At 38.6% G+C, this 461,373-nt stretch carries 421 protein-coding genes, 9 tRNA genes, 2 pseudogenes and 1 riboswitch (2 of these 433 cut by a window edge); of the genes and pseudogenes, 164 read left to right on the top strand and 268 right to left on the bottom strand.

Annotated elements, in window-relative coordinates:
- A protein-coding gene (locus tag H9L23_RS06005) for a type I restriction endonuclease subunit R (RefSeq protein WP_187594111.1) crosses the window boundary here: on the bottom strand, positions 1-2,761 show its 5' portion. The gene continues 59 nt to the left of window position 1, outside the view; the window shows 2,761 of its 2,820 coding nt (coding positions 1-2,761); it begins with the start codon at positions 2,759-2,761; the stop codon falls past the left edge of the window.
- A gap of 141 nt (positions 2,762-2,902) precedes the next feature.
- On the bottom strand, positions 2,903-3,112 hold the full coding sequence (locus H9L23_RS06000) for a hypothetical protein (RefSeq protein ID WP_187594110.1): 210 nt from the start codon (positions 3,110-3,112) through the stop codon (positions 2,903-2,905).
- Between the two features lie 331 nt (positions 3,113-3,443).
- Between H9L23_RS06000 and H9L23_RS05995 the strand changes: the two genes are divergently transcribed.
- Entirely contained in the window at positions 3,444-4,190 is a 747-nt protein-coding gene (locus H9L23_RS05995; RefSeq protein WP_187594109.1) for a hypothetical protein, read from the top strand.
- A gap of 44 nt (positions 4,191-4,234) precedes the next feature.
- On the opposite strand, the gene H9L23_RS05990 is transcribed toward H9L23_RS05995, so the two are convergent.
- Positions 4,235-4,684 (bottom strand): hypothetical protein, encoded by a 450-nt coding sequence (locus H9L23_RS05990; RefSeq protein WP_187594108.1) that lies wholly within the window; start codon positions 4,682-4,684, stop codon positions 4,235-4,237.
- Between the two features lie 1,145 nt (positions 4,685-5,829).
- Here H9L23_RS05990 and H9L23_RS05985 point away from each other — a divergent pair.
- A complete protein-coding gene (locus H9L23_RS05985) occupies positions 5,830-6,399 on the top strand; it encodes a hypothetical protein (protein WP_187594107.1) in 570 nt (189 codons plus the stop codon).
- Positions 6,400-7,820: 1,421 nt separating this feature from the next.
- Here the strand turns inward: H9L23_RS05985 and H9L23_RS05980 are convergent.
- From H9L23_RS05980 to H9L23_RS05965, 4 genes are all read right to left on the bottom strand, one after another.
- Positions 7,821-9,227, bottom strand: a complete 1,407-nt coding sequence (locus H9L23_RS05980; RefSeq protein WP_187594106.1) for a TolC family protein — start codon at positions 9,225-9,227, stop codon at positions 7,821-7,823.
- Positions 9,214-12,417, bottom strand: a complete 3,204-nt coding sequence (locus H9L23_RS05975) for an efflux RND transporter permease subunit (RefSeq protein ID WP_187594105.1) — start codon at positions 12,415-12,417, stop codon at positions 9,214-9,216. Before H9L23_RS05975 ends, H9L23_RS05980 begins: the two co-directional genes overlap by 14 nt.
- 24 nt (positions 12,418-12,441) lie before the next feature.
- Complete coding sequence (locus H9L23_RS05970) at positions 12,442-13,578, bottom strand: efflux RND transporter periplasmic adaptor subunit (RefSeq protein ID WP_246474862.1); 1,137 nt, start codon at positions 13,576-13,578, stop codon at positions 12,442-12,444.
- A 138-nt stretch (positions 13,579-13,716) separates the two neighbouring features.
- Positions 13,717-14,322 carry a TetR/AcrR family transcriptional regulator gene (locus tag H9L23_RS05965; RefSeq protein WP_187594103.1) on the bottom strand — a complete coding sequence of 202 codons (606 nt, stop codon included), beginning with the start codon at positions 14,320-14,322 and terminating at the stop codon, positions 13,717-13,719.
- Between the two features lie 180 nt (positions 14,323-14,502).
- Between H9L23_RS05965 and H9L23_RS05960 the strand changes: the two genes are divergently transcribed.
- Positions 14,503-14,940, top strand: a complete 438-nt coding sequence (locus H9L23_RS05960; protein ID WP_187594102.1) for a GNAT family N-acetyltransferase — start codon at positions 14,503-14,505, stop codon at positions 14,938-14,940.
- A gap of 130 nt (positions 14,941-15,070) precedes the next feature.
- On the opposite strand, the gene trpA is transcribed toward H9L23_RS05960, so the two are convergent.
- From trpA to trpD, 4 genes are all read right to left on the bottom strand, one after another.
- Entirely contained in the window at positions 15,071-15,838 is a 768-nt protein-coding gene (gene trpA, locus H9L23_RS05955; RefSeq protein WP_187594101.1) for a tryptophan synthase subunit alpha, read from the bottom strand.
- Positions 15,839-15,944: 106 nt separating this feature from the next.
- Positions 15,945-17,126 carry a tryptophan synthase subunit beta gene (gene trpB, locus H9L23_RS05950; RefSeq protein ID WP_187594100.1) on the bottom strand — a complete coding sequence of 394 codons (1,182 nt, stop codon included), beginning with the start codon at positions 17,124-17,126 and terminating at the stop codon, positions 15,945-15,947.
- Positions 17,127-17,175: 49 nt separating this feature from the next.
- Complete coding sequence (locus H9L23_RS05945) at positions 17,176-17,805, bottom strand: phosphoribosylanthranilate isomerase (RefSeq protein ID WP_246474861.1); 630 nt, start codon at positions 17,803-17,805, stop codon at positions 17,176-17,178.
- Positions 17,799-18,788, bottom strand: coding sequence for an anthranilate phosphoribosyltransferase (trpD, locus tag H9L23_RS05940; protein ID WP_187594099.1), 990 nt, complete (start codon positions 18,786-18,788; stop codon positions 17,799-17,801). The genes H9L23_RS05945 and trpD overlap by 7 nt, the downstream gene beginning before the upstream one ends.
- Before the next feature lie 518 nt (positions 18,789-19,306).
- Between trpD and H9L23_RS05935 the strand changes: the two genes are divergently transcribed.
- Positions 19,307-20,248 (top strand): ion channel, encoded by a 942-nt coding sequence (locus H9L23_RS05935; protein WP_187594098.1) that lies wholly within the window; start codon positions 19,307-19,309, stop codon positions 20,246-20,248.
- A 326-nt stretch (positions 20,249-20,574) separates the two neighbouring features.
- Here the strand turns inward: H9L23_RS05935 and H9L23_RS05930 are convergent, their stop codons facing one another.
- The 3 genes from H9L23_RS05930 to recR form a co-directional block, all read right to left on the bottom strand.
- On the bottom strand, positions 20,575-21,414 hold the full coding sequence (locus H9L23_RS05930; RefSeq protein ID WP_187594097.1) for an alpha/beta hydrolase: 840 nt from the start codon (positions 21,412-21,414) through the stop codon (positions 20,575-20,577).
- Between the two features lie 139 nt (positions 21,415-21,553).
- Positions 21,554-22,372, bottom strand: a complete 819-nt coding sequence (locus tag H9L23_RS05925) for an SDR family oxidoreductase (RefSeq protein WP_187594096.1) — start codon at positions 22,370-22,372, stop codon at positions 21,554-21,556.
- Positions 22,373-22,462: 90 nt separating this feature from the next.
- Positions 22,463-23,080: a recombination mediator RecR gene (recR, locus tag H9L23_RS05920; protein WP_187595413.1), complete on the bottom strand. Its 618-nt coding sequence runs from the start codon at positions 23,078-23,080 to the stop codon at positions 22,463-22,465.
- A gap of 526 nt (positions 23,081-23,606) precedes the next feature.
- On the opposite strand from recR, the pseudogene H9L23_RS05915 reads away from it, so the two are divergent.
- From H9L23_RS05915 to H9L23_RS05900, 4 genes and pseudogenes are all read left to right on the top strand, one after another.
- Positions 23,607-25,114: pseudogene (locus H9L23_RS05915) on the top strand (sodium:solute symporter).
- 17 nt (positions 25,115-25,131) lie between these two features.
- Positions 25,132-25,839 carry an LOG family protein gene (locus H9L23_RS05910; RefSeq protein WP_029278019.1) on the top strand — a complete coding sequence of 236 codons (708 nt, stop codon included), beginning with the start codon at positions 25,132-25,134 and terminating at the stop codon, positions 25,837-25,839.
- Between the two features lie 192 nt (positions 25,840-26,031).
- Complete coding sequence (locus tag H9L23_RS05905; protein WP_187594095.1) at positions 26,032-26,532, top strand: hypothetical protein; 501 nt, start codon at positions 26,032-26,034, stop codon at positions 26,530-26,532.
- A gap of 24 nt (positions 26,533-26,556) precedes the next feature.
- Positions 26,557-27,051, top strand: coding sequence for a hypothetical protein (locus H9L23_RS05900; RefSeq protein WP_187594094.1), 495 nt, complete (start codon positions 26,557-26,559; stop codon positions 27,049-27,051).
- A 62-nt stretch (positions 27,052-27,113) separates the two neighbouring features.
- On the opposite strand, the gene arsC is transcribed toward H9L23_RS05900, so the two are convergent.
- The 3 genes from arsC to H9L23_RS05885 form a co-directional block, all read right to left on the bottom strand.
- On the bottom strand, positions 27,114-27,458 hold the full coding sequence (arsC, locus tag H9L23_RS05895) for an arsenate reductase (glutaredoxin) (RefSeq protein WP_187594093.1): 345 nt from the start codon (positions 27,456-27,458) through the stop codon (positions 27,114-27,116).
- An 11-nt stretch (positions 27,459-27,469) separates the two neighbouring features.
- A complete protein-coding gene (locus H9L23_RS05890) occupies positions 27,470-28,060 on the bottom strand; it encodes a DUF502 domain-containing protein (protein WP_187594092.1) in 591 nt (196 codons plus the stop codon).
- Positions 28,061-28,207: 147 nt separating this feature from the next.
- A complete protein-coding gene (locus tag H9L23_RS05885; RefSeq protein WP_187594091.1) occupies positions 28,208-30,667 on the bottom strand; it encodes a bifunctional UDP-N-acetylmuramoyl-tripeptide:D-alanyl-D-alanine ligase/alanine racemase in 2,460 nt (819 codons plus the stop codon).
- A 61-nt stretch (positions 30,668-30,728) separates the two neighbouring features.
- On the opposite strand from H9L23_RS05885, the gene H9L23_RS05880 reads away from it, so the two are divergent.
- The 4 genes from H9L23_RS05880 to H9L23_RS05865 all read left to right on the top strand — a co-directional run bounded on the left by H9L23_RS05880 (position 30,729) and on the right by H9L23_RS05865 (position 32,316).
- Positions 30,729-31,217, top strand: a complete 489-nt coding sequence (locus tag H9L23_RS05880) for a regulatory protein RecX (RefSeq protein ID WP_187594090.1) — start codon at positions 30,729-30,731, stop codon at positions 31,215-31,217.
- 94 nt (positions 31,218-31,311) lie between these two features.
- Positions 31,312-31,387, top strand: a tRNA-Gly gene (locus H9L23_RS05875).
- A gap of 69 nt (positions 31,388-31,456) precedes the next feature.
- Positions 31,457-31,540, top strand: a tRNA-Leu gene (locus tag H9L23_RS05870).
- 242 nt (positions 31,541-31,782) lie between these two features.
- Complete coding sequence (locus tag H9L23_RS05865; RefSeq protein ID WP_187594089.1) at positions 31,783-32,316, top strand: GNAT family N-acetyltransferase; 534 nt, start codon at positions 31,783-31,785, stop codon at positions 32,314-32,316.
- A gap of 142 nt (positions 32,317-32,458) precedes the next feature.
- Here the strand turns inward: H9L23_RS05865 and H9L23_RS05860 are convergent, their stop codons facing one another.
- Positions 32,459-32,908, bottom strand: a complete 450-nt coding sequence (locus H9L23_RS05860; protein WP_187594088.1) for a nuclear transport factor 2 family protein — start codon at positions 32,906-32,908, stop codon at positions 32,459-32,461.
- A gap of 65 nt (positions 32,909-32,973) precedes the next feature.
- Positions 32,974-34,089 carry an acyltransferase family protein gene (locus tag H9L23_RS05855; RefSeq protein WP_187594087.1) on the bottom strand — a complete coding sequence of 372 codons (1,116 nt, stop codon included), beginning with the start codon at positions 34,087-34,089 and terminating at the stop codon, positions 32,974-32,976.
- Positions 34,090-34,413: 324 nt separating this feature from the next.
- Between H9L23_RS05855 and H9L23_RS05850 the strand changes: the two genes are divergently transcribed.
- Positions 34,414-34,489: transfer RNA gene (locus H9L23_RS05850), tRNA-Gly, on the top strand.
- A 68-nt stretch (positions 34,490-34,557) separates the two neighbouring features.
- Positions 34,558-34,641 (top strand) — tRNA-Leu (locus H9L23_RS05845).
- 88 nt (positions 34,642-34,729) lie between these two features.
- Here H9L23_RS05845 and H9L23_RS05840 read toward each other — a convergent pair.
- Together H9L23_RS05840 and H9L23_RS05835 are read right to left on the bottom strand one after the other, a co-directional pair.
- Entirely contained in the window at positions 34,730-34,966 is a 237-nt protein-coding gene (locus H9L23_RS05840; RefSeq protein WP_187594086.1) for a hypothetical protein, read from the bottom strand.
- A gap of 164 nt (positions 34,967-35,130) precedes the next feature.
- Entirely contained in the window at positions 35,131-36,006 is an 876-nt protein-coding gene (locus H9L23_RS05835) for a LysR family transcriptional regulator (protein ID WP_187594085.1), read from the bottom strand.
- An 87-nt stretch (positions 36,007-36,093) separates the two neighbouring features.
- On the opposite strand from H9L23_RS05835, the gene H9L23_RS05830 reads away from it, so the two are divergent.
- Entirely contained in the window at positions 36,094-37,056 is a 963-nt protein-coding gene (locus H9L23_RS05830) for an alpha/beta fold hydrolase (protein ID WP_187594084.1), read from the top strand.
- A 78-nt stretch (positions 37,057-37,134) separates the two neighbouring features.
- Positions 37,135-37,545: a nuclear transport factor 2 family protein gene (locus H9L23_RS05825; RefSeq protein ID WP_187594083.1), complete on the top strand. Its 411-nt coding sequence runs from the start codon at positions 37,135-37,137 to the stop codon at positions 37,543-37,545.
- Positions 37,546-37,927: 382 nt separating this feature from the next.
- Here H9L23_RS05825 and H9L23_RS05820 read toward each other — a convergent pair whose 3' ends face one another.
- The 8 genes from H9L23_RS05820 to H9L23_RS05785 all read right to left on the bottom strand — a co-directional run bounded on the left by H9L23_RS05820 (position 37,928) and on the right by H9L23_RS05785 (position 51,230).
- A complete protein-coding gene (locus H9L23_RS05820) occupies positions 37,928-39,121 on the bottom strand; it encodes an AGE family epimerase/isomerase (RefSeq protein WP_187594082.1) in 1,194 nt (397 codons plus the stop codon).
- A 5-nt stretch (positions 39,122-39,126) separates the two neighbouring features.
- The gene (locus H9L23_RS05815; protein ID WP_187594081.1) at positions 39,127-41,199 is read right to left on the bottom strand and encodes a GDSL-type esterase/lipase family protein; all 2,073 of its coding nucleotides are present in this window, start codon (positions 41,197-41,199) and stop codon (positions 39,127-39,129) included.
- A 6-nt stretch (positions 41,200-41,205) separates the two neighbouring features.
- Positions 41,206-42,759 (bottom strand): sialidase family protein, encoded by a 1,554-nt coding sequence (locus tag H9L23_RS05810; protein WP_187594080.1) that lies wholly within the window; start codon positions 42,757-42,759, stop codon positions 41,206-41,208.
- A 14-nt stretch (positions 42,760-42,773) separates the two neighbouring features.
- Positions 42,774-44,003, bottom strand: coding sequence for an MFS transporter (locus H9L23_RS05805; RefSeq protein WP_187594079.1), 1,230 nt, complete (start codon positions 44,001-44,003; stop codon positions 42,774-42,776).
- The gene (locus H9L23_RS05800) at positions 44,000-45,157 is read right to left on the bottom strand and encodes a hypothetical protein (protein ID WP_187594078.1); all 1,158 of its coding nucleotides are present in this window, start codon (positions 45,155-45,157) and stop codon (positions 44,000-44,002) included. Before H9L23_RS05800 ends, H9L23_RS05805 begins: the two co-directional genes overlap by 4 nt.
- Positions 45,158-45,285: 128 nt before the next feature.
- Positions 45,286-46,233, bottom strand: a complete 948-nt coding sequence (locus H9L23_RS05795) for a dihydrodipicolinate synthase family protein (RefSeq protein WP_187594077.1) — start codon at positions 46,231-46,233, stop codon at positions 45,286-45,288.
- A 158-nt stretch (positions 46,234-46,391) separates the two neighbouring features.
- Entirely contained in the window at positions 46,392-47,933 is a 1,542-nt protein-coding gene (gene nanU, locus H9L23_RS05790; protein WP_187594076.1) for a SusD family outer membrane lipoprotein NanU, read from the bottom strand.
- 18 nt (positions 47,934-47,951) lie between these two features.
- Complete coding sequence (locus tag H9L23_RS05785; protein ID WP_187594075.1) at positions 47,952-51,230, bottom strand: SusC/RagA family TonB-linked outer membrane protein; 3,279 nt, start codon at positions 51,228-51,230, stop codon at positions 47,952-47,954.
- A 178-nt stretch (positions 51,231-51,408) separates the two neighbouring features.
- On the opposite strand from H9L23_RS05785, the gene H9L23_RS05780 reads away from it, so the two are divergent.
- Positions 51,409-52,113 (top strand): FadR/GntR family transcriptional regulator, encoded by a 705-nt coding sequence (locus H9L23_RS05780; RefSeq protein WP_025144843.1) that lies wholly within the window; start codon positions 51,409-51,411, stop codon positions 52,111-52,113.
- A 182-nt stretch (positions 52,114-52,295) separates the two neighbouring features.
- A complete protein-coding gene (msrB, locus tag H9L23_RS05775; RefSeq protein WP_187594074.1) occupies positions 52,296-52,805 on the top strand; it encodes a peptide-methionine (R)-S-oxide reductase MsrB in 510 nt (169 codons plus the stop codon).
- A 64-nt stretch (positions 52,806-52,869) separates the two neighbouring features.
- Here the strand turns inward: msrB and H9L23_RS05770 are convergent, their stop codons facing one another.
- Entirely contained in the window at positions 52,870-53,124 is a 255-nt protein-coding gene (locus H9L23_RS05770) for a hypothetical protein (RefSeq protein ID WP_187594073.1), read from the bottom strand.
- Positions 53,125-53,432: 308 nt separating this feature from the next.
- Here H9L23_RS05770 and H9L23_RS05765 point away from each other — a divergent pair, with 308 nt between their 5' ends.
- On the top strand, positions 53,433-53,795 hold the full coding sequence (locus tag H9L23_RS05765) for a response regulator (protein WP_187594072.1): 363 nt from the start codon (positions 53,433-53,435) through the stop codon (positions 53,793-53,795).
- Here the strand turns inward: H9L23_RS05765 and H9L23_RS05760 are convergent.
- Positions 53,792-54,514: an alpha/beta hydrolase gene (locus tag H9L23_RS05760; protein ID WP_246474860.1), complete on the bottom strand. Its 723-nt coding sequence runs from the start codon at positions 54,512-54,514 to the stop codon at positions 53,792-53,794. The two genes, H9L23_RS05765 and H9L23_RS05760, sit on opposite strands and share 4 nt — an antisense overlap.
- 281 nt (positions 54,515-54,795) lie before the next feature.
- On the opposite strand from H9L23_RS05760, the gene H9L23_RS05755 reads away from it, so the two are divergent.
- Complete coding sequence (locus tag H9L23_RS05755; RefSeq protein ID WP_187594070.1) at positions 54,796-55,887, top strand: AI-2E family transporter; 1,092 nt, start codon at positions 54,796-54,798, stop codon at positions 55,885-55,887.
- 314 nt (positions 55,888-56,201) lie between these two features.
- Here H9L23_RS05755 and H9L23_RS05750 read toward each other — a convergent pair whose 3' ends face one another.
- Together H9L23_RS05750 and H9L23_RS05745 are read right to left on the bottom strand one after the other, a co-directional pair.
- Positions 56,202-56,414, bottom strand: coding sequence for a hypothetical protein (locus H9L23_RS05750; RefSeq protein WP_187594069.1), 213 nt, complete (start codon positions 56,412-56,414; stop codon positions 56,202-56,204).
- 68 nt (positions 56,415-56,482) lie between these two features.
- Entirely contained in the window at positions 56,483-57,028 is a 546-nt protein-coding gene (locus H9L23_RS05745; RefSeq protein ID WP_246474859.1) for a peroxiredoxin, read from the bottom strand.
- Positions 57,029-57,633: 605 nt separating this feature from the next.
- Between H9L23_RS05745 and H9L23_RS05740 the strand changes: the two genes are divergently transcribed.
- From H9L23_RS05740 to H9L23_RS05710, 7 genes are all read left to right on the top strand, one after another.
- A complete protein-coding gene (locus H9L23_RS05740) occupies positions 57,634-58,827 on the top strand; it encodes an SGNH/GDSL hydrolase family protein (protein ID WP_187594068.1) in 1,194 nt (397 codons plus the stop codon).
- A 601-nt stretch (positions 58,828-59,428) separates the two neighbouring features.
- A complete protein-coding gene (locus H9L23_RS05735; RefSeq protein WP_187594067.1) occupies positions 59,429-59,950 on the top strand; it encodes a protease in 522 nt (173 codons plus the stop codon).
- Positions 59,951-60,159: 209 nt separating this feature from the next.
- On the top strand, positions 60,160-60,579 hold the full coding sequence (locus H9L23_RS05730) for an SRPBCC family protein (protein WP_187594066.1): 420 nt from the start codon (positions 60,160-60,162) through the stop codon (positions 60,577-60,579).
- Between the two features lie 323 nt (positions 60,580-60,902).
- Positions 60,903-62,294, top strand: coding sequence for a TolC family protein (locus H9L23_RS05725; protein WP_187594065.1), 1,392 nt, complete (start codon positions 60,903-60,905; stop codon positions 62,292-62,294).
- Positions 62,295-62,307: 13 nt separating this feature from the next.
- On the top strand, positions 62,308-65,592 hold the full coding sequence (locus H9L23_RS05720; protein WP_187594064.1) for an efflux RND transporter permease subunit: 3,285 nt from the start codon (positions 62,308-62,310) through the stop codon (positions 65,590-65,592).
- Between the two features lie 14 nt (positions 65,593-65,606).
- Positions 65,607-66,707 carry an efflux RND transporter periplasmic adaptor subunit gene (locus H9L23_RS05715; protein WP_187594063.1) on the top strand — a complete coding sequence of 367 codons (1,101 nt, stop codon included), beginning with the start codon at positions 65,607-65,609 and terminating at the stop codon, positions 66,705-66,707.
- Between the two features lie 23 nt (positions 66,708-66,730).
- A complete protein-coding gene (locus H9L23_RS05710) occupies positions 66,731-67,672 on the top strand; it encodes a helix-turn-helix domain-containing protein (protein WP_187594062.1) in 942 nt (313 codons plus the stop codon).
- Between the two features lie 378 nt (positions 67,673-68,050).
- Here the strand turns inward: H9L23_RS05710 and H9L23_RS05705 are convergent, their stop codons facing one another.
- Both H9L23_RS05705 and H9L23_RS05700 read right to left on the bottom strand, forming a co-directional pair.
- Complete coding sequence (locus tag H9L23_RS05705; RefSeq protein ID WP_187594061.1) at positions 68,051-71,569, bottom strand: ABC transporter permease/M1 family aminopeptidase; 3,519 nt, start codon at positions 71,567-71,569, stop codon at positions 68,051-68,053.
- A complete protein-coding gene (locus tag H9L23_RS05700) occupies positions 71,566-72,465 on the bottom strand; it encodes an ABC transporter ATP-binding protein (protein ID WP_187594060.1) in 900 nt (299 codons plus the stop codon). Before H9L23_RS05700 ends, H9L23_RS05705 begins: the two co-directional genes overlap by 4 nt.
- A 626-nt stretch (positions 72,466-73,091) precedes the next feature.
- Between H9L23_RS05700 and H9L23_RS05695 the strand changes: the two genes are divergently transcribed.
- Entirely contained in the window at positions 73,092-74,255 is a 1,164-nt protein-coding gene (locus H9L23_RS05695) for a sensor histidine kinase (protein ID WP_187594059.1), read from the top strand.
- Positions 74,252-74,977 carry a LytR/AlgR family response regulator transcription factor gene (locus H9L23_RS05690; RefSeq protein ID WP_187594058.1) on the top strand — a complete coding sequence of 242 codons (726 nt, stop codon included), beginning with the start codon at positions 74,252-74,254 and terminating at the stop codon, positions 74,975-74,977. The genes H9L23_RS05695 and H9L23_RS05690 overlap by 4 nt, the downstream gene beginning before the upstream one ends.
- Positions 74,978-74,980: 3 nt before the next feature.
- Here H9L23_RS05690 and H9L23_RS05685 read toward each other — a convergent pair whose 3' ends face one another.
- Positions 74,981-75,574, bottom strand: a complete 594-nt coding sequence (locus tag H9L23_RS05685) for a 2OG-Fe(II) oxygenase (RefSeq protein WP_187594057.1) — start codon at positions 75,572-75,574, stop codon at positions 74,981-74,983.
- A gap of 110 nt (positions 75,575-75,684) precedes the next feature.
- Between H9L23_RS05685 and H9L23_RS05680 the strand changes: the two genes are divergently transcribed.
- The 3 genes from H9L23_RS05680 to H9L23_RS05670 all read left to right on the top strand — a co-directional run bounded on the left by H9L23_RS05680 (position 75,685) and on the right by H9L23_RS05670 (position 78,739).
- The gene (locus H9L23_RS05680; RefSeq protein WP_187594056.1) at positions 75,685-76,689 is read left to right on the top strand and encodes a phosphotransferase enzyme family protein; all 1,005 of its coding nucleotides are present in this window, start codon (positions 75,685-75,687) and stop codon (positions 76,687-76,689) included.
- Between the two features lie 61 nt (positions 76,690-76,750).
- The gene (locus H9L23_RS05675) at positions 76,751-77,614 is read left to right on the top strand and encodes a dienelactone hydrolase family protein (RefSeq protein WP_187594055.1); all 864 of its coding nucleotides are present in this window, start codon (positions 76,751-76,753) and stop codon (positions 77,612-77,614) included.
- A gap of 819 nt (positions 77,615-78,433) precedes the next feature.
- A complete protein-coding gene (locus tag H9L23_RS05670) occupies positions 78,434-78,739 on the top strand; it encodes a GIY-YIG nuclease family protein (protein ID WP_187594054.1) in 306 nt (101 codons plus the stop codon).
- A 515-nt stretch (positions 78,740-79,254) separates the two neighbouring features.
- Here the strand turns inward: H9L23_RS05670 and H9L23_RS05665 are convergent.
- The 14 genes from H9L23_RS05665 to H9L23_RS05600 form a co-directional block, all read right to left on the bottom strand.
- Positions 79,255-80,217, bottom strand: coding sequence for a hypothetical protein (locus tag H9L23_RS05665; RefSeq protein WP_187594053.1), 963 nt, complete (start codon positions 80,215-80,217; stop codon positions 79,255-79,257).
- 7 nt (positions 80,218-80,224) lie between these two features.
- The gene (locus tag H9L23_RS05660) at positions 80,225-81,322 is read right to left on the bottom strand and encodes a toxic anion resistance protein (RefSeq protein WP_025144198.1); all 1,098 of its coding nucleotides are present in this window, start codon (positions 81,320-81,322) and stop codon (positions 80,225-80,227) included.
- 27 nt (positions 81,323-81,349) lie between these two features.
- A complete protein-coding gene (locus tag H9L23_RS05655) occupies positions 81,350-81,964 on the bottom strand; it encodes a TerD family protein (RefSeq protein WP_187594052.1) in 615 nt (204 codons plus the stop codon).
- Positions 81,965-81,968: 4 nt separating this feature from the next.
- Positions 81,969-82,523, bottom strand: coding sequence for a TerD family protein (locus tag H9L23_RS05650; RefSeq protein ID WP_187594051.1), 555 nt, complete (start codon positions 82,521-82,523; stop codon positions 81,969-81,971).
- A gap of 1 nt (position 82,524) precedes the next feature.
- The gene (locus H9L23_RS05645; RefSeq protein WP_187594050.1) at positions 82,525-83,361 is read right to left on the bottom strand and encodes a phosphoribosyltransferase family protein; all 837 of its coding nucleotides are present in this window, start codon (positions 83,359-83,361) and stop codon (positions 82,525-82,527) included.
- A 36-nt stretch (positions 83,362-83,397) separates the two neighbouring features.
- A complete protein-coding gene (locus tag H9L23_RS05640; protein ID WP_246474858.1) occupies positions 83,398-84,051 on the bottom strand; it encodes an HAD family hydrolase in 654 nt (217 codons plus the stop codon).
- A gap of 105 nt (positions 84,052-84,156) precedes the next feature.
- A complete protein-coding gene (locus tag H9L23_RS05635) occupies positions 84,157-84,972 on the bottom strand; it encodes a TerC family protein (protein WP_187594049.1) in 816 nt (271 codons plus the stop codon).
- Positions 84,973-85,112: 140 nt separating this feature from the next.
- A complete protein-coding gene (locus H9L23_RS05630) occupies positions 85,113-86,132 on the bottom strand; it encodes a WD40/YVTN/BNR-like repeat-containing protein (protein WP_187594048.1) in 1,020 nt (339 codons plus the stop codon).
- A 6-nt stretch (positions 86,133-86,138) separates the two neighbouring features.
- The gene (locus tag H9L23_RS05625) at positions 86,139-86,570 is read right to left on the bottom strand and encodes a DUF2147 domain-containing protein (protein ID WP_187594047.1); all 432 of its coding nucleotides are present in this window, start codon (positions 86,568-86,570) and stop codon (positions 86,139-86,141) included.
- A gap of 101 nt (positions 86,571-86,671) precedes the next feature.
- Positions 86,672-87,049, bottom strand: coding sequence for a DoxX family membrane protein (locus tag H9L23_RS05620; RefSeq protein ID WP_025144206.1), 378 nt, complete (start codon positions 87,047-87,049; stop codon positions 86,672-86,674).
- A 343-nt stretch (positions 87,050-87,392) separates the two neighbouring features.
- Entirely contained in the window at positions 87,393-87,809 is a 417-nt protein-coding gene (locus tag H9L23_RS05615; RefSeq protein ID WP_187594046.1) for a VOC family protein, read from the bottom strand.
- Between the two features lie 142 nt (positions 87,810-87,951).
- Positions 87,952-88,359 (bottom strand): hypothetical protein, encoded by a 408-nt coding sequence (locus tag H9L23_RS05610; protein WP_187594045.1) that lies wholly within the window; start codon positions 88,357-88,359, stop codon positions 87,952-87,954.
- Between the two features lie 14 nt (positions 88,360-88,373).
- Positions 88,374-88,880 (bottom strand): DinB family protein, encoded by a 507-nt coding sequence (locus H9L23_RS05605; RefSeq protein WP_187594044.1) that lies wholly within the window; start codon positions 88,878-88,880, stop codon positions 88,374-88,376.
- 3 nt (positions 88,881-88,883) lie between these two features.
- Positions 88,884-89,378, bottom strand: coding sequence for a DinB family protein (locus H9L23_RS05600; protein ID WP_187594043.1), 495 nt, complete (start codon positions 89,376-89,378; stop codon positions 88,884-88,886).
- Between the two features lie 131 nt (positions 89,379-89,509).
- Between H9L23_RS05600 and H9L23_RS05595 the strand changes: the two genes are divergently transcribed.
- Positions 89,510-90,469: a GlxA family transcriptional regulator gene (locus tag H9L23_RS05595; protein WP_187594042.1), complete on the top strand. Its 960-nt coding sequence runs from the start codon at positions 89,510-89,512 to the stop codon at positions 90,467-90,469.
- 234 nt (positions 90,470-90,703) lie between these two features.
- Here H9L23_RS05595 and H9L23_RS05590 read toward each other — a convergent pair whose 3' ends face one another.
- The gene (locus H9L23_RS05590; RefSeq protein WP_187594041.1) at positions 90,704-91,573 is read right to left on the bottom strand and encodes an AraC family transcriptional regulator; all 870 of its coding nucleotides are present in this window, start codon (positions 91,571-91,573) and stop codon (positions 90,704-90,706) included.
- 299 nt (positions 91,574-91,872) lie between these two features.
- Between H9L23_RS05590 and fucP the strand changes: the two genes are divergently transcribed.
- The 3 genes from fucP (at position 91,873) to H9L23_RS05575 (ending at position 96,020) form a co-directional block, all read left to right on the top strand.
- Positions 91,873-93,183, top strand: a complete 1,311-nt coding sequence (fucP, locus tag H9L23_RS05585; protein ID WP_187594040.1) for an L-fucose:H+ symporter permease — start codon at positions 91,873-91,875, stop codon at positions 93,181-93,183.
- 182 nt (positions 93,184-93,365) lie between these two features.
- Positions 93,366-95,003: a UxaA family hydrolase gene (locus H9L23_RS05580; protein WP_187594039.1), complete on the top strand. Its 1,638-nt coding sequence runs from the start codon at positions 93,366-93,368 to the stop codon at positions 95,001-95,003.
- Positions 95,004-95,237: 234 nt separating this feature from the next.
- Positions 95,238-96,020, top strand: a complete 783-nt coding sequence (locus H9L23_RS05575; protein ID WP_187594038.1) for an L-fucose dehydrogenase — start codon at positions 95,238-95,240, stop codon at positions 96,018-96,020.
- A gap of 256 nt (positions 96,021-96,276) precedes the next feature.
- On the opposite strand, the gene H9L23_RS05570 is transcribed toward H9L23_RS05575, so the two are convergent.
- The gene (locus tag H9L23_RS05570) at positions 96,277-96,906 is read right to left on the bottom strand and encodes a DNA-3-methyladenine glycosylase family protein (protein ID WP_187594037.1); all 630 of its coding nucleotides are present in this window, start codon (positions 96,904-96,906) and stop codon (positions 96,277-96,279) included.
- 337 nt (positions 96,907-97,243) lie between these two features.
- Here H9L23_RS05570 and H9L23_RS05565 point away from each other — a divergent pair, with 337 nt between their 5' ends.
- From H9L23_RS05565 to H9L23_RS05545, 5 genes are all read left to right on the top strand, one after another.
- Complete coding sequence (locus tag H9L23_RS05565) at positions 97,244-97,921, top strand: response regulator transcription factor (protein ID WP_187594036.1); 678 nt, start codon at positions 97,244-97,246, stop codon at positions 97,919-97,921.
- Positions 97,921-99,273: a HAMP domain-containing sensor histidine kinase gene (locus tag H9L23_RS05560; protein WP_187594035.1), complete on the top strand. Its 1,353-nt coding sequence runs from the start codon at positions 97,921-97,923 to the stop codon at positions 99,271-99,273. The genes H9L23_RS05565 and H9L23_RS05560 overlap by 1 nt, the downstream gene beginning before the upstream one ends.
- A gap of 470 nt (positions 99,274-99,743) precedes the next feature.
- Complete coding sequence (locus H9L23_RS05555; protein ID WP_187594034.1) at positions 99,744-101,012, top strand: TolC family protein; 1,269 nt, start codon at positions 99,744-99,746, stop codon at positions 101,010-101,012.
- A gap of 5 nt (positions 101,013-101,017) precedes the next feature.
- Positions 101,018-102,106 carry an efflux RND transporter periplasmic adaptor subunit gene (locus H9L23_RS05550; RefSeq protein WP_187594033.1) on the top strand — a complete coding sequence of 363 codons (1,089 nt, stop codon included), beginning with the start codon at positions 101,018-101,020 and terminating at the stop codon, positions 102,104-102,106.
- A 27-nt stretch (positions 102,107-102,133) separates the two neighbouring features.
- A complete protein-coding gene (locus H9L23_RS05545; protein ID WP_187594032.1) occupies positions 102,134-105,241 on the top strand; it encodes an efflux RND transporter permease subunit in 3,108 nt (1,035 codons plus the stop codon).
- 520 nt (positions 105,242-105,761) lie between these two features.
- Here H9L23_RS05545 and H9L23_RS05540 read toward each other — a convergent pair.
- Positions 105,762-106,343, bottom strand: coding sequence for an outer membrane beta-barrel protein (locus H9L23_RS05540; RefSeq protein ID WP_025144227.1), 582 nt, complete (start codon positions 106,341-106,343; stop codon positions 105,762-105,764).
- Positions 106,344-106,624: 281 nt separating this feature from the next.
- The gene (locus H9L23_RS05535; protein WP_223191040.1) at positions 106,625-109,024 is read right to left on the bottom strand and encodes a TonB-dependent receptor; all 2,400 of its coding nucleotides are present in this window, start codon (positions 109,022-109,024) and stop codon (positions 106,625-106,627) included.
- 198 nt (positions 109,025-109,222) lie between these two features.
- Between H9L23_RS05535 and H9L23_RS05530 the strand changes: the two genes are divergently transcribed.
- From H9L23_RS05530 to H9L23_RS05515, 4 genes are all read left to right on the top strand, one after another.
- The gene (locus tag H9L23_RS05530; RefSeq protein WP_187594031.1) at positions 109,223-109,960 is read left to right on the top strand and encodes a hypothetical protein; all 738 of its coding nucleotides are present in this window, start codon (positions 109,223-109,225) and stop codon (positions 109,958-109,960) included.
- Between the two features lie 109 nt (positions 109,961-110,069).
- Positions 110,070-110,933 (top strand): SDR family NAD(P)-dependent oxidoreductase, encoded by an 864-nt coding sequence (locus H9L23_RS05525; protein WP_187594030.1) that lies wholly within the window; start codon positions 110,070-110,072, stop codon positions 110,931-110,933.
- 62 nt (positions 110,934-110,995) lie between these two features.
- The gene (locus H9L23_RS05520) at positions 110,996-111,919 is read left to right on the top strand and encodes a helix-turn-helix domain-containing protein (protein ID WP_187594028.1); all 924 of its coding nucleotides are present in this window, start codon (positions 110,996-110,998) and stop codon (positions 111,917-111,919) included.
- A gap of 47 nt (positions 111,920-111,966) precedes the next feature.
- A complete protein-coding gene (locus tag H9L23_RS05515) occupies positions 111,967-112,365 on the top strand; it encodes a hypothetical protein (RefSeq protein ID WP_187594027.1) in 399 nt (132 codons plus the stop codon).
- 4 nt (positions 112,366-112,369) lie between these two features.
- On the opposite strand, the gene H9L23_RS05510 is transcribed toward H9L23_RS05515, so the two are convergent.
- From H9L23_RS05510 to H9L23_RS05460, 11 genes are all read right to left on the bottom strand, one after another.
- Positions 112,370-113,182 carry a helix-turn-helix domain-containing protein gene (locus tag H9L23_RS05510; protein WP_187594026.1) on the bottom strand — a complete coding sequence of 271 codons (813 nt, stop codon included), beginning with the start codon at positions 113,180-113,182 and terminating at the stop codon, positions 112,370-112,372.
- Between the two features lie 90 nt (positions 113,183-113,272).
- Positions 113,273-113,650, bottom strand: coding sequence for a hypothetical protein (locus H9L23_RS05505; RefSeq protein ID WP_187594025.1), 378 nt, complete (start codon positions 113,648-113,650; stop codon positions 113,273-113,275).
- Positions 113,647-114,561, bottom strand: coding sequence for an AraC family transcriptional regulator (locus H9L23_RS05500; RefSeq protein ID WP_187594024.1), 915 nt, complete (start codon positions 114,559-114,561; stop codon positions 113,647-113,649). Before H9L23_RS05500 ends, H9L23_RS05505 begins: the two co-directional genes overlap by 4 nt.
- 275 nt (positions 114,562-114,836) lie before the next feature.
- Positions 114,837-116,186, bottom strand: coding sequence for an alkaline phosphatase family protein (locus H9L23_RS05495; RefSeq protein WP_187594023.1), 1,350 nt, complete (start codon positions 116,184-116,186; stop codon positions 114,837-114,839).
- Positions 116,187-116,190: 4 nt separating this feature from the next.
- Positions 116,191-117,363 carry a metabolite traffic protein EboE gene (gene eboE, locus H9L23_RS05490; RefSeq protein WP_187594022.1) on the bottom strand — a complete coding sequence of 391 codons (1,173 nt, stop codon included), beginning with the start codon at positions 117,361-117,363 and terminating at the stop codon, positions 116,191-116,193.
- Between the two features lie 3 nt (positions 117,364-117,366).
- Positions 117,367-118,530, bottom strand: a complete 1,164-nt coding sequence (locus tag H9L23_RS05485; protein ID WP_187594021.1) for a 3-dehydroquinate synthase — start codon at positions 118,528-118,530, stop codon at positions 117,367-117,369.
- 23 nt (positions 118,531-118,553) lie between these two features.
- Positions 118,554-119,438, bottom strand: a complete 885-nt coding sequence (gene eboC / locus H9L23_RS05480; RefSeq protein WP_246474857.1) for a UbiA-like protein EboC — start codon at positions 119,436-119,438, stop codon at positions 118,554-118,556.
- A gap of 6 nt (positions 119,439-119,444) precedes the next feature.
- Positions 119,445-120,425 (bottom strand): TatD family hydrolase, encoded by a 981-nt coding sequence (locus H9L23_RS05475; RefSeq protein WP_187594020.1) that lies wholly within the window; start codon positions 120,423-120,425, stop codon positions 119,445-119,447.
- A gap of 23 nt (positions 120,426-120,448) precedes the next feature.
- A complete protein-coding gene (locus tag H9L23_RS05470; RefSeq protein ID WP_187594019.1) occupies positions 120,449-121,291 on the bottom strand; it encodes an EboA domain-containing protein in 843 nt (280 codons plus the stop codon).
- Positions 121,292-121,325: 34 nt separating this feature from the next.
- Positions 121,326-121,706, bottom strand: coding sequence for a transmembrane 220 family protein (locus tag H9L23_RS05465; protein ID WP_187594018.1), 381 nt, complete (start codon positions 121,704-121,706; stop codon positions 121,326-121,328).
- Between the two features lie 193 nt (positions 121,707-121,899).
- Positions 121,900-122,766, bottom strand: coding sequence for a LysR family transcriptional regulator (locus H9L23_RS05460; RefSeq protein ID WP_187594017.1), 867 nt, complete (start codon positions 122,764-122,766; stop codon positions 121,900-121,902).
- A gap of 72 nt (positions 122,767-122,838) precedes the next feature.
- Between H9L23_RS05460 and H9L23_RS05455 the strand changes: the two genes are divergently transcribed.
- The 3 genes from H9L23_RS05455 to H9L23_RS05445 are packed head-to-tail and all read left to right on the top strand — an operon-like array spanning position 122,839 to position 125,517.
- Positions 122,839-123,384 carry a GNAT family N-acetyltransferase gene (locus tag H9L23_RS05455; RefSeq protein WP_187594016.1) on the top strand — a complete coding sequence of 182 codons (546 nt, stop codon included), beginning with the start codon at positions 122,839-122,841 and terminating at the stop codon, positions 123,382-123,384.
- On the top strand, positions 123,384-124,286 hold the full coding sequence (locus tag H9L23_RS05450; RefSeq protein WP_187594015.1) for a DMT family transporter: 903 nt from the start codon (positions 123,384-123,386) through the stop codon (positions 124,284-124,286). The genes H9L23_RS05455 and H9L23_RS05450 overlap by 1 nt, the downstream gene beginning before the upstream one ends.
- A 43-nt stretch (positions 124,287-124,329) precedes the next feature.
- Positions 124,330-125,517 (top strand): winged helix-turn-helix domain-containing protein, encoded by a 1,188-nt coding sequence (locus tag H9L23_RS05445; RefSeq protein ID WP_187594014.1) that lies wholly within the window; start codon positions 124,330-124,332, stop codon positions 125,515-125,517.
- 67 nt (positions 125,518-125,584) lie between these two features.
- On the opposite strand, the gene H9L23_RS05440 is transcribed toward H9L23_RS05445, so the two are convergent.
- The 4 genes from H9L23_RS05440 to H9L23_RS05425 are packed head-to-tail and all read right to left on the bottom strand — an operon-like array spanning position 125,585 to position 128,228.
- Positions 125,585-126,070, bottom strand: a complete 486-nt coding sequence (locus H9L23_RS05440) for a cyclophilin-like fold protein (protein ID WP_246474856.1) — start codon at positions 126,068-126,070, stop codon at positions 125,585-125,587.
- Positions 126,071-126,087: 17 nt separating this feature from the next.
- Positions 126,088-126,576, bottom strand: coding sequence for a cupin domain-containing protein (locus H9L23_RS05435; protein WP_246474855.1), 489 nt, complete (start codon positions 126,574-126,576; stop codon positions 126,088-126,090).
- Positions 126,577-126,594: 18 nt separating this feature from the next.
- Complete coding sequence (locus H9L23_RS05430) at positions 126,595-127,665, bottom strand: alpha/beta hydrolase (RefSeq protein ID WP_187594013.1); 1,071 nt, start codon at positions 127,663-127,665, stop codon at positions 126,595-126,597.
- Between the two features lie 2 nt (positions 127,666-127,667).
- A complete protein-coding gene (locus tag H9L23_RS05425; protein WP_246474854.1) occupies positions 127,668-128,228 on the bottom strand; it encodes a sugar O-acetyltransferase in 561 nt (186 codons plus the stop codon).
- A 117-nt stretch (positions 128,229-128,345) separates the two neighbouring features.
- On the opposite strand from H9L23_RS05425, the gene H9L23_RS05420 reads away from it, so the two are divergent.
- A complete protein-coding gene (locus tag H9L23_RS05420; RefSeq protein WP_246474853.1) occupies positions 128,346-129,164 on the top strand; it encodes a helix-turn-helix domain-containing protein in 819 nt (272 codons plus the stop codon).
- A gap of 286 nt (positions 129,165-129,450) precedes the next feature.
- On the opposite strand, the gene H9L23_RS05415 is transcribed toward H9L23_RS05420, so the two are convergent.
- Positions 129,451-130,440, bottom strand: coding sequence for a carboxymuconolactone decarboxylase family protein (locus tag H9L23_RS05415; RefSeq protein ID WP_223191039.1), 990 nt, complete (start codon positions 130,438-130,440; stop codon positions 129,451-129,453).
- A 62-nt stretch (positions 130,441-130,502) separates the two neighbouring features.
- Positions 130,503-131,015, bottom strand: a complete 513-nt coding sequence (locus H9L23_RS05410; RefSeq protein WP_187594009.1) for a cupin domain-containing protein — start codon at positions 131,013-131,015, stop codon at positions 130,503-130,505.
- A gap of 240 nt (positions 131,016-131,255) precedes the next feature.
- Between H9L23_RS05410 and H9L23_RS05405 the strand changes: the two genes are divergently transcribed.
- Positions 131,256-132,098, top strand: coding sequence for a helix-turn-helix domain-containing protein (locus H9L23_RS05405; protein ID WP_246474852.1), 843 nt, complete (start codon positions 131,256-131,258; stop codon positions 132,096-132,098).
- A gap of 484 nt (positions 132,099-132,582) precedes the next feature.
- On the opposite strand, the gene H9L23_RS05400 is transcribed toward H9L23_RS05405, so the two are convergent.
- From H9L23_RS05400 to H9L23_RS05380, 5 genes are all read right to left on the bottom strand, one after another.
- Positions 132,583-132,666 (bottom strand) — tRNA-Leu (locus H9L23_RS05400).
- Positions 132,667-132,777: 111 nt separating this feature from the next.
- Positions 132,778-133,542, bottom strand: a complete 765-nt coding sequence (locus H9L23_RS05395; RefSeq protein WP_187594008.1) for an MBL fold metallo-hydrolase — start codon at positions 133,540-133,542, stop codon at positions 132,778-132,780.
- Between the two features lie 49 nt (positions 133,543-133,591).
- Positions 133,592-133,864, bottom strand: a complete 273-nt coding sequence (locus tag H9L23_RS05390; RefSeq protein ID WP_187594007.1) for a hypothetical protein — start codon at positions 133,862-133,864, stop codon at positions 133,592-133,594.
- 296 nt (positions 133,865-134,160) lie between these two features.
- Positions 134,161-134,811 (bottom strand): LolA family protein, encoded by a 651-nt coding sequence (locus H9L23_RS05385; RefSeq protein ID WP_025142915.1) that lies wholly within the window; start codon positions 134,809-134,811, stop codon positions 134,161-134,163.
- Between the two features lie 60 nt (positions 134,812-134,871).
- The gene (locus H9L23_RS05380; RefSeq protein WP_187594006.1) at positions 134,872-137,466 is read right to left on the bottom strand and encodes an FtsK/SpoIIIE family DNA translocase; all 2,595 of its coding nucleotides are present in this window, start codon (positions 137,464-137,466) and stop codon (positions 134,872-134,874) included.
- Between the two features lie 661 nt (positions 137,467-138,127).
- Between H9L23_RS05380 and H9L23_RS05375 the strand changes: the two genes are divergently transcribed.
- Positions 138,128-138,784, top strand: coding sequence for an ankyrin repeat domain-containing protein (locus H9L23_RS05375; protein ID WP_187594005.1), 657 nt, complete (start codon positions 138,128-138,130; stop codon positions 138,782-138,784).
- An 87-nt stretch (positions 138,785-138,871) separates the two neighbouring features.
- Here the strand turns inward: H9L23_RS05375 and H9L23_RS05370 are convergent, their stop codons facing one another.
- The 4 genes from H9L23_RS05370 to pyrF form a co-directional block, all read right to left on the bottom strand.
- Positions 138,872-139,090: a PspC domain-containing protein gene (locus H9L23_RS05370; protein ID WP_047799560.1), complete on the bottom strand. Its 219-nt coding sequence runs from the start codon at positions 139,088-139,090 to the stop codon at positions 138,872-138,874.
- A gap of 138 nt (positions 139,091-139,228) precedes the next feature.
- Positions 139,229-139,444: a hypothetical protein gene (locus H9L23_RS05365; protein WP_025142918.1), complete on the bottom strand. Its 216-nt coding sequence runs from the start codon at positions 139,442-139,444 to the stop codon at positions 139,229-139,231.
- A gap of 55 nt (positions 139,445-139,499) precedes the next feature.
- Positions 139,500-140,783, bottom strand: coding sequence for a DUF2851 family protein (locus tag H9L23_RS05360; RefSeq protein ID WP_187594004.1), 1,284 nt, complete (start codon positions 140,781-140,783; stop codon positions 139,500-139,502).
- 253 nt (positions 140,784-141,036) lie between these two features.
- Positions 141,037-141,867: an orotidine-5'-phosphate decarboxylase gene (gene pyrF, locus H9L23_RS05355; RefSeq protein ID WP_187594003.1), complete on the bottom strand. Its 831-nt coding sequence runs from the start codon at positions 141,865-141,867 to the stop codon at positions 141,037-141,039.
- A 425-nt stretch (positions 141,868-142,292) separates the two neighbouring features.
- On the opposite strand from pyrF, the gene rho reads away from it, so the two are divergent.
- Complete coding sequence (gene rho, locus H9L23_RS05350; protein ID WP_187594002.1) at positions 142,293-144,047, top strand: transcription termination factor Rho; 1,755 nt, start codon at positions 142,293-142,295, stop codon at positions 144,045-144,047.
- Positions 144,048-144,126: 79 nt separating this feature from the next.
- Positions 144,127-144,819, top strand: a complete 693-nt coding sequence (pssA, locus tag H9L23_RS05345; protein WP_187594001.1) for a CDP-diacylglycerol--serine O-phosphatidyltransferase — start codon at positions 144,127-144,129, stop codon at positions 144,817-144,819.
- A gap of 46 nt (positions 144,820-144,865) precedes the next feature.
- Here pssA and H9L23_RS05340 read toward each other — a convergent pair whose 3' ends face one another.
- On the bottom strand, positions 144,866-145,237 hold the full coding sequence (locus H9L23_RS05340; RefSeq protein WP_246474851.1) for an Hpt domain-containing protein: 372 nt from the start codon (positions 145,235-145,237) through the stop codon (positions 144,866-144,868).
- The gene (gene folK / locus H9L23_RS05335; RefSeq protein WP_187594000.1) at positions 145,234-145,746 is read right to left on the bottom strand and encodes a 2-amino-4-hydroxy-6-hydroxymethyldihydropteridine diphosphokinase; all 513 of its coding nucleotides are present in this window, start codon (positions 145,744-145,746) and stop codon (positions 145,234-145,236) included. Before folK ends, H9L23_RS05340 begins: the two co-directional genes overlap by 4 nt.
- Positions 145,747-145,786: 40 nt before the next feature.
- Between folK and sppA the strand changes: the two genes are divergently transcribed.
- On the top strand, positions 145,787-147,553 hold the full coding sequence (gene sppA, locus H9L23_RS05330) for a signal peptide peptidase SppA (RefSeq protein WP_187593999.1): 1,767 nt from the start codon (positions 145,787-145,789) through the stop codon (positions 147,551-147,553).
- Between the two features lie 83 nt (positions 147,554-147,636).
- On the opposite strand, the gene H9L23_RS05325 is transcribed toward sppA, so the two are convergent.
- The gene (locus H9L23_RS05325) at positions 147,637-148,266 is read right to left on the bottom strand and encodes a hypothetical protein (protein WP_187593998.1); all 630 of its coding nucleotides are present in this window, start codon (positions 148,264-148,266) and stop codon (positions 147,637-147,639) included.
- Between the two features lie 89 nt (positions 148,267-148,355).
- Between H9L23_RS05325 and H9L23_RS05320 the strand changes: the two genes are divergently transcribed.
- The 6 genes from H9L23_RS05320 to murA all read left to right on the top strand — a co-directional run bounded on the left by H9L23_RS05320 (position 148,356) and on the right by murA (position 154,920).
- Positions 148,356-150,035, top strand: a complete 1,680-nt coding sequence (locus H9L23_RS05320) for a helix-hairpin-helix domain-containing protein (protein ID WP_187593997.1) — start codon at positions 148,356-148,358, stop codon at positions 150,033-150,035.
- A gap of 85 nt (positions 150,036-150,120) precedes the next feature.
- Positions 150,121-150,723 (top strand): DUF4254 domain-containing protein, encoded by a 603-nt coding sequence (locus H9L23_RS05315; RefSeq protein ID WP_187593996.1) that lies wholly within the window; start codon positions 150,121-150,123, stop codon positions 150,721-150,723.
- Between the two features lie 34 nt (positions 150,724-150,757).
- Positions 150,758-151,789 (top strand): glycosyltransferase family 9 protein, encoded by a 1,032-nt coding sequence (locus tag H9L23_RS05310; RefSeq protein ID WP_187593995.1) that lies wholly within the window; start codon positions 150,758-150,760, stop codon positions 151,787-151,789.
- Positions 151,782-152,279: a SixA phosphatase family protein gene (locus H9L23_RS05305; protein ID WP_187593994.1), complete on the top strand. Its 498-nt coding sequence runs from the start codon at positions 151,782-151,784 to the stop codon at positions 152,277-152,279. The genes H9L23_RS05310 and H9L23_RS05305 overlap by 8 nt, the downstream gene beginning before the upstream one ends.
- Positions 152,280-152,753: 474 nt before the next feature.
- On the top strand, positions 152,754-153,443 hold the full coding sequence (locus tag H9L23_RS05300; protein ID WP_025142933.1) for a DUF4290 domain-containing protein: 690 nt from the start codon (positions 152,754-152,756) through the stop codon (positions 153,441-153,443).
- 151 nt (positions 153,444-153,594) lie between these two features.
- A complete protein-coding gene (murA, locus tag H9L23_RS05295) occupies positions 153,595-154,920 on the top strand; it encodes a UDP-N-acetylglucosamine 1-carboxyvinyltransferase (protein ID WP_187593993.1) in 1,326 nt (441 codons plus the stop codon).
- Between the two features lie 206 nt (positions 154,921-155,126).
- Here murA and H9L23_RS05290 read toward each other — a convergent pair whose 3' ends face one another.
- From H9L23_RS05290 to H9L23_RS05255, 8 genes are all read right to left on the bottom strand, one after another.
- Positions 155,127-155,723 carry a hypothetical protein gene (locus H9L23_RS05290; protein WP_187593992.1) on the bottom strand — a complete coding sequence of 199 codons (597 nt, stop codon included), beginning with the start codon at positions 155,721-155,723 and terminating at the stop codon, positions 155,127-155,129.
- A 208-nt stretch (positions 155,724-155,931) separates the two neighbouring features.
- A complete protein-coding gene (locus H9L23_RS05285; RefSeq protein WP_187593991.1) occupies positions 155,932-157,293 on the bottom strand; it encodes a pyridoxal-phosphate dependent enzyme in 1,362 nt (453 codons plus the stop codon).
- A gap of 214 nt (positions 157,294-157,507) precedes the next feature.
- The gene (gene dprA / locus H9L23_RS05280) at positions 157,508-158,602 is read right to left on the bottom strand and encodes a DNA-processing protein DprA (RefSeq protein ID WP_187593990.1); all 1,095 of its coding nucleotides are present in this window, start codon (positions 158,600-158,602) and stop codon (positions 157,508-157,510) included.
- 50 nt (positions 158,603-158,652) lie between these two features.
- Positions 158,653-158,919 carry a hypothetical protein gene (locus tag H9L23_RS05275; RefSeq protein WP_187593989.1) on the bottom strand — a complete coding sequence of 89 codons (267 nt, stop codon included), beginning with the start codon at positions 158,917-158,919 and terminating at the stop codon, positions 158,653-158,655.
- A gap of 148 nt (positions 158,920-159,067) precedes the next feature.
- Complete coding sequence (locus H9L23_RS05270; RefSeq protein WP_187593988.1) at positions 159,068-160,558, bottom strand: S41 family peptidase; 1,491 nt, start codon at positions 160,556-160,558, stop codon at positions 159,068-159,070.
- Positions 160,559-160,560: 2 nt separating this feature from the next.
- Positions 160,561-161,169 carry an HAD family hydrolase gene (locus H9L23_RS05265; protein ID WP_187593987.1) on the bottom strand — a complete coding sequence of 203 codons (609 nt, stop codon included), beginning with the start codon at positions 161,167-161,169 and terminating at the stop codon, positions 160,561-160,563.
- A gap of 1 nt (position 161,170) precedes the next feature.
- Complete coding sequence (locus H9L23_RS05260; RefSeq protein ID WP_187593986.1) at positions 161,171-161,650, bottom strand: ATP-grasp domain-containing protein; 480 nt, start codon at positions 161,648-161,650, stop codon at positions 161,171-161,173.
- Positions 161,651-161,766: 116 nt separating this feature from the next.
- Positions 161,767-162,417, bottom strand: a complete 651-nt coding sequence (locus H9L23_RS05255) for an ABC transporter ATP-binding protein (RefSeq protein ID WP_187593985.1) — start codon at positions 162,415-162,417, stop codon at positions 161,767-161,769.
- Positions 162,418-162,778: 361 nt separating this feature from the next.
- On the opposite strand from H9L23_RS05255, the gene H9L23_RS05250 reads away from it, so the two are divergent.
- From H9L23_RS05250 to sucC, 6 genes are all read left to right on the top strand, one after another.
- Entirely contained in the window at positions 162,779-163,411 is a 633-nt protein-coding gene (locus H9L23_RS05250; protein WP_187593984.1) for a hypothetical protein, read from the top strand.
- A gap of 5 nt (positions 163,412-163,416) precedes the next feature.
- Positions 163,417-163,713: a winged helix-turn-helix domain-containing protein gene (locus tag H9L23_RS05245; protein ID WP_187593983.1), complete on the top strand. Its 297-nt coding sequence runs from the start codon at positions 163,417-163,419 to the stop codon at positions 163,711-163,713.
- Positions 163,714-164,064: 351 nt separating this feature from the next.
- Positions 164,065-165,624, top strand: coding sequence for a DUF4153 domain-containing protein (locus H9L23_RS05240; RefSeq protein WP_187593982.1), 1,560 nt, complete (start codon positions 164,065-164,067; stop codon positions 165,622-165,624).
- A 139-nt stretch (positions 165,625-165,763) separates the two neighbouring features.
- Positions 165,764-166,537 carry a ferritin-like domain-containing protein gene (locus tag H9L23_RS05235; RefSeq protein WP_187593981.1) on the top strand — a complete coding sequence of 258 codons (774 nt, stop codon included), beginning with the start codon at positions 165,764-165,766 and terminating at the stop codon, positions 166,535-166,537.
- A 100-nt stretch (positions 166,538-166,637) separates the two neighbouring features.
- Positions 166,638-166,946 carry a hypothetical protein gene (locus H9L23_RS05230; protein WP_187593980.1) on the top strand — a complete coding sequence of 103 codons (309 nt, stop codon included), beginning with the start codon at positions 166,638-166,640 and terminating at the stop codon, positions 166,944-166,946.
- 454 nt (positions 166,947-167,400) lie between these two features.
- Positions 167,401-168,600, top strand: coding sequence for an ADP-forming succinate--CoA ligase subunit beta (gene sucC, locus H9L23_RS05225; protein ID WP_187593979.1), 1,200 nt, complete (start codon positions 167,401-167,403; stop codon positions 168,598-168,600).
- 424 nt (positions 168,601-169,024) lie between these two features.
- On the opposite strand, the gene H9L23_RS05220 is transcribed toward sucC, so the two are convergent.
- From H9L23_RS05220 to H9L23_RS05205, 4 genes are read right to left on the bottom strand one after another with little or no spacing between them, the layout of a single operon-like run.
- Entirely contained in the window at positions 169,025-169,231 is a 207-nt protein-coding gene (locus tag H9L23_RS05220) for a helix-turn-helix domain-containing protein (RefSeq protein WP_187593978.1), read from the bottom strand.
- 34 nt (positions 169,232-169,265) lie between these two features.
- Positions 169,266-169,757: a DUF2975 domain-containing protein gene (locus H9L23_RS05215; RefSeq protein WP_187593977.1), complete on the bottom strand. Its 492-nt coding sequence runs from the start codon at positions 169,755-169,757 to the stop codon at positions 169,266-169,268.
- A gap of 1 nt (position 169,758) precedes the next feature.
- Positions 169,759-170,349, bottom strand: coding sequence for a hypothetical protein (locus H9L23_RS05210; protein WP_187593976.1), 591 nt, complete (start codon positions 170,347-170,349; stop codon positions 169,759-169,761).
- A gap of 2 nt (positions 170,350-170,351) precedes the next feature.
- Positions 170,352-170,939 carry a hypothetical protein gene (locus H9L23_RS05205; protein WP_187593975.1) on the bottom strand — a complete coding sequence of 196 codons (588 nt, stop codon included), beginning with the start codon at positions 170,937-170,939 and terminating at the stop codon, positions 170,352-170,354.
- A 439-nt stretch (positions 170,940-171,378) separates the two neighbouring features.
- Here H9L23_RS05205 and H9L23_RS05200 point away from each other — a divergent pair, with 439 nt between their 5' ends.
- Together H9L23_RS05200 and H9L23_RS05195 are read left to right on the top strand one after the other, a co-directional pair.
- Positions 171,379-172,239 (top strand): sigma-70 family RNA polymerase sigma factor, encoded by an 861-nt coding sequence (locus H9L23_RS05200; RefSeq protein ID WP_010601359.1) that lies wholly within the window; start codon positions 171,379-171,381, stop codon positions 172,237-172,239.
- A gap of 462 nt (positions 172,240-172,701) precedes the next feature.
- Positions 172,702-173,361, top strand: coding sequence for an ATP-binding cassette domain-containing protein (locus H9L23_RS05195; RefSeq protein WP_187593974.1), 660 nt, complete (start codon positions 172,702-172,704; stop codon positions 173,359-173,361).
- Positions 173,362-173,450: 89 nt separating this feature from the next.
- Here H9L23_RS05195 and H9L23_RS05190 read toward each other — a convergent pair whose 3' ends face one another.
- The 19 genes from H9L23_RS05190 to H9L23_RS05100 form a co-directional block, all read right to left on the bottom strand.
- Positions 173,451-174,314, bottom strand: a complete 864-nt coding sequence (locus tag H9L23_RS05190; RefSeq protein ID WP_187593973.1) for an AMP nucleosidase — start codon at positions 174,312-174,314, stop codon at positions 173,451-173,453.
- 96 nt (positions 174,315-174,410) lie between these two features.
- On the bottom strand, positions 174,411-175,649 hold the full coding sequence (clpX, locus tag H9L23_RS05185) for an ATP-dependent Clp protease ATP-binding subunit ClpX (protein ID WP_057932890.1): 1,239 nt from the start codon (positions 175,647-175,649) through the stop codon (positions 174,411-174,413).
- Positions 175,633-176,340 carry an ATP-dependent Clp endopeptidase proteolytic subunit ClpP gene (clpP, locus tag H9L23_RS05180; protein ID WP_025142954.1) on the bottom strand — a complete coding sequence of 236 codons (708 nt, stop codon included), beginning with the start codon at positions 176,338-176,340 and terminating at the stop codon, positions 175,633-175,635. Before clpP ends, clpX begins: the two co-directional genes overlap by 17 nt.
- 61 nt (positions 176,341-176,401) lie before the next feature.
- Positions 176,402-176,761: a four helix bundle protein gene (locus H9L23_RS05175; RefSeq protein ID WP_187593972.1), complete on the bottom strand. Its 360-nt coding sequence runs from the start codon at positions 176,759-176,761 to the stop codon at positions 176,402-176,404.
- Positions 176,762-176,843: 82 nt separating this feature from the next.
- Entirely contained in the window at positions 176,844-178,196 is a 1,353-nt protein-coding gene (gene tig / locus H9L23_RS05170) for a trigger factor (protein WP_187593971.1), read from the bottom strand.
- A gap of 168 nt (positions 178,197-178,364) precedes the next feature.
- Positions 178,365-178,446, bottom strand: a tRNA-Leu gene (locus tag H9L23_RS05165).
- Between the two features lie 1,079 nt (positions 178,447-179,525).
- Positions 179,526-179,607 (bottom strand) — tRNA-Leu (locus H9L23_RS05160).
- Positions 179,608-179,776: 169 nt separating this feature from the next.
- On the bottom strand, positions 179,777-180,079 hold the full coding sequence (locus H9L23_RS05155) for a hypothetical protein (protein WP_187593970.1): 303 nt from the start codon (positions 180,077-180,079) through the stop codon (positions 179,777-179,779).
- Between the two features lie 60 nt (positions 180,080-180,139).
- A complete protein-coding gene (locus H9L23_RS05150) occupies positions 180,140-180,937 on the bottom strand; it encodes a helical backbone metal receptor (protein WP_187593969.1) in 798 nt (265 codons plus the stop codon).
- 115 nt (positions 180,938-181,052) lie between these two features.
- Entirely contained in the window at positions 181,053-182,216 is a 1,164-nt protein-coding gene (locus H9L23_RS05145) for a pepsin/retropepsin-like aspartic protease family protein (RefSeq protein ID WP_187593968.1), read from the bottom strand.
- Positions 182,217-182,565: 349 nt separating this feature from the next.
- The gene (locus H9L23_RS05140; protein WP_187593967.1) at positions 182,566-183,246 is read right to left on the bottom strand and encodes an ABC transporter ATP-binding protein; all 681 of its coding nucleotides are present in this window, start codon (positions 183,244-183,246) and stop codon (positions 182,566-182,568) included.
- Between the two features lie 75 nt (positions 183,247-183,321).
- On the bottom strand, positions 183,322-185,691 hold the full coding sequence (locus H9L23_RS05135; protein WP_187593966.1) for an ABC transporter permease: 2,370 nt from the start codon (positions 185,689-185,691) through the stop codon (positions 183,322-183,324).
- Positions 185,692-185,767: 76 nt separating this feature from the next.
- Positions 185,768-188,167: an ABC transporter permease gene (locus H9L23_RS05130; protein WP_187593965.1), complete on the bottom strand. Its 2,400-nt coding sequence runs from the start codon at positions 188,165-188,167 to the stop codon at positions 185,768-185,770.
- A gap of 78 nt (positions 188,168-188,245) precedes the next feature.
- Complete coding sequence (locus tag H9L23_RS05125; RefSeq protein ID WP_187593964.1) at positions 188,246-190,627, bottom strand: ABC transporter permease; 2,382 nt, start codon at positions 190,625-190,627, stop codon at positions 188,246-188,248.
- A gap of 107 nt (positions 190,628-190,734) precedes the next feature.
- Positions 190,735-193,104: an ABC transporter permease gene (locus H9L23_RS05120; RefSeq protein ID WP_187593963.1), complete on the bottom strand. Its 2,370-nt coding sequence runs from the start codon at positions 193,102-193,104 to the stop codon at positions 190,735-190,737.
- Positions 193,105-193,174: 70 nt separating this feature from the next.
- Positions 193,175-195,535 carry an ABC transporter permease gene (locus H9L23_RS05115; protein WP_187593962.1) on the bottom strand — a complete coding sequence of 787 codons (2,361 nt, stop codon included), beginning with the start codon at positions 195,533-195,535 and terminating at the stop codon, positions 193,175-193,177.
- Between the two features lie 75 nt (positions 195,536-195,610).
- On the bottom strand, positions 195,611-197,983 hold the full coding sequence (locus tag H9L23_RS05110; RefSeq protein ID WP_187593961.1) for an ABC transporter permease: 2,373 nt from the start codon (positions 197,981-197,983) through the stop codon (positions 195,611-195,613).
- A gap of 225 nt (positions 197,984-198,208) precedes the next feature.
- Complete coding sequence (locus tag H9L23_RS05105) at positions 198,209-198,907, bottom strand: ABC transporter ATP-binding protein (RefSeq protein WP_187593960.1); 699 nt, start codon at positions 198,905-198,907, stop codon at positions 198,209-198,211.
- A 162-nt stretch (positions 198,908-199,069) separates the two neighbouring features.
- A complete protein-coding gene (locus H9L23_RS05100; protein WP_187593959.1) occupies positions 199,070-200,314 on the bottom strand; it encodes an efflux RND transporter periplasmic adaptor subunit in 1,245 nt (414 codons plus the stop codon).
- Between the two features lie 179 nt (positions 200,315-200,493).
- Between H9L23_RS05100 and H9L23_RS05095 the strand changes: the two genes are divergently transcribed.
- From H9L23_RS05095 to H9L23_RS05085, 3 genes are all read left to right on the top strand, one after another.
- On the top strand, positions 200,494-201,864 hold the full coding sequence (locus tag H9L23_RS05095; protein WP_187593958.1) for a sigma-54-dependent transcriptional regulator: 1,371 nt from the start codon (positions 200,494-200,496) through the stop codon (positions 201,862-201,864).
- 91 nt (positions 201,865-201,955) lie between these two features.
- Positions 201,956-203,311, top strand: coding sequence for a sensor histidine kinase (locus H9L23_RS05090; protein WP_187593957.1), 1,356 nt, complete (start codon positions 201,956-201,958; stop codon positions 203,309-203,311).
- Between the two features lie 84 nt (positions 203,312-203,395).
- The gene (locus H9L23_RS05085) at positions 203,396-205,585 is read left to right on the top strand and encodes a bifunctional alpha,alpha-trehalose-phosphate synthase (UDP-forming)/trehalose-phosphatase (protein WP_187593956.1); all 2,190 of its coding nucleotides are present in this window, start codon (positions 203,396-203,398) and stop codon (positions 205,583-205,585) included.
- A gap of 108 nt (positions 205,586-205,693) precedes the next feature.
- Here the strand turns inward: H9L23_RS05085 and H9L23_RS05080 are convergent, their stop codons facing one another.
- The 12 genes from H9L23_RS05080 to H9L23_RS05025 all read right to left on the bottom strand — a co-directional run bounded on the left by H9L23_RS05080 (position 205,694) and on the right by H9L23_RS05025 (position 222,318).
- Complete coding sequence (locus H9L23_RS05080) at positions 205,694-207,478, bottom strand: glycoside hydrolase family 15 protein (protein WP_187593955.1); 1,785 nt, start codon at positions 207,476-207,478, stop codon at positions 205,694-205,696.
- Between the two features lie 565 nt (positions 207,479-208,043).
- Complete coding sequence (locus H9L23_RS05075) at positions 208,044-209,312, bottom strand: glucose-1-phosphate adenylyltransferase (RefSeq protein ID WP_187593954.1); 1,269 nt, start codon at positions 209,310-209,312, stop codon at positions 208,044-208,046.
- Positions 209,313-209,320: 8 nt separating this feature from the next.
- Positions 209,321-210,733 (bottom strand): glycogen synthase, encoded by a 1,413-nt coding sequence (locus tag H9L23_RS05070; protein ID WP_187593953.1) that lies wholly within the window; start codon positions 210,731-210,733, stop codon positions 209,321-209,323.
- A gap of 576 nt (positions 210,734-211,309) precedes the next feature.
- Positions 211,310-212,104 (bottom strand): uroporphyrinogen-III C-methyltransferase, encoded by a 795-nt coding sequence (gene cobA / locus H9L23_RS05065; protein ID WP_025142977.1) that lies wholly within the window; start codon positions 212,102-212,104, stop codon positions 211,310-211,312.
- Positions 212,105-212,350: 246 nt separating this feature from the next.
- Positions 212,351-212,815, bottom strand: coding sequence for a hypothetical protein (locus H9L23_RS05060; protein WP_187593952.1), 465 nt, complete (start codon positions 212,813-212,815; stop codon positions 212,351-212,353).
- A 497-nt stretch (positions 212,816-213,312) separates the two neighbouring features.
- The gene (locus H9L23_RS05055; protein WP_187593951.1) at positions 213,313-214,563 is read right to left on the bottom strand and encodes a sulfate adenylyltransferase subunit 1; all 1,251 of its coding nucleotides are present in this window, start codon (positions 214,561-214,563) and stop codon (positions 213,313-213,315) included.
- Between the two features lie 156 nt (positions 214,564-214,719).
- The gene (cysD, locus tag H9L23_RS05050; protein ID WP_187593950.1) at positions 214,720-215,625 is read right to left on the bottom strand and encodes a sulfate adenylyltransferase subunit CysD; all 906 of its coding nucleotides are present in this window, start codon (positions 215,623-215,625) and stop codon (positions 214,720-214,722) included.
- Positions 215,626-215,777: 152 nt separating this feature from the next.
- On the bottom strand, positions 215,778-216,479 hold the full coding sequence (locus H9L23_RS05045) for a phosphoadenylyl-sulfate reductase (protein ID WP_187593949.1): 702 nt from the start codon (positions 216,477-216,479) through the stop codon (positions 215,778-215,780).
- Between the two features lie 2 nt (positions 216,480-216,481).
- Positions 216,482-217,993: a TSUP family transporter gene (locus H9L23_RS05040; protein ID WP_187593948.1), complete on the bottom strand. Its 1,512-nt coding sequence runs from the start codon at positions 217,991-217,993 to the stop codon at positions 216,482-216,484.
- A complete protein-coding gene (cobA, locus tag H9L23_RS05035; protein WP_187593947.1) occupies positions 217,977-218,747 on the bottom strand; it encodes a uroporphyrinogen-III C-methyltransferase in 771 nt (256 codons plus the stop codon). Before cobA (H9L23_RS05035) ends, H9L23_RS05040 begins: the two co-directional genes overlap by 17 nt.
- A 104-nt stretch (positions 218,748-218,851) precedes the next feature.
- Positions 218,852-220,942: a HEPN domain-containing protein gene (locus tag H9L23_RS05030; protein ID WP_187593946.1), complete on the bottom strand. Its 2,091-nt coding sequence runs from the start codon at positions 220,940-220,942 to the stop codon at positions 218,852-218,854.
- Positions 220,943-221,871: 929 nt separating this feature from the next.
- The gene (locus tag H9L23_RS05025) at positions 221,872-222,318 is read right to left on the bottom strand and encodes an RrF2 family transcriptional regulator (RefSeq protein WP_086545362.1); all 447 of its coding nucleotides are present in this window, start codon (positions 222,316-222,318) and stop codon (positions 221,872-221,874) included.
- A 216-nt stretch (positions 222,319-222,534) separates the two neighbouring features.
- Here H9L23_RS05025 and H9L23_RS05020 point away from each other — a divergent pair, with 216 nt between their 5' ends.
- On the top strand, positions 222,535-223,755 hold the full coding sequence (locus H9L23_RS05020; protein WP_187593945.1) for a metallophosphoesterase: 1,221 nt from the start codon (positions 222,535-222,537) through the stop codon (positions 223,753-223,755).
- A 132-nt stretch (positions 223,756-223,887) separates the two neighbouring features.
- Here H9L23_RS05020 and H9L23_RS05015 read toward each other — a convergent pair whose 3' ends face one another.
- On the bottom strand, positions 223,888-226,314 hold the full coding sequence (locus H9L23_RS05015; protein ID WP_187593944.1) for a TonB-dependent receptor: 2,427 nt from the start codon (positions 226,312-226,314) through the stop codon (positions 223,888-223,890).
- Positions 226,315-226,634: 320 nt separating this feature from the next.
- Here H9L23_RS05015 and H9L23_RS05010 point away from each other — a divergent pair, with 320 nt between their 5' ends.
- The 6 genes from H9L23_RS05010 to H9L23_RS04985 all read left to right on the top strand — a co-directional run bounded on the left by H9L23_RS05010 (position 226,635) and on the right by H9L23_RS04985 (position 235,870).
- A complete protein-coding gene (locus H9L23_RS05010) occupies positions 226,635-228,176 on the top strand; it encodes a pyridoxal phosphate-dependent decarboxylase family protein (protein WP_187593943.1) in 1,542 nt (513 codons plus the stop codon).
- On the top strand, positions 228,121-230,580 hold the full coding sequence (locus H9L23_RS05005) for a GNAT family N-acetyltransferase (protein ID WP_187593942.1): 2,460 nt from the start codon (positions 228,121-228,123) through the stop codon (positions 230,578-230,580). Before H9L23_RS05010 ends, H9L23_RS05005 begins: the two co-directional genes overlap by 56 nt.
- Entirely contained in the window at positions 230,580-231,926 is a 1,347-nt protein-coding gene (locus H9L23_RS05000) for a lysine N(6)-hydroxylase/L-ornithine N(5)-oxygenase family protein (RefSeq protein ID WP_187593941.1), read from the top strand. The genes H9L23_RS05005 and H9L23_RS05000 overlap by 1 nt, the downstream gene beginning before the upstream one ends.
- A gap of 87 nt (positions 231,927-232,013) precedes the next feature.
- Complete coding sequence (locus tag H9L23_RS04995; protein WP_187593940.1) at positions 232,014-233,825, top strand: IucA/IucC family protein; 1,812 nt, start codon at positions 232,014-232,016, stop codon at positions 233,823-233,825.
- Positions 233,826-234,067: 242 nt separating this feature from the next.
- Positions 234,068-234,694 (top strand): M23 family metallopeptidase, encoded by a 627-nt coding sequence (locus H9L23_RS04990; RefSeq protein WP_187593939.1) that lies wholly within the window; start codon positions 234,068-234,070, stop codon positions 234,692-234,694.
- 297 nt (positions 234,695-234,991) lie between these two features.
- Complete coding sequence (locus H9L23_RS04985) at positions 234,992-235,870, top strand: NmrA family NAD(P)-binding protein (protein ID WP_187593938.1); 879 nt, start codon at positions 234,992-234,994, stop codon at positions 235,868-235,870.
- 278 nt (positions 235,871-236,148) lie between these two features.
- Here the strand turns inward: H9L23_RS04985 and H9L23_RS04980 are convergent, their stop codons facing one another.
- The 15 genes from H9L23_RS04980 to H9L23_RS04910 all read right to left on the bottom strand — a co-directional run bounded on the left by H9L23_RS04980 (position 236,149) and on the right by H9L23_RS04910 (position 262,841).
- Positions 236,149-236,466: a hypothetical protein gene (locus H9L23_RS04980; RefSeq protein ID WP_187593937.1), complete on the bottom strand. Its 318-nt coding sequence runs from the start codon at positions 236,464-236,466 to the stop codon at positions 236,149-236,151.
- Positions 236,467-236,550: 84 nt separating this feature from the next.
- Positions 236,551-237,753 (bottom strand): glycoside hydrolase family 27 protein, encoded by a 1,203-nt coding sequence (locus H9L23_RS04975; protein WP_223191038.1) that lies wholly within the window; start codon positions 237,751-237,753, stop codon positions 236,551-236,553.
- 138 nt (positions 237,754-237,891) lie between these two features.
- Positions 237,892-241,056, bottom strand: coding sequence for a glycoside hydrolase family 2 TIM barrel-domain containing protein (locus H9L23_RS04970; RefSeq protein WP_187593935.1), 3,165 nt, complete (start codon positions 241,054-241,056; stop codon positions 237,892-237,894).
- 307 nt (positions 241,057-241,363) lie between these two features.
- On the bottom strand, positions 241,364-243,058 hold the full coding sequence (locus H9L23_RS04965; protein WP_187593934.1) for an alkaline phosphatase family protein: 1,695 nt from the start codon (positions 243,056-243,058) through the stop codon (positions 241,364-241,366).
- Between the two features lie 17 nt (positions 243,059-243,075).
- The gene (locus H9L23_RS04960; protein WP_187593933.1) at positions 243,076-245,025 is read right to left on the bottom strand and encodes a M60 family metallopeptidase; all 1,950 of its coding nucleotides are present in this window, start codon (positions 245,023-245,025) and stop codon (positions 243,076-243,078) included.
- Positions 245,026-245,042: 17 nt separating this feature from the next.
- Positions 245,043-246,776 (bottom strand): DUF4983 domain-containing protein, encoded by a 1,734-nt coding sequence (locus H9L23_RS04955; RefSeq protein ID WP_187593932.1) that lies wholly within the window; start codon positions 246,774-246,776, stop codon positions 245,043-245,045.
- Positions 246,777-246,802: 26 nt separating this feature from the next.
- The gene (locus H9L23_RS04950) at positions 246,803-248,488 is read right to left on the bottom strand and encodes a DUF5008 domain-containing protein (protein WP_187593931.1); all 1,686 of its coding nucleotides are present in this window, start codon (positions 248,486-248,488) and stop codon (positions 246,803-246,805) included.
- 30 nt (positions 248,489-248,518) lie between these two features.
- Positions 248,519-249,283, bottom strand: coding sequence for a fasciclin domain-containing protein (locus H9L23_RS04945; RefSeq protein ID WP_246474850.1), 765 nt, complete (start codon positions 249,281-249,283; stop codon positions 248,519-248,521).
- Positions 249,274-250,815 carry a RagB/SusD family nutrient uptake outer membrane protein gene (locus H9L23_RS04940; RefSeq protein WP_187593930.1) on the bottom strand — a complete coding sequence of 514 codons (1,542 nt, stop codon included), beginning with the start codon at positions 250,813-250,815 and terminating at the stop codon, positions 249,274-249,276. Before H9L23_RS04940 ends, H9L23_RS04945 begins: the two co-directional genes overlap by 10 nt.
- Before the next feature lie 11 nt (positions 250,816-250,826).
- Complete coding sequence (locus H9L23_RS04935) at positions 250,827-253,985, bottom strand: SusC/RagA family TonB-linked outer membrane protein (protein WP_187593929.1); 3,159 nt, start codon at positions 253,983-253,985, stop codon at positions 250,827-250,829.
- A 35-nt stretch (positions 253,986-254,020) separates the two neighbouring features.
- Positions 254,021-255,061 carry a DUF5007 domain-containing protein gene (locus H9L23_RS04930; RefSeq protein ID WP_187593928.1) on the bottom strand — a complete coding sequence of 347 codons (1,041 nt, stop codon included), beginning with the start codon at positions 255,059-255,061 and terminating at the stop codon, positions 254,021-254,023.
- Between the two features lie 10 nt (positions 255,062-255,071).
- The gene (locus H9L23_RS04925) at positions 255,072-255,746 is read right to left on the bottom strand and encodes a hypothetical protein (RefSeq protein WP_187593927.1); all 675 of its coding nucleotides are present in this window, start codon (positions 255,744-255,746) and stop codon (positions 255,072-255,074) included.
- 15 nt (positions 255,747-255,761) lie between these two features.
- Positions 255,762-257,360 (bottom strand): RagB/SusD family nutrient uptake outer membrane protein, encoded by a 1,599-nt coding sequence (locus H9L23_RS04920; RefSeq protein WP_187593926.1) that lies wholly within the window; start codon positions 257,358-257,360, stop codon positions 255,762-255,764.
- Positions 257,361-257,377: 17 nt separating this feature from the next.
- The gene (locus H9L23_RS04915; protein ID WP_187593925.1) at positions 257,378-260,371 is read right to left on the bottom strand and encodes a SusC/RagA family TonB-linked outer membrane protein; all 2,994 of its coding nucleotides are present in this window, start codon (positions 260,369-260,371) and stop codon (positions 257,378-257,380) included.
- A gap of 763 nt (positions 260,372-261,134) precedes the next feature.
- Positions 261,135-262,841 (bottom strand): FAD/NAD(P)-binding protein, encoded by a 1,707-nt coding sequence (locus tag H9L23_RS04910; protein ID WP_187593924.1) that lies wholly within the window; start codon positions 262,839-262,841, stop codon positions 261,135-261,137.
- 476 nt (positions 262,842-263,317) lie between these two features.
- On the opposite strand from H9L23_RS04910, the gene H9L23_RS04905 reads away from it, so the two are divergent.
- Positions 263,318-263,878 carry a DUF1543 domain-containing protein gene (locus tag H9L23_RS04905; protein WP_187593923.1) on the top strand — a complete coding sequence of 187 codons (561 nt, stop codon included), beginning with the start codon at positions 263,318-263,320 and terminating at the stop codon, positions 263,876-263,878.
- Between the two features lie 4 nt (positions 263,879-263,882).
- Here H9L23_RS04905 and H9L23_RS04900 read toward each other — a convergent pair whose 3' ends face one another.
- From H9L23_RS04900 to serC, 4 genes are all read right to left on the bottom strand, one after another.
- Positions 263,883-264,674, bottom strand: coding sequence for a DUF4350 domain-containing protein (locus H9L23_RS04900; protein WP_187593922.1), 792 nt, complete (start codon positions 264,672-264,674; stop codon positions 263,883-263,885).
- Positions 264,675-264,857: 183 nt separating this feature from the next.
- Positions 264,858-265,004 carry a hypothetical protein gene (locus H9L23_RS04895; RefSeq protein WP_187593921.1) on the bottom strand — a complete coding sequence of 49 codons (147 nt, stop codon included), beginning with the start codon at positions 265,002-265,004 and terminating at the stop codon, positions 264,858-264,860.
- 25 nt (positions 265,005-265,029) lie between these two features.
- Positions 265,030-266,151, bottom strand: a complete 1,122-nt coding sequence (locus H9L23_RS04890) for a DUF1015 family protein (RefSeq protein ID WP_187593920.1) — start codon at positions 266,149-266,151, stop codon at positions 265,030-265,032.
- A gap of 11 nt (positions 266,152-266,162) precedes the next feature.
- Entirely contained in the window at positions 266,163-267,260 is a 1,098-nt protein-coding gene (gene serC, locus H9L23_RS04885; RefSeq protein WP_187593919.1) for a 3-phosphoserine/phosphohydroxythreonine transaminase, read from the bottom strand.
- Between the two features lie 325 nt (positions 267,261-267,585).
- Between serC and H9L23_RS04880 the strand changes: the two genes are divergently transcribed.
- On the top strand, positions 267,586-268,053 hold the full coding sequence (locus tag H9L23_RS04880) for an Lrp/AsnC family transcriptional regulator (protein ID WP_086545325.1): 468 nt from the start codon (positions 267,586-267,588) through the stop codon (positions 268,051-268,053).
- Between the two features lie 58 nt (positions 268,054-268,111).
- On the opposite strand, the gene H9L23_RS04875 is transcribed toward H9L23_RS04880, so the two are convergent.
- The 3 genes from H9L23_RS04875 to H9L23_RS04865 are packed head-to-tail and all read right to left on the bottom strand — an operon-like array spanning position 268,112 to position 269,578.
- Positions 268,112-268,699, bottom strand: coding sequence for a pentapeptide repeat-containing protein (locus tag H9L23_RS04875; RefSeq protein ID WP_187593918.1), 588 nt, complete (start codon positions 268,697-268,699; stop codon positions 268,112-268,114).
- Between the two features lies 1 nt (position 268,700).
- A complete protein-coding gene (locus tag H9L23_RS04870; RefSeq protein WP_187593917.1) occupies positions 268,701-269,030 on the bottom strand; it encodes a DMT family transporter in 330 nt (109 codons plus the stop codon).
- 2 nt (positions 269,031-269,032) lie between these two features.
- On the bottom strand, positions 269,033-269,578 hold the full coding sequence (locus H9L23_RS04865; RefSeq protein WP_187593916.1) for a TetR/AcrR family transcriptional regulator: 546 nt from the start codon (positions 269,576-269,578) through the stop codon (positions 269,033-269,035).
- Positions 269,579-269,660: 82 nt separating this feature from the next.
- Between H9L23_RS04865 and H9L23_RS04860 the strand changes: the two genes are divergently transcribed.
- Entirely contained in the window at positions 269,661-269,906 is a 246-nt protein-coding gene (locus tag H9L23_RS04860; RefSeq protein ID WP_187593915.1) for a hypothetical protein, read from the top strand.
- A gap of 40 nt (positions 269,907-269,946) precedes the next feature.
- Here the strand turns inward: H9L23_RS04860 and H9L23_RS04855 are convergent, their stop codons facing one another.
- Positions 269,947-270,576 (bottom strand): DUF4159 domain-containing protein, encoded by a 630-nt coding sequence (locus H9L23_RS04855; RefSeq protein WP_025143015.1) that lies wholly within the window; start codon positions 270,574-270,576, stop codon positions 269,947-269,949.
- A 103-nt stretch (positions 270,577-270,679) separates the two neighbouring features.
- On the opposite strand from H9L23_RS04855, the gene H9L23_RS04850 reads away from it, so the two are divergent.
- The 11 genes from H9L23_RS04850 to H9L23_RS04800 all read left to right on the top strand — a co-directional run bounded on the left by H9L23_RS04850 (position 270,680) and on the right by H9L23_RS04800 (position 285,546).
- On the top strand, positions 270,680-271,726 hold the full coding sequence (locus H9L23_RS04850) for an AAA family ATPase (protein WP_187593914.1): 1,047 nt from the start codon (positions 270,680-270,682) through the stop codon (positions 271,724-271,726).
- The gene (locus H9L23_RS04845) at positions 271,726-272,613 is read left to right on the top strand and encodes a DUF58 domain-containing protein (RefSeq protein ID WP_246474849.1); all 888 of its coding nucleotides are present in this window, start codon (positions 271,726-271,728) and stop codon (positions 272,611-272,613) included. Before H9L23_RS04850 ends, H9L23_RS04845 begins: the two co-directional genes overlap by 1 nt.
- A gap of 2 nt (positions 272,614-272,615) precedes the next feature.
- The gene (locus H9L23_RS04840; RefSeq protein ID WP_187593913.1) at positions 272,616-273,980 is read left to right on the top strand and encodes a BatA domain-containing protein; all 1,365 of its coding nucleotides are present in this window, start codon (positions 272,616-272,618) and stop codon (positions 273,978-273,980) included.
- Complete coding sequence (locus H9L23_RS04835; protein ID WP_187593912.1) at positions 273,967-276,099, top strand: DUF4175 family protein; 2,133 nt, start codon at positions 273,967-273,969, stop codon at positions 276,097-276,099. The genes H9L23_RS04840 and H9L23_RS04835 overlap by 14 nt, the downstream gene beginning before the upstream one ends.
- Positions 276,100-276,101: 2 nt before the next feature.
- Positions 276,102-277,886, top strand: coding sequence for a hypothetical protein (locus tag H9L23_RS04830; RefSeq protein WP_187593911.1), 1,785 nt, complete (start codon positions 276,102-276,104; stop codon positions 277,884-277,886).
- A 328-nt stretch (positions 277,887-278,214) separates the two neighbouring features.
- Positions 278,215-279,849 (top strand): TldD/PmbA family protein, encoded by a 1,635-nt coding sequence (locus tag H9L23_RS04825; RefSeq protein ID WP_187593910.1) that lies wholly within the window; start codon positions 278,215-278,217, stop codon positions 279,847-279,849.
- Between the two features lie 2 nt (positions 279,850-279,851).
- Entirely contained in the window at positions 279,852-281,168 is a 1,317-nt protein-coding gene (locus H9L23_RS04820; protein WP_187593909.1) for a TldD/PmbA family protein, read from the top strand.
- Positions 281,169-281,369: 201 nt separating this feature from the next.
- A complete protein-coding gene (locus H9L23_RS04815) occupies positions 281,370-283,010 on the top strand; it encodes a TldD/PmbA family protein (protein WP_187593908.1) in 1,641 nt (546 codons plus the stop codon).
- A 1,465-nt stretch (positions 283,011-284,475) separates the two neighbouring features.
- Positions 284,476-284,546 (top strand) — tRNA-Cys (locus H9L23_RS04810).
- 14 nt (positions 284,547-284,560) lie between these two features.
- A riboswitch (SAM riboswitch) is annotated at positions 284,561-284,661 on the top strand.
- A gap of 83 nt (positions 284,662-284,744) precedes the next feature.
- On the top strand, positions 284,745-284,927 hold the full coding sequence (locus H9L23_RS04805) for a hypothetical protein (RefSeq protein ID WP_187593907.1): 183 nt from the start codon (positions 284,745-284,747) through the stop codon (positions 284,925-284,927).
- Between the two features lie 37 nt (positions 284,928-284,964).
- The gene (locus H9L23_RS04800) at positions 284,965-285,546 is read left to right on the top strand and encodes a DUF4833 domain-containing protein (RefSeq protein WP_187593906.1); all 582 of its coding nucleotides are present in this window, start codon (positions 284,965-284,967) and stop codon (positions 285,544-285,546) included.
- A 161-nt stretch (positions 285,547-285,707) separates the two neighbouring features.
- Here H9L23_RS04800 and H9L23_RS04795 read toward each other — a convergent pair whose 3' ends face one another.
- Both H9L23_RS04795 and H9L23_RS04790 read right to left on the bottom strand, forming a co-directional pair.
- On the bottom strand, positions 285,708-285,983 hold the full coding sequence (locus tag H9L23_RS04795) for a hypothetical protein (protein WP_187593905.1): 276 nt from the start codon (positions 285,981-285,983) through the stop codon (positions 285,708-285,710).
- 90 nt (positions 285,984-286,073) lie between these two features.
- Positions 286,074-286,352 carry a hypothetical protein gene (locus H9L23_RS04790; RefSeq protein WP_187593904.1) on the bottom strand — a complete coding sequence of 93 codons (279 nt, stop codon included), beginning with the start codon at positions 286,350-286,352 and terminating at the stop codon, positions 286,074-286,076.
- Between the two features lie 346 nt (positions 286,353-286,698).
- Between H9L23_RS04790 and H9L23_RS04785 the strand changes: the two genes are divergently transcribed.
- Positions 286,699-287,193, top strand: coding sequence for a nuclear transport factor 2 family protein (locus tag H9L23_RS04785; protein WP_187593903.1), 495 nt, complete (start codon positions 286,699-286,701; stop codon positions 287,191-287,193).
- On the opposite strand, the gene H9L23_RS04780 is transcribed toward H9L23_RS04785, so the two are convergent.
- From H9L23_RS04780 to H9L23_RS04555, 47 genes are all read right to left on the bottom strand, one after another.
- Positions 287,194-288,519 carry an amidohydrolase gene (locus H9L23_RS04780; protein WP_187593902.1) on the bottom strand — a complete coding sequence of 442 codons (1,326 nt, stop codon included), beginning with the start codon at positions 288,517-288,519 and terminating at the stop codon, positions 287,194-287,196.
- 135 nt (positions 288,520-288,654) lie between these two features.
- Entirely contained in the window at positions 288,655-289,500 is an 846-nt protein-coding gene (locus H9L23_RS04775) for an AraC family transcriptional regulator (RefSeq protein ID WP_187593901.1), read from the bottom strand.
- A gap of 183 nt (positions 289,501-289,683) precedes the next feature.
- Complete coding sequence (locus H9L23_RS04770) at positions 289,684-291,039, bottom strand: alkaline phosphatase family protein (protein WP_187593900.1); 1,356 nt, start codon at positions 291,037-291,039, stop codon at positions 289,684-289,686.
- Positions 291,040-291,160: 121 nt separating this feature from the next.
- Entirely contained in the window at positions 291,161-291,619 is a 459-nt protein-coding gene (locus H9L23_RS04765; RefSeq protein WP_187593899.1) for a hypothetical protein, read from the bottom strand.
- 5 nt (positions 291,620-291,624) lie between these two features.
- Entirely contained in the window at positions 291,625-291,762 is a 138-nt protein-coding gene (locus H9L23_RS04760) for a hypothetical protein (RefSeq protein WP_187593898.1), read from the bottom strand.
- Between the two features lie 124 nt (positions 291,763-291,886).
- Complete coding sequence (locus H9L23_RS04755; protein ID WP_187593897.1) at positions 291,887-292,630, bottom strand: DUF3667 domain-containing protein; 744 nt, start codon at positions 292,628-292,630, stop codon at positions 291,887-291,889.
- A 7-nt stretch (positions 292,631-292,637) separates the two neighbouring features.
- Positions 292,638-292,892: a hypothetical protein gene (locus H9L23_RS04750; RefSeq protein ID WP_187593896.1), complete on the bottom strand. Its 255-nt coding sequence runs from the start codon at positions 292,890-292,892 to the stop codon at positions 292,638-292,640.
- 574 nt (positions 292,893-293,466) lie between these two features.
- On the bottom strand, positions 293,467-293,784 hold the full coding sequence (locus H9L23_RS04745) for a hypothetical protein (protein ID WP_187593895.1): 318 nt from the start codon (positions 293,782-293,784) through the stop codon (positions 293,467-293,469).
- A gap of 46 nt (positions 293,785-293,830) precedes the next feature.
- Positions 293,831-294,895, bottom strand: a complete 1,065-nt coding sequence (locus tag H9L23_RS04740) for a fatty acid desaturase family protein (protein ID WP_187593894.1) — start codon at positions 294,893-294,895, stop codon at positions 293,831-293,833.
- A gap of 327 nt (positions 294,896-295,222) precedes the next feature.
- Positions 295,223-295,302, bottom strand: a tRNA-Leu gene (locus tag H9L23_RS04735).
- Positions 295,303-295,381: 79 nt separating this feature from the next.
- Complete coding sequence (locus tag H9L23_RS04730) at positions 295,382-295,693, bottom strand: DUF3817 domain-containing protein (protein WP_187593893.1); 312 nt, start codon at positions 295,691-295,693, stop codon at positions 295,382-295,384.
- 177 nt (positions 295,694-295,870) lie between these two features.
- On the bottom strand, positions 295,871-296,407 hold the full coding sequence (gene hscB, locus H9L23_RS04725) for a Fe-S protein assembly co-chaperone HscB (RefSeq protein ID WP_187593892.1): 537 nt from the start codon (positions 296,405-296,407) through the stop codon (positions 295,871-295,873).
- A gap of 83 nt (positions 296,408-296,490) precedes the next feature.
- Positions 296,491-297,879, bottom strand: a complete 1,389-nt coding sequence (rseP, locus tag H9L23_RS04720; protein ID WP_187593891.1) for an RIP metalloprotease RseP — start codon at positions 297,877-297,879, stop codon at positions 296,491-296,493.
- Between the two features lie 28 nt (positions 297,880-297,907).
- Positions 297,908-299,095 carry a 1-deoxy-D-xylulose-5-phosphate reductoisomerase gene (locus H9L23_RS04715; protein ID WP_246474848.1) on the bottom strand — a complete coding sequence of 396 codons (1,188 nt, stop codon included), beginning with the start codon at positions 299,093-299,095 and terminating at the stop codon, positions 297,908-297,910.
- Positions 299,096-299,146: 51 nt separating this feature from the next.
- Positions 299,147-299,524: a four helix bundle protein gene (locus H9L23_RS04710; protein WP_187593890.1), complete on the bottom strand. Its 378-nt coding sequence runs from the start codon at positions 299,522-299,524 to the stop codon at positions 299,147-299,149.
- Between the two features lie 147 nt (positions 299,525-299,671).
- Positions 299,672-301,219 (bottom strand): GH3 auxin-responsive promoter family protein, encoded by a 1,548-nt coding sequence (locus H9L23_RS04705; RefSeq protein WP_187593889.1) that lies wholly within the window; start codon positions 301,217-301,219, stop codon positions 299,672-299,674.
- A gap of 42 nt (positions 301,220-301,261) precedes the next feature.
- On the bottom strand, positions 301,262-302,050 hold the full coding sequence (locus tag H9L23_RS04700) for a hypothetical protein (protein WP_187593888.1): 789 nt from the start codon (positions 302,048-302,050) through the stop codon (positions 301,262-301,264).
- Positions 302,047-303,015: a glycosyltransferase gene (locus H9L23_RS04695; protein ID WP_187593887.1), complete on the bottom strand. Its 969-nt coding sequence runs from the start codon at positions 303,013-303,015 to the stop codon at positions 302,047-302,049. Before H9L23_RS04695 ends, H9L23_RS04700 begins: the two co-directional genes overlap by 4 nt.
- A gap of 134 nt (positions 303,016-303,149) precedes the next feature.
- Positions 303,150-304,100 (bottom strand): glycosyltransferase family 2 protein, encoded by a 951-nt coding sequence (locus H9L23_RS04690; RefSeq protein ID WP_187593886.1) that lies wholly within the window; start codon positions 304,098-304,100, stop codon positions 303,150-303,152.
- A gap of 116 nt (positions 304,101-304,216) precedes the next feature.
- Positions 304,217-304,384, bottom strand: coding sequence for a hypothetical protein (locus H9L23_RS04685; protein WP_187593885.1), 168 nt, complete (start codon positions 304,382-304,384; stop codon positions 304,217-304,219).
- 5 nt (positions 304,385-304,389) lie between these two features.
- Positions 304,390-304,944 (bottom strand): zeta toxin family protein, encoded by a 555-nt coding sequence (locus H9L23_RS04680; RefSeq protein WP_187593884.1) that lies wholly within the window; start codon positions 304,942-304,944, stop codon positions 304,390-304,392.
- An 84-nt stretch (positions 304,945-305,028) separates the two neighbouring features.
- Positions 305,029-305,598: a DUF4199 domain-containing protein gene (locus tag H9L23_RS04675; RefSeq protein WP_187593883.1), complete on the bottom strand. Its 570-nt coding sequence runs from the start codon at positions 305,596-305,598 to the stop codon at positions 305,029-305,031.
- 17 nt (positions 305,599-305,615) lie between these two features.
- The gene (locus H9L23_RS04670) at positions 305,616-306,284 is read right to left on the bottom strand and encodes a hypothetical protein (protein WP_187593882.1); all 669 of its coding nucleotides are present in this window, start codon (positions 306,282-306,284) and stop codon (positions 305,616-305,618) included.
- Positions 306,285-306,448: 164 nt separating this feature from the next.
- Positions 306,449-307,705, bottom strand: coding sequence for a dihydroorotase (locus tag H9L23_RS04665; protein ID WP_187593881.1), 1,257 nt, complete (start codon positions 307,703-307,705; stop codon positions 306,449-306,451).
- Entirely contained in the window at positions 307,702-309,741 is a 2,040-nt protein-coding gene (locus tag H9L23_RS04660; RefSeq protein WP_187593880.1) for a BatA domain-containing protein, read from the bottom strand. Before H9L23_RS04660 ends, H9L23_RS04665 begins: the two co-directional genes overlap by 4 nt.
- Positions 309,742-310,038: 297 nt before the next feature.
- Positions 310,039-310,443 (bottom strand): hypothetical protein, encoded by a 405-nt coding sequence (locus H9L23_RS04655; protein WP_187593879.1) that lies wholly within the window; start codon positions 310,441-310,443, stop codon positions 310,039-310,041.
- A 61-nt stretch (positions 310,444-310,504) separates the two neighbouring features.
- Positions 310,505-311,962, bottom strand: coding sequence for a nicotinate phosphoribosyltransferase (locus H9L23_RS04650; RefSeq protein WP_187593878.1), 1,458 nt, complete (start codon positions 311,960-311,962; stop codon positions 310,505-310,507).
- Between the two features lie 20 nt (positions 311,963-311,982).
- Entirely contained in the window at positions 311,983-312,714 is a 732-nt protein-coding gene (locus tag H9L23_RS04645) for a metallophosphoesterase family protein (RefSeq protein ID WP_187593877.1), read from the bottom strand.
- A gap of 1 nt (position 312,715) precedes the next feature.
- Positions 312,716-313,258 carry an RNA 2'-phosphotransferase gene (locus H9L23_RS04640; RefSeq protein ID WP_187593876.1) on the bottom strand — a complete coding sequence of 181 codons (543 nt, stop codon included), beginning with the start codon at positions 313,256-313,258 and terminating at the stop codon, positions 312,716-312,718.
- A 13-nt stretch (positions 313,259-313,271) separates the two neighbouring features.
- Positions 313,272-313,784 (bottom strand): O-acetyl-ADP-ribose deacetylase, encoded by a 513-nt coding sequence (locus H9L23_RS04635; RefSeq protein ID WP_187593875.1) that lies wholly within the window; start codon positions 313,782-313,784, stop codon positions 313,272-313,274.
- An 11-nt stretch (positions 313,785-313,795) separates the two neighbouring features.
- A complete protein-coding gene (locus tag H9L23_RS04630) occupies positions 313,796-314,335 on the bottom strand; it encodes an NADAR family protein (RefSeq protein ID WP_187593874.1) in 540 nt (179 codons plus the stop codon).
- A 23-nt stretch (positions 314,336-314,358) separates the two neighbouring features.
- Positions 314,359-314,844, bottom strand: a complete 486-nt coding sequence (locus H9L23_RS04625; RefSeq protein WP_187593873.1) for a nucleoside 2-deoxyribosyltransferase domain-containing protein — start codon at positions 314,842-314,844, stop codon at positions 314,359-314,361.
- 7 nt (positions 314,845-314,851) lie between these two features.
- On the bottom strand, positions 314,852-315,685 hold the full coding sequence (prs, locus tag H9L23_RS04620; protein ID WP_187593872.1) for a ribose-phosphate diphosphokinase: 834 nt from the start codon (positions 315,683-315,685) through the stop codon (positions 314,852-314,854).
- 68 nt (positions 315,686-315,753) lie between these two features.
- The gene (locus tag H9L23_RS04615; RefSeq protein WP_187593871.1) at positions 315,754-316,446 is read right to left on the bottom strand and encodes an NUDIX hydrolase; all 693 of its coding nucleotides are present in this window, start codon (positions 316,444-316,446) and stop codon (positions 315,754-315,756) included.
- 90 nt (positions 316,447-316,536) lie between these two features.
- Positions 316,537-318,045, bottom strand: coding sequence for a helix-hairpin-helix domain-containing protein (locus H9L23_RS04610; protein WP_187593870.1), 1,509 nt, complete (start codon positions 318,043-318,045; stop codon positions 316,537-316,539).
- A gap of 8 nt (positions 318,046-318,053) precedes the next feature.
- A complete protein-coding gene (locus H9L23_RS26820; protein ID WP_262892380.1) occupies positions 318,054-318,617 on the bottom strand; it encodes a protein phosphatase 2C domain-containing protein in 564 nt (187 codons plus the stop codon).
- Positions 318,548-319,477: a protein phosphatase 2C domain-containing protein gene (locus H9L23_RS26815; RefSeq protein WP_262892379.1), complete on the bottom strand. Its 930-nt coding sequence runs from the start codon at positions 319,475-319,477 to the stop codon at positions 318,548-318,550. Before H9L23_RS26815 ends, H9L23_RS26820 begins: the two co-directional genes overlap by 70 nt.
- Before the next feature lie 2 nt (positions 319,478-319,479).
- Positions 319,480-320,532: a TerY-C metal binding domain-containing protein gene (locus H9L23_RS04600; protein ID WP_187593869.1), complete on the bottom strand. Its 1,053-nt coding sequence runs from the start codon at positions 320,530-320,532 to the stop codon at positions 319,480-319,482.
- 65 nt (positions 320,533-320,597) lie between these two features.
- Complete coding sequence (locus tag H9L23_RS04595; RefSeq protein ID WP_187593868.1) at positions 320,598-321,080, bottom strand: hypothetical protein; 483 nt, start codon at positions 321,078-321,080, stop codon at positions 320,598-320,600.
- Position 321,081: 1 nt separating this feature from the next.
- On the bottom strand, positions 321,082-321,717 hold the full coding sequence (locus H9L23_RS04590; RefSeq protein WP_187593867.1) for a vWA domain-containing protein: 636 nt from the start codon (positions 321,715-321,717) through the stop codon (positions 321,082-321,084).
- Between the two features lie 5 nt (positions 321,718-321,722).
- Positions 321,723-322,361, bottom strand: coding sequence for a vWA domain-containing protein (locus H9L23_RS04585; RefSeq protein ID WP_187593866.1), 639 nt, complete (start codon positions 322,359-322,361; stop codon positions 321,723-321,725).
- 10 nt (positions 322,362-322,371) lie between these two features.
- Positions 322,372-322,779, bottom strand: a complete 408-nt coding sequence (locus tag H9L23_RS04580) for a hypothetical protein (protein WP_187593865.1) — start codon at positions 322,777-322,779, stop codon at positions 322,372-322,374.
- The gene (locus H9L23_RS04575; RefSeq protein WP_187593864.1) at positions 322,779-323,438 is read right to left on the bottom strand and encodes a TerD family protein; all 660 of its coding nucleotides are present in this window, start codon (positions 323,436-323,438) and stop codon (positions 322,779-322,781) included. The genes H9L23_RS04580 and H9L23_RS04575 overlap by 1 nt, the downstream gene beginning before the upstream one ends.
- A gap of 11 nt (positions 323,439-323,449) precedes the next feature.
- Entirely contained in the window at positions 323,450-324,001 is a 552-nt protein-coding gene (locus H9L23_RS04570; protein WP_187593863.1) for a TerD family protein, read from the bottom strand.
- A gap of 64 nt (positions 324,002-324,065) precedes the next feature.
- Positions 324,066-324,734: a TerD family protein gene (locus H9L23_RS04565; protein ID WP_187593862.1), complete on the bottom strand. Its 669-nt coding sequence runs from the start codon at positions 324,732-324,734 to the stop codon at positions 324,066-324,068.
- 16 nt (positions 324,735-324,750) lie between these two features.
- Positions 324,751-325,326, bottom strand: a complete 576-nt coding sequence (locus H9L23_RS04560; protein WP_025143108.1) for a TerD family protein — start codon at positions 325,324-325,326, stop codon at positions 324,751-324,753.
- A gap of 310 nt (positions 325,327-325,636) precedes the next feature.
- Positions 325,637-327,202 carry a L,D-transpeptidase family protein gene (locus H9L23_RS04555; protein ID WP_246474847.1) on the bottom strand — a complete coding sequence of 522 codons (1,566 nt, stop codon included), beginning with the start codon at positions 327,200-327,202 and terminating at the stop codon, positions 325,637-325,639.
- Positions 327,203-327,474: 272 nt separating this feature from the next.
- On the opposite strand from H9L23_RS04555, the gene hisG reads away from it, so the two are divergent.
- From hisG to H9L23_RS04500, 11 genes are all read left to right on the top strand, one after another.
- Positions 327,475-328,326, top strand: coding sequence for an ATP phosphoribosyltransferase (hisG, locus tag H9L23_RS04550; RefSeq protein WP_187593860.1), 852 nt, complete (start codon positions 327,475-327,477; stop codon positions 328,324-328,326).
- A gap of 49 nt (positions 328,327-328,375) precedes the next feature.
- On the top strand, positions 328,376-329,698 hold the full coding sequence (gene hisD, locus H9L23_RS04545) for a histidinol dehydrogenase (RefSeq protein ID WP_187593859.1): 1,323 nt from the start codon (positions 328,376-328,378) through the stop codon (positions 329,696-329,698).
- A 99-nt stretch (positions 329,699-329,797) separates the two neighbouring features.
- On the top strand, positions 329,798-330,853 hold the full coding sequence (gene hisC, locus H9L23_RS04540) for a histidinol-phosphate transaminase (RefSeq protein ID WP_246474846.1): 1,056 nt from the start codon (positions 329,798-329,800) through the stop codon (positions 330,851-330,853).
- A 1-nt stretch (position 330,854) separates the two neighbouring features.
- Entirely contained in the window at positions 330,855-331,988 is a 1,134-nt protein-coding gene (hisB, locus tag H9L23_RS04535; RefSeq protein ID WP_187593858.1) for a bifunctional histidinol-phosphatase/imidazoleglycerol-phosphate dehydratase HisB, read from the top strand.
- Positions 331,989-332,199: 211 nt separating this feature from the next.
- Complete coding sequence (locus H9L23_RS04530) at positions 332,200-332,712, top strand: hypothetical protein (protein WP_187593857.1); 513 nt, start codon at positions 332,200-332,202, stop codon at positions 332,710-332,712.
- 34 nt (positions 332,713-332,746) lie between these two features.
- Entirely contained in the window at positions 332,747-333,379 is a 633-nt protein-coding gene (gene hisH / locus H9L23_RS04525; RefSeq protein ID WP_187593856.1) for an imidazole glycerol phosphate synthase subunit HisH, read from the top strand.
- Position 333,380: 1 nt separating this feature from the next.
- Positions 333,381-334,130, top strand: a complete 750-nt coding sequence (hisA, locus tag H9L23_RS04520) for a 1-(5-phosphoribosyl)-5-[(5-phosphoribosylamino)methylideneamino]imidazole-4-carboxamide isomerase (protein WP_187593855.1) — start codon at positions 333,381-333,383, stop codon at positions 334,128-334,130.
- A 93-nt stretch (positions 334,131-334,223) separates the two neighbouring features.
- On the top strand, positions 334,224-334,979 hold the full coding sequence (hisF, locus tag H9L23_RS04515) for an imidazole glycerol phosphate synthase subunit HisF (RefSeq protein ID WP_187593854.1): 756 nt from the start codon (positions 334,224-334,226) through the stop codon (positions 334,977-334,979).
- A 61-nt stretch (positions 334,980-335,040) separates the two neighbouring features.
- Entirely contained in the window at positions 335,041-335,643 is a 603-nt protein-coding gene (hisIE, locus tag H9L23_RS04510) for a bifunctional phosphoribosyl-AMP cyclohydrolase/phosphoribosyl-ATP diphosphatase HisIE (RefSeq protein ID WP_187593853.1), read from the top strand.
- A 71-nt stretch (positions 335,644-335,714) separates the two neighbouring features.
- The gene (locus H9L23_RS04505; RefSeq protein WP_187593852.1) at positions 335,715-336,014 is read left to right on the top strand and encodes a hypothetical protein; all 300 of its coding nucleotides are present in this window, start codon (positions 335,715-335,717) and stop codon (positions 336,012-336,014) included.
- The gene (locus tag H9L23_RS04500; RefSeq protein ID WP_187593851.1) at positions 336,015-336,914 is read left to right on the top strand and encodes a WD40 repeat domain-containing protein; all 900 of its coding nucleotides are present in this window, start codon (positions 336,015-336,017) and stop codon (positions 336,912-336,914) included.
- On the opposite strand, the gene H9L23_RS04495 is transcribed toward H9L23_RS04500, so the two are convergent.
- The 6 genes from H9L23_RS04495 to H9L23_RS26515 form a co-directional block, all read right to left on the bottom strand.
- Positions 336,911-337,210, bottom strand: a complete 300-nt coding sequence (locus H9L23_RS04495; protein ID WP_246474845.1) for a hypothetical protein — start codon at positions 337,208-337,210, stop codon at positions 336,911-336,913. The two genes, H9L23_RS04500 and H9L23_RS04495, sit on opposite strands and share 4 nt — an antisense overlap.
- Positions 337,211-337,367: 157 nt before the next feature.
- Entirely contained in the window at positions 337,368-337,574 is a 207-nt protein-coding gene (locus H9L23_RS04490; protein WP_187593850.1) for a hypothetical protein, read from the bottom strand.
- A 77-nt stretch (positions 337,575-337,651) separates the two neighbouring features.
- On the bottom strand, positions 337,652-338,410 hold the full coding sequence (locus H9L23_RS04485) for a carboxypeptidase-like regulatory domain-containing protein (protein ID WP_187593849.1): 759 nt from the start codon (positions 338,408-338,410) through the stop codon (positions 337,652-337,654).
- A gap of 17 nt (positions 338,411-338,427) precedes the next feature.
- On the bottom strand, positions 338,428-339,192 hold the full coding sequence (locus H9L23_RS04480) for a peptidase associated/transthyretin-like domain-containing protein (RefSeq protein ID WP_187593848.1): 765 nt from the start codon (positions 339,190-339,192) through the stop codon (positions 338,428-338,430).
- 40 nt (positions 339,193-339,232) lie between these two features.
- A complete protein-coding gene (locus H9L23_RS26520; protein WP_246474844.1) occupies positions 339,233-339,505 on the bottom strand; it encodes a C40 family peptidase in 273 nt (90 codons plus the stop codon).
- 32 nt (positions 339,506-339,537) lie between these two features.
- Entirely contained in the window at positions 339,538-340,017 is a 480-nt protein-coding gene (locus H9L23_RS26515) for an SH3 domain-containing protein (RefSeq protein ID WP_246474843.1), read from the bottom strand.
- Positions 340,018-340,126: 109 nt separating this feature from the next.
- On the opposite strand from H9L23_RS26515, the gene H9L23_RS04470 reads away from it, so the two are divergent.
- Positions 340,127-340,579: a universal stress protein gene (locus tag H9L23_RS04470; protein WP_025143124.1), complete on the top strand. Its 453-nt coding sequence runs from the start codon at positions 340,127-340,129 to the stop codon at positions 340,577-340,579.
- Between the two features lie 416 nt (positions 340,580-340,995).
- Here the strand turns inward: H9L23_RS04470 and H9L23_RS04465 are convergent, their stop codons facing one another.
- Complete coding sequence (locus H9L23_RS04465; RefSeq protein ID WP_187593847.1) at positions 340,996-341,346, bottom strand: 4Fe-4S dicluster domain-containing protein; 351 nt, start codon at positions 341,344-341,346, stop codon at positions 340,996-340,998.
- Positions 341,347-341,424: 78 nt separating this feature from the next.
- On the opposite strand from H9L23_RS04465, the gene H9L23_RS04460 reads away from it, so the two are divergent.
- The 6 genes from H9L23_RS04460 (at position 341,425) to dnaJ (ending at position 347,377) form a co-directional block, all read left to right on the top strand.
- Complete coding sequence (locus H9L23_RS04460) at positions 341,425-342,441, top strand: acyl-CoA reductase (RefSeq protein ID WP_187593846.1); 1,017 nt, start codon at positions 341,425-341,427, stop codon at positions 342,439-342,441.
- 86 nt (positions 342,442-342,527) lie between these two features.
- On the top strand, positions 342,528-344,426 hold the full coding sequence (locus H9L23_RS04455) for a T9SS type B sorting domain-containing protein (protein ID WP_187593845.1): 1,899 nt from the start codon (positions 342,528-342,530) through the stop codon (positions 344,424-344,426).
- 98 nt (positions 344,427-344,524) lie between these two features.
- Positions 344,525-344,728, top strand: coding sequence for a hypothetical protein (locus tag H9L23_RS04450; protein WP_025143129.1), 204 nt, complete (start codon positions 344,525-344,527; stop codon positions 344,726-344,728).
- Between the two features lie 3 nt (positions 344,729-344,731).
- Positions 344,732-345,415, top strand: a complete 684-nt coding sequence (locus tag H9L23_RS04445; RefSeq protein ID WP_025143130.1) for a cell division ATP-binding protein FtsE — start codon at positions 344,732-344,734, stop codon at positions 345,413-345,415.
- Positions 345,416-345,544: 129 nt separating this feature from the next.
- Positions 345,545-346,126, top strand: a complete 582-nt coding sequence (locus tag H9L23_RS04440) for a nucleotide exchange factor GrpE (protein ID WP_187593844.1) — start codon at positions 345,545-345,547, stop codon at positions 346,124-346,126.
- Between the two features lie 90 nt (positions 346,127-346,216).
- Positions 346,217-347,377 carry a molecular chaperone DnaJ gene (gene dnaJ, locus H9L23_RS04435; protein ID WP_025143132.1) on the top strand — a complete coding sequence of 387 codons (1,161 nt, stop codon included), beginning with the start codon at positions 346,217-346,219 and terminating at the stop codon, positions 347,375-347,377.
- A 60-nt stretch (positions 347,378-347,437) separates the two neighbouring features.
- On the opposite strand, the gene H9L23_RS04430 is transcribed toward dnaJ, so the two are convergent.
- Positions 347,438-348,388: a DUF3829 domain-containing protein gene (locus tag H9L23_RS04430; RefSeq protein ID WP_187593843.1), complete on the bottom strand. Its 951-nt coding sequence runs from the start codon at positions 348,386-348,388 to the stop codon at positions 347,438-347,440.
- Between the two features lie 198 nt (positions 348,389-348,586).
- Between H9L23_RS04430 and H9L23_RS04425 the strand changes: the two genes are divergently transcribed.
- The 3 genes from H9L23_RS04425 (at position 348,587) to H9L23_RS04415 (ending at position 350,944) form a co-directional block, all read left to right on the top strand.
- Positions 348,587-348,886 carry a hypothetical protein gene (locus tag H9L23_RS04425; RefSeq protein ID WP_187593842.1) on the top strand — a complete coding sequence of 100 codons (300 nt, stop codon included), beginning with the start codon at positions 348,587-348,589 and terminating at the stop codon, positions 348,884-348,886.
- Between the two features lie 33 nt (positions 348,887-348,919).
- Entirely contained in the window at positions 348,920-349,639 is a 720-nt protein-coding gene (locus H9L23_RS04420) for a DUF72 domain-containing protein (RefSeq protein ID WP_187593841.1), read from the top strand.
- A gap of 390 nt (positions 349,640-350,029) precedes the next feature.
- The gene (locus H9L23_RS04415) at positions 350,030-350,944 is read left to right on the top strand and encodes a Ppx/GppA phosphatase family protein (protein ID WP_187593840.1); all 915 of its coding nucleotides are present in this window, start codon (positions 350,030-350,032) and stop codon (positions 350,942-350,944) included.
- Between the two features lie 55 nt (positions 350,945-350,999).
- Here the strand turns inward: H9L23_RS04415 and H9L23_RS04410 are convergent, their stop codons facing one another.
- The 10 genes from H9L23_RS04410 to H9L23_RS04365 form a co-directional block, all read right to left on the bottom strand.
- A complete protein-coding gene (locus tag H9L23_RS04410; protein WP_187593839.1) occupies positions 351,000-351,677 on the bottom strand; it encodes a hypothetical protein in 678 nt (225 codons plus the stop codon).
- Between the two features lie 51 nt (positions 351,678-351,728).
- Positions 351,729-352,295, bottom strand: a complete 567-nt coding sequence (locus tag H9L23_RS04405; RefSeq protein WP_187593838.1) for a Maf family protein — start codon at positions 352,293-352,295, stop codon at positions 351,729-351,731.
- Positions 352,296-352,365: 70 nt separating this feature from the next.
- A complete protein-coding gene (locus H9L23_RS04400) occupies positions 352,366-352,755 on the bottom strand; it encodes a Spy/CpxP family protein refolding chaperone (protein WP_187593837.1) in 390 nt (129 codons plus the stop codon).
- 102 nt (positions 352,756-352,857) lie between these two features.
- The gene (locus tag H9L23_RS04395; protein WP_187593836.1) at positions 352,858-353,688 is read right to left on the bottom strand and encodes a universal stress protein; all 831 of its coding nucleotides are present in this window, start codon (positions 353,686-353,688) and stop codon (positions 352,858-352,860) included.
- A 445-nt stretch (positions 353,689-354,133) separates the two neighbouring features.
- Positions 354,134-354,661 carry a KdsC family phosphatase gene (locus tag H9L23_RS04390; RefSeq protein ID WP_187593835.1) on the bottom strand — a complete coding sequence of 176 codons (528 nt, stop codon included), beginning with the start codon at positions 354,659-354,661 and terminating at the stop codon, positions 354,134-354,136.
- A 75-nt stretch (positions 354,662-354,736) separates the two neighbouring features.
- Positions 354,737-354,979, bottom strand: a complete 243-nt coding sequence (iscX, locus tag H9L23_RS04385; protein ID WP_025143141.1) for a Fe-S cluster assembly protein IscX — start codon at positions 354,977-354,979, stop codon at positions 354,737-354,739.
- 98 nt (positions 354,980-355,077) lie between these two features.
- Positions 355,078-355,410, bottom strand: a complete 333-nt coding sequence (locus H9L23_RS04380; RefSeq protein ID WP_025143142.1) for a 2Fe-2S iron-sulfur cluster-binding protein — start codon at positions 355,408-355,410, stop codon at positions 355,078-355,080.
- Between the two features lie 40 nt (positions 355,411-355,450).
- Positions 355,451-356,215 (bottom strand): Rossmann-like and DUF2520 domain-containing protein, encoded by a 765-nt coding sequence (locus H9L23_RS04375; RefSeq protein ID WP_187593834.1) that lies wholly within the window; start codon positions 356,213-356,215, stop codon positions 355,451-355,453.
- A 4-nt stretch (positions 356,216-356,219) separates the two neighbouring features.
- Positions 356,220-358,685: a heme lyase CcmF/NrfE family subunit gene (locus H9L23_RS04370; protein ID WP_187593833.1), complete on the bottom strand. Its 2,466-nt coding sequence runs from the start codon at positions 358,683-358,685 to the stop codon at positions 356,220-356,222.
- Between the two features lie 8 nt (positions 358,686-358,693).
- The gene (locus tag H9L23_RS04365) at positions 358,694-359,128 is read right to left on the bottom strand and encodes a cytochrome c maturation protein CcmE domain-containing protein (protein WP_187593832.1); all 435 of its coding nucleotides are present in this window, start codon (positions 359,126-359,128) and stop codon (positions 358,694-358,696) included.
- A 255-nt stretch (positions 359,129-359,383) separates the two neighbouring features.
- Between H9L23_RS04365 and H9L23_RS04360 the strand changes: the two genes are divergently transcribed.
- The 3 genes from H9L23_RS04360 (at position 359,384) to H9L23_RS04350 (ending at position 363,607) form a co-directional block, all read left to right on the top strand.
- Positions 359,384-360,064 carry a hypothetical protein gene (locus H9L23_RS04360; protein ID WP_187593831.1) on the top strand — a complete coding sequence of 227 codons (681 nt, stop codon included), beginning with the start codon at positions 359,384-359,386 and terminating at the stop codon, positions 360,062-360,064.
- Positions 360,065-360,134: 70 nt separating this feature from the next.
- Complete coding sequence (locus tag H9L23_RS04355; protein WP_187593830.1) at positions 360,135-362,192, top strand: hypothetical protein; 2,058 nt, start codon at positions 360,135-360,137, stop codon at positions 362,190-362,192.
- A gap of 68 nt (positions 362,193-362,260) precedes the next feature.
- A complete protein-coding gene (locus H9L23_RS04350) occupies positions 362,261-363,607 on the top strand; it encodes a hypothetical protein (RefSeq protein ID WP_187593829.1) in 1,347 nt (448 codons plus the stop codon).
- A 415-nt stretch (positions 363,608-364,022) separates the two neighbouring features.
- On the opposite strand, the gene H9L23_RS04345 is transcribed toward H9L23_RS04350, so the two are convergent.
- The 4 genes from H9L23_RS04345 to H9L23_RS04330 form a co-directional block, all read right to left on the bottom strand.
- Positions 364,023-365,444, bottom strand: a complete 1,422-nt coding sequence (locus H9L23_RS04345) for a Glu/Leu/Phe/Val family dehydrogenase (RefSeq protein ID WP_187593828.1) — start codon at positions 365,442-365,444, stop codon at positions 364,023-364,025.
- A gap of 436 nt (positions 365,445-365,880) precedes the next feature.
- Entirely contained in the window at positions 365,881-366,099 is a 219-nt protein-coding gene (locus tag H9L23_RS04340; protein ID WP_187593827.1) for a CcmD family protein, read from the bottom strand.
- A 1-nt stretch (position 366,100) separates the two neighbouring features.
- Complete coding sequence (gene ccsA / locus H9L23_RS04335; protein ID WP_187593826.1) at positions 366,101-366,763, bottom strand: cytochrome c biogenesis protein CcsA; 663 nt, start codon at positions 366,761-366,763, stop codon at positions 366,101-366,103.
- Positions 366,764-366,881: 118 nt separating this feature from the next.
- A complete protein-coding gene (locus H9L23_RS04330; RefSeq protein WP_187593825.1) occupies positions 366,882-367,547 on the bottom strand; it encodes a heme exporter protein CcmB in 666 nt (221 codons plus the stop codon).
- A 266-nt stretch (positions 367,548-367,813) separates the two neighbouring features.
- Here H9L23_RS04330 and H9L23_RS04325 point away from each other — a divergent pair, with 266 nt between their 5' ends.
- The 3 genes from H9L23_RS04325 to H9L23_RS04315 are packed head-to-tail and all read left to right on the top strand — an operon-like array spanning position 367,814 to position 369,266.
- On the top strand, positions 367,814-368,293 hold the full coding sequence (locus tag H9L23_RS04325) for a methylated-DNA--[protein]-cysteine S-methyltransferase (RefSeq protein ID WP_187593824.1): 480 nt from the start codon (positions 367,814-367,816) through the stop codon (positions 368,291-368,293).
- Between the two features lie 20 nt (positions 368,294-368,313).
- Positions 368,314-368,700 carry a cupin domain-containing protein gene (locus H9L23_RS04320; RefSeq protein ID WP_187593823.1) on the top strand — a complete coding sequence of 129 codons (387 nt, stop codon included), beginning with the start codon at positions 368,314-368,316 and terminating at the stop codon, positions 368,698-368,700.
- A 56-nt stretch (positions 368,701-368,756) separates the two neighbouring features.
- A complete protein-coding gene (locus tag H9L23_RS04315) occupies positions 368,757-369,266 on the top strand; it encodes a lipocalin family protein (protein ID WP_187593822.1) in 510 nt (169 codons plus the stop codon).
- On the opposite strand, the gene H9L23_RS04310 is transcribed toward H9L23_RS04315, so the two are convergent.
- The 4 genes from H9L23_RS04310 to H9L23_RS04295 form a co-directional block, all read right to left on the bottom strand.
- On the bottom strand, positions 369,263-369,661 hold the full coding sequence (locus tag H9L23_RS04310) for a hypothetical protein (protein WP_187593821.1): 399 nt from the start codon (positions 369,659-369,661) through the stop codon (positions 369,263-369,265). The two genes, H9L23_RS04315 and H9L23_RS04310, sit on opposite strands and share 4 nt — an antisense overlap.
- A gap of 177 nt (positions 369,662-369,838) precedes the next feature.
- Positions 369,839-370,174, bottom strand: a complete 336-nt coding sequence (gene gldC / locus H9L23_RS04305) for a gliding motility protein GldC (RefSeq protein WP_187593820.1) — start codon at positions 370,172-370,174, stop codon at positions 369,839-369,841.
- 158 nt (positions 370,175-370,332) lie between these two features.
- Positions 370,333-370,605: a hypothetical protein gene (locus H9L23_RS04300; RefSeq protein WP_187593819.1), complete on the bottom strand. Its 273-nt coding sequence runs from the start codon at positions 370,603-370,605 to the stop codon at positions 370,333-370,335.
- Entirely contained in the window at positions 370,605-371,951 is a 1,347-nt protein-coding gene (locus H9L23_RS04295) for a DEAD/DEAH box helicase (RefSeq protein WP_187593818.1), read from the bottom strand. The genes H9L23_RS04300 and H9L23_RS04295 overlap by 1 nt, the downstream gene beginning before the upstream one ends.
- A gap of 304 nt (positions 371,952-372,255) precedes the next feature.
- On the opposite strand from H9L23_RS04295, the gene H9L23_RS04290 reads away from it, so the two are divergent.
- From H9L23_RS04290 to H9L23_RS04275, 4 genes are read left to right on the top strand one after another with little or no spacing between them, the layout of a single operon-like run.
- Positions 372,256-373,590: a dihydroorotase gene (locus H9L23_RS04290; protein WP_187593817.1), complete on the top strand. Its 1,335-nt coding sequence runs from the start codon at positions 372,256-372,258 to the stop codon at positions 373,588-373,590.
- 34 nt (positions 373,591-373,624) lie between these two features.
- Positions 373,625-373,822 (top strand): DUF2683 family protein, encoded by a 198-nt coding sequence (locus tag H9L23_RS04285; RefSeq protein ID WP_187593816.1) that lies wholly within the window; start codon positions 373,625-373,627, stop codon positions 373,820-373,822.
- A 58-nt stretch (positions 373,823-373,880) separates the two neighbouring features.
- Complete coding sequence (locus H9L23_RS04280) at positions 373,881-374,141, top strand: Txe/YoeB family addiction module toxin (RefSeq protein WP_187593815.1); 261 nt, start codon at positions 373,881-373,883, stop codon at positions 374,139-374,141.
- Between the two features lie 3 nt (positions 374,142-374,144).
- Complete coding sequence (locus tag H9L23_RS04275; protein WP_187593814.1) at positions 374,145-375,236, top strand: DUF3810 domain-containing protein; 1,092 nt, start codon at positions 374,145-374,147, stop codon at positions 375,234-375,236.
- 41 nt (positions 375,237-375,277) lie between these two features.
- Here the strand turns inward: H9L23_RS04275 and miaE are convergent, their stop codons facing one another.
- The gene (gene miaE / locus H9L23_RS04270; protein ID WP_187593813.1) at positions 375,278-375,859 is read right to left on the bottom strand and encodes a tRNA-(ms[2]io[6]A)-hydroxylase; all 582 of its coding nucleotides are present in this window, start codon (positions 375,857-375,859) and stop codon (positions 375,278-375,280) included.
- A 94-nt stretch (positions 375,860-375,953) separates the two neighbouring features.
- Here miaE and H9L23_RS04265 point away from each other — a divergent pair, with 94 nt between their 5' ends.
- The gene (locus H9L23_RS04265) at positions 375,954-377,183 is read left to right on the top strand and encodes a glycosyltransferase family 4 protein (protein ID WP_187593812.1); all 1,230 of its coding nucleotides are present in this window, start codon (positions 375,954-375,956) and stop codon (positions 377,181-377,183) included.
- 240 nt (positions 377,184-377,423) lie between these two features.
- On the opposite strand, the gene H9L23_RS04260 is transcribed toward H9L23_RS04265, so the two are convergent.
- Positions 377,424-380,159: a TonB-dependent receptor gene (locus H9L23_RS04260; RefSeq protein WP_187593811.1), complete on the bottom strand. Its 2,736-nt coding sequence runs from the start codon at positions 380,157-380,159 to the stop codon at positions 377,424-377,426.
- A gap of 310 nt (positions 380,160-380,469) precedes the next feature.
- Here H9L23_RS04260 and dnaK point away from each other — a divergent pair, with 310 nt between their 5' ends.
- The 4 genes from dnaK to H9L23_RS04240 all read left to right on the top strand — a co-directional run bounded on the left by dnaK (position 380,470) and on the right by H9L23_RS04240 (position 385,143).
- Entirely contained in the window at positions 380,470-382,326 is a 1,857-nt protein-coding gene (gene dnaK, locus H9L23_RS04255) for a molecular chaperone DnaK (protein ID WP_187593810.1), read from the top strand.
- Between the two features lie 330 nt (positions 382,327-382,656).
- Entirely contained in the window at positions 382,657-383,580 is a 924-nt protein-coding gene (locus H9L23_RS04250; protein ID WP_187593809.1) for a M28 family peptidase, read from the top strand.
- Positions 383,581-383,596: 16 nt separating this feature from the next.
- On the top strand, positions 383,597-384,028 hold the full coding sequence (locus H9L23_RS04245; protein WP_187593808.1) for a hypothetical protein: 432 nt from the start codon (positions 383,597-383,599) through the stop codon (positions 384,026-384,028).
- A gap of 83 nt (positions 384,029-384,111) precedes the next feature.
- Positions 384,112-385,143 carry an LLM class flavin-dependent oxidoreductase gene (locus tag H9L23_RS04240; RefSeq protein WP_187593807.1) on the top strand — a complete coding sequence of 344 codons (1,032 nt, stop codon included), beginning with the start codon at positions 384,112-384,114 and terminating at the stop codon, positions 385,141-385,143.
- Position 385,144: 1 nt separating this feature from the next.
- Here H9L23_RS04240 and H9L23_RS04235 read toward each other — a convergent pair whose 3' ends face one another.
- On the bottom strand, positions 385,145-385,588 hold the full coding sequence (locus tag H9L23_RS04235) for a DUF4395 domain-containing protein (protein ID WP_187593806.1): 444 nt from the start codon (positions 385,586-385,588) through the stop codon (positions 385,145-385,147).
- A gap of 121 nt (positions 385,589-385,709) precedes the next feature.
- On the opposite strand from H9L23_RS04235, the gene H9L23_RS04230 reads away from it, so the two are divergent.
- On the top strand, positions 385,710-386,666 hold the full coding sequence (locus H9L23_RS04230; RefSeq protein ID WP_187593805.1) for a zinc dependent phospholipase C family protein: 957 nt from the start codon (positions 385,710-385,712) through the stop codon (positions 386,664-386,666).
- Here H9L23_RS04230 and H9L23_RS04225 read toward each other — a convergent pair whose 3' ends face one another.
- From H9L23_RS04225 to H9L23_RS04155, 15 genes are all read right to left on the bottom strand, one after another.
- Positions 386,667-387,353 carry a DedA family protein gene (locus H9L23_RS04225; RefSeq protein WP_187593804.1) on the bottom strand — a complete coding sequence of 229 codons (687 nt, stop codon included), beginning with the start codon at positions 387,351-387,353 and terminating at the stop codon, positions 386,667-386,669. It lies immediately after the preceding gene.
- 67 nt (positions 387,354-387,420) lie between these two features.
- The gene (locus tag H9L23_RS04220) at positions 387,421-388,077 is read right to left on the bottom strand and encodes a DUF4397 domain-containing protein (RefSeq protein WP_187593803.1); all 657 of its coding nucleotides are present in this window, start codon (positions 388,075-388,077) and stop codon (positions 387,421-387,423) included.
- A gap of 117 nt (positions 388,078-388,194) precedes the next feature.
- Positions 388,195-388,872 carry a DUF4397 domain-containing protein gene (locus tag H9L23_RS04215; protein ID WP_187593802.1) on the bottom strand — a complete coding sequence of 226 codons (678 nt, stop codon included), beginning with the start codon at positions 388,870-388,872 and terminating at the stop codon, positions 388,195-388,197.
- Between the two features lie 83 nt (positions 388,873-388,955).
- Positions 388,956-390,080: a DNA polymerase III subunit beta gene (gene dnaN / locus H9L23_RS04210; protein ID WP_025143176.1), complete on the bottom strand. Its 1,125-nt coding sequence runs from the start codon at positions 390,078-390,080 to the stop codon at positions 388,956-388,958.
- A 33-nt stretch (positions 390,081-390,113) separates the two neighbouring features.
- On the bottom strand, positions 390,114-391,799 hold the full coding sequence (gldG, locus tag H9L23_RS04205) for a gliding motility-associated ABC transporter substrate-binding protein GldG (RefSeq protein ID WP_187593801.1): 1,686 nt from the start codon (positions 391,797-391,799) through the stop codon (positions 390,114-390,116).
- Entirely contained in the window at positions 391,799-392,524 is a 726-nt protein-coding gene (gene gldF, locus H9L23_RS04200) for a gliding motility-associated ABC transporter permease subunit GldF (protein WP_187593800.1), read from the bottom strand. The genes gldG and gldF overlap by 1 nt, the downstream gene beginning before the upstream one ends.
- 329 nt (positions 392,525-392,853) lie before the next feature.
- Positions 392,854-393,543 carry a porin family protein gene (locus H9L23_RS04195; protein ID WP_187593799.1) on the bottom strand — a complete coding sequence of 230 codons (690 nt, stop codon included), beginning with the start codon at positions 393,541-393,543 and terminating at the stop codon, positions 392,854-392,856.
- 189 nt (positions 393,544-393,732) lie between these two features.
- Entirely contained in the window at positions 393,733-394,263 is a 531-nt protein-coding gene (locus tag H9L23_RS04190; protein WP_187593798.1) for a hypothetical protein, read from the bottom strand.
- A gap of 227 nt (positions 394,264-394,490) precedes the next feature.
- On the bottom strand, positions 394,491-395,030 hold the full coding sequence (locus H9L23_RS04185) for a hypothetical protein (protein ID WP_187593797.1): 540 nt from the start codon (positions 395,028-395,030) through the stop codon (positions 394,491-394,493).
- A 5-nt stretch (positions 395,031-395,035) separates the two neighbouring features.
- A complete protein-coding gene (locus H9L23_RS04180; protein ID WP_187593796.1) occupies positions 395,036-395,743 on the bottom strand; it encodes an ATP-binding cassette domain-containing protein in 708 nt (235 codons plus the stop codon).
- 151 nt (positions 395,744-395,894) lie between these two features.
- A complete protein-coding gene (locus H9L23_RS04175; protein WP_187593795.1) occupies positions 395,895-396,815 on the bottom strand; it encodes a glycerophosphodiester phosphodiesterase family protein in 921 nt (306 codons plus the stop codon).
- Positions 396,816-396,932: 117 nt separating this feature from the next.
- Positions 396,933-397,565, bottom strand: coding sequence for a response regulator transcription factor (locus H9L23_RS04170; RefSeq protein WP_187593794.1), 633 nt, complete (start codon positions 397,563-397,565; stop codon positions 396,933-396,935).
- The gene (locus H9L23_RS04165) at positions 397,562-398,347 is read right to left on the bottom strand and encodes a sensor histidine kinase (RefSeq protein WP_187593793.1); all 786 of its coding nucleotides are present in this window, start codon (positions 398,345-398,347) and stop codon (positions 397,562-397,564) included. Before H9L23_RS04165 ends, H9L23_RS04170 begins: the two co-directional genes overlap by 4 nt.
- On the bottom strand, positions 398,326-398,583 hold the full coding sequence (locus tag H9L23_RS26375; RefSeq protein WP_223191037.1) for a hypothetical protein: 258 nt from the start codon (positions 398,581-398,583) through the stop codon (positions 398,326-398,328). Before H9L23_RS26375 ends, H9L23_RS04165 begins: the two co-directional genes overlap by 22 nt.
- Positions 398,584-398,985: 402 nt before the next feature.
- Positions 398,986-399,618: a hypothetical protein gene (locus tag H9L23_RS04155; protein ID WP_187593792.1), complete on the bottom strand. Its 633-nt coding sequence runs from the start codon at positions 399,616-399,618 to the stop codon at positions 398,986-398,988.
- A 400-nt stretch (positions 399,619-400,018) separates the two neighbouring features.
- On the opposite strand from H9L23_RS04155, the gene H9L23_RS04150 reads away from it, so the two are divergent.
- The 13 genes from H9L23_RS04150 (at position 400,019) to H9L23_RS04090 (ending at position 412,908) form a co-directional block, all read left to right on the top strand.
- Positions 400,019-400,726 carry a hypothetical protein gene (locus H9L23_RS04150; RefSeq protein ID WP_187593791.1) on the top strand — a complete coding sequence of 236 codons (708 nt, stop codon included), beginning with the start codon at positions 400,019-400,021 and terminating at the stop codon, positions 400,724-400,726.
- 21 nt (positions 400,727-400,747) lie between these two features.
- Positions 400,748-401,479, top strand: a complete 732-nt coding sequence (locus tag H9L23_RS26810; protein WP_187593790.1) for a hypothetical protein — start codon at positions 400,748-400,750, stop codon at positions 401,477-401,479.
- 400 nt (positions 401,480-401,879) lie between these two features.
- Positions 401,880-403,523 carry a glycine--tRNA ligase gene (locus H9L23_RS04140; protein WP_187593789.1) on the top strand — a complete coding sequence of 548 codons (1,644 nt, stop codon included), beginning with the start codon at positions 401,880-401,882 and terminating at the stop codon, positions 403,521-403,523.
- Between the two features lie 92 nt (positions 403,524-403,615).
- Positions 403,616-404,302, top strand: coding sequence for a 2'-5' RNA ligase family protein (locus H9L23_RS04135; RefSeq protein ID WP_187593788.1), 687 nt, complete (start codon positions 403,616-403,618; stop codon positions 404,300-404,302).
- A gap of 47 nt (positions 404,303-404,349) precedes the next feature.
- On the top strand, positions 404,350-405,222 hold the full coding sequence (locus tag H9L23_RS04130) for a DUF6252 family protein (RefSeq protein ID WP_187593787.1): 873 nt from the start codon (positions 404,350-404,352) through the stop codon (positions 405,220-405,222).
- Positions 405,223-405,388: 166 nt separating this feature from the next.
- The gene (locus tag H9L23_RS04125; RefSeq protein WP_187593786.1) at positions 405,389-405,796 is read left to right on the top strand and encodes a helix-turn-helix transcriptional regulator; all 408 of its coding nucleotides are present in this window, start codon (positions 405,389-405,391) and stop codon (positions 405,794-405,796) included.
- Positions 405,797-405,882: 86 nt separating this feature from the next.
- Positions 405,883-406,647: an SDR family NAD(P)-dependent oxidoreductase gene (locus H9L23_RS04120; protein WP_187593785.1), complete on the top strand. Its 765-nt coding sequence runs from the start codon at positions 405,883-405,885 to the stop codon at positions 406,645-406,647.
- Positions 406,648-406,825: 178 nt separating this feature from the next.
- On the top strand, positions 406,826-407,515 hold the full coding sequence (locus tag H9L23_RS04115; RefSeq protein WP_187593784.1) for a CAP domain-containing protein: 690 nt from the start codon (positions 406,826-406,828) through the stop codon (positions 407,513-407,515).
- Positions 407,516-407,597: 82 nt separating this feature from the next.
- On the top strand, positions 407,598-408,107 hold the full coding sequence (locus H9L23_RS04110; RefSeq protein WP_187593783.1) for a GtrA family protein: 510 nt from the start codon (positions 407,598-407,600) through the stop codon (positions 408,105-408,107).
- A 678-nt stretch (positions 408,108-408,785) separates the two neighbouring features.
- The gene (locus tag H9L23_RS04105) at positions 408,786-410,567 is read left to right on the top strand and encodes an aromatic amino acid hydroxylase (protein WP_187593782.1); all 1,782 of its coding nucleotides are present in this window, start codon (positions 408,786-408,788) and stop codon (positions 410,565-410,567) included.
- 546 nt (positions 410,568-411,113) lie between these two features.
- A complete protein-coding gene (locus tag H9L23_RS04100; RefSeq protein ID WP_025143203.1) occupies positions 411,114-411,815 on the top strand; it encodes an SDR family oxidoreductase in 702 nt (233 codons plus the stop codon).
- Positions 411,816-411,867: 52 nt separating this feature from the next.
- Positions 411,868-412,248 carry a DUF4870 domain-containing protein gene (locus H9L23_RS04095; RefSeq protein WP_187593781.1) on the top strand — a complete coding sequence of 127 codons (381 nt, stop codon included), beginning with the start codon at positions 411,868-411,870 and terminating at the stop codon, positions 412,246-412,248.
- A gap of 114 nt (positions 412,249-412,362) precedes the next feature.
- Complete coding sequence (locus H9L23_RS04090) at positions 412,363-412,908, top strand: C40 family peptidase (protein ID WP_025143205.1); 546 nt, start codon at positions 412,363-412,365, stop codon at positions 412,906-412,908.
- On the opposite strand, the gene H9L23_RS04085 is transcribed toward H9L23_RS04090, so the two are convergent.
- From H9L23_RS04085 to H9L23_RS04070, 4 genes are all read right to left on the bottom strand, one after another.
- Entirely contained in the window at positions 412,909-413,514 is a 606-nt protein-coding gene (locus tag H9L23_RS04085; RefSeq protein ID WP_187593780.1) for a YdeI/OmpD-associated family protein, read from the bottom strand.
- Between the two features lie 24 nt (positions 413,515-413,538).
- Complete coding sequence (locus tag H9L23_RS04080) at positions 413,539-414,426, bottom strand: flavin reductase family protein (protein WP_187593779.1); 888 nt, start codon at positions 414,424-414,426, stop codon at positions 413,539-413,541.
- Between the two features lie 179 nt (positions 414,427-414,605).
- On the bottom strand, positions 414,606-415,601 hold the full coding sequence (locus H9L23_RS04075; RefSeq protein WP_187593778.1) for a fumarylacetoacetate hydrolase family protein: 996 nt from the start codon (positions 415,599-415,601) through the stop codon (positions 414,606-414,608).
- A gap of 67 nt (positions 415,602-415,668) precedes the next feature.
- Entirely contained in the window at positions 415,669-416,124 is a 456-nt protein-coding gene (locus H9L23_RS04070; protein ID WP_187593777.1) for a hypothetical protein, read from the bottom strand.
- A 279-nt stretch (positions 416,125-416,403) separates the two neighbouring features.
- Here H9L23_RS04070 and H9L23_RS04065 point away from each other — a divergent pair, with 279 nt between their 5' ends.
- The 3 genes from H9L23_RS04065 to H9L23_RS04055 all read left to right on the top strand — a co-directional run bounded on the left by H9L23_RS04065 (position 416,404) and on the right by H9L23_RS04055 (position 419,468).
- The gene (locus H9L23_RS04065; protein ID WP_187593776.1) at positions 416,404-417,570 is read left to right on the top strand and encodes a homogentisate 1,2-dioxygenase; all 1,167 of its coding nucleotides are present in this window, start codon (positions 416,404-416,406) and stop codon (positions 417,568-417,570) included.
- Between the two features lie 165 nt (positions 417,571-417,735).
- Complete coding sequence (hppD, locus tag H9L23_RS04060; protein ID WP_187593775.1) at positions 417,736-418,866, top strand: 4-hydroxyphenylpyruvate dioxygenase; 1,131 nt, start codon at positions 417,736-417,738, stop codon at positions 418,864-418,866.
- A 128-nt stretch (positions 418,867-418,994) separates the two neighbouring features.
- Positions 418,995-419,468, top strand: a complete 474-nt coding sequence (locus H9L23_RS04055) for a hypothetical protein (protein WP_187593774.1) — start codon at positions 418,995-418,997, stop codon at positions 419,466-419,468.
- A gap of 188 nt (positions 419,469-419,656) precedes the next feature.
- On the opposite strand, the gene H9L23_RS04050 is transcribed toward H9L23_RS04055, so the two are convergent.
- Positions 419,657-421,393 carry a thiamine pyrophosphate-dependent enzyme gene (locus H9L23_RS04050; RefSeq protein WP_187593773.1) on the bottom strand — a complete coding sequence of 579 codons (1,737 nt, stop codon included), beginning with the start codon at positions 421,391-421,393 and terminating at the stop codon, positions 419,657-419,659.
- 350 nt (positions 421,394-421,743) lie between these two features.
- Between H9L23_RS04050 and H9L23_RS04045 the strand changes: the two genes are divergently transcribed.
- Positions 421,744-422,694, top strand: a complete 951-nt coding sequence (locus H9L23_RS04045) for a chitinase (protein ID WP_187593772.1) — start codon at positions 421,744-421,746, stop codon at positions 422,692-422,694.
- A 55-nt stretch (positions 422,695-422,749) separates the two neighbouring features.
- On the opposite strand, the gene H9L23_RS04040 is transcribed toward H9L23_RS04045, so the two are convergent.
- From H9L23_RS04040 to H9L23_RS04000, 9 genes are all read right to left on the bottom strand, one after another.
- Complete coding sequence (locus H9L23_RS04040; RefSeq protein WP_187593771.1) at positions 422,750-423,268, bottom strand: DsbA family protein; 519 nt, start codon at positions 423,266-423,268, stop codon at positions 422,750-422,752.
- 3 nt (positions 423,269-423,271) lie between these two features.
- Complete coding sequence (locus H9L23_RS04035; protein WP_187593770.1) at positions 423,272-423,733, bottom strand: redoxin domain-containing protein; 462 nt, start codon at positions 423,731-423,733, stop codon at positions 423,272-423,274.
- Between the two features lie 75 nt (positions 423,734-423,808).
- Complete coding sequence (locus H9L23_RS04030; protein WP_187593769.1) at positions 423,809-424,726, bottom strand: DUF58 domain-containing protein; 918 nt, start codon at positions 424,724-424,726, stop codon at positions 423,809-423,811.
- Between the two features lie 503 nt (positions 424,727-425,229).
- Complete coding sequence (locus tag H9L23_RS04025) at positions 425,230-426,447, bottom strand: PQQ-dependent sugar dehydrogenase (protein WP_187593768.1); 1,218 nt, start codon at positions 426,445-426,447, stop codon at positions 425,230-425,232.
- A gap of 127 nt (positions 426,448-426,574) precedes the next feature.
- Positions 426,575-426,895 carry a thioredoxin gene (gene trxA, locus H9L23_RS04020; protein WP_029275428.1) on the bottom strand — a complete coding sequence of 107 codons (321 nt, stop codon included), beginning with the start codon at positions 426,893-426,895 and terminating at the stop codon, positions 426,575-426,577.
- A gap of 154 nt (positions 426,896-427,049) precedes the next feature.
- Positions 427,050-431,483: a DNA polymerase III subunit alpha gene (gene dnaE / locus H9L23_RS04015; protein WP_187593767.1), complete on the bottom strand. Its 4,434-nt coding sequence runs from the start codon at positions 431,481-431,483 to the stop codon at positions 427,050-427,052.
- A gap of 793 nt (positions 431,484-432,276) precedes the next feature.
- Positions 432,277-432,963, bottom strand: coding sequence for a type 1 glutamine amidotransferase domain-containing protein (locus H9L23_RS04010; RefSeq protein ID WP_187593766.1), 687 nt, complete (start codon positions 432,961-432,963; stop codon positions 432,277-432,279).
- A 107-nt stretch (positions 432,964-433,070) separates the two neighbouring features.
- Complete coding sequence (locus H9L23_RS04005; RefSeq protein ID WP_187593765.1) at positions 433,071-433,523, bottom strand: lipocalin family protein; 453 nt, start codon at positions 433,521-433,523, stop codon at positions 433,071-433,073.
- Positions 433,524-433,714: 191 nt separating this feature from the next.
- Positions 433,715-434,005: an FEKKY domain-containing protein gene (locus H9L23_RS04000; protein WP_187593764.1), complete on the bottom strand. Its 291-nt coding sequence runs from the start codon at positions 434,003-434,005 to the stop codon at positions 433,715-433,717.
- A gap of 207 nt (positions 434,006-434,212) precedes the next feature.
- Here H9L23_RS04000 and mdh point away from each other — a divergent pair, with 207 nt between their 5' ends.
- The 8 genes from mdh to H9L23_RS03960 all read left to right on the top strand — a co-directional run bounded on the left by mdh (position 434,213) and on the right by H9L23_RS03960 (position 441,075).
- Entirely contained in the window at positions 434,213-435,151 is a 939-nt protein-coding gene (gene mdh, locus H9L23_RS03995; protein ID WP_187593763.1) for a malate dehydrogenase, read from the top strand.
- A gap of 209 nt (positions 435,152-435,360) precedes the next feature.
- Positions 435,361-435,786 carry an aspartyl protease family protein gene (locus H9L23_RS03990; RefSeq protein WP_187593762.1) on the top strand — a complete coding sequence of 142 codons (426 nt, stop codon included), beginning with the start codon at positions 435,361-435,363 and terminating at the stop codon, positions 435,784-435,786.
- 3 nt (positions 435,787-435,789) lie between these two features.
- A complete protein-coding gene (locus tag H9L23_RS03985; protein ID WP_246474842.1) occupies positions 435,790-436,188 on the top strand; it encodes a group III truncated hemoglobin in 399 nt (132 codons plus the stop codon).
- 64 nt (positions 436,189-436,252) lie between these two features.
- The gene (locus H9L23_RS03980; protein ID WP_187593761.1) at positions 436,253-436,786 is read left to right on the top strand and encodes an SRPBCC family protein; all 534 of its coding nucleotides are present in this window, start codon (positions 436,253-436,255) and stop codon (positions 436,784-436,786) included.
- A gap of 488 nt (positions 436,787-437,274) precedes the next feature.
- A complete protein-coding gene (locus H9L23_RS03975; RefSeq protein ID WP_187593760.1) occupies positions 437,275-437,952 on the top strand; it encodes a response regulator transcription factor in 678 nt (225 codons plus the stop codon).
- The gene (locus tag H9L23_RS03970; RefSeq protein WP_187593759.1) at positions 437,953-439,305 is read left to right on the top strand and encodes a sensor histidine kinase; all 1,353 of its coding nucleotides are present in this window, start codon (positions 437,953-437,955) and stop codon (positions 439,303-439,305) included. It abuts the gene before it with no gap.
- Between the two features lie 318 nt (positions 439,306-439,623).
- Positions 439,624-440,121, top strand: coding sequence for a hypothetical protein (locus tag H9L23_RS03965; RefSeq protein ID WP_187593758.1), 498 nt, complete (start codon positions 439,624-439,626; stop codon positions 440,119-440,121).
- A 27-nt stretch (positions 440,122-440,148) separates the two neighbouring features.
- Positions 440,149-441,075 (top strand): bestrophin family protein, encoded by a 927-nt coding sequence (locus H9L23_RS03960; protein ID WP_187593757.1) that lies wholly within the window; start codon positions 440,149-440,151, stop codon positions 441,073-441,075.
- Between the two features lie 272 nt (positions 441,076-441,347).
- On the opposite strand, the gene H9L23_RS03955 is transcribed toward H9L23_RS03960, so the two are convergent.
- From H9L23_RS03955 to gyrB, 5 genes are all read right to left on the bottom strand, one after another.
- Entirely contained in the window at positions 441,348-442,031 is a 684-nt protein-coding gene (locus H9L23_RS03955) for a hypothetical protein (RefSeq protein ID WP_187593756.1), read from the bottom strand.
- Positions 442,032-442,091: 60 nt separating this feature from the next.
- Positions 442,092-442,772, bottom strand: coding sequence for a hypothetical protein (locus H9L23_RS03950; RefSeq protein WP_187593755.1), 681 nt, complete (start codon positions 442,770-442,772; stop codon positions 442,092-442,094).
- A gap of 2 nt (positions 442,773-442,774) precedes the next feature.
- On the bottom strand, positions 442,775-443,437 hold the full coding sequence (locus H9L23_RS03945) for a hypothetical protein (RefSeq protein WP_187593754.1): 663 nt from the start codon (positions 443,435-443,437) through the stop codon (positions 442,775-442,777).
- A complete protein-coding gene (locus tag H9L23_RS03940; RefSeq protein ID WP_167293295.1) occupies positions 443,437-443,775 on the bottom strand; it encodes a PadR family transcriptional regulator in 339 nt (112 codons plus the stop codon). Before H9L23_RS03940 ends, H9L23_RS03945 begins: the two co-directional genes overlap by 1 nt.
- A gap of 148 nt (positions 443,776-443,923) precedes the next feature.
- On the bottom strand, positions 443,924-445,882 hold the full coding sequence (gene gyrB, locus H9L23_RS03935) for a DNA topoisomerase (ATP-hydrolyzing) subunit B (RefSeq protein WP_187593753.1): 1,959 nt from the start codon (positions 445,880-445,882) through the stop codon (positions 443,924-443,926).
- 862 nt (positions 445,883-446,744) lie between these two features.
- On the opposite strand from gyrB, the gene H9L23_RS03930 reads away from it, so the two are divergent.
- Both H9L23_RS03930 and H9L23_RS03925 read left to right on the top strand, forming a co-directional pair.
- The gene (locus H9L23_RS03930; RefSeq protein ID WP_025143235.1) at positions 446,745-447,341 is read left to right on the top strand and encodes an OmpH family outer membrane protein; all 597 of its coding nucleotides are present in this window, start codon (positions 446,745-446,747) and stop codon (positions 447,339-447,341) included.
- A gap of 102 nt (positions 447,342-447,443) precedes the next feature.
- Positions 447,444-447,920: a nucleoside deaminase gene (locus tag H9L23_RS03925; protein WP_187593752.1), complete on the top strand. Its 477-nt coding sequence runs from the start codon at positions 447,444-447,446 to the stop codon at positions 447,918-447,920.
- 51 nt (positions 447,921-447,971) lie between these two features.
- Here H9L23_RS03925 and H9L23_RS03920 read toward each other — a convergent pair whose 3' ends face one another.
- Positions 447,972-449,897, bottom strand: a complete 1,926-nt coding sequence (locus tag H9L23_RS03920; RefSeq protein WP_187593751.1) for a redoxin domain-containing protein — start codon at positions 449,895-449,897, stop codon at positions 447,972-447,974.
- A gap of 110 nt (positions 449,898-450,007) precedes the next feature.
- Here H9L23_RS03920 and H9L23_RS03915 point away from each other — a divergent pair, with 110 nt between their 5' ends.
- Positions 450,008-450,781: an EcsC family protein gene (locus H9L23_RS03915; RefSeq protein WP_187593750.1), complete on the top strand. Its 774-nt coding sequence runs from the start codon at positions 450,008-450,010 to the stop codon at positions 450,779-450,781.
- 74 nt (positions 450,782-450,855) lie between these two features.
- Here the strand turns inward: H9L23_RS03915 and H9L23_RS03910 are convergent, their stop codons facing one another.
- Complete coding sequence (locus H9L23_RS03910) at positions 450,856-451,254, bottom strand: RNA-binding S4 domain-containing protein (protein ID WP_187593749.1); 399 nt, start codon at positions 451,252-451,254, stop codon at positions 450,856-450,858.
- 205 nt (positions 451,255-451,459) lie between these two features.
- On the opposite strand from H9L23_RS03910, the gene H9L23_RS03905 reads away from it, so the two are divergent.
- Both H9L23_RS03905 and H9L23_RS03900 read left to right on the top strand, forming a co-directional pair.
- A complete protein-coding gene (locus H9L23_RS03905) occupies positions 451,460-452,278 on the top strand; it encodes a 2,3,4,5-tetrahydropyridine-2,6-dicarboxylate N-succinyltransferase (RefSeq protein ID WP_187593748.1) in 819 nt (272 codons plus the stop codon).
- Positions 452,279-452,339: 61 nt separating this feature from the next.
- The gene (locus H9L23_RS03900; protein WP_187593747.1) at positions 452,340-453,449 is read left to right on the top strand and encodes a glycosyltransferase family 4 protein; all 1,110 of its coding nucleotides are present in this window, start codon (positions 452,340-452,342) and stop codon (positions 453,447-453,449) included.
- Between the two features lie 305 nt (positions 453,450-453,754).
- On the opposite strand, the gene H9L23_RS03895 is transcribed toward H9L23_RS03900, so the two are convergent.
- Both H9L23_RS03895 and H9L23_RS03890 read right to left on the bottom strand, forming a co-directional pair.
- Positions 453,755-454,306 carry a DUF4136 domain-containing protein gene (locus H9L23_RS03895; protein WP_187593746.1) on the bottom strand — a complete coding sequence of 184 codons (552 nt, stop codon included), beginning with the start codon at positions 454,304-454,306 and terminating at the stop codon, positions 453,755-453,757.
- Between the two features lie 177 nt (positions 454,307-454,483).
- Positions 454,484-455,035, bottom strand: coding sequence for a DUF4136 domain-containing protein (locus H9L23_RS03890; protein WP_187593745.1), 552 nt, complete (start codon positions 455,033-455,035; stop codon positions 454,484-454,486).
- 206 nt (positions 455,036-455,241) lie between these two features.
- Between H9L23_RS03890 and H9L23_RS03885 the strand changes: the two genes are divergently transcribed.
- The 4 genes and pseudogenes from H9L23_RS03885 to miaA all read left to right on the top strand — a co-directional run bounded on the left by H9L23_RS03885 (position 455,242) and on the right by miaA (position 459,082).
- Entirely contained in the window at positions 455,242-455,808 is a 567-nt protein-coding gene (locus H9L23_RS03885; protein ID WP_187593744.1) for an L-threonylcarbamoyladenylate synthase, read from the top strand.
- A gap of 90 nt (positions 455,809-455,898) precedes the next feature.
- Positions 455,899-457,352 (top strand): annotated as a pseudogene (locus H9L23_RS03880) (CCA tRNA nucleotidyltransferase).
- Between the two features lie 99 nt (positions 457,353-457,451).
- Positions 457,452-458,099 carry an IS1096 element passenger TnpR family protein gene (locus H9L23_RS03875; RefSeq protein WP_187593743.1) on the top strand — a complete coding sequence of 216 codons (648 nt, stop codon included), beginning with the start codon at positions 457,452-457,454 and terminating at the stop codon, positions 458,097-458,099.
- Positions 458,100-458,173: 74 nt separating this feature from the next.
- Positions 458,174-459,082 carry a tRNA (adenosine(37)-N6)-dimethylallyltransferase MiaA gene (miaA, locus tag H9L23_RS03870; protein WP_187593742.1) on the top strand — a complete coding sequence of 303 codons (909 nt, stop codon included), beginning with the start codon at positions 458,174-458,176 and terminating at the stop codon, positions 459,080-459,082.
- Positions 459,083-459,142: 60 nt separating this feature from the next.
- Here miaA and H9L23_RS03865 read toward each other — a convergent pair whose 3' ends face one another.
- Positions 459,143-460,438 carry an SGNH/GDSL hydrolase family protein gene (locus tag H9L23_RS03865; RefSeq protein ID WP_187593741.1) on the bottom strand — a complete coding sequence of 432 codons (1,296 nt, stop codon included), beginning with the start codon at positions 460,436-460,438 and terminating at the stop codon, positions 459,143-459,145.
- A gap of 12 nt (positions 460,439-460,450) precedes the next feature.
- Positions 460,451-461,373: the 3' portion of an OmpP1/FadL family transporter gene (locus H9L23_RS03860; protein ID WP_187593740.1), read on the bottom strand. Its footprint extends 301 nt past the window's final position; 923 of the gene's 1,224 nt are visible here — the last part of the coding sequence; its start codon lies off the right edge, out of view — the gene reads right to left on this strand; the stop codon is at positions 460,451-460,453.

Genomic DNA, 461,373 nt, shown 5'->3' with positions numbered 1-461,373 from the left:
ATTGGTACATCTTTCCTCTTCCGCCTTTGCTGTCAAACGGGTTATAATCTAAATCGTCCAGTTCAATATGGTACGAACTTACAATATGGTCTTTAATCATTCGCAGCCATTCCATTTGCTCGGTGCTAAAGCGGTTGTGCTGTCCTGCATTTTGTGCAAAAATCCAACGCTTAAAATTCTCGTCAATGGTTTTATCAAAAGGTTTCAATTCTTCATCTATACCACACACTTTTCTAATCAAAGAAACCAATGCCGTCAGTTCATCTTTCGGGCAATCGCTTTTCACTTCTTCTATACCTGCATAAGCACTCCAAACGTGAGCCGGAGCCAAAAGTGGTTTTTCCAGTTTCAGTTTATCCATTACTTCTTTTATCATTTTAAAAGTAATGTTGCGGCGATTATATGGCTGGTCGTAGAAAATACTCAGCGCTTGTATCTCGTCTTTATTGGCTTTCAGGTACTCGCCAAAATCGTTAATTAAGGCTTTGGCTTTATCTACAGATTCCGTGTCCCATTCTGCTTTCGTGACTTCATCCAGATTAATATGGTCAATAATCTGGTCGTGCTGTTTGCGCACATTATCGATATAGTCGTTCAGTTTTCCATTAAAAGTTAATGATGCTGTTTTCAGTAAAGCTTCCTGCGCTTCGGCTCTCGCTTGTTCTTCTTTTGCAGGCGTACGTTCATCAATCGGGATTTGTGCAATGATGGCTATTGCTTTATCCGCAATCACATCGGCATCAAAAGCCTCAATCAATTCACGGGTCATCTGCTTTAAGCTTTTGCCTTTTGCCAGTTCCTGTATTTTCTCTTTTTCCGCATCGGTTAATTGTTTTTCCAGACGGATGAGTCGGTTAGCCAAAGAAAGATACACATCTTCTTCCTGCACCCCCATGGTTACGGCCTGCAACAAATCTTTCAACGGAATGGTTGGCTGTCGTTCCAGCGGTCGGCTATCGGTCTTTTTAGATTTGGTGGCACCCACCGCATCTACAATCACGAAGTGTGTTTTCGCATCGGCAGTCTTAGTGACTAATTTTAATTTATCGGCAGAAATGGTACGGGTACCACGTCCTTTCATTTGTTCAAAATAATTGATGCTTCTCACATCACGCATAAACAATAATACCTCCAAAGGTTTTACATCGGTTCCGGTGGCAATCATATCTACCGTTACGGCAATACGCGGATAGTAGTCGTTTCTAAAACGGTTCAGCACCGATTTTGGGTCTTCTTCTATTTTATACGTTACCTTTTTACAGAAGTCATTTCCTTCATCAAAAACTTCCCTGATGATGTTGATGATGTCATCGGCATGGCTGTCGGTTTTGGCAAAGACCAAAGTTTTAGGCACTTCATATTCACCATTTTCATCAAAACGATTGGGGAAAATCTCTTTTCTTAACGCTTCTTTATAAGCGGTAATAATCGTTCTGATCTGGCTGATGTTAACCACTTTTTTATCTAGGTCATTGCGAAGATAAGCGGTATCTTCATCTTCCTGTTGCCAGCGTTTGGCTCTCGAAAGTTTATCTCGTCTATCTACAAACCAACCTTTTTCTATCAACGCACCTTTTGTGGAAATATCAGTTTCAATTAAGTAAACATCATAAGGAACATTCACCCCATCAATAACTGATGCTTCATAAGTATATTCACTTACCACGTTTTGATTAAAGAAACCAAAAGTTCTTTTGTCAGGCGTAGCCGTTAAACCCACCAGAAAAGCATCGTAATAATCTAAAACCTGTTTCCAAAGATTGTAAATGGAGCGATGGCATTCATCAATAATGATAAAATCAAATTGCTCTATGGAAACTTTTGGGTTATAAGCTACAGGTATAGCTTCTTTTTTTGCCAATTGTTTTTCTATCCAGCCTGAATTCTCATTAGGGTTAACTACATCTGCATCTTCGTCCATTTCTTCACCCTGCAAAATAGAATACATCCGCTGAATGGTAGAAATACACACCTGACTTTCATCGGCGATATAACTGGAAGTTAATCGTTGCACATTGTACAGCTCTGTAAACTTGCGGTTATCATCCTGCGGTTGATAGGCTCGGAACTCCTGCTCAGCCTGTTCACCTAAGTTTTTGGTATCGACTAAAAACAAAATGCGTTTAGCTTTTGCAAATTTCAGCAAACGGTAAATAAAAGTAGCTGCAGTAAAAGTTTTACCCGCACCCGTCGCCATTTGAATCAGCGCTTTTGGCCGGTTACCTTTAAAAGATTTTTCCAAATTATTAATGGCAATAATCTGCGCCGGACGTAAATTCGTTTCATCCAATACTGGATAATCTGCAAATCTTCCTCTTAAACTTTTTTCCCGCTTAAACCATTCCAATAAAGTCTCCGGTTTATGAAAACTAAAAACGTTTCTTCCTCTTGGTTTGGGGTCGGTGTAATCTGTAAATCGGGTAACAACACCCGTGCTTTCGTAAATGTATTTTAATCCTTCTGTGTTTTTAAAAAACTTAAGTGCAGCACTTGCATATTCTTTTGATTGTTCTTCAACTACAGTGAGCCGATGACCTTCATTTTCTTTTTTTGCCTCTATTAATCCCAAAGGCTTTTGATTGACAAAAAGTACATAATCGGCCGGACCAACGCTTGTTTGGTATTCTCGAACAGCTACCCCCAATCCAACACTAAAATCGATATCATTTTTAGATTGCACATGCCAACCTGCTAACCGGAGCATAGCATCGATTTTATCACGAGCTTGTTGTTCAGGGTTTTGATTGAGTTCGTTAATCATTCAAAGTAGTAAGATTTGATTCCCGCAAGTTAATAATTTAATTACTTGCTACAAATGGTGAAATTGGCCTAATAACAGATAAAAGAAAGCTCCTTCATTACAAAGGAGCTATACAAAAATTTAAATAGAAGGCTTAAGAAATTAACTGGTATGGCAAGGTTTAGAACAATGTACACAACCATTAATTTTCTTGTAAGGTTGCTTCCTTTTCGCCTCAGCAACTGCTGGCCCGCAAGAACTAAATACCCCTAAGTAATCGTAATTTTGTTCGGGATAATACCTACATCCCGCTTCGTGAACCTCGTAATCGCCATTGGCTTGTTGGTTCAAATTTAATCTGTAACTGGCCATAAGATTTGGTTTTAAATTTTAATTCAACAAACCTCCGCAATTCAACTCACCATTCCTTACGGTTTCCCCCATCCTCCATATTATTCACTTCAGTTAAGCCAAAGAAAATTAACCAGCAATTGTGCCGATTTTCAGGAGAGAAAGAATAAACCATTGATGCCATATTCAAATCTGTGTTTATCCGTGTCCATCTGTGGTTAAATTACTAAGCCTGATCACATTAACCAATACCCCCTGCTTAAAAAAAATCCACCTCACCCTTTTAAGTTGTAAAAAATAAATTCTAACTTAATGTTAACTAACAATTTTATTAACCTTAAAAAAACATGTTATGTCAAAAAACAATGACGGCGGCCACGACAAGAACGTGGTCAATTTCGAATCCATGACCACCATTATAACCGGTTATGGCGCTGTGTACAACCCCAGCAATAAAAAAATCCAGTTGAGCAGCTTGGCTGAAAAAGCAGTTGCAGCGCGGACGACTATCGGACAGGTAAACGATTTTTCAGCAAAAAACAGCGATGCCATTGCCCTGCGCGATCGTGCATTTGAACCTTTAAAAAAGCTGAGCACCCGGATTCTTAATGCGGTAAAAGCCAGTGATGTACCGCAACAGGTGATAGATAATGCCATCACCCAAAACCGCAGGATGCAGGGACAAAGGGCATCGGCCAGGTTAAGTGAAGAAGAAAAACAAAAGCTGGCCGCAAGTGGCACTGTTGTTAACCAGGTATCATCTGCACAGCTCAGCTACGATAACCAGATCGACACTTTCGATAAGCAGCTTAAAGTATTGGCCACCATTCCATCGTATGCGCCAAACGAAACCGAGCTGCAGCTGCCCACCCTCACGGCTTTATACAACGATTTATTGCAGAAAAACCGTGATGTAGTAGCCAAAACAGCTGAGTTGAGTACTGCCCGTCTTAATCGCAACAAAACCCTCTACGACCCCGAAACAGGTATAGTTGCATTGGCCTTAGATTCAAAAAACTATGTAAAATCCCTCTTCGGCGCAGGCAGCCCCGAGTACAGGCAAATTTCGGGCGTTAAGTTTAGAACCGTAAAAACTTAAACCATTATTACAATGAAAAAAATCATCCCAACCCCAATCATCATTTAAACAGCAACAGAGATAAAAATCGGTTGCTGTTTTTCTTTTAGGGCAATTGCCCATAGAGCACTGCCAACTGGTAAACTAAGGCTTGCACGCATCAAACCAGCACACGCACGCATCAAACTAACATACGCACGCATCAAACTAGCACCCGCACGTATCAAACTAGCATACGCACGCATCAAACTAGCATACGCACGCATCAAACTAACATACGCACGCATCAAACTAGCATGCGCACGCATCAAACTAGCATGCGCACGCATCAAACTAACACACGCACGCATCAAACTAGCATACGCACGCATCAAACTAGCATACGCACGCATCAAACTAGCATACGCACGCATCAAACTAACATACGCACGCATCAAACTAGCATGCGCACGCATCAAACTAGCATACGCATGCATCAAACTATCATACGCACGTATTAACCTATATACTGTCATGTGTAAGTATAGAACCATCACATTCAAACATATTTGATTTTATAACAATACAGAAAGTATTAAAATCAGCTTCGCTGAGCATTTCATGTTTCCCGCCTGCGCAGGATCCGATGGCTATCGGATCGAAATGACAAATTGATCGCAGTTGAAATGACGCGAATAATCCCTCTGCTCCCTGCTATCCGGCCTCGCAGATTTCCGCCGGAAAAAGCACGAAAATCTTTGCAGATCCCCTAATAACCCCACAACCTAAGGCAGGATCAAGCGGGAGCGGTGGGATAAGCAAGGGTAAGAGCCTCGATGCTGCCGCAATCAAGATTTCCGTAGCTTTTTACAAGGAAGGATGCAAGCCTTGATTTTTTGGTCCCTTTTTCATCAAGGAAAAAGGACTAGCCCCCGGCGGCAATGAGCCGATAGAGATTTTCATTAGTAATGAAAGTTAATAGATTTCTCTCCCGAAGGTTCGGGACTGCGCTCTAGTCTAAATGACGAATTGATCGATGTAGAAACTACGCGTAATATACCTATACTCCCTGCTATCGGCCTCGGAAATGATGGAAGGAGAAAACGTTAAAGCTTTTGCACCTCCTTTCATCTTACCACTGCCCCGAGGCAGCACGCCCTCCCCGATTTTTCATCGGGGCTTGTGCTGGCGACCAATAAGCTTTGACGAATTTATCCGACATCAGATCCAAGCCTTGATTGTTTGTTTCTTTATCATCAAGGATAAAGAAAGAGCCCCTCGGTGGCGGCGAACCGAGGCAAGCCAGAGCGGAGGGAAACTCATTAGCTTGTGAGTAAACAGAGCAAAAGCTAAACACTTGGAGATCCTTCGTACCTCAGGATGACAGAAAAGAGCTAGGCCGGATCGAGCAATAGAAGGTTCCCGCCTGCGCAGGATCCGATAGCTATCGGATCGAAATGACGATTTATCTTGATAGAAATAACGCGGGCAATCCCTCTGTTCCCTGCTATCGCCATGGCAAATTTCCAAAACAAAAAAGTTAAAAAACACCACAACAATTAACAGCCTTTAACACATTTTAAGTTAAATATTGTAAAGCAGGTTAAAGATCGTTAATTAAAATTGATACCACATTTATCTACTGCATTTTTAGTTCATGAAAACTAAAACATTAACACTAATGCTACTAATCGGATTTTTAGGCATTAAAACCATTCGGGCTCAGGATACTACTGGTTTAATCAGGCATAGTATCCACATTGCACCCTTTGCAGGTTACAACTCAACACTTAAAGCACCTGTATTTGGCGGAGAAGTAGGTTACGAATTTCGCTTAAACAAACACTGGGGTTTTACCGCAGCGATGAACCTCGGATACATTCAAAAGAATAACCCCGAAATTGGGTATATCAATTCGGATGGTAGTATAACACAAGCCAAAAATATCAAGACTTTACAAAATGCATTATATGCAGGTGCAAAATACTACATTGGCCGTTTTTATCTCTCTGCCGAATTGGGTTATCAGGAAGAATATCAAACCACTAATTTCCCATACACCAGCTCAGGAAGCAGTTATAATCATGGTACCTATGCTACGAACGGGTTTTACCAGGCCTACGGATTGGGTTATCAGATTCCGTTGAGAAAAGGCGATAACATCGAAATATTTGCCAAAGGGTCTGGCGCAAATAATACCAGTTTTACCGCCGGGTTTCGATATTCATTCGGTTTATCCAAAAGAAAGTAATATTTGTTTTTAGCCACCAAGAATTATGCGCACTCCTATAGCTAATGGTAATGTTTTAAAGCACCGACCCAGCTAAACTAAACCCGATTGGATGGATGCTTCCGGTTTTTTCTACCGGGAGCAGAAAGAAAAGCGGGACTATCGGAACCGATGAGCACAAAAACTGCTTTCCAAAACCCTTTGTAAACACAAAAACACTAAGAAAACCCAGCTAATCCTGGCATTCTTAGTGTCTTTGTGACTTGGTGGCAAAATACTCCCAAGCCTTTCTATAAAGATTGCTTTACCCTCAAATCGGTACAGGCTGGCTCGCTCAAACCCAGCCTTGCATCCAATAGCTATCGGATGACGACCGTATTATAGCGAGCGCATTAACGCTCTATCCGCCTGTCGGCACCTTTCCCCTGGAAGGGAAAGGACTTGAAAAACAATTACCGCACCCTGCAATATGCATCACGCTATCTGATCCCTGCTACCGGCCTCGCAGATTTCCGCCGGAAAAAGCACAAAAATCTTTGCAGATCCCCTAATAACCCCACAACCTAAGGCAGGATCAAGCGGGAGCGGTGGGATAAGCAAGGGTAAGAGCCTCGATGCTGCCGCAATCAAGATTTTCGTAGCTTTTTACAAGGAATTGCGTAGCAATCTTTTATACCTATAAAAACAACATTATCAGATAAAAAACGACGCAAGCCTTGATTGTTTGTTTCTTTATCATCAAGGATAAAGAAAGAGCCCCTCGGTAGCGGCGAACCGAGGCAAGCCTGAGCGGAGGACAAAATAAAAAGGGATATCAGCATGGCGATAGCATTAAGATTCCCGCCTGCGCGGGATCCGATAGCTATCGGATGACGACAGCATTAGGAATTATCCCTATGCATCACGCTATCTGATCCCTGCTACCGGCCTCGGAAATGATGGAAGGAGAAAACGTTAAAGCTTTTGCACCTCCTTTCATCTTACCATTGCCCCGAGGCAGCACGCCCTCCCCGATTTTTCATCGGGGGCTTGTGCTGACGACCAAAAAGCTTTGACGAATTTATCCGACATCAGATCCAAGCCTTGATTTTTGGTTACCTTTTTATCAAGAAAAAGGTAAGAGCCCCTCGGTGGCGGCGAACCGAGGCAAGCCAGAGCGAAGGGAAACTCATTAGCTTGTGAGTAAACAGAGCAAAAGCTAAACACTTGGAGATCCTTCGTACCTCAGGATGACAAAAAAGAGCGAGGCCGGATCGAGCAATAGCATTAAGATTCCCGCCTGCGCGGGATCCGATAGCTATCGGATGACGATCGCACTAGATAGCGAGTGCCATAAAAACATTTTATTAACCACAAAAAAGCACCAAGAACCTCGCGTCCTTAGTGCCAAATTTATACACAAACCTATAAAGCCTTTTACAAACCTTATAGGTTTTTGCAAATTAATTCCAGCCGCCGCCTAACGAGCGGTACAAGCCTACCACAGCATTTAACTGCTCTGTTTTAATCGAAGCTAATTCCAGTTCACTTTGCAATAAATTGCCTTGAGCCGTAATTACCTCCAGGTAGTTCGCCATCCCACTTTTAAACAACAAACTTGCATTTTTCGAAGCCAGCTGTAAAGTCTGTGTTCTTTGTTCAGCAATGCTATATTGTGCTTTTAACTTCTCTACCTTCGTTAACTCATCAGAAACTTCGCCAACCGCGTTCAATACCGACTGACGGAACTGAATTACTGTTTTTTCGCGATCAATCTTAGCCAGTTCTAAATTGCTCTTTAACTGTCCACGTTGAAAAATAGGTTGTGTAATCCCACCCGAAACCAGGCCGAATAAAGATGCCGGTACATTAAACCAGTTGCTTGCTTTAAAAGAGTTCACGCCACCGCTAGCGGTAATCACTAACGAAGGATATAAACTCGCTTTCGCTACGCCAACCTTTGCATTCGCTACCGTTAAAGCCAGTTCTGCACTTTTAATATCCGGTCTGCGGCTTAACATTGCCGAAGGAAAACCTGCGTTTAAATCCTGCGGAATCACCATTTTATCCAAACGGCTCTCCCGGTTGATTGATTTTGGCAAAGTGCCGATCAATACACTTAAAGCATTTTCCTGTAACGTTACATTTTGTTCCAAACGTGGGATCAGCTGTGCCGCATTTAACTGCTGTGCCTGTGCCTGCTGAATGGCTAACGAAGTTACCTGACCTGCATCAAACTGTAAATTGATAATCCTTAACGTACTATCGTTTAGCTTTAAGTTCTTTTTGGCAATTTCTAGTTGCGCATCAAGCATCAGCAGGTTGTAATAACCTTGTGCAACATTGGCAACCAAACGCGTTTGAACGGCTTTACGTGCCTCCTCAGTCTGCAAAAAACTGGCTAAAGCGCCAGCTTTTTGATTACGGATTTTGCCCCAGATATCGGCTTCCCAAAACACACCCAGGTTAGCACTGTAATCTTCGATGTGTGTTGAACCGGTAAACTGGTTCAGGCTTAAACCATTTAAACTGTTATCACTTGGACGGCTGGTACTTGCCGCTACCTGCAATTTCAATTCAGGTAAATAACCCAGTTTTGATTGTTTGAACAATACTTCCGCTGCATCGATATTTTTCAATGCAATTTGCATATCGTAATTTTTAACCAGTGCCGTATCAATTAAATTCTGAACAGTAAGGTCGTTAATAAAACTCTTCAGTGGCATGGTGCCAATACTCGAAGAATCGCGTGGTGTGGTGTTTCTGAATAAACCTGGCACAACATTAGGCAAGGCTGTATCTTTCGAAACCGAACATCCGCTCCAAACCAAAGCAAGGAGCAGGATGGTAACTATATTAAACCGTTTCATAAACTACATGATTATTAACAGGTTCTTCATGGTGTTGAACAACCTCATTTGATGATTTTTTTGATATTTTTTCCTGTAAAGCCTGGAAGATGACAAAAAGTACCGGAATGATGAATAAACCTAAAACTACACCCGATACCATACCGCCTGCCGCACCAATACTGATGGAGTGGTTACCCTGTGCAGATGGACCAGTTGCAATACTCATCGGGAATAAACCGAATACAAAGGCAAGTGAAGTCATAATGATTGGTCTGATCCTTAATCTGGCGGCTTCAATAGCCGAATCAACCAAACTTAGTCCTGCCTTTCGTCGCTGCACTGCAAACTCTACAATCAGGATGGCGTTTTTAGCCAGCAAACCGATTAGCATAATCAGTGCTACCTGTACATAAATGTTGTTTTCGATACCGGTTAAACCCAATACCACAAACACACCGAATATACCTGTAGGGATGGAAAGGATTACCGCCAATGGCAGGATATAACTTTCATACTGTGCCGATAACAAGAAGTACACAAACACTAAACAAAGCAGGAATATCACCGTTGATTGTCCGCCTGAAGAAATCTCCTCACGTGTTTGTCCCGAGAATTCGTATGCATAACCCGTTGGCAATTGTTCTTTAGCCGTTTCTTCAATGGCTTTAATCGCATCACCAGAACTGAAACCTGGTTTAGGGATTGCATTTACCTCGATAGAGTTAAACAGGTTATAACGCGAAGCCGTTTCCGAACCATACACACGGGTTAATTTAACCAGGGTACTGATAGGCACACTTTCGCCTGCTTTGTTTTTCACAAACACACGGTCGATACTGGCAGGGTCGGTTCTGTCGGCAACATCAGCCTGAACCACAACACGGTAGTATTTACCAAAGCGGTTAAAATCTGAGGCCTGTGCCGTACCAAAATAAGTCTGCATGGTTTGTAAGATATCTTTTTTGCTTACGCCTAACTGATCAGCCTTTTCGTCGTTAACATCTAATTGTAACTGCGGATAATCTGCTTTATAAGAAGTAAAAGCATAGGCAATAGCTGGTTTCGCCATTAACTTACCGATGAAGTTATTCGCTACACCACTAAATTTATCCAGTCTGCCGTTGGTTTTATCCTGTAACATCACGTTCATCGCTTCCACATTACTGAAACCCGGAACGGTTGGAAAACTGAATACAAAGAAGGTACCGGCAGATATGGCTGCCATTTTAGCCCTTACGATATTCTGGATTTCATCGATATTTTTAACCGCTCCCCTTTCGTCGTTTGGTTTTAACAATAAGAAAATCTGTCCTGCTGATGGACTGTTAGAAGCCGTTAAGAAGTTATAGCCTGCCAGCGACATCACAAATCTTGCTGATGGCATCGCCCTCAACTCTTTTTCTGCCTGTTCCAACATTTTATTGGTATTGGCCAATGAGGTTCCCGATGGACTCGCAACCGCAATGGCCACAAAACCCTGATCCTCTGTTGGAATAAAGCCAGTTTTTGTCCGGCTTACCAGAAGAATGGTAACCGCAACAACTAATGCCAGTCCTGCCATGCTGATCCATTTATTACGGATAAGCACTTTTAAGCCACCGATATAACGGTTGGTCATGTAATTGAAACCACCGTTAAAGCCCGCATAAAACTTATCTACAAATCCTTTTTTAGGGGCCTTGTGTCCGTGCGCACCCTCAGCATGTTTATTCTTTAAGAATAAGGCCGCCAATGCCGGACTTAAAGTTAAGGCATTAACAGCTGAAATAATGATGGCAATAGCCATGGTTAAAGCGAACTGTTTGTAAAATATACCTGTTGAGCCGGTCATAAAACCAACCGGTAAAAATACCGCCGCCATCACCAGTGTAATGGATATAATGGCCCCGGTAATTTCGCTCATCGCCTGGGTAGTTGCTGCTTTCGGACTAAGTGAAGGATTTTCCTCCATTTTGGCATGCACCGCTTCCACCACCACAATCGCATCATCCACCACAATACCAATGGCCAGTACAAGCGCGAACAGGGTTAAAAGGTTAACAGAGAAACCGAACAACTGCATGAAAAAGAAGGTACCGATAATTGCCACCGGAACCGCAATAGCCGGGATTAAAGTAGACCTGAAATCCTGAAGGAAGATAAATACTACGATAAATACCAGTAAGAACGCCTCGATTAAAGTGTGCTCCACCTGATTGATGGATTCATCAAGATCGGTTTTGGTACGGTAAAACTGATTGTACTTGATACCTGCAGGGAAATCTTTTGATAGTTTCGCCAATAGTTTATCAATGGCAATCTGGATTTCGTTGGCATTTGAGCCTGATAACTGGATCACTCCAATGGTAATACCATCATGTCCGTTTAAACGGTTAACACTACCATAGCTATAAGCACCCAATTCTACACGGGCCACATCTTTTAAACGTAAGATAGAACCATCTGAATTAGAACGGATCGCAATATTTTGATATTCTTCTGGTTTGGTAAGTTTACCTTTATATTTAATAATGTATTCAAAAGCCTCATTACTACGTTCTCCAACCCTACCCGGTGCTGCTTCCAGGTTCTTATCCTGAATGGCAGTGATCACTTCATTAGGGGTAATTTTGTAAGTGGCCAACTGACTTGGATTTAACCAGATACGCATCGAATAATCTTTAATACCACCAAATACACTGGCAGAACCTACACCCGGGATACGTTTAAGTTCGGGAATAATATTGATTTGTGCGTAGTTGTTTACAAAAACAGCATCGTATTTTTTAGGATCTTCAGAGTAAACACCAATAGCACCAATAAAACTGTTTTGCTGTTTAGTGGTGGTGATACCATATTGTACAACCTCTGCAGGCAATTGACTGGTGGCCTGCGAAACACGGTTTTGCACGTTAACAGCTGCCTGATCGGGGTTGGTACCTTGTTGAAAATAAACCGTAATGGCTAAGGTACCATCGTTACTGGCGCTGGAGGTCATGTAAGTCATGTTCTCCACACCATTAATGGCTTCCTCCAATGAAGGGGTTACCGAACGTAAAATCGTTTCGGCATTGGCCCCTGGGTATACAGCAGTTACCAATACCGACGGAGGGGCGATATTTGGAAAGCGCTCTAAGGGCAACTTTGTTAAGCCCAGTATACCAACTATTACCAATAAGATGGAAATAACAGTCGAAAGTACAGGCCTGTCTATAAATTTCTGAAACATGATTGCTTAAACTTTAATGGTTTGTTATTTTTTTGATTTTGCAACAGCTACTTTATCTGCTGCTTTTTGAGGCTGGATTACCATGCCCTCCTGTAATTTATCAATGCCGCTTAACACAATCTGGTCGCCAGCTTTTACCCCGGCATTAACCAGGTAATTTTCGCCCGCTTTACCCACAATGGTAATGGCTTGTTTTTTAACCTTGCTGCTGTCGCCTACGGTAAATACAAATACTTTATCCTGCATTTCTACCGTTGCCGATTGAGGTACCAGGATGGCATCATCATGTTGCAGGCCCAGGCGGATTTTTCCGGTATTACCCGAGCGCAATACACCACTCGCATTAGGAAAACTTGCTCTTAAGGTGATGGCACCCGTGTTTTTATCAAACTGGCCATCAATCATGTCGATTTTACCTTTAATTGGGTAAACAGTGTTGTCAGACAATAAAAGTTCTACTGCAGGTAAATGTTTAATCCTGTCGGCAGGACTTTTACCCGGATAGTTTACATTAAAATTGTTGAAGTCGTTTTCCGCAAGTGCGAAGTAAACGTGTACTTCATGGATATCAGATAACTGCGTTAATGCAATTTGATCAGTTGGCGAAACCAAACTTCCCTGTTTCTTAGGGATACGACCAATATAACCGCTTACCGTAGCCTTAACATTGGTATAACCTAAGTTGATCTGTGCCGAAGCCACACTTGCTTTAGCCTGCTCGGCATTTGCCTGTGCTATTTTATAAGCTGTTTTGGCCGTTTTTAACTGGATATCTGAAACTACCTTATTCTGTACAAGTGGTGTTAACTTATCCACTTCTAACTGCGCATTTAAGATAGCAGCTTCTGCAGCATGTAAACTCGCTTTAGCGTTGTTTAATGCCTCACGGAAAGGGTTTTCATTAATTTTGAATAAGGTTTGGCCAGCTGTTACATAAGCGCCTTCGTTAACCAGCACACTTTGTAAATAACCGCTCACCTGCGGACGGACATCGATATCAACAGCGCCCTGAATAGAGGCCGGATATTCGATATAGGTAGTTTCTGTGCTTGAGTTAATTGCGCTTACAGGCAATACTGGTGGTGGCGGCGCCGCTGCTGATTGATCAGGAGACGACTTACAGCTTACTAAAACTATGGATAGAAGAGAAATTGTTAACATTGAATTAATACCATTAAACCATTTAACGGTGTTAAGTAACGGGTACAAGCGATGTAGAGATTTCATATAATTAAATTTAATTGGATTATAGTGTATAAATAATCTAACAGTGTTAAATTATCGTTTAAAAAAAATATGCTAACTATTAATAGATAATGTAATGCCTTTGATGGCATCTTTTAAAATTTGCTGGTTTAGTTCGTCGGTTGTTCTTCCGTTAGGTCGAACAAGGTTGATGGAAATCAAGCCATGGATGATCGACCAATAAGTGTAATACTTCATGCAGATATCATCTTCAGACACTGGCTTCTTTTCGAATAAAGATTCAATTACATCACCCAACATACCGCCTACATTTTCGGCTTCGGGCATTGAATTTTTAACGGTACAGCAAACCATATCCACGCCATACATCAACTGATAAAATTCTTTGTGGGCAAAGGCGAAGTTCCAGTAGGCAATCCACATGGCTTCCATTTTATCTTCAGGAGATTCGTGTTTATCCCTGGCTTCGCGGATATCTTTGGCCAACATTAAATACCCTCTTCTGGTGAGTTCCAGTAAGATGCCGTCTTTGTTGGAAAAATATTCGTAAATAATTGGTGCAGTATATTCAATCTGGTCGGCAATTTTACGCATACTCAATGCCTGCCAGCCTTCTGTTTGAACAATGTTCAAGGCAGCATCCAGAATTTTTGTTCTGGTTTCATCTTTTAAACGTAGAATTCTTTCTTTACTTCCCATGACTGGAATATTAGGTGTAAATAATCTAACACCGTTAAGCAAATGTAGAACCAATTCCAGAATTCACAATCATTCATTTGTCATAAACATTTTATTACCTAGTTTTACAGCTGATAATCAACGATTAAAGCATTTAAAAGGCTTTTAAAATAAATTAATTTTCTCAAGAACTTATAAAAAATGATTTTCCGCGAAGCAAAAACAACTGACATTGCGCCGATACAAATTGTCAGGCATACCGTTAAAGAGAACATTTTGTCCGATCCTGCTTTAGTAACTGACAAAGATTGCGAAGAATTTATTACCGGGCGAGGCAAAGGTTGGGTTTGTGAGGTAAATGGTGAAGTAGTTGGTTTTTCAATTGTAGATTTAAAGGAGCATAATATATGGGCTTTATTTCTTCGGCCAGAATTTGAAGGCAGAGGTATTGGTAAAGAACTGCACCGGTTAATGATAGATTGGTATTTTGAGCAGACTAAAGCGCCAGTATGGTTGGGCACATCGCCAAATACCCGTGCCGAAGAATTTTATATCAGGCAAGGCTGGAAAAAAGCAGGAATGGTAAATAAGGGGGAAGTGAAATTTGAGATGAGTTATGAGGATTGGAGGAATAGGTAGATTTATTCAAAGTATCGTCATTGCGAGAAGGCTTTTTCAGCCGACGAAGCAATCTCTCTGGCAGGAAAGATTGCTTCGTCGTTCCTCCTCGCAATGACGAACCGACTAAATATGACTTAATGGTAAAAAACTAACCTTTAAACTTCTTCATAAAGTTGCTCACACTTTCTTCTAAATTACCATCGGCAATGGCTTTAACGAAAGCAGTACCGATAATTGCGCCATTGGCATACGAGCAGGCTTTATCGAAAGTCTGTTTATCGCTGATCCCGAAACCGATCATCGTTGGGTTCTTCAGGTTCAGGTTTTTAATCCTGCTGAAATAAGCTTCGGTGGTATCGCCAACTTCGAGGTTTTTACCTGTAGTTGCCGATGAGGATAACAAATAGATAAATCCATTGGTTAAGCCATCAATTTTATGGATACGTTCTTCAGCCGTTTGAGGCGTGATTAAAAACACATTGCTCAGGTTATGTTTTTCAAAGCAATCTTTATAAAATTCCTCATATTCTACCATAGGCAAATCGGGAACGATGCAACCATCTACTCCTACTTCGGCACAAGCTTCACAAAATTTTTCAACACCAAACTGCAAAACAGGGTTTACATACCCCATTAACAAAACAGGGATACTTACTTTTTTCCGCAAGTCTTTCAATTGTTCGAAAAGCAGTTTAAGCGTCATCCCCTGATCCAATGATTGTTTGCTACTGGCCTGGATTACCGGACCATCTGCAACAGGATCGGAATAAGGGAAGCCGATTTCGAGCATATCCGCACCCGATTTCTCCAATGCCTCTGCGATTTGAATAGTATCGCCAGTATTTGGATAACCAGCGGTATAATAAATTGATAATATATTTTTCTTCTCCTGGAAGAGTTGTTTAATTCGATTCATGTTTTTGAGATTGGAGATTCGAGATGTGAGATGTGAGATGTGAGATTTTAGAGCCTAGTAAGCGATCAATTGTCTCAAATCTCATATCTATTGTCTCAAATCTATCTTAAAGATTAAAATATTTTATATAGGTATCTAAATCCTTGTCGCCACGGCCTGAAAGGCAAACCACTACGTTTTCGCCACCTTTAAATTCCATTTTTTCTAAATAAGCTAAGGCATGTGCACTTTCTATGGCCGGAATAATGCCTTCCAGTTGGGTACAAAGCAAACCCGCATCTAAACTTTCTTCATCGGTAATGGAAACATATTCTCCGCGGCCGGTTTTAAACAAATGTGCATGCTGTGGACCAATGCCCGGATAATCCAATCCTGCAGAAACTGAGTGTGGCTCTACGACCTGGCCATCTGGTGTTTGCATCAAAATACTTCTGCTACCGTGTAAAACACCTTCTTTACCCAGATAAGTAGTTGCGGCAGAAAATCCACTCGATACCCCTTTTCCGGCTGCTTCAACGGCAATCAGTTTAACATTTTCGTCATCCATAAAATGGTAGAACATGCCCATGGCGTTACTTCCACCACCTACGCACGCCAAAACATAATCAGGCTGATCGCTACCAGTTTGCTCTAACAATTGTTTTTTGGTTTCTTCGGAGATGATCGATTGAAAAATGGCCACCATATCAGGGTAAGGGTGTGGACCCACTACCGAACCAATAATGTAATGTGTATCAACCGGATTATTGATCCAGTCGCGCATAGCCTCATTAGTAGCATCTTTTAAGGTTTTACTTCCAGAACTAGCGGGAACAACCTTTGCACCCAACATTTTCATACGGGCAACATTCGGTGCCTGGCGCTCGATATCGACCTCGCCCATATAAATTACACATTCGAGGTTACGCAAAGCACAAACCGTAGCAGTAGCTACACCATGCTGACCAGCGCCAGTTTCGGCAATGATTCTTTTTTTACCCAATTTTTCGGCCAATAAAATCTGACCGATGGTATTGTTGATCTTATGTGCACCCGTATGGTTTAAATCTTCCCTTTTTAAGAAAATATTGGCACCAAATCTTTCCGAATACCTTTTGGCAAGATATAATGGCGAAGGACGGCCAACGTAATCTTTCAATAACTGATGAAATTCCTTTTGAAAACCGGCATCATCAATAATCTTTAAATAGTTTTGACGCAATTCTTCTACATTTGGATAAAGCATTTCGGGGATGTATGCACCTCCAAAATCTCCATAATATCCTTTTTCGTTTACTTTGTATTTCATGTTCTTTTCTTTTTCAACCTTGATTGAAACCAAGGGTTATGAATAACAACTATTTATTCACTTCCTGTATAAATTCTTTAATTTTCGCTGCATCCTTCAGGCCTGGTTCGGTTTCGAAACGGCTATTGATATCCAATGCATATAAACGTTCGTCGTTTATTTTTTTGATAGCCGTGCTGTGTTCTAAATCAATTCCACCGCTCAAAAAATAAGGTTTGGTGTAAGTATATTGGTCTAAAACAGACCAATTGAATGTTTTTCCCGACCCACCATGTACTTTCGTCTTTGTATCGAACAGAAAATAATCTGCTGCCTTTAAATAAGGTTGTAAAGTTGAAAAATCAAAATCTTCATCTATTCCAAAAGCTTTGATTACTTCCAGAGTAGGGAAAGTCGATTTTAATGCTTCACAATACTCAGGAGACTCACTTCCATGTAACTGAACAGCTTTTAACTTCAGTAAGTTTACTTTATCTTTTACTTTTTCAAGCTCTTCATTGACGAAAACACCAACGGTTTTAATTTCTGATGGAATGTATTTGATCAATTCGGCAGAAACCTCGCTGATCAACCTGGGCGATTTTTCATAAAAAATAAACCCCAAATAATCTGGATGCAATTCTGCTACCGCAGCAATATTGGCCGCCAAACGCATTCCACAAACTTTTAACTTTAACATGCCAATAAGTTTTTGAAACTGTTTAACGCCTTTTTGCTCATTAAAGATTCTTCTGCTTCATAGAAACAATCGGCAAAAGAAAGTTCAGGTTTGATCGTTTTGATTGCTAATGCTGAATTGCACAACACCACATTGTTCTGCACATCGGTAGCTTCGCCGTTTAACACATCCATAAATATTTTGGCTGACGATTCTACCGTATCGCCACCTTTAATCGCATTTATATCCACTTTTTCAAAGCCCATATCGTCAAGCGTTAAAATCTGCTCACCTTTGTTCGAAAAGGTTTTTACATCACAGGTTAACGAAACCTCATCATAGCCTTCTAAGGCATGCACAATGGTATAACTTTTATCGGTATCCTGATATAAATAAGCATATAAACGAGCCAGTTCTAAACTGAAAACCCCTACCATCTGGTATTTTGGCTGTCCGGGGTTAACCATTGGGCCCAGCATATTGAAAAATGTTTTCACGCCCAGTTCCTTGCGGATCGGGGCTACTATTTTCATCGCTGGATTAAACAAAGGGGCATGCAGGAAACAGATCCCCGCCTTGTCCAGATTGCGTTTTAAAGTGTCTTCATCATTCGTAAAAGTATAACCAAGATATTCCATTACATTGGAAGAGCCACAGCCCGACGAAACGCCATAATTACCATGTTTGGCCACCGGATGACCAGCACCTGCCACTACAAAAGAGGATAAGGTAGAAATGTTGAATGTATCCTTACCGTCGCCACCGGTGCCACAAAGATCTATCAGTTCGTAACCCGATAAATTAACCTTTACACACATATCCAACATCGCATCACGGAAGCCCTGTAACTCCTGCACCGTGATGTTGCGCATGGCGTAAGCAGTAATAAAAGCAGCAATCTGCGAAGAATTAAAAGCTCCTTCCGAAATGGAGATTAAAATGTTCTTTGCTTCTTCCCTGCTAAAACTCTTGTTCTCGAATAAATGGTTTAATATCTTTTTCATGTTTTGTATTCAATCTTGCGCCATAGTTTGTGTCTCCACAAACCATTTATATTTATTCCGGTTCGTGTCTCCACCAACCGTGGCGATGGTTATTGCAATGTTATTTAACCACAGATGAAAAGAATAACCACGGATAAAAATCTGTGTGTATCTGTGTACATCTTTGGTTCATTTTTCATTTATCTCTTTATTTTGCGCCATGGTTTGTGTCTCCACAAACCATTATGTTTATTCCTGTTCGTGGAGACACGAACCAGGGCGTTGGCATTACTTCTACTTTTTAACCACCCCGTCCTGCGGACACCCCTCCATGGGAGGGGAATGCATAAAAAAAAGGATTGCTTTTTGGGCAATCCTCTTCGTTGTGTTTAAAATATTTTAAAATATATAACAATAGAATTTGCCTAACGAATTTCGTTATGCCACCACCAATTGTTATTTAAGTTTTTAATTATCATGTTTGTATAAAGCAAATATTGATATAGTTTTTTAATATTCCAAAATCTTTCTAAAAATATATGGCTTTCTTTAAAAGAAAAGTACAGTTTAATGATGATTTCGGTTTCGGATCCAATCCGGTAACCAAAAATCAGCGTATGCTCAATGCCGATGGCTCAGCAAATATCGAGCGCACCGGATTGCCTTGGTTCAAATTTGATGATACCTACACCCGATTGGTAACCATGAGCTGGACACGGTTTTTCTTTGTGATTCTTCTCGCCTACCTCGTGGTAAATACCATTTTTGCAGTTTTATATAATGTTGTTGGGATTGAAAATTTAGATGGCGCCAAAGGTGTAACCCTCCGCGATCAGTTTTTTGATGCCTTTTTCTTTTCTGCCCAAACCATTTCTACGGTGGGTTATGGCCATATTTCGCCACAGGGCTTTGTTACCAGTGTGCTTGCCGCTTTCGAAAGCATGTTGGGTTTGCTGGCATTTGCTTTGGCTACCGGCTTATTGTATGGCCGCTTCAGTCGCCCTACTTCTAAGGTGAGTTTTAGCAAAAAAATGGTGATCGCTCCTTACGAAAACGGTCATGGCCTGATGTGCCGTTTGGTTAATTTACGCCGTAATCAGCTCATAGAGGTTGAGGTGCAAATGGTGATGTCGTACAATGAAACGGTTGATGGCAAACATGTTAGAAAGTTTTATCCTTTGGCGTTAGAGCGTGATAAAATCGGTATCCTCTCTTTAAACTGGACGCTGGTACACGCCATTACCGAAGATAGTCCTTTTTACGAAAAATCTTTAACCGAGCTCCAGCATGCCGAGGTTGAGGTTTTTGTGATCCTTAAAGCTTTTGACGATACTTTTTCGCAGACGATCCATACCAGAACGAGTTATCAGGATGAGGAGATAGAAATGGATGCTAAGTTTGATAAAATGTATTACCATAACGAAGAAGGCAAAATGGTGATGGATTATAGTAAGCTGGATAAGATCACGCCGACGGTGTAAAGGTTTTCTGTTTTTGAAAAGATTTATTTTTTTGGAAAGCAAGGTTCGGTACTAATCGGTTGCGATAGTCCCGCCATTCGCTGCAATCTTTTTGTGGTGCCGTCATCCTGAGGCACAAAGGATCTGTTTCATAGCTTGCAGACGACAGGACATTTATGGCTACAGCAAACAAAAAGGATTTTCGCTATTGTCGGGTTTAATGAACCCGGGTTAGTGCATTAACAAAGAACCACCCCGCCTTACAGCCCCCCGCCAAAGGAGGGGAATTAAAAACTAATCCAGAGTTGTCAACTTTAATAACAAAGAGGCAAGAAAGTTGACAACTCTTACGAAGATGTTTTTTGTATAAAATCTACAATATCCTTATACAATTGATTGCCGCCAAAAATCATCTGACTAATCATCGGCACATGGCTTTTGCCTTTAATTTCTTTTATTTCTACCGGAACATTATTGGCTTTAAGCTTTTCGTATAACCTTGGTGTTTGTAATTTAATGGCACCATAAGTTTTACTTCCATAAAAAAGCAGATGCGGATTTTTGATGTTATTGACATAATCCAATGGCGAAGCCACTTTCCAAACCGCAGGTTGACCGGTAAAAGTTCTGATGAAATCGAAATAAAAATGATCTTTTTCGGCTGTGGTTAAATATTCCTTCATGTCCAAACCAAAAGGATCATCGAGAATTACACCTTTAATGGGATTTTTAATGCCGATTTTTTTAAAATATTTAGGATCTGCATTGATCAGTTCGCCCAAATGCGCCCCGGCAGAATGTCCCATTACAAAAATCTTTTCCTTACTTGCCGTATAATCGGCTATATGCTCTTGTACCCACTTTACAGCCAAAGCACAATCATCGCCCATTTTTTCGTACTGAACATTTGGCGCTAAGCGGTAATTGATGATGACCGTAACTATACCCTTCCGCGCGAAATTTCTCCCCAACCACCAGTAAGTTTCTTTTTTACCACTGCTCCATGAACCACCGTGAATGAAAATTAATACGGGTTTATTTTTAATGCTGTCGTTTTTGTAAAAAATATTAAGCGTATTGGCTTCGTCGGTATTGCCCGCATAATTTATGTTTTTTACTTTTTTAACCTGTGCAGAAGAAAGTATCGTTTGGAACAAAAGCATTAATAAAACAAGGGATTTGTACATAAAAAAGGTTTATCATCTCAGCTTAAATAAACGAAATTGTTGTGGGTGTGGATTTTTTGCAGAGTATCAAGAAGCGAGTATTTAGTATCAAGACATTATTAACTTCGACTCTTAAACCTTACGCCTTAAACCTTCTACCTTAAGCTTTAATCAGTGGATTTTTCTCTTTGGCGAATAAATCAAATACTTTTTTATCTACAAATGCAGGGAAAAGTTTGTTCATCCAAACAGCTAGTTTACCTTGTCCGGTCATAATGAGCGTACGTTTGCGTTGTTCAATACCATCGGCAATAATGCTGGCCACTTCTTCTGATGACATCATTTTACCTTCATCCATACTGGTTTCGCCATGAGCAGCGCCATCTTTTGAAAGAGCAGTTACGCGGATGTTAGAAGCCGTAAAACCAGGGCAGGCCAAAAGCACGTTTACACCTGTCTTCAATAATTCGGTACGCAAAGATTCCATAAATCCGTTCATCGCAAATTTAGATGCAGAATAACCTGTTCTGCCTGGCAAACCACGGAAACCGGCAATCGATGAAACGCCAACAACCGTGCCTTTGGTTTTCAAAATCTCGGGTAAAGCATATTTGGTGCAGTACACCGTTCCCCAGAAATTTACATCCATCAGGTCTTTAAGTACCGATAAATCCAGATCATTAAATAACGCACGCATTGATAATCCGGCATTGTTCACCAGGATATCAATCTTTTGAAAGGATACTAAAGCTTGTTTGATAATCAGTTCGCAGTCGGCTTCTTTACTTACATCAGCCTGAACTGCCACCGCCCTGATGTCATATTTTTTCTCCAATTCTGCCGTAATTTCGCAAAGGGTAACGTATTGACGGGCAGCTAAGACCAGATTGGCCCCACGTTTTGCAAATTCTTCGGCACAGGCTTTTCCGATTCCGCTTGATGCCCCGGTGATGATGATTACTTTATTTTTTAGGTTCATTTGTAGTAGCAAGTATTTAGTATCAAGTAGGGAGTATTTAGTATCAAGATTGAATACAGCTTTATTGTAATTTGATAAAGATTATTGAGACTATTTCATCATCGCGGTTTCGTAAGGCACGCGGGTAATGATCGATCTGCCCAGTGTAATTTCATCCGTATATTCGAGTTCGCCGCCAAATGCAATTCCGCGGGCAATGGTGGTTACCGGAACATTAAATTCCTTTAGTCTTTTATAAAGGTAGAACAAGGTGGTATCGCCCTCCATATTCGGACTTAAAGCTAAAATTACTTCTTTAATGCCTCCCACAGCCATTCTGGCCACCAATCCATCAATAAACAAATCAGACGGGCCCACACCATCCATAGGGGAAATTAATCCACCCAAAACATGGTAAACGCCAAAATATTGTCCGGTGTTTTCAATCGCCATTACATCGCGGGTATCTTCTACCACACAGATGGTTTCTTTATCGCGTTTTATCGAAGTACAGATTTCGCACACCGTATAATCAGAAATGTTATGGCAGGTGGCGCAATGTTTAATCTGCTGTTTTAATTTGATAAATGTATTGCCAAACTGGTTTACCTCCTCCTGTTCTTTGTTTAAAAGATGTAAAACCAACCGTAAAGCTGTTTTTTGCCCTACACCAGGAAGTTTCGAGAATTCGTTTACCGCATCTTCGAGCAGCTTGGATGAAAAATTCATGGCACAAAAATAGGTAAAATGGTTTGTTAGTTCAATAGTCATTAGCCATTGGTTTATTGGTATGGTTAACTGGTTAATTGTTTACCCTTCGACTACGCTCAGGGGGTTAACTGAAAATTGCATATTGCTTTAGTAGTTCATTAGTCATTCGTTCATTGGTAACTGTCAATTGCCAACTGAAAATTGGTTCATTGATCATTGTATATTAATAATTGGTGACTGATAATTGCATATTGGTTATTGGACTTTTTGACTCCGGACTGCGGACTTCCGACTTCGGACTCAATAACGCTTTCCTACATTTTCCATCCCTTCACCATTAAGAAATTAAGAATATTAAGATCTTCTCGACGGTTGCTATTGATCTTGTATATTGATAATTGGTGATTGATAATTGCATGATGTGACTAAGGACTATAGACTGAAGACTTTGAACTAATCTTCGGACGGCGGACTCCCGACTTCGGACTTAATGTATTGCTTGATTTGATAGTTTTCTTTACATTTATCAGCTTAATACGAAACTATGTCTCCAACCATCCTATTGTGTTTCCTGATCGGTTACTTTTTACTGCTGATCATTATTTCATTTGTAACCTCAAAAAACTCATCCGATAATTCGACCTTCTTTGTTGCCAACCGGAATTCTAAATGGTATTTGGTTGCCTTTGGAATGATCGGCACTGCGCTTTCGGGTGTTACCTTTATATCCGTACCGGGTGAAGTTGGCGCACCCAGTGGAAATCAGTTTCAGTATTTTCAGTTTGTGCTGGGCAACGCAGTTGGCTTTATTATTATTGCTACGGTTTTACTTCCGCTTTACTACCGGATGAACCTTACTTCGATTTATAGCTATATCGAAAGAAGATTGGGCCATTATAGTTATAAAACTGCAGCCTCTATCTTTTTATTGAGCCGAACATTGGGTTCGGCGACAAGATTATATTTGGTAGTAATTGTTTTACAGCGTTTTATATTCGATAATTATGGTATTCCTTTCTGGTTAACCGTATTGATTTCACTGGCATTGATATGGTCGTATACTTTTAAGGGTGGATTAAAAACCATTATTATTACGGATACCTTGCAGACTTTTTTTCTGGTTTTATCGGTTTTTCTAACCATTTATTTCATTTGTAACAGCCTCAATTTTAATATTCCCCAGGCCTTCGAGACTGTCAAAAACAGCAGTTATTCTAAAATATTCTTTTTAGATGATTTCCTGACCAATAAATTCTATTTCAGTAAACAGTTTATCGGCGGTATTTTTGTAACCATTGCCATGACGGGTTTAGACCAGGATCTGATGCAGAAAAACCTGAGCATGGGTACCATCAAGGAAGCACAGAAAAATATGTTTACGTTTACGGGCGTATTTGTGATCCTGAATGTTTTCTTTTTAAGTGTTGGCGCATTATTGTACATTTTCGCTGCAAAAAACGGCATCGATATTCCTTTAGACCATATAACAGGTAAACCAAGAACAGATTTATTATTCCCCGAAATTGCTTTAAACAACCTGGGGGCTATACCGGCTATTATCTTTATGCTGGGTTTAACCGCGGCCACCTTCGCCACTACCGATTCGGCACTAACAGCTTTAACCACCTCGTTCTGTGTCGACTTTTTAGGGATGGATAAAGCAGAAAATGTAAATGCTACAGACGCGGTAAAAAAGCGCCACACCGTACACGTCGCCTTTTCAATTTTGATGTTTTTGGTGATTATTGTTATCAATGCATTTAACAGTTCATCAGTAGTGAGTTTAATTTTCACCATTGCCTCATACACCTACGGACCGCTTTTAGGGCTTTACAGTTTTGGATTATTTGTAAAAAAACGCGGACTTCATGATAAATTAGTGCCGATAGTTTGCTTATTATCACCTTTTTTATGTTACTTGCTTGCGACGAATTCGACCACTTTATTGGGGGGTACGTTTTTAGTGTTGAACTGATTTTAATTAACGGTTTAATCACATTTATAGGCTTGTTGTTCATCAGCAAAAAAACTGATGCGCAAACCAAATTTTAATATTAGAATAACAGTATATGACGAGTGAAGAAAAAATTAGAAGTGCTTTCGAAAACAAAGACTGGCAGGAAATAAAAGTAACCGATTCCTGGCAAATTTTTAAAATCATGGCCGAATTTGTTGATGGCTTTGAAAAACTGGCTAAAATTGGTCCATGTGTCACCATTTACGGATCTGCCCGTACAGCTCAAACGCATAGATATTATCAATTGGCAGAGCAATGCGGTAAATTACTAACCGATCGCGGTTATGGTGTAATTACTGGCGGTGGCCCGGGTATTATGGAGGCAGGTAACAAAGGTGCGCATACCAATGGTGGTAAATCGGTTGGTTTAAATATCGAATTGCCATTTGAGCAGTTCCACAACAAATATATTGATCATAATAAATTACTGGAGTTTGATTATTTCTTTGTGCGTAAAGTGATGTTCATGAAATACAGTCAGGGTTTTGTGGTTTTACCAGGTGGTTTTGGTACCATGGATGAACTTTTCGAGGCTTTAACCTTAATCCAGACCGGAAAAATTGCACGTTTCCCAATTGTATTGGTTGGTGTTGATTATTGGGGTGGATTAATTGACTGGATTAAAGGAACCATGTTGCAGAAGGAACATAATATCCATGAAGAAGATTTAAACCTTTTCAGGCTGGTAGATACCGCAGAAGAAGCTGCAGAGCATATTTTCCGTTTCTACGATAAATACGTACTTAAACCGAATTTCTAGGTTAACTGGTTAATTGTTTAAATCGGTTAACTGAAAATTGCAACTGGTAATTGGTTAATCGGTTAATTGCTTAAACTGGTTAACTGAAAATTGCAAACTGATAATTGCCAACTAAAAAGTGCTTACAAACAATAAGCACTTTTTTTATGTAACAACTTCAACCAACTGGTATCTAAATTAAAACGCATTAATATGTCGAGATTTATCAATTGGAGAAGTAATTGGCTTAGCGGAAACTTTCAGCTTTTTGCAGATGGTGTTCAAAAAGGCATGATCACTTTCGAAACCTGGAGAAGTGATGCAGAAAGCATGTTCGAAGATAAAAACTATTTTTTCTCGAATGTGGGTTTCTGGCAATCACAAACCAATGTAATCGACAGGAAAACCCATGAAGTTGTTGCAATTATTACTTACGATAGCTGGAAATCGAAAGCGGTTATCAGCTTAAAGTCAGGCGAGCAGTACGAATGGAAATCAGCAGGTATATGGAAATCGCAGTTTACAGTAAGCAACTATAAAGACGCACATATTACTTATAGCGCAAGTAGTAACAGTGGCGCAATCTCTTCTGATACGGATAATGAATTATTGATTATTGCAGGCTTGTTTATTAAACAAATTTACAACAAACGCGCTATTATACTTGTTGCATGCATTATGCCCATTATAACGATATCGATTAACCGTCATTAGTAAATAATTAAATCCTTTTGTGAGATGGAACAGGTATTAAATTGGAGAAAAGGTTTATTTGATAGCAATTATCAGGTAATAAATAACGGATATTTAAAATTTTCAATCAATTTTGGATCGTGGAAAAATACGGCAATTGCCACAACGCAGGCCGGCATTTATCTGTTAAAAAGTGAGGGCTTTTCTAAACCGGAAACCAAAATTATCGATAATAAGAATACGGTTTTGGCCGTAATTACTTATGATTGGCTGGGTTTTAAAGCTAGGATTGTATTTGCCTCTGGCGAAACTTTCGATTGGAGTTATCAAAACAGCTGGTTAAGCCGCTGGTCGTTAAACAACCATAAAGATAAGCAGATTCTTTTTAATGCTTCAGCAGGAAGTGGATTGATTCATACTAATGTTGATGATGATATGCTGGTATTGTGTGGCCTTTTTATAAGAGAATACTATTCGCGACTGATTTTCGGCATGATTATTTTTATATTCTGTTTGCTTACTTTTAAAAGCATTTTTTAACTATAAAAAGATCCGTCATCTCGATCCGATAGCTATCGGGTCCGCTCGAAATGACGGTTAGGTTAACCCAATATCTCTTTAATCTTTTCAGTTGGCCTGGCGATTACGGCTTTGTTTCCTGAAATAACAATCGGTCTTTCAATTAAAATGGGATGAGCGATCATTACATCAATCCATTCTTCGTCACTTAGGCTTTTTCCTTTATAATTTTCTGTAAAAATATCTTCGCCTTTACGGATCAACTCCAATGGCTTAATGCCCAGTTTCGAGATAATTTCTTTGAGTTCGGCTTTCCCGGGAGGTGTTTCGAGATAATAAATTACTTCGAAATCTTGTCCGCTTTTTTGGAGTTCTTCTAAAGCACACCGGCTTTTGGTACAGCGGTTATTATGGTAAATCGTAATCATTTAAAAAGAATTTAAAGGCCGCTTACACCACCACTCACCACCAGTTTCATGGCGTCAGCAGCAGTCATGTTTAAATCAGCAACCTTATCTCTTTTTACGATACAAAGCTGGCCGGCAAAAGAATAAGAAAGTGGAAAGTAAACAGCTACTTCGTCAGGCAGATTGAGTTTATGCAGGTCATTCTGTGTTAAAAATCCAATCTTTTTTAAACCGCCTTCCACCTCTACCAGTACCGGGTGATTAAATTTTTTCTCGTCGCCAACAAAAGCTTCCGTTAAATCTTTAATGGATGAATATATGAAGTTAAGTAAGGGCAACCGTTGCATCATCCGCTGAAACCAGTTGTACATTGGTTCGGTTACCAGATTGGTTACGAAAATACCCGCAAGTAAAATGATGGTTAAAACGGTCAGCAAACCTAAACCCGGAATATTGCGACTTTCGCCTGTACGCGGATTTACACCTAAAATATTATTTACATTTAACCAGCTATCAACCGTTGTAACTGCCCAAACCACAATAAAAATACTCACGGCTATGGGCACAACAATTAATAAACCTTTAATCAAATAGTTTAAAATGGCTTTCCCTACTTTGTTCATGGCGCAAAATTAGAAAAAATATGGTTAAATGGTTAGAATTGTTATATTGTTTGATGATCAGGTTAATAACAGGCGTTTTTTCTTTTCCGTTCATTGTCTTTTGACGGTTTGCCAACAATAAAACAATAAAATAATCTAACAATTCTCTTATTCATAAAAATAAACCCTCTTTACCCGTTGCGAGATATTGGTTAAAATTTCATAAGGAATGGTATTGATATCTTTGGCGAGTTGCATAATGGTATGCTCCTGATTAAATACGATGGCTTCGTCGCCGGGTTTTACATCAATACCTGTAACATCCAACATGGTCATGTCCATACAAATTGAACCTATTACAGGCACTAAATGTCCATTCACAAGCATTCTACCTACGCCATTGCCAAAGTACCTCGTGTAGCCATCAGCATAACCAATTTTTACGGTTGCTATTTTTCCACCATTTTGCATCACACCTTTTCTGCTATACCCTACGGTTTCGCCAGGCTCCAGGTTTTTCACCTGGGTTACTGTTGTTTTAAGTACCATTACCGTCTGCAAACCACGGTTATTGGCCAAAGCAGAATCAAAACCATATAAACCAATCCCTAAACGTACCATATCCATCTGGGCTTCGGGCCAGCGTGAAATACCAGAAGTATTGGAAATATGCAACAACGGTTTATAAGCTAGAGTATTAACCAATTGATCAGCAATGCTTTTAAATTTAACAATCTGCTGCCCGGTAAATCCATCATGTTCTGCAGCATCACTAGCTACTAAATGGGAGAAAATACTCTGCACTTTTACCCTTGCCGAATCTTTTAGCAGTGCAGATAAAGCATCCATTTCAGATTGATCAAAACCCAAACGGTGCATGCCGCTATCGATCTTAATGTGGATCGGATAATCGAAGTCATAATCTGACAATGCATTTAAAAAACTATTCAGGATTTCTATACTGTAAATTTCGGGTTCGAGCCTGTGTTTGATAATGGCTTCAAAAGCAGATTCTTCAGGGCTCATCAACATAATGGGCAAAGTAATTCCGGCTTTCCGCAAAGCAATACCTTCATCGGCATAAGCAACCGCCAAATAATCTACCTTATGAAACTGCAATAAATTGGCGATTTCAAAACTTCCGCTTCCATACGAGAAAGCCTTCACCATGGCCATGATTTTAACGCCAGGCTTGATTTTAGAGCGGTAGAACTGCAGGTTACCAACCATGGCATTCAGGTCTATCTCTAAAACCGTATCGTGTATTTTTTGGGTAAGCAGTTTACTGATTCGTCCAAATTCAAAGCGCCTGGCTCCTTTTACCAATATGGTTTCGTGGTTAAACTGTAAACCAGGAAAAGCATCTACAAAAGCATTGGTATCATCAAAAAATTGGGTTTCGAACTTAAAAAGATCGGCATAACGCGAAATATGTGTTCCGATACCGATCAACCTGTTTACCTTTTTTTGAGCAAGTAATTCAGCAATCTCAGTATATAAATCAAGATCGTCTCTTCCGGTTTCGAATAATTCCGAAAGAATAACCGTTTTTTTGGGATGCTGATTTTGTTGGTTTAAAAAGTCGAGTGCAATGGCTAAAGACGAAATATCCGCACTATATGAATCATCAATAATAGAACATTGATTGATGCCGTTTTTCAGTTCCAGGCGCATGCTTACATGGCTCAGTTTTTCTAAACGCAGATCGGCCTGCTCAGGAGTATAACCTAAAGCCAGTAAAGTTGCCCAGCAGATCATGCCATTTTCTATCGAGGCTTTATCTTTAAAAGGCAACATGCACTCTATTTCGGTATCCTGATAAATGGCCCTTAAGTAGCAATTCCCTTCAATGGGTTCAACAGTGGTAATCTGCAAGTCTGCAACCTGCTTGCTGCTCCAGCTAAACTTTTTCTTCCCGGGTAAATCTTTTGCACTTACCTCGGTTACATATTCGGGCGCATAGATGAATAAATCCGAATCTTTAAAAAGTTTCAGCTTCTCTGTGAGTTTTTCTTTTTTAGAGCTAAATCCTTCCGCATGTGCTTCGCCAATATTGGTTAAAATCCCTATTTCAGGCTGGATAATCTCCGCCAGGCGCTGCATTTCATTCACAGCAGAAATCCCGGCTTCGAAAATCCCAAGCGTATCATCAGCCTCAATCTGCCAAACCGAAAGCGGTACCCCAATCTGCGAATTATAACTTTTGGGGCTTTTAACGATATTGAAATCAGCTGCCAAAAGCTGATACAACCACTCTTTTACAATGGTTTTCCCATTACTTCCTGTAATGCCTATGGTTTTAAACTGAAACTGGTTTCTATGGTAAATACTGAGTTGTTGTAAGGCGGCCAAAGCGTCATCAGCCAGTAAAAAATTACAATCCGGGTATTGATGAACATATTTAGCTTCGGTAATCACGAAATTACGGATATCCTTGCTGTAAGCATCTTTTATAAATTCGTGTCCATCGCGGTGCGAAGACAAAGCAAAAAATATAGAGTTTTCTGGCACCAAAACCGAACGGCTATCAATTACCAGGTATTGAATAACAACCTCTCCATCAACTAATTTGGTATCAGCATTTAAAATTTCGGCTATTTTGGCTAAGGTATATATTGGGTTTTGCATGCTATTATATTCAGAAAAATACGGTAATCGCTTTTATTTTTACGAATTTCAGTAATTAATTATGAAAAGCGGTAAACAAGAGGCAGTATTATTAGATAAAAAACAAGCTTTGGCAAAAGCCGAAAATTTTTGCGTTTATCAGGAACGCTCGCAAAAAGAAGTACGGTACAAATTGGTAGAATGGGGCATGCGGGGGGATGAACTGGAAGAAATTATTACCGACCTGATCATCAACAATTTTTTGAATGAAGAAAGGTTTGCCAAAAGTTATGCATCGGGCAAATTCAACATTAAACACTGGGGCCGCGTTAAAATTAAACAGGGCTTAAAATTGAAAGGTGTGCCCGATAAAATTTTACAAAAAGCAATTTACAGCATCGACGATGACGATTATTTGCAGACGATAGAAAAATTAGCGGTTAAAAAAGCGGAAAGTCTGGGTGAAAATGATCCGTTCAAAAGAAAAAACAAGCTGATGAGCTACCTTCAGGCAAAAGGTTTTGAAACTGAATTAATTTTACTTGTACTGAAAGCCAGCAATTTAAAATAAATATTAAATTTTTAATAAGAAATCTCTTGACAGAAATATAAATCTGCCTATATTTGCATCACCAAAACGAAACAACAACATCAGTTTTGTTCATGCGAAAGTAGCTCAGTTGGTAGAGCACGACCTTGCCAAGGTCGGGGTCGCGAGTTCGAATCTCGTCTTTCGCTCCAAAATGCCTTCCTACCAGAAGGCATTTATTTTAAAGTTAACCAAGCCGATGGAGATCGGCAGCGGCTAATGCTCGGGTGGTGGAACTGGTAGACACGCAGGACTTAAAATCCTGTGCTTTCAAAGGCGTGCGGGTTCGATTCCCGCCCCGAGTACAACAAAAAAATCGAACGAAAAGCCTGATATTAAAATATCGGGCTTTTTAGTTTTATACCGGTTCGACTCCGGCTCCGGGTACAAAGGAATCAAACTCTCTCCTTCTTAAATTTCACGCTTAACCAGACATAAAATATGAGTTACATTGTATAATGCTATATTTTTCTCGGACTTTAATATATATTTGAGTAAGCAGTGAGGCTACAACAGCCGCCACCTAAACAGGGTAAAATAAAGCACAATGGCAAACAGAAATTTCAGCCCTTTCCCGATTTTGACAACTGAAAGGCTCACGCTTAGGCAATTATCAACTGATGACGAGCAAAACATTTTTGCTTTGCGTTCTGACCCAGCCATAAATAAATATCTTGGCAGAGCACCTAGCAAAACAATTGAAGATGCTACAAACTTCATCAACCAGATTAATGATAATATTCAAAAAAACAATTCCATTTATTGGATAATTACGCTAACGGAAACCAAAACCTTTGCTGGAACAATTTGTCTTTTTGACTTTTCGGACGAAAAAAACAGTTGCGAAATTGGGTATGAACTTATGACAAAATTCCAAAACCAGGGAATAATGAAAGAAGCATTAGAGGAGGTGATTGCTTATGCTTTTAACACATTACAGTTTCAAAAAATAGCAGCATTTACACACCAGGAAAATCAACAGTCAAGCAAATTATTAAAGAAATTTAACTTTACCCAATCTTTGGAAACAAACGAAGAAAATCCTGATTATAATATTTTCACATTGAATACTATAAATTGAAAATTTGGCACATCTTGCTGTAGTTATGCCCGTCACTTTAAACTTTTAATTGAAAACAAGGAAACATTTTAAAACGACGGATTAAAACGCGATAAATTCCTGCATCTAAAAAAAAATTGAATCTTCGAGTGCAGCATAATGTTTATTGATGCCTTTTGCTATCGTTGTATTGCCAAAGCACATTGATAATCTTCCAGGAACCATTTAACTTAACGATATGCACATAGTCAATCCATTCGTCTGCGATCAGCTTAACTGAAGCGGTTTTGTCCGAAACATCCAGAAATTTAACTTCCTTTTTAGGAACTGCAGGAAATTTGTCGTTTTTCAAATTGTAACTTTCGGCTAAGATCACCATTGATTCAGTGGATGTTTCCCTGACATAATCTTTGCCAGTTGCCTTATCCTTCCAAAAAGTACGTTTCACCATTCTGGGATGTAGCGCCTGTTCCATTTGTTTAGGGTTCGGCTTATGCTGCGACTCAATGTAGTTAAGTACTGCCTGTTTAATTTCTAAACTGTCCTGCTTCGTTTGGCCGAAACACTTTACACCCATTATTAATAGGGAGAAAAAAATGATATTATATTTCATAACTATGCTTTTTAGCCTTTAATTTTTGATTTTATTACTAGTTATTCCGGCAACAGATTTCATCTCTAAGCCAGCTTTTTCCGCAGCCACTTGCGCACGGGTTCATCATACCATTTCAATGCAGCATAAGCTAACATAATCCCACCTATTAAAATGAGTAATGCATAAGGCCATACCTCTGCGATGGTTACGCCTTTATGGTTGCTGATCCAGGCGACGTAAAAATACACCAATGGATAATGCACCAGATAAAGCGGATAAGATATATCACCTAAAAATTTGCATATCCTGCTCTCTCTTTGACTTTGAATCACGCCACTGGCACCAAGGTAAACAATAAGCGGGAAAACGATGATGATGCAAACAGATTCGTAGAGCCCGTTCATCCAAAGATGTTCGGCACCACCAATGCGTGGCATATAAAGTACGATTGCGACCAAAAGGCTGCACCATAAAAAGGCATTTTTAATTTGGGTGGGTTTTGCTATACGTGAAAGCAACAGGCCAGCAAAAAATGGGTACATGGTACGGGTAATCCCAATACGCACCTGTTCTACATTCAATGTCCAGCCGCCACTAACATCACCGTTTGTAATGGCTAAATGTGTGAGTGCTACAGCAGCAATAACGACCAATATACCCAATGCAGTTTTAGAAAATTTTCTGATCCAGATGGCGTAAAGAATATTGGCGATGTACTCAAAAAACAACGACCATCCTACGCTATTGAGGGGGTGCATCTCTTCCCAGCCACGTATATCGAGCGATAATGGCACTGGGAGGATCGTGTAACCGATGAGCATAACCAGTAACATCTTCCAAAGAGGAATGGTATGAATAAGCGGCCATAGAGTAGAATCAGTAAAATAAAATCCGAGGGCGCCAAGTGTCATTCCTAAAATCACCATGGGCTGAAGACGAACGATACGGCGTTTAAAGAAATTACCGACCGTCATTTTAGACCACCTGTCGTCGTAGGCGTAGCCCATTACGAAGCCCGATAATAAAAAGAAAAAGTCTACAGCTAAATAACCGTGATTGACCAAAATATCTAGGTGTCCGGTTCCTAATGGCTCGGTAAGATGAAAAGTTACCACAATTATGGCTGCGATACCGCGAAGGCCGTCTAATATGGGATAGTGTGGCTTGGTGGCCAGCGCATTATTCAGGTTAGTACTCATCTAATCGGTTATAAAAATTGCAATTTGTAAAAAATAGCTAATATTTCCCGACTGAATTTTAATTCTGAGCTGACAAAACCTGAAAATTTACCTCCCCTATCTGATAAAATAACGAAATAACAGACCGAAATAATTGGGCGATTAATCACCTGATCCACTCAACAATCAAACAATTACCACTAGAACTACATTTAATTTAAATTTATCTTCCTCATTTTTAACCACTAATACATTCACCTTTATTTTTTATTTTATTTTTTTTGAATTAAAAAGTTTAATTTCTATATTTGCAACCCCAAAGGAACACAGCTGATGTGTAAATTTGCGAAAGTAGCTCAGTTGGTAGAGCACGACCTTGCCAAGGTCGGGGTCGCGAGTTCGAATCTCGTCTTTCGCTCCAAATGCCTTCCTACCAGAAGGCATTTTAGTTTAAGTTAACCAAGCCGATGGAGATCGGTAGCGGCTAATGCTCGGGTGGTGGAACTGGTAGACACGCAGGACTTAAAATCCTGTGCTTTCAAAGGCGTGCGGGTTCGATTCCCGCCCCGAGTACAACAAAAAAATCGATAAAAAAGCCATCAGAAATGATGGCTTTTTTTATGTTAGACCCTCTTTAACAGACTTGCCTTAGAATCAATTTTCATTTTACATCCTGGTATTTTCCGGATTTATAGGTTAAGCCCACACCAAGCGTTTCTTTAAGCTGCAGCTTACCTATTTGATTGTTATCATAAAATAAACCGGCCGTAATCTGTGTAGAAATAAAGCGGTTCACTTTCATATCAAGAATGGCAGAATAGGCCACCACTAAATTCTGCGCATCTTTAAGGTAATTGCTAAAAACAACTAAACTGTTATCTAAAAGGATATTTTCCATTAGTTTAGCCTTATACCTTCTACCTAAATAAGCTCCGAACTGATAAACCAAATGTTTGCCCGGCTCCACACCAAAAGCTTCTGTTAAACCATCTCTATTTCGGGCGATTCAATACCCTAGAAAAATAACTACTCCATCTCCGCCGGGGCTATCTAACAGATCTACTATGGCTGAAGTTTATCCTTATCAAACAGACTTATAAATCCCTGTAATGCTGGCGAAGGCGGCACATCTTTCCGGTACACAAATAAGGTAGTCATTAATCCAAGTTCGCGTGGGAGAGCAAAAGTTTTGATTTTCTTCCCACTATAAAAAGTAGTAATGATTTCTTTGGGCAGGAAACTAAAACCAATACCCGATTCAATAAAATTAACCACCCCTTCAATAGAGTTCATCACCGTTTTATGATACTGATCAATCCCCTTGCTCACCAGCCATGAATCGAGCCTTGCCCTGAATACACAGCCCTGATCAAACACGATGGTTCTAATCGGTTTCTTTTCCAGTAGTTCCTCTAAACTTTTGCAATTGCCAGGGGCAACCACAACAATCTCTTCTTCTTTGATCCTGATCTGTTCCAGTTCCGGATGATCAATCGGCGAAGGTACAAAGGCGGCGTCCAAACGATAATTTAGCACATCACTCAACAAGCTCGGACGCATGGCAGATCTAAATTCAAGGTCGACGTGGGGGAATTTAACGGCAAGTTCATTAACCATTTTTGGTCCTTCAAGCGTCATCATTGTTTCCAGAAAGCCAATTTTAACCTGTCCTTTAACGCGGTCATTTTTACCTATTGTTCTTTTAGCTTCATCTATGATGTGATTAAGCTGCTTGCTATAACGCATTAAGGTCTCCCCTGCTGCCGTTAGCGCTACTTTTCTGGATGTTCTTGTAAAAAGTAGCGTACCGAATTCTTCTTCAAGGTTTTTAATCCTGGCAGTAACGTTCGATTGTACGGTGAACATGGCTTCGGCTGCTTTTGTAAAACTGCCATAATGGGCAACTGCCTCAAACAAATTAAGATCATTGGTATTCATAAATCACAAATTAAGATTCATAATATCATTATAAATCATTTTTAATGATTAAATATACTCTATAGTTTTGTTAAAAAAAAACAATAAATGAAAAACCTAAAATTGGCCGGCATTATCCTGGCTATTTTGTTAACAAAATTAAACGTTATGGCACAATCAACTCCAATAACACATCCAACTCCATCATCAGCTAATGTCCATTATCGCCGTATAAATGTAAATGGCCTGAGTATCTTTTATCGCGAAGCCGGTCCTGTAAATGCACCAACCATTTTACTGCTTCACGGTTACCCAACTTCATCGCACATGTTCCGCAACCTCATCCCTATGTTGAGTGAAAAATACCATGTAATTGCACCTGATTTGCCAGGCTTTGGTTATACAGACCTCCCTGAGCGTTCTAAATTCGATTATACCTTCGATAACCTGGCCAAAACCATGCAGGGTTTTATCGAAGGATTAAAACTTAACCGTTTCGCGGTGTATGTTTTTGATTATGGAGCACCTACCGGATACCGCCTCGCTTTGGCTAATCCAGAAAAAATCACAGGAATTATTTCGCAAAATGGAAATGCTTATACAGAAGGCTTAAGCGAAGGTTGGAACCCCATACAACGCTATTGGAAAAATGATACACCAGGCAACAGAGCAGCTTTGAAGGAGTTTTTAACCCATGATGCAACTAAATTCCAATATCTTACGGGAGTTACTGACCCATCTGTTATTGCTCCAGAATCTTATACCTTAGACCAGTACTTTCTCGACCGCCCGGGTGTGGCAGAGATTCAGCTGGATTTTTTAAAGGACTATAAAAGCAATGTAGCGCTATATCCCAAATTCCAGGAATACTTTAGAACATACAAACCAAAGATCTTAGCCGTTTGGGGCAACAAAGATCCTTTCTTTTTACCAGCGGGAGCAGAAGCTTATAAAAAAGACGTACCTGATGCAATTGTTAAATTTTATGATACAGGCCATTTTGCATTAGAATCGCATGGATATGAAATAGGAAATGAGATCCTGAAATTTTTAGCGACTTTACCTAAATAATCCATCATACCACAATTGTTTACTTGAAGCAGGCAATTGTGGCAATAAAAATTAATTTTATCTCTAATAAATAAAACCATGGAACAAAAACCTCCAATGCCACCATTTACCTATGAAACTGCTATACAGAAAGTGCAAATGGCAGAAGATGCCTGGAACAGCCGTGATCCGGAGAAAGTATGTCTGGCTTATACTATTGATACGGAATGGCGCAACCGAAATGAGTTTATTAATGGCCGCGAAGAAGTTAAAGCCTTTTTAACCACCAAATGGGCCAATGAACTGGATTACAAACTTAAAAAAGAGTTATGGACCTTTGCCGAAAACCGCATAGCAGTGAGGTTCGAATATGAATGGTGTAACAGCGCTGGCCAATGGCACCGCAGTTATGGCAACGAGCTTTGGGAATTTGACGAAAATGGTTTGATGCAGAAACGTTATGCCAGTATTAATGATTTGGAGATTACAGAAAAGGATCGCTATTTGTAATTTGCAATGGTTGGCAGGAAAATGAGAAACAAAATCTTTGAACGATACCGGATGGTTCAAAGATTTTGTAATTGTCTTCATTTCTATCCCAAATGTATTACCGCATAAAGCGCTACTATAGAAATCGTCGTCCAAAGCAACAAACCCTGAAGCAAAGGCCTGAAACCTACCGCTACAATTTACAAGTATATGGATTCTGGTTTGTTAGTTCATTAGCCATTCGTTAATTAGTAATTCGTTAATTGGCTTGATTGACTATTGTTTATTGGTGATTAATTATTAGTTATTATCCATTGTTTATTGTCTATTGATGATCGTTTATTGATCATTGGTGATTATTCAAATCCTTTTTTAAAAGCATAATCAACTCTAACCTGCCAACTCATGATTCTGCACTAAAACCCAGTTCTTCCAATAACTTTGCACAATACCACTCTTGCCTTGGCAAATGAAAAGGTCCTTTAAATAAGTTGCCTTTAGCGGTTTGTGCGACGGTTCCATCGCGGTGCAGGTAGCCGAACCATTCACCATATTCTTTATCGTGAAATTTATCGTAAGCATAATCATGAACCATTTTATGCCAGCGGGCATATTTTTCATCGCCAGTTAACGTGTAGGCCAGTAATGTCGCAATTATGGTTTCGTTCTGCGGCCACCAGAATTTCATATCCTGCCAATATTCCTGCACCGGTTTATTGTACACATCTTTAAAATACAAAATCCCGCCATATTTTTTGTCCCAGCCACGCTCCCACATATAATCGAGCATTTTACAGCCCAGTTTAATCAGTTCGGGATCGTTATTACGGTATTTTGCTTCGTGCAAGATAAACCAGGCACCTTCTATGGCATGGCCGGGATTTAAAGTTCTTCCATCTATATGATCGATTATACTGCCATCTGGCGCTACCTGTTCCATCACACACTGAATATCATCTTTCACAAAATCGTTTTTGATTTCTTCAATCCATTTAGAAATCCATTCGTCGCAACGGGGATCGCCAATGGTTTCTCTCAGCTGCTGGGCAGTATTCATCATAATCATGGGCACTCCAATACCTTTTGCTGGCCTGGTACCGGTAAACTTTGCTGGTAATAAACCTGGTGTTGTGGCATATTCGATACACTTTCCAAACAGATACCTCGCCTTTTCAGCAGCGGTTTCATCACCACTTGCCTGTGCATAAGCAGCATTGGCAATCACCGCAAAGGTTTCAGAAAAATAATAGCGCCTTTTGCGAATCGGTTGCCCATCACGGGTTACATGAAAAAACATCTGTTCGTCAGTGTCAAAACAATGGTTATTTAAAAAGTCGATACCAGATTTGGCTCCATCTAACCATTCCTTTTTATGTTCAATTGTATTACAAAGGGTTGATAACAACCATGCAGCACGGCCCTGGATCCACACCGCTTTATCGTCGTCGATCAAACTTCCATCCCGGTCTCGCATGAGCAGGTAACCGCCATGTTCGTGATCAATTGATCTTGGAAACCAAAATGGAACCGTATTATTTAATAACTGGTTTTTATAGAATACAGCAAGATTTTGCAGTTCTTCGGCAGTATAACTCATATTTTTTAATTTATAGAAATGGAAAAAGTTGAAGCCGGCAGTTTGGCTTCGTTCATTAAATTGGCACGGGTAAAGGGCTGCCAGGCATATAAAACTTGTATGATCTTTAACTTCGCAGGTACAGTTAAATGCACGGTATTGTTAAAAATAACTGCTTTAACAGGCCAATGATTCCCTTTCTCATCTTCTACTTCAAAGCCTTTTACTGCTAAGCCGGAACCAGCCATCAGTTTTATAGCATGAGCAAAGCGAATAATGATGGTATGCCCATCCCTTCTGGCTGTCACCGCTACGGGACCACTGGCTTGAATCTGCCTATGATAACTGTTTTTTATGGCCAATAAAGCCAGCCGTTCACCTATTTCTTTCTTATGTGCAGGATGAACATTAAGCGAATCGCCCAGATCGGAACTTACCGCCATGCCCGAATTTGGGATAATGGCCTGCAGTTTCCGTTGCGCATCTCTAAAATAGGGCCATGAAGGGCGATCAATAGAGGCAAGTTGAACATAATAAAAAGGAAAATTATCATTCCATTTTTTTCGCCAGCTTTTAACCAACAAAGGAAATTCATGATTAAATAACTCTACATTGTGCGCATTGCTCTCTCCCTGGTACCATATCACCCCTTTTATCGGAAATTCGGTTAAAGTTGAGATCCCCGCTTCATCATTGTAAGCAGGTTCGTAAGGGTGCCGCTGTTTTGGATTAATCGCATTTTTAAGATTTACCGATGCCCTGCCACTTACCCAATCCTGGATAAAGTCAGATTTACGCCAGTTGGCTAACAGATCAACGAGGAGATCATCATTTTCTAACGTTTTTCGATCCATCCACGATTCTAATGTTGATCCACCAACTGCCATTTGAATAAGTCCAATCGGAACCTTTTCGCTAGAGGCTAGCTTTTCTCCAAAATAATAAGCCACTGCAGAGAAATCGCCCACTGTGTTTTCTTCAGGTTTGGCCCAGCTTCCGGAAAAATAATTAAGCGCATTAACTGCGTCCAGTGTTTTGGTGTCCCATGTAATGTTATCTGTTTCAGCAAGTGGATTAAACTTCAATAACCTGATGGAAAGATTTTTATTTAAATGGCTTAAGGTAGGCTGGGCAGTTGCCGATGATTTTAATGCGAAAGCCATGTTCGATTGACCGGAACATAACCATACGTCGCCAATCATCACATCTTTTAATACTATATATTGTTTACCAGCCTGAAGTTTAAGAGTATAAGGCCCGCCAAATTTCATTGGTTTAAAAAACACTTTCCACTTCCCGTTAACATCTGCTTTAGTTCGTAGCGTAAGGTGGTTAAACTCAACTTCAACCTGATCTCCCGCATTTGCTGTTCCATAAACCGGAATTTGTTTATCGCGCTGTAAAACCATGTGATCGGTGAACAATGGGTGTAATTTGAAGCCGCCAAAACTCCCTGTTAAATGTGCATATACGGTTTTAGCAATTATAGCTGCTCCGGTAGTATCCGGGTGCAGGTAATCAGCAAATAAGTCCGGACGGTTATTCAATGCTGTATTGAGGTCGATGAGCTCAAATGCATTTGCTTTTGCTATCTGTACAATTTTATCCTGAATCTGCCAGTACCAATCGCGTGTTCCCGATTTAAACCTCGGATGACCACTAAAAATGGGGCTTAGTTTGCAGATATAAATTTTAAGCTTAGGGTTTCCCTGTTTTAAGCTGTCTATCAGCCATTGGTAATCCGATTGAAAATCGCCTTTATAATTTGGCCAGTTCCTAGGATCGGTATCATTTAAACCAAGGTGGATAATCGCAATATCAGGGCGAAAATTTAATACCTCGCTAAATTCTTTTGTTTTATAGTACGGATTATGGCCCTTTTTCAGCAATGTAGCCCCGCTATGACCAAAATTACCCACCAAATATTGCTCACCCAAAAGCTGTTGCAATTGTGCAGGGTAAGCTTCTTTTTTCGGATCTGGCAGCAAATAACCCGCTGTTACAGAATTTCCGATGCAGGCTATTTTTATTTTTTGTGCATAAGTATTTGCGCCGAACAGTAAGATCAGCCCGATTGATAGTCTTAAAAAAGCTTTCATTGAAGGTTATTTAACAATTTCGCTCACCGGAATGCGGACAAAATATAGATCTTTCAACCCTTCGTAAAAGAAGCCTATGGTTTTGTCATCAATCTTTGTTATGGAAGAATAACCATAAAACTTTCTGTCATCGATAAGGAGTTCATTTTTCCTGTTCCAGCTTTCACCCAGATCCAAACTGGCTTTTATGGTTAAATTATAACGGTTAAACTGTGTATTATTATTCCCGAAAAACACTACCTCTTTCTGTCTGCCCTTTACCAGTACATTTGCTTTAATAAAACTTGCCATACAAACCGGATCTTGGAGGGCATTATAAGAGGTATGGTGCTCTGTCCAGGTTTTACCCAGATCTGTAGTGGTGGCTACACTTCTAAAACTGCCACGGTTATCGCGCATGTTGAGCATTAAAACACCTGGCGTGGTTTCAATAATCTGACTTTCTGTAGTATTTGGCTTTGGCCCGTCTTCTGTTTTCCAGGTTGCACCATGATCATTACTGTACAACAAAGTAGAATAAGGCATGGCATTTTCATCCCAGTATTGCGCTGCAAAAACCAGTTTACCATTTGCCATTGCGATACCGCTACCCGGCCCATTAAAAAACAGGTTCCATTCAGGATCTTTAACATTTTTGGTGATACTTTTAGGTGCCGACCAGGTTAATCCGTCATCATCACTGCTCACCAACACCAACTGGCCGGTAACATCTTCTGATAAACCGGGTTTTGATCCTGCAATAGATCTGTTTCCTTTGCTCCATAATGCTGCCACCCAAATCTTTTTGGTAACGGGATCGAAAAGTACGGCCGGATCGCCAACCCCATTGTTTTCGTTCGGTTCGCCCATGTCCATAATCACTTTCAATGGCGCCCAGCTTTTGCCCCCATCGGTACTTCGGCTCATCCCTACATCAATATTTCCGGGCAGGTCTCCTGAATTTTTATAGCGGATATCGTAAACGGCAATTAATGAGCCTTTATCTGTGGTGGTTATCCCGGGGATCCGAAAGGTATTGATACCGTTTTCACCAGCTTTTTTTACTGCGATGCCTAATCTTTTTACATAATCCTGCCCCTCTTCTGTCACTGCGTATTTTTTAGCACCTGCATCTTCAACCTGGCTAACATGAAATTCGATTTTGGAATCGATATCGGCATCCTCTCTAAGCTTAGCACTAAACCAAATGTAATGCATCCCTGGCTTAAGGTTAATGTTCACCTCAAAGCTAATATTTACAGTGGCAGGGTTTATGGTAGTTAACTTATTTTTAGCTGCAAAAAGCGGTTCCTGATCGGTAAAATACACATCGATTTTTTCGACAGACTTAAGCCCCGCGGGATTGAGCCTGGCAGCTATTTTTTTAAATGAAATTTCTTTTTCACCAGCCGGGATATAAATCAATACCCGCAAAAGCGGATTCGTTTCCAATCCTTTTAAAACAGGAACCACAGGTGATGAGACTGTAATCGTGATTCCTTTTGGCGGTGAGGCTTTTAATGCAAATGAAACGAATAGGAGCAGCAAAGCTAAGCCTGCTTTTATTTTAAATTTTCTCATAATTTTCTGTTGATTTAAGCATCTTCAAAATCGTTAAATTTCGGACGCAGGAAATAAAGCTGAATCATCAGGGCGATAAAAACAATAATGGATAACATGGCGAAATCTTTCCCAAGGCTGCCCGAATCAGTTGATTTACCTAATAAATCGGTAATAAAAGCCCCTGCAAAAACACCGGTCATATTCATTATGCCATAAGCCGTAGCCCTGTATTTTGAAGAAACAAACTGACAAAGAATAGGCATATTATTGGCATCGAACATGCCATAACCAAAACCGAAACAAAAGGCCGCCCCTATGATATTGAACAAAGAATGCCCAAAACCGATCAGCAATAAAGACGGAATGGTTAAACCCAGGCCAATGGCGCTGGTATAAATACGCCCTTTAATATTTTTCTGCACCCACCTGTCGGATAAAATGCCTCCAAAAATTACCCCTAAAAATGAAGAGGCAGCAATGGTAATCGTCGAAATTGGTCCTGCCTGTGCCATATCGATTCCTAAATTATTGGCAAATAAGGTAGGAAGCCAATTTTTAGTTGCCCAACCGGGTAAACTAGGGATGGCAAAATAGATGAGGATTATCCAGAAAGAAATATTGCTGAACAAAAGCGCCAGTCCTTTAAAAAGCGAGGGTTTAAGTTGAACAGACTTTTTTTCCTGCAATAGCACCTTCTTTTTTTCTCTTAGAAAAAATACCAAAATCAATGCGTAAACAATCCCAACAAAACCAAAAGAATGGAAAGTAGCCTGCCATGAAAATTTTGAAGCAATGGTTGCACCAAAACCGCCCAGTGCCTGCCCCATGTAAAGGCCCGTCATGTGGATGCCAATGGCTACCGATCTGGTTTTCGAACTGTGGTAATCGGCTATTAGTGATAAACCAGCCGGGATATAAAGTGCCTCACTCACCCCCATTAATGCTCTTAACCAGTAAATCTGATTAAAAGTAGTAGCGTAGCCCATTAAAAAAGTAACCAGCGACCAAACCAGTAAACTGCCCACAATTAGCCATTTCCGGTTTAATTTATCGGCAATAATTCCAGATATGGGGCTCATTAAGCCATAAATCCATAGAAAAATAGCCATCAGATAGCCAAAATTGGTAGCCGACTGTAGTTCGGCAATATCCATCTGCATGGCAGGCTTCATGGTTGAAAGCATTTGACGGTCCATGTAATTTAACAAGGCTACAAACCAAAGCAGTGCAACTACCACCCATGCGTATCTTTTCTCTCTCATCTGTTAGACTTTAATTTCCCCACCAAAATATTGGGCGTTCTTATTCCTGCTTTAATTTCTCCCCCCGCTATAATCACCTCATGACCTGAAACCACTGCATTGGTGGTAACTATACCATAAGGCATCAGGTTTTTTAAGGTTTGCCAGGTGTTGTTTGTAATATCATATTTTAAAACTGATCTGCTAAAACCGGGGTGATTAGATTGCAGTTTAATTTTCTGCTGATTTAAGTTCTCTTTTTTAATAGGATCTTGCTCCTTTTCGATTGCTGCTATCAGTTTTTCTGCCTGATGGAAGGTTTCGCCCTGATCGCCACTGAAAATTAAAAGATCTTTTCTGTTTGCAATACCGGCAGCCGCAGATAAAACACAAGGCAATGATTTTTTCACGGTCCAGTTCTGTTTATCTATATTAAAGGCAAATACACTATTGTAAATGGTGCTGGTATCACCCTGGTTTCGTTTTCTCCCTCCAATGAGGAAAATTTCATGACTATCTTCAGGATGCAGCAAAACGGTATGGGAAACGGAATGAGGCAGATTGGTCATTTTTTTCCATCCCTCCTGCGGTTTTGATAAATTTAATGATAAAAACAGATCGGTTGCCCCATTTTCCACTTCACCCCCTGCCAGGTAGATTACATCTCCAATTACGGTTAAAGCTGCATTGCTTAAGGCTTTTGGCAAATCAGGAAGAAAGTTAACATGTAATTGTTGAGCTTTCCAATTTAAGATCAATGCCTTATTACTCAGCCCGTTTTCATTTTCGCCACCAGCAACAACAATTCCATGCGAAGTGCTGCAAACTGCAGTGTATGCCAGATTAAAAGGTAATTTCAAGTTTTCCTTAGTAGTCATTAAATGTAGATTACCTGCAGTTTTAAGATAAAGAAAAACGTCGTCGTAATATTTCTTTTTACCTCCGTTCCAAGGCATGCCGTCAGGAAAATTTGTTCCGCCAGCAATAAGTACAACATTGTGATTGGCACCCGAAATTGCACCCGCTAAACCAATAGCTGCTTTTTGTTTAGGCGCAGGTGGTATTTTGGCTGCAACACTCCAGATTATATTTTCTACATGTTGGTGCTGTGCCAATAATTCTGGTGATATGATTGATGTAAGCAAGAAAGTAAGGTATAAAATAAAGTTTTTCATTAATATTTAATTTGGGCACAAATAAAGATAACCATTACTTGTTGCTTTCAATTTCATCATGCTCCACCCTTTCAGGTAAACATAATTTAATCCCTGATCAAGAGGATACACAGAGATAAAAATCCGTGTTAGCGGTGTACAGCTGTGGTTAAAAAAGCTTTCGATTTAAAAGCCTGAAAATCTAAATTTTCAACATCCGTTTTAAATTGTTCAAATGCCGCTGCATCCATGTTTTTAACAGGTAATCTGAATTCGCCACAATCTAACCCGATCATTTTCATATAAGCTTTACCTGTTGCAATTCCACCATATTTACCTAATAATCGGATAAAATCGATCGATTTCTGCTGCAATGCAACGGCAGTTTTCAGTTCGTTTTGTTCAAAAGCTTCAATCAATTGATTATACAAAGGAGCAAGGTAATTAAATGTACTTCCTACAGCACCTTTTGCGCCTAAAACCAGTGCAGAAAGCATATTTTCGTCGCGCCCCCAAAGCATATCGTATTTGTTATTTTTGAAACTCATACAGGATAGAAAATCCATAAAATCCTCATGGGTGTATTTTATGCCTGCGAAATTTGGTATTTTACCATCAACGGCTTCCAATAAATCAATCATATTGTGGTTTGCGCCTGTTAATACAGGAATATGATAGTAATAAAATGGCATATCGGGTACAACAGTAGCAATTTCGGCACACATTTCGGCCAAAACTTCAACAGTTGCGGGTTTGAAATAAGATGGCGCAGTAAATGAAACGCCATAAAGGCCTATTTCTGAAGCGTGTTTCGCCAATACTTTGCAATCAGCCAGGCAGGTTCCCCCAAGTAAGGTCATTACTTTAAAATCCGAATCGCTTTTGCAGGCATCAGCCCATGCTGCGGCTACTTTCATTTTTTCATCAAGCGTAAGCGAAACCCCTTCTCCGGTTGATCCACAGATAAAAGCACCTGTAACACCGTTCTTTTTTAAAAATGAATAATATTCCGGAATAAGCTGCAGGTTTAATTCACCATCCTGATGAAATGGAGTAAATGGTGCAGCAATAAGTCCTTGTAATTTAATGTTTTGCATATTGTATTTCTGTATAATTTAAAAGGTAGTACTGAACGTTGCCAATTTCTACTGACTTCAGCATTAAGAATTAATGGAGAAACCTTTAAGTTTAAAGATTTCTCCGTTCCGCTTCACTCCATCCGATAGCTATCAAATCGAAATGACGTTCCATTTCTTTAAAAAACCGGATAACCCGGGTTTTGTACCAGCGCCCTGTTGTTGGTAAGCGTACTCCGGTCTAAAGGCCATAAAAGCTTATAGGAAGTTGCCGCGGTAATGCTTGTATACTCGTAAACGAAACTATCGCCCATGCGCCTTAAATCGTACCAACGTTTTCCTTCACCAACAAACTCCAGAAAACGTTCTTTTAAAATGGCTTCATTTGCATTTACATCCACCGCTTGGTTTGGATACCCCAAAGTAGCTGCATTATAATTTGCGCCATATCCCCTCGCCCTAACCAGGTTAATTTCTGCCACCGGACTTTCACCTAAAATCACCTTTGCCTCAGCCAGTAAAAGTAAAAGGTCTGCATAGCGATAAATCAAAAAATCGTTTGTATAAACCCTGTTACCCGAATTTTGCTCGCCCTGATATTTTTTAAGAAAAGCACCTGCAATTGAATAAGTTCCGGCAGTATTTTTAGTATAGGCGGCCTGAATGGAAACATTTTTTCGCAGATCGAGATTATTGAACTTGCGGTATGTAGCAATTTTGGTTGGCGCCCTTAACAAGCCGCCATAATTATCGGTAGCTACATCAAATTTACGGTTGCCCACCGAATCGTAAAAATTAACAATTAAACCTGTTTGAGGTACATAATTACCGATGAAACCCAATGTAGCTTCGTCTAATTTATTTTTGGAAGAGAATATAATTTCGTTGTTATCCTTGTTGGTGGTCGAAAAAACATCGGTAAAATTTGGCAATAATGATAATGTAACATTTGCCTGGATATCGGTTAATGCCGTTTTAGCTGTTGTAGCATCGGCTAGTCCTCCGCTCCGGTGTGCATTCCACAGGTAAACTTCAGCTTTCAACATTTGGGTAGCTGCTTTTGACCAAAATCCTTTTTTATTTTTAGCATCAAAAACATAGCTTGATCCAAAATTTGAATTAGAAAGCTCAATATCCGCTTTAATAAGTGCCATTACATCGGCCTCGCTTGATGCAGCTTTAGCCAGGTTGGATACATCAACTGAGGTTGTGGGCGCTGTTTGGATAATGGTTTTGCCCCAGGTTCTATACATCTGGAAATAATAAAAAGCACGTAAACCATAGGCCATCCCAAGATAATTTTTCTTTTTTGCATCTGGTAGAATACTGGTTTCATTCAGTTTTTGGATCAGTAAATTAATCTGGTTGATATTGGTATAAAAACCACCAAAACCACTAACGCCTGCGTTATCGGCATCGAGTGTTTGCAGCCACATGCGCTCTAAACCCTGCGTTGCCTCGCCTGTAAAAGTCGCTGTAGAACCGGGATCAGTACCGAAAATATCAGAACGCAACTCTCCCAAATATTGAAAATTAGCATTGTGCCCCCTAAAACGGGTATATACGCCATTTACGAAAGCATCAAACTGATCGGCAGTTTGCCAATAACTTGCATCGCTTAAACTACTCACCGGACTTAAGTCCAGTTCATTTTTACATCCGGTAAAGATCAGGCCAGACAGGCTTAACAGTACCAATATATTTCTAAATATCGTTTTCATCTTTTGATCGTTTTTTTGTTAAAAGCCCACCTGAAGTCCCATTATAAATGTCCTCGGTGTTGGATACGTTCCTGAATAAATACCTGTAATGGTTGTTCCTGATACCGGTGGCTCTGGCGATGGACCTGAAAATTTAGTGATGTACAAGAGGTTGCTTCCGGTTACATAAATCCTGGCGTTATTAATGAATTTTGATTTCTGTAATAGTCCTTTGGGAAGGTCGTAAGAAAGGGTAACCTCTCTCAGGCACAAATAATCACCTTTTTCATAAAACCGCGAATTGTTTCCGTTCAATACGGCATTTCCGTTGTTGGCCCGGGTATAATTTTGCTTAGAACCTGCCACCTGGTCGGCATAATAAACCTTTGGAATATCGGTATCGGTGTTCGTTGGCGACCAGGCCTGCGCCTGTAGATCGATATAGTTGAAAGTACCCTGATAGTTACCCAATGTACGGGTCACAAGATCGTTGTAAATGGTATGTCCTAAAGCAAAATCCCATCTGTTGTAAAACCCAAACCCCTTGTAACTGGCATTGAAATTAAAACCACCCGTCCATTTTGGATAAATGTTACCCAAATAAACCTGATCCCTCGAATCGATGATGTTATCACCATTTACATCCTGCCAGTTCACATCTCCGGGGGTAATTCTTCCGTTAACTCCTGGAGCTAAATTGGGTCCGGTTACACCAGCTATAGCATCGGTTCTGTTGCCTGCAACTGCAGCAACCTCGGCGACATTTTTAAAAATAGAAACCTGACGGTAACCGTACATATTCCCAAGGGGCTGGCCTTCCTGTAAACCACCTACCCATATCACCTGACCTGATGCAGGATCGTAAATCTGTAAACCACCTTGTCTGTTGCTCTCATTTCCGTTGAAAGGCAATTTCAGGATTTTGTTTTTTACGAATGATGCATTGGCACCTGCATTTAATTTAAAATCGCCTTTGCTTAAGATTTTTGCATCTATTCCAATTTCAATTCCTTTGTTCTGAAATGTACCTAAATTGGTTCTGAAACTTGAAAATCCGGTATAGCTCGGCAGGTCAAGATTGGTTAACAGATCACTCGTTTTACGGTCGTAATAATCAAAAATAACAGTAATGCGGTCGTTTAATAAACCCATGTCTAAACCCAGATCTGTGGTTTTACTTTTTTCCCATCTTAAATCACTATTAATTATTCCAGTGTTCAAAAAACCTGCACTTCCATTATAATTTCCCTGTAAGCTGTAAACACCTTGCGTTTCGTACCGGCCCAAACCTGCAATATTTCCATTCTGGCCATAGCTGATCCTTGGTTTCAGGCTCGAAATAACCTGACTGATTTTGGAATCCTTAAAAAATTCTTCGCGGTGCACGTTCCATCCTGCCGAAATCCCGGGAAAGAAACCGTTTCTATTTTCGCTGGCTAAACTAGATGCTCCATCAAGCCTAAACACAGCCGTAAACAGGTATTTCTGATCGAAATCGTAAGCAAAACGGCTAAAAGCTGATAAAATCTTATATTCTGTTCTGGTTGTGTAATTAGATCCCGCAGCGAATGTTGTAGAGGCATTTGCGGTCGGGATATCATCAGTTGGTGCATTTTGCCCCAAAACCTGGGAAGCATAAGATTTTACATCAAAGTATTCTCCACCGCCCATCAGGTTAAAATTGTGTTTTCCGAAAGATTTGGTATAATTTAATATTCCGTTGTATTGTGTTTGAAAATCCCTGCCAAAACTACTTGTTGAGTTCCTCGTGGTACTGCTACCCGAATTGGCAAAAATCTGCGCATAAGTCTGGGTTGATTTTTGGAAAGATTGATCCAATGTTTCAAACAGGTAGGCGTTACCCGTGGCTTTGAAATAAAGACCTGGAATAATATCCCATTTTACGGCAGCATTGGCTACAACCCTGTTTACTTCATTCGAGCGGTCTAACCTGCCCAACCAATATAAAGGATTACCGTCGCTGCTGCTGTTGCCGGGATTGGCTACCGTTTTTGCTTCATCAATCCAGGGGTTAAAAGTTGGCCAGATGGCTAAGCTTCTGTATAAAGTATTTACCTCACCACCTATGGTGCCCAGTTGAGAAGATGTTGACAAGGTTACGCCTGAGCTGATTTCGACATTCGGCTTAATTTTATAGGATCCGTTAATGTCGCCAGTGTACCTTTTGTATTTCGAACCTACAATTACACCATCCTCATTATAGGCATCGAAGGCTGCAAAATATTTCCCTTTGTCATTTCCACCACTTGCACTCACATAATGATCTTTAGTATAGGTATTCTGGAAAACTAAATCCTCCACTTCTCCACCATGATCTTTATACATGATTTGTCCACCGTACGGATCGTTAACCAGCTGCCAGCCACTTGGCAAAACCGTAGTGCCCGGTATGTAGGTCCTGATATCAAAACTGGCAAGATCTGCCGCATTTGTCGACAAGCCCAAACCCCTCGAGCTATTTGCCTGGGCCAATGTTCTGCCCGCATTTAAATAACCCAAACGGGTATAGTAGATATAATCGCCGGCGCCCATATATTGGTATCCTTTGCGCTCCTGGTTATAACCTCCTGTAAATTTATAGGCAATCTGCGAACTGCCTGCTTTGCCGGTTTTAGTGGTTACCAATATTACCCCATTGTTTGCCCTGGCGCCATAAATGGCTGTTGCAGAAGCATCTTTTAAAGTTTCGATCGACTCGATGTTTTCGGAAGAAATGTCGCTTAATGACCTGATTACCCCATCAACAATCACAAGGGGTGCGCCTGGACTGTTGATAGAAGCTCCGCCACGCAGCAATATTGAAGGTGCGGCTCCAGGCTGTCCGGATGCAGTAACTACCTGTAGCCCCGGAACGGTACCCTGCAAAGCTGAAGCGGCGTTTGATCGTGGCGTATTGGCCAATACTTCTTTATCTAATTTAGAAATAGAACTGGTAACACTCCTCCTGTTTTGTGTACCATAGCCCACTACCACTACTTCATCTAAACCTTTGCTATCTTCTAAAAGCTTTACATTAACGTTGGCCTGATCCTGAATGGTTACTTCTTGCGACAAGTAGCCGATTAAACTAAAAACCAACACGTCGCCTTTATTAACCTTAATGGAATAAGTGCCTGCCGGATTGGTTGATGTTCCGTTTTTAGTGCCCTTAACCAAAACGGTAGTACTTGGGATTCCTTGTCCTGAGGCATCTGTAACTTTCCCGGTGACGGTTTGCTGTGCAAATGCCGGAATTGTTACCATTATCATTAAAAATGGTAAACAATGCCTGATGAGTTTAAAGTAAATTTCTTTCATAATTTGGTTATATCAATTTGTATTATGTTATACATAATAATACTAAGTACCGATTTATTTTATTTATTTGCAAATGGTTTCAATAAAATTTCTACAAAAATCTAGTAGCTTAACTTTATATTTGCTCAGAAACCCATTTAAAGCCAGATTTCAACAGAAAAATAAATTATACATAATAATGGAAAGCATCAGTAATTTTAAACAAGTGGATACCAGTTCGTTGGTAGATCGTGTAGAAGATAAGCTTGTTCAGCTTTTACAGGAGCGGAAGCTGAAGGTTGGAGACAGCATCCCTACCGAGCTTGAACTGTGTGCAGCCCTTGGCGTAAGCAGAACCGTTGTACGGGAGGCCATGTTAAGATTACGGATGATGGGGTTAATCGAATCGAAAAAGAAAAAAGGAGCAGTAATCACCAGTCCAGATTTATTTGGCATCCTTTCTAAAAGTATGAATCCACATATTTTAGACCAGGGAACCCTCAAAGAAATTTTTGAGATCAGGCTGGTGCTCGAAATCGGAATGGCCGATTTTCTTTTTCAGCGCATTACAGATGAGGACCTGAAAGAACTGAGGACCATTGTTAACAATGAACCCGAAGCTTCGCAGGATCACCTCTTTAATATCGAACACGAGATTGCTTTTCATGGAAAACTCTATGATATTACGGGAAATGAAACCCTAAGAAAATTCCAGAGTATGCTGTTGCCGATATTTGATTTTGTACACAATAGCGGCCTGCTTAAAAAACAGGGACAGCTGCATAAATTCGTATCCCATAAAGGCCTGGTTGATATTTTGGAAAACGGATCGCCTGAACTTTTCCGCAATGCGATGAGAAACCACCTGGAAAATCATTTTAACCGTTTGTTTGCAGAAGAATAGGTTGGTTCAATAGTTTATTAGCCACTGGTTCATTGGCTATTGGTAACTGATCATTGCTCATCGGTTATTGTTCGAAAAAATTTTTTAAGAATAATCGACTTCAGACTAAAGACTCCGGACTCTCAAACAACTAAATCCATTTAGACTTGTTATTCGTTTATTTATATATAAAAACACATACAATGAAAATATTAATTGCACTATCATTCCTGTTAAGTTTTGGTTTTTATGCCAACAGTCAGGAAAGTAAAACACAAATAAAAAATCCATATTACTCCCGAACCGATACCAAAAAACTAAACGTTAAAAATTCGGAATGGAAAAAGATTTTATCGCCGGCTTTATATGCAGTTGCGCGTGAAGCCAATACGGAAAGAGCATTTACAGGAAAATTATGGAATGCCAACCAAAAAGGAACCTATTATTGCGCCGTTTGTGGCAATGCCTTATTTAAATCAGACGCTAAGTTTGCAAGTGAATGCGGCTGGCCGAGTTTTTTTGAAACCATCCGCAAGGGAAGTACCATTTATAAAGAAGATAACAGTTTAGGCATGGAACGCATAGAAGTAGAATGCGGACGCTGTAATTCGCACCTTGGCCATATTTTCGACGATGGACCTGCACCTACGCACAAACGTTACTGCATGAATTCGATAGCGCTCGATTTCGAACCTGATGGTTTCGCACAGTAAACAGCTTAAAACAAAAAAGGCTTTCTTTGCCATAAAGAAAGCCTTGCTCAGAAAAATCCCCTATTTAGCTTAGCATAATCTGGTAATTTACATTTACTCTTTTCGGATAATTGCTTTCCTCATTGTTTAGGGAAACAAATGCAGCATTTCCATGAACCTGATTTTTCAATGCATGCTCATAATGCGCCTGGATGGTTTCCTGGTAATCGTGCTGAACGCTTTTTGTAGTTTCGGCTAAAAGATTTCTGTCATTCAGGTTTTCCGGCAATAAAGTGATATCGCAGTTTCCTTCACTGATTTCTTTGACTAAGTATTTCATTTTTGGTTTTAAATCTTCGTTTCCTGTTTTATGAATAACATTTCGAGAACGGTCAAAAATATGGTAACTCTTTATTTTTCATGTAATCTAAAAGTTAATTTTTTGACCCAAATGCTGTATTAATTTCAATTCACAGCGTATAATTGAAACGACAAGAGCCCCATAAAAGTAAAATAACAACATGTAATCATCTGAATCAGCTGGTTGTAAAGGATTGTTAAAAGATTGAAACTTTTATCAAAAGCTATTGTTCTTTATACAGAACGTATTTATTTACAATATGTTAATCTAAATTACAGGATAAGGAAATGAAAAAGATATTGGTGGTTGATGATAACAGGGATATATTAGAAGTAATAGAATTGATTTTAAGTACTGAAGGTTACGAGGTAAATGGATTATGGGATGCAAGTATGCTTAATCAAAGAATAACAGATTTTAACCCTGATTTAATTTTACTGGATGTTATGTTGGGCGTTTTAGATGGCCGCGACCTTTGTAACCTGCTCAAGAAAAATAAACTAACCGATCATATTCCCGTAATCATGATCTCAGCAAGTCATAGCCTTGGCGACATGAATAACCACATTTGTCATCCAAACGATTTTATTGCCAAACCATTCGATATCAACAACCTGATCAATAAAGTTGGCGCCCAATTGATAGCTTAAGGTTTTTGTCCAAAGAAATTATTCATAAATACACTCTGAAATTTGATCGAGTTCGCCCAATATTCCCAATTGTGTACGCCGGGTCTTGTCGTAAAATCGTGAGGAATATTATTGTACAACAACTCATCATGCAAACGCAGATTAACTTTATAGAAAAAGTCTTCTGTGCCACAATCAATGGTAATCGCCAGCGATTTAGGTTTAATCAGGTATATCAGATCAATTACACTGTGCTGTTTCCAGCGCTCAGGAAATTCATCCTCCGGCCCTAATCTTTTCGGGATGTTCCATCCATTCGGAAAAGGCTTAATATCAACCCCACCACTCATACTGCCTGCAGCCCCATAAACATCCTGATGTTTAAAAGCTAAATAAAGCGCCCCATGTCCGCCCATGCTTAAACCCGTTATAGCCCTTCCCCTTTTCTCTGCAATGGTTTTATAATGCTCATCGATATAGGTCACCAGTTCTTTGGCAACATAAGTTTCGTACTTCCATTCAGGATCTACAGGACTATCAAAATACCAGCTGGTTACATTCCCATCAGGACATACAATGATAAACTGGTACTGATCTGCCAGATTTTTGATTGCCGGCACTTTATTAACCCATTCGGCATAACTTCCGCCGGCACCATGAAGCAGGTAAAGTACCGGGAAAGATTTCCCTGTTTTGTAACCATCGGGTTTAATTACCACCGCTTTAATATTCTTTTTCATAGTTTTACTATAGGTCAAAGCAGTATCTACTTCGGCAGCGTAGACGATCCTTGTAAATAAAAATAAACAAATGGTGATTAATAAGCGGTTGATCATTGGTAAATTAAAATGTAGTGTGGCAATATGATGCTAAATTTATAAAATAACTCTTCATTTTTTGCCATTTCAATGGAGTAAAGTAAAAAACATCATACAGCCCTTAACAAGGGCTCTTAAAAGATGTTAAAACTTTAAAACAATTTTGTTACATTATGGTTGTTGAACGAATGAACCTAGAAAACATGAATAAAACCTACCCATTTTACATCAAGGCGCCTGTAATCCTTTTAGGATTGGTAATTACAGTATTTATGATGAGCGTATTGAGAGACATCCTGGTACCTTTAGCTTTTGCTGCCTTAATTGCCATCCTGCTAAATCCGCTTACCAACCGTTTCGAAAGAAAGATGCCTAAAATACTCAGTATTATTCTTTCTATGCTCATTGGTTTATTGGTTGTGGTGGCGATACTTTATTTTTTATCTTCACAGGTTGCCCACTTTTTTGACGACCTGGATAGCATTAAGCAGAAATTATCGCAATTGCTTGAGCAGATCAGAAGCTGGCTACAAGATACCTTCGGTATTTCTACACAAAAGCAGATGCAAATGGTTAACGATGCAGCAAATGGCAGTAAAGCATTGATCGGCCAAACGCTTAGTGGCTTAATGGGGGTTTTAAGTGTGGTTTTCCTGATTCCGGTTTATACTTTTTTAATTTTATTATATAAAACACTGATCTTAAATTTCATTTACGAAGTATTTTCAGAGGAAAACAAACAGAAAGTTGCCGAAATTCTGGGCGAAACCAAAGCAGCTATTCAAAGTTATATTATCGGCTTATTGATCGAAACTTCAATTGTAGCGGTAATGAACTCTGCTGCCTTATTAATCCTCGGCGTACAAAATGCCATTCTAATTGGTGTTATCGGAGCGATATTAAACCTGCTTCCCTACATTGGTGGTATTATTGCCATTGCATTGCCGGTATTAATGGCCACCCTAACCAAAGATGGTTTTACCACTCAATTATTAATTATAGCAGCTTACGCTTTAATTCAGTTTATTGATAACAATATCTTAGTACCGCGTATTGTTTCGAGCAAGGTGCAGATTAATGCCTTAATTTCTATCGTAATTGTATTAATGGGTGCTGCACTTTGGGGTGTACCGGGCATGTTCCTTTCTATTCCTTTCATAGCCGTATTGAAAATCATTTTCGACCGGATAGATGGCCTTAAACCCTGGGGTAAATTGCTGGGCGATAATATACCCACAGAACACATGGGACAGATGAAAAGGTTTAGGAGAAAGAAAAAATTGGCAACGAGCTAATTTCATATTCTTTCTATTTTTTGGAAATGAGTGTTTAGTAGTAGTTCGGTAACTGTAATCCCGTTATTCGCTAATTCCGATGAAGAATCGGAACCGCTACTACCGGGTTTATTGAACAATGGTTGCTGCATAAACAGATAATTCGCTAAAAAAATATCTCACTCATGCTTAAACGCCCCGCCTATAATCTGCATACAGGCTGGGCCACCCAGACCCGATCCGATAGCTATCGGATGGAGTAGGCGCGAAGCAAAACGGAAAGCGGGGAGAAACAATAATAGCAGTAACAAATTGCTCTCCATACAAGGAAAAACTTACCACAGATTAATAACTATTTTTTTTTGAAAACGATCGTTCAGCAGCTCTTCGGAACCAGCAGTCCCGTTATTCGCTAATTCCGATGAAGAATCGGAACCGCTACTACCGGGTTTATTAAACAGAGGTAACTGCACAAACCCTAAACTTTCATTAATGCTTAAATGCCCAGCCCAAAATCTTCTTACAGTCTTGCCAAATTGCCCTCCCATTTATGATTAAAAAATTCGGGGAAAAGAAAAGCCCGCCAAAATGACGGGCTTCAAATTAATTGAGACAATTACTTCTTTTTCAGGAAAGCCAAAACGCTGCTGGCATGCTCATCCCCTTTTAACATTCCTTTAAATTTAAACACCACTTTACCATCCAGATCTACCAAAAAAGTTTCTCTTCCGGTTAAAAACATCACGTCTTTAACGCCAAACATCTTTAAAACCTTATTATCCGGATCGCTCAACAGTGTAAACGGCAGATTATGGTGTTTCTTAAAGTCGGCATGGCTTTGCACAGTGCCAGAATTTATACCGATAATCATCGCATCCGTTGATTTAAACTCCTCGTAACTATCTCTAAATGCACAGGCCTCTTTAGTACAAACACTGCTTTCATCTTTTGGATAAAAATAGATCACCAGCTTTTTCTTTCCGATGTAGTTACTCACTTTAAAATCTTTTCCGCTATCATCTTTAAGGGTAAAATCGGGGATTTTGTTTCCAACTTCCAGCTGTGGGTTTTTACCTTTAGGTTTCGATTCCTGCGCATCAGTTCCTAAGCCTATTAGACCTAGAAGAACTACCGTAGCTGCTACGATATTTGTTTTCATCATTTTTATTTAAGGATTTATCCCTACATACGTTTAAGGTAATCAAACGGATGAAAAAATAATGATTTTAATGCCTTGAAGTTTTTTATTTGAAGCTGTAACGATCAATTATTTATTTTGATTACAGCACTAGACTGCTCTAATAATCTTTTAATACCTCTAATGTCCCTTCGACTCCGCTACCATTGACGTTATATCACAAATACTATTAATAAAAACTTTAACCGCTTTCGCATTTCCGTCCAGCTAGGCCATAGCACGGTATCCCCGTTCTACTTAAATCCGGCCTAACAAATTTTTCGGGCTGCACTGTTCTAGCCGTACAACTGGCTTCAAAAGAAAAATTTTCAGCCGGCATTTTTTCTTTCTTTTTTATGCCAAAAAGAAAGAGCCATTCGGCGGCGGCGAGCCGAGGCAAGACCGTGCTGTATGGCAAAAGAAATCAATTATACATCACTCATATCGTTTTTTATACAATAAATTACTCCTCAGGATGACAAATTGTATGGTGAAGTGGGTAGTTTTATACTCGATTAGATTTCTCGACTACGTTGCACTCCGCTCGAAATGACGATTTGTTTTATTACATTTGAGCTACACGAATTACCATGAAACTAACCTCTTTTCTGTGCTTCACACTACTGGTAACAGCACTAATTTCTAAAAGTTTTGCCCAAAACAAACTTCAATCTGCCTCATTTATCACTTTTAATGGTTACAGTACCTCCTTTGCCGAAAAACTTGAAAAAAGCGAGCCTTTAACGGTTGCCTTTTTAGGTGGATCGATTACTAATATGGAAGGCTGGCGTAGATTAGTGTGCAATTATTTAACTAAAACCTATCCGCAAACCAAATTTAAGTTTATCAATGCTGGCATTCCTTCATTGGGCAGTTTACCACATGCTTTCCGTGTGCAGCGCGATGTGCTCGACAGCGGCAAAATAGATTTATTATTTGTAGAATCGGCCGTTAATGATCATGTAAACAAAACCGCCGAACAAACACAACGCCGGGCTTTGGAAGGTATTATCAGGCATACTTTAAGCAAAAACCCGAAAACCAATATCGTATTGATGGCTTTTGCCGATGAAGATAAAATCAACGATTTCGACAATGGTAAAATGCCGGTTGAGGTAAAAGTACACAGCGATTTAGCCGAATATTATCATTTGCCATTTATTAATCTGGCTTTAGAGGTGGATAAACGTATTGCCAATAAAGAATTTACCTGGGCTACCGATTTTAAAGATCTCCATCCGGCACCTTTTGGTCAGCAGCTTTATTTTAATACGATTAAAACTTATCTGGAAGAAAATCAGAAAAATACCAATAGAAAGGCAAATGCTGGCCTGCCTAAAATCATCGACAAATTTGCCTACTCCAAAGGTCAATATATAAATGTTAACGCAGCAGAAAATCTCAATACTTTTAGCATCAACAAAAACTGGAAACCAAGCGATGGTTTAGAGGCCAGACTTGGTTTTGTAAATATACCTGTATTGGAAAGCAGTACGCGAAACAGTGGCTTCGACTTAGTTTTTAAGGGCAATGCTGTGGGTATTGCCATTTTATCAGGTCCTGATGCTGGTATGCTGCATTACCGGATTGATGGTGGTGAAGAAAAAACAATCGATCTGTATACCCAATGGAGTGCGAGCCTGCATTTACCCTGGTATTTGTTATTGGGCGACCAATTGAGTGGAGGCGAACACAAACTGAGCGTACGCACCAGCGAATATCACCATCCAAAATCTACAGGATATACCTGCCGTATCGCTTATTTTCTGGTAAACAGTAATTAATTATTGATCTGGATTTCTTTATATCGTCCCCATTTGTAACCTATCGTGTGGATACATCTTTTTTAAGTATAATTTAGGCGTTTTGCTAACCAACTTTAATAAAGTACGGATTTTAACCAAGTACGCTGGCAATCCCAAGAGCCGGGGAAATCAAAAAAACAGGTGCACAACAGTAAAAATTGCACTAAAAAAACCTGAAACGCAGTGGTTTTGTGTTCATAAACGATGATTTAATTTAAAGAAATATTGAACACAAAACGAAGTGCCGCTGTTTTTTTGATGTGAACGGGATTGTGCAAAGGGCTCATTGCTGGATTGGCAAAGCGCTTTGGGTACTTTGGCGCTCCAAAGTACCATGCCCCCGCGGCAAAGAGCGGAAGAAGAATATTAATGTGTTCACACGATAGGTTTATAACAGGGATGTATGAGAATGGCGATTGTATCCCCTCTTAGCTACTTATTCTAGATTACACCTGCAGATTTTTCCAATCATGGTTAAAATGACGAGGTTTTTCGTTTTGAAACTAAAAAAACGTTTTAGTAAAATCAATTCTTAACAAACAATATCAATTTCCATTTGCTTATATAACAAAAACAGTTCATGAAAAACATCAAATTAATTATCCCTGCACTTCTTGTTTTATTTTCAGCCTGTAGCGAAGCCACAAGAAATACAGCAAGCAGCAAGAGCGAAAGCACAGCTCAAACTGCTTCGTCAAATAAAACCGATTCGCTCGAAGCCAAAATTAAAATAAACGGCAACGTTGCTCCCGGAGATCCATTATTATTGAGATTTGTGGTTTACAATAATACCGATTCCGCTAAAAGTTTCTGTATCTGGCATACCCCTTTCGAACCTTTACTCAGCAGCTATTTAAGCATTACTGATGAAAAAGGAGAAGAAGCACAGTACAAAGGCGCAATGGCCAAAAGGGTAATGCCGCCACCTGCATCGAGCTATTCGAAAGTAAATGCTGGTGATAGCTTAGTGGCCAATGCTGATCTGCTCAAAGCCTACGACCTGAAAAAAGGATCGAGTTACAAGGTAGTTTACACGGGTGGCAATATGAGTGGACTGGCATCAAAAGATACGGTAACCTTTATTTATACTGAAGTACACTAAAAGAAGCAAACATTTTATCTTTCGGCTTAAAAAGTGCTGGCAATAAAATAAATGCGAATATTTCCATCTGTGTTCATCCCTTTTAGCTGTGGTTAATTAAAAAGTTAGATAGCAATAGTGGTATTTCACCCCCACTTTTGTCGCATTTACACTTTCGGGGTTGTAAAAGTTCGTATAACTTTACCATACAATTTAAAACAACTAAGAAAATGGAAAACACCACAACAATCACAGTAGAAACAACCGTAAATGCACCAGTAGAAAAAGTTTGGGAATTTTGGAACAATCCGGATCATATTACAAAATGGAGTTTTGCTTCTCCGGATTGGCATACTCCTTATTCGGAAAACGATTTAAAAGTTGGTGGTAAATTTAAAAGCACCATGGCCGCAAAAGATGGCAGCATGAGCTTTGATTTTGGCGGAACTTATACCACAGTTGATACCAACAAAAAAATTGAATACAGTTTAGAAGACGGCAGAAAAGTAAGCATCATTTTCGAGGCTTTAAGCGAGCAGACCAGGGTAATTGAAACTTTTGATCCGGAATCTACCAACCCTATCGAGATGCAGCGCGGCGGATGGCAGGCTATTTTGGATAATTTCAAAAAATATACGGAAGAGGGGTAAATAGAAAACTCGTCATTGCGAGGAGGAACGACGAAGCAATCTTAATGCGCACGCTGTAGCGAATGTTCTAAGATTGCTTCGTCAGCTGAAAAAGCTTCATCGCAATGACGATTTTTTTAATATGAAGTAGCTTAGCTTTGTAATCCTTTTGTCTTATTTTAATGAATGCGTTAAGAAATAATCATTAAAAATTGGTTCAAAGGGTGTTTTCATTGGTCATTAAGTAACATTTCGATTATTATTTGATTCGCATAATTTTTGATTTGAACGGAATACTTTGATATTGCCGCCATAATTTACATTTGCCGTGTAAATTATACACTATGCCTCGTATATCTTTATTTTATTCTTCACTATTATTATCTATTAGTTTATCTATTGGTACAAGTGCTCAAACGCTAAGTCTAAAACAGGCTGTTAATACTGCATTAACCAATTATGGCACCATAAAGGCCAAAAACAACTATGCAGATGCTTCAAAATCTTACATTCAGCAGGCGAAAAGGGAGTATTTGCCAAACTTCAGTTTAAGTGCCCAACAGGATTATGGAACCATCAACGGCCAAAACGGCCCGCAGTATGGTTTAGGCGGTTTGGGAACAGCTTCTTCTGGTCCGGCCTTAGATAAGCAAAACTGGAACGCTGCATTTGGCGGATTGTATTTAGCCAATGTAAACTGGGATTTCTTCACGTTTGGAAGAATCAGAGACCGGATAAAAGTGGCCAATGCGGCTTACCAAAGGGATAAAAACGATTTGGAGCAGGAAAAATTCCAACAGGAAATCCGCGTTTCAGGTGCATATTTAAACTTATTGGCTGCACAGCGCTTAACCAGGTCGCAACAGAAAAATCTCGATCGCGCCATTACCTTTCAAAATACAGCCATTATCAGGGCTAAAAACGGATTAATTGCAGGGGTAGATTCTTCCTTTGCAAAAGCAGAAGTTTCGAATGCCAAAATTGCCTTAACAAAAGCAAAAGACCTGGAGCAGGAACAAGCCAACCGTTTAGGCGTTTTAATGGGTTTAACGGCTACTTCATACGATTTGGATACCGCTTCCATTACGCGTATACCGGGTAATCTGCTCGAGGATACCGTGGTTAAAAGTTCACATCCCCTTTTAAAATTTTACCAAAACCGGGTGGATGTAAGCGATCATCAGGTTAATTATTTCAAAAAACTTTATTACCCAACCTTTACTTTCTTTGGTGTAATGCAGGGACGGGGATCTGGATTTAGCTCAGGTTATGCCTTAGATCAAAGTGCTTATTCTACCAGTTATGCAGATGGTATCAATCCCACGCGTGGAAACTATTTGATTGGCATAGGAATGACCTGGAATTTATCCACCTTATTAAAAAACCGTCCGCAAGTACGTGCACAAGAATACATTAGCCAGGGTTTAAAAGAAGAATATAACCTTGTTGATCAACAGTTAAAAGCACAGTTGGCCCTTGCAGAATCCAAATTGAACAATGCATTGGCGAACTATAGAGAGGCACCCATCCAGGTAAAAGCAGCCTCAGATGCCTATTTACAGAAAAACACCCTGTACAAAAATGGTTTAACCACGCTGGTTGATCTTACCCAGGCACTTTTCACCTTAAACAGGGCCGAAACGGATCGGGATATTGCCTTTACCAATGTATGGCAGGCGCTGCTGTTAAAATCGGCTGCTTTGGGCAATTACGACATATTTATCAACGAATTTTAATCTGGCTATATAAATGAATTTAATACGTTTCGCACTTCGCAAACCCATATCCATCTTAGTTTTAGTAGCCGGACTGTTCTTTTTTGGTATTGGGGCCATCAACCAGATCAAGGTTGATATCCTGCCGCAGATGAACCTTCCGGTAATTTATATTGCCCACCCTTTTGGCGGTTATACTCCCGACCAGATGGAGGCTTATTTTGGTAAACAATATGTCAACATCCTGCTTTTTGCAAACGGTATCAAAAGTATCGAAACCAAAAACACACAGGGTTTAATGCTGATGAAATTAACCTATTACGAAGGCACCAACATGGCGCAGGCCGCGGCCGAGCTTAGTGCGCTGTCTACCAGGGCACAGGCCATTTTCCCGCCAGGCTCGCAGCCGCCTTTCGTGATCCGTTTCGATGCTTCTTCGCTCCCGGTTGGTCAATTGGTATTAAGTAGTCCGATACGCACCAACAACGAACTGCAGGATTTAGCCAATACTTATGTTCGTCCAAGTTTTTCGGCTATCCCAGGTTTACTTTCACCTGCTCCATTTGGTGGTAGCCCCAGAACGATAGAAATAAACGTAAACCCATCTTTACTCCGTTCGCACAATTTAACGGTCGATCAGGTGGTAGAGGCCATCAGGTTAAATAACCAGACTGCACCATCAGGAAATGTAAGGATTGGTGATAAAAACTACCTTACGCCAACCAATTATACTATTAAAAAAGTAAAGGATTTTGAAAACATTCCTTTGTTTAAAGGAAGTGTACAAAATTTACAGCTCCGCGATGTGGCCACGGTTAAAGATGGTGCCGATTTGGTTGCAGGTTATGCTTTAATTAACGGAAAACGCTCGGTGTATTTAAGTATCGCAAAATCTGGAGATGCTTCTACCTGGGATGTGGTAAAAAATTTAAAGAAAAACCTGCCGAATATCCAAAGTTCATTACCTGAAGATGTTAAACTTTCTTACGAGTTTGACCAATCTGTTTATGTAATCAATGCGGTAAAAAGTTTAATCAGCGAAGGTGCCATTGGTGCCATATTAACAGGATTAATGGTTTTACTTTTCCTTGGCGATAAACGTGCAGCCTTGATTGTAATCCTTACCATCCCAACTTCGATTATTGCAGGGGTTTTATTCCTAAAATTATTCGGACAAACGATCAATATCATGACTTTGAGCGGATTGGCTCTGGCGATTGGTATTTTGGTCGATGAATCGACGGTAACGATAGAAAACATCCACCAGCATTTTGATATGGGGAAACCCAAGGCCCTGGCGATCTGGGATGCCTGTAAGGAAATCGCTTTCCCTAAATTGCTGATCCTGTTCTGTATCCTTGCCGTGTTTGCCCCTGCTTTTACCATGACTGGTATTCCGGGTGCATTATTTTTGCCATTGGCACTCGCAATCGGATTTTCGATGGTGGTATCGTTTTTATTATCGCAAACTTTTGTGCCGATTATGGCCAACTGGCTGATGGTAGCACATCCTAAAAAAGGCGCTGCACACCATCCCGGCATTACACAGGATGAGGCAGATTTTAAAGCCACCGGAATTACACTCGAATCGGAAAAAGATACCCTCAATCAAAAAAGGGTTCTGGTTGAGCGGGAAGATTTTAGCGGTGATGGCAAAATTGGCTTTTTTGATAAATTCAGAAACCGTTTTATGCGTTTTCTAGATCGCATACTCCCTTACAAAAAATCTGTCGTACTAATTTATCTGGTCGTAATTATTGGCTCTGCAGCCCTGTTATTAGTCAACATTGGCCGTGATGTTTTACCAAGGGTAAATTCAAGCCAATTCCAGTTGCGTTTACGCGCTCCTGATGGAACACGTTTAGAGCGTACCGAAGAAAAAGCAAACGTTGTTTTGGCAGAATTGAAAAAAATGGTTGGCGAAGAGCATGTAGGCATTTCTTCCGTTTATGTTGGTCAGCACCCGGCACAGTTTTCAGTAAATCCGATCTACCAGTTCATGGCCGGTCCGCATGAAGCTGTTTTCCAGGTAAGTTTAAAAGATTTTGAAGAAGACATGGACGATTTCAAGGATCAGTTTAGGGAAAAAATCAAAAAATTACTGCCTGACGTTAAACTTTCTTTTGAGCCTATCGAATTAACAGACAAGGTATTGAGCCAGGGCTCTCCTACCCCTGTTGAGATCCGCATTGCTGGTAAAAACAAGAAACTAAACGAAAAATATGCCAATAAAATCCTGGCTGAATTAAAGGAAATCCCTTACATGAGGGACGTTCAGATTGCCCAGCCGATTAAATATCCATCATTGAACATCGATATCGACAGAACACGCGCTGCACAGATCGGGGTAGATATGGCTGACATTTCGAGATCGTTGATTGCTTCCACCTCATCATCACGCTATACTGATAAAAATATCTGGCTGGATGAAAAAGCAGCTTTGCCATACAATGTGCAGGTGCAGGTACCGCTTAACCAGATGACCAGTAAAGATGATATCGGAGAAATCCCACTATTGAAAAACTCGGCCCGACCAGTATTAAGCGATGTTGCCAAAATCACCCCAGATACTACCGCTGGTGAAAACGATAACATTGGGGCTATGCCTTTCCTATCGGTAACCGCAAACCTTTATCATACCGATTTGGGAACTGCATCAAAAGATATGCAAAAAGCAATCAAAGATCTGGGCGAATTGCCAAGGGGATTAAATGTTACCGCAATTGGGATGAGCAAAGTATTAGGTGATACCTTAGATAGTTTGCAATCGGGATTATTAGTTGCCATTGTGGTTATATTCCTGATGCTGGCCGCAAACTTCCAGTCGTTTAAAGTGCCATTGGTTATTTTAGCAACGGTGCCAGCAGTAATTCTGGGATCATTATTGTTGTTAACCCTAACCGGATCAACCTTAAACCTTCAATCGTATATGGGGATTATCATGTCGGTTGGGGTATCCATCGCCAATGCGGTGTTATTGATTACCAACGCCGAGCAACTGAGAAAGAATAATGGCAATGCGCTCGAATCGGCACGTGAAGCAGCTGCTTTGCGTTTACGTCCGATTATTATGACTAGTATTGCCATGATTGCCGGTATGCTGCCTATGGCCATCGGTCATGGCGAAGGTGGCGGGGCTGTTTCGCCACTGGGCAGGGCAGTAATTGGAGGTTTATTGGCTTCCACATTCGCTGTATTGATTATATTGCCATTGGTATTTGCATGGGTTCAGGGAAAACAAACAACCAATTCGATGTCGCTTGACCCGGAAGATACAGACAGCATCCACTACATTAAAGGTTTAGAAGAAAACGAATAAAATCATCATCACAAATGAATACAAAGATATTTTCAACAGGATTATTAAGTACGGGATTTTTAATGCTTACGGCAATATACGGCTGTGGACATTCAGAATCTAAAGTTGCCGCGAAAAAAGAGAAAGAAGCAAGCATCGCAACATTCGATCTTAAAAAAGAAAAGTTATCAACCCAACTCAACTTGCCAGGCGAACTGATTGCCTTTCAACAAGTTGATTTATATGCTAAAGTGAGCAGCTTTGTGAAGTCATTAAAAGTTGATATTGGATCAGAAGTGAGCAAAGGCCAGTTATTGATGACTTTAGAAGCACCAGAAATGACTTCGCAACTGGCTGCAACACAATCAAGAATTAAAGCTCAGGAAGCTATTTATACCGCCAGCAAAGCCAATTATAACCGTTTATACGAAACCAGTAAAACCCCAGGTACCATTTCTACCAACGACCTTGACCAGGCGATGGCGAAAAAGAACTCCGATCTGGCACAGCTCGAAGCCGCAAAAGCAGCTTATAAAGAGGTAGGTTCGGTTCAGGATTATTTAACCATCAGGGCACCATTTAGCGGGATTATTTCGGCCAGAAATGTAAATTTAGGTGCTTACGTTGGTCCGACAGGAAAAGGTTCTGATCTGCCTTTATTTACGTTGCAGGATCAGAAAAACCTGCGTTTGGCGGTTTCCATTCCAGAGGTTTATACCGGTTATTTAAAAGCTGGCGATGAAGTGAGTTTCTCTGTAAAATCTTTACCAAACCAAACTTTTAAAGCAAAAGTGAAACGTTTATCCGGTGCTTTAGATGTCCGTTTACGTTCAGAGCGTGTGGAGATGGACGTGCCAAATGCTTCAAAGGTTTTATTACCTGGTATGGTAGCCGAGCTGAATATCCCGCTTCCGGCCAATGCCAGCACCTTCATCATCTCTAAAAAGGCATTATTAGATACCAGCGAAGGATTATTTGTATTAAAAGTAGCTGATAACAAAGCGGTTAAAGTGGCTGTAAAAAAAGGCAGGGAAACTGAAGATAAAGTTGAGGTTTTTGGTGAGCTGGCAGAAGGTGACAAATTAGTGGCAGAACCTACAGAGGAAATGCATGAAGGAATGGTGATTAAACCATAACTTTACGTTACTAAGGATTAATTATGTTATCAAAAAATCAAGAGCTTTCTACGCTTCAAAAAAAGGAAACTTTAGAGGATTTTTATAATAGGCTGAAAATTACACGGCCAGAGATCCCTACGCCAAGCTTAGGGATGATTAATGATATTGGGCATTTTAATGTTTTTAACAGAAGTGTGGTTTGCACCAACATCCCCTCCGCTTTTAGTCGCAGGGATTTTTATAAAATTTCGCTGATTATTGGCAATGGAATTTTGCATTATGCCGATGCTGACATAGAAATTAAAGGTAGGGCGCTATTGTTTACCAACCCGAATATTCCGTATTCATGGGAAAGTACCTCGCCAAAACCTGCTGGTTTTTTCTGTTTATTTACTGAGAATTTTATACATAACCGCAACGAAATCCTTCGCGATTCGTTGTTGTGGCGCATAAACGATAGTCCGGTAATTCATATTGATGAGGATCAGGAAGTAACCTTGAGGGATATCTTTTGCAAAATGATGAAAGAAATGGATGGCGATTACATCCACAAATACGATCTGTTAAGGAATTATGTGCAACTGATCGTTCACGAAGCATTAAAGGTAAAACCACAGGATATTTTATTTAAACAGAACAATGCATCGGCACGTTTAACCGCGTTGTTTCTCGAATTGTTGGAAAGACAGTTCCCTATTGGTTCTACTGAACACATTTTAGAATTAAAAACAGCCCACGACTTTGCCTGCAGGTTACTGGTACATGTAAATCACCTCAACCATGCTGTAAAAGAGATAACTGGTAAAACCACTTCTGAGCACATTTCGAGGAGAATAGCAACTGAAGCAGTGGCTTTATTGAAGCACACCGAATGGAATATTGCGCAAATTGCTTATTGTCTGGGTTTTGAATACCCGGCAAACTTCAATATATTTTTTAAACGCCAGATGCAGTGTACGCCAAAGGGGTTCAGGGCTAATTAAGTAATCTTCATTTAGACGCAATCTGGTCTTAGCGTCTCGCTAAGATCCTACAAAAATAATCGCATGTCGTAGCGAGACGCTACAACCAGTATGGTTTAAAACAGCAAATTATTATATAAAAAATCGTCATTTCGATCCTACCAGCTATAGGATTAAGCTAACTGGTTTTTCACCAGTTGCAAAATAGAGAAATCTTTGAACCAGATTTAGTAACAACTTTAAAAGATTTCTCGACTACGCTGCGCTGCGCTCGAAATGACGAAAATAAAGGAATTACGCCAGAAACAACAACCAATCTGGTCTTAGCGTCTCGCTAAGACCCCGGAAAATAATCGCGTGTCATAGCGAGATGCTATAACTAGAATAATCTAAGCTACTTTATTCCACCACCACAATATTATCACTTCTATCGCCGTCTAACGCATATCCGTAAGGATCAAGTGCTATTGTTTTTGGCTTATGATTCACTATAATTGAAAGCCTGGTTTTATTCTGCGTGAGGTGATACTTTTGAAAATAAACCGGTTTCGTTTTCGCATCCCAATCACTTTCCAATTGATCAAAACAGGCTAAATCTATATAAAGATCAGGTAATTGCTTAATATCATCACTTATTCTTTCAGCTGCAATTTCTAGTTCAACTTTATATTTCCCGTTGTTCAAGGCAGAGTAGCTAAGTAATTTGATCCCCAGATTGTAAGTCACCACCTTGTTAAAACAATCGTTTATAAAATTCTTTTGTTCAGGCGAAGCCTGATTTAGAAATGCATTCACCAGATCAGTTGCTTTAGCTTTTGGTTTCGGGCTTTTATGATCGGTAATAAGCTGACTTAATACATTATCAAACTTTTCCTCCCCTAATAACTCTTTCACAGCATACATCATCAATCCACCCTTTTGGTAATGCACATAAGACTGATCTAAAGTTTTGGCCAGCGGCAATTCCTTTTCGCTGTTGTTCCGGTTCAAAAAATAGAGGTTATTATCATAAGCGAGGTATTTCCTTAAGTACATTTTACCAAATCTTTTTTCGATCAGCTCATTTTCAGTGTATTTCGCCAGCGATTCCGTTAGCATAGCATAACCCTCCCCATCAACAGGAGCCAGTATATTCGCCCACCATTGATGTGCGGTTTCGTGTGCGGCAATAGCATAACTTTGATTAATGGTATTACTTTGGCTATAATTTCCTAAAAAATTAATACGCTCTTCACTAAAAACTAATCCCGGGTAAGCGGTAGCAGCCCCTTTGTATTGTGGAATTTCGGCAATGGTGATTTTTTTAAGCGGATAGCTTGCGAAATTTTTATTGCCATAATCCAAAGCATCCCGAACACCTTCAAAAATACTTTTCAGGTTATATTCCTGTCCAGGCTGATAATAAATACTCAAATCTATTTCTCCATACTTTTCTTTTTTAACCGCATATTTCGCACTGCTCAGGGCAAACATGAAATTTATGGGTTGAACCGTTTTGTATGTAAAATATCTTTTATTACCTGCTACCCATTCTTTCTGTAATTCGCCAACAGTAACCACTTTCTGGTCTGTTTCCGTAGAAATGGTGGTTTCTAAATCAATCAGTTCATACTTATTTCCACAATCTGGTTTGGTGGCAATTTCAGCCAAACCTGCTTTTTTCCGTTCTTGTTTATCATCGCTTTCAAAATTATAGCTATAGCCCAATTGGGGAACAAATTTTTCCAGTTCGATATAAGTTCCATTTTTAAGGATAGAATTTTCGCTATCAAAAGCGGTAAATCCAGAGCGGATAACTTCAATAGAAAAATCCATTTTTATTTCTTCATTTGGTTTTAAAGGAGCTTTTAGCGTAATAAATTGCTGATTATAGCGCTCATCTATTTCGTTTTTGTCACCTCCAGCTACGTCAACCGAAAATGAATTTACAGCGGGGTTAACTGAAATCCATATTTTAGAAATGGGTAATGTTGTTTCATTCCTTAGCTGATAAGTGCCTTTAACGGTATATTTGCCTTCGCGTGGATATAAATCGACATTGGTTTTAACCGATTTTATTACCGGTTGAGACAAAGCTGCCATTGATTTATATCTCTTTTCGTAGGCTAATCTCCATGCTAATTGCGCATCTTTATTTTGATACTTCCCGATAATATTGCTTTGATGAAAAATGAAGGCGCCGCATGAAATCCAGGTCAACAATGCAAAAATAGCGATCCATTTATAGTGCTTCAGGCTTTTAGCAATTAACCTAAATCTTTCAAGAACCTTTACTTCGATATTGCGCTGCCACATTCCAATAGTTAAAACAGCAATAATTGCAGCAAAAGCAGTCCAATACAACATATACCAGTTAAAAGGTGTAGCATAATATCCAAAACCGTTGAAATAAGAGTAAAGGAGATCTGGAACGGTTGCAAAGCGGAAGAGATAATGCGATATCCCAAACCTTTCCGAATAAGAAATGAGAAAAACAACAACCATACTTAATACCATGCCGAGGTATTTATTCGTGCTTAAATTCTGAATAAAAATAATGAGCACTACAAAAAGCAACATCGGGAAGGCACTGTAATAGTATAATGTTAAATATAAAGGCAATTCGATGTGAAAATAACCGTGGCTAACCTGTAAAACAATACCGATAACAATATTTAACGTAACGAGGATAAAAACCAATGTAAACAGGCTGAAACTTTTCGCCATCCATAAAACGGAATTCCGAACAGGTGTGCTGTAAATTAAGGCATGAATATTAACCGATTTTTCCCTGCTGATGGTTTCTGCAGCATAGAATAAGATCAGGATCAATCCGAATTTAATCGAACGCATTTCTTCGATAATAATACCGGTTGCGGGATAACTATGAATACCGTAAACACCACTGAACAATTGATCTTTTAATTCTACACCATACAAAAACACCCAGAGTAAAAGCATTACCATAATCGGGATATTCTTAAATAAGAAGATCACTTCTAATCTGAATTGCGTTTTAAATGTGCTGAAAACATAATGTAAACCACTAGGGAAAACCTTTAGAGTGCGATAAGGAATCAGTTTTATTTGTTCTGGTTTAAGTACCTTTAATTTTAATTGTTTCTGCTGCTGTACACGAAAATTAAACAAGCGGTAAGTCACCAACATAATTAAAGCAGTGATGCCCATCCACAATAACCTGTTGAACAAAAAAACACCTTCTACCGGAAATAATTGTTGGTTACGTTGAATATCCGTCCACGAACGGGTTTCGCCAAAAAACGAAGCCAGCGCAAAAGGATCTAACAGTAAAGGCAAAATATCCGTACTACTTGCTTTCATTGTGGAAGTGGCCAGCAAGGGAGAATTTCCAAATATCGAAGCAAGCATGTATAAGATGTAAATCAATACACCCACTACGTAAATTGCCCTGATGCTTTTAGTTAATATAGCCGTACAAAACAATGCTCCCACTGCAAACAGTACATTAGGAAAAGCAAAAACCAAAAGTGGCTGCAAAAAGTAGTTAATGTGAAAAGTGCCCAAACGATCGGTATCGACAAAAAAGGAGCCAATAAAAATCCCCAGAACTACGAATATATACAGACTAAAAACAGCAAGGAGCAAGCCTAAAAACCTGATAACAAAATAGTTTAGTTTATTAACCGATGTAGTGAAAATAACAGCTTCCATCCTGAACATCGCATCTCTCAACACCACATTCGCACTGAATATAGTCCCTGAGAAGATGGAAAAAAGTGAAAGCAATGCGATAATATTAGTGATGACATAAGGCGAGTTTTTATGAATTTCTTCTCCACCGAAGCCACCCTGCACTACACAGAAATACCCCAGAACAAAAAATAAAAGCGCTGCTACTTTAAAAGAAATCTGGCCGAAATGGTATTTCAGTTCAAACTTTAGTAAATTCAGTATCATAGCTTTGCCTCCAGATTTTGATTGGCAGAACCAAATAATGAAGAGAAATAAACATCTTCTAAACTGGGGTACACCGGTTCGAAACCCGCCGCCGGAAGTTGTTCTGCAAGTACAAATACATGTAATTTCCATGAAATAATTCTGGTAGAGATCACATTAAATGCCGACGAATAGGAAATTAAATCTACCTTATCAATTACTTTACGCCAGATTTTACCATTTAAATTTTGGGTTAATTCAGTAGGTTTACCCTGTAAAATCAGTTTACCACCTGCCATCACAGCCATTTCGGGGCAAAGGTCGTTCACATCTTCTACGATATGGGTGGATAGAATTACTACGCGGTCTTCTCCTATCTCACTTAACAAATCATGAAAACGGTTACGCTCCTGTGGATCGAGGCCAGCTGTCGGCTCGTCGACTATGATGAGCTGTGGATTGCCCAATAAAGCCTGCGCAATGCCAAAACGCTGTCGCATGCCACCAGAAAAAGTACTGACTGATCTTTTCCTTACTTCAAATAAATTTGTTTGTTGCAAGAGGGAAAGCACCTGCTCTTTTCTCTCGTTCTTATTTTGCAGACCTTTTAAAACCGCCAGGTGGTTTAAGAGATCAAAAGCTGAAACTTTAGGATAAACACCAAAATCCTGTGGTAAATAACCCAACTTATTCCGCATTTCCTGAGGATTTTGCAGTACATCATTTCCATCAAAATGGATCTGTCCCGCATCCGGCAGTTGCAAAGTAGCGAGTGTGCGCATCAACGATGATTTACCCGCGCCATTTGGTCCCAATAAGCCAAACATGCCGTTGGCAATGTTCAAATTAACATCATTCAGGGCCTTTACCCCGTTTTGATAAGATTTAGTAAGTTGCTGTATTTTAAGCCGTACCATTTTATTTTAAATAAGATGGAAGCAAATTATAGCGATTAAACCGATCTGTTAAATTTAAGTGACGAAGGAAGCTGAAATGATGATGAAAGGAAAAAATAACCTGATATTCCTTTCGTCATGAAAAACAGGCCTTTCATCATCTATATTTTAAGGAACCTGCAAAGTTTCTTAATTTTAAAACAATAAAAATGGTTCGTGGAGACTCGAACCATGGCGATGGGAAAAGTGGTCTGTGGGACACAGACCACGGGGACGCAAACCAGACCACAGTGACAGAAGATTAAAACAAAGAAATGCTCAACACCAAAAGCTTAAACTTCAGTTATAAATACCAGGATTTCTTACTAAATGTTGGCCTTTTGTTGTGGATAGCTATATTTAATACTTACAACTTAACCAGCAAAATTTGGCTTAACTATACCAGCTGCATTTTGGCTTTGGGTTTTTGTTTGCTCCCTGTACTTGTTTTTTCTTTTCTTAAGGTCAGACTAAAAAACATACTCATTCGAAATCGATACATTGCCCACTGGTGTACTTGCTTCTTCATCCTGCTCCCGCTTTTTACTGATGTTGCATTTTACCTGCAAATTGCGAAGCTTGACCATACTGTTTTTATTTCAACAGCTTTGGCAGCAACAACCCTCGAAATAATGTTGATTGCCAATCAATATTACCAGAAGAAGGTGCAGCATATTAAATGGATTAAGAAAATCGGCCTGGAGAATGCAGTACTCATTACCATTATATTATTGGCTGCAACCATTTCAGTAATGGCAGTTTCGAGTTTGGAAAACCCTATTTATCAAAGAAAAGGCTTCCGCTTGGTGGGTTTTGAGTTCGATTTCAAAATGCTATTGCACAATTTCGGAACTTTTCTGGCTTTCTTTTCGCAGTTCCTGATCATGTACCTTTGCGGATACCTGCTTTTCTTCATCAACAGCCGGTTTTTAGTGTCTAAAATCTTGAAAGAAAGGGGATTGTTGATGTACCTCTTAACACTTTCGGCCATCATTGCCATTCTTTATCCATTATTGGCGCAAATATTAATATCGCTACCTATTAATACCGTATTTGGCCGCAGCATATTTGTGGCTAATCCTTTCGAGCTTGAAAATGCTTTTGGGGCCTTTGCCATTATGCTGATCAGTTTACCCGTGGTTTTGGCACTGCAATGGGGAAAGCAGAACAATAGAATTTTAGCACTGGAAAAAGAAAAATCACAAAGTGAACTCGATTTATTAAAACAACAGCTCAATCCGCATTTTTTCTTCAATACCCTCAATAATCTTTACGCTTTAAGTCTCCAAAAATCGGATAAAACGCCTGAAAGCATCCTGCAATTATCTGAACTGATGCGCTACACCATTTACAAAGGGCAGGAAAAAACAGTTAAACTTTCGCAGGAACTGGATTACATTGAAGATTATATCCAATTGCAACAGATCCGTTTACGAAAAACGCTGCATTTTGAGTTTGATAAACAAGTCGGAAATGATCAGATTGATATCGCCCCGCTCCTGCTCATCGTTTTTATCGAAAATGCCTTTAAACATGGCATAGAACCTGCTGAAGATGCCGCAACGTTAAAGCTTTCACTAAATAGCAATAATACCGAACTCATTTTCAGTTGTGAAAACTCCTTCGATTCCGAAGAAATACACAAAACTAAAGGAATCGGCCTCGATAATCTGAGAAAAAGGCTCGAATTGCTTTACCCGAGCCGTTACACATTGCATATCACCACAATTGGTAATATCTTTAAGGCAGAACTTAAACTCCAGCTAAAATGAGCTTACGTTGCTTAATTGTAGATGACGAACCACTTGCCCATGGTGTAATAACCGAATATGCAAAGGATATTCCTTTTATTAACATAACCGGGCATTGTTACCGCGCGACAGAAGCATTGGATTTTTTGAACAAACAACAGGTAGACCTGATTTTTCTCGACATTAGGATGCCAAAACTAAATGGACTTGATTTTTTAAGAACCTTACAGCATAAACCTCTGGTTATTATTACTTCTGCTTACGAAGAATATGCCTTAGAGAGTTTCGATCTTGCCGTTTGCGATTACCTTTTAAAACCCTTCAGACTCGATCGCTTTTTGAAAGCTGTTAACCGTGCATTAGAGCTCTACCAGCTTAAAAAACAGAATTTAGGGGTCGCCAATATCGAAAAAACAATATCTAAAAGTGAAGCACAGATTTCACTCAAAGTAGATAAAAAGCATATTTTGATCAAAACAGAAGAAATACAGTTTTTGGAAAGCCTGGGTAATTATGTAAAGGTTTGGAAAGGCCATGATTTTTTGCTCACTCCACGAACGCTGGCTAGTTTTGAAGAACAACTGTCAGCCGATTTTATCCGCATCCACAAATCTTTTATCCTAAACAAAAGATATGTTGATTACCTTGAGGGCAATACCATCGTGCTTAAAAACGGTCAGCAGGTGCCTATTGGTAAAAATTTTAAGGGCATTATTAAACAGCTACTGAATATTGAAGATTAGCCTTTAATTGATTTTTAACCAACCCGTAATGCTCATTCGCTGTTTATTGGTGAGCAACACCTCGTGCGCTAAATCAGAACTTTTAAAGAAAACACTTTTACCGCTGTTAGGCGAGATATTCTGTTCTTCATCAGCATGATAAATGCGCAACTCTCCTCCATCTTCTATTTTCCAACCGGCATTTAAATACATAATCATCGAGTATTGTCTGCTCCCGTTATGCTGGAACTGATCGATGTGTTTTTTATAAAAAGTACCCGGTTCGTAAAGGGCATAGTGAAATTCGTAACCAGTGATGCCGGTATAGCAGGTACGATTCAGATAAGCCACAAATCTGTTCATCAGATCGAAAAAATCATTTTCGTATTGGTTATCATGCTTTCTATCCAGCCAGTAAATTACATCGCTCCTGATCAGTTTATCCTGGTTAACAAGCATATCATTGCCCACCCCTGCATTTACAAGTTTCTTGTTTTCAAATAAGGCAATCAGGTTATCTTTCAGGTGAGCGGATAAAGAGGCACTTAAAAATCCCTCTGTAACACCAACTTTATCTTCGATAAAACTATCGATCAGGCAATCAAATATTTTTTCCAACAGATTGGTTTAATCTTAAAACAGTATGCCTAAGGTTGGTAAGGTAGTCTTAATTAATGGTTAAGATGTCGTTTCGAAAATTTATATTTGAAGATCTCAAAGCCCATCCCATGCAACATATTTTCCCTGCCCAGTACTCTACCTTATCAGCCGCTGCTTTAAAAACTTATTTAATTGAGGCTTACCATTTAGATCCATCTACAACTTGCCGATTACTCATCAGAAACGTAAGTGATACCTATATTCTCGAAAGCGACAGCCAGGAATACATTTTCAAGATTTATCGAGATGCACACCGAAAAAGGAACGAAATTGAGGGCGAGGTAGAATTGCTCAATATTTTAAAAGCAAATGGAAATTCAGTTTCTTACCCGATAACAGATGTATTTGGGAAACAGATCCAACAGTTTAATGCTGCAGAGGGTTTAAGAAACGGCGTATTGTTTTCTTATGCCGAAGGAAAAGTGATTTTGGAGCTGGAAGATAAACACCTCATTCAACTCGGACAAGATATTGCCAAATTGCATCAAACTACCTCATCAATAAAACTGAATAAGCCCAGGCCAATATTCAGTTTTGAAACGACTCTATTTGAGCCTTTGCGAGATTTAAAACCTCATTTTGCTGAAATGCAGGAGGAATTTGAATACCTGACCAACATTGCTGATAAAGTAGTTAAAAAGTTCGAAGAATTCGATACTTCAACGTTCAGTTATGGTTATTGTCATTACGATTTCTTTCCAAAAAACTTCCACTTTGATGAAAAGGGAAAAATTACTTTTTTCGATTTCGATTTTGCAGGTGAAGGTTACCTGATCAATGATTTAATGACCTTTCTGAACCATTATTTCTTCCACCAGCTCAATAATCTGATCACTAAAGCGCAGGCCGAAAAGGATTTTGGTATATTTTTAAAAGCTTATCAGGAAATCAGGCCGTTAAGCAATGAGGAATTAAAGGCCATTCCTTACCTGGGTATTACCTTTCATATTTTTTTCCTTAAATTCTTTTACGATAATTATGATGATTGGTCGAATGCTTTTTTAACGCCCAGATATACCAAACACCGTGTTGGATTGATTAAAAAATGGGAAGAACTCTATTGTAACTTTTAGGCAAGGCTAGGTTAAATATCAGCAGCCTTTTTTATATTGTAATTAAATAAAAATCAGTAAGATGGACCAGAAAATAATCAACCTGTACGATGAGTACACCCATAGTCAGGTAAGTAGAAAAGATTTTATGAAAAAGCTGGCCGTACTGGCTGGCAGCACAGCGTTGGCCATGACCATTTTGCCCATGCTCGAAAATAATTATGCGGCTGCTGCCGATTTTAACAGTGATGATATCGAGGTTGAAAACATTACCTATCCTGGTATTGATGGCGAAATAAAAGCGGTGCTGGCTAAACCAAAAGGCAAAAAGAACTTAGGTACTGTATTGGTTATCCATGAAAACAGGGGCTTAAATCCACATATTATTGATGTAACCAAACGTGTTGCCGCAGAAGGTTTTATTGCCCTTGGTGTTGATGCACTTTCTCCTTTAGGTGGAACACCTGCCGACGAAGATAAAGGTCGCGAACTGATTGGTAAGTTGGATCCTGAGAAAAACCTGCAGAATTATTTAAAAGGGTTAGATTATCTACGCAATCGTAAAGATGGCAACGGCAAAGTAGGCTGCGTTGGTTTTTGCTGGGGCGGCGGAATGGCCAATAAACTGGCGGTTAGCGACCCAAAACTGCAAGCCGCGGTCGCCTATTATGGCGCACAACCCAATGCTGCTGATGTACCCAAAATTAAAGCCAGTGTGATGCTGCATTATGGTGGTTTAGATGAGCGGATTAACGCTGGTATTCCGGCTTACGAACAGGCTCTGAAAGACAATAAGATCGATTACAAAATTTACATCTACGATGGAGTAAACCATGCGTTTAATAACAATACCTCGCCCACTCGTTACAACGAAGCTGCCGCAAAACTGGCCTGGAGCAGAACCATTGATCTGTTTAAGCAGAAATTGGCGGTGTTGACGAGGTAGTAAGTTAATCACCATAGTTCCGTCATTTCGAGCGAAGCGCAGCGAAGTCGAGAAATCTTTTAAAGTTGCTGACAAATCAGGTTAAAAGATTTCTCCATTTCGCTGCCAATGAAAATTAGTACACTACAGTCATAATGACGATTGTTCTATTATTCTATCTTCAATAGGAATTTACATTATTCCAGTCATTTCGAGCGCAGCGAAGTCGAGAAATCTTTTAAAGTTGCTGATAAACCTGGTTCAAAGATTTCTCCATTCCGTTGCCGATGAAAAATCGGCACACTACAGTCGAAATGACGATTTTTCTAGTAGTTATCCAACTAAAACGAAGTGCATGTAGTTCCGTCATTTCGAGCGAAGCGCAGCGAAGTCGAGAAATCTTTTAAAGTTGCTGACAAACCTGGTTCAAAGATTTCTCCGTTTCGCAACCAATGAAAAATCGGTAGGCTACAGTCGAAATGACGATTTTTCTATTATTTTATCTTCAATAGGAATTTACATTATTCCCGTCATTTCTAGCGAAGCGCAGTGAAGTCGAGAAATCTTTTAAAGTTGCTGATAAACCTGGTTCAAAGATTTCTCCGTTTCGCAACCAATGAAAAATTGGTAGGCTACAGTCGAAATGACGATTGTTCTATTATTCTGTCTTCAATAGGAATTTACACTATTCCCGTCATTTCGAGCGAAGCGCAGCGAAGTCGAGAAATCTTTTAAAGTTGCTAGAGCTAAATCAGGCCCAAAGATTTCTCCATTCCGTTGCCGATGAAAAATCGGCACACTACAGTCGAAATGACGATTTTTCTTTTTAAATTTATTAATATGGAACGCGGAGGATGTATTTACATCATGACCTATTATCAAAGAACAACTTTATACATTGGCGTAACTTCTGATTTAAGGAGTCGTATTTACGAGCATCAAAATAAAATTCATCCCAAATCCTTTACTGCAAAATATAACCTTACCCGTTGTGTATACTATGAGATCTACACATCAATAGAAGAGGCCATTGATAGGGAAAAGCAACTAAAAAACTGGAGCAGATCAAAAAAAGAGGTTTTAATCGATAACTTCAATAAGAGTTGGGATGACTTAACGAAGATTATAAACGAATGGGAAGATTAAGGATTCTCTAAAATATATCTTCATTTGAAGGGTAATTCCTGGTAGTTTCATCATTTCGACTGGAGCATAGCGGAACGGAGAAATCTTTTAAAGTTGCTAGAGCTAAATCAGGTTCAAAGATTTCTCCACTGCGGTCGAAATGACGATTTTTCTAGTAGTTATTCAACTAAAAACGAATTGCCTATAGTTCCGTCATTTCGAGCGAAGCGCAGCGAAGTCTAGAAATCTTTTAAAGTTGCTGATAAATCTGGTTCAAAGATTTCTCCATTCCGTTGCCGATGAAAAATCAGCACACTACAGTCGAAATGACGATTGCTCTATTATTCTGTCTTCAATAGGAATTTACACTATTCCCGTCATTTCGAGCGAAGTGCAGCGAAGTCGAGAAATCTTTTAAAGTTGCTGATAAACCTGGTTCAAAGATTTCTCCGTTTCGCAACCAATGAAAAATTGGTAGGCTACAGTCGAAATGACGATTGCTCTATAAAGACTTGCCAGGACGGTAAAAAATCAACCTAAAACAAGTCCGTATTTAACATGGTTTTTAGAATATTCGACTGAACATCGAAGTTATTGAGGTGGTTCAGGAAATTAATATCTGATATTTTATGATAACTATCTTCCAGCAAATTAATCACCTCATGTGGAATAGCAGTTTTTAATACCGCTGCACTGCTTTTCAATTTATCGTTTTTGTATTGAAGTTCCTGCATAATCTTACCCTTTTCGGAAAGATTGGTAGAGGTATCCAGATCTTTCAAAATGGTTAAATCGCAGAACAAAAACAGGTTTCTGCTCGGGAAAAAGAGGTAATAACTGTCTGTCTCCAAAAATTTATACACTTCTATTACCTGTTCGCCTGATTTTAAACCAATATAAAATTCGGTACGGAAATCATATTTACACAGTTTCCCCATCAATTTCTTTTCGATCGTGGCATATACATTAGTATACACCTGCCTATCCTGAAAATTAATCAGTTGGGCAAATTGACCAGTGGTAAGATCGAAATAAAAATCGTTGGCGTATTTAGAACTGAAAACGTTGATGTTTTTGGAAAAAGGAAATTCAGTACTCAGCTCAGAAAGTACACTGAACAGTTTCCGCAGCGACAGGTTCACTTTAAGCGATTGCTTTTGTTTATCCTGCTGGAAACTTTTCTGATCAACCAGCGTTCCAGCCATACGGTCTATCAGTTCTTCATTGAGGTCGATCTCATCGTAAATGAGCGACACATTTTTCTCATTGCTCTTTTTAATTTTTTTGAGCAGTTCGATTACACTATCGGTAAACTGAAGGTGAAAAAGATCGAGTTTTTCTATCTCCAGTTCTTCATTATTGGCAAAAAGCTGATGAATAACCTGGCTCCGTAAGTAAATTTTATAAATCACTTCATCATCAAAAAACACAGAGAGCAACTGTAAACGGTTGATCTCTGCGCTTGATTTTTTGATAATATTTAAACGGTATTCATCCATGTTTTAATTAATTCACCCTCGTAACGTTCTTTTTCAACTCTGCTTCCAAAGTTTTAAGTTCGCCATCCAACACACGTCTGCTTTGTGCACCTGCTTCATGGATCTGTTTCACTTCGTTAAGTGTTTCAATCAATGATGATGTGGTCAATTTTAGGGTTTCCAAAGATACCACAGTTTTTTCATTTTCTTTGGCCACATCGATACTGTTTTGCTTTAGCATTTCTGCATTTTTCTGCAAAATGGTATTCGTGGTATCCGAAATTTTCTTCTGCATCTCTACATTGGCTTTTTGCCTTTGTAAAGCAACAGCAATGGTCAATTGGTTTTTCCATACCGGAATGGTGGTAGAAACAATTGACTGGGCTTTTTCTGCAATAGAAGTATTGTTGTTCTGCACCACACGGATCTGAGCTAAAGATTGTAACATAATAAAACGCACAATCTTCATGTCTGCCAGTCTTTTATCCAAACGACTGATAAAATCCCTTAAATCGGCAATTTCATAATCCTGGTAATCGGCAGGCCTTCCTTCCATTTCTGCAAGCTTGATATTCAGGTCGTTGTATTTCAGTTGGCCTGCAATAATCAGTTCTTCCATCTGGTGGATATAACCAACATTGCTATCGAACATGGTTTGCAGCGAGCTGTTATCTTTAATTGAATTTAACCTTCCGGCTTTAATTTTGTTGGTGATTTTATCGATATTATTCACCACCACGTCGTATTTCTGAAAAAGTTTCTTCACATCAACCACTAAACTCTTTAAAAACGGAATTTTAGAGATAAAACTCTTAAAACCGCTCTGTTCAAGCTCAGAAACATCGATATAATTTAGTTCGGTGAGCAGTTCGTTAATTAAACCGCCAACTTCGCCACTGTTATAGGTACGTACAGACGATAAAAACTCGTTACTGTATTTCTCCATTGAATTTTGGGCGTCGCTTCCGTAATTCAGGATCGAATTTACATCTGATGGTTCAAGCGATTTTCCAATTTCATGGTATTTAGTGGTTTCCTCGGAAGTTATTTTTTCGAGGTCAACATTCCCGTCTTTATCCAGTTTAACCGGTGTAAGAACCTGGGGAAGATTTGGGTTGGTTTCCATAGTTGATTATATGATCGGCTTTGCAGCTTATAAATAATTTTGGTTTACAGTTTTAACAGTATCTTCCAGTTTCCTGTCTTTGGTTGGCTCACCAATGGCATTAAATTTCCATTCGCCGTTTTTCTTGTAGAAAACACCCATTACCATTGATACATGACCTGCAAAATTAGAACCGTTGGCAATATCGTATTTGGCGAAAACTTCGTTTACACGTTTGGTTGTACCTTCGTAAATGCGGATAGATGCAAAAGGAATGGTTCCAAAATCGTGACCTCTAAAGCTGTTCAACACAAAAGCCGCATAACTTACGTTAGCATCAAGCTGGGCAAAATCAAGCGTAATCACTTCATTGTCCAGGCCATCATCACCGCCCATATCGCCGGTTAAATCGTCACCGCTGTGTTTTACCGATCCGTTTTTAGATTTTAGGTTACCAAAATAAACAACTTCTAAAAGCTGTTTGTTTTCGTTATACAAGGCACAGCTTCCATCTAAATCTACTGCTTCTTTTGAAGATCCGAAACCGAAAAGACCTTTCTTTTCGATAGCACCCCAGTTAATACCTACGCAAACATTCTGAAGTTTGCTACCATTGCTTTTTTCAAGACTGATACGCTGTCCTTTTTGAAGATTGATTGCCATAATATTATTGATATTTGTTTAAATAATCTTGTAAACCACCTTTCATACCTACGCCAACAGCCTCAAATTTCCATTTATCTTCGCGTTTGTAAATTCTGCCGAATTCTACAGCTGTTTCAATTGAGAAATCTTCTTCCAGTTCATACTTTAAAACCACTTCATTGGTTGTGGTATCAAAAATACGGATGAAAGAGTTTCTCACCTGGCCAAAATTCTGTCTTCTGTTCTCTGCATCATGAATGGTAACCACTATACAGATTTCGCTTACTTTAGCATCAATTTTGGTCAGATCGATTTTAACCTGTTCATCATCGCCGTCACCATCGCCGGTTAAGTTATCGCCTGTATGTTCTACAGCGCCATCTGGAGAAATGAGGTTATTGTAGAAAACAAAATTTTCGTCAGAAACTAATTTTTTCTGATCGTTTAATATAAAAATTGAAGCATCTAAATCGAATGCAGAACCGGTAGAAGAGCTGTTGGTATCCCAACCTAAACCTATTGTAAATTTAGGAGCATTGATATTTTCTCTTTGCCCCTTTTGCAAATTAATAGCCATATTAAATTAATTTATAATTGTTGTTTTTGATATAATCTTTAATGAGATGTAAATTTTCGGAATACGCCTCTATGGTATGGTAATTATTGCCAAGCGAAAGGTCGTAAAGCTGGTTGATAAAATCGGTAGTTCTTCGTTCTAAAAATATAGTAAAACTGCTCGAAGTAGTATTTAGAATATATTTTACGATACGGGTGTTGAAACAAAAATTTCCACTATCGATAATTTCTTCCAGATCAAAAATAGACTTAATCTGGTGATAGTTCAGCAGGTTTTCTACATTTGGATGAATGTTTTTATTTACCAGTTCGGCAAAATAAAGCATGTGCATTTCGTTTTTCAGGCCATATTCTTTTGCCATTTTTAAGATCATCCGCTCATGGCTTCCGGTAATTTTAATATCATCCAGAAATAAAAGCGTTTTCCCGGTCAGAAAATCCTTATCGATATGAAAAGAATCATTCCCGATCAGCGAAAGCCTTTCTTCTGCACTTAATTCGCCATAATCTTCCTTATAGGTAATGGTTCGGTGTACTTTTGTTTCCTGCACAGCTAAACCACCATTTTCGACCAGCCAGCGGTTAAGCTGACTTACGAAATAATTTTTCATCGCAAAAGTTGCTGTGGGTATGAAGCTGTAAGGGCTCGAAATCACCACGATCTGATCGGTAATCAGATTATCAACAAGATAATAACGGATAAAGCCATCGGCGAGGTCTTTACCAAATGACCGGGCAACCAGGTCATCGCCGAACTTAAAACGGCTGTAATCATCAGCACTAAAACCGAAGTCGGTTGTATTGTCGATTTTATGGAGTGAATAACTATACGGTATCATAGAGTAGGTTTGAGATAGATAGATTATTGGAATTGATCAGCATACTTTTGATGCCCATAGCTTCTGCCCGCGGACATCGGCATGCGGGTTATCGCCAATATGTATGATCTCTTTTAACTGTAATTCAGGATGTTTTGTTCTGTCGATAGTATTAAGCATCAACTGAAAAAATCCGGTACTGGGTTTTGACATGCGCACTTCGTCAGAATAAAGCTGAAAATCGATATACTGAGCGATGCCCAAATGATTGATGACCTTTGTTAAGGTTTTGCCTTTAATAAACCCGGTGTTGCTTAAGATATTGGTGGAACTTTTGCCCGATTCTTTAATTTTAGCCAGCACATTTAAACAATCATCACAGTAGAGTTTTGGCATGTGTGCAAATACAATTTGCTCCATATCGTGATCCAGCACCTGCAGGTCTACATCACGAAAGTTAAAATCGTAATCATTGATCATACTGATGATCATTAAATACATTTCGTCTGCATCAACGTTTTTCCCAGCCTTCTCATTAATGGCATTTACCATTAAATCAACCTGACGGAAAATAACCGCTATTTCTTCAACAGATTTATGTTTGCCGTTAAAATTGCGGTAAAAATACTGTACCCGCTCTTGTTTATACGTTGGATTAGATTTAATCAGCGTTAACCAAAGATCGAATGAGTAATGTTTGTAAAAAGCCATTGCACCCTGTTTCCTAATCTATTTTATTAAATCCTAATATTACAAAATTTGATTGTAATATCAGGAAGATTTGATTGTAAGATTTATCACAGATAAGCCTTACAATTAAGATTTATCCAATACATCTTCGGCCTCATCCGAAATGATAATGTCGCTTTTGTGTTTTTTTGGATAGTTGAACAATAAAGAGGTTATTACTGGTATAATAAAAATGGCCACGGTAAAAATAGATACGAAAAGATCTGTTTTTTCGCCTTCAATGGCATGAGAAATGGGCGACTCCGGATAGAAATGTGTAAATAACGATGAGGTGAGTTTAATCCCTAAAACACCGATTACGATGAAAGCTACCGTTTCTAAAAAGGTAAATTTCTCCATTAATTTCACAAAAGCCTGTGCCACAAAACGCATGGCCAAAATACCGATAAAAACACCGATGTAGATTAACCAGATGTGATCGGTAAAGGCCACCGCAGCAAAAACGTTATCAATAGAGAAGGCTAAATCCATCACCTCTACCAGCGCAACAGTTGCCCAAAAAGTACCGATTAAACCTACTGTTGATTTATAAATCCAGCTTTTGCTTTTATCTACTTCCTCTTCTTCATCGTTGTTTTTACTGTTCTTTTTTCTAAAATAATCGAATGCCAGGTACAGCAGGTATAAACCACCCAGCGGTTTTAACCACCAGATTTTTACCAGCCATGCAGCCAGGAACAAACAGATACCCCTGAAAACGTAAGCACCTATAATACCATATTTTAATGCTTTATCGCGTTGGTTCTTTGGCAAATCCATAACCATGGTAGCCAAAACCGCAGCATTATCAACTGAGAGCAAACTCTCGATTACAATCAGGTTTAAAATAATTAATAATCCGGCCTGTATATCATCACCTAAAATTGTGTGCAGAAAATCCATTGAGCGTGTCTATTTTTAAATTAAAGTTTTAGTTTTCATAACAAAGAAACAAAATTTTATCATTTCTGCTATTTATTTATATGATTGTTTTATTGTTAGAATGACAATTGTTAAAATTGTTACGTATTTAACACCAAATATTAGTTAGCAGCATCTAATTGATAAATAGCTCCCTTATCTCCTGCCAACATAACTATCTTACCTTTTTTTGCTTTCTGAACAGCATTAAAGCTTTTATCAGAAATGTGTTTCCAGTTTTGGCCCCCATCTGTTGAGATATCTGTACCCGATGTTCCTGTAGCAACTAATGTTTTGGCACCGAGGTAAGCCACACCCGAACGAAAGCCCAAAACAGGTGTATTTGGTTTTTGCCAGGTTTTACCACCATCGTTTGTTAAAAGAATGTTATTCGCATTTTCTTTATCTTTTAAATAGTTTCCGCCAACAGTTACACCTGTTTTCTCATTCAAAAAATCGATAGAGAAAGGACCTGTGCTATTTTCGCCCTGTAAAATCGGACATTTAAATACCTGCCAGGTTTGGCCATAATCAGGCGAGAAATAGATGTTAGAAACTGTTCCACCGGTGGCAATCCAGGTTTTTCCACCTGATAATGTTTTTATGGTGGTACCACTGGCCGCAAAACTGGCTTCGCCCTTGACTAAACTTGTTTTTAAATTTGAAGAGATATCCTGCCAGGTTTTTCCTGCATCGGTGGTTTTAAGCAATTGTAATTGATCATTGATCGGATCGCCGAAAATGATGCCTCTGTTTTTATCCCAAAAACTCACACCATCTAAAAATATGGCCGAGTCTACATTTTTATAGTTTTCTGTCCAGGTTTCGCCTGCATCTGTAGTTTTTAAGATATAAGCGGGCGATGCGATCCCCACAATAACAGCCTGTTTATCGTCAAAAGCTTCGATATCCCTGAAATCGATTTTCTCATAACCCTTAGGTTTTACCCATGTCCAGGTTTTGCCGCCATCAATTGTTTTACCGATTGAACCGTTACTGCCGCTTACCCAGGTAACCTGATTGGATACCACGCTTAAGCCACGCAAACTGGTTTTAGCATTTTCATTTAAAGGTTTGATAGTATACGACTGCGCGGCACAAAAAAAAGGTGCCACTAAAAGGCACCATAATATTTTCTTCATCTGTTGTTATTTAACCCTTCTAAAAGTTTCCGATCTTCCCAAAAGTGAAATCCCTACATAACCACGGATATTTAATACATCAGCACTTTTTAAGGTCATGTTGCAACTATAGGTTTTACCACTTTTTGGATCGTAAATTGTTCCATCGGTCCATTTTCCATCATCATATTTAAAATCTTTCAGTATTTCCAGATTTAATAAAGCACGTTTTTGTAGCTTTTCATCAGGGTTTTTAACGTCTAATTTAGGTTTTCCGTTGATGTTCGGCTCTTTTATCCAGGCCAATTTTCCATAAAACTTATCGCCTTTTTTATAAATTTCTATCTGTCCTTCTCCTGATGGATTTAGCCATTTGCCTACAATAGCATCTTTATTCTGTGCAAAGGCAGAAAATGACACTGCTACAAAGAGCAGCATTAAAAATGGTAACTTTCTCATATTTTTTATTTCTAGTTAGTTTTTAAAGATAATGAATTACACCTTATATCGAAACACTAAATAAAGAGAAAAAGTATGAGAAAGTTTTAAAATCTGAAAATTTACTTTGAAACGATTGGCAGGTACTTTGCCCTGTAAGCATAAAACAGGAACAGGTTGAATAACAACATTACTGCAACCATTGGAAGATCTTTGGGACCTAAAAATGCATGATACAGAAAGACATTTAAAGTTACCGGAAAAATAATGATCGCCGCAAGCGGTGCTGTTCGGTTAATCAGCAATAATGCACCTCCGATCAATTCTGTTATTTTAATCAATGGGAAAAGATAAACCGATGCCATTATGCCTGTCATAAAGGTGGTTTGCGCAGCCGTCATCTCCGGCGCCTTCGGCATCAAGTTAAGAAAATAGCTCACCGAGGCAAAAAGATACATGGCGGCCAAGAGTACGCGTACAACAATTACTGCAATTTTCATATTGGTTAAGTTTTAGTTTGTATTTTAAAAATAATAAAATTTATTGGTTGATTAGTTCATTCAAATTGGTTAACTGGTTAATTGTTTAAATCGGTTAATTGAAAATAAACGCGGAACTTTAAACCGCCTGTTTGGTTAATAGTTTGATAGTCCATTGTTGAGAGCCACATAACTTATAATAATTACTAAAACCTTATATCCTTGACTTCTTAATGGTCTAATTATTTATAGTTTGATAGTTCATTGGTAGATCAATCATTGGTTTTTGATGATTGGTCATTGGTCATTATTCTACTGGTGATCTCAGACTAGGACTCACGACTACGGACTTTGGACTCCCCTCCTACTTATAATCATAATTCACCATCCACTGAATCCCGAATTTATCAGTGGCCATCCCGAAAAGTGCATTCCAAAAGGTTTTTTCTAAAGCCATGGTTATGGTACCACCTGCAGAAAGGGTATCAAATAAACGTTTGGCTTCTTCTTCACTAGTCGCGTCAACCGAGAGTGAAATACCCGTGCCTAATGTTGCCGGCGGCATTGGGGCAGTAATATCGGTTCCCATTAAAATATTGCCACCAATGGGTAAAGCGATGTGCATCAATTTTTCCTGATCGTCCACAGGCATTCCATCGCATCCGGGAGAATCTTTATAACGTTGCACGACCAGAAACTCACCGCCAAAAACAGACTTATAAAAGTTGAATGCTTCTTCTGTGTTCCCGTTAAAATTTAAATAAGTGTTAAGTGTTGCCATTGTTTTATTTAGTTTATTAGTTAATTCGTCATTAGTTCACTGGTAATTGAAAATTGTTCATTGGTTATTGGTCATGGTTTGATGATTAATAGCCTTGCGATTAGTCGGCTTCCAACTGCGGACCGCGGACTTCGGACTTCATCTATATCCTCGTCAGTTTTATATCCATCCATGGCACCCAGTTTTTTCCGTCAAACTGCTCCCACATTCCCTCTATTGTATCTGCTTTAAAATTTCCTTTAAATCTTTCAGTATCAGCAAATATTAAAATGATATCATCGTAAATTTTAAGTGTAGAAATGGAAATATTTCCTTCGTTATCAAACGACTGTGACCTGAAAACATCCTCCATATCATCATAATGGGTAATTTCTAAGGATTGTACTTTTTTATTATTGAATGATACCTCTACTTTATGCGTTAAAAAGAAACCGCCTTCAATCCATTCGTAAGTATCGGTTCCGGTAATTATTCCGCCCGATCTGGTTAAACCTTCCGTTTTCCATTTACCGATGTATGGACTGAGTAGATCAAGCCTGTTGTTTCTCATAAATTTAGTTAAAATCAATTGGGATTTAAGCCATTATAAATATTTTTTAATTGGTGGATATGTCGCTGCGTATGATATATCACAAAATAAACAGCTTCTAAACGGGTAAGAAAACCATAACCGGGTAGTTCATAAGAACTACAGGTTTTAGTTAAATCCAGGTTTCCCGCTGCTTCCGATATCCCCGCCCTAATCTGTTTTAAATTTTCCAATAATTCAGACGGATTGTAGATCCTATCTTCAGGGTAAATTTCTTTCGGCGAATCATACTTCACATCAAAATTCAAAAAATCTTTTTTAATGGTCCCAACCATTAAATCAGCTGGTTTATCTGTTTCCGTAACAGGTCCATTAATAACCTGCAAAAAGCCCGAATTAGACAAAACCAGGTGCTCAGCCAGTTGCCCTGCGGTCCAGCTGCCCTCAAAAGGCACTTTATTCATTAGTGGGGCATCAAATTTTGAGAGCGCGTTTTCCAGTGCCAACAAGGTTTCATTGGCTTCATTAATTACTTTTTCCATAGCTTACATATAATTCATTCCTGGGTAGCCCAATAACCTACGCCAAAGGGCAATTTGTCCGATACAATTCGCATCCCGATAAGTGCTGAAACTGATCATTTCGAAGAGGGTAATTTCCATTCCGGGTATGTTGAGTTTCTCTTCCAGTTTTTCATCGGTAGCCTGGGTTAGGGCTTCCTGTAACTTTGGAGAAATGTTTTTCCAGTCTTTTATAAAATCAGCAAGCGGCGGATAAACCGCATCATCGATAATACCCTTGTTATTAGCAAAAAGTTCATCGGTGATGGATGGAAGATCGATGCCAAACGATTTAGCCAGAAAATATCGCCCTTGCACCACACTGCCGGTAATCCATGCGATGTGATTGGCTTTAGTATCCAATCTTTTTTGCGCATCCTTTTCATCTATGCCATCTAAAGCCCTCAATAAAAAATCTGTCTGCATTTCGTACAATACAATTATACCGTACATTCTGCCACTGGTTGGTTTGCTTTTCATATTATTTATCAGGTGGTTAGTATAAGAATAAAGTTAATGCTTAATAATGACGCATACCCTTGCCGTAAAAGTCAATATTAAGGGCATTTCAGACAATTTTTATATATTTACTACACCCAAATCTTAACCAAATGATACAAATAGGTGTTTTAATGCCCCAGAACTTCAGATTATTGAGCGTAGCGGCAATTTTAGATGTTTTTGATACCGTAAATGGATTTTATCGCAAAGATGAGCTCGAAACACCTTTTAATATCAGTTTAATTACCTCGGATGATAAAAATTATAACTTTAGCGAACACCCCTGCATACCCTTACAAAAAGCCACCAATCTTGATCTTATTCTGATCCCATCGTTTGCCACCAATGATATTAAGGAATGCATTTCGGCCAATAAAAGTTATATCCCATGGTTGAATAAACAGCATTATGCAGGGGCAGAAATCGCAACTTTTTGCACTGGTGCATTTTTACTGGCAGCATCTGGATTGTTGGATGGCAAAGCGGCTACCACACATGTTGATGCCTGTTCAGCATTTTCTACCGCTTTTCCAAATGTGCATTTAAAGGCTGATAAAACGGTAACGCAGGATGGCAAACTATTTACCAGCGGAGGCGCAACATCAACCTTTCATTTATTGCTGCACCTTTTACAGATCCACTGCGGGAAAGATATGGCGGTTAAAGTTGCTAAAATTTTCGCGATAGATATGGATCGGGTAAACCAATTGTACTTTAGCACTTTTCAGCCCATCCGCCACCATAATGATGACCTGGTGGCTTCGGCGCAGGAAAAAATAGAAAGCAATTACCAGGATGTGGCTACGATTGAAGAAATGATCAAAGATATTCCATCGAGCAGGAGAAATATTGTGCGCCGCTTTAAACAGGTAATCGGTATCACCCCTATCGAATACCTGCAGCAAACCCGTATAGAAGCAGCCAAAAAGCTTTTAGAGCAAACAGCACAACAAATGACGGAGGTGATTTTTAATTCCGGTTATAACGACCCGAAAGCATTCAGGAAAGTGTTCAGAAAATCGGTTGGGATGACGCCTACACAATATCGGGATAAATTTCAGGCGAGGTAGGAGACGCCGTCATTTCGTCCGCAGTAGAGAAATTTGGACGTTTATTTAAATTAGATATCAGGCTAATTAAAGACTATAAAAAATTCAACGTGAACTATTATTTTTTGAAGCGCAAAGCCTGTGGTTCTTAGTCAAGTACTGTCCCGCTTTTACTCCAAGTCCTCACTACGCTCCGGGCTTTCCGTGCAATCGGGGCTATAAATGGTAGGTATCTGCCCCAACCACTAAAAAACATTACTGCTTCGAAAAAGCCTGCTGGTATTTAAGCGGTGTTTTCCCCGTAATCTCTCTAAAATATTTATGAAAACTGGTAAAGTTGTAAAAACCGCAATCGTAACAGATTTCTTTCACTGTTAAATCATTCTCTATTAATAACTTACAAGCCTGCCCCACCCTAATTTCGTTCAGAAACTGGGTGTAGGTTTTTCTGCTTTTGGTTTTAAAAAACTTGCAGAACGAATTCGGACTGATTTTAGCCACTGCAGCAATTTCTTTCAGTTCTATTTTATTTTTGTAATTACTGATGGTATAATTATAAATCGACTGGATCCTGTCTTTCTCGTTTTCCAGAAAATTAGGCTTGAAGCCTAATGAAACCAATGTTTTTTTCTCTTCACAATTGGCTATTTCAGTTAAAACTTCTAATAGCTTGATAATCCGCATGGTACCTGTGGCCTCAATAATGAGTGGCATTAAACCCGCAATCCTTTCTTTGGCCGCTCCCAACAGCTGGATCCCCTGTTTAGATTGTGCCAACATTTTTTTAAGTTCCTGGTTTTCGGGAAGATCAATAAAGGCTGCTCCCAAAAAATCTTCTTTAAAGTGAATGGCATAAACATCAACCGATTCTTCCTCTTTTTTCTCAAAAAACTCGGGATCAAAGCGCCAGTAATGCGGCAAATTGCTCCCAAGCAACACCACATCTCCCTCACTAAAATTTTTAATGCTATCGCCAATAAACTGAGTTCCCCTGCCTTTTCTAATGTATATCAGCTCTAAAGCAGAATGGTAATGCCACAGGTTGTTAATATCTGGCATAATATCCCTCCGGGCGCTAAAAGAATCTACGGTATTGGTAGATACATTAAGTAAATGCGGTTTCATAATTCTTAAAAAATCAATCTAATATGCAGTAATATTTCGCAATGTATAAAATTGAGCCAATATCATTTAATAATTAGATCATAAAGTTAAATTTTTATTAGCACTTAAGGGCTTAATTTGTAAAGCAACAACTAACCAGAAACATATTATGAAGGTGGGATGTGTACAGCAAAATTAACAATAGACCTTCAAAAACAGCAGATATTGAACAATCTTTAGTAAACAGTGCTAATGGTACCCAAAGTTTAAGTATTTTTATTTTAGCAGAACCAGCTTAACCAATTATAACCAAACCAAATATGAGCCACACCACAACAACGAATTTTCAGACATCCGATACGCCTAAAAATGGCAAGGGATACCTGTTTCCATTAATTTTGGTTACCAGCCTCTTTTTCTTCTGGGGCTTTGTCCATAACCTCGATCCGGTATTGATTCCCCATTTGCGCAAAGCCTTCCAGCTGAATGTTTTTGAATCTACATTGGTCGATTCATCGGTTTTTATCGCCTATTTTTTATTGGCATTACCAGCAGGTTATATTATGCGTAAATATGGTTATAAAAGCGGGATCATATTAGGATTAATTTTGTTTGCTGTGGGTTGTTTATTATTTATTCCAGCCGCCAACACCGCACAATACATCTTTTTCCTGGGTGCACTTTTTATCATCGCCTGTGGTTTAACTTTTTTAGAAACGGCAGCAAATCCGTATGTTACGGTGCTTGGCCCACCTGAAACGGCTACGCAAAGGTTAAATTTTTCTCAATCGTTTAATGGTTTAGCCGCTTTTTTAGCTCCGGTTATTGGAGGTAAACTCATTTTCACCGAAGTAAAATATACCGATGCCCAATTGGCAAAACTACTGCCTTTAGAAAAACAGGCTTACGTGCTCGAAGAGGCATCCACTGTAAAAGCGCCTTATTTAATTTTGGGTCTCATAATTATTGTAGTGGCTATCTTATTTATTTTCACCAAACTACCCGATATCAAAGAAGAAGAAAGTGCCAATGAAAAAAGCAGTTTTGGCCATGTATTGGGTCATAGTCATTTGCGCTGGGCTATTATCGGACAGTTTTTTTACGTTGGTGCTCAGGTTTGCGTACTCAGTTTATTTATCAGTTTCGTTACCACATCGGCAGGAATTACACAGGATCAAGCAAAATGGTATGCGGGTGCAGCAGGTTTGGCTTTTATGTTAGGTAGGTTTGCCGGAACGTTCTTCATGAGGTTTGTGGCTCCGCATAAATTGTTAATGTTATACGCTTTAATCAGCGCCCTACTTACATTGGTATCCATTTTTGCTACTGGAATGATTACTGTTTACGCTTTAATAGGCGTGGCATTTTTTATGTCGATTATGTTCCCAACCATATTCTCATTGGGAATAGCAGGTTTGGGCAAAGATACCAAGCTGGGTTCATCGCTAATTGTAATGTCGATTGTTGGTGGTGCATTTTTGCCGCCTGTTTTGGGTCTGATATCAGATGCCACCCACAATATACAATATGGTTATTTAGTGCCTTTCGTTTGCTTTTTAGTGGTTTTTTACTTTGGCTGGAAAGGATGGAAACCCAATCATATTGAAAAAGAAATAAGTTTAGAAGCATAAAATGAAAGATGGATAACCATCAGTTATATTTTTTTCACCACAGATGCACACAGATAAACACAGATTCTTTATATCGGCATGCATCCTTTTTATCTCCCGAAAATCGGGAAAATTAGTGGTTAATGATAAAGAGATGATTTAACACGTGATGGTTTCATTAACAATAAATACATATTATATAGATGAAGAAATTAGTCATCAGGATTAATAACGCTGATAATGTTTTGGTAGCATTACAGGATTTACCCAAGGAAACCGAAATTGTGCATGAAGGAAATACCTACCATACTGTTGATGAAATTCCGGCCAAGCATAAGTTTTTTATGCAGGATATGAAGGCGGGCGATGAAGTAATGATGTACGGCGTTCTGGTTGGGAAAGTCCAGTTTGAGGTAAAAGCTGGTATGCGCATGAGTGTAGAGAATACCAAACATGCTGCCGAACCCTTTGCTTATCGTAATGTTGATTATAAATGGGAAGCCCCAAATGCAAGCCAGTTCGCAGATCGTAAATTTTATGGTTATCACCGTAAAAATGGCGCAGTGGGCACTGCAAATTACTGGTTATTTATTCCAACGGTTTTCTGCGAGAACAGAAACCTCGATATTATTAAAGAATCCCTTTATAGCGAATTGGGTTATGCGGTTGATGCACAATATAAATCATACACACACAAACTCGTTCAGGCTTACGAAAACGGGGAAAGTATTGATAACATCAGCTTCGAACCTAAAGCAGATAAAGCTAACCGCACTTTTAAAAATGTGGATGGGATTAAATTCCTTACCCATAATGGTGGTTGCGGCGGCACCCGTCAGGATTCGGATACGCTAAGCAAATTATTGGCGGCTTATGCCAATCACCCCAATGTAGCTGGCGTTACCGTTTTAAGTTTAGGCTGTCAGCATTTACAGGTAGAAGATTTTAAACGCGATCTTACAGCTCTTGATCCTGATTTTGATAAACCACTTTTAATTTTCGAGCAGCAAAAAACACAGAGTGAAGAGCAATTGATCCAGAATGCAATCAAAAGTACCTTTGAAGGCCTGATGTTTATCAATAAACAGGAACGCACAGCAGCCCCTTTAAACAAATTATGCGTAGGCGTAAAATGTGGCGGCAGTGATGGTTTTAGTGGTATTTCTGCCAATCCAGCAGTGGGTTACTGTGCCGATTTACTGGTGGCATTGGGTGCAAAGGTGTTACTGGCAGAATTCCCCGAACTTTGTGGCGTGGAACAGGAAATGATCGACAGATCTGTAGATCAACCCACCGCCGAAAAATTTATCCGCTTAATGACAGAATATGATGACCTGGCACATGCAGTGGGCTCTGGTTTCTACATGAACCCTTCTCCGGGTAACATTAAAGATGGTTTAATAACCGACGCGATAAAATCGGCCGGAGCAGCGCGTAAAGCAGGTTCTTCTCCTGTTGTTGATGTTTTGGATTATACCGAACCAGCCACAAAACCGGGTTTAAGTTTAGTGTGTACACCAGGAAACGATGTGGAAGCCACTACAGGTAAAGCTGCTGCTGGTGCAACCCTTATCCTATTCACCACAGGTTTGGGTACCCCAACGGGAAACCCGGTATGCCCAACCATTAAAGTAGCTACCAATTCCGTTCTGGCAAAACGCATGAGCGACATTATCGATATCGATACCGGAGCGGTGATTAACGGCGAAAAAACCATTAATGAAATGGGCGAAGATATCCTCGAATACTGTATTAAAGTAGCAAGTGGAGAAGAAATTCCAAAAGCCGTACAGCTTAACCAGGATGATTTTATCCCCTGGAAAAGAGGAGTAAGCCTTTAGGTAATGGAAGGTGGATGAGGTAAAATGGAAGATGTGAGACTAAGATCTCAAAACAAATTCGTCATTCCCGCGCAGGCGGGAATCTTAAAGCCCCGGTATCTGGTATTAAGATCCCTAATCAACCCGATAGCTATAGGGTTGGGAATGACGCAACTTCCAACTTATACTTCCTATTCTCTGTGAAAAACTCTGCGTCCTCTGTGGTAAAAAAACAAAATAAAAATATAACCGAATATGAATTTAAATTTAGACGGAAAAATAATATTAGTTAGTGGTGGTGCAAAAGGCATTGGTGCGGCGATTGTTAAGGCTTTGGCCATCGAAAATGCGCTTCCGATCATCATCGGCCGAAATGAGGAAGATAACATGAAAATGCTTCAGGAAGTAAAAGAACTAGGTTTAAAAGCCGACTATTTTACAGCAGAACTTACCGCACCAGAAAGTTGCAAAACCATTGTTGATGCCATTCTTACAAAATATAACAGAATAGATGGTTTGGTGAACAATGCGGGAGTAAACGATGGCGTAGGACTCGAAAGCGGCACTTATGAAGCTTTTATGGAATCGTTACATAAAAATGTGGTGCATTATTATCTTTTGGCAAAATATTCGCTGCCCGCACTAAAAGAGAGCAGAGGATCTATTTTAAATATTGGCAGTAAAACTGCTGAAACTGGTCAGGGCGGAACATCTGGTTATGCGGCATCAAACGGCGCCAGAAATGCCTTAACACGCGAGTGGGCAGTAGAATTGTTACCATTTAGCATACGTGTAAATGCAATCATCGTCGCTGAAGCCTGGACACCATTGTATGAAAAATGGATCAACACTTTTGAATACCGTGATGAAAAACTGAAAAGCATTACCGATAAAATCCCTTTCGAAAGCCGGATGACTACAGTGGAGGAAATCGCCAATACTGCTGTATTTTTATTATCAGATAAATCAAGCCACACTACTGGTCAGTTGATCCATGTGGATGGCGGCTATGTGCATTTGGATAGGGCTTTGTTGTAAAGTGCTACGCTCAATTCAATAAGACACGTCATTCCCGCGGAGGCGGGAATTTTAAAGCTCTTCTCCTCGGTCTGTGTCTCCACAGACCGAAACCTAAAAAACAATCTAAAATTGATTTCTTAAGCCATTTCTGTCATTCTGATCACAGTGAAGAATCTTTTATTCTTCGAAATGGAATATTCGCATTAATCATAAGCTCATTTGGGTTCAGTGTTTCATAGGGTGGAGATTCTTCGCTGCGCTCAGAATGACAACATTACTTCCTCTTCCTTTCCTCTAAATAAGCGTGCCATAACAGCATCGTGGCGATGGTGCGATAAGGTTTAAACTGATCAGCCACCTCCAATAATCCCTCCTTACTTATTCCAGTTTCCAAACCTTTTATTTTCTTTAAGGAGTTAACCGCAGCCAGATCACCTATTGGAAAAACATCCGTATGATGAAGCATAAAAATCAGGTAAATATCTACCGTCCAATCGCCGATACCTTTAATACACTTAAGCTGATTTCTAATGGTCAAATCATCCATATTTTCCATTTCACTTAAAGATAAGGCTCCCCTCATCAGGCTTTCGGCCAGATGCCGAACATAAACCGTTTTCTGCCGACTGAAATAACAATCCCTTAATTCCTGATCAGTAAGCAACAACAACCGAGCTGGTGTAACCTCTCCTATTTTTTCTTTCAGTTTATTCAACGTAGCCAATGCCGAAGCCAAAGACACCTGTTGTTCTAAAATAATGTGCACCAGTGATTCGAAGGTATTTGGCCTCGACCAAAAGGGCGGATAATCATACCGATCTAAAATCAGCTGTAAATCTGCATCCCTGCTGCCTGCTAAATCGCAAAGCTGATGAAAATTGGTCTGATCAAATGTTTCGAACATGGAGATTTTTTTATTCAAATATAATAAGGATTAAGGTAGTGTAACCTCTGTCAAAACTTCTTTGCTGTCATTCTGAACGCAGTGAAGAATCTTTTATTCTTCGAAATGCAATATGCGCTTTAATCATACTTGGGTTCAGTGTTTCATCGGGTGGAGATTCTTCGCTATGCTCAGAATGACAATAAAACAACCAGTAACACCGTACTGGCTGACCGTATGGATCTGGATATTAACGAAGCCACTTCAAAATTCCTCACCAAAACCGAAAATCTTCTTAAATAAGAGAAAGACCATCCATTTTAATCCCGTTTTAAGATGAGATGGTTACTTTTGTTACATGCTAAAGATTGGGATAGCTGAAGACGACCCTAAAATTGCCGGACTTTTAAAATCGGCACTTGAAGAAAACAATTATCAGGTGCTTACCGTTGCCAATGGGATTGATGCGTTAGAGCTTTTCATGGGCGAAAGTTTTAACCTTTTAATTATCGACGTGATGATGCCTGGCCTCAACGGCATCCAGCTTTGTAAACACATCAGGGAAAATGCTATGCACACACCAATCCTGATGCTTACCGCCATGGGTACCATTGATGATAAAGTTACCGGTTTAGAGGCCGGGGCTGATGATTATCTGGTAAAACCTTTTCACCTGAAAGAACTTCTGGCCAGGGTTGCAGCACTTTTACGCCGGCAACCACCTCTTGAAAATAAAACAGAGTATAAATTATATTTCGAAGACCTTACACTCGATACGTACAGCAAAGAAGTAAGTCGCGATGGAAAACCGATAGAACTGAGTGCCAAGGAATTTGTGCTGCTCGAACTGTTTATGCGCAACCCAAACCGCTTGCTCTCCCGGCAGTTTATAGGCGAACAAGCCTGGGATATCAGCTTCGAAACCGGAACAAATGTAATTGATGTATATATCAATTTCCTGCGGAAAAAGATCGAAAAAGATTTTGACCGCAAACTCATTCACACTAAAATCAACATGGGTTATATCCTTAAATAATGAAAATAAAGGACCGGATAGCATTGTATTTTACATTGATCAGCACTTCGATGCTGTTCGCCGTGCTCTGTACCGTGTATTTTACTTTTATGAAGTTTCTGGAAGCTGATTTCTTTGAGCGCCTCACCGACCGTACCATGGTTACGGCAAAACTTTACCTCGAAGCCGACGAAATCAGTAGAGACGCCTTGAATACCGTCCGCCATAAATACCTCCAAAAGTTGAATGGTGAAGTTACCCGCATTTACGACAATAAAAACAGGGCAACCTTTATTGGCGATTCTGCACAATACTGGACACCTGCTACCATCGATCAGGTCCGCCAGAAAGGCCGTTTAAAATACACAGATGGTCAGCGGCAGGTGGTTGGCATTTATTATAAAGATAATCAGGGCGATTTTGTAATTCTGGCTTCAGCAGATGACCAGGGCTCACATAACAGGCTGGATAAGTTATTGAAAATTATGATTTTTGTGTTCATCCTCATTTCACTTATCGTATTGTTGTTAAGCCGATGGGTTGCACAAAAAATGCTGAAACCACTACAAAAATTCATGCTCGAAGTAAAACAGGCCGGCTCGCAAAACATGGAATTCAGGGTGGAAGAAAACCACAATAGAGACGAAATCAACCTCATTGCCCAAAGCTTTAACCATTTAATGGAAGAACTGGAACAGGCTTTTATTTTGCAGAAAACCTTTGTGGCAAACGCTTCCCACGAATTAAGAACACCCGTTACCCGGATTATGATGACCGCCGAACTGGCTTTATCAAAAGAAAGAGACCAGGCGGCTTATCAAAAAGTGATCAGTTCAGTGCTCGAGGATGCCGAAAAAATGGAGCACATCATAACGGGTTTAGTTGCCCTGGCCAAAATGGATCTCGAGCTGATCAATTCGCAGCTTGTTCCAATCAGATTAGACAACCTGCTTTACAAGATCCAAAACGAATGGAAATCGCAGAAAAACCTCGATCTTAAAATTACTTATCAAAATCCTATTAATCCAAAACCTGAAATATTGGCCAATGCAGTTTTATTACAGATTGCTTTGGACAATATCATTTCCAATGCCTTTAAATTTTCTGATAATCAGGAAGTAAATATTACTATCGATGCAATTGAAAATGATTTCCTCATCCATATCACTGACAGTGGATCGGGTATTTCGACCGATGAACAAGGCGAAATTTTCAAGCCTTTTTACACCCGCGCAAAGGCGCATGGGCATAACGGCGAAGGCATGGGACTTTACATGGCCCAAAAAATCGTCGATCTTTTAAAAGGCGAAATAACCGCCACAAATCTTGAACATGGTGGCTGTACTTTTACGGTGAGGTTGGCAAAGCTTTAGTTACTGCTCATTACTTCGTTCTACCTTTACAACACGATCGTCATCCTAACCTGTAGCGCGGCGGAAAGCTACGTGGAAACGAGCGCAAGCATAATCATTAATGGTTGCTTCATTTATATATGCATTTCCTCCCAGCTGGGCCAAAGCACAGTATCAACGTTCCACTTAAATCCGGCCTAACAAATTTTCGGCTTGCACCGACCAAGCCATCTCACCAGCTTCGAAAGAAAAATTTTCAGCCGTTCTTTTTTGTTTTTTCATTTGTATTTATATTTTCAATGGCATTCAAGCTAGCTTCGCTGGTCTTTTTGACACCAAAAAGAAAGAGCCCATCGGCGGCAGCGAGCCGAGGCAAGGATTAGCCATGGAACAAAAAATAACAGTGATGTAGACAAGTCGATCCCCAAACTTTAATCCCTTTTTAATTTCCATTTAATTCCCCTTTAATCCGGCAAGGATAGTTTTGCTGGATGACAAGAATATGTATGTTGCTCATTCTCTTTTTGGCCCTAACAGCCAGAGCAACTTTAGCACAAACCGATACCCTGAGCTTAAACCTGAGTCAGGCCGAAAGCCTGTTTTTAAAAAACAATTTCGACCTCCTGGCCAGTAATTATGAGATTGACAAGGCAAAGGCCGAAATCATTACCGCCAAACTGTTCGAAAATCCTACTCTTGAATACGAAAACCTTTTCTACAACCACGAAACAAAGAAATTCCTGCAAACCTCGTATGCCTATGGACAATATGCCGGATCTATTTCGCAATTGTTTAAGCTGGCAGGCAAGCGCAACAAAAACATCAAACTCGCCCAAACAGGGGTTAAACTGGCCGAATATGAATATTTCGACCTGTTAAGAACACTTAAATTCGAACTTGTTAATACCTTTTACAAAACTTACTTCGCAGCACAATCCGTTAAAGTTTATCAGGAACAGATCAGTTCTACCGATCAGTTGCTGAAAGCTTACGATCTCCAGTTAAAAATGGGTAATGTTGCCACAAAAGATCTGATGAGGATCAAATCACTTTTGATTAATCTTAAAGCCGAACAGGCTGGATTATTAAACGAACTGGAAGATAATTATAAAGATTTAAAATTGCTCTGCGGACTTAACGCAGCTACTTCGATCGATTTGGTTTTAAATCAGTCAGAACATCATCTATCGCCCGATAAAATCCCTTACAGCGCATTGCTTGATTCGGCCAGAGCTAACCGTGCTGATCTTAAACTGGCTAAAACTGATCTGCTTTATAACGAAGGTAATTTAAAACTGCAAAAAGCAATGGCCATCCCCGATATCGAAATCGGTTTGAGCTACGACCTGAAGGGCAATTATCCCGAAAAATATACTGGTTTGGGCTTAAAGATTCCTATTCCACTTTTCTCCAGAAACCAGGGTGAAATTAAAAAGGCACAAGTTGGTATAGCTGCAGCCGATATGAATATTAAAAAACAAGAAGCCCTGCTCGAAAACGAAGTATTTAATACTTATAAAACTGCTTTGCGCAACGAAAAATTGTATTCAGAAATCGATCCTGCATTTACAACCGACTTTAATACACTCATTTCGAGACTTATTAAAAACTTCAAGGCAAGAAACATCAGTCTGATCGAATTTTTAGACCTCTACGATGCATACAAAGAAAATACGCTTCAATTGAACAAACTCCAATTCGAAATGATGAGCACCCGCGCTGAACTCAATTATGTAACCGGCTCTAACATTTTTAAATAATCCCAATGCAAAATCTCTATAAAAATACGGTACTCATAGCCGCAACAAGTTTAATTTTTAGCTGTAGTGAACATAAAACCGCAGCACAGGCAGAAAAATTTACCATCACCGATTCTTTGATCAACAGATTACTGATCGATACCGTACAGCAGGCCAACAGCAAAACAGAACTGATGTTTTCAGCAAAAATTGCCGCAAATGAAGAACGCCGGTCTGAACTTTTCCCAATGGTAAGCGGAACCGTAAACCATGTTGGGGTAAGGCTGGGCGATCAGGTTTCGGGCGGACAAACTTTAGCTACCCTCACCAGTTCCGAAATGGCCGGTTTTGATAAGGAAGTGATCGCCGCCAATGCCGAACTTAAAAATGCAGAGCGATCGGTAAAACAGGCTGAACAACTTTTTCAAAGTGGTTTATCATCGGCAAAGGAACTCGAAGAAGCCAAAAATGATTATCAGATCAAAAAAGCAGAAGCAAAAAGAGCTAATTCCGTATTAAAACTTAACGGGGGCAGCAGTACCGGATTATATGCCATAAAATCGCCGATCAATGGTTTTGTGATCGAAAAAAACGTAACCCAGAACATGCAATTGCGCGGCGATAATGACAAAAGCCTTTTCACTATTGCCGATCTCTCCAACGTTTGGGCCATGATCAATATTTACGAATCGGATATTTCGCGGGTAAAAGCGGGCGACGAAGTGAGTTTATCTACCCTTTCCTATCCCGATAAAGTTTTTAAAGGAAAAATAGAGAAATTATATAATCAGGTAGATCAGGATAGTAAAGTAATGAATGCACGTGTAGTGATCCCTAATCCTGGATTTCTGTTAAAACCAGGCATGCTCGGAACCGTAAAAGTTTCGGCAAATTCGGCTATCGACCTTCCGGTGTTAAATTCAAGGGCCGTTATTTTCGATGAAAACAAAAATTACGTACTCGTTTTGGGCCAGGATCATAAAGTGAGGATTCAGGAAATCGAAATCGGGCGCAAAACTGCTGATAAAACCTACATCAGCAAAGGTGTACAGGCCGGCGACCGCATTATCGCTTCAAAACAAGTTTTCTTATTTGAAAGCCTAAAAACACAATAATTTCTTTTCATTCCCTAGATTTTAAAAATGAATAAATTCATAAAAAGTATTATCGGCTTTGCACTGAAAAATAAATATTTCATCTTTTTTGCCACTTTTATTTTAATCCTTGCAGGTTATTTAAGCTTCAAGCATACCACCATCGATGCCTTCCCGGATGTAACCAATACCAATATCACCATCATTACTCAATGGCCGGGGCGCAGTGCCGAAGAAGTAGAAAAGTTTGTAAGCAGGCCTTTGGAAATTGCGATGAACCCCACCGAAAAACGGACTAGCATCCGTTCTTCTTCCTTATTTGGCTTATCCATTGTAAAAGTAAGTTTCGAGGATGATGTAGATTATGCTGAGGCACGTGTACAGGTTAATAACCACCTCGAAGAAGCCGACCTGCCTGAAGGCATCCAGCCTGAGGTACAGCCACCGTATGGGCCAACCGGTGAGATTTTCCGTTATACATTAACCAGTGATAAAAAGTCGGTCCGTGAGTTAAAAACCCTGCAGGATTGGGTGATCCAGCGCGAATTATTATCTGTTTCGGGCATCGCCGATGTGGTGAGTTTTGGTGGGGAGGTGAAAACCTATCAAATCACGGTGGATCCGCAAAAAGCCATTCAATATGGCGTAAGTGCCACCGAACTTTTCGAGGCGGTATCTAAAAGCAATATCAATGTGGGTGGCGATGTCATCGTACAGAGCGGTCAGGCTTATGTGGTGCGCGGTATCGGCGTGCTCAACAATATCGACGAAATCAGGAATGTGGTGGTTGATAACATCAATGGCACTCCTGTTTATGTTAAAACCATCGCTGATGTAGCTGAATCGGCCTTACCAAGGCTTGGTCAGGTTGGCCGCGACAGGGATCCTGATGTAGTTGAAGGTATTATCGTGATGAGAAAAGGCGGTAATCCCAGCGAGGTAATTGCGAGGTTGAAAGAAAAAATCAACGCCATAAACAGCACCATCCTACCCGATGATGTAAAAATCAAACCCTTTTACGATCGTGAAGACCTCGTGAATTACTCCGTACATACTGTAATGGGCAATATGCTCGAAGGGATTTTGTTTGTAACCCTGATCGTATTCCTTTTTATGGCCGATTGGCGTACCACTTTAATCGTTTCGATTATTATTCCATTGGCCTTACTTTTTGCATTTATCTGCCTTAAATTAAAAGGTATGCCGGCTAATCTACTATCCATGGGGGCAATCGACTTTGGGATCATTATCGATGGTGCGGTAGTGATGGTTGAAGGGATTTTCGTCGTATTAGACACCAAAGCCAAAAAACTGGGCATGGAAAAGTTTAATAAAATGAGCAAACTCGGTTTTATTAAAAAAGCCTGTCTCGAAAATGGTAAGGGTATTTTATTTGCCAAACTAATTATCATTACTGGTTTGCTGCCCATTTTCACTTTTGAAAAAGTGGAAGGAAAAATGTTCTCCCCATTGGCCTGGACCTTAAGTTTTGCCTTATTGGGTGCCTTAATCTTAACCTTTACACTCGTGCCCTCCATGGCCAGTGTACTCTTAAAAAAAGATGTAAAAGAGAAACATAATATCTTTTTAGAATGGATTACCAAAGCAACCCTTAAGTTTTACGATGTTTGCTTTAGCAAAAAGAAACTGGTTTTTAGTATTTCGATTATTGTGTTATTATTGGGTGCTTTTAGCTTTAAATTTTTGGGCACAGAGTTTCTGCCCAGCTTAGATGAAGGCTCTATTTATGTGCGTGCCACCGGGCCATTGAGTATTTCGTTGGATGAAACCAAAAAGCTTTCGAACGAGATGAGAAAGATCTTTTTAAGTTTCGATGAAGTAAAACAGGTGATGTCGCAAACCGGGCGGCCAAACGACGGAACCGATGCCACTGGCTTTTACAACATGGAATTTCATGTGGACATTTACCCACGTAAAGAATGGAAACGTAAGCAGACCAAAGAACAGTTGATTGAGCGCATGCAGGAAAAATTAAAGAGTTTTCCAGGTATAAGCCTCAATTTCTCACAGCCCATTTCTGATAACGTGGAAGAAGCTGTTTCAGGTGTAAAAGGCTCGATCGTGGTAAAACTATTTGGCGAAAACTTCGAATACATCGAAAATGAAGAAGAAAAAATAGAAAGTATTTTAAAAACGGTGGAGGGCATTGAAGATTTAGGGATTTTAAGGAATCTTGGTCAGCCGGAGTTGCAGATCAACCTCGACCAGAAGAAAATGGCCTTGTATGGTGTAAGTACAGCTGATGCCAATGCCGTGATCGAAATGGCCATCGGAGGGAAAGCCGCCACTCAAATCTATGAAGGCGAGCGAAAATTCGACCTGATTATCCGTTACCCTGAAGATTTCAGAAACGATGAAAGTTCGATCAGTAAATTACGGGTGCCTACCTTATCAGGATCTAATGTGCAATTGGGCGAAATTTCGAGCATCCGGAAAATTACAGGCCCGAGTATGATTTACCGCGATAAACACAAACGTTATGGGGCTATCAAATTCTCCATCCGCGGCAGAGATATGGGCAGCGTGATTGCTGAAGCACAACAAAAAGTAAATGCAAAAATCAAACTGCCACAAGGTTATCAATTGGAATGGGCCGGCGATTTCGAAAACCAGCAAAGGGCCATAGCCCGTTTATCGCAAGCCGTTCCGGTAAGTTTATTGCTGATCTTTTTTATCCTGTTCGTGCTTTTTGGCAATTTTAGGGATGCTTTATTAGTACTCAACAATGTTCCTTTTGCCATGATTGGTGGAATAATGGCTCTGTTGGCAGCAGGTGTAAACTTCAATATTTCTGCAGGAATCGGTTTTATTGCACTATTCGGAATCTGTGTACAAAACGGTGTAATTTTGATTACGCGTTTTAAAAGCAACATCGCTGACCTGAAACATCACCCCAGCTGGACTTTTACCGATGCCATGCGCGATGGGATTGCCAGCAGGTTCAGACCGGTATTAATGACGGCTTTAATGGCCGCCATCGGTTTAATGCCTGCAGCACTTTCTACCGGGATCGGTTCAGAAGCCTCAAAACCATTGGCCATTGTAGTTATTGGCGGATTAATTACCAATACACTTTTTAACCTTTTTGTTTATCCGATCGTATTTTACTGGTCGTACCGTAGAAAAGTTCATTAATTTAAGAATCGTTTAAGGCTCCGCGCTAGCTTGCTTTGAAAAACAATCTGCCTTTACCGAAGAACGCCAGTCAATCCCAAGAGCCAGGAAAATCAAAAAAACAGATGTACAACAGAACAATTAGCTCTACCAAACCTCAAACGCAGTGGTTTTGTGTTCAATGCTTGCAAGAACTTTCATTAAGCATTTTACAAACAAAACGAAGTGCCGCTGTTTTTTTGATGTGCGTGGGCTTGTGTGAAGGCTCCTAGCTGGATTGACGAAGCATTTTTGCATACTTTTGATGCCTCAAAAGTTTGATGCCGTGCGGCAGAGAGCACTAAAATAGTTTCAGTATTTTGTGTCCACACGATAGGTATACGCTGGGAGTATGAACTTTCTTATACAACAAGCTATTATTATAAAATACTTTTTCAATAGATTCTATAATGGTTATAATAAAATAAGGTCTGTTCCTGGAATTAGAAACAGACCTTATTATCATCAGAAAAAAATCTGATGAATTTAATATGAACAAATATTAGTTCATATCACCTTTAACTTTTTTAGCAGTTCCTCTTCCTGGCAGATAAATCTGGAATCCAAAAGACAGGTTTAGATTGTTTTGCGTGGTTGAGTTACCAAAACCTACAAGGCCTTTGTATTTAACCAAAGTTTCTAAACCAATGTTAGGCGTAATAAAATAGGCAAAACCAGGGCCTACACTTAAATCTAACCCGTTAGTGTTTGCACCGCCTCTGTTAACGTTTACGCCACCAACACCAACAGTTGCCTCTGCGAAGAAACGTCCGTGTTTTAATACTTCAACATCTTTCCCAGCATAATAACGACCCAATGCACCTACACCATAAGTTGTTGTGGTGCTAGAGTTTTTAGCAGTTTCTAAACCAAAGTTTACGTAACCACCTACCGCTACATTATCCTGAATAAACCAGGCTGCTTTTGGGGTAATGTCAATACTGAAAATGTTTGGTGCATCTAAACCAAGATTGATATTGGTTAGGTTTCCGCCAACCATTACATTACCTTTTTGAATTTGTGCCTGTGCACTACCTGCAAATAATAATGCAGCGAATACTAGTTTTAATAGATTTTTTTTCATGAATGATATTTTTTATTGTCTACTTCTAACACACGCATAAGTATATAGTTTAAAAAAAATACACAACCAGCATTAAATCTTTGAAAAAGAGCGTCATAAAATCATATTACAAACTATTTTTCAATATAAAAGCTACAAATGATCAAACAATCTGATCTTTGATTGTTTGTAAATCAGGGGGAATAACAACCATTTTTAATTCACAAATCAATTTGATTAAATAAAAAAGCTGATACCATTTTTAGATACCAGCCTTATTAAATACTTTTTGGAATTATTCCTTAAAATTTGAAAGTGAAATTACCCGTAACTTTTGCCGGGGTTTGAGCCGCGTACCTGAACGACCAGTATTGTTCGTTAGTGAGATTATCCACCTTTAAACCGATCCTATATTTTGGTTTATCATAAAATACAGCTGCATCAAGCACGGTGTAAGATGGAATACTGAATTTAAACGCCACAGTATTTACCTGGTTATATGAGCTACCATAAATTCCCCCAAAACCAAATCCCAAACCTTGTGCTGGACCGTTAATCAAACGGTAACTGATCCATAAGTTGGCCATTTTAGGGGCTCCCGCTGTAGCTGGTCTCAAACCTTCAACACTTGCATTGGCTTTGGTATATTTACTATCATTATAGGTATAACCTGCAACAATATTTAAACCTGGTACCGGGTTGGCAATAACTTCGGCCTCAAATCCTTTACTCAACTGTGTTCCATCCTGTAAAGAAAAGTTGGCATGTGCCACATCATCGTAAAGCGTATTGGTAACTTTGATATCATAATAGCTAAAAGTAGCGCTGATTTTATCGAGATCAAATTTAGCACCACCTTCAAACTGGTTGGCATAACTTGGCTTAAAGGTATTTCCTTCAAAATCAGAACCGCCGTTGTTGCTAAATCCATTCATGTAATTACCAAATACCGATACCTTATCTTTTACGATCTGATAAACCGCTCCGAACCTAGGCGAAAAAGCAGTTTGATTATATTTTCCTTTGGTTACATCTGTAGCAACATCATAAGTTCCACCATTAAAATAACGGTCTACCCTTACCCCTGCCATAATCAGCAATTTATCGGTAATATTCAATACATCAGATGCATAAGCACTATAAGTGGTTTCATCATTCGAAACCTGATTGCTGTAAGTTGCTGTGGTAAATAAAGGCGCTACTTTAGTTAAATTGAAATTGTTGTAGGCAGCACCAGGCTTTTTAAAATTTAAAGCAGGCATATTTACCGTAGCATCGTTACGTGTGGCACGCAGGCTGTAAAAATCTACCCCTAATACTACCCGGTTACGTAAACTGCCAATTTTAAAATCGCCATTAAAATTCTGCTGGATATCAGTTCCATAAAAAGGGGAATCCTGATTGGTAACCGCCTGCCTTAAAGTAGAATCGGTTAATAAGTTTAAGGCTACGGTATAAGCTTCAGACGATGAACGGGTACGTGATACAATCGTCTGCGATTTCCATTGCTCAGAGATTTTGTACTTGGCCTGTGCAAAGATATTATACTGCTGGCTGGTGTAGCTAACCGTATTGTTGGCAAATGATATCTTATAAGGCATCTGCAAATCAGTTATGCTTCTGGCTTTTAAGTTCACTAGTGTTGGTGCTATTACCAAACGTGTTGGCGAAGTTGCTTTCGAACCGCTCATCTCCACATCTAATGATAAGCTAAGCCTGTCATTTACTGCATAAGAAAAACTTGGTGCGATCAGATAGTTTTTATAGAAACCTGCATCCTGGAAACTTCTTTCACTGTGCAAAGCGGTATTAATCCTCAATAGAGCCGTTTTCTCCTCATTTAGAGGGGTATTCATATCTGCTGTTAAACGATTCAGGTCGTAACTTGCACCTGAATAAGAAATTTCTCCTTTAAAAGTATCGAAAGGTTTTTTGGTTACGCGGTTAAATAAACCACCAAAAGATGATATGGTACTGCCAAATAAGGTTGCCGCAGGGCCTTTAATCACCTCAATGCGCTCCAGATTGGCCGGATCGATGGTGGTATAGGTAAAACTTCCCACGCCATTCCTTACCAGTTGTGGCGTGGCAAAACCCCTCGAAATGTTGGTTGTTCTGCCCTGGTTACGTACCTCGGCAATACCTGCCCCCGGTACATTTTTAAAAGCGCTGTTGTAATCAGTTATTACCTGTTCTTTCATCAGCTCTTTACTTACCACGCTATAAACCTGCGGATTTTCCATGTTTTTCAACTGCATCTTCGAAACATCCTCACTTTCCTTTTTGGCAAACCTGTTTCCTCCGGTACTGATAATTACTTCCTCCAGTTTTTCAGAAGAGTAATCCAATTTGAGTTCAAGGTTGGCCACAGGATTTTGAGAAGTAACTTCAACGGTTTGAGTAGAACCATCAAAGCCCACCCTAACCATTTGCACAGTGTATTTACCAAATGGAAGATTTTTCAACTCGAATTTTCCATCTGCATCACTTACAGTAGCTTTTTTAATCTCTTTAAGTTTTACGGTTACCCCTTGGGCACTGCTGCCATCTGTAATGGTAATTCTACCTGTGATTGTGCCTTTTTCTGGTTTGTCACCCTGAGCCATGGCCGAACTTAAAGTGAAAAGACATACGAAAAACAAAATTATAGCGCCTTGTTTCGGCTTGGAAACGCCATAACTTGAAAGTAAATTTATAATCATTTTATTCTTATTTAGACTGTTTTAAAATTAGGATGCAAAGAACAGTATTTTGCATTTCAAAAACAACAGCTAATCAGAGATTTTTTACTATCAGAGATACTTATTTTCAGGCAAGCATTTCTTTAAAAAATTCAGCAAAAAACATACTGCTCAAGCTTTTGTTATTTTCATAATTAAATCCATTTAAATGACAAAATTTTGAACCCTCAGTATATCATTTATCTACTTATTGTACTTGCATTACTCTGCATCATGGTATTGGGCTTTGTGATCCGTTACCGGAATATAAAATATCAGCAGGAACTCGCTAATGCTCCTATTGTGCTACCAGAAGCCTATGGTCTTGGTCAAAAAATGTTTAGTGTACACCTAAAATGTGCGGATTTAAAACAAGCTTATTTTATCTTAAGTATTATTTTCAACCTGATTAACATTTTAATGCTGGTAATGCTCATCGGAGAAACTGATCCGTATGATTCCCTTCCTTACCCAAAAATTGTTGATACCATCCTGAGTAAGAAAATGATGTTACCCATCGGGATAGGCTTTGCTGTATTTTTAATTTATAATGCTTATCACCGCGTAAATATTACCTGGGAAAATGGCCCTGTTGTAGCAGAAAACCCTGTCAACATCAGGTATTATGAGATCAAGAAAAATGGCTTGCTGTTAAATGTGATCTACCTGCAAACCGATCAGAGGCTTTGGATATTGGTTCCGGGTACCTCACAAGACCATACAAAATTTAAAGATTTTAACAGGCTTAGGCAGGAGCAACAGGAAAACGATAAGTATACCCGGCAACTTAAAGAAAACTTAAACCATTATGGTGCTCAGGAAAAAAAATTCTCTTTTTTCACCCTTTATTTCAAGTTATCTTTTTTTGCCTTAATGCTAAGTTTTATCCTGATACTTGCTGTTCTGAAGTTCCAATAATTCATCCTGCTGCATTTTCTCATTTTGGCTACAAAAGCCCTCAATTAGGCTACAAAATGGCGTCAAACCTTGTTCACCTTTGATTTATCATTTATTCAGATAAAAAATCATGGAACATCAACAAGAAAATCAAGGTACAGATACCTCAGCAGCTCATAAAGTTTGGTTCATCACCGGTACTTCGCGTGGCTTTGGGCGTGTATGGGCCATAGCTGCATTAGAGCGTGGCGATAAAGTTGCCGCAACGGCAAGAAACCTTTCGGGTATCGCCGATCTTCAGGAGAAGTATGGGAAAAATGTATTGACGTTGGCACTGGACGTAACCAATTATGACCAGGTTGAGCAAGCAGTTAAACAAGCCCACGAACATTTTGGAAGATTGGATATTATTTTTAACAATGCAGGTTATTCACTCGTTGGTACCGTTGAAGAAGCCACCATTGATCAGGTGAAAGCCATGTACGATACCAATGTTTTCGGTGCTGTAGCGGTTATCCAGGCTGCGCTGCCTATTTTACGCAAACAGGGTTTTGGACATATTTTAGGTACTTCGAGCAATCTTGGTCATGTGGTGCTGCCTGTTATCGGTTATTATTGCTCTTCAAAATGGGCATTCGAAGCCATTCACGAAAGTTTGGCTACAGAGGTTAAAGCTTTTGGCATCAAAGTAACCATTATTGAACCAGGTGCTTATGCTACTGAATTTGGAAGTCAGGAATCCTTAAAATTTGCAGACGGTTTGGATGTATACACCGATTTTAAAGCAAAGTTTTTTGAAGGTTTACAGCAATTGGAAAGAGGAAATCCGGCCGCAACACCAGAAGCTCTTTTTAAAATTGTTGATGCTGAAAATCCACCGCTCCGTTTTTTCCTGGGTAGCCATAACCTGCCCTGGGTACGCACGGCTTATGCAGAGCGTTTATCCACCTGGGAAGAATGGGAAACCATATCGAACGCTGCACAAGGTAATTAATCAGAAAATCAACGATATAACCGATAAACAAAAGCTTATCGGTTATATTTGTATATATCAATATGAAAAAGGCAGACAATAGTCCATATAAATTCACTTCGTTAACAGAAGCACACCGGATGATGGGCCTGCCCCAACCGAAACACCCGCTGATTAGCCTGATCAACAACGAAGCACACCCTGTTGAAATGAGCGGACAGCCCAATTCGCACATCCTCAATTTTTATAAAATCTCTTACAAACCTAAATTGAGCGGCAGGCTAAAATATGGTCAGAGTTATTACGATTTTGATGAAGGTGGTTTGTTATTTGCGGCTCCCAACCAGATTATCGGTCATGATGAGGATTTAGAATCTAGTGTTTGTTCGCTATACACCTTATTGATCCATCCTGATTTTCTATTGTCGTTCCCCATCGCCAAAAAAATCAAAAATTATGGTTTCTTTTCGTATTCAGCCAATGAGGCTTTACACTTATCAGAAAACGAAAAAACGACTATCATTAACCTTTTTAAAAGTATTGAAGAGGAACTGAACAGCAGGATCGACGATTTTAGTCAGGATGTGATTATTGCGCAGATTGAACTGTTGTTAAATTACAGTAACCGTTTTTACAAACGCCAGTTTATTACCAGAAAAGTACTGAATAGTGATTTGCTACAAAAGCTGGAAGAGTTGTTAGAAGATTATTTTAAAGATAAACTGCCCATGTTTAAAGGTTTGCCAACGGTGCAATACCTTTCCGATCATTTAAATGTTTCGCCCAGTTATTTAAGCGATCTGCTCCGGTCACTTACCGGACAGAACGCACAACAGCATATCCACCAAATATTGATCGAAAAAGCCAAAGAAAAATTATCGGGTACCAACCTTTCGGTAAGTGAAGTCGCTTACGAACTCGGTTTTGAGCATCCTCAATCTTTTAATAAATTATTCAAGGCAAAAACACAGGTTTCGCCATTGGCATTTAGAAAATTATTTAATTAAGTAGCGTTTTGGTTATTTGCATCGTATAAGCTGTAAATTAAAGCTTTATGAAAAAGATATTACTACTCCTATTGGCAACTGTTTGCATTATTTATGTATCATGCAAAAAAAACACAATTGACAAAGATGGTCCGGGTGAAGTTTTCGGCAAATGGAAACTCACTGAAACCATGTTCGATCCCGGTGATGGAAGTGGAAAATATAAAAAAGTAACCGGCGATGCCAAATACCTTACTTTAGAAAAATCAGCAGACAAAGCCGGGAAATTTAGCGGAAATGCCATGCCGGATTTATATGCATTCAGGATTCTGGATAGCGTAACCATGGAGGTTTTCAGCAATACTTATAAAACGCCTTCTACTTATCGTTATAAAGTTTCGGCAAAGTATCTTCAACTTAATCCACCCTGTATAGAAGGCTGTGGCTATAAGTTTGTGAGAGAATAGCTAATTAACCCCTTGAATGACAAATCCCCTGCTGAAATTTCAAATATTTTGCGGGACTAAGATTGAGGTAATGTTTAAAATCATGAATTAATTGGCTCTGATCGTAAAAACCACAGGTTTCGATGACTTCAAACCAGTTTACCTGCTCATTTTCGATGGCCAGTTGCTGAACCAATTCGATTGCTTTTAAAAAGCGCATATAACGACCGATTTCCCGGGAAGAATAACCCAGATGTTTTTTCAGGTTCATCTGTACCGATCTTTCAGAAAGTTTTTCCTGGGCTGAAATTTCTTTTACCGGACTGATTGGACCATTGCCCAAAGCAATAATCTGTTCAGTTAATGGATGCCTGTTCTGTATATATGGACGGCTAAATTCGAGAAGCTGCGATACTTTTTCCGCCACAGTATCCATTTTACCGAGGCTTGTCCAGAGGGCGGTGAAACAGTTATCATTCAGCAAATCATCCGGATGAAGATATTCGGATAGCGATGCCGTACCGAAAAAACGAAAAAAAGCATCATCTTTAAAATTTACGACCAGCATTTCGCCACCAGCAGGAAGAATGTAGGTAAAAGCCTGTTTAATCGGACCTAAAACCAAACATCTATCCATCGATATTTCTTCATTTTCTTTGGTAACCAATAAAAGCGGCGCACCAAAACTGAATACCATCATGGTTTGGAAAGTAGGCAACAAAGTTTGGGTAATGGGACCTTCAGAATTATTTTCTGCAAAATAAAAATGAGAAAACAGCTCCTCAAATTCAGCAGGAACTGCAATCCGGTAGCCTTTATATGCCTCATCACTTTTCATGACCAAAGATGATCATTTTTAGAGAAAAATCACGATCTAGCTGGTTTCCATTATCTAACCTAACTGGAAGCCCAGAAATTGATACGCTCATTAAATTGGTGGTCTGTTAAGGTACAGACTACGGCTATGGTAAGGCCCGCAACCGATATCGGAAGCTTCGCAATCGATACTGGAAACCTCGCAACCAGTACTTGAAACCTCGCAACCGATGCTGAAAACCTCGCAACCGATACTGTAAACCTTGCAATCGGTACTGGAAACCTTGCAACCGATACTGTAAACCTCGCAACCGGTACTGGAAACCTCGCAACCAATACTGTAAACCTCGCAACCAATATTGTAAACCTCGCAACTGGTACTGGAAATCTCGCAACCGTTACTGGAAATCTCGCAACCAATACTGGAGAATGTTAATTTAGTGGTTTGTGGGGCAGAAACCACGGCTATGGGCCAAGAATCGGAAATCAATTAAACGACTGGCGAAAAGCTATCGGCGATAGATTGGTTTTGGATTTAAACAGCTTACTGAACGATTGTGGATGTCCAAAACCCAATTGGTAAGCAATTTCGCTAATGGTAAGTGTGGTAGTCGATAGTTTTTCTTTTGCCCTTTCAATCAATTTATCGTGGATATGCTGCTGAGTGCTCTGCCCGGTGGTTACTTTTAGCAAGCTACTCAAATAATCTGGTGAGAGGTTTAGTTCTGCTGCAAGGTCATTTACTGTGGGTAAGCCAGTTTCCATGGCATTTCCATCGAAATAACGATCAAGAAAACTTTCTACCTGATCCAAAACCTGGTGGTTGGTAATTCTTCGGGTAATAAACTGTCGGTGGTAAAAGCGTTCAGCATAATTGAGCAGCACCTCGATCTGCGAGATAATGATCTGCTGGCTGAAGTTATCAATATTGGACTGATACTCCAGCTGAATATTTTGTATAATACCCGATAGGGTTATTTCTTCTTTTTCGGAAAGAAACAAGGCTTCATTTACCGAATAGCTAAAATAGGCGTATTTCTTGATGGTATTGGCCAATGGAAAATTCCATAAAAAATCAGGGTGAACGAGCAACATCCATCCCGATTTATATGGTGCATCATCGGTTACTTCGATTCTGAAAACCTGTCCTGGTGAAATAAAAAACAAAGTACCTTCGTCGAAATCATATTCCTGCTGGCCATATTTAAACCTGCCATTCATGTTTTTTTTGAGGGCAATAAAATAGAAGTCGAATACCCAGCTCACGGTATTAATGGCAGACGAATGTTTCATGTCTGCATAATCAATCAAACTGATCAGCGGATGTTCAGGTTTAGGAAGTCCCCTCACCTTGTGGTATTCGCTAATGCTTTTTATCTGTTTAACCTGTTGATTGGCCATTGATTGAGATATTTATGATTACAAACTAAGAAAAAATCCTGAGATGAAGATTTAGTATGCAAATATCTAATTTATTGGAGTAGCTGTTGTAGGCTAATCCTTTAAAGTTGTAGCCGAATCCGGTTCCTTCTGGGCTGTCATCCTGAGCGCAGCGAAGGATCTCCAACCCATAAGCAAGGAACCTAAATAAATATCAATGCTTTATTTTTGGAGAATACGCGAAAGAAAAAGATTCTTCACTGCGTTCAGAATGACAAACTAAATGAGGATCGTTTTTAAACAGTCAAACTCTCCCAAATTACCTCATAAATATCCGGAGCATGCAAAGTTTTACCCACCGGTTTAGACGTCACCAAAATGGGTTTATATTCATCAGTTACATTTGTTCGTCCATGCGATCCCTTAACCAGTTTTGCATCAAGCGGGATTACATCCATTACATAACGGAAACCCGCTTTTTTCCTCAATAGTTTATATCCAGCCCTTAGTTTGGAAGTCATAAACATCTCTACAGGATCGTAACCCGGTTTTTTATGAATATCAACAACTCTTGCATAATCAGGTGCTTTGGCATCATCCAGCCAAAAATAGTAGGTAAACCAGCTGTTTTCTTTAGCTACCAATAACAGGTCGCCAGAACGTTCGTGGTTAATATGGTGTTTTTTCTGTTCTTCTTTATCCAGTACCAATTCAATACCAGCGGCATTTTTCAATAAGGTTTTAACCTGTTCAGTTACACTTTTATCGTTAATGTACACATGCGCAATCTGATGGTCGGCCACTACAAAAGCTTTTGATGCCCCCGGATCTAACAATTCCAAATCCCTTTCCTCGCGGATCTGGATCAATCCGTTTTCCCTGAACAAGCGGTTTAAATGGATCGGATTGTTTACGGGTGCGATGCCATACTCAGAAAGTAAAATGATGCTTGCACCCTTTTCTTCATAGAAACGCACCAACTCTGATACCACCTGATCAATTTCCTGCAATTCTGGTTTGATTTTCTCTAAATCCGGTCCGAATTTTTGCAAACAATAATCCAGATGGGGCAAATAAATTAAGGTTAGTGTAGGATGATGAAGTTTTTCGGTCTCCATTGCTGCATCGGCGATCCATCTGGTTGATTTTATATTGGCTCCCGGGCCCCAAAACTGGAATAAGGGAAACTGACCGAGTTTATTCTGCAGATAATCACGCAGTTCGGCCGGTTGCGAATAACAATCGGGCAATTTACGGCCATCAGCCAGGTAATTCGGACGCGGTGTTACCGAATAATCAGCTGTAGAGTACATGTTGTACCACCAGAACATATTGGCACAGGTAAAATTCGGATCTTCCTTTTTAGCCTGATCCCATATTTTTTCGGCATTAACGAGTTTGTTCGACTGTTTCCAGAATTTGATTTCAGCATCTGCATGATCATACCAGCCATTGCCCACAATCCCCGTTTCAGATGGAAATTTTCCCGTCAGGTAGCTTGATTGTACTGAGGTAGTAACTGCAGGTAACAACGGTTCGATGGTAGTGAAATGATTTTCAGAAATATATTTTTGGATAAAAGGCGTATGTGCCCCGATTACGGAACCAGATAAGCCAACAATATCGATAACAACGGTTTTATGCATAATTTTACTGTTCTAATAATGTTTTCACCCAGGCCAGTTCTCTAATGATAGAATCGTTTAAAGGTGCTTTTAAATCTGTCGGCAAAACATCCCAGGTGTAGGTTTCTACTTCAAGATGCGCTGTAAAAGGATTATTTTTCTGCAGGTTTAATACTTCTGTAATATCGCTTTGGGTTGATTGGATCAAACCCATATCTTCTACAAAAATCGGTACGTGGAAATGTGCCCGCAACTCGTCTATCGTTGGGTCTTCACCCTCTGACAATGCATCAGCCAGATCGGGGTAACGGATCAAACTGCCATCATTTTTGCGTGCAATAACCTGGTGGAGATAAGTTGGTTCATCGAAACGGCTTAACTGCTCCAATACGGCTGTCCTATCTGCTATCGACTCCGGTAATTTTGCTTTCAGCGCCGCGCTGATCTGAATTTTACCAATTTTAATGCCTTTATCGTTTAACTCGCTGATAATGGTGGTATGCGGTTCATATCCGATGGCAAAATGACAAACATCGTAACATAAACGGATGTGATTTTTGACCAGCTTTTCATCATTTCTGGCAGATAAAAGTACATTTTCGTACCAATCAATAAACTCAGGACCAGATTCCAGAAAACCATCAGGTTCTGGCTCAATATCCAGGTGGATTACTTTTCCAGTTTGTTCTTGTATCTGTTGCAAACCTTCTGCAACTTTTAAAATATTGGCTGTTGCATTAATGGTGGCAATTTCTCTTGCTTCAGCATCGGTAAACCAGGGTTTATAGCTTAATGGAGACGTTGAAATGCCGCCATCCATATCATCGGGAAGTAATTGCGAAAGAATTTCGGCTAAACGGAGGGTATAATCTACCCGATCATTTGTCGTCCAATCGGGTGCATGTACCTGGTCTTTAACCCTGGTGTGGTGAAAACCACCATAAGGAAATCCGTTCATGGTAAATACATACCCACCTTCATCTTCGAGCCATTGTTTAAAAGCGGATAAATGATTGTTCTCTAAAATTTCGATACTGGCGAGGTTGGAAAGGCGCAAACCAATTCCCATGTTTGAATCAGGCGATAATTTTGCTTTTAATATGGGAAAACTAGCTTTCAACACCGCAAAATGTGCTTCCCAGTTTTCGCCTGCGTAAATATTGGTACAGAAAGTTAAATGACCGGAGTTTAATTTCATTGTTTAATGCTGAATAGTAACGCTTTGATTATTTAAAATTTCGGCCGCCTGTTTTAGAATTTCCGCATCCATTTCGTGTATTTCTTCGCCACTACCAATACCAGTAAGCAAAGTAATGGTTAATTGGCCGCCAAGATGTTCTCGGAATTCTTCCAGCCCCTGTAATATCGGACTATTGCCTTCAGTAACTTGTAATAATGGATGCGTTAACTCAAACCCTAGTTGTTGGATCAAATTAATTACCCTTTGTGCTTCATCGGCTGTAATCCTTCCGGATAAGTTTGAATAAACGCTATCCAAAGCAATGCCCATGGCTACTGCTTCACCATGCCTGACTTCAAAATTGGTGAGGTATTCGAGTTTATGGGCGCTCCAATGACCGAAATCCAATGGCCTGGCCGAACCATTTTCGAAAGGATCGGCACTGCGGATATGCTCTAAATGTAGTTTGGCGCATTTCCAGATCTGGTAATTCATTGCTTCTGTATCGCGGGCGGCAAGTGCTGTGGCATTGGCTTCAAGCCATTCGAAAAATTCGGCATCTTTAATCAGCGCCACCTTAATGGCTTCAGCAATACCCGATCGCCAGTCGCGATCAGATAAAGTGCTTAAAAAAAGTTCGTCGTTAAAAACAGCAACGGGCGGTGAAAACGTACCTAAAAAGTTCTTTTTATTAAAATAATTGATGCCGTTTTTTACGCCAACACCAGAATCGTTCTGCGAAAGTACAGTACTGGGAATCCTGATGTGTTTAATTCCTCTATGTGCAACAGTAGCGGCATAACCTGCCATATCGAGCACAGCCCCGCCACCAATAGCCGCAACAAAAGAATGCCTGTCGATACCATGAACGTTGATCGCTTCCAATACCTGATCGAAATAACGGGTATCATTTTTAACCACTTCTCCCCCCGGGATAACCAAAATATCCTGAACCAACTGTGTCCTGTTATATTTATAGAAATAAGTTTGAATCTCCTTAATAAGCGCTGGATGAGCGTTGGCTACACCTTCATCGATTATAAATAAAATCTTTTTTACGGTAACCGCGGGATTTAGGTTGACTAAAAAGCTGTTCAGTAATTCGTTTTCAGGTGAAAACAGCGCTGAAGTAAAAAAAATATTGTATTGATATTGTACGGTAAAGGATTGATTTAAATGTTCCATATTAGTGGATAATGTGTGTTGAATTAGGTTACGGCAAACAATTTGGAGAGCCATAACGATAAGGGTAATAATGCAGCAATTAAGAAAGCAAGGATCAGTGCATCAAAAGTTACGGCCCAGGCGGCATCCATCAAGATAAGGGATATTACGCCGGCTTTAACCGCAGCGCCAATATTTTTACCAATAGGTTGATTAATTGCCTTTAAAAGCGGCTTAAAAATCATAAAGGTAAAAGGAACCAAAAACAGTAGCGACCATAACAAGCGGTCGTTTACAAAAGCAAAATAAGCAATGGCAAGAATTACAATGGCATATAAACTGGCCGCAATGTATAAATTTTTAGTGTGCCCGCCATGCACTTCGCCACGGCTCGTCATCGTAATCGAGAAAATATACACCACCGGAATAATGGCCAGATAATAATGACTGTACAGCATTGCGGGTACAATACTTAAACCGAGCAGCAAATTAAAACCGCGGCACAACCCCATATTTAACGGACCAAAAAACGGATGGTGTTTGCCGAACTTATTGTAAAGCAAAGCAAAAATGGCAACCAAAAGCGCCAGTATGCCCGAAGTAAAGCTATTTAAGGCTGCCAATATAATTCCACCAGAAAGTAAAAGACTACCGAAAGTGGCGGCATTTTGCAAACTGATCAATCCACTGGGAATAGCCCTTTCAGGACGTTCGATTTTATCTAGTTCAGCATCAAATACGTCGTTAAAAACGATCCCTCCGCCGTATAAACAGGCCGTTGAGGCAGCCAAAAGCAAAATCGAAAGCCATGGCGTGACAAATCCACTGCCTAAAATTCCGGAAATGGCAATACCTGCTAAAATATCGGCTACAGAAGTAACAATATTGGCAGGGCGCATCATGCGCAGGTAAACAATTAATTTTTCCAATATAATTTAGCTGATAATGATGGAAGATTTATCGGGTCTGGGTTGTTGTCCACCGCGCAGAATAGTATTTCCTTCAAATTTCTCGGTAAGGTCTGCCTGTGCATTAAAATCGGCTTCATCAATCTGTCCGCTCTGTGCAAAGGCCGTAATGGCATTGCGGTAAGTTACCAGTTCAATATCCTGATCACTCAATCCACGCATTTTCATTAACGCTGCAGTTTTTGGCACGGCTAGCGGATCGCTGATACCCCAATCGGCAGCAGAATTGACCATAATGCGTTCAGCACCGTATTGTTTTACAATTTCGACCATTCGCTCGTTGCCCATTTTGGTAAAAGGATAAATAGTAAAAGCTGCGAAAAAACCACGATCTAACACTTCTTTTACCGTTTCTTCATTATTATGATCGATAATAACCTGATAGGGATCTAGGCCATGTTCTAAAGCGATATCCATACTGCGCTGCGTACCTTTTTTCTTATCGCGGTGCGGGGTGTGTACTTGTACTGGTAAACCGGCTTCTTTAGCCAGTTCGAGCTGCAACCTGTAATATTTTTCTTCGGCAGCAGTCTGATCGTCGAAACCGATTTCGCCTATTCCAACCACACCTTCTTTATAAATAAACAAAGGCAGGATTTCCATTACCTGTTCAGCCAGGCTTTCGTTATTGGCTTCCCTTGAGTTTAGACCAATGGTACAATAATGTTTAATACCGAACTGCGAGGAACGGAAACGCTCCCAACCGATCAGGCTGCTGTAATAATCCCTGAAACTATCCAATCCGGTACGGGGCTGGCCCAGCCAAAACGCAGGTTCGATGAGTGCAACAACACCAGCGTCGGCCATGGCCTGGTAATCATCTGTGGTTCTCGAAGTCATGTGAACATGTGGATCGAAGAATTTCATTCCCTTAACGGCACTAATATCGAAAGCCTCAGGCTCTCCCATCGTTGCTTTATCTCTTGCGATTGAACTGCTACAACACATATCTTTATTTTGAATTTTTTATTTTATAATGAATTCCAGTTTAAGCTTCCATCAGCCAGGGCCAACTTCAGTTCAGGAAAGGTATTAATATAATCTTTTGCGGGCTGGCATTCCGATTCGGCTACGGCCAATGCAATGGCGCGCTGCTCTGTTTTGTCGTAATGCTGCAAACCAATTTTGAGGTCTTCAAAAATTTCAGCATTGATAAACCTGCCCACCATGCGCCACAGCTGCAGATTTACCTGCCGACCAGCCGCCCAACGTTCTTTGGCGTAATCAACCAGCGTTAAAGCCAGTTGAAGATTGGCACGTTCATCCAAACCTACAATTAGCTTGATGTTTTTTTCGGTGAAAAATGCTTTTAATACGAGCTGGTTCCAGGCCGCTTCATCCAGGTATGCTGCAGGATACGGATTGTTTTCCATAATCGCTTCCAAAACCGAACCAATATTGCTCCTGATCCCTTCGGCACAGCGTTTAACCCAAATTTCGGGATAAGGTAAAAATGGCAATGCCGAATATAAAGCCACCGCTTCGTTCACCTCTGCTGACAGAAATAAACGTTCGAGAGTTGAGTATAGCTGTTCTTTATCCGGTAGGGATAAATTGCTTAACAACCATACCCGGCTAAGCCTGTCGATGGTCCAGTTACGGATATAGCCATAGCCCGCTGTATCTAGTGCTTTTTGCTGGTCTTCGTTAATTGCAACCGATAACTTGCCTGTTTTACGTGGCAGCATCACAAATACTTTAGCTACCTGCAACGATTGATCTGGCGATTGTTTAAAATCCTCCAGCCACTTTTCGGCCTCTAAATTTATATTGTTATTAATAACAGACCATATTATTTCTTTTACCGCGTTCATATTATAACCTCTCCCAAATATTGCTAAAAGATAGTTATACGGTAATACCCGCAGAAACAAAATAGTTGATCAACAAGGCACCTGCAATAATCAATAGGCCAAAAAACTCACGTGTTTGCTCGATATAAGGTTTAGTGGCCTGCATGCTTTGTACCAGGCTTTCACGTCGATATTTGGTAATCCAGTCGCGTACGCCATCTTTAGCAAAAAAAAGGATAATGGCGTAAACGAGGTAAAAAGCAATCAAAAACAGGTATGCAAAAGGATAAAATTTGCCGGCTGCAGCCAAACCACATGATATTGCGGCACTTAAATAGATGGATACCCAAAGAAAAGCATCATTATCGTTTAAATTTACATAGGCGAAGCCCAAAAATGAGATGCAAAAAATAATGTTGAGGATAATTAAAGGCATTTTAAATTATTTGGTTTAGTAACAAGCTAAATCGATTTCCCGATTCTTTCTATAAAACAAAGTTATTTAAACTGAACACTTTTTTAGCATTAAAATATGTAAATTATATACTGCTGTAAAATATTTTTTTGATTAAGAAAATGATTTTACTGTTTTGATGTTAGCTGTAGTTTTGGTTATTTAAAATACTTTTTTAATACTCAAAAACAAGCTTTAAAATATTTGCAAGCACCGGGTTGTGGTCATCCGCCCGCCAGTTAATCAGCAAATCAGTTTTAAAAGGCAAAGGTATAAACCGCAAACCAGGGCTTTGGTGGTGCATGTAAGAATCGGGTAAAATGGCAATTCCCAAACCTTTCCTTACTAGTGCGATGATGGTAGAGCCAAATTCGGAGTGCAAAAATACATCCGGAATAAAATCATAAGATTTGAAAAGTGCCTGGATAATATCACTATAACTGCTTCCTTCATCATTAGTGGGCAGTATAAATTTCTGCTGCTTAAGGCTTTCGGCAGATAAATCTTCGAACTGTTTAAAAGGATGCTCCAACGGAACCACTAAAGCTAAATGATCGGAATATATTTTTTTCGACATGATCCCGGGTTCACTGTTGATATCACGGGTAATGGCCAGGTCAATCTTGTAATTCTTTAAAAACTCCAGCTGATTTTCATATAAAACCTGCACCAGTTTAATTTGAAGCTTTGGAAATGCTGCTGTAATCTTTGCTAAAATATCGGGCATAATAGATGCCGATATAGAATCGGGATGTGCAATGGTAATGGTTCCGCGCTCGCCCAAATGGAGCTGTTTTGCAAACTGATGGATATATTCGAGCTCACTCAACTCTACTTCCCATTTTTCTTTTAAAAACTGACCCGCCGGGGTGAGTTTTACATTCCGTTTATTACGCTCAAAAAGCTGTAGCCCTAACTCGCTTTCGAGCGATTGAATCTGGCGGCTAAGTGCTGATTGTGTGATGTTTACCTTCTCAGCAGTTTTCCAATAATGAAGCTCTTCCGACAGGGCTAAAAAATATTTAATTCGTTGAAGGTCCATTAATGCAAAATACTCATTAATAAATGAAATAATAGCATTTTATAACATTTAAAGAGTGCTTACATTCGTGCCATGAACCAGATTAAAATTGAGAAGGCAATAATTACAGATGTCAAAAAATTACAGGAAATTGGAAAAACCACATTTTTTGAAGCTTTTGCTGAGGTAAATACAGAGGAAAACATGAACGAATACCTCGAAAACAGTTTTTCGGAAGCGAAACTGAAAGCGGAGCTGAGCGATAATAATTCTCAGATTTATTTTGCTGTATTCGATAATAAAGTGATCGGTTACCTGAAAATTAATCTTGGGGCGGCACAAACAGAAAAATTAGATCTTAATGCACTCGAAATTGAACGCATTTACCTCCTAAAAGCATTTTACGGACAACAAGTTGGTCAGCTGCTTTATCAAAAAGCCATCGATGTTGCCCATCAAAAACAGGCCAGTTATGTATGGCTTGGCGTTTGGGAAGAAAACCACAGGGCTTTAAAATTCTATGAAAAGAATGGTTTTAAAGCCTTCGATAAACATTCTTTCTGGCTTGGTGATGACAAGCAAACAGATTTGATGATGAAAAAACAATTAGTAAACGATAATGAGTTAAAAGTATCCTAATGGAAAAAAGAAACCTTTTCCTGATTTTATTGATACTGGGCACTGCTTTCTGGGGAATTTCTTTTTCGGTTACCAAACTTGCTATCGGGCAAAACCAACCTGTTTTATTTCTATGCTATCGTTTTATGCTGGCTACAATGGTTTTATCCATCATTTTCTGGAAATATGTAAAAAAGCTGAATTTCGCCACAATTAAAACCGGTGCCAGTTTAGCCATCCCTTTGGTATTGGGCATCTATCTGCAAACACTGGGCATCACCCATACTTCAGCATCGCAATGTTCATTTGTAGCCGGAATAACGGTGGTGATGATTCCTGTAATTAAACTCTTGATTTACCGAAAATCTGCCCCTTTAAAAATATGGTTAGCAGCATTTACCGCATTAATTGGTTTGTTTGTGATATCTATAACCGATCACCTTAAAATCGGCACAGGCGATCTCTATACTATTGTGGGGGCATTTTGTTTTGCCATATACCTGATCCAGATTGAAAAGGAATCTAAAGCAGGCGATATTGTACCCACCATTGTGCCCATGTTTGCCACCTGTGCCATATTAACTTTGTTATTAGCCCTTTTTCAAAACAACACTACCTGGATTCCACAAGGGCATACCTTTTGGATAGGTATCATTTTCTGTGCGTTATTTTCAACAGCGTACATGTACACTATATCCAATATCGCTCAAAAGTACATCAGTGCAGAAAGGGTATCCATTATCTACCTGTTCGAACCGGTTTTTGGAGCCTTTGCAGCACATTTTATTTTGGGAGAGGAAATTACATCCAGGTTGTTGATGGGTGGAGGCCTGATATTTTTGGCCACCCTGATATCGGAACTTAAATGGAGATGGCCAAATCAAATGGCCATATCAAGCCTTTCAAAGTGGAAAAAGGATTAAAGCTAATTTTTGCTGCAACATAAATGATCGATATATTAGTATTATGGAAGCTATTGTACTGAACAGATCGCAGGCAAGAAAAATCATTATACACGCAGCGGGACTCTCAAAAAAAGCGCCGTTCGGAACAGGAATTGACGCAGTTTACAAGGTGATTGACCATCTGGGATATGTACAGTTAGATACCAATTATGTGGTAGAACGTGCCCATCATCATGCCATGTTTGCCCGTGTGCCTGATTATCAAACAGAATGGCTTGCAGCACTTGGCGAACAGGGTGATATTTTCGAATATTTCACCTCTGACGCCGGATTTCTGCCCATGCACGATTTTCGCTTTTCGCTACCGGTTAAAAAGGCATTTGAAATAAAGGGCACTTCCCTCACAAAAAGGGAATCGGATTTAATGAATCAGATTTTAGATGACGTGGAACGCGATGGATCGGTAATGGTTGGCGATTTTGAGAACGACCGTGTAGAGGCCAGTTCGGGTTGGTGGGACTGGCGACCAGCAAAGGTTGCACTGGAAAGACTTTACCTGGAGGGAAAATTGATGATCAGCCGCAATAGTGCCTTTCAGAAAGTTTATCATCTGCCTTTAGATCTCGTGCCTCAGGATACTGATCAGACAATGCCTACAGATGTAGAATATGCACGTTATATCATCAACCGTACACTTGGTGCACTGGGTATATCTTCGGTAAAGGAAATGGCATGGCGTTCGCGCCGCGTACAAGGAAATCTGGTTAAAAAAGAACTGGATAAAATGGTTCAGGCCGGCGAAGTTATCCCTGTAATCGTGGATGGCGTGAAAGGTCCACTATACATACTTTCCAGCACCGATATTAATATTGGCATTGAAGAGGAGCTTTTCATTCTCTCTCCTTTCGATACGCTGAATGTATTCCGTGCCCGTTTAAAGGATTTTTTCGACTTTGATTACCAGATAGAGTGTTTCGTTCCGGCTCCAAAGCGAAAATTCGGCTATTTCTCACTCCCAATCCTGGCAGGAGAAAAATTTATTGCCAGAATGGATGCCAAAGCAGACCGTAAACAAAAAACCCTTATCATTCACAACCTTCACTTCGAACCTGTTGAAATTGATGAAAAAACCATTGATAAGTTTGTATTTAACCTGAAGGAGTTTATTCTGTTTAATAAATGTAGGGATGTGGTCTTTAAAAAATCTAACAATGGTGATTTGCTGGCATTGATTAGTAAAGAATTTTAGGATAAAAAAGGATTGCGCCATTTAAGAGCAATATAAGGGTTAATGTTCTCTAATGTATAGGCCATCCCTATACAAGTTCAAACTTCACCATTACATTTCGAGAGCCAAGCGCAATAGCAAGACCGGAAGGATTATCGATCCGTGCGATACTCGTGTAACGATATGACGTTAAAAATGTTTTATAGAAAAGCACCAACGTATTGGAACCGTACAGCAAGATGTCTCCCGTTTGGATTGTATCTGGGTTGGCTGCATTAGACGGCAATGCGGTTTGAAAATCGAAATACTTTTCATTACTGTTCAGCTCGGTCATATTTAGAGTAAGTGGTAATCTCGCTTTAAAAGCGTTTCCTGTTGCATTGTTACTTAGTGTAGCCGTAAACACAGCAGTACCTATTGTAATCTTCATTTTACTTACCGCTGGATTAGTCGTGTTCCCGTTCGTATTATTGGCAATCTTTGGTGTTGTTCCAAGCTCATTATTTTTGCCACAGCTTAACGCACTTAAAGACAAGGAAAAAATCATGATATAGGTTGTTAGTAGAAACTTCATGCTATTAATCTTCGAAGTTATTTTTTACTACCAATATATTCCTCGTCCGTTACCTTGTTCAGCCAGGTCACGATGCCCTTTTCTGTCTTAGGTAAAATGTATTGCTGTAACATACCGGTATCGGGACTTGCGCCGTGCCAGTGTTCTACATTAGGCGGACATTTTACGACATCTCCCTTTTTAAGTATCTGTCTGGGTTGCCCTTTGATTTGGTGGTAGCCTTTACCATCAGTGATAATCAGGATCTGGCCCGAAGGATGCCTGTGCCAGTTGCTTCTTGCTCCGGGCTCAAAAAAGACATTGCCGATCACGGTGTTGTAGATAGAATCATTTTCTACAAGGCCGATACTCCAGGCCTTGCCGGTGAAATTTTCGACGGGGCCGAGCTTACCTTTCGGAAAAATAAAGTTTAGTTTGTTCTGATCTGCTTTGAGGGGATTCTGGGCGCTACAGTTGATCATAAGCAACAACAGGGCAGCAACTGCGGTTATGGATAATGTTTTCACCGGTTTTTGTGTGTTTTACTATTTGTTTCCTTTAAGATGATTGGTAAAAAAAGCCTCCAGCTTATCAAACGGGATAAGGTCCGTTTTGTCATATAGATCAACATGGCCGGCATTTGGCACGATGACCAATTCTTTTGGCTCGCTTGCACGTTTATAGGCATCCTCGCTAAACTCCTTCGAGTGTGCCTTATCACCCGTTATGAACAGCATTGGACGGGGAGAAATGGTTTCTATATCGTTGAACGGATAAAAATTATTGAATTTGGTATTACTGCTTAATGTCGGATGTGTTGTGGTTTTCGGCGAGCCTCCCTTTGGCGTATATTCTCCTCTGGGCGTGCGATAGAATTCATAAAATTCGCGCTGTATTGGATGGGTGTTCTCATCCAGCTGGTGGGTAGTTCCGCCAGTATATTTGGTTTCACCGCCCAAAAATTCAGCATACCGCTGTTCAGCGGCTTCTGCCTGATTTTTTTTCCTCTGCTCAAGGGTCTGAGAATGATTCAGCGCATTACGGCTGGCCGACCCCATGTCGTACATGCTTACCGTTGCAATTGCTTTCATCCTTGGGTCGATCTTGGCCGCGCTAATCACAAAACTTCCGCTTCCACATACGCCAAGCACACCTATGCGTTCCCTGTCTACAAATTCACGTGTACCAAGGAAATCTACAGCAGCACTAAAATCTTCTGCATACATATCAGGAAGTACGACATTACGAGGCGAGCCCTCACTTTCCCCCCAAAATGAAAGATCAATAGCTAAGGTAATAAAGCCCCTGTCTGCCATATTAGCGGCATAAACATCGGCACTCTGTTCTTTTACCGCCCCCATAGGGTGACCGACAACTATGGCGGCATTTTTGGCTTTCCTATCTATAATCTTAGGAACAAAAAGATGTCCGGCCACTTGCAGGTTGTATTGATTCTTAAAACTTACGGCATATAAGGTGACCTTGTCGCTTACCTTAAAGGTTGTATAGCCTTTTGCTGATATTTCTTTCATCTGTATTGAGTTGGATGTTGATTGTGCTCCTGCGGTACCATAATAAAGGACTGCAGTTAGCATAATAAGAATTGATTTTTTCATGCTTAAATGTTTTTAATGAATTTTGCCGGAACCCCACCTACAACTGTATTTGGCGCGACGTCTTTTGAGACCACTGCTCCAGCTGCAATGACCGAATTTTCCCCTATGGTTACCCCAGGGAGTATGGTTGCTCCCGCACCAACCCAGGCATTCTTTTTGATGTGGATAGCTTTAGGGATTAACGAATGTCGGTCTTCGCTTGAGATTGGATGCCCCTCGGATAATAAACTTACTTTCGGAGCGATCAACACATTGTCTTCAATGGTGATTCCGCCCAGATCCAAAAACACACAATCGAAATTGATGAATACATTTTTACCAATTTTCGTATGTTTTCCATAATTGATGTGCAAAGGGGTAAATATGTTAACAGTTTTGTCGATTTCTGAACCTATAATTTGGCTTAAAAAGTTTCTGATTTCTTCCGGTTCTGTTGAATTGTTCATCTGGACCAAAAGTTTTTTTATTGCAAAAGAAGATTCCATCAGTTGATAGGCGTTCGGATCGTGTGGTGAAATGATTTCTCCATTGCGTAACCTCTCGAAAATATCTTTAGTGTTCATATCCATTTTTTTGTAGGAACAAAGATAAACCCACTCAAAAGGTGTTTTGTTACATTTATTTCGCAATTAATGTCAAATATCACCTATTATCAATTAATTATTCTATTTTTATTTAATATGGCAGCAAATCAAAAAGTTATGCTCTGCAAAGCGGTATCAGCAAATCAATTTCCAGAAGATTTTAATATCCGGTTTCATACACATATCTATTGTCAAAGTGGGAGCGTAAATTTTGTATTTAATGGCCAGCAATATCAAAGTAAAAAAGGCGAGTTTATCTTTTGGCTGGCGGGCATTAATGTTTCAGACCTTTCTTTTTCAAAAAGTTTTAAGGCCACAATTTTGTTTGTCGACCGCGAATTACTTACCGCAAGTTTGCCGAGTGCCACGGCGAGTATAGACAGCATCATACACTCCAAAGAATATCCGATTTTGCATCCGGATAAAAAAGACAAAGAGAAAATCCTGAAAAATTTTAAGTTGCTTTACGATATGTCACTGGAAACCAACCATCGGTTTTATGAGGAAGCACTTAAACTTCAGATGCAGCTTTTTCTTTTAGAAATGTGGCACATTTTTGAAGACGAGCTCGACAGAAAAAAACGAAGTTTACAAAGCGGAACCTTATATGAACGGTTTATACAATTGGTACAGGAGCATTGCATGACAAAGCGCGAAGTACGGTTTTACAGCGATAAACTGAATATCACAGCTAAATACCTCAATTACATTTGCAAGGTTAATACCGGAATAACCGCATCCGAATGGATACAACGTAACGCAAGAGAGCGGATCATTATACTCTTGCAAAATAAGAATCTTAATATTTCCGAAATAGCTGATGAATTGGATTTTTCAAGCCGTTCGTTCTTTACCCGCTATGTAAAAAAACTTTTAGGCATTACTCCGAAGGAATATCGGGAGCGAATTGGATAAAATTTGTTCTAAGATATCTGCCCCCCCGTATTCACAAAACTCTCAGCAGGAATACTTTGAACATTTAAGTTCCTTGTTGAGTAAATAATCGAGGATTTGGACAGGAAAAAATTTATATAAATTTCTAGCAATTTATGTCTTCTCAAGATTTCCAACACCTTGAGAAGACTATTTTAGAACAAAAAACTTGGCCTATATTAATAAATTTATTATCGGTTCTCAATGGATACTTCAGAATAAATTCCTTAAAAAATCCTTGACCATAATTGGCGATTTATACCAATTCCTAATTCAATTTCCTGAATATTTCCAGCATGGTATCTCTGTCCAAGCTCTCCATATCCACCAATTTCAACGATTTGACCATTTTTAGCGTAGTCGTTTTATAGTGCAGGAAATGAGGAGTTTTAAGGTGCGACTGATAGGCAGCCTTATCGGCATACATTTCAATAATGCGGATCTGGGCAGGGCTTTCCTTTTGGTACATTGGGAAAATGGCTATAACGCCTGCTTCCAGTTTTACCGATGCTGAGGCCTCCAGTTTTAGGATAGCATTATACTCCTCGAGGTATTTAGGCAAGATTTCAATCTCAGAAATGCGTACCATCATCTCAGGTTTAACCAGGGGAACCAACGGTTTTCCAATAATTTGTCTAACCGTGTTTGCCTGGGTAATGCTCACTTGTGTTTCAACCAGATTTGCAAGCTGTTCCAGTTGGGCCACTGTAATGCCTGTATTTTTCCCCATGTTGATATGGGACTGCAATTGACCATCAACACCCGGTATCGAGGCCAAAGCAGCAATGGTGACCAGTTCCCTTTGTTGATGGCTGAGCACATTACTCACAAAGATATCGGCAAACAAATGTTCCTTTAAAAAAGCATCTATCCGGGGCGCAAACTCTCCAAAGCCCGGTGCGGGTTTTAATTGTGCCGTTTGGGTCAGCTCTTCCAACACTTTTCTCCCTTGTTCATATTTATCAGAAGGAGTATTTTCGACGATGATTTTTTTGCCGTCAACATCCTTTATGTCTTTAGCTTTTCTTTCCTCAACAACAGTCTTAAATGTATTAATAGCATTTAAACTTCTTGGAAAACCGCAATAAGCATACAGCTGCACCAACTCCTCTTTTATTTCATTGATGGTTAATCCGTTATCCAATCCCTTATTTAATTGGATTTTAAGCGGTTCAAGTTTTCCTACAGCCGTTAATGCAGAAATCTTTATCAGGCTTTGCTGTTGAATATCTAAACTATCTTTACTCTGTGCATTCATAATTGTTGTATTTAAAAAAACGACAAATAGCGTCATTATCCATTTCCACTTCTTTGTTACCATTATTTTTTAATTTGATCATTAGCTTCATTGAAAATTTCATCTGTTACAGGTTCAAGCCAAACGTTCTCATTGATTGTCGGATTACAAGTTATGCCTAAATGTGAAAACCAGCTTTTTGCCGTTGCTCCATGCCAATGCTCCACATTAGCTGCAATTTCTACAACATCACCCGGTTTCAGGTGTCGCGAAGGTTTCCCTCTCTCCTGGTAAAGTCCTTCACCCCCTACTACAATTAAAATCTGTCCGCCAGTGTGCTTGTGCCAATTATTTCTACAGCCAGGTTCAAAGGTTATATTAGCAAGGGGAACGTTCAAATCCTTGTTAGTTGTAAGTGTTGCCAGATAAGATCTGCCTGTAAAATATGGCGCAAACCCCGCATTTTCTTCCCCACGAGGGAAATCGCTGATTTTTGGAATTTCTGTATTCATTTTTTCTGTTTTTTTATTGTTACATGATAGCATTGCCAGTAAATAGCAAACAATGATTAATATTTTTTGAAGGTTCTTCTTCATCTTAATTTAATTGACAGTTTCCAACGCTTCTGTTCCTCAACGTTTATATAACTACAAAAAGTCAATAGTACAAATGTCGCCAGTATGCTTAGCTTCGGCGTTATACATACTACGGTATTATTTACCACTTTTACTGATATCGCATTGGCATTAGTGCTCAATAGTTTAGGTTTATTAAGTTTGTAATATGAAAGACGTAGAAAGGATTGATACGGTAAGGCAATACAACGAATCTATGGGGTGGATACGCTGCATCCATTAGTAAGCGTGGTTGATTTTGATGAGATCCCAACATATCATCAATTTCAAAGATATATGGGCATTTATGCGGTATTCCTGAAGTACATCAAATGTGGGGATATGCGATACGGCTGTCAACCGTATGATTATGAAGATGGCACCCTTGTATTTATTGCACCCGGCCAGGTGTACGGGATAGATAGTAAAGGGGAAATCATCAAGCCATCAGGTAAAGCGCTGGTATTCCATCCCGATCTCATTGTCGGCACCCATCTTGGCAACCACATCAAGGATTATTCATTTTTCTCCTACGATGTTAATGAAGCGCTCCACCTTTCAAAAAAAGAAAGAGAAACGATTAATGATTGCTTTACAAAGATCGCATCTGAAATCGACTCCAATATCGACAAACACAGCAAGACACTAATTGTATCAAATATTGAGCTTTTTCTTAACTATTGTATGCGTTTCTACGACCGTCAGTTTATCACTCGCACCAATGTTAATAACGATGTGCTTGTGCGGTTCGAAAACTTATTAAACGGCTACTTCAAATCTGACCTACCTCACAGTTTGGGCTTGCCAAATGTTGCCTGGTGCGCCAATCAATTGCATTTGTCGCCAAATTATTTTGGTGACCTGATCAAGAAGGAAACTGGGAATACTGCATTGGACTACATCCAATCAAGGATAATCGAAGAAGCAAAAAACAAGATATTTGATCCTAGAAAATCTATAAATACTATCTCCTCCGATCTCGGCTTCAAATACCAACAACACTTTACCCGCCTTTTCAAACAAAGGACAGGAATGACACCCCTTGAGTATAGGAACTTGAATTAAATACGTGAGGCACCACGACTTTTACAGCTCCGTTCTATTTACATTAAAATTCAAGGAAAGGGAACGTTGTAATTCTTTATAAAGTTAAACAAGGCTGAAATAGCAAAAAATAAAGATTTTTGCATAAAAAAAACCGGACTTCGAAGAGTTCAAAATCCGGCTGTATCCAAAAGGAGATCCGATAGCTATCGGGTTCGCCTTTAACGATATCGCTCAATAAGTTTAGCTAACAGCTCAGGATATTGCTTTAAGTTTTTAATATAAATTACAATTTCATTTTTTTAATATGTAATTCGATCAATCGAGACTATTTGTAATCAAGGTCATTTATAGCTATCCATGAAATTTTTATCCTTATGAGATTGTAATTGCTCTAGCAAATCCAGACAACTTCCGGTGTAAAAGCGATTTAATTTTTTAGAAAAAAGGATATAAACTGATGCCATAAACAAAAAAACTTCGGTAGAGACCGAAGCTTTTAGAGTACCCAAGAGGAGATTCGAACTCCCACACCCATACAGGCGCCAGCCCCTCAAGCTGGTGCGTCTACCAATTTCGCCACCTGGGTATTTACTATTTAATCATTCCCGAAGGCGTCTACCATCCCGATAGCTATCGGGATCCCCACCTGGTTTTGTGCTGCAAATATAATTTAATTTTGGATTTTCGGAACTATGATTTACAATTCTATTTGTAAACCATCATAAGCCAGCCGGATATGGTTTGGCAAATCTTTTTCTACGTCAGCGTGTTTGCCCAAATTATGGCTGATGTGCGTAAGATAGGTAGTTTCTGCACCAACCTTATCTGCAAAAGCAATCGCCTCGTTCAATGTGAAGTGCGAAATATGTGGCTCCTTTTGTAAAGCATTAATCACCAATACTTTTGAGCCTTTTATTTTCTCAAAACTTTCTTCCGAAATGGTTTTGGCATCGGTAATATAAGTAAAGTCACCAATCCTGTAGCCTGTTATCGGCAGCAAATGGTGCATTATCTCAAATGGAATGATGGTACTTTCGCCAATTTTAAAATCTTCGCCATTGGTTACCGTATGCAGGTTAATTTGCGGTAAACCATGGTATTTGGTTTCTGCAAAAATGTAATAAAACTCTCTTTTAAGCGCCGTTTGAACTCTTTCGGTGGCATACACATCAATTACCTTATGCAAAAGGTAATTAAATGGCCTGATGTCGTCCAAACCCGCAATATGGTCTTTATGTTCATGCGTAAACAAAACCGCATCCAAATCTTTTACATTTTCGCGCAGCAATTGATAACGAAAATCCGGACCACTATCTACTACAATGGTTTTATCAGCGGTTTCTATTAAAATGGAAGTTCTTAAACGTTTGTCTTTTTTATCTGTTGATAAACAAACTTCGCAACCACAAGCAATTACAGGAACACCCTGCGACGTACCGGTACCTAAAAAAGTGATTTTCATCGGCTTAAATCCCCCTTCCTAAACGCATAATTCCTGCTGTGTAACTCCATTAAAATAATTCGGTTTGTTGTAAGGATTGATAAAATTGTCGTTGTTTTTCTTCCAGCAGGTTTTCATCAGTGTTGGTTTGTTTCACTAAAGTAACCAAGGCAGCTATTTTTCCTTCCAGATTTGAAAATTTATTCACCACGATTACCTTATTGTGTTCCAACAAGCAAGAGCCTGTTTTAAAGTTCCCTTTTTCGTAGCGTACCTTATAGCCCATCGCAAAAAGCAAGGCCTCTAATTTCTCTAAAGTATGGTTTGTTAGTGGCAAAGACATTGGAACAAACTTAGATAAATCTGCGGAGCATTCATAAATACGTTTGTAAAAAAAAATGACATTTTATATTTTCAATACCTAAACTCCCTGAGATATAAGTTTAGCACCTAACTCAGGTGAATTAGGTGGTTAAAATGAATAGCCTTTTTATATCTTATGTTTTTCCACCACCTAAGTCACTTAAGCACATACAAGGTTTAAATGTTTTAATGACATTAAACTAAATGACAAAAAAAAGGTTCAGCTGTTTCCAACTGAACCTCTCAGGTTTCATCCCGCCTTGGCGGAAATCATTATTATCTTAAATCTACCACTTCAACACCAGGATATTTTTTGGCATCAAAAGCAAAAGTAGTTTCTGGTACATTTACGTTAGGCGAAAAAGTTTTCACATTGTAAGTGTATTTGTTTCCGTTTTTATCAAACAATACCACGTTTGCAATCTGTTTAGCGGCTTTATCAATGCTTAAACGTACTTTAAAGATCGATTTTTTAGCATCAACAGGTGTTAGGTCGATCATTTCATAAGTTTTACCACCTACTTTTTCATCGCCAGTATAAACGTATTTAAATCCTTTTTCGTAAACAGTAAAAATTTTAGCAGGATTAATCGCGTCACCACTATTATCTACATTGCTTACCTGCACCTCTTTATCTTTTTTCAGGTATGTCCATTGGCTTTTACCATCGCTAAACAATTCCTGATTAGTCATGGCCACTTTATATTTATTAGAATTGGCTTTAACGTATAAAGTACCTTGCTGGGTTTCTTTTACTTTAGCTTTTGGATTATCCAAAGTAAAGGTAAAATCTGTTTTTACAATATTATACGATTTGTATTTTTTACTCACATCAGCTAAAATGGCTTTAGCTTTCGCATCAGTTTGAGCATAAGTTGAAGTTGTAAAAGCAACTACAACCATTAATGCTGAAATTAATTTCTTCATCTTTTCTTTTTTAAGTTTTTCTTTGAAACGTTAGAGTAGATTATTGTTAAATGGTTTAATCTAATCTTTGCTATCCATACCATTCAAGAATTGTTCCAAAGAATACTCATCAGGGTATAAAACTTCTCTTGCTTTACTTCCTTCAAACGGGCCAACAATACCTGCAGCCTCCAATTGATCGATAATCCGCCCTGCCCGGTTATAACCCAGTTTAAGTTTACGCTGTATTAATGAGGTCGACCCCTGCTGATGCATCACAATCAGCCTTGCCGCATCTTCAAAGAACTTATCCCGCTCGTTAGGATCAAAATCAGCCTTACTTCCCTCCCCTGCTTCATCTACATATTCGGGCAGCTGGTACGCATCTGCATAACCGCGCTGGTTACCGATATATTCAGAAATCCGGTCTACCTCTGGTGTATCAACAAAAGCACACTGTAGCCTGATTAAGTCGCTTCCTGTAGATAAGAGCATATCACCACGACCAATTAACTGATCAGCACCACCACTATCCAAAATGGTCCTCGAATCGATTTTCGATAAAACCCTGAAGGCTAACCTTGCCGGGAAGTTGGCTTTAATGGTACCGGTAATAATATTTACCGAAGGGCGCTGTGTGGCCAGTACCAGGTGGATCCCGATAGCCCTTGCCAGCTGCGCCAAACGTGCAATTGGTGCCTCCACCTCTTTACCCGCCGTCATCATTAAATCGGCAAACTCATCCACCACCAAAACAATAAAAGGTAAAAACCGGTGACCATTGTTTGGGTTAAGTTTGCGCTTGATAAATTTATCGTTGTATTCTTTCAGGTTTCTTACCTGCGCATCTTTCAACAGATCGTAACGTTGATCCATTTCGATACAAAGCGAGTTTAAGGTATTTACTACTTTTTTGGTATCGGTGATAATGGCATCTGCCTCGCCTGGTAATTTGGCCAAAAAATGCCTTTCAATCCTATTAAATAAGGTCAATTCCACTTTTTTCGGATCGACTAATACAAATTTCAGCTGTGCAGGGTGTTTTTTAAACAACAACGAAACCAAAATGGCATTGATACCCACCGATTTACCCTGACCAGTAGCACCAGCTACCAATAAGTGGGGCATTTTTGCCAAATCGGCAATAAAAACCTCATTACTAATGGTTTTACCTAAAGCAATAGGCAAATCCATTGTAGTTTGGCTCCATTTTTCGGTATTTAATATGCTGCGCATGGGTACCATCTCAGGGTGTTGGTTTGGCACCTCAATACCAATTGTACCTTTACCCGGCATTGGCGCAATAATACGAATCCCTAGCGCAGCTAATGAAAGTGCGATATCATCCTCTAAATTTTTAATTTTCGAAATCCTGACCCCCGGAGCTGGAATAATCTCATAAAGAGTAACTGTAGGACCGATTGTTGCCTTAATCTTATCGATTTCGATATTATAGTGATTAAGTGTTTCGACGATTTTATTTTTGTTGGCCTCCAGTTCTTCTGCATTAACCGAAATTTTATTGGTGCCGTAATTTTCTAATAAATCAATGGTTGGGTATTTATAACCAGCCAAATCCAGTTTTTCATCATAATTGCCAAACTGCTCAACCAAATCTTCTGATTTTTTCTCCTCTTCGGTTTTTTCGATGGTAAATGCAGGTTCTTTTTCTGCTTCAATTGGTGGTTCTACCACTAAAGGCATAGCTGCCGCTGCCGCAGAAGCAATAGGTAAATTGGTAGCCAACGGTGATAACACAACTGGTGGCGCAACTTCTTCCTCTTCCTTTTCTTCATAACGGCTGGGTTGCAATACCACATTTTGTTGTTTGCGCTCGTTGCTTACAGGCGGTTTATCACGTACCGGAAATTCAATCGGTTCAGAAGTCTCTTCTACTATCTTATTTTTTGTGGTCTGCTCCCTGATGTCGTTTACATAATCCGGTGTTTCATTATCCAGGTAAACCTCCTTTGTTTTACGCTCAGGAAATTTAAAATCGATGTTATAAGCAATAATCAAAATGGTTAATCCCGCAAAAGCAATTAATCCGGCAACACCGGCTGCTCCAATCTGGGCACCTAATAATTTATTGCTCCAGTAACCAAACTCTCCTTCCAGGTAATGTGGCGATTCTGACCAGAAACTATGTGCAAAACCTAAGGTTAATGAAATAAAGAGTAAAAAGAAAAAACTATAACCCAGCGTTTTAGAAATGGAAAGAATTTTAACTTTAAACAATAAACGGTAACCGATAATAAAAAAGGCTAAAACGAATAAAAAAGAGGCAATACCGAACCATTCGTAAATGAACTGATGTGACAATAATGCGCCAAACTTACCCAGCCAGTTCTGAACAACCGGAGTGGTAATACCAGCAGTTTTTAATTCTTCGGCTGTTTTAAACAGATTGCCCCAGCCACCATTTGCGTCGATTACATAACTCTGGTCATCCTGCCAGGTAAACAGGTATGAAGTAAAAGCAATTAAAAAATATAACGATAAGATCACAAAAAACAGACCTACAATTTTAATTGCACGTCCGTCTGCCAGATCGAACCTTGGTAAAAATTCTCTTTTCTCTTTTGGCTGTCGACCTGATGATAGTCTGCCCGGTGCGCTTTCAGCACCTTTATCTCTGAATGTATTGGTTTTAAACTGGTTACCCCGTACCGACATTTTCTTTCCTAAATAATTTAATATTGAACAAACTTAGATAAAACTGCGCAGCATTAATAAAAAAAAATAATCACAAATCGCGCCTCTATATAATTTTATATAATCTGCCTTAAATTAAATAAAAATATCCATCGGGCATTAAACCTTAAACAGAAATTATAGTCTATTATTTTAACAACGCACAAGTTGTTACGTTTTGTCAAATGAAACGGATTTTGTTTTAGGTTTTATCCCGTTTTGCCTGGAGAGGTTAAACGGGATTTTTTATTAGCGGGTTTAAGAAACTTAATGCACTCAGTTGGCTTAGATGGTCAATGGTATTTGAAAAGCAAGGTTCGATGTTCTTCGGTTACGAAAGTCCTGCTATCACTACAAGTCCTCACTCGTACCTCATTCCGGGCTTTTCGTTTTATCAGGTTTATTTAACAGGGGTCTTTCGTTCTTAGGGCTTTCGATCAAGACCTCGCAGGTTTTAAAAACCTGCGAGGTCTGTAGAAGCTTAACGCCCACATTAATTAGTTATCGATTTTTTGGCAAATGGTCTTTTTTAAAACCTGCGAGGTCTAACCTTTGCTAATTTGCTGCACACTATATATATTTAGGCAATAAAGTTTACAATTCCTTAATTTTTGGTAATTTAAGTCGATTTTTAAATAATATTATGGGTATAGCGCAGCTCGAAGAACAAATTGAGGCCGGAAATTTAAAAGCGGTAAAAGAAATTTTGGTAGAAAACCCAAAATTGGCCAATGTTGATACTTCACATCACATTTCGCCATTATTATTGGCCTGCTATTATAAAAAACAGGAAATTGCCGATTTAATCGCCGAATTTGTTGATGACTTAACCTTATTCGAAGCCTGTGCCGTTGGTAAATTTGATGCCGCTACTTTATTAATTTTTCAAAATCCCAATAACATTAACGAATTTTCTGAAGATGGTTTTACACCTTTAGGTTTAGCCTGCTATTTCGGACATGAAGAATTATCCCGCTTTCTGGTATTAAAAGGTGCAGATGTTAACCAGGCCTCTAAAAATGGATTTAATGTTTTCCCGATCCACTCGGCTGTTGCGGCCAATAATTTTAACATCACCAAAATGTTGCTAGACGCCGGTGCATACCCCAATGTTTGTCAAAAAGCTGGATTAGCGCCCTTACATACCGCAGCGCAACTGGGAAATATCGAAATGATTATTTTGCTTTTAGAACATGGAGCAGAGGTATCTTTACGCATGGAAGGCGGAAAACTACCGGCAGATTTAGCAGCAGAAAAGGGATTTAATGAAATTGCAGAAATTTTAAGAGACGATGATTAATTAGTCGTGAGTCTAGAGTCGTGAGTCTTTAGTCGAAAATGCAGACTGTTAACCCATTTTCCATCAACCATTTTCCATCTTTCCTGCCTACTCCCATATCCTCGACCGCATTCTTTTCATATAAGTCCTGATATCCAGCACCACTGCAGCCAAAAAGTAGAATAAAATAGGGAAACCCACTGCTAAAAACGAGGAATAAATAAAAAACAACCTGACTTTTGCAGTACTCATATTTAACTTGTTGGCTAAATAAGTAGAGACACCAAAACTCTGCTGCTCAAAATAAGTTATAATTCTCTGGAACATTTTAAGCTTATTTTAAAAATCCTAATAACGGTAAATCAACATTAATTATTGCAAACGGGATTATGATTTTGTTTTCAAACCCTAATTTAGCAAAATAATCGGTTAAACCTGCAATACTATTTTTTTTGAAAATATAGTTTATTCGAGAACGAGTTTTTCAAAATCCTGTTTATCCTCGTGTTTAATAAAAAGAATCTGTTGTTCTTCCAAACCGGAAAACTTATTAATTAATTCTGTTTTAAATTGATGAATATCAGCCTCTTTCTTCAATATAACGGTTAATGCGTCTGCATTACCCCTAACTTCGATAATCTGATCAGGATAAAGTTCTTTTAGCTCGTGCGGGAATTCCATAGTTGTTAAAACGGATTATAGGTTAGAAAGTTTTCTACTGGAAAAATTTATCTGATTATGCTTGTTTTAGGATTTTAATTCCAATACCACAAGATAGGCATTTTTTCTCATCACAGTACTGCTTTTTCAACTGTAAAATACCTTGTGAAGCAAATGCATGTCCGATTTTTACACCTGCCCCTGTAAATTTATCAATAATTGCATTTTCTTCAGCGGGAAGACTTTCCAACAATTTTATGGCCCTGCTGATGTAAAACTGCGTAGCTGTATGTTTGCCATAAGCAAACAAGAACAAACCGACGGTATTGAGGAGAATATTATCTACAGAAGATTTACCGATCTGTATGTTTACACCAGCAGTTTCTTTTTTAAAATGATAATGTTTTTTCCAATAATCGTTAATGGGCAGGTTTTCGAATAAGGCACGTAACTGCACTATATCTTTTATTTCCATTACTTTAGAAAAAAGATGATTGGCCTTTACAATTAATGCAGCAAACTGGGCCAATCGGATGGTTGGAAAATTCTGTGGACGCATCCGCATAAATTTCCAGACCGAAATTTCGACTGGTTTTATTTTATATTTCTTCTGGAGAAAACTGAATTCGGCTTTTAGCTTTTGGGGATATTCTTCGTCAAACTGATCATTTAAAAATCCTGCCGCACCAAAAACCAGCGCTTCAATTTGATGGGGGTTATTTTTATGTTTGGAATAAATATTCTGTGGAACTGCTTTTGCAAGCAGCTCGAAAGGTAGCGCATTTATTTTGAAGCCAAAATTACGGGCCATAAAACGATAAAAAGTTTCGTCCCAATTGCCTTTCAGTTCATTTAAAGTTTCGGTAACTGCTGCTGTTTTTTGCTCAAAACGTTCAATCAGGGTTCTGGCTAAAAAAGAATCTACAATCAATGGTTCAACAGTTCCTATTTGGGCAATACAGGGGAAATCGGTAAGGGTAAGGAACAGTTTTTCATATTTTTGGATCAGATCGGCAGATATGCGACTTTTTAATTCGAGCACCGGCAATACCGTATTGTCCATTCTTTTAATTTCGGCATCATGTTCGTAAACTACATGCAAAATTACATTCTCATAAGCAGGGTCTTTTTGATGATTGTGCTTTAACCAATCTGACGATTTGAGGTGGATTTCTACATTGCCAGCCCAAATGGTATCGCCTATTTCGATTTTCGCATGAAAAAAATCCGGTCCGGCGTTTTTATTAAGTAAACCCGGATTGATGATTTTGAGGCTTTCTCCACCAGCCGTTTGCAGGTCTATGTAATCAAAGGACCTGAACTGCCACACGTAATGAAGAAAATCTTCTGGAAAATTCATTCCTGAAGATAATGAATTCTTAAATGAAGTATATTAAATCGTTCGATATGTAAAATAATATATCACTAACTTTCTTTTTCAAGCATAAAGAATTAAAATAAAAAAAGTCATCATTGAGAGGAGGAACGACGAAGCAATCTTAAAAAATGAGTTATAGCGACAGCATTAAGATTGCTTCGTCGGCTGAAAAGGCCTTCTCGCAATGACGATCTTGCGCACTGAGTATAAAACAGTCTCTCTAAGAAGCTAATTGCTAAACCAATTCTGCCTTAATTAGTATCTGCTCCATTTCTTTCTGTAGTTTCAGCGCCTCTTCCCTGGCCTTTTCTGCAAAATCTTCTCCCTGGCCGGCATAAATAATTCCTCTTGAAGAGTTGATCAATAAACCACACTGTGAGTTTAATCCGTATTTACATACTTCATTCAAATCGCCACCCTGTGCGCCAACACCTGGCACCAACAAGAAGTGATTAGGTGCCAGTTTACGTACATCGCCAAAAGCTGCACCACGGGTTGCCCCTACCACATACATCATCTGCTCATCAGTTGCCCAGCTTTGTGATGTTTTAAGCACCTTTTCGAAAAGTTTATCTTCACCTATCTCCTGTAACTGAAAATCGGCATGCCCGCTATTGGAAGTTAAAGCCAGTAGGATTACCCATTTATCTTTAAAATTTAAAAATGGTGTTACCGAATCGCTGCCCATATAAGGCGCTACGGTAACCGAATCGAAACTCATTTCTGATGATGCCGCATTAAAAAAAGTTTCGGCATACATCGCAGAGGTATTTCCAATATCGCCACGTTTGGCATCGGCAATGGAAAAAACATCCTGTGGAATGTATTTCCAGGTTTCGATCAAAGTTTCCCATCCTTTTTTACCGTAACACTCATAAAAAGCAGTATTGGGTTTATAAGCAACACAAAGATCTTTAGTGGCATCAATAATCTGTTTATTAAATTCCAGAATCGGATTTTCATATTTTAACAGGTGTTTTGGGATCCTATCTAAGGAGGAATCCAATCCGACACATAAAAATGAACGTTTTTTTTGTATCTGCTCAAAAAGTTGTTGCTTTGTCATATATGGGCTTATTTGCTGCAAATATGAAGATTTTTAAATTTTCTGAACGATAAAATAATACCCACTTGAATTATTTTTATAAACATTTTAAACTTTTGCTTGCAGATTACGTTTCAAATACATACAATTGCAACATAATTTCTCAACCGTTTATCTGAATATCCCAGAAAAATTTATCAAGATTTACTTTTTGTTATCCTTTTTTAAAAGCAAAATTTGCTTTTTATTCAGCTTGTAAACAATTATGAAACAATTTGAGCATTTTCCATAATGAACTCAATGAATGTTTTATAACCTTAAGAATTTATACACAATGAAACTGCCGGGCTTACGCTAACATAAATATTTTTAGGCCTGTGTAGATTTATAACAGAAAACATCCGTTATAAACAAATGAAAAATTTCTTGAAACATATATATCTAGAATGTTTAGTAAAACAGAATTAAATGATAAGCTCACAACAGAATTACGTGAGCTGGCAAAAAGCTATGGCATTGAAGGTGCCGACTCCCTAAGAAAAATCGACCTTGTTGAAGTACTTTTACACCAACAGGAAATTATAAATGCTGCTAAGGCCGGTGCAGATCCTTATAGCGAAGCAGAACCCATTGCAGCTGCCCCTGCCCCAAAAACCAAAGCTGCCAAAACAACGAAAGTTGCTGCTGCAGCGGCTGCCGCTGCTTCTACAGTGGTTGCTGATAAGCCGGTTGCTGCCGAAAAAGCAGTTGCCACTGAAAAACCTGTTAAAAAGAGAGCAAGGTTAAGTAAAGATGAGCCCGCAGCGCCAATTGAAAGAAGAAGAGATTCGGTAACCTTATTTGATGAACCGCAGCACCAGCAACAACCTGAAAGACAGCCAGACAGAATTGTTGAATCTGAGGAAAGTGTAAAACCAATTTCTGCTTTAATTGAAGAAAGTGCAGAAGTGCTTCCGATAGCTCAGAAGCAAAAACAAGAGCCAAAAGAGAAACAGGAAAAACCACAACGTGATGAAAACCGCCAGCAAAAACAACCAGGCGGTGGCAACCACCACAAAAACGAAAACAGTTATTCTAACTTAGATTTCGATAATGTAATTACAAATGAAGGTGTTTTAGAAATTATGCCTGATGGTTACGGGTTCTTACGCTCTGCAGATTACAACTATTTAACTTCTCCTGATGATATTTATGTATCTCAGTCGCAAATAAAACTTTTTGGTTTAAAAACCGGTGATACCGTTAAAGGTAGTATCCGCCCGCCAAAAGAAGGCGAAAAATATTTCCCGCTGGTTCGTGTAGAAACCATTAACGGCAGAATTCCTGCTGAGGTTCGCGACCGTGTTCCTTTCGATTATTTAACGCCACTTTTCCCAACCGAAAAATTAAATTTATTTACGGATAACAGTAATTACTCTACCCGTATTATGGATTTATTTACCCCAATTGGTAAAGGACAGCGTGGTTTGATTGTAGCACAACCGAAAACAGGTAAAACCAATTTATTAAAAGAAGTTGCCAACGCAATTGCCAAAAACCATCCAGAAGTTTACTTAATCATCTTGTTGATTGATGAACGTCCGGAAGAGGTTACCGATATGGCACGTAGTGTAAGGGCTGAAGTAATTGCCTCTACTTTTGATGAACCAGCTGAGCGTCACGTAAAAATTGCCAATATTGTTTTAGAGAAATCTAAACGTTTGGTTGAAAGCGGACATGATGTAGTGATTCTTTTAGATTCGATTACACGTTTGGCGAGAGCATATAACACAACTGCCCCTGCATCAGGTAAAATATTATCAGGTGGTGTTGATGCAAATGCATTACACAAGCCAAAACGTTTCTTTGGTGCGGCACGTAACATCGAAAACGGTGGTTCATTAACCATTTTGGCTACGGCATTAACCGATACAGGTTCTAAAATGGATGAAGTGATCTTCGAAGAATTTAAAGGAACTGGTAACATGGAGCTTCAGTTAGACCGTAAATTATCTAACAAACGTATTTTCCCTGCCATCGATATTACGGCTTCAAGTACCCGTCGCGATGATTTATTACTTGATAGAGATATTTTACAACGTGTATGGATTTTACGTAACCACCTTGCTGACATGAACAGCCAGGAGGCAATGGAATTTGTTCAATCACAAATAAAAGGAACAAAAAGTAACGAAGAGTTCTTAATTTCGATGAACAGCTAGAAAAAAGGTAAAATGTAAGATGGTAAATGGATAAAGTACGTATTCCATTTACCATTTCACATCTTCCATCTTACATGATATGAAAAGGCATCTCCCTAATGCGATTACCTGTGCAAACCTTTTTTCTGGTTGTATCGGAATCGTTTTTGCGTTTAAAGGCAATTTAGAAACCGCGGCATATTTCGTTATCTTCTCCGGAATATTCGATTTTTTTGATGGGATGGTTGCCCGTTTACTGAATGTTAAATCGGCCATTGGAAAAGACCTGGATTCGTTAGCTGATATGGTAAGTTTTGGCTTTTTGCCCGGGGTAATTATGTTCCACCTATTAAAAGCAAGCGATTATTCATCCGAATACCTACCCTATTTGGGTTTTATCATCACCATTTTCTCGGCGCTTAGGCTGGCTAAATTCAATAATGACGAGAGGCAAACGGAAGATTTTATCGGTTTAAATACGCCTATGAATACCCTTTTTATCTGCTCCTTGCCTTTTATTTCGGTCGATTACCCGCAGATAATTGGTTCTAGTATTTTATTAATAGCAATAACTGCCATAACCAGTTTTCTTTTGGTGAGCGAAATCAAAATATTCTCACTAAAATTCAGCGATTTAAGCTGGGAGAAAAATAAGATCAAATTTATCTTTCTTATTTTATCTTTTATATTGATTGCTTTTCTAAAATTTGCAGCTATACCTTTTGTTCTGGTATTGTATATTGCTTTATCAATACTTCATTTTAGGGGCGCAACTGCCAATAATAAGATTTAACATTCGTTTCTGAGCGTTGCAAATCGCTGGATTAGGTACGTATGCGCTATTGTTTGGCGCTGAGTTTTAATTTCTCTTGTTCAAGCTGCGTACAGATATCAGCGCAAATTAATTTTAGCTTTTCTATATCCGATTGGATTTTATCTGGTCCGATATTATTCTGTGCATGTTTTTCAATTGCCTCAACCAGTTGTTTTACATCATTCCGGCCAATATAACTGAAAGTTGGCTTCATTTTATGTGCACAATGACTCACTTTGCTCCAGTTACCATTTGCAAAAGCGTTTTCCATCTCCGCTAAATAAACCGGGATATGATCGACAAAGGTTTTAAAAAAATCTGCTAAAAATATAGGATCATCGCCAACCATTTCGATCAGGTAGGAAAAATCAAGCGGTTGGTGATGGTGATCTGTCATGATATTATTTTTTTTACCTCGAGCGGGTCTTCTATATTTCTGCTCATCGCTAAAATGGTTTCACCTAATACAGGGTGAACAACATCCGGCGCAATCTCGGCCAAAGGCTCCATCACAAATTTTCTATGCTGCATGTGTGGATGAGGCACCTGAAGTTTATCGGGTACATTAATGATTTCATCGCCAAAAAGGATCAGGTCGATGTCAATCAACCTCTCCCCCCATTTATCTTTTCTTACCCTGCCCAGTTCCTGTTCGATAGTTAATGCATGATCTAAAACTTCCAAAGCACTTAAATTGGTCTGCAAGGCCACTGCCTGGTTTAAAAAGGCCGGCTGATCGGTTTTGCCCCATGCTGCCGTTTCGTACAGCGATGAAACAGCTGTTATCTTACCTATTTTTTCGTTCAATAGTTCAATGGCGCGCTTTAAATTCCCTTCCCTATCACCCAAATTTCCACCCAGTAACAAATAAGCCGTACTGCACTCTAAAGCCTTATTAAGCATCATGTATTTTTATATCTTTACAGCACAAAATTAAAACATTTAAATGAGAGAATTCTTTAAGTATTTATTTGCCTCTATGTTGGGCTTTTTCTTATCGATGGTAATTATATTTATTATCTGCTTTGTGATCATTGTAGGTGCGATATCATCCATTGATAGTGATAAAACAGTTATTGTGTCTAACAACTCGGTACTGTTCTTGAATTTAGACCAGGCCATTACCGAGCGTACACCAAAAAATCCGTTCGGAAACCTGCCTATTGTTGGCAGTGAAGAAAAAGACGGCATTGGTTTAAACGATTTTATTAAAGCCCTACAAAAAGCCAAAACAGACGATAATATTAAATGTGTTTATCTAAACGTGAGCAGCCCGAATGCAGGTTATGCGACTTTGCGCGAGGTTAGAAATGCACTGATCGATTTTAAAAAATCGCATAAAAAAATTATTGCCTACAGCGAAGTTTATACGCAAGGCGCTTATTATCTAGCTTCAGTGGCTGATAAAGTGTATCTAAATCCGGAAGGTGCCTTAGAATTTAAAGGTTTTAGCTCTGAACTGACCTTTTTTAAAGGAACTTTAGAAAAAGTTGGGGTAGAAATGCAGGTCATCCGCGTGGGAAATTACAAAAGTGCAGTTGAGCCTTTTATTTTAGATAAAATGAGCGATTATAACCGGAAACAGGTTACTGCTTATGTTGGTGGTTTATACAATACATTCCTATCTGATATTGCATTGAGCAGAAATATCCAGAAAGATAGTCTTTACGCTATTGCTGATAACTATAAAGTTCAACAGCCACAGGATGCCGTAAATTTTAAAATGATCGATGCTTTAAAATATAAAGATCAGATTTTAGAAGAGTTGAAAGGCTTATCAGGAAGAACCAGGGGCGAAAATATCCGCTCTGTTTCTATTAACGATTACGCCAAGAACAATACTGATACGGGCGAAGGAAAAGATAAAGTTGCCGTAATTTATGCCAACGGAGAAATTAGCGGAGGCGAAGGATCTGATAATCAGATCGGTTCAGAACGCATTTCCAGAGCGATTAGAAAAGCGCGTTTAGATGACGATATCAAAGCGGTTGTACTCCGTGTAAACTCACCAGGTGGTAGTGCATTGGCTTCGGATGTAATCTGGAGAGAAATAGTGTTGACCAAAAAAGAAAAACCGGTTATTGCATCTTTTGGCGATGTGGCCGCATCGGGTGGTTACTACATCGGTTGTGCTGCCGATAGTATTTTTGTTCAACCCAATACCATTACAGGTTCAATTGGTGTGTTTGGTATTATCCCGAATTTCCAAAATTTAATGACCAACAAACTTGGAATTACATTTGATGGTGTTAAAACGGGTAAATATGCAGATATTATGGCTACGAACCGCCCTATGACAGAAGGTGAAAGATTTATTATCCAAAATGAATTAAATAGAATTTACAGCGGTTTTGTGAGCCGTGTGGCCGATGGCAGAAAGAAAAGCAAAGCTTATATTGATAGCATTGGTGGTGGCCACGTTTGGATCGGAACAGATGCCGTTCAGATTGGTTTAGCCGATAGAATCGGAAGTTTTAATGATGCCATTAAAGCAGCCGCTAAAAAAGCTAAGTTAAAGAAATATAAGGTTGTAGAATACCCTGATGTAATTGATCCCTGGAAATCGTTAATGGATGAAGGTACAGATAAGATTAAAACCTATTATACCAAACAGGAACTGGGCGATAATTACTTTTTATACCAACAAATGAAAAAGGTAATTGCAAGCTCGGGTATCCAGGCCAGAATGCCGTTTGAAGCAGTAATTAAGTAAAATTCAGACCTCGCAGGTTTCAAAAACCTGCGAGGTCTAATCTAAAGTTATGCATCTCAAATCTATTATCTAAATTTCTCTATTTATTCAATCAGTTTCCATTCAGGATGCAAGGTTAAATAAGTTGCATTAACCGGAATATTAGCCGGATGTACCGTTAAAGAAATGCTTTTCCCTTTTAAAAATTCGAAACCAATTCCGTCTTTTTTCACATCGTAAACCGTTACCGTATCTTTTTCTTCATTTAAATAAGAAGAAAGTTTTTCGATGCCTGGGAATTTCAGCTTGGTATCTTCCAAAGTACCGCCTGTTGCCAACCCATCTTGTGTTTTAAACTTGTTTGAGGTAATCCTGATCTGTTTTACGTCTTTTACCCGCATACTGGTATCACGGTAAGAAGAATAAACGGCCAGTTCATCCCGGTGTTTTGTCGTCGAATCGTTGCTGTACCAAATACCCCAGGCTTTCCCCATCGCGGCATCGCCCGCATCAGGTCTGCCAAGCTTTTTACCTACCTGCTCCATATCTTCTCCTAAGGCTATTTCACCAACCGAACGACCAGCTACAACTAAAAACCGTTCATCTACAGCTTGCGCTGGAATAGAAGTTGTGTTCAGGACCGAATCACCCTTATTTTCATCCGTTTTCTTTGCAGATTGGCACGCAACCAAACTTATACTTAATCCTAAAAGGATAGTTTTTATAGATTTCATGAGTGTAAAACAACGCTTTAATAAAATTGTGTTTAGAAATTGATAAGCTCCGTCAAAATTTGGGGCATTATTTCCTAATTTTACCCCCTATGGAAAATAAGACCATCGCCCGCACCTTACGCCTTTTATCGCAGCTCATGGAACTGCATGAAGAAAATCCTTTTAAGATTAAATCAGTTGCAAATGCCTATTTCAAAGTAGATAAACTCCCTTTTGCATTAAGAGACAAACCTTTAGATGAACTGGATAAAATTGAAGGCATTGGTAAAGGCCTGGCTTCCAAAATAGTAGAACTGTTACAAACCGGAGAATTACAGGAGCTTAACGAAATACTCGATAGAACACCCGAAGGTGTGGTAGAAATGCTGGCCATAAAAGGCATCGGACCGAAAAAGATTTTCATTATCTGGCGAACCCTTGGGATAGAGAGTATTGGTGAACTGTATTACGCCTGTAACGAAAACCGCTTAATCGAAGCAAAAGGCTTTGGTTTAAAAACACAGGAAGAAATTAAAAGTGCCATCGAATTTAAACTGGCCGCCAACGGCAGATTTCTATATGCACAGGTGGAAGGTTTTGCCAAAACTTTGTTTACGCAACTTTCTGTTTGGACCGCAAATATTGATGATCTTGCACTTTTGGGCTTCGCCGGTCAATACCGCAGGGCATGCGAAATTATTGATGAATTAGAAATCGTAATTGGTACTGAACAAATCGATGCCATTAAACAAAACTTGCCTGCTTTCGAACCACTCTCGCTTATCGAAGCTGAAAACTCATTTATCTGCACTACTGAGGCAGGTTTTAGGATAAAACTACACGTTGTTGAAAAATCAGCTTTTTATTTACAGTGGTTTACACTAACAGGAAATACCGAACATGTTGAAAAAGTATTGGCTTTAGCTGGCAATGGGCCTTTTGCAAATGAAGAAGAAATATACAGCAAGGCAGGATTAACTTTCATCGAACCTGAACTACGCGAAGATTTTGATGAAATTGAACTGGCAAAAGCTAACAAACTCCCAACGCTGATCCAATACGAAGATTTAAAAGGCAGCTTGCATAACCACTCTACCTGGAGCGATGGGGTACATACTTTAGAGCAGATGGCCATGTATTGCAAAGAGAACTTAAATCTTCAGTATTTGGGGATATGCGATCACTCCAAAACGGCTGTTTATGCCAAAGGATTGAACGAACAACGCGTTTTCGGTCAGCATCAGGAAATTGATGAACTGAATAAAAAACTCGCTCCCTTCAAAATTTTTAAAGGTATTGAAAGCGATATTTTAAGCGATGGCTCATTGGATTATTCGGATGATATTTTAAAAACATTCGATTTTGTAGTAGCATCTGTGCACAGCAACCTCCGTATGGACGAAGCCAAAGCGACGGCACGTTTGTTAAAAGCCATTGAAAACCCATATACGACCATTTTAGGACACCCAACTGGTCGCTTATTATTAAGCAGGGCCGGATATCCGATCGATTATAAAAAAATTATTGATGCCTGTGCAGCAAACAAAGTGGTGATAGAAATCAATGCCAACCCCTTACGTTTAGATTTAGACTGGCGCTGGCACCGTTATGCTTTGGAAAAAAGTGTATTACTTTCCGTAAATCCAGATGCCCACCGCACCGAAGGATTCCATGATATGCATTATGGCATTTTAGTTGCACGTAAAGGAGGTTTAAGTGCTGATAAATGTTTAAATGCTTTCACCTTAGAGGAGATTACTGCATACTTTAATAGTAAAAGGCCAAATTAACCACAGATGAAAAGGGTGAACACAGATAAGTTTAAATCTGTGTTTATCTGTGAAAATCTGTGGTAAAAAAACATAACTTTGCCCCATGATAAGTGAAATTGCCAACCGCATATTTAATCAGGTAATTACAGACTACCACAAGTTTGATGATATTGACCATCCGGTTGAAAACCCGTATGATGCTGAAAGTTTAGAGCATCTTTTTTATGTTAAAAACTGGATTGATACTGCCCAATGGCACATGGAAGATGTCGTGCGTAATCCGCAAATTGATCCTGTTGAAGGTTTGAGCTGGAAAAGACGCATTGATGCACAAAACCAGGTACGTACCGACATGGTGGAGTTTATTGACGGTTATTTCTTAAATCTTTATCAGGGAATTTCAGCTTTACCCGATGCTAAAATCAACACAGAAAGTCCTGCCTGGGCAATCGACAGACTTTCTATACTGGCATTGAAAATTTACCACATGCGCGAAGAGGCAGAACGAGAAACCGCCACACCTGAACACCGCGAACAATGCCAAACCAAATTAAATGTACTGCTATCGCAACGCGATGATCTATCAACCAGTATTGATGAATTATTGGCCGATATTGAAGCGGGCAAGAAATACATGAAAGTGTACAAACAGATGAAAATGTATAACGATCCAAGTTTAAACCCGGTGTTGTATAATAAAGTATAGAAAGCAGAAAGGCCAAAGCTGAAAGCGAAAAGTCATGTCATCAACCCAAAAAATAATCGTTTTACGTTTTTCGGCCATGGGCGATGTGGCCATGGTGGCTTCCGTTTTACAGGAATTTTCAGAGCAAAACCCAAAAGTGGAGCTCATTATGGTAAGCCGGCCTGCATTTAAGCCATTTTTCGATCATATCCCCAATCTCATCTTCCATCCTATCCAGCCAAAAACAACTCATAAAGGGATAGATGGACTATATAAACTTTATCAAGAGCTTCGCAGCTATAAGCCAGATGCGATAGCAGATTTACACGATAATTTAAGAAGCAGGGCCATTTCTACCTTTTTTCGTTTAACTGGCGTAAAAATTAGAAGGATAAATAAAGGAAGAGCAGAAAAAAAAGCATTAACGCTTACCAGTAACAAAGTTTTCAAACCATTAAAAAAGACGGTAGAACGTTATGCTGATGTTTTTCGCAATCTAGACTTTAATCTTAAACTAAGTCATAAAATAAATAAATCACCGCAAGCTATCCCTGAGCAAGCACAGAATTTATTTATTAATAAAACCACAAAAAAAATAGGCATCTCTCCTTTTGCACAGCACATTTACAAAGTTTATAACTTAACAAAAATGGAAGAAGTAGTTGCTTCCTTAAGTAAACCAGGTTACGAAATTTTCATTTTTGGAGGTGGAAAAACAGAACAGGAAATTGCCGGAGAATGGTCAAAAAAATATACTCATACCCATAATTTAATCGGAAATTTTAACCTGACGGAAGAACTGGCCATCATCTCGAACCTGGATTTAATGCTAAGTATGGATTCTTCTGGTATGCATATCGCATCGCTTGTTGGTGTGCCTGTAGTTTCGGTGTGGGGACCAACACATCCTTATGCCGGCTTTTTAGGTTATGGGCAATTGGAAAGCGATTGTGTTCAGATTGATCACCCTTCGAGGCCAAATTCTATTTATGGAAACAAACCCTGCCTTTGCGGTGTTGAAAGTTGTATAGACTTAATTAAGCCTGAAACAATTGTAGATAAAATTAAAGAGAAACTAAATGGCTAAACAACTACTTTTAGTCCGTCACGGAAAATCAGATTGGGGAAATCTTGATTTAAAAGATTTCGACCGGCCGTTAAATAAACGTGGCAAGGAAAATGCGCCTGAAATGGCTGAAAGATTGATTAACCGCGGTTTTAAAATCGATCAGATTGTGAGCAGTCCGGCAAAAAGAGCAAAATCTACTGCAAAATATTTCGCCGAGGCTTATAATATCGATCAGATCTATTTCGAAGAATCCATATACGAGGCCAATACCAAAACCTTGCTCAAAGTGGTTAATGGCTTAAATGACTCAGCTAATGAAGTGGTTATGTTTGGCCACAATCCAGGTTTTACCGATTTCTCGAATGAATTATGCGATGCCGACATTTACAATATCCCAACTGCTGGTATGGTATTAATCTCTTTTCCTTTTGATTCGTGGCAGATGGTGAGCAAAGGAACAGGAGAAGTGGTGTTTTTTGATTATCCTAAAAACAGTGATGAGATTTAGGTAAAATTAGCCACGGATTCACAGATTAACACGGAAGACTATTTCATGACAGGTTGGCTTCAGCTACCTGATCCTAAACCTTTGGATGCCAGGTTAGCCACGGATTAACAGATTAACACGGAAACTGGCACCGGAGAGGTTTTCCCCCGACGGGCTCAACCCAGAGTTAAATAAACCCGGTAGTAGCGGCAGCTCCCGATCCTTCATCGGAGCTACAGCGAATAATGGGGCTGAAGAAGCCAGAAACTGCTGACAAACATTTCCAAAAAACATTACATCGATTTAAAAATATCACAAATCCTGTACGCATATCACAAATTCGATAAGAATATCACAAATCAAATAATTTTATTAACTTTGACTATATAAAACGAAAATCTGGCAATAGACATTTCGGTGAATTCATAACCTCAACTCTTCTGGTTATTTCATAATTCGTATCGCCAGAAAATTTATCCATTAATTTATCTGTACATGAATTTTGATTATAATACTACGCGTAGCCATTTAATTTTATCGGAATATGGCCGCAACGTACAAAATATGGTGAAGTATATTTGCGAATTACCAACCATTGAAGAACGTAATAAATATGCCCAGGCGGTAATCGACCTGATGGGATTTTTGCAACCACATTTGCGTGATGTTGCCGATTTTAAGCATAAACTTTGGGATCACCTGCACATTATTTCTGGCTACCAGATCGATGTAGACAGCCCTTATCCAAAGCCTTTGATCGAGAATGCCTACATCAAACCAGAACCATTAGCTTATCCTCAGCAACGCATTACCTATAAACATTATGGTAAAACAGTTGAAAACCTGATCGAAAAAGCCATGCGTGAGGAAGATGCCGAAATTAAAAAGGCAATGGTGCAGAGCATCGCAAACTTTATGAAAATGGCTTATGTTACCTGGAATAAGGACAATGTAAGTGACGACACCATCATTAAAGACCTAAAATACCTTTCTGGCGGATTATTATCGCTTGATGAAGGTGTTAACCTTGCTAAAGTTGAATTTAGGGCTCAAAATCCGCGTCAAAATAATAACAACAACAATAACCGCGGCAGAAGTAACAACAATAATAACAACGGTAAAAACCGTCAGAATAATAACAACAACAATAATCGTCAGCGCAACAATAATAAACCCAAATATTAATGGTGAAGGGTAGAAGTGAAAAGTAAAAGATAAAAAGCCATCAACGCATAATCTGATTCCTTGATTCTCGACACTCGATTCTCAATACTTGATACTTGATACTCGATTATCAATACTTGATACTTAATCCCCAATACTAAATACAAAAAACATGAACGCATTTGAAATAACAGGCGGAATTAAATTAAAAGGCGAAATCACTCCCCAAGGTGCCAAAAACGAAGCTTTACAGATTTTATCTGCAGTATTGCTTACCGAAGAAAAAGTAACCATCAGCAATATCCCTGATATTAAAGATGTAAATAAACTGATCGAGTTATTGGGCGATTTGGGCGTTACTGTTGAACGCATTAATAAAGACACCTATACCTTCGAAGCTAAAAACATCGATTTAAATTTCTTCGAATCTGATACATTTAAAGCTAAGGGTGGTGGTTTGCGTGGTTCAATCATGATTGTAGGACCGTTGTTGGCTCGTTTTGGTAAAGCAGCAATTCCTAAACCCGGCGGTGATAAAATCGGCCGCAGAAGATTGGATACGCACTTTATCGGTTTTGAAAAGTTAGGTGCCAAATTTGTTTACGATAGCAAAAAAGCCTTTTTCAATGTTGATGCTACCAATTTACAAGGTGCTTATATTTTGTTAGATGAAGCATCGGTAACCGGAACCGCAAATATTGTAATGGCAGCTGTTTTGGCAAAAGGTACCACCACCATTTATAATGCAGCCTGCGAACCTTATCTGCAGCAGCTTTGTAAAATGCTTAACCGCATGGGCGCCAAAATTTCAGGCATTGGTTCTAACTTATTAACCATCGAAGGTGTTACCGTTTTAGGTGGAACTGAACACAGAATGTTGCCAGATATGATCGAGATTGGTTCTTTCATCGGTATGGCTGCAATGACGGAATCAGAGATCACTATCAAAAATGTTTGTTATGATGAGCTTGGCGTAATTCCAGAAGTTTTCAGAAAGTTGGGTATTAAATTAGAGCGCCGTGGTGATGATATTTATGTTCCTTCTCAAAAACATTACGAAATCGATACTTTTATCGATGGATCTATTTTAACCATTGCCGATTCTCCATGGCCAGGTTTTACTCCTGATTTATTGAGTATCGTTTTGGTTGTGGCTACACAGGCAAAAGGAAATGTACTTATTCACCAAAAAATGTTCGAAAGCCGTTTATTCTTTGTGGATAAATTAATCGATATGGGTGCTCAGATTATCCTTTGCGATCCGCACCGTGCAACGGTTAACGGTATTGATAAAAAATACAAATTACGCGGAATCAGCATGACTTCTCCTGATATCAGGGCTGGAGTTTCATTATTGATTGCTGCTCTATCTGCAGAAGGTAAATCGACTATTTATAACATCGAACAGATCGAGCGTGGTTATCAGGATATCGATACCCGTTTACGTGCCTTAGGTGCGCAGATTAAGCGTGTAAACGCTGATGCGCCCAGTCATTAAAAAGGTGGAAGGCAGAAGGTTTAAGGCTTAGGGCTTAACATAAAACCCAAAGCAGAAACAACATACAGAAAAACGCCCCGGTAAAAAATTACCGGGGCGTTTTTTATTTTATTCCTTTTCTGGTCTGTGTCTCCGCATACCGAAATTATTTTACTAGCCGAATAGTTATAAAACAAAATGCCTGAGTAATAATATATTAGATTTTTTTAGCTTTTCATAACAAAATATACCAATGGTATTGTCAATAAAACACCAATAATTAATGGAATCCAGATTGGCTTAGCTCTGTATTTAGTATCTTTTCCTATGCTTTTATTCCAAAATAGCTGATACATTATCGTAACACCTACTGCATTAATAATTAGAGAAATTCCCAATGATGGATGTGGAATGAATTGAGCCAAATTCATTTGACCAAACGTAAATAACAATCCGAACAATATTGGCCAACCCCATTTTTTTCGGGCGTTTTTTAGATTAATTGCCATCATTACCGAGCCAAAAAGTACCGAAAAAAGAATTGAAAATATATAAATTGCCTTTTGAGAATAGTATTCAGGTGCATCGGCATCCTCAACAATATTTTTCTGCCAGCCCTTTATACTATCATAATTTCTATTTTCCTTTAACCTGATTTTCTCTTCTAACTGCTCATCAATATCTTCCGGTAAGGTTACATTCCTATTTTTTAATTCAGCTAAGGCAGTTTTCACTGCCTCAACAGAATGTTTGTCTACATGATCGATATAATATTTTAGTTGATCATCGGTTTTATCAGATAAGATTTCTTTGAGCGTTGCCATGTTATTTTTAATAAGAGAGGCCGCAAGTTACTAACTTACGGCCTTTCGAAAAATTATATTAAAGAATTTTATAGAGATAACTGGATCAGTATATTTTCTTTTAACCGGATCCAAGTTACTGGCTAGCTATAAAGATCCCGAACAAGTTCAGGAGGATGATTACGTAAATTACCCCATTTTCCATCTTACATCATCCATCTTACATACTCTACCCTGATATCGCGTTAATAATATCGTACTGCGTAATGATTTCAATCTTACCGGTTTCATCTTCCACTAAAACTGCTGAATTTTCTTTATTGATTAATGAAGAAATTTTATCAATCGAAGTATTTAAGTCAACAAAAGGGAAGGTGGCCGTCATGATTTCAGAAATTGGCGCAGATTTTAAGCCTGGATTTTCCAATAAAGCGCTTAAAATATCACTTTCAGCGATTTTACCCACAATCATACCCTGTTGAGTAACCGGAATTTGTGAGATATTCATTGATTTAACGGTGTTAATGGCTTCAAGGACTGATTTTTGCGCATCTAATGTCACGATTTCAGTACTTTCTTTCTTGGCGAGGATTGATTTAGCCGTTAATTTCTCATCCTGTAAAAATCCGCGTTCGCGCAACCAGTCTTCGTTATACATTTTACCCATGTATCGGCTTCCGTGATCGTGGAATATTACCACGACTACATCTTCGGGCTTTAATTTATCTTTTAGCTGGATTAAACCACCAATTGCCGCACCTGCTGAGTTACCTACAAAAATCCCTTCTTTACGGGCAATATCACGCGTCATTAATGCAGCATCTTTATCAGTCACTTTTTCGAACAGATCGATGACATCAAAATTTACGTTTGCTGGCAAAAAATCCTCGCCAATCCCCTCGGTGATGTAAGGGTAAATTTCATCCTTGTCAAATATGCCTGTTTCTTTATATTTCTTGAAAACTGAACCATAAGTATCAATTCCCCAGATTTTAATATTTGGATTTTTCTCTTTTAAGTATTTTCCCGTTCCCGAAATGGTACCACCGGTGCCTACTCCAACCACTAAGTGTGTGATTTTACCCTCAGTCTGTTCCCAAATTTCAGGACCAGTTTGCTCGTAATGTGCCTGTGAGTTAGCTAGATTATCGTATTGATTAGGTTTCCAAGAATTTGGCACTTCGCGCTCTAAACGTGATGATACAGAATAATACGAACGTGGATCTTCAGGCTCTACGTTTGTAGGACAAACAATTACTTCTGCACCAAAAGCACGCAAAGCATCAACTTTTTCTTTTGATTGTTTATCAGTTGTGGTAAAAATACATTTATAGCCTTTAATAATGGCTGCCATAGCCAAACCCATTCCTGTATTTCCTGATGTTCCTTCAATAATAGTTCCGCCTGGTTTTAACTTACCGCTTTTCTCTGCATCTTCAATCATTTTAACCGCCATACGGTCTTTAATTGAGTTGCCTGGATTAGTCGTCTCTATTTTCGCCAGGATTGTCCCCGGAACACCTTTTGTAATCGTATTCAATTTTACCAGCGGCGTATTGCCAATGGTTTCTAAAATATTATTGTACCACATCTTGCAAAATTAAGCAAAGGCATTAAGTATTTTACAAACTATATTTTATTTGAAACAAAATTTCGAAAATTAAATTTTAAAAGAATTTAATTGCATAATCTATAATAATGATAGGCATTATAGATTGATTATTGGGCAAAATGCAATTTCGAAAGCAGGTTCGTCATTTCGACTGGAGTGTAACGGAATAGAGAAATCTAATGTCTGGTCACCATTACGCCAATTTATAAATCTTCCCGGGCAGCGAAACAATGATTCCCTGCATTTCTAAAGTAAGAATAACAATAGACAATTTACTCTGCTGGATATTGAGCTCGATACAAAGCTCATCAATAGAAAGTTGGCCATTTTGCAAAGCCTTTACTACTTTTTCTTCATTAGGCGTTAAACTTAATTGCAAAGTAATCTGCGAATCTTTTTTCTTCTCTTTTACTTCATCATCCCAGCCTAAATAATAAATCAGATCATGCGGATTGTTGATTAAACCTGCTCTATTGGTTTTGATCAGAAAATTACAGCCTTCCGAAAAAACATCATTTGTCCTACCCGGAAAAGCATATACATCCTTGTTGTAAGAATTGGCTATTTCGGCAGTAATTAATGCGCCCCCTTTTATAGAGGCTTCAACTACAATAGTAGCATCCGCAACACCCGCAATGATTCGATTCCGCTGTGGAAAATTTGGCCGGTCGGGGTTGGTTAAAATCGGGAACTCGGTTAACAAACCACCATTTAAAACCATTTTCTGAGCAGTGGCTTTATGGATTTTGGGATATAAGCGATCTAAGCCATGTCCGAGCACCCCAACAGTAGGAATATTATTGGCCAAACATTCTTTATGAGTGGTTACATCAATGCCGTAAGCAAGTCCGCTTACAATAAGCACATCATAAGGCGCTAAAATTTCGCAAAGTTCTTTACAGAGGTTCTTTCCATAATTGGTAGCATTTCTGGTCCCCACTATACTGATGATGCGCTTATGGTTTAAATCGGCCGTACCTTTTGCATACAGCAGAATTGGCGAATCGAAACAGTTTTTTAATCCTTTGGGATATTTTTCATCCGAAAAGAACAATACTTCTATTCCATGTTTTTCAACAAAATCCAACTCCTGCTGCGCCCTTATTAAAGCATCGGTACCACGGATGGCTTCTATAGTTTTTTCACCTACGCCCGGAACCTGCAGAAGCTGCTTTTTTGATGCCGAAAATATATTTTCGGCATTTCCACAATAAGCAAGAAGATTTTTGGCCGTTACAGGGCCAATTGATTTAATAAAGGTTAAGGCAATTTTGTGTAGCGTGCTCATTTTTTATAAGGTTAAATAAATGCGGGATGATTTATTTCCTTAAAGCAAGCCTAAAAATCGATGTCAATTAAACTTTTCAGTGGAATATGGATGTTGTTTTTGAGTTGTAAATATTTTTCGGTAACAGACCAAACAGTGGTATCAACGCGTTTTGGACCAATGGTGGTATTAAATGTAATAACAGCTTTCGATTTAAATTCGTTACCAAGCCGCTGCGCTTCATCAAGTTTTGATTTTAGTTCAACGGTGTGGTCTTCTTTTGCATTGATGATGTTTAAATAACTGATGTGTTCCTTTTCTACAATTTCTATTGGCATGGTGTCTCTTTAACGATTAATGTTAAACAAGCTTATCAATTTTTTAGAAAAAATGCAACTCTTATTTATTCATTTATTGTAAATTAATACATTAAAAAAGGCCGGTTTTGAACTACAAAACCGGCCTTTTATGTGTAAAATCTGTTAACTACTTAAATTTCAGCGCCCTGGTTTCAACCATTCCTTTAAATTCATGGTCAAGTTTTTCGTTTGCGGCATCTATCTGAACCCTTGTAGCACCTGAGGTACTGCTTAAGTTATTATCTTTTGCAAGTGCCGTAAAGTTATTGTTTGCAGAATAGTATAAAGCCTGTGCCAACATTCTTTCTTCAGGATCTCCAAAGTCTTTGCTTAAATCATCTGCAACATCTTTATTAACCGTCATACCAGAAAAATAATCGCCCTGATCTAATTGATTTTTAGTCTGGAACTGTGGAATATATAAGTCGTTTTTATCAATCCTGATAGAGAAAAAGCCAACAGGTTTGCCATAAGTGGTTTTTCCAATCAATTTAACATCCATAATAGGTTTTAAATTATTGATCAATAATTCACTCGCAGAAGCCGTACCACTGGTAACTAGAAAATAAACTCTTGTTAAACCATTTAAAGTACCTCGTTTTGCAAAACTTTCCTGATTACCCGCTGCCAATGTTGGTTTATACGATACATCAGCATAAGAGTAAAGCCTGGTTACACCATCGTTGCCTTTGGCATAAAATTTTTGGTTTTGTAAAATGGTTGCAGCCCCATCCTGCATGGTTTTGGTCCAATAGGTGGTGTACATTACTTTTCCGTTTTGCGAAGGAGGTGCAATTAAATTTGTAAACGTTTCGGACGTAGAAACCGAACCACCGCCATTATACCTTAAATCTACAACAAGTTCGGTTACACCATCTGTTGTAAATTTTGCAAAAGCAGCATCCAAAGCAGGAACTGCATTTGTGGTAAAACTGTTAAATACAATATAACCTATTTTTTTCGCACCAACTGTGTAAGTATTGGTATATAAAACAGGATTTATAGTGTAAGTAGACCTGTTAATTACAATATCCTGCGTGCCCCCACCCGGTTTTACAACTGTTAACGAAATAGATGGATTATCTCCAAATATTGATGTGTTTAAATTGGCAATATCGCTACTGCTCGCTCTGGAAGTTCCACCACCATTAACCTTGGTAATCTGGTAGCCACGTTTTAATCCCTGCACATCAGCCGGAGAACCTGGATAAACATACTTCACTCTTAACAGATCTGAAGCATCAAAATTGGCAGAGAAGCCATAATCGCCACCTACCCCACCAAGCTGACTGGCAACGCTTCCATCATCAATAAAAGAATATTTATCCTTTCCGCCTGTGCTGGGCAAAGCTTTAATGGCATTTAAAACAGCATTATTCGAAGTATATTGCCTCGGATTAAAAGAAGTATAAGCTGGCATCCCTACATTCCAAAAGTAAGTTTGCTGTGCATACAGGTAAATCGAATCTTTAGTTAACTCTTCCCTGGTTCCCGAAGCACCTTGCGGAACAGCATTGGCATCAGTATCGTTCGCTGATTTTTTACACGATACGGTAAACCCAACCACAACAAGCAAAGCATATAAAAATGCGTTTTGCGAAGTCAATCTTTTAAGCATATTTATTTGTAAATTTCTAGTGACACAATATACGGCAAATTAATTAATTTAGATTGTTGTGCATCAAAATTATTTGCACCAACAACTAACGCCTGATTAGCCGATAAATTGTTGTTGTTTAGTATGTTCTGAAAAATTTCTGCTTTAGACTGTCCAAGTTCTTCGGTAAAGTAAACGGTAAGGTATTGCTCTAATCCGTTCCACTCTGTTTGCTTAATTTTATTAAGTTGTTGCTCCGGATTACCAGCCGTTACAATAAAGATTTGTTTCCGGTTTACCACCAGCTCCTGCATAAACTCAAGCAAGTTTTTAAAGAGCAGCAATTTAAGCGGCAAACGGGCATTTAAATGCAGGAGATCGAAATTGTATTTATATTTTTCATCAATCCCAAATTGCTTCGCCGTTTTTTCGAAAAGCCCATCTGTTCCGTTATTTTCATATTCAGCCTGCATAAAGCTGATGATTGGCTGAGCTTGTTTTTGTTCGGTATATTCTATAAACTGTGCAAAAAGGTAATAGACTTGCAACAGATAATCCTTTTCGGGGAAAAGTACATCATCTAACTCAAAAATAACAGCTTGTTTGTCTGCAACGTATTGATATGCGTCCATATTAAATTGTAAAAAGTTTTAGGTCATTAGTTTGGTTATAGCCAAATACCCCGTTAAATGATGAGGAAAGTTTCTGCGAAACAGCATTTTCCTCACTCGAATAAATGCAATCGCCATGGATGTATACCGCAAAATTTTGGAACGACTGTTTATCTTCAGCTATATAATCTGCAATTACATCAGCATCTGGCAGCAATACCTGAATACCATACTCACCAAAAAGCACGGCAGATTTAGCTAAAGGTTCAATTTCAAAATCATGTAAAGGGATGATGCAATCTATCGCTTCAGTAATGCAAAAGTTGAGCAAAATGTGGGCTATGCTATCTTTATTTAACAAACATAGTGAAGAAAAAGCATATTTTTCTGTAATGATGCCCGGCACATCGCCATAATCGGCCAGTAGAACGAAGTGGCTTGGGAATGCTTTCATCAGTTTTAAAGCTTTCGCATTGTTTCCGCCGGTAATGAGTATTTTCAAGATTTAATTATTGAATGAATAAATTAGTGAATGAGTTTTTTTTAATGAGCGTGTTTTGAATGAGAGTATGGTTGAATGCTTGTATGTTCTTCCTAAAATCATGCAATCCTTTAATCCTAGACAATTAATCCATCTTTCATGCTTACCACCCTGTCGCTTGTTTTTGCCAGGTGCTCGTTATGCGTAACAATTACAAAAGTCTGGTTGAAATTATCACGCAGGCTAACAAATAATTGATGCAGTCCGGCCGCATTTTCAGAGTCTAAATTCCCTGAAGGTTCATCGGCCAGTATAATGGATGGGTTATTGATCAAAGCCCTTGCAATGGCCACACGCTGTTGCTCGCCGCCAGACAATTGATTGGGTTTGTGTTGTGCCCTATCTTTCAGACCAAAAAGATCCAAAAGTTCTAAAGCTCTTGTTTCAGCTTGTTTTTTATTTGTTTTCGCGATAAATGCAGGGATGCATATATTTTCGATCGCACTAAATTCAGGTAATAAATGGTGAAACTGAAATACAAAACCAATATTCTGGTTTCTGAAAGCACTTAACAGGTCGCCGCTCAGTTTATTAATTACCGTACCTTTTAATTCTACAGCGCCGTCGTCTGGTTTATCCAATGTACCCAAAATATGCAGTAATGTACTTTTTCCGGCACCGGATGGGCCAATGATACTTACAATCTCCCCTTTTTGTACCTCAAAATTTACACCTTTTAATATTTGCAGATTTCCGTACGATTTTCTTATTCCAGTGGCTTTTAGCATGGTTCAAATTTAGTAAAATGGTTTGTTAGTTCAATAGTTCATTAACTGATGGTTTATTGGTTCATTAGTCATTGGTCATTGGTCATTGGTTCATAGTTGATGGCTTAATAGTTCATTGCCAAATAGTTTAACTAGCGATAGTTCATTGGGCAATTAGCATAGTTTATTGATGATTGTTTATTAACTCTATTATTTATCAACGTTTGCCTAAACACCCAGGCAATCAACTATTAACCATATAACCATGAACCACTCTCCCATCAACCAACTACTAACCACCCTACCACTAACCAATAAAAGATAAAAAAGATTTGCAGATATCAATTTTCTGTTTAACTTTGAAAAACAAAGCACTTTTAAAATGATCAATCAGGAAGAACAATTAAATGCCTTAAAAGATATCAGACAAATGATGGACAGGTCATCGAGATTTATTTCTTTGAGTGGCTTATCAGGTGTGTTTGCTGGTGTAATTGCTTTAATAGGTGCTTATTTTGCAAATGATGAAATTAATAAGTTTATCAATAAACGTGGTTATGGTTATGGCGTTGATGGTGAAATGGACCTGGAATTTAACCTGATCAAGCTTGGCGTTTTCGTATTGATTATCGCTTTGGCAGGCGGAATTTTATTTACTTATCGAAAAAGTCAGAAAAATAACCTTCCTATTTGGGATAAGACTTCAAAATCACTTTTAATTAACTTGTTTGTTCCCTTAGCCGCCGGCGGTCTGTTCATTATCGCTTTATTGATCAATCATCCAAACACTTATAGCATTATTGCGCCCAGTTGCTTAATTTTTTATGGTTTGGCGCTTATTAATGCAAGCAAATATACATATAGTGATATCCGGTACCTGGGTTTTTGTGAGGTAATCCTTGGCTTAGTCTGTATGTTTTACATTGGTTATGGTTTAATTTTCTGGGCTTTTGGTTTTGGTGTTCTACATATTGTTTATGGTCTTTTAATGTATTTTAAATATGAGAGAGGTTAGTAAGCATGAAAAACCCGATAGCAGATTTAAATAAAATATTCGATAGCCGGATCAGGCTTGGTGTAATGTCTATGCTCATAGTGAACAATGAAATTGGTTTTAACGACTTGAAACAAATGCTCGAATTAACGGACGGTAACCTGGCCTCGCATCTGAATACCTTAGAACAGGCCGAATTTATTAAAGTACATAAAGGTTTTATCGGCAGAAAAACCAGTACGACCTACTCTATTACCGCTTTGGGTAAACAAGCCTTTAAGGCGCACCTGGATGCACTTGAAAAAATGATAAAAAAGCTATAAACTATTTTTTTTGACTATTCACTTTGAAAAACAAAGCGCTTTTAAAAATGAAATCATTAGAACTTTTACTTATTAAAATTGGAAAGAAAACCACACTGGTATCTTTTATAGGAGGAACTACCCTATTTATTAGCTTTTGTCTTTTCAGGACCCAATTTCTGATTCCTTTTGGCATGATATACATTGCTATTGCTGTTTTAGTCAATTTATTTGTAATGCTTGCCCTGATTATTTCATGTTTCCTTTACACATCAAACAGGACATCCTCCATATCGACCATATTACTTCAACTTGTTAATATTCCTATTGCCATTATGTACTTTTTAATTATAACCACAATCACACTTTAAAATGAAAAATAAATCAAACCTCTTGCTATTTTCTGCCTTGTTGGGCGGTCTGCTATTTACCTTTTTGTTTTGGAAAGAGCGCTTAGCCCTTAATTTGCTCATTTATAGCATTTACCTGTTGATCGTTACTTTTATCAACCCAGATGTAGTGAAAAGCACCAAACTCAAAATTTATGGGCTGGCGCACTTACTGGCAGCAGTGCTGGTAGTTGTTAATAATTCGGATTTATCAGTGGTTACTTATTACATCAGCTTATTGATATTTATCGGCTTTGCCCATAATCAACAGCTCAGAACAGTTTTTACCGCCTTTGCCGCAGTAATATTACAGCTGGTTACTGTTCCTTTTAATGCGATACAACAATTAAGTATGGTTAGCGTAGGTAGTTTTAAACTAAAGCCCTTATTTACCTTGATCAAATATCTGTTTATTCCGGTGATCATCGTAACTATATTTGCCTGTTTATATGCCGCGGCCAGTAATGTTTTTGCTCATTACGCGGAGGAAACGCTCACCTACATTGGAAATTTCTTCCAAAATATACTTCATTTCTTTTTCAAGGATTTAAGTATCGAACGCATTATGCATTTCTGTTTTGGCTTGGTTTTAACAAGCGGTTTATTGCTGGCATTTTTTGATAAAAGCCTCGAAAGAGCAGAGTTGAAATGTAAAGAACAATTGGTACGGATCAGAAGAAGCTTAGGTCAGAAAACAATATGGTACCATATCGTACAAACATTCACCGGCAACTTGTTAACAAGAAAAATGGCATTAAAAACAGAGTACATCGTGGGTATCATTTCGTTCACCGCGCTTAACCTGCTATTGCTGATGTTAAATGCCATCGATATTACCACACTTTGGTTTGGCTATGAACCTTCAGGCAATTTCTCGGGAGAACTGCACCAGGGCACAAATTCATTGATATTTAGCATTGTAATGGCCATGGCAGTAATTCTCTATTATTTTAGAGGGAACTTAAACTTTTACCATAAAAGCAAAACGCTAAGGCTATTAGCCTATACCTGGATTGTTCAGAATTTTATCCTGATCATATCGGTATACATTCGTGATGGTTATTATATCGAATTTCATGGTTTAACCCATAAACGAATTGGCGTACTGGTATTTGCCACCCTTTGTATCATTGGTTTGGCAACGGTTTATTTCAAGGTGGCCAAACAGAAAACCATATTCTATCTTTTCAAGGTAAATGGAAATATCTGGTTTGTGCTGTTGTTGACTTTTACCCTTATTAATTGGGATGTTTTAATTGCAAAATATAATCTGACACACGAGACATCGATTGCTTTAGATGCTGATTACCTGCTTTCTTTATCAGAAAAAACACTGCCAATATTGGATAAAAACCGCAAGACCTTATTATCGCATTCTTTCATTCCAAAAGGGGAAATAATTGTAAGCTCAACAAACGATCAGATCTTAACCCGTCTCGATAACAGAATTGAATATTTCAAAGAGCGTTACAAAACAACAAGCTGGTTATCATGGAACTTACAGGACTGGAATACGGCTGAGTATTTTGGATTGAATAAATAAAAGCAAAATGGATAAAAGATATAAAATAATGGCCATGGCTTTGGCATTAATTTCATTAGCCTGGTTCATTTTAGACTGTACTGTTCACAAAATTTTCAATCTACACATCGACTGAATTATAAGCTAATTAACTAATATCATGAAAACACAAACCTCAGCATATTGGACCAATCATTTCTTAAATAACAGCAAAATCAATAGGATTGATTGGACACTTAAGCCGGAAATTTCGGATTCAGAAAAACAAAATATCCTAAAATCGCTACAGGCCTGGCAGCTTGGCGAAACATCAGAAGGAAAGCATTTAATTAATGCTTCGAACAAATATGCAAAGGCCATCAACGATGAAGAGTACCTGAATGCTGTTAAACTTTTTATTAAAGAAGAGCAAAAACATGGCAATAACTTAGGAAAATACCTCGATCTAATTGGAGAACAGAGAATTAAAAAAGATTGGGGAGATAGCTTATTCCGGAAGATAAGATACTTTAATACAAATATGGAGCTTTGGACAATTGCCGTAATCACGGTTGAGAGTACAGCTCAAATATTTTATCAGGCATTAAAAGATGCGACAAATTGCACTTTGTTAAAACAGATCTGTACCGATATCTTAATTGATGAAGCTTCACACATTACTTTTCAAAAAGAACGTCTGTACATTATTTTTAGCCAAAAAAATTCTTTTTCAAAGTGGATTTCCTATCATGCCTATTCTTGCTTTTTCATCTGCACGAGTTTGGTAGTTTGGTTAGCTCACAAAAAATTATTTAAAACGGGTAAGCTTAACTTTTACAGCTTCATCAGTAAAATGAGGCTTAAACTTAAAAAAGTAGCGGGCAAAACTGTTTTATTCGAACACGAAAAAGTTTTTAATCCAAAAATCTTAATAAAACAAAACTCGTATAATTAACCTCTCCACAACTTCAACTTCGGTTGGATTTTTTTCTCCTGATGCAAATTGTATCGGGAGAATTAAAACTTAATTATTAATCAGTAAATTACATAAAATCATGAAAATTCAAGAAACATTGAGTTCAGGCAAATTAAGAATCATTGTTATTTTAACAATAACAGCAACAATATTGGCCATTCCTTTAATTGCGATGCAATTTACCAACGAGGTAAAATGGAATTTAACCGATTTTGCTACAGCAGGCGCTTTATTGCTCAGTACGGGTTTGGCCATCGAACTGGTGATCAGAAATTTAAAAACAGGCACATTAAGAACGATCATACTGGTTGCTATTTTACTGGCCCTGTTTTTAATTTGGGCCGAACTGGCTGTGGGCATCTTCGGAACGCCCTTTGCAGGAAGTTAAAGAACACTATTAACCGTTTTGTTCCTGCAGATTTAAGATAATTAGCGCAGAGGAAATATATGTTTTGCATTTACAGGAACCAAATTATTTTTAAGCCTGATCCGATAGCTACAGGATGCAGCGGTAAGCCCGGAGCGTAGTGAGGACTTACAGCGGAAAGCAGGGCGGGCCGCCAGCCGCCACAAAGAACCGCTCCCTTACTTTCAAATAAAAATTCTCTGCGCCTATCTGTGAAATCAGCGGGACACCATAAACCAGCACACATTACATGCACTAATTTCCCGATTAACATAAAACGTTCATTTTCTGAAAAAATCGGCAAATGCTATTTGTTTAAAGGGTTTGAAATTGTAGCTTTGGGCAAATTTTGTAGCAAATGAACCCGATATGATTAAAATAATTATTTTAATTATATGAGGCTCCATCTGACAGATAAAGATAAAAATATAAACAGATGAATATTCACGAATACCAGGGTAAACAGATATTAAAAAGTTTCGGTGTTAACGTTCAAGAAGGAATTGTTGCCGATACTCCTGAGCAAGCTGTTGAGGCTGCTAAACAACTGAAAGTAGATTACAATTCTGACTGGGTTGTAATTAAAGCGCAAATCCACGCTGGTGGTCGCGGTAAAGGTGGAGGTGTTAAATTAGCCAAAAACCTTGATGAAGTTAAACAACGTGCAACCGATATTATTGGCATGCAATTAGTAACTCCTCAAACCGGCCCGGAAGGTAAATTAGTGAGTAAAGTTTTAGTGGCTCAGGATGTTTATTATCCAGGTGCGTCTGAAACTAAAGAATTCTACATTTCTGTATTGTTAGATCGTGCTAAAGGCCGTAACATCATCATGTACAGTACCGAAGGTGGTATGGATATCGAAGAAGTTGCTGAGCATACACCACATTTAATCTTCAAAGAAGAAATCGACCCTAAAGTTGGTTTACAAGGCTTCCAGGCACGTAAAATTGCTTTTAACTTAGGTGTTAGCGGAGCTGCACATAAAGAAATGGTTAAATTTGTAACTGCTTTATACAAAGCTTACGAAGCTACCGATTCTTCAATGTTCGAAATCAATCCGGTATTAAAAACTTCTGATGATAAAGTAATTGCAGTTGATGCTAAAGTTAATTTAGATGAAAACGCTTTATTCCGTCACCCTGATTATGCAGCAATGCGTGATGTGACCGAAGAAGATCCAATGGAAGTTGAAGCAAGTGCTTCTAACCTAAACTTTGTTAACCTTGATGGTAACGTAGGTTGTATGGTTAACGGTGCTGGTTTAGCAATGGCTACCATGGATATCATTAAATTAGCTGGTGGCGAACCTGCAAACTTCTTAGACGTTGGTGGAACTGCAAATGCACAAACAGTTAAAGCGGCTTTCAACATCATTTTGAAAGACCCTAACGTTAAAGCTATTTTGATTAACATTTTTGGTGGTATTGTTCGTTGCGACCGTGTTGCCCAAGGTGTAATCGATGCTTATAAAGAAATCGGTAACATTCCTGTGCCAATTATCTGCCGTTTACAAGGTACAAATGCCGAAGAAGCTAAAAAATTAATTGATGAGTCTGGCTTACAGGTTTACTCTGCAATTGCTTTAAAAGAAGCAGCAGATTTAGTAACTAAAGTATTGGCTGAACAAGCATAGGCTAAAGCTAAAAGTTGAAAGACTAGAGCAAAAAGCGTATATCATATTAAAACCTTTCAGTGAAAACTGGAAGGTTTTTTTTATTCCCCTCTTCCAGAGGGGTGTCCGCAGGACGGGGTGTTCTTAAAACTGTCACTACCAAAAAAACCTTATAGGTTTAAATCCTATAGCAATCAACTTAAATATAATAAGATGTCTTAGGTGGTCAATATTATTTTGAAAATGAGTGGTTCTGTTATTATGGCGGCCTCCTCTCCTGCTATCTCTTCAAGTCCTAGCTGCGCTGCGGGCTTTCCGTTCTATCAGGTTTATTTAACATGGGTTCGTAGATCCTAGATTCGATCAAACCTCGCAGGTTTTTAAACGGCGCAGCCCTCAATGATACACTTGAAAACAACAATAATGCCGAATTAAACCTGAGAGGTTACTCAGCACGGAATTCCAAAATATCACCAGGCTGGCAATCCAGAACCGCACAGATAGATTCTAACGTCTCCAAACGGATCGCCTTCGCCTTACCTGTTTTCAATATCGATAAATTAGACATCGTAATTCCTACCCGCTCACTTAATTCAGTAAGCGACATTTTACGCCGGGCAAGCATTACATCTAAGTTGATTATTATTGGCATTATAGTTTGTAAATTTAGGAATGCTTAAGTTAACTTAAACCGTTAAATCGTGCTCTTGTTTAAGTTCAATACCCTTTTTAAATACAAAAGCTATGGTTAAAAGCGTTAAACCAAAAATTAACAACCAGAATTGAAAATCTACATTTTGAATGATTTTAAGTGTTAAATTTTCATCATTACCTGATGCGCGAACATAATCCATTGCATTAAAAATAAACAGCAAAAATGGAATCGCAGTACAGTACCAGCCCATCCGCTTTAAACGGCTTGTATTTTCTTCACTAAAAACATTACCCACCTGTACCGAATCGATAAAGCGGTACAAGTATAACAATACCCTTAAGCAGAAAAAAGAAATGATCAGAATAAGGGTACCATGTATCAAACCAAATACCCCTCCATTTCCCCCGTCAGCATAACCATCTTCAAAACCACGGGCCATATCTGTGAGCGAAAATAGAACTACGGTTATGAGCGTAAGTATGTACCCCAGTTTAATAAGCATAATTTGATTTTGCGTTTTCATATTATATCGTTAAATCGTTTTCTAATTTTAGTTTTCTCGTGTACACAATAAACTGATAAGTTGCATTAGCAAGTATAATTAAGCCCATACCATAAAGGCTCGAAAAACCGTGCAAACCATCATAAGATTTAAAAGCACCATTTGTCAGAGTTTTAACGTAGTTATCCATCATTACCTTCCCTCCAATGCTAACAGCAAAAAACAAGAATGCCACTATAACCAATAGCTGATAAACATTCCATTCATCTATCGCGTAAACATTGATTGACTTAAACTTTACAGCAAGCATAATCGCAGTGCCAAGTATTAAATAAAAAGCCACACTGGCACCACCATCTCCAAAAACACCATTCTCAAGAACAATTGCCTGTGTTAAAGTCGGTTTTATGTTGATAACACCTATTTCGCGCTTGGTGAAATCGAAACCATTTATTTTATTGGTTACAGGTGACAATTGTCTGGAAACAGTGAAACTCAAATTACCTTTATTATAATCAATCACCGCATACACCACATGCGATAAAACAGAAACTATTGCGTAAAAAATCAGGCTATACGCGCAGCCTTTTAAAATCTTAACTGTATTACTCATTTTTATATGGTTAAATCGTTTTCTTGTTTTAGTTTTTTCGAATATTCAATTAAGCTGTATACTGCATTAAAAATCATGATGCCTAGCACCGAAAAGCCGAAAAAACCCTGTAAATTATCATAATGCTTAAATTGTCCCATAGTTAAGCTATCAACATATTCACTGAGCAGTATTCTACTTATTAACTTGAGTCCAAAAAATAGTCCGGCTACTACCCAAATAACTTTCGCTAAGTTTTTCTCCGTTAAATGCTCCAATGTAATATTTCTTTTTTTTATCATTTTAAGCACTCCAATGCACAAAATCAGGTAAAACAACATGGTAGCACCACCATCTTTATATACGGCATTCTCCAATACTACAGCCTGCACTTTGGTCGGCTTAATCTCTATTTCACCAATTTGCTTGCTTTTAAATTTTAAACCATTAAAATTCTCTATTTGAGCGTCAGGGATTTTCTTTACCAGAAAACTCAGCGTTCCATTATTATAATCGATAAAGGCACAAACTAAATGTACAAGTATAGAAATGATGCAAAAGGCAATCACGATAATAGCCGAATTCCTCAAATTGAGGGTGAATGTGTTCATGAGGTTAGATTAAAAAAAGCGTAATTGTAAAAAACGATTTCAATTCTGGTCAGATTATTTCTACTGAGCCCTAAAAATCTGACAAAAATTCCTGACCTTAAAATCACCTGAAAACCAGAGGTTGTATTTTTCAGATTAAAAAACAGAAATTCAAGAAACGTCATATTTATTTAATAATTTATAGCACAAACATAAATAATAAATTATTACGAATCAAAATATATTTATTGATTTACAATAAATAATAGTCGAATATCAACTATAACGCTTAAAAGCTGGCAAATGGCATCAGGATTTTATTTGGAATGATTTTTGTAGTAAGTAAAACTGTAAAAAAATTGTGCAAACGGCAACATTTTCAGCATTTTATCCTTTCAGAATGCCATACAATTTCGTAACTTTGCACACTCAATAATTAAAGAGCACACAATTCGTATAAATGAGACAACTCAAGATAACGCAATCTATTACCAACCGTGAAAGTCAATCCCTGGATAAGTATTTACACGAAATTGGTAAAGTAGATTTAATAACAGCAGAAGAGGAAGTAATTTTAGCAAGGAAGATTCGTGAGGGCGATCAGGCAGCATTAGAGCGATTGACTAAAACCAACTTACGTTTCGTTGTATCTGTTGCAAAACAATATCAAAATCAAGGTTTAACTTTAGGAGACTTAATTAACGAAGGTAACCTGGGTTTGATTAAAGCGGCGAAACGTTTTGATGAGACCAAAGGTTTCAAATTCATTTCTTATGCCGTTTGGTGGATCCGTCAGTCTATTTTGCAGGCAATTGCTGAGCAGAGCCGTATTGTTCGTTTACCTTTAAACCAGGTAGGATCATTAAGCAAAATCAGTAAAGCTTTCTCTAAATTAGAGCAAGAATACGAACGTGAACCTTCTCCGGAGGAACTGGCTGACATTTTAGAAACAACTGTGGATAAAATTTCGGATACGTTAAGTAATTCAGGCCGTCACGTATCAATGGATGCTCCTTTCGTTCAAGGTGAAGAAAACACTTTATTAGATGTTTTGGAAAACCACGAGCCGAACACAGATAGTTCACTGATCAACGAATCATTGTCAGAAGAAATTAAACGTTCTTTATCTACCTTAACAGAAAGAGAAAGAGAAATTATCGTTTTATTCTTCGGTTTAGGTTCTAACCACCCACTTTCTTTAGAGGAAATTGGTGAGAAATTTAACTTAACACGCGAACGTGTTCGTCAGATTAAAGATAAAGCGCTACAACGCTTACGTCATACTTCAAGAAGTAAAATCTTAAAATCTTATTTAGGATAAGAGATTAGATTTACACAGATATTAAAAGATCGGCTAAGGCTGGTCTTTTTTTGTTTATTAGATTTCTCCGCTACGGTCGAAATGACGATTATACGCCAGCGATCTTTTTTTATTATAAGCAACTAAATTTATCGTTATGATTTTATATCTTTAAATCATGTCGATTGGTTTACTCACAAAATCCCTAACTATATACAAAGCCATTTTTTTATGGAATGTATTGGTTAGTTTACTCACATCGGTATTTTTCATTTTAAATGGATTTAAGGAGCCGGGGATTTATACCTTTGCCCTATTCATCAAAATTACTGGCTGGTTATTTTCTATAGCCATATACTTCCTGTTTTATAAATCTACCGCATATTATTTCAAAAACCAGGGCATTGGATTTAGAAACATCATGGTCAACCTGGTTTTATATGATTTAATTGTTTTTATTGGAATCTTAATTGTATCGTCAATATGCAGGAACTTTCTATCGACAGTGTTAACCAATCTTTTGCAAACCGCGAAGTATTAAGCAGCGTTTACCTAAACTGTAAAATTGGCGAAGTAGTTGGTTTATTGGGTAGGAATGGATCAGGTAAATCCACCTTATTAAAAATTATTTTTGGAAGTGTAAAAGCAAACTTCAAATACCTTAGTATAAATAATAAAATATATGATAAAGGTTACTTATCCAGGAACCTGTCTTATTTGCCCCAAGATAATTTTATTCCAAACCAGATCACTGTTTTACAAGCCATTAATACCTTTTGCAAAAAACGACAAGCTGAATTAACGCAAATTGACTTTGTGATTAATCATTTAAAGGCCAAATTCTATAATTTATCCGGCGGAGAACGCAGGTTTATGGAATGTTTGTTAATGATTTACAGCGATACGGATTATATACTTCTTGATGAGCCTTTCTCGCAATTATCGCCATTATGGATAGAAGAGTTAAAAAAGCATATTAATAAAGCAAAAGCAGATAAAGGCTTTATTATTACTGATCATTATTACCAATCTATTTTAGATATTTCTGACAGGATTGTGCTGCTGCATAACAAATGCAATTACACCATCAATCATGAAAATGACCTGGTAACGCATGGCTACCTACTTGGCTTTACAGCTTAAGTTTAGCCATTTACCACTAAGACACAAAGGACGCAAAGAAATAAGATCCTGATGCGCTTTGAGTCTTTGTGGTTTGCTTAAATTATAGGTTAAAACAACAAATGTTTCACAGTCAATCCATTGTTGATCAATTGTTTCAATGAATCGATGCCAATGCGTAAATGCGTTTCTACATATTTTTCGGTAACGCTGCTGTCGCTTTCTGCAGTTTTTACACCCTCAGGGATCATCGGCTGATCAGAAACCAAAAGCAATGCACCAGCAGGGATTTTATTGGCAAATGCAGTCGTAAAAATAGTAGCAGTTTCCATATCTACAGCCATTGCACGTAAAGTTTTTAAATATTTTTTAAATTCTTTATCATGCTCCCAAACCCTACGGTTGGTGGTATAACAGGTTCCGGTCCAGTAATCTCTTCCATGATCGCGGATGGTGGTAGAAATCGCTTTCTGCAAGGCGAAAGCTGGCAATGCAGGTACTTCTGCCGGAAGATAATCGTTTGATGTACCTTCTCCCCTAATGGCCGCAATTGGCAGGATTAAATCACCCAATTGGTTTTTCTTTTTTAAACCACCACATTTACCCAAAAACAAAACAGCTTTCGGTTTGATAGCCGTTAATAAATCCATCATGGTTGCTGCCAACGGACTTCCCATACCAAAGTTAATAATGGTGATTCCATTCGCGGTAACGCTCTGCATAGGTTTATCTAAACCCATAATCGGGGCGTTATCGTTCCACTCCGAAAACATGCTTACATATTTACTGAAATTGGTCAGTAAGATATAATCACCAAATTGATCTAATGGGCGGCCGGTGTAACGTGGCAACCAGTTTTTAACAATTTCATCTTTGGATTTTAATCCAGATTTAACGGGAGATTCTACTTCTTTAATTTTTTTCGATTTTTCTACGATTTCTTCGTCTTTTTTTATGTCTTTTTCTTCGTTCATACTTTTTTGGTTTATTGCCGGGCGCATTTCGCCTGGCGTTATAAAATACTATATTAAAAAAAATCCCTCCCGAATTACGGGAAGGATTTGATTTTTTTAAGCGGCCTGAAGCTTTTTAAAATCGGCCTTTTCAAATTTCTCTATCGCGTAATCGAGATTGATATGCAACTCCTTGACATCCGTCTGCGTTGGTGTATCAAACATCGCATCCAACATAATCGCTTCACAAATTGATCTTAAACCACGCGCTCCCAATTTATATTCCATTGCTTTATCTACAATAAAATTTAAAACATCCTCATCAAAAACAAGCTTAACGTCTTCATAAGCAAAAAGCTTAACATATTGCTTGATCAATGAATTTTTAGGTGCAGTTAAAATGTTTCTTAAAGATTCTTTATCCAGTGGGTTTAAGTGAGAAAGAACTGGTATACGACCAATTAATTCTGGAATTAGCCCAAAAGATTTTAAATCCTGAGGTGTAATATACTTATAAAGATTTTTAAGATCCAATACGGTCTCATCTTTCTTTACTTTATATCCTACAGCCTGGGTACGTAAACGATTAGCAATTTTGCGTTCGATACCATCAAAGGCTCCACCGCAGATAAATAAGATGTTATTGGTGTTTACCGGGATCATTTTCTGGTCCGGGTGCTTACGTCCGCCCTGAGGTGGAACGTTAACTACCGTACCTTCTAAAATCTTTAATAAAGCCTGCTGAACACCTTCACCTGATACATCGCGGGTAATGGATGGATTATCGCTTTTACGTGCCACTTTATCTACCTCATCGATATATACAATACCACGCTCTGCAGCAGTTACATCATAATCTGCAGCCTGAAGCAAACGTGTTAAAATACTCTCCACATCTTCACCTACGTAACCTGCTTCTGTTAAAACAGTTGCATCGCAGATACAGAAAGGCACATGCAAAATCTTCGCAATGGTTTTAGCCAAAAGCGTTTTACCTGTTCCGGTTTCGCCCACCAACATGATATTCGATTTTTCAATCTCTATCTCGTCTTTATCAACTTTTTGATTTAAACGTTTGTAATGGTTGTAAACAGCAACGGAAAGTACCTTTTTAGCATCATCCTGACCAATTACATACTGATCAAGATGTTGTTTAATTTCAAGAGGCTTTAATAAGTTTATCGCCTCCTGAATATTTTTTGTCCCTTTGGTTCCTAATTCCTGCGCAAGCAACTGATTGGCCTGGGTAACACATTTATCGCAGATAAATGCATCCATGCCTTCAATCAACATTAAAGTTTCATGCTTGCCAGAATGGCAGAATGAGCAACGGGATTCTTTATTTTGTTTCGCCATCTTTCTTTGCGTTTCTCGATAATACTTCATCAACCATACCAAACCCTTTTGCCTCATCGGCAGTCATCCAGTAATCGCGATCTGAAGCTTTCTCTACCCAATCATAAGTTTGACCAGAGTGTTCTGAAATAATATCGTATAATTCTTTTTTCAATTTCAACATTTCTCTTAAGTTGATCTCCATATCAGATGCCACACCTTGTGCACCTCCTGATGGCTGGTGGATCATCACTCTTGAGTGAGGCAATGCAGCACGTTTTCCTTTTGCACCTGCCACTAACAATACGGCACCCATTGATGCTGCCATTCCGGTACAAATTGTAGCTACATCAGGCTGGATATACTGCATGGTATCGTAAATACCTAAACCAGCGTAAACCGAACCACCTGGCGAGTTAATATAGATCTGAATGTCTCTATCTGCATCTGCTGATTGTAAAAACAACAACTGCGCCTGGATGATGTTAGCATTCTGATCGTAAATGGCATCACCTAAAAAGATAATACGGTCCATCATTAATCTTGAAAAAACATCCATTTGTGCTACGTTCAACTGGCGTTCTTCAATAATATATGGCGTCATGCTCTTAGGGTCTAAATTAGCCTGAGCAATAAATTTATCTACGTGTAAACCGCCAATCCCCTGATGTTTAACGGCAAATTTTCTGAATTCTTGTGAATCTATGTTCATGAGTTATAGAGTTTGGCGTTTTGCGATAAGCGTTTTTATTAGCCTAAACCAAATACGCGGGTTATTTTAATAAATATTTCCTGAAGTTGGTTAATTTCCGTGCCAATTTATCTAATTCCTCCAGATAATCATTCAGTTCTATGTCAGAAATATATTTTCTACGTTCTAAAACTACTAAAATATTTGCATTCTCAAAGGTGGATCGATGCGCAATATTCAGATAATGAGCGAATTCCTTATTGGAGACTGAACCTGATCCCTCGGCAATATTATTGGATATGCTAAGAGCAGCCCCATTGAGCTGCTCTGCAAATCTATACTTTTTATCAACTGACAATCGGTCAGCTATATCTAGTAATTTATCAGTTAACGCGATTGATAACTGCCAAACTTCGAGCGATTGAAATTTAAATTGTGCCATAACTAAATATAGCAATAGCTCAATCATTTCCAAAACGGCTTTGGCACTATGCTAAACGCTTAGCGCCACACGCCAACCGCTGTTATTTTTTCTCCACTAGCGCCATAAACTTATCGTAATCAATATCTTTTTGTTCTAAAGTAACAATAGATTTGATCTGCTCAAAAGTTTTTAATGCTTTTACCTCTTCGAAAACACGGTTTGCATTTTCTTTATCCTGTAAAAACTGAACAGCATACTGTGCCAATTGATCTTCAGGAAGTGGACTTGGGCTATACATTCTGAACTGTGCGTCTAATTTTGCTTTAGCCGCCTGAACTACATCCTCGTATTTAATTTCGATGCTATTGTCTTTAATGATTTTGTTTTCGATTAAAGTCCATTTTAGGTTTTTAGCGAAATCATCATAACCTTCTGCCAATTCTTCGTCGGTTAATTTTTCGTTGGTTGCTTTTAACCAACGACGTAAAAACTCATCTGGCAATTCGAAGTTATGTTTAACTAATAATGCTTCATAAATATCATTCGATAATTTACGCTCAGCATCTTGTTTAAACATGCTTTCTACTTCTTCAGTAATTTTTGCTTTGAAACCAGCTTCATCTGTAACTACACCTTCGCCAAATAATTTATCAAAAAACTCCTGGTTCAAGTCTGACTCTTCTAAACGGTTTACGTTTTTAACGTGAAGTTTGAAATTTGCTTTTAACTCAGCAGCTTCATCTTCCGAAATATTTAAAGCTTTTGAAATTACCGCAGCATCTTCCAGGGCTTTCTGGATATCGATGGTAACTTCATCATCTTTCTTTAAACCGATTAACGATTTAAGGATTTTTTTATCTTTTACCTGATCCAAACGGATAGTTGCCGTGCTGGTAATACCACCTTCTACAGCAGCTCCATCAGCACCTACCTGAGTTAATTCGGCATATAAAACATCATCATCAGCCGAAACCTCAGGATTTGTCATTTTACCATAGCTACGACGGATATTTTTGATACGGCTTTCTAAAGTTTCTTTATCAGCTTTAACCACGTACTCGGTAAATTTATCTTTTGATGATACGTTTACATCAAAAGCAGGCGCTAAACCTAACTCGTAATCAAATTCGAAATCATCAGTGTTATCCCATTTAAATTCGCGCTCATCGTCCATTTTAGGAAGTGGCTGACCTAAAATTTCTAACTTTTGCTCAGCAATGTAGTTTGACAGGGTATCGTTTAACAAATTGTTAACCTCTTCTACCAGGATACTTTTGCCATACATTTTTTTAATGTGGGCAGCAGGAACCATTCCTTTACGGAAACCAGGTAATTGTGCTTTTTTAGCTTGATCTTTAATAGCTTTCTCTACTTTTCCAGTGTAATCAGCAGGTGCGATCTTGATTTTTACAACAGCATTTAAGTTGCCGGTTTTTTCCTGTGTAATATTCATTTTTTCTGAGATATATTAAGATGTGCTTTAGATCGGGGAATTGAGATATGAGATTTGAGAAAAACCATATATCGACACAACCGAAACAGTACATCAATTTTTATTAATCAATGTTTTTAAAAACAAAACCGTTCCGATGTTTAAATCGGAACGGCCTTTATCTTGTTGTGCGGAAGAAGGGACTCGAACCCCCACGCCGTGAAGCGCCAGATCCTAAGTCTGGTGCGGCTACCAATTACGCCACTTCCGCAGTTAGGATGTTGTAAGGACTGCAAAGATAGAAACAAGATTGAATAATCAAAAGGCATTCAACATATTTTGTCGATTATTTTAATCAAAAAGGGCTAACTAATTAGTTTTTAAGGAGAAAAAATTAAATATGGAGCTAACAAGAACTTTTTTTGATGGTTTGTGGAGATACAAACCATGGGGACGTATAAGTTAAAGCAGGGTTATTACTGAAATAAAGACACCGGTTTTGTTTCAAATCAATATAAGCCTTTTTTTTGGAAAGCAGGTTCAGTAGCGCTTAGGATGATACATTCCCGCTGTACGCTTTATCCCGATGAAAAATCGGGACCGCTTCCATCGGGTTTAGATGGCAGTGCCGGTAGAGAGGTTAATGTTTAAAACACCAAACGTTCCTACGGAACGAAAACGCCAATTTTCAATTGGCTACCCATGAGACGTCCCTCTGGGACGGGAAGAAAGCACAATTTAGCCTCAAGCATAAAAGGCAGGCATAAAAATAACTGACGACAGATAAAAAATATACCATCTGTGGTTATCTGTATATATCTGTGGTTAAAAACCTTAATGTAATGACATTCATCTTTCGGAAAGGAAGCATAATTTAGCATCCAGCATAAAAGGCAGGCTATAAACATAACTGACGACAGATAAAAAATATACCATCTGTGGTTATCTGTATATATCTGTAGTTAAAATATTAATATAATGACAATCTCATCTGGGACGGGAAAGATGCATAATTTAGCATCCAGCATAAAAGGCAGGCTATAAAACATAACTGACAGCAGATAAAAAATATACCATCTGTGTTTATATGTATATATCTGTGGTTAAAAACCTTAATGCAATGACATTCATCTTTCGGAAAGGAAGTATAATTTAGCATCCAGCATAAAAGGCAGGCGTAAAAATAACTGACAGCAAATAAAAAGTATGGATAACAAATATACTATCTGTGTTTATCTGTGTACATCTGTGGTTAAAAATAACTGAGTGGCAACGCTCATCGCAAGATTAACAGACTAATACCAATAAAAAACCGCTCTGATTTTTAAATCGGAACGGTTTCTATTATAGTGCGGAAGAAGGGACTCGAACCCCCACGCCGTGAAGCGCCAGATCCTAAGTCTGGTGCGGCTACCAATTACGCCACTTCCGCATTAGGATGTTTTAAGGACTGCAAAGATAGAAACTAAATTGAAAAATCAAATTTTTGAGATGCTTTGTGAAAGCAAAAAATTGATTAATTAATAATGTTCTGTGAAAGACAGACTATTAGGATTAATAGAAAATTCTACATCATCCATCTTACATCCTCCATTTTACCTCTAAAACTCCACCAGCGTTACATCAACCAGCTCCGGACCACCATCTATTGGATAGCCTTTAACTTTTCTTCCTTTAATCTTAACTTTTCTATCTAAGTAGGTATCAAGGTTTATAGAGCCACTTTTTAAAGCGTAGGTTTTATTGTCGGTTTTTAATAAATGTGTACCGTATTGAAAGGTTGTCATTCCAAGTTTTTGAATAGTTCCGCTTGCAGTAACAGAAGTGGTATGGTTTGCATCTTTCAAGGGGCTACAGCCAGAAATTATAGCAACAAACAGGGATAATATTAATATTCTTTTCATGGTAGTGTAAACGGGGTAATTTAATTTTATGCTACAATTTACAAAATTAAAACGGCATCGTTAATAAAGTTGTTTTTGGAATTCGAAAAAATATTGAACAGCTTTAACCAACCTGCTGCCATACCAACTGAACATTTCGCCATCAACGAGTATGATCTTAACATCCGGAATGGCTGCCTGAATCTCTTCGATGTGTTTTTCGCCAAAAGGATAAGGTTCTGATGAAAGTAAAATCAGTTCAGAGTTGGTGGTTTTCAATTGTTCTAATGTCACAACAGGATAACGTTCGCTTTTTATCACATTCGTCATACCATTGATGAGCAGTATATCATCGATAAAAGTATTTTTCCCGGCGGCCATATAAGGTTTGCGCCAGATAAGGTAAGCTACTTTTTTATCAACGTGGTGTTGTAATGCTAATGTTTTAAGGTCGTTAAATCCAGCCGAAATAAGATGATTAAGGTAACCGGCCTCTGGCTCACGGTCTACCAGTGCGCCTATTTCCGCAATGGTTTTCATCGCATCATCGAGTGTAAAAATATCGCTCATCCAAACGGGAAAATATTCGGCAAGTTCTTCTATATCACGCTGGGTATTCTCTTCTTTATTACCAATAATCAGATCGGGTTTTAAATCTTTGATGAGATCAATATTCAGTTTCTTAGTCCCTCCTACTTTAGTGCGCGTTGCAAATTTTTCTATCGGATGGATGCAAAATTTGGTCAATCCGATAATTTCCTGATCAAGACCTAAATCGAATAACAGCTCTGTTTGTGATGGCACAATAGAAATAATCCGTTTTGGAGGGAAATTGATGGTCATTTCTCTCCCCATTTGATCGGTAAACGTTTTTTGCATTAAACAAAGGTAAGGAATCTTAATATATGTTAATCAGACATTAAAATCCCCAATCAGTTGGGGACAACGCAAGTTTATTTAATTTATTGTAAAACGCGATTAAACAGAACCAGATTTACGCCCCGCTTTTTTTCTGCTCCACGTAACCGTCATTATAAAAATGATTAGGTTTAAGGTAGATTACATTATTCTGGAAATCGAAAAAGGTATTAAAGCGTTTTAAAACTTCGTTACCCAAAATGTGGATATTTGCTCCCCTTAATGGTTTGTTGCCCGTTAATAGTTGTACCGGGATATCTTTTAGTTCGTATTTACCAATTTTAAGGATCTGCAGGTTTGAAGTAACCACAGGTATTTCGTTTCCGGTAGCACCATGCATCATTACCTTTTTGATCACTTCCATTTTATCGGCAGGGAAATTACCTGTTTTAAGCAAATCATTATCCAGCATGGCTGTACGATGATAGCCGGTATCGAAAAGGAACCAATTTGTGTTTTTTACACCACCCTGTTCAATAGTACTTTCTACCAAAAAAAGGCTCGATAAATATTTGATATTTAATTTGCTAAAGTCTTTATCCCTGCTTACATATTTTGGCAGAATGGAATGCACAATCATTACATTTTTATCGTAGTTGAGCTCAACTATTTTCCCATCGAACAAATCCCAGCCAAATCTCCCGTCAGTACCAACGCCGGTGAGTTCGGCCGGATACAACTTTGTTTTATAATCACTATTACCAATATTGAGGTTGTAAGTGGTATTGTATAATTTAGGATCAGACTTTATTTTATGCTTTAATACTTCATTGGTGAGCACCAGTTCTGTTGTTCCGCTATCGAAATTTAAATTCAATGAATCAACTTTATTAAATATGGATTTTACATAAATGGTACTTTCGTTATTAATAAACAACGGGATACTGTCGTGAATTTCGGGTTTGATTTTACTAAAGTTCTTAATTTCCGGACTTGCAATCTGTGTATAACAAGAATCTTTGCCATTTAAAAGCACGATAAAATCCTTTTTTTCTCCTGGTTTTATTTTAAAGGTAATGGAATCGATATCAGTTCTAAATTTAACTGTTTTGACTCTTACCAGTTTTGATGTGGTATAAACATCGGGTTTTGTTTTAGGATCGATATTCCAGCCTTTTAAAAGACCATCTTCTTCATAAATTTTAGCAGTTTTTGAATTTGCCTTTATTATTGGAAGCTTTTTTTGGGCAAAGGTTGTTACAAAAAGGAAAGTAAAGGCGATAAGTAAGAGCTGTTTCATTAAAATGGTTTTAGAAAACGAATTTAATGATTATGAACAGTATTAAGGGCTAAAGTTTATTTTATTTCGGGATGCGTTTTACTCCACATCCCGAATATATATTTAGGTTTAAGCCAATTGTTATCTTGTTTTTTTAGCCACAGATGCACACGGATAAATACAGATTTTATATCGGGTACATTCTTTTCATCTACCGATTACTAATAAAAACAATGTTTTAACTTTGCATAAGGTTACTATGTTGTTTTTTTAACCACAGATGCACACAGATAAACACAGATTTTATTTGGGTACATTCTTTTCATCTGCCAGTTATTTGGATAAACAATATTTTAACTGTGCCTGGATTTTAAGCAACAGTTACATCCTCTTTAACCACACCATCGGCAATATGTAAAATCCGGTTACCATATTGTGCATTTTTTTCGGAATGCGTTACCTGGATAATGGTAATCCCATCTTCCTGATTCAATTTCTTAAACAACTCCATAATTTCTTCGGCCTGTGCAGACTGGAGGTTTCCTGTTGGTTCATCGGCAAGGATAATTGAAGGCTGAGCCGCTAAAGCCCTTGCAATGCCCACCAATTGTTGTTGTCCGCCAGAAAGTTGATTTGGGAATAAATCTTTTTTGGCTACAATATTAAAGCGGTCTAACAGATCGGCAATTCTGCTCGCCCTTTCTGAGCTACCTACTTTTTTATACAATAAAGGGGCTTCGATATTTTCGTAAACCGTCATTTCATCAATTAAGTGATAAGCCTGAAATACAAAGCCAATATGGTTCCGGTAAAGTTCAATCCGCTTGCGTTCGTTAAGTGAGGTTACATTTTCACCCAGAAAATCGTAAGTACCGTAGGTTGGCTCCTCGAGCATGCCAATAATATTGAGCAGGGTCGATTTTCCGGCACCCGATGGTCCCATAATGGAAACAAATTCCCCCTGTTTAATGGTTGTGGTTACCAAGCGGAGTACATAATTTTTAACGCCTTTGTTTGCGTAGTATTTTTCGATGTTGGTTAATTGTATCATATTTTAGGGTTGGGCGTAAAGCGTTTGGCGGTTAGCGATAAATCTACGCTGAACGCCAAACGTTATCCGCAGGTTTTATTCGTATTTTAATATATCAACAGGATTTGTTTTTGCAGCAGAATACGTTTGCCAGGTAATTGTTAATATGGATATAAAAAGTGTTAGCATTGCTGTTCCTATGAATATCCATAAATTTAAGCTCGTCCTGAATTCGAAATGCATGAGCCAGTTATTCATAATGTAATAGGCAACAGGTAGCGCGATTACAACTGCGATCAATATTAACTTTATAAAGCTTAAAGAAAGTAAGGTCATCAGCTCCGTAATTGAAGCGCCCAAGATTTTGCGGATACTTACTTCTTTTATCCTCTGTGCGGTGCTAAAAGATGAAAGACCAAATAAACCCAAACAGGATACAAAAACAGCCAAACAACCGAAAAGATTCGCCAAAGTGCCTAAAACCTTCTCTTTGTTTAGTTTAATTTCATTTAAGCTATCAATAAATTTGATTTCAACCGGAAAATTAGGATTTATTTCTTTTACCAGATTATTAATAATGCCTATACTTTCACTTAGACTTTTTTCAGGATTTAACCGCATGGTAATTACATCACTGATATCGGCGAAAGCAATAACCATCGGTGCCGCCACTTTACTTGGATCACCCCAGACAATATTTTCAAAAACTCCAACTACATTTCTGCTTTCGCCCTGATATATAATGTTGGCACCCACCGGGTTTTTTAGATGCATTACCTCTACAGCTTTTTTGCTCAAAAGTATTGCTGCCGTATCTGATGCGAATTTCCTATCGAAATCCCTTCCTTCCAATAACTTAATGTTTACGGTTTTGGTAAAGTCATAGGTAGTATAAATCTGATCGAAATCGATCATTTTATCCCCCTCAGCCATTCCGTCCCAGCGCAAACCTCTTACACTGCTGTTTTTGTTCGAAATACTACCTGATGATTGTGTTACGCCTACCACAGCACCGCTTGATAGTAGCTTTGTTTTCAGGAGATTGAATTTTTCGTACAATAATCCTTCATGGGGTATTTCCAACAGCCCGTTTGAGCTATAGCCTAAAGGCGTATTTTTAATAAATTGGATCTGTTTATAAATAGTAATGGTTGCGGCAATCAACACTACTGAAAAACCAAATTGTATGATTACTAAAACCTGTCTGAAAGTTAATGCATATCCTTTCCTAAAATTTAATGATTTTTTAAGGGACTGGATTACATTAAACCCTGACAGGTAAAATGAAGGATAACTTCCAGATATGAAACCTGTTATTATCAAAACGCTAAAAATCAATATCCAGTTGACGGGGTTGAGATAATCGAACACAATTTCAATCCCTAACAGCCTGTTAAACATAGGCATACTGAATTCCAGCAGTATAATACTAAGCAAGACGCCAAGAATCGTCAAAATGAAAGACTCCATCATAAACTGGAAAATCAGATTTGTTCTTGATGCGCCCATTGTTTTTTTAATGCCGATTTCTTTTGCCCTACCCTGCGTGCTGGCGGTTGCCAGATTCATAAAATTAATACAGGCAATGAGTAAAATACCGATTGACAGGCCGACAAAAAGCTGTACCTGTTTGATATTGCCACCGATGCTTTTTCCATTTGAAAAGGTTCCGTAGAGGTGTAATCTGGTTAGAGGATAAAGAAATACATCTTCTTTTGCTGTCGAAAAATGATGTGCTATAAATCCCTTCAATTTGGCATTAAAAGCGGTAACATCGGTATTTTTATCCAGTTTTAACAGGGTATAATAATCATGACTGCCCCAATTTGGCTTTTTTGGCCACTGGTTTAAATTTTCGTAAAGGGCAAATGTGGTTAACGATTCGAAACCATAAGAAACATTTGTTGGAAGGTCTTTTATTACTCCCGTAACTTTTAAATCGGCCTGATTTTCGAAACGTACTTTTTCATTAAGTACATCTGTTGTACCGAAAATACGTTTTGCGGCCGTTTCGGTTAAAACAATTGAATTTGGTTGGTTTAGTGCCTTTGTAGGATTTCCGTTGATAAAATGAAAATCAAATAGCTTCAAAAAATCAGGATCAACGTAACGGCTGTTTAATTTTAAACTTTCTTCTCCACTGGCCACTAGTCGTTTATAAACATCTGTAACCCTTGATCCATATAGGACATCAGGATATTCTTGTTTCAATGTACTTAACATCACATTTTGCGATTGCTCAATGGTTCTGATCACCTCTCCGTTTTGGCCATTTAAGTTAATCATGGCCTGGTAAATATGTGGTGAATTTTTAAATTGCCTGTCATAACCCCACTCATAACCCGCATATAATAGCAACAATAAACATGAAGTTAAGCCAATAGCCAAACCACCAATATTAATGGCTGCATAAACTTTATTTCTGAAGAGGTTACGTAAGGCAATTTTTAAATTAAGTTTAAACATAAGGCGTTGTGTATAGCGTAAAGCGTTTGGCGGTTAGCGATAAATCTACGCTGAACGCCAAACGTTATCCGCAGGTTTATTCGTATTTTAAAGCATCAATCGTATTGGCAACCGCAGCTTTGTAAGAGCGGATGCTTACAGTGATAAGGGTTATCGTCATCGAGATGATCATGGCAAAAATAAAAGGCCAGATATTCACCTCTATCCGGTAGCTAAAAGTTGCCAGCCATTTGGAAACAAACAGGTAAGCTAAAGGCCATGCAACTAAATTGGCTATAAAAACCATCAGCAGAAATGAACCGTTCAACATTTTAACCAGTTCGATGGTAGATGCACCTAATACCTTCCGGATGGCTACCTCGCGGGTACGTTGAGTGGCCACGAAAGAGATCAATCCAAATAAACCGATAAAGGAAATAAAGATAATTACCCCTGCAAAAACCTTAAACAAGGCTCCCATTATTTTTTCCGTTTGGTAATAGCTGCTGATTTTATCATCCAAAAAATTAGATCCATATACATATTCGGGCAAAACATTATTCCATGTTTTTTCGATCGCCTGCATGGCAGGCAATATACTTTTACGGTCGAGTTTTATTGCAATGGTGGTATAAGATTCTTTGTCGCTATTTAAAATAATCGGTGAAATTGGCTCATGCAGGCTTCTATTGTTAAAATCTTTCACCACACCAACAATAGTTCCTTTTTTACCGTGTACACTAATGGTTTTACCTATGGCTTCGTTATAATTAACCACATTCAGCTTTTTCAGCAGGGTTTCGTTCACCACATAATCTTTAACGGTATCGGTTTTAGCTAAGCCCTTGCCCGCAATAATTTCTAAACCGAATGTTTTAAAATAATTTTCATCACCGGTTTTGGTATTGGCCTGAAAATTAGCCTGGATGGTGCTGTTATATCTGAAGTTACTTTCATTGTTAAAATCGGATGATGGAGCAGCACTACAATAACTGCTTGATAATACCCCGGGGATTTTATTGAGCTGATCCTGCAGGGTATGGTAACGGGTAATCGCCATACTATCAGAAGGCACATCAATTAAAGCTACGGCCGTTGGCACAAAACCAAGTGGTTTCTCGCGCATGTAACTCATCTGCCTCAGCACCACCAAAGTACCAATTATGAGGATAATGGTAATCGCAAACTGCACCACAACAAGGATTTTCCGCAAACTTAGGCCTGCGGCATTTGCGGTAATTTTATTTTTTATCGCCAATGCCGGACTATAGCCCGACATGACCATTGCAGGGTAAAAGCCAGCCAAAAAGCTCACCAATATCACTAAAACAAGCATAAACAAAAGTATAATGGGATGTTCAATGATGCTAAAAGAAATATGATCTTTAAACAAACTTTGCATGCCCGGCAGTGCAACTTCGGTTAAAACACAGCCTACCAGCAAAGAGAGCACTGTTATGGTTAAGGTTTCGGTTAAAAACTGAACAATCAATTGCCTGCGTAAGCTTCCCATTACTTTGCGCACACCAACTTCTTTGCCTCTGCTTACCGCTTGCGCGGTGGCCAGGTTAATGAAATTGATACAGGCAGTTAGCAATAAAAAAACACCGATAATAGCCAGTCCGTAAAGTTCTTTTTTGGAGATTACTTTGTTTGCAAAATTGCCCAGCTCTTCATTATAGTGAATATCCCTTAATGGCTGAAAACGGTGACCTTCTTTTGAAATATCGTCTTTTTGATAGTATTTGTTAATAAACTGCGGAATATTTCGATTAACATCCTCAATAGAAACACCTTCTTTTAGCAACACATAACATTCGGATGAGGAGGAAACTGATCCCCAGCTGTTTAACTCTGGCCCGGCCTGATTTTGGTAAGTTTTATAAGAAATGATAATTTTTAGCGGAAATGAGCTGTTTTCGGGTGTTTTTTCTATAATCCCGGTTACTTTAAGGTCTATTTTGTTTTTAAAGTTGATGCTTTGTCCAACGGCTTTATGCCAATCGCCAAAAAGTTTATTGGCCATTTCATCAGATAAAACAACGGTATTGGGTTGACTCAAAGATAGACGGGGATTTCCCTCCAGCCATTTAAAATCAAGGATTTCAAAAAAATCCGGATCTGCGTAATGTACATCCTCAGCAGTTTTGATACTTTCTTTTCCCAATGCATCTTTTACCTTAATAATTCCTCCACCACCCTGAATGGTTCCTACTTTATCAAATTGTTGACTAAAGTCGTTCCGCATAGCTGGCGGAAGTGGTCTGGCCGTACCAGGAGATTCAAAAAAGCTGTCAGGAGCAGTCCAGCTGGTTATTACACGGTAAATTCTGCTTTCATTTTTAAAATTCTCATCAAAACTGAGCTGATAGCGGATAAAAATAAAAATGAGGATACAACTGGCCATGCCGATAGAAAGGCCAAGGATATTGATCAGGGTATAACCTTTGTTTTTCCAAAGGTTCCGCCAGGCAATTTTCAAATTTAATTTAAACATATTGAGTGAGGTTTAGCGTAAAGCGTTTGGCTATTAGCGATAAATCTACGCTGATTGCCATACGCCATGCGCAGTTCTTTATTCATATTTAAGTGCATCAACAGCATTTGCTTTAGCTACTTTAAAAGTTTGCAGGCTAACTGTTAAAATGGCAATAACCACCGAGGTTAACAGCGCTAGTAAAAAGGGCCAAAGGTTTACCGTGATTTTATAATCATATTTTTCGAGCCATTTGGCCAGAAGGATATAGGCAACCGGGATAGCGATCAGATTAGAAATAATCACCAGTTTCATAAAATCTTTGTTCAGCAGGATCAGGATATCTGAAAGATTGGCACCCAATACTTTCCTGATGCTGATTTCCTTGCTCCGCTGCTCGGCGGTATAGAGTGCCAGACCCAACAGGCCCAGGCAGGAAATAAAAATGGCAAATCCGCCAAAAATATTCGAAAGTGAGCTCAATAACTTTTCACTACGGAGTTTTTCGGCCATGCCCTGACTAACCATTTTCACCTCTATAGGATAAGCCGGGTTTAAACTTTGGCTCACTGATTTTATTTTTTCAATAGAGGCAGAAAGCGATTGATTAGGGTTTAGTTTAAGCAAGAGTACTTTACTTGTTTTAACATTATAATAATAAACGGTTGGCTGTATTTTTGAAGCAAGCGATTCGCTCGAATAATCCTGTACCACGCCTACGACTTTAAGTGGCGGATTATCGCCCCAATGGATAATGGTACCAATAGGATTTTTTAAACCCATTATTTTAACGGCACTTTGATTGAGGAGCAGAGATGTGGAGGTATCAGCCGAAAATTTAGGATCAAAATCCCGTCCTTCAATAATTTTTACGCCTGTAGTTTTAGCAAAATCGAAACCCGTGCTCCTGTAATTGATAATCGAAACATCATTTTTAGGTTTCCCCGGCCATACAATATTACCGGTAATAGAACCACTGCTGGTAAAAGAACGGGCATATTCAGTTGAAGCCAAGATAGCCCCTGCCCTCTCCAGTTCGTTTTTAAAGGTTTTTAGTTTTTCGGGTTTTGTCCATTCCCCTTCCAGGTCGATCTGTGCCAATGCCGTTTCATCAAAACCCAAAGGTTTATTTTTAAGGTGCTGGATTTGGCTGTAAATTACAATTGCCGAAATAATCATACATATAGAAAGACTAAACTGTACCACCACCAGGGTTTTACGGATGGATAATGAACCTGTTGAACCTTTAAATCCCTTAAGCACTTTTACCGGAATAAAAGATGACAGGTAAAATGCAGGATAACTTCCCGCCAGCAAGCCAGTAATCAAAACCATAGCAAGCAATACCGCCCAAAAACCGGTTGAAGCATAATTGATTTTGATCGAAATATCGAGCAGGTTGTTAAAATATGGCAATGAAACCTCGAGTAACGTGAAAGCAATTAACATGGCTAAAAACGACAACAGGAATGATTCTACCATAAACTGCCCCATAATGGTATTGCGGGTAGATCCTAAAGCTTTCCGCACCCCTACTTCTCTTGCCCGTTTTTCAGATTTGGCGGTAGAAAGGTTCATGTAATTGATGCAGGCTATAAAAAGCACACAGATAGCCAGAAAAACGAATAACCTTAACTGATCTATTTTACCGCCAACCACTTTTCCGTTATCAAAATCATCATACAGGTGAAGTTTGCTCAAAGGAAAAAGAAAAGGCTCATAAGTCATTTCTTTTAAATCAGGCTCTTTATCTACAATAAAATGTTTTAGAGCGGCATTTGTGGCCTCCTGTGAAGCATTATCTTTAAGCTGAAATAAGGTTAAACAGGTAATGGCGCCCCAACTATTTTCTTTTTCAGAAGGATTTTCCTGTTCAAAAAAAGCCCAGGGCTGCAACACATCGTATTGCATACTCTGGTTTTTGGGAAGGTCTTCTATAACGGCCGTTACTTTTAAACTGATCCTGTTATCATATTTGATGCTTTGTCCGATCGGGTTCTCCCCGCCAAATAGTTTTTTGGCAGTAGATTGACTGATCAACACGTTATTCGGTTCGCTTAAAGCCGTATTTGGATCTCCATAGATGAATTTGTGATCGAGGATCTTTAAAAAATCCGGATCAACATTCATCCCTGAAAGTTTAAAATTATGCTGATTACGGCTGAATAATTTCTCTCCGTTATTCATTGACATGCGGGCTGCACTTTTAATACCCGGCAGTTCTGAAGCGCCGGCTTTGGCTAGTTTATTCGGAACCGCCATGGTAGTAGCCAGTTTGCCGTTAAACTTTAAATTTAATGCAGCAATATATACCTTATCAGCATTTTTATAGTGTTTATCGAAGCTCCATTCGTAATAAACGTACAATAGCAACATCAGGCAACAGGCCATGCCAATTGCCAATCCACCAACGTTGATCAAGGTAAAGCCTTTGTTCTTCCAAAGGTTACGCAGGGCTATTTTAAAGTTGAGTCTGAACATATTTTTGAGGTTGAAGGTTGAAAGGTTAAAGGTTGGAAGGTTATAGCGCTTGGCGTTTGGCGGTAAGCGATAACTCTACGCTGATCGCCAAACGCTAACCGCATAGCTTATTCATATTTAAGTGCATCAACAGGATTTGCATGAGCTGTTTTATAAGCCTGGAAACTTACGGTAATTAATGCCATCAATAGGGTTCCCAATCCGGCAAGTGGCATAATCCACCACGATATTTCGGTATGGAATTCGAATTTCATCAGCCATTTATTCATTAAAAAGTAACTTAAAGGGATTGCGATAATGATGGAGACTACAATCATCTTTACAAAAGAGAAGGATAACAACTGCATCAGGTTGAATAAGGAAGCACCCAATACCTTACGCACCCCAAATTCTTTTGTCCGCTGCTCGGCGCTATAGGCCACCAGACCAAATAATCCTAAACAGGAAACGAAAATCGCCAGTCCGCCGAAAAGGTTAGACAAAATACCCAAAGTTTTTTCGGCATTGTATTTTTCAGCGTATACGTTATTTAAAAAATTAATCTCCAATGGATAAGCTGGATTTAAAGCTTTTGTAATCCTGCTGATGGTTTCCATATTACTTTGAATACTGTTATTTTCATTTAAACGCATGGTGATGTTTCCCGTTTGTTTCTTATCAAAAAACACCACCATCGGGTTATTCGATTTATAAGGCGAATCCCAAACATAATCGTCAAAAACACCTATGATATTAAATTTATCACCATTAATGGTAACTGTTTTACCTACCGGATTTTTATAACTGAAAATCTTAACTGCCGAAGCGCTGACCATCACCGCACTGGTATCTGATGCAAATTTTTCTGAAAAGTCCCTTCCACTGGTTAATTTGATACCATTGGTTTTGGTAAAATCGTAAGTGGTGATTACCTGGTTGAACATTTGGTTTGTAGCTTTCAACATTCCTTCCCATTCTATGCCTGAAAAGTTGCGGCCATGATGTGATAAGCTCACCGACGATTGGAACATCGAAGTAACCGCACCCGATTTTAACAACTCCGAACGCAGCAATTCATATTTCGCTTTCAACTCACCGTCCTGCGGCATTTCTACAAGGGCGTTTACATCAAATCCTACAGGCCTGTTTTTAATGTATTGAATCTGCTTGTAGATCACCAAAGTGGAAATAATGAGAATTATTGCAAAACAGAACTGCCCTACCACCAATACCTGCCTTAAACTAACCGAAAAGAAAGCTTTTGATTTAATTTTTCTTTTTAAGGTTTGGATGGGATTAAAAGAGGAGAGGTAAAATGCAGGATAACTGCCAGCAATTAAACCCGTAGCAAAAACAATCCCTAAAATACCGATCCAACTGCTGCCATTGAAATAGGATATATCCAGCTTTATATTCAGCAGATTGTTAAAGGTTGGCAAAAATATTTCGAGGATGGCAACAGCGAAAACCACCGCAATAAAGGTCAGCATCATCGATTCGGTTAAGAATTGAATGATCAGTGAAGCTCTGTTGGCGCCAATCGTTTTTTTGATGCCTACCTCTTTTGCACGCTTTTCTGATTTGGCTGTAGCCATGTTCATAAAATTGATACAGGCGATCAACAAGATGCCAAAGGCCAATCCTACAAACAAATAAATCTGTTCAATTGCACCGCCAATACTTTTACCATCCACAAACTGGCCGTATAAATGCAATTTTGCCAAAGGGTATAATACCTGCGATTGCTGGTTACTGGTGTTATTTTTTTTCTCGATCTGATCTATTTTTTGATTGACCAGTTCTAAATTTACCCCGCTTTTTAACATTACGAGTGTAATAAAGCTGAAATTGCTCCAGTTAAGATTTTTGGCGCTTTGATCAACCGTTTCATAAAAAGCCCAGGGCATAAGGTAATCGAATTTGTTTGAGCTATTATCAGGCTGATCTTTAATTACTCCGGTAATATTCAGATCGAAACGATCTTTAAAACGTACGATCTTATTTAGTACATCAGTTGTTCCGAATAATACTTTAGCAGTAGATTCAGTTAAAATAACCGAATTTGGAGAATTTAAGGCGGTATTGGCATTTCCCTGGATAAACGTGTAATCGTACATTTTCAGGATATCCGGCTCTGCAAATTTGGATTGACGCTTAAAAGCGTTCTGTCCGTTGGCAATTAAATTTTTGCCTCCGTAATCCATCCTGGCCATATACCTCAATTCGGGCAGCGCCTGCTTAATTGCCGGACCAAAAGCAGTGGTTGAACCTTCAAAAGTTCCTGAAATTTTACCATTATCACCTGGAATATTAGTCATGGTAGTATAAACATCAGCCGAGTTTTTGGCTTGTTTATCAAAATTCCATTCGTAGGTTACGTACAGCAGCAAAGTTAAACAAGCTGCCAAACCAATGGCCAGCCCAATTACATTAATAAAAGAGCTTACCTTGTTTTTCCAAAGGTTGCGCAGTGCAATTTTTAAGTTTAATCTGAACATCGTAAGGTTAACTATATAAATTGTTAAATTGGTTTATTGTTAAATTGCTAACTGAAAACTGCCAACCGGATTACTCGTATTTAAGTGCATCTATCGGGTTTGCCTTCGCTACTTTAACCGATTGCACACTTACAGTAAGTATTGCTATAATAACCGACAGGCTTATGGCGGCAATAAACGGTAAGGCAGAAACGGAAATGCGGTATTCGTAGCCCGAAAGCCATTTATTGATGATGATATAAGCCAACGGAAATGCGATAAGGTTGGCAATGGCAACCAGTTTTATAAAATCTTTATTTAATAAGGTAAGGATGTTGGCTGTACTGGCCCCTAAAACTTTACGGATGCTGATTTCTTTTTTACGCTGCTCAGCCATAAATAAGGCTAATCCTAACAAACCTAAACAGGAAATAAAAATAGCGAAGCCTCCAAACCAGTTAGAAAGCGTTCCTAAAAGTTTTTCGTTCCTGAATTTTAATTCAAAATTATCATCAACAAACCTTATCGTGGCCGGGTAAGCGGGATTTAATCTCTTTGCTGTTTCGCTGATCTGGTTAACAGATGAGGTGATGTTGTTTTTATCGTTTAAACGCATAATAATAGTGGTAACATTATTAGGATTTTGCGCAATTAGCAACGGGGTCGCTTTCTGATATGGCGATTCCATTACATAATCTTTAAGCACACCAATAATCCTTACCGGCTGTCCCCATTCAATCATTTTACCTACAGGATCTTTCATACCCATCACCTTAACCAATGCCTCATTAACCAGAACATTTGCGGTATCTACAAAATCTTTAGAAAAGTCTCTCCCCTTTAAAATTTCCATGCCTGTCGTTTTGGTAAGGTCGAGATTGGTAAACCTAAAGTTGACCAGAATTTTATCTTTCTGGTTTTTGCCCGGCCAGTTAATTCCATAAGTATTGTTTCCTCCACCGGTTAACGACAAACTGTATTCAGTAAAAGCGGTTATGGCACCCGATTTAAGCAATTCATCTTTCAGGATTTCGCGTTTTTCTTTTTTAGAGAATTCACCTTCTGTAGAAATCTGTACCAGGTTTGCCTTATTGTAACCAATAGGTTTATTTTTAATATAATTTAACTGTTGATAAATCACTGCAGTACAAACGATTAAACAGGCTGCAAATACAAATTGAAAAATCACCAGGAACTTACGGATGGACAATGAAGATCCCCCAGAAAGTTTAAATCCTTTTAAAACTTTAACAGGATCGAAAGAAGAAAGGTAAAAAGCAGGGTAACTTCCGGCAATTACTGCAGTTAATAGGGTTAAACCTAAAAATACCGACCAAAATTTATAATCTTTATAATCTATCCCCAGGGTAATGCCCAATAAATTGTTAAAATATGGCAGACTTACCTCAATTAAAACAAAAGCCACGAGCATACTCAGGGTGGTTAATAAAACTGATTCGAACATGAACTGGCCTACCAGGTTATTTCGCGAAGAACCGATGGCTTTACGCACACCAACCTCACGCGCTCTTTTTTCTGATTTGGCGGTAGAAAGGTTCATGAAATTAACGCAGGCAATTAAAAGAATGCAAAAAGCCAAAAGAAAAAATATCCTGAGCTGATCTATCCTTCCGCCAACATTTTTGCCATTTTCAAATTTATCGTACAAATGCCATTTAGAAAGCGGGTGCATAAAAGGTTCACCATTTACCTCTTTATCATGTGCCTTAATCATACCAGTCAATTGGTTATTGGCCTGGCTGAATAATGAATTGTTCTGAAGCTGCATAAATATCATACAATAATTATTGCCCCAGCCACTGTTTTTGGTCCACGGATTTAATTTATCATACAATTTCCACGACATGATATAATCCAGTTCCAAGGTCGAATTTTTTGGACGATCTGCAATAACACCTTCTACTTTCAAACTCTCCTTGTTATCAAGTTTAACCACTTTGTTAAGCGGATCTTCATTACCAAAAAGGTTTTTAGCCAATGTTTCTGTCAGAATTACCCCATCTACGCTGTTTAAAAAAGTATTCGGATTGCCTTTCAACACCTTATAATCGAACATCTTAAGAAAATCGGAATCACCAAAAACGGCGTTCAATTTAAAATTGTTCTGATTGTAGGATAAAAGCATTGGCTCAGGGTAAGATAAACGGCTTACCTTTGCTACACCAGGAACTTTCTCTTTAATTTCGTTTCTCAACTGACCTGGAAAGGCCATAAAACTAAAAGTCTCCGAAGCGGTTTTCTGGTTATTGTAAAGCACATAAGTTTTATCATAATCTGTAAATTGCTTATCGTAGCCATATTCGTAGGCTACATACAATAGTAAAATCATACAACTGGCCAAGCCAATGGCCAATCCGCCCAGATTGATCAGGGTGAAGCCTTTATTTCGCCACAGGTTGCGTAATGCTATTTTGAGGTTGAGTTTGAACATATTTGTGAGGTTTAGCTTAAAGCGTTTGGCGGTTAGCGATAAATCGACGCTGATCGCCAAACGCTTTACGCAAGTTTATTCGTATTTAAGTGCATCAATTGGGTTTGCTTTTGCCACTTTAACGGACTGTACACTAACGGTAAGTATGGCAATGAGTACTGACAAAGCAATGGCTACGATAAATGGCAATACTGATATAGCGATGCGGTATTCGAAAGATGAAAGCCATTTGTTTACAATGATATAGGCTAATGGGAACGCTATGAGATTAGCTATGGCTACCAATTTTATAAAATCTTTATTCAGCAACACGAGGATATTGCCGGTGCTGGCACCTAAAACCTTACGGATGCTGATTTCTTTTTTGCGTTGCTCTGCCATAAAAAGTGCCAGGCCTAATAATCCTAAACAAGAAATAAAAATGGCGAAACCACCAAACCAGTTTGAAAGTGAGCCTAAAAGTTTTTCATTTTTAAATTTCACTTCAAAAGATTCGTTCACAAATTTGCGGTTAACAGGATAATTAGGTTCCATCTGTTTTACCAACTCGTCAATTTTGGCCAGCGATGTGCTGATGTTTTGATTTGGATTTAAACGCGCTATAATAACCCGCGCATCGTACTTTCCATTTACCCTAAAAATCATCGGAGATACTTTTTGGTAAACACTTTCTACCACAAAATCTTTAACAATACCAACTATAGTTAGCTTCTTATCTCCCCAGAAAGTAATTACTTTGCCAATTGGATTTTTTAACTGCATCATTCTCACAGCCGCTTCGTTTAACAACACGCTGGCTGTATCATTAGGAAATTTCGCAGAAAATTCCCTGCCACTAATCATTTTAGTACCAATAGTTTCAACAAAATCATACCCTATCGTTCTATGGTTAAAAGAAATTTTCTCGTTCGGATTTTTACCTTCCCAATCTATGCCCGTTGTATTATCTCCACCTTCAGTAAAATCTGTACTAAAAGAAGTAACATGAGTTGTTGCACCAGCTGCTATGAATTGTGTTTTAAGCAATTCTAACTTAGCAGCATCATTCATTCTGCCAACTACAGCTATCTGAATTAAATTGGATTGATCGTAACCAACAGGCTTGTTTTTAATATAGTTAAGTTGCTGATAAATTACTGCTGTACAGATAATTAAACATGCAGCAAAAACAAACTGGCCAACCACCAATACTTTCCTCACCGAAGTGGATGAATCTGTTTTAAGGGTGAAACCTTTCAACACTTTAATTGGCTCGAAAGAAGATAAATAAAGTGCCGGATAACTACCCGCAATTAATCCGGTTAAAATCATTAGCCCCACTAATGTTAACCAAAACAGGCTGTTATGATAATCTATTGTTAATTTAATATCTAACAAACTATTAAAATATGGCAAACTAACCTCAATTAAAATAAAGGCGAAAACTGTGGCAATAAATGTGATAAGCAGGGATTCTAAAAAAAACTGATTAATTAACGATTTACGTGTTGATCCGATGGCTTTACGAACGCCAACTTCTTTTGCCCTGCGCTCGGACCGTGCTGTAGATAAATTCATAAAATTTACACAGGCAATTAGCAAGATGCAAAAGGCAAGCAATAAAAATATTTTAAGCTGATCTATTTTTCCACCTACCGATTTACCGTTTTGAAAATCATCGTATAAATGCCATTTGGTTAAAGGATGTAATAAAGCTACTGATGTATTATCTTTTTGATTGCGTTTGTAAATGCCGTGCATCAAATCATTTGCAGTAGTGAAAAAGTTATTATCCTTTAACTGAACAAGTGTTAAACACATGTTGTTGCCCCAATTGCCTTCCTTTATCCAGGGTTGACGCTTTTCGAACAATGTCCAGGGCATAATACATTCAAAAATTAAGCTGCTATTTGCAGGGGCATCTTCTATTACCGCTTCTACTTTTAATATCTCCTGGTTTTCGAGCTTTACTGTCTTATTAATCGGGTCTTCTTTTCCAAATAATTTTGTTGCGAAAGACCTGGTCAGAATAATGGTATTAACATCTTTTAAAACTGTGGCCGCATTACCCTCAAGAAATTTATAATCCAATATTTTAATAAAATTCTGATCGGCATATACGGCATCGCTATTGATTTTATTGTCGCCAACGGTAATGAGTTGCTTTCCCGGGTAAGTAGTGTGAGAGGCATATTTAACTCCAGGGATTTTTTCCTGTACTTCTTTAGCCATTACATTTGGTGTCCAGGCCCAGCTAAAAGTTTTACCACTTGCCTCCATGTTTTGATAAACTACATAAGTTTTATCATGATTGGAGAATTGTTTATCGTAGCTCCACTCGTAAGCAACATAGAGCAATAAAACCATACAACTGGCCAGGCCAATGGCCAATCCCCCAATATTAATTAAGGAGAAGCCCTTGTTTTTCCAAAGGTTGCGTAAGGCTATTTTAAGGTTTAATTTGAACATATTATTGAGGTTGAAGGTATGAGGTGTAAGGCTTAAGGTCAGGGCGCATAAACCATACGCTTTACCTCTTACCTTTTTTGTTGCCTGTCCCAAATCTCCCCATCCAGGAAGATTATTGGGCGGCTATCATTAACTAAACTAAAATCTTTTTTATAAGGTGTAAGGTTTAGGGCTGAGGGTTTAAGGTGGATTAACCTTACGCCTTAAACCTTCCACCTTAGGCCTTTATATCAGCTCTTCGTTCCTGCTTTTGTTGATCTTTTCAGAAATCACATGACCATCTTTCAGGTTAATGATCCGGTTAGAAAAACTCGCATCGTGGCTCGAGTGGGTTACCATTACGATGGTGGTTCCGGTTTCGTTCAGTTCGCAGAGCAGTTCCATTACTTCATTACCGTGTGAGCTATCTAAATTTCCGGTAGGTTCATCGGCCAAAACCAGTTTAGGTTTGGTAACCAGGGCCCTCGCTACGGCTACACGCTGCTGCTGCCCTCCCGATAACTGTTGTGGAAAGTGCCCGCTACGGTTTACAATGTTCATCCTTTGGATGATTTCATTTACCAGTTTTTTACGTTCACCAGCTGCCACTTTATTATAGATTAACGGCAGTTCGATGTTTTCGAAAACCGTTAACTCATCAATCAGGTTAAAATTCTGGAAAACGAAACCCATGTTCCGCTTACGGAAATTGGAACGTTCTCTATCGTTTAACGTTAAAAGCTCTGTATCGATAAATTTATAACTTCCACTTTCGGGCTTGTCTAATAAACCCATTACATTTAATAAGGTAGATTTTCCGCAGCCTGACGGGCCCATAATGGAAACAAATTCGCCTGCTGCCACATGAAGGTTAATTCCGTTAAGTGCAGTGGTTTCTACCTCTTCAGTTTTGTAAACTTTTTCCAGATTTTCTATTTTAATCATCGTATCAAGTGTTTTTCTAGTGCTATATCTAGTATTTAGTATCAGGTATCAAGACCTGATTATATTATTGGTTAACTTTACTACCCATTTTTAACAAACTCCAAACTCCAAACTCCAAACTCCAAACTCCAAACTCCAAACTCCAAACTCCAAACTCCAAACTTATTTATTTATCACCACCTGATCGTACTGGTTAAACTGATCATAAGATGAAGTAATTACTTCGTCGCCTTTTTGCAAACCGTCTAATATTTCGTAGTAGAGGTAATTTTTTCGGCCAATTTTTACGTTTTTCTTAATTGCCTTGCCATTATTCACCACAAATACCCATGAGCCGCCCGTACTTTGGAAAAATTGTCCCTGAGCCAAAAGCAACGATTTGCTGTTATCCGATAAGGTTAACTTGGTCTGTAATGATAAACCACGGCGTAAACCTTCAGGTGCAGGGCCTTTAAACACCATTTCTACCTGAAACTGACCCGCAGTAACCTCCGGAATTACCTTGCTCACTGTTAGGTTATAGGTTTTGCCGTTAAATTCACAATTAGCTGTCTGTCCTTCTTTTACCCTGTTGATATAATATTCATCAACACCAGCCTGAAGTTTATACCCTTGTAAAACATCAATTTTACCGATCATTTCGTTAGAATTGTATGATTTACCAATTACAGGATCGTAAGACGATAATTTACCAGAAACAGGAGCTTTAATCGTCATATTCTCGATGTTTTTACGGATCATTTCCAAACTTTCGTTCATCTGCCCCATCGACTGATCGATTTGTGACAACTGCATTTTTCGGCTCTGGTTTTCTTGTTTAATCGCCTGACGCACAATTTTTAATTTACCCTGGTAATATTCGTAATCCTGACTCGATTTGTTAAATTCCTGTAGCGTAATTACTTTTTTTGCAAATAACGAACTATCTAATCTATATTGGCGTGTTGCTGTTCTCAAACTGTTTTCTACATCCAAAACATCCTGATTTAACACTCTTTGATTTTGCTCTAAATCCAATCTCGATTTGCGCAACTGGTTAATCTGCTCGGTAGCAGCAGTTTGACTTGAAGTATAACTCAACATCGCATTTGAATTGGAGATTCTTAACAATGGCGTTCCTTTTACAACCGAAGCACCGTTTTCAGTAAAAATTTCGGCTACCGTACCGCCTTCTGATGAACTTACAATTACCGAAGTTAAGGGAACTACACTGGCATTTAATAAAACTACATCTTCAAAATCGCCATATTCTACTTTACTAATGGTTAACTTATCCGCATCGGCGCTATAAACTTTTTTAAGGGATAAAGTATAGCCATAAATTACAACTGCTACGAAAGCAATTGTACCACCAATAATAATTAAGGTTTTAGTGCTAAATCTTTTTTTCTCTATTTTCTTATCCATGTGTTCGGTTGTACTGTTCGGTTTCCTTTATGCCAAGCTTGTGCCAAAAGCTAAAAACACAATTAAATAACTGAAAATCAGAAGATTAAAAGTTTTTATTATTTTTACCTGTTCATTATCGGACAGTTGATGTGCGGGAGCGGACAGTTTTATTACTTTAGCGCATCAAATTTAAATTTATGTTAGACGCCACAGTTTTAATTATCGACGACGATGACGATATCCTGCTTAGTGCCCGTTTGTTTCTAAAACAGCAGGTTAAGCAGGTAATTACCTGTAAATCGCCTAAAGAGATCAATGTTTTACTGAGTAAAAATGAAGTAGATATCATCCTGCTTGATATGAACTATCAAAAAGGTGCAAGCGACGGTCGTGAGGGATTATATTGGCTCGAACACATTTTATCCATTGATAAAGATTATGTGGTAATCTTAATGACTGCCTTTGGAAACGTAGAACTGGCGGTTAAAGCGATAAAAAAGGGAGCCACCGATTTTATTTTAAAGCCATGGGAAAATGAAAAGCTTTTCGCTACCATTTCTGCCGCCTCAAAACTCCGCGAATCGACCAGAAAAGTTAAAAAGCTCGAAAAAATACATTCTTCCTTACAAAAGGATCTTACGCGTGGTTTTGAGAATATTGTAGGTCAGGCTGATGGCATAAAACACTTACAGGCCACTTTGATTAAAGTTGCACCTACAGATGCAAATGTGTTAATTTTAGGCGAAAATGGCACCGGAAAACAGGTTTTTGCTTATGAAATCCACGGAAACTCACAGCGCAAAAACCAGGTTTTCATGCATGTTGATTTAGGTTCATTAAACGAGAATTTATTTGAAAGTGAGCTTTTCGGCTATGCCAAAGGCGCTTTTACCGATGCAAAAGAGGATAAACCCGGACGTTTCGAACTGGCAGATGGTGGAACAATTTTTTTAGATGAGATTGGAAATTTAACGCTCCCACTTCAGGCCAAATTATTAAGCGTTTTACAGAACCGTACAGTTACCCGTTTGGGCGAAAGCAAAGAACGTAAGGTAAATGTTCGCTTAATCACTGCCACCAACATGCCACTAAATGAAATGGTAGCAAAAAATACGTTTCGGCAGGATTTACTTTTCCGCATCAATACTGTGGAACTCCTGCTACCACCATTACGCAAACGCGGAACCGATATTTTATTGCTTGCGAATCATTTTATGCAGGTTTTCAGTTCAAAATACCACAAAGAAATCCGTAAATTAAGTCATAAAGCAGAGGATGTGCTTTTAAATTATAAATGGCCCGGCAACGTGCGCGAGTTGCAACATGTTTTAGAACGTGCAGTGATTATGAGCGATGGAAACGAAATTTCGGAAGATGATTTACAGTTGAGTCCGCAGCGTTTTGCACAGAACAATACAATGCCCGACGAAATGGCGCTCGAGGATATGGAGAAAATGATGGTGCAAAAAGCCATCGATAAGCACAAAGGAAACATATCAAAAGCCGCCGCCGAACTGGGTTTAACCCGCGCTGCACTTTACAGAAGAATCGAAAAATTTGGAATCTGAGAAAGGTAGAAGGCATAAGGTTGAAGGCGGAAGGTCAAAATTTCCCTCATCAACCTTAACCCTTTTACCTTAAAACCTTCTACCTTAAAACATGTTCTACCAACGCTTTACCTTCCGTTTAATATTCCGCCTGCTGATCATCAATCTGCTGGGCTACCTCCTGTTTTACCTCATCAAAAATACTCAGCTCTGGTTTACCATTATCGGTGTTGCATTGATTTTATTGGGGACCATTATTTCGCTTTACTATTACATCAATCAAATCCGGTCGGATATTAATCGTTTCATTTTAGCAGTAAAAACACGCGATCATACCTTAAATTTCACAAACAAAGTAACCAAAGGCAGTTTTCCTGAATTATATGAGTCGTTTAGTGACATTTTACTGGTGCATAAACAGATCAGGTTAGAACAGGAAGCCATGTTTCAGCTGATCAAAACCATTTTGGAACAGGTTCCGGTTGGTGTAATCGTGGTAAACAATACAGCAAAAGAGAGAGATGAGGAAATTGCCTTTTTCAACCAGGCTGCATCAAACCTTTTGGGTGTACCTGCTTATAAGTACTGGCATCGGTTAAAACAGCATCTCCCCGCATTTGGAACTGAAATAGAGCAGATTTTAACGGGCGGAAAGCGTTTTCTTGAACTAAAAATCCAGGATAAACTGATCCAGTTATCAACAGAAGTAATTCCCTTAAACCTTTACGGTAAGAATTATACCATCATCAGTTTCCAGAATATTAAAGATGAAATTGAGCAAAAAGAAACTGAAGCATGGAACAGGTTAATTGGCGTTATTTCGCACGAAATTTTAAATTCCATCACCCCTATCAGTTCACTATCAGATACGATCAATAAAATGGTAACCGATAAAAAGAATTTGACCGAGGATGAAATGGATGACCTTAAAACAGCTTTACAAACTATTCAAAGGCGTTCTTCGGGTTTATTGGATTTTGTTAAAGATTACCGCTTAATTGCCGAGCTGCCAACACCAAACCTCGAATCGCACACCATTGGCGAAATATTAAAGCACATTAAAGTTTTAATGCAGCCATTTGCCAAGGTTAAAAATGTGGTGCTGGATGTAGAACAGACTTCATCAAAAATAACTGTACAGCTTGACCTGAAATTAGTAGAGCAAGTACTGATCAACCTCATCACCAATAGCATTTATGCAGTCGAAAATAAGGAAATGCCCTATATCAATGTAAATTACCGTTTAGAAAACACCAAACTTTATATCGATGTTACCGATAACGGAAAAGGAATCGAGGCGGCAGATTTAGAGAAAATTTTCGTTCCGTTTTACACCACCAGGAAAAATGGATCGGGCATTGGATTAACGATAAGCCGCAATATTATGAAGATGCATAGGGGCAGTATCGAAGTAATTTCTACTCCTGAAAGTGGTACTACTTTTACATTGGTATTTAACTACGTTTAATCATTTGAATGTATTTTTGGCCTAAAAAACCAAACAAAACCAGTTTGATATGCTTTTAAAGATGTGGATACATCAAATACAAGCATGAAGACAGTTATAATATCGAACAGACTACCCGTTAAAATCATCGAAGAGAACGACGAATACACGTTTATTCCCAGCGAGGGCGGCCTTGCCACCGGACTGGGCGACGTATACAAATCAGGCAACTCCATCTGGATAGGATGGCCCGGAATCGAGGTTCCTGAAGAACGTCAAGAAGAAGTTACACAAAAACTCGCCGAATTAAACCTCTATCCGGTTTTCCTCACCCAAAACGAAATCAATTTATATTACGAAGGTTTCTCAAACGAAGTATTATGGCCCGTATTTCATTATGTGGTTACTTATGCCCATTTTGAACAGAGTTATTGGGACTGTTATAAATCAGTAAACGAAAAATTTGCAAAACGTGCCATGCAGGTACTGCAGAGAAAAGACAAAATCTGGATCCAGGATTATCAGTTGCTCCTTTTGCCCGGCATTTTAAGAGAAAAACTACCCAACGCCACCATCGGCTTTTTTCAACATATTCCCTTCCCTTCTTATGAAATATTCAGGTTAATCCCCTGGCGGGAAGAGATTCTAAACGGATTGATCGGTGCCGATTTAATCGGTTTCCACACTTATGATGATGTACGCCATTTTATCAGCACGGCAACACGTTTACTTCCGGTAAATTCATCCTCAAACGTACTCAATAGCAATGAAAGGCAGATTGTAGTAGAAGCTTTCCCTATGGGGATTGATTATGATAAATTTTCAGACTTAACCGCTACCGAAAAAGTAAAAAAAGAAATTGATTATTTCAGGACCGGAAAAGAAGAGATGAAAGTAATCCTTTCTATCGACCGGCTGGATTATAGCAAAGGCATTTTGGAAAGATTAAAAGCTTTAGAACTTTTGCTTCAGGCCCATCCCGAATATATTGGTAAAATAGAACTTTTTATGATCGTGGTACCTTCCCGCGATACGGTACCTCAATATAGTGAACTAAGAGATCAGATTGATCAGTTTGTAGGTAATTTAAATGCACGTTATCGCTCTATCAACTGGATCCCGGTCAATTATTTTTACCGCTCCTTCCCTATTGAGGTATTATCGGCACTTTACGCTACCGCTGATATCTGTTTGGTTACGCCAATGCGTGACGGCATGAACCTGGTAAGCAAGGAATATATTGCCAGCAGGAACAATAATGACGGCGTGCTCATATTAAGCGAAATGGCCGGTGCTTCTAAAGAATTAACCGATGCTGTAATAGTTAATCCGAACAACCTTGGCGACATTATGGAAGCCATTGTAACTGCACTAAAAATGCCTTTGGATGAGCAACAGCAACGCATGAAAGCCATGCGTGCAATTGTAGAAAAATTCAATGTAAAACATTGGGTAAACAATTTTATTTTAAGATTAAACGAAGTGAAAGATTCTCAAAAATCGTTACTAACGAAACATGCAGTAAATACCATTAATGAAGTAATTGCTGCAAAATATGCCAAAACAACAGATCGTGTGCTGTTTTTGGATTATGATGGTACACTGGTAGATTTTACCGGAAATATTGATGATGCCTCTCCGGATGATGAACTTTACGATTTACTAGAAAACCTGACCATTGATAACGCCAATAAAGTGGTAATTATCAGCGGAAGGAGACACGAAACCCTGGAACAGTGGTTTGGCCATTTAAAAGTAGACCTGATTGCCGAGCACGGTGCCTGGCAAAAATCTTACGGGGAGAAATGGAACAGCTTGCCACTACTCACCGATCAATGGAAACAGGAAATAAAAACCTTGTTAGATACTTATACCGACCGTACGCCGGGATCATTTATTGAAGAAAAAAGTTATTCTTTAGTTTGGCATTACCGCAAGGCGGAAGAAGGTTTGGGCGATTTAAGGGCCAATGAAATTATCAGCCACATGAAAATCCTTGCGGCAGATAAAGGCCTGCAATTAATGCCAGGCAACAAAGTAATTGAGTTTAAAAACATGGAGGTGAATAAAGGCAAAGCCGCTTTAAACTGGTTATATGATAAAAATCCTGATTTTATCCTTGCCTTAGGTGATGACCATACCGACGAAGATATTTTCAGGGCCTTGCCAGATGATGCTTTTACCATTAAGGTTGGCAATAATATTTCTGAAGCGAAGTATTATTTAAACGATTTTAAGGAAGTAAGAAAGTTGCTTTGGAGTTTGGTAAAGGAAGAATTTGTAGAGCGGGGTTAGTTTTTTTAACACCAAGGTCTGTGTCCCCACAAACCTTTTTTATAATAGCTTTGACAACTTTAATATGCGTGGTGCGTGTTAAAGTTGTCAAAGCATTTATCTACGATCTTACAAAAATATAGGTCTATCCAGTTTAATTGCAATACGGTAGGCTGCATTCATTAATCCAACATGGCTATAGGCCTGCGGAAAATTTCCCCACTGACTGCCAGTTTTCGCATCAACATCTTCACTGAATAAAAGCAGGTGGTTACAATATTTAATGATGTTTTCAAATTCCTTAATCGCTTCATCAGTCCGGCCTACACAGGCTAAAGCTTCCACATACCAGAATGCGCAGATCAGGAATGTTGTTTTCGGCTTTCCAAAATCATCGGCATGCAGGTAACGGTAGAAAAGGCCATCTTCGGTTTTCAATTCCTTTTCTAAAGCAATTAAGTGATCTTTTGCACGGTCTGAAGCCGGATCCAGGTAGTTCATCATAATCAATTGCAAAGTACTTGCATCTAAATGCGGACTTCCAACGGCATTGGTATAAACTTTTCTTTCCGGATCATAACAAGCTTCGATATGTGCCGCAGCTTTATCAATTAACACTTGAGCACGTTTTTCGAAATCTTGATTACCAATTGTCTTGGCCATTTTCAAGGCCGCCTGAGCGCCAGCCCATTGAAATAAGTTACTATAGCAATGCACATTGGCAATATTCCTGAATTCCCAGATACCAGCATCCTTTTCATCAATGGTTCGTTCAATTTTAGAAAGCACACTTTCAATCCATTTTATTGAATCGCTACGTTCAGAGAATACGAAACGGTGATCGGTATAAAGGGGCAACATTGAAATTAAAACCTGACCGTAAATATCATTCTGGATGTGTTCATAAGCCTGATTTCCAATTCTGATGGGCTGTTCGCCTTTATATCCTTCCAGATGATCTAGAGTTCGCTCGGTAATTTCCCTTTCACCTGCGATGCCATATAGCGGTTGGTACCGCGTATCTTCAGCATGAGAAATATCAGACAGGTAATTAAAATACTTCTCCATTTCTTCAAAATGCCCGATGTGGTTTAACGAGGTTAACACGTAGTGCGAATCGCGCAACCAGCAATAACGGTAATCCCAGTTTCGCGTGCTACCTGGCGATTCCGGCAAACTTGTGGTACTGGCGGCAATAATTGCCCCGGTATCTTCGTATTGGTGAATTTTTAAAACCAACGCCGATCGGATGACAAAAGGTTGATAAAATCCTGCTATAGAGGAGTGTTTGATCCATAACCGCCAGTAAGCAACAGTTTCGCGAAGAAAATTTTCGGCTGTACTCACTACAGGCGCTTCAAGGTTTTGTCCATAAGTCATAATGAGGTATTTCGCCTCATTTAGCACGAAGGCCTTTTCATCGATGATATAAGTTAGCGATACATTACTGCTTAAGCGGATATTTTCATCACAGCCTAAATAATCGATGTGATTACTACCCCTGATCGATTTCATTTTACCTTTCCCATAATCGCAAACCGGCTCACATTTGATGGTAATGCGCGGATTGCCTTCTAAAGGTTCAATCTTTCTGATAAACATTAAAGGCTTAAAATAGCGTTCGTAAAGGTGAAAACGAGGTGCAAAATCGGTAATGCGATATTTTCCGTCTTCGGCAGTAATTTCTGTCCTTAAAACATTGGTATTTTCGATATAATATTGGTCAGAGGTAAATTCACCTTGGGGTAAAATCGAAAACTCGCCTCCTTTTTTCTTGTCCAGTAAACTCCCAAAAACAAACGGACTATCGAAACGTGGCCAGCAAAGCCATGAGATATCAGTATTTTTATTTACGTGTGCAATGAAAGCGCAATTTCCTATAATTCCTGTTTGATAAAGGTGCTGTTCGGCCATAAGCTAATTTTTGTTTATTTTACTAACAAGCTTATGGGGAAAATGTTGGGTAGAAAACAAAAAAGACCTCGCAGGCTTTGAAAACCTGCGGGGTCTGGAAAGAAAATTGTGTTTGCTTTTTGGAAATGTAGGGTTCTGTGTTAATGGCGGCCAATAGTCCTGCTATCGCTTCAAGTCCTCACTCGTACCTCGCTCCGGGCTTTCTGCTTTATCAGGTTTATTGACAAAGGTTCTGCCCAAGTTAATCAAAGACTGAATCTATTTTTAAGTAGTGTATTTTGCGTTAGGGATTGTAAGGGTTCAGTGCCGATTCTTCATCGGCACCGGAGCAAAGCGCAGCCCTGAAAAGCCCGCCCCTTTCCCGTATTTTCCGGGAATGGGGAACGCCCAGAACAGTTAATAATTTTCAGTTGGCAATAATCCGTATCCACTTCTTTTATCTGCAAATAACGAACTATTGTTAGTCATCCCAGGGATTCTTCGTCGAACTCAGAATTATAATCAGACAATAAAAAAGCCAGTCAAGAAAAATCGTGACTGGCCTAGTTAATGAATAATGATTATTTTAAATTACTGTTCCACTTGGTACAACAGCACCCTTTTTAATTACCACTATACCATCTTTAACAGCGTAAAGTTCAAAATCACCATCTTCCAAATGATCACCACCGTTAATTTTTACATCGTTACCAATGCGGCAGTTTTTATCGATGATAGCATTATTAATGAAACAGCGATCGCCGATACCGATCAAAGAATTTCCTTTACTGTTTTCTTCCTGTATCTCTTCTAAAGTTTGGTACCTGTCGCTACCCATAATATAGGCATTGGTAATTACCGTATCTTTTCCAATCCTAGATCTGATTCCCAAAACAGCATGTTCTACCTTGCTTGCCTGAATAATACAGCCTTCAGCAATAATCGTTTTATCTAAAGTGGTACCCGAAATTTTTGAAGGTGGCAGCATCCGTGCCCTGGTGAAAATAGCGTGGTTGCTATCGAACATGTTAAACTTAGGAATTTCGTCAGTTAAGCCTAAATTGGCCTCAAAGAAAGATGAAATATTACCGATATCGGTCCAATAACCTTCATATTGATAACTTAAAACCCTGCTCTGCGTGATAGCCCTTGGCAAAATTTCTTTACCAAAATCTTTTTCCTCTTCGTTTTCATTTAAGATATTGATCAGGTACTCACGATTAAAAACATAAATACCCATCGATGCCAGGAAATTACGGCCTTCGCCCTGCATTTCTTCACCCGTATCAGATACCCACTCCTCTAAACCAGTTTTAGGCTTTTCGATAAATGAAGTGATCATGTTTTCCTCATCAGCTTTTAAAATACCAAAATCAGTAGCATCTTTTGCAGTTACCGGAATAGTTGCAATGGTAATTTCTGCATTCGCTTCGATATGTTTTTCGATCATATCTTTAAAATCCATCTGGTAGAGCTGATCACCAGATAAAATTAAAATGTAATCGAATTCATGCGAAACGATGTGGTGCATACACTGACGCACTGCATCTGCTGTACCTTGAAACCAACCTGAGTTTTGTACAGTTTGTTCAGCCGCCAAAATATCAACAAAAGCCGTACTAAAGTGGCTAAAGTGATACGTGTTTTTAATGTGTTTGTTTAGGGATGCCGAATTAAACTGTGTTAACACAAACATACGGTGGATGCCTGAATTAAGGCAATTGGAAATTGGGATATCTACCAACCGATATTTACCAGCAATCGGAACTGCCGGTTTTGAACGTGTTTGTGTTAGTGGCGATAATCTAGAGCCCTGGCCACCGCCAAGGATAACGCCTAAAACTTTGTCAGTCATGTTTAAGCTTATTTTAATTTTTGGTATAATTCTATATAATTTAATGCTGCCCTATCCCAAGAATGATCGATTTTCATCATTGTTTTTCTAACAGCTTTAAAAGCTTTTTTATCATTGTATAATTCAACAGCGCGGTTAATGGCATGGGTAACATCCCAAATACTTGTTTGATCATGGCAGATCCCGAAACCATTGTCGCCTATATCAATCACTGTATCTCTTAATCCCCCAACCCTCCGCACAATCGGAACTGTTCCATAACGTAGGGCATAAAGCTGGTTTAAACCACAAGGCTCAACCCTCGATGGCATAATCAGAAAATCTGCACCCGCATACATCTCGTGCGATACTTGTTCATTATAACCGATATAAGCATTGTACTTGCCGCCAAAAAGGTCTTTTAACTGGTTTAATCGTCCTTCTACCCAACTATCTCCCGAGCCTAAAACCAGTATATTGATGTTATCGCCGTGCTGTTGCAAAGCCGTGTAAAAAATATCTGGTAGAATATCAGCTCCCTTTTCATCAACTAGCCTGCCAATAAAAGTAAACAGGGGTTTAGACGGGTCTAATTGAAAAACACTGCAGAGTGCTGTTTTGTTTGCGAGTTTTCCCGCTTCTACTGTTTTTAGATTATAATTTTTGCCAAGCATCGGGTCAGTTTCCGGATCCCATACTTCGCTATCAATTCCATTTAAAATCCCGATCGATTTCCAACGCTCCTGCCTCAGCAAACTTTCCAGTCCGCGGGCATTTCCCATCATCTCTTCCAGGTAAGTTGGCGAAACAGTAGTTACCCTCCACGCACACTTAATAGCCGAAGCCAATGGGTTAATGGCATCTTCCCAGCCCAATAAACCACCTTTCCATAAATCGAAGGCCGGTAAATAATAAAGCTTATCCCATCCAAACTGTCCCTGATATTGTGCATTGTGGATCGTTAAAACCGTTGGAACACCACTAATAGGCTTGTATTTCACAGAATTAGAAACCATAAACGGAATTAAACCCGTATGGTGATCATGACAATGGATTACATCCGGACGATGCTCCCATTGTACTATCCAATCGAGGGTGGCAATCTGGAAGGCTAGAAAACGTTCTGTATCATCGCTATAACCATAAACATTCGGGCGATCGGTTAAACCCTGAATATGGATTACATATAAATCAAAACCCAGTTTATTGGTTTTTTCTTTTAAAATGCGGTACTGAAAGTGGTGGTTACCGTAATTTGCCCAGGCATCGTAAGTTACTTCAAACTCGCTTTCGCGGATAAATTTGGTATCATAAGCCGGTACCACTACTTTGGCAATATGGCCTAATTTATTCTGATATTTTGGTAAAGCCCCTACCACATCGGCCAAACCGCCAACTTTTGCAACAGGGTAACACTCGGCGCTTATATGTATAATTTCCATCAACTATTTGGTGTAGATAACCCAAGTAAGTTACTAATTGTTTTGAGCTTTACAAATAATGTAAATTATATTATTAGTTGATTATTTTAGGTTTAAACTAAAGCTTTTTATCAGTGGAGGTTAACTTAAATCTGTATTGATAAGTCTCGGGAAAAAATTGCGATATCGACTGTGGAAAAGCGAATGGAGAGATCTGATTTTTTAATTTAATTGTTTTTATTAGAAAGTGGATGTTTAGTTCTTTGTGGCGGCCCGCAGTCCTGCTTTCCGTTGCAAGTCCTCTCCCGATGGAAAAATCGGGATCCGGGCTTTCCACTGCAATCAGGCTTATAAACAATTTGGCTCATGCTAAACGCAAAAAACTTATTTTCTCTGCGCTAATCATCTTAAATCTGAGGGAGAATGTCTTGCAAATAGTTTCCCGCTGATTTCGCAGATAAACGCAGAGTTTTTTTAAAAAACTGACGTCTGCGGCAATCTTCTTAAATCTGCGGGAGATAAAAACGAAAAAACCGCTTAAATCCATAAGCGGTTTTTAACAACAAAACAAATATATTTTTTTGGTTTAAAAAATATCTAGTACTCTTCCGCTATGATTTCGTAGAAATCGCGGATGGGTTGAAATTGTGGGTGAAGTGAAACCACATCACCAAAAACCAATAGTGCTGGTGCATCTATTTTTTTATCTTCTACAATTTCGGCAATGGTATCTACAATACCTATTGCAATTTTTTCCTGTGGGGTAGATCCATTCTGGATGACGGCTACAGGCAACAAATTTTTATTTTCAGCCTGGAAAATAGCAGCAATTTCTTTTACTTTTTCAATTCCGTTTAAAACAACAATGGTTGCTTTGGTTTTTGCAGCAATATATAAATCTTCTGATATTTCGCCTCTGCTATTTGTTCCGGTTACTGCCCAGAAACTTTCGCTAAGGTCCTTATAAATCATCGGGATTTTTTGCAAACTCGGCGCACCGGTTGCACTCGAAATACCTGGTATAATCTCTGTCGGAATACTGTACGATTCTGCCGCATCAATTTCCTCATATCCTTTTGCAAAGAAAAAAGGATCGCCACTTTTTAAACGTACCACATGGCCATAGTTTAAAGCATAATCGATGATTAGCTTGTTTACTGCATCCTGAGAGAAAGATTCATCATCAGAACGTTTGCCCACATAAACTTTCGGAATACCATCTGGCGCATGACACAATAAAGCTTCGTTCACATTTGCATCATACAAAACAACATCAGCTGTTTTTAATGCCTTAACACCCTTTAAACTAAATAAATCCGGATCGCCAGGACCAGCACCTATTAAAGTAATTTTTGGTTCAATGTTCGCTTTTTCTACTTTATTCAAAATCATAACAGATAATTTATGCTCGTTATACGTTTGTTAATTACACAAATATATAAAGTCTATAGGAATTGTAGTAATTTATTTTAAAATAATTTTATTTATTGTCATTCAGAACGCAGTAAAGAACATTAAGACTATGAAAAAACAGTTCTTTAAAGATCATTCACTGCGTTAAGGATGACAAACTACAGGTTAATAACCAGGCTACATCTCCGTGTTTTCTGTGCCTCCTTGGCAAAAGTATATGAGTTCTTATTTACAATTTACTTCTGCAAAAGTAAATTTCCCGGCTTCGTAATTAATCGGTTTGCCTTTAACAAAATACGATCTTCCCAGCGTGGTTTCGATCTGTGCAACGCCCATAATGAGCTTACCATCTTTCTTTAAAAAGGCTAATGGGTTGGTAAACGCTTTTGTGGTATCTTTACCTGTGTTAAAGCGATAATCAACCATTAAAGTATCGCCATTGAATTTACCGGTTATCTTTCCGTTATTCTGCGGTTTATCAGCATATTTCACCAGTAATGAACCTGTTACCTTACCAGATGCCATGGTTTTTACAATCATAGCTGCACTGTCTTTTTCGAAGAAGGCGGCATAACAGGTTTGATTAATCACCGAATCTTTTTTTGCGGTATCCGCCTTTTTATCTGATTGGTTACAGGCAAAAACAAATGGAACAAGGGTAAAAACGAGGTATATAAGATTTTTTTTCATGTGGTTTGCAATTAGGGTTTTAGTTTTATAATGTAATAAAGAGATGAAAACTTTTAACCATTTCCATAAACTAAATATACAAAAAACCCTACAACGAAAAATGGGATACCATTTGGCACCCCATCGAAATTGCTTTCACTTCAGATGAATCTAAAGCTTTCATTATTATATTTGGTTGTGGTTCTCTACTATAGGATTTTTAGGATCGTAGGATCAGCTAGTTGAAATAAATATCACATCAATTTTCATTTTCCATCATACATTTCACATCATCCATTTTTCCACCATTAAGGAGTTAAGAATATTAAGATTTAGCCGTATTCCATAAAGCTATTGCTATTGATCATTGAAAATTGGCTATTATTCTCTTTCCATCTTCCATCGCAGATCAAGATTTTTAGGATCGTAGAATTTTAGGATCAGGGAGTTAAAATAAAAATTGATTATTTTCCATCTCCCATTTTCCATCTTACCTCTTCCATCTCCCCTCTTACATTTTACTCCACTGCCGCCCTGAACATCAATGCCCCAACAGTTAAATTGGTACGTGTATCAACCAAAATGGCAGAACCGTTTGCGCGGTTATCGTCATATAAATCAAAAGCTAAGGCATCCGCGGTTTTCACAATCACGCGGCCGATATCGTTTAATTTAAATTCATCTGCAGCATGTTTCTCGAGTGTATTGATATCAACCTTATGCAAAATTTCGCTGATTTTACATTTGGTAATTTTGCTATTATGCTGAATGTTGTACATAATTGAGGTATCCAATGCACGGGTATCCATCCAGCAAAGATCAGCCTCAATCAGTTTTGTTTCCTGTGGCAAAGCCGATGCATTTACAATGGTATCGCCCCTGCTGATATCTACATCATCTTTTAAATGAATAATAACCGACTGACCAGCATGTGCTGCGTCAAGCGCCTGATCGAAAAACTCAATCTTCTCTACGGTAGAGCTGGCTCCTGAAGGAAGAACAGTCACTTTATCATTTAAATTAAAGGTTCCGCTCAATACACGCCCCGCATAACCACGGTAATCGTGCAGTTCTTCTGTTTGCGGACGAACCACCCATTGTACTGGCATACGCGCCAATTGTGATTTATCTAAGCTATCGGTATCTACTTTCTCTAAGAAATGCAGCAAACTTTCGCCTCCATACCAATCCATGTTTTCAGATGTCTGCACCACATTATCGCCTTTTAATGCACTCACCGGAATGTAGGTTACATCAGCCAGTTTTAATTGTTGTGCCAGGATTTTGTATTTCTCGATGATTGAATTGTAAACGGTTTCACTATAATCAACCATGTCCATTTTGTTGATGCAAACCACCACATGTTTAATTCCCAGTAAGGAAACAATATAAGAGTGGCGGATGGTTTGCTCCACTACACCGTTACGGGCATCGATTAAAATGATGGCCAAATTAGCAGTAGACGCACCAGTAACCATATTTCTGGTATATTGAATATGCCCCGGGGTATCAGCTATAATGAATTTACGTTTCTCTGTCTGAAAGTATTTGTAAGCTACATCAATGGTGATGCCCTGCTCGCGCTCTGCCCTTAAACCATCGGTAAGAATGGCTAAATCTATTGACCCATCGTCATTTTTGCGGTTAGAACTCTGTAAAGCTTCTAACTGATCGGCCAAAATAGAATCTGTATCGTATAACAAACGGCCGATTAAGGTACTTTTACCATCATCTACGCTGCCTGCTGTGAAAAATTTTAATATGTTCACGATTGTTGAAATGTTTTAATGTTGAAATGTTTTAATGCTTGGGTTGTTTTTTAGTATCAAGTATTTAGTATCGGGTATTTAGTATCGGGTATTAAGACATTAGTATCGAGAGAATTTTTCAATCTTGATACTTGATACTATATACATGATTCTCTACTAAAAATACCCTCCCTTTTTCCTGTCTTCCATTGCGGCTTCAGAAACTTTATCGTCCAAACGGGCGCCACGTTCTGAAATTTTAGAGGCACTGATTTCCGAAATAATATCATCAATCAAAGTGGCATCCGATTCTACCGCAGCAGTGCATGACATATCGCCTACCGTACGAAAACGAACCTGTTTGCGCTCAACAATGTCTTCATCATCCATATTTAAAAACGGAGAAGCAGCCATCAATTGTCCATTACGGGTAATACAATCGCGTTCGTGAGAGAAATAAATACTTGGTAAATCTATTTTCTCCCTGCGGATATAGTTCCAAACATCTAATTCTGTCCAGTTACTGATCGGGAATACGCGGATATTTTCACCTTTATGGATTTTACCGTTATAAATGTTCCAAAGTTCAGGGCGCTGGCGTTTTGGATCCCATTGGCCAAATTCATCGCGAACGGAGAAAATACGCTCTTTTGCCCTTGCTTTTTCTTCATCTCTACGGGCACCGCCGATACAGGCATCAAACTGGTATTTTGCAATGGTATCAAGCAAGGTTACGGTTTGTAAAGCATTTCTACTGGCGTTTTTACCGGTTTGCTCCACTACTTTACCCTGATCGATAGATTCCTGCACAGAACCAATAATTAATTTTTCGCCAATTCTTTCTACCATCTGGTCACGGTAAGTGATGGTTTCTTCGAAATTATGGCCTGTATCTATGTGTACCAAAGGAAAAGGAAATTTCCCCGGACGAAAAGCTTTTTCTGCCAAACGAACTAAAGTAATTGAATCCTTTCCACCCGAAAATAACAGGGCCGGTTTTTCAAACTGACCTGCTACTTCACGCAAAATGTGAATGGCTTCGGCCTCCAGTTCGTCTAAATAATCAAAATTATATGTACTCATTACAATTGTTGAAATGTTAAAATGCTGAATGTTAGAATGTTCCAGTCATTCAAAGTTATATTTGTTGTTGTTGTTGTTGTTAAAAATTGTTGAAAGGTTTAAAGGTTGTAAAGTTGAAATGCCATCAGCCCTTTTCCATCTTCCATTTTACATCAGGATGCTGCATGCAAACCACATTCTTTTTTACTCTGGTCTTCCCACCACCATCTTCCGGCCCTGAAATCTTCGCCTGGCTGTACTGCTCTTGTACATGGGGCGCATCCTATGCTTGGGAAACCTTTATCATGCAAGGTATTGTACACAATGTTGTTTTCTTTAATGTATGCTTTCACATCATCTAAAGTCCAATCGAAAATCGGGTGGAATTTAACCAGTTGGTTGCCTTCGTCCCATTCTAAATCGTGCATATCCTCACGGTTGGCACTTTGATCGGCTCTTATTCCTGTTATCCAGATTTCGTTCCCTTTTAATGCTCTTTTTAAGGGTTCAATTTTACGGATGTAACAGCATTCTTTTCTATTTTCTACCGATTCGTAAAAGCTGCTCGGGCCTTTGGTATTTACCATATCCTGCAACAACTCATTTTGCGGATAATAGGCATGAATCGGTTTGTTATAAATTTCTAATGTACGGTTCCAAACGTAATACGTTTCTGGAAAAAGACGACCGGTTTCTAAGGTAAAAACCTTAATCGGAATGTTATTGGCAAAAATCAAATGAGTAATGGCCTGGTCTTCCCAACCAAAACTGGTCGAAAATATAATACGGCCGGCATATTGATCTGCCAAAAATTTCAGTTTATCAATTGTATTTAAACCTGCCAGTGCTGCTTTTATCTCTTCTAGGTTATCCATCACTAAATTAATTTTAAAATAAACATAATCACACTGCGCAAACTCACAATCATTACAATAATCCCCACAGCAACCATAATGGTTTTTGCAGAAATTTTGTTAGATACTTTTGCGGCGATTGGCGATGCGATTGCACTACCAATAATTAAGCCTAAAACAGCTTCCCAGTGTTTACCGCCCAACATGGTAAAAAAGGTAAGCGAACTTAGAGTGGCAATAAAAAAGCGGCTGATTTTTACCGTACCTAGTGAAAACAAAGGGTGACGGCCGCCTGCAATTAAACTCGATAAAACGATCGATCCCCAGCCACCGCCAAAAGCGGCATCGATAAAACCACCAAAAAAGCCTAATAAACCAATTTTTTTGATTTTTTGATCGGCTTTTTTTCTTTTAATGTTAAAAGCTTTCATTAAAATAACAGCCCCTAAAAACAAAGTATAAACCGCGACAACTGGTTTAACATAACTGCTATAATGCTCTAATGAAGATAAAATATAGGCACCTAATACCGCACCAACGATTGCCGGAAGGATTAATATTTTAAAAAGCTTCCAGTTTACATTGCCCATGCGGTAATGCATCCAGCCGGCAATACCGTTGCTCATTACTTCCGAAATGTGTATGGCCATACTTGCCGATGCGGGTGGCAAGCCCATCGCCAGTGAGAAAGATGCCGTGGTAACGCCGTACGACATTCCAATAGCCCCATCAATCAAAGCGAATAAAAACCCGGCTCCTAAAAACCAATAGAATAACGGATCGATATTGATTAAAAACGTTTGAAATTCAGGTTCGGTATTCCAAAGCGAAAGTCCGATTGCTCCGATCAATAAAACCGATGCCACCCAGATTAACCATTTAATATTCCTCTCTGCAAAACTTTTTTTAGGATTGATTAAACTCTGGGTAACCTTATTTAGCTTTTTAACCTTTGCAGAAAAATCACCGTTTAAAGTCTGGCGCAAAGCACTCATGTTCTGCAAGGTTTCATCCAGCTCTGCTGGTAAACCCTCATTTAAAATCTGCTTTAAACGTTTGGCAATGGTTGGCGATTTACCATTTGTAGAAATGGCAATCTTTAAATCTCCCTTTTGAACGATTGATCCTAAGTAGAAATCGCAGAGTTCAGGTTTATCAGCCACATTGATCAACAGACCACGCTCATGCGTAACCTTTCTGATCTCTTCATTTAAAATGTTGTTATTGGTTGCCGCGAAAACGATATCAATATCATTTAAATCGTCTATATCAAAAGTTTTCTGCCTAACCTTTATGAGCGGATAATTTGCAACAAGTGCATAAACCTCCGGCGATACCGTTTCTGCCACGATGGTTATGGTAGCGCTATGGCTGTTATTTACAATCGCGGTTAACTTCTCCAGCCCAATATTGCCTGCTCCAATTAATAATGTACGCAGCTTGTTCAGCTTTACAAAAACTGGAAAGAGCTGGTTACCTTTTTCTTCTTCCGAAAAAGATGTTGCATTATCAGGTTGGTTAGGCAATACTTGCATATTGTTTAATTAATTTCTTAAATGATGGATGTAATGATACAACTTCTCCAAAAATTAATAAAGCTGGTGCTTTAATATTTTCTTGCTGCACCAAACTTTCTATGGTTTCAACTACGCCAACAACTAAACGTTCATCTTCAGCCGATCCGTTCTGCACCACTGCAGTTGGTAAATTGTGTTTGCCTGCGGCTTTAAAAATCTCTACAATTTTTGATAGTTTTTTAAGCCCCATCAGTACCAATACTGTGGCTTTTGACTGTGCTGCCTGGTAAATATCGGCCGAAACCTCTCCTGAAGTGGTAGTTCCGGTGATTACCCAAAAGCTTTCGCTCATCCCACGGTGCGTAACCGGAATCTGCTGTAAACCCGGTACACCGATAGAACTCGAAATACCCGGAATTACACTTACCGGAATGCTGTACGATGCGGCATAATCCAATTCTTCATATCCCCTGCCAAAAACAAATGGATCACCACCTTTTAAACGCACAACATGTCCGTAATTCAAAGCGTAATCGATCATCAGTTTATTGATGGTATCCTGCGGATAAGAATGTTCACCTGAACGTTTTCCTACATAAACTTTAATGGCGGCTGCCGGAGCATGCTCTAATAAAGCTTCGTTGGTTAAAGCATCGTACAATACCACATCAGCAGTTTGCAAAGCTTTTACACCCTTTAAAGTCAATAAATCCGGATCTCCAGGACCTGCGCCTAAAAGGGTAATTTTTGATTCTTTATTTTGATTAACCATGTTTCTTTTTAATTATTGAATTTTGAATGACTGGATGAAGAGTTGTTGGGCGCATGGCGTTTAGCGTCTGCAGTTCTCAAATCTCATATCTATTGTCTCAAATCTCATTTCGCTAATACTGCTCTTTTCTCCTTAATCTGATTTAAAAATTGATTGGCTTCTTCAAAATATTTCTTTGCAAACTCTTCAGTTGGTTCGTTTTTGTTGATCTGTAAAACCAGGTCAGAGAAATTGGTTGGTAAATTAAATTCACCGGTTTCTACATAGTGGTTATCAAACTCACGGATAACACCAACCTGCGTACTGCTGTTTACGCCTTTATCCAACAATAAAGATTTTGCTGCACTTACAAAAGTGCTGTAGGTATGGTAAATGGCATCGGCATAAGCTCCTTTATCTAAGTTTTGCTTTGCCCAACCAAATTTTTCGTCGGCCTCTAGTAATAAAGTAGCCACTAAATCGATTACTACACCAGCACATTCTCCAACACCAATTGCGGTAACAAACTCTTCAACATGTCCCCAGTCTACAAATTCTTCTGTCTTTAGGTTGGTTAAATCGGCCAAAGGTTTTAACAGTTGATAAAAATGGTCTTTACCTTTTCTATCATAATATTGGTGGAAGTTTTCATCTTCCAGGTTATTGGCTTTAAAATCATTTAATATAAAGTGTAAAACACTTGTTGCCCTTTTTGAAGGCACTTTGATTACACGTTCGGCTACTCTGCCTACACCATTCCCTACAGTTCCGCCGCCTAACATTACCTGTACAGCCGGAACCACCTTTCCTTCCGCTTTTACCGAACTTCCGTGGAAACCGATTTCAGCCAAACCATGCTGACCGCAAGAGTTCATACATCCGCTGATTTTAATCTTGATGTTTTTCTCGTAGATAAACTCAGGGAAATCCGTATAAATTACTTCTTCCAAAACTTCAGCTAAAGTCATCGAGTTCGAAATACCCAGGTTACAGGTATCCGTTCCCGGACAAGTGGTAATATCAGCTAAGCTATCAAAGCCAGCGGTGGTAAAACCAATTTTATTCATTGCAGCATATAATGAGGGTAATGCTTCCCTACGTACAAACTTCAACAACAACCCCTGGTTCTGGGTAATCCTGATTTCATCAGCAACATATAACCTGATGGCATCAACAAAAGCCCTTGCCTTATCGGTTTTGATATCGCCAACCTGGACTTTTACATATACGCCATAAAATCCGGCCTGTTTTTGTTCAATTACGTTGGTGGCTAACCAGTGTTTATAATGGGCTTCATTTAATATTTCTACCGCCGGATATTCCTGTTCTAGAGGTAAAGTAGGCTGTGGAACGGTATTAAGATCTATTTTAAAAGTTTTTACTTTATTGGCAATTCGCTCTTCGGCAACCAAACGCAACACTTCTTCCAATCCTAATTTTTGAACCAGGTATTTTAAACGTGCTTTATTACGGTTGGTGCGTTCGCCATAACGGTCGAACACGCGAAGAACAGATTCTGTAAAGGGAATCAATTGGTCTTCAGGTAAAAAATCGTGAACGGCATTCGCCAAAAAAGGCTGTGCGCCCAAACCACCGGCAAATAATACTTTAAATCCACGTTCGCCATTTTCGTTAATTTTTGGAATAAAACCTAAATCGTGAATGTAGCTAAAAGCGGTATCTCTATCGCTAGAAGAAAAGGAGATTTTAATCTTGCGGCCCATTTCCTGACAGATCGGGTTACGCAAAAAGTAGGCAAATACTGCCTGTGCATAAGGCGAAACATCAAAAGGCTCTTCGGCATCGATGCCCGAATTTGGAGATGCGGTTACATTACGTACCGTGTTTCCACAAGCTTCACGAAGGGTAATATCATCCTGCTCCAGTTTGGCCCAAAGCTCTGGTGTTCTATCTAAACTCACATAATGAATCTGAATATCCTGACGCGTGGTTAAGTGTAGGTTACCGCTTCCGTACTCATCAGCAATATCGGCAATACGCAATAACTGCTTAAAAGTTACCTTTCCAAAAGGCAGTTTAATACGCACCATTTGTACGCCAGGCTGCCTTTGTCCGTAAACACCGCGGGCCAAACGAAGGCTCCTAAACTTTTCGTCGTGGATGGTTCCATCTCTAAAAGCTTTAATCTTATTCTCTAAATCGATGATGTCCTGCTCGACGATCGGATTTTCGAGTTCTGTTCTGAAACTTTGCATATATGTTGTTAGCTTTATTCAAAAAATGCCTCCCTGTTACCGAGAAGCATTCCATATTTTATACATAAAATTATCTGTAGGCTCCTGTTACTGCGTTTTACAACAACAGCACATCATTTGCTTAGCGGTTAACTGATTAGGTATAAAATTGAAGTTCATACGCCAAATATATAAAGTATATAGGAATAGTCGTAATTTATTATGAAAAAATTTACGATATGCTGTTAAACCTCGTTGGTTTTTAAAACCTGCGAGGTTTATAATAGAAGTAAACGTAGCTGAAAACTGCCAACTGCTAACTAATAACTGCCAACTGATTTGGGCGTTACCTCAATCCCGATGAAAAATCGGGAAAGGGTCGGGCTTTCCAGGGCTGCGCTTCGCTCCGGTACCGATAAAGAATCGGCACTGAACCCTTACAATCCCTAACGCGGAATTATCGCTTTTTCATCCGTATAGTTAGAAAGCCTAAGCACTACAGCCTTCAGTTAAATAAACCTGATATAGCGGAAAGCCCACAGCGAGGTACGAGCGAGAACTTGCAGCAGTAGCAGGACTATCGTAACCGAAAGTACACAGAACACTGCTTTTCAAAATAATATCGACCAACTAAATCACTTTAGAACAGCTAAGTGATAAACTTAAGAACCTTGATTTTATACCTCGCAGGTTTCGAAAACCTGCGAGGTCTTAATTCCCCGATTATACTACTCTCTCTGTTAAATAAACCCGATCCGATAGCTATCGGATGAAGTGAACATTCCGATCCTTTAGCGATAAACCAGCACTAAATTAGCATCGGAATAAAACGGAAAGAGGGACTGAAAACCCCCATGAAAAACTGAACTTTCATTTCCAAAAAAAAATCCCAAACTCAATTAATGAATTTGGGAATAATATTTTAAAACCTGCGAGGATTAGAAATTACATTATAAATTAATAACCCCGATTTTCAGGTTATCCTCACGGCCAATTACATCGGCAATGCTGGTTTCGGTTAAAACCTTAAGCGTAGCATCCCTTACATCGATAAAAGCACTTCTTATTCCGCATGTTTTCTCATCTACGCACTCGTCACATTTGTGGTAAAAGTTTAAACTTGCGCATGGCACCATTGCAATCGGTCCGTCGGTTACACGCATTACATGTACCAATAAAATCTCTTCCGGTTTTTTGTTGAGGCTGTAACCACCGCCTGCGCCTTTTTTACTGTATAAAAAACCAGCGTTACGCAAATCAAGAAGGATCTGTTCCAGGAATTTTTTCGGGATATGCTCCTCCTCTGCAATTTTCGAAATCTGCATTGGTGGTTTATCTAAATTTTTACCCAGCGCAACAAGCGCTTTAATGGCATATTTTGTTTTTTTGGACAGCATATTCGCACAAAGCTAATAAAAGAAAGTAAATTATAAAATATGCAACAGGAAGTTGATTTTAATTCAACATACTATGATATTTATAAATATAACGCATAATAACAGAAATTGCTTTAATCAAACGAACGTAAAAATAACCGCCAGCCGTAACAGTAGGTAATTATGGGCGTTTAAATTCTATTTTTACCCGCTATTCTGATTTACAGATTTTTAATAATGAAAAGAAAACTCAATCTATTGCCGCTCATTATAGTTGCAATTATATTTTTTGCCCTAAATGCCTACGTATTATCGGGCCTGGGCGCCATCAATCAATCCGGTTTACTCAGTCCAATTTTTTGGGTGTTTATAATCGGTTTAACTTTTGCCTTGTTTTTCGCCATTCAGCAGATGCGGCTACAGGGCATCAACAAGTTTTTCCAAATCGTCAGTCACGCTTTTCTGATTGTTTTTGCTTCAGAAATTGTTTTCGCTTTTTTTCTGCTGCTCGGAGATGTTTACCGCTTATTAATAGGCTTATCCACCAATTTTGAACCTGGTGGATTCCATATTGCCAGCCGCAGCAACTATTGGGTCGATTTTGCCTTTGTGATGTTCTGCTTAACCATTGCCCTATTTGCTTATGGCATTACCCAGGGGAAATATGCCTACCGCGTAATTAAACACACTTTGTATTTTGATGACCTGCCTGATAGTTTTGATGGTTTTACGCTGACCCAGATTTCGGATGTACATGCCGGAAGTTTTACTAACCCAAAAGCCGTACAAAAAGGAATTGACATGATCAATGCACAAAAAAGCGATTTATTTGTTTTTACAGGCGATTTGGTCAACAATGCCTCTTCGGAAATTGTGCCTTACATCGGCCATTTCTCACAGATTAAGGCCCCTTTCGGACAGTTTTCTGTTTTAGGTAACCACGATTATGGCGATTACATCAAGTGGCCAAGCGAAGCGGATAAAATTCAGAATTTAAACCAGTTAAAAGTGTACCACAAAGAACTTGGCTTTAAACTCTTATTGGATGAACATGTAGAGCTGCATAAAAACGGGGAGAAAATTATCCTCGCAGGGATCGAAAACTGGGGAATCGGTTTTGGGGAACGCGGTGATTTGAATAAAGCCCTCCAAAACACGGACGTGAATGATTTTAAAATCCTTTTATCACACGATCCTTCGCATTGGGATGCACAGGTAAAAAATTATCCTTCAAAAATCCAGCTTTCTTTAGCCGGACACACGCATGGCATGCAATTCGGTATCGAAGCTTTTGGGATTAAGTGGAGCCCGGTAAAATACCGTTATAAACATTGGGCAGGCATTAAAACCGAAAATGGAAGATATTTGAATGTAAACAGAGGTTTCGGTTTTCTGGGCTTTTCAGGGCGGATTGGTATCTGGCCGGAGATTACCGTGATTGAATTGAAAAGGAAATAAACAACAAATGCCCCCAATGAGGCATTTGTTGTTTGAGCGACCGTCATTCCCGCGCAGGCGGGAATCTTAATGCAGCTCGCAAGCCTGGCTATGGCATTACGATTCCCAATCAAGTTGGGAATGACGAACCACTTAGTAATTAAGTGTATACGTTAAATTATACGTACGGCCGCGGCCTGCATAATAAAATGTTTCTGGTTTAGCCAAAGCCTGGTACAATAATACCGAACGTTGACTCCAAATCGTCTGATAGTTTTTGTTCAGCAGGTTTTGTACACCAAATGATAAACTTCCGGTAAATAACTTAACTGACCCCAATAAATCTACGGTGGTATAGCCTTTTATTTCTCTTTCTATGAGTTTAGTATCGATTCCTTTAGAATCAAACGAATGGAAAACCTGAGCTTTTAATCCGAATACTTTTCCATTATAACCTAAGTAACCTGCAATTTTTGAAGGACTGGCCACCGTTACATCCTGTAAAGACCAGGTGCCATCGGTGTTTTGTTTCTGCGTTTTGATATATAAACCGTTTGCTCCGGCCTCGAAACCATTTTTCAGGTTTAAAGATAGTGAACCTTCAACACCGATATTTCTTACTTTTTCATCAAAAACTTCGATGTTGAACGTGCTGTTGGTTTTTACGTTTTTATCAGATAAAGCATAAAAACCTGCAACCTGCGCATTAAATATGCCCGTACGGTAGCGGTATCCTGCTTCGTACTGTTCTGTTTTAATACCTGTTAAAGGAGAACCAGCTACATTGATCGAGTTGCCTAAGTTCCAGTTGGTACCTGCTAAAGTATAAGTTCCCTGTCCGTAATATTTAGCCGGATCGGCCAAATTAAATCCTTGCGAAAAGTTAACCCAAAACTGTTGTGGTGCATTGATTTTTACAACCAAACCACCATTTAACAAATTCACATCATAGTGGTTTTTACCACCTGCAATGGCCGTAGCGGTTCTGCCCATGCCATAAGCCAGGGGCACAGCAGCGTTGGTGCCTACAAAATCGCCAACTTTAACAAACATCCTTTGCTGACGAACACCGCCTGATAAGGTTAGGAATTCAGCTACCTTAACCTGTGCCTGTAAAAAGCCAGATAAACCATTTACCCTGAAATTCGGGTAACGTGCAATCGTGGCTACCGTAGTATTGTTTAACCCGCCAGAAGTAAAGGCTTTAGTTCTATCGAACAATGCTTGTTGCGCGTTAAAGTTTTCGTTATCGGCATCAATACCATAGGTAAGGTTTAACCTGTTCCAGTCTTTGTTCAATACCAGTTTTAAAGCACTATAATTGGTATTTTGGATAGATGAACCGCTATAAAGTACGCCAGGTATTGCCGCCTGCCCCGGGAATGGGTGAAAGCTGAACTGTTCATTTCTGGCAGCGGCCTGCACATAAAGGGTTTGCCCGCCTAAAATATCACTGGCCTGGTAATTGGCATTGATATTTGCCCTGCTTGTTTTTGGATCAACATCTGAAGAATAACCGTTTCTCATTTCCAAAAGCGCTGGATTTGATAACAAGCCCGCATAATTGGTTCCTAAAAACAGGTCTTTATCTCCACGGTAACCAGAATTGTAGTATTGTGCATTTACCAACAATTTTTGGTATTCAGTTAATTTAAATTCTGTACTTCCGAAGAAATCGAACGATTGGTTATACTGTAAATCTGTTTGCGTGATATCCGTAAAAATTTGTTTTCCATCTGCACCGTAAGCTGCATTGTTTTTTTGGAAAGCCATACCGATACGTCCGTTCCAATCTTTGCTACCGCCTGAAATGGCTTGTGCCACACGCACATCATGATCACTTTTTTCTTTCAATCCGCTGCGCACACCAACCTGTGTGGTAAAACTCGGCTGACTGTCCTGACCTTTTTTAGTGATGATATTGATGATCCCTCCTGTTGCACCACCACCATAAACGGCACTTGCACCAGATAAAACCTCGATACGTTCGATGTTAAACGGATCAATCGATTCGAACTGACGGCTTACACCACGGGTACTATTTAAAGATACGCCATCAATCATCACCAATGCATCCCTGCCACGCTGGTTCTGTCCGTAGTTGGTTCGTCCTTCCGGACCTGCATCCAAACTCGGGATCAATTGCGCCAATGTTTGTTTTAAAGGAATGCCTGCCCTCGCCTGCTCCTGGATTTTTGCACCATCTACTACCCAAACGGTACCTGGTATCTCGCTGATTTTGGTCGGTTTCCGCGATGATACCACCACCACCTCCTGCATATTTGAGGTTGGACTCAGGTTAATGGTTAAATTAACCGTTTGATTTGTAGCCAGATTCACTTTTTGTGAAACAGTAGTATAACCCACATAACTTACCTGTAATTGGTAGGCACCTTCAGTTAGCTTGAGTTCGAAGCTACCATCTGCATTGGTGGTTGCCGAAGTATTTTTACCTTCAACTTTAATATTTGCCCCGGCTAATGGAGCAGTTTCTCCAAGCACTTTACCTGTTACGGTTTGTGCTTTACCTGTAAGGATAAATCCACAGATCAAGATTGCAATTAAGTATAGATTCTTCATTAATGATTATTTTTTTGCGCAAAGCAATCATTTATTTAGATCAAATCCAAATAAAATTATTTAATTTTTTATTTAGTCAGGAACTAAAACGGTTAAGTAATACTTTACAAACTACTTACTAACAATATGTTAAAAATATTTTAAATATTATTTTTAATCAATCTAAATAAACACATACCTTAGCAACCAGAATTATCGATATAAATCGCTCGCGTTTAAATATCTCAGCTAACCAGATGATGAATAAAAAATACCGGCATTAATGGGCCTGGTATTTTATTGCCTTTTACCAATAAACTTTTTGAAAAATTGAAAAACTAATGTTTACATCAGACCTAGAAAAACATGAACTTATCGATTTCCTCACGGAAAGTCCGACGAAGGAAATCTTTCACCACGAAAACGAAGAAGAATACCTCCACGCTGTTGGGAAGGTTACCCAGGCGGTAAAAAAATTTCTGAACAATAGCCAACAGCCTTTCAGTGGCGTATCGCCTGCCCAATTAAAACCTTTATTTGATGCCATCGAATTTGAAAAAACGCACGATAACTACGATGCGCTGCTTAAAGAGGTAGAACAGCTTTACACCAATCATGCTGTTGCTTTTCATCATCCCGCTTACATTGCCCATTTAAACTGCCCGATCGTGATCCCGGCGGTGGCAGCCGAAGTGATGATTTCGTCGATCAATTCGTCAATCGATACCTGGGACCAAAGTGCGGGCGGAACATTGATTGAACAAAAACTGATCGAATGGACCTGCGATCAGATCGGTTTCAGCAAAAAAGCAGATGGCATTTTTACCAGTGGCGGCACCCAAAGCAATTTAATGGGCCTTTTATTGGCACGGGATCACTATGCCATTACAGCCTTAAACCATAATATAAAATTAAATGGTTTGCCACAGGAAGCCTCACGCTTTAGGATTTTTGTTTCAGAAAAGGCGCATTTCAGCATCCAGAAAAACGCTTCGCTGTTAGGTTTGGGCGAAAAATCGGTAATCAAGATCAAAACGGACCGCAGTTTCAGGATGAACACCGTTTTATTGGAAGATGCCATTAAAAGAGAAATTGCACAAGGTAATATCCCTATTGCCGTGGTGGGTACAGCGGGCACTACTGATTTTGGAAATGTTGATCCATTGAAAGAACTTGCCTTCATCAGCAAAAAATACAATACCTGGTTCCATATCGATGCGGCTTATGGCTGTGGGTTATTGCTAACCGACAAATACAGGAGCCTGCTGAACGGGATCGAACTGGCCCATTCGGTTACGGTTGATTATCATAAATCATTTTTTCAGCCGGTAAGCAGCAGTGGTTTTTTGGTGAACGATAAAAGGTATTTCAACCTGATTACACACCACGCTGATTATTTAAACCCTAAAGATCATGATGAGGATGGTTTGCCCAACCAGGTGAACAAATCGATACAGACGACCAGACGCTTTGATGCTTTAAAACTTTGGTTTACACTCAGGATGATGGGAAGAAACAAACTGGGAGGCTATTTTGACACCATTATTGAAACGGCGGCCCAAATTGCCGACCGCTTAAATTTCGACAGCGATTTTGAACTGATGAACGAATCAGATATCAGTGCTTTGGTTTTCCGTTACAGGCCAAAAAATGTACGTCTGGATGTTTGCGCCATGAACCAGTACATTAAAAAAGCCATGTTTAACGAAGGAAAGGCCTTAGTTGCCGGAACCAAAATTAACCAGCAATTCTACCTCAAATTTACCCTACTTAACCCGCTTACCACCATTAGCGATATCGAAAACATTATTAAAATCATTAAAAAACATGGAAACGAATATGTTAGACTCAACCAAGTTTCAGCAGATTTCAGAAGAAACTAACTTTAACGCCCTACTAAACAGTTACTGCAGAGAATTTACTAACTGGAGCCGTTATGTAGGTATCCCTAAATATGATTTACCCCTTGCCGATTACCTGTTTACAACATCCAATCGTTTGCATATCCGGTTCGATTTCAGCGCTATTGGTTTTGAAGTGTACGCCCCTTTAAAATTTTATGCGGATAGCGGTCGCCATGTATTTAATTTCCCGGTAATTGAGCGGAATATTGCTACCGACGTGATCAGTACGATCAGCATTTACAGGTTTATGGAACTGGCCATTCAATTCAGTGCAGAGGAATTTCCGGATGCTGATGCTGATATTGTAAATCAACGTTTAACCAACAGTGTAGAAAACCTTGAAGCATTTCTCTCCTATTTTAAGCAAAACGGTAAACCGGTAAATTTTGCTAAAATGAGCTTTATTGAGGCCGAGCAGTCATTATTTTTAGGTCACAATGCCCATCCCCTACCCAAAGGAAGGGCCGGTTTTAACAATCGGGAAGAACTTTTCAAATTTTCGCCAGAAACACAAGGCCAATTCCAACTGGCTTATTTCTTAATTTCTGCAAACAATATCAATGAGAAAAATGCAGAAGGTTTTGACATTACCGATCTTTTCAGGATTGAGCTGTTAGAGAGTGGAAATTCAGATATCATTGCCATATTGGATCAACATCCCAACCATAAAGTGGTACCCATGCATCCCTGGGAAGCCGATTACCTGCTCACCCTTCCGACGGTAAAAGGAATGGAAGAGGAAAAGTTATTGCTTTATCTGGGTTGCTTCGGAGCTTTTTATACGTCAACTTCATCAGTCAGGACCGTTTATAATGCATCAAGCGATTGGATGCTGAAATTTTCGCTACATGTAAAAATAACCAACTCGGAAAGGGTTAACCTGGTTCGGGAGCTTCACCGTGGTTATGATGTAAGTAAATTATTAAAGACAGAATATGGTAAAGCGGCCAAAGCTGAATTCCCTGAAATTGAATTCATTACCGACCCTGCATTTATCACCGTAAATTATAAAGGCGAAACTATTGATGGTTTTAATATCAGCATCAGGCATAATCCTTTCAAAGGTGAAGACGCTGGCAAAAATGTAAGTTTACTGGCGGCGCTTTGTCAGGATGGTTTATTGGGTCAAAAACCCAGGATTGTCCATGTAATCGAGGAGGCATCCATCAGCAAAAATAAAGCGCTTGCCCATACTGCTGTAAACTGGTTTAAACAATATCTTCACCTTTGCGTAGCACCAATTGTTGGCCTTTACCATAATTATGGGATGGCTTTCGAGTTTCATCAGCAAAATGTGTTACTCGAACTGGATAAGGATTTTTATCCTGCCAAATTTTATTTCAGGGATAACCAGGGTTATTTCTTTAGCGATGTAAAAGCGGAAGCATTACAAGCGGCTTATCCTGGAATTGCCGCAGAAAGCGGATCGATTGTTCCGAATGAATATATTATTCCTAAATTAACCTATTATCTGCTCATCAACAACATTTTAGGCGTAGTAAATGCCATTGCAAGTAATGGTTTGGCTGATGAAAAAACGTTGATCGATCTGGTTTACCTTGAATTTAAACAATTCGAAAACAGTGATACCACTGGCCTGGTCGATTATATCATCAACCGCCGCAGCTGGGAAGTAAAAGGTAATTTATTAACCAATCTTTGCAACATTGATGAAGCCAGTGCGCCCATTGATAATCCGGCCATTTACCGTGAGTTTCCAAATCCGCTGTCTAAATATTTTTTCTCCGAAAACCTGATCAAACCTAAAACCAATGAGGTATTGTACAGCAGGTTTTTCCCTAAGGATAATGTAACGATCAACATCCGTCCGTTTAATATCGACCGCGATCTGGAAATGGTTCATGATTGGTTTAACCAGGAACATGCCAAACCAATCTGGAAAATGGATGGCCCTATTAAAGGCCTGGAATTATTTTACAGAACACTATTGCCGAATGATGCCTCGCACAGTTTTATCGGCGAAATCAATGGCGAACCTACTTTTACCATAGAGCCTTACTGGCCAATGCGCGATGGTGTGGGGGCTTGCTACGAAGCGTTAACTACCGATTATGGAGCACATTTACTGATTGCCCCTACCGATAAGGACAAGAAATTCAGTTTTGAAACCGGTCAGGCCCTAATGGATTTCATTTTTGAACAGCCAGAAGTGGGTAAATGTATCGGTGAGGCAGCAGTGGAAAGTCGTGCGATGCACATTTTTGTAACCAGATTGGGTTTCAAATTAGAGAAAGTGATCCAAATGCCTTATAAAATGGCAAACCTGACTTTCTGTTACCGCGATTGGTACTGGGATAAATTTCCTGAAGCCAAAGCTTATGCCATGATGAAAACAGCACAATTTGAAACGGAGGAGATATAATGCAGGAACAGAAAATATACGACATTGTTGGGATCGGAATTGGTCCCTTCAATTTGGGTTTGGCGGCTTTATGTGCCCCGATCAATAGCCTATCTACCTTGTTTTTAGACCAGGCGAATGAATTTAACTGGCATCCGGGCATGATGCTGAGCGATGCCACTTTACAGGTTCCTTTTATGGCCGATCTGGTTACCATGGCTGATCCGACCAGTCCGTACAGTTTTTTAAACTACTTAAAGCAAACCGATCGCCTTTATAAATTCTACATCAGGGAAGACTTTTTTGTATTGCGCAAAGAATATAATGCCTATTGTAAATGGGCAATTACGCACCTTCAAAACTGCCAATTCGGGCAAAAAGTGACTACCATAAATTATGTTGATGGAATTTATCAGATCGAAAAGTTAGATCAGATAACTGGTAATATTGAAAACATTTTGGCTAAAAAAATCGTACTCGGAACGGGCACAGCACCTAAAGTACCCGCATTTGTTAATCCTACCGTTCATCAACATGCGATACATTCTTCGGAGTATTTAAAGTTTAAGCAGACTTTATTAGAGCAAAAAACGGTTACGGTTATCGGCTCAGGACAAAGTGCAGCAGAAATTTTCTACGATCTGTTACCTGAAACGGAGAATGGTTTAAAATTGAAATGGTTTACCCGTCCGGATCGCTTTTTCCCAATGGAATATTCGAAATTAACCTTAGAACTCACTTCGCCAGAATATGTAGATCATTTTTACAATTTAAATGATGCCAAACGGAAACAACTCTTAAGTAAACAGAATTCGTTGTTCAAGGGGATCAATTTCGAGCTGATTAACCAGATTTTCGATAAACTTTACGAGTTGAGTGTTGACGGCGAAAAAATCAATGCCGAATTGATGCCGAACTGCCAATTGAACAACCTAACGGTAAATAATGATGGCAGCTATCAGCTAGATTTTTACCATACCGAAAGTGAAAAGGATTTTACGGTTGATACAGATGCTGTGGTATTGGCTACAGGCTATAAATATAACGAGCCTGGCTTTTTATCTGCGATTAATGATCGTATTGCACGCAATGAAGACGGACTTTTCCAGGTACACCGTAATTATGCCATTGATGTAAACGGAAACGAAATCTTTGTTCAAAACGCCGAACTGCATACGCACGGATTTGTAACACCAGATTTGGGTATGGGCGCTTACCGCAATGCATCGATTATCAATGCTATTTTAGGTTTCGAAATCTATCCTGTAGAAAAACGGATTGCTTTCCAGCAATTTAGCGTAAATGGCGAGCAAGAGGAAGCTGAATTGGCTGATGCAGATTTACAATTGGCTGGTCGGGATTTGTAATCCCGACCATAGAGAACCGGATTTTAAATCCGGAGTACGAAAAGTCCGGATTACAAATCTGGACTAACAACTTAAAAAAATAATACCATGAGTTACAACAATTTCAATCATATAAAACCATTAAAAAAAGAAGTTTGGGACAAGATAAACCTAAACTATATTGCAAAATCGATCGTGGAACTGATGCACGAAAAATTAGCAGAGCCAACACTTGTTAATACAGACGAAAATGGGGTTTTGGATTTCCGTCTGGCTACCGATAGTGAGGATATTTATTATACTTTCTCAGGTCAGCAGCGTGCTTTGGATTACCTGCATATCGACAAGCAGAGCATCAAAAAGTTCGTAAGCGGCGAAAGTGTGGCGGTAAACAATGCGCCTGCTTTTTATACTGAATTACAGCAAACTTTTGGCATCAAACCCTTTACCCTTGCCCATTTCATCGAAGAAACGCTAAATACCTTATACGCTGATGCCTACATCCACGAAAAAGGCAGGTTAACGGCTGATGAACTGGCCAATGCAGATTACCAAACCATAGAACATCAAATGGATGGACACCCATGGGCTACGATTAATAAAGGACGTATTGGTTTTAATCATAGCGATCAGGGTAAATATGCACCAGAAGCAGCACAAAGAACACAATTGGCCTGGTTAGCGGTACACCGATCAAGGGCTCAATTCAAAAGTATCGAAAGCATTTCTCCGTTTTCTTTTTACAATGAAGAATTGAGCTTAAAACAGGTCCACGATTTTAACCAGGTCTTGATCCGGCAGGAATTAAACCCTGAAGATTATTTCTTTATCCCGGTTCATGAATGGCAGTGGAACAATAAAATTGTATTGCAGTTGGCGCATGATATCGCTCATCAGTTAATTGTGCCAGTTGGTGTTGGGAATGACGAATATATGTGCCAAAACAGCATCCGTACTTTTTTTAATGTAAGTGAGCCTAAAAAGCATTACGTAAAAACGGCTATTTCGATCTTAAATACCTCAATTTTCAGGGGATTATCGCCTAAGAAACTGGCCATTGCGCCAAAAGTTACCCAATGGGCAAAAGATATGCTTCAGGGAGATGAATACCTGAAACAAACACGTGTTGTACTTTTGGGCGAAGTGGCTACAGTGGCTTACACCCATCCGCAGTACAGTGAAATTCCGGGATCTCCATATCAGTACCAGGAGTTTTTAGGTGCCATTTGGCGCGAAAGTGCAGAAAATTACTTGTTGGAAGGTGAAAACATCATGACGATGGCCAGTTTGCTATATGTAGATGATAATGGCAAAAGCATGGTACAGGCCCTGATCGAAAAATCGGGATTAGATGCTTCAACGTGGCTAAACGCTTATTTATCTGCTTATTTGAAACCGGTATTGAGGATTTTCTATAAACATGCCTTTTTCTTTAGTCCACATGGTGAAAACACGATTTTGGTAATGAAAAACGGTGTTCCGGAGCGGATTATCATTAAAGATTTTGTGGAGGAAATTGTATTAACTGAAGAATCGAAAGCGAAATTGCCTAATGATCTTGTTGATGTTTTGAGGGAAATTAATGACGAGTTGGCGCCATTATTCATTCTTTCTGGCATATTTGATGCCGTTTTCAGGTATCTGGGTAATATTTTCCATAGTTATGTTGGAATGGATGAAAAACAGTTCTGGCGCCAGGTTGCTGATGTAATTTTAGAATTTCAGCAGGAAAACCCTGAATTAGCTTCAAAATTCGAAAAATTCGACCTTTTCGTCCCTGAATTCATCAGGGTGTGTATTAACAGGGTAAGGTTATTAACCCACGGTTACAGCGAAAGCACTGATGTTCCGGTTCCGGAATTGATCGGGACTTTGGTTAATCCTGCGGCAGAGGCTTTGAAAGAGGATGTTTTGGCTTAATTGATATAAATCGTCATTGCGAGGCATGAAGCAATCTTAAAACTAGCGCTACTAACGACCGCATTAAGATTGCTTCGTCATATTCCTCTCCGAGAAGTTGGAGCAGGCACTCGTAACGACGCTCCCTTCCAACCAGAGTTGTCAACTTTCTAGCGAAAGCCTATAAAAGTTGACAACTCTTTTAAACTATAAAAATAGTTTATATCGATAAAATCATTATCTTGCTTTTAAATTCCTAAAGCATGAAAACATTATTATTTCTTTTTTTATCGACCTTTTTATTCGAAACACCAACGATTGAGAAAGACCGCGACCGTTGGAAACCTTATTATACGGATGCTGTACCTGCAAAAACAGCCGATCAATGGTATCTCCCATTTGATGTGGCTAACCGTAAAAAGGTTAACAACATCAAAATCATCAGCATTTTCGGCGATCACCGCGATAGTTATGTTAAGGGGCATATCCATACCGCCATTGATATCAATCCTGCTCAACCCAAAGCTAAACTAGTTAGTGTTTATGCCATGGCCAATGGAATAGTTTGCTCTGTACATCTGGGCGAAAATCAACGTACCGTGGTGGTTAAGCATAAACTGCCAAATGGTCAAACGATGTTTACTTCTTACAAACACCTTAAAGAGGTTTATGTAAGCAATGGTCAGGCGGTAGATCAAAATACAAAACTGGCGAGGTTGTTAACCCCACAGGAAAGTAAAAAATATGGTGGTGATTATCATCACCTTCATTTGGAAATCAGGAAGAAATTTGATGATTATGGTTGCGCCAGCTGGTTAACTTTTAACAATACACAACTGAACGATCGGTTTTATAACCCTCAGGGTTTTATTAAGGAACATATTAAATAAATTTTGGGTTGATGAGATTTATTTCAGAGAAGTCAAGTTTGAATAGGCACCATACCCAGTAAACTTGACTTCTCTTTTGAACCCACTAATAAAAATACATATAGTTTTGGTTGGTGGGCCATCAACTAATAGAAATGCGTGAAGCAACAACCGATTACTCTCAGAGAAGTCAAGTTTGATAGGCACCATGCCCAGTAAACTTGACTTCTCTTTTGAACCCACTAATAAAAATACCTGAAACTAAAACTCTTTTCGGCTTGTTGATTAAGAAGACGCTCGTAACTAAAATTGATTGTTATGTATGTAATCTTAGGTGCGACTGGTCAGGTGGGATCAGCAATTGCAGATCATTTATTGGCTAAAAAACTACCCGTTAAAGCCCTTATACATAATCCCGATAAAGCTTCTGAAATTAAAGCAAAAGGAGCTGAAGTTGCTGTAGCCGATGCAATGGATTTAAACTCTTTAATCGATGCTTTTCAAGGTGGAGATACGCTATTCGTCTTAACACCAGAAACCGGAAAGAGCAAAGATGTATTGGGCGAAACCAAAAGCATTCTCGAAAATTATAATCAGGCGATCCAGCAATCATCAATTAAAAAAATAGTGGGTTTATCATCTATTGGTGCGCAACATGATAAAGGAACGGGGAATTTGTTAATGTCGTACATGCTGGAACACGCTTTTAAAAACATTAATATTCCGCAGATATTCGTTCGGCCGGCCTATTATTATAGCAACTGGCTGGCACAACTGCCTGAAATTAAAAAAAGTAGTACACTTCCAACCTTTTACCCTGCTGATTTAGCCATACCCATGATTTCACCTATGGATGTAGCAGCATTTGTAGCCAATGTGCTGATAAAAGATGATGAATCGAAAATTTATGAGATCATTGGGCCCGAAAAGTTAAGTTCTGACGATGTAGCCGCAGCATTTGCCAGGGTATTGAGCAAAGATGTGAATGCAAAACAGATTGCACGTAAAGACTGGAACACGGTCCTGCAAAAAATAGGTTTTTCTCCAGATGCAAGGAAAAATTTTATCGAAATGACGGAAACTGTGGTAAATGGGAATACCGATCCTGAAAATAATGGGACAACGCTTGTGGGGCTAAAAACGGGTATTTATGAATACCTTGAAAATGCACTTGGAGACAAAGAACGTACTAAATAATAATCTGAACCGGATAAGATCCACAAGAGATATTATTAATCGAATGCAGTTATTAAATTGCTGTCAATCTCCGTTTTGCATGGGTTCATCGCCATCTTTATGGCCCAAGGTTAAACCTATAATCAATACTATGGAGGTTAATATATAGAGCATGCGTTTAATTTATTGGTTAATTTAACCATAAACGAATGTTATAATAAAAACGCTACATCATTATATTAAGACCTATGAGGTTTTTAAGCAATATGCTTATTTAACCTCATAGGTCTCCAGAGAAATTAAAATTTAATCTTCAAAGTACATTTTTTGCGGTTTTCGTCATTAGTCAACCCATCGGGTAGAGTGATCCGTAAACCTTTAGCGTTCTGCTTCCATTTGATATTAAATTCCTCATCTTCCATAAAAAGCTGCTTTACTTTTAAAATTGCTGTAGACAGGGATTTAACGATTAATTCGCCATGATTGAATTCTAAAAGTTCGATGTTAAGTTCGTCTGTTTCGCCTGAGTAGAAAATAATTGGGTTAACTTCGTAAATATGAAGCTGGTTACTGCTCTGCTCATCGGTTTTTAAAGCAATTTTTCTGCTTACTGCCATCTTTGACTGATTTGAGTTAATTTAAGAATGAGGTTTAATTTACCGGTGGAAAATTATAAGGTCTCCATTTGTTGTTTTGTAAATTTATACTTTTTTTAAGCGGAAAACTTTGGTTTCGTGAGCGGTTACCTCGCCATTCCATTTGTTGTTTTTGCCAATTATTTTATGCTGCCATAAATCTTTAATTTCGTATTTATCGGCTAAACCAAGTTCCGCAAAATTTATTTTGGCATTTTGTGTCGAGCTTGATTTATTTAACACTGCAACGGCAAAATCGCCATTGGCCAACGGACGCACAAAAACATCCCATATATCGGTCTTGATTTTTCTTTCGGCCTGTTTACCTAAGGCATCCTGATTTAATGCAATGATTTCGATGTTGGTAAAAATGGTTTTTGCTTCGTCGTCCATCTTACGGATATCGCAGCTGGCATATAATGGCGAATTCAGCATACTGTATAAACTCATTTGGCTTTGGTATTCGGCCTTTGTACAGCCATTACCATTAAAAGCTGATGACGGACCTTTTGTGCCATGCAAACCGGCTACCAACATATCGCCATCGTTCCACCTGCCCGGGCCAGAAAAGCTGGCCAATCCGGCTGTTTTATCAACCACGTTATAAATACCTACACCACCTTTACCTTCAATATCCATCCACTTATCCCTGATATCGTAAGTGGTACGCCAGCTTTGTCCGCCAACCTGTGCGCCCCAGTTCCAGGGTTCGCGCGGGCCCCATTCGCAAATACCGAAAACAATATCCCTACCTGATTTACGCAGTGCCTGAGCCATTGTACCATAACGTTTTTTAGCAGTTTCTACATCTTCAGGTGCATTGCAATAATCATATTTTAAGTAATCTACTCCCCATGAAGCAAAAGTTTTGGCATCTTGTTGCTCAAAATTTAAACTTGCAGTATATTGGCCACAAGTTAACGGAGCGGCATCAGAATAGATCCCCAATTTCATCCCTTTACTGTGCAGGTAATCGGCCAGGGCTTTAATACCCGAAGGAAATTTCCTCGGATCGGCAATGATGTTATTTTTATTATCACGACCGCCCTGCCAGCAATCATCTAAAAAGATATACTGATAACCTGCTTTCACCATTCCGCTGCTGACCATGGCATCGGCCATTTCTTTAATGTCCTTTTCGTTTGGATTTTCTGACATGATGTTCCAGCTCATCCAACCCATTGGCGGTGTGGAAGCTAAAATTTTTTCCTGCGCAAAGCTGATTTGAGCAAATAAAAATAGGGCAAAACAGATTTTGATAAATTTCATATTTTCTTTGATAAATAGTTCTTCAATTCTTAGGAGAATAATCGTCATTCCCGCGCAGGCGGGAATCTTAATGCAACATATAGACCTGGCTTAAGCATTAAGATTCCCAATCGAGTTGGGAATGACGAACTATGTATGTTACTTAATCGGTTTGATATAATAACTGTAATGGTAATCTTTAAACGGGATCTGGTATTGGATCAGCGGCATTGAGCCCCAACTGTCAATTCCCTGTACCCCCAGCTGCTGCAGATCCATGTGTACATAAATCTGGTTGCGTTTTACTAATTCTCCGGAGTGGTATTGTTTTTTCTCGGCTTCCGGATCAAGGTCTTCTACCGCATAAGGCAGTGCGTTAAAACTTAACAATTGATCGGCAAATTCGAAGCGCAAACCTTTACCTGCTTTATTGGTAAAATTTACCCAACGTACTTCAGTTTTGTTACCACTTTCCTGCGGACGGGCATAAGCAAAATACTGATCAGAAACCGTTGATTTGTAGGTACCAATTAAAGAAGCTGTTTTACGGTCTATATAATTTTCGCCCGGACCACGGCCATACCATTGGATATTGCTGAAATCGTTTTTTAACTGCAGATCGTTACCGATACGCATTAAACTTTTGTAATTACCGGTTACGGCTTTAAATTGATTGCTTACTTTGATCGTTCCATCGGCCAAAACATTAAATTCCTGCGTAGTTTCGGCATCGCCTTTCAGTAAGCTTGATTTAACGGTTAAGGTAAAACCATCGGCTGTTGAATTTACGGTAGATTTTATATTAGCGGCAGCATTATCCTGGTATACATTACGCCACATGCGTAATTTTGTATTTAAGCCTGCACCAATATCATTATCGGTAGGTGCACGGTAAAAGCCAGGTTGTGGACCAGAGGCCAATAATTCTTGCCCTTTTGATAAATAACTGATTATTGTTCCTTTGGTTAAATCGAAAGTAATCATAAAATCACTTCCTTTAACTACTGCCCTATCGGCTGTTTGTTCTACTTTTAAGGCTTTTTTGCCTGCAGCATAAACATTAGCTTTAGGGGTACCTGCCAAAGCAATCTGCTCGTAAGCAACTTCGTAACCTTTTTCTAAAAATGGCTCAGGTGTTTTTAAACGGTAGCGCACATTTAAAAAATATTCTTTGCCCGCGGCATAATTGGTTTTAAATGGTATGGTTAAGGTTTGCGATTGGCGTGGACCAATATTCAAGTTACTTACCACACCTGTCTGGATTACTTTTCCATCTTCTACCAGTTCCCAGTTTAGTTGTACGTTGCTGATATCTTTAAAGAAATAGCTGTTGTTTATATTGATCTGATTGGTGCCGTTAAAGGTCGTTTTAATATACTGGTGCACTTTCTTAAGTTCAACAGCCATTGGCGTCATGCCTCGGTATGCGGTTACCACACCTTTTACGCAGAAATCGTTATCGCTGAAGTTCTCATCAACCGGTCCGCTTAAAGGGAAATCTCCTCCATAAGCCATGATACGTTTACCATTTTTAACGGTATCAATCGCCTGGTCGATCCATTCCCAAACAAAACCACCCTGAAGTTTCGGGTTATTTTCGATGGCATCCCAATACTCTTTAAAATTACCCAAACTATTGCCCATAATGTGTGCATATTCGCTCATGATAAATGGACGGGTTTCTTTTTCCTGTTTTGAATAACGCGGCAAATAATTTGGCGATGGGTATTGCGGAACGATCATATCGGTATTGAAATCGTTCTCTGCCCTTTCATACTGTACAGGGCGTAAATCTTTTGTTTTAAGCCATTGGTAAGCTTCGTAAAAGTTAACGCCATTACCTGCTTCGTTCCCTAAAGACCAGGTGATTACCGATGCATGGTTTTTATCGCGTTCATACATCCTGGTAATGCGCTCAAGATGAGGATTTCTCCATTGTTTGTCGTTGGCAAATGTGGTTTCTAAACTGTAATAACGGCCATGTGATTCGATATTGGCTTCGTCTATCACGTATAAACCGTATTCATCACAAAGTTCCATCCAATAAGGATCTGGCGGATAATGAGAATGACGAACTGCATTTACATTCAGCTTTTTCATCATTTCCATATCTTTTTCCATATCGGCATGAGTTAAGGTATGGCCCTGGGTAGCATTATGCTCGTGCCTGTTTACGCCTTTTAAAAATACGCGTTTACCGTTAACCAGTAAATCGCTTCCTTTAATTTCAACAGAACGGAAACCTACACGTTGAGGGATCACTTCGATTATTTTATTGTTTTTATCTTTTAAAGTAATGTACAGGGTATATAGATAAGGAATTTCTGCCGACCAGGTTTTTACATTACTGACCTGCGTTTTAATGGAAAGGTTGGTTTTAAAATTACCCAGCACTTTTTGAAGTGTGGTTTCGTCTTTCCAAATTTTGTTTCCCTTTGCATCAACCAGATCAAGCGCTACATAAAAACTATCCGGACGGCTGTGGTTGGTGCGCTGATCTATTCTATAATTTTCTACAGCTAGATCAACATTTAACAATCCGCTGGTGTAAGTGGCATCGAGATTACCTATCACCTTGAAATCGCGAATATCCATTTTTGGGGTAGAATAGAGATAAACTTCGCGTTCGATACCCGAGATGCGCCACATATCCTGACATTCTAAATAACTGCCATCGCTCCACCTGTAAACCTGAAGTGCAATGGTATTTTCTCCGGGTTTAACAAATTTTGTGATATCGAATTCGGCAGCAAGCTTGCTATCTTCACTATAACCCACTTTTTTCCCATTTACCCAAATGTAAAAGGCCGATTTAACAGCTCCTAAGTTGATAAATACCTGTCTTCCATCCCAATTGGCCGGAATGTTGATCTTTTTACGGTAAGAACCTACCGGATTATTGTCTGCCGGAATATCGAAAGGTGGATTCATTTTGGCTCCGGTTAACTGTCGGCCGGCAAACTCGTAAGGCTGGTTTACGTAAATAGGCAAGCCGTAGCCGTTCACTTCCCAGTTGGCCGGAACTTTAAAATTATCCCAGGTTTTATCGTCGAAATCTACTTTATAAAAATCTGTTGGTCTTTTGCGGGGATCTTTTACCCAGTTAAATTTCCAGGTACCATTTAAGGATAAAAAAAAGGCTGATTTTTCTTTCGCTCGTTTAGCAGCCAGCTCCTGATTTTCGAAAGCAAAGGCCGATGCGCGCATGGGTAAACGGTTTACCGAAACTACTTCAGGAGTTTGCAGTTCGGAAGGCAGATCCTGCGCGCCGATCTGCCCGGCAATAAATAATAATGTAAATAAAATGGTTAATTTCTTTTTCATTTTGTATGTTAAAATTGGTCTTGTGGAACCAAATTACTGATGATTAGTTTATGGTGATGAAATTGTTTCTGCGCAAACGTTTGAGTTTTAAAGATGTTACGGAGCTGTTAATTTGTAAGCATGAAATGGATAAAAGAGAGTTGTTAGTTTTACGATTGATTATTTAGTAGCAGTTTTACCATTAAGAAGTTAAGAAAATTAAGTTCTATGGTCTAGGATTAAGTTTACAGCATAAAGTTATCACTCTTAAAACAGAAAAAACCCTTTGCCACCTCCGGCGGCAAGGGTTCACTAACTAAACTAACTACTATTTTAAAAATTCTAATTCGAAGTTTTTCAGGTAAGGTTTACCATCAAAACCGAAATCAGGAAGGATATTAATCTTCATCCAATATAACGCTAAGGCAGAAACATCACTTACTGTAGATGGAATAGATAATGATGAAGTTACTGGCTCTGCTGTTGTTCCCGGAGGATAAGCATTACCTAAATTAGCCCAACTATATACACCAGAAAGTGACATATTATAACCCACCGGGGCTTTATTGAAAAATGTGCCTTCTGTTCCTTCATCCATTGGCCAAAAGCCTACCAAATTGTTATAATTAGGGTGTTTGGTAATGTCTTTAAGGCCAACATTACTTTTTATCGTTGCTTCATTTAACGCAGTATTAAAATAAGCCAAATTAGCGCCATAAAACGATGTAGGGGTATCATTATCTCCAGGTCTGTGGCCTACTCTAAATGCCTCAGTTGTGCTTAAACTCTTTCTGGCAATAATGTTTGTTGCAGTTGCATTTTGGCGTTTACCATCTATATACATAATTAGGTTTCGGGTAGTAGAATTAATATACTCAACAGTCATTGTTAAAGTATGCCAATCTGTACCAGGAGCGTCTGTTGATGATGTTTCCGATTTACCAGATCCACCATTCAAACTCCCGCCTACAGTTACAACCCACTTACCTCCAGGATAATATGCCCATTGCCAGCCAGTAATTATCTGACTACTAAGATTAGTACTCTTGCTAAAAAAGCTTGAGTATCCACTTGGAACAGCATTAAATTTTACATCCATTTGAACGGTAAAACTATTAGTTTCACCGGCGTCGTAAAGATTATTGTCGTTACTTAAAGTAGCCCTACCCGTACCATTATTAAAAAGTACTGGATTGAAACCTGATTTTTTTAACTCAAATGCTTTAAAAGAAGGGTTGTAAACCAAGGTAAAGCCATTAGTTGGGTTTGCACTGCTACCACCATGATTACTGGTTACTATGACCAGCCAATCTTCGTTAGCATAATTTTTTCTTGCTTTTAAAGCGGTTAAAATGTTACCAACATATTCATCGGCTTTTACAATGGCATTTTTATAGTTGGCATTGGCAGCTACATAACCTCCGTTAGCGCCAGCGGATTCAACTTCTCTAAAGTTTACAAATATGGTTCCCAAACCGGTTTGGCTATTTAGAATGCTCACCGTACTGTCTTTAACAGCGATATCATTTGCCACAACAGGTGCAAAATCTGCATTTTTCATATAATTCCGCAAATTAGCCCACGGGGTAACGAAAGCTGTTTTTACCGATTTATATTGTGTAATATAATCAAATACGTTACGGTAAGATACAATGGTGGCATGCTCATCTACACCAGAACCTGATGCACGTTCGAAATTATCAGTACTGATCTGGTGTTTCACAAAACTGGTACCGGTTAACATCGATACCCATCCTGCTGCATCAGAAGCTGTTTTTAAAGTACTATAAGAATATTTAGCATTCTTCTGCAGGGTTGTAATATTGGTTGGCGCAACAGTTTGTAATTCTGAACCTGTTAATCCATCAATACTGATGACCAAAATTTTGCGTTGCCCGGCAGAGAGTGGTTTCAGGTCTTCGTAAATTGCTGGTGGATTAGCATATTTTTTACAGGCTGAGAAACAAAGTGGAATAAACAATGCAAAAGCAGTGTAATATTTATATTTATTTAAAATCTTCATTTTCGTTAAATTAGAGGTTATTTAATTACGCCCAACTCAGCCATAGCTGCATAAGGGAATGAGGCCACAGGTGTATTCCAGCCATCTTTCAGTATAACTTTAAAAAACTTATTAAATACTGGTCCATTAGGAAATGTGAACTCATAACGTGCAAATGCATTTGGGATTTGTGTTGTACCCACACTTGTAAAATTAACATTATCACTACTCACTAATATTTCTATATTTTTTACCCGTTGAGCAGTAGAATTTCGCGGAACGAAATACATTCCTTTAACAGACATTCTTTTGTTTTCGCTATATACAAGCGTATATGGATAGCCTTGTGCCGTAGTTGGTGCAGGGCTATACTGAGAATGCCAATATGTTGCTGTATTATTATCAAGCATGGCTGCAGGACTACCTTCGTTAGACTGACTGGAACTTACTGTTACACTTGGTGCAAAAGAAATTACCGAAGTACCACCTGTTTTATTCAAAGGATTAAAAGTCCAAACCTGATTCGCTAAAATTGGATATTTAGCTGAAACTTTGGCCACAACAGCATCACTTATAGAAATCCCCCAAGCATCAAAAAATGGCGCCAGATCTATTTTAGTATAATCAGATAGCTTTTCATAAACAAAATTATGCTTATTGATATCATTCGTATTTAAACGATCAGCATGGCGGGCCTGCGTATATAAATAAGTCATTGCGCCGTAACCATACTTTTCAAAAATCTGTACGAAAGGCGTCATCTTCATAAAAGGCCCTTCATCCACGGTATTCATTGCAGCATCTGTATCAAAGTTTTTGGTTCCTGTACCACTTGCATAAGTAATCGCCTTAGGAAAACCACTGGAAACTGCAGGGTGTAGAATATTGTAGTTGGCACCAATCCTGTTGGCCACTTTAAAGCTAAACAGGTTGTTGGTGGTTTCGCCCAAAGTACTCCAGCTCCATACATTTGCCTGTTGACAGTTATGTCCAAACTCGTGATAGGTACCCCATTGGCCCGAACTGGTAGAGATTGAATTTAAGCTGGTAAAACTGGCAAACCAATACGAATCGTTTAAGCCCACAAAAGGAAAACCAGAGTGACCATAGCCTAAACTAAGCTGAATATCGAGTACTCCGCGCCACTGACTTTGAGGGCTACGGTCTCTAATATCGGCAGCATTATCTGATAAACCCATCCAGGAATTATAATCCAGGTCGAAAACATCATTCCATTTGCTAAATACTGCTGTTGGATTGGTGAAAGGCTCGCTTGAATTAAATGTAGCCATTACCTTATCCCTTGGAATGGTGAAAATAACACTTTTAGCCCTTAGCTCTAACCAGGGCACTTGTGAGGCCTTAACTTTCGCTACCCAATCGGCATCACTGATTTGGCCTAAAATAAAATCGGGCGATACCACAGCACCAGTAATGGTAAAGGTAACCGGATTAGCATAAGCGAAAGTAGCCAAAATGTAAATATGACCGCCGTAAAGGTTACGGATATAATTTATCCCGGCAACCAGTTTTTTTCTGTTATATATCACCGGATCGCGCAGCAGTGGAAATTTACCAGCCAGGTTATCGGTATGTGCACCAATCTGTACGGTTAAACCGTCAACCCCTGCCGGAACCACAAGTTTGATCAGCTCACCCGGGGCAGCGTAGTAACCTGTACTGTATTGTGGCGACGGCGCTTCTGAAATTCTTAAGTTTTGTGCAGTTTGATCGGTAAAGTTAAGATTAAGTGTAAACTGAGTCTCTTTTACCCTGGGTTCTGTTTGATCTACCAAACCGGGAAATACCCTTGCCTTGGCATACATCGACTTATCGATCAGTTTCATATTGGTATCGATGCTTCCTTCGGCTACATTCTGCGAATCATCGGGATAACCATCCGGAACTTCATAGCCATATTTTTTACAGGCAGTAAATGCCACCAAAATAGACAGGCCAAATATTTTAGTTAATTGATTAAATTTCATTTTATCAATATTTAAAGTTAATTAGTCGGTAATGATACAGTTGGGATATATAACCTGCCTGTTAAACCCCATTGAGGTGAAACAGCAATATTTAACCAATTGTAAATAAGTAGTGGAATATCTACACCATTAGGTACAGAGAGGTATGCTGCAGGAGAAATATCGGGCGAGATATTTGGCGAAATTTCTTCAAAACCAGCAAATGTTACGTTACTGCTGTAAGTAAAATTGTTTCCTTTACCCGATTGATCCAACATCGTGGTTCCGCTTGTTTCATTTCCTGGCCAGAAACCTAGTAAATTGTTATAAAACGGCGTACTCGGTTTAATCTGCGTTCTCATGATGGCGGCTACATCAGTTGCAGACATGTTTACGTTGAACAAGGCTACATCTCTGATTAAAAGATTGGTTTGTGTATCGCCATTGGTACCTACATCGCCACCTAACCGAAGCGGAATGTTGTTATCTATATTTCTTCCGTTTATAGATCCTGAATATCTGGTTAGCCCATCAACATACAAAGTAAGTGTTCTTACACCGTTTAACAGGCCAATGGTGAAAGCTACAGTGTGCCAGCGTCCATCGCGTATATCAATACCAAAACCCGGACGTGGAGTACCACCCCAATCTAACTGTGCGGAGTTTGCGCCGAACAAAAAGCCCCATCCGGTAGATGAAACGGAGTTAAAAGCATTTCTTTTTGCCAAAAACATTGGGTAATAATTTGCTTGCCCATAATCATCCCTAAATTTGAACATAAAGGTAAAATCGCCTGTGGTACCAAAATTGCCAATCGCGGTATTATTTTGAATAGCGGTAACATTAGAATTGGTTGTTGCAATAAAACGTGGACCTGTGCCTACGAATGGATAGCTATTGGGGTCTGGCTGTGAAATCAATACCGACGAAAAACGGGGGTTATAAAAAGCGATGTATGCATTTCGTGAAGCATCGTTAAAAATATTTGTACCTGGAGCACCGCCTGATGGGCCACCGCCTTTATTTGAAGCAATTACCACCAACCAGTTCTCTCCTGAATATCCTTTTCTGGCTTTTAGCGCAGTTAGTATTTCGCCGATGTAACCATCTATGCTTTTTATAGCGGCCGCATAAGCAGGTGTTGCAGCGGTATAGCCATTAGCTGCTCCGGCAGTTTCAGCGCTGTGAAACTGTGCCACTACCATTGATGGATTATTGCTGGTTAACTCGGTAACTACTCCGCTTTTTACGGCAGCATCGTCTGCAACATTTTGTTTTACAGTTGCATCGCCAGCCAGTTTATCATTAAAAACGGTTGTTGAGGCGATTGAAACCGTTCTGGCATTATTGAGCGAACTTTTAATCCTCGTAAAAACCGTAGGGGTAGTTTGCAGGTTTAAACCCGAAAAATCTTCGCTGGTTACATTGTGTTTGGTATAATCGTAACCGGTTAGCATGGTTGTCCAGGCCGAGGCATTGGTAATTACGTTATATTTATTATCAGCCAAACCTTCGTAAGTGTAGGTGGCTTTGGCATTAATCTGAGCCAGATTGGTGGGCGCCAATGCTTTTATTGCGGCACCAGTTACACCATCCAAAACGATATAAAGTACCTTTTTACCGGCACCTAAACCTAGCGTATCGTTTCTGAAATTTTGTGGCAATGTATTTTCAAAATCCTTATTACACCCGGTGGCCATAAGGAATAGCCCAAATACCAGGCAAAAGCCCAGGTATTTAAAGGTTGCTGTTAATGTAAATCCTTTTTTCATCTCTTTTATGTTTGAAACTATACTGATCAATTGGCAAAATTTAGGCGTATGATATTGTGTGGTAAGGTGCCGTTAAAGCGAAGGATATCGCCCACTAAAATCACCTGCGTACCTGTAGCAACTGAGGTTTCTACCATATCGTAAATTGCCCCCTGAAAACCACCAGTATTGTTATACCCTACTGCTAGCTGCCCGTTGGCTTCTAAAACCATAAAACCCTGGCGCAGGTAATCGCCATATTTATTAAAAGAGCCGCTTACAATAATTTTCCCATTGTTAAGCTGCCCCACAAAATTGGTAATGCCCCCGGTAATGGGCTGACCTGTAAAGGTTGTTACATTAGAGCCATCAGCATTTAACAGGTTAATACCTGATGCTGCTTTACCATTAAAACTAGTGAAAGTACCTCCCACTACAATTTTGTTGGTAGTAGCATTGTACCTTATCGAAATGATATCGCTATTGGCACCAGAACCTGCATTAAAACTATTATCTACACTACCATCAAGGTTTAACCTTACAATTTTATTGGCCTGCGTACCATTAAACGTACTAAATGTACCCACCAGGATCAGCTTTCCATCGCTTTGCATCATGGCATCTAAAATAATTCCGTTAGCACCTATTGCACTTTGACGGGTAGATTTATTGTAGTGGAATGTCGAATCCATGGTGCCATCCATATTTACCCTTACTACCTGGCGCATACGTGTATAGTCGTACACTTTTTCATCATAACTGGAGTTTGGCAAATACATGCGTTTGTAGTTATTAAAGTTACCTACCAGATAAACCTGCTCGTTAAATACAAAGGTTTTTCTAACCAAGCCATCAACACCGGCATTAAATGCGGCAACGGTATCGCCATTTTTATAGGTCTCCTGAGGTTTAGGATTAATTACATCCCTGAGGATCAAACTATCCAATGTACCATTGGTATTTAAGCGGGCCACATTGTTTAAGGTTTGACGGTTGATGCGGGTAGAGTTAAAACTGGTAAAACTACCAGCGATGATGTATTTACCAGCCTGCGATCCGGTTGGGATGCGCGTAATAGAATAGATTGACTTATCGGCACCACCTGCTCCTTTCCCAAAATTAACGCCACTGGTGGAGTAAGCTCCACTTCCTAAAATCTGTGCAATGCCTCCGATGGGTAACTTTTCAGTTCCATTTAATTCAAAATCATTAAAGGCACCTCCCAGAAAATAGTTACCCCCGGGTAAAGCCTCAATATCGAATATGGTACTTGGGCTAAAGCCATTGTTGCTGCTATTTGTTGCACCATTAATCACTTTCCAGCTGGCATCAACACTTACTTTGCCTCCCACTTTAACAATCGGACCGAAAAAACTTTGTCCCTGTGAAGTAATCCACATACTGCCTGTACTGGCCGTTAAAGGAACTTTGAAAGTTAAAGTACTATCATTGGTAGATGCAGTAACTACTTCGGCTTCTATTTCGTTTACATATACTTTAAAATCGTTGATGTATTTACTCAGGCCTTTTACCCTTACTGTTAAAACATCTCCTGCATTTACCACATCTGGTTCAATTGTTTTGGAAACGAAGGTGAGATCCAATGGCTTCTTACCTCCGGCATAAGGATCCTGGCCGAGGCCCTTTTCCTTTTGGCAAGAAACTAAAGCTGTTGTTAAGCCTATTGCCCCGAACAAAAACAGCTTAAATTTATATTTTATGTTATTTAACATTTTATTCAATTTATGGATGAGATAATAGGGCTATTTTGTTGGTGGATTAATACCCGCGGATATGGCCTGCTCGATAAAAACATTGGTGTTAAAGCCGAAATTATGCCTGATCTTGGTTAGCACATGCAAAACGCCATTAGTGGGCTGAATATCTGAGGTAGCAATCGGAATGTTGATCAATGATACCTGAGGATTAGACAGATCGGGAATATAGGCAAGATACAATTGGCGGTAACCAGCATAAGCTACCCTCGAAAGTTCTTCGCCTTTATCGCTATACACCACTGCATCATTAAAAACCACCCCAATATTCATAATCCTGCCACTATAAGAGGTATAACCCTGACCAGGAAAAGCGAGGTAAGATAAAGTATCACGCTGAGGATAATCTTTTAAGCGGTTGCTACCTTTAAATATATATTGTGATAATATATTCTTCCATACTTCAGGTTTAATCTGAGATAATTGAGAAACGGTATCTTTACCAGTAACCCTTAATCTTACATTTAAGCCCTTAATGGATTTAAAAATCGAACCGCTTGGCGGTGCAAAAAATGTGATGTTCTCTTTGCTGATCACATCGGCCAAACCGGCAAGTTTAATCACCGTTAGGGTTGAATCGAAAAATGGTTTCTTTTCTTCCATGTACTGCATAATATTGCCATTATACTTTGCTTCATGTACTCCCGTTTCCATGTAGTATTTTTTACAGCCGGTTAAAACTGATAATACGCAGATTACTAAAAACAGCAGTGTTTTATAATTCTTTTTCATCATCATATCTATTAGTTCCAAAAATTATTACCAATTAAACCTGGGTTTGCACTACGCTCGGCAGCAGTAATGGTAAGCGGCCATGTCCATGCACCTGCATTGAGGTTAGCTACCGATATAGGCGCATTGGTGAAATCGGAATTCAGTACCCTCTTTGTTCTTACCAGATCGAAAAAGAACTGCCCTTCGCCAATTAGCTCCCTGCACCTTTCTTTATAAATCTCATCTTTTAAATCCTGTCCGCTTTGCGTAATCATTGGTGCATTGGCGGCTACGGTTACCCTGTTTGCAAAATCTCTCGCGCCGCTTTCGTCGCCAAGCTCTGCAAGTGCTTCAGCAGTTAACAAATAGCAATCAGGTAACCTGAAAATGATGGCACTATCATCACTTGTGATGGATATGGCACTACCCGATCCGGTTGAATAAATATTTGCAAATTTTTTGAACTGGAAAGCTCCCCCCTGAGCATCATAGTTTTCAAACCAGGTAGTTATCCTTGCATCTGCAGATCCCGGAGGATAAAGTTTACGGATATATTCGGTTGAATAAGCTATAGAACTTTGCGTTTTGGTTACATTGCCCTGATATGGGTAATGTGATAAGTAAAATGACATACTTGCAGGCAAAGAAAATCCTTCTCCATAATTAAAATCCTGTAAAATACCGAACAGATTTTCAGAACTTCTTCCTTTAAAAATTTTAAGGGTGTTGGCAGGGGTAATGGGCAATATCTTATAATTACTATAAGTATCCAATTCGGCAGACAGTGTTTTTACCGCATCGTAATATTTGGTTTTAACTCCGGTATCCCATGCTGCAGCCCACATATTTAAATGCATTAACAGCGCCACTGCCGATGCTCTTGTAGGTCTGAAACCATTGGATGTGGCATCGTTATAGAAAGTTGGCAGATCATTTTTTGCTGCAGTCATATCTGCAATACATTTATTCATTACCGTTACTTGCGATATTCTGCCAAGTGGAGTACTGTGGTAAGCATCTGTATAATAAATGGCATCGCCAAATAACTTACAGATAAACATGTAGCTCAGGTTGCGCAAAAAAACAGCCTCTGCTTTATAGCGTTTTTTATCAGCATCGGGCAAACTTGATGAAGGCACTTTATCAACTTCAAAGTACAAGATATTAGCCGCAGCCACTACATCGTACCATTCTTTCCAGCTCATAATGTTTTTCATCATGCCATTAAACCTTCCTGAACTGGCAACCAGAAATTTCATATTGTTACCTGTAAGTGCAAGAAAAGTATTTCCGCCATCGTTACTTAAGCTCCCTATAGCAACCTTATTGCCCCTCATTTCTAATGCAGGGAAGAATGCGCGGTCATCTTCATTAAAAAAGGTTGGTGTACCTGCCACTTTTGATTTTAACCGTGAGTAAATTCCGTTTGTAAATCCCTCTACATCTTCACGTGTTTTCCAAAAGTTATTTCCACTCTGTGCTTCAATTGGTGTTACGTTTAGAAATTTTTTGCAGCCAAAGGCAGTAAAAACCAGTGCAGCAATCAGAATTATGTATTTTGTATTTTTCATCTGTCTAATTTTTAAAACTCAATGTTTAAACCTAATGTAAACTGCTTTGGAGAAGGATAACCCCCTGAGTCATCTCTACCTAAACTGGTCACATTTTCAGGGTTTGGCCCGGAGTAACGTGTGATAAAACCAAGGTTTGCCGCAGTAACATTGATACTTACCCTGTTCATTCCAAACCTGCTGGTAAATTTCTTATCAAAGATGTAATACACTTTAATTGAGTTTAACTTGAAGTAAGAGCCATCTTCCTGAAATACCGTTTGGTTTAACCTGAAAGGATCGATAATACGTGCACGCACAAAATCTAAAGGATTGGCATAAGTTGCATTCTGGCCAGGTGCACTCCAATAGTTCAGCTGATCCAGAGGTACCAAACTGCCTAATTGCTGGAAATTGGTATAGTTCTGTAATTGCTTACCTAATGGGTTATTAATAATATCGCGAACCAGGGTAAAGGACGTGTTTACCTCTATACTCCAGTTTTTCCATTGCAGGTAGGAATAAAAGCCTCCTGTGATCTGTGGCTGAGAATTACCAGCAATCACCCTGTCATTACCATCAAGTACATAATTTCCATCCAGATCGGTAAAAACAGGATCTCCTGCCTTAAAATAATTTAAACGGCCGGTACCTCCTACGCGGTAAGGCAAACCTGTATTCGGATCAACCGGTACCTGGGCATTGGTAGAGTAAACACCTTTTGTGTTGTATAGGTAGTTAGATAACGAGTTGGTTCCTAGGCGATAATAAGTGTCTTGTTGTAAGGCTTTATCATAATAAATAAAATCTCTCAAATTATCAGGCAATTGTGCTAAAATTTCCCTGTTGATGGCTAAGTTTCCTGATATTGTCCACTTAAACGGGCTTGTAGGATTTAATGGGCGGGCAGTTGTTTGAAATTCCCATCCGTAGTTTACATTACTGATTTCGTTAGAGGCAACTGTTTCGAAGGAGTTGGCACTTGAAATATCCTTATACCTGAAAATATTATCATTTTGTTTGTAATAGGTATCAAAAACGAATGAAAAACGGTTTTGGAACAAGCTAAAATCAACACCGGCATTATAAGTGGTAGCTCTTGTAGGTTGTAAATCTAAATTTGGCAACCTTTTTAAATCTAATATGATAGAATTGGAATTATTATAACGGTTCCCTCCCACATATTTACCATAGGCATCAAAAACTCCACCTACCGGCTGTATGTTAGAGCCATAACTTAAACGGATGTCGGCATAATCGACCCATTTAATGTTCTGCAAAAACCTTTCTTTATTAAAGTTCCACTTTAAGGCAAAAGATGGATTGGCAACATAACGGGCATTTTCTCCATTGGCCGAGTTGGCATCTAAGCGATAGTTAAAATCCAATACATATTTTTGCTTATAGTTATAAGAAAATGCACCTGCAAAGGCCACACTCCTGGCGTCGTTATAATCAATGGTTCCGCCTAAAGATGTCAGGTAATCGGTCATATTGGTTAAAGGACCTCTTAACTGATCATTAACCCCTCTTTCGTTCAGTATGGCGTCGGCTTTAAAAAAGCTCGAATTGATCTCCGTAAAGGCAAAAAGGTTAAAGGTGTGCGTATCTTCTCCTGCAGCATCTTTTAAACCATATACATAAGAGAACTGGTTACGGTTATATAACTTAGTAGCGCGATCGTTATAAGTATAATATTTCGATTGATTTCCATTTAACGCCGCTGGTGAAAAATTATCTTTAGTACCGGTGCTATTGGTATAGTTTAAGAAAGTAGCTATCCTAAAATTCTTAAAAAGCTCGTATTCTGCATTGATGGTTGCAAAAGTTTGTAATGATTTATTATCATTATCGGTTTGCAGCTGTGCCAGTACCCCACTTTGCGATGAGAATAGTGATGGTGAAGGCAATAGGCTTGAGGCCTGGCCAGTGGTGGCTAAACCACTATTTAAGAAACCGTTGCCGCTGCCGACCTGTTGTTTTTGGATTGAATTTTGCAATTGACCATATAACTTAAATTTAGGTGTAGGATTGTATTGCATATTCATGTTAAGGTTATACCTCGAATAACCTGTATTCTCCTGGATTCCCGTCTCATCATAGGCACCTAAACCTACTTTATAGTTAAATGCTACATCACCGCCCGAAATGCTTACATTATGGGTTTGATTGAAAGTATTTCTGTAAAAATAGGATTGCCAATCTGTTGAATTATTAAAGTAAGCATTTAAGCTATCTGCTAAAATGGGACTATCATTGATCCCATCTACTGCATGATTATAACTGGTATCATTCTGCAAAATCTGATTAATCCGCAACAGCCGTTCACCTTTACCTCCAATAACACTGCGCAATTGAGGAACCATTGAAAAGAAGGATGCACCTGTATAACGGACTACCGGAACTTTAGAATTACCGCGTTTGGTGGTTACTAAAATAACCCCATAAGCACCCCTCGATCCGTATAAGGAAGTAGCAGCCGCATCTTTTAATGTCGTAATATCTTCAATATCTTCTGGTGGAATCTGAGAAATAGGTGATACACCCGGACCTGCCTGTTGAAAGCCGTACGAATAATTGGTGTTGTCATCAACAGGTACGCCATCAATTACAAACAATGGTGAAGTTGGGGTTAAGAAACTCGAACTTCCTGAACCTGATACGTTTATGTTTGAGATACCACGTAGGGTAATAGAACCCCTGAAACCCGGCGCACCAGTATTATTCTGAATGTTAAGCCCGGCAACTTTACCTTGTAAAAGCGACATGATATCACTTGCAGGCTGCCCCTGGATATCTTTACCCGAAATAGTCACGGTAGAACCTGTAGTTAAAGTCCTTGTTTTAGTTTGATAACCAGCGGTAACCGTAACCTCTTTAAGGGTAGCGTTATCGCCCTGTAAAGTAAGGTTAATGGTGGTTCTTCCGTTTACCTTGATGATTTGGGTGACATAACTTAAATATTTAAAGGTAATTTCTGCATTTGATGCTACGGTAACCCTGTAACGGCCATCGCCGTCGGTTTGACCTAAAACCCTGCCTGCGCTTAAAATACTTACGCCGGGCATGGTTTCTTTCTTTTTGGATTCGCCATCATAAACCGTACCTGTAACCGCAATTTGCTGTTGTGCCAGGGCGAGATTTTGCAAACCAAAAATCAATAAAATTACTATGCTGTAAAAATACTTCATTGGAAATATGTTTTGTTTGGATTTAGTTTGTTTCATCAGTCGTTATCAAATTTTGGTCGGTCGTTCTTGAACTGAAAGATAATTTCCCAATCCCCCTCCTCGTAGATCTTGAAATTTAGGGCGAGATAACAATGGAGCAAGGCCGCGCCAAATGCCTGCCTGTCGAATCTGAATACAACCCTTGCTGCGCCACCATCGGTTGCGGTGTATTTGGTAGGATATGCGGTTAAGGGAATAGGGTAAGCCACGTCAAACTTCACTTTGGTGGCATCTTTTACCATATTGAAACCATGTACCAAATTGCCCCAATCGGTTAAAGCGAACTTATTCGGATCGATAACCTGCGCCAGCGTATCTATAAATTTGAAACTGATGCTATGACCTGAATAGCCTGGTAAACCTTTTGGCAGTTTATTAAACACCACGGCTACATCATTCGATGATAAGAACTGATTGGTTCTTGTACCGGTAATAAATAATCCTGCCGGACTAACAGAGGTTGATGTTCCCTGCCCTGTAACCGGATCAAGTGGTGATGGCTCATAAGGACGTTCGCGCAGTGGGCTAAGACGGAAATTCTGAAAATATTTCCTCCCACCGGTGTTCGACATTTCTACATCAAAAACATAACCCGAATCTGGTTGCGCTTTAATCATGTTCGAATTGGCTTCTGCCCACATTAAAAATTCACCGGAATGCGGACGTACTTCAAATAAAGGGTGGTTTTCGATTACGCGTTTGGCCTCAATTTCGGCAAGCGTTTTTTCGGTACCATCATAAGCTGTTTTCCATACTTTAACAGGATAAAGTTTGGTGAGTTCGGGAGCAGGCTCGCCACCAAAAGTGCGCATATTCACAATTTTAAAATCCAAAGGCCTGCTTGAATTGCCGTAGGTAAAATTGTTGGTAAATAAGGTATTTCTACCCAATGTTGGCTGATATAGAAACTGTGTGTACTGGCTATCATTGGCAATAGACAACCTGTTATCCGGTAAATTTTTCTTACACGATACCAATACGAGCATCATGCCTGTTAGCATTATAGCTACACTAAGAAAGTATTTTTTAGTTTTCATCTTCATAAGGCTATTGGTCTAATCTGTATGTAAATTCATCAAACCCAAAATTGTGCAGCGGGGTTAAAATGTTTATGGTTGCATTATTGGTTTTAATGTTAATGGCGTTGGTATTGGTAGTTACCCAGTTGAGCCTGATGGTTGAACCATACATATCGCTATATTCGAGTGTAGTAGCACCCCCACCTACAAAACCAGAGGCATCTGCCTGTAGCGCTTTAACATGCATAGGATAATTAGAAGCTACTGTAGTTACCGAAATTCCATCAACCGTACTGGCATAAACAGAAGAAGTTAGATTGCCCCTTACAATATATTTTGAAAGCATAAAGGCCAGTTCCAACGGATCTGCAGTGCTTAAATAAATAGGTGTTTTTCCTTCCGCTTTTCTGGTTTGGTTCAAATATTTAACCGATGCTGCAAAATTTTCATTTACCGGTGCAAACAGGGTTACTTTCTGATTGGTTAAAGAATCCTTTAAAAAAGGAAAACGGTCCAATACCAAAAGCAGCGAATCAAAAGTGTTTGGTTTCGATCTCAAATAATCCACTGCGGTTCCTTTATAAGTTTGTACCGTATTGGTATAATCGTAATAAGGAGAATCGCTTTTTTTGCAGGCACTTAAATAAATACCCATTACGGCTATCAGCAACAATAGGCTATGCTTATATAATTTCTTTTTCATGATCTTTCGGATTGATTATTGCCAGTATGGATTTTGGGTAACCGACGGATTTGCATTGATTACATCTTGAGAAACTGGCCAGTAAATACCACCTGCACGCTCAAACTGTGTGAATGTAAGCGGCACGCCGTTTTTCTTAATAAAGGTGCCCGTAGCATTTTTAAGTCTATTGTAACGTACAATGTCGTACCATCTCCAGCCTTCGCCCATTAATTCTCTTCTGCGTTCTTCAAAAATGGCATTAACCAAATCTTTGCCCGATGCAGGGTCGTAAGTAACCGTCCCTCTTAAATTCGCTGCTTTATTTAATGCCGAAATGGCTTCATCGCGTTGGCCCAATACCGCACAGGCTTCAGCCCTAAGTAAGGTAATCTCCTCTATACGGCTAAACAGCATGGTTGAACTAAAAAGGGTTAAATTACCAGAAGTTTGAGCCGTGTAAATCACTTTTATTTTGTTAAAAATGGGCTGCTCAGAAGGGAAGTTGTAAAAATAATTTGTACGGTATAAGCCTGTAGCAGGGTTAACGCTAAACCTTAAATCTCCGGGATCAGTAAATATTTTAAGGATACTATCTTTTGGCACAAACATCTCAGGTTGTGTTTTTGGGATAAACGGCGATGCCAGGGTTAACTGCTCAATATGGCCGTTTGCTGTTGATAAACCATTACCTGCCTCGAATGGGAAGCCAACCAATACCGTTGCACGTTTAAAAGCAAATGGACTATAGTAATTTACGTTCTCCGTTAGGGCGTCCATATCTAAATAAACAATCCCGTTAGAACCGCTACCGTTAGATTTGGTGTAGTTATCCAATACAAATTTGGAATAGGTAGCTGCATCCAGGTAATTGCCCTGCCAGGCCGCAATGTGGGCCAAAATAATATAGGCTGATAAGCGGGTAAAAATATTACCGTTCCAGCTTGCCCAGCCTGCGCCATAATAAAGGCCAGGTAAAATAGGGTCATCGCCGCCATATTTAAAAGGTACTACCTGCGCTGCAGCCAATAGTTCGGTTGTAGCAAACTGTAAAACCTTTTCTTTGCTTGATCTAGGTAGTTGCACAAAATCACCATCATGAGATGAAGTTAACAAAGGCACATCTCCCCAGATCCTTACCATGTAGAAATAAGCAAATGCCCTTAATATTCTGGCCTGCGCTACATCTACATTATTGTTTATTGTGGTATAACGCGAATCTAAAGGGATAATCTGCTTAGAGCGTTCGATAAATAAACTCGCTGCATTAACTACGGCATAAAACCTGCGCCAGTTGGTAATCCTGTTAATCACCGGATATTGTGCATTTAACTGCCCTGTAACAATAGATTTTAAATCAGCACGGTTGGTAATCTGAAAATCACCCTGACGTAAATCGCCCATTAACCAATGGGTATTATCTGATACCGTAGCCGAACGCATTAAGCCATATACTGAAAGTAAATTTGCCTTCGCATCTTCAAGGGTTTTCCAGTTGGTTTCTTCGGTGGCTAATCTTGTTGATTGTACATCATCAATTTTCTTACAGGAGAAATTGCCCATACCAACCATGGTTAGTATTAACAAAAGGGTAACCGACCTGTAGATACTAATTTTATAATTAGAATAATTCATATCAATAATGGTATATTTTATAAATCGAGTTTGAAGCCTAAAACAAATGTTCGTGGGATGGTGATATTAGCACCGTCGTATATTCCATTGTAATTGATCAGTTCTGGATCAACTCCCGAAAAATCGGTCAGGGTAAATACGTTTAAGGCTGTAGCATATAAATAAGCTCTCCTGATTTTCCCACCAGCTTTTTTGAATAAACCTGTTTTGCTAAAATCGTATCCCAGGGTAACCGATCTTAATTTCACATAAGAAGCACTTTCTAAAAACAGATCCTGATCCGTACGGTAAGGATCTACCGGGCTCCATGGATTGTAAATCGGATAATTTTTCTCGTTATCGAACGATTGCCAAGAAGAAACTTCTTTAACCGAGTTGATATCGTTTCCGGCCTCGCGGTTTACAAAACCGTAACGGGTTGCCTCGTACTGGTTAATGGCTTTTTGTCCAGCAGCAAAAATGAAATTGAAGTTTAAATCGAAGTTTTTGTAAGCAAGGGTATTGTTCCAGCCACCCACAAACTTTGGTAATCTATCGCCGGTTAATACCTTGTCTTTACTATCGATGCGGTTATCGTTATTGTAATCAACCCATTTCGGATCGCCAGCTTTTAAGGGAATACCATTAAAAGTTCTGCCTGCAGGTACTTCAGCATCGCTGTTATAAATGCCCTGGTTGGTGTATAACCAATAACTGCCTACCGATTTTCCTACCTGTAACTTATTATCGTTCTGATAAATTAATTCATTTAAACCATCAGGCAATGCCGACAGCTTATTCTTATTATAACTCAGGTTCAAACCGGTATTCCAGTTTAAGCCATCACGCTGTTGTAACACCGCGCCGTTAACCAAAAATTCTACCCCTTTATTATTAATATCCATACCCGATTTGTATTGGGTAGAATAACCTGTTTCAACGGCTACAGGTAAACCGATTACGCTGTTTTTATCGTCACGGTTATATACCGTTACCGCAGCATTAACCCGACTGTTTAAAAACGATGCATCTAAAGTTACACTGGTACGATCTGCATAAGGTAAACTGATGTTATAACCAATAAAACCACTGTTGTATGGACGGTTAATACCCAGCAAACCACCATAGCCCGGTATAGTTGGCTCTTCTTCCCATCCATTTTCTGAACGGTACTGTGGCCCTGCAGCAAAACGGTCATCCTGGAAAATCCTCAAAGTTCTGCCCCAGCCTGCACTTAAATGCAATGCATCGATTACTTTATTGTCTTTTAAAAACTGTTGTTTTAAATTCCAGTTGACATTAAATGCTGGTGTAGTTACCCAACGGCTATCTGGCTGACCATTTGAAGCACCATCTCTTCTCAACAATGCACTTAAGGTGAACAGGTTTTTATAAGCATATTTTGCAGAGCCATAAAACGACATTAAATTATTACGCTCCTTATCAATATACCTGAAAACATAAAAATTACCATTGGCCAGTACATTTAAGTAATCAGGATTATCTGCTCCGTCTTTGGTTGGGTTACCATCTACAAAAGTCAGTTTAACATAATCATTAGGACCATTGTAGGCTCTTGCATAATTATATTTATAGGTATCGCCCTGTAAGCTTTGTCCAAGTTCAAAATCTATAACATGATTTTTATTAATATCATATTTATAGCTAATGTTATTGTTAATGGAAACCCTTTGGCTATAACCAAAATAGTTAGAAATATAACTGATGCCTGCCAACAAAGTTGATGGTATAAAGTAATCCCTGATTCCTTCATTGTAATTGAACAAACCTGTGGTAGAGATTACAAACTTATTCACCTTTGCACTTAAGGTTAGGTTTCCGTTTAATACCGTAGAGCGGTTGTTATCTACATTTCTATCATTTTGAGTTAAATATGTAGCATACGAATCTGAATTTGGAGAAAGCGGACTGCTTAAATCCGGAATATAGCGTGTTTCGGCAAAACGATCGCGCAAACTTTTATTCCGGGTACGGTCTAAACGGGCCGTATTAACCGTGCTTGATACCGTAAGCCATTTAAAAGGCGCCATATTGATCCCGAAAAACAAATTGTATCGCTCTAAACCCGTATCATCCGCATTTCCGGCATTTTTTGTACCTGAACCAAAAAACCTAAAATTTGCCCTTTCGGTACCTCCTGTAATACCCAAATCAGCAGAAAAAGTCGGCGTATTCTGATAATACAGATCCGTCCAGTTTGAGGGGCCGAAATAAGCCACATTGGTAGAATCGCGTAAATAAGAAGCCGGACTGCCGGTAGGGTTATATTTTTTATAAAACTGACCTCTGAAATTATTTTCGTAAACCCCGTTAACAGTATTTACCTGTGGAGCGGTTACATAACCAAAATAAGAGTTAAGGCTAATGTCTCTAAGACCTGCCCTGGCATTTTTGGTGGTAATGTAAATTGCTCCATTAGCTGCATTCGGACCAAGTTTCGCTAATTCGAAAGGATCTTTAATTACCGTAATCGATTGTATATTATTAATATCAACCTGTGATAATAAATTGGTGGCAGGCCCAATCCTGTTGTAATCATATTTCTGCACATCGAAAGCAAATGGATTATCGGCCACTAAAGGCACACCATTTAAGTAGATAGCTGGCTGTAAAGCGTAAATATCTTTTTTATTAAATAGTAAGCCCGATGTACCCTGTATAATAATACTTTGCTCGGTTCCAGGTTCTCCGTTTGGTTCCTGTACATAAACCCCAGCCAAATTGCCTTTAATAATCTGCTGTAGCGACAGGTTTGGAACTGGTGCAGACGAACGGATGTTAACCGTATCGCGTACTGTTTTAAATTTTTGCAACGCCCTGATCATTTGTCCAATCGTATCTGTTTTTACGGCGTTAGCGGATAAATCTTTTTTAGATTTTGAGGTATCTTGCTGAAAGGCAAAATAGTTGCTGTTGATCCTCTTAATCAGTGCCTCGTTGGCGTATGAAGATTGAAATCCAAAAACAGATAAAAACAAGGCAAAACAAATGCTTGTGTAAATTTTAACCATTTGATTAGTTTTTGTTTGATTTTTTTGTTTAAAGAAGAAACTCTGTTGCTTAAAAAGTAATTAAGAAATTACCTTCATTTGTTTTTTTTGGGCATAGCAATGCCAGGAGACAAAAAGTAAATTTTTTGAACATACGGATGATATTAGGATGATTAATGTTAATTCACAGTCCAAATAGTCAGAACCATGAACGGTTTAGTTATTGCTTGTTTGTTATTCCTTGGTTAGAGGTTATTTTATTAGTTAATTACTCCTGTGGTTAGCAGGATCTTTTTGCTCGTACACTAAAATAAAATATCGGCTAGTTATGATTTGTTAATGCAAGGTATAGATTAAGAAAACTGGATTTTTATTTTTTTCAACGCAAACGTTTGCCTAAAAAAATGCTTTAATCACTTAATTATAGGCACCTAAGCGATTTTAAAACCTATAAGACTTGTGTATTGATAAGTTTTTACAAAAGCAATATTCTATTATTGCGTACCATGTTTAAAAAAACATTAAAATGACAATTATAGTGATCGCAAAAATTATCCCCATGTAATCAGATTTCACTTGAACATAGATTTTTAAATACAAGCAATAGTTCCGAAAAATGACATTAAAAATTACAGCGCACAAACTAAGCGCAAACGTTTGTTTTTTTTAAAACACACAAAACAGCTAAAAAAATAAAGTATTGATTATCAAAACATTAAAACAAAAAAATCTCTTAATTTTTTTTAAGAGATTGGCTGAAGTAATAAAAAATTGTTTTAGTTTTTTAGCGCAAAATGCTGTTAATCACGGCCTCTGATGCGGCTTCACAAAAGTCGATTCCGGAATAATCGGGGTTATAACCACCAATGTAAGGAACGGCCATTATGTAAATTCTTTTGTTCGGAACACCACTTTTATCGACTACCTGAAAATGATCATTTATCGTAATTCCAGGCACCGTTAAAAAGTAAGTATTGTCCTCCTCTTTGGTTACTAAATCGTTATTCTTCATTTCAGTTTTTCCACTTTCTGCAGATTTAAACTTTAACCTTGCAGGGCTTAACGTTCCGTTATTGATAAGGCTTTTAAATGGGAAATCATTAAAAGAAAGGTGCGGCTGACCGATGCAATCAACAAAGGTATCGAAGTGTTTAACCATTTTTTCGCCGTTTATTTCATAATGATAATCTGCACCGCCAGTTTTTAAAGGTTCTACCTTAGCATCATCTCCAACAGCAACAATACTCAATACGCCGGCTTCGTGTAAGGCCAACAGTTCCCTGCACGAGCTTTGGGGTACAAACGCAATTACAATAGAAATTAAGGGCATTAATACTTTTTGAAGCCTTTCCATATCTTCTGCTGAAAGATATTTTGCCGGATAATTCATCGCAAAACTTAAAACAGCCAAAGCTTCTTTCCAATAAATGGATTTTCTCTTTTCAATTGATTTTTCGGCCTCATCATATTCTTTTTTAAATAATTCAAAGGGTTCCATCTTTTCCCTGTAGCCCATCATGGCCGCTACAAAAGCTTCGAGGTCCATATCTTTGATCTGCTCATAAAAAGCAGGATCTTTTTTAATAAATATTTCTTTGAAATTCTTCTCAAACACAAAATCTAAAGGTAAAAAACCTCCATTCTCGGCTATACTTTCATGAATTTCGGTCTTGCTCAATGTTTCATCTTTCCCCAGGTGCGAATCTTCTAAATGAAACCTGATGGCCGGCAACAAACCGCTCCGCGAGTGCATCACTATTTTAAAACCCTCGCTCGCCAATTGGTAGGAATAAGTTCCATCCTCATTGTCTTCAAACTTTCCATTTTCCCTGGCTAATGTTCTCAGGGCATCTATTGCCGTTAACGACGAACCCATAATGCCCACAGTATGGTTTAGTTTTAACTCAAGTTTTTTGGGAGGATATGGCGAATCGAAGTAATTTGGGATACGGCCTTCATATTTCTTTGGCCAATTGTGCCCCGTACAGATTACAAGCTGATCAAAATAGGATTTATCTTCATTTTGAACACATACTGCTACTTTATTATCTGCTGGTAAATCGATAATATCTTCTACCACACAGTTTAAATGAACATGGGTTTTAATGCCTTTTTTTTCTGCAGCTTTTTTTAATAAATTGAACTGGGCAGAAAGATACTCGCCGAAAAATAACCTCGGCAACACCTTATATTCATTAAATTTCTCCTCATCAATGTTAAACTTTTTTAAAATCGATTTTGGTGCAATTTTTACCCAATCTTCAATAGAATTATAGATAATGGGGATTTCATTATCTGATACATTTGTAATATGCTCTACATTTGCCCCCTCAGCACTGTATGGCATACCCGCACCGAGGTAATCCTTACGTTCGAATATGCTGATTTCAAAATCAGTGCTTTCAGACTCTGTTAACCTTTTATACATAAAAAGACCACTTGGTCCGCCGCCGATGATGGCAATTTTCTTTGTTGCTGTGTTAGTATCCATTTATAGTTGTATAATCTTAAAAAATGGAAATTGTTTTGTATATGTAGAATAAGTCCGAAAGTCGGAAGTTAGAGGTCCGAAGATCATGTTGCGGATGAATAGCCACTTAAATTATGGAAAATGTAAGACGGATGATGGAATTGATTAACACTTGTGCATTGTGAGGCCAATACTCTTTCGCGGTTGTCATCCTGAGCGTAATCGAAGGATCTTTTTAAGATCAAACACCGGGATTATACTAAGGAAAGCTGCTTCAACTCTGTCCCTCTGTTAGTTTAAAAAATGAGAAAAATAACAAATCCCAAGAACCTATTTTGATTAATGCTGTTAAAAGATGAGTGAGTTTTTTATTAATGATTAAATTTTAAATGATGGAATGCTGGGATGTATCAATAATCAATTGAACCAATGACCAATGTACCAATGACCAATATACCAATGACCAATGTACCAACGACCAATGAACTAATATACTAATGAACGATTTAAAACTATATATGATTTTACTGGGCTCGAAAGCCCCGAAACGAAATGTAGAGCAGCACGACTATTTTTTCGGCATTGCGCATTCACTTAAAGATCTCGTACCCGAAATTAAAGCATTTTGGCCCGGAACAGGTACAAGCCTGCATATTGATGGCTGGCGGGAAGTAACCAAGGTTGATGATTACGGAATCAGCATAAAATTAAGGGACGAGCATACGCCGCCATCATTACATAAATTGTTCTTTATCAACCTTGGGGGCTATTTATCCAACAAATTATACGAACAGCACCATATTGTACTATCGGTACATGATGAAAGGGCCAAAGCCATACAGGATGCCAAGAAAACGGTTTTTTTTAAAACCAATTCTTTAAAAGGCGCCAATTCGCACATCGACGAAAAATATGGCATCGATGTAGATGATATATATAAAATTGAGGACATTTTAAGTGAAGAGGCGAAACAGAAATACCACATTGAAATAAAACCATCTTCAGGATTACCTGAAGATGAGATTCATTTAGGCTATTTTAAGCTGGATAAACTTTAAGCGATTATTTTTTAACAAGGCTTTTTAACCAAACCACCAGATCATAGGCAGCTTTATCGTTTTCGAAACCCATTTCTTTTGGCAAACGGCCATTTACATATTCATCGTACAACCATGGATCGGCAATGGCAATTACATTTCCTTTTCCAAACCTGGTAGTGGCAATAACTGTTGCACCCGCCGCATTTTTCAATACCGGTTTTGCACCGTTTTTGGTATCGATTGAGCATACATCTTTCATGAATATTTTTTTGGCCGTTTTAAACACCGGATTATTTTTAATCACGATGCCACCATCTTCAAAATGTGCATCATCAATTACGTGGTTCTGCATCTCGTTGGTAAAATGCATACCGAATACATTGGCAAGTTTATTAAAATGTGGCAATTCAACATTCGCACTATCGTTGGCAAACATGACCAATACCCCACCCTGCTTTACCCATGTAGAAATTGCAGCAATGTGCTCAGCCTCTATGTAATTCGGTTTAGGATTTTCTTTCGGACGATCGGGATCTACAATTAAGTAAACATCACTTCCTTTTAAATTAGCCAATGTTGGTGCTGTTTCAAGCGAATCCAATTTAAATCCTTCTTTTTTAAATACATTACCGAAAATAGAAAAACCACTAATTGCCTGCTCGTTCCACAGGTAATGAAAACGCACTTCTTTACCCTGTTTATCTTTACGGGTTTCGCGGTTAAAGAAATAATCTAAAGTAACGGTTTGTGCGCTTGCCAAAATAGACGAGCAGATTAAAAAAGAAAGCATACAAACTCTAAAAAGCATTTTCATAATATATATGGTTAAATTGTAAGTTGAGCGGTTACCCAAAAGTATAAAATTTAACCATAATCAAATTATTGTAATCAAGTTAAAGAGGCTCCATTTGCGATAAAACTTACTCAATATCAAACTAAATTGATTTACCATAATAAAAAAAATACGCTGGCACAGTTAAAATCGATTGAACAAGGTTTAGAGCCAATGCAGGTAATCCTGCTCTCCATCATTTTTTTTCTTGTTTACCTTAAACCGTCTTCTGTATAAGGCCACCAAAAAGAAAGCAATTATCAGAATGCTAGCCACTATCTGACCTATACTTTCTAAATCGAGATCGAACATATCATTTATTTTATAGGTTTAACCATTAATTTACCCGTACCTGTTCTCCTTTTGCTGTTATCGCCACCTGGCTGCTTGCCATAAATCCCTGAGGGATTTTGGGTTCTATCCAGGTAGATTTTGGAGGCAAAAACTCAGCATTTTCGGCAGCGGTAATAAAAGCATCTGCCGTCATCGGAAAAAGCGAAAAACCAATTGAAGTTTCATTATAGTTCAACGCTGAAAGAAATTCAGACCATTTGCAATCCGGATAGCAGACTAATCTTTCATCTTCCTTCGGGTTATTGATACCCAGCACGGCCGATAGGATTTTATCCTGCAAAATCACCGTATCTGGCACTACGGATAATGCCATAGAAGCCTGATTTAAATCCAGCTGATACCATTCGTCTTTAAAATAAAAACCTAACCTATTCTTCTGATCAGGTTTATAAGGGTTGTTATTGGAGATTTTTGAGATATCATAATACTCTTTCAGTTTTTCCATCAACAGCACCTCAGAAATATCCACACCCGAAACTACTCGATGAAAGGCACCTATCGAAATTACATCGGCAGAAACAAACAACGAACTAATCTGCTGGGGAGTACTTTTCTGCAGCGAACAGGCTGCTTCCAGGCGATGATGACCATCTGCAAGGTAAACCGCCTGAAGTTTCATAAATTCATCTGTAAATTTTGCAATCACATCTTCTTCAAATACCTGATAAAGAAAATGTTCCATCTGCGACCATTCGCTTGCTAAAGGCTTGCGTGTACGCACTACATAATCAATCAGGGCATCTAAGGTTTTGTCTTTTTTATGAACCAATAAAATGGGTGATTTTTGCAGCTCCTTATTTTTACGGTCTATTTTAAGCGATTCTACTTTCGACGATACCGTTTCTTCGTGCCTTTTTATTGCATTTAAAGGCGTTTGAGAAAGATCAATAGCGGCCCAGATTCCCCTCATTTTGCCAAACTCCCCACAGAACTCATAAACATATATAGCAGGCCGGTCATCTAAAGCACATCCAAATAAATGAAGCAGGTCTTCAAAAGAAAGCTGCTCATTTTTATGCCCCTTACCGTTTACCTGATCAGAAATCATCAGATCAAATATTTCTTTGCCTGGCTGTAATGCTTTTAATGGCGAGATTTTTATCATCGTTTAACGGATTATTCTAGTTCAAGAACTGTTTTATCACTGTATATTTTTTCAAAAGTGGCCATGGCATTTACCAATACTTCAACACTCGATAACGGGAGCGCGTTGTAAAGTGAAGCCCTAAATCCGCCAACTGTTCTATAGCCTCTTATACCTACAATGCCCTGATCTGCCGCAAACTTTAAGAATCCGGCCTCTACATCCTTATTAACAGCTAAATAAGTAACATTCATCCGCGAGCGGTGTGCAACATCAGCTGTACCGTAAAAAAGTGGATTCCGGTCTATTTCGGCATATAATAGTTTTGCTTTTTCTATATTCCTTTGCTCTATCCCGCTTACCCCGCCCTGATCTTTAAGCCACAATAAATTGAGCATGGCTACATAAATAGAAAAAACCGGTGGTGTATTGTACATGCTCATGTTATCACGGAATATCCTATAATCCATCATTGACGGGATTTCTTTTTTTGCCCGATTTAGGAATTCATTTTTAGCAATAACGAGTGTCATCCCAGCTGGTCCCATATTCTTTTGGGCACCCGCATAAATAAGGTCAAAATCGTTAACATCAATCTTTCTGGAAAAAATATCTGACGACATATCGCATATCACCGGAACACCTGTAGCAGAAAAATCAAATACCTCTGTTCCCTCGATGGTATTGTTTGAAGTATAATGGATATAAGCAGATGCCTTATCAAGGTTAAACTGATCGGGGATATAAGCATAATTTTTATCTTTCGATGAAGCTACTACCTCTACTTCACCAAATAACCTGGCTTCTTTAATCGCTTTCTGCGCAAAATACCCGGTATCAAGGTAAGAAGCTTTTTTCCCTGCGCTCAAAAAATTCATTGGAACCATCGCAAATTGTGTACTCGCCCCACCCTGTAAAAAAAGCACGGAATAGTGATCAGGAACAGATAATAACTCGCGGACTAAAAGCTGGGTTTTAAGTACCACATCTTCAAACTCTGGCGATCGGTGTGAAACTTCTAATATGGATAAACCCATTCCGCCCCAATTGATTACCGACTGAGCAGCTTGTTCCATTACAGATGACGGCAATATGCATGGGCCGGCACCGAAGTTGTGTTTTTTAGGCATGAGAAAAATAATATTCGGTTAAATTAATTACTATGTAAAGATCAGTAGTTAAGCAAATTATACGGCAACAACCATTTTTTTTGATAAAAATTATTTTTTAACAAACCCTAAACATCCTAAAAATTTGGTTTAGCATATCAGGAAAATAAGTTGACAGAATATAATTTTTATTTGCAGTCCAAATTTTTCACTATTATTGTAAAATATACACTAAGTACATTTTTATTTAACGATCATAAATTAACTCAAATATACCTTATTTTAACCATTTTTAGGCTTTACAAAAGCGAACAAAATAGAAACAATTATACACTAAGTATTTTACATGCAACCTCAAAAAGTTGATCAGACCGACATCGAAATCCTAAATCTTTTACAACGCGACGGATTATTAACCTATAAAGAAGTTTCGGGCAAGCTTAGAAAAAGCATGACCCATATTGTAGAGCGCATTAAAAAACTGCGGACAAATGGCTACATCAAATCAACGGTTGCCATTGTAGATATTGATAAACTGAGGTCACATTTTATCGCCTTTCCGCACATTCAGCTTACCATGCACTCAGAAGATATTGTTAGGGCATTCAAGGCCGAAATGGAAAAATACCCTGAAGTGATGGAATGTTACCACCTCACTGGTCATTTCGATTTTATGCTTAAAGTGGCCATGCCTGATATGGTTTCTTATAATAATTTCCTCAGAGATAATATAGGCGCATTGGCTTACGTAGGAAATATACAGAGTTTTTTGGTACTGAATCAGTCAAAGGCAGAAACAGCCTATGCATTGTAGCGGCTTAACTAATTAATTGTTTAAACAGGTGAATCGACTCCAAATTCAAAATAGCTGCCTACCCTCCTATATCAAGTTTGAAGTGATCCAATAAACCTGCAAGATTAGCCGAAGAAAATTTAGCTTTTTTCATATTATTCAATGCCGGATCGATTGAAAAATGCTGTGCTGTACGAAAATCCGTTTTCTCTAAAATGGTTCGGTTAAACGATGTAGCGGTGAGGTCGCAGTTACTAAAAACTGCCAGAGATAAATCTGCAGACTCGAAATCGACTTCCCTTAACGAGCAGTTTATAAATGCTGTTTTTCTCAGTTTGGCGCCATAAAAAGTAGAATAATCTAAAATGCAGCCCCGAAAAGAAAAAGAAAACATAAATTTATTACAGGTAGAAAAATCAATCCCCAGGATTTTGCAATCGGTGAAGGTAATATTGCTAAAACCTGTACCTACAACCTGCGTGAGCGAAAAATTACACTGGCTAAACTGGCAGTCAACAAAATCATTATGGCTCAGTTCACTTTTAGAAAAATCACATCTTACAAATTCGCATTTTATAAATTCCCGCTTTTGTAACTGTTTACCAGCATAGTTGATATCAATAAAAGTTTTATGCTGATGAACTGTTGTTTGTGTTGTGTCTGGCATTTTAATGTGATGCTGATTTAGAAAAAACATTCAATACCACTACTCCGGCAACAATCAAACTAATACCTATAATAGCTGGAAGATCCAATTTATTATTAAAAACCACAACAGATATAATGGCTGTTAAAACAATGCCTAATCCGCCCCATATAGCATAAGCAGTACCCAATGGGATCGATTTTAAGGTAATGGACAGAAAATAGAAACAAAGCAGATAAGCCACAACAGTAATAGCCGATGGAATGAGTTTAGTAAACTGATTGCTGGCATTTAAAAAGCTCGAACCAATTACCTCTGAGATAATAGCCAGGGCCAGGAAAATATATTTCATACTTAAAGTTTTATAAGTGTTTCTAAAATCTGTTGCTTTTTTTGATCGCTGATATCATAAAGTCCAAGGTTATCCGAATACCATAAACCATCTGCAACCAACATCACAATAAGGTGTTTTATGCCTTGCTCGCTATTATCGCCATTACCAATGTGCAACCTAAACCAATCATCCCATGTTTTACGGTAATCTACATTAAAAAGAACAACCTGCGTAACAATTTTCATCGTCCTTCTGTAAAACAGATCGTTACTTTTATCAATGATAAAACGTAAATAAGCCAGGCTTCCAACTTCATTAACCGAAGATTTTTTTTCTTCCATAATCCACTCGGTAAGCTCGGCAAGGCTCTGATCCATCAATTCTTTAAGCAGCTCCTCTTTGTTCCTAAAATGGTGGATAATACCGCCTTTGCTTAATCCGGTTTTATCGGCAATAGCCTGAAAGGTAACCAGGTGCCAATCTTTTGCCCCGATCTCCGCAGCCGCAGCTAAGATGAGCTGTTTGCTTACTTCAGGCTCCTTTTTTCTTTTATAGGGATTTTCCATTACACAAAGATACCGAACGTATGGTTTGTTTACAGGTTATGATTATATTTGCAGTGCAAAATTTACAAATCAATTCAAAAATATGGCTACGTACATTACCATAATCTCTACCGTTCTCGAAAATGCCAGCGATAAAAGTCTTGTGGCCCTAGCCATTGCAGGATTTGATGGTGTTTCTGAATGGTCTATCGATCTGGAAGACATCGATAAGGTAATACGGATTGTTTCAGTGCGGGACATCAGTTCGGAATGTTGCGAAAAACTGGCGCTATTTGGTATAAAAGCAACGGTGATGCAGGTTTTTGATGATCGTTATCACCTGATGTAGTAGACTAACCTGTCAGGTACCATCTGACAGCACGAAAAAGCTAACTGTTTATCCCCATGGCATACAATATAATGTTTACGCCGAATTTGGTATTATCCTCTGCTAAAAAACGTTTGTTCCTGAAATCGTAATCCCATTCGCAGCCATAATCTTTATTGCTGTACAATACCCCTATCCGGTTGTTAATGGTAATGGCTTTCAGGTAATCGTGCACCAGATCATCGCCCCAGCCGTTTAATTCAAAGGAAGTGGTAGGCGGCCCTTTCTCAAATTTGAAAAAGGAATTGTAAATACCATGGTTATTGGGAATCTTTTTCAATGCCTGCGGCCCAAACAGGTTGCTCATTTGCGTTTCGAAAGAACGGGCAAATAAACCATCAATATCATGGTTGCAATCGTCAACAAAAACGAAGCCCCCGTTATGCACATAGGTTTTAAAGTTTATGGCTTCCTGCTGGCTAAACTGCACCAGTTTATGTCCGCTTAAATAACAAAAGGGATATTTAAATAAATCGCGACTGCTCAGTTCTACTATCTTTTCTTCTTCATCCAATGGAATGGTGGTATACTCCAGAAGAGAATTTAAGAGATTAGAAGGCATGCGTTGATCGGTATCCCAGTCGCCCGAATTATATTTTAACCTCGCAAATGTAAATTTAGCTCTTTGCATCACCCTAAAATTACCTTCATTTTTTATAAATCAGGTTTTTTAGGCCAATTATCTTGTAAATTTTTTGATATTCTTTCCACAAGGCTAAAAACTATCTGCCAATATGCGCTATATTGAAGCACCATATCGTAAAACTAAAAAATTAACCATTTTGGAGCGTTCAGAAAGCAACCTAAAAATATTGATCGATAAGATCTCCCTGTTAAAAAGCGAAATACAAAAAGTAATTGTGGGTCAGGATGTGATCATTGAAGAAATGCTGATCGCTTTAATGGCCGGCGGGCATTGTTTACTGGAGGGTGTACCTGGTTTGGCAAAAACTTTAATGGTGAGGACCATGTCGCAGGCTTTAGATCTTTCTTTCAGAAGAATCCAGTTTACACCCGATTTAATGCCTACCGATATTGTGGGCACCGAAATACTCGAAGAAGACCATGTAACCGGAAAACGCTTCTTTAAGTTTAATAAAGGACCTTTATTTGCCAACATTATCCTGGCAGATGAAGTAAACCGGACGCCACCCAAAACACAATCAGCATTATTGGAGGCCATGCAGGAATTTGAAGTAACCTACGGCGGGCAAACCTATCCTTTAGATCGTCCGTTCTTTATCCTGGCTACCCAAAACCCGATTGAACAGGCCGGAACTTACCCCCTGCCAGAAGCACAGTTAGACCGTTTTCTTTTATACATCAAAATCGGTTACCCTACCGCAGCCGAGGAAACACAGATTTTAAGCAGTACCACAGGCAGCAAAAAAGCGGTAATTAACCCGATTATCGGTGCAGAAGAAATTAAGGAATTACAAGCCATTACCCGTGAAGTAAGTATCAGTGATGATCTGATTACTTATGTTAGTGACCTCATCCGTGCTACCCGCCCTGATACCACAACCGTAAGCTTTGTAAAAGAATGGGTACGTTGGGGCGCTGGTCCACGGGCAGGACAGGCGCTGATTTTAACGGCCAAAGCAAGAGCCTTATTTAAAGGTAGATATGCTGTAATTTTAGAAGATTTACAGGCCATGGCCTATCCGGTGTTACGCCATAGGGTATTGATGAACTTTAAAGCAGAGGCCGAAAATGTATCATCAGACAAGGTAACCGACGAACTGATCAAAGCCATTTCGAAACCAAAAGCAAACATTTAATGAGTAAGCTGCTCGATCCTAAAATATTGATGGCCATTAAAGACCTTTCATTATCGGCAAAAATGACGATTGATGGTTTTATGAATGGTATTAATAAAAGTACCGTAAAGGGGCCGGGATTGGAGTTTAGCCAATATAGAAGTTATCAGCCCGGCGACGACCTGCGTTCGCTCGACTGGAAAATGTTTGCCCGTTCCGACCGTTATTACATCCGCGAATCGGAGGTAGAAACGAATATTGCCGTACGCATATTAATCGATGCGAGTGCCTCAATGGACCATAGTGATGGTGATTTCACCAAAATAGATTATGCAAGGTACCTCGGTGCCTCTTTAGCTTACCTTGCCAATTTACAGGGCGATGCGATTGGTTTGTATGTACTGAAAAACTCAGGTATTTTCTCGATGACGCCCAAACAGGATTACCAGCATTTAGCCAGGTTATTTTACCAGCTGGAGCAGATTCATCCCAACGGGACATTTACCAAACCTATCCACTACAAAGAGTTGTTTGCCGGTGCCCAAAAACGCGAATTGCTGATTTTCGTTACCGATCTTTATCAAAAAGACGATGAAATCATTAAATTATTAGATACGTTGAATACTTTAAGGCACGAAATCGTAGTTTTTCATCTTTTATCAAGAAATGAGCTGGATCTGGATTTTAAAGGTTATACGACTTTCGAAGACCTGGAAACAAGAGAAACCATTCAGATTGATCAAACGAAAGCAAGGACCAACTATCAAAACAAACTTAATGCCTATCTGGAAGAAACCAGGATAAAACTGCTGGATAGAAGGATTTTTTACCGGATAATTACCACCGACGAACCGCTGGATCAGGCTTTAAGAGATTTTTTAAAACAAAGAAGTAAACTCAAAATTTAACATTGCATTTTTTATATTCCATAGGTTTATTTGCGCTTGCTGGCATCATTGTGCCGCTCATTATACATTTGTGGAATGTTAAACAGGGTAAAACCATTAAAATTGGCAGCATTGCTTTGTTGGGTGAAAGTTCGAGCGCCAGTTCTAAAAGTTTCAAAATTAACGATTGGCTTTTGTTTGTACTGCGCTGTTTGCTTTTGCTGCTGCTGGCATTTCTTTTGGCACAGCCTTATCTTAAAAAAATTGTATCTGGCAATACTAAAAACGGATGGATTTTAGTAGAGAAAAACAATTTTCCCCGGGTTTTTAAAACGCATCGAAAAACAATCGATTCATTATTAAGAAAAGGTTATGAAATCCACGATTTTAATGTTGGTTTTAAACCATTAAGCTTAAAAGATACCACTCTTAACGAAGCAAAGCAGGTTAGTACCTTAAGTTATACCGCATTGTTTAGCGCAGCCAATCAATTTATTCCACCGGCAGCTAAAGTTTATTTTTTTGCTGACCACCGCTTATACCATTTTAGTAACGAACTACCAGCGGTAAATTATAAGCTGAGCTGGGTTCCTTTAAAGCAAAGCGATACTTTAAGCAATTGGATTGCCACTTATGCAGGAAAAAAGTACGAAGCGAAATCCAATCCTTCCAATACAAGCTATCAAGCCTTGAATTCGTCGGATGAGGAGCCGATACGAGTAGCGATACATGAAGATCCGGGCATTACAGACAGTAAATACTTAACTGCAGCCTTAAAAGCCATTGAAAGTTTCACTAAGCGGAAAGTTATCATCAATGCAGCTGCAGAAAAAGCATCAATTGGTTTTTGGTTGTCAGATAATCCGGTTTCAGCAGATTTCAAATCATCGATCACATCGGATGGAACATTATTTCAATACGAAAAAGGGAAGTTGGTGGCTTCAGCATCATTTATTAACCTGGAAGGCCTTCTGATTAAATTGAGCAAAAGAATTGAATCAAATCACCAGGCAGAAAAAATATGGACAGACGGTTTCGGAAATGCGATTTTAACAAAGGACAAGACCAATAATTTAAACATTTTTCATTTTTACAGCCGCTTTAACCCACAATGGAACGAGCTGGTTTGGGATGGATTGTTTGTAAAAGCATTGATGCCAATTGTTATCCAGGACAAAAATTCGAATGGTTTTGGCTTTGAAGACCATCCTGCTGATCAGCGTGTGCTATCACAAAATGGATTAATTGAGCAAAATAAAACAGAGATTGCTGCTAAAACGATCAAAAACGAGCCTTTGGGAAATCTATTTTGGATAGCGGCATTTTTGATTTTTGCAGGCGAACGTATTTTATCATTCAGAAAAAAAACAAACCATGTTAAAAACTGAAGGACTAAATTGGATACGTAAGCTGAGAACAAGGTGGATCAGTTTTTACCTGATTGGCACCCTTGCCATTGCTTTAGGCATTACTTTACTTTTATCGGTTGCAGGTTTTTATCTGCTGCATTTACCTGTCTGGATTTTTGCGTTTATTTTCACCATTGTTGCCGCCATTTTATTGTTCAGCAAAGCGGTTTGGAAAACTACTGATTCTGATGTTTCGAGGTTTCTTAACAACCGTTATCCCGAACTGGAAGAAAGTGCCGATCTACTGCTTCAAAACGAAACAGAATTATCTATGCTGCAACAACTGCAGCGCAACAAAATAGAAAATATCATCCCAAATTTGGCGCAACCGAAAGAACCCGTTAAAAGGTTGTATTTTGGCTTAGTGATACTCGTTTTGGCATTGATGATCAGCTTTGGCATTACAAAAATCCCTCAAATCAGCAAAACAGCTTCCGTTACTGAGGGAACCAAAAATCCGGCCCCTGCACTGAAAGAGAATATACCTGCAGAGATTTCAACCTTCAATGCCACCATCATTCCGCCGGCCTATACCGGAAAAGGGGAACGGAAACAAAAACAGTTTACAATTGCAGCCGAAACGGGAGCCAGAATAAACTGGAAAATTGAAACGAACATTGGCATTAAAAAGTTAAAACTTATTTTTAATGATAATGAAATTGCGTCTTTAAAAGCTTTAAATGCAGCACACACGCAATGGACTTACAGCAAAACAATCAATAAATCTGGTTTTTATCAGCTTGATCTTGATGGCAAAAAATCAGATCTCTACCAGATCGAAGTGATTCCTGATCTGCCGGTTAACATTAAAATTACGCAGCCCAAACAGCATACCACGATTGATATCGGTCAGCCGCAAAAATTTAACTTAAATGTATCACTCACCGATGATTACGGCGTGAACGATGCATTCATTTCGGCAACTATGGCCAGTGGAAAAGGCGAAGGTGTAAGTTTTACAGAAAAAAAACTCTCTTTTAACACCAGTTTCGACAACAAAAAAAGCATTACGCTTAGCAAACTGATTGATTTAAAAAGCCTTGGTATGAAACCAGGTGATGAACTTTATTTTTTCATTAAAGCCATGGATAATCATGGTCAATCGAGCCGTTCGGATGTTTATTTTGTTTCGATCGTAGATACCACGGAGCTAATGAGTTTGGCGGGCATGACGAATGGCGTTAACCTCGTTCCAGAATATTTCAGGAGTGAAAGACAGATCATTATCGATACCGAGAAATTATTAAAAGAGCAAGCAACATTGCCTGCTGCAACTTTTAAAACCAGAAGTAACGACCTTGGGATTGATCAGAAATTATTGAGATTGCGCTATGGACAATTTTTAGGCGAAGAAAATGAAACCGAAATCGGCGGTGATCATGACGACCACGACGAGCATGGCGAACACAAAAGTGGAGAAGAAAAATTCGGTGACGTTAGCGCTATTATGGACAAATATGCCCACAAACATGATATTGCTGAAGATGCCACTTTTTTCGAACCCGAAATGAAAGCGCAATTAAAAGCCGTTTTAACCGAAATGTGGAATGCCGAACTGCGTTTGCGGACTTACAAACCACAGGAAGCTTTACCTTACGAATATAAGGCATTGAGATTACTCAAAGATTTGCAACAGAAATCGCGGGCCTATGTAGCTAAAACCACGGTTAAAGTTTCAGCTTTAAAACCGGAGAAACGTTTAAGTGGTGAGCTGGATAAAATTACACAGCCTGTGCAAAAAATGACCTTTGAGCAAAAAGAAAAACGAACAGCTTATTTAAAAACGGCACTTGCCTTATTAGAAAACCGAAAAACAGGTAAAAATTTTAATGAGCAAGATCGGTTTTTGCTTGGCGAAACAGAAAAATATATGATCGGCGCAGCAGCAGATCATCCCTCAACCTATTTAAATGCCCTCACAAGCTTAAGAAGGTTAGGCACAGCAAATAAACCAATGCTTAAAGATATCGATGTGGTGCAGCAGGCCATACAGAAAATGATTAATGTTGAACCAGCCAAACCACAAATACAAAGTGCCGGAACAGCTTCAGCATTGTACCAGGACTATTTCAATAACCTAAATAAAGCCGGTAAATAGATATGGAATTTAAATACATCGCTATGCTGGCTGGTTTATTATTAATCGCTTTTTTACTCTACAAAGAGGTGCGGCGGCCAAACCGGGCCAGATTAATCTGGCGAATTTTAGCGAATTTAGTTGCCGTAGGCTGTTTTGTACTGTTAATTGTCCCAATCAGATACGAAACACACCTAAAACAAAATCCTGATGAAATTATTTTGCTCACCTATGGCACAAACCCCGATTCTGTGGCAAAACTAAAGGGAAAAAAATATGCATTTCCATCGGTAGATATAAAAAACGAGAAAGTCACCCTCATTTCCGACCTCTCCTATTTATTAAAATCGAATCCAAATATCCGGAAACTGAATATTTACGGTTATGGTTTAAGTAAGACCGAACTGGAAAATCTAAGAGGCTATCAGGTTAATTTCCACCCTTCAATAAGTCCTAACGGTATTGTAGCGGCCAATTGGTCAGCAAAATTAAAAACAAGCGATGTACTAAATGTTCAGGGAACCTATCAAAACACCAGTAACCAGGTGATTAAACTCGTGCTTAAAGGTTTGGGAAAAGCAGTAGATTCTACAATTATTGAAGCAAAATCGAATAAATCCTTTTCATTTAAAACCAATCCTAAACAAATAGGAAAAGCTGTTTACGAATTAATTGCTTTACAAAAAAACGATACCCTGGCCAAAGAACCTGTTCCGGTTCAGGTTGGCGATCAGACACCGATGAAAGTGCTGATTTTAGCTTCTTTTCCAGATTTTGAGTATAAATTCTTAAAAAACTGGTTATACGAAAATCAATATCCGCTGGCTTTCAGAAGTCAGATCAGTAAAAATAAATATGCTTCCGATTTCCTGAATCTGGATAGTATAAATCTCAATCAGATTAATGTTTCATCCTTAAAAAAATTCGACCTCCTGATCATTGATGAAGAAGAATTGGCTGCCTTAAGTCCTGGAGAAAGGTCCTCGATAAATATTGCCGTTAATAATGGAATGGGTTTATTGATCAGGGTAACAGGTTCAAAAGCTTTAACAACGCTGAGTGGTAAATCCAACCGTTTTGAAATCCCCCCTTTAAAAGGAAAAACACTTAATTTAAGCCTTACAGAGGATCATTTTAAGTTTAGTCCATTACCGCTCGAACAAGGATTATTTTTAAAGACAAACCAAAATGAGCAGTCGGTTATTACCGAAGCAAGCGGAAAAACTTTGGTAAACAGCAACATCAGTGGTTATGGCAAAATTTTGATTTCCACACTTTCTTCGACATACAATTGGATACTATCAGGAGAAAAAACAGATTATGCCGCCTATTGGTCTAAACTTTTGGCCAATGCGGCAAGAAAAAGAAACGATATCCAATCAGTTAACATTTTCCCCCAGTTTCCTGTTGTTCACCAAAAAACGAGAATAATTACTGATTTATCAGCTGCCGGCAAATTACCGACCTTAAGGGTTGATGACGTTCAACTTAGCCCCCGGCAAAATATGGAACTTCCTTTCCAATGGGATGCACTTTATTGGCCTCAAAAGTCGGGCTGGACTAATTTACAGGTAAACCAAAACATCGAGCCAATATACATTTACGACAAAACCGATTGGCAAGCGCTTAAGAACCAGCAAACGTTAAACAATACCCATCAGTTTATCAAAAATTTAGGCACAGCTGAAAATAATACCCAATTAAAAGATGTGGTTATAGAAGAAGAGATCTCAATCTGGTGGTTCTTTGCCGGATTTTTACTTGCATCTTCTTTTTTATGGTACGAAGCGAGGATTTTGGCGGTTTAAAGAAGTCGTGTTGCCTGTCATCCTGAACGCAATGAAGGATCCCTCACCGATATAAAATGGACTGAAGCTCAGAACGACTAATTGCCGGGGATGCCCCGCATTTGCAATCACTTAATAAAAATAAAAGATTCTTCACTGCATTCAGAATGACAATGAGGAAAAAAACACAAAAAATCTGTGGTTATCAGTATATATCTGTGGTTTAAAATACCTTTTCATATAAAATCATCTCCTTTTCAGCTTTGAAACTAAAATGTTATAATGAATTTGGCCTTTTTAGCCTCAAAATTGGCTATATTGAGAACGTAAACTAACTAAACTAAACCAATTGAAAAGAAAAGATTTCCTCTACTTATCCGGAATGGGTATGGGTGCCTTACTCCTTCCCAACCTTTCTGCATTCGGAACTCCAATAGACCCCTTACAGGCTTTAGATGGAGTGGATGTAAAAATTAAAAAGGAACTGGCCGACGTTGCCCTTAATGCCGCAAAATCGAAAGGCGCAACTTATGCCGACATCCGCATCGGACGTTACCTGAATCAATTTGTAGCCACCCGCGAAAAACGTGTTCAAGGTGTAGCCAATACCGAATCGTATGGTGTGGGTATCCGCGTTTTGGCTAATGGATGCTGGGGCTTTGCCGCAACAAACAACGTAACCAAAGATGCCATTGCCAAAGCGGCCGAACAAGCAGTTGCTGTGGCAAAAGCCAATGCGAAGATCCAGGGAGAACCTGTTCAGCTTGCCCCTCAAAAGGGTTATGGTGAAGTAAGCTGGAAAACACCGATCGAAATTAATGCCTTTGAAGTTCCGGTAAAAGAGAAAGTAGACCTGCTTTTGAATGTGAACGATATAGCGATGCAGAACGGTGCCAACTTTGTAAATTCGGTTATTTTTGCCGTTAATGAGCAGAAATATTTCGCCTCTACCGATGGCTCTTATATCGATCAGGATGTTCACCGCATCTATCCTACTTTTAATGTAACTAAGGTTGACCGCGAGTCGGGTAAATTTAAAACCCGTAATGCCTTAAGCGCACCAAGCGGAAAAGGTTACGAGTATATGCATGCACGCCCCGAAGATAAAGTTACCGGTATTGTAACCCGTTATAAAGACCGTTACGATATGCTAGAAGATGTAAAAGAGGCCGCCCGTGTAGCCAACGAAAAGGTAAAAGCAAAATCGGTTGAACCGGGAAAATACGATTTAGTATTAGATCCTTCACACCTTTGGTTAACCATTCACGAATCTGTTGGTCACCCGACCGAGCTTGACCGTGTTTTGGGTTACGAAGCCAATTACGCGGGTACCAGTTTCTTAACTTTAGACAAATGGGAATCAAAAAAATTTAAATTCGGCAGCGATAAAGTAAACATTGTGGCCGATAAAACCCAGGTAGGATCATTAGGTGCTGTGGGTTACGATGATGAAGGCGTAAAATGCAAAAAATGGGATCTGATCAAAGACGGGGTTTTGGTAAGCTATCAGGCCATCCGCGATCAGGCACACATTATCGGTTTAACCGAATCTAACGGTTGCTGCTACTCGCAGGGCTGGGATGATGTACAGTTCCAGCGGATGCCAAATGTTTCACTTCAACCAGGCAAAGAAAAACTAAGTGTAGATGATATGATCAAAAATGTAGAAAAAGGCATTTACATCATCGGCGATGGCAGTTTTTCTATCGATCAGCAACGCTATAATTTCCAGTTCGGCGGACAGATTTTCTACGAAATTAAAGAAGGTAAAATCGTGGGCATGCTAAACGATGTAGCTTACCAGGCCAATACACAAGAATTTTGGAACTCCTGCAATTCGATCTGCGATCAAAGCGATTATCGTTTAGGTGGCTCGTTTAATGATGGAAAAGGTCAGCCTTCTCAAAGCAGTGCCGTTTCTCATGGCAGTTCTACTGCGCGGTTTAATGGAGTTAATGTTATCAATACAGCAAGAAAAATATAATTATGGCCATATTAAGTAAAGAAGAAGCCCAGGCGATATTAAAAAAAGTAATCGGTTTTTCTAAAGCCGATTCCTGTGAAGTGAGTTTAAACGGTTCTGACGGAGGAAATATCCGTTATGCACGTAATGCCGTATCTACCGCAGGGCAGATCAGTACCATGAGTTTAGGGGTAAGCTCAACTTTTGGTAAAAAAACAGGTGTAGCTACCATTAACGAATTTGATGACGCCTCATTGCAAAAAGTGGTAAAAAGAGCCGAGGAACTGGCCATGCTGGCACCAGAAAATCCTGAGTTTATGCCGCCATTAGGTCCACAGACTTTTGCCGAATCGAATACATACAATGCTAAAACTGCCGCCATGACGCCTGATACCAGAGCCGAAATGGTTGGAAAAAGTTTAAGTGTGTCAAAAGCAGCTGGTTTAGATGCTGCCGGTTTCTTAGAAAACTCAACCCGTTTTAACGCGATCATGAACTCTAAAGGTTTGTTCGCCTACAATAAAGGCACTGATGTTTCTTTTTCGGTAACCGTTAGGAACAAACAGGGAACAGGATCAGGTTATGTTGAGCAAGGTTTTAATGATCTTGACAAAATGGATACCCTGGCACTTAGCAAAATTGCAGCGAGCAAAGCCAATGGTTCTGCAGGTGCAAAAGCTATTGAGCCCGGAAAATATACTGTTATTTTAGAACCGCTTGCAGCCAGTGATATTATAGGTAATATGTTCAGGGGGTTTGATGCCAGAAGTGCTGACGAAGGCCGTAGCTTTATGAGCAAAAAGGGTGGTGGTACACGTTTAGGAGAACAATTGTTCTCAGAAAACGTAAATATCTATTCTGACCCCATGAACACTGAAATCCCATCTTCAACTTTTACAGGAGAAGGTTTGCCTGTAAAAAGAACGCAATGGGTAGAAAAAGGAATAGTTAAAAACCTGTCTTACTCGAGGTATTGGGCCGCACAAAAAAATGTTCAACCGCTTCCATTTAGCCGCAGCATGGTCATCGAAGGTGGAACACAATCGTTGGAGGATTTAATCAAAAGCACTGAAAAAGGCATATTGGTTACCCGTTTCTGGTACATCCGTTCCGTGGATCCACAAACCCTATTATTGACCGGATTAACCCGTGATGGCACTTTTTATATCGAAAACGGTGAAATTAAATTCCCGATCAAGAATTTCAGGTTTAATGAGAGTCCGGTGATTATGCTCAACAATGTTGAGGCTTTGGGTAAACCCGTAAGAACAGGGAGTGGATTAATTCCACCAATGAAAATAAGGGATTTTACTTTTACGTCATTATCAGACGCGATTTAACATATTTCTCATTTTGAGATACAATTTCAGGCGGTTCGTCATTCCCAACCCGATAGCTATCGGGTTGATTGGGAATCTTAATGCATAGCTTTAGGATTCCCGCCTGCGCGGGATCCGATAGCTATCGGATGACGACCTTTCGATGAATGTCACCCTGAGCGGAGTCGAAGGGCCGAAAACAACTTATAAAAACATTTAAAATTGAGAAGAAGAGATTTCCTATACATGACAGGTGTTGGCCTCGGTGCCAGCATGATACCCAACATCCCTGCCTTTGGCAAAATCATTTCTATTGAAGAATCTTTAACTCCTGTTGATGTTGCCTTAAAGAAAAAAATGGCCGATATTGCCCTCAACGCCGCAAAAAGTAAAGGTGCAACTTATGCCGATGTACGCATTGGCAGATACCTGAACCAGGTTGTGGCGACCAGGGAAACGCGGGTAGAAAACATCTCCAATTCCGAATCTTATGGTTTGGGCGTACGCGTAATTGCCAACGGAAGCTGGGGCTTTGCCGCCACCAATAATATGGATGATGCCAGCATTGCCAAAGCTGCAGAAACTGCCGTAGCCATTGCAAAAGGAAATGCCAAACTGATGGAAGAACCTGTTCAATTAGCTCCTCAAAAGGGTTTTGGCGAGGTAAGCTGGAAAACACCAATCGAAATTAATGCTTTTGAAGTACCCATTGCAGAAAAAGTAGATCTTCTTTTAAAAGTAAACAGCGAAGCCATGAAAGGTGGCGCTAAGTACATCAGTTCTAACCTCTTCATGATCAATGAGCAGAAATATTTTGCTTCAACCGATGGTTCTTATATCGATCAGGATATCCACCGGATATGGCCAACTTTTACGCTGACCAAAACCGATGCGGCAAGTGGTAAATTCGAAACCAGAAATGCCTTAAGCGCACCAATGGGTATGGGTTTTGAATACCTTAAACCTAAAGACGAAGAAAAAATTAAAGGCGGTCCGGTTACGATGTACAAAAAGCGTTACGACATCCTCGAAGATGTACGTGAAGCCGCCGTACATGTAGACGAAAAATTAAAAGCAAAACCTATTGCTCCTGGCAAATACGACCTCATATTGGATCCTTCGCATTTATTTTTAACCATACACGAATCAGTTGGTCACCCTACCGAGCTCGACCGTGTTTTGGGTTACGAAGCCAATTATGCCGGCACGAGTTTTTTAACACTGGACAAATGGGAATCGAAAAAATTCAACTTTGGCAGTAAAGAGGTTAATATTATTGCTGATAAACTGGAAACAGGCTCATTAGGTGCTGTGGGTTATGATGATGAAGGCGTAAAATGTGGCAAATGGGATATTATTAAAGATGGAATTTTGGTGAATTACCAAACCATACGCGATCAGGCGCATATTTTGGGTTTGGCAGCATCGCAGGGTTGCTGTTATGCAGACAGTTGGGACAGTATTCAGTTTCAAAGAATGCCAAATGTTTCCTTAGCTCCCGGAAATGCGGCTTTGAGCGCAGCAGATATGGTTAAAAATGTAGAAAAAGGCATTTACATGTTCGGTCGGAATTCTTATTCCATCGATCAGCAGCGCTATAATTTCCAGTTCAGCGCACAACTTGCTTATGAAATTAAGGAAGGAAAAATTGTAGGCATGTTTAAAGACGCTGCTTATCAGGCCAATACACAAGAATTCTGGAACTCCTGTGTGCAGCGCTGCGATAAAAATGACTATCGGTTGGGCGGAACATTCTCAGATGGAAAAGGTCAGCCCGGACAGGCAAGTGCCGTTTCGCATGGCAGCGCCACCACCCGTTTTAATGGCGTTAATGTTATTAATACAGGGAGGAAGTTGGGCTAAGTTTCAAAAAAACTCGTCATTGCGAAGAGGTACGACGAACCCATAGTTTAAGATTGCTTCGTCGGCTGAAAAACCCTTCTCGCAATGACGACAACTTTAGGTTTCAAAATAACAAAGGGGCATTCTATCCAGAAATGCCCCTTCTTCTAACCAAATATAAACCTGTGAGCCAGGAGTTTTTTTATACATCTAATGATGATGTTAATATGCGTTTTAATAATATAACCTACTGAAACCATATAACATGGATACAGGCTGTTTATAGCTCCAATACTTTAATCTAATCCTTAACAAGAAAAAGCATATTACTGGTTACCAGTTAATTTATAATCTATTGCCAGATCAGTGTGAGCACTTTTTCATACTGGAATTTGCTGGAAGTTTAACGATGACCGACTCTCCCTTCTCCTGTATAAATTAACTAATTAATGGTGGTAATTAATTAGCGTAAAACCGAAACTAGTGGTGGTGATTAGTTTGGGCTTTTCCTGATACCCCGGCAACTTATTGACTGAAATACATGACCACCATAATATTCTATCAAAATGCCCCGGGGTACCAGGATTATAAATGAGAATATCTGAATGAAAACCTTTATCAGGTGATCCGTATCTTAGCTTATATTAGCGGCAACAGCACTTATACTGACCTGAGAAATGGATCAGAGAATATGGCTGAGGTTGACGGCGGAGTTTCATATCGAACGTAGATTTGCTGGTAAACTGTTGTAATTTTTTGTAAAAGTATAAACTTCACGCAATTTAAACAAGTATTCCTATAGATTTTATAGACTTTATTCTTAAAATACTGATTTAAAGCGATATAATTTACAATTGAAGTGGTTTGAGCAATGGTTGTTAGTGGAGAGTTTCATCATCTCGACTGGAACGCAGTGGAATGGAGAGATCTATCTCGATAGATTTTGCTTCGCTGGTGCATTCCATCATTAACCGCAAAGAACACAGCGCCTTTTCAATCCATCGTTCATTCTACACTTTTCATCTTTCAACCACAGAGGTTCACAAAGAGAAAAGCACAGAGGACACAGAACTTACGCCCTCCTATCATTCATTTCCCATAACATGCTGTCATCCTGAACACAGTGAAGAATCTTTTATTAAATATAAAGTTGCTTATTAAAGATCCCTCGTTGCACTACGATTGACAGATTTAAAAATCGCCCGTCATTCACGCGCAGGCGGGAATCTTAATGCAATTGCAAATCCTACCAAGGCATTACGATTGCCAGTCGAGCTGGCAATGACGGTCTTTCGCAGCTTATCCTGTATCTAAAAAATATCTCTGTCAATTATATTGATTTTTATAAAATAAATTATCCCTCAGGATGACAGAAAAAAAAACATATTAAAATAACTACTATTTCTATAGAATTTATAGTAATTATTATTTACCTTTGCTTTGTCTTATTCAAAAAGTAATAAAAAACTAATTGAAAAGAACGCATAGTCATGTGGCCGAGTGGCGAGGTAAAGGTCTGCAAAACCTAGTACGGCGGTTCGATTCCGTCCATGACGTCTGAATTATATACATACTTATCAAGAAAGACGGAGGGAATGGCCCTTTGATGTCTTAGCAACCTGTTTCGCAACAAGGTGCTAATTCCATCTGCTGGTAGCAGAAAAGATGAGTTTGAGAATGGTTACTATAACTGTCTTCAACAAACAATCAACGGCTATCCCCTCTTTCTGAAATTGGTAACCTAAATTTTAAGAAATGTCAGTTCATTTTGATTACCCATCTATCAGGGATTTTTTTGAGATACACGGAAACACCTCCTGCGAAAAATTAAATGATTATGAACATTGTAAGGCAGAATCAGACCGGCTTTATAATGAACAGTTAAAAAAAAGCGAAGAAGAAACTCCTGCAGATGATCAAGAAAAAACAGAAACCTGAGCTAAAACAAACTGCTCTTTCATATAAAAAATCTAAAATGCATTTAATACCACCTACATTTTCAATACCGACCAAAAGCCTGCTTTTTATCGTTTTAACATTTGTTCTCTTCGCAGTACAAACCCGTGCACAATCAAAAGATCCCTCCCCCATTAATTTTCCTATACCTAAAAATGTAGATCACATGCTGTTTTACCTTCAGCGCGATCCGAATACGAATACGCTTATTTATGCGCTAAATCTGAAAGAAAATGGCAGCCTCAATGCTGATAATCCCATTCAGGTATATTGGATCCGCTATGGAGAAAAGGGGCAAAAGAAAGATCTTGGCTATATTCAAAGCAAATTTGCCTATGGAATTGATGTGAAAACCTTAGGAACAGATAAATATGAATTTCGATTTGTATCGCACAAAAAACTGCCTTTTTATTTACAGCGCTCCAGTGATAAAAGCTATCATGTTACGGTAACGATAAACAACCGCATGATCAGGGTTATGAGATTGTTTATCAGGATACAGGGTGGAAGTTTCTGGCTTCCCAATGTAAAATATGCAGAAGTGGAAGGAATTGACGAAGCAACTGGAAAACCGATTGTGGAACGGATAAGTGTGAAATAATCTTCCGACCCACTTAAGATGACAATCTAAAAAGGCGTCATTTCGACTGAAGCGCAGCGGAGAAATCTATTCCATTATATCTTTTAGATTTCTCGACTTCGTTGCACCCGATAGCTACCGGGGCTGCTCGAAATGACGATCTCTGCAATGACAAACAACTATTATTTCTGTTCTTTTTGATTGTCAATTGCAGTACTAAATGTTTTATTGAACTCACCTTTTATCCATTGTACTTTTCCAATGTCACGCATATCCGGCGCAATAATATAATTTCCGGTTTCACTATCAACAATAACCACCATATTGCCCGCATTAACTTCGGTATGGTACCTTCCTCCGGTCTGATCCTGTGCGTTTTTAAAACTGATGGCGGTGAACATTAAGCCAGCGCCCAAAAAACCTAACAAAAGGGATTTCGTGTCTAATGTGATTTTCATATTCTTAAGATTTATTTGTGTGTAATATCAAGATAAGAAATTTGAAGCGCTCATTTTCATTCTATCAGAAATATTGCAATATGCATAAGGTTAAAATTGAAACATCAGATATACCAATGCTACTGCTATTAGTATACTAATCAATAGTTTAATCAAAATCTTTTTATGTGTACTTGAGTTATTTATTGCATGATCAGAAATGATATTTTTAATATCGGTATCCCTGCTTTGCCGTGCAGCAATGCCACCAACCTTGTGCTCCATCAGCTTTTCAACATAATCTTTGCTTTCTGCAAGTCCCGAACCCGTGGCATCTTTATAATATTTAATGGCATTTAACTTGTTGCCCTGACTTAAGATAGCCAACACCTGTTCATCCAGATTAGCAGGACTTATCGTGGGCTTCCGGAACCCAATCTGTAAGCCATCTATATAATCTTTCGCTTCCTTTAAACCGCAGCGGGTATGATCGATAATTAACTTTACTGCCTATATTTTCTGATTCTTGGCAATGAGTAACTGCGCTTCTTGCTGTAATTCGGGACTAACATTAACCATACGTTTAAGTTAACTAAATATTTAAGATTTAATAAAAAGGGATGTAAAAAGCGATTAAAATTAAGTTAGCTTTACTGCCATAACGCTACGAAAGCCCAGTTCTTTAAAACATCATGTATTAGTATAGTTATAAAAAATAATTCCCTCAATAAACCAGATGAATTACAAATTCCTTCTTTCTATCCTATTTACAGTCTTTTTAATAAATACAAGTTTTGCTCAGAAAAGTCCTTCAATCGCTCCCGATAGTCTTTATAAAGCAATTGTAAAAGCAGATAGCCTTCTGTTTAACGCTTTTAATAACTGCGATACGGTTACCTATAGAAAATTTATTAAAGATGATCTTGAATTTTACCATGATCTGGGCGGATTAGCTGTTGGTGCAAACATAGAAATGTTATCAATTAAGGAAATGTGTGCACGGGGGAATCACATCCGCAGGGAATTGATCAAAAGCAGTTTGGAAGTGCACCCTTTAAAAGGTTATGGCGCGGTCGAAATCGGGATTCACCGCTTTTACCATACCAACAAGGGGCAAAAAGAAAAAATAAGCGGAACCTATAAATTTGTGCAGGTTTGGCAGTTAAAAGATGGGGGTTGGAAATTAGCACGTGTAATCAGTTATGGCCATGATGAAATGCACAGCGACTAATTAAAAAACCAGATTCCCATCGTGGATGAGTGATTTAACTGCTGAGACCCTCGAAACCGCTTCAGCAGAACAACTCGCATCAACCAGCACAACATTGGCCTGATCTCCCGTTACCGGCCATTGCCTCTTTCCATTATCATCCAAAGGAAGGATATTACCCGTAGCCAGTTTTAATATTCTCGAAAGTTCAAATTCGGTACGGTAACCATAAATCTGCGCAGCGATGTTCGCTTTTTGTAAAATGCTTCCTGTACCAAATGTATTCCAATGGTCTACAATGCAATCGTTACCTGCAAGCACCTCTACACCATATTTGTAAAGCGTTGGGATTGGCATCGGACTACTTGAAAGTGGAATGGTTGACGCAATACCCACCTTTGCAGCACCAAGTTTTTCGGCAATTTCTTCAGCTTTGTTTTTATCGAGATAGCGTAAGGCAAAAGCATGACTCACATAGGTTTTGCCCTTCAAAACCGGATTTTCGTTCACTTTACCAATCAGGTATTCGATGGTCTTCATTCCGGATTCACCTGATTCATGAAGGTGAATATCGATGCCTTTTCCATTATCCAGGGCCAGCTGCACCACAAAATCTAGATGTTTTTCAATACTTCCATCAATAGAAGTCGGATCAAGTCCACCAATAAAATCAATGTCCATTTTAGCGGCTTCTATTAATAAATCAGCTGATTTGGTGTAATAAATACCATGTTGAGGAAAAGCGACCAATTCGGCTCCAAAAGATTTATTTTTATTTGCTAATGCTAGCTGTAAATGTTTTAAGGAATCGAGTTGAGAAGTAGGATCTATATTTACATGCGACCTTGCAAAACTGGTACCGTATGATTGAAGCAGTCCGATCAGCTTTTCGGTTCGCGGAATGGAGGTTTTTAACAATTCCGGGATTACCTGTTGCTCAAAAGCAATCATGTCTTTAACAGACTTGTTTTTCTTAAGGTGCGCCTGCCAGGGTAAACCATAATAGGTTTTATCCAGGTGGATGTGCATATCCCTAAAAGCGGGGAGCATCAACAATCCTTTCGCGTCAATCGCTTTTGTTTTAGGCTGGTTGGGCAGCACATTTTTGATCTTACCCTTTTCAATTTCTACCGTAAAAAGTTCGGTTTTGGTATGGATTACATCGTCTCCATCATATTCAAAGCCGGTTTCGAGCCTAACATTTTTTAGGACAAGGGTTTTATCTGCAAAATTTTCTACTACATTTTCGCCTGCCCTGGTCTGTTCTGCTGAGAGGATGCAGCTACTGGCCAGCAAAATAGAAGAGCTTTTTATAAAATCTTTTCTGGAGATTGATTGTGGGTTCATCGTAACAGGTTTTTGTTATTACAAATGTAATGACCTATATGATTGATGCATGGTAGAATTTATTTCAAAAATTGTATTATTTATAACTAACGGTATATTTTTCAACAATTAAAGGATAATAAATAGTTAAATTTATCATTTCTCCCGAAACGCGTGTGGCGTAATTTGTGTGTGTTTTTTAAAGAATTTAGAAAAATAAGCGACATCATAAAAGCCAAGATCGAAGGCTATTGCTTTAATAGGTTTTTCGGTCGTTAATAAAGCCCGTTTAGCTTCTAGGATCACTCTTTCGTGGATCATGGCTGTGGCAGATACGTTAAAATGTTTTTTACAAAGGATATTCATGTAATTTGCCGAAATATTCAACTGATTGGCATAAAATGCAACCAGTTTTTCTGTTTTATAATGACTATCAATCAGCGACCGATATTTAAACAGTATCGGTTTTGTTTGATAAACGGTTTGCTGATTAAAAATTATTTCTGCTTCCTGGCTAACCATGAGGGCTATCAGTTTGATCCGGGTGTGGATCATTTCCCAAAACACAACGGGTTTTACAAGCTCCTTTTTAATTTGCCGAAACTCCTGCAAAATGTTCTGATAAGCTTCAGTACTTAAATTTATAACCGGATCATTTTGATACAGAATCAACGAAAAGCGCAAGGCATTAGCCAGGGTTTCGAATATCTTCCTGCTGATCATCAATTGATGTGCATGCGTATTTTTCAACAAGTCCCATTTGTGGATCTGTTCCGGAAATAAGAGATGTAATTGTTTTCCGGTAACCTGATGGTCTATAAAATCGATGCTGTGAGCACCACTCCCCTCTTCAAATAACATAAAAAGGAAAAAATCGTGCTTGTGCGGTTTTTCAATATGCCTTTTCCCGATTATTTCATGATATAATAAATTATTCCCCGCATTCTGACTGGGCCAAAATTCGCTGATATCGAGCGTGGGGAAATCTGAAATCGCATCCATTGGGGAAAATTACCATTTAGGATGGAAAACGGGAAATGGATGATGGGAAAAAATAGATTGAAGCGTTAACTGTATCGATCCAAAAGAAAAAATCGTCATTCCCGCGCAGGCGGGAATCTTAAAGCAGATTGCATTAAGATTCCCAATAGACCCGATAGCTATCGGGTTGGGAATGACGATCAATTATTTTTTCACCGGAGCCAGCAAACCCGGGTATAAAACCCCGTCGGTTTTAAGGTTCAGGTTTAACAATTTTGCAATTAAAGGCGCAATATCCTCCTGCCCCATTAATGGCAATACCGTGCCCTGTTTAATGCCTTTACCGAAAACAACAAAACCAGTCTGGATTTCCTTAAAATCAGTTGGCAGATATCCATGTGTACCTCCACTTGCAGGGGTAAGCATTTCGCCCGATGCCGCAGCACCAAAACTAAAACCCTGATTTGCAGCCAATGCGATAAATGCATTCGGATCGCCCTGTGCTTTGGTTATTGCTTCTTTATCCAATACGTGAAATGTTTTCTTAATACCCTCAGGAAGTTCGTTTAAAGCCAGTTTAACTTTTTCTAAAGTAGCTTTATCTTTTGGATCCCTTAAATGCAGAAAAGAAGAACCACCACTCTGTTGAAAATAAGCTTTCCAGGCTTCCCTGTTTGTATCGCTGTATAAGCCCAATTTGGCCAGCATTACATTTGGATTAACCTGGGTATGGATATCAACAAAACCGTGGTCGCCTGTAATAATGAAAGTGGTGTTTTTACTAATACCCGCTGCTTCTGCTGCATCTAAAATGGTTTTAACGGCTACATCGGCACCAACAATGGCCGATCTTACCTTATCGCCATCGCGGCCCTGCTCATGTTCAAAATGATCAAGCAAGGCAATGTGCAAGGCTAAAAAAGCGGGTTTATACCTTTTCAGGATATAAGCTGCCATTCTCGATTTATTCTGATCACTGGTAAAAAAATCGATCGACGCACCAAATTCACCAAATTTACCAATGGCATTATCCTGAACTTCCTGAAAAAGTTCTTTCGGGTTCGATTCCTGCAACATGGCTTTAATTTCATCTTTCTTTTCTCCTTTTCCCTGTGGCAGAATTACATATTCAGGCAGGTTATAATCAATGGGTGCACCCACGGTAACCGGCCAGCTTACACCTGCGGTGGTTAAACCCGCATCTTTAGCGGCTGTCCAGATGGTCGGTACCTTAATATCTTTGTAATACCAGAACCATTTGCCCGAAACGCCCAACGGCTCAACCGGTGTGTTATAATAAATACCATGTTTTGCAGGCAGTACGCCACTTACAATGGTAGTATGCGAAGGATAGGTTACAGTAGGAAAACTACCTCGCACACCTTCTGCATAAGAGCCCTTGTTCATTGCCTGACGCACGTTAACCATGCCCCATTGTGGATCCAAATAAAATTCGGGACGTAAACCATCTATACTAATCAATACTACGTGATTCTCCTGGGCCGATAAATACCCTACCGAAAGCCAAAGCAAGGCGATCAGCGAAACTATCTTCTTCATAAAATTATTTTTACGCGAAGGTATTTCAGTAAGATGCCGTTAAAGTTGTATAAACGTTAACAAAATATTAAGGGGAAGTAACTTTAAGGATGGGATAAAGAGGTAGGTAAAATATTAAAGTTTACTTATTAGATGAGACTTCCATCTTTAATAATTCTATGTCTTTAACATTATTTATATTGGAGATTAAATGAATGTAATGATCAACTTTATCGTTTATAACAATTAATTGGTTTACATAATCATCGTTACCTTGCTTGGCAAACATTGCAGAAAATAAAAGACTCCTATATTCCTGTGGACTGGTGTCTCGCCTTTTATCGCTCCTCACAATTTCAGCATGATCACAGTAACAATATAGAATCACATTATTTTCTAAGATGAACTTTCTCATGATTTCGGCAAGTAGGGATAATGTATACCCGTTATTGATCCCAACATTATTTTCAACTGAAATCAATACATCTACGACGTCTACAGCAAGACTTTTAGGAAGAATATGTTTATCTAAAAATTCGAATTGGATAAGATAGTTATGCCCTTCCTTAGTAACCAAGGGGATAATTCTTTTTTCACCCATACGAGTTACTTTTTCTTTGCGAAATATTTCTCCCTTTCAGAATCAAGCTTTTTTAATTTTGCTTCTTTTTCTGATTGCAGTTTCCTAACAAAGTCAAGCACTTTTTCGGATGGCTTATCGATATTTAATGCCTTAAGTGTCATTATAATACAAATATATAAATAAACCCTTTGATTTTAAAATATTAAACCACTCTTCATTTAGTAAATGAAAGAAATTATTAAATGAGTGGGTCAATATCGTTTTTCACAAGTAGATGAAAAATAATCAATGCTTCATATTTATTATTGCAGATATTACTCCAATTATAAATGATACCAGGTAATAAGAGGCAGGAACAAGGATGCTTCTTAAAAGTAATCCCTTTTTACTATAGTTAAAGCCTGAAAAAAACTGGTAATAGAACCAGATGCTGTATATAAATGCAAAGAAAGTTGCCACGCCAAAATATATTAACACCAGCCCTTTGCTATTGGTGTAAAAAATAGTGATGACCGAAATTAGCAAACCAATGATTAATTCGACAATAATGCGGTTTGAATTTAAAACCAGGTGCTCGGAATAATTAAGTTTTGCTTTTCTGAACCAGATAAACGTAAAAAATGAATAAATGGGAATAGTAATAATCAGGATAAGCTTTGGATGATCGGAGATAAATTTTTCGATCTCACTCATCATTGCTTTGCTTCCCTGAGGCATCAGGTCAGTCATGCTACCATGTGTATAAGGTGCGATGAGACTTGATGCCGTCAAGATAAGCAGGATGAGCGTAACAAAACTAAAATAGGGAACCCTTTTGCCCTGGATAAATTCGCGGACACTGTGACCCGGTCGTGTAAAAAGTGCTTTTAGGGTAAATAAAATACCTTTATCAACGTGCCAAACCCCATGAACAAAATCATGGGCCAGGAAATGTTTGATGGAATAGCGGTGTGTGGTAGATTTTTGCCCACAGTTAGGGCAGTAATTATGTGTAACTGGAGCAGCACAATTTAGACAATCTGGCGACATGGGAGAACTATTTTGAAGCGCGGTTTTTAATTTCAGTAGTGATCTGGCCCAGACTAATAAAAGCGGGCAACAATGCTAAAGCACAAGATATGGGAATGGCTGCCAGCACTTTTGGTGTTTTGGCCGTAAAAACGAGGTAAAGCAAAATAACGAAAGCGGCGAGCATTACCACACCAAGTCCGATTAAGGCTCCTTTTATACTTTGTTTTTTCTTGTACAATTCATCTATAGATAATTCTGTAAGTGGAGTTACTTTTTTCATTTCAGTTTTGATCAGGTTAAGATAGTTTGCAGTTTGACACAGAGACACATAGCTAATTTTCAATGTTTCATCAGGCGAACAAATATACAATATATCTCTATATTGTGACAAAAATATTTGAAATCGATGTTCCCTGGCTCGCACATCCAAAATCAAAATTTGGCGTGTCCGTGGTAAATACAGTAGATGGAATTCTGGCGAGCAATATTGTAAAAAAATCAGCAAACTCTTTGGTAGTAAAGAAAAGGATGTCACCAAAGATAAAATAGAATTATCACGCTTTAATCACCAATAATTCAGTTACAGCCAATGAATAGATTGGGCAGAATTCTGGGCTGGTTGTTCTCATAAATTAGATCAATGTGATGATCAACTACTAACAACCAGTCCAGACGCGTAGAATGAAAGGAAAAGTTACTTCTGCTATTGTAATCCCATATACTCAGCAAAATCCTGTTCTCAGTAAACTATCCGGTGATCAATATTACCTTAATCTAAATTTAGCTATTAGATTAAGTCATTAATAAAACTGATGTTCTTTCAAAAAGAACGGTAATATTACAGCATTAATAAATTATCTCCTGATGCGCTCGGAAGAAAATGCGATAATGTATTCAGCTCCCGGCAGCACATCTGTAAAAAGGCTCGAGACGTTAATCTTCGGCTGTGCCTTAAGATTCTGCATCACACTGGTTGAGAATTCTTCCATCACCTTCGGATCCACTTTAGTAGAAACCGTAGGAGAGTAATTTCTTTCAATATCGAGTTTAGACTGTTCACTCACCTGTTGGAGCGTCCAGCTTTCGTAACGGCGTATGCCATTTTCATCATTTGAATTGTTTAAGTGGTATAAAAATACCTTTGCCTGTAAGGCTATGTTTTCATTTTGCATATTATATTCATGATTGCCCTTCGGCAATAATTATCCGAACGAATTGTTAATTTGTTATTCCCAGTTTTTTCAGATGAGAAAGGTGCGAGATAAAAGCCTTTAGCATCGTCCGGTGCTCAAGGTAGCAAATATCAAACTCTTTGCAGGTCTCCTTTACAAATTCATTAATTTTAGGATAATGCACATGGCTGATTCCCGGAAACAAGTGATGCTCGACCTGAAAATTAAGTCCGCCGAGAAAAAAGTATGCCAGTTTGCTCCTGGTCGCAAAGTTTGCTGTTGAGGAGATCTGATGAACTGCCCATTCATTTTGAATCTTTCCGTTTATATTTTCAGGAAAAGATGTGCCCTCAACTACATGCGCCAACTGAAAGACAATGCTCAGGGTAAACCCACAAACCACTGCTGCAATGATAAACCCTATAAGTGCTTTTACAAAACCCAGCATCAACACCGGAAGTAATAGGTAAAGGGAAATATAACCCAGTTTTGTAATCCAGAAAATCAAATGCTCCCTGAAATCAATTTTGATTTTTTTACCATCCCTTCCCATTTTTCCAGAAAAATATTTCTCAAAATCCTGATAGAGCACCCATGCGATATAAGATACTCCATACAACAGGATCCAGTAATACTGCTGAAACCTGTGATGACCCTTCCGCTGCTGTTCTTCATGCATACGCATAAACTTAATATCGATATCATGATCCATACCATCAATGTTGGTATAGGTATGGTGATCAATATTATGCTTTTGTTTCCAGAAATGAATCGTTCCCCCCATTATATTGAGCGAATAGGCTGAAACCGAATTGATCCACTTATGCCTGGAAAAACTCCCATGCCCACCTTCATGCATCACATTGAAACCAATGGCTGCCAGGTTCGCCCCGAACACCGCACACAATAAAACAGCAATGATCCAATGCGGAGAGAAAAATACCAGAATAAAATAAACGGCTATCGCAGATAATATAAGGCCAAGTCCTTTACAAAAAAGCGCTGGTCCACCGTTCCTGCTCTTTCCAGTTTGCGAAAAGTAATGATTTACCTTTGCTTTTAATGATTTGAAAAATGGAGTGGAACTGGATTCAAAGGATGTTTTTGACATAAGATCTGATTAAGCACCTGATCTTTAAGCAAGCCAGGATGATTCCCGTTGCGTGCAAGAACAAAAAGAATTCGCCTTTCACGGCGTTTGTATTTAAAAAACGTAAATATAGGTTTTTTATTGCCGAAATCTGGATTTAAGTTTAACTGATGTAAGCTAACTAAAAGACGTAAACCTAAACGAGTCGCAGCAAAAAACCAACATAATTACCTGTCAAACAATCAATTAAAGGATATTTAATTATAAAAAAGAAGTAAAAAACCAAGGCATTTTCAATATTTTCTCAAACAAAAAAGCCTAACTATCAAATAGTTAGGCTTAAAATCGTACCCGGAGCCGGAGTCGAACCGGCACGGTTTCCCACAGGTGTTTGAGACCAGCGCGTCTACCAATTCCGCCATCCGGGCATTCGTGTTGGACGGGGTTGCAAATGTAGAAATTGAAAGTTAAAATCCAAAAATTATTTTCAATTAATTCATAACTGTTTTATTGTATGCCACTTGCATTTTCCGGCCGCTCATCTTTCAACTTTCTATCTACAATAAATGGAGCAAAAGGAAGTAAAGAAGCCACAAATATTAATAATGCTTTACCAAATTTCCATTTTTGCTCTTGCCAGGCTAAAACCAACGTAGCTGCATACAGCACAAATAACAAACCATGAGCCCATCCTGTATATTTTACGTACAATGGCATATTTGCGAAATATTTTAATGGCATCGCTACAAATAATAAGAGCAGATAGGATATACCTTCGGCTACGGCTACTTTACGGAAAATAGAAAGTGAACTGTTCATTAATCTGATTGTTTGCCTCGAAAGTAAAACAAAGCCGTTGGTTAACAAAAACTAAAAAATGATTTTACAATAGAGTGTTTTATAAGATAGAAGGCAGAAAGGTGGAAAGTTTAGGATGATAACCGCAAAGTTGACAATTATCTTCAGACTCATTCCATCATCCATTTTCCATCCCCCCTATTTCACCAGCCTTTCTCTTATCCTGTCAATGTATTTTTGGCGATAAAAATTATCCTTCATCAAAGGCAACAATGTGTCAGAAGCTGATGGATTTTGGTCGAACTGGCTTATCAGATTGTTTAGTTCGCCGGATAAATCCTTTTCTATTGCTTCAACATCGAGTTTTACCTGGGCCAGTTTTTCTGCATCAGGTTCAAATTCAAGATCCATTAAAGCTTCATTGATATCCATCATTTCCATCAAAAAATTTTGTGATAACTGATATCCTTCATCTGCTGCTACAATACCCTTTAGTTCCAATACGTATTTTAAGCGTTTTTTGGCATTGCTCAGCGTTTGGTATGCCTTGTTGTTCAAAGTTGACAGATCGAGTACCTCCTGTTGCTTTTCTTCGCTTTCATTGGCATAAAAATCAGGGTGAAACTGCTTGCTCAAAACATAAAACTTTGCTTTCACCGCATTTTGATCTGGGTTAAACTGTATCGGAAGATCGTAAAATTCGAAATAATTTGGCTGTTGGGTTGCTTCGCTCATGATGTGTCTTAAATTAAAAAGCCGCAGATGTACAGTTTGAACGATCAAATCTGCGCATCTGCGGCAATTATATCAATTTGGTTTTACTTACCGAAAGATTTTAAAATATCATTACCAAAAGCAAACACCATTAAACAGATCAGGATTACAAAACCTACAATCTGTGCCTTTTCCAGTACTTTTTCGCTTACAGGCTTACGTTGTACCATTTCGATCAAAAGAAACACTACGTGGCCTCCATCTAAGCCTGGAATAGGCAACAAATTCATAAATGCCAATGCCATTGAGATCAATCCGGTTAAAGTCCAGAATTTAACCCAGTCGAAAGTGCTGCCATATACTTTTGCAATACCGATCGGGCTGCTGATATTGCGCGCACTTAATTTACCCGTAATCATTTTCCCGATACCTTTTGCATTATCTACAAAAGTGCTCCAGGCCATGGTTGCCCCAACCGGGAACGACTCTATAAAGCCAAAATCAACATGTGCCGTTTCAGGTGTACTTAAGTTAGGAATAATCCCGATTGTACCTTCTTTGCTTACTTTAAGATCGAAAGTAATTTCTTTTCCTTTGCGTAAGGCATTTATGCTAACTGGTTTCGATTTATTTTTTGAAACTTCTTCTTTAAACTGATCGAAGAAAGTAATGGCTTTACCATTAACCGTTAAAATGCTATCACCAGGTTTAATACCAGCGGCATAAGCCGGATATACAGGCTTTTCGAATTTCCGGCCAAAAAGCTTATCAAAAAACGAAGGCTTATCGGCCTTTTCGTCAGGTGCGCTTACCTTATCAACACTTTGCATCCGGTAACGCGGAGAGATAAAATTCTCTTTATCGTTTTTCGATATTTTGTTTAAAATGGTATCCGGAACCGAGATATAAAGGGTTTTGTTTTCTCGTAGAATCGTTAACTGAGCGCCATCAAATAAAACCTTACTCGATATTGCATCTTCAAAACGGATCAGTTTATTGCCGTTGATGGCCAAAATTTTATCTCCATTCTGTAAACCGATTTCTTTACCAATGGTTCCAACAGAGATACCATCATTTAATTTACTGTTAACGGTATAATTTTGGCCAATATTGAAAGTAAGCATCCAAAAAATCAAAATACCAACAATCACATTTACGATAATACCGCCTAACATCACAATTAAACGTTGCCAGGCTGGTTTAGAACGGAATTCCCAGGGTTGAGCAGGTTGAGCCATCTGCTCAGTATCCATGCTCTCATCAATCATTCCTGCAATTTTCACATAACCGCCCAATGGCAGCCATCCTATTCCATATTCAACATCACCTTTTTTGAAACTAAAAAGTTTGAAACCCCAGGCATCAAAAAACAGATAAAACTTTTCTACTTTAATACCAAATGCCCTGGCTGCCAAAAAATGTCCTAATTCGTGTAATATTACCAATAAAGACAATCCAAGCAGCAGCTGCCCCGCCATAATCAATCCATTCATATTTTCTTATAAAATTTTATGTTAGATGTTAAACTATACTTTTTGTTACTAATTCGCCGGCTAAGATACGGCTATGTTTGTCAGTTTCTAAATAATCGCTCAATTGTGGCTTTTCAATAAAACTAATCTCTTCCATACATTGTTCAATTACTTCGCTCATCTGCAGGAAACCAATTTTATCTTTCAAAAATGCCTCCACAACAATTTCATTCGCTGCATTTAAAATACAGGGCATATTCCCTCCTTTTCGCAATGAAGTAAATGCTAAACCTAAATTCCTGAAGGTTTCCATGTCTGCTTTCAAAAAGCTAAAGTTTGGATATTCCAAGAAGTTAAAACGCTTAAAATTGTTTTTTAGCCTGTCGGGATAATTTAAAGCGTACTGAATGGGCAATTTCATATCCGGAACCCCCATTTGTGCTTTCATAGAACCATCGGTAAACTGAACGATGGAGTGGATGATAGATTGTGGATGCACAATGACGTCAATCTGATCTACATCGAGGTTAAACAGCCATTTGGCCTCGATTACTTCTAATCCTTTGTTCATTAAAGAAGCAGAATCGATGGTGATTTTTGCGCCCATTACCCAGTTAGGGTGTTTTAAGGCCTGCTCTTTTTTTACCGTAGAAAGAAAATCTTTTGTTTTGCCCAAAAATGGTCCGCCGGAAGCAGTGAGGTAAATTTTTTCGATTTCGTTTTGTTCTTCACCTACCAAACACTGGAAGATGGCCGAATGCTCCGAATCCACAGGCAAAATCTTTACCTGGTTTTCAATGGCCAATTGGGTAATCAGTTCTCCGGCTACCACCAAAGTTTCTTTATTAGCCAAGGCAATGTTTTTACCCGCTTTTATAGCGGCAATGGTAGGTTTTAAGCCTACAGAGCCCATTAATGCCGTAAGCACTACATCGCTATCAGTGTATGATGCAACTTCTGATAAAGCAACTTCGCCAGCCAAAACTTTAATATCCAGGCCAAACAAAGCATCTTTAACTTCTATGTACTTGCTTTCATCACAGATAACTACAATTGCCGGCTTAAATTCCAGCGCTTGTTGAATGAGTAATGTTGAATTCTTTAAGGCAGATAATACAGCAACTTTAAAAACTGTAGGATGATCCCTAACAACTTCAAGCGCTTGTGTACCGATGCTCCCTGTAGAACCTAATATGGTTATTCTTTTTACAGATTGCTGTATTGTTATATTGCTCAATTGTTTTTCTTTCTCTCGTATCAAAAATCTAATTGCTGTGGCAGCATTCGATTAAATTTTCAATCTTTCGTTTGTAAATTTTATCAGTTGATGAATTTCTTTTGGTAAAGTTTCCAAAGTTGCAAAAATCTTTGAATACGTTTCCTCATTTATCAACTTTCTAACTTTTGCTTTTTCGTTCCAGTCTAAACATTCCTTAACTGAACCAAAGCTGTAATAATAAAACTTGACCTTATCTTTTTTATGATAGCGACCAAAACCTTCAGCAATATTAGCTGAAATCGAATCAACAGCATCAACGAACTGTTGTCCGATGGTGTATTTTGCAAAATTATCCCAATTACTAACCATATCCCAAACCAAATTGCTAAGATGGAAAGATTTTGTATATGCTGTTATCTGATTTAACTGTAAATAATTCTTTTCCATGTTGTTGAAACGTTAATTATCAACAACAATTTAGCAATTTTCATTTGCACAATGCTAAATAATTAAACAATTTCAATTAACCTGAACACATAATAATTAAGCAATTTCATTAACTCCATGCTTGTTAGCAATTTAGCCATTTAACAATTAAACAATATATTTCTCCAACCCATCTGCCAGTTTCCTATCATTGCTCAACCTCGGCACCTTATTTTGTCCGCCTAATTTCCCTTCACTTTTCATGTAGTTTACAAAGGCATCTTTTTGCAAAGTACGTATAATCAATGGCTGAAGGATGTTTCCTTCAATCAGGTCAAAGTAATAAATATTTTTCTTTTGCAAAGCTTCATCAACCTTTTTACTAAAAGCAGCCAGATCTTTTGGCGCTGATGAAAATTCCACAAACCACTCATGGTAAGGCAATTGACCAGCATCTGGGTTAACCTGTGGCGCAACGGTAAATTCTGTAATTTCTACCTGCTCTTCGTTCGCTACACTTAAAATGGCCTGTTCTACCTCTTCTCCTATTACATGTTCACCGAAAGCAGAAATAAAATGTTTAATCCGGCCGGTAACTACAATTTTATAAGGATTTTTAGAAACAAATTTAACGGTATCGCCAATACTATAACCCCATAAACCCGCATTCGTATTTAAAATCAATGCATAATTGGTATCGAGTGCTACTTCGCCCAATGATAATCTTGTCGGGTTGTCGTTATAATATTCATCAGCAGGAATAAATTCGTAAAAAATCCCTGCATCGGCCAATAACAACAGTCCTTTTTCTTTTTGCGAATCCTGATAAGCAATAAATCCTTCAGAAGCAGGATAAGTTTCAATTGCATCAATTTTTTTGCCAATACTTTGTTCAATTTTGGCCCGGTAAGGTTCGAAATTTACCCCACCATAAATAAACAAGCTGAAATTCTTAAAGATTTCGGCAATTTTCTTCCCTCCCGCTTTTTCGGAAAGTTTATCGAAATACATCTGTACCCAGGGTGGAATCCCAGAGATCAATGTCATGTTTTCATTGATCGTCTCCTCCACAATGGCATCAACTTTCTGCTCCCAATCTTCGATAATATTGGTTTCGTAAGAAGGCAAACGGTTCTTCTGGAGATAAGCAGGAACATGATGCGCTACAATGCCTGATAAGCGCCCCACATTAATTCCATGTTTTACGCTCAAAACCGGACTTCCCTGCAAAAAGATCATTTTTCCGTTTACAAAATCGGCCTTGCCTGTTTCATTAATATAAGTCAAAATCGCATTCCGGGCAGCTTTGATGTGCTCAGGCATTGATTCTTTGGAAAGCGGAATGTATTTTACGCCCGAAGTGGTACCCGATGTTTTGGCAAAATAAAGAGGTTTTCCTTTCCAAAGCACATCAGCTTCGCCTGCCACCACACGATCTACGTAGAATTTTAAGCCCTCATAATCCTGTACCGGAACGTTCTTTTTAAAATCAGCGTAGTTTTTGATCTCTGCAAAATAATGATCCTTACCGAAAGCAGTATGCCTGGCTTCACCGATAAGCTTTTTCAGCAAATTATTTTGAGCATCTACGGCATTATGCTTCCATTTGTTGATTTGCCAAACTGCAAACGCCGCAAAGGGTTTACTTAACGCTGCTTTAAGCCCCCACCCCCCTGAAGGGGACTTTTCCCTTCTGCCGTTCTTTTCTTTTTCCATAAACTCTAATCTGATTTTTAACTCCCCTTTAGGGTCAGGGGGTTAAACGATATTATGTAAAATATCCGGATGTTCGTCGCCTTTGTATTCGCTGGAAATTTTACGGTAAGCAACCGTTAAGGCCACACTAGATAACGGAACAATAATAAACGAACTTAAAATATTTACAATGAAAGCAACTAATGGCCATTGCAGGTAGTTTAGCAATAGGTATATTAAATAACCACCTCCTAAAACGACCAAAAGCAATAAAATCTTAGTAAAATTCCCTTTAGTGGTGGCCAAACTCAATTTAATTGAATCGAAAGGAGTTGCACCTTTATCAATAATAAAAAACGGGAAGAAAGAAATTCTTAACCAGGTAATGAAAATGGCGATGATACCTACTGATATGGCTACATTTTTAACGATCGATATGTTAATTCCAGTGTAAATAAAAGGAAAAGCAACCAAAATTACCACCAGATAAACGCCCAAAATACAAGCTACAAAATAAAGTGTAGCCACTAAAAACCTGATGATCTGCAGCCTGGTTGGTAGGGTATCTACAATTTTAACATCACTTTCTTCATCATCCATTAAATGAAAAATATATTTAAAAAGCGAAAGATTGATGGTAAAGTACAGCAGCACAAAAATGATTACCATAATTACACTCAATGCCTTGCTTACATCTTTAATAAAAAAGGCCATCAGGCTTGATGCACTTGCTGTGATAAACATCAGAAAGCATAGCGTAGCAATCGAAAAATAGTGTTTCTTGGTAATGCTCCAGGCTTTCTGCATTACATCATTAACGGCGAACGTACTTTCTTTTAAATAATTGATCATTGTTGTTTGAATACCACACGTTTAAATAAATCCTGTATAAATCCTAAACCATAAGCGGTTAATTGGATAAACGAAGATATAATGCTCAAAAATGCAACTTTTAAAGATTTATTTACTGACCATGAATGAAAAAATATCAACATAAAGTAAATCAATAAGAAGAAGTTACAAACATACGCCAATGGCGGATAGATAAAGTTACACAAAATGGTGAAACCAAAGCCCAGTGTAAATAAAGCAGGAAAAAAATGCACCAGCTTTAATTCTTTTGGAAAATGTTTATAAATATTGATCCTGGCCCTGCCGAAAAAGTGTAATTGTTTATAAAACTGGCTAAAACTCGTCCGGCGCTTATGGTAAACCTTTGCATCGGGGATCAAACCGATTTTGAAACCATTTTCATGGATACGGATACTGTATTCGATATCTTCTCCCAATCTGGTCAGGATAAAGCCACCTACTTTTTCCCAGGCCTGACGGGAAACGCCCATATTAAAACTGCGTGGGTGAAACTGCCCCACATGCTGCTTATTACCACGGATACCACCTGTGGTAAATGGCGATGTCATTGCGTAACTGATGGCCTTTTGTACCTGCGTAAAACTATCGTGTGCTGCATCTGGTCCGCCGTAAGCATCTAAATGATGTTCGTAAAGGTAATTTCTAACAATTTCAAGATAATCGTCAGGAACAAGGATATCTGAATCAAAAATGATAAAATAATCTCCCTTCGCCCTTTCGAAACCAAAATTACGGGCAAACCCCTGTCCGGCATTCTCCTTGAAATAATATTTTATATCAAGTTTGTCTGCATAACGATCTACAATGGCCTTTGCATCGTTTTTAGAACCATCTTCGATAACCAAAACCTCAAACTGTAAATAAGTTTGTTTGGTTAAGGTGTGCAAAAGTTCGTCTATTTCCTGTGGACGATTGTAAAGGGGGATTATGATGGAGAAAAACATAGTTAGAATGGAAAAGGTAAAATGTAAGAGGTATGATGGAAATTCAATCTACATCTTACATTTTACATCATTTATTTTTTTTATTAGTAAAGGTTGAGAGTAAAGGGCGGATGAACCTTCCGCCTTCCCGCCTTCTACCTTAATTCCTTTTCTATCAAATACTGGTTTCTTTCTGGTGCGTTACGCGATAAAAGCTCTGCAATAAAGCCTGCTAAGAACATCTGCGAACCTACTACGATAGCAACTAATGATAAATAAAACAAAGGTTGATCGGTTACATCGCGATAAGCCAAACCCTGCCATATCAGGTATTTCTTTTCGAACAAAATGTACAAAGCCATGATGATACCGATAAAGAAACTCAGTACGCCTAACGAGCCAAAAAAGTGCATCGGGCGTTTACCGAATTTACCCACAAAGAAAATGGAGAGTAAATCTAAAAAGCCATTGATAAACCTGCTAAAACCAAATTTAGTTGTTCCGTATTTACGTGCGCGGTGTTCTACTACCTGCTCTGCTATTTTACTAAAACCTGCCCATTTAGCTATTACCGGGATATAACGGTGCATTTCGCCATAAACTTCAATCGTTTTGATTACATCACTGCGATAAGCTTTTAAGCCACAGTTAAAATCGTTCAGTTCGATACCGCTCATTTTGCGGGTAGCCGCGTTGAAGAGTTTGGTGGGGATAGTTTTGGTAACCGGATCGTAACGTTTCTTTTTCCAGCCCGAAATCAGGTCGAGTTTTTCTTCCTTAATACGGCGGTATAATTCCGGAATTTCATCCGGACTATCCTGCAGATCGGCATCCATGGTAATCACCACATCGCCCTGTGTAGCTTCGAAACCTACGTTTAAAGCAGCAGATTTACCGTAGTTACGTCTAAATTTAATGCCCTTTATGGCAGGATTCTGAAGTCTTAAATCTTCTATTACCTCCCACGATCTATCGGTACTACCATCATCAACCAAAATAATTTCATAGCTGAAATTATTGGCAATCATCACTTTATCAATCCAGGCCGTTAACTCTGGCAGGGATTCATCTTCATTAAATAAGGGTACTACAACTGATATATCCATTTTTTAAGCATAAACCTCGCAGGTTTTAAAAACCTGCGAGGTTTGTTTAAATTAAAACGTGCAAATTTCATCAAATTAAATGATAAAACCTGCACGTTCAAAATTTTTGATCTTATTTATAATTTTATGTCTTTAGCTTTTACTTTTATAATTTTCCCCTGATCGGAAAAAACCAGAATACCATCATTCTTAGCTTTATAAGCAACCAGTTTTTTAAACGTTAATTCCATTCCCTCACTTATTTTTTGATGTAATAACTGAAGAGTAGTTTGCTTATCATCCATACTATTTAACTTAGTTTTTTCCAATTTTCTTTTTCAAATATAGTGATTTCAGATCTATTACCCTCTGCTATAAACTGAAGTGATTCTTTTGAATTATTTAACACAAACCAAAAATCGACACTTTTAATAAACTGCTGTAAATTTTGCATGCCTTTTATATACCTTCTTCGGATTACATCTTCAGGAATATCATGTCCACCTTCTAACACCCTCGTTTTAACTCTTTCAATAGCAAGTTCAATATCATTTAACCAAAAGAATAAAAGTGTAACCTGATAGCCCAGAGATTTGGCTTTTTCAATTGTTTTTAAGTAAGATTTAGTGGTTAATGTAGTTTCGATGGCAAAGTCTACTTTTTGGTTCATCAGGTCATCAATTCTGTTTAACATAATCTTACCTGCCTGAATGGCTACACTTGCAGGTTTAAAAGGAGAAATTCCGCGGGCAATTTCATCCGCATTAACAAACTCTCTGCAGTTTAACATTTCGGGCAAAATAGTAAAAGATGCTGTTGTTTTACCAGCTCCATTACAACCAGAAATGATATATAAATTATGCATGTAGAATGTTATGTAAATTAAAAAACGTGCAACCTTACCAAATTAAATGATAAAACCTGCACGTTCAAAATTTTATAAAAGAAATTAAGCTTCTTTAGGAAATGAGTCTAATCTTACTGGTTCCTTTTTCTTTAAGATAGCTGAAAGAATTAAAGAAAGAACACCATACAAGGCTAGTGAAACACCAAAGCTTGTAAAAATATTTTTAAAAGTAGGTTCTAGTTTCTCTTGCATATTACCTGCTTTAGCCATTGCTTCATCAACCTGCTCTTTAGCCATACCGAATTTTTCCATCATTGCACGTTGTGCATCTTCTATCGCCGCAGCAGCTTTTGCCGGAAGATCTGGATCGATAAACTTCATCAGTATCACATTATAAAGTGTTGCAGTTAAGGCCAGAATAAGCGAAATAATTAAAAAAGCTTTAAAAGCTTCGCCAAACGTCCAAAAACCACCTATTTCTTTACGAATATTAATTCCTACTACAACGAGTAGCGCAATAAACAAAACAAATATGCCTACCTGGGCAAGGAAACTGGTGTAAACTAATACAGGATCGATAAAATGCAGGGTTAACGATAATACTACCGAAACCGCCGCAAGCATAAATCCGTTTTTAAGCGATAATTTGGAAATAAGAGCACTTTTGTCCATAATTTTAAGTTTTAGTTTTAATTATTAATTGTTGTAATTAATATATAAGTAGCAGAATCGAACGATTTGTTACTGCTAAATTGAATTATTTCTTTCGTAGTGTCGGCACTTCCTTCCACATCAAGGAAAAAAGCCATAAATGGCACAAACAATTCCTGCATTTCTTCGCTGATATTTAATTTTTCAGCCGTTTTACAGATCTCTTCTACACTACTTTCTGCCAGTTGCTGGTTGCTGATCAGTTCTTCGTAAATCTCAAATTCATCCTGAAATTCATCATCCTCAACCAACAAAAATTCCTTTAGGAAATCGCCCAATTCAGGATCGAGGTCTTCATCTTTACATTCTTTAATGTAAAGCAGCAGGTTTAACAGTTCAGTCCCCCTATCAATGGTTTCTTCTTCAATATTTGCCCATTCTTCACTTTCCAAATAATCGTCTTCCAATTTCTGCACATCACTGCTAAAGAAATTCACCATTAATAAATCGAAAAATATTTCTCGCAGTTCTTCAAATTTCGGGTGACTATCGAAAACGGCATCAAAAGCCTCAGCTTTATCTAAAAAGTTAACATCCAGCTCAAAAGCAGCCAGTAATTCTGTTTCAAAACCTTCTACATTAATAGCCGAAACCTCAGCATATTGATTGATGGTGGCACTTAGCGCTTTTTTTACTCTATTATCCATAGGATTAAGATTTTTAAGATTGCAGGATTACAAGGATCATTTTTCACAAAAAATTATCTCCTTAAACCTGTTTTTATTATATAATACTATTTTTTGAACTACTATTTTAGAAAGCTCTGCTGGAAAACCTTCCACCCTCTGCCTTTTAACCTTCTACCTTTTTACTATCTCAAAGAGGATTGATTATTATTATAAACCAGGGTTACTTTTCCAGTAAGTTCGGTCCCTAACAATGGGCTGTTTGCCGATTTAGAATGGTTGCTTGCCGAATTGTATAACCACTTTTCTGCGGTGTTAAAAACAGTAAAGTTGGCTTTGGCACCTTCTTCAATTACGGGAACAGTTAAATTTAATAATTTACGCGGATTAATGGCCAATTTCTCTGCAATTAAAGCAATGTCCAGTCCGGCTTTTAACAATAATGGCAATACGGTTTGCAAAGCAATAATTCCATAATGGGCAATTTCGAATTCCACATTTTTAAATTCGATTTCTTCAGGACGGTGCTGCGAAGTAATGGCATCAATGGTTCCATCCTTTAAACCTGCTATTAAAGCTTTTACATCTGCTTTGCTCCTTAATGGTGGCTTAACTTTATAATTGCTGTCGAAATCGTTTAAAAGTTCTTCGGTAAACACCAGGTGATGTGCGGTTACATCGCAGGAAATCTGTACGCCATCTTTTTTCGCTTTGCGGATTAGCGCTACAGCACCAGCGGTTGAAATGTTACTGATGTGGATTTTAGTTTCGTTATAAGAAGCGAGGAAAATATCGCGTGCAATGTGCATCTCTTCTGCCAATGCTGGTAAACCTTTCATGCCCAAGAGCACGGAGTTTTTGCTCTCATTGATCTGTGATTTGCCTGCAATCGATTTATTTTCGGGATAAACCATTAACAGTGCATCAAAACCTTTGGCATATTGCAAGGCGCGGCTCATAAAACCGTCATCCTGTAAGGCTCTGTCTCCATCCGAGAAAGCAACTGCACCAGCCTGCTGCATATCAAACAATTCGGCAAGTTCTTTTGCTTCTCGGTTCTGGCTAATGGCCCCAACCGGCAAAACATCAACCAGGTTATTTTTTGCCTTGTTGATAATGTATTCTACCTGAGATTTCGATTGTACCACCGGGCTAGTTTGTGGCAATAATGCCAGACCTGTAAAGCCACCTGCTTTTGCAGTTTCAGTAAGTGTTTGGATGTCTTCCTTGGTTTCGAAACCCGGATCACCGGCTACGCAGTTTAAATCGAAAAAACCAGGCGTTAAAAAAGCGCCCTGAGCATCGAAAATAGTTTCGCTTTTATCGGCAGTTAATTTACCTATGTTTTTAATTGTACCATTTTCAACCCTAACATCGCATTGTTGGTTGTTAAATTTACTTTGCGGATCGGTAATGGTTACATTTTTAACCAGGAGATTCATATTGTTCTTTTTGTGTTGTTAAAAAATCGGATGAGCAAAATTTCTGCTGCAATAAAAATCAGCGACAAAATTAGACAAAGTTTCCATAAAGTTTGTCCGATTTTATTGGCGCCGGCAATTAATTTAACGGCATCTTTATCGGTATCGAATATTTTCAGGTTGCTTTTACCTGCTAATTGCGCCAATTCTGCTTTGCTTAAATAATGCATATCAGATTCTGTCCTGCCGCTATTAAAACTATAAACAGCGAGTAACGAATCGGCAAGATTTAAGTTGTAAAAACCTGCATTTTTAATCTGGTCTGCCGTGTAAATTAATGTTTTTCCATCTGCCTGGCGGATTTCAGGAATGGCTTCAAAATGGTCGGCGGTAATTTTTAAAGTCTGGTTTTTACCCAAAGTAATTTTTTTACTGGCCAATGCATTATCATTGCCCAGATTGTAATATAACGGAGTTTCATTTCCGCCACTCAGTGCCAAACGGTAAATTAATGGAACAAAAACCGGGTGACGTGCCAGATTACCATCATTTGTATTTAAACCAGAGGCAGATAAAAATACCTGGCCATTACCTACACCATATTTGGAGAAAAAAGATTTCCTGCCGGGTAAAGACATGATGTCTTCTTTACTGGAGCTATTTTTTTCTATAAAGGAATAATAACGTGAAACCGAGGGAAGATCTAAATTTTTAGGGATTTCCTCAAAAACAGTCTTAAAAATTGGATTTTGAAGATCTATCCGGTCGACTTTTGTTGCTGTGGTATTGAGCGACTGGATTGTTGGAAGTGCTAATGCACTTAAAAATGAGTTATATGCCTTGATATCGGCGTCGAGATCAGGAAAAAGTACTACAGTACCACCTGCATTGAGATAAGTTTTAAGTTGTTGCGCCAAACCGGTTGAGGGGCTTTTTAAGCCATTTAACACAATGAGGCCGAAATTGGCGAAATTGCTATAATTCACATTGCTTTCGGCATTTTCGGTAAGTTTATAATAAGCATCGGCTGCGAATAATGCTTTAATGTAATTACCTGCGTTGCTACCATTAATACTTAAAACCGGAAAATTTTGATCTACTTTAAAACTGAAAGATAGGGTGTCATCAAAGGTTACCGGAAAATCTTTAATGGTAACCATCCCTTTTTGCCATCCTACAGTTAGTCCGGAAAAATTTAATGTATCCTTAACGGTTTTTCCTCCTGGAATGGTTACAGCGCCTAAACCTTTTTGCTGATTGTTGATGCTGAGTTTTAAAGGAACATTTTTGGCTTCTTCTTCAGAATAATTTTTTAACTGAACCACTAAACGCTCATTTGCACCGGGCTGATGGTTTGGCGAAAGTACCCAAACGCTGTCAACCGCCACATTAGGCAGGGTATTGGCATTCAGTTTTAGGAATGAATATTGAATATCGGCCTTGGTTTGGAGTTTGTTAGTGGCGGAGATATTTTTTTGAAAATCAGATATCAAGAAGCTGTATTTATTTCCTGCACCGGTTAAAATATTGCCCTGTCTGTTTAAGATCTGTTGAAGATTACGGTTTGCAGCAGAGATTTTCACATCATCTAAAGCTTTCAAAAACGCCTCTTCATTTAATGAACGCTGGTGTTTTCCTTCGAAATCGTTCGTTAAAAGCTGGAAACGATCGTTAATACCGAAACCTTTAACGAGTTCTTTTGCCCTGCGTTTAGCTTCATCGAGCAGGTTGCCATCTTTATTAATGGCTTCCATGCTGTAAGAATTATCAATATAAATACTCACTACGTTGTTTAAAGCAGTCGTTTTTTGGTTATGCTCCGGAATGTAAGGCTGGGCAAATGCCAGCACCAAAAAGATAATTGCTAAAATCCGCGACGCTAAAATCAGCAGGTTTTTAAGCTTTTCTTTCGATGAATTTTGTTGTTCTACTTCTTTTAAAAGCTGAACATTAGAGAAATAGATCTTTTTAAATTTCCTGAAATTGAATAAATGAATGATAACCGGGATGGCAACCGATATTAGTGCAAAAAGAAAGCCCGGATAAAGGAAATTCATTAAAAACCAAAGATAGAAAAATTATGGAATTGGGGATAATATTCCGCATTTATTATTATCAATGTTATTAAGCCGCGTCATCTCGACCGGAACGCAGTGGAGTGGAGAGATCTGCTTCGATAGATTTCTCGGCTACGTTACGCTAGCTTGATAGGTTGAGACTGGCAGGAAAAAAGAGCGTCATTCCGAAGAATGAAGCAATTTTAATGCACATGCAGGTAGCGATCGTTGTAAGATTGCTTCGCTGGCTGAAAAAGCCTTCTCGCAATGACGATTTCGTGCATTGATCTTATTAACCTAATAACTAAATCCCGGAAATTCAATATTAACAATTTTCCAACTGCCATTGTACAGCGCAAAATAAAGCTTAAAAGGTCCGCTTATAATTTTAGATTGTTTTTGAAGAACATCCCGATAACCGGCAACACCTTCAACAAAGCCCATCCCTTTACCATCGTTCAGTAGTTCGAAATTAACATCAATGATATCATATCTGCCACCAACATATTCATCAGATTGCCCGAAAATACCTTTCAACCTGCTAATAATGACATCTTTGCCGATAATTTTATTACCTGGAAGCATAAAAAAGTCATTCAGTTCTTCTGTTATAGCCTTCGATTGTTTAAACCATGCATTTATAAATCTGATGGCACTATTTACAATATCGGCTTGATGGTTAAATGTGGAATTGTTCTGCATGGTATCTTTCAAAAAATTAATCGACCAGCCAAAGGCCGATCGATTAAAAAACTTCGCGAAGTTAACTATTCTTTAGCCTTTCTCTAATGTCGGTAAGAGAATAATCGATCAATAAGCTTCCATCCCTGAAAACTTCCTTCAATTCGCCCTTGGCTTCTTCTTCCCAGGTGCATTGATCTTTCAATTCATATTCTCCTTTTGCATTTTTAAAAATCTGCAGTAAACCTTTTGCCGATTTTTTGGTTCCATCGTCGGTAATAGGATCTTTAAATATCTCACGACCAACGCCATCTACCTCGCCGTAAGTGGCTTTCATGGCAAAACCAAAAGTATCTCGTGTATTGTACTGATAAGTGAAAGAACCGATACCGAAAACCACGTTGGTTGAAGCAAAACCTTTGGCTTTTAAACGTTCGCAGATTTGTGTAGCTCTTTCAGTAGTGATGCTATCGCCGTAAATGGCCCCAATCTGTGGAACCAGTTCTTTAAAACCTTTATCGTTGGTTTTTCCACCAAAAACATCCCAAAGCAGCTCTATCACACCTTTTTTCTCATTTTCATTTTTGCCATTTGGATTTCCACAGATGATATCAACCGGGTCTCCAGAATCAGGCCTGATTACCACCTTACCTGGTCTGGCGATGATATCATCTTTTAAAACAGGCAGATACTCAGTCAATACTTTCCATAAATCCCAGGTATCGGAAACGATAGACACAATTCCTTTTGGATAAACTTCGAGGATCAGGCGTTTAAAAGTTTCGAGCTCGCCAGTATTGGTTCCCATGCACATTACCGAGTGCTCTGTAGCGGCTACAGAGCCACCGATTAACTCTTTATCTGAATCGGCTTTGTAATATTCTTCCAGAAAATCAATTGCCGGGATGGTGTCGGTTCCGGTAAAACTCAATAAATGGCCTGCGGCCGATGTTACCGCAGCTTCTATCCCACCCATGCCGCGCATAGAGAAATCATGTCCCTGCCAATCTACAAATTCTGGCACCGACGAGGTTTCTTCTGCATATTTATCCAAGATGGTACGGTACTGTTTTGCAAGAGTAGCCGAATTACATGGCAACCAAACTACTGCAGAAAGCAATGTTTCGAAATAATTGGTCAGCCAGAAAAACTCTGGTTTGGTATTGTACATGGTGAACATGGGTACACGCAAAGGCACTTCGGCCCCTTCAGGAAGTGATTTGAAAACCATGGGGATATAACCCAGATCATGCAAATCCGCAATGTGCTGTGTTCCTACCAGATTTTCGCCAAGGTAATTATTGATCCTGCGGGCGTATTTCCTTAAAATCTCTTCTTTTGGCTGTTTAAAGAAATTCTGGTTAAAATCATCGATAATGTATTTTTTGATAAAGTACTGTAAGCCAAAAAGTACCACGTGATTTACATTTTCGAGCCTGCTTTTTCTGGGCGTCCAATTGGAATAAACCAGTGTGGTATTTTCAGGGTACTGTCTGCGGTGGTCAACTTTATAACCGTCTGTTAATAATAATGGATTCATGGTTTTGATGTATTTAACTATTATTTATTTCTTCCTTTTTCGTTCGGATACAGGCTTTGTAGTGTATCGCTTTGCCAAAATTGTTTGGTTTTGATATCCAAACAGCTTAATTTTCCGGTAAATGCAGCACCGGTATCTATATTCCAAACATTACAGCCCTGCATTGGCACCTTAACGTTGTAGTAGAGCGTTGGTGTATGGCCGATGTAGATTTCGTGATAAAGCAATAAACGTTTCGGATAAATGGCCGAATCTTTTTTAATCCGGTTATCCATAGTCAGCGCCATTTCCCATAACGTTCTGTCCCACGAATAATTGGAAGAATAACGCTCCTTTTCCGGTCCGTGCATGGAAGAAAAACCAGCATGAATAAAGAGGTTGTTCTGTCTGTCTACATAATAATCGTGCATCTGTTCAAAGAAATCCAGGTGTTTCTGTCTTATTGTATCCGATATGTCTTTATAGCTCTCGATGGTTAATTTACCACCATGTACGAACCAAACATCATCAACGATACCTTTTTGGAGCCAATCGATACACCATGCATCGTGATTGCCTTTGATAAAAATGCATTGATGGCTTTTTTCTAAAAGCATCAGGTAATCGATCACCTGAGCCGACTCACTCCATCCGTCAACGTAATCACCAAGAAAAATGAGCTTATCTTCGGTTGATACTTCTGCACGCTCGAAAAGCTGGATCAGGCCTTTTAATCCGCCGTGTATATCGCCAATTACCAATGTTCTGCCCATGTTAAAATTCTATATATTCAGCAGGCACAACATCTGTAAGCCACACGTTGTTGGCCGATAGGTAAAATTTATATCCTGCCCTATGCATCGCCCCGCTGTTAACGATTAGGATAACGGGTTTTCCTCTCCTGCCACCCACTTTATTAGCGGTTTCTTTATCGGCGCTTAAGTGCACATGCTGTCTGCTCATTTTTTGCAGTCCCTGCGTTTTAATGTCCGAAAGGACCTTTTCAACCGTACCATGATACAGGTATTCCAAAGGCTCGGTTTCATTTAAGTTTAATTCTACCGAAATGGAATGACCTTGATTTGCCCTTATTTTGGTTTTATCCTCGTTAAAGGAAAATCTTTTTTTGTCGTTATTTTCAACAACGTATTGAAGCAGCTCTAAATCTAATGTTAAATCATAAAGGTCGAATTTGGCAATCAGCTCGTTCACATCCGCCCAGCCATTTTCATCGAGCTTTAGCTTTATTGTTTCTGGCGAATGCCTCAAAATATAGCTAAGCAATTTGCTTATGCCTTTTATTATTTTAGTGTCCATAATAATATGAATATTATCTATTCAATTTCTGTAGGTAGAGTTCATAATTTTCATCGTCGAAACAAACGAAGATTACCTTTTCTATTTTTTCTTTTTGAGCGAAATTATTTACCGTAGTAATGGCAATATCTGCTGCTTTATCTTTCGGGAAATGGTAGATCCCCGTACTGATGTTTGGGAAGGCAATTACCTTAACACCGTTTTTTATAGCAAGGTTTAGGCTGTTCCGGTAACAATCGGCAAGCAAAGCCTTATTTTTTTCACTCTCTCCATTCCACACCGGTCCAACGGTATGGATCACATATTTTGCAGGTAAATTACCTGCCGTTGTAATTACTGCATTTCCGGTTTTGCATGTTCCCTGTTTATTCCTAATGGCTACACATGCTTTTAAAATTTCTTTGCCACCTTTTCTGTGGATGGCACCATCAACCCCTCCGCCACCTAGCAAAGAACTATTTGCCGCGTTAACGATGGCATCGGCTTTAATTGTTGTTATATCGGCTTTGATTAATTCTATGATCATGGTGTTTTATTTTATAACTCATCTCTAACTTCCATCAATGCGAACCCCAATAGGTTTAAACCTTTCCACTTTTCAGGATTTAGCGCATCCGAATTGTCTTCTGCCAAACCAATCCCCCAAATTGCATCTACCGGACTTGCTTCTACCAGTATTTTACTTTTGGTTTGCAAAAGGAACGATTTCAATGCTTCACTTTGAGAAAACTTAAGCAGGTTTCCCTGTTTTACAATATCAAATTTGTGGGCATCCCAATTTTCTACGTCAAAATTTTTGATCTGCCTTCCCAGATCTTTTACATCTTTCGGAGAATTTTTTGTTAATATTTTTTCAAAAATCTCCTGATCATTAAACAAAAGCGCTTTTTGTGCCATCATGTAATGCTCTGCTGTTTGATAAGTGATGTCATTTTCAAAAATTGGAGATGGCCACCATTGGCTCATGCAGGTTTTAATGATTGATCCATCTTTGCTTCTTTGATGGCCCCAAAACATTAATAAGTCGAGTTCCTTTCCATCTATGGTTTTGAGTAACCAGTTAATATCGTACTTCATGCCAATTTTCTTTAAACTAATTCTTACCTGCTTTCTACCAATTTTTTAAGCTTCGCAATTACAGCTGTACCAAGCTCATCGAATGTATTGTATTGATCGATCCCTTTCCTTTTACAAACGATATCGATATTGCCTTTTCTCCAAAATCCATTCTCACAACAAACCATTAACTTACCTGAATCGGCAAATAAGCCTAATTCCATCATCGAAATTGGTGATTTGGAATTACTTTCAAGGAACAACAAAATCACATCAGCATTTTCCATGGCATCCAGCTCCCAGTTAACCTGCTCACTAAATTGTGCATTTTCGATTGTCTGCGTCCAGGTATGGTCCCATGATGCTCTGCGCGGATTGAAAACAATAACATTATTCAAAGTATCTTCATTATTTGCCCGATCGATAAACTTTTGTTGCCAATCGATCGAATTGCCCATATCAATGGTTCCAGCAAGAAACACCGAAACATCGGATGGAGTAATAACCTGTGGGGGAAGTATCGTTTTCATCTTTATTTTATAAAATTTCCGCCAGTGTTATCTGTGTTACGCCAACGTGATCCACTTCTTTAATCGAATCGGTAGTAAAAATCTGCTCGAAATATTTACCCAGTTCATCAAAGCCTTTGCTGAATATGCCATGACTAATGGCTAAATATAATTTTCCTGCATTTTTAGCCTTTAATGCTTCGGCCAAACCGATAAAGGTACCGCCACCATCGCAGATATCGTCTACTATTAAACAATCGGCACCAGCCAGATCATCACTATACACTTTAAACCCTGAAAGTTTTCCGGTTTTTACATCTCTGCTTTTTGAGCATTCTACAACTTCTGCACCTCCTAAAAATTCGGATACTTTATAAATTTTCTTTAAAGCTCCTCCATCAGGGGAAATGAGTTTTACATCTGCTCCAATTTTTGCGATTACCTGTTTTATAAATTCATGATTGGAAATGGTAAGGCAGTTATTAAGCAATGCTGGTGTTACTTCGCTATGGGGATCGAATACGGTAACACTTGCCAAAGCCATTGCATTGATGATATCGGCATAAACTTTAACCGATAAAGGTTCGCCAGGAATCATTACCCTATCTTGCCTTGCTGCTGGAAAATATGGAATAAAAAGATTGATTTCCTTTACGCCCATCCTTTTCAAAGCATCAACCGTAATGCAGATCAGACCTAAATCATTAAAAGAATTTATCCGGTGTGTAATGGTAACCGGAAGGCTGGCATCAAAATTATTAGAAATTTTAATGTGTGGCTCGCCACCTGCAAATAAGAAAGATTTGTATTCGATTAAGTTATTTTCGCCTAGCGGAGTAAAACTTGGATTTAGATTTAACATATATTTGCGTATTATTTACACAAATATAAAAATCATTTTTATAACACAAAGAATAATTTGTGTTTTTTTTACGCAAACCTAATGTCAAACTGGAAATTTTCTTTTAAAAGTTGATTGTATTTAGGTTTATCGAAAGTAAAAAGCCTACCTGGTCGTCCGCTAGAGCCTATTTTAACAACCTTATCGGTTTCTGTAACAATTCCAAAACTTAAGATTTTTTTCCTGAAATTTCTCCTGTCAATATCCCTTTCCAAAATGGAGCAATATAAATTTTCGAGGTCGGAGAAGAGAAATTCCTGATCTAAAAGATCAAATCCGATGGGCTGATAAGTCAGTTTGCTTTTTAACCGCTGATGTGCGAGGTTAAGCATTTCATTATGATCATAACCTAATTGCGGAACTTCAGCAACTGGAAACCATTTTGCATCTTTGGCATCAGTATCGGCCTTCAGCACAAAATTTTTAGGATTCACTAAGGCAAAATAAGCAACAGAAATTACCCTGAAACGTTCATCGCGTTTAACATCATCACCAAAAGTGCCTAACTGTTCAAGGTAATTCACCGTGATACCAGCTTCTTCTTTAAGCTCACGTTCTACTGCTGTTAATAAAGGTTCGTCATCTAAAATAAACCCACCCGGCAACACCCACCGATCGGCCAGTTTACCAAAGCGCTGCTGAACAGCCAATACATAAAGCGTTCCTCTTTCGTAGCCAAAAACAATGGCATCAACAGCGATTTTGATATTTTGATTGATCATTCCCTAATTTGTGTAAAAACAACACAAAGTTAATAAATTTCTCAATTTCAAATCGAATATTAAGATTTGGCATTTTCTGAAGATTACCTTCTATTTATTTGCCAGTGTAACCAAAATAACCCTTCCACCATCTTCTTTTGAGAGAAGCAGCTTTTTGCCATCGGTTAATTCGACCATAGTATTAACAGGTAACTCTTTATCTTCAGTTTTATCGATCAATGAAGTGAGTGTTTGATTAACGAAAACCCATTTCCCTTCGTGAAAAGTAAAATAGCCAACCGGAATTTTCTGTTCGGCGGTTAACCGTTCATTCCTGATCACGTTCCGGTTAACATGCCACTGAAATAAATATTGGTTGTTGTAAACCATTAACCGATGGTTTTCTGGTCGCCAAACCGTGGGCTGAAACTGATAATACAGATCTAAAACCGGTAATGTTCCTTGATGGCTGGTGCCACAAAAAGGACATTTTGGAATAGTGGTGTTATCGAAAACATACCATTTCTGATCACAGTAGGTATTACTGCATTGTTGCATCAGATCAGTGGTTTTTAACAGCGCAATTTCCCATTCTTCGGCGGTAGGCCGTTGCATGGGATTGTGCAGACCATCTATAAAAGCCTTATCAAACAAGGTTTTAAGGTAAGGCCCGGTGATGGTATATGGAATTTTATTTACATCTGCCCAATAGGTATCCCATTTAGAAATCTGGTTCATTTTGGGCCGGTTTGATAAATCGGTGGGATGCTCGATAAATAAAGCTTTTTCGCCCATACTTAACAGGTCATCTTTTTCGGTATCGAGATCGTGTACTTTACCGCCTTTTAAGGGATGCCTGTGCAATAAATACATGTAGATTAAACAGGCTAATGCATGTAAATCAGTTAAGCGGTTAGGAAGTTTTCTTGCAGGATCAGTTTTATTGAGGTGTTTGGTAGCCAATACTTCTGGCGCAATAAAATCGGCCGTTCCGATCACTTCTGCCTGAAATAAGCCAGGGACAACCAAACCATCCAAATCTATCATGCAGGCCGAGCCGCTTGAAGGATCGATTAACACATTGTTATAAGATAAATCAGAATGCGACAAGCCCATTTGATGCATCTTTTTCACACCCCTCGAAAGGTTAATGCCAATCTGGAAATAATTTAACCACCTGCCCAGTTCTGTCTGATCCAAGCTTAAGGGAAACAGTTTATTACGGAATTTAGCCCCCGCAAACCATTTTCCATTCTTTTCTTCTCCTTTGATCAGATCGCTGGATGAATAACCTTTTGCAAAAAAGAACTTCGAACTGTAAATCGGAACAATAATCCCAATTCTATCTTTAGTTTCTATAAGATCAGTTGGCCAGCGATATATTTCATTTAAATAATAATCTCCGGCCTCTTTGGATTGAATCTGATCTAAATACCTGGTTACAATCCTGGTTAAACGTTCTTTTTGATTAAAATCCTGCTTTTCTTTAAAAATAGCCACCACATATTTCCGGTCGGGACTAAAATATACATTTTTGGCCGTTCCGCTTTTAGGGTCGCCATTATCAACATATTGATAGGAACGATCGGTTAGTATGGATTTTACGGTAATTATCGACATGATGCTTATTAAAAAATGATGGCCAAAGTTCGATCATCGTGGTTTCCGGGACTCCAGAAATCCATCCATGCAGAAAGCTGATGAGCAATTTCCGGATTTGAGGCATCGAAGTTTACCGCAGCACGATCTTCATTATTTCCTTTTAAATCATCAACAAATGTTTTCCAGTTTTCCAATTTCTCTAAATTGGCCTCTACCACAAACTTGGCGTCGTATATACCATCCGTCATGAGCATCAGGTAAGAGAAGTCATCAGTTAAAGTAAAACCAAAGCGTGTAGGGAATTTTTCACTGCTAAAAATTTCGGGCATGGTGATAAACCTGGTTCCACCGCCAAATTCGCCAACGTCGAGCCAGTTCATTAGCTTAATTTCAGTTAAATCATTATTTAATAAGCCAATCGGACAATCACCAACGCCAAAAGTTAAAATGGCATAACCAAAATCGAACTTTTTAACCAGCGCGAAAATCAGGGTAGAATGGAAATCTTTAATAGGGTGATTTATTTCTGTAGCAAATTCTTCGATCTGCCTGTGGGCATAAAGGGCTGCTTTTGAAAGGTTATTGTACACAAAATGGCTGATCTGCTGACTATCCCCCCCTCTTGATGGTGATGCAATAAGATTTCGTCAAATTGTTTTAGGCTATCATCAGTTAAATTTTGTTCAAAATAATCAACAACCGCTTTGCAAGCAATTTTAGATCCCTGCCTGGCTAACTTGGCACTTCCGGCACCATCAGCCACGCAAACAATGCTCCAGCCGTTAGCCTCAAAATATTTAAAAGCATAATCATCTTCCCTAAAAGAACCCACATTGGCGTGGCTTCTCCCTCTTTTGGAGGAAACTAAAATATGCTTACTGCCCAATTTCTGAAAATCCTCCACCTGATCGGGCTTCCAATAATGCTGCTCTTTCCAGATTTCGTCTTTTTGATCATCGCTGGCAATATTTTTCCAGAGAGATTTGGGATCCGCATTCACAACCAAAGAGATCATTTTGGTATTTGGTTCTGAATTTTCGTCTTCGCCGAAAACCTTAAATCTCATTTTGACTTTAAAATCGCCGCTTTGGTTTGGGATACCTTCTATCAGTTTAAGTTCCGGATTAAAATTGAGTCCATATTGATTTAAACCCTCAAACTCGACAAAGCTGATCTCCTGAAATTCCGGCTGGTTAAAATCCAATGCTGCCTGGTATGGTTTTGCAACTGTAGCATTCGGAATAATCATCTGCTTTGCTAAAACATCCTCAATCCTTACTTTCAACTCCCAATTTTCCATGATAATTTTGTGTTTTTCCATGATCAGTTTTACGGCCTCAACATTAAATTCTTCGTACATAAACTGCTCAAAGAGTTTCTGTCTGTTTGCCGGTACCTGAACATTAAATCGTTTAAACAGGTTTTCGATGTACATTCTGGTTTCGACCATGCCTAACCTTGTGCTCTTCCAACATCAAAACCACCTTCGCCATAACCGTAACTGCCTGTACTACCACACCAGGGACAAGTACTCATGGTTTCGTTACCGATACAGTGTATTTTTTGGCATTGGCACATGGCCAGGCCAAATTGGTTACCACAGCAGGGGCATGAGGGTGCACCTATCAGTTCTTCGGTATTTACTTTTTGCTGTATGCCATTATCTTCGCAGAGCTCATAATAAGATTGATCTACCTGAAAACCACCCACCAGACGATAAGCCTGAGTTTGCAGATTTAAACCATCAAAACCTGATTCGTTAACCACTTTCCGGTATTTCATCAGATATGGCCGTTTTGTATTCTGGCATTTGGCCGATAATACAACATAATTATTATCAATATACTGTTTAGTAGCGGGTGCTTTGGAAATATCGATTTTAGAAAGCGTATCGCCATCCAATTTTGCGAGTTCGAAGCCCGATTCGTTATTTTCTACACTGATACTGCTGGTTTTAATGGAATCTGTTACCCATTTAAAAAACTTATTGTAATCTTCAGTACCTGCATTTTTAAACTGAAGCACATTTTCGGTCAACTCTGCTAAAATCCTTGTATCTGTACTGTTGCCAAAAGAAATGGCCACCATGTTTACGGTACGCTTCCAGTTCTGTTTCCATTCGGCAATGGCACTTTTAGTGTCATCGGTGGGTACACCATCGGTAAACAGAAATACAATTGGTTTCCAATCGCCTTTTTGCTCCATGGTGGTTTTAACGATATCCTTTCTCATCTGGAACATTAAATGCCCTAAACCTTTACTTAAAGATGTGCCCCCGCCAATAGGAAATTTTGGCGGATAAAAACTCACCACCTCTTGTAGAGGAACCAGGGTTTTAGCTTGTCCGGCAAAAACAATGATCGAAATCCAAACGGTTTCTATGGCATAAGGATCGGTTTTAATGGCTTTGATAATGGTTGCCATGCCTTCTTCTACCTGTTGGATCTGATCGCCAACCATCGATTCGGAAATATCTATTAAAAAGTAAATGGGTAATCTTCTCATATTATAAATAATTGGCTAATGGTTCGAATAAGAAAATAATTTTATGATCCTACATTAAGCTGATATCATCGGGAAATTATACTGCGGATTTCTTTAGCAACATCCCTGTAACCATCTTTAATCCGTTGATTGTAATTGGTACAACCGTAAACAACCACATTATCAGTCCCTTCTAAATGATTGACTGAGAAATAAGTACTTACTTTGTTGTTAAAAGTTACTACCTCATTGTTTTTACTCTTTTTATCAAAAACATCAATAAACTGCACATTTATATAAAGACAATCGCCCTGTAAATCTGCAGCAAGAACCTTAAAATCGCCATATTGATTGCTTCTCAAATTTAGTTCGGCTTGGCGCATATTAAAATTAGGGGATTTAAAGCTTTCATAGCAGATTAAAATCCCATCTAAGGTTGTTTCAGGAAATATATCGCTGGTAGTTAAAGGTTGGTAATTTGAACCGTTATCGCTGTCTCCACCCGACGACATTTTAACAATAAAACCTATAACCGTAATGGCTATGCTAATTATACTTAGAACATCCATACTAAATAATCAAAGTAATTTCACTCGGTGGTGGCGGCAAGGTTACACTCTCGCCTGTTCCCTGACTTTTATTCCCTTGTTCGATGGTTTCGGACACCCATTTAAAAAACTGTTTCAGTGTTGCACTATCGGCAGTATCCAAATGTACCACATCGGGTGTAAGTTCTTTCAATAAGGAATCGTTGGCCAAATGCCCTGCAGCACAGCAAACAATTGCCCCAAAATTTAGTGATTTGATTTTAGGCAGCATTTCCCGGTATAACTGCAGATCGCTAGGCTTTCCATCGGTAAATAAGAACATCAGTGGTTTCCAATCTCCTTTTTGGTTAGCATTGCCTTTCATTACATCAAGCTGTACTTTCTGATATAACATTTCGAGCGCCTGACCGGTATGCGTAGGGCCGCTCTGCGGACAAATGATTTCGGGGAGCTGAAAAGAGGGAAGCTCCGTTAGGGGTACAATTTCATTAACCTCCCGATCGAAAGTAATCATACTGATCCACAAGGAATCTAATGCCTGTGCATCTGCCCTCAAGGTATTGATCATCCCACTTAGGGCATTATTTAACGCCTGAATGGGTTCGCCATACATCGAACCTGAGGTATCTATCAAAAAATAAACAGGTAATCTTCTCATATTTTTTAAATAACGATATTTAATTCGGGTAGAGGAGGAGGCAGTTCCTTAAAGCCTTGTATTTCTTTCCCACCATCTTCTACCCTGGTAGAACTTACGCCGATAGATGCGGTTACCCACTGAAAAAATTTTCCTATGCTCGCCGAATCGGCTGTATCTAAACTGACCACATTTTCGGTAATCTGTTTTAAAACAGCCGTATCAGCACCGGTTCCGGCAGCACAGGCAACTGTAAATGCCGTTTTACGTTGTTTAAACTCATTTAAACCCGGCAACCAATCATCGGTTGGTATTCCATCGGTCATGATAAAAACCAAAGGTTTCCAATCTCCTTTTTGTTCCGTTGTGGTTTTTGCAACCTCATAATCAATCCGGTTTGACACTAATTTTAAGGCCTCGCCTAAAGCCGTAGTACCTGTTGCTCTTAAATCGACCATTTGGAATGATGCCAGATCGGTAAGCGGAATAATCTGTTGCGCCACGCTATCAAAAGTAATGATGCTGATAAAGGCCGTTTCTATGGCCTGCGGATTTTGGCGCAAAGCACTGATCATTACCTGAACCCCATTTTTTACCGCTTCAATCGGTTCACCTGTCATGGAGCCTGATGTATCTAACAAGAGGTATACTGGAAGTCTTCTCATAACCAAAAAATTATTGTGGAATATTGTAAGTATTGGCCGTTTCCGGATTAGCTGATTGAATATGCGCAGGTATATTATAAGTAGCACCTGCACCGTAAGTAGGATCGTTTTGGTTGATGTGCGCTAAAATTTCATTGGTATAATCTTTTCCGCCACCCAAAATGCTCCCAATATTACCAATGGTGTAAATTGGTCCCCAGGGAATGCCCCACCAACCCAAAAACAAACTCACAAACAGATATCCTAATCCAGGTGTAATACTGCTCTTGCCTGGATGGATAAAATAAAAATCAGACGGCCGGTTAAAGGTCATAATTATTACAGAGATGCAATATTTATACATGACAAATTTACCGCCCCGGGCAACCAAATCCCTGATTTCGTCGCCGGTTAAACCTTCGATATTTTTAATACTCATTACAGGTAAGATTTTAGGATTAAATGAATCGTTTGCCCTAAAAAGGTATCTGGTGTGGGATCGCCAATGGCATCAAATTTCCATTCGTTATTGCGTTTATAAAGCTTACCCATAATGAGCGCTTTTTTACCGGCATAACCCGATTCGGCAGATACATTATAGGAAGCAAAAACCTCTTTTACCTGTGTTGGCGTTCCTTCATACATCCTGATTTTTGAATATGGAATCTGAGAAAAATCCTCTTTACCTACATTATTCAGAAAAAAGAATATCTTGGCCACTTTAGGATCAATCCTTGACAAATCGACCGTGATAATTTCATTATCCAAACCATCGTCACCACCCGAATCTCCTTCTAAATCATCACCAGTATGCCTTAATGCACCATCTAACGAGAGTAGTTTCCCTTTTGGCAGGCCGAATTGCTGCAAAAAATCAATTCTATAAAGTGGCGAATAAATATGGTCGCACAGGTTGTTGTTATCATCAATGAGGATACAACTCAGATCAAGATCTACGCTTTGCTTATTGGTTGTTAAACCCAAAAAACCTTTGGTTTCTATTGCACCCCAATTAACCCCCACACAAAAACTGGTTAAAGTAGCACCGCTTTCTTTCCGCAGGTCTATTTTTTGTCCTTTTGATAAATTAATTGCCATAATGAATGCATTTAGTTGTATTTATTTAAGAAAAACTCCAATCCATCTTTCATACCAACACCTACAGCTTCAAATTTCCATTCATTATTGCGTTTGTAAATCCTTCCAAACTCGACAGCAGTTTCTATTGAAAAATCTTCTTCTAATTCATATTTCAACACCTCATTATTGGCGCCATCCAACACCCTGATGTAAGAGTTCCGGATCTGCCCAAAATTCTGTCTTCTGTTTTCAGCATCATGAACAGTAACTACCACACAGATTTCTGTAGCAGCTGAGCCGATTTTTGAAAGATCTACCTTAATCTGTTCATCATCGCCATCGCCATCTCCCGTTAAGTTATCACCTGAATGTTCTACAGCACCATCTGGTGTTTTTAAATTGTTATAAAAAACGAAATGAGAATCGGATAATAATCTTTTATTATCGCCCAATACAAAAACTGAAGTATCTAAATCAAAACTAGTGCCTGTTGATGCACTATTGGTATCCCATCCAAGTCCGATGGTAAATTGAGGAGCATTAATTGCTTCGCGTTGTCCCTTTTGCAGGTTAATTGCCATATCTGATTAATTTACGGTTAAGCTTTGCATGATGTTGCTCAACAGTGGTTTAATTTTATAAATGTTATGCGTTTACGTATTTTTTTAAAATCTCTAAGAAACTATCTGTTTGGTATGGTTCGCCAATAGCCCTGAATTTCCAGCCACCATCTTTACAGTAAGCTTCGGCAAAAACCATCGTGCACATGCCATTTAAGGATGCATCACCAGAAAGGCTATATCTCGTTATTTCTTTTCCATTAGCATCAACAGCCCTTATAAAAGCATTTTCGACCATGCTAAAATGTTGATTGTTCTGCCTGCCCTGATAAATGGATACCACAAAAATTATTTTCTGATAAATGGGATCCAGGGAATCTAATTTTACGATAATCTGTTCATCGTCTCCATCGCCGGCACCAGTCCTGTTATCACCAGTGAGCCAGATATTTCCTGAAGGATGCCGCATTGAATTAAAAAAAATCACATCTCCTTCAAACAATCCAACCTGACGGCCATTCTGATTAACTGTTCTGCCCAGGTTGAGGATTTTATCATTGCCATCCAGTAAGAAAGCAATCGCATCCAGATCGAATTCTTCTTCTTTTGGTGCGAATAGTTTACCGAGAAAACCTGTATTTTTTTTACGGACATCCCATCCCAGTCCCATGGTAACCTTCGACAAATCGAATGTTTCGCCCTTATCATTTTTGCGGAGATCAATGGTTTGACCTTTTACTAAATTTATAGCCATAAAGCGTGTTTAGATATTATTTAATAATCTGTCCTTTAAAATATTTTGACAGGAAAAATGATAAATCTTCGCGGTAACCTATACCAGACGCTTCAAATTTCCATTTGCCTTCACGTTTGTATAAGCGACCAAATTCTACTCCTGTTTCAATAGAAAAATCTTCCCCCAGTTCATATTTAGCAACCTCTTGTCCATTACTGTCATCTACAATGCGGATATAAGAATTCCGAACCTGTCCGTAATTTTGTTTACGGCTAATGGCCTCATGAATGGTTACCACAAATAAAATTTCCTGGATCTGGGGATCAACTTTTGATAAATCAACTTGTATACTTTCATCATCGCCATCGGCACTGTTTCCTCCCGTTGGATCATCACCGGTGTGGTGCAAGGCCTGATCGGGAGAATCGGTATTGCCATAAAAAACAAAATACTCTTCTTCAGGGATCAATCTACTCGAGTTAATCATAAATGCTGATGCATCCAGGTCGAAGTCATAACCAGTGCCCTCATTCGGGTCCCAGCCTAACCCTACAGTAATTTTCGATAGTCCGATATCAATTTTTTGCCCTTTTTGTAGATTAATAGCCATTACTAATTTGATTTTTTTTGAAATATTGTAAATAAATAGGATGTAAATTATCAATACTGCATGTTAACGCAATAAAGCACAAAAGAAAAAACACATTACTTTTTAAAAGCAATTGTTATTTTAACTTGAATAATAAGGATGTGGGGATGGCTACAGCGACGGTGATTGAGCGCTAATGTTTTTATATCCTGTAGCCCTGATTATCTGTTTAAATGTTTATAAACAAATATATTAGTTTGGATGCTAATTCCAAATCCGGATTTAAAAAAAATGCCAGATTCTTTATCGAATCTGGCATTAAAGATTATTGTTACCTGAACTTTTTCATCGCGGTCCAAAGTTTTTCATCCATACCATAAACATCAGGCCGGTATTCGATCTTATCGTTTTGCGACCAGGCTGTAATATAGGTAATGATTAAAGGAACAGATTTTTTGGGTCCGAACCAGGCTGGTTTTAATTGAAAAGCCTTTGTTGTATCTGCCTTTTGGGCCATGCGTTTTTTATACCATTTTACATGCGTACTATCTATCGGTGGCAAATCAACCTCAGCCCTAAGTTTATCATAAGTGTATGAATCGTTCACTAAAAGTTCGGCGAACTCCAAAGGTTTTTCGATGCGCACACAACCATGACTAATGGCCCGGTTTGTTAAATTAAATCCGTTTTTGTTATTGGTATCGTGGAGGTAAATACTAGAGCTGTTATCGAAAATAAATTTGAATTTCCCTAAGGCATTTCCACCACCAGATCCCTGCTTAAATTTGAAGGGCAATTTATCCCTCGAATACTTGTTCCAATTGATGGTATCGGGCTCGCCAATCAGCTTATCTTTATAGTAAACTTTGATGTTACTGTTAGATAAATAATAAGGATCTTTTCGGGCCATCCAATAGATCTCACTTTGTGCAATACTTACCGGAATATTCCATATCGGATTGGCCTGAATGGAGTTGATTTTACTAAACAATAATGGCGTTTCGTGGTTCTTCGGTTTATCATCTAAATTGCCTGATTTTGCAAAGGCTTTTAGCTTGTCTTCATAACCATTTTCACGCTTTCCACCCACACAAACTTTCATCGAAATTACAGTGTCTAATTTATTCAGCCAGGTTAATCTAAAATCGGGAATATTTACCTGAACATAGTTATCTCCGGTCTCTGGCAATTTCCAACGGAAACGCTCCATATTTAATAACAAAATACGCTTTTCATCTGCAGCATCCGTATTCAAATATGCAGACTGCAAAGCCTTATATTGAATTGATTTTGGCTGCACAGATCTTAACGTATCTAAAAGGTTTTTACTGTTCAAAAGATTGAGCATTCCAGCGCTGTCTGGGCGCCTCACCTTTATGTAGTAACGCGAGAAAATAGTGCGGGGATTTATCACCCCATATTTAAGGTAATTGTTATAATTTAGATAAGCATTTGCCGATAGCAGTTCTAATTTAGCGATTACCGGATAAGTCTCCTCCACTTTTTTAAATTTATTGGCGGTCAATTCTTCCAATAAGGCCTTAATTTCATCTCCTTTAAAAATCCTGGGGTTAAAACCATGTACTTTACTTTGATCCAAATAGTTTACCAGCGAATCTAATTCCCCGTTAATATAAAACCGGGTAACTAATTTAGGTTCAGCAGAATGATTTGAATAAAAAGCTTTTATAGTTTTTGGATTAACGAATTTAACAGAAAGACTGTCCATTGTCTTCACAAAAACGCTATCATAAGCTACAGTATCAAAATCCTTATAGATCTTGTTCTTAAAATGTTCAGACAGCACTTTTCCGATCTCAGGAGGGCTTTTAAACCACCCACAGGCAGAAATGAACAAAATAAAGGGCAAAATTAGAAAGCGAAACTTTTTCAACACGTTAAAATTTAAATACAAAATAAGGGTTATTGGCACTAAAAACAGCATAATGGCAAATTAAGTGCCATTATTTTTTGTTTTACCATTTCAAACACTATATTTGCCAGCGCTTATCAGCTAACGTATTGATACTGGCAGAAATAATTTATGAATTTAACTTTGAACCATCACTTACATTTGCACCATCGCCGATAGGCGATATGATATGTTTGTTTTGTACTTCAAGACTTTTTTCCGTAAAATAATTTCCTGTTCACTCTATATTCAATACATTGAAAACACTTAAAATTGCTATCCAGAAATCGGGTAGGTTAAACGAAAAATCTGTAGAAATACTTAAAAATTGTGGTTTATCTTTCGAAAACTACAAAAGTTCCCTTATCTCAACCGTTACTAATTTCCCCTTAGAAATTCTATTTCTCCGCGATGACGATATTCCAGAGTATGTACAGGATGGCATTGCCGACCTGGGGATAGTTGGGGAAAATGTAATTGTGGAAACAAAAGCTGAGGTAGATTTTCTACAGAAATTGGGCTTTGGAAAATGCACCTTAAAAATCGCGGTTCAGGCCACCAGCAATATCCAAAATCTTGAAGAGTTAAACGGCAAAGCCATTGCCACTTCTTACCCGGTAATCCTCGAAAAATTCTTGCAGGAAAAAGGTATACAATCCGATATCAGAACCATTTCCGGATCGGTAGAAATTGGTCCGGGTTTAGGATTGAGCGATGCCATTTTTGATATTGTTTCAACAGGTGGAACATTAAAGAGCAACGGACTAAAACCTTTCGCTGATGTAATGCAATCGGAAGCGGTTTTAATCGGAAATAAATCAATAGCCGATAATCCGGAAGTAGCAGAATTACTGCAACGCATCCGCTCTGTGCTTAGCGCAAAATCAAACAAATACGTGGTGCTGAATGTATCGAAAGATAACCTTCAAAAAGTGGTAGATTTACTGCCAGGTGTTAAAAGCCCAACCGTTGTTCCACTCTTCGAACCAAACTGGGTAGCCGTTCATTCGGTAATTGCAGAAGAAGATTTCTGGGATAAAATAAACAGTTTGAAAGCTGCCGGAGCTGAAGGTATTTTAGTAATGCCTATCGAGAAAATAATCAGATAAAATCATTTGAAAGTTTATTAACTATTAGTTAATTTTAAATTATAAAACATTGAAAATCTACGGTTATAAAGATTTATCTAAATCAAAAATTGAAGAGCTTTGTTCGAGACAGATTGAAGATGATAAACTGGTTGAAGAACGGGTAAGTGACATCATCAACACGGTAAAAAAAGATGGCGACCAGGCCCTTTTCAATTTTGCAAAAGCCTTTGATAAAGTTGAATTGGAAAAACTTTTCTTGGATGCTGAAGAACTAAAACAAATTGCAGCCACTATTCCGGCCGATGCAAAAAAAGCAATTGATACCGCTTATCAAAACATTAAAAATTTTCACCAGTCGCAGTTAAAAACGGAAGACAAAATTGAAACCATGCCGGGCGTTTTGTGCTGGCGCGAATCAAGGGCAATTGAAAAAGTTGGGCTTTATATCCCAGGCGGAACAGCCGTTTTACCAAGCACTTTTTTAATGTTGGCTACCCCCGCAATTATAGCAGGTTGCAAAGAAATTGTGGTCTGCTCTCCGCCACAAGGTGATGGTAAAACCAATTGTTATCTGGCTTATTGCGCAGTGCTCCTGGGCATCGAAAAAGTATTCCTGATTGGCGGTGCACAAGCCGTTGCTGCAATGGCTTTCGGAACAAAAACCGTACCGCAGGTTTATAAGATCTTCGGCCCTGGTAACCGTTATGTAACCACTGCAAAAACGATGGTACAAAATAAAGTAGCCATTGATATGCCTGCAGGTCCATCAGAAGTGCTTGTAATTGCGGACGAAACAGCAAATCCTTCATTTATTGCTGCAGATCTGCTGGCACAGGCCGAACACGGAACTGATAGTCAGGCTATTTTAGTGGCTACCTCCAAGGAAATCATCAATCAAACTTTAAAAGAGATTGAAAATCAGCTGGCTATTCTTCCACGAAAAGATATTGCAGCCAAAGCAATTGCCAATTCTTATGCAGTTTTAGCTGAAAATCTGGAACAAGCGATGCAATTTTCTAATGAATATGCACCTGAACACTTAATATTGGCTACAGAGCAGTTTCAAAGCCTTATTCCATTGATTATCAATGCAGGATCAGTATTTTTAGGCAACTTTACCCCGGAAAGTGTTGGCGATTATGCCTCGGGAACCAACCATACTTTACCAACCAGTGGTTTTGCAAAAGCTTATTCAGGAGTATCTACGGATGCTTTTTTGAAGAAAATCACTTTTCAGCAATTATCCCGTGAAGGTTTAAATAATATTGGCAAAACGGTTGAGATTCTTGCAGAAGCAGAAGGCCTGGAAGCACATAAAAATGCTGTTAGTATCAGACTGATTTTTGAGTCCGGAGTCGGAAGACCGAAGACCGAAGATAAAACGGCATAAAAAATTAAAAAAAAATCGGTGTAATCCCACAATCTGTGTAATTAACCCGAAGGAAAAGAATAGTATATCGGCGGTAGCAACCAATGATATAATGAACTAATGAACCAACAAACAATGGACATTAACGATTTAGTAAGAGAAAATATAAAAAACCTTCGCCCCTACTCCACCGCAAGGGACGAATTTAAAGGTCAGGCATCCGTATTTTTAGATGCAAACGAGAACAGTTATGGCTCGCCATTACCGGCAAACTATAACCGTTATCCTGATCCTTTACAACTTGATTTAAAAGATGCGATCAGCAAAATAAAAGGCGTGCCTATTGAAAATACTTTTTTAGGAAACGGCAGTGATGAAGCGATCGATTTATTGTTCCGCGCTTTCTGTAATCCCGGAAAAGACAATGTAATTGTGCTACCTCCAACTTATGGAATGTACGAAGTTTCGGCCAATATAAATGACGTAGAAATACGCAAAGTAAACCTCCTTCCAAACTTCCAACTGGACATGGAAAAGATCGCCGAAACGATCGATAAAAACACCAAATTAATCTTCATTTGTTCACCAAATAATCCTACCGGAAATTCTATAAACCGCGAAGATATTGAAACCATTTTAGCCAACTTTAACGGCATCGTTGTAGTGGATGAAGCGTATATAAATTATGCCCGTCAGAAGACCTTTATACAGGAGTTAACCGAGTACGGAAACCTGGTGGTTTTGCAAACTTTTTCGAAGGCCTGGGGACTTGCAGCTTTGCGTTTAGGCATGGCTTTTTCTTCGACAAAAGTGATCGATGTTTTAAACAAAATTAAACCTCCATACAACATCAATCAGGCTACTCAGGACTTAGCTTTCGAAGCCTTAAAAAATATCGCGCAGGTTAACGATTGGATCAAGGAATCAGTTGCAGAAAGACAGCGTTTATCGATCGCTTTAAACAATGTAAATGCAGTAACAAAAGTATATCCATCAGATGCAAATTTCATACTCGTAGAAGTTACCGATGCATTGAAAATGTACGATACTTTGGTAGATCAGGGTATCATTGTACGCGACCGTTCTAAAGTAACTTTATGCGAAGGCTGTTTGCGGATTACCGTGGGCACAAAAGAAGAAAACGATAAACTATTAACTGTGCTAGAAAATTTTTAAGATGAAAAAAGTATTATTTATAGACCGCGATGGAACCTTAAATATTGAGCCTGACGATGAACAGGTAGACAGTTTCGCAAAGCTTAAATTTTATCCGCGTTCTTTATATTATTTATCAAAAATAGCAGCCGAGCTGGATTACGAACTGGTGATGGTAACCAACCAGGATGGATTGGGAACATTATCAAATCCTGAAGAGAATTTCTGGCCGATCCACAATTTCATGCTCGATACTTTTGAAGGAGAAGGCGTTCATTTCAGCGAGATTGTAATCGATAGAACTTTTGCAAAAGACAATGCCCCTACACGCAAACCGGGCACTGCTTTATTAACTAAATATTTCAGCGGAGATTACGACCTGAAAAATTCATTCGTTATCGGCGATCGCTTAAATGATGTAGTTTTGGCGAAAAATTTAGGTGCAAAAGCCATTTTCCTCCGTCAGAATGATGCGTTGGGCTCGACAGAAGCATTGGATAAACATGAAACGCTTTTGGATGTGATCATTTTAGAAACCAAGAAATGGGAAGACATCTACAACTTGCTCAAAGCAGGGAGCAGAAAAATCCACCACGAGCGCAAAACCAACGAAACCGATATCACCATTAATTTAGATTTAGATGGTACCGGAAAAGCCAAGATTGAAACGGGTTTAAACTTTTTCGATCACATGCTTGATCAGATTGCCAGACATGGAAGTGTAGATTTAGAGGTAATTGCCAAAGGCGACTTACATATAGACGAACACCACACCATAGAAGATACCGGTATTGCATTAGGCGAGGCATTTGCCCAAGGTTTAGGGAATAAACTGGGCATTGAGAGGTATGGTTTTTGTTTGCCAATGGACGATTGCCTGGCACAGGTTGCCATTGATTTTGGAGGAAGAAACTGGATTGTTTGGGATGCGGACTTTAAACGCGAAAAAGTGGGCGATATGCCAACGGAAATGTTTTACCACTTCTTTAAATCGTTCAGTGATGCTGCAAAATGCAATTTGAACATAAAAGCCGAAGGCGATAACGAGCACCATAAAATTGAAGCTATTTTTAAAGCATTTGCCAAAGCCATTAAAATGGCCATTAAACGCGACGCCGAGAAAATGGTATTGCCGAGCACAAAGGGAATGTTGTAAGAAAGGCGGAAGGCTGAAAAGTTTAAGGCGGAGGGTTTTGAAGCCCATCTGCTGTTAATAAACCCGATAGAGCGGAATAGCCCGCAGCGTAGCGAGGACTATAAGCGATAGCGGGACTACAGCACCTATGAAAAACTGACTTTCATTTTCAAATTTTAAAGAGAAAGCATTAAAAGTAAAATGGATGATGTGAATAGATTTAAAAGAATCAATGAGTACAGAAACAAGTGAAGAATTAAGTAGTGAAGATGTAGATCTTATTACTTATGAAATGCTACCATTAGCTAAGAAAAATCTTTATACAATTATACTTGTTTTTACTATAGCCGTCTTTATCTTTCCGTTTTCGGGAGGTAAAAATGGTGAACCATCACCAAACTCAACCGGGCATTATTGGGAGGCATTTGTAGTTTTCGTAATTGTTGCTATTGTATATGTATGTTTTTTTATTGTACGACCAATCGTATTGTTAACAATGGATCTTAATTCTAACCGTAAAAAAACGATTGAATTAGAAGTACTTCAAAAAATAAGAACAAATAATGCAAAGTTTGTGATTAAATGTAAAAAAACACCTGTTAAACTAAACGGAGATATTATTTTAGATAAATCAGAATTTTATAATTGGTGGAAAGGCGACAAATTGATGGTCGATTACCTTATTAAAACAAAATTGATAATTGGCTTTAGAAAGGTAAACATAGAACAAGAAAACCTAAATTAATTATAGATATTCTCAACAGTATAAAAAAAATTATATGAACGATGGAAATTCAGAGTCCCCTCAAGGCAATTTAGGGGTCGGAATTATAAACTACGGAGCAGGCAACATTTTCTCCCTTACCGCAGCATTAGATCGCCTAAATGTGACCTACGGTATGGTAAACACAGAAAACGACCTCGAAAAATATAGCCACATCATTATCCCTGGAGTAGGCCATGCAGGCGCTGCGATGGAAAAACTAAAGGGAACCGGACTAGTTGAGGCCATTAAAAAACTCACTAAACCTGTGCTGGGTATCTGTGTGGGCATGCAGCTGATTACCGAACACTCAGAAGAGGGTAATGCGGCGCTTTTAGATATCGTTCCCGTGAAAACCAAAAAATTCGATAAATCGCTGAATATCAAAATACCACACATGGGCTGGAATGCGGTGAACACAAAAAACAATCCGCTATTTACAGGTGTTGAAGATAATACACAATTTTACTTTGTGCATTCGTACTTTATTGAATATAACCCTACTTTTGACATCGCATCTGCTGATTATGGTTTAAAGTTTTCGGCAGCGGTACAAAAAGACAATTTTTACGGCGTTCAGTTCCACCCTGAGAAATCGGGAAAAGCCGGCGAATTAATATTAAAAAATTTTTCAAACTTAAGCTTATAAAATGTACATAATACCTGCTATTGATATTTTGGATGGAAAAGTTGTCCGTCTGCGTGAAGGCGATTACAACCAAAAAACAGAGTACGATGTTTCTATTGCCGAAATGATAGAAAAATACCGTTCAAATGGTACGGATTTTATCCACATTATTGATTTAAATGGAGCCAAAGGCGATTTTAGCAACCAAAAATCACTTTTCGAGATCATCAAAAAAACCGAGATGAAAGTGCAGTATGGTGGTGGAATCAGAACGATTGAGCAGGTTAACAATCTGCTTGATGCAGGTATCCACCGGGTTATTGTAGGTACACAGGCCATTACCAATCCCGATTTTTTACCTCAGTTAAGCGAAAACTTTGCAAAGAAAGATGATTATGCCAACCGCATCGTAATTGCCATTGATGTTTTGGATGAAGTGATCAAATACTCGGGCTGGATGGAAAGTTCGCCGATTAAACTGATGGATTACGTTGACAAATGCCTTTCGCTGGGTTTTTTCCGTTTCTTATGCACCGATATCAGTAAGGATGGAAAATTAGGTGGTGCAGCTGTTGAGTTATACAAAAAACTGCTCGAACACTCTCCAATGATTAAATTAATTGCTTCGGGTGGAGTGAGTTCGATGGAAGATATTTACGAATTGGCCAAATATCCAATCAGAAGTGTTGTGGTAGGAAAAGCAATTTACGAAGACCGGATAACTATCGAAGAAATTAAAGATTGGAATTTGAAGGCGCTAAGTTCAATCTAATTCCATAAATATTTATGTCATCCTGAAGAATGAAGGATCTGCCCACGATGAAACAGATGCTTCGTTCCTCAGCATGACAACCAAACAAAACACATGCTTTCAAAAAGAATAATTCCTTGTTTAGACGTTAAAGACGGCCGTACAGTTAAAGGTGTAAACTTTGTTGATTTACGCGATGCAGGCGATCCTGTTGAGCTGGCTGCCCAATATGCGCAGCAAGGGGCAGATGAACTCGTTTTCCTGGATATTACGGCCACACACGAGCGTCGTAAAACGATGATTGAAATGGTTAAATCGGTTGCCCGTCAGTTGAATATTCCTTTTACCATTGGTGGTGGAATAACTGAGATTGCAGATGCTGATGCCCTTTTAAATGCAGGTGCAGATAAAATCAGTATCAATTCTGCAGCTGTTCGCAACCCTAAATTGATTGAAGACCTTGCTAAAACTTTCGGGGTACAATTCGTGGTTTTGGCTGTCGATACCAAACATGTAAACGGCAAAAACATGGTTCATTTAAACGGAGGCAGGTTAATTACCGAACTGGAAACCGAAAACTGGATTAAACAGGCGGAAGATTTAGGTGCAGGAGAAATTTTGTTAACCTCTATGGATCACGATGGCACTAAAGCTGGTTTTGATTGTGGATTATTGGGTAAAATAAACCAAATGATCAATATCCCGATTATTGCATCGGGTGGAGCAGGAAGCATGGAGCATTTTACCGAAGTTTTCCAGAAAGCTAACGTTGATGCCGCACTTGCAGCTTCGGTATTTCATTATGGTGAAATTTTAATCCCCGATTTAAAACAGGAATTAAGAAGGAACAATATTCCCATAAGGATATAATATAAGTCCGGAGTCGGCAGTCCATAGTCATGAGTCTGTTTTTCCGAAATAAAAAAATAAAATGAACATCGATACATCAACCCTTGATTGGGATAAAACGGCTGGCTTACTTCCAGTAATTATTCAGGATTATAAAACTTTAGAGGTTTTAATGCTGGGTTATATGAATGCCGAGGCTTTGGAAAAAACACAGGCCGAAGGTAAGGTAACTTTCTTTTCGCGCTCAAAAAACCGACTTTGGACGAAAGGTGAAACCAGCAATAACTTTTTGTTTGTTAAAGAACTTTTTGTGGATTGTGATAACGACACCATTCTAATCAAAGCTGATGCTGTTGGCCCAACCTGCCATACCGGTAGCCGCAGCTGTTTTAAAACAGACTTTAACCAGAATTTTATTTTTGAACTTGAAAACATCATCACTGATAGATATGAAAACCCTGTTGAAGGATCGTACATCAACAAAATGCGTGCTAAAGGTTTAAATAAAATTGCGCAAAAAGTTGGCGAAGAAGGTGTAGAAACCGTAATTGCCGCATTAGCCGAAACAGAAGAGGAATTTATTGGAGAAGCATCCGACCTTGTTTTTCATTTATTGTTTTTATTGAAAGAAAAAGGTTTATCTATTCAGGATATTGCTAAAAATTTAGAGAAAAGACACAAATAAGGTAGAGGGCTGGAAGGTTGAGGGTTTAAGGCAGATTGAAATGAAACTTTAATCAAAGTATAAATAGAAAAATGAAAAAACCTTCTAATTTCATCACAAAAAACAAACGTGCTTTTATAATTTCACTAGTCTATGTCGGGTTTGGAACAATTTCAATATGTTCAATCTCTGGCTCAGACTTATTTTATGGAGACTGGGCTATGTACGGTGTTTTGATTACTTTTCCAGTTACTATTATAAGTTTTGGTTATCGATTTGCTGAAACGAATTATCTTATTCCTGTAATAATAATTCAGTTTATTATGTTTATCCTCACTTTTATTTTTCTAAGCTTAATTATTAAAGAGAATAAAAATAATTTATCGCATTAAATGCTTAAATACTTAAAAACACTTTCTGGCCATCAAAACCCTGTTTACGCTTTAGCCAACGCTGATGAAGACGGCATATTTTTTAGCGCTGGAAATGATAAGGGCGTGGTAGAGTGGTCGCTACTTAACATGGCTTTTGTGAAGGTTAAAATGCCGGTACAAAGCTCTGTTTATTGCCTTCATTACTACAATGAGCAATTATTTGTTGGAGAACGGAGTGGCGCTTTTAGTGTTTACGACCTAAAAGAACAAAAGGTAATTTTAAGGATTAATGCGCATACTAAACCTATTTTCGATATACAAACGGTAAAAAGTAAAAATGAGCTTTTAACAACAGGAGAAGATGGTACTGTTGCGGTTTGGTCGTTGAATGACTTTAAGGAAATTTACCGTTTTCAGGTAGCTTACGATACGGTGAGGGCCATTGCAATTTCTCTAAACGAAAATGAGGTAGCTTTTGGCTGTAAGGATCACCTGATCAGGATTTATAACCTGGCAGATTATAGTTTAAAACAATCGATCGAAGGGCATTCATTACCTGTAACCTCATTGGCTTATCACCCAACAGGCAAATACCTGATTTCGGGGAGCAGGGATGCCCAGTTAAAAATATGGGATTTGCCTAATTATGAACTCAGAGAAACCGTTCCGGCACACCTATTTACCGTGTATAATATTGCCTTCCATCCTACTCTGCCCTATTTTGCAACCAGCAGTCAGGATAAAAGCATTAAACTTTGGGATGCAGAAAACTTTAAACTCTATAAAATATTAAGTCTGGAAAAAACTGGGATTGGCCATACCCATTCTATCAATAAAATTATTTGGAGCCATGATGGCAAATACTTGATTTCTACAGGTGATGACAGGCAGGTAATGGTTTGGGAAATGGAAAGCTAATTTTTTTTCGTTTTTTTTTCGAGGTCAGAAACATCAGCTACATCAATCTTTCTGCCACTAGATTTTTTGTTTTTTATTAAATCATCTAGACCGATATAATTTACTTTAAAATCTTCCTCTAACTCAATTTCTAGCTTTTCTGAAAAAGCTTCTTCAAATAGAACACCATCAATACTGGTTAAAATATCTATTCTTAATGGAGGATAACCGATTTGATTAATTAAATTTGGCTTTGAAAAGTCGTCAATTCCAAATCCAACAGAAGCAAACCCAAAATCATTGATTACCATAACCATCTTGGATGCATTTTACTCAGATATATCAATCCAGATATCTAAATCTCCTGTATATCTCGGTTTTCCATGAAAAGCCATTGCATATCCACCTACTATAAGATAGTTTACCCTATACTATTTAGCAATTTTAAAAAATCCTCAAAATCCTCTGAAAGAATCATTTTCGAATGGTTGATTTTTTAAATTTTGTTTTATCCATTCTCTGTCCAGGTTTTAAATATTGTCCGACTAAAAACGTAACAGAAGATAATCTTTCTAATGGAGATTTAGTAAGCCAGTGATTTAAATCCTGAGATGCCTGGTCGTGCTCATTCATGTTATATTTATGCCCAACCATTGCCATTTTCCTAATTTTCGGCTCCATTTCGCTGTAGTTATCTATACAAATATAATCAAAAAACAAAGAATATAGGGTTTAAAAGGCCACTTAGAATAATGAAGCTAATTTTTTCTGGTATACAACGGGTTGATATCCCGTAGCTGATTCCTTGTTTTGTAATATACCCTCTTCCAAAACGGCGTTCTGGTAATAACAATATCTCCCATAATTTCGCTACTAGCACGTAATTCAAGGTTAAGTATTTTATTAGTAGATAAATTTACAGTTGAATATAATGGCTTATAACCAATATAAGTGATGGTTAAAGTACAGTTTTTATCATCAAAATCTGAAGGCAATTTAATCTCAAAGTTTCCTTTTTCATCAGTAGAAGCAAAAGCTAACCGCTGGTTTACCATAACAGATACTGAAGGAAGTGGCTGTTTATCATCTTTATCTATCACCCTGCCTTTTATTGTTTTTAAGGTATCAGCTAGAATCTCTGTTTTCTTTTCAAAAGCAGTGCTACTGTGGTATCGTTCTGTTTGACTGAAAGGCGGTTTTATTACTTTGGCATCGCTCAACTTAGGAAAACTCAAAAAAGCCAATAAAGATGCGGCGATCAGGCTTGGTTTAAATCTACCGAGCGTATAATTATCTTTTGCACTGATTAAACGGTCAAGTTGCTCCGGTTTTAACCTTCCACAGTTCTTCCCTTTGTTTTCACTAAACCAACGCTTCAGCTCTGCGTCCGTAAAATTGGTAAAATCAATAACTGATTTTTGACATGAACCACAAAATTTACCATTTGCATGTGGCTGCATCAATTCCCATTGTTCTTTGCATGGATTAGCAATCTGAATTTTAAAACTAGAGCTCATCAATTCAATATAATAAATTATCTAAAAATATTGATAACAGAACTTACAATTCTCCTGGTTACCGTTGTTTTTATCGAAATGCCTCCAAGCCTTCCAACCAATTGCTCGCTTAAATTATCCATCACTATCTGATTTGTTAAATCCATTTGCATTGCAGGTTGTAACACTACTGAGATTTCTTTTTCCTCACCTAAAAGGAAAAAACTTTTTTTTGTTTCAAAAGCATTTGAAGTAAAGATTAACTCCGAGATTGTTCTATTTTTTGGTTTTTTAATTTTAATATAAAATGAACCGTCTGCTGCTGTTTTCACATCAATATTTTGCTCCTTTAATACTATATTGATATGATTTAAACCTATACCATCCTGGTCGTACACTCTCCCTTTTATAAAAGTATATTCCCCTACCTGATCATCCAAAACTTTTTCATATTGTACTTCGGTTACTTTTTCTAATACTTCAGCATGTTTTGCATAAGTAAATTTAGGAATACTTAAAAAGGTTAAAATTGAAGCCGCAATTAAACCAGGTTTAAAAGCTTTGAAAATTGGATGATTTTTTCTACCACCGATATAGCGATCAAGTTGCTCCGGTTTTAACCTTCCACAGCTCTTCCCTTTGTTTTCACTAAACCAACGTTTCAGCTCTGCGTCCGTAAAATTGGTAAAATCAATAACTGATTTTTGACATGAACCACAAAACTTCCCATTGTCATGCGGCAGCATCAATTCCCATTGTTCTTGACAAGGATTAGAGATTTGAATTTTAAATTTAGATGGCATAAAAAAATGTATCTTTTATTATAGGATACATTTTTGGCTACTATTCCACAAAACGTTTAATAATTCTCAATTTATGTGAGTATTTCCCCAGTTCTTTATTAAAAATCCCCTGATCATCAATTGGATCGATTTTCACCTTGGCTGAAGAATGGATAATTTCATTCGGACTCAACATAATACCCACATGAGTAATTTTGCCTTCTTCATTATCAAAAAAAGCTACATCACCAGCTTTGCATTCGGCTAAAAAACCTACCAATTCACCTTGTTCGGCCTGTTGCGAAGCATCACGGTTTAATTTGACACCCAACATTTTAAATACGGTTTGCGTAAAGCCTGAGCAATCTAAACCAAATAAATGCCTCCCCCCCATAGGTATGGAATGTTTTGAAAAAACTTTGCTGTATCGGTCACCTGATCTTTAAAATTGACGGCACTATTGTCATGCACTTCAAAATTAAGCTTGAATTTTTCTTCACCCGCATAACAATATCCATCCTTTAGAAAAGGAAGGTTACTAGCCGGGCTTAAATGATAGGCACTTCCATCAGCTGCAGTTAACACATTATTGAAACTTAAAGGGGCCAATAATTTACAATCGTGCATTTCTGCAAACTGGCTTTGACTGATCGGGGCCAACTGTCTGAAATCCATCCAGCCTTCGTAACCATCGTAGCCATTTTGGATGAGCCACCAACGTTCATCTTTCTGAATTATTTCGACATGATCGCCAAATAAAAGTTGCGAAACAATTTCTGCTTTATCTGATGCATCTGCTCTTAAAGGTGCTACAGCAACCCTACAAATACCGTATTGATTTTCCATTTAAATCTGCTCGTGAAACTATTGTAAAACTAATAAAATACATCCATTGCCTAACATTTTGCGCGCAAATTTGTTATTTTTATGATGTTCACCTTTTAAATGTACCGCCATGAATTTTAAAAAAATATTAATTGCCGTTGATAACAGTACCTGCTCAGAAAAAGCGGCTAAAGCCGGTTACGACATGGCTGAAAAATTTGGAGCAGAAGTAGCATTGGTTAACATCATCGAACCTGTTCCCGCAAATGTAAATCCTGACTTAACCTTGGCTCCGGTATTTTTAGAAACTTACGACAACAGTGAGGAAAATAGCCATATTTTGTTAAAAGAAATGGAAACCAAATATGGTAAGGGGATTACAACAACTTATTTAAGCATAGTAGATACTGCAGCGCATGGCATTATTCAACAATCAGATGAGTGGGGATCTGATTTAATTGTTATCGGCACTTATGGCCGTACAGGTTTGTACCACTTTTTAATGGGTAGTGTTGCAGAACACGTTGCACGGAAATCTGCCTGCCCTGTTTTAATTATCCCTAATAAGTGTGAGGTAGACTAGTTCACTGGTTCAATAGTCATTAGTTCATTGGTTCGTATGATGCAAAAAATACCTTCGTGTTAATCTGTGCATCTGTTGCGAAAAAACTGGTTAATCGGTTAACTGTTTAAATTGGTTAATTGCACAGAATTCCAATCTCCTTCACGGTTGTCATCCTGAGGGTTAATTTATAGTATAAAATCAATTAATGATAGGTGGATAAATAAGATAGTCTCTTTAGAATCGTCATTTCGACCGCAGTGGAGAAATCTGCCTAGGTAGATTTTTCCATTCTGCTAAGTTACAATCGAAATGACGAAACCTAGGATCCCATATAAATTCATTGAATATTGTTTATTGGTAATTAAAAACAAAAATCCTTTTAAACAAAAAAGTCCCGCTTTATGCGAGACTTTTTATTCTAATATCAGATAAAACTATCCTTCCTGGTGCAACCAGGCTTTCTTAGCTAATAATTCTTCTTCAGTTTCGCGGATATCTTCATCATCCACGCAACAATCAACCGGACAAACTGCCGCACATTGAGGTTCATCGTGAAAACCTTTACACTCTGTACACTTATCGGATACAATGTAATAAACTTCATCCGAAACTGCCTCTTGAGCTGAGTCAGCTTCGATTTGTTGATTACCAAAATCAATGATACCATTTAAATTGGTACCATCAGAAAAACGCCATGCAGTACCGGCATCGTAAATTGCGTTGTTAGGACATTCCGGTTCGCAAGCCCCACAATTTATACACTCATCTGTTATTTTAATCGCCATGTTTTCGTCTAATTCTTTTGCTTAGTTTACCTTTGCACTGCAAATATAATACATAATCACTTAATAATAATTCTAAATATGTCAGCATTAACTCAAGAAAAAGTAATTACCGCGTTTAACAAACTGGGCACATTGCTTACAAACCCTACTGACATACTAGGAAATGCAATTTATAGTGCCGAAAATGCCAATGCCTGGTTCACCACAGAAAATGTAAAAAAATCTGTTTTATCCTTTGCCGAGATGTTAAACGAGGCAGATTTAACCGTTTGGTTTAAATCAATAGGCTTTAACCAATCGCCTAAAAAGGTGGGACTGATCCTGGCAGGCAACATTCCGATGGTAGGTTTACACGATGTTTTATGTGTAGTGGCCACTGGAAATATTGCATTAATTAAACTTTCTTCAGCTGACGACAAATTGATTAAAGCAGTGCTTGCCGAATTGATTAAAATAGAACCTGCATTTGAGGCTAAAATTGAATATGTAGAGCGATTGAAAGATTTTGATGCGGTTATTGCCACAGGAAGTAATAATTCGTCGCGTTATTTTGATTATTATTTTGGTAAAGTGCCAAACATCATCCGTAAAAACAGAAATAGTATCGCAGTTTTAGATGGATCTGAAAGTTTTGAAGACATTCAAAATCTGGGTAATGATATTTTCGATTACTTTGGCTTAGGCTGTAGAAATGTATCCAAAATCTATTTCCCTAAAGGTTACGACATTGCAAATTTTTATGAAGGGATTGAAAGTTTTCAGCCCATTATCAACCATTTTAAATACAATAACAACTACGATTACAATAAATCTATTTACCTGGTAAATGCTGCTAAACATTACGATAATGGCTTTTTATTATTAAAAGAAGATGAAAATTTAACTTCGCCATTGGCCGTTCTTTTTTATGAAGAATATAACAGCCTAAAGGAAGTAGAAGATCAGTTAAAGGCTAAATCAGAAAATATCCAATGCATTATTACCAAATCGCCTTTAAACGTTAACACTTTTGGTTTTGGCCAAAGCCAGCATCCAAAACTTTGGGATTATGCCGATAATGTAAATACAATTGAGTTTTTGAATGGGTTGAGTTAGTACGCTTTACTGAAAACACATTATTATTACAGTTAGTTATTCGTGTTTAAATTTTATTTAATATTGCATAAACCCTGAGCCAGTAAATGCACCGTTTAGTAAAATCACTATTCTTCCTCTATTTAGCAGTATTGGCTGGAACGGTAAAGGCTCAACTTTGCAAAGGTACTTTTGGAAAGCCTTTAATTAATCAAACATTTGGACAGGGCAACAATACAGACAGCTGGTATGGGCCATTGGAGCAATATGCACCAGGAGCCTATACTTTTACTACTTTTATGGGTCCTCCGGGCCGAAGCCCATCAGCCTTAAGCCCTAATCAGTCTGGATTAGTAAAAACACCTGCAACCCCAGGAAATCCTTACCCTATTTACTGGCAGCCGCACGCAGATCATACCGGGGATGATAATGGATTAATGCTTTTAATTGATGGTATTGCTACTCCAACTGTCTTTTTTGAACAAAAAATGGATAATCTTTGTCCAAATACCATTTTGCGGTTATCTATTTGGGTACTAAATGCGAACTCTCCGGCTGCAAATTCGCAGGATCCAAATATGATATTAAGGATTATCGATCCAGCTAACCGGGAATTAGGGAATAAGTCTACCGGAAATGTTCCTGCAGATCGAATTTGGCATCAATATTTTATAGATTTTAATAATGGGAACAGTTCAACCATCACGCTGCAACTGATCAACAATACCGCCACAAACAGTGGCAATGATTTTGCCTTGGATGATATTACTGTTCAGGCCTGCGGACCAAGTCTCAGCCCATATTTTAATGGAAATGATCAATCGCTGAGCATGTGCGAAGATAATACACAAAATTTCACGTTAAATGCCAACATTACTTCATCATACGCTGATCCGGTTTACCAATGGCAGGAAAATACCGGTAACGCCTGGACTGATATCGCAGGTAAAACCTCCAGACAGGCTTCTATAGATTTTTTAAACCGCGCAAAAGGCACATATCAATATCGTTTAATTACGGCCACAAACGGAAATATTGATAAAATATATTGCAGAACTATATCAGATCCGGTAACCCTTACCGTTAATCCTCAATTAAATACTTCTGCAGGCAATAGTGGCCCAGCGTGCCCTGGTTCTAATGTACAACTTATGGCCGGTGATGGCAGTTCATTTAAATGGATAGGTCCGAATGGCTATACTTCTGATTCAAAAAATCCAATTATTAATAATGTACAGGCCAATATGGCTGGTGTATATACCGTTACGGCTAGCTTAAATGGCTGCACCAGTACTGCATCTACAACATTAACCATGTTAAGTCCTGCCGTAATTTCTACCAATATCAATGCTATTTCTATATGCGAAAATAGCCCGGTACAGCTAATGGCAACCGGAGCAAGCAGTTACAACTGGTCGCCCAGCGAAGGCTTATCTGATCCTAACATTGCAAATCCTATAGCACAGCCTAAGGTTACTACAGTATACCGTGTTGCCGCAAATGATGGAAGCTGTAGTACCACAGCCCAGATAACGGTTAATATTTTAAAACCTTCTTCAACAGATGCAGGAACAGATCAAAAGATCATAACTGGCCAAAGCATCACCTTAAACGGCAAAGTAAGTGGCGGTGAAATTACCTATTTCTGGACGCCATCCGATTATCTTGATGATCCGACAAAGCTAAACCCCGTTGCCACCCCACCACAAGATATCATTTATACCTTAACCGCTGTATCTAATTTAGGTTGCACAAGCAGCAGTGATGATGTTTTTGTAAAGGTTTACCCAGAAGTAGTTATTCCCAATACCTTTAGCCCAAATGGCGATGGCGTAAACGATACCTGGAATATTCCGGCTGCTTCCGCTTTTCAGAATCCGCTAATTAAAATTACCAATCGTTATGGCCAGTTGGTTTATCAAAGTACAGGTACTTTTAAACCCTGGGATGGCAAAATAAATGGCAAAGACCTCCGCCGGCCGTGTATTATTACAGCATTTATTTAAACGGAGATTTTAAAACCTACAGCGGCTGGGTAATGTTGATGAGATAAAAAGGGCTTCTTGCTTCCGCTTCTCATTTGGAAATGCTATTTTTGAACACAATGTATATCGTTAAAGTAAAAGGCATAGCCAAAATTCCAGATTACGTACAGTTAAGAGATGACAAGTTTACGCTTTTGGCTTATTTTAGGGTTGACAGACCTGATAAATCACTGGAAAAACTCGGACTTGGCGACAAGCAGGATTACATTATGGAAATGGTTAAAGGTTTGCCTTTTGGGCAGATTGCAAAATTGGAAATATAAAATATGGCAGGCAACTCAGTAATTCATTTAAGCAATGTTGATGTTTTTCAACAAAAACATTTAGTCCTCTCAAACGTAAATTTACATATCGAAAAAGACGAATTTGTGTTCCTGATCGGTCAAACAGGTTCGGGCAAGAGCAGTTTGCTTAAAATATTATACGGCGACCTCCATATTGGTAATGGTGAAGGTAATATTGCAGGTTTCGACCTTAAAAACCTTAAGGAAAGTCAGGTGCCGTTTTTACGCCGTAAATTAGGCGTGGTATTTCAGGATTTCCAATTGCTTACCGACCGTACCATCGAAAAAAACCTCGAGTTTGTATTAAAGGCTACGGGTTGGAAAGATGAAAAACTAATTAACGAACGCATTAAAGATGTTTTGGATAAAGTTGGTTTACGCTCTAAAATTAAAAAAATGCCACACGAAATTTCTGGTGGAGAGCAGCAGCGTATTGTAATTGCAAGGGCTTTGTTAAACGACCCGGAGATTATCCTTGCTGATGAGCCTACAGGGAACTTAGATCCAGAAACATCAGAAGAAATTGTAACCCTCTTAAAACAGATCAGCCAGGCAGGAACCGCGGTTTTAATGGCTACACACGATTACCATATCATCCGTACTTTCCCTTCACGTATTATCAAATGTGAAAGCGGAGTGGTACACGAAGATGCCCAAATTGTATAAAAAATTCTGACATCCGTCAGCTAATCAGCCAATCTGTTCAGATAAATTCAAATAAATCTGACAGCTTGGCTGATTTCGGTTTATGGCAAAATAGTTGAGATTAACACAAAAAAAATTGAGCCTGGTATTATGTTTAATAAGAAGAAAAATAACGATAAAGAAGAAAATATAATGAATACTGAAAATACATCAGAAAATACTGCTGAGAATGTAGAGAATACTGATGCTTCTACAAATGAAACTGAGCAGGCTCCAGAATTATCTGCCGAAGAAAAATTACAGGCAGAAGTTCAACAGCTTAACGATAAATATTTGCGTTTATATGCTGAATTCGACAATTACAAACGCCGTACCCAAAAAGAACGCGTAGAATTATTGCAAACAGCAGGTAAAGATGTAATTGTATCGCTATTACCTGTTTTAGACGATTTCGACCGTGCATTAAAAGCAATGGAAACTGCTGCTGATGTAGCGCCTGTTAAAGAAGGTATTTTATTGGTAAGCACCAAACTAAAAAACACTTTGGCACAAAAAGGACTGAAAGATGTAGAAAGCATCAACCAACCTTTTAATACCGATTTCCACGAAGCAATTACCAATATTCCTGCACCTACCGAGGAGCTTAAAGGAAAGGTAATTGACGAAGTTGAAAAAGGCTATACTTTAAATGATAATGTGATCCGCTTTGCTAAAGTGGTAGTTGGAGCTTAAGAAATAATTATTGAATGAGAGAATGTCAGAATGAGTGAATTAACCTTCTCTCATTCCATCACTCAATCATTCAATCATTCTAAAAAGAAGATGAGTAAAAGAGATTATTACGACGTATTAGGCGTAACTAGGGGCGCAGCTGCTGATGAGATAAAGAAAGCCTATCGCAAGATGGCAATTAAATATCACCCGGATAAAAACCCTGGCGATAAAGCTGCTGAAGATAAATTTAAGGAAGCTGCTGAAGCTTACGAAGTTTTAAGTAGTGCGGAGAAAAAACAACGCTATGATCAATATGGTCATGCTGGTGTTGGCGGTGCCAGTGGCGGTGGCTACGGAGGTGGCGGCATGAATATGGACGATATTTTTAGCAATTTCGGAGATGTATTTGGTGGCCACAACCCTTTCGAAAGCTTTTTTGGCGGCGGTGGTGGTCAGCAACGTGGCGGTCGCCGTGTAGCTAAAGGCTCTAACCTGCGTATAAAAGTAAAATTAACTTTAGAAGAAATTGCACACGGTGCAGAAAAGAAAATCAAGGTTAATAAACTCATTGTTTGTAAAACCTGTGATGGTTCTGGCGCAAAAGATAAATCATCAGTAAGTACATGTGGTACCTGCGGTGGCAGCGGCCAGGTACGCAGGGTAACCAATACCATTTTAGGACAGATGCAAACGGCATCTACCTGCCCAACCTGTAACGGAAGCGGACAACAGATTACTTCAAAATGTACAGTTTGTCATGGAGATGGCGTAGTACGTGGCGAAGAAACCATTACCATTAACATCCCTGCAGGCGTAAGTGAAGGCATGCAGTTAAGTATGAGCGGTAAAGGAAATGCAGCACCAAATGGTGGTATCCCGGGCGATTTGATCATCCTGATTGAAGAAATCCCTCACGAAACCTTAAAACGCGAAGGAAACAATATTGTTTATGATTTACATCTAAGCTTTGTTGACGCAGCATTAGGGATGAGTATCGAAGTACCAACCATTGATGGTAAAGCGAAAATCAAAATAGATCCGGGCACACAAAGCGGAAAATTATTACGCTTAAAAGGTAAAGGTTTACCTGAAGTTAATTCTTACCACAGAGGTGATGAAATTATTCACATCAACATCTGGACACCAAAGGCCTTAAGCAGCGAAGAACGCAGCGCTTTAGAGAAGTTACGCGAATCGCCAAACTTTAAGCCTCAACCAGGCAAAAATGATAAGAGTTTCTTCGAAAGAATGAAAGAATATTTCGAGTAATGAATTCAATATAAAGCAAGAAAGCCGATGTTATCAACATCGGCTTTCTTGTTTTTAATACTAGTCTACAAAATTGTTGTAAGCAGAGCGCATATTGTCCTGATTGCGGACCAATTCTTCAATATTGTAATCGGTTAATTTACCAGATGCAGAAGCATCACGCATCATTTTTCTTGCAGCAATTAAATAATCATTTAGCCTTTCGTTAAAATTTCTAAAATAACCATCTTTACCCGGAAACTTTGTTGCATCGGGTGCAGCCATAGCTACATGTTTATTATGCTGATCTTCGAGTACCTGATAGGCGGCTTTAGCCTTTGCCTCTATAGCTTTATAACTTTTGCTACCCGCCAATAATTTGGTAAATTCAGCGGTCGCACTCCGGTCATCTTTTAATGCAAATATGTACTCTTTTAACGGATGTGTTTTTAAAATTACACGCTCTGCATCATCTCCAATTAGGTTTAATTTAGCCAGAACCACCTCATCATAAGTATAGTATTTTTTACCCATGCTGTAAATAGAATCTATCAAAGTTTTTCCTTTAGTCCCCTTATCATCCTTCCAGTCTTCCGCTTTAATGTATTCATCTAATGATTTATATGTTTCCTTAATTTTATCAAGCAAACCGGTCATTGCGACTACATTTTCCTTAAAAAATTTCTGATCATCATTATTTAAAGAGTTGGGTGGGGTATCTGGTTTTAACCTGCTGCTGTTAATTGTACTCATCGAAAATGGATGGATTAAACCAACAAAAGCAAAACGGTCATTCGGCTTAGCAAGGCCCTTCTCGATTCTATCTAAATTGCTTTCAAGACTCTTGAGGTAACTATTGTTTTTATCCGTAAAACTTACCATCACATTATTATATTCAATAATGGCATTTACATCTTTTTCATCCGCTTCGGCATAAGCAGTTTTAGCATTATTGTCTTTTTTCTTATCATTTTTACAGGCAGTAAATGACAGTGTGAGCGCAAGGGCAGTTAATTTTAAGATAGTTTTCATAGTTTAAATTGTTTTCATCATCTGATCTCCGATCAGAGCAAATTTTAAACCAAAAAGTTGTGTTGTTTTAAAAGATTCCTCCCTGTCGTCATTTCGAGCGGAGCGCAGCGCAGTCGAGATGACACCCCTTTTCTCCTAAGCCAGCTTACATATTATACAGGGTTACAATTTCAACAACTAGGTATTAATAATAAAAAAGTGGACGAATTCAACGAAGCCTTTAAAAAACATCCCATCACCTGGACGATATTTATAATTTATACCATTGGGTGGGCCTTACCTTTAACAATAAATGTTTTTTTCGCCAAATCAATGGAAAATCTTCCTCATCAAAAAGATCATCACTCTCCTATTATTGGCTTACTTACACTTTCAGTTCTTTATTTTTTAGTTAACCTCACATTAGGTTTTATCGGTGGAAAAAATAATGTCTATTTAAAGTTTTCGGGCTATATCGGCATTTCGATGATCCTATTTACATCTATATATAACGGATAATAAACCTTTTGTGCCGATGCCTGTCTTCTATATATGAAATGGAGAATTGGTTGTTCAGGATTTTATTACCGGGAGTGGAAAGAAATTTTCTATCCAAAAGGATTGGCGCAAAAAGATTGGTTTAAATATTATTGCGAACATTTCAACACCATAGAAATCAATTCTACCTTTTATAAAATGCCCACGCAAAAATCATTTGATAAATGGTATAGCGAAAGTCCGGACGATTTTTTGTTTACCATTAAAGCACCGCGTTTAATTACCCATTACAAACAATTAAATGATTGCGGGCAACTTATCAGCGATTTTTATGAAGCCATCCAATTGGGTTTAAAAGAGAAGTTGGGTTGTGTGCTGTTCCAGTTTCCACCTAAATTTGATTATACTGGAGAAAGATTAAAGCTATTGATTGATCTTTTAAACCCAGAATTAAAAAACGTGGTAGAATTCCGCCATTTAAGTTGGTTTGAAGAAGATCTTTATAAGAAACTAGCCAAAAACAATATCATTTTCAGTGGACAGAGCTATCCATCTGCCCTACCCGATGATGTAATTCAAAATACAGCAACTGTTTATTACCGTTTTCATGGGAAACCTGTTTTGTATAAAACTGAATACGATATTAAAGTGATTAATGATTTTAAAAACCAGATTGGAGATAAGGAGAAAGAGGTTTTTGTGTACTTTAATAATACATGGGGCGTTGGCGCATTACACAATGCCAAACAATTGCAGGAATTGATAAAACAGTAAATCATTTCATTTTTTTTAGAAAAGCAATTGCAGTGCTTATTTTAATGTTAGCCGGGCTATACGCTGTAGTCCCGATGAAACCTGTGAAACAAGCAAGCACACAATAAAAAAAAAAATAAATAGTGCTTAAATCGGGAGCTGCCGCTACTATCCCGTTTATTTAACCCGTGTTTGTGCTGCTATTTATGAACCTCTGACAATAGTCCGGTTTTTTTTACCCTTCGTAATCTTGCCAAAAGCTATTAACGTAAAAAAATAAACCTGATAGCAATGATATTTCGGTGCACTAACTTTATTTTAGCACGAACATTAACAAAATTTAATGGATAGCAGGACTGCAGCCCCCGAAGAAATGCTGTTTCTGCTTTCCAAAAAAATAAAACAAAAAATATGCGTGTTGCCGTTATCGATCTTGGAACCAATACCTTCCACTTACTTATTGCTGAAACAGCAGGGAAAGAGTTGAAAATCCTCTACAAAACCAATATCCCCGTTAAACTGGGCGAAGGAAGAATTAACGATAACATTATCATTCCGGCAGCATTTGAAAGGGGTGTGAAATGCCTTCAAAATTTTAGCCATACCATTGCCGAATATCAGGTAGAACAGGTGCGGGCTACTGCAACTTCAGCCGTTCGGAGTGCAGAAAACGGTCAGGATTTTGTTAACGCTGTAAAAGAACAGGCCGGAATAACAATCGAAACCATTAGCGGTGATGAAGAGGCTGAGCTGATTTTCCAGGGCGTTAAACTGAGCGGTGCCATTACCGATCTTTCACTGATTATGGATATTGGTGGTGGCAGTGTAGAATTTATCCTTTGCGATACCGAAAAACTGATCTGGAAAAAAAGTTATAATATTGGTGCAGCACGTTTAATGCAGCAGTTTTTTAAATCAGACCCCATAAACGACGGCGACAAAAATGCCATTTTATTCCATATTCAAAATCAATTGGCCGATCTTTTCGACATCTGCGAAAAACACCAGCCAAAAGTGCTGATCGGATCAGCTGGGGCTTTTGAAACCTTTGCGGAGCTCACCATCAGAAAAAATAACCTGAAAGCAGATATAAATACCATCAAAACTTTCGAATTCAACTTTGATGACTATATCGAAATTGCAGGCAAATTATTGAATTCTACCCATCAGGAGCGAGCAACAATGCCTGGAATAATTCCATTAAGGGTTGATATGATTGTAATTGCTGCTTTAATTACCAATTACGTTTTGGGCAGGGCAAAGATAAACAGGTTAAGGCTTTCAACTTTCGATTTAAAAATGGGTGTATTGGCCAGCCTGATATAAAAAATGATCCACCAATTGATGGATCACCGAGAGTTTAGCGTATATTAATTTAGGATTATTTCTTTTTTGGCGCAATCATAATTCTACCCATAATCATTGGTTCAGCCTTGTTAAGCTTAAGGTTATTTTGTTTCTCTTTAGAAAAATCGAGTGTTAAAAAAGCTGAATAACGGATACTTTCAACCGTCAATTGGTTTTTACTTAGATCGAACTTACTATCTAAAAGAATTTCATAGCGACCATTTTTATCAGTCAGGGTTGCGTATCTGGTGTCGAGAATAGATAACCTGATTCCAGCTGCCGGTTTATTATCGGCACCGATAACATGACCGTATACTTTTTTAGTCGCAACCGGTTTTTTATCGTCGGTTTTGTTGTGGATCGTGGTAGTGATTTCAACCGGCGTATTAAGCTGTTCGGCCTTGGCATCCATTACAAAAATACTCATACCAATGGCCAGTACACCCAGGTATTTCATCCAGTTTCTATTGGTGGTTGGCACAATTGACAGGTGAAGGTTTAGCTGGTTTAATTGGCTTTGGCTAAGGCGGCCACATACAGATGAGCCTGAATTGGCCAGCACCTGAATGATTTCAGCATTGGTATAACCCGAAAAATCAATTACATTTTTACTACAGGCTGTACAGAAATTAAAACCTGCTCCTTTTTCCATTTCATCCCAGTTCTGTAAGCAGGGTTCGGCGATGGTAACTTCGTTAATTCTCGGTTTCATTGTGTGTTTTTCTTAGATGATGATAATCTTAAGAAAATTCCACAAAGCGATTTAAATAAAATTTAACAGCTCGTTATAAAGCTTCTCTGTAGGCAAGCCCATTACATTGGTATAAGAGCCCTCAATACGCTCTACCACAACTATACCCCACCAATCCTGCACACCATAACTTCCGGCTTTATCAAAAGGCTGGTAGTTGTCGATATAGAAGTCTATTTCCTCGCTTGTAACCGCTTTACATAAAACTTCTGTACGATCGTAAAAAGAATGACTTTTATCTCCCTTAACAATCGTTACGCCAGTAAAAACCTCGTGTTTACTTCCTGAAAGCTTCTTCAGCATTTCCTGTGCATGCGAGCGGTCGGTTGGTTTGCCCAAAATTTCGCCATTTAAGGCCACGATGGTATCGGCGGTGATTACAATTTCGCCATCACCAGTAAAAGCCTTTGCTTTTTGTTCTGAAATATAAACCGCAATTTCTGCCGGACTTAAACCTTCAGGATAACTTTCATCCACATCTTTTAATTCTACTTTAAAATTTAAGCCCATAAGGGTTAAAAGTTCTTGTCGGCGGGGAGATTTAGAGGCTAAAACAATAGGAGGGAAATTTACAGGCATATTTTATTTTTTTGCTAAAATAAGAAAAGCGGCATAAAGCCGCTTTTCTTATTTGATATTTTAACAAGATTTAGTTGTTTCCACCACCTTGTCTACGTTTTTCCATTTCGGCACGTTGCTCTTTTTGCCAGGTTTCGTAAGCTTTTTTCTGATCGTCAGTTAAAACTGCAGTAACTTTTGCATCATTATCAGCACGCATTTTTTGCATTTTCTCTCTCATCGCATCTCTATCGCCACCACCTTGCATTTCATCGCGCATTTTTTTCATGGTTTCTGCCTGCTCAGTAAAAACAGCTGTTAATTTTGTTTTTTGATCATCAGATAACTTTAATTTTTCGTCTAACTGTTTTACACGTTCTTCAGGTTTCATCATCATCCTGCCTTGTCCACCACCTTGCTGCGCGTTAGCGAAACCAGCTATGCCTAGCATCAATCCGCAAATCATCATTAATTTTTTCATGTTGTTTTTGTTGTTTTTGGTTGAAAATTGAAAATGTTGGAGTATATTAAAGAATAAAAGTTTAATCCATAAATGTAACTTAGCTGTTGCAGATTAATATCGTTAATCTTTCAATAACAGTACAGGCACATGCGATTTAATCGTCAATTTTTGGGATACACTTTCATGAAGCAAACTTTCGAAAAAACTATATTTTTTGGGCAATGCAATAATCAGCTGTGCTTCTTCGCTTTTGGCAAATTTCACAATGCCTTTAATCATATCGGGATGATCGGAATAATGATAAGCCGGAGAAAAATCTTTAAGCATTTCGTGTAAAAAATGTTCCTCTTCTGAATCGATCGTATGTCCGGAATTGATGTTGAGCACCAAAAGTTCGAGGGTATGTTTGCTCAGGATATTTTTTAGGGCATGCATCGGGATTACCTCTTTAACCTTTTTAAAATCGCAGGCCAAAATCGCTTTACGGATCGATTGATAATCGGCTTTAGGTGGAACCACCAAAACCGGTACCGGACTTGATTTGGATATTTTAATCGCATTTGAACCGATATCACTTTCATCTTTAGCTTTTTTACCATTACTGCCAATAATAATCAATTCAATCTGCTCCCTATTTATCCGATCAATGATCGACCTCAGCAGCGTTTCCCTTGTTAAATAAATTTCTATTTCAGCCTGGGGATTAATTTCCAACAGTTTTAACTTCAGTTTTTCCAGCGCCTCAAGCCTTCTCGTAATTTCGTCGGCGATATGTTCATCGGTCGTTATAATCATATCCGGCGTAGGAAGAATGCTTTCATATTCGGAAACATAGTAAGCATTAAGCAAGATGATTTTCGCATTCTCCATCGCAAAACTCAACCTGGCGGCATATTTGGCAGCATGATCTGCTGTTTTAGAAAAATCAACGGGTACAAGGTATGTGCTCATAATATTAAAATTAACATTTTTTACATTTATAAATTAATCAATCGATTGATTAATTTATAAATGTAAATTTCGGATATAATCTTATTTATTACAAATTTTGAGGTTGAAGATTTATAATGGGAACGTCATTCTGGTAGGTAGTACGTAACTAATATTCTTCAACTACGCTGATCGAAATGACGATACTTTTAGAAGCATTCAGTTTCTTATCCTTCTGTCATTTATATTGATTTTATAAACTCAATTATCCTTCAGGATAACAATCGCGGTTATGGTAGTGACCAATGTTCAATTTTTAGAAACTTTCTACTAAATTATTTCTTGAAAATACGTGTAGAGAGATCCTTCGACTACGCTCAGGATGACAATCGCGGTTAGGATATAACCAGTGAACCAATGACCAATGTCCTACTAGCAATTACTAATGAACCAATGACTAATGAACCTACCTACCAGAATCGGCAGCGTTTGGGTTTTCATCGTGCCATTTGCCCTGCACTTTCATTACTTTTTCGATGATGTCGCGGACAGCGGTTTTGCCACCGTTATAAGGGGATATGAATGTAGAAATGACCTTAATTTCTTCTACAGCATCGGCCGGACAGGTTGGAAGCCCAACCAGCCTCATTACTTTAAGATCAGGAATATCGTCGCCCATGTAAAGTACCTCTCCTGCAGTAATATTTTTATCCTGAAGATATTGGTTAAAAATGGCCACCTTATCTCCGGTACCTAGGAAAACATCGGTTACCCCAAGGTTAAAGAAACGTTTGCCCATCGCAATACCGTCGCCCCCAGAGATAATACAGATGTTGTATCCCCTTTTAACTGCCAATTGCATGGCATAACCATCCTTGATGTTAAAAGTGCGCAATGATTGACCGTTATCAGTAACCTGAACAGATCCATCGGTAAGCACACCATCTACATCGAAGATAAAAGTGGTGATCTCTTTTAATTTCTGGAGAAACATTTTTAGCTTGGAGTTTAGAGCTTGGAGTTAGGAGTTAAGTCGACTCAGGACTAAAGACTCCGAACTCATGACTAATTACTGATTATCTCTCCATTCGTAAACCCAGGCAGATTGAATTTGCTCTAAATGGCCTTCACTGCTTTCTTCACGGGTACCTTTAAAGTTTGGCAAAGACAATACCCATTCTAAAAGTTCGGTAAAGCGGATGCGGTAGATTTTGGCTTCTGTAAAATCATCGCCAAATTTCTCATATAAAGACATCGCAATATCTTCATAATCGTTCCAGTAAAAAGGTAAGGCAAATTTATCGTTGTTCATGTTTTGTTTGTTCGTTGTTGAAAAAGGTTTAAATGTTGTAAAGTTTTAATGTTGAAAAGTTTCAGACTGGGAACTAAGGACTTTAGACTCCAGACTAACTAGTGCCCCATAAAACCAGACTGATCCGGAATGGTTACTTCGATATCGCCGTTAATCACTACACACTGACATCCAAGGCGGGAAGTAATTTTCGGACGTACAGCCCTATCAATAAAATCTTCTTCCTTATCAGAAATCTCTTCGATATTATCCATGCCCTTTGTTACGTAAACGTGGCAGGTACTGCAACCACAAACGCCACCGCAATTGTGCTGTAATTCGATTCCGTTATCCAGACAAACATCTAAAACAGATTCGCCCGCTGCTATTGGCAATTCAATAGATTCGTGATCTGCTTCTTCAAAATTTATTTTTAGTTTAAAAATGCTCATAATTATTTTGCAAAAGTAACAAGCAAAAGCCGTAATTATGCTATTTCGGCATTAATTTTATGCTATTGCTTAGTGTTTGATAAATGTTCTGCAATTCGGGCATATCATTTAACATGCTCAAATGCGTATTTAAGGTGTTTTCGTCGCCCCTCACCGCAGGTCCTGTCTGCACATTTTCGGGTAAATTATCCATTACCTTATCTGCAGTTTCGGCAATCAGAGGCCTAATGATTTCAAAATCCAAACCGTTCTGGTTTAAAATTTTATTGGCCAAAGCATACAAATGATTGGGGAAATTACAGGCAAATACGGCAGCAAGGTGCAATACTTTTCTTTTTTCACCATCCAGCTCATAAACCTGGCTACTTATTTTACTGGCTAAGCTTTTTAAAACAGCCAACTGATCTTCATCACCTGCTTCGATACAAAGTGGAATATTTTCAAACGAAACATCCTTACTTTTTGAAAAGGTTTGCAAAGGATAAAATACCCCTGCTTTCTTCACCTGCTCCAACAGAATATTGATATCGGTAGTACCAGAAGTATGTACCACTAAACCCGTCACGTTTTTTAAAGATTTGGCAACAGTTGCGATGGCATCATCCTTTACTGAAATGATATATAAATCAGCGTTGTTTTCAATTTTGTTTAAATTGTTTACCGCTTCTGCTCCAACCAACCTGGCCAATAACTCTGCATTAGTTAGGTTTTGACTATACACCTGTACCAGTTCTTCACCTTTACTTTTTAAAGCTTTGGCTAAGTGTGTGGCAACATTTCCAGAACCTAATAAAACGATTTTCATGATTTTATGCGGCTTTGGCCTCTTTTCTTCTTCTAAAAATTGAAAGCAAGAAACCTACAACCATTACGATGGTACCAGCCCAATACAAATTAATGAAAGGAAATTCGATCGCTTTAAAAACAACCCAGTCTTTAGCCTGTTGAGGTTTTTCAAAAATCTGCAGCTCTACTTTTTTCTCATCCGGCAAAACCCTTGAAAACCGGAATTTCAGGTCTAATTCGTCCACTTTACGGGCGAAATCGAAAGTATTGTTACCTTTTATTAAGAAAATAGGCTCTGTGTTGTAAATCTTACCGGCAGCATTAATTTCCAATGGCAAACCAACCGCATAATCGCCTTGTGCCAAAGCTAAATCCTTAGCGGTAGGTTTTCTGTTTAAATCTTTAACGGTTACAATTCCGCTGGTCGTATGAATGGTGTCTCCTACTGAAACCTTAACAATCCGTGGCTCTTTATAATTTTCATCATCCGAATGACCTTCGTGATCACCATGCGATTCTTTTTTAATGGCCGCACTGGTAATGTGGGTATACACATCGTAAGTTAAATAGTGTTTGGTATCAGGAGAGGCAATAAGCCCCATTTTCTCATTATCCTGTACGTGGGGATGAAGATTAAAATCTTCTTTAACCTTACCTTCTTTATCTAAAACTTTAAAGTTAAGGGTATAAATGGTATTGGGTGCTACTGTGGTATCGCTAACATAAGTTACAGTGTACTTACCCATTTTCTTAGGTTCGTTTTTGTATAACATGATGTTTTCGCCCGGTTTCTCTGTTTTTTCAAAATCCTTTACCGGAATAAAATTATTCGCATTGATGGATAAAGGTTTGTTTGTAGCGGCAGAAATTAAAGCGCCCAGGATCAAAAAGGCAAAACCGATGTGTGCAATTGCCGAACCAGCCAGCTTGGCCTTTCCACCAAAAGCCTGATATAATATGGCTGCGTTAGAAAGTACTGCGAACAAACAGCTAAAGGTAATCAGGATGTACATGGTATTGGTATAAATACCGGCTACATATACCAAACCTGCTGTTAACACCATCGAAAAGATGATTGCAGAGATTAAACTGCTGTAAAACTTACGTGGATCGGTTCTTTTATATTTTAAATATTGAGAGAAACCAGAAATCAGGGTAATTAATACCGCAAATGGTGCCTGCCATTGGTTGTAATATTTAACAGCATCGATAGGTGGCGTAAAATTCGTTCCGAATGCCTTGTTAAACACAGGAACAGACGTTGAAAAGATAACCTGGATACAGGCAACAGTTACCACTAAAGCACCGATAAACATCCAGAATTCGCGCGAATAAGTTTCTTCGTCTTTCGTTGTAATCGGCAGTTCTTTCCATCTTTTCACAATCAGCCATATAGCCAAAACAGCAAATACCACATTGTATAAAATCAAATGGCCGAACATACCCATATCGGTAAACGAGTGTACTGAGGTATCGCCCAAAATTCCACTACGGGTTAAGAATGAAGCATATAAGACCAATAAGAAACTTAAAAAAACGAGGGCAATCGCGGTAAAATAAGCGTGACCAGTATTTTTATAGGCAATCATCACGTGTACAGCCCCAATTAAGGTTAACCATGGAATTAAAGATGCATTTTCAACTGGATCCCACGCCCAGAAACCGCCAAAGTTTAGTGCTTCGTAAGCCCAGAAAGAGCCCATAATAATACCTGTACCTAACACCATTACCGCAAAAAGCGTCCATGGCATAGCAGGTTTAATCCATTCTTTGTATCTTTTTTGCCATAAACCTGCAATTCCATAAGCAAAAGGAACTACCATACTGGCAAAACCCAAAAATAGTGTTGGTGGGTGGATCACCATCCAATAGTTTTGCAACAATGGATTTAAACCTCTACCATCGGTAATAAATTTAAGGTAATCTTTAAAGTTTTCCGGATTGGCAAAAACAACTGGCGCCATTGCTTTTAAATCAACAGCATCTCTTAACAGGATAAACGGAGAGCTTCCGATACGCTCACCGAAAATTGAAATTCCCAATATCATGGAGCTTAAAAACACCTGAGAAAAAGCCACAACCGTCATTACAGGGTTTTCCCACGTTTTAGCTTTCCAGATCAATAATGCGCCCAAAAACGATTGCCAGAAAGCCCATAACCAGAAACTTCCCTCCTGCCCTTCCCAAAAGGCCGAAATAATATAATAAACGGGTAATTCTTTTGAAGAGTGGAAATAAACGTAACTGTATTCGTTATAATGACCAAGTACGAGGTAGAATAAAATTACACCAATACCAATGATACTGGCAAAGTTGATCAGAAATCCAATCCGGCCTAAGTTTCTCCAGGATTTTTCTTCTAAATTTTTATCGCGACTGGCAAAAAAATACGATATAGTTGATAGTAATGATGCACTAAATGCCAGAACAATAAAAAACTGTCCGATTTTACCTGGTAACAGGTGTTCGCCTACAAATTGAATATCCATTAAATAAATTAGTTATATTTTTTCCCGCCGTCCTTGCTTACTTCTTCGACTTTGCCATCCTTATTAACCTCTACCAGGTTATCGTTATATTTAGAAGGGCACTTCATTAAAATTTTCGATGCGTAGAATTTGTCCTGATCCATTTTACCGATCAGTACAAGTTTTTCTGATTTTTCAAAATCCTGTGGTTTGGTACCTGCATAGATTACCTCTCTCACTTCTCCTTTTTCATCTTTCATGTGAAATGAAAAATGATTGGCGTCTTTCAAAGCGTCATAATAAGTACCCATTGATTTTTCCCAGTAGCCCATAACGTGCTCTTCTTTACCAGAAAGCGTGGCCTGTTTGAAATTAGAGTAGGTATCGGTATTTGCATTTAAGCTAAATAAAATCCCTACGGAAATTGCGATGGTAATTAATCCAATGATTGCACTTTTCTTCATGTTTATATGTATTGTAAAAGCTGGCAACAAAGATAGAAAAATAGGCTTAGCAAGCATTCTTTTACATTTTTCTTGTCTTTATATTGACAATTACCTGATTTTTGAAGCACAATATTTTGAAGAATGACAAAATTCATCACCCATTTTTGCGAATATCTTAAATCGTTCAAAATTCCGGACTGAAATTCTTAAGTTTGGCCCATCAGATAATCATTTCCTTTTTACATTTCATTGTAAAACATAAACCTCTTTAATATGAACCCGAAACAACTGTATAAGCTGCTGTTATTTGTATTGCTGATTCCCATTTTAAGTTCTTGTTTTGAAGTAATCGAAGAAATCAGCATGAAAAATGATGGTACAGGTGACGTTGTACTTACGATTAACTTAAGCCAAAGTAAAACCAAAGTGGCTTCAGTTATGCTGCTGGATAGTGTACAGGGTTATAAAGTACCCAGCAGGCAAAAAATCCAGCAGGAATTGAATGAAGCTGTTGTCTATTTAAAAAAATCAGAAGGAATATCGAATGTAAAAAGCAGCAGCGATTTTAATAATTATATCGCCACCATCAGTTTTTCGTTTAAAGATGTTTCAAATATCAACAACATCACTAAAAATATCCTTGCTCAGCAGAAAATCAAGGCTACCAATACCTCATCTTATAGCTATAATAAATCAACAAAAACATTCAGCCGGAAATATCAGGCCGTAAGTACCGCAAAAACCGAATTCAATAAATTAAAAGCGAAAGACAAGGCTGTTTTTAATGGCGCAACCTATACGAGCATTTACCGTTTCGAATCGCCTGTAACAATTAGCACTAACCCGGCATCAAATGTATCGAAATCAAAAAAAGCTGTGATGTTAAAAAGCAGCATCATGGATTTAATCAACGGAAAAATTAACGTATCGAACACTATACAACTATCTAAATAAAATCATCGTGGTTTTTGGTCAAAAGGCCCGGAACGTAAACACGACCATCATCTCTAAAAAATCTATCTAAATGAAAAAAATTCTAATTGCAATCTCCCTCTTTTTATCATTCAATCTGGCTAAGGCGCAAGATCTGGTCAAGAAAATTCCATCAAATGCTTTTACCGTCGCCACCATTAAAGGCGACAATGTTTTTAAACTGATGTTTGTAAAAGATTTTAACGAATCGTTTGTAGGCAAAAAATTATTAACGGAAACCTCTAAATCATTGGATAAAAATTTCACCAGTATTGAAGATTTCGGCATTAACCTGGAGAAAAACATGTATTACTTCAACCAGTTGAGCGATAGTATTACTTACAACTGTTTTTTGATCCCGATAAAAGATGCCAGGAAATTTGAAAGCCTGATCGAAAATAAAGAGAAGAAATTTACACAGCAGGGCGATGTCCGTACGATGGTTTTACCTGATAGCACGAGTATCATCAAGTGGAACAATAACATGCTTTATTTTGTAACAGGAAGCATCAGGGGTTCATTTTTTGCAGATTCGGTTAAATCTGCCCGTTATGGCATAAAGTACACAAAATATGGATGGGATACTACCGTAACAGACAGTACCGCTGTGGCTGTAGATTCGGTAGCTACCGTTGCTTATCCTGAAGAGATTGATACTCCCGCTAAAGTAAAACCCTCTAAAAAAACTAAAACTACTAATAAAAAGAAAAAACCAACTAAAAAAGCCACTAAAGGTAAAACACTAAAAAAATCTACGGCTGTTAAAAAGAAAAAGCCGGTTAGTGATGGTTTTATTAATGATGAAATCGCGCCAGATATGCCCGATGATGTGGTAAGAGATAGTGCTGCAGCCTATGTTTCTGCTGATGTGGCAGAAGCTGCAACTTATAATCAGGGCGAAAACGATAAACATTATAATGAATACCAGCAAGCACTTAAAGAAGAAGATTTAAAGAAAAAAGCACTGGCATTTACCTGGATGACTGCTCAGGCGGATCAGATTTTCAACGGTACTTACGAGTCTATCGAAACGAATAAATCTTATACCGCAAGTTTGGATAACAAAGCGATAGCAGAGCTTTGGGTATCGAGCTTACAGGATGTTTACAATTCAATTGCGCCCGAATTTGGCACTTATGGGAAAGCAGGCCTTATGAAAGGTTATGGCAGTTTAAACGCCAAACTTTTTATGGATGACAAAAGTTTCCGTATTTCTACAGGCTTAGAGCTGGCTCAGGAACAGGCTGATGCTTATAAAAAAATCATGAACAGAAAGTTGAACAAAAAATTTCTGAAATATGTAAACAGCGAAAAAGCTTTGGGTTTTATGAGCTATTCTATTGATACCAAAGCGTATTTAGAAGAATTTCCGAAATTATTAAAGCAAACTTATGGTTCTTTCCTGGGCGCCAAAATGGACGAAGAAATTGATCTTGGCACTGAACTCTTCAGTCTATTGTTAGATGAAGAAGCAGTAAGCAAGGTAATTAAAGGTGATGCATTATTTGTAATTAACGGATTAAAAACCAAAGAAGTTACTTATACCACTTACGAATATGACGATGATTACAAGCAAAAAGAGGTAACGAAAACCAAAAATGAAACTTTACCTGATTTTCTTTTCATGTTTTCGTCTGAAGATACCCGGTTGATCGACAAACTGATTAAATATGGCATCCATAAAAACATGGTAACGGTTGAGAACAATATTTATAAAATCCAGGAGAAAAAAAGCCCGATTGATATTTACTTTATGATTAAAGACGGAATTGTGTTTTTTGGCAATTCGTTAAGCGAGATGCAAAGTATTAGCAATAATCAATACAACAATAAAATCAGCAAACTGCACAAAGACCTGTTGAGCAAAAATAATTTCAGCTTTTTGTTCAATGCTCAAAACCTGGTAGGTAAAGTGCCTGATTCGGAAATTGGCGGTGTAGAAACCGCTAAGAAATTTAACAGTACGCTAGAAAAAATGGGTAACGTGTACATGAAATCGAACCCGATAAAAGGCAGATTGGTTTCAGCAGATATCAGCGCAGAAATCCCGAACGGGCATGAAAATGCGTTGAAATATTTGTTTTCGCTAATTGAGAATGCGGCCAAATAGACCAGTTGCCAGTTAACAGTTGGCGGTTTGCAATAACTAATGACCAGTGAACGAATGAACCAATCTAAATGAAAAAATTTCTAAAAATAACAGCAGCGATAGTAATATTGCTGCTTATTTTTTTTGCTGGTGTTTTAAAATACCGGAGATATCAGGCAGGACAAACATTGATTCCAAAAAATGTTACAGGCATCATAAAAATCAATGTTGATGAGCTTTATCAAACAATAGCTTTGAATATGCTCGGTAATCCTGGCTATTATTTAAAATCTGATGTTAAAAAAGATAATGCCATTAAAACAGATAAGCTAGCAACAGGATTAGCGATTCCTGCCAGCATTTATTTATATCATTTAAGTGGACAGCCTGCTGGCACTGTATTTTCCCGTTTGGAGATCAAAAACAGTGCAGATTTTGAAAATTTCGCTAAAAATGTGCTTCACCTGCAGGTTGCAAAAAACGCTAAAGGCATAACTACCGCCAAATCCAGATTGGGGAATTTAGTGCTTTGTTACAACAACAAAGCGGTGGCGGTGGTAATAACGACCCAGATTAAAGACTTTGAACCTATTTTGATTGATGTTCTAAAGCAGAAAAATATGGTTAAAGCGAATGAAAGCCCGTTTAAAGAAGCTTTGGACCAGAAACAGCATTTGGTATTTACCAATGGAGAAAATAATGGCTGGATTGACTTTAAAAGCGGTAGCATAAATTTTAGCAATGCTTTTTTAGCCAAAGATATTTTGCCTTCAACTCAGCCTGTACACCACCAATTAAGCCAAAACAACACAGTTTCTTTTTGGTTAAATGCTAAGCTAAAACCTAGTACAGACAAAATTTATAAGTTCAAAGATCTTGTTTTAGAGCAGGATAGCTTAATCAAGTATTACAATGGAAATCTTGATTTTGAATGGACAAAATCAACTACACAAACCGATTCTGTTATCACCTACGAATATAACGACGATTTTGAAAAGGTTGAAAAAGTAAGCTTACAAAAGCGCAACATCCCTTCCATCTCTGTTAATATTGGTTCGAAAGGTAATGGACTAAAAAATTACCTGATCAGGCAGGGATTGATCAATTCTGATAGCAATACTGTAAATAAAAATGCTTTTCCGCTTTATAAAGTGTTTGTGAAGAGCAACCAGGAAAACTTAAATTTCTCGACGCTTGAAAAGCAGAACATTTTAACCTCAAAAGTTGCTTCAACAGATTTTCTTTATTTAAATGTTGATCTGATCAAATTGGGCCAACAATTGGAAACGCCTTTTGTGACCAGCTATTTTAAAACGCTGAAGCGTTTAGAGGTTAAAGGAAAGTTATTGGATAATAAAAAAGTTGAGATTGATGGTAAACTTGAATTGAAAGACGGAAATATTAATTCGTTATATCAGATTTTGAAAAGTTTATGAAATAGAAAGATCGTCATTTCGAGCGCAGCCGAGAAATCTTTGGAATAACAAATTTAAAGATTTCTCCGTTGCGCTGCGCTTCAGTCGAAATGACGACCACTTTAGAAATAAACTCTAGCCGTAATTTCATAACCTGTACGTTTAATAATAAACCTGATGGGACGGATGCCGATCCTTCTATCGGCAGGATGTACAGCAGGGCCGACCCACCACTACGAAACACAGTCCTTTCATTTCCAAAACAAAAACGGTAAGAATGTATAAAATACTATGATAAAAGATTGCTTCGTCGTACCTCCTTGCAATGACGACTATTACATAAAAAAAGCCCTGCAGTTTTTAAATTCTGCAGGGCTTTTCGATAAGATTGCTTCATCCTGATGAAAAACCAGGATTCGCAATGACGATTAGTCGGTTACGGCCAAACGCCTAAATTCATATAAGAAACCGCAATTTTATCAATTGAATTTACAAAAGCAGCAGTTCTTAAAGTCTGCGTACCTGGTTTAGTCATCAATGTTTCGCGGATTTCGTGGTAAGAATGGATCATAGTATCTTCTAAACCAGAGTTTACCAGTTCCATTTCTGATGCACCTTTAACAATCATTAAACGGTGCTCAGGAAGGATGGTCTTACCGGTTAAGTTCTCTAAAGTAGCAATTAAGTTGGCATTCGAGTTAGCCGCATAACGGTTCTCCATACGGCCAAAAGCTACGTGTGAAAGGTTTTTTAACCACTCGAAATAAGAAACCGTTACACCACCAGCGTTACAGTACATATCCGGGATGATGATACCACCCATTTCGGTAAAAATGGCTTCAGCTTCTGGTGTAGTTGGTCCGTTTGCACCTTCAGCAATAATTTTCGCTTTAATGTTACGGATGTTAAGCTCAGTAAACTGGTTTTCTAAAGCCGCAGGAACGATAATATCGCAATCTTGCTCTAAACCTTCCATCGAGTTTTTGAAGCTTGTAGCACCCGGGAAATCCAGGATTGATCCTGTATTTTTACGGTGTGCAAAAACCTCGTCAACGTTTAAACCATTGGCATTGTAAATGGCGCCTTCAAATTCGCAAAGGCCAACAATGGTAGCACCAAACTCAGCTAAGAATTTAGCAGAGTGGTAACCCACATTACCTAAACCTTGAACAATTACTCTTTTATCGCCTAAACCAGCTTTAAAACCGATTTTAGCCATATCTTCTGCCACGTCTACACACTCACGTACGGCATAAGCCACACCACGACCGGTAGCCTCTTTACGTCCACGGATACCGTGTAAAGCAATTGGTTTACCAGTTACGCAACCCAATGCATCAAGCTGACCTGGGTTCATGGTCATATAAGTATCGGCAATCCAGCTCATTTCGCGCTCACCAGATCCATAATCAGGAGCAGGAACATCAATACCAGGACCGATAAAGTTTTTCTTAATTAATTCTGTTGTATAACGACGGGTAATGGTTTCCAGTTCGGCAACACTGTATTGTTTAGTATTGATTTTAATACCACCTTTTGCACCGCCAAATGGAACGTTAACAATAGCACATTTGTAAGTCATTAGAGCTGCAAGTGCCATCACCTCATCTTCGTTAACCATTTCGCTGTAACGTATACCACCCTTTGTAGGGCTCATGTGGTGAGAGTGCTCTACACGCCAGGCGTCAATTACTTCAAAACCGTTTCCGCGGCGGATTGGAAATTGGAAACGATATACACTATTACATGTTTTAATCTGGTTCAATAAACCTTCCGGATGATTGGTGAATTGAGCCGCACTGTCAAAGTTTTTACAAACATCTGCAAAGAACTTGTTCTCGTCTGCTAGATTAGCCATTATTTATTTTTTATATTGAATAAGTTTTCGGTGCAAAATTGCCTAAAAAAACTGCACATATCCAAATGCAAAAAGACTTAGTGTACAGCTAACACCACCTTATTGAGGCTTTGAAAAGGGTTTTATACCGATTATGCAAAACTGTTCAAAAACTATATTTAAACAGGTTTAAACAGGGATATATTGATCCTTCGACATGATTAAAACGACTATTTTTATAGGTTTTATTATTGCTTATTCCATTGAAAAAAAAATTATAAAAAAAATATCCACAAGGCCGTTTTATTACAATACTGATTAATCGACAAACAAAAACACCATAATAATTACGAATATCATAAATTTTGCATCAGAAATAAGACATAAAAAAAGGAGATCAATATAATTTTGATCTCCTTTAAAAATTAATTTGGACTATCGTAATTAAGTCCCCTTTTTATTTATTAATGTGGTTTTCTTTTTCGATTTTCTTTAATCTTTTATCAATAGTGAAAAGATAAGCCAGCAGGCCAACCAGTATAATCACGATACAGATTACAACAACATAAATTTTTCCGCTGCTGCGAAGGCTATCAGCCATTTCAACGCCATTGTCCTGTGCAAATAACTGCATGGTGGCCATCAATAATATTAGGGAGAAAAATATCTTCTTCATTTTAGTTATGTTGTTGTTTGTTTTCTATTGAACGAATTCTGAAACGGATGGTGTACACCCAGTAACCGATTAATATCCAGCCTAAACATGCCGGATAAAATACCATACGCATGCGGCTATCTAAATCGTAACTGTTAAAACCAGGGTTACCACCATTACCCGGATGTAATGAATCTTTTAAACGTGGAAGCACAAAAAGCAATACCACCATCATCGGGAAGGCAAAAATATTGTAAATGGCCGAAATTTTAGCCCTTTTTTGCTCCTCGTCTATCGCATTGCGGAGAATGAGGTATGCAAAGTATAATAAGATAGATATGGCTGCAAAATTCTGTTTCGGATCGAAGCTCCAAAACTGACCCCAGGTATATTTAGCCCAGATGGCACCGGTAATTAAACCTAAAAGGCCAAAAATAATTCCCGCATTTACACTTTCTACGGCTTTTATATCGTCTATTTCACTTTTGCTACTCAACGATTTTACGCTGTAAAAAACAGAAATTGAAAAAAGAACAATCATGGCAAACCACATCGGAACATGGAAATACAGGTTACGGATTGTTTCGTTTAAAATAGCTAAATGAGGCACTCCCAGCAACAATCCTGCAATTGCAGTATAAATTACTAAAACTGAGCCTAAAATTTTCCACCAGGTTTTATGCATACATATATAATTTTGAATGATTGAGTTTTGAATGAGAGAATGGTCTTTTCTTCTGCCTTAAATAATCATAAAGGATTTCTCATTCTATAATTCAATCATTCTTTCATTCAATCATTTTTTAATCCCTCCAAAGGTAAGGAAATAACAATAAAGAGGTTGCCACCATCAGCACATTCACCACCAGCAACATCGCAATTTCATCGTAACTATTTTCCCATGGCAAGCCATCTACCGCATTTTTAGCCAGTTTGATCAAAAGGATCAATACCGGTATAATAATTGGAAAGCTTAATATTGCCATTAGCATACCCCCATTACCCGCCTTACTTGCAATGGCCGAAACCATGGTAAATACCGTAGAGAAACTCATACTACCCAATACCACGGCTACATAATATAGTATCATGTCGGGTGGCGTAAAGGAATCGAAAACTAAAGTATAAAAGCCCAAAGCGATGGTGGTGAGCACCAGCATCAGGAGTGTATTGTAGACCGTTTTAGAGATTAAAACCGCAGCCGGACTGGCCAAAATGTAACTGTAAAGCTGTTGCCCTTTTGTTTCCTGTAAAAAACTCTTCGAAACACCATTGATGGAAGCAAAAAGCATAATAATCCAGAACAAGGCGTTCCAGGTTAATTTATCGCCAAGGCTTACAAATGACAGATAACAGGTAAAAATAGTAGAAACCACATAAAGTAACACACCGTTAATGGTATATTTGGAGCGCCACTCTAATAATACTTCCTTGTGAATTAAATATTTAACCTCTTTGGCCAATTGCATAACCGCAAAGATAAATAATTGCTTTATTGTTGGATGGCTTTATTGTTGTATTGTTGTAATTTTGTTTGATAGCTAACGTAGCTAGAAGACATATAAAAAAGTTTTGACCACAGATGAATAGGATAAACACAGATGGTATTTATTTTCACAGCCAACTGAAGTTCCTGATCATTTAAGAATATAATTGACCACTGAGGCACAGAAACACGGAGAAAAACAATATGCACAAAAATCTGTGTTCATCTGTGTAAATCTGTGGTAAAAAAATGAACTACGCATCAGTTATAGAAACGCCTATAGGCAAATTAAGCATCCTGGCTGATGAGGATTTTGTGCATGCCGTTACTTTTGAAGAAAAAGATATTGCTGATTTGACAGAAAACGAACTGACCATAAAAGTTGCCAATCAATTAAAAGAGTATTTTAATGGTACGCTTCGCGATTTCGATTTCCCAATGCAACAGAAAGGAACCGATTTTCAGCAGGAAGTATGGCAAAATTTATTAACGATACCTTATGGCGAAACCACTTCTTACGCCAAATTTTCGGCACATAAACCTTTAGCTATCCGCGCAATCGCTTCGGCAAATGGAAAAAATAATATTGCCATTGTAGTACCTTGCCACAGGGTAATTGGCAGCAATGGTAAACTGGTAGGTTATGCCGGCGGTTTATGGCGCAAACAATGGCTGTTACAGCACGAACGTGAGGTTACTCAACAAGGACAAACAGAATTAAAATTTTAAAACTATATACTTTTTAGCAGATGAATACAGACCAAGCCGAAACACCAAATTATTTAAAAGCCATCCGTTTAATTAATATCGAAGGAGACAAATGTTCATTTGAGAATGGAAAAATTCCCATCCGACAACACATTAATGCGAATTACTTTTTCGCCCAAACAGATGTTTCCACTTTAGAAAAAATCCCCCATCCTGCCCCACGTCGTCAATATGTAATTACACTCAAGGGCAAACTGAAATTTACGGTAAGTAATGGTGAAACTTTTATCATTGAGCCAGGCATTGTGCTAATAGCGAATGATACTGCAGGGGAAGGGCATACCTGGGAAATTGTTGATGGTAATGAATGGGAAAGAATCTATATCCCGCTGGAAGAAGATACAGACGACTATTTTACAATAGATTAACAATTCCAAAACCGGGATCAGGTAAAATCCGTAAATAATATCAAAACGATGATATTATGAAAACGATCTGCTCCCTCCTTTTTGTTCTTTTTACCTATATGCCGATGGAAAAAAATGCTCCGGTGGCTAAGTTAGACCTAAAAAAATATTCGGGAACGTGGTATTCTTTATATTCTATCCCGACCATTTTTGATAAAGGCAGTCGAGAAACAACGACTAAATACACTTTGAATAAAGATGGTTACTACAATGTGTTAACCACTTATAAAAAACCGGGGGATGAAAAGGTTTACTCGAGAAATTCGAAAATGTTTCCCTCAGAAGATGGAGATCGCGGAGAATTACAAGCACAATTTATCTGGCCGATAAAGGTTGATTACTGGATTATAGAACTCGCCGACGATTATTCTTATGTAGTAGTTGGTCACCCGGATCATAAATTTTTATTCATCATGAGCCGCAACCAGACGATGCCGAAGAAAACCCATGATGAAATTGTAGCCCGGTGTAAGGCAAAAGGTTATGAAGTAGCTAAATTAACCTCGCAGTTGCATGAAAAGGCTTAGGCTGTTATTTTTTCACCGCGTTTAACGCTGAAAAGCATAAATATCACGCCCACTAAAAGCACAATCCAGCCCCATTGGAAATGAACTACTTTACCAATCAGTTTATTGGCAAAACCATATTTGGTATAATTATTTGCGGTAAAGTAAACTGCAACCACAGCTAAAACATACCAAATAGCCATTACAAAACTCATAAACCTAAATGCACCAACTTTTCTGATAAAGAGAAACAATACTGAAATGGCGATTATGGCGTAAGTGATTAAAAATAAACGCGCATCGGATTGGTACAAATTCCAGTTGCCTTTAATTGGCACTTTTAAGATCGGGCAGAAACCTGCAATAACGCATAATAAAATGCCTAACCAAGCCCTGAATTTATTTAATACTAACATAGTTTGAAGTGATTTAAAGATTTTTCCTTCGGTTTGATTACACGGATTTAGAGATTACACAGATTTTGGTTAAGGGTTCATAGTTGATGGTTAATAGCTAATTGCTTTGCATTTTTCAATGACCAATTAACTAATGACTAATCAACCAATACTACAACTACTGAACCAATGAACCAACTATTGTCCTTCAATAATTCCCATTTTATCGGCAAAGTGTGCGCAGTAATCGCGTAAATCTTCAACAATAAGGGTTTCATTTGTAGCTTTTAAAAAGCTATCGCCCATGGTTTGCAAAGTTTCGTAGAAGAAACGTTTCATCTCATCAACAGGCATATCTTTTGTCCATAGGTCGATACGCATTGAGTTTTTATAATTATGGTCCCACAAGGCAAGAATCATCGATTTAACAGGAACCTGATCTTTTGTTTGTGCATCGGTACTTTCCCAAAGAATATTCTCGGGCATATTGTTATCGTCTAGCTCAACGGTTATTTTAATTTCTGCTTTTCTCATTTTTAAGTTGATTACACCGATAAATGGATTCCTCGGATGACGGGATTACACAGATTACCGGTTTATTTTTTAACGGATGCAAAGATGATTAATTAATTTGATTCTACAGATGAGTAGATTACACTGATTAACATTGCTAAGATATTTTTACGGTTTAATTACGCTAACTTTTGTAAAATCACCATCAGGATGGCCGCGATAACGATAAATATCAGCTCTACTACCCAGATCCGTTTAATATCCTTCAGTGTAAAACGGAAAACTAAGTCGGTTATAAAAGTTACCAGGATAAGGCAGCCTAAAATAAGGAGGTAAAAACCACTCATATTTACCTGGCGGGGTGCTGTAGTTTTGTCTGAAAGAAGATTTACAGTTACCAAACCTAAACCAATGGCACTAACGATATTTAAAGGTGTTATCCTTAAGCTCATTACTTTTTCTTATCGAATTTTTTACCCTTTTTAAAGCTTTTTATTTCTTTACCTGCTTTTGCCTTCGCTTTTTCTCTGGCTTTTTTATCAATCGCAGCTGCATGTTTTTTCTCGTGGAAAGCCCCTTTAAATTCAGGATCTTCCTTACGTTTCTGCATATCTATTTCTTTAGCAATGTGCTGACGTTCTTCGTAAGGGGTTTCGTCAATAAAAACACCTTCAGGAATTTCGGCAACAGGAATATACTGGCGGATCAGTTTTTCAATCTTGCGGATATAATATTTTTCGGCATCGGTTGCAAATGTTATGGCATCGCCTTTGGCAAACGCCCTACCCGTACGACCAATTCTGTGTACATAATCTTCGATAATAATCGGCACATCAAAATTGATAACATGACTTACATCACTCACGTCAATCCCCCTGCTCGCCACATCAGTAGCCACCAAAACGCGGATATTACCCTCCTTAAAGCTGTTAATGGAGTTTATTCTTGTATTCTGCCCCTTGTTGGCGTGGATTACCCGAACATTATCAGCGCCGTACCTGCGTTCGATAAAACTGAAAATATTATCGGCAACGGTTTTTGTTTTACAGAAAATGATTAAACGGTTAAAAGCTTCATCATTTTTCAACAAATGCTGCAATAGGTTAATCTTCGTCTTAAAATTCGGAACGTAATATAAAGCCTGAGTTACGTTTGCAGCAGGGGTAGCCTGTGTTGATGCCTCAATTACAAGTGGATTATTTAAAAAATCGCCTGCAATTTTCTGCACCAGATCACTCATCGTTGCAGAGAACAACAAATTCTGGCGTTTGCGTGGAACAATTTCCAGAATACGGTGGATAGAGCCAATAAAACCCATGTCCATCATTTTATCTGCTTCATCAAGCACCAAAAACTTTAAGCTTTGCGTATTAATGTCGCCGGCCAAATATAAATCGAGAAACCTTCCGGGCGTAGCAATTAAAATATCTACCCCTTTTGCAATCTGCTCTTTTTGTGTCTTTGGACCAATTCCGCCGAAAATCACCAATGATCGTAAATCGGTATAAGTAGAGAATAATTTCACCTGTTCGGCAATCTGCATGGCCAGTTCCCGCGTTGGCGACAAAATTAAAGCCCTTGGATTATCGCCCTGAGCATATTTTAATTGCATTAAAATCGGCAAAACAAAAGCTGCGGTTTTTCCGGTTCCCGTTTCTGCAATACCAAAAATATCCTGACCAGATAAAACCGGTGCAATTGCTTTTTCCTGTATCGGTGTGGCAACGGTATAACCTGCATCGGCAACTGCATTTAAAATTTGCCTGTTTAACTTAAATTCTTCGAACGATTTTGCCATAGCGCACAAAGATAGTGATTAAGGTTGAGGGTTTGAAGGTATAAGGCAGAAGGTTTAAACCAAATGGCAAACTTAAAGTCCACTTTAAGAGACTATGGGGGTAAAGCAAATCCAGTAATTCTTCGTTTTGGTAGTCCTGCTATCCGTTTTATTTCGTTACACTCCATGCTCACTACTATCAGGTTTATTTAACCTAAAACAGTAGCATTAAACTCAATTCCGCACCTTTCATCCGCCAAAATAGACTATCGAAATTCTCAAATCTGCTATCTAACTTCTCAAATCTATTTTTACCTTTGAAACCATGAATACTTACCTGATAAAAGCTGCTACAATTGTAAACGAAGGACTGAAAATTGTAGCCGATGTATTGATAAAAGACGGATTAATTGCTAAAATCGGCCAAAACCTGTCCGAAACAGGAGCGCAGGAAATAAATGCCGAAGGACAATACCTTTTACCAGGAATGATTGATGATCAGGTACATTTTCGCGAACCTGGATTAACCCACAAAGCCGATATTTTTACCGAAAGTATGGCTGCTGTAGCCGGAGGAATTACTTCTTTTATGGAAATGCCCAATACAGTACCCAATACCTTAACACAGAATTTACTGGCCGATAAATATGAAATCGCAGCCCAAACTTCCTTAGCGAATTATTCATTTTATATGGGTGCCAGCAACGACAATATTGAAGAAGTTTTAAAAACCGATCCAAGAAATGTATGTGGCATTAAGGTTTTTATGGGTTCATCAACAGGAAATATGCTGGTTGATAACGAAAAAACCCTGGAAAATATTTTTAGCAAAGCACCAATTTTGGTGGCTACGCATTGCGAAGATGAAGCAACCATCCGCCATAACCTGGCCGAATTTAAAGCCAAATATGGCGATGAACTCACGATTGAAATGCATCCTTTGATCCGCAGTGCAGAGGCTTGTTATAAATCATCCTCATTAGCGGTCGAATTGGCAAAAAGCTACCAAACGCGTTTGCATATCCTGCACATTTCTACAGCTAAGGAAATTGCATTGTTTGATAACATTACGCCATTAAAAGATAAAAAAATCACGGCTGAGGCCTGTGTACATCACCTTTGGTTTAACGATAAAGATTATGCTGCAAAGGGCAATTTTATTAAGTGGAACCCTGCTGTAAAAACCGAAGATGATCAAAAAGGAGTGCTTAAAGGTGTGCTTGAAGATTATATTGATGTGATTGCGACAGACCATGCACCACATACCTTAGCAGAAAAGCAACAACCGTATTCGCAGGCACCCTCAGGCGGGCCACTGGTTCAGCATGCATTGCCAGCATTGTTAGAAATGCATTTACAGGGGAAAATATCTTTAGAAAAAATTGTTGAAAAAACAGCACACAACCTTGCCATCTGTTTCGACATTGAAAAACGTGGTTTCATCCGCGAAGGTTATTGGGCCGACTTGGTTTTGGTAAATCTTAAAGACTCATGGACAGTAACCAAACTGAACAATTTTTATAAATGCGGCTGGAGTTCGTTTGATGGCGACACTTTCCAATCGAGCATTACGCATACTTTTGTATCAGGCAATTTAGCTTATCAAAATGGCAAATTCACCACTGATCAGATTGGAAAGCGACTAACTTTTGCAAGATAGATTTGTTATATTTGTCTACTACAATGATTATAATATGGAAACACTAATTGTACATCCAAAAAACAAAGAGCAACTCTCAGCTTTAAAGGCATTTGTAAAAGCTTTAAAAATTGAGTTTACTACAGAAAAAAGCCCATACAAGCCTGATTTTGTTGCTAAAATAAAAAGAAGTCAAGAGCAAATGAAAGAAGGAAAAGGGGTCAAAATTGCTGTAGAAGATTTATGGAAATAAGTTATTTGTTACCTTACGTATAAGTCGCGATTAAAAAATCCATTATGCTTTCAATACTATGGAAATCATATATTATGATGAAGCATTAGCTGACATCAAATTTTGGAAGAAATCAGGAAATAAAACTGTTCAGAAGAAAATTGAACAGTTAATTGTAGATATTTTGGAACATCCGTACACAGGAATCGGCAAACCAGAACCTTTAAAATATGATTTATCCAGTCTATGGTCTAGAAGAATTAATAGAGAGCACAGAATCATCTATCAAATATTAAACGATGCTTTACACATCCATTCGTTAAGAAGTCATTATAAATAAGTAATGATAGCACGCCCAATACTAATCAAATTAATTGTTTTACTTGGCCTTGCTTTCTTAATTTTCTTCTTTGGCTTCTTCCCTACTCTTGTCCAAAAATACTACTCAACAGGTTTTTATCTTTATATTTCTTCAACATTAAGATTTATATCATCCATTTTTCCTTTCGCCATCGGCGATATCATTTATGCTTTATTGATTGGCTTTGTACTTTATAAAATCGTTAGATTTTACAAAAGGAGAAAATCATTAAAAAAGCATGATAGAATTGTTATTCCCTTACAGATTTTAAACTTCTTTTTAATTCTTTATATCATTTTCAAAATAGTTTGGGGTTTAAATTACAGCCGACCGAGTATAAGCGAGGAATTAGGCATAGGGAATGAAAAATATAATGTTAAAGAATTAGTTGTTCTGGGTAATTATTTCGTTGATAAAACTAATGCCCTAAAATTAAAGCAAAATAAAGTACCTTCTTATACGATTAATGAGCTCGAATCTAAATCTGCGGCTGCTTATTCATTTATGGAGAAAAGAAACTCTGTATTCAGGTATTCCAATCCTTGTTTAAAATCGGTTATAAATTCCTGGCTGATCAGTAAAATCGGTATTGAGGGTTATTATGCCCCGCTTTCTGGCGAAGCTAATATGAATATGAACCTGCCCGATTTTGTAAAACCTTATGTAAGCTGTCACGAAATCGGACACCAGCTCGGCATTGCTTATGAGGATGAAGCTAATCTTTTGGGGTATTTAACCGCAAGCAATAGTCCTGATGTGAATTACCAGTATTCTGCCAATTATGAAATGCTACGCTATATTTTATTCGAAATCAGGATGAAATCGCCAGAAGATTATAAATTGCTTCGCGCTAAGCTCTTACCACAAATTCTTGCCGATTTTAAAACAGAAAAAGAGTTCTGGCGAAAATACAACGGCGATATGTTCGGTTACATGGATGTAGCTTTCGATCGTTTCTTAAAACTGAACAACCAGAAAAAAGGAATCGACAGCTATCAGGATATTGTGATTTGGTTGTGGAATATTTATAAGTCCGAAAGTCAGAGGTCCGAAAGTCCGAAGATCAAGCTGTAAATACCTCCATCATCCATTTTCCATAAAACATTTTACATCACTTACCCGTGTATTGCTTCTCTCGTCCCAAAACTCTGGATCAGTTCTCCCTCAAAATCCAGCCATTCTTTCCAGCGTTTATCCACATCTACATCGGTACTATATTTACGGGCAAAATTTAAGAATGTGGTATAGTGTCCGGCTTCCGAAACCATCAGCTCGTGGTAAAACCTGGCAAGTTCCTGATCTTTTATATTTAACGAAAGTACCCTGAAACGCTCACAACTTCTGGCCTCAATCATGGCCGCAAACAAAAGCCTATCGATAAAAGCCATATTTCGGCTTCCATCTTTCTTGCTAAACTTTACCAAACGACCTACATAGTCATCTTTACGCTCGCGGCTTAAAGTATATCCCCGTTTTTTTATAATTTCAATCACCATCTGGAAATGCTGCATTTCTTCGATAGCAATGGCCGTTAATTCATCTACCAGGTCTTGGTATTCAGAATTTTGAGTGATTAATGTAATGGCATTGGTTGCCGCTTTTTGTTCGCACCAGGCATGGTCTGATAAAATTTCCTCTAAATTCGATTCCGCAATATTTGCCCAACGTGGGTCTGTCAATAATTTTAATCCTAACATCTGGTGTTTTGTAATTGAGCAGCAAAATTAGAAATAATCGGCACGGTTTTAAAATTGTGAGCTAAAAAGCCCTTATTTTGCAGAAATTTAAATCATGAGTGCAAAGAAATTATTAATTATTGGATTTGTATGGCCCGAACCGACTTCATCGGCAGCAGGTACCAGGATGATCCAACTGGTTGATTTATTTCTGACCAAAGGTTACCAAATCACTTTTGCCTCAGCAGCATCTAAAAGCGATTTCAGTTACGATTTTAGCAACACGAACGTTGTAGAGCAAGAAATTAAGCTCAACGACGAAAGCTTTAATACCTTTTTGAAAGAATTGAATCCTGATTTGGTCCTCTTCGACCGTTTTATGGTAGAAGAACAATATGGTTGGCGGGTTCAGCATGAATGCCCTAATGCATTTAGGTTACTAGATACTGAAGATTTACACTGCCTGCGGAGCGCACGGCAACAAAGTGACAAGAAAAAACAAGCTATCGATCTATTTTCTGATACAGCTAAAAGGGAAATTGCCTCGATTTTGCGCTGTGATTTATCTTTAATCATTTCGGAAGTAGAAATAGACATCCTTAAAACGCATTTTAAGATCGATCCTTCACTAATTTACTATTTACCTTTCCTGGAAAATGAAATCACCCAGGAAGATGCTGAAAAATGGTTTCCTTATGAAGACCGGGCTGATTTTATTTTTATTGGAAATTTTCTCCACGAACCCAATTGGAATACCGTACAGATTTTAAAAACAAAGATCTGGCCCTCGCTCCGGAAAAGACTTCCTAATGCTAGACTGAACATTTATGGTGCTTATCCATCTCAAAAAGTACTGCAATTAAATAATAAAACTGAAAAATTCCTGATTAAAGGTAGAGCCCTGGATGCGAAAGTAATCATTTCTAAACATCGCATTCTGCTTGCCCCTATCCAGTTTGGTGCAGGGGTAAAAGGCAAGTTTATCGATGCCATGCATGTGGGTACACCGTCTGTTACAACCTCTATTGGAGCAGAAGCCATGAAAGGTGATTTAGATTGGAATGGTTTTATTGAAGATGATCTTGATCTTTTTGCAGGAGAAGCCATAAAACTATACGAAGACAAAAATGCATGGCAAATTGCCCAACAAAACGGTATAAAAATCATCAATCAGCGGTATTCTGCTAAATATTTTGCCGATCAGTTTATAAACGAAGTAGAAAAACTATCCTCTAATTTAATAGCACATAGGCAGAACAACTTTTTCGGACAGATTTTAAACCACCACACTGCGCAGAGTACAAAATACATGAGCTTGTGGATTGAGGAGAAGAATAAGTTTTGAGTTCGGAGTTGAGCGTTTTTACTCCGAAGTCCGAAAGTCGGGGGTCCGAAGACTTAGTCGTATGAAGCAAAGCTCCTTATCTTCCGACTTTCGGACCTCTGACCTCCAACTTTTTACAACATTAAACTTTAAAACCTTTCAACATTATAAGTCGGAGGTCCAAAGATATAGTGTATAAAAAATACAAAAGAGAGGCATTGAATAAACCAAAAGCCTCTTTTGTACATATTATTATTAGTTTTAAAAATTAAAAGCAAGTTTAGTAAATAGCTTACGGCCATTAAAACCCATTTGAACAGCATCCCATGCCCCACCTGTTTCACCATCGTATGCAGAAAGCTTTGCGCCTTGTACGTAACCATAATCAGGGTGAATATTAAATATGTTATCTGCGCCAAAAAACACCGTGACTTTTTTCGAAATTTTGTAAGAACCATAAATATCGGTAACCATTTTGCCTGAATAATTAAATTGTTCTAAAACCGTTGTACCTGGATCGTTATCCAATGCAACCAACGGTGGATAAGTATTTTCATAGCCATAACCTAAAATCGAAATTTTGCCATAGTATAAGAAATGTGTTCCAACCATCCAGTTACCAAACCCATAATCTAAGTTCAAGCCCAGTTTTACAGGAGGCGCAGATGCTTTAATATATGCCTGCTCTCTGTCGCTAAAGAAAGCCTGTTGATTTTCATAAGAACCATTTAAAGCATTCGGAATATTAATTTTATCAATATTTAAATGATTTAAGTTTCCGGTAAATAAAACCTTAATGCTTTTATTATCAAATCGTTTTGTGTAGTCCACAACTAAATCCAATCCATAATTTGTAGTATTAACAGCATTTGCAAAAAATTGAGCCTGAGCAACATTTAACTGGTTCAAAATTGGTTTTAAAGCCGGAATACTTTCATCAAACTGACCAGATAATACTACCCTATCTTTAATATTAATGCGATAGCCATCTAAGGTTACTGTAATTTCAGAAACTGGTTTCCATGAAAAGCCTAAACTTGCATTAATGGATTTTTCTTGTTTCAGATCAGGAATGCCTGCTGCTTTTGTAATTGGACTGTAGTTCGGTGCGATTTTAACTTCGAAAACATTGCCTCCCTGCACGTTTGTAAACGTATTGCTGAAATTAATTTGTTGTAGTGATGGTGCACGGAAACCTGTACTTATCGATCCGCGAACATTAAAATTAGTAGTCAATTTATAACGGGTCGCAAATTTGTAATTACTTGTAAAGCCAAAATCATTGTAATTTTCTGCCCTAACAGCAACACCAATAAGCCACTTTTCTGTCGCATCTAATTCTGCATCTACATAAGCTGCAACGTTAGATCGGCTTGCATTAACTTCATCGCCTGGCTGGTAACCCGGAAAACCCTGAGCGCCTGTGGCTTTGTTTGCATTATAGTTTGAATAAGAATCTTTTTCTCCGGCGTAGATTTTATAATTTTCATACCTCTGCTCTAAGCCAAAAGCCAAATTCAAACCCGATGCAACGGTTGGAATTGCCTTACTTAAATTAAAATTGACCGTATTTTGCAAAAATGAAAAACCGCCATCATCAAAATGGGTTTTACCCGCACCAAGAGAAGCATTAAAAGTTTGATCGCCATAAAAATGAAAATTGTTACGGCCAAATGTATTGCTTAAATCCCAGTTCCAGTCTTTACCCCAGATACCTTTTACACCTGCCGCAAAAGATAAATCCTGGATTTTAGTCTGGATGATCGGATCATAATAGGTTTCACCATCTATTGTACTTTGTAAAATCGGATTCCCTGCAACTCCGTCAGGAAAACGTTCAGGTCGTTCTGATAAATTTCTGGTATAGGCATAAGCATCCGAAGCTTTTACATTACCACCACCGAACGAATAAAATACTGTTTTTGTATTGGCAACAGGCAATTCCATATTATACATTAAACCACCAGAAGTTACCGATCCATCTCCGGTAGATCTTCTCACAGTATTAATTGGCAAACCATCCTTTGAGCTTAAATCTGTGTTCAGATTTTGCCTGAAGGTTTTACCATTAGCAAAAAAGTTTCCGGAGAAATTAATAAAACCATCATGCTTACCAAGCGCAACACCATAATTGGCTCCTAAAGAAAATGCATTTCCATCAATTGCCCCACCCTGGCGATATTGCCCAAGCTCTTTACCATAATGGGTATTGTTTCTTGGATCATAATAGCCTGAATATCCTGTGTTAACACTCAAAACACCGACATCCTTTTTCAATATCAAATTGATTACCCCTGCAATCGCATCCGATCCATATTGTGCTGATGCGCCATCACGCAGGATCTCAACACGATCTATCGAAGATTCCGGAATGGCATTTAAATCTGTTCCTGAATTTCCTCTTCCCCTGGTTCCGAATACTGCAACAAAGGCCGTTTGGTGACGACGTTTGCCATTTACCAAAACCAATGTCTGGTCTGGTCCCAACCCTCTAAGCGTAGCCAGATCGATTTGATCTGCACCATCTGATCCGCTTTGTTTATTAAAATTGAAAGACGGTGAAGCAGCATTCAAAATTGAAGTTAAATCCATTTTTGCAGTAGGCATGTTAACCTGATTAATCTTGATCACATCAACGGGAACAGGCGTCAGAATTGAAGAGCGGCCTTTACCACGGGTACCAACCACCACGAAATCGCCCAAATTTTGTGCACTTTCCGTTAAAATAATTGTTACAGGTCCGGTTGTTGTTAGTATTTCCCTTGTTTCGTAACCAATAGCACTCACAATTAGGGTTGCTTTGTCAGAAACTGAAATCTGGAAATCTCCATTCTGATCGGTAACAGTACCTTTAGACGTCCCTTTCTCCTTAACAGAAGCGGCTATAATTCCTTCGCCCTTCAGTGTGGCAACCTTACCTTTTACAATATTTTGTGCAAAAGAGTTTATTGGGAGTATAAAAAGCCCAAATAATACATACAATAGTTGTTTTTTCATAGTTATATTGATAAATGCATAAGCAATATAAACAATATGAAGACACTTTTTACGCTCAAACACTATAAAACATTAAATGCATTTAAAAAAACAGATAAACACATCGCAAAACAGAAAAACAAGCAGATTCAAGCAAAAAAAATTAATTATTTCAGCATAAATTTCAATATTTTAAAAAAAACCTTTGATTCTTATCCTGTTGTTAGAAATAAATCACGCTCAGTTTCCAGTCATAAATTGTTCGGGTTTATATTTTCTTGCTAACAAATGAATGACATAACCTTTATTTAAAAAGCATATTTTTGCTCCTATGGCAAAAATATCAATCAACCTTGCTACAGGTTCGTTTCAGAAGGAAGAAATTATAGTTGGAATAGATTTAGGCACAACCAATAGTCTGGTGGCATTTATCAATCCAGATAAAAATCCACAGGTAATTAACGATGCTGGTAAAGGGATATTGGTGCCATCAGTGGTATATTTTAACAGCCAGAATGAGGCCATTGTTGGTAACGAGGCGAAAGAATTTTTAACTACCGATCCCTCAAACACAATCTTTTCCGTTAAAAGGTTATTGGGGCGCTCTTATAAAGATGTAGCTGAACATAAAGACATTTTTTCTTACAAAATTATCGACGATGATACTGATGCTTTGGTGAAAATCCAGGCCGGCGATCGCTTTTACACGCCAATCGAATTATCGGCAGAAATTTTAAAAGAGCTTAAAGCAAGAGCAGAACATGCCTTAAAAACACCTGTTAACCGGGCGGTAATTACCGTTCCCGCTTATTTTAACGATAGTCAGCGCCAGGCCACACGAGATGCAGGAAAACTTGCCGGTTTAGACGTAATGCGCATTGTAAACGAGCCTACTGCGGCAAGTTTGGCTTATGGAATCGGTTTAGACCCTTCGCAACAGAAAACCATTGCGGTTTACGATTTAGGCGGAGGTACCTTTGATGTTTCTATTTTACAGATTCAGAACGGAATTTTCGAAGTTTTGGCCACCAACGGTAATACCTATTTAGGGGGTGATGACTTTGATCGCGCCATCTTAAATTACTGGCTGGAGAAAAACAACCTTGATATAACCGTAGTTGCACAGGATAATATCTTGATGCAAACCTTACGCCTACAGGCCGAAGCTGCAAAAAAAGCATTATCAACCCAAAATTTATATAACGAACAGGTTGGCGAAATCTGGTGTACGCTTGATAAGCAAACTTTTGAGCAGTTAATCGCTTCAAAAGTGGAAGAAACCATCACGGCCTGCAAAAATGCATTAAAAGATGCAGATTTATCTGCCAGCGATATCGACGAAGTGATCCTTGTTGGTGGTTCTACCCGCACGCCATTTGTAAAACAGGCTGTCGAAAATTTCTTTGGCAAAAAACCGCAGGATAACATCAATCCTGACGAAGTGGTGGCACTTGGAGCAGCCATTCAGGCTGATGTTTTAGCAGGAAACCGATCTGACATCTTATTGTTAGATGTAACCCCACTCTCGTTAGGTATCGAAACCATGGGTGGCTTAATGGACGTAATTATTGCCCGTAATAGCAAAGTACCTACTAAAGCAGGTCGCCAATACACCACTTCTATTGATGGACAGGTGAATATGAAAATATCTGTTTACCAGGGCGAACGTGATCTGGTTAAAGAAAACAGAAAACTGGCAGAGTTCGATTTAAAAGGAATCCCGGCAATGCCTGCAGGTTTGCCTAAAGTTGATATTAACTTTTTACTGAATGCCGATGGTATTTTAACCGTTCAGGCGATAGAATTACGGTCGGGCGTTAAACAGGAGATCGAAATTACCCCAAGCTACGGCCTGAGCGATGATACTGTAGAAAAAATGTTGATCGATAGCATTACCCATGCGAAAAGTGATGTAGAACAACGCATGCTTATCGAAGCACGCAGCGAAGGTGAACAATTGGTTTACACGGCAGAAGGTTTTATCAAAAAACATGCTGAACATTTAACTGAGGTCGAAATTGCAGAAACGGTAGCCCATATCGAAGCATTAAAAACTGCTTTAGCCAGCCAGGAAAAAGACACCATTTTAAAGAAAGCAGATGAATTGAACGAATTTACCCGTCCGTTTGCCGAGCGTGTAATGGATGCCGCGATTTCTACGGCTATGAAAGGGAAGAAAATAGAATAGTTTTCAGTTGGCATTTTTCAATCTTGATAAGTCATTCTGATCCGCTATCGGATTTATTTCAGAATCTTTCATGCTATAACCATCATACTTATATGGCCTTACATTTTTTATGTGGTTTAAATTGTTTGGAAAGCAATACCAGTGCTTATCTGATTCGATAGCCCCGCTTTTGGTACGAGTTCCGATTGAAGGATCGGAAGCTCTTCCCTCCAATCGGTTTTAAATAACACAGGTACAGCGAAAAAACGCAGGTCGCGATACCCATAAAACAGATATAAACAATTATCTTCGGTTACGAATCAAATCAAACACTTTCTGATGTCTTAACCAATGTATAAATTTAAAATCTTGATTGGCTTCCTCTCATTTCTCATTACAGTTTATAACAGTGCTTCTGCCCAATCAGATACAACACTGATCAGATCCCATTTAAAAACTTTAACTAAAACACCTCAATTTCGTAACCACAGCAATATTGATCAGCTCAATTTAACAGCCGATTACATCAGGACTGTTTTCAAAAAATCAACCGATAGCGTTTTGGTACAAGAATACGATGTCGATCAAAAAACATATAAAAACATCATCTGCTCGTTCGGAACCGAAAATAAAAAAAGGATTATTGTTGGTGCACATTACGATGTTTGCGGCGATCAGGAAGGTGCTGATGATAATGCAAGTGGAGTAACGGGTTTATTGGAACTTTCCAGGTTGTTAAAAGGCAAAAAACTCAATTACCGAATCGATCTGGTAGCCTATACTTTAGAAGAACCACCTTATTTCAGAACCGAATTTATGGGCAGTTACATCCATGCTAAATCTTTAAAAGAATCAAACGCTGAGGTATTTGGAATGATTTCGCTCGAAATGATCGCTTATTTTAAAGATGATGCCAAATCGCAATCCTATCCTTTAGGTATCCTATCCGTAAAGTATGGAAATAAAGGAAATTACATTACACTGGTTAAAAAATTCGGTTCAGGCGAATTTGTAAATCAGTTTTCTAAAAATTTCAAAGCAACAAAAAGCATCCTTACCAAAACATTTGCCAGCCCACCCTCACTGCCAGGTATCGATTTTTCTGATCATCTAAATTATTGGAAATTTGGTTACGATGCCATGATGATTACCGATACCTCCTTCTACAGGAATAAAAATTACCACCAAAAAACCGACACCATGGAAACTCTTGATATACCGAGGATGGCCAAAGTAATTGATGGGGTTTACAGTGGATTAACCTCTTTGAAGTAGTTACAATAACTTAAATATGGTTAAATCGATCAAAGTTAAAGACAATGGCAACATATTCATTATGATTTACATCTTCTGTATGTTCCCGTTATTCTTTGTGGCGCCAATTTTCATATTTGATTTAAGCTATGTTCAATCAGCTATAATTACCATGTCGATATTAACGATATTCTTTATTTTCTACTTTAAAAACCTAATCGCCAAACAGGATGAATATGCAATTATTGCGGACGAAAATGAGATTATCCTATTAAATCTGGGAACCTTTAAATGGAGTGAAGTTAAATTTGTAAAGGCTATTGAGGAGGGTTTTGGCCGTAGAAGATATAATTACATTAATATCATTTTACAAAATGGCAGAAAATTTAAAATTGAATCCACAAACTTCGATTATCCCAATCAAGAGCTCGAAACCATTTTAAATGCATTGGGCAAACTAACCGGTTAGTCGCCCATTCTACCCAATTTCTTACCATACATCAAAAAACGCCAATCCATTAGCCACTATCTTTGTTAAAATTATTTAGTAATATGGAATTAGGTATCGGAATGTTTGGCGATCTGCAGATCAATGCAAAAGGCGAGATTCAACCCGCCCAACAACGGCTTCAGGAAATTATAGAAGAAATAAAACTCATGGACGAAGTGGGTTTGGATTTTTATGGAATCGGCGAACATCACCGTCCTGATTATGCCGTATCCAGTCCCGAAATTATATTGGCTGCCGCAGCAACAGTAACCAAAAACATTAAGTTAAGCAGTGCGGTTTCGGTTTTAAGTTCATCCGATCCGGTTAAACTTTATCAAAATTTCGCAACTATAGACCTTATTTCAAATGGCAGAGCCGAATTAATGGCCGGTCGAGGAAGTTTTATCGAATCGTTCCCCCTTTTTGGATACGACCTTCAGGATTACGATCAGCTTTACGAAGAAAAATTAGACCTGCTCCTTAAAATCAACGCAACGCCAAAAATCAGCTGGAAAGGTAAATTCAGACCGGAACTGAATAACCAGGAAGTGCTGCCAAGAGCGGTAAACGACAACTTAAAAATATGGGTTGCAGTTGGTGGAACGCCTGAATCGGTAGAACGTGCAGGCAGATTGGGTTTACCGGTTATGTTTGCCATCATTGGAGGTCAGCCCATACAATTTAAACCACTTTTCGATTATTATAAAAAGGTGTACCAGGCCTATGGGCATGATATGAACAAGTTCGAAGTTGGCGTACACATGCACGCTTTATTTGGCGAAAACAGTAACGAAGTTGCTGATTACTATTACCCGCTGTATTCGGCTCAGATGAACCGTATCGGTCGTTCACGTGGCTGGGCACCTTACCAACGCAATCAATTTGATGCAGGAAGAGGTGATGGCGGTGCTTTAATCATCGGCGATGCAAACGAATCAGTAGATAAAATTTTGGCGATGGAAGAAACTTTTGGTTTAACCCGTTTCTCAGCACATGTAGATGTTGGCGGACCATCTCACGCAGCTTTAATGAAATCGATAGAGATTTTCGGGACTAAAATTGCGCCGAAAGTTCGTGAGGCATTAAAAAAATAGATTAAGCCTCATTCTTCTTTACAAAAACCTGTAAAAAAGAATAGATATAACAACCTACACAAATGGCAAATAAACTCTCCAATAGCGCAAAAACCATCATAATAAAGGTTAAGATGAGCGCAAGTGTATAAAAATTAAATAAAAATGTCGCGGTAATCAACAGGCAAAACACAACGCCTAAGGTTGCCGCGAACTTTTTTGGTGCCAAATCTTTCATTTTCGGCGGAATTGAAAATGCATTCGAAATTCTGATACCTATCAATTTTAACAGGCTAAATTTTCCTGTTGTAAATGCCCTTAATGCAAAATCAAATATCAAAAAAACAATTGCCCAATAGTTTGAAAATACCATACAGGTAATTGCAATCACTGCTACCATAAAGGCGATAATCCTCACTACATTTTCATTTACTCTTTCAGCTGATACCGGGCAAGACAATTCCATTAAAATAATTTTGGTATAAATTTAATGAATTTATTTGACCAGCCCCTCCTTATTGAAAATAAGGAGCTGATTGAATTCAGAACTTTATAATTTTATAAAGAAATTTTTCTTATCTTTCAGTATGAAAAGATTAACGATTTTGATCACGTTAATCATCCCGCTATTTCTTTGTACCTCCTGGGGCTTCTTTGCACACCAAAGGATAAATAATCTTGCCGTTTTTACATTGCCAGCCAGTATGATCGGTTTCTACAAAAAGAATGTCAAATACATTACCGAACACGCTGTTGATCCCGATAAACGCAGGTATGCGGATACACTAGAAGCACCACGGCATTATTTAGATGTGGAGAACTACGAGAAAGATATTGATAGCATACCCGAAAAATGGAACGATGCTTTGGCTAAATATGGTATAAAAAAGCTAAATACAGATGGAATTGTTCCATGGCAAATCCAACGAACCTACTATAGCCTGGTTAAGGCTTTTAAAACCAGAGATTCCCTCAAAATTTTAAAATATTCTGCAGAACTGGGCCATTACATTGGCGATGCTCACGTGCCTCTGCACACCACCGCAAATCATAATGGTCAGCTAAGCAACCAGGTGGGCATTCATGCTTTTTGGGAAAGCCGATTGCCAGAACTGTTTTCTACTAATTACAATTTTGTTGTTGGCAAAGCCATTTATATCGAAAATCCACTAAAAGAAGCCTGGAAAGTGCTTAAACATACCCATAGTCTGGTTGATACCGTTTTAAGATTTGAAGCGGAATTAAATGCATCATTTCCTTCCAAACAAAAGTATAGTTTTTCAGAACGGAACAATACCGTGCTTAAACAATACTCCAGAGAATATTCGAAAGCCTATCACGATAAAATGAACAATATGGTAGAAAAACAGATGCGTGCCGCCATATTAACCATTGGCTCGTTCTGGTATTCGGCTTGGGTAGATGCCGGTCAGCCTGAACTAAAAAACCTGATTAAAACCGAAATATTGCCCGATGAGCAAAAGGAAGAAAAAGAAACCGAAAAGAAATACCAAAACGGTGTACTTATTGGCCGGGAGATTTAATTATGCCTTTGTATCTCCGTTCTCAATAATTTCTTCAACCTTTTTAGGTTGTAAGCGGCTCCTAATTGCCGCCCATACAGCAGGAACAAAAGTAACTACGGCAATAAAAATGATTACCAGTTCGAAATTATTTTTGATTACCGGAATCTGTCCTAACAGATAACCGCCAATTAATAAAGCGAAGATCCAGGTTACACCGCCAATAATATTATAATAGGTAAAACGACCGAAAGGCATTTTAGCGATACCGGCAACAAAAGGTGCAATCGTTCTGAAAATCGGCAAAAAGCGACTCAACATAATGGCTTTACCACCATGTTTTTCGAAAAATTCGTGCGATTGGTGGTAGTACTTAAGCTTTAAAATCTTGTTTTTCTCTTTAAACACACCGGCGCCTAGTACACTTCCCAACTTATAGTTCACGGTATTACCCAAAATAGCCGCAACAATTAAAATAAGCAACATCACCCAGATGTTTAAACCGGTTTCATGTTCGCCTGCAATAAGTGCACCCATTGCAAAAAGCAACGAATCGCCAGGCAAAAATGGTGTTACTACAAAACCTGTTTCGGCAAAAATTATCAGGAATAAAATAAGGTAGGTCCAGGTACGATATTCATTAACAATTTCGGCTAAATGAACATCAATGTGGAGAATAAAATCTAAAAGCTGCTGTAGTATTTCCAATTTATCTGATTTTGGGCAAAAGTATGAATAGTAAAGGGATTAAATGCTTTAAATTTGCAATAAATAACTAGTTGGAAGAAACTAAACGCATTTGAAGTTCTCCTTTTTTTGTACCGTCAAGCAAAACAGTATAAACCAATCCTTTTGAGATTGCAATTGATTTTGACGTGGTGGTAGGTAGCGAATCTAATGCATTCACAGAGGGCTGTGTAGAAACTGGGGTTTCGAGTGTAAAAGAAATCCGCGTTGCTTTACTTAACTTGATGGTATGACTTATTCTATCGCCATATTGCATGTTAAAGGTATCGAAAGCTTTTCCATCATCCTGAATAATTACTTTTGAACCCAGGGTATAACCAAGATTTAAGAAAGTCAGTTTTACTGAGTCTAGACTCTGCTTTACATTATCCTGAAAAACAGTTAATACCGGTGGACTGGTAGTTGTTTTTCGGGTGTAGTAAATAGAATAATTGGCACCAATAGCAAATTTATAATTTGTGCTCGCTACATCCACTCCTGTGTTTATATTTCTGGATGTAATGGTATAGCTAGAGTCTCCGGCAACAACAAGATAATTACTGTTAGAGCCATAAACGGTGGAAGCTCCCGACTGGATACCTTTCAGGAAAAAGTTTTGGGTTGTATCAGTTACAGCAGATTGGAAATACCTGATCTTCGCATCACCTTTAATGAAATTATCATTCTTTATACAAGAAAAAATCATTAATACAGGGAAAAACAAGAGAAGTATTTTGGGAAATATAAAACGGGTATTTTTCATATAAAATCGCTGATGCTAATAAAACGTAAAGATAACAGAAACGATATGATTTTGTTAAATTTAATTATCAGTGATAATATGTGCTTCTAATGTGGCAGCGGTTGTACCACTAAACCAAATGGTATATATTTTACCACCTTCTAAACTGGCTGCGTTGATGGTTTTAATACTCCCTGAGCCTACTACATTATATTTTAAATTCAAGCCTGCATCAACAGTAAAATAATTAGATGCCTCTTTAAAAAGCAAACCATTTACAAATTGAGTTCCTGCCTGCACCATCACATTTATACCAGTGGTAAAATTAGGCGTAAGGTTAATAAGTTTTATTTTTGCTTTGGTGCTTTCTGTATTGCTGAGGTTATCTTCATAACTCACAATTTCTAATTCGCCTTTTTTATTGGTCACCAGAAAAGTAGTATAAGTAATGGATGGCGTAAAATTTAAAGAGGTATCTGTAGTGGTATTGTTGGTACCCGTGTAAGAAACGTTTCTGTTGCCCGAAGGTATTTTTAGGTATTCGCTGGTTTCGCCAAAAGCCAAAGCTACCGTAGTGAGTTTTTCATCATCCAGATAAACATCCTGATGCACATCAGCAAGGGATGCATTAACCATTTTTACCTTCGCCTGCCCTTTAGCTATTTCACCATCATCACTCTTTTTACAGGATGTTAAGCCAATTGTAGTTAAGGAAATAAATAAAATCAGAGATTTTGAGAGATAAGTATAGATTTTCATAGGATGGTTAGTTTGGTTGAAAACAAAAATGGCTTGGTCAAAAACCAAGCCATTTTCTATGAAAACTAAATAAATAGTAGATATTAATAGCTGTTATTTAACATCACAGGCATTACCAACATTAAAACATCTTCATTTTCATCGTTGGTTTGAGGGATTAAAAGACCAGCCCTGTTTGGTGTAGAAAGTTCCAAGGTAACTTCATCACCACTTAAATTACTTAACATTTCAATTAAAAAACGTGCATTAAAGCCTATTTCAAGATCTTCACCGTCATATTGACAGCTTAAACGCTCGTGTGCTTCATTTGCGAAATCCAAATCTTCAGAAGAAATATTCAGTTCGCTTCCGCTGATTTTTAACCTTACCTGATGTGTAGTTTTATTGGCGAAAATTACAACCCTGCGAAGTGTATTTAAAAACAATCCTCTATCAATAATTAATTTGTTAGGGTTGTTTGTTGGAATTACTGCCTCATAATCTGGATAGCGCTCGTCTATTAAACGACACACCAAATTGATGTTTTCAAATTTAAAGAAAGCACTTGTTGCATTATAATCAACTGATACATTGATATCTGTAGATGGCAATGCGGCCTTTAAAAGCGTTAAAGCTTTTTTAGGAAGAATAAATGAAGTTGCTTTATCTGCCTTGCTATCCATACGGCGGTATCTTACCAACTTGTGAGCGTCTGTAGCTACAAAAGTAATGTGCTGAGGAGACAACTGGCAGAAAACACCTGTCATTGCCGGACGAAGCTCGTCATTACTTACCGCAAAAATGGTTTTGGTAATGGCTTCAGTTAAAACTGAGGCAGGTAAATTTACCGAAGAAGCATTTTCTACAACCGGAATTTTTGGAAAATCATCACCATTTTCGCCACTCAGTTTATATTTACCATCTCCGGCACTAATCTCGATGGCAAAAGTGCTGTCATCAATATTAAATGCGATAGGTTGATCTGGTAAAGTTTTAAGCGTATCTAATAAAATTTTTGATGGAACAGCCACTTTACCTTCTTCTTTTGATTCTACAGCCAGTGCAGTTGTCATACTGGTTTGCAGATCGGTAGCAGAGATAGTTAAGTTTCCATCTTTAATTTCGAAAAGAAAATTTTCTAGTATAGGCAAAACCGTACTGCTGCTTGAGGCACCATTTACAGTTTGTAAGTGTTTTAACAGAGTTGATGTGGATACAATAAATCTCATGATATCATTTAGTCTTCTTCAAAAATATAAAAATTATTTAGCGTACTTGTATTTGCGGTAATAATGTTGAAAAATCGCAAAGAATATTAACAATAATAAGGGAGCCACTACATTTATAAACTGCCATTTGGTTTTTTCGAGCTTAATTTTGGCTTTATCCAATAATCTGATCTTTACTTCTTTATTCCGCAAGGCAATCAGGTTATCTTCATCTGTAAAATAATCGACCACGTTTAGCAAGAGTGCTTTATTTCCATAGGTCCGTTGCGAATAACGATCGAAACCCAATGGAAAAGGAGAGCCATCTTTTTCAGAAACCTGATTTTTAAATACATCACCATCGCCAATGATAATCATTTTACTTGGTTTACTGGTTAACTCGCTGGTAAAAGGCGTTGTTATACCTGCTGGTAAGGGGCGTCCGGCAAATACAGAAGGGAAACTCCCCTCTAACAGTATGCCAACGTTTTGTGGCACACTTTGAAATTCCTTAGGATTTAACTTTTCGGCAACCATTTGCAAACTGAATGGCTTTGGCGTGTTATATACTTTATTAAAAGGAGAAGTGCTTAATATGTACGATTTGCTTACGCCTTTTGCCCCTATCGTATCTACTGTACTTGGGAATTCTGATTTTATACCATCCAAATTTTTAACTACACTATGTATAGTATCGGGAAGTAAAATCGGGTAATAAATCCAAGGCAGCAATTGCATTTGCCCCGCTCCTCCGGCTGCACCTGTTGAAACCGGAATTTCGGCACTGTTTGCCGGGTCGGCTATAATGTTGTAGTTAATCCTGCCGCCATACATAAAAAGCATGTCGTCGAGGTTGAGGTTATTATTCGTGGCCATTTGTCCTCCCCGCCCCCTTAAACTGTCTAACTCTGCATTAACCTGATCAATACTCCAAAGCACCCTTCCACCTTTCATCACAAAATAATTGATTTTGTATTTTTCTGTTTCAGTAAAAGGTTTTTTAGGCTTGGCAATGATCATCATGTTCAGCTTATCCAGTCCTTCTTTGGTAATTGTATTTAAATCTACCCTGCCAACCACATAATTATTGGCTAATGAAGCCCTTGCATCGTATAATTGCAAATCAGACAGTTCTCCATTCGATTCTGTGAAACCAATCCGTGGATTATAGCCGTTGATCACTTTTTTCAAACTCGAGGTTAAGGTATATTCCAGGTTTTCTATTGAGCGGTTGATATTTTCTTCATAGCCACCAATAACATTGAAATTTTGAAGCAATTTAACTGGCATCTGCTTGCCATTGCTTTCTATCATCGCCATTGGAACTACAAGTTTTTCCGTTGAGCCACTTTCTGTTTTTAAGGTTGCCCTGGTGGCTTCGATTCCGTTTTGTGCCAGATTGTAGATCACCGTATCTTGTTCCTGGGTACTCAAACCCGCTAAAGGATCAACATAAACCAATTTGAAATTTGCTTTTGAATAAGCTTTATAATCAGACAGGATATCACTTACCGCAGCCTGCAAACGTTTAAAAGCAGGTGGCAATTCGCCTTTTAAAAACACGGTAATGATTATCGGTTTTTCATTTTTTTTGAGTAGTGATTTTGTTTTTTCACTTAGGGTAAAGCGTTTGTCGGAAGTAAAATCAAAACGGTGAAAAACATATTGACCAAGTACATTTATAGCGATCAATACAGCTATTACGACAATAAAATTAATCCATTTATTCTGCTTCTTCATTATCGTTTCCCTCCTATGATTAATTTGGTGAACAACAAGAACAAAACGGAAAAGGTAATAAAGTAAATCAGGTCCCTCGTATCTAAAACACCCCTGCTAATGGAGGTATAATGCTGGTTGATACCCAAATTGGTTATCGTACTTTCAATGGGCTGGAAGGCTGCAATCTGGCTGGTATAATCGAAACCCAAAAAAGAAAATGCGCATAAAGCAGCACAGATAACAAAGGCTATTACCTGGTTTTTGGTCAACGCTGATGAAAACAGGCCAATGGCTGTAAATGCTGCGCCCAATAAAAACAATCCAATGTAGGATCCTATAACCGATCCTGAATCGATATTCCCTTCCGGAAAACCAAGTTTTGAAATGCTATAATAATAAACAACAGTAGGGATTAAAGCAAAAAGTACCAGTACCAAACTGGCCAGGTATTTCGCCACAACAATTTGCCAGATGTGGATTGGCCGGGTAACCAGGAGTTCGTAAGTCCCCTCTCTCCTCTCTTCTGCAAAAGAGCGCATGGTGATGGCCGGAATAAGGAACATAAAAAGATAAGGTACCAGACTGAAAAACCCACTTAATTCGGCATAACCATAATCAAGTATCGATGTATCGGGGAAAAACCAGAGTAACAGGCCCGAAACCAATAGAAAAATGCCAATGGTGATATAAGCAACCATCGAACTTAAGAAACTGAATAACTCGCGTTTAAAAACTGCGTACATGTGCTATTAAAATGCCGAAGTTAACCATTTATTCCTGCAAATTTAAAAGGACTTGATTAAATGCCAGCCTCGCAGACCCGGAAAAATAAGTTAAGCGGAAATCCTGAGAAAATTTCAGACGCAAAAAAAGAGATTATATCATCGTCATTGCTGAGAAAGGCTTTTTTAACCGACGAAGCAATGACGACTTTTCTTCGGATCTGTCAACTATAGCCTGTCGAAGGACCACGCTTAAAACGCTTTAAGGTGTTTCGACAGGCTGGCTCAACATGACAGCATCTAAGGTGAAATCACCTTTATGATCCCCCTCTTTAAAAATTCTTATTTACTTAGAAAGAGAAACCTATACCTACAGATAATACACGGTTTGTTACTTTTGAAACCTTTGCATCCGAATAATCAAGGTTGCTCAAACCTAAACCATAACCAGCGTGGATGTTAAAACCATTACTTAGCTGGTAACCCGCCAGGAAATTAACACCGAAATCACCTCTTTTCATTGTCCCGTCCTTTCCGAATTTGATATCCTCTTCTCCAGAATCGGTTATAGTGCTGCCACCACTGCTTAGCGTAGTTGTAGATTTATTTTTTCCGCTAATGGCCATTGCATAATAAGGTCCTGCACCAATAAAAATCTTCCCGCTACCGAGAGCAAAATTAAACACTGCGTTTACAGGAAGTTCAATGTACATTGTACTAATTTTTGAGTTGGCAGTAGCCGTATAAGTGTTTCCTAACTCAGCGTTATAATAATAGAAATCGGTTTTTCCACCCTTACCAATTAAAGATAGGCCGGGCTGAACTGAAAATATATCCGAAACAGGAATATCCACGGTTCCACCTACATAAAAAGAGGTATTCATCTTTTGCTCATACCCGGTATTTTCAGTACCTGATACGCCAAAGGTTGGGAATGTTACACCTGCTTTTACACCGATTTTGATATCGTTGTTGGTTTGAGCTGAAGCTGCAAAGCCAAAGCCTGCAACTGCTAAAAGAGATAGCATTAATTTTTTCATCTGATTTTTTTAAGAATTGTTTTTTAGTTTCCGTGCTTTTGCCTGTTTTGGCAAAAACGATACAATAATAATAAACTAATTTAATAGTTTATTATATTTTATTTTATATCGCTGAAATGATGGAGTTTAGAAACAACAAAGCCCCCAATTTCCTGGAGGCTTTGAAATAATTATGATGTTTTGTTTTGACTACAAACCAAATGCAAATGCTGCACGGATACCGATAAAGCCAGTAGAACCGCCATTACCTGACCAGTTTTCGTAACGTAAACCGAAATCTAAACTAGATTTATCAGCTACTGAGAAAGATGCGCCTAAAGTTGGTGCAACAGCAAACAAAGTACTACCGCCAGTTTCAGTGCTAATTGCAGCACCTAATTCACCAGCGCCATAAAAGTTACTACCAAAATAGTATTTAGCACCTGCTTTTAAAGGCACCACTCCATAACTTGTTTTAAATCCTAATGCCTTAAGAGCATCTTTAGCATCACCTGTTAGCATTAACGAAAGATAACCAGCAGAACCAGTTAAACTTAAAGATTTTGCTACCGGATGTTCATACTGTAGTGAACCACCTACGATTAAGGTGTTCGAATTTTTTTCAGTTGGCAAACCAAATTCAGCTCCAATGCTTAATTTTTGAACCGCGCCTTCTGTTTGAGCTGAAGCTGCGAAGCCTAAGCCTGCAACCATTAATAAAGATAGTAATACTTTTTTCATTGTTTTTTAAATTATTGTTCGTTAATTATTTTGTGTTTTTAGACAAGCATGATGCCAAAAACGTTACAGATAAGATAAAAAACAGAAAGCACCGACTATAAACAACTGATTAACTGACTGTTAAATTAAAATTATTATATTCTAAAACGTTGTATTAAGTTATAAGAAGAGGAGAAATTGTATAGTTTCAAAGAAAATAAGTCAAACAATTGTGCGCAATAATTGTTTCACAGCCCAAATAAATAGGCGAACCTGATTCCCACAAATCCTTTACTATCGGATTTGTTTAAGCCGGAAATATTGTTTTTACCAGTCCATGCTTCGTAGCGGATCCCTAAATCGAGCTTATTCCCACCTGAAAGTTTGAATTGGTTGCCAATACCAGGCGACCAGGCAAATAAGGTTTTCTGATCTTTATTTAAAGGTAATGCTGCCCCCAACTGACCTTCCGCATAAAAACTTTCGCTCAGCTGGTATTTCATTCCGGCTTTTGCAGGGATATACGTTAAGTCCTGCACATTAAAAAGTTGGTTCCGTCTCCCAAAAAAGTTCATAAAACCTGCATTTAGAGTTATTGCAAATTTTTCTGCAACCGGAAGATCAGCTTTTACTGATGCCCCTAAGCCAATTCCTGAAAGGTTAGAAAAATTTCCTGATGGTAAAGCAATTTCGGCCGCCACACCAATGTTAGCATTTTGAGCTTTTAATAATACCGGACTTGAAAATAAAAAGAATAGAAATACAATCTTGATTTTTGGATTAAGCATGCAGGTTAAGCGGTAAGTTTTCTGAAAATATCTTCTAGTGATTGTTGTTGATGGGCTTTTTTCAAACCTTCTAATGAGTCGTTAGCTACAATTTTACCTTTGCTGATAATAATGATATCGTCGCAAATGGCTTCAACTTCCTGCATAATGTGCGTAGAAATGACAACAGTTTTAGCAGTGCCCAAAGTTTTGATCAACTGCCTGATATCGACCAACTGGTTCGGATCGAGGCCTGAAGTGGGTTCATCTAAAATTAAAACCTCAGGATTATGGATAATGGCTTGTGCCAGACCGACCCTTTGGCGGTAACCTTTAGATAACATGCCGATTTTTTTATGTTGCTCTGGTGTTAAACCAACCATCTTAATCACTTCATCAATACGAGCCATTAAGTTTTCAATTTTATAAGTCTGTCCAACAAAGCTTAAAAACTCTTTAACATACATATCGGTATAAAGCGGGGTATTTTCTGGCAGATAGCCAATGTGTTTTTTGGCTTCTATACCCTGGGTTGTAATGTTTTTGCCAGAAATTTCAGCCGCTCCGGAGGTTGGCTCTAAATAACCTGTAAGCATACGCATGGTGGTCGATTTGCCCGCTCCGTTTGGTCCCAAAAAACCCAGAATGCGACCAGGTTTAGCCTCAAAACTGATGGAATCAACCGCTTTTTGCTTATCGTAATATTTAGAAAGATTTTTAACTGAAATACTCATTTTATGTTTTTTGCCACAGATTACACATATTTTAAGGCTACATGTGCTTATCCTTATTTGTTGCTGATTAATAAGTTTTTTTTGCCACAGATTGCACAGATGAACACAGATTTAAAGCTATCAGATCTGTGTTTATCCTTTTTATCTGTGGTTAATTAATATGCGTTGAACTTAATTTTTTATTGTACCTGAATTTATCCAATTCTTCTGATGCCTGCTGCAAATTATCACCCGATAAAATATCAGCACCGTTATTTACGAGGTGATAATACACATTTTTAACAGGACTTGCCTTGGCGCTTTTATCAATATTGCCCATTGTGCCTAAAATAGTGGTGATGCCTTTGCTATGCAGGTATTGGTAAAATTCTTTATCAGGTGCAGCAACGCCAACAAAAGCGACAATCCGATTATTCGGGATGCCCATGCTATTTAACCGTTTCAGTTCAGCTTTCTTTTGCACAGAGGCCGAGATCATTAACTCTGGAGCCAGTTGATGCACTTCCCTGGCCTGATCGGCAGTATAGGTTATGATAATTGAATTGCTTTCAACTTTATATTGCCTTACTTTTTCGATCACTTTGGCATAAGAAACGCCCTTTTTTAAATCGATGGTTAATAAAACCTTGCCTTTGCTCCAGCTGAGGACGCTATCTAAAGTAGGAATCTTAAATTTAGTTTCATTGCCCTCATTATCTTTCAGGTTAAATGATTTTAACTCCTCGTAGGTGTAATTTCCTATTGGTCCTTTCCCGGTAGAGGTTCTGTCCAACTGATCATCGTGCATAATAACCATTGTGGAATCTTTACTATAAGCAATATCGAATTCAACAATTACCGGGTTGTAGGTAGTTGCATTATCAAATGTTTCGATGCAGTTTTCAGGAAAACCAGGCATTGGGCCTCCCCTATGGGCACTGATTAAAGGAAAACGCCCCTCAGGCGACCATTTTAAAAACTGGTATAATTCTGCAGTATTATTAAACTTAATATATTGATGTTTTTTTTCTTCTGATTTGCACGAGCTAAAAACGGCAATAACAACCAAGAATAGTAAGTGATGGAATTTCATGGATCAAAAATAGGAAAAAATGGAACGTTAAATGGTTAATCGGTTAATTGTTTAAATCGGTTAATCGTGTCATCACTCCACTTAACCAATTTATACAGTTTAAATAATTAACCATTTCTACGCAAATCCATTTTTAATGGCAAAAACAGCCAACCCTACACGGGTTTTGAGTTCCAATTTTTCGCATAACTGGTCGCGGTAGCTTTCCACAGTGCGGGGACTGCAGAACATTTTATCGGCTATTTCTTTGTAATTGAGTTCGGTAACAGTGTATTTTAAAAATTCTTTCTCACGGTCTGAGATTTTGATTTCGTTATCCTTTGTTTTATTTAAGCTGGAGAAGATAATTTTTGAAGCCCAATCGGGGTAAAAAAAGCCATTGGCATTTAACTTAGTCAGTGCGTTTTCGAGTTCTACCGGATGTGCATTTTTGAGCAGATAGCCCGTAGCGCCGTTACTTACCATTTTGATTACACTTTTTTCTTCGCCCTGCATACTCAAGGCCATCACTTTTATATCGGGCATATGTTCTTTTAACCAGCTTACGGTTTCAAAACCATCCATTATGGGCATACTGATATCTAAAAGAATAATATCGGGGATTTTGCAATTGCTTTCAAATTTATCGATCAGGTCTTTCCCGTTTTCACATACATAAATCACCTCAAACGCTGCAAAGTTATTAATAATGCCCTGAAGCGCTTTCGCGATGAGGACATGATCATCAACAACAACTATTGTTTTTTTCATGATTGTTTATCTAGTAAAATAGTCAGTGTGGTACCGAAATTGGGTTTACTCTGCAGGTTAAAATGGCCACCAATTATTTCGGTTCTTTTTTTCATGTTTTTTAAACCAATGCCATCTGCTGTTAACCCGGTATAATCGAAACCCACTCCATCATCCTGCAGGTGTAATGTCAAAAAAGCATCGGAAGACGACTTTAACGTGATGGCAATAGTATTGCAACGGGCATGTTTTAAACTATTCTGAAGAAATTCCTGCGTAATCCTTAATAACACGTTCTTTTTTACGAATTCGAGGTCGATTTTTTCGAAATTATGTTCAAAAGTTACTTTGCACCTCTTTAAAGCATTGATATGGTTTACTTCTTCCTGTATTAAAGTTACCATTTCATTTTCAATTACATTATCGTTGGTGAGATTTTTTGATAAACTTCTTAAATCCTGCAGCGATGAATTGATGATCTGATAAATTTGCTCAATCTTTTCATTTTCCTGTGGCACTTTATTTTCATATACAAGCTGTTGGGTGTAAAGGCTTACCAGGGTCAGTTTTTGTCCGATGTTATCATGCAACTCCCGTCCAATCTGCTGCATGGTGGCCTGTTGTATTTCTAACTGTGTAGCTAAAAGTTCTTTTTGGTGGATTTCTTTCGTAATCCCGATTTCGTTCAGGTATTCCCTTTTCCGCTCTTTGTATTTTTTGATATAAACCATAACGGCCACCACAAACAGCACAAAAAACAGGTTAAACAGGATAATGGTAATTAAGAGTTCTGTTTTCCCCATATAAATGAAATTGAGAATAATACATACATTACAATGCCTGAAATAAGGAAATAATCGAAATAAATGTTCCAGATTGGAAGATAAGCCCTCAGTAACGAATAAAAGGTAAAGAAAGGCAAGGTTCCAATATAAAACAGGGTTACACCTAAATTAATATAAAACATCCTGTTTTCCTGAAAATTGAGAATATTAGCCGAATTAATCTGATTGTAATACTCTTTAATTACCAGAAACATCAATAAGAGGCATCCAAAAGTATAATTGAACGAAAAATATATTTTACTTTCCTTAAAAAAAATAGTGCTGCACACAAATGAAAGAAGGTATAATAAAGAAAGAATCCAAAACAATTTTTTATCCGAAAATGATTTTACTGCATACAACCAGAAAAAGAATACAAACTGGAAAGGAATAACGATATAATTATAATATTTTGTTTTTGAAAAATGGAAATAATCACCTCCCCATTTACCTATCACCTCAAAGAGAAAAATAATAATCAGATAATAAACAAGAAATCGCCAATATTGTCCTTTAAGACTTTTATAATATCCTAAGCCTACAATCGCCGCTCCCCTTCAACCCAAAGAAAGCTATCACTCAAAAATTTCTGTAAGTCGTTCATTTGAAATAATGAATTAATAGGTTTCTACAGCATCATCAGCGGGTGGAATAGTCTGTCCGTGGTTTTGTGCCATCACCTGCCTCGATTGACCATCATTGCTATTTGAATCCATTGCCATCATTGCTATTGGCCGCTCTATTTCACGTTCATTTATAAAATAGGTAGCCTTATCCAGTGGGTTAAAGTCGTAATCCTGATAATTTCCATTGCTGATTTTCTTTTTTAAAGTTGGAATCATCACAAGCGTATGTTTATGGGCATAATCTTTTCCGATGGTTTTTTCATTTTCGAAGTTTTCCCATTCACTTTCTTTAGGATAGGCAGCATAGTAGAAACGTACGCCAAGGGCACCTATACTAATCCCAGGATTTCTCTTTTTGGTTTGATATTCGATATCGGCAATAAATTTTTTAAGGGTTTTTAAGCCAAATGAAACCGAATGGGCATCATTTAAACCTAATGTTTTGTTAATGGCATCCAAATGGTTATTACGATACTCGTCAACCATCTGCTTAATCGTCCTGGTATCCATGGTATTGGGCTGGCTCCTCTCCTCGGTTTTCATTAAACCGATCAGTTTTTGTACCAGATAGAGTACGAATGCACCGAATAAAAATACGATGGCATAAATAAGGAAATCTTTCATGTTAATGATTTTTTTGGTTCTGATTAAAGTTAATGTTAATTATCAAAAGTGATAAAACTTTTAACGATAACAGATGGGGTTTTCCCCATATTTCAATGTTGTTTTTACTGCATTTTATTTTGTTGCATTTACTACTGGTTTTTAGTGTTTTACCTAATGTTTTTATAACGCCGTTACTTCAATTTTGGGTATGGTTTAACACCATGGAATACAAAAGGAACAAGCCGAAAATCCTGAATAAAGTAGGCAAAATTTAAAACCTAAAAACCATGTCAAAAACATTGAAAAAAGAAAGACAAAGTAGCTTACAGAAAATCTGAAACCCTTAGAATAACAGTGCCATTAGTCTATTAAACAAATCACAAAAATTATTATTTGCCATTAAATAAAATCTAAAATCATGGAAAATTTTAAAGAAAGAAAATTAATATCAGTAAAGGAACTCCAAAGGGTAAAATCAATTACCGTAGAAGTTGAAGAAAACAGCCACATTACAATCGGTCCAAATGAAAAAATGTTCTCAGATGCTTTACATTATGTATCTATTAAATCATTTGAAGACCTACAAGAATTGAGTATAATTCCGCAAGGTTTAAGCAAGGAAAGTGTTTTAAAAGCTATTTCTGATGATGATGATGAATCTTTAGCAATTGCAAAAAAAGACTATAACTTTTCAAAACAAAGTGATTGTAAATGTCACGATCATGTTGAGCATTCACTGCAAAGCCAGTTCAAGAATATAAGAAGGAAAAGCAATTTTCAGTTAGCGAAACTACTTACCAGTCATCATGGCAAACAGATTTTATGGGATGACTTTGAAGCCATTCACGCCTATAAAATGACAATGAATCTATTAAGGAATCCGCGTTTAGGATTTAATGTAGTGTATTTTGCATTAGATGACATCATCATTAATACTAACGCCACACTAACAGTTAATTCTGGTACAGATCTTATTAAAGGCAGAAATTTAGTAATACATACCAACGGAAAAATGGATATAAAATCATCCTACCTTTTCTTAAAGTGTAAAACAGCAAAAGCTTATTCGAACAAACTCGAAAGCCATTCTGCTTCAATTTTAACAAATAAACAGATAAAAAATTAGCTTAATAAAAATCATATTAAAATGCATAATATTATTTTAAACGGAACAGATGGAGCTGTAGGTTTCACTGGGCCAGAAGGATTAAATGGTGGTTTAGGTATTAATGGGAACAAAGCAAATTGCCCATGGTGTTGCGATGATGATTGTGCCGAATTAGGTGGACCTGGAGGACCTGGCGGACCTGGTGGCAATGGTGGAACAGGCGGACCTGGTGGAGCTGCTGGAAATTTCAGATTAGAAGTAGAAATATACTATGGAGGTTTTAATATCTCTAGTGTTGGCGGCAAGGGAGGAGATGGAGGCACTGGTGGCAAAGGCGGCACTGGTGGTAAAGGTGGCAAAGGCGGCGACGGGGATGACTGTGAATTAGGCAGACATGGTGGAAATGGAGGCCATGGCGGAAGAGGCGGAGATGGCGGTTTTGGCGGCCCGGGTGGCAGAGGTGGAGATATCTCTATAGTGATGAAACATAATCAATCTGGAAGCACTCAAATTCCTATGCAAACAAATGGTGGTGCAGGTGGCCGGCCAGGAGTTGGCGGCTCACAAGGTTTAGCCGGACAACCTGGAGATGATGGTAAAACAACAGGGACTTTTTCTAAAAGCAGCGATTGCAAAACCATGGGACCGGTTGCAAGCTGGGGTTCTGAAGGAGGCGTTGGAGTTTCTCCAGTAAATGGGGTTGGTTCAACTGGTACTGAAGGTATTGTAAGTATTATTACAACAGGTACCGATACTCCCCCTACTCCATAATTAATTAGATTGGCGTTTCTCGTCAAAGATCGGTGTTGCATTTAGCGACGCCGATTTTTTTTAGTAGACTATATTGAAACCATTCATAGCTCCGCATTTTGGCCACCTAAACCTGATTGCAGCGGGCACGATCCCGATTTTTCATCGGGAGAAGTAAAGCGGAAGGCAGGAACACCGGAACCAATAAGCAAACCATTGCTTTACTAAATATTTTGAACCATATAAGAGATTTAAGAACATATAAGCTCGCTCATCAAGATGCCTTTCGTCTTTTCTGACCACCTTAGCCACCTGAGTTAAATGCCAACATTCTAAAATTTATTAATCCATTTTGGCTTGATCAAAAACCTTTTACCTTTTACCTCTTACCTTTTACCTTATTTATTATCTTTGCTGCATTATGGCTCAAAAGAATAACGACGAACAATTTAAAAATGTAATATCACATGCTAAAGAATACGGTTTTGTATTCCAGAGCAGCGAAATATATGATGGCTTAAGTGCTGTTTACGATTATGGCCAATTGGGTGCCGAGTTAAAAAACAACATTAAAACATACTGGTGGAAAGCTATGGTACAGATGCACGAAAATATTGTAGGGATTGATTCTGCAATTTTTATGCATCCTAAGGTTTGGAAGGCAAGCGGACACGTTGATGGTTTTAACGACCCGATGATTGACAATAAAGATTCGAAAAAACGTTACCGCGCCGATCAGTTATTAGAAAATAAAATTGATGAATTATATTCTGAATTAGCCAGTTTCAGTGCAGAAAACAAAGCTAAATTTGAAGAATTTCAACAAGAAATATTGGGTTTAAGTGATGAAGGACAAGCAGCCTGGATTCCTAGTTTTAAAGATGAGGCAAGCATTTTAGATAAGGCCAAATATCCGTTTGTTGATGAAGCTAGCTGGAGATTTGTTAAAAAAGGTTTAGCGCTTGAAGTAGAAATGAACCTTGCGCTTAAATCTGAAAACTTAGCACAGCTAAAAGATTTAATTGTTGATTATAAAGTAATCTGCCCGATTTCTAAAACCTCAAACTGGACAGATGTACGTCAGTTTAACCTGATGTTTAGCACGCAATTTGGTGCAATGGCAGAAGGCAGTGATGAAGTTTATCTTCGTCCGGAAACAGCCCAGGGTATTTTTGTTAACTTTTTAAATGTTCAAAAATCAGGAAGGATGAAAATTCCTTTCGGTATTGCGCAGATTGGTAAAGCTTTCAGAAACGAGGTAATTGCCCGTCAGTTTATTATGCGCATGCGCGAATTTGAGCAAATGGAAATGCAGTTTTTTGTTCGTCCGGGTGAAGACACAAAATGGTTCGAATACTGGAAAGAAGCACGTTTAAAATGGCACAAAGCTTTAGGTACCGCTCCTGAGAAATACCGTTATCACGACCACGTTAAACTGGCGCATTATGCCAATGCCGCAACCGATATTGAATTCGAATTCCCATTCGGGTTTAAAGAAGTTGAGGGAATCCACAGTCGTACCGATTTCGATTTAAAGCAGCACCAGGAGTTTTCTGGCAAGAAAATGCAGTATTTTGATAACGATTTAAATGAAGAAGGTAAACCTTATGGTAATTATATTCCTTATGTGATCGAAACTTCTATCGGTTTAGACCGTATGTTCTTGTTAACGATGATCAATGCTTTTGAAGAGCAGGATTTAAGTACTGAAGATAAACAGGATAGCCGTACTTTATTACGTTTACACCCTGCTTTGGCACCATATAAAGTAGCCATTTTCCCGCTGACGAAAAAAGATGGTTTGCCTGAAAAAGCACGCGAAATTATGGATGAACTGAAATTCGATTTCAACTGTATTTACGAAGAGAAAGATGCAATTGGTAAACGTTACCGTCGTCAGGATGCCGTAGGTACTCCTTTCTGTATTACCGTTGATCACCAGAGTTTAGAGGATAATACGGTTACGATCCGCCACCGCGACAGCATGGAGCAGGAGCGTGTAGCCATTGCCGATTTAGGAAACATCATAGGATCAGCGGTGAGCTGGAAAACTTTGCTAGCTTAATTTTGACCACCTAAGACCCCTGAGGGCAGCTTAGTTAATTTAATGATATTTAGTCGCAGGTTTACCCCCTGCGACTTTTTTGTATAATAAAAATGCATTTAGCCGAACACTACAACAAACTTTATAATGATTCTATTTCCAAAATAGCCAATGGTAACTACGAAATAGATCGTTTAATTGATTCTGACGCCGACAATCGTTTTGGAGTTACTTTGGTGATCAGACCCGATGCTGCTACGAATCATAATATCCAACAGTTTTTAGCTAAAGCTAAAGCCATTGAGCCCGATCAATATTATTATCAAAATGCAGATATCCACGTCACGCTAATGTCTATCATTTCCTGCTATGATGGTTTTGATATAGAGGATATTAATGCTCAGGATTATATAAAACTTATCCAACAGGTTTTGGCTAAGCATAAAAGTTTCAAAATCCAGTTTAAGGGCTTAACGGCATCGCCATCGTGCATTTTAATCCAGGAGTTTTTAACCAATACCTTAAACGAAATCAGGGATGAGCTCCGCAAAACCTTTAAAAATTCTGACCTGCAACAAAGCATCGACAAACGATATAACATCCAAACGGCCCACGCCACAGTAATTCGTTTCAAATCGGAACTAACAGATCAAACTGCACTGATTAATCTAATTGAAAAATACAGGGAATTCGATTTCGGGACTTTTGAAGTTAAACAGATCGAACTGGTTTATAACGACTGGTACCAGCGGGAGAAATTTGTTAAAAAGCTGCATACCTTTTCATTAGAGCTTAACTAAATTCTTTATCTTCGCATAAATTTATTAACCATAACAAATTAGCCCTCGTGAAAGTACCTTTTAAATTATCCTTATTGGCATTGGTATGCCTCCTTATTACTTCATCCTGCAAAAAAGAAATCGATTACCACCCTGAATGGGATACATCCTCTATGAGCGGAAAAGTTGATGGTGTTTTATTGCAGTGTACGTTTACAACGGCCCAAACTTATGTGATAGGCGATAAAACAACTCTTCAGATTTCGGGAAATAAAGTAACCAGTGGTTTTAGCTTAGTAATTAGTGATTTTAAAGGTGCTGGAACATATACTATATCCGACAGTAATATGGCTACCTATCTACCAAATGTAACTGGCTTACAAGATGCTTACCTTAGTACCTCTAACGGTACAATTAAAATAACCAGTTATTTAGCGAACCAATATATTAAAGGAACTTTCGAATTTAAAGGACAAAATTATGTGACTTCAGCCACCAAAACCATTAGCGAAGGCCAGTTTAGCATTAGTTTGGTGCCGGCAAAAATCCCTGAATCGAACAATAGTACAAATAACTTAAGTGCAAAGGTTGATGGCACAGTAACTGGTTTTACCGGCGAGGCTTCATCAGTAATGTCTCCCCTTGGTAAATTATTAACCATTGCAACAGTCAACGGAGATAAACGCCTGCTTATTTCAATAATTGACTACAAAGGCGTAGGTACGTACGATATAGCTAAAGACGGGACCGGTGTTTATATGAAAGACCAAGGTCAAACTGGTTCATTTTATGCAGATGCGGGCACTTTGGTGATTACAAGCGAAGCCGGAAATAAATTGAAAGGAACATTTTTCTTCAGTGGTGGCAACCAGAATACCACCATAAAAACGTCGGTAAATATTACAGACGGGACTTTTGATTTACCTTTTAGTAAATTATAAAAGTATTTTAAAAATATTTAAGCCGTTGATTTAATAGTCAACGGCTTTTGTTTTGACAGAGGTTTTTCGAGGGTAATCCTTCAGTCACAAAAAACAAATGCACATTAGGTAATTTCTTAATCAATGGCTTGAATGGTATATTTGTTTAGCGATCAAAATCATTTATATGAAAATTCCACAGAAGTTTTTTGCCCGTCGACATGAAATTGCGGCAGATTATTTAAAAGAATTAGATAAACACCTTGACGACATTGTATCTGGCCGTGCGACAGAAATGTTTGAGGTAAGAGATTTTGCCGATTTAATCCATGTACACCCAACTCATTTAAGTAATACGATTAAGGCTGCTACTGGTCATTCGCCATGTTTCTTTTTTGAAGAGCGTTTAATGGAAATTTCCAAAGCAATGTTACAGAATGTGAGCATGCCTATTGCCGAAATTGCCAGGATATTAACTTACGATCCATCTAACTTTACCAAGTTTTTTAAACACTTTGCTGGCCAAACACCAAAACAGTATCGTGAGGCTTATTTCGAGTCTTTAGCTACAAATAAGGAAATTGTCACCATATAAAACTTAAACAGTCACCATTTTTACTTAAGCTGTCACCATTTTTACAGCCAATTTCCATCTAATTTTGTTTAACAAATAAAAAGAAAATGGAAATACAAAATAAAATTGCCCTGGTAACCGGTGGTAGCCGCGGACTGGGAAAAAATGCAGCCTTAAAAATTGCTGCAAAAGGACTTGGTGTAATTGTTACCTATCAATCAAAAAAAGAAGAAGCAGAAGCTACCGTTAACGAAATAAAAGCGTTAGGTGTACCTGCAGCTGCTATACAATTGAATGTAGGCGAATCTAAAACTTTTGAGGCCTTTTTTACAGAAGTTAAAGGCGTGCTAAAATCTGTTTTCAACGCAGAAAAATTCGACTTCCTGATCAATAATGCGGGGATTGGGATCCACGCTTCATTTGCTGATACTACTGAAGAACAATTTGATGCCCTGGTAAACATCCATTATAAAGGAGCTTTCTTTTTAACCCAGAAAGCCTTGCCATTATTAAATGATGGCAGCGGAATCATTAATGTTTCATCGGGATTAGCACGTTTTGCAACTCCGGGATATGCGGCCTATGCTTCGATGAAAGGCGCCATGGAAACCTTAACAAAATACCAGGCCAAAGAATTGGGTGCAAGAGGAATCAGATCGAACATTATTGCTCCAGGCGCTATAGAAACCGATTTTGGCGGTGGTGTGGTCCGCGATAACGATCAACTTAACGCCGGGATAGCTGCCAATACCGCTTTAGGCCGTGTAGGTTTACCAGATGATATTGGTGGTGTAGTAGCATTTTTATGTACCGAAGATGCGAGATGGATTAATGCACAGCGCATTGAAGCATCGGGTGGTATGTTTTTATAGACTTTTAGCATTTTTTAACCACTAAGACACGAGGACACAAAGAAATTAATCTTCGTGCCTTGGTGGTTATTTTTTCATTGTAGCTTGTCAACGCTAACCGCTAAACGCACAGCGCCAAACAAAATCTTCGAACAGAAAATAAACCGCATCAAAAGGCGTTATCCATCAAAACCATCAGATGCGTAAAGTACTTCTACCTACCTTTTTATTTTTAATTATTGTTACCGCTGCAAATGCCCAAAAATGGACAGATGCGGAGTTCCGCAGGGCTAATACCGCAGCAAATGCTTCTTATTTAACCAACGAAGAGAAAAATGTGGTGATGTATATGAACCTGATCCGCATTGATGGCGAAAAGTTCTATTACACTTTTTTAGAAGATTACATTAACAACTACAACGCTAAAGTAAAGCAATACAGAAATTACAATGAACTGCGGATTACCCGCAACAATAGCTATTATACCTCTTTACTGAAGCATTTAAGAGGTATAAAAAATCTGCAGGTATTTTACCCTGATGATAAATTAACCGCTTTAAGCCGCAGCCATGCCCAGGATCTGAACAGAAATAACCTCGATACACACGAAAGCAGCAACGGCGATAAATTTTCAAAACGCCTATCCAAATATTTCCCGAATAAAGCCATGAGCGAAAATATCGACTTTGGTTATTCGAACAGTTTGGATATTGTTTGCCATTTATTGTTAGATTGTGGCGTACCATCGCTTGGTCACCGGTTTAACTTGCTCGATCAAAAATTTAAACTGAATACTGTTGGCGTAAGCATACAGCCGCATCCATCCTACACCTGGTGTGCAGTAATCGACTTTGTTGCACAACCCGCATCTTACAGCAACAACAAGTAAAAGGCCTAAATGATCTAATTACAGCGTCAATAAAAATTTAATTGTAAATTGCGCCAAAAATAACAACGAACAGTTTTAAGTAATGCGTAACGCCATTTTAGCCGTCATAGATTTTTTTCATCCTCCGTTTAAAAAATTTATTTCTTTACATAATTTCAGGTATCTGGCTACTGGTGGTGGCACTTTATTATTGGGCATTTTAAGTTATTATTTTGCCTACTTTTTCATCTTTAAAACTGAGGAGGTAAACTTTGGGGTAATTGTGCTGCAAAGGGAAACGGCATCGTTATTGGTAGATTATGCAGTCGCCATCCCAACCAGCTTTTTGCTTAATAAATACGTCATATTTACGCATAGCGAGCTGAAAGGCCGGGTACAACTTTTTAGGTTTATGAACCTCCAGTTCATTAATATCCTGGCTAATTACGTATTACTGAAGTTTTTACTGGAGCTTTTACGCGATTACCCAACGTTATCAATGCTTTCGAGGATTGTGGTTTCGGTTTTAATGGCGCTATTCAGCTATTTGTACCAGCATTACTTTACATTTAGCGTAAAAAAAATCGGGGATAAAAAAGGGAAAAAGGATTAATCAACTACAGTTTTTTTGCCACGGAGGCCCAGATTATCACGGATAATTATAGCGAATACTAAAAAGCCGGCCCATTGGCACAAATCTTTGTACCTAAACGGGATGGAAGCGGTATACTTTTGCTGTCAGCCTGAGCGGAGGTCGAAGGGCAGCAAAAGATATAGCAAACAGCCCGACCGGAGCATCCCGATGAAATGCTGGCTTACCTTTCCTAATCATTAGCCTCATACTATCAAATCATTTTTTTGGAAAACAGTTCCAAAAGCATTTCGGTTTTTACAGTCCCGCCTTCGCTTCAAGTCCTCACTCGTTGCCTCGTTCCGGGCTTTACGCAACAGTCGGGTTTAGGTGGCCAAAACAGTGCTTCTATTTTCGTTTTTATAGCGAGCGTTAAAAAACTGAATTAATCAGTACAAGCCTTCGTACTTAAACGGGATGGAAGCGGCATCCTTTTGCTGTCAGCCTGAGCGGAGTCGAAGGGCAGCAAAAGATACAGCTAACAGCCCGACCGGAGCCCCCCAATGAAATGCAGCAGCAGCTTTCCAAATTCATAAGTCATCTCTTTCTCCCCTACAAACCTTTATTACGTTAACCTGTTAATTTATGCGGCGGCTTTCTTGTTAAGATAAAAACAACATCCTAACTTAGCTGCCGACCAACTTATTTCATAAATAACCTATGAGCCATTTTAATGATTTTAATAATGCGCAGGTAGCCAAATTGCCCAACCATTTAAAGCAATTTATTGTTGCCCAGAATTACGAAAAGTACACGCCTATCGATCAAGCGGTATGGCGTTATGTAATGCGCCAGAATTACAGTTATCTTAAAAATGTTGCTTATTACCCTTATATAAAAGGCTTGCAGCGGGCCGGTTTGAGTATCGAATACATTCCTGATCTGCAAACGATGAATGATAACCTGGGCAAAATTGGCTGGGGAGCGGTTACGGTTGATGGCTTTATTCCACCTGCAGCTTTTATGGAATACCAGGCTTACCGCGTTTTGGTTATTGCGGCTGATATCCGCCAGATTAACCACATTGAATATACACCCGCACCCGATATTATCCACGAAAGCGCTGGTCATGCGCCTATTATTGCCGATACCGATTACAATAATTACCTGAGTTATTTTGGCTCAATAGGTGCAAAAGCAATGTTTTCGGCAAAGGATTTTGAACTGTATGAGGCCATCAGAAAACTTTCAATTTTGAAAGAGGCTGTGGATGCAGACGAATTTCAGATTGCGAAAGCAGAAAAGGAACTGCGTTATATCAGCGAAAACATGGGCGACCCTTCTGAAATGGCCTTACTGGGCCGCCTCCATTGGTGGACAGTTGAATATGGATTAATCGGCACTTTGGAGAATCCAAAAATTTATGGTGCCGGATTGCTGTCGTCGATAGGTGAAAGTGCAAGCTGCATGCAAAGCGATGTGATAAAACTTTGGTACAATATTGATACGATTAATTACGCTTATGATATTACTAAACCGCAGCCACAACTCTTTGTAACCGAAACTTTCCAAAACCTGATTGATGTATTGGAAGAATTTGCCAATACCATGGCTTTTAGAAAAGGTGGATCGGAGAGTATTATGAAAGCAATTGCCTGTAAAAATGTAGCCACTGCAGTTTACAGTTCGGGCTTGCAGGTAAGCGGTGTATTTACCGATATGGGCATTAACCCTGATGATGAAGTAACTTTTATTAAAACTACAGGCCAATCTGCACTGGCCATTAACAATAAACAATTGGCTGGGCATGGTAAAGATTACCACGAAGATGGCTTTTCGTCACCTGTTGGCCGTTTAAAAGGAGCAGAAAAACCATTTGAGGATTATAGTTCATTAGAACTACAATCTTTGAACATTATTAAAGGGGAGAAAACTGAACTTACGTTTGAAAGCGGAATTAAAGTTGTGGGAGTAGTGAAGGATATTATTACCGAGAAAGATAAACTGATTTTAATTGCCTTTAGCGATTGTACGGTTACCGAAAGTAACGAAAACATCCTGTTTAAACCAGAATGGGGTATATACGACATGGCTGTGGGGGATAAAATTGTTTCTGTTTTTAACGGAGCTGCGGATAAAGATGCCTATGAGGAGATTACTTTGATCAGTGTAGAGAAAACGCACAAAATTACCTATGATGATAAAACCTTAAAACTGCATGCTTTATACAAAACAGTAAGGAAAATTAGGGAAAGTGGTGAAAACCTGGAGCAACTTGGCGGGATTTTCGCAAAATTGAAGACAGACCACAGGCAGGATTGGCTTTGCGCGTTGGAAATACTCGAAATTATTTACCACAAAAAAATCTATCATCAATTGGAAAAGGAAATTCAGGTATATCTTGAAATTAAAGCCGGCAAAGAGATAGACCATACGAAATTGATTAATGATGGCTTACATGTGATCAAGAATCCGGTAAGCCAGCTACTTGTGGAAGATTGAATTTAGCTTTAATTTCATTAAATTTATCTAAATGGCAAAGTGATTCAAGAGATGAAAGGGAAATCAATTTATATAATAATTGAATTGATTAAAAGAGTTCTCGTCTTTCCCGCGCAGGCCTACCGTGTTGACACATCTTTTTTAAGAATATTTTAGGCAATATGCTGACTGACCTTGATAAATTAATTGTGTCCAGACGATATGTGCAGGCTTGAATCTTAAAGCTCATTGCATTTACGACTATCTTCGATGACACTCTGCAGTTCCTAATTATTTACCAATGCCAGATTTAAAAATCAATTGTTATTTTGAATTTGGCACAGTTCTAGCTTAAATCGGGAGAAAAATCTTTGAACTATTTTAAAAGATTTCTCCACTGCGGTCGAAATGACGATCCGTTTATGTACCCTTAGAATGATGTTAAATTATTAATAAAGGATTGTTTTTTATAAAAAACAGATGACGCACTATTAAGAATTTATTTATCAACATCCTTTTTAAAACATTTCAACCTTTTAACTTTACAACAAATTTTAATTCCCTTTAATGAACATTATAATTACAGGTGCCAGTAGCGGAATCGGTTTCGAAACCGCTTTAGAGTTTAGCTTACATAAAGAAAACAAGATTGTTGCCATTGCCCGTTCGGCAGATAAACTGCGTAAACTGCTGGAGATTGCCCGCGGCATTAATCCCGATTGCACACTTTTACCTGTCGAATTTGATATTGTAAACGATGATTATGCCGCGCTGATCCCTTTTTTAAAAGAGCGTTTGGGTACAATCGATATCCTGATTAACAATGCGGGTGCTTTAATTAACAAACCTTTTTTAGAAACCACCGAGGCTGATTTGGGCGAGATGCTGCAGAGCAATGTAATCTCGCATTTCAGGATGATCCAGAATCTTTTACCTTTAATGCAAAGCGGAAGCCATATCGTCAACATCGGCAGTATGGGTGGCTTTCAGGGAAGTGTTAAATTCCCGGGGCTTTCTGCTTATTCGGCAAGTAAAGCAGCCTTACATACTTTAACCGAATGTTTGGCCTTTGAATTGGCTGAAACCGGAATCAAGATTAACTGCCTTGCCTTAGGATCGGCACAGACTGAAATGCTTGAAACTGCTTTTCCAGGTTACCAAAGTCCGGTGATGGCTTTCGAAATGGGGAAATATGTAGCTGATTTTGCAAAAACCGGACAGAAATTTTTTAACGGAAAAATTTTACCCGTAGCAGTTACTACACCATAATAGAATTATTTTTAGTAATTTACAGCAGTAATTGAAAAACTAAAAAAAATCTATGGAAACAAAATCTCCTTTTGAAACAAATTCGCCATTTAAAGCACCCGATAGTGGAAAAAGTGCGGCTATTGTTAGCTACATTTTTCTGATTGGTTGGCTGATATCGTACTTTGCGATGTACAAAGACAATAAAACGTCATTATCAAGCTATCATTTAAGACAATCATTATTGCTGCATTTGGGCATTATTGTACTTAATATAGCGGTAACGATATTGATCATGATTGTGCCAACTGCACTTTTTGGATATTTAAGTTATCTGATTTACATTGTCTATATTATTTTTATCATTTTAGGTGCGGTAAGTGCAAATAACGGAGAGCAAAAGGCTCTTCCATTAATCGGCGACAAAGCTCAAACCATGTTCCCAAGTATTTAATCGAAACCAAATATTTTAATTTGAGTCCGGGTAAGTAACCCGGACTTTTTGTTTTAACTCATTTTCAACATTTTAATCGACTTTAGATATTTTTTATATCTTTGGCTCCAACATATGAAGAAAATTATAATTGTCATTTCGTTTTTCATTTTGTCTGCCACCGCAGGAAAAGCCCAAACCATCTTGCCCGCACAATACCAGGAACTGGTAAAACAATTGGTTGCCAATCTTCCAAAAAATGTAACGGTTACCGAAAACAACTCCTCAACAAGTTCAACTTCACTGATCGATTTTGCCAAGAGCATGTTGGGTATCCCCTATCGTTACGCTACCAGCAACCCAAAAGTTGGTTTCGATTGTTCTGGTTTTGTAAGTTATGTATTCAGCAATTTTGGTTTTAAGGTCCCACGTTCTTCACGCGAGTTTAGCTATGCGGGTAAAGAAACCAGCTTAGAAAATGCCAAAGTAGGTGATGTTTTGATTTTTACAGGCAGTAATTCAAGAATAAGAAGAATCGGTCACGTTGGAATTGTTTATTCGATTGATGAAAACGGAATCAAATTTATCCACGCTTCTTCAGGCAAAGCACATCAGGTAACCATTACCGATCTAGATGGTCATTACAAAGCCCGTTTCATGAAGATCGTGAGTATCCTTTAATTACTTTTTATATTTCCACATTCTCGTTTTACCTTCGGCAAGCCATTCTAAAGTGGTTTCCAGTCTTTTAATTCTGGTTGCTTCTGTTTTAGCTTCCTCAAGCCACAAAATATAATCTTTTTTGTTGGAAGGACTGAAATTCTGGAATACCGCTAAAGCTTCAGGAACTTCATTTAAGGCTTCCATAAAATATTCAGGGATAATAAGTGCTTTATTCTGTAAAGATTTTGGTTTTTGTGGAAGTTTTACATTATCCTCATTTAATTTAATGGCCTGTTGAATGTAGGCGATCAGGATTTCGTCGGAAGGTAAATCTTTAAAAGATGTTATTTTGCCCAATAAACCCATGGCTTCCGAACGTTCTTTAAAAATACCGTATTCATCGTTCATTAATGATCCTTTCCAAAAGCCAAAGGCACAATGATGTTTGAAAGAAGCCATGTGACAAACCGTGCCTTTATAATCGAAGAAAGGCATCCCCCATTTAATTTTTTCCTCAATACGGGCATCGGCCTTATGCACCAGATTTCTTAAATGATCCAAAATCGGAATGGCAAATTCTGCCGAATTGATAATGTATTGGTCTACCTGAACAATTGTATGCATGGCTGAAAATTAGGTAGATTAAATTTAAAGCAAAACGATCTTTAAAGCAAGTTCTACCTCTCCGCTATTCAGGAATTTCTTAGCCAGCTCATGCAGTTCCCTTTCGCGGTTGGTATTATCGCCAATGGTGGCATCGAGCACTTCTTTTACTTCTGGATTCATGCTGATCAGATCAATTTCTTCATCACTTGGTATTTGTTCAACATTACCGAGCATGCCCAAATCGTTTCCGGTTAATACTTTCGAAAGGCGGACTGATTGTGGTAAACGGTCTACTCCAATACCCAGTTTGGCCAAAGGTTTTGCCACTTTAAACAAATTATCGTTTGTAACCCTGCAATACCAATCGCCACCCAAACGTGCAACCAGATCGATTTTATGCTGATCTATCCTGCCGTTTTCATCTAAGATCTCCTCATTGATATGAATCACTTTTATTTCGGCCAGAATCAGGTTTCCTGCACCGTGGTTATCCCCCAACGAAATTACATCATTCACCACACATTCGAACTGTACCGGGGCCTCGGCAACCCTTGGTGGCTGAACCAGGTCTGATTTCAGCATGGTAAAACCAGCTTTCTCAAATTCATTTACCCCTTTCGCATATTCAGTACTGGCCAGGCTCATTTGTTGCACCATATCGTAATTTACGATATTGATGACGCACTCTTTTACCTGATGAACATTCTCTAAAGTATGTTTGGTCGTATTATCGCGCACCCTCCGGGCAGGAGAAAAAACACATATCGGTGGATTGCTACTAAACATATTAAAGAAACTGAAGGGACTTAAATTGATATTACCTTCGGCATCTATGGTTGAGGCAAAGCAAATCGGCCGCGGGGCGATAGCATATTGCAGGTAGTTTTGTAGTTCTACAGGGGTTAAATTGGAGGTGTTTAGGGTTAGCACAGGTAGTTAAGTTTACTGTTTGGAAGGATTATATGGAGGTTAAAATTCTAAAAAGATCGTCATCTCGACTGAAGCGCAGCGTAATGGAGAGATCTATAATAGATTTCTCGACTTCGTTGCACTCTGCTCGAAATGACGATTTTTCTAGAAGATTTAATCAAAAAAATTAAAGAGTTCTCTTACTTCTTTAAGGCCAAAATTGAAAAATCCGTATCAGCCCTGGTAATGGTATTGGTTAAGGCACCCAAGCCTGTTATTTCCATTTCAACAACATCGCCAGGCTGTAACCACTGCACTTTATAGTTAGGATCGTTTAATAAACCGGTACCGTTCAGCTCTAAAAAACAACCTGTTCCAACTGTTCCGGAACCAATTACATCTCCTGGAAGAATATCTACACCGTAAGCGCAGCGTTCAATAATTTCGGCGAAAGTCCAGTCCATATCGGCGGCGTTTCCTTTTGAAACTTCGATGCCATTTACGCGGCAAGTCATCTTTAGGTCGTAAGCATTACCTACATGTCCTTCTTTAGGGGCAACTTTGTACTGTATCAATTCATCCGGGGTTACCAACCAGGGACCTATCACGGTTGAAAAATCTTTTCCTTTGGCAGGTCCTAAGTTCAACAGCATTTCTTCCATCTGCAAGGTGCGGGCACTCATATCATTCATTACCATATAACCTGCAATGTATTCATCAGCCTCTGCAGCTTTTATATTTCTTCCTTTTTTACCAATAACAACAGCCAGTTCAAGTTCGAAATCGAGTTTATCGAAGTGATCGGGCATACACTCAATTTCGCCTGTACCCTGAATGGCATTGTGGTTGGTAAAATAAAAAATCGGGTATTCATCAAACTGAGGGATCATATCAACTTTGCGGTTCCTACGCGCCGCTGCAACGTGCTGCCTGAAGGCGTATCCATCACGACAACTGGTGGGGTGCGGAACAGGAGCTAAAATTTCGTAAAAAATTTCTTCCTTGGCCTCCAGGCTTCCTTCTTTAATCTGATCATCAATGAGTTTTGCCCTTTCCATTAATACCTCTCCCCCATGCAAAAATTCGTTCATGTTGTCAGGAATAAGCTTATCGCAGCTATTTAAATTATAGATATGCCCATTTACAAATACACCAAGATGCTCTCTGTCTTCGGTTTTATAGGATACTAGTTTCATATATCATTTGGTTAAATACGCGGTAAAGCTAAGCAATTAGGTTATTCAAAATAAAACTTAGCACTTATTATTTTAACACCGTGTATTGTTGAAGGGTTGATTTTATTACCGGAAAATCTTTTGGCTGAAGGCCTTTGTAACGTTTTTTATTGGAAAGTAAGCCACCGATCAATAATCCGCCCGATACCCCTGCAGGCACACCAGCGGCGATAAGCACAATCGATTCTACAAGTTTGTCGCTTTTGGCTGCCAGCACAAAAAATGTTAACCCTCCTGCAATAGCCAATGGCGCTACAAGTCCCCGGCGGTGAATGTACAGTGCACTAATGCTATCGGCGCTGAGCTTTAAAGTATCCCTCCGGTTTCTGATGATGGTTAATCCATTATCAGAGGCCGCATAGAAAGCACCCCTTACCGCGTTCCCGCTCCGATCGACAACCCTGATGTTATATTTGGCTTTTTGCTGTGCAAAACAAGTATAACTTAACGCGAAAAAAATTAAGCAAGTAAAAATAAATTTCATTTAGATAGTGCTATAAGTAGTAATTAAAGGTAATTAAAATTTCAATTTTTAAATAAAATACTTACCTTGGCTGCATTAAAACCATGATCTTAAAAGCATTACATATTAATCTCGTTAACGATGCCATTGCTGCACGTCGTTATAAGATGCTTTCCAAGCTGATCATGGCGCAATATTCTCTGTAATTTATCTACCCTTTCTTATTAATCGAAACGCATTTGTGTTTTGATTGTTTATTCTTTAGGATTTTTTCTTTCTAACCATAACATCATTTTAATTATGCCTATTTATCACAAATTAGGGCAAATTCCAGCTAAACGCCATACGGTTTTCCGCAAACCCGATGGAAATCTTTATGCCGAAGAATTGGTATCAACCGAAGGTTTTTCCAGTTTGTACTCGCTGGTTTATCATTGCCATCCGCCAACCATTGTAAAACATTTGGGCGAGCCCTATAGCGTAGAACCAAAAATTGCCCGCGAGAAACACCTGAAACACACGAGTTTGATCGGTTTTAAGATTAAACCGGAAGATGACTTTTTAAAAAGCCGTAAACCGATATTGGTGAATAGCGACCTGCACATCGTGCTGGCGGCTCCTAAAAAATCGATGACGGATTATTTCTATAAGAACAGTCAGGCCGATGAGATGATTTTTGTGCACGAGGGTTCCGGAAAACTGAAAACAGGTTTTGGAGAAATTAAGTTTAGCTATGGCGATTACCTCATTATTCCAAGGGGAACCATTTACCAGATGGAGTTTGACAATGAGCAAAACAGGTTGTTTATTGTAGAAAGTTTTAGTCCGTTAAGACCGCCAAAAAGATATTTAAATCAGTTTGGACAGTTAATGGAGCATTCTCCTTACTGCGAACGCGATTTAAGGTTACCTGAAAACATGCAAACCCACGATGAATACGGCGATTTTAAGGTATTGATTAAAAAACAGGGATTAATATACCCCTATACTTATGGTACACATCCTTTTGATTATGTAGGCTGGGATGGCTACCATTATCCTTACGCTTTCTCGATCCACGATTTTGAGCCGATAACCGGCCGCTTACACCAACCCCCTCCGGTACACCAAACTTTTGAAGGGCACAATTTTGTAGTCTGCTCTTTTGTGCCGCGCAAATATGATTACCATCCCGATTCTATCCCCGCGCCTTATAACCATAGCAATGTAGATAGTGATGAAGTACTTTATTATGTTGACGGTGACTTTATGAGTCGCAAAAATGTGGTTAAAGGACAAATTACTTTACACCCTGGCGGTATCCCACATGGACCACACCCGGGAACCGTAGAAAAATCAATCGGGAAAGAAAAAACAGATGAACTGGCCGTGATGATCGACCCTTTTAAACCTTTAATGCTTACGCAGGATGCATTGGATATTGAGGATGAGAATTACCATAAAAGCTGGCAGATTAACGTAGAATAAATGAGTCGGAAGTCCGGAGACCGGTGTCAGAAGATAAAGTGCAAAGGAAATAGACGGTGGCATCCAACATTTAAACTTTACAACATTCAACCTTAAAACATTTAAAAACAACATATCACATCCGACTTCGGACCTCCGACCTCGGACTTAAATAACAACAAACAAATGGAAACACAAACATTCGCAGAAAAGATAGCTAAGGCACCAGATTTTTTGCCAATTAACGGAACAGATTATATTGAATTTTACGTGGGTAATGCCAAGCAGGCCGCTCATTATTATAAAACGGCATTTGGTTTTCAAAGTTTGGCCTACGCCGGACCAGAAACTGGTGTGCGCGACCGCTCATCTTACGTATTACAGCAGGGAAAAATCAGGTTGATTTTAACCACGGCATTAAAATCTGATCATCCGATTTCAGAGCATGTAAAAAAACACGGCGATGGGGTAAAAGTATTGGCCCTATGGGTTGATGATGCTTACAGCGCGTTTGAAGAAACTACAAAACGTGGCGCTAAACCATACATGGAGCCTAAAACTTTAACAGATGAACATGGTGAAGTTAAAATGAGTGGTATATACACTTATGGCGAAACGGTGCACATGTTTATTGAGCGTAAAAACTATACCGGAACTTTTATGCCAGGTTACCGTGTTTGGGAAAGCGATTATCAGCCAGCTGATGCGGGTCTTTTATATATCGACCACTGTGTGGGTAATGTGGGATGGAACCGTATGAATGAAGCTGTACAATGGTATGAGGATGTAATGGGTTTTGTAAACATCCTTTCTTTTGACGATAAACAGATCAACACCGAATATTCGGCTTTAATGAGCAAGGTGATGAGTAATGGCAATGGCTTTTCAAAATTCCCGATCAACGAACCTGCTGAAGGTAAAAAGAAATCGCAGATTGAAGAATACCTTGAATATTATGAAGGTGAAGGCGTTCAACATATTGCTGTGGCTACAAAAGATATTGTAAAAACCGTTAGAGAGCTAAAATCGCGTGGTGTAGAATTTTTAAGTGCTCCACCGGAAGCCTATTATGATATGATGCCACAACGTGTGGGTAAAATTGACGAAGAAATATCGTTATTGGAGAGCCTGGGCATTTTGGTTGATTGTGATGAAGAAGGTTACCTTTTACAGATTTTCACCAAGCCAGTTGAAGACCGCCCTACCCTTTTCTTTGAGATTATTCAGCGTAAAGGTGCACAGAGTTTTGGCGCGGGTAACTTTAAAGCATTATTCGAATCGTTAGAGCGTGAGCAGGAATTAAGAGGCAACTTATAATATTATTATTAACTAAACTTAGGGCAATCAGTAATCTGGTTGCCTTTTTTTATTTACTCATTTTTAGGTATGTGTTTAGCGAAAAAAATGATTAAATTTAGTTACACACAAATATTTAAACCTTAATTATGATGAGAACAAAATTCACCCTGGTTTTATTACTGGCTGCATCATTCAGTGGCTTCGCACAAGCTAAGGCCGAAATTGTTAAAAACATCAATCAACTACTGGCAAAAGCCATCGGCGGAACCAACATTACTTTGCATAATGGTACGGAAACAGCATTTACCATTACAGCAAATTCATTTTCAATTGATGAGGAAATGAATTTCGGGGTTTTTACAATGGGAAAAACATTTGCCAGTTCAGATCGTGCCAAAGAAGAAACCAGCACCAAATCTCAAATACAGACCTGGAACGGGTTCAAGGTTAGTTCTGAACAAAAAGACTCAAAAATTAAATCAGTTTATCCGGTTTTTAGTAAACGGGATGAAGAGCCTGATAATGATAAAAATGGAATTAAATATTATTGTTTAGCAGGTGATGAGGAGAAATTGATAGCTGCGTTGACACAGCTGCAGGGACTTTATAAGAGAAAATAGTTTTCTATTAATACCGTCATTTCGAGCGAACCCGATAGCTATCGGGTGCAAAGAAGCCGAGATGACGTTTTTTTTATTTAGCTCGTCATTCGAGCGCAGGCGGGAATCTTAATGCTTATGAAACATAACATGCATTAAGATTCCCAACCTGACAGCTATCGGGTTGGGAATGACGAAACTTCTCTAAACTACAACACTTCCCCCAAATGTTTATAATTCGATTTTATCGTATCCAAAACCTCACTCATTTTTCCACCCAACATTAATTTGGCCATCGATTCGGTCATTCCTTTGATTTGCGCCCATTCTATTTTAGGTGGCATCGCTAAAGCATTTGGATTGGTCATAATATTTAACAATACAGGCCCTTCCTCACTTAACGCATGACTGATCGCGGTTTCAACTTCTTCGGGTTTAGAAACCGTAATTCCCTTAAAGCCCATGGCCTGCGCAACCAATGCAAAATCAGGATTGATCATATCCGTTTCATTATCAGGCAATCCATCAACTTCCATTTCTAATTTCACCATTCCTAAAGCCCTGTTGTTAAAAACAATCAGTTTTATAGGTAGGTTATATTGTTTAATGGTAGCCAGATCACCTAAAAGCATTGATAAACCGCCATCACCACAAAGCGCAATTACCTGCTGTTGTGGATGCGCCAATGCTGCACCAATGGCCATCGGCATTGCATTGGCCATAGAGCCATGGTTAAATGATCCCAGCATTTTTCGTTTACCTGTCCCGTCGATAAAACGTGCTCCCCAAACGCAGCACATTCCCGTATCTACCGTAAAAATGGCATCATTGGCTGCTAAACGATTAATGGTTTCGGCTACAAATTCGGGTTGGATTTTATTTTCTTCACCCTGATCTTTAACATAAACCTGTTGCTGTTCTTTCACTTTCTGATAAAATTCCAGTTGAGATTTTAAGAAACTATCATCTTTCTTTTCGGAGATGAGTGGTAATAAAGCTTTTATAGAATCACTAATACTTCCACATAAACCCATTGTAAGTTTCGCCCTTCTGCCCAAACGTTCCGGTTTTTCGTCAATCTGCACGATCTTATTTTTTACTGGCATGAAGTTTACATAAGGAAAATCTGTCCCTAATAAAAGTACCACATCGGCCTCGTGCATGGCATGGTAACCAGATGGCTGGCCCAAAAGCCCCGTCATGCCTACTTCATAAGGATTATTATACTGAATCCCCATTTTACCACGGAAAGAAAATCCAACGGGCGCTTTTAATTTGGCAGCAAGCGCCACCACTTCATCATGTGCATCGGCAGCGCCTATCCCACAATAAAGCATAATTTTCTTTTCACCGTTGAGTAAGGTAGACAGCTCATTTAATTCCAGATCAGATGGGCGGATTACCGGTTTATTGTTGAAGAGTTGCATCGATGTAACACTTTCTACCGCATCCAGTTGTGCCACATCGCCCGGCAAACCAAATACGGCAACACCTTTTTTATGAATGGCATGCTGAACAGCCGTTTGAAACATTCTTGGTACCTGCTCGGCAGTGGTGGCCACCTGGTTATAATAGCTGCAATCGTCAAATAATTTAATGGTATTGGTTTCCTGAAAAAAGTCCATACCGAATTCGCCTGTTGGGATGGTTGATGCAATGGCAATTACCGGAACGTGAGAGCGGTGCGCATCGTAAAGGCCATTAATCAAATGTACGTGTCCTGGTCCGCAGCTGCCTGCACAACAGGCAATCCCATCAAGTTCGGCCTCGGCTGCTGCCGCAAAAGCACCAACTTCCTCATTCCGGACGTGGATCCACTTTATTTTGCCGTTTCTCCTTACTGCATCGTTAAAATAATTTAAACTGTCTCCGGTAACGGCATAAACTCTTTTTACACCAACCTCAACCAGCATTTCAACCAGTTGTTCTGCAACGTTTTTACTCATGAGGGTATTTTTTAATCAGGGATTTTATATACCTATTAAATAGCTGAAGCGCGGATATTGTTTTAACTGAAAAGCATAAAAGAAGCCAATCTGACCTGGCAAAGACTTTAGACTATTAATTGTAACATAAGTAAAGCGATATCTATAAGGTGAAGTTTTCTTCACTAAAACTTCATAAATGAAGTGCACCTTTGAAATAACAAAACACGAAGCGATTTCAATTTTGTTAAATTCTAAAAACTCATAATTAGTTTTTTAGTTTTCCGGTTACCCTTATCTGATACCTCATGTATTGCAAAATACATGAGGTTTTTTGTTAAATTAGATAACACATACCTACCTGATCTATTATGAAAAGTAAATGCATTGTAATTCTAATTTTAGCAATATGCTTATTTAATTTTGGCTTCAGCAAATCAAAACCGGCTGTTCCAGGCTATTTTTCAGAAAAAGAATTTAACAGCTTTTTCCCTCAGCGGAATAAAATTTACAGTTATGTTTCCTTTGCGAAAGCCGTTTCGGCCATGTCATTTATTAAAATCAAGATCGAAAAACGGGGCGAGTGGATTTATAAAATCACCAGAACAGATAAAAGGACCAACAAGGGCACTGTAATCAGGCAGGATAAAGATTGGAACGAAACCTGGGCAAAAGCAAAACCTTACAGCACTTCAACTATCGATTATGCTGATTTCTGCGCTTCAAAAGAAATTAATGTAAATAAAAAAGAACTCGCTGCTTTATTCGCTCATATTGCCCACGAAACCCGTAACGGGATCAACAATAAATATAACGACGGTTTAATGCTTAACCATGAGTTGGATACCAATGCCAATTATATTGCTGCAAACGTAACCTATCCAGCCGTTGCAGGTAAAAAATATTATGGCCGTGGTCCCATTCAATTGAGTTATAATAGCAATTATGGTTTTGCATCAGACTGTATTTTTGGTGATAAGAATATTTTACTCAAAAATCCAAATCTGGTAAGCACCAATGCGGTAACAGCCTTTGAAACGGCCATTTATTTTTGGATGACGCCACAGGATGCAAAACCATCTCCCCATGATGTAATCACTGAAAAATGGAAACCAACCGCTGCAGAACTGCAAAAAGGATATAAGGCAGGTTTCGGCATGACCATTAATATTGTTAACGGGGCTTTAGAATGTAATAAAGGAGCCGAAGTGCCAGCCATGAAGGACAGGATTGGCTTTTACCAATACTTTTTGAAAAAACTTAATATAACGGATGCCAACTGTAATTGTGATTGTGCGAAAATGGTGCCTTATCCGGGTTAAGAGGTTGAGTTTTTACAACTAAAGAACTCAAGTTTTAAAAACTTGACTTCTTTAACTATTCAGTACTTTCCTTTAGCATTTGGTATAAATCGGCTGCTCCGCCGTCAAATTTGGTTCCGTTTACATAAAATGATGGGGTTCCATTTACACCACTGCGCATACCACTGTCAAAATTATCTTCTATGATGGTTTTGATCTCTTCTGAAGCACTGTCTTTCTGAAACTGCTCTAAATCCAAGCCAATGGTTTCGGCCAATTCATCAAATAGTTCAGCATTTAAGCGGTACTGGTTATCATAGAGTGCATCATGCATTTCCCAAAACTTACCCTGTAATGCAGCAGCTTCGGCGGCAATGGCTGCCGGAAAAGCATATTCGTGTGCATTGGCCAAAGGGAAATGACGGAAAACAAATCTGATCTGATGACCAAAAGTTTCTTCAATTTCTTTCATGATGGGATAAGCATCTCCACAGTATGGACACTGGTAATCGCCAAACTCCACAATGGTAATACTTGCCGAATCATCACCTTGAATATGATCCTGACTGTTTATTTCGGGTTTTAATGTGCTCATCGCTTATTTCTTACTTAATTCTTCCAATGCATCCAAAATACCATCGGCACCAGGGTTAACGGCTACAGGTGATAAATAACTCCAGGCAATTTTTCCTTCTTTATCAATTACGAAAAGTGCTCTTTTGCTCTCTCCAACTTCTTCATCGTACACACCATAAGCTTTAGAAACTGCTCCTTTTGGTTCAAAATCAGCCAGTAGCGGAAAATGCAGTTTTCTGTTTTCTTCGAAAGCGAGGTGGCACCAAACGCTATCAACCGAAACCCCCAAAATCTGCGCATCGTATTTGCTGAAATATTTGAGCATCTCGTTATAAAGGGCCATCTGGTCGCTGCAAACCGGACTCCAGTCTGCCGGATAAAAAGCCAGGATAACATTTTTACCTTTAAAATCTTTAAGTTTTATTTTTTGATCGGGAGTAGCATTCAATTCGAAATCTGGTGCTGTAGCGCCTTTTTCTAACATATTATCGAGTTTAAATTAAATCGTTTATTAATTAACAGTCTACCCTTACTGTTGTTTTTGCTTTGAAGCAAAAGCTTAGCCTAATTTTTGCCTTTTAATTAAATATGACTGTAGAACAGGATAAAATCCTTCATTCATATCGGCATCAATCAGATCAATTTTATATTGGGCACATTTTAAGGCAATTTGCTGGCGGTAACCGGAAACAGCTGCAGTATAATTTTCCTTTACCTGGTTGGTATGCACCTTTATCATATCGCCGGTTTCCATATCGATAAACTGGTACGGACGGTTTTCAAAATTAAAATCTACCTCTTTCGAATGGTCAGCCACATTAAAAACCACCACTTCGTGTTTGTTAAATTTTAAGTGCTGTAAAGCATCAAAAAACTGATCGGTTTTATCAGCACTGGTCTGCGTATTGAAGAGATCGCTGAAGATAATGACCAAAGAGCGTTTATGAATCAGTTCTGCCACCTGGTGCAGCGCCTCGCTTAAATTCGTTTGTGCATTTACTTTTGGTTTCTGCAACAGTTCTTCCAACTGGGTAAATAAATATTTCTGATGTACCGTAGTCGATTTTGCAGGAGAATTTAATAATATCTCATCGGTAAATAAGCTTAATCCAAAAGCATCACGTTGTTTCTTTAACAGGTACATTAAAGATGCGGTAGCCTGTATCGAGAAAATCAGTTTATTATTTTTCGGCTCCGGGAAATACATTGACGAGGAAACATCGATTACAAACTGGCAACGCAGGTTGGTTTCTTCTTCGAAACGTTTGCTGTAAAGCTTATCCGTTTTGGCATATAATTTCCAGTCGATATTTTTAACGTTATCGCCGTTATTGTATTGGCGGTGCTCAGCAAACTCTACTGAAAAGCCATGAAACGGACTTTTATGCAAACCCGTAATAAAACCTTCTACTACCTGCCGGGCAAGCAATTCTAAATTACCATAGCTTGTTTCGTTCTCATAGTTTGCAGCCTGCATATCGTAAAGCTAATAAAAGATTTATTAAAAAAATGAAAAATTAGCCAACACTTCCGAAGTTTCAAATTCGGGCGCAGAGCTATTGCAAACTGTAAATTCCAAACGGTTAATTGTTTTGGGCGTTCCCCAAGCTACGCAAGGGGCGGGCTTTGCAGGGCTGCGCTGCGCTCCGGTACCGATGAAAAATCGGCACCAAACCCTTACAATCCCTAACGCAAAACCTACCGCTTTAGAATAATAAAAAAGACCTCGCAGGTTTCGAAAACCTGCGAGGTCTGGATAACCCGATTATTCTACTACCCGTTATAAATAAACCCGATCGGAAGCGGTATCCAGATTTTTCATCTGGATTTAGCAAAGAGCGGGACTGAAAATCCCTATGAAAAACAGAACCACTCATTTCCAAAAAAATCCCAAACTCATTAAAGAATTCAGGATTAATATTTTAAAAGACCTCGCAGGTTTCGAAAACCTGCGAGGTCTGATTATCTTTTTGGATTTAATTATTTCTTCGCAATCCTATACAAATGTCCGTTATCGGTTACCGAATAAAGCGCTCCGTCTTTACCTTCTGCCATATCACGGAAACGTTCGCCTTTACCTTCCAGCAAGCGCTCTTCGCCAACAATTTTATCATCTTTAATAACCAAACGGATAATGTGCGAACCACCCAAACCGCCTACAAATAAATTGCCTTTCCATTCGGCTATGCTGTTGCTATTGTAAAAAGCAATACAACCAGGCGAGATACTTGGATTCCAGTAATAAACCGGCTGTTCCATTCCTTCTTTTTGTTGAATGCCATCGCCAACTTTTTTACCGCTGTATTCTGTCCCATAGGTAATAATTGGCCAGCCATAATTTTTACCTGGTTTAATAATGTTTACTTCATCGCCACCTTTAGGGCCAAATTCAGCTTCCCACAAATCACCTGTTGAAGGGTTAATGGCCAAACCATCCGGGTTACGTAATCCATAAGCATAAATTTCAGGTCGGGCATCGGTTTTACCTGCAAAGGGGCCATTGGCAACTGCGTTTCCATCAGTAGTAAGGTGTAGAATTTTACCAAGGGAAGAATTTAAATATTGTGCCTGTATCCTAATGTCGTTACCAGAGCGCTCACCTGTACTCACAAATAAATTACCGTTTTTATCAAATACAATGCGCGATCCATATTGAAGTTTGCCCGTATAAGCAGGTGTAGCCCTATAAATAATAGTCTGGTTTTCTATCGAAGTTTCGTTAGCAGCCAATTTACCTTTTGCAATGGCCAATAAAATGCCTTTATCCTGAGGTTCTGAATAAGCCCAGTAAATCATCCTGTTTTTGGCAAAGTTAGGATCTAAAGTTACATCCAGTAAACCACCCTGACCAGAAGGATCAACCTTTGGTAAACCAGTAATTTTTTTACTCAGTTTTCCATCTGGTGTAAGGATCACCATGGTGCCCTGTTTTTGTGTAATCAGGAAACCTCCGTTAGGAAGTACTGAAATTGCCCATGGGTTTTCCAACTTTTCGTTGATAACTGTAATATTCAGAAGGGTTTTGGTTTTTATGCCTGCGATTCTGGTTTGCCCAGCAAAGGCAGGTTTATAATCAGCTGAAGGTTCGTTGGTCTCAACAGGGTTTTGGGCCGATACACAGGCAATATTAGCACAGTTCAGGGCCAGGCCTGCCACTAAAATCCCTAGAGTTTTATTGCTAAATAAGTTAATAGACATGATTGTTAGTTTTTTATTAAAGAAACAAAATTATGTTTGCAATAAAAAACCCAAATCCTTTAATTGAACCTGGGTTTTAAATATGTTACAAGCCTTTAGGCTTTGATATTTTTGCTTGAAGCTTAAACTAAGCCAATTGCTTGTTTAATTTTTCTGCTAATACTGATTTTGGAACAGCACCAACTTGTTTGTCAACTACTTGTCCATCTTTAAAGTATAATAAAGCAGGGATGTTACGGATACCAAACTGCATCGAAATTTGAGGGTTGTTATCAACGTTTACTTTTCCAACTACCGCTTTACCATCATATTCTTTAGCGATTTCTTCTACAACTGGACCAACCATGCGACAAGGGCCACACCATTCTGCCCAAAAATCTACTAATACGGGTTTATCTGATTTTAATACAAGCTCCTCGAAGTTTGCATCTGTGATTTCTAATGCCATAATTATTTTTTTTATGTTCAAATATATGTATTCAATTGTAATGCCAACCCATCTGTAATGTCAATTTGACATTATTTTGGTAAAGCGGTGAACGCCAAGCGGACAGCAATAAGCGTTTGATAAACCCAAAACGCTAAGCGCCAAACACCAAACGCTAGTTTAGCTTATAATTTACAACATTCATTCCCATCAATTGTTCTAAGAACTTGTTATTGGGGTTTATTTTTAAATTTTTTGAAGGTAAATCGAGCATAATCTGCTTTTCGCTATCAAAAACGGCGAAGTTAAGTTGGCAGTTCTGTTGTTCAGAGTTTGCCTTATTGTCTGCTAATATGGCTTCAATTTCTTTCATCAATTGGTCGTTAACCCGCTCAATAGGTACCTGGATGGTTAAACTTTTCGCCAGTTTATCACGCAGTTCGGACATGAGGTTGATGGCTGTAATCTTAAACTCCCAATCGCCGGCTTTTCCAAAACGCTCGCCTACCCTTCCCCTGATCTGTAAGAAATATCCTTCGGTTAAAAACGACTTGAATTTTAAGAAATCTTCACCAAACAAGGCCATTTCGCTGGCATCCTCATAATCTTCGAAAACAAAAGTTCCGAAAGGTTTACCGGTTTTGGTAATGCGTTGTGATGCGGTTACTACCAAACCACCTACGCAAAGTTCACGGTTTTTGAGTTTTTCGAATTCGGCCAGTACCTCTTCGTTGTTATCGCCCATGCGCACCTTATTGATGATGCTGAGCTGCCTAACCCCATGGGTGCAGAATTTATCGAGTTCGAGTTTATAATTATCCAATGGGTGACCGGAAAGGAAAATCCCGATGGCATCTTTCTCATACTTCAACCTGTCCATTAAAGCCCACTCTGGCGAAACAGGCAAACTTGGCTCTAAAATCAGATCGGCTTTTGATCCACCGAATAAGGAAGCCTGGGATGTACTTTCGTTATTCTGGAAATCGTTGGCGTATTTAATAATTTTCTCAATGCCATTCATCTTATCGTTAGGGCCGATGTAAAAATACTGAGCCCTATGTCCGCCAAAGGCATCAAAAGCACCGCTGTACACGAAACTCTCATAAGCTTTTTTGTTTACAATACGGGTGTTAGATCGTTTTGCAAAATCGTAAACACTGGCGTAATGACCATTACCTGTACGTTCTTCGATAATACTTTCTACCGCTTTTTCGCCCACACCTTTTACAGCCGACATCCCAAAACGGACTTCGCCTTTGGCATTAACAGAGAATTTAAGATCCGATTCGTTTACATCCGGACCTAATACGGTAACACTCATCTGGCGGCATTCTTCCATAAAGAAAGCCACCTGTTTAATATCACTCATGTTATTGGAAAGTACCGCAGCCATATATTCGGCAGGGTAATGCGCCTTTAAATATGCGGTTTGATAAGCAATCCAGGCGTAACAGGTAGAGTGCGATTTGTTGAATGCGTAGGATGCAAATGCTTCCCAATCTTTCCATATTTTTTCTAAAGTTGTAGCATCGTGGCCTTTTTCTGCGGCCTGCTTTACAAATTTAGGTTTCATTTTATCCAGAACTTCTTTCTGTTTCTTACCCATCGCTTTACGCAGTACGTCGGCCTCACCTTTGGTAAATCCGGCCAGTTTCTGCGATAAAAGCATTACCTGCTCCTGGTAAACGGTAATACCATAAGTTTCTTTCAGGTATTCTTCACAGGCATCTAAATCGTATTTGATTTCTTCCTCACCATTTTTACGGCGCACGAAACTTGGGATATACTCCATCGGTCCCGGGCGGTACAAGGCGTTCATGGCAATTAAATCGTCGAAAACTGTAGGCTTAAGCTCCTTCATGTACTTCTGCATCCCCGGACTCTCATACTGGAAAATCCCGATGGTTTCGCCACGCTGGAAAAGCTCATAAGTCATCACATCATCAATCGGAAAATTATCCGGATTAAGATCGATGCCATGTCGTTTCTTTACCAGTTTTACAGTATCCTTAATCAGGGTTAAGGTTTTTAACCCCAGGAAGTCCATTTTTAATAAACCGGCGCTTTCTACAACGGAGTTATCAAACTGGGTAACATATAAATCAGAATCTTTGGCCACAGATACAGGAACGAAATTGGTAATATCGCTTGGGGTGATAATTACCCCGCAGGCATGGATACCCGTGTTCCTTAACGATCCTTCTAAAATCTGTGCCTGTTGTATGGTTTCGGCACTTAAATCTTTTAAGCCACCGAGGTTTTTCAACTCTACCACGCGCTCATATTCATCCGGGCGCAGCGCATCTTTTAAGCTCTTTTCATCGAGTGTAAAGATTTTGGCCAGCTTCATATTCGGAATCAGCTTGGCAATTTTATCGGCCTCGAAAAGTGGCAAATCCAATACACGGGCAGTATCCCTGATCGAAGATTTTGCCGCCATGGTTCCGTAGGTAATAATCTGCGCCACCTGGCTGGAACCGTATTTATTGATTACGTATTCCATTACGCGTCCACGCCCCTCATCATCAAAATCGATATCGATATCGGGCATGGATACACGATCGGGATTTAAGAAACGCTCAAAAAGGAGATCGTACTTAATCGGATCGATATTCGTAATCCACAGGCAGTAGGCAACCACCGAACCGGCAGCAGAACCACGCCCCGGACCTACAGAAACGTCTCTCCGGCGGGCTTCGGCTATAAAATCCTGTACAATCAGGAAATAACCCGGATAACCTGTTTTCTCAATCGTTTGTAATTCAAAATCCAAACGTTCGGTAACCTCAGGGGTTAACGTACCATAACGTTTTTTGGCACCCTCGTAAGTAAGGTGACGTAAAAATTTATTCTCTCCGCGTTTTCCACCATCGGCTTCATCTTCGGCAACCAAAAATTCTTCAGGGATATCGAATTTCGGTAAGAGTACCTCGCGGGCTAATTTGTAAATTTCAATCTTATCAAGAATTTCCTGAATATTCAGGATCGCCTCGGGCAGGTCGGCAAAAAGCGACTTCATTTCATCGCCCGATTTGAAATAGTATTCCTGGTTTGGCAAGCCATAACGGTAACCACGACCACGGCCAATCGGCGTAGCCTGTTTTTCGCCGTCTTTTACACAAAGTAAAATATCATGCGCGTTGGCATCTTTTTTATTAATGTAATAGGTGTTATTGGTTGCTATCAGTTTAACCGCATGTTTATTGGCCAGGGCAATTAAAGTTTCGTTTACACGATTTTCATCTTCCTGGTTATGGCGCATTACCTCTACATAAAAATCATCACCAAACTGGGCTTTCCACCAAAGTAAAGCCTCTTCTGCCTGATTTTCGCCCAGGTTTAATATTTTATTCGAAATCTCTCCCGAAAGATTTCCGGAAAGCACAATAATATCATCTTTATACTGCTCAATTACCTGCCTGTCGATACGCGGCACGTAGTAAAAGCCTTTGGTATAGGCTATAGACGACATTTTAGCCAGGTTATGGTAACCTTTTTTATTTTTTGCCAGCAATACCATCTGGTAACCATTATCTTTTACCGTACGGTCTAAATGGTTATTACAAACAAAAAACTCTACTCCAACAATGGGTGTCATTACCACCTCCGTAGGGCGCTCGCCAGCTTCAATTGCAGCAGCGTTTTTAGCTTCGGCAGCTTTGTTATGGTTTAAAACATTGTTAACAAAGTGGAAGGCCCCCATCATATTGGCATGATCGGTCATGGCTACCGCTGGCATTTTCTGCGCTGCTGCCGCTTTTACCAGATCAGGGATACTAATGGTACTTTGCAATACCGAAAACTGGGTGTGGTTATGCAGATGCACAAAAGTGGCTGCCGCAAGTTCTTGTTTATTGCCGGCAAGGGCTTGTTTAGAAATTCCGCTGCCTTCAGCTTTTTGCTGGCGCCTGCGGATCTCATCAGATGCGGCCTTTAAGTTGATGTGTTTTAAACCAACCCCTTCAATAGTACCAGGATTTACTTCCCTGAAACGCGGGAAATATTCAACATCAACAAGTAATTCTTCTTTTTTAAAAACCTCTCTTTTAACCAGCTCCAGGAAACAACGTGTAGTTGCTTCCACATCGGCAGTAGCATTGTGGGCTTCGTTAAACGGCGCACCAAACAAATAAGAATGTAATTCAGTTAAGGTTGGCAGTTTAAATTTACCACCCCTACCTCCAGGCAATTGTAAAAGCTGCGCGGTAACTTCGGTACAGGTATCTAAAACAGGCATTTCGGCCAGGCGGTTGGCTACACCAAAACGGTGAAACTCGCAACCCATAATGTTTACATCGAAGCCAACATTCTGGCCTACAATAAATTTGGCTTTGTTTAAAACTTCGTTAAACTTAGCCAGCATTTCATCAAAACCAATTCCCTGCTCGGCAGCCAGTTCAGTAGAAATACCGTGAATCCGTTCAGCATCGTAAGGAATATTAAATCCCTCTGGTTTAACCAGATAATCCTGATGTTCAACCAATCTCCCCATCTCATCGTGCAATTGCCAGGCAATTTGGATACAACGCGGCCAGTTATCCGTATCGGTAATGGGTGCATTGTAATTGCGGGGCAAACCCGTGGTTTCAGTATCAAAAATTAAGTACATATTGTGCGGCAAAGAATTAACCGTTGTAGAATAATAACGGTTCTTCAAAAATAAGGAATTTGAAGGCTGATGCTGTCATCATTTTATCAACAAAATATGGTGGAAAAGAAGAAAATATATTCCGTCATTGCAGACTGAAGCAAGGCTTTAGGCTCAAACTAAGTGATTAACTAGCTGCCAAGCTTTCATGCAATACCATTAACATTATTTATAAATGCGAAATATGAGGAACTATGCATTTCCATCCAGCTAGGCCAAAGCACCATATCTCCGTTCTACTTAAGTCCGGCCTAACAAATTTTTCGGGCTCCACAGCACCTGCCATCCTAATGGCTTTGAAAGAAAAATTTTCAGCCGGCATTTTTTGTTTCTTTTTGATGCCAAAAAGAAAGAGCCCTTCGGCGGCGGCGAGCCGAGGTAAGACTGTGCAGTTGGCAGAAAATAATCAACTGAATACGTTATTTATATTGATTTTTATACAACAAATTATTCCTCAGGTGATCAATATTATTTAGAAAAGCACGGTTCGGTGCCTTTAGGCTATGAAAGTCCCGCTATCCGCTTCAAAACCTTGGATCGTTCCTCACCTGCGGGTTTTACGCTGCTATCGGGTTTATTAAACAAAAGTCTTTTTTCCATGGGCTGTGTACCCATTGGCTATCATAATCAAAAATTTCGGTCTGTGAGGACACAGACCGTGGAGAAGGGGAAAAAACCTCGCAGGTTTTTAAACGGCTTTAGCCCTCAAAGAGGTCTTTAAAATTAATTAAACAACGAGTTAACCCTGCGAGGTTTAAATCAATCCTTTTAAAGTCTCTAACAAAATTTTTGCGGCCTCTTCTGATGAGCCTGGGTTTTGTCCGGTAATAAGTAAACCATCCTTTTTTACATAAGAACCCCAATCGGCACCTTTACTGTAATGGCCACCAAGTTTTTTAAACTCATCTTCCAATAAAAAAGGCACTACATCGGTTAATTTAACCGCTTCTTCTTCCGAATTCGAAAATCCGGTTACGGCTTTACCTTTTACTAAAGGATCGCCATTTTGATCTTTAACTTTAATTAATACACCTGGCGCATGACATACGAAAGCCACTGGTTTTTCAGCATTATAAAATGCTTCAATAAGCGAAATAGATTTTTCATCATTTGCCAAATCCCATAACGGTCCATGACCACCTGGGTAAAAAACGGCATCGTAATCCTCTTCGTTCACCGTATTCAGTTGAACCGTATTCGCAAGAATTTTCTGCAAACTTTCATCAGCTTTAAATCTTTTAGTTGCTTCAGTCTGTGCATCAGGCGCATCGCTTTTAGGATCGATAGGTGGCTGCCCTCCTTTTGGAGAAGCTAATGTGATCTCTACTCCTGCATCTGCCATTAAATAATATGGCGCTGCAAATTCTTCAATCCAAAAACCTGTTTTTTCACCAGTATTTCCCAACTCACTATGGGATGTTAAAACCATTAATATTTTCATTATGATATTTTTTTATTTTTATTTACTAAACTAATAGAACTATTATATTCTTCACTGCGTTCAGCATGACAAGAACCATCAACTGAGAACCGCCAACTGAAAACTGTTTAAAAGTGCTCCTGGCTCACCAAATCACTCACTTCATATCCTTTCTGCCTGCACCTTTCTATAATATGCACCAGTAAATCGGCTTCCATTTTAGGTTCGCGGGCCATAATAAAGAGGTATTTTTCATCAGGATGCCCAACCACCACATAACTATAATCATCCGCCAGCTCTATAATCCAGTAACCGATTTTAAAAGGCCACAAAAACTGAGCTTTCATATCACCATCGGCTTTTTCATCATCAAAAAACAGTTTAGAGGTAATCGATTTTTCTTCAGGTTTTCCATCCTTATGGTAGGTAGTGTACACATCAAAGTGATCATCGTCCGCCAAAGTATAAGTCTCGGTAGTTTGCTTCCAATGTTTATCCATTAAGGTGGGTATAGAATATAATGAATACCATTTACCCTCAAAGGCTTTATAATCGATATTCGAGATCGGCTTGTTTTCCATTACAATAGGTTTTAATCAATAACCAACAGATCAGAAATAAAGTTTTAATTATAATAAACCAAGGTTTGCCTGCCACCATCAATTGTTTGCTGTACAGTGTTATATATTACACCGGGCGTAGTAAAAGAGCTATCCTTCAGCTAACGCATACAAAGCGCACAGGACAGAACCATAATTGCAATTATGCGCTGTCAATCGAATTTCCTGGTTTTTGAAACAAACCGCAGTTGTTTTCCATAAAGACGATCTACATCGGCATAAAACCTGAATTTCCATTCCTTGCCATATCGTTGTACCAAAATATCTTCGGTTTTACGGTTATTAATCTCTACACTATCTCTAAACGTATCAGAAACCATACATCCGGCTACCGTTTTAAATTTAAAACCATATTGCTTAGCGATAACCATTTCGGCCTCTTGTCTTTCGAAATCAGGCAGCCCATATACAAGCATAATAAGTTCGTGATGATGATCTGTCACCTCTTTCTTTTTCGGGTTTTACAACCAGGTATATAAAAAATCAACGATATTAAAAAAAGCACTCTCATAAACGGGATTTTATACAAGATGCGGGATGTTTTTATTTCCATAAATATAATTGAGTTTTGAAAAGCATTTTTAAACCTTATATTTATTTCTACCTTCGATGGATATTTAACGAAACGCAAACCATTAAAAATATAATATATGAAAGTAACGGTTGTTGGCGCAGGCGCAGTTGGTGCCACTTGTGCAGATAATATTGCCCGCAAAGAATTGGCGAACGAACTTGTTTTATTGGATATTAAAGAAGGTTTTGCCGAAGGTAAAGCAATCGACATGATGCAAACGGCTACCCTTTTGGGCTTCGATACCAAAATTACAGGGGTAACTGCCGATTACAGCAAAACCGCTGGTTCGGATGTAGTGGTTATTACTTCGGGTTTGCCGCGTAAACCGGGGATGACCCGCGAAGAACTGATCGGTATTAATGCAGGTATTGTTAAAGGCGTTGCCGAAAATATTTTAAAATTCTCTCCGGAGGCGATATTCATTGTGATCAGTAACCCGATGGATACCATGACCTATCTCGCTTTAAAATCACTGGGCTTACCCAAAAACCGCATTATCGGTATGGGCGGAACCTTAGATAGCTCACGTTTCAAATTTTATTTATCACAAGCTTTAAACTGCAACCCGAACGATTTACAGGGTTTTGTAATTGGCGGTCATGGCGATACTACCATGATTCCGTTAACCCGTTTAGCTACTTATCAAAGTTTACCGGTAAGCAATTTACTGGATAAAGCTACCCTTGATAAAGTTGCTGCAGATACCATGGTGGGTGGTGCAACTTTAACCGGATTGATCGGAACATCTGCCTGGTACGCACCAGGAGCAGCCGGAGCAGCATTGGTTGAAGCCATATTACGTGATGAGAAAAAACTATTTACCTGCTGCGTTTCGCTTGAAGGCGAGTACGGACAGGAAGATATATGTTTAGGTGTTCCTGTAATTATTGGCCGCAGCGGCTGGGAAAAAATCATCGATTTTAAATTAACCGATGAGGAGCAGGCAGCATTTAACAAAAGCGCCGATGCAGTGAGGAACATGAACAGCGTACTGGCAGAAATGAAACTGGTTTAACATCATTCTGAAAATTAGCTTTTAGCGAAAACAATAAATTACAAGAATAGCCTTCCTCGATTCGTCATTCCCAACTCGATTGGGAATCTTAAAGCCTATTGCATTAAGATTCCCGCGTGCGTGGGAATGACGATTGTCCTTTTACATTCATCTATTTATGATGATCTATAAGCAGCTTCTTACCTAAGCATGAAAGCACACAAAAAATAATGAGATCAATTTCAATCCCGCTTAAACTGATAAATTTACAGGACGACGGCTTCCACCTTTTGCTGGAGGTTGTTGTTTTTAAAGAAAAACATCTTGTTGTGCTGGATACCGGTGCATCGCGGAGTGTGTTCGATAAATCTTTAATTGAGCAGCACCTTTCCGAAACACTGCAGGTATCAGACGAGATTAACGCGGCCACCCTTTTTACCACCACAACCACCATCCAGGCCACTATACCTGAAGTAAAAATTGGCTCTTTAAAAATCAAGGCATACGAAACGGTAGCTTTCGATCTTCAATCGGTTAGCGATACTTACCAACAGTTTGGTCATCCGCCCATTATGGGCATTATTGGTGGTGATATTTTAATGCAGTATAAAGCTGTGATCAATTACGATAAAATGGTTTTAAGGCTTTATAAGTAACTAATGATAAAAAACGACATCATTAACAGGACCGACATTATCTTTTTAGTGGATACGTTTTACAAAAATGTTGCGCTTAACCAAACCATCGGCCCGATATTTACCGAGGTTGCCAAAATAGACTGGGCGCACCACCTGCCAAAGATGTACGATTTTTGGGAAAGCATCCTTTTTGGCAAAGCCACATACAAAGGCAACCCGATGCTGGTCCATTTTGCATTGAATGATAAAACATCTCTACAAACCGCAGAATTTGAAACCTGGAAAACGATCTTCTTTAATAATGTTGATGATCTTTTTGAAGGCGAAAATGCAGATATGATTAAACAAAAAGCGCAGTCAATTGCCGATTTGATGCATTTTAAAATCAATTCTCCGCAGCCGAAAATTAAAATCGTTTAAGAAAATTTTACTTTGATTTACCCTGGTTTCTTTATAAATTTAAGTAACCAAACTTAAATCAATTATGAAATTCCTGAAAATCTTTGTTGGCATCATTGTCGTTTTGGCAATAATCATTATTGTAGGTAGTTTTTTGTTGCCCAAAAGCTACTCTGTTAATCGGACAATAACGATTAATGCTCCAGATAGCGTAATCTATAAAAACATTGCCGATTATAATGAATTTTATAAATGGAATGCGTGGTCTAAATTGGACCCACAAGCTAAGGTAACCATTACAGGAAATATTGCTCAACCTGGCCACCTATACCAATGGAATGGAGAAAAAAGTGGCAACGGACAAATGAAAATCAATACGGTTGAAATCAATAAAATGGTTGATATGGAATTGAAATTCATCAAACCTATGGAAAGTGTTGCAGATACCCGTTTCGATATTGAAAAAGAAACTAATGGAAATAAAGTAATATGGACCATGAGTGGTGAAAGTAAAGGAATAATAAATAAATGGTTTTGTTTATTTATGGACAAAATGATCGGAAAAGATTTTGAAGATGGATTGAAGTCTTTAAAGGAAAAATCGGAGAAAGGGGTTTAGAAATTTTAGCCTCAGTTTATAAAGGATTGTCAATCTGAGCGGAGTCAAAGACTTATGAGCCAAATACCTTTTATTTTTTAGCCACGGATTTACGAAAAACACGGCGTATTTTTAAAGAAATATTTATCATGCTGAGCGGATCCCTGGTAAATCTATAGTCCGAAAGACGGCTGTCCGAAGTCTGTGGTTTAAGTGCAGAAAATATTATGTATCTCCGATGCGGGCGTCATTTCGAGCGGACCCGATAGCTATCGGATGCAACACAGTCGGTATGACATCCACTCTATAAACTTTACGTCCCCTTTGCCTTTCCTCTATTACCTCTGTGGTTAAAAACATAATCTGCCTCTCAAAGAGAGGCTTTTTTTTGCTTCAATTGATGGTCAATCAAACAATTATGTCGGCTTTGGGTTAAAAAAGTATTAAAAGTCGCCTAACCATCAATTAAGATTTTGTAATTCGCTATTTTTTAGATTACTTGCTGACAAATGAATTTATTACTTGTAGAAGATGAACCGAGTGTGGTTTCCGTAATTTCGAGGGGTCTGAGCGATGAGGGCTTTACCGTGAGTATTGCTCCTGATGGCTTGATCGGAAAACAGATGGCTATGGAAAATCAGTTCGACCTGATTATCCTCGACATCATGCTACCCGGAATAAATGGATTGGAACTTTGCAAAATCATTAAAGAGCAGAAACCCAATACCCCCATTATCATGCTTACGGCATTGGGTACAACCGAAAATGTAGTTAACGGACTGGATAATGGCGCTGATGATTATTTGATTAAACCTTTTAAATTCGCCGAACTTTTTGCACGTATCAGAATGTTGTTAAGGCGTTATCATGGCGTGGTTTCTCAGGATCAGATCATTACCATAGCCGATCTTCAGATCAATTTAAGTGCTAAAACCGTAAAAAGGAACCAGCAGGAAATTATCCTAACCGCAACAGAATACCGCCTGCTCGAATACATGGCCAAAAACAAGTCAAAAATTTTATCGCGGATTGATATTCTTGAAAATGTTTGGGACATCGATTTTAACCTGGGCACTAATGTGGTTGATGTGTATGTAAATTACCTCCGCAAAAAAATAGATAAAAATGCAGATCAGAAACTCATTCATACTGCGGTAGGTTTAGGTTATATCTTGAAGGAAAAATAGATGAAGATCGCCAAAAAAATCACTTTACTTTTTGCCATTTTATCGGCTGTGATCATTTCATTGTTAAGTGGTTTTGTTTGGTATTTCTCCAATGAGTTTGCTTTTGAAGATTTTTACAAACGTTTAGAGGCCAGGGTTAACATTGCAGCACAGATTAAACTCTACGAAGATGGCAACAATAGCGCTTATGCAAAATTGCGTAACCAATATCTTGAACGCCTACCCTCTGAAAAGGAATATATTGTGCTTGCCGGCGAGGCCACTACCAAGGTAGACCCAGAATTGCCGGCCAGCTTTTACAACCGCATAAAGGCTGGATATATGGCCCGTTACAGGGTAGAAAATCATTTCTATGCCGGAAAGTTTTTTAAAAGTTCCGATACCGGCTATATTGTTGTGGTTTCTGCCAATGATCCTTTTGGCTTCCGCGAGTTAAAAGACCTGCAAAGAATCCTCATTATCGGTTTTTTCCTTTCTGTTATCCTGTCATTTGTTGTAGGCTGGAAATTCTCCAACTATATGTTAATGCCGCTCCGGAACATCATTAAAAGTGTAAAAAGGATCAAAGCAGAGAATCTACACCTTCGATTGGATGTTAAAAACGGAAACGATGAGATGTCGCAACTGGCCCAAACCTTTAACAACATGCTTAACCGATTAGAAACGGCTTTCGAAACACAGAATAATTTCATCAGCAATGCTTCCCACGAGCTGAGAACACCATTAACCATTATTAGTGGTGAAGTAGAACTGGCGATGAAAACCATCAATGATCAGCAGAAACAAGAGAAGGCTTTATCAAAAATTAAAGACGAGGCCGAAAGACTCGAACATATTTTAACCAGCTTATTGGGATTGGCTCAATCGGGCTTTAACGGTAAAAACCAACCATGGGAAGAAGTTCGGATGGATGAACTGTTGTGGGAGATTAAAGATTCTGTTAATCAGGTGCACCCCAACAGCAAAATTGAGATCGATTTTAGCAAACTTCCTGACAATGAAGAATTGCTTTCGTTAAGGGTGAATAAAAATCTGATCAAACTGGCCATTACCAATATTGTAAGCAATGCCTGTAAATATTCAAACGAAAACCTGGTAAGCATCAGTATAGAAAGTAATGCCAACATGCTTTCTATCGCCGTAACCGACCGCGGAATCGGGATCCCACAAACCGATATCCAGCACATATTCGAGCCTTTTTACCGGGCATCAAACACCAACGATTTTAAGGGCTACGGTGTTGGTTTACCTTTATCTTTAAATATCATCCGCCTGCACCGCGGTAGTATAGCCATTAAATCGCAGGAAGGGGTTGGTACAGAGATTAAAGTTTTGTTGCCAACGATGGGTTGATTGGGTCATTAGTCATTAGTTCAATAGTCATTTGTTATTGGTTATTGGAATATCGTGCAAAGTGTTAATCGGTTAAATATTTAAACTTGTAACTGTAGATCAATCCCAGCAATATAACAATTCATCAATCAAGCAATCGAAACTATGCTTTCAACTTCCGCACAAATGAACTAATGGCTAATTAACCAATGAACTACCCAACTATTCTAAAAAGGAGTACACTCTAATCTCATTCTAATCTCGCTCTTATTTCGCTGTAATAACATCGCGCTAAACTTGTATAAATAATAGTTCAGTTCATTTAAACAAGATATAGCCATGAAAACAGTATTAATACCAACCGATTTTAAATTAGAAAGCATTAAAATCATCGATGCGCTTGTTCAGCACCAATCAAATGAAACCTTAAACATCATTTTTGTACACGCATTTAAATTATCAGATTCTATTACAGATATGTTAATGCTTAGTCGCCGCAGCCGCGATTACGAAAATGTTAGCGACGAATTTTACCAGGAGTTAAATAAAGCTAAGGCAAAATACCCTGGCCAGATCAATAATATATGCATTGAATATTTTTACGGAAGTACAGTAGCTGCTTTCAAAAATTTTATCGAAGCATTTGATGTATCCGGCATAGCCTACTTAAAAGCCTATTCCTTTACACCGATCAACAAATACAGTATCGATCCTAAATTCTTAACAGAACGGGCAGGTTGCGAAGTGATCCTGTTAAATACCTTAACAGTACACAGCAAAGAAAACCTGATCGACACAAAAATACAGGAGGCGCAATTGCAGGAAGCAAACGCTTAATTATTACACCTATAAAAATTTAATATCATGCTGTTACGAAATAATATTCCGCTCACTTATATATTCGGAAAGATCAAAAAAGAACTCCTATTTGTGATAGGTTATTCAGTAGGTATTGTGGTGTTATATGAGAATTTTCATGTTACCCGCATTTCAATACCTGTGGCGGTGCCAGCATTATTGGGAACCATTATCTCCCTTTTACTGGCCTTTCGTTCTAATCAGGCATACGATAGATGGTGGGAGGCGAGGATTCTTTGGGGCGCCATAGTTAACGATTCGAGAACCCTCTCCCGCCAGATATTGTCGTTCGTTGAAAACCCTTATGGATTGGATGAAATTGAGGAATTTAAAGCCCGTTTTATCAAACGACAGATTGCCTGGTGTTATGCCTTGAGTCAATCGCTTAGGGGTTTTAATGCCCGAAAAGGCCTTGAAGAATACCTTCACCCGGATGAAATCGCTTTTATCAAAAAACGTAAAAATGTAACCGCCACCATTTTAGAGTTACATGCAATGGATCTGAAAAAGGCGTTACAGGAAGGTTGGATCAATAAATACCAACAGATAGAAATTGATAAAACCATTACAGGTTTATGTAACCACATGGGTGGATCGGAAAGGATTAAAAACACCGTTTTCCCGGTTACATACAGCAAATACATCAACATGTCTATCCACTTGTTTATTGTATTGTTACCTTTTGGCCTGATCGAATATTTTGGCTACATGGAAGTACCTCTGGTGGTAGCCATTGCGGCATTCTTTTTACTGGTTGAAAAAATGGCCGTTCATCTTCAGGATCCGTTCGAAAACAAGCCTACAGATACGCCAACCACGACCATCTGCAGAACCATTGAACGGGATCTTTGCCAAATGCTCAATGACAATAAAATATATGAAGACAAGCCACAAACAGAACTGGCTCCGGTTGGGTCTTATTACATTTTGTAATAGCCCCTCTTCAAGATAAATCTCATTAATTTGAGGTGGTTAGTTAATGCCATTAGCTTTCTTTTTGGATAAAGAGAATCTGTGGACCAATAGTGTATAAATAAGACAAAAGCCATTCAAGTTCGAATGGCTTTGTTTTTACTGTGAGGTAAGATATTACTATCTGACTGTTATAAAAATAATCCGATGTTTATTTGTGTCAGTTGGGAACAACTAATACCACAGATATCTTACACTACATGTCAAGATGGAAATATCTTAAATAATAGGAATTAACCATATAGTAATTTATACTTGTCCTTTAATGATTTTGTTTCGCGTATACTTACCTTTGCTGTCTTGATAGCAGCATTAAAATAGAGCACGAATAGAATGATAGAAAGTGATAAAACTAATTGCTGTACACTAATAGAAGAAATGGTATACTCGGCTGGCACTTCGTTCATGGCAAAATTGGTCAGAAGTAAAATGTATCCTAAAAAAGGCAGAAAAGAAGTTCCAGAGTCAAAAGACACAAACTTCTTATAAACAGCGGGCTTAATGCTAGAAAATGTCGAAATTCCAAATACACAGAGCAGACCAATAACAAAAAATATATAAAAAATATTTGCTGTAATTAACTCTTGCATTTTGTAAATAGCAAATATTGAGAAACAAAGCACTAACACATATTTATATCCGAAAGCTGAGAAAAAAAATCTCCAAAATAAACGGCTGTATTTTGCGCGAATCGAATTGGTTATTCCATCTGCAAAGGCGCTGAATCCCATTACACCAAATGATTGATGCGTTTCAATTACCGCATCTTCAAACTTAAGCTCTCGATCTGCTTCCATTTTTTCTTCAACCGATGATGCCACATGGTCTAAAATCTCCAATTGAACATCAATATAATTAAAGCCTTTTTGCTGAATAAAAGACCTGATGTAGCTAAGTTGTTCTTTTGTTAAATTCATGTATATGCAATAATTATTTTAATTTAGTGTAAGATGGAAACATCTTAAACCGCTAGTACCTTATACCACAAGTTTATACTTATCCATTATATGCTTACTCTCTCTCATTCCAACCTTGGCCGTTTTAAGTGCAGCAATAAAATAAATAACAAATAAAGTGATCAGTACCGATACAATAAGAAAACTTCTGTTTAATGAGAAAATTTTTACTGCTGTAACGCTTTTATTAATCGCCATATTGGTAATAACTAAAAATGGGCCTAAAAACATTAAAAAGGAAACGGATGATTTATATGACATGTATTTTTTATAAATGGAATCCTTAAGATTATAAAGGAGTAAAAGCCCGACAACACCGAACATCCCAACAAGATATATCGTATAAAAATCATCATTGTTTACTATCTCCTGCAGTTTATAAACAATAAATCCTAGAAATAAAACCAGTATGATGTATTTGTAACCAAAATAGTTACGAAAGTTTTGCCAGAAAAATTTACTGTATTTTTTCTTTAATCCATCAACCACCGATTTTTGAATAACAGCAAAACCATCCGTTCCAAAAGCTTCGTGGGTTTCGGTTATCGCATCTTCAAAATTAAGATTTTGATCAGCATCCATTTTTTCTTCAACAGATGATGCCACATGGTCTAAAATCTCCATTTGAACATCAATATACTTAAAGCCTTTTTGCTGAATAAAAGACCTTATCTGTTCGAGTTGCTCTTTAATTAAATTCATACTTAAGCGATGAGTATTTTAATTTTTTGGTTGTAAAATTTCCTGAATGACCTTACATACATACTGGAGAAAAAGTATAAAGTAAGCAGTACGATTACTTTAGCACGCTGACTTAAACTAATTAAACTGTCATCACTAATAAACCAGTTAAAAACAAAGATTCCAATAAACAAACCAAACGTAGATAAAATGCCTAATGAATTGTCTAAAATCGAATATTTTTTACTTCTTGTTCTGCGGATCAATATTTGGCTGTACATATAAATGGTTACCAGGATAAAACAAGAAAATACAGCAATCATCATCGGTTTAGTATTAAAAGATGAGTTTGTACTACTCCAATAAATACATAAGCAAAGCATTAGATTTGCGAAATTACCTAATAAACCGGGCCATTTAAATGAATTTATAAGCTCCTCTAGAAAAAGTCTTGTGTATTTTTTATTAATTTGCTGCTGATAAAGTTGCTCTTGTTTTTTAATTTCATTAAAACTTCCAAAATCAGCATTAACGATCTCAGCAACAAGCTCAATACTGTAAGCCTCATCTTTATCTTCGAGTGCATTTACAATATGATCGTAAACCTCATTATAAGTTTCCCTGTATTGAGCCGCATCAAAAATATAATCCTTAATTTCCTGATGCTGTTGGGCTGTTAGTACCATTAAATTGCAGGTTTTAGGTTTAATAATAACTGCAACTGGGCAATAAAATCTTTGGCTTCCTGCAATTTATTTACTACTTCTTTCTCTCCATCTTTTGATAAGGAGTAATATTTTCTCACCCTGTTTTCTACCACTTCTGTCGTCGTTTCCAATAAACCCTCAGCTTCTAATTTATGTAATGCCGGATATAATGCACCCTCTTTTAACATTAGCTCGCCCTGGGTAATGGATTTCACTTTTTGAGTAATTTCATAGCCATACATTTTCTCATTTTCTGATAAAAGATTTAAGATAATGGTTTGTAATGTCCCTTTAAATAATTCATTATTTACTGCCATGAAGCAAATGTATAAAAAATTATATACATAATAAAATTATGTATATAAAATTTAAAGCTAATAATCTGAAAAACAAAAAACCCTCTTCAAGATTTTTAACTTGAAGAGGGTTATATATTCAGCTCTAGCCTATAAGCTTTCAGCTCAACTATGCATCTATCTTCGCATATTTTGCATTACGCTCAATAAATTCTCTACGTGGAGCAACTTCATCGCCCATTAACATTGAGAAAGTATGATCACACTCTGCAGCACTTTCGATAGTGGCCTGCAATAAAGTACGTGTTGCCGGGTTCAAAGTAGTTTCCCACAATTGTTCAGCATTCATCTCACCTAAACCTTTATAACGCTGGATATGTACACTATCTTCTTTACCTGCACCTTTTAAACGTTGTACAGCCGCATCGCGTTGCACATCATTCCAGCAATATTCGAATTCTTTACCTTTTTTAACCTGATAAAGTGGTGGCGAAGCAATATAAACATAACCTGCTTCGATTAATGCCCTCATGTAACGGTAGAAGAAGGTTAAAATCAACGTGGTAATGTGTGAACCGTCGATATCCGCATCCGTCATGATTACAATCTTGTGGTAACGCAGTTTAGTCATGTTTAACGCTTTGTTATCCTCTGGCGTACCAATACTTACCCCAATAGCCGTGAACATATTTTTGATCTCGTCGTTCTCGTAAATTTTGTGCTCCATCGCCTTCTCTACGTTCAGAATCTTACCTTTTAATGGTAAAATAGCCTGAATATTACGATCGCGACCTTGTTTAGCAGTACCACCTGCCGAGTCACCCTCTACCAGGTAAATCTCACATCTTTCCGGATCACTGTCTGAGCAATCGGCCAGTTTACCAGGTAAACCTGAACCGCCCATTACGCTCTTACGCTGTACCATTTCGCGGGCTTTACGGGCCGCTGCACGCGCTGTAGCTGCCAAGATTACCTTATTGATAATCATTTTGGCCTCCTTAGGGTTTTCTTCCAGGTAATTACCCAAAGCTTCACCTACTGCAATATCAACCGATCCCATTACCTCACTGTTACCCAGTTTAGTTTTGGTTTGCCCTTCAAATTGAGGCTCCTGTACTTTTACCGAAACTACGGCAGTTAAACCTTCCCTGAAATCATCACCGGTAATTTCCATTTTTACGTTCTTTAACAAACCTTCCTTATCGGCATAGTTTTTTAAAGTACGGGTTAATCCTCTACGGAAACCGGCAATGTGTGTACCACCCTCGTGAGTATTAATGTTATTTACATAAGAGTGCACATTTTCAGAATAACTATCGTTATACTGGAAAGCCAGCTCAACCGGAACACCATTTTTAATCCCTTCGATATAAATCGGCTCTGCCAAAATCGAAGTACGGGTATCATCTAAAAAGGCAACAAATTCTTTTAAACCACCTTCTGAATGGAAAGTTTCTGAAAAATAAGAACCGTCATCCAGTTTCTCACGCTCATCAGTTAACGTTAATTTAATCCCTTTATTTAAGAAAGATAACTCGCGCAAACGGCCGGCTAAAGTATCATATTTGTATTCGGTAGTTTGGGTAAAAATGGTATCATCCGGAGTGAATGTTACAATCGTACCACGTTTATCAGTAGTTCCAACTTCTTTAACATCATACTGTGGAACGCCAATTTTATACTCCTGCATCCAGATCTTACCTTCGCGGTGCACTTCTGCTTTTAAATCGGTAGATAATGCGTTAACGCAACTTACCCCTACACCATGCAAACCACCCGAAACCTTGTAAGTATCTTTATCAAATTTACCACCGGCGTGTAAAACCGTCATAACGATTTCAAGCGCCGATTTATTTTCTTTCGTGTTGATCCCGGTTGGAATACCACGTCCGTTATCTTCAACCCTGATCGAGTTACCTTCTAAAATACGAACGTCGATGGTATCTGCATGACCGGCCAAAGCCTCATCAATAGAGTTATCTACAACCTCGTAAACCAAATGGTGTAAACCTTTAACACCAGTATCACCTATATACATTGAAGGGCGCTTACGCACCGCTTCTAAACCTTCTAAAACCTGTATATTATCTGCCGAATAATTTGACTTTAAATCCTGTTCTTCGCTCATATTTTAATTAAAAACAATAAGTATCAAAAATACGGAAATTTTGGCATTTAAACTAATATGTGGATAAATTTTGAGCTGTTAAGAGATTGATGCAAAAGCCTCTCCCATTGGATTAAAAGGGGTTTGAAAAGCAAAACCTATGTTCCAATTCAGGTCTCCTCCCGCTTTCTGTTACTCCCGACTTTTCGTCGGGATTCATTTTGGATTTAATTGGCCGAAATAATGGTGAATATGAATGGATTATTCACCAAACGTTCGTCCGGAACGAAAAAACATTACATTTTTTTCTACCTGGGATACGTCCCATACGGGACGTATTTTTTATAAAACTAACAATTGTCCGTTGGGTAATTGCGTAGTGTCATTATGATAAGGTTTTTAACCACAGATGCACACAGATAAACACAGATTTTTAAATCTGTATACATCCTTTTTATCTCCCGAAAGATCTGGACAAGTTGTGATTAAATTACCTCCCCCGATATCGTCCTGTAGGGACGATTCTTAGGTAGCCAATTGTTAAATTGGTGTTTTCGTTCCGGAGGAACGTTTGGTGTTATAAAATTTGCTATTGCAGCCCTGCAACCCCAAATAGTAGCCCTGGCCATGCCACCTAAACCCGATGGAAGCGGGCATGAAATAAAGCGGACAGCGGGACGAACAGCCGTTTGAAATACAGGCTTTGCTTTTCAAATCACCTGTATCAGATTGAGCGGCTAACGCTAGGCGCTTAGCGTTGAGTAAATTAAAGGCTTTACGTAATTCGCCTAACGCAAAAGCACCATTGTATCGCGATACGCCTTTCTTTAAATTGCATATCAAAACTAATTTATATAAGTTTGCTAAAATTTATTAAACAATAATGGAAAGAAGAACCTTTAAAACCTTTGGTTTACTTGCAACAGCAACTTTAATAACTGCTTTCTCTGCATGCCAGAACAAAGACACTAAAACTACTGAAACTAAAAAAACAGAGACTACTGCAGCAGTTTCTCCAACTGAGAAAATTGTGTATGTAAACTCAGATTCGTTACTTACGAAATATGAATACTTTAAAGATCTTAAAGTGAAATTTGAAGGAAAGACCAAAAATGCACAGGCAGATATGCAGGCTAAAGGTCAGGCTTTTCAAAGAGAGGTTGCTCAGTACCAACAATCGGCTTCTACTTTATCTGCCGATCAACGTAAAAGTACTGAAGAGCGTTTAGCGCGTAAACAACAAGAATTACAAACTTATCAACAAAATGCAGGTGGCGCTTTACAAAATGAGCAGGCTACCGAAAACGAAAAATTGTATGATAAAGTTGCTCAATATTTAAAAGGTTATGCCAAAGAAAAAGGTTATAAAATGGTTTTAACTTACTCGAAAGGTAATAGCACTATTTTATTTGCTGATGAGAGTTTAGATGTAACATCTGAAGTAATTAAAGGCTTAAACGCTGAGTACAGCAAAAAATAAGCTAAAAAGATATTTAAACCAGAATGCCCCGCATAAATCGGGGCATTTTTTTTGTGCTGTTATTTTAGAATTTTAACAACAGAGGGATTAATTAGGATATAAATGGAGAATCAACATCAGGAATATATGCAGATGGCAATAGACCTATCTGTACAGAATGTAAGTGAAAGTATTGGTGGACCTTTTGGCGCTGTGGTGGTGAAAGATGGCAAATTGATTGCTAAATCGGCCAATAAAGTAACATCAACCAACGATCCAACTGCACATGCGGAAGTTTCGGCTATCAGGCTGGCCTGCACGGAACTGAATACATTCGATTTAAGCGGCTGTGTAATTTACACCAGTTGCGAGCCCTGCCCCATGTGCCTGGGTGCAATTTACTGGGCAAAAATTGACACCATTTATTATGCAAATACCAAGGTGGATGCCGAAAATATTGGTTTTAGCGATAAGTTTATTTATGAAGAGTTAGATAAACCGATGGAAAAAAGGAGCCTTCCGGTAATACAACTGATGCGGGATGAGGCTTTGTCGGCTTTTAAATTATGGGAAACTTCGGCAATGCGGGTAGATTATTAAACGAAAAAAGGTGCCGATAATTCAGCACCTTTTGTTGTTAAATTGAGGCGTTTATTTACTCGATTCTTTAGGAGCCAACAAACTGATCATCGAATCTATTTCTTTCACCACACCATCATCAGAGCCTGAGAAACCAACGGCTTTAAACCTGATATTTCCATCTCCATCGATTACAAATTTGGTAGGGATTCCATCCACTTTATAAGCACTTACCACATCAAATTTGGAGGGGTCTTTTGCATTTTTAGTATCGTAAAGCACGTTAAAATTATATTTCTTTTCGGCAATAAAATCGGTAACTACTTTTTCTCTATTTTCTTCATTTTGCCAGGTATTTACAAACAGGAATACCACATTTGGGTTAGCAGAATATTTTGCCATGGCTTTCTGCATACCCGGAAAAGAAGCTACACAAGGGCCGCACCAGGTTGCCCAATAATCTAAAATCACAATCTTTCCTTTTAAGCTGGCTAAACTTACTTTTTCGCCTTTAAGATTGGTTAAAGAAAACGCAGGTGCAGGGATACTGATCATTTTTTTGGTCCATTCTGCCCTTTCTTTCTCCAATGCTGCTTTTTCTAAGTTGGCGATATAGGTTTCGTAAGTCCCCTCTTTCTTTAAAGTGCTATAAAGTCTTTTAAAATCAGCTTTTAAAGAATCGGTGGCTTTACCGTCTTTGATTAATTTTTCTGCCTCTGTATAAGCTTTATCATTTTGCCCATCTTTAATCAGGTAGGTAACGTAACGGGTAGAAACATCGGGCGGAACACTTGCATACATACGTATGGCTTTCTCCTGTGTGGCCAATGCTTCTTTAAATTTACCCTGGTGATAAAGCAATAAAGCATAAGTATCAGCATACATGCCATAAGCACCATCTAAATATTTGAGGTAATCTTCTTTGCTTGTGTAATATTTTGGCATCTCATCATTTCTTGATGCTTCTATAAGCGCTAATGATTGCTTCGAAAGTTGCGCAGCCAAATCTACATTTTCTTTTTTCTCGGCAGCTGGCCAGGCAAAACTATTGTTGTATAGGCTTGCTCTTGTCATTTTATCGGTTACTTTCCCTGCATAAAGCTGAAATTTATCCAGATCCTTAGCCTTTACTGCACTATTTGCCAAAATGCCAAAAACAGCATTCAGCTTGCTAACATCAACTTTTTTGCTTTGATCGAGTTTAAATCTTGCGATTAATTCTTCGGCTTTTTGTACTTGTGCAGCAAAATCTTTTGTACCGTAAAGGGCATTCATCCCATCATTCCAGGCATAATTTCCGGTTGGATATTTTTTAAGCACAATGGCTTTAACCGAATCGGCCTGTGTTTTTTTCTTTAACAATGAATACAGCCCAATAACAGTACTCAAATCTTCTTCTTTAGGTTCTTTTAATTTAAATAAGGCCGAAATATTCTCGTTAATGAGCTTTGCTCCTTTATCTTTATCTGCTTTATACTCGAGCGAAAGGTATTGTTGCAGGTTTTTCTTTTTAAGTTCAGGCTTTAAGGCAAATGCCTGTTTATATAAAGTAACTGCTTTTTCAGGATCGATGGTAAGCCCGAGATAATAATTTCCGGCCAATCCGTATAAAAAAGCTTCGTTTAGATAGGCTTCAGCAGGTACTTTTCCACCTTTGGTAAATTCAAGCACGTAACCCGCAGGCGCTTCATCTTTCTGATCGCCGACCGAAAAAGCAAGTCCAACCACAGTAACGCTATCTGGAGTAGAAATTTCCCCTTTATAAATTGCCCCTTCTTTAACCAGCTCAATTTTGGTGTTTTTTGGATTGGTTTTCGAAAAAAAAGTATAACCCGTACATTTTACATCGGCCAGGTTTTCCAGATTGGTTCCTTTTGGATCGTAGGTAAATTTAACGGTACTTCCTGCCGCAGGTTGATCAGCAGAAAACTTTACCCCTTGAGCATTTGCCGCTCCCGCAGCCAACACCAGTAAACAGAACAATTTTAAGGTTTTCATAATGAAAGGATTAAGTTTTAATTAGGTAAACTAAATATATAGTTTATTTATCTTTTTTCATAGTTATTTTGTGTTAAATTTTAAGGAATAATTATTGTAGGATAATAAACATGACCTACGAACAAAAAATAAACAGTGAACTGGATTTCTGGAAATTTAAAATCTTACAAAAACCTTCGCTTTTGAGTAAGGTGACGGATAAAGTGCAGAAAAAAATAAACAGCTATATTCCAGATAAAGTTCATAATGCCATTACCACTGCGATTAAACAAATGGTGAAGGCTGTTCTTTTTGGTTCTACCTTTACCACGTCGAAACCCATTACCGATTTAACCTTATTACACCGTGAAGCATTGGTGAAGCAAAAAATTGATAATTACAAAAAAACAGGCGCTGCAGAAGGTGGAATTACCGGAGCGGGTGGTTTTTTAATGAGCCTGGCAGATTTCCCTTTATTGTTGGGTATTAAAATGAAGATGCTTTTTGATATTGCCGCGGTGTACGGATACGATGTGAAAGATTACCGCGAACGTTTATACATTTTACACGTTTTTCAACTGGCCTTTTCAAGCAAGGAAGAAAGTCAGAATGTGTTTATTAAAATGCAGAACTGGGATGATAAAGCTCACCAATTACCAACCAACATTGATGAATTCGATTGGCTTACCTTTCAACAGCAATACCGTGATTATATCGATTTGGCTAAACTAGCCCAGATGTTGCCTTTTGTTGGCGCAGCGGTAGGAGCGGTTGCCAATTATAAGTTGATCGAAAAACTTGGTAAGACTGCCATGATGAGTTATAGAATGAGACATTTTAGTCTTCAGTCTATAGTCTTGAGTCATGAGTCGACCAGCGATTTGCGACTTGAGAAAGGGAATTGAGTATTTTAGTTTTGAGTCTATAGTCATAAGTAGAACAGACTACCGACTTTGGACTCAAGACTTTGGACTAACAACTATTCCTCTTCAAACATTCCCCCAATCAGGTCATCCGTTTCGCGTCTGTCCTTCTTAGTCGGACGTCCGGTTCCCCTATCACGTTTTAAGCTTGGCGCGTGGAACATCGATTTAAAGGCATGGGTTTCTTCAACAGGTGTTAAATCCTTAAATTTTGTTAAGGCGGTAGGCGAATCGGTTCTGTTATACGAAAGTTCTACCACTTCAATGATTTTCTTCTCGATCCCTTTCGATACCTGATAAACATCGCCAACTTTTACAATGGCTGAAGGTTTAATATTCTGCCCTTTAAGTTTCACCCTTCCGGCTTTACAGGCATCCGTAGCAAGGCTCCGGGTTTTAAACAACCTGATCGCCCATAAATATTTATCTATCCTAAGTTTTTCTGTCTCTGTCATAAAGGTTCAAAAGTAAAGAATTGTTAAATTGTTTTATTGCTTTATTGTTAAATCATTCTCATCATTTTAAACCCGTTAAGGCCAGCAACCTGAACAATCGAACAATTCAACAATCTTTTGCATTAACCCAACTATAAAACAATTTAAACAATTAGCCCTTTAATAAACAAAAATTGATTTATTTTGCGTAAAATTTAAAAACATCATGTATTCAGATTTAAAGAAATTAATTGAAGCCGCCTGGGAAGACAGAACCCTTTTACAATATAGCAACTATTGCGAAGCCATCGAAACCGTAATTCAGGGTTTAGATAAAGGCGAAATCCGCGTTGCTGAACCAGTTTTAAACTCCTGGGGCATTAATGAATGGGTAAAAAAGGCGGTAATTTTATATTTCCCGATCCGTGAGATGAAGGAAATTAAAAGCGGTCCTTTTGTTTATCACGATAAAATGGAATTAAAAACTGACTATAAAGCAACTGGTGTACGTGTTGTGCCTATGGCAAGCGCACGTTACGGTTCGTTTTTAGCTAAAGGTGTAATCATGATGCCATCGTACGTAAATATCGGTGCCTACGTTGATGAAGGTACTATGGTTGATACCTGGGCTACCGTTGGTTCTTGCGCACAGATTGGTAAACGCGTTCACTTAAGTGGTGGTGTGGGTATTGGTGGTGTTTTAGAGCCTGTACAAGCTGCGCCGGTAATTATCGAAGATGATTGCTTTTTGGGTTCAAGAGCGATAGTTGTAGAGGGTGTTAAATTAGAGAAAGAAGTTGTTTTAGGTGCTAATGTGGTATTAACTGCATCAACTAAAATTATCGATGTTACTGGCCCAACCCCGGTAGAATATAAAGGTATTGTTCCGGCACGTTCGGTAGTAATTCCTGGCAGTTACACTAAAAAATTCCCTGCCGGCGAATTTCAGGTGCCTTGTGCATTAATTATCGGAAAACGTAAAGAAAGTACAGATAAGAAAACTTCACTTAACGACGCGTTGAGAGAAAATAATGTAGCCGTATAAAATTTGTTGAAAGGTTGGAATGTTCAAATATTGCAACATTCCAACCTGCAACTTTACAACAATGAAAATAGGATACGATGGCAAACGTGCCGCTAATAATTTAACCGGGTTGGGCAATTACAGCCGGTCTTTAATTGAGCATCTGGCAAACCAGTATCCCGAACACGAATACCTTGTTTATGCTCCAAAAGTAAAATCGGCCAAACAGATCGATGCCTTTCTTGAAAAAGAAAATATCAAACTTAAACTCCCTAAAAACGGCCCTTTTTTATGGAGAACTTTAAATATCCTTAAAGATTTAAATCAGGATGGTTGCCAGATTTTTCATGGGCTAAGTCACGAAATTCCATTAGCCATACAGCATACCAGGATTAAATCAATCGTTACCATACACGATCTGATTTTCCTTCGTTTTCCTCAATACTATAAATTCATCGACCGGAAATTATACGGGTGGAAAAGCAAATCGGCCTGTAAACGTGCCAATAAAATTATCGCCATCAGCGAGAAAACAAAAGAAGACATTATTGATTTATACTGGATCAGTGCTGAAAAAATTGAGGTGATTTACCAAAGTTGTGATGATAGTTTTAAAACCCCATTCGCTGCAGCAACATTAAGCCGCATAAAAGCAACCTATAAACTCCCTGAAAAATACATCCTGAATGTTGGCACCATTGAAGAGCGTAAGAATCTTAAATTAGCTGTACAGGCTTTAAAAGAGGTTAGCGAAGATTACAAACTCGTAGTGATAGGCAAACAAACGGCTTACTTTAAAACTGTAGAGAAAGAAATTGAAAAACTTGGTCTTAAGAACAGGATTATATTCTTAAAAAACATTCCTTTTTCCGATTTGCCAGGCATTTACCAATTAGCCAGTGTGTTTGTATATCCATCATTTTACGAAGGTTTTGGCATTCCCATCATTGAAGCTTTGTATTCAGAAGTTCCTGTAGTTGCGGCAACGGGTTCGTGCTTAGAGGAAGCCGGCGGACCAGATAGCTTATATGTTTCGCCAAATGATGCGAGCGGACTTGCAAAAGCCATTAATCAAATTCTGGAAAATCCTCAGCTGCAAGAAGAGATGAAGGAAAAAGGATTGGAATTTGTTCAAAAATTTAACAGTTCTCTTGTTACACAGCAGTTAATGGATTGCTATTTAACACTTTAATAAGTTATCTTTTATTCGCGTTCATCTCCTCTGAATGTGTAATTTACTCAGTTCGATTTATAGGAATTTAGTTTTTATATTTGAAAAGCAAGGTTGGTGCTGGTATTAATGTTAGTCCTGCCAATGCTGCAAGTCCTCATCCGATGAAGGATCGGATTGCGGGCTTTCCGCGAATGTCAGGTTTAGATTGGGGCAGACTGTAGCAATAATTAAGAAATAAAGCTAAAAAAGCAACAAAAGAGAAAGGGCCGGAATTTATTTAAAATTCAACGGCCCTCTTGTTATCTTAATTTAATATTTACAACTTATTTAGCAGCAGTAACATTTGGTGGATATTGCGCCAATATTTCTTTTACGCCGGTGTACAAACGTTGTTCTCTTTTATTAAAGTTATCGAGGTTAAAACCTGATCCCTGTCCGTGCCAGAATAAAATCTTTTTAGCCGGATCAAGAAAATCGATGATAATGGTACCATCAATATACTGGTTTACGTACGTTCCGCCGCCGCCCCAGCCACCTCGCCAGCCACCCCAGCCCCAACCCCAGCCACCATAGTAACCTGGGCCATAAACATCAGTTTTTTCTCTGGCAACCACAACTAAATTTACCAATAAATCAGGTTTGGCTGATTTGGTAAATCCTTTTGCATTCATTTCTGCTTCTACGGCAGCCAATAACCTGCGTTTATCAAGATTGTTCAGTTTAACCCGCTCAATACCTTTATCGTAAAAATTGTAAGTTTTGTAACCGCTTAAATCGACATTTTTATCATAATCTGATGCGGTGCGGAGTGTTGTACATCCTGCTAATGCCAATACCACTGTAAAAAGCATTAATAATTTTTGTGCTGTTCTCATTTTGTGCGTTGTTGTATAAATAACCTGACATAAATATAACGATTTTGGGAACCAAATGGCAAATCATTTAACATTTTTTACAATCAGATTGTTATCTGTAAAACGATTTCTATTTGATTATGTTTTGACGTTATATCACTCAGACTAAATATTTTACAATTGGATTAAATGTAAAAATCAATAAATTGGCGGATATTCCGACAAGATCTGTTTTACTGCCAGATTTATCCTTTCTTCCCTATTTTCATAATCATCAAAATTAAAGCCCGATCCTATTCCGTGCCACATAATGGCTTTGGTTTCGGGATTCAAAAAATCAATGATAATGGTACCAGACTGATATTGCTTGCTGCTGTTAAGCGGTCCAAACTGTGAATCTCTCCACTGGTACGAAGATGAAGCTGCATCCCATTGATAACCGCCTCCGCTATAACCCCAATCGGCCCTCGCTTTAATGCTACTCAAAACCGCTACATTGACTAAAAAATCTGGTCGGCCAGCTTTAGTAAAGCCTTTTTTGGCCATGGCAGTTTCAAGGGCATTTAACATCCTGGGCTTGTCGAGGTTGTTTAATTCCAAATGTTCAATTCCTTTTTCGTAGTAAGCATAGGATTTTAACTTAGAAAAATCGATTTTTTTGTCGTAATCTGATGCCGTAAGCACAGTAATACAACTGGTAAATGCCATTACAATAGTAAACAGCATACCCCATTTAAGTGTGTGTTTCATTTTATGTTTTATTTAATAACCTATTACTAAAATACTAGTTTATTATATTAAAACACATCAGTTGAGATAAATAAAAGATAAAGAATATGTTACGATTGTAAAAATTCCTTTATCCTTATTTATGAGTTTCAAATAGAAATATCTGACAGGGTAGGAAATAAACACTAAGATTATTTAACTTCCTCTTAATAAATTAACTTTGCAAAATGCTAAGAGACGAGATTAACAAAGCTTTTGAGGTATTAAAATCTGGTGGGGTGATCCTCTATCCTACAGATACCATTTGGGGAATAGGCTGCGATGCCACCAATCCTGAAGCCGTAGATAAAGTGCTTAAAATAAAAAACCGTCCGGCCGAAAAGAGCTTAATTGTTTTATTGGATGTAGACAGCAAACTGCAAAGTTATGTTGCCGAAATACCTGATGTGGCTTACGATCTGATCGAATATGCAGAAAACCCACTGACCATCATTTTTTCGGATGCCAAAAACCTGGCCCAAAATGTAATCAATGCAGATGGCAGTGTGGGCATCAGGATTGTTAAACACGATTTTTGCACTCCTTTAATTCAGCGTTTCCGGAAACCTATCGTATCAACCTCTGCAAATTTAAGCGGACAGCCTTCGCCAAAATTCTTTGATGATATTGATCCGGCTATTCTTGATGCAGTTGATTACGTAGTAGATTTTGAGCAGGAAAACCGAACCAGCAGAAAACCATCAACCATTATGAAACTTTCTCCAGGCGGGCAGTTTGAGTTTATCCGCAGATAAACCCCAACCCCTTGATGGGCTTTTAATTCCAGGCAGTCTTTACCGACCAAATGTTTTGCTTAATTTTGAACAATTGAATTACCCTTATATATGCAGTCTGATTTAAACGAAGGGAACCCCAAGTCCCCTTCAGGGGATTTAGGAGTTCACCTACAAAACCCTGTATTTAAAACCTTATCCACCATAGCAGATAAGAACAATACCGAAGCTTATGTAATCGGCGGCTTTGTGCGCGATTTATTTTTAAACCGCCCTCAAAAGATATTGATGTGGTGGTAGTAGGTAGCGGAATCGAATATGCGGAAGCTGTAGGCAGAAAATTAGGGACAAAAGTGGCTGTATTTAAAAACTTTGGTACGGCAAACATCAAATATCAGGATTTAGAGGTCGAGTTTGTAGGCGCCAGAAAAGAATCATACCGGTCAGATTCGCGCAAACCCATTGTTGAAGATGGCAGTTTAGAAGACGACCAGCTCCGCAGGGATTTTACCATTAATGCATTGGCGATCAATTTAAATGCAGCGCATTTTGGCGAACTTTTGGATCCTTTTGATGGCGTTAAAGATTTAGAAAATAAACTGATCCGTACCCCGCTCGATCCGGAAATTACTTTTTCGGATGATCCATTGCGCATGATGCGGGCCATCCGTTTTGCTTCACAGCTTAATTTCGATATTGATCCGGCAGCACTTCATGCTATTAAAACACAAAAACAACGCATCAGTATTGTATCAAAAGAACGTGTTACCGATGAGATGAATAAAATCATCTTATCTAAAAAACCATCGGTGGGTTTTAAACATCTTTTTGATACGGGCTTATTGCATTTAATTTTCCCTCAAATGGCACAGCTTTATGGTGTGGAGATCATTAAGGGAAAAGGCCATAAAGATAATTTCTACCATACTTTAGAGGTACTGGATAATATTTGTGCAGATACCGATGATTTATGGTTACGCTGGGCAGCCATTTTACACGATATTGCCAAACCGGCAACCAAACGATTTGAAGAAGGACACGGCTGGACCTTCCACGGACATGAAGACCGTGGTGCCCGCATGGTGCCCAAAATCTTTGCACAATTAAAGCTTCCTTTAAATGAAAAAATGAAATATGTGCAAAAACTGGTACAGCTTCATCTTCGTCCAATTGTGCTGGCCCAGGAAATTGTAACAGATTCTGCAGTGAGGCGGTTACTTTTTGATGCAGGCGAAGAAATTGAAAGCCTGATGTTACTTTGCAATGCCGATGTAACCACAAAAAACGAATACAAAAAAACAAAATACAGAAACAATTTTGAGCTGGTAAAGCAAAAGCTCAAGGATGTGGAAGAACGCGATAAAATCAGAAACTGGCAGCCCCCTATCTCTGGTAACGATATTATGGAGACTTTTGGACTTGAAGCGGGGAAAGAAGTCGGCATGATTAAAAATGCTATCCGCGAGGCTATACTAGAAGGTGAAATCACAAACGATTATCAGGAAGCATTTAATTTTATGCTCAATCAGGCAAAACAAATGGGATTAAATCCTGTTAATAAATAATTTAATTGCCCTAACTACAAAATTAACGTGCCTTTTATGGTGCATGATGTTTGTGGTAATTATAAATTAACTTTATTTTTACGGTTCCAAAATACAATAATGGCTATTTATAAATTTAGAATTACTTTCGAAGATTTTGATGATGTTGTGAGAGAGATCGACATTAAATCAAACCAGACATTTGAAGACCTGCACAAGGCTATCCACCGGTCTACAGGTTATAATGCCGAAAAATCTTCGTCTTTTTACGTAAGCACTGATAATTGGTTAAAAGGTGATGAAATTGCTTATTTACCAAGTGAACGTAAAAAAGATCGTGTAGTTTTAATGGAAAACTCTAAATTGAGTGGCTTTATTGAAGATCCGCACCAAAAGTTTTACTATATCTATAATTTTGACCGTCCGTACGATTTTCATGTTGAGCTTGTAAAAATAATTTTAGATGCCGATCCTAATATCGAATATCCATTTTTAGCCAAAAGCAGTGGCGAGGCTCCAAAAATTATGGAGCAGAACAGTCCACAAGCCGTTGATCCAAGAGGTGCCGCGGCAACTGCCAGCGAATTTGATTTTTTAAATGAAATGAACTTTGTGCCTGAAGACACCGACGAACTGGAAGCCATGGGCGAAATGGGCATTAATGAGAAAGAAAGAGACGAAGATGAGGAAAGTGAAGATGATGAATTCGGTGATGAATTTTCGGATAACGATAACTTTGATGACGATAGCCACAAAGATGATTACTAATCAGAAAAAAGATTTTTAAATTTTAAAAAGCTGTCAAATAAAATTGACAGCTTTTATTTTATACGAATGCCACTATGCTCCATAAAAAAAACTTAATCTCTATTGTTGGTCCTACGGCGATAGGCAAAACGGCTCTGGCCATTCAGATTGCACGGCATTTTGGTACAGAAATTATCTCTGCAGATTCACGCCAGTTTTTTAAGGAAATGGCCATCGGCACGGCAAAGCCCGATGCAGAGGAGTTAGCAGCAGCAAAACATCATTTTATAGATTCACATTCGGTATCGCAATTGTTCAGTACAGGTGACTTTGAAATAGAAGGTTTAAAAACCCTTGATGAGATCTTTCAAAAGCATGATGTGGCTATTATGGTTGGAGGTTCTGGCCTTTATGTAAACGCCTTAATAAATGGTTTGGATGAAATGCCCGATATCGATTTGTCAATCAGGGAAAAATTAAATAAACAATTTGAAGAAGAAGGTTTAGCTGTTATACAAAATCAACTGGCTGAATCAGATCCTGAATATTTTGCTAAGGTAGATCAGCAAAACCCGCAAAGAATGATCAGGGGCCTTGAAGTTTTTTTATCAACCGGACAAAAACTTTCTTCTATGTTATCGGCCACTAAAAAAGAAAGACCATTTAATATTATCAAAATTGGCCTCAATACGGATAGAACTGTTCTTTATAATAGAATTAACCTAAGGGTTGATCAAATGATTGCCAATGGATTATTGGAAGAAGTGAAATCTTTAACACCATTTAAACAGTATAATGCCTTAAATACGGTAGGTTACAGTGAAATTTTCGATTATTTTGATGGAAAGCTATCATTAGAGGAGGCCATAGCTGCCATTAAACAGAATACCCGTCGCTTTGCGAAACGGCAGCTTACCTGGTTCAGGAGAGATGAGGAGATTAATTGGTTTGAGCCTGATCAAGGCCAGGAAGTTATAAAGTTTGTAGCAAACAAAATAGACTGACTGGAAATAAAAAAGGAGTTCCGAAATTTCGGGACTCCTTTTTTAATGAATACTAAAACCTTATTTCGTATCTGGAAATTTCACTCCCCTATATTGTGTAATATCAATTGTTGGAACAGTAGAACCATATTTTGCATTAATTGCATCAATAAATACATTGGCAATTACGGCATTTCCGCGTGGGGTTAAATGGATACCATCTAAAGAGAATGCACCGCCCGTAATAAATGCTGCATTGATACCAACTCCCTGAAGATTGATTCCGGTTTTAACCTGATTAAAATAGCTGTAGGTATCAGCAATAGCCAATCCTTTACTTGTAGCTAAAGATTTAATGCTGCTGTTATAGCTGTTTACATAATCTTTAACCTTAATTACTTCATCTTTATCCAATACCCAGTTATTTGCAATCGGGTTTAATGGGTGTAAACCATAAGGAATAGCTCCTTGACCAAACAAACCAGCCGATTGGAAAGGCAAACGGATTAAATCTTCTGAAGTTGCTGCTCTTACTGCACCTGTACCAGTTTGGATGTAGATTGCTGCCGCTGCCGGGTTAATGGCTTTAGCTGCATTTAACAAAGCTGCAGGTGTAACTGTATTAAAATATGGTACAGCTGTTACATCAGGAATGGTTGCCACAATACCTTTCTGACCACCAGCAGTTAATGCATTTAATAAATTAGAATACAATGATGAAAAAGTTACTTTATCTGTTAAAACAGTGGTCGGATCGCCGGTAACGGTTACCGCACCATTGGTTGCATATCCCAAAACATCATTATTTCCTAACCAAAGCGAGAAAAAAGTATGGTTTCTGCCTTGTATAAACTGGAAGTAATTGGTTTTACCCACTTGTGCATCAGTTAATAAACGCTCAAAATATGGATTGGCAGCACTAAAAGTAAGTGTTGGATCGAAAGATAAATCGACACGCATACCAGGAATACCTAAATTTTGGATTTCGCCACTGTATTTATCTAAATGTTTGGCAGCATCTCTATATGCTAACTTATCAATTACTTGTGTTAATGTTGGGGTACCATTAACCAGCGCAGATAAGGTAAGATAACCTGAACCATTTGAACGATCATCAGTAAAAAACGGAGAGTTAAATGCCCCTCCACCCACTGAAGCCATTTTTGCAGCGAGTAAATTTGGATAAGCAACTTTTTGGCCTTCTAAATATAAACCTCCATCAGCAAAGCCAGAGGTTAATGAATTACCAACAGCAATGTATTTGCTAAAGTTAGCTTGTCCGGCAGTTGTACCTGCTGGTGTTTCAATTTCTGGTTTACAAGCCGCTGTAAAAAGAATGGCAGCAACAACGAAACTATTTAATATATATTTTTTCATTTGTAATTTCTCCTACCATTTATAAGTTAATGAAAGACCTGGTGCATAAACCAAAGTTTTAAAAGTACCATCTAAGCCCGTTTCGATGTTTTTCTGTTTACGTGATTTTACATCTTCAAAGAAAAAAGATGCATTCACCTCGAAATGACGGGTTGGTGTATAACCTAAACCTGCACTTAAGATATAACGATCAGCATCTGGTGCTTCAGGTGTTACGTAACCATCCTGAACCGGAGAAAAAGCATAACCAACACCGGCTCTTAATGCCAGTTTTTCTGAAGCCTGGTGGTTAATACCCAATTTAAATGATGAACCATCATGATAGTTACGCGCCGATTTTGTATCAGCCAAGGCTGAAGTATTTGTTGCATAATCAAAAGCCAGTTCTTTGTAAATATGCCACTGCACCCAACTTGCATCAAATGCTAAAACGGTACTTTTCGACAGCGGGATACCCACACCTAAACTGGTTGTTGCTGGTAAAGGCAGTTCAGCATTAAAGGTATTACCTGCCGGAAAAGAGGTCCTCAACGAATTTGGAACATCAAATTCTGCTGTACCACCATCTAACTTGGTGATTACTTTAGATTTATGTACGATGGCAAAAGATATATTACTTAATGTTTTAATGTATAAACCTGCATTCCATCCGTAACCTGTTCCAGTACCATCTAAGGTAACATGACCAGAACGTCCGTCAGGATAGTTTACCGGAAGTGCCCTTTGAAGGTTTACATCGCCATGGTTGTAAACAAAACCTGCTCCAATACCAATGCGGTCAGTAATTTTAATACTTAAAGTTGGCTGAAAATAAATGGCTTTCAAATTTAATGAGGTTAGCGCATATTTACCCGACCAGTTATCACCCCAATCTACCAAACCGCCAAAGGGTGTATAAACCCCTAAGCCTAGCTTCCACTTATTTGATTTTGGTC

The sequence above is a fragment of the Pedobacter roseus genome (assembly GCF_014395225.1).
Taxonomy (GTDB): domain Bacteria; phylum Bacteroidota; class Bacteroidia; order Sphingobacteriales; family Sphingobacteriaceae; genus Pedobacter; species Pedobacter roseus.
Note: the sequence above shows the minus strand (reverse complement) of the source record. Positions and strands in the feature narration are given on the sequence as shown.

Excerpts from the sequence above, each read along its gene's own strand:
- H9L23_RS06000 (WP_187594110.1), bottom strand. The coding sequence starts at position 3,112 with ATGGCCAGTTACAGATTAAATTTGAACCAACAAGCCAATGGCGATTAC.
- H9L23_RS05995 (WP_187594109.1), top strand. The coding sequence starts at position 3,444 with ATGTCAAAAAACAATGACGGCGGCCACGACAAGAACGTGGTCAATTTC.
- H9L23_RS05990 (WP_187594108.1), bottom strand. The coding sequence starts at position 4,684 with ATGACAGTATATAGGTTAATACGTGCGTATGATAGTTTGATGCATGCG.
- H9L23_RS05985 (WP_187594107.1), top strand. The coding sequence starts at position 5,830 with ATGCTACTAATCGGATTTTTAGGCATTAAAACCATTCGGGCTCAGGAT.
- H9L23_RS05980 (WP_187594106.1), bottom strand. The coding sequence starts at position 9,227 with ATGAAACGGTTTAATATAGTTACCATCCTGCTCCTTGCTTTGGTTTGG.
- H9L23_RS05975 (WP_187594105.1), bottom strand. The coding sequence starts at position 12,417 with ATGTTTCAGAAATTTATAGACAGGCCTGTACTTTCGACTGTTATTTCC.
- H9L23_RS05970 (WP_246474862.1), bottom strand. The coding sequence starts at position 13,578 with ATGTTAACAATTTCTCTTCTATCCATAGTTTTAGTAAGCTGTAAGTCG.
- H9L23_RS05965 (WP_187594103.1), bottom strand. The coding sequence starts at position 14,322 with ATGGGAAGTAAAGAAAGAATTCTACGTTTAAAAGATGAAACCAGAACA.
- H9L23_RS05960 (WP_187594102.1), top strand. The coding sequence starts at position 14,503 with ATGATTTTCCGCGAAGCAAAAACAACTGACATTGCGCCGATACAAATT.
- trpA (WP_187594101.1), bottom strand. The coding sequence starts at position 15,838 with ATGAATCGAATTAAACAACTCTTCCAGGAGAAGAAAAATATATTATCA.
- trpB (WP_187594100.1), bottom strand. The coding sequence starts at position 17,126 with ATGAAATACAAAGTAAACGAAAAAGGATATTATGGAGATTTTGGAGGT.
- H9L23_RS05945 (WP_246474861.1), bottom strand. The coding sequence starts at position 17,805 with ATGTTAAAGTTAAAAGTTTGTGGAATGCGTTTGGCGGCCAATATTGCT.
- trpD (WP_187594099.1), bottom strand. The coding sequence starts at position 18,788 with ATGAAAAAGATATTAAACCATTTATTCGAGAACAAGAGTTTTAGCAGG.
- H9L23_RS05935 (WP_187594098.1), top strand. The coding sequence starts at position 19,307 with ATGGCTTTCTTTAAAAGAAAAGTACAGTTTAATGATGATTTCGGTTTC.
- H9L23_RS05930 (WP_187594097.1), bottom strand. The coding sequence starts at position 21,414 with ATGTACAAATCCCTTGTTTTATTAATGCTTTTGTTCCAAACGATACTT.
- H9L23_RS05925 (WP_187594096.1), bottom strand. The coding sequence starts at position 22,372 with ATGAACCTAAAAAATAAAGTAATCATCATCACCGGGGCATCAAGCGGA.
- recR (WP_187595413.1), bottom strand. The coding sequence starts at position 23,080 with ATGAATTTTTCATCCAAGCTGCTCGAAGATGCGGTAAACGAATTCTCG.
- H9L23_RS05910 (WP_029278019.1), top strand. The coding sequence starts at position 25,132 with ATGACGAGTGAAGAAAAAATTAGAAGTGCTTTCGAAAACAAAGACTGG.
- H9L23_RS05905 (WP_187594095.1), top strand. The coding sequence starts at position 26,032 with ATGTCGAGATTTATCAATTGGAGAAGTAATTGGCTTAGCGGAAACTTT.
- H9L23_RS05900 (WP_187594094.1), top strand. The coding sequence starts at position 26,557 with ATGGAACAGGTATTAAATTGGAGAAAAGGTTTATTTGATAGCAATTAT.
- arsC (WP_187594093.1), bottom strand. The coding sequence starts at position 27,458 with ATGATTACGATTTACCATAATAACCGCTGTACCAAAAGCCGGTGTGCT.
- H9L23_RS05890 (WP_187594092.1), bottom strand. The coding sequence starts at position 28,060 with ATGAACAAAGTAGGGAAAGCCATTTTAAACTATTTGATTAAAGGTTTA.
- H9L23_RS05885 (WP_187594091.1), bottom strand. The coding sequence starts at position 30,667 with ATGCAAAACCCAATATATACCTTAGCCAAAATAGCCGAAATTTTAAAT.
- H9L23_RS05880 (WP_187594090.1), top strand. The coding sequence starts at position 30,729 with ATGAAAAGCGGTAAACAAGAGGCAGTATTATTAGATAAAAAACAAGCT.
- H9L23_RS05865 (WP_187594089.1), top strand. The coding sequence starts at position 31,783 with ATGGCAAACAGAAATTTCAGCCCTTTCCCGATTTTGACAACTGAAAGG.
- H9L23_RS05860 (WP_187594088.1), bottom strand. The coding sequence starts at position 32,908 with ATGAAATATAATATCATTTTTTTCTCCCTATTAATAATGGGTGTAAAG.
- H9L23_RS05855 (WP_187594087.1), bottom strand. The coding sequence starts at position 34,089 with ATGAGTACTAACCTGAATAATGCGCTGGCCACCAAGCCACACTATCCC.
- H9L23_RS05840 (WP_187594086.1), bottom strand. The coding sequence starts at position 34,966 with ATGGAAAATATCCTTTTAGATAACAGTTTAGTTGTTTTTAGCAATTAC.
- H9L23_RS05835 (WP_187594085.1), bottom strand. The coding sequence starts at position 36,006 with ATGAATACCAATGATCTTAATTTGTTTGAGGCAGTTGCCCATTATGGC.
- H9L23_RS05830 (WP_187594084.1), top strand. The coding sequence starts at position 36,094 with ATGAAAAACCTAAAATTGGCCGGCATTATCCTGGCTATTTTGTTAACA.
- H9L23_RS05825 (WP_187594083.1), top strand. The coding sequence starts at position 37,135 with ATGGAACAAAAACCTCCAATGCCACCATTTACCTATGAAACTGCTATA.
- H9L23_RS05820 (WP_187594082.1), bottom strand. The coding sequence starts at position 39,121 with ATGAGTTATACTGCCGAAGAACTGCAAAATCTTGCTGTATTCTATAAA.
- H9L23_RS05815 (WP_187594081.1), bottom strand. The coding sequence starts at position 41,199 with ATGAAAGCTTTTTTAAGACTATCAATCGGGCTGATCTTACTGTTCGGC.
- H9L23_RS05810 (WP_187594080.1), bottom strand. The coding sequence starts at position 42,759 with ATGAGAAAATTTAAAATAAAAGCAGGCTTAGCTTTGCTGCTCCTATTC.
- H9L23_RS05805 (WP_187594079.1), bottom strand. The coding sequence starts at position 44,003 with ATGAGAGAGAAAAGATACGCATGGGTGGTAGTTGCACTGCTTTGGTTT.
- H9L23_RS05800 (WP_187594078.1), bottom strand. The coding sequence starts at position 45,157 with ATGAAAAACTTTATTTTATACCTTACTTTCTTGCTTACATCAATCATA.
- H9L23_RS05795 (WP_187594077.1), bottom strand. The coding sequence starts at position 46,233 with ATGCAAAACATTAAATTACAAGGACTTATTGCTGCACCATTTACTCCA.
- nanU (WP_187594076.1), bottom strand. The coding sequence starts at position 47,933 with ATGAAAACGATATTTAGAAATATATTGGTACTGTTAAGCCTGTCTGGC.
- H9L23_RS05785 (WP_187594075.1), bottom strand. The coding sequence starts at position 51,230 with ATGAAAGAAATTTACTTTAAACTCATCAGGCATTGTTTACCATTTTTA.
- H9L23_RS05780 (WP_025144843.1), top strand. The coding sequence starts at position 51,409 with ATGGAAAGCATCAGTAATTTTAAACAAGTGGATACCAGTTCGTTGGTA.
- msrB (WP_187594074.1), top strand. The coding sequence starts at position 52,296 with ATGAAAATATTAATTGCACTATCATTCCTGTTAAGTTTTGGTTTTTAT.
- H9L23_RS05770 (WP_187594073.1), bottom strand. The coding sequence starts at position 53,124 with ATGAAATACTTAGTCAAAGAAATCAGTGAAGGAAACTGCGATATCACT.
- H9L23_RS05765 (WP_187594072.1), top strand. The coding sequence starts at position 53,433 with ATGAAAAAGATATTGGTGGTTGATGATAACAGGGATATATTAGAAGTA.
- H9L23_RS05760 (WP_246474860.1), bottom strand. The coding sequence starts at position 54,514 with ATGAAAAAGAATATTAAAGCGGTGGTAATTAAACCCGATGGTTACAAA.
- H9L23_RS05755 (WP_187594070.1), top strand. The coding sequence starts at position 54,796 with ATGAATAAAACCTACCCATTTTACATCAAGGCGCCTGTAATCCTTTTA.
- H9L23_RS05750 (WP_187594069.1), bottom strand. The coding sequence starts at position 56,414 with ATGGGAGGGCAATTTGGCAAGACTGTAAGAAGATTTTGGGCTGGGCAT.
- H9L23_RS05745 (WP_246474859.1), bottom strand. The coding sequence starts at position 57,028 with ATGATGAAAACAAATATCGTAGCAGCTACGGTAGTTCTTCTAGGTCTA.
- H9L23_RS05740 (WP_187594068.1), top strand. The coding sequence starts at position 57,634 with ATGAAACTAACCTCTTTTCTGTGCTTCACACTACTGGTAACAGCACTA.
- H9L23_RS05735 (WP_187594067.1), top strand. The coding sequence starts at position 59,429 with ATGAAAAACATCAAATTAATTATCCCTGCACTTCTTGTTTTATTTTCA.
- H9L23_RS05730 (WP_187594066.1), top strand. The coding sequence starts at position 60,160 with ATGGAAAACACCACAACAATCACAGTAGAAACAACCGTAAATGCACCA.
- H9L23_RS05725 (WP_187594065.1), top strand. The coding sequence starts at position 60,903 with ATGCCTCGTATATCTTTATTTTATTCTTCACTATTATTATCTATTAGT.
- H9L23_RS05720 (WP_187594064.1), top strand. The coding sequence starts at position 62,308 with ATGAATTTAATACGTTTCGCACTTCGCAAACCCATATCCATCTTAGTT.
- H9L23_RS05715 (WP_187594063.1), top strand. The coding sequence starts at position 65,607 with ATGAATACAAAGATATTTTCAACAGGATTATTAAGTACGGGATTTTTA.
- H9L23_RS05710 (WP_187594062.1), top strand. The coding sequence starts at position 66,731 with ATGTTATCAAAAAATCAAGAGCTTTCTACGCTTCAAAAAAAGGAAACT.
- H9L23_RS05705 (WP_187594061.1), bottom strand. The coding sequence starts at position 71,569 with ATGATACTGAATTTACTAAAGTTTGAACTGAAATACCATTTCGGCCAG.
- H9L23_RS05700 (WP_187594060.1), bottom strand. The coding sequence starts at position 72,465 with ATGGTACGGCTTAAAATACAGCAACTTACTAAATCTTATCAAAACGGG.
- H9L23_RS05690 (WP_187594058.1), top strand. The coding sequence starts at position 74,252 with ATGAGCTTACGTTGCTTAATTGTAGATGACGAACCACTTGCCCATGGT.
- H9L23_RS05680 (WP_187594056.1), top strand. The coding sequence starts at position 75,685 with ATGCAACATATTTTCCCTGCCCAGTACTCTACCTTATCAGCCGCTGCT.
- H9L23_RS05675 (WP_187594055.1), top strand. The coding sequence starts at position 76,751 with ATGGACCAGAAAATAATCAACCTGTACGATGAGTACACCCATAGTCAG.
- H9L23_RS05670 (WP_187594054.1), top strand. The coding sequence starts at position 78,434 with ATGGAACGCGGAGGATGTATTTACATCATGACCTATTATCAAAGAACA.
- H9L23_RS05665 (WP_187594053.1), bottom strand. The coding sequence starts at position 80,217 with ATGGATGAATACCGTTTAAATATTATCAAAAAATCAAGCGCAGAGATC.
- H9L23_RS05660 (WP_025144198.1), bottom strand. The coding sequence starts at position 81,322 with ATGGAAACCAACCCAAATCTTCCCCAGGTTCTTACACCGGTTAAACTG.
- H9L23_RS05655 (WP_187594052.1), bottom strand. The coding sequence starts at position 81,964 with ATGGCAATCAATCTTCAAAAAGGACAGCGTATCAGTCTTGAAAAAAGC.
- H9L23_RS05650 (WP_187594051.1), bottom strand. The coding sequence starts at position 82,523 with ATGGCTATTAATTTGCAAAAGGGGCAAAGAGAAAATATCAATGCTCCT.
- H9L23_RS05645 (WP_187594050.1), bottom strand. The coding sequence starts at position 83,361 with ATGATACCGTATAGTTATTCACTCCATAAAATCGACAATACAACCGAC.
- H9L23_RS05640 (WP_246474858.1), bottom strand. The coding sequence starts at position 84,051 with ATGGCTTTTTACAAACATTACTCATTCGATCTTTGGTTAACGCTGATT.
- H9L23_RS05635 (WP_187594049.1), bottom strand. The coding sequence starts at position 84,972 with ATGGATTTTCTGCACACAATTTTAGGTGATGATATACAGGCCGGATTA.
- H9L23_RS05630 (WP_187594048.1), bottom strand. The coding sequence starts at position 86,132 with ATGAAGAAAATATTATGGTGCCTTTTAGTGGCACCTTTTTTTTGTGCC.
- H9L23_RS05625 (WP_187594047.1), bottom strand. The coding sequence starts at position 86,570 with ATGAGAAAGTTACCATTTTTAATGCTGCTCTTTGTAGCAGTGTCATTT.
- H9L23_RS05620 (WP_025144206.1), bottom strand. The coding sequence starts at position 87,049 with ATGAAAATTGCAGTAATTGTTGTACGCGTACTCTTGGCCGCCATGTAT.
- H9L23_RS05615 (WP_187594046.1), bottom strand. The coding sequence starts at position 87,809 with ATGGCAACACTTAACACTTATTTAAATTTTAACGGGAACACAGAAGAA.
- H9L23_RS05610 (WP_187594045.1), bottom strand. The coding sequence starts at position 88,359 with ATGAGAAACAACAGGCTTGATCTACTCAGTCCATACATCGGTAAATGG.
- H9L23_RS05605 (WP_187594044.1), bottom strand. The coding sequence starts at position 88,880 with ATGGAAAAAGTAATTAATGAAGCCAATGAAACCTTGTTGGCACTGGAA.
- H9L23_RS05600 (WP_187594043.1), bottom strand. The coding sequence starts at position 89,378 with ATGAAAAGCAAACCAACCAGTGGCAGAATGTACGGTATAATTGTATTG.
- H9L23_RS05595 (WP_187594042.1), top strand. The coding sequence starts at position 89,510 with ATGATACAAATAGGTGTTTTAATGCCCCAGAACTTCAGATTATTGAGC.
- H9L23_RS05590 (WP_187594041.1), bottom strand. The coding sequence starts at position 91,573 with ATGAAACCGCATTTACTTAATGTATCTACCAATACCGTAGATTCTTTT.
- fucP (WP_187594040.1), top strand. The coding sequence starts at position 91,873 with ATGAGCCACACCACAACAACGAATTTTCAGACATCCGATACGCCTAAA.
- H9L23_RS05580 (WP_187594039.1), top strand. The coding sequence starts at position 93,366 with ATGAAGAAATTAGTCATCAGGATTAATAACGCTGATAATGTTTTGGTA.
- H9L23_RS05575 (WP_187594038.1), top strand. The coding sequence starts at position 95,238 with ATGAATTTAAATTTAGACGGAAAAATAATATTAGTTAGTGGTGGTGCA.
- H9L23_RS05570 (WP_187594037.1), bottom strand. The coding sequence starts at position 96,906 with ATGTTCGAAACATTTGATCAGACCAATTTTCATCAGCTTTGCGATTTA.
- H9L23_RS05565 (WP_187594036.1), top strand. The coding sequence starts at position 97,244 with ATGCTAAAGATTGGGATAGCTGAAGACGACCCTAAAATTGCCGGACTT.
- H9L23_RS05560 (WP_187594035.1), top strand. The coding sequence starts at position 97,921 with ATGAAAATAAAGGACCGGATAGCATTGTATTTTACATTGATCAGCACT.
- H9L23_RS05555 (WP_187594034.1), top strand. The coding sequence starts at position 99,744 with ATGACAAGAATATGTATGTTGCTCATTCTCTTTTTGGCCCTAACAGCC.
- H9L23_RS05550 (WP_187594033.1), top strand. The coding sequence starts at position 101,018 with ATGCAAAATCTCTATAAAAATACGGTACTCATAGCCGCAACAAGTTTA.
- H9L23_RS05545 (WP_187594032.1), top strand. The coding sequence starts at position 102,134 with ATGAATAAATTCATAAAAAGTATTATCGGCTTTGCACTGAAAAATAAA.
- H9L23_RS05540 (WP_025144227.1), bottom strand. The coding sequence starts at position 106,343 with ATGAAAAAAAATCTATTAAAACTAGTATTCGCTGCATTATTATTTGCA.
- H9L23_RS05535 (WP_223191040.1), bottom strand. The coding sequence starts at position 109,024 with ATGATTATAAATTTACTTTCAAGTTATGGCGTTTCCAAGCCGAAACAA.
- H9L23_RS05525 (WP_187594030.1), top strand. The coding sequence starts at position 110,070 with ATGGAACATCAACAAGAAAATCAAGGTACAGATACCTCAGCAGCTCAT.
- H9L23_RS05520 (WP_187594028.1), top strand. The coding sequence starts at position 110,996 with ATGAAAAAGGCAGACAATAGTCCATATAAATTCACTTCGTTAACAGAA.
- H9L23_RS05515 (WP_187594027.1), top strand. The coding sequence starts at position 111,967 with ATGAAAAAGATATTACTACTCCTATTGGCAACTGTTTGCATTATTTAT.
- H9L23_RS05510 (WP_187594026.1), bottom strand. The coding sequence starts at position 113,182 with ATGAAAAGTGATGAGGCATATAAAGGCTACCGGATTGCAGTTCCTGCT.
- H9L23_RS05500 (WP_187594024.1), bottom strand. The coding sequence starts at position 114,561 with ATGGCCAATCAACAGGTTAAACAGATAAAAAGCATTAGCGAATACCAC.
- H9L23_RS05495 (WP_187594023.1), bottom strand. The coding sequence starts at position 116,186 with ATGCATAAAACCGTTGTTATCGATATTGTTGGCTTATCTGGTTCCGTA.
- eboE (WP_187594022.1), bottom strand. The coding sequence starts at position 117,363 with ATGAAATTAAACTCCGGTCATTTAACTTTCTGTACCAATATTTACGCA.
- H9L23_RS05485 (WP_187594021.1), bottom strand. The coding sequence starts at position 118,530 with ATGGAACATTTAAATCAATCCTTTACCGTACAATATCAATACAATATT.
- H9L23_RS05475 (WP_187594020.1), bottom strand. The coding sequence starts at position 120,425 with ATGTGTTGTAGCAGTTCAATCGCAAGAGATAAAGCAACGATGGGAGAG.
- H9L23_RS05470 (WP_187594019.1), bottom strand. The coding sequence starts at position 121,291 with ATGAACGCGGTAAAAGAAATAATATGGTCTGTTATTAATAACAATATA.
- H9L23_RS05465 (WP_187594018.1), bottom strand. The coding sequence starts at position 121,706 with ATGCCTTTAATTATCCTCAACATTATTTTTTGCATCTCATTTTTGGGC.
- H9L23_RS05460 (WP_187594017.1), bottom strand. The coding sequence starts at position 122,766 with ATGGACCTTCAACGAATTAAATATTTTTTAGCCCTGTCGGAAGAGCTT.
- H9L23_RS05455 (WP_187594016.1), top strand. The coding sequence starts at position 122,839 with ATGAACCAGATTAAAATTGAGAAGGCAATAATTACAGATGTCAAAAAA.
- H9L23_RS05450 (WP_187594015.1), top strand. The coding sequence starts at position 123,384 with ATGGAAAAAAGAAACCTTTTCCTGATTTTATTGATACTGGGCACTGCT.
- H9L23_RS05445 (WP_187594014.1), top strand. The coding sequence starts at position 124,330 with ATGGAAGCTATTGTACTGAACAGATCGCAGGCAAGAAAAATCATTATA.
- H9L23_RS05440 (WP_246474856.1), bottom strand. The coding sequence starts at position 126,070 with ATGAAGTTTCTACTAACAACCTATATCATGATTTTTTCCTTGTCTTTA.
- H9L23_RS05430 (WP_187594013.1), bottom strand. The coding sequence starts at position 127,665 with ATGAAAAAATCAATTCTTATTATGCTAACTGCAGTCCTTTATTATGGT.
- H9L23_RS05425 (WP_246474854.1), bottom strand. The coding sequence starts at position 128,228 with ATGAACACTAAAGATATTTTCGAGAGGTTACGCAATGGAGAAATCATT.
- H9L23_RS05420 (WP_246474853.1), top strand. The coding sequence starts at position 128,346 with ATGGCAGCAAATCAAAAAGTTATGCTCTGCAAAGCGGTATCAGCAAAT.
- H9L23_RS05415 (WP_223191039.1), bottom strand. The coding sequence starts at position 130,440 with ATGAATGCACAGAGTAAAGATAGTTTAGATATTCAACAGCAAAGCCTG.
- H9L23_RS05410 (WP_187594009.1), bottom strand. The coding sequence starts at position 131,015 with ATGAAGAAGAACCTTCAAAAAATATTAATCATTGTTTGCTATTTACTG.
- H9L23_RS05395 (WP_187594008.1), bottom strand. The coding sequence starts at position 133,542 with ATGAAAATCACTTTTTTAGGTACCGGTACGTCGCAGGGTGTTCCTGTA.
- H9L23_RS05390 (WP_187594007.1), bottom strand. The coding sequence starts at position 133,864 with ATGTCTTTGCCACTAACAAACCATACTTTAGAGAAATTAGAGGCCTTG.
- H9L23_RS05385 (WP_025142915.1), bottom strand. The coding sequence starts at position 134,811 with ATGAAGAAATTAATTTCAGCATTAATGGTTGTAGTTGCTTTTACAACT.
- H9L23_RS05380 (WP_187594006.1), bottom strand. The coding sequence starts at position 137,466 with ATGTCGGTACGGGGTAACCAGTTTAAAACCAATACATTCAGAGATAAA.
- H9L23_RS05375 (WP_187594005.1), top strand. The coding sequence starts at position 138,128 with ATGGGTATAGCGCAGCTCGAAGAACAAATTGAGGCCGGAAATTTAAAA.
- H9L23_RS05370 (WP_047799560.1), bottom strand. The coding sequence starts at position 139,090 with ATGTTCCAGAGAATTATAACTTATTTTGAGCAGCAGAGTTTTGGTGTC.
- H9L23_RS05365 (WP_025142918.1), bottom strand. The coding sequence starts at position 139,444 with ATGGAATTCCCGCACGAGCTAAAAGAACTTTATCCTGATCAGATTATC.
- H9L23_RS05360 (WP_187594004.1), bottom strand. The coding sequence starts at position 140,783 with ATGAATTTTCCAGAAGATTTTCTTCATTACGTGTGGCAGTTCAGGTCC.
- pyrF (WP_187594003.1), bottom strand. The coding sequence starts at position 141,867 with ATGACAAAGCAACAACTTTTTGAGCAGATACAAAAAAAACGTTCATTT.
- rho (WP_187594002.1), top strand. The coding sequence starts at position 142,293 with ATGTTTAGTAAAACAGAATTAAATGATAAGCTCACAACAGAATTACGT.
- pssA (WP_187594001.1), top strand. The coding sequence starts at position 144,127 with ATGAAAAGGCATCTCCCTAATGCGATTACCTGTGCAAACCTTTTTTCT.
- H9L23_RS05340 (WP_246474851.1), bottom strand. The coding sequence starts at position 145,237 with ATGACAGATCACCATCACCAACCGCTTGATTTTTCCTACCTGATCGAA.
- folK (WP_187594000.1), bottom strand. The coding sequence starts at position 145,746 with ATGATGCTTAATAAGGCTTTAGAGTGCAGTACGGCTTATTTGTTACTG.
- sppA (WP_187593999.1), top strand. The coding sequence starts at position 145,787 with ATGAGAGAATTCTTTAAGTATTTATTTGCCTCTATGTTGGGCTTTTTC.
- H9L23_RS05325 (WP_187593998.1), bottom strand. The coding sequence starts at position 148,266 with ATGAAATCTATAAAAACTATCCTTTTAGGATTAAGTATAAGTTTGGTT.
- H9L23_RS05320 (WP_187593997.1), top strand. The coding sequence starts at position 148,356 with ATGGAAAATAAGACCATCGCCCGCACCTTACGCCTTTTATCGCAGCTC.
- H9L23_RS05315 (WP_187593996.1), top strand. The coding sequence starts at position 150,121 with ATGATAAGTGAAATTGCCAACCGCATATTTAATCAGGTAATTACAGAC.
- H9L23_RS05310 (WP_187593995.1), top strand. The coding sequence starts at position 150,758 with ATGTCATCAACCCAAAAAATAATCGTTTTACGTTTTTCGGCCATGGGC.
- H9L23_RS05305 (WP_187593994.1), top strand. The coding sequence starts at position 151,782 with ATGGCTAAACAACTACTTTTAGTCCGTCACGGAAAATCAGATTGGGGA.
- H9L23_RS05300 (WP_025142933.1), top strand. The coding sequence starts at position 152,754 with ATGAATTTTGATTATAATACTACGCGTAGCCATTTAATTTTATCGGAA.
- murA (WP_187593993.1), top strand. The coding sequence starts at position 153,595 with ATGAACGCATTTGAAATAACAGGCGGAATTAAATTAAAAGGCGAAATC.
- H9L23_RS05290 (WP_187593992.1), bottom strand. The coding sequence starts at position 155,723 with ATGGCAACGCTCAAAGAAATCTTATCTGATAAAACCGATGATCAACTA.
- H9L23_RS05285 (WP_187593991.1), bottom strand. The coding sequence starts at position 157,293 with ATGTGGTACAATAATATTTTAGAAACCATTGGCAATACGCCGCTGGTA.
- dprA (WP_187593990.1), bottom strand. The coding sequence starts at position 158,602 with ATGAGCACGCTACACAAAATTGCCTTAACCTTTATTAAATCAATTGGC.
- H9L23_RS05275 (WP_187593989.1), bottom strand. The coding sequence starts at position 158,919 with ATGCCAATAGAAATTGTAGAAAAGGAACACATCAGTTATTTAAACATC.
- H9L23_RS05270 (WP_187593988.1), bottom strand. The coding sequence starts at position 160,558 with ATGCTTAAAAGATTGACTTCGCAAAACGCATTTTTATATGCTTTGCTT.
- H9L23_RS05265 (WP_187593987.1), bottom strand. The coding sequence starts at position 161,169 with ATGGACGCATATCAATACGTTGCAGACAAACAAGCTGTTATTTTTGAG.
- H9L23_RS05255 (WP_187593985.1), bottom strand. The coding sequence starts at position 162,417 with ATGCTAAAAGCCACTGGAATAAGAAAATCGTACGGAAATCTGCAAATA.
- H9L23_RS05250 (WP_187593984.1), top strand. The coding sequence starts at position 162,779 with ATGATCAATCAGGAAGAACAATTAAATGCCTTAAAAGATATCAGACAA.
- H9L23_RS05245 (WP_187593983.1), top strand. The coding sequence starts at position 163,417 with ATGAAAAACCCGATAGCAGATTTAAATAAAATATTCGATAGCCGGATC.
- H9L23_RS05240 (WP_187593982.1), top strand. The coding sequence starts at position 164,065 with ATGAAAAATAAATCAAACCTCTTGCTATTTTCTGCCTTGTTGGGCGGT.
- H9L23_RS05235 (WP_187593981.1), top strand. The coding sequence starts at position 165,764 with ATGAAAACACAAACCTCAGCATATTGGACCAATCATTTCTTAAATAAC.
- H9L23_RS05230 (WP_187593980.1), top strand. The coding sequence starts at position 166,638 with ATGAAAATTCAAGAAACATTGAGTTCAGGCAAATTAAGAATCATTGTT.
- sucC (WP_187593979.1), top strand. The coding sequence starts at position 167,401 with ATGAATATTCACGAATACCAGGGTAAACAGATATTAAAAAGTTTCGGT.
- H9L23_RS05220 (WP_187593978.1), bottom strand. The coding sequence starts at position 169,231 with ATGCCAATAATAATCAACTTAGATGTAATGCTTGCCCGGCGTAAAATG.
- H9L23_RS05215 (WP_187593977.1), bottom strand. The coding sequence starts at position 169,757 with ATGAAAACGCAAAATCAAATTATGCTTATTAAACTGGGGTACATACTT.
- H9L23_RS05210 (WP_187593976.1), bottom strand. The coding sequence starts at position 170,349 with ATGAGTAATACAGTTAAGATTTTAAAAGGCTGCGCGTATAGCCTGATT.
- H9L23_RS05205 (WP_187593975.1), bottom strand. The coding sequence starts at position 170,939 with ATGAACACATTCACCCTCAATTTGAGGAATTCGGCTATTATCGTGATT.
- H9L23_RS05200 (WP_010601359.1), top strand. The coding sequence starts at position 171,379 with ATGAGACAACTCAAGATAACGCAATCTATTACCAACCGTGAAAGTCAA.
- H9L23_RS05195 (WP_187593974.1), top strand. The coding sequence starts at position 172,702 with ATGCAGGAACTTTCTATCGACAGTGTTAACCAATCTTTTGCAAACCGC.
- H9L23_RS05190 (WP_187593973.1), bottom strand. The coding sequence starts at position 174,314 with ATGAACGAAGAAAAAGACATAAAAAAAGACGAAGAAATCGTAGAAAAA.
- clpX (WP_057932890.1), bottom strand. The coding sequence starts at position 175,649 with ATGGCGAAACAAAATAAAGAATCCCGTTGCTCATTCTGCCATTCTGGC.
- clpP (WP_025142954.1), bottom strand. The coding sequence starts at position 176,340 with ATGAACATAGATTCACAAGAATTCAGAAAATTTGCCGTTAAACATCAG.
- H9L23_RS05175 (WP_187593972.1), bottom strand. The coding sequence starts at position 176,761 with ATGGCACAATTTAAATTTCAATCGCTCGAAGTTTGGCAGTTATCAATC.
- tig (WP_187593971.1), bottom strand. The coding sequence starts at position 178,196 with ATGAATATTACACAGGAAAAAACCGGCAACTTAAATGCTGTTGTAAAA.
- H9L23_RS05155 (WP_187593970.1), bottom strand. The coding sequence starts at position 180,079 with ATGAAAAGAATATTAATATTATCCCTGTTTGTTGCTATAATTTCTGGC.
- H9L23_RS05150 (WP_187593969.1), bottom strand. The coding sequence starts at position 180,937 with ATGCAAAAAACGTTTACCGATCAAATGGGGAGAGAAATGACCATCAAT.
- H9L23_RS05145 (WP_187593968.1), bottom strand. The coding sequence starts at position 182,216 with ATGAAACAGCTCTTACTTATCGCCTTTACTTTCCTTTTTGTAACAACC.
- H9L23_RS05140 (WP_187593967.1), bottom strand. The coding sequence starts at position 183,246 with ATGATACAATTAACCAACATCGAAAAATACTACGCAAACAAAGGCGTT.
- H9L23_RS05135 (WP_187593966.1), bottom strand. The coding sequence starts at position 185,691 with ATGTTTAAACTTAATTTAAAAATTGCCTTACGTAACCTCTTCAGAAAT.
- H9L23_RS05130 (WP_187593965.1), bottom strand. The coding sequence starts at position 188,167 with ATGTTTAAATTAAATTTGAAAATTGCCTGGCGGAACCTTTGGAAAAAC.
- H9L23_RS05125 (WP_187593964.1), bottom strand. The coding sequence starts at position 190,627 with ATGTTCAGACTCAACTTTAAAATAGCCCTGCGTAACCTTTGGAAGAAC.
- H9L23_RS05120 (WP_187593963.1), bottom strand. The coding sequence starts at position 193,104 with ATGTTCAGATTAAACTTAAAAATTGCACTGCGCAACCTTTGGAAAAAC.
- H9L23_RS05115 (WP_187593962.1), bottom strand. The coding sequence starts at position 195,535 with ATGTTCAAACTCAACCTCAAAATAGCATTACGCAACCTGTGGCGAAAT.
- H9L23_RS05110 (WP_187593961.1), bottom strand. The coding sequence starts at position 197,983 with ATGTTCAAATTAAACCTTAAAATAGCCTTACGCAACCTTTGGAAAAAC.
- H9L23_RS05105 (WP_187593960.1), bottom strand. The coding sequence starts at position 198,907 with ATGATTAAAATAGAAAATCTGGAAAAAGTTTACAAAACTGAAGAGGTA.
- H9L23_RS05100 (WP_187593959.1), bottom strand. The coding sequence starts at position 200,314 with ATGGATAAGAAAATAGAGAAAAAAAGATTTAGCACTAAAACCTTAATT.
- H9L23_RS05095 (WP_187593958.1), top strand. The coding sequence starts at position 200,494 with ATGTTAGACGCCACAGTTTTAATTATCGACGACGATGACGATATCCTG.
- H9L23_RS05090 (WP_187593957.1), top strand. The coding sequence starts at position 201,956 with ATGTTCTACCAACGCTTTACCTTCCGTTTAATATTCCGCCTGCTGATC.
- H9L23_RS05085 (WP_187593956.1), top strand. The coding sequence starts at position 203,396 with ATGAAGACAGTTATAATATCGAACAGACTACCCGTTAAAATCATCGAA.
- H9L23_RS05080 (WP_187593955.1), bottom strand. The coding sequence starts at position 207,478 with ATGGCCGAACAGCACCTTTATCAAACAGGAATTATAGGAAATTGCGCT.
- H9L23_RS05075 (WP_187593954.1), bottom strand. The coding sequence starts at position 209,312 with ATGACTGACAAAGTTTTAGGCGTTATCCTTGGCGGTGGCCAGGGCTCT.
- H9L23_RS05070 (WP_187593953.1), bottom strand. The coding sequence starts at position 210,733 with ATGGAAATTATACATATAAGCGCCGAGTGTTACCCTGTTGCAAAAGTT.
- cobA (WP_025142977.1), bottom strand. The coding sequence starts at position 212,104 with ATGATTTTGAATAAAGTAGAAAAAGCGAACATTGAACCAAAAATTACT.
- H9L23_RS05060 (WP_187593952.1), bottom strand. The coding sequence starts at position 212,815 with ATGAAAAAAAATCTTATATACCTCGTTTTTACCCTTGTTCCATTTGTT.
- cysD (WP_187593950.1), bottom strand. The coding sequence starts at position 215,625 with ATGAGTACATATAATTTTGATTATTTAGACGAACTGGAGGCCGAAGCC.
- H9L23_RS05045 (WP_187593949.1), bottom strand. The coding sequence starts at position 216,479 with ATGGATAACCTAGAAGAGATAAAAGCAGCACTGGCAGGTTTAAATACA.
- H9L23_RS05040 (WP_187593948.1), bottom strand. The coding sequence starts at position 217,993 with ATGCAAGTATTGCCTAACCAACCTGATAATGCAACATCTTTTTCGGAA.
- cobA (WP_187593947.1), bottom strand. The coding sequence starts at position 218,747 with ATGGTTAATCAAAATAAAGAATCAAAAATTACCCTTTTAGGCGCAGGT.
- H9L23_RS05030 (WP_187593946.1), bottom strand. The coding sequence starts at position 220,942 with ATGCAAAGTTTCAGAACAGAACTCGAAAATCCGATCGTCGAGCAGGAC.
- H9L23_RS05025 (WP_086545362.1), bottom strand. The coding sequence starts at position 222,318 with ATGCTGTCCAAAAAAACAAAATATGCCATTAAAGCGCTTGTTGCGCTG.
- H9L23_RS05020 (WP_187593945.1), top strand. The coding sequence starts at position 222,535 with ATGAAAAGAAAACTCAATCTATTGCCGCTCATTATAGTTGCAATTATA.
- H9L23_RS05015 (WP_187593944.1), bottom strand. The coding sequence starts at position 226,314 with ATGAAGAATCTATACTTAATTGCAATCTTGATCTGTGGATTTATCCTT.
- H9L23_RS05010 (WP_187593943.1), top strand. The coding sequence starts at position 226,635 with ATGTTTACATCAGACCTAGAAAAACATGAACTTATCGATTTCCTCACG.
- H9L23_RS05005 (WP_187593942.1), top strand. The coding sequence starts at position 228,121 with ATGGAAACGAATATGTTAGACTCAACCAAGTTTCAGCAGATTTCAGAA.
- H9L23_RS05000 (WP_187593941.1), top strand. The coding sequence starts at position 230,580 with ATGCAGGAACAGAAAATATACGACATTGTTGGGATCGGAATTGGTCCC.
- H9L23_RS04995 (WP_187593940.1), top strand. The coding sequence starts at position 232,014 with ATGAGTTACAACAATTTCAATCATATAAAACCATTAAAAAAAGAAGTT.
- H9L23_RS04990 (WP_187593939.1), top strand. The coding sequence starts at position 234,068 with ATGAAAACATTATTATTTCTTTTTTTATCGACCTTTTTATTCGAAACA.
- H9L23_RS04985 (WP_187593938.1), top strand. The coding sequence starts at position 234,992 with ATGTATGTAATCTTAGGTGCGACTGGTCAGGTGGGATCAGCAATTGCA.
- H9L23_RS04980 (WP_187593937.1), bottom strand. The coding sequence starts at position 236,466 with ATGGCAGTAAGCAGAAAAATTGCTTTAAAAACCGATGAGCAGAGCAGT.
- H9L23_RS04975 (WP_223191038.1), bottom strand. The coding sequence starts at position 237,753 with ATGAAATTTATCAAAATCTGTTTTGCCCTATTTTTATTTGCTCAAATC.
- H9L23_RS04970 (WP_187593935.1), bottom strand. The coding sequence starts at position 241,056 with ATGAAAAAGAAATTAACCATTTTATTTACATTATTATTTATTGCCGGG.
- H9L23_RS04965 (WP_187593934.1), bottom strand. The coding sequence starts at position 243,058 with ATGAAGATTTTAAATAAATATAAATATTACACTGCTTTTGCATTGTTT.
- H9L23_RS04960 (WP_187593933.1), bottom strand. The coding sequence starts at position 245,025 with ATGAAATTTAATCAATTAACTAAAATATTTGGCCTGTCTATTTTGGTG.
- H9L23_RS04955 (WP_187593932.1), bottom strand. The coding sequence starts at position 246,776 with ATGAAAAAAGGATTTACATTAACAGCAACCTTTAAATACCTGGGCTTT.
- H9L23_RS04950 (WP_187593931.1), bottom strand. The coding sequence starts at position 248,488 with ATGTTAAATAACATAAAATATAAATTTAAGCTGTTTTTGTTCGGGGCA.
- H9L23_RS04940 (WP_187593930.1), bottom strand. The coding sequence starts at position 250,815 with ATGAAAAATACAAAATACATAATTCTGATTGCTGCACTGGTTTTTACT.
- H9L23_RS04935 (WP_187593929.1), bottom strand. The coding sequence starts at position 253,985 with ATGAAGTATTTTTACAGCATAGTAATTTTATTGATTTTTGGTTTGCAA.
- H9L23_RS04930 (WP_187593928.1), bottom strand. The coding sequence starts at position 255,061 with ATGAAAACTAAAAAATACTTTCTTAGTGTAGCTATAATGCTAACAGGC.
- H9L23_RS04925 (WP_187593927.1), bottom strand. The coding sequence starts at position 255,746 with ATGAAAAAGAAATTATATAAGCATAGCCTATTGTTGCTGATAGCCGTA.
- H9L23_RS04920 (WP_187593926.1), bottom strand. The coding sequence starts at position 257,360 with ATGAATTATTCTAATTATAAAATTAGTATCTACAGGTCGGTTACCCTT.
- H9L23_RS04915 (WP_187593925.1), bottom strand. The coding sequence starts at position 260,371 with ATGGTTAAAATTTACACAAGCATTTGTTTTGCCTTGTTTTTATCTGTT.
- H9L23_RS04910 (WP_187593924.1), bottom strand. The coding sequence starts at position 262,841 with ATGGATACTAACACAGCAACAAAGAAAATTGCCATCATCGGCGGCGGA.
- H9L23_RS04905 (WP_187593923.1), top strand. The coding sequence starts at position 263,318 with ATGAACGATTTAAAACTATATATGATTTTACTGGGCTCGAAAGCCCCG.
- H9L23_RS04900 (WP_187593922.1), bottom strand. The coding sequence starts at position 264,674 with ATGAAAATGCTTTTTAGAGTTTGTATGCTTTCTTTTTTAATCTGCTCG.
- H9L23_RS04895 (WP_187593921.1), bottom strand. The coding sequence starts at position 265,004 with ATGTTCGATCTCGATTTAGAAAGTATAGGTCAGATAGTGGCTAGCATT.
- H9L23_RS04890 (WP_187593920.1), bottom strand. The coding sequence starts at position 266,151 with ATGATAAAAATCTCGCCATTAAAAGCATTACAGCCAGGCAAAGAAATA.
- serC (WP_187593919.1), bottom strand. The coding sequence starts at position 267,260 with ATGCCTAAAAAACACAACTTCGGTGCCGGCCCATGCATATTGCCGTCA.
- H9L23_RS04880 (WP_086545325.1), top strand. The coding sequence starts at position 267,586 with ATGCAACCTCAAAAAGTTGATCAGACCGACATCGAAATCCTAAATCTT.
- H9L23_RS04875 (WP_187593918.1), bottom strand. The coding sequence starts at position 268,699 with ATGCCAGACACAACACAAACAACAGTTCATCAGCATAAAACTTTTATT.
- H9L23_RS04870 (WP_187593917.1), bottom strand. The coding sequence starts at position 269,030 with ATGAAATATATTTTCCTGGCCCTGGCTATTATCTCAGAGGTAATTGGT.
- H9L23_RS04865 (WP_187593916.1), bottom strand. The coding sequence starts at position 269,578 with ATGGAAAATCCCTATAAAAGAAAAAAGGAGCCTGAAGTAAGCAAACAG.
- H9L23_RS04860 (WP_187593915.1), top strand. The coding sequence starts at position 269,661 with ATGGCTACGTACATTACCATAATCTCTACCGTTCTCGAAAATGCCAGC.
- H9L23_RS04855 (WP_025143015.1), bottom strand. The coding sequence starts at position 270,576 with ATGCAAAGAGCTAAATTTACATTTGCGAGGTTAAAATATAATTCGGGC.
- H9L23_RS04850 (WP_187593914.1), top strand. The coding sequence starts at position 270,680 with ATGCGCTATATTGAAGCACCATATCGTAAAACTAAAAAATTAACCATT.
- H9L23_RS04845 (WP_246474849.1), top strand. The coding sequence starts at position 271,726 with ATGAGTAAGCTGCTCGATCCTAAAATATTGATGGCCATTAAAGACCTT.
- H9L23_RS04835 (WP_187593912.1), top strand. The coding sequence starts at position 273,967 with ATGTTAAAAACTGAAGGACTAAATTGGATACGTAAGCTGAGAACAAGG.
- H9L23_RS04830 (WP_187593911.1), top strand. The coding sequence starts at position 276,102 with ATGGAATTTAAATACATCGCTATGCTGGCTGGTTTATTATTAATCGCT.
- H9L23_RS04820 (WP_187593909.1), top strand. The coding sequence starts at position 279,852 with ATGGCCATATTAAGTAAAGAAGAAGCCCAGGCGATATTAAAAAAAGTA.
- H9L23_RS04805 (WP_187593907.1), top strand. The coding sequence starts at position 284,745 with ATGTCAGTTCATTTTGATTACCCATCTATCAGGGATTTTTTTGAGATA.
- H9L23_RS04800 (WP_187593906.1), top strand. The coding sequence starts at position 284,965 with ATGCATTTAATACCACCTACATTTTCAATACCGACCAAAAGCCTGCTT.
- H9L23_RS04795 (WP_187593905.1), bottom strand. The coding sequence starts at position 285,983 with ATGAAAATCACATTAGACACGAAATCCCTTTTGTTAGGTTTTTTGGGC.
- H9L23_RS04785 (WP_187593903.1), top strand. The coding sequence starts at position 286,699 with ATGAATTACAAATTCCTTCTTTCTATCCTATTTACAGTCTTTTTAATA.
- H9L23_RS04780 (WP_187593902.1), bottom strand. The coding sequence starts at position 288,519 with ATGAACCCACAATCAATCTCCAGAAAAGATTTTATAAAAAGCTCTTCT.
- H9L23_RS04775 (WP_187593901.1), bottom strand. The coding sequence starts at position 289,500 with ATGGATGCGATTTCAGATTTCCCCACGCTCGATATCAGCGAATTTTGG.
- H9L23_RS04770 (WP_187593900.1), bottom strand. The coding sequence starts at position 291,039 with ATGAAGAAGATAGTTTCGCTGATCGCCTTGCTTTGGCTTTCGGTAGGG.
- H9L23_RS04765 (WP_187593899.1), bottom strand. The coding sequence starts at position 291,619 with ATGGGTGAAAAAAGAATTATCCCCTTGGTTACTAAGGAAGGGCATAAC.
- H9L23_RS04760 (WP_187593898.1), bottom strand. The coding sequence starts at position 291,762 with ATGACACTTAAGGCATTAAATATCGATAAGCCATCCGAAAAAGTGCTT.
- H9L23_RS04755 (WP_187593897.1), bottom strand. The coding sequence starts at position 292,630 with ATGTCGCCAGATTGTCTAAATTGTGCTGCTCCAGTTACACATAATTAC.
- H9L23_RS04750 (WP_187593896.1), bottom strand. The coding sequence starts at position 292,892 with ATGAAAAAAGTAACTCCACTTACAGAATTATCTATAGATGAATTGTAC.
- H9L23_RS04745 (WP_187593895.1), bottom strand. The coding sequence starts at position 293,784 with ATGCAAAATGAAAACATAGCCTTACAGGCAAAGGTATTTTTATACCAC.
- H9L23_RS04740 (WP_187593894.1), bottom strand. The coding sequence starts at position 294,895 with ATGTCAAAAACATCCTTTGAATCCAGTTCCACTCCATTTTTCAAATCA.
- H9L23_RS04730 (WP_187593893.1), bottom strand. The coding sequence starts at position 295,693 with ATGAACAGTTCACTTTCTATTTTCCGTAAAGTAGCCGTAGCCGAAGGT.
- hscB (WP_187593892.1), bottom strand. The coding sequence starts at position 296,407 with ATGAGCGAAGCAACCCAACAGCCAAATTATTTCGAATTTTACGATCTT.
- rseP (WP_187593891.1), bottom strand. The coding sequence starts at position 297,879 with ATGAATGGATTGATTATGGCGGGGCAGCTGCTGCTTGGATTGTCTTTA.
- H9L23_RS04710 (WP_187593890.1), bottom strand. The coding sequence starts at position 299,524 with ATGGAAAAGAATTATTTACAGTTAAATCAGATAACAGCATATACAAAA.
- H9L23_RS04705 (WP_187593889.1), bottom strand. The coding sequence starts at position 301,219 with ATGGAAAAAGAAAAGAACGGCAGAAGGGAAAAGTCCCCTTCAGGGGGG.
- H9L23_RS04700 (WP_187593888.1), bottom strand. The coding sequence starts at position 302,050 with ATGATCAATTATTTAAAAGAAAGTACGTTCGCCGTTAATGATGTAATG.
- H9L23_RS04695 (WP_187593887.1), bottom strand. The coding sequence starts at position 303,015 with ATGTTTTTCTCCATCATAATCCCCCTTTACAATCGTCCACAGGAAATA.
- H9L23_RS04690 (WP_187593886.1), bottom strand. The coding sequence starts at position 304,100 with ATGGATATATCAGTTGTAGTACCCTTATTTAATGAAGATGAATCCCTG.
- H9L23_RS04685 (WP_187593885.1), bottom strand. The coding sequence starts at position 304,384 with ATGGATGATAAGCAAACTACTCTTCAGTTATTACATCAAAAAATAAGT.
- H9L23_RS04680 (WP_187593884.1), bottom strand. The coding sequence starts at position 304,944 with ATGCATAATTTATATATCATTTCTGGTTGTAATGGAGCTGGTAAAACA.
- H9L23_RS04675 (WP_187593883.1), bottom strand. The coding sequence starts at position 305,598 with ATGGACAAAAGTGCTCTTATTTCCAAATTATCGCTTAAAAACGGATTT.
- H9L23_RS04670 (WP_187593882.1), bottom strand. The coding sequence starts at position 306,284 with ATGGATAATAGAGTAAAAAAAGCGCTAAGTGCCACCATCAATCAATAT.
- H9L23_RS04665 (WP_187593881.1), bottom strand. The coding sequence starts at position 307,705 with ATGAATCTCCTGGTTAAAAATGTAACCATTACCGATCCGCAAAGTAAA.
- H9L23_RS04660 (WP_187593880.1), bottom strand. The coding sequence starts at position 309,741 with ATGAATTTCCTTTATCCGGGCTTTCTTTTTGCACTAATATCGGTTGCC.
- H9L23_RS04655 (WP_187593879.1), bottom strand. The coding sequence starts at position 310,443 with ATGCAGAACAATTCCACATTTAACCATCAAGCCGATATTGTAAATAGT.
- H9L23_RS04650 (WP_187593878.1), bottom strand. The coding sequence starts at position 311,962 with ATGAATCCATTATTATTAACAGACGGTTATAAAGTTGACCACCGCAGA.
- H9L23_RS04645 (WP_187593877.1), bottom strand. The coding sequence starts at position 312,714 with ATGGGCAGAACATTGGTAATTGGCGATATACACGGCGGATTAAAAGGC.
- H9L23_RS04640 (WP_187593876.1), bottom strand. The coding sequence starts at position 313,258 with ATGGACACTAAAATAATAAAAGGCATAAGCAAATTGCTTAGCTATATT.
- H9L23_RS04635 (WP_187593875.1), bottom strand. The coding sequence starts at position 313,784 with ATGATCATAGAATTAATCAAAGCCGATATAACAACAATTAAAGCCGAT.
- H9L23_RS04630 (WP_187593874.1), bottom strand. The coding sequence starts at position 314,335 with ATGAAGTACGATATTAACTGGTTACTCAAAACCATAGATGGAAAGGAA.
- H9L23_RS04625 (WP_187593873.1), bottom strand. The coding sequence starts at position 314,844 with ATGAAAACGATACTTCCCCCACAGGTTATTACTCCATCCGATGTTTCG.
- prs (WP_187593872.1), bottom strand. The coding sequence starts at position 315,685 with ATGTTAAATCTAAATCCAAGTTTTACTCCGCTAGGCGAAAATAACTTA.
- H9L23_RS04615 (WP_187593871.1), bottom strand. The coding sequence starts at position 316,446 with ATGATCAATCAAAATATCAAAATCGCTGTTGATGCCATTGTTTTTGGC.
- H9L23_RS04610 (WP_187593870.1), bottom strand. The coding sequence starts at position 318,045 with ATGTCGATAATTACCGTAAAATCCATACTAACCGATCGTTCCTATCAA.
- H9L23_RS26815 (WP_262892379.1), bottom strand. The coding sequence starts at position 319,477 with ATGGTCGAAACCAGAATGTACATCGAAAACCTGTTTAAACGATTTAAT.
- H9L23_RS04600 (WP_187593869.1), bottom strand. The coding sequence starts at position 320,532 with ATGAGAAGATTACCCATTTACTTTTTAATAGATATTTCCGAATCGATG.
- H9L23_RS04595 (WP_187593868.1), bottom strand. The coding sequence starts at position 321,080 with ATGGATGTTCTAAGTATAATTAGCATAGCCATTACGGTTATAGGTTTT.
- H9L23_RS04590 (WP_187593867.1), bottom strand. The coding sequence starts at position 321,717 with ATGAGAAGATTACCTGTTTATTTTTTGATAGATACCTCAGGTTCGATG.
- H9L23_RS04585 (WP_187593866.1), bottom strand. The coding sequence starts at position 322,361 with ATGAGAAGACTTCCAGTATACCTCTTGTTAGATACATCAGGCTCCATG.
- H9L23_RS04580 (WP_187593865.1), bottom strand. The coding sequence starts at position 322,779 with ATGAGTATTAAAAATATCGAAGGTTTAACCGGCGACGAAATCAGGGAT.
- H9L23_RS04575 (WP_187593864.1), bottom strand. The coding sequence starts at position 323,438 with ATGGCAATTAATTTATCAAAAGGACAAAAAATAGACCTGCGGAAAGAA.
- H9L23_RS04570 (WP_187593863.1), bottom strand. The coding sequence starts at position 324,001 with ATGGCAATTAACCTGCAAAAGGGACAACGCGAAGCAATTAATGCTCCT.
- H9L23_RS04565 (WP_187593862.1), bottom strand. The coding sequence starts at position 324,734 with ATGGCTATAAATTTAGTAAAAGGTCAAACCATTGATCTCCGCAAAAAT.
- H9L23_RS04560 (WP_025143108.1), bottom strand. The coding sequence starts at position 325,326 with ATGGCTATTAATCTACAAAAAGGGCAAAAAATTGATATCGGACTATCG.
- hisC (WP_246474846.1), top strand. The coding sequence starts at position 329,798 with ATGAACCAACAAACAATGGACATTAACGATTTAGTAAGAGAAAATATA.
- hisB (WP_187593858.1), top strand. The coding sequence starts at position 330,855 with ATGAAAAAAGTATTATTTATAGACCGCGATGGAACCTTAAATATTGAG.
- H9L23_RS04530 (WP_187593857.1), top strand. The coding sequence starts at position 332,200 with ATGAGTACAGAAACAAGTGAAGAATTAAGTAGTGAAGATGTAGATCTT.
- hisH (WP_187593856.1), top strand. The coding sequence starts at position 332,747 with ATGAACGATGGAAATTCAGAGTCCCCTCAAGGCAATTTAGGGGTCGGA.
- hisA (WP_187593855.1), top strand. The coding sequence starts at position 333,381 with ATGTACATAATACCTGCTATTGATATTTTGGATGGAAAAGTTGTCCGT.
- hisF (WP_187593854.1), top strand. The coding sequence starts at position 334,224 with ATGCTTTCAAAAAGAATAATTCCTTGTTTAGACGTTAAAGACGGCCGT.
- hisIE (WP_187593853.1), top strand. The coding sequence starts at position 335,041 with ATGAACATCGATACATCAACCCTTGATTGGGATAAAACGGCTGGCTTA.
- H9L23_RS04505 (WP_187593852.1), top strand. The coding sequence starts at position 335,715 with ATGAAAAAACCTTCTAATTTCATCACAAAAAACAAACGTGCTTTTATA.
- H9L23_RS04500 (WP_187593851.1), top strand. The coding sequence starts at position 336,015 with ATGCTTAAATACTTAAAAACACTTTCTGGCCATCAAAACCCTGTTTAC.
- H9L23_RS04495 (WP_246474845.1), bottom strand. The coding sequence starts at position 337,210 with ATGGTTATGGTAATCAATGATTTTGGGTTTGCTTCTGTTGGATTTGGA.
- H9L23_RS04490 (WP_187593850.1), bottom strand. The coding sequence starts at position 337,574 with ATGGAGCCGAAAATTAGGAAAATGGCAATGGTTGGGCATAAATATAAC.
- H9L23_RS04485 (WP_187593849.1), bottom strand. The coding sequence starts at position 338,410 with ATGAGCTCTAGTTTTAAAATTCAGATTGCTAATCCATGCAAAGAACAA.
- H9L23_RS04480 (WP_187593848.1), bottom strand. The coding sequence starts at position 339,192 with ATGCCATCTAAATTTAAAATTCAAATCTCTAATCCTTGTCAAGAACAA.
- H9L23_RS26520 (WP_246474844.1), bottom strand. The coding sequence starts at position 339,505 with ATGTTGGGTGTCAAATTAAACCGTGATGCTTCGCAACAGGCCGAACAA.
- H9L23_RS26515 (WP_246474843.1), bottom strand. The coding sequence starts at position 340,017 with ATGGAAAATCAATACGGTATTTGTAGGGTTGCTGTAGCACCTTTAAGA.
- H9L23_RS04470 (WP_025143124.1), top strand. The coding sequence starts at position 340,127 with ATGAATTTTAAAAAAATATTAATTGCCGTTGATAACAGTACCTGCTCA.
- H9L23_RS04465 (WP_187593847.1), bottom strand. The coding sequence starts at position 341,346 with ATGGCGATTAAAATAACAGATGAGTGTATAAATTGTGGGGCTTGCGAA.
- H9L23_RS04460 (WP_187593846.1), top strand. The coding sequence starts at position 341,425 with ATGTCAGCATTAACTCAAGAAAAAGTAATTACCGCGTTTAACAAACTG.
- H9L23_RS04455 (WP_187593845.1), top strand. The coding sequence starts at position 342,528 with ATGCACCGTTTAGTAAAATCACTATTCTTCCTCTATTTAGCAGTATTG.
- H9L23_RS04450 (WP_025143129.1), top strand. The coding sequence starts at position 344,525 with ATGTATATCGTTAAAGTAAAAGGCATAGCCAAAATTCCAGATTACGTA.
- H9L23_RS04445 (WP_025143130.1), top strand. The coding sequence starts at position 344,732 with ATGGCAGGCAACTCAGTAATTCATTTAAGCAATGTTGATGTTTTTCAA.
- H9L23_RS04440 (WP_187593844.1), top strand. The coding sequence starts at position 345,545 with ATGTTTAATAAGAAGAAAAATAACGATAAAGAAGAAAATATAATGAAT.
- dnaJ (WP_025143132.1), top strand. The coding sequence starts at position 346,217 with ATGAGTAAAAGAGATTATTACGACGTATTAGGCGTAACTAGGGGCGCA.
- H9L23_RS04430 (WP_187593843.1), bottom strand. The coding sequence starts at position 348,388 with ATGAAAACTATCTTAAAATTAACTGCCCTTGCGCTCACACTGTCATTT.
- H9L23_RS04420 (WP_187593841.1), top strand. The coding sequence starts at position 348,920 with ATGAAATGGAGAATTGGTTGTTCAGGATTTTATTACCGGGAGTGGAAA.
- H9L23_RS04415 (WP_187593840.1), top strand. The coding sequence starts at position 350,030 with ATGCGTGTTGCCGTTATCGATCTTGGAACCAATACCTTCCACTTACTT.
- H9L23_RS04410 (WP_187593839.1), bottom strand. The coding sequence starts at position 351,677 with ATGAAACCGAGAATTAACGAAGTTACCATCGCCGAACCCTGCTTACAG.
- H9L23_RS04405 (WP_187593838.1), bottom strand. The coding sequence starts at position 352,295 with ATGCCTGTAAATTTCCCTCCTATTGTTTTAGCCTCTAAATCTCCCCGC.
- H9L23_RS04400 (WP_187593837.1), bottom strand. The coding sequence starts at position 352,755 with ATGAAAAAATTAATGATGATTTGCGGATTGATGCTAGGCATAGCTGGT.
- H9L23_RS04395 (WP_187593836.1), bottom strand. The coding sequence starts at position 353,688 with ATGAGCACATACCTTGTACCCGTTGATTTTTCTAAAACAGCAGATCAT.
- H9L23_RS04390 (WP_187593835.1), bottom strand. The coding sequence starts at position 354,661 with ATGTTTCTCCAGAAATTAAAAGAGATCACCACTTTTATCTTCGATGTA.
- iscX (WP_025143141.1), bottom strand. The coding sequence starts at position 354,979 with ATGAACAACGATAAATTTGCCTTACCTTTTTACTGGAACGATTATGAA.
- H9L23_RS04380 (WP_025143142.1), bottom strand. The coding sequence starts at position 355,410 with ATGAGCATTTTTAAACTAAAAATAAATTTTGAAGAAGCAGATCACGAA.
- H9L23_RS04375 (WP_187593834.1), bottom strand. The coding sequence starts at position 356,215 with ATGAAAATCGTTTTATTAGGTTCTGGAAATGTTGCCACACACTTAGCC.
- H9L23_RS04370 (WP_187593833.1), bottom strand. The coding sequence starts at position 358,685 with ATGGATATTCAATTTGTAGGCGAACACCTGTTACCAGGTAAAATCGGA.
- H9L23_RS04365 (WP_187593832.1), bottom strand. The coding sequence starts at position 359,128 with ATGAAGAAAAGTGCAATCATTGGATTAATTACCATCGCAATTTCCGTA.
- H9L23_RS04360 (WP_187593831.1), top strand. The coding sequence starts at position 359,384 with ATGAACCCGAAACAACTGTATAAGCTGCTGTTATTTGTATTGCTGATT.
- H9L23_RS04355 (WP_187593830.1), top strand. The coding sequence starts at position 360,135 with ATGAAAAAAATTCTAATTGCAATCTCCCTCTTTTTATCATTCAATCTG.
- H9L23_RS04350 (WP_187593829.1), top strand. The coding sequence starts at position 362,261 with ATGAAAAAATTTCTAAAAATAACAGCAGCGATAGTAATATTGCTGCTT.
- H9L23_RS04345 (WP_187593828.1), bottom strand. The coding sequence starts at position 365,444 with ATGGCTAATCTAGCAGACGAGAACAAGTTCTTTGCAGATGTTTGTAAA.
- H9L23_RS04340 (WP_187593827.1), bottom strand. The coding sequence starts at position 366,099 with ATGAAGAAGATATTTTTCTCCCTAATATTATTGATGGCCACCATGCAG.
- ccsA (WP_187593826.1), bottom strand. The coding sequence starts at position 366,763 with ATGCATAAAACCTGGTGGAAAATTTTAGGCTCAGTTTTAGTAATTTAT.
- H9L23_RS04330 (WP_187593825.1), bottom strand. The coding sequence starts at position 367,547 with ATGCAATTGGCCAAAGAGGTTAAATATTTAATTCACAAGGAAGTATTA.
- H9L23_RS04325 (WP_187593824.1), top strand. The coding sequence starts at position 367,814 with ATGAACTACGCATCAGTTATAGAAACGCCTATAGGCAAATTAAGCATC.
- H9L23_RS04320 (WP_187593823.1), top strand. The coding sequence starts at position 368,314 with ATGAATACAGACCAAGCCGAAACACCAAATTATTTAAAAGCCATCCGT.
- H9L23_RS04315 (WP_187593822.1), top strand. The coding sequence starts at position 368,757 with ATGAAAACGATCTGCTCCCTCCTTTTTGTTCTTTTTACCTATATGCCG.
- H9L23_RS04310 (WP_187593821.1), bottom strand. The coding sequence starts at position 369,661 with ATGTTAGTATTAAATAAATTCAGGGCTTGGTTAGGCATTTTATTATGC.
- gldC (WP_187593820.1), bottom strand. The coding sequence starts at position 370,174 with ATGAGAAAAGCAGAAATTAAAATAACCGTTGAGCTAGACGATAACAAT.
- H9L23_RS04300 (WP_187593819.1), bottom strand. The coding sequence starts at position 370,605 with ATGAGCTTAAGGATAACACCTTTAAATATCGTTAGTGCCATTGGTTTA.
- H9L23_RS04295 (WP_187593818.1), bottom strand. The coding sequence starts at position 371,951 with ATGGCAAAATCGTTCGAAGAATTTAAGTTAAACAGGCAAATTTTAAAT.
- H9L23_RS04290 (WP_187593817.1), top strand. The coding sequence starts at position 372,256 with ATGAATACTTACCTGATAAAAGCTGCTACAATTGTAAACGAAGGACTG.
- H9L23_RS04285 (WP_187593816.1), top strand. The coding sequence starts at position 373,625 with ATGGAAACACTAATTGTACATCCAAAAAACAAAGAGCAACTCTCAGCT.
- H9L23_RS04280 (WP_187593815.1), top strand. The coding sequence starts at position 373,881 with ATGGAAATCATATATTATGATGAAGCATTAGCTGACATCAAATTTTGG.
- H9L23_RS04275 (WP_187593814.1), top strand. The coding sequence starts at position 374,145 with ATGATAGCACGCCCAATACTAATCAAATTAATTGTTTTACTTGGCCTT.
- miaE (WP_187593813.1), bottom strand. The coding sequence starts at position 375,859 with ATGTTAGGATTAAAATTATTGACAGACCCACGTTGGGCAAATATTGCG.
- H9L23_RS04265 (WP_187593812.1), top strand. The coding sequence starts at position 375,954 with ATGAGTGCAAAGAAATTATTAATTATTGGATTTGTATGGCCCGAACCG.
- H9L23_RS04260 (WP_187593811.1), bottom strand. The coding sequence starts at position 380,159 with ATGAAAAAACAACTATTGTATGTATTATTTGGGCTTTTTATACTCCCA.
- dnaK (WP_187593810.1), top strand. The coding sequence starts at position 380,470 with ATGGCAAAAATATCAATCAACCTTGCTACAGGTTCGTTTCAGAAGGAA.
- H9L23_RS04250 (WP_187593809.1), top strand. The coding sequence starts at position 382,657 with ATGTATAAATTTAAAATCTTGATTGGCTTCCTCTCATTTCTCATTACA.
- H9L23_RS04245 (WP_187593808.1), top strand. The coding sequence starts at position 383,597 with ATGGTTAAATCGATCAAAGTTAAAGACAATGGCAACATATTCATTATG.
- H9L23_RS04240 (WP_187593807.1), top strand. The coding sequence starts at position 384,112 with ATGGAATTAGGTATCGGAATGTTTGGCGATCTGCAGATCAATGCAAAA.
- H9L23_RS04235 (WP_187593806.1), bottom strand. The coding sequence starts at position 385,588 with ATGGAATTGTCTTGCCCGGTATCAGCTGAAAGAGTAAATGAAAATGTA.
- H9L23_RS04230 (WP_187593805.1), top strand. The coding sequence starts at position 385,710 with ATGAAAAGATTAACGATTTTGATCACGTTAATCATCCCGCTATTTCTT.
- H9L23_RS04220 (WP_187593803.1), bottom strand. The coding sequence starts at position 388,077 with ATGATTTTTTCTTGTATAAAGAATGATAATTTCATTAAAGGTGATGCG.
- H9L23_RS04215 (WP_187593802.1), bottom strand. The coding sequence starts at position 388,872 with ATGAAAATCTATACTTATCTCTCAAAATCTCTGATTTTATTTATTTCC.
- dnaN (WP_025143176.1), bottom strand. The coding sequence starts at position 390,080 with ATGAGATTTATTGTATCCACATCAACTCTGTTAAAACACTTACAAACT.
- gldG (WP_187593801.1), bottom strand. The coding sequence starts at position 391,799 with ATGAAGAAGCAGAATAAATGGATTAATTTTATTGTCGTAATAGCTGTA.
- gldF (WP_187593800.1), bottom strand. The coding sequence starts at position 392,524 with ATGTACGCAGTTTTTAAACGCGAGTTATTCAGTTTCTTAAGTTCGATG.
- H9L23_RS04195 (WP_187593799.1), bottom strand. The coding sequence starts at position 393,543 with ATGAAAAAATTAATGCTATCTCTTTTAGCAGTTGCAGGCTTTGGCTTT.
- H9L23_RS04190 (WP_187593798.1), bottom strand. The coding sequence starts at position 394,263 with ATGAAAAAAGTATTACTATCTTTATTAATGGTTGCAGGCTTAGGCTTC.
- H9L23_RS04185 (WP_187593797.1), bottom strand. The coding sequence starts at position 395,030 with ATGCTTAATCCAAAAATCAAGATTGTATTTCTATTCTTTTTATTTTCA.
- H9L23_RS04180 (WP_187593796.1), bottom strand. The coding sequence starts at position 395,743 with ATGAGTATTTCAGTTAAAAATCTTTCTAAATATTACGATAAGCAAAAA.
- H9L23_RS04175 (WP_187593795.1), bottom strand. The coding sequence starts at position 396,815 with ATGAAATTCCATCACTTACTATTCTTGGTTGTTATTGCCGTTTTTAGC.
- H9L23_RS04170 (WP_187593794.1), bottom strand. The coding sequence starts at position 397,565 with ATGAAAAAAACAATAGTTGTTGTTGATGATCATGTCCTCATCGCGAAA.
- H9L23_RS04165 (WP_187593793.1), bottom strand. The coding sequence starts at position 398,347 with ATGGGGAAAACAGAACTCTTAATTACCATTATCCTGTTTAACCTGTTT.
- H9L23_RS26375 (WP_223191037.1), bottom strand. The coding sequence starts at position 398,583 with ATGTTTCTGGTAATTAAAGAGTATTACAATCAGATTAATTCGGCTAAT.
- H9L23_RS04155 (WP_187593792.1), bottom strand. The coding sequence starts at position 399,618 with ATGAAAGATTTCCTTATTTATGCCATCGTATTTTTATTCGGTGCATTC.
- H9L23_RS04150 (WP_187593791.1), top strand. The coding sequence starts at position 400,019 with ATGGAAAATTTTAAAGAAAGAAAATTAATATCAGTAAAGGAACTCCAA.
- H9L23_RS26810 (WP_187593790.1), top strand. The coding sequence starts at position 400,748 with ATGCATAATATTATTTTAAACGGAACAGATGGAGCTGTAGGTTTCACT.
- H9L23_RS04140 (WP_187593789.1), top strand. The coding sequence starts at position 401,880 with ATGGCTCAAAAGAATAACGACGAACAATTTAAAAATGTAATATCACAT.
- H9L23_RS04135 (WP_187593788.1), top strand. The coding sequence starts at position 403,616 with ATGCATTTAGCCGAACACTACAACAAACTTTATAATGATTCTATTTCC.
- H9L23_RS04125 (WP_187593786.1), top strand. The coding sequence starts at position 405,389 with ATGAAAATTCCACAGAAGTTTTTTGCCCGTCGACATGAAATTGCGGCA.
- H9L23_RS04120 (WP_187593785.1), top strand. The coding sequence starts at position 405,883 with ATGGAAATACAAAATAAAATTGCCCTGGTAACCGGTGGTAGCCGCGGA.
- H9L23_RS04115 (WP_187593784.1), top strand. The coding sequence starts at position 406,826 with ATGCGTAAAGTACTTCTACCTACCTTTTTATTTTTAATTATTGTTACC.
- H9L23_RS04110 (WP_187593783.1), top strand. The coding sequence starts at position 407,598 with ATGCGTAACGCCATTTTAGCCGTCATAGATTTTTTTCATCCTCCGTTT.
- H9L23_RS04105 (WP_187593782.1), top strand. The coding sequence starts at position 408,786 with ATGAGCCATTTTAATGATTTTAATAATGCGCAGGTAGCCAAATTGCCC.
- H9L23_RS04100 (WP_025143203.1), top strand. The coding sequence starts at position 411,114 with ATGAACATTATAATTACAGGTGCCAGTAGCGGAATCGGTTTCGAAACC.
- H9L23_RS04095 (WP_187593781.1), top strand. The coding sequence starts at position 411,868 with ATGGAAACAAAATCTCCTTTTGAAACAAATTCGCCATTTAAAGCACCC.
- H9L23_RS04090 (WP_025143205.1), top strand. The coding sequence starts at position 412,363 with ATGAAGAAAATTATAATTGTCATTTCGTTTTTCATTTTGTCTGCCACC.
- H9L23_RS04085 (WP_187593780.1), bottom strand. The coding sequence starts at position 413,514 with ATGCATACAATTGTTCAGGTAGACCAATACATTATCAATTCGGCAGAA.
- H9L23_RS04075 (WP_187593778.1), bottom strand. The coding sequence starts at position 415,601 with ATGAAACTAGTATCCTATAAAACCGAAGACAGAGAGCATCTTGGTGTA.
- H9L23_RS04070 (WP_187593777.1), bottom strand. The coding sequence starts at position 416,124 with ATGAAATTTATTTTTACTTGCTTAATTTTTTTCGCGTTAAGTTATACT.
- H9L23_RS04065 (WP_187593776.1), top strand. The coding sequence starts at position 416,404 with ATGCCTATTTATCACAAATTAGGGCAAATTCCAGCTAAACGCCATACG.
- hppD (WP_187593775.1), top strand. The coding sequence starts at position 417,736 with ATGGAAACACAAACATTCGCAGAAAAGATAGCTAAGGCACCAGATTTT.
- H9L23_RS04055 (WP_187593774.1), top strand. The coding sequence starts at position 418,995 with ATGATGAGAACAAAATTCACCCTGGTTTTATTACTGGCTGCATCATTC.
- H9L23_RS04050 (WP_187593773.1), bottom strand. The coding sequence starts at position 421,393 with ATGAGTAAAAACGTTGCAGAACAACTGGTTGAAATGCTGGTTGAGGTT.
- H9L23_RS04045 (WP_187593772.1), top strand. The coding sequence starts at position 421,744 with ATGAAAAGTAAATGCATTGTAATTCTAATTTTAGCAATATGCTTATTT.
- H9L23_RS04040 (WP_187593771.1), bottom strand. The coding sequence starts at position 423,268 with ATGAGCACATTAAAACCCGAAATAAACAGTCAGGATCATATTCAAGGT.
- H9L23_RS04035 (WP_187593770.1), bottom strand. The coding sequence starts at position 423,733 with ATGTTAGAAAAAGGCGCTACAGCACCAGATTTCGAATTGAATGCTACT.
- H9L23_RS04030 (WP_187593769.1), bottom strand. The coding sequence starts at position 424,726 with ATGCAGGCTGCAAACTATGAGAACGAAACAAGCTATGGTAATTTAGAA.
- H9L23_RS04025 (WP_187593768.1), bottom strand. The coding sequence starts at position 426,447 with ATGTCTATTAACTTATTTAGCAATAAAACTCTAGGGATTTTAGTGGCA.
- trxA (WP_029275428.1), bottom strand. The coding sequence starts at position 426,895 with ATGGCATTAGAAATCACAGATGCAAACTTCGAGGAGCTTGTATTAAAA.
- dnaE (WP_187593767.1), bottom strand. The coding sequence starts at position 431,483 with ATGTACTTAATTTTTGATACTGAAACCACGGGTTTGCCCCGCAATTAC.
- H9L23_RS04010 (WP_187593766.1), bottom strand. The coding sequence starts at position 432,963 with ATGAAAATATTAATGGTTTTAACATCCCATAGTGAGTTGGGAAATACT.
- H9L23_RS04005 (WP_187593765.1), bottom strand. The coding sequence starts at position 433,523 with ATGGAAAACAAGCCGATCTCGAATATCGATTATAAAGCCTTTGAGGGT.
- mdh (WP_187593763.1), top strand. The coding sequence starts at position 434,213 with ATGAAAGTAACGGTTGTTGGCGCAGGCGCAGTTGGTGCCACTTGTGCA.
- H9L23_RS03990 (WP_187593762.1), top strand. The coding sequence starts at position 435,361 with ATGAGATCAATTTCAATCCCGCTTAAACTGATAAATTTACAGGACGAC.
- H9L23_RS03985 (WP_246474842.1), top strand. The coding sequence starts at position 435,790 with ATGATAAAAAACGACATCATTAACAGGACCGACATTATCTTTTTAGTG.
- H9L23_RS03980 (WP_187593761.1), top strand. The coding sequence starts at position 436,253 with ATGAAATTCCTGAAAATCTTTGTTGGCATCATTGTCGTTTTGGCAATA.
- H9L23_RS03975 (WP_187593760.1), top strand. The coding sequence starts at position 437,275 with ATGAATTTATTACTTGTAGAAGATGAACCGAGTGTGGTTTCCGTAATT.
- H9L23_RS03970 (WP_187593759.1), top strand. The coding sequence starts at position 437,953 with ATGAAGATCGCCAAAAAAATCACTTTACTTTTTGCCATTTTATCGGCT.
- H9L23_RS03965 (WP_187593758.1), top strand. The coding sequence starts at position 439,624 with ATGAAAACAGTATTAATACCAACCGATTTTAAATTAGAAAGCATTAAA.
- H9L23_RS03960 (WP_187593757.1), top strand. The coding sequence starts at position 440,149 with ATGCTGTTACGAAATAATATTCCGCTCACTTATATATTCGGAAAGATC.
- H9L23_RS03955 (WP_187593756.1), bottom strand. The coding sequence starts at position 442,031 with ATGAATTTAACAAAAGAACAACTTAGCTACATCAGGTCTTTTATTCAG.
- H9L23_RS03950 (WP_187593755.1), bottom strand. The coding sequence starts at position 442,772 with ATGAATTTAATTAAAGAGCAACTCGAACAGATAAGGTCTTTTATTCAG.
- H9L23_RS03945 (WP_187593754.1), bottom strand. The coding sequence starts at position 443,437 with ATGGTACTAACAGCCCAACAGCATCAGGAAATTAAGGATTATATTTTT.
- H9L23_RS03940 (WP_167293295.1), bottom strand. The coding sequence starts at position 443,775 with ATGGCAGTAAATAATGAATTATTTAAAGGGACATTACAAACCATTATC.
- gyrB (WP_187593753.1), bottom strand. The coding sequence starts at position 445,882 with ATGAGCGAAGAACAGGATTTAAAGTCAAATTATTCGGCAGATAATATA.
- H9L23_RS03930 (WP_025143235.1), top strand. The coding sequence starts at position 446,745 with ATGGAAAGAAGAACCTTTAAAACCTTTGGTTTACTTGCAACAGCAACT.
- H9L23_RS03925 (WP_187593752.1), top strand. The coding sequence starts at position 447,444 with ATGGAGAATCAACATCAGGAATATATGCAGATGGCAATAGACCTATCT.
- H9L23_RS03920 (WP_187593751.1), bottom strand. The coding sequence starts at position 449,897 with ATGAAAACCTTAAAATTGTTCTGTTTACTGGTGTTGGCTGCGGGAGCG.
- H9L23_RS03915 (WP_187593750.1), top strand. The coding sequence starts at position 450,008 with ATGACCTACGAACAAAAAATAAACAGTGAACTGGATTTCTGGAAATTT.
- H9L23_RS03910 (WP_187593749.1), bottom strand. The coding sequence starts at position 451,254 with ATGACAGAGACAGAAAAACTTAGGATAGATAAATATTTATGGGCGATC.
- H9L23_RS03905 (WP_187593748.1), top strand. The coding sequence starts at position 451,460 with ATGTATTCAGATTTAAAGAAATTAATTGAAGCCGCCTGGGAAGACAGA.
- H9L23_RS03900 (WP_187593747.1), top strand. The coding sequence starts at position 452,340 with ATGAAAATAGGATACGATGGCAAACGTGCCGCTAATAATTTAACCGGG.
- H9L23_RS03895 (WP_187593746.1), bottom strand. The coding sequence starts at position 454,306 with ATGAGAACAGCACAAAAATTATTAATGCTTTTTACAGTGGTATTGGCA.
- H9L23_RS03890 (WP_187593745.1), bottom strand. The coding sequence starts at position 455,035 with ATGAAACACACACTTAAATGGGGTATGCTGTTTACTATTGTAATGGCA.
- H9L23_RS03885 (WP_187593744.1), top strand. The coding sequence starts at position 455,242 with ATGCTAAGAGACGAGATTAACAAAGCTTTTGAGGTATTAAAATCTGGT.
- H9L23_RS03875 (WP_187593743.1), top strand. The coding sequence starts at position 457,452 with ATGGCTATTTATAAATTTAGAATTACTTTCGAAGATTTTGATGATGTT.
- miaA (WP_187593742.1), top strand. The coding sequence starts at position 458,174 with ATGCTCCATAAAAAAAACTTAATCTCTATTGTTGGTCCTACGGCGATA.
- H9L23_RS03865 (WP_187593741.1), bottom strand. The coding sequence starts at position 460,438 with ATGAAAAAATATATATTAAATAGTTTCGTTGTTGCTGCCATTCTTTTT.